We start from the raw sequence: 448,885 nt of genomic DNA, 5'->3' as shown, positions 1-448,885 counted from the left end.
CCGTGACCGCCGCTGGTGCAGCCTTCGCGCAGGACAAGACCGTCAAGATCGGCGCGCTGTCCGATCAGTCCGGGCTCTATGCCGACCTCGGCGGACCGGGCTCGACGCTCGCCGCCCAGATGGCCATTGAAGATTCCGGCCTGGCTGCGAAGGGCTGGAAGATCGACATCATCTCGGGCGATCACCAGAACAAGCCCGACATCGGCACCGCGATCGCGCGGCAATGGTTCGACGTCGACAAGGTCGACGTCATCGTCGATGTGCCGAATTCCGGTGTGGCGCTTGCGGTCAACAACGTCATCAAGGAAAAGAACGGCGTCTATATCAACTCGGGCGCGGCGACCTCGGATTTGACCAACGCGCAGTGCTCGCCCAACACGGTGCACTGGACCTACGACACCTACATGCTGGCCCACACCACTGGCCAGGCGCTGGTGAAGGCCGGCGGCGACACCTGGTTCTTCCTGACCGCGGACTACGCCTTCGGCGCGGCGCTGGAGCGCGACACCACCGCTGTCGTTACCGCAAATGGCGGCAAGGTGGTCGGCGGCGTCAAGCACCCGCTGAACACGCCGGACTTCTCGTCCTTCCTGCTCCAGGCGCAGGCCTCCAAGGCCAAGATCATCGGCCTTGCCAATGCTGGCGGCGACACCACCAACACGATCAAGCAGGCGGCCGAGTTCGGCATCGTCAAGGGCGGCCAGAAGCTTGCGGCGCTGCTGCTGTTCCTCACCGACGTCAAGGCGATCGGGCTCGAGACCGCACAAGGCCTCAACTTCACCGAGACCTTCTACTGGGACATGAACGACCAGACCCGGGCGTTCTCCAAGCGCTTCGCCGAGAAGATGAAGAGCAACGCGCCGCCCACCATGGTGCAGGCCGGCGTCTACGCGGGCGTGCGTCACTATTTCAAGGCACTGGAAGCGCTCGGCGGCAACCCGCATGACGGCGCCAAGGTCGTCGAGAAGATGAAGTCGATGCCGACGGAAGACGATCTGTTCGGCAAGGGCGAGATCCAGCCCAACGGCCGCACCATCCACAATGCCTATCTGTTCGAGGTGAAGAAGCCCTCCGAGTCCAAGGGACCGTGGGACTTCTACAAGCTGGTCGGCACGGTGCCGGGCGACCAGGCCTTCACGCCGCTGTCCGAGAGCAAGTGCGCGCTGTTGAAGAAGTAAGATAACCGCCCGCAGGCCATCAGGCCTGCGGGCGACTTTCAGGGAACGCCGAAGGACCGGGTGCGGGATCGATGCAGGCTCTTTACGCTCAGCTACTGGTGGGACTGATCAACGGCTCGTTCTACGCGCTGCTCAGTCTCGGGCTTGCCGTGATCTTCGGCATGCTCAACATCATCAATTTCGCCCATGGTGCGCTCTACATGATGGGCGCCTTCGTTGCCTACTTCCTGCTGAACCTCGGCGGCATCAACTACTGGTGGGCGTTGCTGTTTGCGCCGATCATCGTCGGCATCTTCGGCATGATCCTGGAACGGACCATGCTGCAATGGCTGACCGGGCTGGATCATCTCTACGGCCTGCTCCTGACCTTCGGCATTGCGCTGATCGTGCAGGGCGTGTTCCAGAACTACTTCGGCTCCTCCGGCCTGCCTTACGCCATTCCCGACCAGCTCAAGGGCGGCATGAATCTCGGCTTCATGTTCCTGCCGGTCTATCGCGGCTGGGTCGTCATCTTCTCGCTGGTGGTCTGCATCGCGACCTGGTTCCTGATCGAGAAGACGCGGCTCGGCGCCTATTTGCGCGCCGCCACCGAAAACCCGACGCTGGTGCGTGCCTTCGGCGTCAACGTGCCGCGCATGATCACGCTGACGTACGGCCTCGGTGTCGGCCTTGCCGCGCTTGCCGGCGTGCTGTCGGCGCCGATCAACCAGGTGCGGCCGCTGATGGGCGCCGACCTCATCATCGTGGTGTTCGCGGTGGTCGTGATCGGCGGCATGGGATCGATCATGGGTTCCATCATTACCGGCTTCGCGCTCGGTGTGATCGAGGGCCTGACCAAGTATTTCTACCCCGAGGCCTCCAACACCGTCGTGTTCGTGCTGATGGTGCTGGTGCTCTTGGTGAAGCCAACGGGATTGACGGGAAGGGCGGCCTGATATGACAGCCTTGACGGACGACACGCTGCCGGTAACCCCGCGCGCGATCCGCGACGAGATGATCGTGTTCGTGGTGATGGCGCTGCTGCTGGCTTCGGTGCCATTCACGGGAGTCTACCCGTTCTTCGTGATGCAGGCGCTGTGCTTCGCGCTGCTCGCGTGCGCCTTCAACCTGCTGATCGGTTACGGCGGTTTGCTGTCCTTCGGCCATGCGATGTTCCTGGGGACGGCCGGCTATTGCAGCGCGCATGCGCTGAAGGTATGGGCACTGCCGCCGGAACTTGGCATCCTCGTCGGTGTCGCCGGTGCTTTCGTGCTCTCGCTCATCACGGGCTATATCTCGATCCGCCGCCAGGGCATCTATTTCTCGATGATCACGCTGGCGCTGTCGCAGCTTTTGTACTTCATCTACCTCCAGGCGCCGTTCACCCACGGCGAAGACGGCATCCAGGGCATTCCGCAGGGACACCTGTTCGGCGTCTTCGATCTGACCAAGCCGACCGTCCTCTACTACGTCGTGCTGGTCGGCTTCCTCGCCGGCTTCCTGCTGATCTTCCGCATCATCAACTCGCCGTTCGGCGAAGTGCTGAAGGCGATCCGCGAGAACGAGCCGCGGGCGATCTCGCTGGGTTACCGGACCGATCAGTACAAGTTCCTGGCTTTCGTCCTGTCCGGCACGCTGGCGGGCTTTGCCGGATCGCTGAAGGTATTCGTGGCGCAGAACGCCTCGCTCACCGACGTACACTGGTCGATGTCGGGCGAAGTCGTGCTGATGACGCTGGTCGGCGGTCTCGGCACCGTCTTCGGCCCCGTGGTCGGCGCCTTCGTGATCATCGCCATGCAGCAATATCTGGCGGGGTTCGGCCAGTGGGTGACCGTGATCCAGGGCTCGATCTTCGTGATCTGCGTGCTCACCTTCCGCCGCGGCGTCATCGGCGAAATCGCGCATTACTTCCGGCGGTCGCTGTAAGTCATTGATATAGTAGAAAATTCGTTGCCGCGTGAAAGCGGTGGATGATCCGGCTCCACGGGCGTGAGGTGGCACGCGCGTGGATCGAAAATGGTCTATGACAGTTTCATGACGGCCCGCTTGGGCCGGGCCATTATCCAACCGGTAGTCTCTCCCCCATGATGCGATTGTTTCGCGCTTTCCTGCCCAAGGAAGAACGGTTCTTCGACCTGTTCGACCGCCACGCCCAGACCGTGATCCAGGGTTCGATCGCGCTCCAGGGCATGCTCAACGGGGGCGAGGAGACGCCGGTCTATTGCCAGCGCGTCAACCAGTTCGAGAACGATGCCGACAACATCACCCGTGAGGTGCTGACGGCGGTGCGCCGCACCTTCATCACTCCGTTCGACCGCGGCGACATCAAGAACCTGATCACCTCGATGGACGACGCCATCGACCAGATGCAGCAGACCGCCAAGGCGGTGATGCTGTTCGAGGTCCGCACCTTCGAGCCGCCGATGCGGGAGATCGGCGGGCTTCTGATCGAATGCGCCAATCTGGTCGGTCGTGCGCTGCCGCTGATGCAGAAGATCGGTCAGAACGTGGCCATGCTGACCGCGATCACGGAAGAGCTGACCAAGCTCGAGGGGCGCGTCGACGATCTCCATGACATCGGGCTGAAGGAACTGTTCCTCAAGCATCGCGACGGCAACACGATGGATTTCATCGTCGGCGCGGAGATCTACGACCATCTCGAGAAAGTCGCCGACCGCTTCGACGACGTCGCGAACGAGATCAACAGCATCGTCATCGAGCAAGTATAGGGCAGGGGCCGCGCCGTGGATGTTGCGTTGGGTCTTCCCGTCCTGGTCGGACTGATCGCCGTCGCGCTGCTGTTCGACTTCCTGAACGGTCTGCACGACGCCGCCAATTCGATCGCGACCATCGTCTCGACCCGCGTGCTGCGGCCGCAATACGCGGTGTTCTGGGCTGCGTTCTTCAATTTCGTCGCCTTCATGGTGTTCGGGCTGCACGTCGCCCAGACCATCGGCACCGGCATCATCGATCCCGCGATCGTGGATGCGCAGGTGATCTTCGCGGCGCTCGTCGGCGCCATCGTCTGGAACCTCGTGACCTGGGCGCTCGGCATCCCATCGTCCTCGTCTCACGCATTGATCGGCGGCTTGTTTGGTGCCGGCGTGGCCAAAGCCGGGCTCTCGGCTGCGGTCTGGAGCGGATTGTCCAAGACGGTGATCGCAATCGTGCTGTCTCCGCTCGTCGGCTTCCTGCTCGCGATGGTGCTGGTTGCGATCGTTTCCTGGGCCTCGGTGCGCTCCACGCCCTTTGCGGTGGATCGCGCCTTCCGCATCCTGCAATTCGCCTCCGCCTCGCTCTATTCGCTCGGCCATGGCGGCAATGATGCGCAGAAGACCATGGGCATCATCGCGGTGCTGCTCTATTCGCAGGGCCAGCTCGGCGGCGAATTCTTCGTACCTTTCTGGGTGGTGCTCTCGTGCCAGGCCGCGATGGCGATGGGTACGCTGATGGGCGGCTGGCGCATCGTTCGGACCATGGGCCTGCGCATCACCAAGCTGACCCCGATGCAGGGCTTTTGCGCCGAGACCGGCGGCGCCGCGACCCTGTTCATGGCGACTTTTCTCGGTGTTCCCGTCTCGACCACCCACACCATCACCGGCGCCATCGTCGGCGTCGGCGCCGCCCGCCGCCTCTCGGCGGTGCGCTGGAATGTCGCGAGCTCGATCGTCTATGCCTGGGTGATCACGATGCCGGCCTCTGCCATCGTCGCCGCGCTGACCTGGTGGGCGGTCAAGATCTTCGTCAGGTAACCAGCTTCAGCCCGACAATCCCGGCGACGATCAGCCCGATGCTGGCGAGGCGGAACGCGGTGGCCGGCTCGCCGAACAGGATGATGCCAAGCGTCGCGGTACCGACCGCGCCGATGCCGGTCCAGACGGCATAAGCGGTTCCAATCGGTAGCGATTTGAGGGCGAGCCCTAGCAGGATGATGCTGCCGGCCATGGCACCAAGCGTGAGGACCGACGGAACGAGCTTGGTGAAGCCCTCGGTATATTTGAGGCCGATCGCCCAGGAGATCTCCAGCAGACCGGCGACGAACAGGATGCTCCAGGCCATGACGACCCTCCATTCAAGGCAGGGTCGTCCCCGCGACTGGCGTGCTGATGGGAAGGGAAGGCCGTCCCTCCCAACCTGATCCCAAGCCGGATATGGGGCTGGCCGGAAGGCTCCGCAATCACCAGATGAGGCTTGATCAGGCTCATTTTCCCTGCCAAACGCTGCCGCAATGTCCGACATCGCCACCACAGCCGAATCGACGGCCCGTTCCCCGCTTGCCGCAGAAGTGGCGCGGCGGCGCACGTTTGCGATCATCTCGCATCCGGACGCCGGCAAGACCACACTGACCGAAAAGCTGCTGCTGTTCGGTGGCGCCATCAATCTGGCCGGTCAGGTCAAGGCCAAGGGCGAGCGGCGCAACACGCGTTCGGACTGGATGAAGATCGAGCGCGAGCGCGGCATCTCGGTCGTGACCTCGGTCATGACCTTCGAGTTCGAGGGGCTGGTGTTCAACCTGCTGGACACGCCGGGCCACGAGGACTTTTCGGAGGACACCTATCGCACGCTCACAGCGGTCGATTCCGCCGTCATGGTGATCGACGCCGCCAAGGGCATCGAGGCGCGCACCCGAAAGCTGTTCGAGGTGTGTCGTCTTCGGGACATCCCGATCATCACCTTCATCAACAAGATGGACCGCGACAGCCGCGACGTCTTCGAGCTCCTCGACGAGATCGAGAAGACGCTGGCGCTCGATACCACGCCAATGACCTGGCCCGTCGGCCGCGGCCGCGATTTCCTCGGCACCTATGACGTCGTCAATGGCGGCGTGCGCCTGCTCGAAGGCGGCGGCGCCAAGACCGGCGCGGCGCAGCAGATCGAGATCGCCGAGCTCGGCAAGCTCAACGCCAATCTCGACGTGTCGGCGGTCAAGGACGAGCTCGAGCTCGTCACCGCGGCTTCAAAGCCGTTCGAGCTCGAAGCGTTTCGCGAGGGCCATCTGACGCCGGTCTATTTCGGCAGCGCGCTGCGCAATTTCGGCGTCGGCGACCTGCTGCAAGGACTCGGCAAGTTCGCGCCCGAGCCGCGCGCGCAGGAGAGCGACCAGCGCAAGGTCGAAGCCACCGACCCGCGCATGAGCGCCTTCGTGTTCAAGATCCAGGCCAACATGGATCCCAACCACCGCGACCGCATCGCTTTCGCCCGTCTGTGCTCCGGCAAGCTGAGCCGCGGCATGAAGGCCAAGCTGGTCCGCACCGGCAAGAGCATGCCGCTGTCGAGCCCGCAATTCTTCTTCGCGCAGGACCGTTCGGTGGCCGACGAGGCCTTCGCCGGCGACGTCGTCGGCATTCCCAACCACGGCACGCTGCGCATCGGTGACACGCTGACCGAGGGCGAGGATTTCAACTTCGTCGGCGTGCCGAGCTTTGCGCCGGAAATCGTCCGCCGCGTGCGTCTTACGGATGCGATGAAAGCGAAGAAGCTGAAGGAAGCGCTTCAGCAGATGTCGGAAGAGGGCGTGGTGCAGGTGTTCCGCCCGCGCGACGGCGCGCCCGCGTTGGTTGGCGTCGTCGGCGCGCTCCAGCTCGACGTGCTCAAGGCGCGTCTGGATGCGGAATATTCCCTGCCGGTCGAATTCGAGGTCAGCGAGTTCCAGCTTGCGCGCTGGGTCTCGTCGGACGACCGCAAGAAGCTCGATACCTTCATCGCTGCCAACACCTCCAGCATCGCCGACGATGTCGACGGTGATCCCGTATATCTGGCGCGGAACGAGTTCTATCTCGGCTACACCAGGGAACGTGCCGAGGGCATCGAGTTCACCAACGTCAAGGACGTCAAGAAGAAGGGTTAGGGCGTAGCTCCGTCCGCTCCTCACCCTCCGCTGTCATGCCCCGGCTTGACCGGGGCATCCAGTACTCCGGGGTTGAACGCGAGCACGTGAACGCCGGCGGTCTTGACGTTGTCGGAGGTAATGCCACGTTTCAGTCTTGCGGTGTTGTGAGCTCGCATGATGTGGCGCGGCATCCTTGTTATTCTCCTGCTGGCGATCGCGACGATCGCCGCCGATGCGCGGCCTCGACAGATCAACCCCATTCCGTTTTCGCACGAGCCGTGCAGCGTGCTCGACGGCCGGCCCTGCACGCCGTCCTATTGCAGCCCGCTCGAGCATGGCCCCTGCATTCCCGAGATCGACTATCCCTACGGCCAGAACCTCCAGCTCACGATCCAAAGCGTGCCGGCGGAGGCCGATCGCACCAAATACCAGAAGCCCGATCACGATCTCGATACGATCGGCGATCTCTTCGCCGAGCTGCGCACCTGCTGGTCGCCGCCAACGGACAATGCGCGCGCGGGCATGCAGATGGCCGTGCGCTTCAGCTTCAACAAGTCGGGCGGCCTGATCGGCCCGCCGCGCCTGACTTATGCGACCGCGGGCGTCCCCGCCGAGACGAGAACCACCTATCTCAATGCGATCAATTCATCGTTGAACGCCTGCCTGCCGCTGAAATTCACGGGAGGCCTGGGCGGTGCCCTCGCCGGGCGGCCGATCGCGATCCGGTATGTCGACAATCGCGAGATCGGCAAGTAGCGCATCAGTTGCGACCCGCGGCCAATCGGTGATACGCCATGGGCTGGGGCGCTGGTTGAGGGGAGAATCTCGTGGGTCTGCTGGTTATGATCCTGGGGCTTGCGCTGTTTTTTGCGGCGCATGTGTTCACGACGAAACGCGAGGCGCGCGCGCAGGCAATCGCGAGACTGGGCGAGGGGACTTACAAGATCCTCTATTCGCTCGCCTCGCTCGCGGGGCTTGCGTTGATCATCTGGGGCTTCGCCCATTACCGTGCGACCGGCTGGATCGACGTCTGGTATCCGCCGAAAGCATTCAAGCACATCACGCTCGCGCTGATGCTGCCCGCGGTCATCCTGGTGGTTGCGTCATATCTGCGCGGCCGCATCTATGCGACGCTGAAGCATCCGATGCTGGCCGGTATCAAGCTGTGGGCGGCGGCGCATCTTTTGGCCAATGGCGATCTCGGCTCCATCATCCTGTTCGGCTCCTTCCTGGGCTGGGCAGTGTATGATCGCATTACGCTGAAGCGTCGCACCGATGGCGGCGGCCCGCCGATTCCGGTGGGCGGCGTCACCAACGACCTGATAGCGGTCGCGGTCGGGATCGTCGCTTATCTGGCGCTGGCGTTTGCGTTCCATCCGGTCGTGATCGGCGTTCCCGTGATGGGTGGATAGCGCATGATCCGGAAAAGTGTGCAGCGGTTTTCCGGTAAGATCATGCGCCGACTATAAGGGCAGCCGATCAACACAAGACAGGACCGGCATGCCCATGCGCGGAAGGTAACAAGAGCAACAAGCCAAGGGCTTCCCGATGGACTGGTCGCAATCTCAGATCCCGCCGATGCGGTTCGAGGCGCGCTTCGGCGATCGGGTGGTACCGGCATTTTGCGATCGGCCATCGAGCCTCTGGGAAATGATTGCGGGCGCCAGCGCCCGCAATCCCGATGGCGAAGCGCTGATCGCAGGCAATGTCCGTCTCAGCTGGCGGGAGGCCGCGGAGCAGGCTGCGCGGATCGCGGCGGGCTTTCGCAAGCTCGGATTGCAGCGCGGCGATCGTGTCGCGATCCTGCTCGGCAACCGCGTCGAGTTTCCGCTGCTGCTGTTTGCTGCCGCGCATGAGGGGCTCGTCACGGTGCTGCTCAGCACGCGCCAGCAGAAGCCGGAAATCGCCTACGTCCTCACCGATTGCGGCGCAAGGATACTGATCCACGAGGCGGCGCTCGCGGAGCGTCTGCCAGATGCGCGGGATGTGCCCGAAATGGTCCACCGCATCGCCATCGACGGCGATCCGGCTCTGTCGCGTTTCGCGGTGCTGGCAGACAACGCGCCGGCCCCGGCGCCGGTCGAGACGAGCGAGGAGGACACCGCGATGATCCTCTACACCTCGGGCACGACGGGCAAGCCGAAGGGCGCGATGCTGGCCCATTGCAACATCGTCCATTCGTCGATGATCTTCGTGTCCTGCCTGCAATTAACGGCGGCCGACCGCTCGATCGCGGCGGTGCCGCTCGGCCACGTCACCGGCGTGGTCGCCAACATCACGACGATGATCTGCTGCGGCGGCGCGCTCATCATCATGCCGGAGTTCAAGGCCGCCGATTATCTCAAGCTCGCCGCGCGCGAGCGCGTCACCTACACGGTGATGGTGCCGGCGATGTACAATCTCTGCCTGCTGCAGCCCGATTTCGAGAGCTACGATCTGTCGAGCTGGCGCATCGGCGGTTTTGGCGGCGCACCGATGCCGGTCGCGACCATCGAGAAGCTCAAGGCGACGATTCCCGGCCTCGAGCTGGCGAACTGCTACGGCTCGACCGAGACGACATCGCCGTCCACGATCATGCCGGGCAAGTTGACGGCAAGCCATATCGACAGCGTCGGCCTGCCGTGTCCGGGCGCGCGCATCCTGGCAATGGGGGCGGACGGGCATGAGCTGCCGGATGGCGAAATCGGCGAGCTCTGGATCCAGAGTGCCTCCGTCATCAAGGGCTATTGGAACAATCCGAAGGCCACGGCCGAAAGCTTCACCAGCGGGTTCTGGCATTCCGGCGATCTCGGCTCGGTCGACGCAGAGGGATTTGTCCGGGTGCTCGACCGGCAGAAGGACATGATCAACCGTGGTGGCCTGAAGATCTATTCGGCCGAGGTCGAATCCGTGCTGGCCGGCCACCCAGCCGTGGTCGAGAGCGCGATCGTTGCCAAGACATGCCCGGTGCTGGGCGAACGCGTTCACGCCGTGGTGGTGACGCGCGCGCCGGTGGACAGCGAGGCCTTGCGAGCCTGGTGCGCGGAGCGGCTATCCGACTACAAGGTCCCGGAAACCATGGCGATCACCGCGGAGCCGTTGCCGCGCAATGCCAATGGCAAGGTGCTGAAGCGGCAGCTGCGGGAGCTTCTGGGAACCTGAGCCGGGCAGGCGGCCTCCGGGCGATCCCGGGTGGTTAACGCCTTGATCGCGCTCGCTTTGCCTTGCCACCGCCATATCGTTAGGCTACCTCGCCGCCACACGGGGGACGGGATTCCTGACGCGACTGCCTTGGCGCGCGCACCCGGACGGGCATGGGATTAGCATAAGTGTCTGAATTATTTGACGAAGTCGACGAGGAAGTACGTCGCGAACAGCTCAAGAAGCTGTGGGACAAGTATTCGATCTTCTTCATCGCCCTGATGGTGCTGATCGTCGCCGCCGTGGGTGGCTGGCGCGGTTACCAGTATCTGGAGGCCAAGAAGGCCGCAGAGGCCGGCGCCGCCTTCGAGAAAGCTGCCGAGCTGTCCGATCAGGACAAGCATGCGGAGGCCGAGGCGGCCTTCACCGAGCTCGCCGCCAAGGCTCCATCGGGCTATCGCACCCTGGCGCGGCTGCGTGCTGCGGCCGAGGCGGCGGCCCGCGATCCCAAGGCAGCCGCCAAGCTGTATGACGACATTGCCGCCGACCGCAGCGTCGGCGGCGAGTGGCAGGATCTGGCAAAGGTCCGCGCCGCAGGCCTCCTGCTCGACAGTGCTGGCTATGCCGACATGCAGCAGCGGCTGGAAGCCTCCACCGCGCCCAAATCGACCTTCCGTCACAGTGCCCGCGAGATGCTGGCGCTGTCGGCCTGGCGCAACAACGACATGACTGCGGCCCGCAAATGGCTCGACGCGATTGCCGAGGACGGTGAAACGCCGCCCGGCCTGCGCTCGCGCGCCGAGGCGCTGCAGGCCCTGCTGCCGCCCGTCGCCAAGAGCTGAGTCAAGAGCTGACGGCCCCGAGAGCTGAGACGAGATACCGATATGCGCCGCACGCCACGCTTGATCGCAGCCGCCGTCCTGATCGCCTTCACGGGCGTGCTGGGCGGTTGCTCCAGCTTCGATCCGAGCGACATGCTCGACTTCCTCGATACCAAGAAGAAGCTGCCGGGCGACCGCAAGCCGGTGTTCCCGGAAGGCGTGCCGGGCCTCGAGCAGGGCGTGCCGAAAGACATGTACAGGGGCGCGCAGCAACAGCCGGATCCGAACGCGCCTGCCGTTGCGGCCTTGCCTGCGGAGCCTCAGCCCGAACCAGCCAAGCCGGCGAAGGGCGCCAAGGCGAAAAAGACCAGGCAGCCGGCCGCCGCTGCAGTCGCGCCGGCTGAGGCGCCCGCCGGCGAAGTCGATGGCGAGGCCCAGCCGGAGGCGGCGCCGCCCGCGGCCGCTCCGCCGCCCAGGCAGAAGATCGTGCGCAAGCGCACCACCGCGCCACCGCCCGATCAGCCGGTCCAGCAGGCGCAACCGACCCAGACCACCCAGCAGCAATCGCAGGGCGCCTTCCCGGCGCCAATGCCGAGCGGCAGCTTCTCGCGCTAATTTTTCATTTCATTGACAGGCGCGGCTCCGGCAGCGCACGAATGACCCATGTCCTTTAAGATTGCCATTATCGGCCGACCCAATGTCGGCAAATCGACGCTGTTCAACCGCCTGGTCGGGCAGAAGCTCGCGCTTGTCGATGACCTGCCCGGCGTCACCCGCGACCGCCGCGAGGGCGAGGCCAAGCTCGGCGATCTCGACTTCACCATCATCGACACCGCCGGCCTCGATGAAGGTGCGAAGGGCTCGCTGACCGCCCGCATGCAGGAGCAGACGGAGGCCGCGATCGCGCAGGCCGACGCGCTGTTCTTCGTGATTGATGCCCGCATCGGCCTCACGCCCACCGATCGTGCCTTCGCCGATTTCGCCCGCAAGGCCAACAAGCCGGTGCTGCTCGTCGCCAACAAGAGCGAGGGCAAGCATGGCGATGCCGGCGCGATGGAGGCCTTCGCGCTCGGCCTCGGCGATCCCATCCAGATATCGGCCGAGCACGGCGAGGGCATGGGTGAGCTCTATGACGCCCTTAGAGAGCTGATGCCGGAGCCTGTCGAGGAGGACGACGTCGAGGACGACGAGCCGCTGACGGAGGAAGAGGCCGCCACGCGTCCGATCCGGGTCGCGATCGTCGGCCGGCCCAACGCTGGCAAGTCGACGATGATCAATCATCTGCTCGGCGAGGAGCGCCTGCTGACGAGCCCGGAGGCCGGCACCACGCGCGATTCCATCGCGGTCGAGATCAACTGGAAGGGCCGCGAGTTTCGCGTGTTCGACACCGCAGGTCTGCGCCGGCGCTCGCGGATCGAGGAGAAGCTCGAGAAGCTCTCGGTCGCCGACGCACTGCGCGCGGTGCGCTTTGCCGAAGTCGTCGTGATGATGATGGATGCGCAGAACCGCTTCGAGGAGCAGGACCTTCGCATCGCCGACCTGATCGAGCGCGAGGGTCGCGCTGTCGTGCTCGCCGTCAACAAATGGGACCTGATGGAGAGCAAGGGTGGCGGTGCGATCTCGAACCTGCGCCGCGATGCCGATCACTTGCTCCCGCAGGTCAAGGGCGTGCCGATCGTCGCCGTCTCCGGCTTGATGGGCGAGGGCATCGATCGATTGATGCAGGCGATCCAGGATGCCTATGCGCTTTGGAACAGGCGTGTGTCGACCGCGGCGCTGAACCGCTGGTTCGAGGAGGCGGTCCAGGCCAATCCGCCGCCCGCCGTGTCCGGCCGACGGCTCAAGCTGAATTACATCACGCAGACCAAGGCCCGCCCGCCGAGCTTCGTGCTGTTCTGCTCGCGTGCGGACGCGGTGCCGCAGTCCTATTTGCGCTATCTCGTCAATTCGCTGCGTGAGGCCTTCGAGCTGCCGGGCACGCCGGTGCGTATCACCCTGCGCGAGAAGGCCAATCCCTTCGCCCACAAGCGCAAGCGGCCGTCGTGAGCAACGAAGCCGGCGAGGCGATGGCGCAGGGCGCTGCGCCGGTCCGGCGCGGTGCGGTCGCCTTCATCTTCGTCACCATCCTGCTCGACATGCTCGCGCTCGGCGTGATCATGCCGATCCTGCCAAAACTGATCGAGAGCTTCGTCGACAACGACACGGCGCACGCGGCCCGCATCTTCGGCCTGTTCGGCACCGCCTGGGCGCTGATGCAGTTCGTGTTCTCTCCGGTGCTCGGCGCGCTGTCGGATCGCTTCGGGCGGCGGCCGGTCGTGCTGCTGTCGAATTTCGGGCTCGCGGCCGACTATGTGCTGATGGCGCTGGCGCCGTCGCTGGTCTGGCTGTTCGTCGGCCGCGTCATCTCAGGCATCACCTCGGCCAGCATCTCGACCGCCTTTGCCTATATTGCCGACATCACGCCGCCGGAGCGGCGCGCAGCGGTATTCGGCAAGATTGGCGCTGCCTTCGGGGCCGGCTTCGTGCTGGGCCCGGCGCTGGGCGGTCTGCTCGGCGATATCGATCCGCGCCTGCCGTTCTGGGCTTCGGCGGCCCTGAGCTTTGCCAATGCACTCTATGGGCTCTTCGTCCTGCCGGAATCGCTGGCGCCGGACAAGCGCGCGCCGTTCCGCTGGACCAGCGCCAACCCGGTCGGTGCGCTCCGCCTGCTGCGTTCCAACGCCGTGCTCGCTGCGTTGTCCGTCGTCAACTTCATCGCGCAGGTCGCGCATGTCGTGCTGCCCTCGACCTTCGTGCTCTATGCCACCTATCGCTACGGCTGGGATTCGAAAACCGTAGGACTGACGCTGGCGATGGTCGGCATTTGCGCCATGGTGGTGCAGGGGCTCGCGATCGGCCCGATCGTGCGCGTGCTCGGTGAGCGGAACGCCTTGTTGATGGGCCTGTGCTGTGGCGCGGTCGGCTTCGTGATCTTCGGCGCGGCGCCGACCGGGCCGCTGTTCTGGCTCGGCATTCCCGTGATGTCGCTGTGGGGCATTTCCGGCGCCGCCATGCAATCGCTGATGACGCGGCTGGTTGCGCCAGATCGGCAGGGCCAGTTGCAGGGCGCAACCGCGAGCGTGCAGAGCGTGTCGCAGCTCGTCGGCCCGTTCCTGTTCACGCTGACGTTTTCATACTTCATCGGCAGCAGCGCGCCGTGGCATCTGCCCGGCGCGCCGTTCCTGCTCGCGGCGGTGTTGATGGTGGTGTGCGCGGCGATCGCGGTGCGGGCGCTGGGCGCGACGAAGAGCACCTGACGCGCCGCCCGTCGTGGCCGGGCTTGTCCCGGCCATCCACGTCCTTTGTCCGGGCTCAAAACGTGGATGCCCGGGACAAGCCCGGGCATGACGTCGTTGGGAATTTGCCTGACCGCTACGCGGTCACTTCTTCACCAGCGGGCACTCGCTGTCCTTGAGCGGCTTGGCCGCATCTTCCGCCGGGATGGTCGCGACCAGCTTGTAATAGTCCCACGGCCCCTTCGATTCTTCCGGCTTCTTCACCTCGAACAGGAAGGCGGGAATGATCCGGCGTCCGTCCTCGCGCAGCGGGCCCTTGCCGAACAGCGCATCGTCGGTCGGAAGCTCCTTCATCTTGGCGACAACCTTGGCGCCGTCGTGCGGATTGCCGCCGAGGGCGTCCATCGCCTTCAGAAGATGCAGCACGGCCGCGTAATTGCCGGCCTGCGTCATCGAGGGCATTGCCTTGTTGGCCACCTTTTCCTGGAAGCGCTTCGAGAAGGCGCGTGTGCCTTCGTTGAGGTCCCAATAGAAGGATTCGGTGAAGGTCAGGCCGTGCGCGGTCTTCAGACCGAGCGAGTGGACGTCGTTGATGAACAGCAATAGCGCGGCGAGCTTCTGGCCGCCTTCGACGATGCCGAACTCGGCCGCCTGCTTGATCGAGTTGGTGGTGTCGCCGCCGGCATTGGCGAGACCGACGATCTTCGCCTTCGAGTTCTGCGCCTGGAGCAGGAAGGAGGAGAAGTCCGACGTGTTGAGCGGATGCTTGACGCCGCCGAGCACCTTGCCGCCGTTCGCGGTGACGACCGCGCTGGTGTCACGCTCGAGCGCGGCACCGAAGGCGTAGTCGGCGGTCAGGAAGAACCAGCTGTCGCCGCCGGCCTTGGTCAGCGCCTTGCCGGTGCCGTTGGCGAGCATGTAGGTGTCGTAAGTATATGAGATGGTGTTGGCGTTGCAGGCCTTGCCGGTGAGGTCGGCACTGGCGCCGCCATTGTTGAGCAGGACCGCGTTCTTTTCCTTGACGACGTTGCTGACGGCCAGCGCCACGCCGGAGTTCGGAGTGTCGGCGATCACATCGACCTTCTGGGTGTCGATCCACTGCCGCGCGATGTTGACGCCGACGTCCGGCTTGTTCTGGTGGTCGCCGCTGATCACCTCGATCTTCCAGCCCTTGGCGCGGAGACCGGAATCTTCCACCGCCATGTTGATCGCCGCCACGGCGCCGGGGCCGCCGATGTCCGCATAGAGGCTGGACATGTCGTTGAGCACGCCGATCGTGACAGACTTGTCCTGAGCGAAGGCGGGTGTGGCAAAACCGAAGGCGGCACAGGCCAGAAGGGCCGCAGAGCGGCGCGCGAACGTCGTCGTCATAAAAGATTTCCTCCATTGTCAAACATGCGGACGGCTCTCTTGAATGGGAGCCTTGTTCCGGCTGATGGCTCTACCGTGTCCCACGGCCGGCGGCAATGCGCCTAAAGCCGGATGACGCTGCGTCGCAGCGTCATCCGTCGGTTAACTTTTGTGCAAAATGCGTCGAGACGCTATTTCAGCGCGTCCGACGTCAGCTTGAATTTCTGGATGCGCTTTCCGGTGTCAACCTCGGCGGTATAGACGTTACCCTTGGCGTCGATCGCCATGGCATGCACCCAGTGGAATTGTCCGGCATTGCGGCCGTTGTGCCCGAAGCTGCCGACCACGCTGCCATCCTCGCGCCTGATGACCCTGATCTCGTTGTTTTCGCCGTCCGCGCTGAGCAGCCAGGTCTGCTTCGGATCGGGCCAGATCGCGATGTCCCACACCGCGCCGTTGCCAAGGGTGTTCTTCTCAAAGAAGAACTCCTTCACGAAGGTGCCGTCCTTCTTGAACACCTGGATGCGGTTGTTGATGCGGTCGCAGACGTAGACCAGCCCGTCATTGGCGAGCTTCACGCAATGGACGGGGTTGCCGAATTGCTGGGCAACCGGCGCCTTGGGATCGTACGCCGCCTGCTTGGTGTCATCGGGCTTGTTGCCGTAGGCGCCCCAGTGCCGCTTGTAGGCGAGGGTGGTTGCGTCGAACACGATGACGCGGCGGTTGCCATAGCCGTCGGCGACGTAGATTTCGTTCGCCGCCTTGTCGATCGCGGTCTCGGCAGGCTTGCCGAGTTGCGTCGTGTCGTTGCTGCCGAGGCTCGGCGCGATCTTGCCGATCTGGGCGACGAACTTGCCGTCGAGCGTGAATTTCAGGATGGCGTTGTCGTTGTCGGCATTGCCGCCGACCCAGACGAAGCCGCGTTCGTCGACCTCGATGCCGTGCTCGCGGCCGACCCATTCATAGCCTTCGCCCGGACCGCCCCAGGATCGCAGCAGGTTGCCGTCGCTGTCGAATTCGAGCACGGGCGGTGCCGACACGCAGCATTTGGAACGCGGCGGGTTGAGGCTCGCGCCTTTCTCGTCGTCGGTGAGGGAGCGTGGGCGATGGATCACCCAGATGTGGCCCTGCCAGTCGACGGTGATGCCGCCGACCTGGCCGAGGATCCAGTTGTTCGGCAACGGCTTTGGCCAGGTGGCATCGACCGCGAAGGTCGGGACATCGCCGGCGGTTGCCGCGCCCGGAACCGCGAACGCGATGGCCGCGATCAGGACGGAGAAGACGCGAGAGACATTTGCGAGCGCACGCGTGAAGCCTGCGCGATCATGCCATGGCGCCATGGCAACCTCCCTTTATTGGCTTGCGGCTTGCTGCCGCTTGAGCGCGGGCAGTCAATCGCGGGGAGGCCGTCAAGTCAATCAGGCCGGCGAGCGGAAGCTCATCAGGCTGCGGGTCTTGTAGTCGTAGAACTTACCGGTCTCGGTCCAGTCCGGTGCGCACATCGGCACGATGAATTCGGCGATCTGCTCGGGCGTCTCCAGCGTCGCCGGGTCTTCGCCCGGCATCAGCGTGGCGCGCATGCGGGTGCGGACCGGGCCGGGATTGAACAGGTTGACGCGCAGCTTCGTATTTGCGGTCTCCTGCGCCCAGGCGCGGGCCAGCGTTTCCAGCGCGGCCTTGGAGGCGGCGTAGGGGCTGACATAGGCGGTGGCCTTGTTGGCCGCGCCCGAGGTGACGAACACGGCGCGGCCGGCGTCGGACTGCTTCAGCAGCGGCTCCATGCAGCGGATCAGTTGGAAGTTCGCGGAGACGTTGACGGCCATCACGTCGTTGAAGGTCTTCAGTTCGATATGGCCGACCGGCGAGGAGGGGCCGAGCACGCCGGCATTGCCGACGAGGATGTCGAGCTTGCCGTAGCGTTCGTGCAGGCCAGCGCCGAGCCGCGCGATGCCGTCGGAATCGGTGAGGTTGAGCGGCACCAGCGTTGCGCTGCCGCCGTCCTTGCGGATCTCGTCGTCGAGCTCTTCCAGACCGCCCTGCGTGCGCGCCACGGCGACGATATGCGCGCCGGCCTTGGCCAGCGCTTTTGCCGTGGCGAAGCCGATGCCGCGCGAGGCGCCGGTGACGAGAGCGATGCGGTCGGCAAGGGGGTTTGTCATCGAAGAGTTCTATCCAGCGTCGTCCCGGCGAAAGCCGGGACCCATACGCCGTGAAGGTTGTTGTTGACGGAGATGGTCGTGGCGACCTTCTTCGAACCACATGGACCTGTGGTTATGGGTCCCGGCTTTCGCCGGGACGACAAGTTCAGCTCGCCTCCGCCAGCAGCGACAATTGCCGCGGCTGCTGCTCGGTCTGGGTCTGGTCGGTGAGGTGGGTCGGATACGCCCCGGTGAAGCAATGATCCGAGAACTTCGGATTGGCCGGGTCACGGCCGGGCTCGCCCATGGCGCGGTACATGCCGTCGATCGACAGGAAGGCGAGCGAGTCGGCGCCGATGATCTCGCGCATCTCCTCCAGCGAATGCGTCGCGGCCAGCAGGCCGCCGCGGTCCGGCAGGTCGATGCCGTAATAGTCAGGATAGAGGATCGGCGGCGAGGCGAGGCGGAAATGCACTTCCTTGGCGCCTGCATCGCGCATCATGCGCACGATCTTCTTCGATGTGGTGCCGCGGACCAGCGAGTCGTCGATCAGGATGATGCGCTTGCCTTCGATCGCGGCGCGGTTGGCCGAATGCTTCATGCGCACGCCGGACTCGCGGATCGCCTGCGTCGGCTGGATGAAGGTGCGGCCGACATAATGGTTGCGGATGATGCCGAGCTCGAACGGCACGCCGGAATGCTGGCTGTAGCCGACCGCGGCGGGCACGCCGGAATCCGGCACCGGCACCACGACGTCGACCGGCACGTGGCTCTCGCGCGCGAGCTGTGCACCGAAGGCCTTGCGCACCTCGTAGACCGAGCGGCCGTGGACGATGGAATCCGGACGGGAGAAGTAGATGTATTCGAAGATGCAGGGACGCGGCGCGATCGGCGGGAACGGCTTGTGGATGTCCTGGCCGTTCTCATCAAACACGATGACCTCGCCGGCCTCGATGTCGCGGACGAAGCGCGCGCCGATAATGTCGAGTGCGCAGGTCTCGGAGGTCAGGATCGGGCAACCATCGAGTTCGCCGAGCACCAGCGGACGGATGCCACGCGGATCGCGCGCGCCGACCAGCTTCTTGTTGGTCAGCGACACCAGCGCATAGGCGCCCTCGATCTCGCGCAACGCGTCGATATAGCGCTCGATGAAGCGGCTGCGCCTGGAGCGCGCGACCAAGTGCAGGATCACCTCGGTGTCGGTGGTCGACTGCATCATCGCGCCGCTCTTCACGAGCTCGCGGCGCAGCGTCAGGCCGTTGGTGAGGTTGCCGTTGTGGGCGACCGCAAGGCCGCCGGCATTCAATTCGGCGAACAGAGGCTGCACGTTGCGCAAGATGGTTGCGCCGGTGGTGGAGTAGCGGACATGGCCGACTGCCATTGTGCCGGGCAGGCGGTCGATCACCTCGCGGCGGGAGAAGGTGTCGCCGACGAGGCCGAGGCGGCGTTCGGAATGAAAGCGGCTGCCGTCATAGGAGACGATGCCGGCGGCTTCCTGACCGCGATGCTGAAGGGCGTGGAGGCCGAGCGCCGTGATGGCGGCGGCATCGGGGTGGCCGTAGATGCCGAAGACGCCGCATTCCTCCCGTAGCGTATCCCCCTCCAGATCATCCTGAAGCTCTAGCGCGGCCGGGCCGAGATGAAGTTGGGCGTCCTGGTCAGGGTTTCGCATCTCGTCCGAGCCTCTCTTTAGGGCTTTATCAACGCGCCGCGGGTTTCTCGATCAGCTTTTTAAGGCTGTCACGAGCCGGTTTGCTGTATCCGTCGCCACTGCCCGTAGGCTGCTGCTCGGAATCAGTCTGCTCATCATCTGGTTTGTTTTTCTTGAATCTCTTCAAGATGGTGTTCTCGGGGTCGTCAGGCAAGAGGGCCATCAGCCAATCCCCGGTTCCCTGGAGCACCACGCGGGATTTGGCACCCGTGACCCAGTCCGGGCGCTGCTTGTCCGGCACCAGCCAAGTGAAGAACAGGAAGGCGACCACGACGATCAAAAGCCCGCGCGCCAGCCCGAACAGGAAGCCGAGGGTGCGGTCCAGCGCGCCGATGCGCGAATCCAGGATCATGTCGGAGATCCGGACCGTGATCACGGAGACCACGACCAGGGTACCCACGAACACGCCGGCGACCACCACCACGCTCGCGACGGTATCGTTGTTGAAATAGGTCTTTGCGGTCGGCAGCAGCTTCGAGAACGAATAAAGGGTGACGATCGCCGCCGTTCCCCAGGCCGCGATCGACAGGATTTCGCGCATGAAGCCGCGAACCATGGCGAGCAGGCCCGAGATCAGCATCACACCGAGCAGGATCAGGTCGAGGAGTGTTACTGGCATCGGCTGGTCTGGTCCGCTCGTACTTCAAGGTGCTCAGCGAATCGGTGTTTGGCCGCCGCCCTAAGTGAGGGCCAGACGACGTTCCCGGCAAGGCCGCAACCACGCAATCCCATGCTGCTTTTGTGACGGCTGTATAGCGGCGAGGGCGGGGGACGTCACCACCGGCTAACCCTCTCCACGGCGGAATCTTGCCGGTGTGGCATTTTTCTCTGCCGGCGCGCTCGAGTCGCCCCGTCGGGAGCCGCGCGCGGCGATCTCGGCGACCAGTGTCGTCAGGCTGTTGATCGCGTTCAGCGACAGGCCGGCATCGCCGGCGGGTTCACCCCGGGCCGATTCGGGCAGCACGGCACGCTGGAAGCCGAGTTTTGCCGCTTCTTTCAGCCGCGCCGGGGTCTGCGCCACCGGGCGCACCACGCCGGAGAGCGAGATCTCGCCGAAATAGACCGCATCGGTGGGTAACTGCGCATTAACCAGGGACGACACCAGCGCCGCCGCGGCGGCCAGATCAGCCGCGGGCTCGTGGATGCGCAGGCCGCCCGCGACGTTCAGATAGACGTCGTGGCCGGACAGCTTGACCCCGCAATGGGCTTCGAGCACCGCCAGCACCATCGACAGCCGGCTCGGATCCCAGCCGACCACGGCCCGGCGCGGGGTGCCGAGCGAGGTTGGCGCCACCAGTGCCTGCAATTCGACCAGAACGGGCCTTGTGCCCTCGATGCCCGCGAAGACTGCGGTGCCGGGCGTGCCGAGATCGCGCTCCGACAAAAACAGCTCGGAGGGGTTGGTGACTTCGCGCAGGCCAAGCCCGGTCATCTCGAACACGCCGATCTCGTCGGTCGGCCCGAAACGGTTCTTCACGGCACGCAGGATGCGGAATTGTTGCGAGCCTTCGCCCTCGAACGACAGCACCGCATCGACCATGTGCTCCACCACGCGGGGGCCGGCGATCTGGCCGTCCTTGGTGACATGGCCGACCAGGATGATGGCCGCGCCGGTCTTCTTGGCGAACCGGATCAGCGCCTGTGCCGAGGCGCGAACCTGGGTGACCGTGCCGGGGGCGGATTCCACCGTATCGGTCCACATGGTCTGGATCGAATCGATCACGATCAGCCGTGGGACCGCGCCCTCGGACAGCGTCGAGACGATGTCCTCGACAGACGTTTCGGCGGCGAGCTGAACCGGCGCGTCCGACAGCCCGAGCCGCTCCGCGCGCAGCCGCACCTGCGCCACCGCCTCTTCGCCCGAGATGTAGACGATGCGATGCCCAGCGCGTGCCATCAGGCTGGTTGCCTGCGTCAGCAGCGTCGACTTGCCGATGCCGGGATCGCCGCCGACCAGAAGCACCGAGCCGCGGACAAAGCCGCCGCCGGTGACGCGATCGAGCTCTGTCATGCCCGAGGACAGGCGCGGGGCGTCCTGGGTCTTTCCGGACAGGCTCTCCAGCGCGAACGTCCGCCCCTTGCGCTTGGAGCGGATCGACACCGGCACGTTGCCGGTCGCGTCCTCCTCGGCGAGCGTATTCCACTCGCCGCAGGACTCGCACTTGCCCTGCCAGCGGTTATAGGCCGCGCCGCAGTTCTGGCAGACGAAGGAGAGGGTGTTCTTGGCCATGGGAGAGCCGCTCTGGGGATAGCGAGTCGGGTTTCGAGTTTGCTGATAGCACGGAATGACGGGTCGAGAGAGTGAGCCCTGCCGCACCCCGAATATCGCAATTCGGCACGCCTGATACACCCTTTGTTAGCTCTATGCGGCCGCGCCCGGCCGGACTTTGCCAAATGTTAGCGGACACCGGTCCAGTTTCGGAGCCAATACGGGATGGCGAAACGAATGACGGGATTTTTGCGCATATTGCTCGCTGTGGGCATGGCCTGCGGCGTTCTTATGCCGCTTGGCGGCGCCGTTGCGGCCGACGCGAAGCGTCTCAACGTCGTCTTCGTCAACCCAGGCAAGACCGGCGAGGTCTATTGGGACATGGTTTCGCAGACCATGCAGGCCGCCGGCCGCAAGCTCGGCGCGCAGGTCGAGGTGCTGTCCAGCGAGCGCAATTACCGCACCATGCAGGAGCTCGGGTTCGGCGTGCTGGCACGCAGCGACAAGCCCGATTTCCTCATTCTCTCGAACGAGGAATCCGCCGCCGTCCCGATCCTGGAGGCGGCCGAGGCTGCGGGGGTCAGGACGCTGCTGTTGTCGAACACGCTGATCGGCGACGACGCGGCGCGTCTTGGACCGCCGCGCCAAAAGCTCAAGACCTGGCTCGGCGACATCACGACGGATCTTCAGACCGCGGGAGCGCGGATGGCCAATGCCCTGATCAGCGCGGCGCGTGCCGAGAAATGGCAGAGCCCGGACGGCAAGATTCACATTCTCGGCATCGGCGGCGACGAGATCACGCCCACCTCGATCGCTCGCAACGCGGGTCTCAAGCTCGCGGTGGAGGCCGCGCCCGACGTCGTGGTGGATCGGATGCTGTTCGCCAACTGGACGCAGTCGGAGGCCGAGCATGTCACGACGAATTATCTGAGCTGGGCCGCGCGCAAGGAGATCCGGCCTGCCGGCATATGGGCCGGAAACGATCCGATGGCGCTCGGTGCGCTTCGCGCGGTGATCGCTGCCGGCCTCACGCCCGGGCGGAACATCCAGGTGGTCGGCCTCAACTGGTCGGAAGATGCGCTGCGCGAGATCAAGGCGGGCCGTCTGCTCCTGACCGACGGCGGGCATTTCCTGCTCGGCGGTTGGTCGATCGTTCTCCTGCGCGACTACGCCGATGGCTGCGATTTCGCGACCGTATCACCCCGCGTTGAGGTCAAGACGTCCGCGATCACGCGCGACAACCTCGCTGCGGTCGGCGACCTCATCAAGACACGCGCCTTCGACCGGATCGATTTCGCGCGTTTCAGGGCCAAAGCAGGGCGCTGCGGCCAGTACGACTTCTCCGTCGATGCGCTCATCTCGTCGCTGGCGCCTCTGGAAGGCGCTGCTGACTGATGCGAAACGGTGACGACATGACCGATCCCGATCGCAAGCAGCAGGCAGCGCCGCCGCGCTTGCGCTCGGTCGTCCGCGCGATGATCTGGGCCACCGTACCTGTTCTGCTGCTGGTGCAATTGCTCGCCTCCGCCGGCGTCGAGGCCTCGAGCTTCTGGTCGCAGATCAGGCAGCTCGACGCCCGCATCGCCCGCGTCGCAGAGAGCCGCGCCGAGCTGATCGCCGAACCGCTCTGGAAGATGCGTTACGACCAGGTCACGAGCGTGCTCAACGAGATCATGCACGACGAGAGCATCGCCGCGGCGGCCGTTTACGACGATACCGGCGTTGCGATTGCCCGCGTGGTGGCGCGCCCGGCGGGGCAGGCGGTCGCGGAGGTCTCGCGTCCGATCAATTACAGCAACGGCAACATGGCGGTGCAGGCCGGCCGCATCGCGATCGCCTATTCGCATGCGGCGCTCTACGCGGACACGGGCAGCCGGCTGGTGCTGCTGCTGGTCGTCGGCCTCTTCGCAACGTTTGCGACCCTGATCGCCATGCGGATCTCCGCCAACATCTTCATCGGCAAGCCGCTCGCTGCAATGATGTCCGCGATCCAGCGCAGCAAGCAGGACGGCCGCGCCTATCCGGCGGAAGTCAAATCCTCGAACGAATTCGGTCAGCTCGCGCATGCCTTCAACGCCATGCAGCACACGACGTCGGGTGCGCTCGACCGGCTCGGGCACATGGCCGCGCACGATCCGCTCACGGGGCTGCCCAATCGCCGCTCGCTATCCGAGCACCTCGTGACCCTGAGCCACGATGCCGGCTCGCCGGACGCGCTGATCGCGTTCTGCTTCATCGATCTCGACGACTTCAAGGGCATCAACGATACCTTTGGCCATGATTCCGGCGACAAGTTCCTGGTGCACATTTCCGAGCGCCTTCGTGGTGCGGTCGAGCCGCAAGACTGGGTGGCCCGGCTCGGCGGCGATGAATTCGTCGTCATCCGCCCCGAGGTCAGCAACGAGGAGACCGCGCAGAGGTTTGCGCGCCAATTGCTGGATGCGATCTCCGAGCCGATCAGCCTTCACGACAAGCAGGTCGTGCCGCGTGCCAGCATCGGCCTTGCCGTGCGCCGTGCCGGAGATCCCGAGCTTTCGCACCTGCCGGCGCTCGCCGACATCGCGCTCTACCATGCCAAGAGCAAGGCGCCCGGCACGGTCGCCGTGCTCGACGAGGCGCTTCAGCGCGACTATCGCCGCCGCCGGGACCTCGAACTTGCCATTCCCACAGGCTTCGCCGAGGGGCAGTTCGAGGTCTGGTATCAAAGCCAGGTCGATCTCGAAAGCCACGAGGTCGTCGGCCTGGAAGCGCTGATCCGTTGGCGCCATCCGGAACATGGCGTGATCGGTCCGGGCGAATTCTTGCCGCTGATCGAGCGCAGCGGCAACAATGCGCGGCTGACGCGCTATGTGCTCACCGATTCCTGCCGCGCCCTGCAACATCTGGCTGCGGCCGGCAGGCCGCATATCCGGATCGCGATCAATCTGCCGCCGTCCGAGCTCGCCGACCATTCGTTCGCCGCCGAGCTGCGCGCGACCTGCGCGCGCTTCGACGTCGCGGCTTCGTTGCTGGAGCTCGAGATCACCGAGGGATCGCTGATCAACAACATGGCCAGCGCGTCCGAGACGCTGCACCGCCTGCGCCGCCTGGGCGCCACCATCGCGCTCGACGATTTCGGCACGGGCTACAGCTCGCTCGCCCATCTCAGGCGGTTTCCGCTGGACAAGGTCAAGATCGACAAGGCGTTCATCAGCGAGATCCCTGACAGTGCGGAAGACAAGGCGATCGTTGGCGTCATCGCATCGCTCGCCGGCACGCTGGGCCTCACCCTGGTGGCCGAAGGCATCGAGCGCGCCGAGCAGGCCCAGGCGATGCGCGAGATGGGCGTGAGGCTCGGGCAGGGCTTTCTCTATCATCGGCCGCAGCCACTCGAGGCCGTGTTGCTATGGCTCGAGGGACAGCCGGCCCATCAGAGCCGCGTCCTCGAGGATAGCCCGTCGATCGCGCCCGAATTTGCCGTCTGAGCGCAGCGCGGCTATGGCTGCGCCGCGTTCCAGAGCATGGAGAGGCCGGCCGCGATCATGATCGCGTCCATCACCACGCGGAACATCTCCGGCTTCAGGTGCAGCACAAAGCGTTTGGCGATGAAGGCGCCGGCCATCAACGAAGATCCTGCGACCAGGCCTTTGAGGAACACATCGACGGTCAGCGCGCCGAAACGTTCGAAGGTCACCGATTTCGCGAAATAGAGCCCGAGTGAAGAAGCTGCCTCGGTCGCGAGGAAGGCGCCCCTGGACAGTCCGTAGAACAGGAACAGCGGCACGCTGAGCGGGCCGGTCGAGACGACGATGCCGGTGAAATAGCCGATGACGGCCCCGCCGATCGCCAGATGCCAGAGATTGGCCTTGAGATCGTGCCGCGCCAGCCAGTGCCGCACCGGCACCATCGCGATCAGGAAGACGCCGATGGCGAGGTCGACGGCGTGCGAGGGCAGCGCCAGCAGTGTCCGCGCGCCGAGTACCGCGGCTGGAATGCCTGTCACGGAATAGGCCGCACAGGCCCGCCAGTCGACCTCGCGCCACCAGGCCAGGATCCGTGAGAAGTTGGCCATGACGGCGGCGACCGCCATGATCGGCACTGCCTCCTTCGGCCCGTAAGCATAGACCAGCACCGGCATCAGCATGATCGACGAGCCCGTGCCGACGATGCCGGAAATGGTGCCTGCGATGAGGCCCACGATGAGGACGAAAAGGAAGGCCAAGGGAACCGCTCCGGGAATCGGAGAAGTGTAGCCGGAGGCGGGCAAGCGTGCCCAGCCGCATCAACATCGGTTCCGTGGTTAACCGCTGGTGCCGTGCCAGCCGCCAATCCCACCGGTTCGCCGGCCTGATCCTTAGAATTTGAAGCGTATTGATCGGAGTGTTCACTCAAAGAATTTGAGGTCCGCGATGCCCGACCACCATGCCTTCTCCGCGCTCGATCGCCATGCGGTGCTGAGCGGCTCCGACGACGGTTTCCCCTGGTACGCGGGCGCGATGCTCGCGGTCGAGGCGAGTGAAGTGGTGCGCTTGCGCTGCGAAAAGTTCAGCCAGGGCGACGAGGCCGCCGGGGAAGAGGCCGTGCTGATGGTGAGCGAGAAGATCGCCGCGGCTTTCGAGGCGGCGGCGAGCCTGCTTGCCGGCGCAACGCCGGCAGCGATCGTCCAGCGCTATCGCGAGCATGTGGCCGCGAATGCCAAGCGACTGTCCGCGAACGAGGCGCCGTGACCGGGGCGCGCTGCTGACAGCATGTTGGCAGCAGGGTCCGGCTACGACCATCTCCTGACAAAACGGAGAGCGGGTCATGCCGATTGAGGCAAGCTGTCATTGCGGTGAGACGGTGTTCGAGGTGACGGAGGCGCCCGCGAGCGTGACCCGTTGCACCTGCTCGCTCTGCGCCAAGCGCGGCGCGTTGTGGGCCTATTACACGCCGGCGCAGTTTCGGCTGCTGTCGCCGGCGGAGAACGTCGCGACCTATCTCTGGGGAAGCCGCACCGTCAAACACCATTTCTGCGCAAGCTGCGGCTGCGGCACCTATTCGGAGTCGCCGGACTGGTCGACCGGCAAGCCAGATTTCGACAATCCCAGGGTCGGCGTCAATGCGCGCCTGTTCGACGATTTCGATCTGGAGGTCGTGCCGGTGAACGTGATCGACGGCAAGAATTTGTGGTGAGCATGCGCTCTCACGCATGTCTGCTGCACGTCCGTCCTCTTGAGGCGCTCTTGAAAAGCTGATTTGTTTCCGGCCCGACGAAAAAGGGAGGAAGCCGATGATGCGTCTTTTCGCGCGAGTGATGCTCGCGATGTGTCTGGCCGTTGTAATCGCCTTCAATGCACAGGCGCAGACCAAGCCCAAGGTCACGACATCAGGACCGGATTTTCCCAAGGCCGCGCTGTTCGTCGGCAACAGCTTCTTCTACTACAACAACGGCATGCCCGGGCATCTCTCCTTCATGGAGCGGGCTGCGGATGCCGAAAACAAGGCGGCTTATCGCAACACCATGGTGACGATCGGTGGCTCCGGCCTCGACTGGCACGACATGGACAATCTGCTGCGGCCGAACGGTATCGGCGCCTATTCCTTCGACGAGCAGAACAACGTCGTCTTCAACAAGCCGGGCAGGCAGTTCGACGCCGTCGTGATGATGGATTGCAGCCAGTGCCCGATCCATCCGCAATTGAAGGACGCGTTCGCGACCTTCGCCAAGAAGGACAGCGAGATCGTCCGCGCCCACGGCATGCGGCCGATCCTGTTCATGTCCTGGGCCTATGCAGACAAGCCTGAGATGACGGAAGCGTTGGCCGAGGCCTACACGATCGCAGGCAATGCCAATGATGCGCTGGTGATCCCCGCAGGCCTTGCCTTCGCGCGCGTGCGAAAACTCCAGCCGGAACTCAATCTGTATGCGCCGGACAAGCGGCACCCGAGCCCCGCAGGCACGTATCTCGCGGCGTGCGTGACGTTCGCCGCGCTGACGGGCCGCTCGCCGGTCGGCAATTCCTACGGCATGGGGCTCGATCCCGAGACGACGCAGCTGCTGCAAAAGGCAGCGTGGGACACGGTGCAGGAATATTACGGGCGATAGTTCGTAGAGCCTGCGAGCCAATTCGACTCACAGGCTCTGCGACGTCAACGTTATTTCAGCACCACCCACGCCGGCACGTGATCGCTCGCGCCATCCTCGCCGCGGATCTTCTTGTCGACGCCGGCTTTTGCCAGGCGTGAGGCGAGGGCAGGGCTGAGCAGGAGATGATCGAGTCGCAGGCCCGCATCGCGCGGCCAGCGGTTTCGCTTGTAATCCCAGAAGGTGTAGATGCGTTTCTCCGGGTGCAGTTCGCGGATCGCGTCACACCAGCCTTGTGCCACCAGCGACGCAAAGGCCGCACGGCTCTTCGGCTGGATCAAGGCATCCTTGTCCCACGAGCGGGTCGGATAGATGTCGATCTCATCAGGCGCAACGTTGTAGTCGCCGGCGAGCACCACAGGCAGTTCCTGCTTGATGAAAGTTCTGGCGTGGCGCTTGAGCCGCGCGAACCAGTCGAGCTTGTAGTCGAATTTCGGTCCCGGCTGCGGATTGCCGTTCGGCAGGTAGATGCTGGTGACGATGACACCGCGTACCGCGGCCTCGATGTAGCGGGCTTCGTGATCGCCAGGTTTGCCCGGCAAGCGATCGCGGGTGAGAATGGGCTCGGCATTGCGGGCCAGGATGGCGACGCCGTTCCAGGTCTTCTGTCCACACCACACTGCGCCGTAACCGGCCTTTTCGATGGCGGCCGCCGGAAATTCGCCATCACTTGCCTTCAACTCCTGAAGTGCGACGACATCGGGCTTCGCCGTTCGCATCCATGCCAACAGATTGGGCAGGCGGCGATTGATGTTGTTGATGTTGAACGTCGCGATCTTCATGTAGAGCTACCGGCTCCTGCCTTCCGTTACCGGAGAAACAATGTCCAAGTTGAGCTTTGCCGTTATCGCCGTCGCCGTCGCGTTCTCCGGGGGCGCCTCGGCACAATCATCCGATCCGCGCGGCGCGTGCAAGGCGGACTATGACAAATTCTGCGCCGGCATTGCGCCGGGCGGCGGCATCGTCGCCTGCCTCAACGGCAAGCGCGACAAGCTCAGCGCTACCTGCAAGACGGCGCTGGACAGCAGGAAAAAGAAGTAAGCGGCGAGCTGCTCAGTCCGGCAGCGGCGGCGGGCTTGCGGGCTGCTCGATCGGCGGCGGAGCGGGGGGCTGCTGTTCAGCCGCCTGCGCGGGAGTCGGCTTTGCCAGCGGCTCCACCTCGTTCCCGCCCTTGTAGATGCGGGCGTAGCGGCGGCCGAGGCTGGTCAGCACCTCGTAGCCGATCGTTCCGAAATGATGCGCGAGCTCGTCGACGGTGATGCCCTCGCCGAGCAGTGTCACCATGTGGCCGCGCCGCGCCGCGTTCGGGGGCAGATCGGTGATATCGATCGCGATCAGGTCCATCGAGACGCGGCCGGCGACCGGACAACGCTTGCCGGCGACGATGACCTCGGCGCCGCGGGTGCCGTCATTGGAGCTTGCGGCGCGGAAATAGCCGTCGGCATAACCGACCGCGATGATCGCGAGTTTCGTGGGCCGCCGTGCGGTCCAGGTGCCGCCATAGCCGACGCTCTCGCCGCGCTCGACATTGCGAATCTGCACGATGCGGGCCTTGAGATCGACCACCGGCTGCATCGGATTGTCGGCCTCCGGCGTCGGGTTGACGCCGTAGAGCGCGGCACCCGGCCGTACCAGGTCGAACTGGAAGGGCGCGCCCAAAAAGACGCCGGACGAATTGGCGAGCGCCGCCGGCACGCCGGAGAATTCGCTGGCGATGCCGCGGAAGGCCGCGAGTTGCCTGGCGTTCACCGGGCTGTTGAGTTGCTCGGCCGAAACCAGATGGCTCATCACCAGCGTGATGCCGTGATCGCCGGCGTTGATGCGGGGGATGATGGCCTGCGCCTCTGCAACCGTCAGGCCGAGCCGATTCATGCCGGTGTCAATGTGAACAGCCGCGCCACCGGTCCAGCCGGTGCGGCGACAGAACACGTCCCATTCGGCGAGTTCGTTGAGATCGCCGATCACAGGGCGGCAGTTGATCTGGGCGTAGTGCTCGCCGGTGTTCTGGAAATAGCCGCCGAGCACGTAGATCGTAGGCTCTGGCACCGCCGCGCGCACCTTGCGCGCTTCCTCGATGGTGGCGACGAAGAAGGTCTTGCAGCCGGCCTTGTTCAGGGCACGCGCGACCTGCTCGGCGCCGCAGCCATAGGCGTCGGCCTTGATCACCGCCGAGCATTCGGCCGGCACCGCCGTCTTCTCGAGCTTGCGCCAATTGGCGATGATGGCGTCGAGATCGACGGTGAGCACGCCGCCGAAGGTCGCGAGCGCGGCAGCCTGATTGGCCTCCGCGGAGAGAAGGTCGGATTGCGGGATCATTTTCGGGTCGGACGCCATTGTCATGGCGCCGTTTTACGCAAGAGGCCGGTCAGGTTCAACCCAGGGAACTCAGTAGTCGCCGCCGCTGCGGTCCGGCACCTGGCTGTCCGGCGCAAGATCGCCGAACCGTGTGATCGACGCTTCGAAGGCCACATCGACGGTGCCGGTCGGGCCGTGGCGCTGCTTGCCGATGATGACTTCGGCCTTGCCATGCGCAAGATCCATGTCCAGGCGCCATTTTTCGTGCTCGGGTGTGCCGGGGCGCGGCTCCTTGTTTCCGAGGTAATATTCCTCGCGGTAGACGAACAGCACGACGTCGGCGTCCTGCTCGATCGAGCCCGATTCGCGCAAATCCGAGAGCTGCGGCCGCTTGTCGTCGCGCGACTCGACCTGGCGCGAGAGCTGCGAGAGCGCAATCACGGGCACGCTGAGTTCCTTGGCGAGCGCTTTCAGACTGGTCGTGATCTCGGTGATTTCCTGCACGCGGTTTTCGCTGCGCTTGCCCGAACCCGACAAGAGCTGGATGTAATCGATGACGATGAGGTCGAGGCCCTTCTGCCGCTTCAGCCGGCGGGCGCGCGCCATGAGCTGCGCGATCGAGAGACCGCCGGTCTCGTCGACATAGAACGGCAGCGACTGCAGCTCGATCGAGACCTCGCGGATCTTCTCGAAATCGGCCTCCGAGATGCCGCCGCGGCGGATCGACGAGGAGGGGATGCCGGTGCGCTCGGCCACGATACGCGTGGCGAGCTGGTCGGCCGACATTTCGCAGGAGAAGAAGCCGATGACGCCGCCATGGGCGGCCTTCATGGTGCCGTCGGCTTGGAGTTCACCGACGTAGGCCCGGGCGACGTTGTAGGCGATATTGGTTGCAAGCGAGGTCTTGCCCATGCCGGGGCGGCCGGCGACGATGATCAGGTCGGAGTGCTGCAACCCGCCCATCTTGGTGTCGAGGTCGCGCAGGCCTGTCGAGATGCCCGACAGCTTTCCGTCGCGCTGGAACGCTTTCGCGGCCAGATCGACCGCAAGCGTCAGCGCCTGCGAGAATTTCTGGAAGCCGCCGTCATAGCGGCCGGATTCGGCGAGTTCGTAGAGGCGGCGCTCAGCGTCCTCGATCTGCGCGCGCGGCGCGAAGTCGACCGGGGCATCATAGGCGACATTGACCATGTCCTCGCCGATGCCGATCAGGTCGCGTCGCAATGCCAGATCGTAGATGGTGCGCCCATAGTCCTGCGCATTGATGATGGTGGTCGCTTCGGCAGCGAGCCGCGCCAGATATTGCCCGATGGTCATGCCGCCGATATCGGTGTCGGCGGGCAGGAACGTCTTCAGCGTGACGGGCGTCGCGATCTTGCCCATCCGGATCAGGCTGCTGGCGGTCTCGAAGATGGTCTGGTGCAGCGGCTCGAAGTAATGCTTCGGCTCCAGGAAGTCGGAGACGCGGTAAAACGCGTCGTTGTTGACCAGGATCGCGCCCAGAAGGCTCTGTTCCGCCTCGATATTATGCGGCGCGCTTCGATAAGCGGGAGTTCCGGCTTCCGGTGCGAGTTTGAGAACGTTCGAATCAGTTAGGGCCATGGGCGAGCGATAGCAATTTTCTGGGGCGGATGCGGGGCCGGGATAAAGCGCCGCCGCAGCCCAAAGCGGAAGCAAAAGCTGGCCGCTATCAACCGATCATTAAAATGGTGGATGATTGGCCGCGGCAGCACGCACCGCGCTTGACGGATTTTCGTGGAACCAGGCCGCCGCATGGAAGCCGCGCTACCGCGCCACGGAAAACACCGGATGAAGTGAACCTAATGGGTTGGCGGGCAGACGTATCGAGACGCGCGCGAAATGACGCACGCTGGGCGCTTTTGGCTCGGTTCTCAGACCAGCAGGAGGTAGACCAGCGCAACCAGGGCCGCCCCGACGCCGGTGACGATCAGGGCGTAATCGGTGCGGAGGTCGTCCTGCACCTCGAATGAGGTTTGGGTCTCTTTGCTCATGGCGACGGTCTAAGCCAGGGCCGACGAGACTTATGTGAAGCAGATCACATCTCCCCGGATTCTTTCGGGGGTAGAGCCGGAACAGGCACGTGGGCGGGCGGTTGTCTCTCGCGATCGCCACCAGGGAACGAGGCAAGCGATGCGGCCAGAACGGCAGCTCCAGAATTGGCGAAGCGAAGCAGGCAGCCGACTTTGGCTGTCGGGGCTGATTGCGGCCATGGAGCACGCTGAGCGGCCGGAAGTGCGTTGCGAACCGGTCGGAGCTGAAACCCTTGCCCAGCTCAGGGCGCATTTGGCTCTGCCGGCCGCTTTCCGGCTATCCCCGGTCTCGACGCTCCGGCACTAACCCCTTCTCATCTGCCAGCTTCAGCCCCGGCCTGGCGCTGTCCTCACAGGCGTCTGCGGCGCTTCATAATGACCTTTGCGACGATGTGCCGCTTCCCGGCCGGCTGTGCCGAGGTCGCGCGAGGTCTTGTCCATTTCGAAATAGGCGCAGTGCTGTTGCGTCGTGTTCACAGCAGCTCTTCGAGGGCGCTTATTCACGCCCTTGCGCGCGGAGCCTGCTTCCATTCGCGGCTCAATCGGATAAAAGGTGACCCGCCGCCGCGCCGCCTGCCGGCTGCACCTCTCGGAATTCAATGGAGATGATGGGAATGTCGAGCCGAGCGCTCAGCCTCGCGACGGTATTGCTTTTGATCGGCTTCGGCGCGACCGATGCCGCCCTTGCGCAGGCGACGAACCTCGAGGCCGGTAAGGCCCCATCCCAGCTTTTCGCGCAGACCTGCAATGCATGTCACAAGAGCCCGCGCGGCCTGTTGAAGTCCGTGGCGCCGGGCTCGCTGCCGGGCTTCCTGCGTCAGCATTACACGACCAGCTCCGACATGGCCGGCGTGCTTGCCTCCTACCTCGTCTCCAACGGCGCCACCGATACCCGCTACCAGGCCAAGGACGGCAAGGACAAGAAGGACGGCGCCAAGGACAAGGAAGCCAATACCAACCCCGCGCAGTCCCCTGAACATCAGGGCCGCCGCCAGCGTTCCCAAGAGTCCGCCAAGCCGGAAGGCGAGGGTGCCGCTGCCCCGGCCGAGGGTGCGCGTCAGAAGCGCGCGGCGCGGCCGCCTGAAGAAGGAACGAAGGAAGGCGCGAAGCCCGAGGCTCAGGCCGCCCCCGAAGGGCGCAAGGGCAAGCGCGGCAAGCGCGGCAAGCCGGAGGGCGAAGAAGCGCCGAAAGTCGACGCCGCGTCGCCGGCCGCAGACGACAAGAAGAGCGAGCCGAAGGTCGAGTCCAAGCCCGAGACCAAGCCGGAGACCGCGAAAGGGGACTCCGGCGAGCCCAAATCTGACGGCAGCAAGCCGTCCGACAAGCCCGCCGAGGCCAAGCCGGAGAGCGCCAAGCCGGAGAGCGCCAAGGTCGAGCCGCGCGGCAGCGATACTCCGGCGCTGCGGCCCGATCCCGTGCCGCAGGTGACGCCGGCCGCACCGGCCGTCGCGAAGCCCGCCGAGCCGGCTTCGCCCAAGCCGGCGGAAGAAGCTGCTCCCAGGCCTGCCGCGAGCTCCGAACCGCCAGCGAAGTCGCAGGAGCCGGCGCCGCCCGCGACCGCTGCGGCGCCAGCTGAATCGTCCGGCCCACCGGCGCCGCCGATTTCGCGATAAGCGACCATATTCGCCAATCGACTTGCGAAGGCCGCGCTCTCGCGGCCTTCGCATCGTCTTGACCCCGATTAGAGTATTACTCTAGAGTTGTGCTCTAGGAGACGTTTATGACGGCAAGCGTGCGCGACGATTTGTTGGCGGCGGGGCTTTTCGTATTCGACCGCGTCGGCTTCGAAGCTGCCACGGTGGCTGCGATCCGCGCCCGGGCGCGCACCTCCAATGGCAGCTTCTTCCACGTCTTCGGCTCGAAGAAGGAGCTGGCCGGTGTGCTGTTCCTGGAGGTGCTCCGGCATTATCACGCCGCGATCCTGGCCGCGCTCGATCCTGTCCCCGACGCCGGGCAAGGCATCGATCGGCTGATCCGGGCGCATCTCGACTGGGTCGTCACCAGCCGGCGCGAGGCGCGCTATCTGTTCGAGATATCGCGCAGCGAATGGGGCGATGACGTTCGAGACGCCCAGCGCGCGCAGAATGCGCGCCTTGCCGAAGGCATCGAGCACTGGCGCGCGCCCCTGGTCGCGCGCGGCGAGCTCTTGCCGATGACGCCGGTGATGTTCGTCAGCCAGCTCATCGGTCCGGCGCAGATTTTTTGCCGCGCCTTCCTGTCGGGACGCGACCGCGCCGATCCGCGCGCCGAGACCGACACGTTGATCGCCTGTGCCAGCCGCGCGCTACGGCCGCCCGATCGTATCAACAATCAATAAGGAGAGGCCTCATGCGAGCCGAAGCAGATCTCGAATTCGGACCGATCGCCGAGCGCATCCACGCCAATGTCGGCCGGCAGGGTTTCATGAATCTGGTCGGCGCCGAGCTGTCCGAATTGTCGCGCGGCACCTGCACGATCGCGGTGCAACGCCGGCCGGAGCTGTTGCAACAGCACGGCTTCTTCCATGGCGGCGTCACCGCCTTCCTGGTCGACAACGCCACGACGATCGCAGCCGCGACCTCGCGCGGCCAGCCGGCGCTGACGGCGGAATACAAGCTCAATCTGTTGTCGCCCGCGGCCGGCGAGAAGCTGATCTGCCGGGCGAGGGTGATCAAGCCGGGGCGTCAGGTCTCCGTGGTCGCAGCCGACGTTTTCTGCGTCAGCGGCGGCGTCGAGAAGCATACGGCAACGGCGCTCGCCTCGATCGCGATGCTGAGCGAGGACGTCGCCGCCAAAACGAAAAGCCCGGCCGCCTGAGGCGGCCGGGCTTCGAAAGCCTGCGCGAATGCGAGGCTTACTTCTCGGTCTCTTCTGCAGCCGGCGCCGGCTCGGCGTCGTCCTGCAGGGCTTCCGGGTCGAAGAACTCGCCGGCGGCTGCGATCGCTTCGGCGGCAGCATCCCGGTCTTCGTTGCGGTTCGAGATGTCTTCGCCGCGGTTGATGCGCTCGGCCTCGTCCTGGCTGCGCGCCACGGTGACACTGATCTCGATCTCGACCTCGGGATGAATGGCGACCGTGATGGTGTGCTTGCCGATGGTCTTGATCGGCGCGTCGAGCTGAACCTGCGGGCGGGACAGCGAAACGCCGTCGGATTCGAAGGCCACCACGATGTCGCGCACGTTGACCGAGCCGAACAGCTGGCCGGCTTCCGACGCCTGGCGGATCACGATGATGTTCTTGCCCTGGATCTTCTCGGCGACCTTGGACGCCTCGCCCTTGGACTCAAGGTTGCGAGCCTCGAGATCGGCCTTCATGCCGTCGTACTTGGCACGGTTGTCGGCGGTGGCGCGCAGCGCCTTGCCACGCTTGAGCAGGAAATTACGGGCATAGCCGTCGCGAACCTTCACGACTTCGCCCATGTGACCGAGCTTGTTGACGCGTTCCAGCAAAATGACTTCCATATTCGTTCTCCTTTGAAGTGTTGAGTGAGTTGGATTTCGAACTTGAACTTTCGGACTTGAACTTAAGAGGTCGGCAGCGGCGGTGGCTGGCGCGTACGAAGGAAGCGTTCGCGGAGGCCGAACACCGCATCCGCGAGGCCGAGGATCACCATCGCCATGACGGGCCATCCGAACACGACCACGACGGCGTAGGTCGAGCCGAGCCAGAAGGTGCGGCTCTTCAGCGCCAGCGTCAGCGTATGCAGCACGGCAAAGCCGGTCAGCGCATATCCCATCATCAGCGCCGCCGTCGCGATCTGCGCCACGATCGCAAGCAGTCCGCCGGTGAAGCAGAAGGCGAGCGCGATGCAGAGCGCCACGAGCGTCATCGGCGGCAGCTCCGCCGTCATCAGGTCCGGCCAGGGGCGCCGCAGCCGGCCCGACGTCGCCGTCACCTTGGTGCTGAGCCAGAGATTGAGGGTCAGCGTCATCATCGCGACGATGGTGGCGGCGGCCGGCGCGATCCGCACCAGTGCGTCGACGAACTGGTCGGTCTCGCCGGAGGTCTGCGGGTCGGCGGCGCGGAGGAGGCGCATCAGGCCACGGCGCAGCGTGCCGGTGATGGTCTCGGCGTCGGTGCCGAGCGTGAGCAGGGCGGCGATCGTGGTCAGTGTGGCGAAGCCCGCAATCCACAGCAGGATGCGGCCGACCGGATACCACTCGAGCGCAGGTTCGGCCGGCGGCTCGGCGGCGGTCTCCGGCGCGGCGGGCCCCGCCTGCCGGCTGAGCAGGACGAGATGGCCGAGCCACCAGGCCGGCAATGCAACGGTGACGGCGAAGGCGATGCAGTAGGGCAGGCCGAACAGGGCGCCGAGGCCTAGCGCGGCGGCGATGCCGCCGAGGGTCGCGCAAAGCGGTCCCCAGCCGATCGAGGCGACCATCAGCGGCAGCGGTGCGAGATAGAAGAGGACGAGCGAGATCAGCGCGCCCGAAATGATCGAGGCGAACATCAGGGCCGACGCAGCGCCGGCGATCAGGGCTATCAGTCCAAAGGCCATCATCAGCTGTCCCGCTCCTTCCGAGCGGTTAGAGGCATTTCGCCCCAACCATCGGCGACCGGACGACCCGGAAGCCTTATGAGAAACTAGGTCGTACGGCCGGCGGCGCTGTCGCCGCCGGCCGAATTCGTCTTAGCGAATGACGTAGGGCAGCAGGCCCAGGAACCGCGCGCGCTTGATGGCGCGGGCGAGCTCACGCTGCTTCTTCGCGGACACCGCGGTGATGCGGCTCGGCACGATCTTGCCGCGCTCGGAGACGTAACGCATCAGCAGCTTGGAGTCCTTGTAGTCGATCTTCGGAGCATTCGCGCCCGTGAACGGGCAGCTCTTGCGGCGACGGAAAAACGGGCGGCGTGCACCAGCTTCAGCCATTGTTCTTACTCCCCATCCGTCGTGGTGGTGGTTGCTTCAGCGTCTTCGCGCGGACGGCGCGGACCGCGGTCACCACGGAAACCGCCACCTTCACGATCGCCGCCACGGAAACCACCCTCGCGGTCGCCACGGAAGCCACCGCCTTCGCGATCGCCACGGAAGCCGCCGCCACGGTCGTCACGCTCGCGGTCACGGTCGGCCTTGCGCATCATCGCGGACGGGCCTTCCTCGAGTTCCTCGACGCGGACGCTGAGATAGCGGATCACGTCTTCGCTGATGCGCTCCTGGCGCTCGATCTCGGCGATCGCCGCGGACGGCGCGTCGATGTTGAGCAGCACGAAATGCGCCTTGCGGTTCTTGTTCATGCGGTAGGTGAGGGAGCGTACGCCCCAATTCTCGGTCTTGGTGACCTTGCCGCCGAGACCCTCGACGATGCCGGTCATCTGCGCAGTCAGCTCTTCGACCTGCTGCGTGCTCGCGTCTTGGCGCGCGAGAAAAACATGCTCATAGAGAGCCATGGAAGTCCTTTCCTCATGTTGGCGCATCGCCCGGCGTCAAGCCCTTAAGAGGCCTTCGGAAAGGACTCTGGGATTAAGCTCAGAAGGCGGAAACACGGGACGACGGGCCGACTGGCCCTGCCACACCAAAATCACGAATGATTTGCTGAGACCGTCCGTTCAGCTCCCGGCCGGGGTCTGCGGATGCGCGCCTTATACGGATTTTGGCTGACTTGGCAAGGTTACGGCGGCGTTTTCGGCGCGGACGGTCCCGATGCGGCGGCCAGATCCACTGCCCATTACCATGCCGGACCACACCGGCTTGATTTATTTGTTTGTATGTCATACAAATAAATCAACGAGAGTGGACCCCAATGGCAGAAAAGTCGGCCCATGAGCCGTTCGAGGGGGCAGGCGACCCCAAGCACGCCGCCCGCGCCACGCGGTCGGCCGGCCGAAAAATGCGCTCGCTGCTGCTCGATGCCGCGAGCCCGCTGTTTCGGGAGCGGGGGCTGTCGGGTACGGCGATCACCGACATCGCAACCGTTGCGAACGCGTTTCCGAGCCAGATCACCTATTACTTCCGCACCAAGGAGGCGCTGTTCGTCGAATGCGCCTGCCGCGAGCTGCTGTATCTGGCGCGGGCGACCGAGCAGGCGGCGCTGAAGGCGCGCACGCCACGGGACTACACCCATGCGCTGGCTGAGACCGTGACCGCGAGCGATTCGGTGGCCTTCTTCGCCGAGGCGCTGACGCTGACGCGGCGGCGCCAGGATCTCGCGCCGCTGGTCGAGCGCACCATCGAGCGCCTGCACAGTGAAGGTGCGCGGGCCTATGCGAGCCAGGTCGCGCGGCACGGCTGGCGCTCCCTGCGCGCGCCCGACGAGAGTTCGCGGCGGTTCTGGGCCGTCGCCATCGGCGTCATCCTCGAGGGTTACGCCATGGGCCGTTCGCCCGAGGCGCTGTGCGCCGAGATGCTGCGCGTGCTGGGCGAACAGGCGAAATCCACTGATGACACTGCGCGGCTGCGCCTCGTCGACGCGCGCGACGCATCGAGTAATTCGAATGAGGAGGGTTAGGCCATGACCGCGCTTCGCATGCGTGCCCGCGATTTCCTGACCGACGACCAACTTGCCGACGTGCGCCAGCGCGTGACCTGGAAAGGCGTCGCTCTGATCGCGCACGCCTGGGCGCTCATCATCGCCGCAATTGCCTTGGTCGCGTGGTGGCCCAATCCGATCACCTATATCCTCGCCGTCGCCATCATCGGCTCGCGCCAGCTCGGGCTCGCGATCCTCATGCATGACGGCGCGCATGGCTGCCTGTCCGCCGACGAGAAAACCAATCTGACCTTGAGCCAGTGGTTCTGCGCCTATCCACTCTTCGCGGAGACGCGCAGCTACCGGCGTTATCACCTTCAGCACCATGCGCGCACCCAGCAGGAGGATGATCCTGATCTCGTGCTGTCGGCGCCGTTTCCGATCACGAAGCTGAGCTATCGCCGCAAGTTCATTCGCGACCTCACCGGGCAGACCGGCTACCAGCAGCGCAAGGCGCAGTTGCTCAATGCGCTCGGACCGAAGGACTGGTCGTTGCGGCAGCGCGCGGCGCATTTTTGGGAGAAGCTTGGCCCGCAATGTCTGGTCAATGGCGCGATGTTCGCAGCGCTCACGGCGGCCGGCGTGTGGTGGGCCTATCCGCTGCTATGGCTGGTGCCGCTCCTGACCTGGATGATGGTCATCACCCGTATCCGCAACATCGCCGAGCATGCGGTCGTGCCTGACAGCAGTGATCCCCTGCGCAACACCCGCACCACCTACGCCAATTTCCTCGAGCGCCTGTTCATCGCGCCGTACTACGTGAACTACCACCTCGAACATCATCTCTTGTTCTACGTGCCCTGCTACAATCTGCCGAAGGTTCACCGCCTGCTGAGCGAGAGCCGGCATGCGGGCCGCATGGAGGTGCAACCGAGTTACGCCGCCGTGCTGCGGCTTGCGACCGCGAAGCCGAACCGCGATGACCGGCCGGGGCAATTGGTCAACAGCGCGCGCCGCGCGCAGGCGGGGTCTGAGGTCGACGCCAACCAGACGGCCGGCGGATTTTAGGGGCCCGTCTCTCCAGTTGAATGGTGGTCGAAGTTCCTATCTTGGCTTGACATTCCGGCCCCGGACAGTGTCTACGGCCCCCTTTGGTGCATGATCCGGAACCATGGCCTAAGGCCGTGCGTAATCGGCTGCCGGTTCTCGCAGGGATCACGCCCGACAAGCAGGGAGCGCCGATGACGGCAGCATTCACATTTCCGGGGCAGGGTTCCCAGGCGGTCGGCATGGGCAAGGCCCTGGCCGATGCCTTTCCGGTGGCGCGCGCCGTGTTCGACGAGGTCGATGCCGCGCTGGGGGAGAAGCTGACGGCGACCATCTGGGATGGTCCGGCCGAAACCCTCCAGCTCACCGAAAACGCCCAGCCGGCCCTGATGGCGGTGTCTGTCGCCACCCTGCGCGTGCTGGAGGCCGAAGCCGGGTTTTCCGTGGGGCGGGATGCGGCCTTCGTCGCCGGCCACTCGCTCGGTGAATATTCGGCGCTGGCTGCGGCCGGCAGCCTGACCATCTCCGACACCGCGCGGCTGCTTCGCATCCGCGGTCTCGCAATGCAAAAAGCCGTGCCGGTCGGCGTCGGTGCGATGGCCGCTCTGCTCGGCCTCGACTACGAGGCCGCCGTGGCGGTCGCGGGCGAGGCCGCTCAGGGCCAGGTCTGCCAGGCCGCCAACGACAATGGCGGCGGCCAAGTGGTCGTCTCCGGCGACAAGGCCGCGGTCGATCGCGCCGTCGAGATCGCCAAAACCAAGGGCGCCAAGCGCGCGATGTTGCTGCCGGTGTCCGCGCCGTTCCATTGCAAGCTGATGCAGCCGGCTGCCGACGCGATGGCGGAGGCGCTGGCCAAGGTCACGATCAAGGCGCCGGCGAGCCCGCTGGTGTCGAACGTGCTGGCGAGCGCGATCACCGATCCCGACGAGATTCGCCGCCGCCTGGTTGAGCAGGTCACCGGCACCGTGCGCTGGCGCGAGTCGGTTGCCTATATGGCAGGGCAGGGCGTCACCCGTTTCTTCGAGATCGGTGCCGGCAAGGTGCTGACCGGCCTCGTCAAGCGTATCGCAGACGGTGCCGTCGGCGTTGCGGTTGGTGGTCCCAACGATATTGCTGCCGCCAGGGATGCATTGGCCGCTGCGAAGCAGGCCTGAAGCGCGATGGTTCGTCGTCGCGCTTGAGTTCTTTAGTTTACGCACGATCCTTTCGGAAAACCGCTGCGCACTTTTCCGGATCGTGCTTTGGAGGAGTTATCGATGTTCGATCTGACTGGCAAAAAGGCGCTCGTCACCGGCGCAACCGGCGGCATCGGCGGCGCGATCGCACAGGCGCTGCACGCGCAGGGCGCCACCGTCGCGATATCGGGGACGCGCAAGGAAGTGCTGGATGAGCTTGCCGGCAAGCTCGGCGAGCGCACCCATGTGCTGCCCTGCAATCTCTCCAAGGCCGACGAGGTCGAGGCGCTGGTGCCCGCTGCGGAAGCGGCGATGGGACAGGTCGACATCCTCGTCGCCAATGCCGGCATCACCCGCGACAATCTCTTCGTGCAGCTCCGTGACGAGGACTGGGAGGAGGTCATCAACATCAATTTGACCTCGACCTTCCGGCTCGCCCGCGCTGCCACCAAATTGATGATGCGCAAGCGCTTCGGCCGCATCATCGCCATCACCTCGGTGGTCGGCGTCACCGGCAATCCGGGGCAGGGCAATTATACCGCGTCGAAGGCGGGCCTGATCGGCATGATCAAGACGTTGGGTGCCGAATACGCCAAGCGCGGCGTCACCGCGAACTGCATCGCGCCCGGCTTCATCAAGACGCCGATGACCGATGCGCTCAACGACAAGCAGCGCGAAACGATTCTGACCAAGGTTCCGGCCAATCGCCTGGGGACGCCTGAGGACATCGCGGCGGCCGCCGTCTACCTGAGTTCGAACGAAGCGGCCTATGTCACCGGCCAAACCATCCACGTCAACGGCGGCATGGCCATGATCTGACGCCTCATGCCGCACCGCCCCCTTGGCGGTGCCGGATACGGCAAACGGCCGTTTCCGGAGCGAAATGAGGCTTGTAGTCAAGGCAATTGAAGTATGATAACCGGACCTTCAACGGATGGGCAAAGAACGCCATTGCAGGTTTTTGAAACCCTGTATATTGGCGATGCGGAGCCTTGGCTGTCATTCGCCGGGCCTGCATCGGTTAGGGTGGGGCCAGATCAAAGTTCGTAAGCGAAGGCAGTCAACGACCACGACGGCTCGTATCGTCCCGGGGGGTCGGGTCTACAGGGAACAACACGAGGTTATGCAATGAGTGAGATTGGCGAGCGGGTTAAGAAGATCGTGGTCGAACACCTTGGTGTTGAACCCGAGAAGGTTGTCGATGCTGCGAGCTTCATCGACGACCTCGGCGCCGACAGTCTGGACACCGTCGAGCTGGTGATGGCGTTCGAAGAAGAATTCGGTTGCGAGATTCCGGACGACGCCGCGGAAACGATTCTCACCGTCGGCGACGCAACGAAGTTTCTCGAGAAGAACGCGAAGAGCTAAGGCTCTTCATTTTCGCGGGGACAACATTGAAACCGGACGGACCGCCCAACAGCGGTCAGCCGGTTTCTTGTTATTGGCCGTGAATGTTTTGATGCGGAGTTTTCGGATATGAGGCGGGTTGTCGTCACGGGTCTTGGCATGGTTTCGCCACTCGGCTGCGGTGTCGAGCCGACCTGGAAGCGCATCCTCGACGGCGAAAGCGGCGCACGCAGGATCGAGAGCTTCGATGTCTCCGATCTTCAGACCAAGATCGGCTGCACGGTCGTGCGCGGCGACGGGACCAACGACACTTTCAATCCCGACATCTGGATGGAGCCCAAGGACCAGCGCAAGGTCGACGATTTCATCATCTTCGGCATGGCGGCAGCCAGCCAGGCGCTCGACGATGCCAACTGGCATCCCGAGACCGAAGAGGACAAATGCGCCACCGGCACCATGATTGGGTCCGGCATCGGCGGCCTCAACGGCATCGCCGAAACCGCGGTCCTGCTGAAGGAACGCGGGCCGCGCCGGGTCTCGCCGTTCTTCATTCCGGGCCGCCTGATCAATCTCGCCTCCGGCTATGTCTCGATCAAGCATGGGCTGAAAGGACCGAACCATTCGGTGGTCACGGCCTGCTCGACCGGCGCTCACGCGGTTGGCGATGCCGCCCGCCTGATCGCGCTCGGCGATGCCGACGTCATGGTTGCCGGCGGCGCGGAATCGCCGATCGGCCGCATCGGCATTGCCGGCTTCAACGCCGCGCGCGCGCTCTCGACAGCCTTCAACGACACGCCTGAGAAGGCCTCGCGTCCCTACGACAAGGACCGCGACGGTTTCGTGATGGGCGAGGGCGCCGGCGTTCTGGTCCTGGAAGAGCTCGAACACGCCAAGCGCCGCGGCGCGAAGATCTATGCCGAGGTGATCGGCTACGGTCTCTCGGGCGATGCCTACCACATCACCTCGCCGTCACCCGACGGCGATGGCGGCTTCCGCAGCATGGCGGCGGCGCTCAAGCGCGCCGGCCTCACCGCATCCGATCTCGACTACATCAACGCGCACGGCACCTCGACACCGCTCGGTGACGAGATCGAGCTCGGTGCGGTCGAACGCCTGCTCGGCAATGCCGCCTCCAAGGTCGCGATGTCCTCGACCAAGTCGTCGACCGGTCATCTCCTGGGCGCGGCCGGCGCGATCGAGGCGATCTTCGCCATTCTCGCGATTCGCGATAATGTGGTGCCGCCGACCATCAACCTGGACAATCCGTCGGTCGAGACTGCGATCGATCTCGTGCCGCATAAGGCGAAGAAGCGCGAGGTCAACGTCGCGTTGTCGAATTCTTTTGGTTTTGGCGGTACCAACGCGTCGGTCATCTTCCGGCGTCTGGTCCATTAGTTTGTTGTTGCGACGAATCCACCGTTTTGCCGTATTCGGCGATAGTCATGGAAGCGGGCGCGTGCATTTGGCTCGGCAAGCGATTGTCAGGTCGCGATTGAACCGGCAGGATTCAGGTTGCTTCGATGAGTGAAAGGCCGCCCATTTCGCCCCGGAGTCCGCGGGCAGCGCTCGAGCCCGAGCAGGTCCCGCCGCCGCCGAAGCGATCGGACCGCGCGCGCAATCCCTTCGTGGTCGTCGGCAACGCCATCATCACCCTCCTGCTGATTGCGATGATCGGTGCGGGTGGCGTGTACTACTACGGCCGACAGGTGCTCGAGGCGCCGGGACCGCTGAAGGAAGACAAGATCGTCAACATCCCGCAGCGCGCCGGCAAGCGCGACATCGCCGAGACGCTGAACCGGGAAGGCGTGACCGACGTCAATCCGTGGGCGTTCATTGCCAGCGTCGCTGCGTTGAAGGCGAGCTCGGACCTCAAGCCCGGTGAATACTCGTTCCAGAAGAACGCATCCTTGCGCGACGTCATTGCCACCATCGTCGAGGGCAAGGTGGTGCAGCATGCCGTGACGATCCCGGAGGGCCTGACCTCCGAGCAGATCGTGGCGCGCCTGTCCGACAACGACATCTTCACCGGCAGCGTGCGTGAGCTGCCGCGCGAAGGCACGCTGTTGCCCGAGACCTACAAGTTCCCGCGCGGGACCCCGCGCGATCAGGTCGTCCAGCGCATGCAGCAGGCGCACAAGCGCGTGCTGACCGAGATCTGGGAGCGCCGCAACCAGGACATTCCGGTCAAGAGTCCAGAGCAACTGGTGACGCTGGCCTCGATCGTGGAGAAGGAGACCGGCAAGCCGGACGAGCGCAGCCGCGTCGCCGCGGTGTTCGTCAACCGCCTGAAGCAGAGGATCAAGCTGCAGTCCGATCCCACGATCATCTATGGCCTCGTCGGCGGCAAGGGCACGCTCGGCCGTCCGATCAAGCGCAGCGAGATCACGCAGCCCTCGCCCTACAACACCTATGTGATCGAGGGCCTGCCGCCGGGCCCGATCTCCAACCCCGGCCGGGCCTCGCTCGAGGCCGCCGCCAACCCGGCCCGCACCCGCGACCTCTATTTCGTCGCCGACGGCACCGGCGGGCATGCCTTCACCGAGACCTACGACGCGCACCAGAAGAACGTTGCGAAGCTACGCGCGATGGAGAAGCAGATCCAGAACGACACGGTCGAGCCGGCCGAGGACGCGCAGCCACCGGCTGCCGCCGCGCCCAGCGCCGCCGATACGCCGACGGCGACCACGCCGGCGCGACCCAACCAGCAGAAAAAACCGCCGGCCGCTCGCCCCGCGGGTCCGCCGCCGGCCCGGCAAGGCGCGATGCAGCCCTCACCCCCGGTGGTCCAGCGCTAGGCCTGCGCGCAGATCTGCCTGCGGGACTTTGCGGATTCCACTTTCCTGCAAAATAGTCTTAAGATTCGCGTGGCTTGATGGCCCCGCGAATCCCGTGCTCCTGGAGAAATTGACCTGATGGCGTTGTCGTCCATGACCGGCTTTGCCCGAAGCCACGGCGCGAGCGGGCCGTATACGTTCGAATGGGAATTGAAGTCGGTCAACGCCAAGGGCTTTGACCTCAGGGTGCGGCTGCCGCAGGGGTTCGACGAGCTCGAGGCTCATGCCAAGAAGCGCGCCGCCGAGCGGCTCTCGCGCGGCACCGTCTACGCCAATCTGACCGTCAAGCGCGCCAATGCGGCCACCACGGTCCGCGTCAACGAGGACGTGCTCAACGCCGTCCTCAAGGCCGCCGCCGTGATCGCCGGCAAGGTCGATGCGGTCGCGCCGAGCGTCGACGGACTCTTGGCCATCAAGGGTGTCATTGAAGTCGCCGAGCCCGAGGGCGACGAGGAGGAGGACAAGGCCGCGCGCGCCGCCGCCGCGGACGCCTTCGACAAGGCGCTCGACGAACTCGTCGAGATGCGCAAGCGCGAGGGGACCTCGCTCGGGCAGATCCTGATCCAGCGGGTCGACGAGGTCGAGCAGCTGGCGAAGAAGGCCGAGGCCGCGCCCGGCCGCAAGCCCGAGGCGATCAAGGCCAGGCTCGCCGAGCAGATCGCGAGCCTCCTCGACACCTCAGATCGTTTCGATTCCGATCGCCTGATGCAGGAAGCGATCCTGATCGCGACCAGGGCCGACATTCGCGAGGAGCTCGACCGCATCGCCTCGCACATCGCGCAGGCGCGCGAGCTGATCGGCAAGGGCGGCCCGGTCGGGCGCAAGCTCGACTTCCTGTCGCAGGAGTTTCACCGCGAGGTCAACACCTGTTGCTCGAAGTCGAACGACATCGAGCTGACCAATACTGGCCTCGCCATGAAGAACGTGGTCGAGCAGTTCCGCGAGCAGGTTCAGAATCTGGAGTGATCGATGACGATTGGCGGTCACGGAACTGACGGTGTCGAGCGGCGCGGATTGATGTTCGTGCTGTCCTCGCCGTCGGGCGCGGGCAAGACGACGTTGTCGCGTCTGCTGATCGACCGTATGCCCGGCCTTCGAATGTCGGTGTCGGCGACCACGCGCGCGATGCGGCCGGGCGAGGTCGACGGCCGCGACTATCTGTTCGTCGACAAGCCCCGCTTCGAGGCGATGGTGAAGGGCGACGAGCTGCTGGAATGGGCGACCGTGTTCGACAACAGCTACGGCACGCCGCGCGGACCCGTCGAGGCCGCGTTGTCAGCCGGGCAGGACGTGCTGTTCGACATCGACTGGCAGGGCACGCAGCAGCTCCGAGAGAAAGCGCGCGCCGACGTCGTCAGTGTCTTCATCCTGCCGCCCTCGGCCGCCGATCTCGAGAAGCGGCTGCATTCGCGCGCGCAGGATTCCGACGAGGTGATCCGCAAGCGCATGAGCCGCGCCAGCCACGAGATGAGCCACTGGGCCGAGTACGACTACATCGTCATCAACCACGACGTCGACGAGGCCTTCGCCGAGGTGCAGTCGATCCTGAAGGCCGAACGCCTCAAGCGCGAGCGGCAGACTGGGCTCGTGAGCTTCGTGCGAGGTCTGCAAGGTCAGCTTCAAGGCTAGGCTGCGTCAGTCGCGGCCCGTCCTTCGCCAGCCGTTCCAGCATCGTTGTGATCACGTCGATGTCGATGGCGTCCTCGAGTTCCACCTCATCATCATCGCGATCGGCTGTCTCTTCGTCATTGGCCGCGAGCCGCGGCGCTACGGCCTCGATCTCGAATTCTCCATTGAACATGTCGGCCGCGTCGAGCTCTGCGGCCTCATCGCGGGCTTGGTCGTGGGCTTGCGGGGCGCGCTCGTCGATCACATCGATTTCGTGATCGATCGCGGCGAGCTGTGTGGTCTTGAGCTGCGCGGCCTGCGGACGCAGGGCATCGAAATCCACCGGGCGCGGCTGCTGAGCGCGCGGCGCGCCGGCCGTCGCTGCGTTGAGCCAGGGCGCACGGCCATCGTCGTGATCGTGCGGCTCAAAATTGTCCCAGTTGACGCGGCGATGGTCGGCGGCCTGGACGCGCATGCGTCCGCCGGCGAAGCGGTAGATGACGCTGGCGAGGATGCCGGCCAGCGCCAGCGCGCCGCCGATCACGAGCAGCAGCATCTGGAGCGAACCGGTCGGCTTGTCGGCGGTGCTGTCTGCCGCGGCCAGTACAATCGGAGCAGGGGCCTTCGCCGGCTTCGCGGTCGGCTGCGCGGCGGCCGCGACAGGTGCGGGCGACGGCTGCGCTGCGGGCGCGGCGGACGCCGCGGAGGCGTCGGGCCAGCGCGCGGCAACGGCGGGCTGCTGCGCATTGACGTCAGCGGAGGGGCTCGCAGCTTGTTGCGTCGGCGCCGGTCCCGCCTGTGCAGGCGCCTTTACAGCGGCGATGCTCTGCGGCGTCAGATATTCGGCGCGCGCGTCCTGTACCGAGTGCTGCTGCGGCACGGCTGAATCTGCCGTCGGGGTATCGGGCGCTGCCTGTGCGGTTTGTGTGGCCTTGCCGCCTTCGGCGCGCAGATACCAGCACTGTCGCTTGGTCGCGCGCTCGAGGCGATAATGCCAGTGCTGGCCCTGTGGCGCGGCGCCCTTTGGCGAGCCAAGGCAGTCGCTCGCGGCATTTGCCGTGCTCGGTGCCGTCGGTGCATTCTGCGACACGGCGGCCAGTGGCGCGCCGGCAATGATGCTGCCCACAAGGGCGGATATGAACTTTGCGGTGCGGTTGCCCATCCTGGTCTCCCGATTACGCATGACGCAACTCGTTACCTTCCCTTTCTCGTCAAAGACTTGGGTGGCAATGAGCCGCAAATCCGGAGAGGATGTGGCCTGAATCGGGCCTGCGCGGCGTTCGTTCCGCCGCGGAATCAGGCTTTTTTCGCTGCTACTGCTTGCTTGAGGTCCAGGTTCCGCTGCAGCCGTCCGAGCGGCGGAAGGATCCGGAACCGCTACGGGCACCGAGGCGGCCGGAGCCGGTGAAGGTCACGCCCTCGCCTTGACCGAACGTGCTGACCGCGCCGCTCGGGCTGACGGTACCACTGACGCCTTGGCCTATGACCTTGCCCGAGGAGACCACGACCGCGCCGGTCGTGGTGCCGCCGCAGCCGACGCTGACGACCATCCAGGCGCCGTCGAAACTCCCGCCACCACCGCCACCTCCACCACCACCGCCGCGCCGCGAGGAGCTGCGCGGCTCCTCGGCCGGCTTGCTGCGACGCCCCGAGGGCGCCGGCTCGGCGGAACGGTCCGATCGCGATCCGGACAGCGACTTCTCGTCATTGCCGATCGAGCCGCCGGCGCTGCCGGACTGCGCGACGGCGGACGATGGGGCGAGGGCGGCGGAAAGGAAGAAGGCGAGGGCAGTCGCAGGGATGACGGCATTGCGCATGAGCAATAATCCAAAATGAAAAATCGTATCAGCGGCCGGAGCCGTCGGCACAGACGGAACCGATAATGCGGCAAGCTTTGCCAGCCTTGCCGCATTCGTCAAGCGCGGCGTCTTTCGCGCGCTGCACGCTGTCGCGCTGGACGAGCGACCAGGATTTGTCGGAGATCGCAAACGCGCCACAGCGGTTGCCATAGAATGACAGCTCGATCGGACATTTGGCGCCGCCGCAATTGCCGCGCGCATCCGCCACCGCCGCGCGCCGCGAGGCGTGGTTCCAGGATATGCCCCATTTGCTGCCGTCGGGGCCGTAGACGATCGAGCCCCATGGCTTCAGATCCTCCATCTTGCGCATCCGCAGCAGCAGGCCTTCGGTGGCTTCGCCCGTCGGTGCCATGGAAATCCGCTGCTGCAGCTTTGTGATCGCGCGGGTCAGTCCATCAGGGCTGTCAGGATCGAAATTGAGCTCGTAGAGCCGCTCGCTGAGTTCGCTCAGCAGGGCGGCATCGCGTAAGGGGATGCGGTCCGGATCGGCGCGCAGCCGATCAGCCGGCAGCGGATCGGGCTGCATCGCGGCGACCTGCGGCGGGGCGGTCTGCGTCGGGGCTACGAAATAGAAGGTGCCGTCGATCGGTGAGGACGACACCCAGGGCTGCTGCGCGCCGGAGGTGGCGCGCTTCACCGCGAGGCCGACCTGGTTGAAGGTCTGGAATACGTCGAGGCCGGCGGTCCGGACCGTCGCGGCCAATGCCTTGGTGTAGGGGCTGTGGCCGTCGCTGCCGTCCTGGGCGACGTTGCCGGGTTGCGTTGCGTAGGAGATCAGCGTGCCCTCGGGCGCGCGCATCTGCGCGAGGCCGCCATCGGAGGCGCGCAGGCCGCGCGAGCCGAACGGGTTGTTGCGGCAGGCGTCGAGGATCACGAGGTTGAGGCGCGTGCCCGATCCCTGCATCTGGCGCAGCACGAGGTTGACGTCGGTCATCTGGAAGTCGACGTCGGCCTCGCGCGTCGGATTGGCGCCGACCGGCACGAGATAGTTGGCGCCCGAGACCTGCACGCCGTGGCCGGCATAATAGAACAGCGCGACGTCGGCGCCCTGCACCTGCCGGCCAAAGCTCTGCACCGCCAGGTCCATCGCGCCCTTGTCGAGATCGAGCTGGGCGCGGCCTCCGACCAGCGTGAAGCCGAGCAGGCCAAGCGTCTCCGCCATCAGGCTCGCGTCCTTGGAGGGATTGTCGAGCGGCGTGATGTTCTTGTAGGCGGAGTTGCCGACCACGAGCGCGATGCGCTTCTCGGCCGATGCCGGGGGCGTGGCGACGACGAAGAGGGCTGCGACCAGCGTCGCCAGCCCCGGGACGCGATTGAAAATCCTCGCGCGCATCAAAATTCCCCAAAAATAATGGCGTCAGTCTAACAGTCCGGCGCGCCGGCGAAAAGCGGTGCGACGGCAGGCCGCGGCGCAGGCGGCTCGGGCGCTTGCTGCCAATCCCGTCATCCTGAGGCGCGAGTCATGCGTCGCAACGCGACGCGTGGAGAGCCTCGAAGGATGAACGGCCGAACCGGCAGCCGGGCCGTCGCCCTTCGAGGCCTCCGCTACGCTCCGGCACCTCAGGGTGACGGTGAAATAGAAGGGGCGCTCGATCCAGATTGCGAACGCGGCTTCGCGTTCCCGCGACAGATTCTGCCCGAGCCTTGCTGCCGTTCATCGCCCAATGAAGGCCAAAGGGCGCAGGGAAGGCCGGGCGCCGGCGGCACCCGCTGGTCCGTGCGCTACAGGAGTGCACACGGGGTGGACCGATGGGGTGGCCGATCGCCCGGCCTTCCCTGCGCGGATGGTTTTAACGGTGTCCTTCGTGCTCTCCCCGGGGAGCGATGCACTATTGCCCCCGTCGCCCCGCCGATCGCTGATGCGCGCGCCCGGTCGGGCCGCCACATCACCGCGAGGCTTGACGCACAGACCCCGGGCGTCAGGACCACACGACTTCTCCGTCCGCGGACGGTCCCGCCCAAATCGTCGAGGGCTTGCGTGTGCTCACCCTTGACGACCGACAAGCCCGCTCTCCAGCGCCGTGTCGTACCGCGTCGCGTGAGGACTCACGGTTGCCCGCCCTGTCATCCCGCTGCCCGCGCCGACGCTGCCGCGTCCACCGCCACCCGGCCCGCATGTCGTGACGGTCGCGAACGCCCCTTTGGCAGGGCCGGGATGCGGGCTGTATGCCATAAATCCGAAATTCGGAAAAGTGAAATGTTTTTGCGCGGAGGGCTTGACGGGGTGTGTTGCCCGACGCCTCGCGTGAAGCGGCAAAGTGTCAGCCGTCGGGCAGCTGCCGCCCGCCCAGCACTTCGCCGAAATGCTTCTTCACCCAATCGTTGCAACGGCAGGCTCTGGCTTCGAGCGCCGGCGCGTCGAGGATCAGGATGGCGCCACGGCGTGTCGCGAGGGTTCGCCTCGCCTTGAACATCTGGATGACGCGGCTGGCATAGCTGCGGGACACGCCGAGCAGGCCGGCAAGCTGCTCGTGGGTAAGGGGGATCTCGGGGCTGCCGACGTGCTCCTGCGCGGAGATGATCCACTTGGCGGCGCGCTGCTCGATCGAATGCGCGGCATTGCAGGCCGCGGTCTGGAGCAGCTGCGCGAACTGGCAGTCGCCATAGCGCGAGAAGACCTGCTGGAGCGTGGCCGACCTCTGCTGGGCCTGCTCGAGCGCGCGCAGCGGCAGCCGCAACAGGGCGCCTCCCAGCTTCACGACGATGCGCGAATAGGCGATCGAGGCACTGCGGCCGGCGGCAATGCCCACCGCGCCCTCGCGCCCTACCAGCAGGCTTTCGACCTCGCGATCGTCCTCGACCGGTACGGCGAACGACACGAGCGTGGAGCGGCAGGGAAAATGCACCGCCGCCACCTCGTCGCCGGCGTGATGCAGGATGTGGCTCGCCTCGAGTTCGACCGGCTGGAGGTGCGGCGCGAGCAGTTCGAAATCCGTGTGGCTGAGCTGCTGGAGAAGATCGTTCTGGGGCCGACCGGTCACATGTCTTGCTCTGGCCGGGAATCGGCACCGGCCAGAACCCTACGTTTCCGTGACGGAGCCGACGGTTCCAAAGTGCACACAAGGCGTTTTTCAGCCGTTGAAAAAGTGGCCTCCGGCCTGCGGAATTCCGGAAATTGCTGGCGAGGCACATGGCACGCGAAGCATATGGCACGCGAGGCACATGGCGCGGCCGAACCCCTGCGGCCTTCAACTTCACGAGCTCCGTGCAGGAGTGCACACAGCAGGCGCGCGGATCGGCGTAGCGTCCTCGTCGCGGAGCGCCGTACCCCGTGCACTCTGCCCGACGGACCGCCGGCCTATACCTCGAACGCCGCCGGGCCGGCGGGCCCGAGGGCGGCGAGAATGTCCATCAGCCGAAGCGTGCTTCGCGGTCGTGCGCGGACCGGCATTTTTCCGCGTGCGCGCGGTAGGCATCGATCGCCCTGTTGGCGAGCATCAGCTGCCGGCGTTCGCCGGTCCTGAGCTGGGCTTCGATGGCGTCGAGAAGGACGTTCGCCGTCTCGTCCGGAGAGCCGAGCTCTCCGCTCTGCTCCAGGAAGCTCCAGGCGATGAAGAATGCGCTCTCGACGGTGCAGCGAATTGACATGCGCTGCCAACGCGGCGCGGCCGCCGACGTTCCGCGCCCAAGGCGAGTTGCAGCGAACGCACGCGCTCCCGCGTTACTTCAGCGAGGTGCTGATCGAGGTGAACTTCTTGTTCAGCGTTACACCGAGGTTGTTGACGACGGCGATGATCGCGAGCGCGATGCCGGCGGCGATGAGGCCGTACTCGATCGCGGTGGCGCCGGACTCGTCGGCCAGAAAGCGGCGAATAGTCTGCATGGTCCCACCAGAATTCCAAAAGAGAGAGCTGGCGAGGACCCTAATCCGCAGGGAGCGGGTTCCCCTATTCGGAACCGCGCCTTGCGTCAATTTCGAGTTAATTGCTCCGGGGAAAGCGCGGCGACGAGTGAGGCTCTTCGCAAAACTCAGTTCTTGAGCACGATGCGGCCGACGACCTTGCCGGCGCGAAGCTCGTCGATCCATGTCTGGACGTCGCCCATCGGCTCCTCGCGCATCGGCGTCGGCTTGATCTTGCCGGCACGGGCGAGCGCCATCAGCTCCTGGGCCTCGGTGAGCGTGCCGACCATGAAGCCCTCGATGGTCATGCGCTTGTAGACCCACTGCACCATCGGCAGCGTGAACTGGCCGCCCATCAGGCCGGAGACCACGATCTTGCCGCCGCGCGCGGCGACGGCGACCGCGAAGGCCATGGACTTCTCGTTACCCGCGAAATCGACGATCTCGTCGAAGCCGCCCTCGGTCTCCTTGAGGATACGCTTGATCACGTCGGGCTCGGCCGGATCGTAGGCCACCGCCGCGCCGTTCTTCAGCGCGGTCTCGCGCGCGGCGCTGCTGAGGTCGGCGACCGTGATCGGCTGCTTGAACATGGCCTCTGCAAAGGAGAGGCCCATCATGCCGACACCGCCGAGGCCGATCAGCAGGAGGTTGCGCTGGCGCGGACGATCGACCAGGCGCTTGAGCGCGCCATAGGCGGTGACGCCGGAGCACATCAGGGTCGCGGCCTGGTTGACGGGCAGGGGATCGTAGTCGAGCAGATATTTCGCGTCGGGCACCAGCACGTGGGTGGCGAAGCCGCCGTCGATGGAGACGCCGAGGAAGCGTTGTTTGGCGCAGAGGTTCTCGTCGCCATTGGCGCAGTCGCGGCACTGGCCGCAACCGATCCACGGAAACACCGCCTTCTTGCTGCCGACGAGACCGGCGAACACGTCGGGGCCGACTTCGTCGACGACGCCCGCGATCTCGTGACCGAGCGTGAAGGGCAGCGTCATGCCGCGCGTGGTGTCGAGCTTCTTGCCGCCGCCGAGATCGGCGTAGCCGTCCTGGATGTGCAGATCGGAGTGGCAGAGGCCGCAGCGCTCGATGCGCACCAGGACCTCTCGTCCTTGCGGTTTTGGCGTGTCGACGATGGTCTCGCACAGCGGCGCATCGAACTTGACCAGGGACTGGCGACGCATCAACGCCATATTTCTTCCTCCGAAATTATCTCTCTGTTTCGCTTCGTATATTGGCCAATTCACGGGCCATGGCAACAAAGCCGGAGATCGGAACGGTCTCGGCGCGCCGCGTCGCATCGACGCCGGCAGCATGCGCCAGCCGCGCGGGATCGGCGCCCAGCGACTTCAGGCTTTGCCGCAGCATCTTGCGGCGCTGGCCGAAGGCGGCGGCCGCGACCTGTTCGAGCAGCTTGCGATCGCAGGCGAGAGGTTTTTCGCGCGGTATCAGTCGCACGACGGAAGACGTGACCTTCGGCGGCGGCACGAAGGCGGACGGCGCAATGTCGAACAGGATCTTGGTCTCGCAGCGCCAGTTGGCGAGCACGCCGAGCCGGCCATAGGCCTCCTCGTCCTCACATGCGACGATGCGCTCGCCGACCTCGCGCTGGAACATCAAGACCATCATGTCGTACCAGGGCGGCCACGGCTCGGTCGTGAGCCAGCCGATCAGGAGGTGGGTCGCGATGTTGTAGGGCAGGTTCGCGACGATTTTTGCTCTTTCGCCTGATAACAGCGGGCGCGGGTCGAAGGTCATGGCGTCGCCATGCACGATCTCCAGGCGGCCGGGATAGCGCGCGGAAATCTCCTGCAAGGCGGGGATCGCACGCTCGTCATGCTCGATGGCGATGACGCGCCTGGCGCCGAGCGCGAGCAAGGCGCGCGTCAGCCCGCCCGGGCCGGGGCCGATCTCGACGATGGTGGAGTCCTCGAGCGGAGCCGCCGCACGCGCGATGCGCGCGGTGAGATTGAGGTCGAGGAGGAAGTTCTGGCCGAGCGATTTGCGCGCCGACAAAGCGTGCTGGCGAATGACCTCGCGAAGCGGCGGGAGGTCGTCGATCGCGCTCATCGGGTTTTCGCAGCCGCCATCCGGCTCGCAAGCATCAACGCGGCGATCAGGCTTGCCGGATTGGCCTTGCCGGTGCCGGCGATGTCGAAGGCGGTGCCGTGGTCGGGCGAGGTGCGGATGAAGGGCAGGCCGAGCGTGACGTTGACCGCGTCGTCGAAGGCCACCGTCTTGATCGGGATCAGCGCCTGATCGTGGTACATGCAGACGGCGCAGTCATAGCCGTTTCGCGCGGCTTCGTGAAACATGGTGTCGGCGGGGAGCGGTCCCTTCGCCTCGATGCCCTCGCTGCGCAATGTCTTGAGCGCCGGCGCGATCACGGTCTGCTCCTCGTGGCCGAGCGAGCCGTCCTCGCCCGCGTGCGGATTGAGGCCGGAGATCGCGACGCGCGGATTCGAGATGCCGAAGCGGGATTTGAGTTCGGTCGCGACGATGCGCACGGTCGAGATGATCAGCTCGCTGGTGAGCTGGGCCAGTGCATCGCGCAAGGAGACGTGGATGGTCACGGGCACCACGGCGAGCCGCGGCGACCACAGCATCATCACCGGCTGCGGCACGCGGCCGTCCTCGGCGGCGAGCTCGGCGAGGAATTCGGTATGGCCGGGATGGCGGAAGCCGGCGCGATAGAGCACGCTCTTGGCGATCGGATTGGTGACGACGGCGCCGGCGCGGCCCTCGCGGACATCAGTGACGGCCTGGCGGATCGAGGCGAGTGCGGCCGGGGCGCTCGATGCGTCGGGCTTGCCGGGCTCGGCGCTCGCGAGCTCGCCGGTCGCAACCACGGGCAGGGCCTCAGGGAAGGCGGCCCCGGCCTCGCTGGCGCTCACCGAAGCGATCCTGACGTCGGCGCCGAGCGCTTTGGCGCGGCGGGCGATCAGCGCCTCGTCGCCGAGCAGATAGAAGGCGGGCAGGCCCAGTTCGCGGCGCTTGAGCCAGGCTGCGATGGTGATGTCGGGGCCGATGCCGGCAGGCTCTCCCAGCGTCAGGGCGAGGGGCTTGGCAGGCTGCTTGGCCATCAGCGGTTGCGATACTCGATCATCGCCGCCTTGCGGAGCTCCTCGAGATAGGTCTTCTGGGTCTTCTCGTACTTCTCCTGATACATCTTCTCGCGGACCTCGCGCTTCTTCGGCGTGTCGATCATGGTCGGCTTGCGCGAGCACAGCACCACCATCTCGATGCCCGCCTTGGTCGTCTCGGGCGCGGTCAGGTGGCCGATCGGCGTGTCGTCGAGCACCTTGCGCAGCGCCTCGGGCAATTCCGCCGTGGTCTTGGTGACGATGTCGCGGATGGTGGCGTTCGGCGTGGAACGGAACAACGAATTGGCTTCTTCGCAGCTTCCGACGCGCGAGCGATATTGCTCGGCTTCCTTATGCCGCGTCTCCAGGAACGCCGGCGACGAGCCGCGCGGCACGATCAGCACGATCGGCTGCATCTTGTATTCGGTGCCCTCGATCTGCAGCTTGTCGCCGGTCTGGGCCTGCACGGCCTGCGCCACGTCCTTCTCGCCGACCATCAGCTTCTCCTTGAAGCGGCCGCGCACGAGGCTGGTCCAGACCATCTCGGCCTTCATGCGGCTCTTCAGGGTTTCGGGGCGGACGCCCTTGGTTTCGAGCGACTTGGTGAGCTGGTCCGGCGAGATGCGCATGCGCTGCGCCATGCCCTCGTAGGACTGGTTGATGTCGGAGACGCCGGGGTCGACACCGTATTTCTTGCCTTCCTTCATCTTCACCCGGTCGTCGATCAGCTCGTTGATGACCTCCTGACGGGCCGGTGTCTTCTGCGTCGTCAGCTGGTCGAGCTTGGAGCGCTGCTCGATGTCGAAGTCGGTGATGGGATCGCCGTTGACCATCACCACGATGTTCTGCGCGCGCGCCGGTGCGCCGGCCAGGAGCAGGGCGGCGAGGACGAGGAAGAGGCGGAAGACAGGCAATGGGATCGTCATATTTGTCGCTCGCATGTCAGCCGCGGTGAACCTGCGAACGGGAACACGCGGCCGGCACTTTCAAACCGATCACTGGAGGCCGCCGCCGGAACCGCTGGTCGTCGCTGTGTTCGCCAGCGTGCGCAGGCCGATCTGGAACATGATGGCGTGGTTCAGGGTGGGCGGCGTCGAGCCCGCGGAATAGCTATACGCAGTTACATAGTTCAAGCCGAGCACAAAACAGTCGTCGACATAGCCGGCACCGAGCACATACTGGTTGATCTTGTTGGCCTCCAGGTCCCAGCGCGCCGAGCCCGTGACCACCCAATTGGCCGCGACCTTGATCGAGCCTGACGTCAGGATGCCCTCGCGGCGGGTCAGATAGCCGAGTTCCGGCTGTGCCGCGTAATTGCCGTACAACATGCTGACCGACCAGCGATTGAAGTTGGCGCGGCCTTCCGCCTCGAAGCGCTGGACGTTCCAGGTCTGCTCGTCCATGCGGGAGCGGACGCTGAACGTATAGGTGCTGTTGGGCGAGTAGCTGGCGCTCGCCACGTAGTCGGAGCGCGGCTTGTCGAGGCCGGAATCGAGGCCCGTATTGATGGAATCCTGGACCGCGTAGGAGTTCATGCCGAACAGCTGGTAGGACTGGCCGAACAGCACCTTGACGGCGCCACCCCTGTCGAACTGCGTGGTGGACTGCACGCCGACATTGGCGCGGCCGCCGCCCTCGACGCGGTCGTAGCCGGAGAACTTGTCGACGCTGAACAGATTCGAGGCGTCGAACACCATGCTCTGCGCGTCCTCGTTGGGGAGCTTGCCGGCATAGGTCTCGTTCGGCCGGATGATGATCTGCGCGATCGGCTCGATGGTCGTCGAGCCCCAGGGCTGAACGTTGATGAAGGGGTAGCGGTATTCGAGGCCCACGGTCGGCATCAGGCGGAACGCCTGGGTGTCGCCGACAGGAAGATAGTTCGACACGCCCGGCTGGTTGGAGACCGAGGAGTTGATCGCATCGGCGCGGAGAATGGCGAACGGCGTCCAGATTTCACCGAACGGATCGGTGTAGGACTTGCGCCACTGCGCTTCGGCCGTCAGGCGGGTGTAGGTGCCCGGGAAGCCGCGCAGCAGGCACTGCGACGGCGTGCGCGCGAGCGGATCGGCCGACGCCGTCGTGCACAGGCTGTTGGTGTTGGCGACCGTCGTGATCGGATCGAACACCGCGGTGTCACGCGACAGGTTCACGAAATTGGTCTTGTAGCTGAACTCGCCGCCGAACACCGGATAGTTCAGCACGTTCGAGTAGTCGATCACGGGGTAGACGACGGGCACCTGGCTCTGGTTGCCCGAGTAGCTCAGCCAGTACATCGTGCGCGCGTCGAAGAAGCTGCGATTGCCGACGCCGGTCAGGTAAAGCTGCGAGAGAGCATCCGTCGGCAGATACAGGAACGAGCCCAGCGGATCGCGATATTGCGACAACCGATAGTCCGAGAAGAAATAATAGTCGGACATCAGGACGCCGTCCCAACCCCAGACCCATTTGTCGTTCAGCGCGAACTGACCCTTGGTGTCGACCGCGCCGCGGAACTGCTTGTCGCCGGGCTGGCCGGCGAGCGCGCTGCGATCGAGCTGGTCGATGCCGTAGACGCGGATCTGATAGGCGCCGTCCATCAGGCGCTGGCGGAATTCGGCCTGGAACAGCACGCCCTGCTTGGACGTGATGCGCGGGCTGAAGGTCGCGTCCATGTCGGGCGCGATCGCCCAGTAGAACGGCACCTCGACGCCGTAGCCGAACGGCGTATTCGACGTGAAGCCCGGCATCAGGAAGCCGGTCTTGCGCTTCACGGTCGGATCGGGCGTCGAGAAATAGGGCATATAGGCGATCGGCACGCCGAAGAATTCGAGCTGCGCCGTCTCGAAATACAGCATCTTCTCCTGCTGGTCGTGGATGATGCGCGCACCCTTGACCTGCCATAGCGGCGGCTTCTTCGGATCGTCCTTGCACGGCGCGCAGGCCGTGTAGACACCGTTCTCGAACACCGTGTAGTTGCCGCTGGAGCGGTCGGAGCGGCTCGCGGCCATGCGGGTCTGGTCGGCCGTGTCCACGCGCAGCGAATCGACGAAACCGTCGCGGTAGTCGTCGGAGAGATCCAGGATCTCGGCATAGGTGATCTTGCCGTCGGCATCCGTCATGCGGATGTTGCCTTCGGCATGGAGCCGCTTGGTCTTCTGGTCGTAGATGACCTTGTCGGCCTCGACGCTGGTGCCGTTGTAGAACAGCTGGACGTTACCGACCGCGGAGACGCGCGAATTGTTGTAGTCGTAGTCGACCTCGGTCGCCTGAACCAGCATCTGGTTGTCGTTGACGGCCTTCGGCGGCTTCGGACGCGGCGGCAGCGGATTGTAGGTGAAGCTCTGGGCGGAGGCCGGCGCCACGGCGGCAACGTCCATCAGGCCACCGAGCGATGCCACGGCGGCGACAGCAAGCAGGAACCTGCGAATGGACAAGCCACACCCGTTCGCGCGCACCAATGTGCGCCGCGTCAAACGAGACACGGGCCCTCGGTGGACGGCCGTCACTATCCGTCCTCCTGATACAGCAAGGCCAAAAAGCCGGTGAGGCCGCCCACCACCGCGGGCAACCACGCCGCAGCGATCGGATGCATCAACTCAGCCTTGCTCAAATCTTCAGTCACTTTCGACAGAACGTAGAGCAGAAAGCCTGCGCCCACGCCACTCAAAACCATCTTCTGCACGCCGCCCATCCGGAAGAAACGCAACGACACGGAGGCCGCGAGCATCACCATTGCAGCTAGCAAAAACGGCTGCGCCAGGAGCTTCTGATACTGGAGTCGGTATCCGGCTGTCGCGAAGCCCGAGCTTTCGGAAGAGCGGATGTAGCTCGGTAGTTGCCAAAAGGACACAGTCTCGGGTGTGGAAAAGCTGTTGCGGACCTGCGCCTCGGTCAGCGTCGTCGGAATCTCCAGGCTGGCCTGGTCGACCGGCGGCGAGTCCAGCGAGAAGCGGCGGACGCCCCTGAACAGCCAACGGCCGGACTCGAGCGTCGCCTCGCGCGCCTCGACCCGTTCCTTGAAGTGCTGCTCTGTGTCAAACCGGAACAGCGTGAGCCCCGTGAGCCGGACGCCCTGCTGCTCGCTGCGCGCCGCGTTGATGATGGTCTGGCCGTCATTGGTGACCTGATTGAGCCAGAAGCCGGAGGCGTCCTGAATGCCGCCGCCGGGCGCCGAGCCGAACAGCTCGGCTTCCATGCGCTTGGAGAGCTCGCGCAGATTGGCCGACATCGGATTGTAGGCGACGGTGGCGATCACTCCGATCAGCAGCGCGCTGCCGAGCGCCGGCGAGATGAATTGCCATGCTGAGACGCCGGCGGCGCGCGCGACCACGAGCTCGAGCCGGCGGGAGAGGGCGAGATAGCAGGTCATGGCGCCGATCAGCATGCAGAACGGCGTCAGCTTCTCCAGCAGCTGCGGCACGCGGAACAGCGAGGTCTCGGCCACCATGACCGCGGAGGCGGATGCAAGGCCCGAGGTCTTGCGCACCATCTCGATGTAATCGACCAGCACCAGCAGCAGGAAAATGCTGGCGAACACGCCGAGCGCCGCGACCACGAAACGGCCGGCGAAATAGCGCCCGAGTGTGTTGGTGAGCATGCTCATGCGGTGGCCGGCCGTCCGAACAGCCGCGCGATGCGCGCGTTCGACCTGTTGATGGCCTCCATGAGGCGCGGCGGCGGCTCGACCACGAGGCCGCCGATGATGATCGCCAGCCCGATGCCGATGGCACCAAAGACCATCGCATATTGGACCAGCACCGCGCCCGGCGATTTCACCGCCATCACCGAGCAGGCGAAGCCGGCCATGCGCAGGCCGAACACTGCGAGGATCGATGAGCCGATCGAGAAATTGCGGCTCTGGCGCGTGGTGCGAGGCGCCCCCAGAAACGCGAAGGTCAGCACGGCAAAGGCGAACGGATAGATCGGCGCCAACAGGCTGTCATGCAGGGCCGAGCGGAACTGGCCGGGAATCTGCTTGTAGACGGGATCGTCCTCGGACGGTGAGAGCAGCTCCCAGAGATAACGCTCGCGGATGCCGAGGGTGACGTCGCGGCCCTGGCCCGAGAATTTCGACATGTCGAAGCCGTAGCGGCCGAACGCCACCAGCGCGGGATCGTGCTTTCCGGCCTCGAAGCGCTGGAGATTGCCGGTCTCCAGCACCAGGAACGATCCGGTCTCGTTCTTCACGACTTCGCCGTGCTCGGCGACGATCGAGACCCGCTCGTTCGGATCGCGGCGGTCGTCGATGAAGATGCCGGCGAGGATGCCGCCGGGCTGGCGTTCGCGAATCCGGATCGTCAGGTTCTTGTCGAGCTGGGCGAAGCGGCCGGGCTGCAGGATGTTGGTGAGCACGTCGGCGGTGATCTCGGCGTCCCACTGCTTGATCCGCCGCATGCCGTCGGGGGCGAGATAGGCCGCGATGAAGGCGACCAGCAGCGCCACCACGCAGGTGGCGTAGAAGAACGGATAGAACAGCCGGAACGGCGAGAAGCCGGCGGCATTCATCACGATGATCTCGGAATCGGTCGCGAGCTTGTTCAGCGTATGCGAGATCGCGATCATCAGCGCGATCGGCGAGATGATCAGGACCAGCGCGGGCACGACGAGGCTGGTGATGCCGAGGAAGGTCAGGATGGTCTGACCCTGGCTCGTCATCAGGTCGATGCCGCGCAACGCCTGCGTAATCCAGATCACGCCCGTGAGGCTGACCAGGACCAGCGCAAACGACGCGAGCGTCGTGCGGAAGATATACCTATCGATTGACCCCATGCGCTACCGCACGAATCCCACCAAGTCCCCAATGCCGGCCGAAATTTCGGCTGTCCAACCAATCCCCGCAAGGGGATCCCCAAGGTCGGCCAACCATCTCATCCGCCGGCTTACACTCTCACTACCATCCCTTTGATCCGTCAACAAAATGGCTGCTCCGTGGCACCCTCAATATATGGTTAATATTTCCCTCGTTGTGGCCTCGCGGCCACGGGGGGTGCTTGGCATCTGCCGGGCCGGTGGCCCATAGTGCGGCACGCTCAGTGAATCGCCGTTCAGCTCCGGCCCGTGGCCGGGACCGCCGATCGGTAAAAGCCCCATGTTTTGGAGGAGTTACTCATGTCCGATGCCATCAAGGTCGGCTTCGTTCCATTGTCTGCCGCCGTCCGTGGCATCATGGTCGTGTTCTGCGACGACACTCTGAAGCTCGGCCCGGCGACCGCCAAGGCGCTCGGCGGGGCCACCGAACTCGTGAAGCGGGCGGCCTCCGCCGCCGCCTTCAAAGGCAAAAGCGGTGCTGCGCTCGACATCCTTGCGCCGGAGGGCGTGAAGGCTACCCGTCTGATCGTGATCGGCGCCGGCAAGGCGGCCGGCCTGAAGGCTAACGACTTCCTCAAATTCGGCGGCGTGGCGGCGGGCAAGCTTCCGGCCGGGGCGGCGACCATGACCATCATGGCAGAACTGCCCAATGGCGCCATGACGAGCGAGCAGGCGGTCGCGATCGCCTCGGGCCTGCGGCTGCGCAGCTACAAGTTCGACCGCTACAAGACCAAGAAGAAGGACGGCGAGGAGGGCGGTTCGCGTGCCGACATCTCGCTTGCGGTCGGCGATGTCGTCGCCGCGAAGAAGGCGTTTGCATCGGCCGGTGCGATCGTGGACGGCGTGATCATTGCGCGCGACCTCGTCAACGAGCCGCCGAACGTGCTTTTTCCCGAGGAGTTCGCGCGCCGCGCAGGCTTGCTCCGCAAGCTCGGCGTCAAGATCGAGGTGCTCGACGTCAAGGCGATGGACAAGCTCGGCATGGGCGCGCTGCTCGGCGTCGGTCAGGGCTCGGCGCGGCCGAGCCGCACCGTGATCATGCGTTGGGATGGCGGCAAGAAAGGCGAGGCACCGGTTGCCTTCGTCGGCAAGGGCGTCTGCTTCGACACCGGCGGCATTTCGATCAAGCCGGCCGGCAGCATGGAGGACATGAAGGGCGACATGGGAGGCGCTGCCTGCGTCGTCGGCCTGATGCATGCGCTCGCGGCGCGCAAGGCCAAGGTCAACGTCGTCGGCGCCATCGGCCTCGTCGAGAACATGCCGGACGGCAACGCGCAGCGCCCGGGCGACATCGTCACCTCGATGTCGGGCCAGACCATCGAGATCATCAACACCGACGCGGAAGGCCGCCTGGTGCTTGCCGATGTGCTCTGGTACGTCGCCAAGAAAACGAAGCCGAAATTCATGGTGGATCTGGCGACGCTGACCGGCGCGATCGTGGTCGCGCTCGGCACCGATCATGCCGGCATGTTCTCCAACAATGACGAGCTCGCCGAGCGGCTGCTGGCGGCCGGCATCGAGAGCGGCGAGAAGGTCTGGCGCCTGCCGCTTGGCCCTGAATACGACAAGCTGATCGATTCCCAGTTCGCCGACATGAAGAACACCGGCGGCCGCCATGGCGGCTCCATCACCGCGGCGCAGTTCCTCCAGCGCTTCGTGGACGGCACGCCCTGGGCGCATCTCGACATCGCCGGTACCGCCATGGGGGCGCCGAAGACCGACATCAACCACAGCTGGGGAAGCGGCTATGGCGTTCGCTTGCTCGACCGTCTGGTCGCCGACCATTACGAGCGCAAATGACCCAAGATGACTGAAGTACTGTTCTACCATTTGCAAAACATGACGGTGGAGAACGTGTTGCCGCCGCTTCTCGAGAAATCGCTCGAGCGCGGCTGGCGCGTCGTGGTGCAGTCGAATTCGCCGGAGCGCGCCGATGCGCTCGACGCGCACTTGTGGACCTATCGCGACGATTCCTTCCTGCCGCACGCGACATCGCGGGTGAGCGACGCCGCCGATCAGCCGATCGTGCTGGCCGTCGAGGAAGACAATCCGAACGGTGCCAATGTCCGCTTCCTGGTCGACAACGCCGCGCTGCCGCAGGACGCACAGAGCTATGAGCGCATGGTGCTGCTGTTCAACGGCGACGATCCGGATGCGCTTGCGTTCGCCCGCAGCGCCTGGACGGATTGCAAGGCGCGGGGATTTGATGTCACCTATTGGCAGGCCGACGAGCGGGGCCGGTGGCAGAAGCGGAATTAGCGGTCGCTCGCAATTAATGATAATTTGCACTTTTCGGGTGATGATGACTTTTGTCACCTTCGTGCCGCAAAGTGATGTTGGGACAATTGCTTAGGGACGATCCTTCAGGCGGGGAATTTAGTTTATCGTGCGACATCAAAAGCTTCCCAGCTCGCTCATAGTTGCGTTGGCTGCCGTAGCCCCGCTGGTCGCGGGTTGTTCGGGCGGGACCGATCTGTTGTCCAGGGATACCCAGTGGTTCAACACGCCCAGCCGCCTGTTCATCAAAAGCATCTCAATTGAGTCGCCGCCGCTGACCCCCGACAAGCCGGTTGGGGCCGAGGATCTGGTCAGCGCGGACGGGGGCTGTGCCGGCATGGCGCCGCCCCCCGGGCCGGCCGATGCCAATGCATCGACGACGGCGCCGGCGCCCATGGGTGGCACCGTTGCGCTCGGCCACACCGAATGCGACGTGGTGCGCGGTATCGGTGCGCCCTCGAGCGTCAACCTCTCCGGTGATGCCATCGGCAGGCGCGTCGCCGTGGTGACCTGGACCACAGGTCCGCGCGCCGGCATCTACACGTTCACGGCCGGCCGCCTGTCATCGATCGAGGGCACGCCGGAGGCGCCGGTGACGCCGAAGGCGACCAAGCCGAAGCCGAAGAAGAAGTCGGCGGCGTAACACGGGTCGGCCATTTGCCCTGAAGCTGGTTGCGGCTGTCGAAACGATCAGCCGCGGATGCTCGTCCCCATCGTCAAGCGGCTTTGCATCCCTTGATTGCGGTGGCCGAGGCGTGAACCGTGATCTCTCCGTTCGCGCTCGCCGGCAATCGTGCCTGTAGCCGGCGTTTGAGCTCCGCGCTCTCTGTCTCCGACAGCCTTCCCAATACGCCGGCCGGGCTGCTGACGACCATCGACAGCCAGTAGTCATCGAAATTCGCAAACGTTCGCTCGACGACCAGTTCGCGAGTTTCGACATCGCGGATGCCGAGCTTCGCCCAAAGCGCCTTCAGTGCCTCGAACCGCGATACATCCGCGCTCGGCGGGCGCTGCGCAGCTTTGCCGAGAGCGTCCATCTCTTCCCATAGGGGCTGCGTGGGCGAGCCGCTCCGCAAGATGTCCCAGGTGTAGGATGCGACCATGCCGCCGGGCTTGGTGACGCGGACCATTTCCGAGGCACCTTTGTGCGCGTCGGGGACGAAGAACAGCACCAGCGCCATCACCGCGACGTCGAAGCGGTTGGCGTCGTAGGGAAGTGCCATCGCATCGCCAATCGAAAACTCGACTTGCTTTGCTGATAGTTTCTGGCGAGCAGTCGCAATCTGTCCGTCGGAGGGATCGATCGCGCAAACGGACGAAGGGGCGGACTTCGCAACAAGGAGCTCAGTGAACGCGCCGTTGCCGCAACCGACATCCACCCAGGCCAGTCCGGTGCGTGACGCCAGCCAATCGAGGAACAGGGTGCCGGCCGATCGGCTCCAGGGGGACATGAAGCGTTCGTAAGCTGCACCGTCCGTGAATTTGATAGGCTCCGGTGATGACATCTGAGATCTCCCTCAAATATTCCTTGTCTGGATATCGATTGGGCCGGAAATGCAGGTCGCTCTCAACCATGGAGTGGGATCGTCCGCTTATATGCTGACGCCAATTCCGATGCCCAGCATAGTACCAAATGCGTCGAGACCGCATGTGCAATTTTCGTTCGGCCTGGTGTGCGCGCCAGGAGCTACCCCGCAGCCTCGTCAAACTGCGCGCTCGTATCGAGCCGCGGTTCTTCCGCGCGCGTTTGACAATCACGGGGTCGTTACGCGTGATCCGTGATCAGGCGATTCGTGATGAGAGAGCCTTCGTATCCGCTGTCAAAAACTGCCCCGAAGCAAAACTGGAGGAAATCTCCAGAATAATCACGCGCGTCTCAAGCAACGGTTCAAGAATGTCATGTGCGCGAATGCTACGCACCGAGAGGAGGGGCTAGGTCGGAAGGATCATTTGGATGTCCATTACCTCTGTGTTTTCCCCGGTTACGGGGCAACTCACCATTTTTGGCGACAGCGCGAATAACGGCCTCGTGATAAGTCGCGACAAGTCCGGCCGCATCCTGGTCAACAACGGGCACGTGAAAACGGTTGGTGGCGAACCCACGGTCGACAACACCACCGCGATCGACATCTTCGGTCAAGCCGGTGACGACACGATCACGGTCAACGAATGCCACGGTCCGATGCCCGCGGTGCACATCTTCGGCGGTGACGGCAATGACAGGATCACGGGCGGCTCGGGGGCTGACCTTCTGTTTGGCCAGGCCGGCAACGATTTGATCAAGGGCGGCGGCGGCAACGATCTGCTGTTCGGCGGCGCGGGTAACGACATCCTGGACGGGGGCAGCGGCGACAACCAGTTGTTCGGCGAGGCCGGCGACGATGTCATGGTCTGGAATCCGAGCGGCGGCACCAACCTGCTCGAAGGCGGGGAGGGCAACGATACAGCCGAGGTCAACGGGAGCAACGGCGCCGAGGCCTTCACGATCACGGCGAACGGCACCCGCGTGCGGCTCGACGGGACGGGCGCGGCGCCGTTCTCGCTCGACATCGGCACGACGGAAAATCTCGTTCTGCACGGTGGCGGAGGCGACGATGTCATCACCGCGGGCAACGGGCTCGGCAGCCTGATCTCGCTGACGCTCGATGGCGGCGCCGGCAACGACAGGATCATCGGCGGCGACGGCAACGACGTCATCATCGGCGGCAGCGGCGACGACATCGTCAACGGCGGACGCGGCAACGACGTCGCCCAGCTCGGGAGTGGCGACGACACTTTCATCTGGAACCCCGGTGACGGCAGCGACACGGTCGAGGGCGGCTCGGGCAGCGACAAGCTGCTTTTCAATGGCGCCAACATCAACGAGACCATCAACATCTCGGCCAATGGCGGCCGGGTGCGCTTCACCCGCGACGTCGCCAACATCACGATGGATCTCAACAGCGTCGAGCAGATCGAATTCGATGCGCGCGGCGGCGCCGACAACATCACCGTCGGCGACCTCACCGGGACCGGCGTCAAGCAGGTGCTGGTTGATCTCGGAGCCGTTCCGGGAGGGACGCAAGGCGACGGCGCAGCTGATACGGTGACCGTCAACGGCAGCAACGGCAATCAGCACATCGAGGTCACAGCCACGGGCACAACGGTCACGGTCACGGGGCTGCCGGAGGTCGTGACGATCGCAAACGCAGAGGCCGGCAACGACCGGCTGGTCGTGCAGGCGCTCGGCGGCAACGACGTGATCGATGCATCCACGCTCGGCGCGGCGATCGGGCTGACCATCGACGGCGGCGCGGGCAACGACACCATCACCGGCAGCCAGGGCGCCGACACCCTGATCGGCGGCGACGGCAACGACAAGGTCATCGGCGGCCGCGGCAATGACGTCGCGCTTCTCGGCGCAGGCGATGACATCTTCACGTGGAATCCCGGTGACGGCAGCGACGTTGTCGAAGGGGGCACGGGAACTGACACGATGGTTTTCAACGGCTCCAATGTGGCCGAGAACATGTCGATCTCTGCGAACGGAGGCCGTGCGCTTCTCACCCGTGACGTCGCTGCTGTCGTCATGGACCTCAATGGCATCGAGCACGTGCAGATCGCGGCAGCAGGCGGCGCCGACAACATCACCGTCAACGATCTGACCGGGACTGGAATCGCGCAGGTTGCCATCGATCTCAGTGCCAGCCCCGGCAGCCTGAGCGGCGACGGAGCGGCGGACCGTGTGACCGTGAACGGCACGACCGGTGACGACAGCATATCGGTCGTGACCGCCGGCGGATCGATCGTGGTCAACGGCCTCGCTGCGCAGGTGACGATTGCGCACGCGGACGCCGGTGATGTGCTCGGCATCAACGGCGGACAAGGCAATGACGTCATCAATGCGTCTTCCATCAAGGCGGGACAGTCGTTCAGCCTCAACATCAACGGCGGCGACGGCAACGACACCATCACCGGCAGTGCCGGCAATGACATTGTGAACGGCGGACGCGGCAACGATTTCGCCAATCTCGGCGCGGGCGACGACACCTTCGTCTGGAACCCCGGCGACGGCAGCGACACCGTCGAAGGCGGCAAGGGCACGGACACGCTGGCATTCAACGGCGCCAATATCAGCGAGAACATCAACATTTCGGCCAATGGCGGCCGGGTGCTGTTCACGCGGGACGTCGCCGCCATCGCGATGGATCTGAACGGGGTCGAACATGTCGACTTCAATGCCCTCGGCGGTGCCGACAACATTACCGTCGGCGACCTCTCCGGCACCGGCGTGAGCCAGGTCGACCTCGATCTCGGCGCCAATGACGGCGCCGCGGATACCGTGACCATCAACGCAACCGGCGGCAACGACGTCATCACGGTGACCGAGCACGACGGCATCATCACGGTGTCGGGGCTTGGCCAGGACATCAACATCACCGATGCCGGCGCGGGCGACAGGATCGTCATCAACGGTCTCGATGGCGACGACGTCATCACGGCCTCCGGTCTGCACGGCGGCATCCAGCTCGTTGCCAATGGTGGCAACGGCGACGACGTGCTGATCGGCGGCCCGGGCAACGACACGCTGGCGGGTGGTGCCGGTGATGACGTGCTGATCGGCGGCGGCGGCCTCGACATCCTGGACGGCGGCACCGGCAACAACGTCGTCATCCGGGGCGGAGCGTTCGCGGCCGCGATGCTGCTCAACCAGGCCATGGCGGCCAGCTTCGTCCCGGCAGGTGAGGGGAACGGCGAGATGCCGCTGCCCGATCCGCACGCGATGCAGAGCCAGGTGCTCGCACCGCCGCAGCACGCCTGAAGCCGGCCGCATCGGCCCGGAGAACGCTCATGACGACGAACGCGGTCTCCGCCGATACGGGGCTCGATGCGTTGCTGACGCTGCTGCACCTGCAAGGTGTTGCGGCCGATCGCGCGCAGCTCAGGCACCGGCTAGGCGCGGCAAGCTTCGGCGCAGCGGATATGGTCCGCTGCGCCAGGTCTCTCGGACTTAAAGCGCGAACCTATCGAACGCAGTGGAGCCGTCTGTCGGACACCCCGCTGCCTGCGATCGCAATGCTGCGGGACGGCGGCTTCATGGTCATCGCAAAGGCCTCCGCCGACAAGGTGCTGGTGCAGTCTCCGCAGGCGCAGGGCCCGGTGCTGATGGATCGCCACGAGCTGTGCGCGATCTGGGACGGCGGCTTGATCCTGATGGTCCGGCGCGCAGGCCTGTCCGACCTCGGGCGGCACTTCGATATCACCTGGTTCATCGGCGCGATCGGCAAATATCGGCGGCTGCTGGGCGAGGTGCTGGCGGCTTCGTTCTTCCTCCAGCTTTTTGCGCTGGTCTCGCCGCTGTTTTTCCAGGTCGTGATCGACAAGGTGCTGGTGCACCGGTCGCTGTCCACGCTCGACGTGCTCGTCATCGGCCTCGTCGTCGTCTCCCTGTTCGACACCGTGCTCGGGATCCTGCGCAATTACCTGTTTGCGCACACGACCAACCGCATCGATGTCGAGCTCGGGGCACGCCTGTTTCACCATCTGCTGGCGCTGCCGATGGCCTGGTTTCAGGCCAGGCGCGTCGGAGATTCCGTGGCGCGGGTCCGTGAGCTCGAGAACATCCGCAGTTTCATCACCAGCTCGTCACTGACGCTTCTCATCGACCTGGTCTTCACCTCGGTGTTCATGGCGGTGATGTTCGCTTATTCGGCGCAGATGAGCTTCATCGTGCTGGCGTCGTTCCCGTTCTACATCGCGATCTCGGCCGTGGCGACGCCGCTGTTTCGCCGCAGGCTGGACGAGAAATTCCGCCGCGGCGCCGAGAACCAGGCCTTCCTGGTCGAGAGCGTCAACGGCATCGAAACGCTGAAGGCGATGGCGGTCGAGCCGCAGATGCAGCGCCGCTGGGAAGAGCAGCTCGCAGGCTACGTCTCCGCGAGCTTCGGTGTCACCAGCCTCGGCAACACGGCTAGCCAGCTCGTGCAGCTCGTCAGCAAGATCGTTACCGCCGCCATTCTCTATGTCGGCGCCAGGCTGGTGATCGGTGACGCTTTGACCGTCGGCGAGCTCGTGGCCTTCAACATCTTCGCAGGGCGGGTGTCGGCCCCGGTGCTGCGGCTCGCGCAGGTCTGGCAGGATTTTCATCAGGCGCGACTGTCGATCGCGCGGCTCGGCGACATCCTCAACAGCGCGGCGGAGCCGGCTTACTCCGCCGCCCGCGCGGGGCTGCCGCCGATCCGGGGCAACATCCGCTTCGAGCACGTGTCTTTCCGCTACCGGCCCGATGGGCCGGAGATCCTGCACGATGTCTCATTCGACATTCCAGCCGGACAAACCGTCGGCATCGTCGGATCGTCCGGCTCGGGCAAAAGCACCTTCGCCAAGCTGGTGCAGCGGCTCTACGTTCCGCAAGGCGGCCGGGTGCTGGTCGACGGCATGGATCTGATGACGACCGACCCGGCGGGTCTCCGTCGGCAGATCGGAATCGTGCTCCAGGACAACATGCTGTTCAACCGGTCGGTGCGCGACAACATCGCGCTGGCCGATCCGAGCCTGCCGATGGATCGCATCATCGACGCGGCGAAGCTTGCCGGCGCGCATGATTTCATTCTGGAGCTCCCCGAGGGCTACGATACGGTGGTCGGCGAACGTGGCTCGACGCTCTCGGGCGGGCAGCGCCAGCGCATCGCAATCGCCCGCGCGCTGGTGGGCAATCCCCGGATCCTGATCTTCGATGAAGCCACCAGCGCGCTCGACTATGAGAGCGAGCGGATCATCCATGACAACATGAAGGAAATTGCGAAAGGCCGCACCGTCCTGATCATCGCGCACCGTCTGTCCACCGTCCGCGGCGCCGATCGCATCTTCACCCTGGAACGCGGCCGTCTGGTTGAAGACGGCACGCATGATGCGCTGATCAAGACCGGCGGCCGCTACGCCGCCCTGCATCGTCTCCAGGGAGGCATTTATGAGGTCGGCTAGCACGGTGCCGGCCGCTCGGCCGGAGCAGACCGTGATCCCGTTCCGGAATGGAAAGGGCCGGCGCGCCGAGGAAGTCGCCTTCCTGCCGGCGGCGCTGGAAATCACGGAAACACCGCCATCGCCGATCGGCCGCGCCATTGCCATAGCCCTGATGCTGCTTGTCTGCGCGGCGCTGGCCTGGTCGGCCTGGGGCACGATCGACATCGTGGCGTCCGCAACCGGCAAGGTCGTGTCGAGCGGGCGAAGCAAGGTGGTCCAGCCGTTCGAGACCGGCGTGGTGCGCGCCATTCACGTGCAGGACGGGCAATCGGTCAAATCGGGCGACCTGCTGATCGAGCTTGATCCGACCGTAAATGCCGCAGAGCGCGATCGTCTGCACGACGATCTCATGGCCGAGCGGCTCAACGTTGCGCGCCTCCGCGCCGCATTGACGGGCGGAGAAGAGGTGTCCGCCGATCTCGTCGTACCGGAGGACGCCGATCCCATGCTGGTCGCGACGCAACGGCAGCTCCTCGCCAATCAGGTCAGCGAGAGCAGGGCCAAGCTCGCGGCGCTGGCACGCCAGGAAGCGCAGAAGGAGGCCGAACATCAGACGATTGCTGCGACGATTCACAAGCTTGATGCGTTGCTGCCGGTCACCCAGCAGCGTGTCGAGATCCGCAAGACGCTGATGGAGAAGGAGATCGGCTCGAAGCTGACCTACTATGAGACCCTCCAGCTCCAGATCGAGCAGCAGGAGGAGCTTCGCGTCCAGAGCAGCCGCTTGAAGGAGGCCGAGGCGGCCGTCGCCGCAATCCGGGAGACCCGCATCCAGGCCCTGGCCGAGTACAGGAAAAGTCTCTCCGACGAGCTTGCCAAGAGCGAACAGAAAGCCAATGGCGTCGCACGCGATCTAATCAAGGCGCAGCAGAGGACGAGGCTTCAGCAACTGACGTCGCCGGTCGACGGCGTCGTGCAACAGCTTGCGGTCCACACCGTGGGCGGCGTAGTCACGCCCGCGCAGTCGCTGCTTGTGATCGTGCCGACCGATACGCGGCTCGAGATCGAGGCGATGATCTCCAACCGCGATATCGGATTTGTCGAGGCCGGGCAGGGCGCCGCTATCAAGATCGACACTTTTAATTTCACCCGCTACGGGCTTCTCGCAGGCCAGGTCCTGAGCGTCTCGCAGGACGCCATCATCCGCGACCGGCCCCAGGAGCGCGGGAGTGACCGTGCGCTTGGGACGCAACGCGACAGCAGCGAGCCCAGCGGGCAGGAGTTGAGCTACAGCGCCCGCATCTCGCTCGCTCGCAACCAGATGCAGGTGGACGACCGCCTCGTCAATCTGTCCCCGGGGATGGCGGTGACCGTCGAGATCAGGACCGGTTCGCGCACCATCCTGAGCTATCTCCTGTCGCCCCTGCAGCGCTACCGGCACGAGATCATGCGGGAGCGCTAGTTCCCGCCTGTTGCCGAGGAAGTTTCGCGAGGCGCGCTGAGAACCGATCGGGTTTTTCGGCAGCTACACCATGCCGCGGGCGCGCCACTCTCGATGAAGTCGTTTTCGTGTGGCCGCGCAGCCCGGAATGCGTACATAGGAGCAAGCTGAAATTTGGAGGAAACTATGCGGCTCATTGCCCTCGTGTCGGCTCTGCTCTTGCCGTTTGGCGCGGCGCTCGCCCAGGACTATCCAGTCAGGCCCGTCACCATGCTGGTGCCGTTCGCCGCCGGCGGACCTACGGACACCATTGCTCGTCTGACCGCGGCAGGCATGACGAAATCGCTCGGCCAACAGGTCATCGTCGAGAACGCTCCCGGCGCGGGTGGCACCATCGCCACGACCCGCGCCTCGCGAGCCCAGCCCGACGGATACACGCTGCTGATCCATCATGTCGGCCTGTCGACCGCCGCCACACTGTACCGCAACCTCAGCTATGACACGAAGACGGCCTTTGCGCCGATCGGGCTTGTGACCAATGCGCCGATGACCATCATCGCGCGTGCGGATTTTCCGGCCGACACGCTGAAGGAATTGGTCGCCTACGCCCAGCAGCAGGGCGACAAGTTGACCTACGCCAATGCCGGGCTCGGAGCGGCCTCGCATCTCTGCGGCATGCTGTTCATGACGGCGATCCAGAAGCAGCTCACCGCGGTGCCCTACAAGGGCAACGGCCCCATCATGAACGATCTCCTCGGCAAGCAGATCGACCTCACCTGCGACCAGGCCACGAACACGACCGGCCCGATCATGGCGAAGCAGGTCAAGGCCTATGCGATCACCACCAAGGAGCGGCTGAAGAGCTTGCCCGATCTGCCGACGGCTGACGAGGCCGGCCTCAAAGGGTTCGAACTTGGCGTCTGGCACGGCATCTATGCCCCCAAGGGCACACCATCGGCGGTCGTTCAGAAGCTGACGGCAGCGCTCCAGTCCGCACTCAAGGATCCCACGCTGATCGCCCGGTTCAACGACATCAACACGGAGCCGGTCCCGCAGGACAAGGCAACGCCCGAGGCGTTGGGCGCAATGTTGGCGAGTGAAATCGACCGCTGGGCGCCCATGATCACGGCAACCGGCCAGTTTGCCGACTGAGCCATCCCTGCGCGTGCGGGTAAGCGGAGACGTTATCCCGCCGCTTCGTCGAACTGCGTGCTCACCTCGAGCCACAGCTCCTCGGCGCGCGCCAGCGCGTCGGCTGCGTTCGCGCGGGCCTTCGACAGTTGCGCGGCCTGCTTGGGGTCGCGGGTGAAGATGTCGGGCAGGGCCAGCGCAGTGTCGATCTTGCTGATGATGTCGCTGACGCGGGCGATCTCGGACTCGGCTTCGGCGATACGCTTCTTCAGCGAGCCGCGATTGTCCGATCTCGGACGCTGCGGCTTCTCGCTCGCCACGCTGCGCGCGCGCGGGGCGGGCTCGCCATTGCGAGCGGACAGCACTAGGCGGCGATATTCGTCGAGGTCGCCGTCGTAATTGGTCACGGTGCGGTCGGCGACGATCCAGAGCTGGTCGGCGCAGGACTCGATCAGATAGCGGTCGTGCGAAACCATGATGACGGCGCCGGGGAATTCGTTGATGGCTTCCGCGAGCGCGGCGCGGCTGTCGATGTCGAGATGGTTGGTCGGCTCGTCCAGGATGATCATGTTGGGGCCGAAGAAGGTCGCAAGTCCCAGCAGCAAGCGCGCCTTCTCGCCGCCCGACAATTTTCCGACCTTGGTATCGGCCGCCTTGCCGGAGAATCCGATGGCGCCGGCGCGTGCGCGCACCTTGGCCTCAGGCGCTTCACCCATAAGCTTGCGGACGTGGTCGTAGGTCGAGGCATCCTCGTTCAATTCGTCGAGCTGGTGCTGGGCGAAATAGGCAATCGAGAGCTTGTCGGCGCGGGTCACTTTGCCCGAGAACGGCGCGAGGCGGCCCGCGAGCAGTTTCACCAGCGTCGACTTGCCGTTGCCGTTGGAACCAAGGAGCGCGATGCGGTCGTCATTGTCGACGCGCAAGGTGACGCGGTTAAGCACGGGCGTGTTCGGATCGTAGCCGACCACGACGTTGTCGGCGGCGATGATCGGCGGCGACAGGATTTTCTCCGGCGCGGGAAAGCTGATCTCGCGTACGTCCTGGGTGACCAGCGCCGTGATCGGCTTCAGCCGCTCCAGCATTTTCACACGGGACTGCGCCTGGCGGGCTTTCGAGGCTTTCGCCTTGAAGCGGTCGACGAAGGCCTGCAGGCGGGCGCGTTCGGCTTCCTGGCGCTTGACCGCTTTGGCATCGAGCATCTCGCGCATGGCGCGCTGCTCCTCGAACGAGGAGTAGGTGCCCTTGTAGAGCGTGAGCTTGCCGCGCTCCAGATGCAGGATCTGGTCGACCGAGCTTTCCAGCAGGTCGCGGTCGTGGCTGATCACGATCACGGTGCGCGGATAATGCGCGAGGTGATCCTCGAGCCACAGCGTGCCTTCGAGGTCGAGATAGTTGGTGGGCTCGTCGAGCAGCAACAGGTCGGGAGCGGCGAACAGCGTTGCGGCAAGCGCGACGCGCATGCGCCAGCCGCCGGAGAATTCGGCGCAGGGGCGGAGCTGGTCGGTGGCGGAGAAGCCGAGGCCGGAAAGGATGGCGGCGGCACGGCTCGGTGCCGAATGCGCGTCGATGTCGACCAGCCGGGTCTGGATCTCGGCGATCCGGTGCGGATCGGTCGCACTCTCGGCCTCGGTGAGCAGCGCGTCGCGCTCGAGGTCGGCCTTGAGCACGACCGATATCAGGCTCTCGGGGCCGTTCGGCGCTTCCTGCGCGAGGCTGCCGACGCGCCAGCGGGGCGGCAGGGTCACCGTGCCGTGCTCGGCCGCGAGCTCGCCGCGGATCACCTTGAACAGGGTCGATTTGCCGGTGCCGTTGCGACCGACCATGCCGACGCGGGATCCGGGCGTGATCTGCACGGAACTCTGGTCAATCAGAAGGCGTCCGGCGAGGCGGATGGAGAGGTCGGTGATGGACAGCATGCGGCCTTGTCACCGCACCCGGGATCAAACGCAACCCGTTTTTCCGTGTCCGCAGGCCGGTGCTTATCAAGTCAGTGCGAATCGCGGTCGCGCTGCTTCAGCTCCTTGAGGAGTTGCTCGAGGTGGGTCGGCAGCCTGGCTTCGGGCCGCAGGCTCTGCTGGAGCCGTTCGCCCACGGCATCGCGGATCGAGCGACTGGTGCTGCGGTCGATTTGTTCGCTGTCATCGGCGAAAAGGCCAGCCATTCGCAGGGTTCCGTGTTCTCAAAGGAGCGACACGGTACCAAGTCCTTGGCTCCCAAATGGTTTCGCCACTCGCGCCGATTGCCCGGCATTCTAGCAAAAATTGTATGAAGCCGCGCGATATCCCCCTCCGAATACAAAGCCCCGGCGCTGGGGGACGCCGGGGCTTCGCTTGGAAGGTACCTTGGGGGGCTCAGGTACCCTTTTGGATCAGGTATCCTTGGAAAGGTGCTGCGGGCTCAGTAGCAGCGGTTGATCATCCGCCAGCGGGGTCCCCAGGGGGTCGGGACCAGCCGGCGCGCATAGCAGCCGCCATAGCCGTAGGAGACGGGGCCGCCGGCATAGAAGCGCGGTCCACCCCAGCCATGATGCCAGCCACCGCCGCCGCCATGGCCCCAGCCGCCATGCCAATGAGCGGACGCGGAGGTCGGCGCCAGCGCGGCACCAAGCGCGACCACGGCGACAGCGGCGAGCGAAAGTTTCCTCAACATGGTGATCTCCTCAAAACTGCCGGCGCGGGGCTATCGCGTCGATGGAAAGGCCGCCGAAACGGTCCGCCTCGGGAGGAGGCTTTGGTTTCGATGGACCTGAGATTATCCGAGCGAGGCTGAACCAAACCCTGACGAGGCCTTCAGATTGGGTTCATCTGGGTGAAATCGTTGTAATCCATGTTGGAATTCGGGCCCTGGGCTGCGGCGAAGCGCCCGCGAGCCCGTTTGGGCGGTCGCTTGCCGTATCGCGAAGGCGCCGATATAAGCCCGGCAACTCCGAAGCACCGTTTTCTCTTCAAGGACAAGATCATGGCCATCGAACGCACTTTCTCGATCATCAAGCCCGACGCCACCGCGCGTAACCTGACCGGTGCGGTTAACGCCGTGATCGAGAAGGCTGGCCTGCGCATCGTCGCGCAGAAGCGTATCCGCATGACCAAGGAACAGGCCGAGACCTTCTATGCGGTCCACAAGGCGCGTCCGTTCTTCGGTGAGCTCGTGGAATTCATGACGTCGGGCCCCGTGGTGGTCCAGGTGCTGGAAGGCGAGGGCGCCGTCGCCAAGTACCGCGACGCGATGGGGGCGACCGATCCGTCCAAGGCGGCCGACGGCACCATCCGCAAGCTCTACGCAAAGTCGATCGGCGAGAATTCCGCGCACGGTTCGGATGCGCCGGAGACTGCCGCGATCGAGATCGCGCAGTTCTTCTCGGGCAACGAGATCGTCGGCTGATCCGTCAGCCGGTAAGTTAAAAAGACGCGGCGAAAGGACGTAGTGTGAACTGGCTCTGGCAGATCTTCGATCCCGCTACGATCGGGGCATTCTTCACCCAGTTTCGCAACGAGATGGCCGAACCGACCTTCTGGGTTGCGGTCGGCAAGATCATCTGGATCAACGTCCTTTTGTCCGGCGACAATGCGCTGGTGATCGCGCTCGCCTGCCGCGGCCTCAAGCCGCGGCATCGGCTGTGGGGCATGATCCTGGGTGCCGGCGCGGCGGTGCTGCTGCGGATCATCTTCACGGGCATCGTCGCGAGCCTGATGGAGCTGCCGTACCTCAAGCTCGTCGGCGGTCTTGCGCTGATCGTGATTGCGGCAAAGCTGCTGGTGCCGGAACAAGAGGACGAGGACGGCGTCGAGTCGGCCTCGCATCTGTGGCAGGCCGTGCAGATCGTCGTCGTCGCCGACATCGTCATGAGTCTGGACAACGTCATTGCGGTGGCGGCCGCCGCCAATGGCAGCGCGCCCTTGCTGGTGCTCGGTCTTGCCATCAGCGTGCCGCTGATCGTCGCCGGTGCGGCGCTGATCATGGCGCTGCTCGCAAAGCTGCCGGTTCTGGTGTGGGCCGGCGCGGCGCTGCTCGGCTGGATCTCGGGCGAGGTGATTGCGACCGATCCCGGCATCGCGCCGAGGCTGCACACGCTGTTCGACGGTCCGTTCGGCGCCTCGCTGGACAACATGCTCGGCGCCTTGCGCATCCCGCCGCAATTCGCCCATGGCGGCGGAGGCGGCGAATATCTCTGCGCAGCTCTCGGCGTCGTCGTCGTGCTGGCCGTCGGCACCATCTGGCGCCGCCGCAGCCTGAGCGCGGCCGCGCTGGAGTCCTCCGAGCGCCACGCCAAGGCCTCGGCGGAATAGGGCATTCGCCGGCTCAGGTCCGGCACAGCCACCGACGCCAGAGAAAATCCGCAAGGGTGCGGCCGGATGGCTTGCACAACCCTGCATTGTCGGAGACACTTGACGGGTCTTCTCCGATGCGGATTTATCCATGGGCCTTTTTGATTTCCTGTTTCGCAGGCCGTCACCGGTCCAGGCGCAAATTAGCGGAGTGACTACCGGGACGCAGCCGATAATGGATCACGCGCCCGCGGAGACCGATCGTCTTGCCGAAGATCGCGCACGACGAGACCAATCGTGGGGACGGTGGCTGCAAAGCCTCAAGCACCGCTACGACCTCGTCCCCGGCGCCGAGGCCGAGGCGGCCTACGAAGCAGCGCGAGCACGGGGACAGGTGGAAGGTTTTTGCGCCCTGATCGTCCAGCCCGGATTTGACGCTCCAGTCCGTGCCAAGCCAATCGACCTGAAAGACAGCAAGGTTCGAGCCGCGGACGAATATTTCGCGACCGCCGCCCAAGCTCGGGCCGAGGAGACAGACGACCTCGCCTTGTTCGACGGCGTCGAGGAGGTCGCGCCCGGATTCGCCACAGGGCTGTACTTGAAGGACCTCTTGAGCAGCCAACGGCCTATTCCGCCGTTCAACGAGGTCGCCATCCTCCAAGTCCCATGTGCTCGGAGCTGGATGATCCCGCTCTATCTGCATGTAGGCCCGCCGCTGGACCAGTCAGACCGCAGCCTCGGCGAAGAGATCGGAGTCGAGAGGCATTGGTTCGACCGCTTCGGCGCTGAACTGTGCTGTGTCGGAGATTATTCCTGGCAATTCAGAGTGGCGCGTCCAGCCCGCACCCACGCCGAAGCCGTGGAGCTGTTGCGCGAGCACTACCTGTACGACTGGCTCGAAGGCACTTATGACGCCGAGGCAATTGCCGCCGGTGCCGCGAATCTGCGTGTTGAAACGCACTGGAGCTTTTTCGGGAGCCGATAAGGCAGCGCCGGGCGCTCCGGCCTGACTCGTTTCCATCGGTTCGTGGTCAACGTCTGATGATCGAGCCGGCGCGGTTGATCAGCCGGGCGAGCGCGCGGAAGCGGCTGCCGACGCGGTCCGCGACCAGATCGCCGAGGCGGTGCTCGAACACCAGCAACAGCTTGCGGCCCAGGCTGCGGAAATGCGTCGCGGGCAAGACGCCCGGACGCGCCGCCGAGATCAGATGCGCGACGCGGAAGGCCGCGCCCAGCAGGCGGGCGCGCTCGAGCTGCGCCGGCGTCAGCAGCTCCTGCATGGCGACCGGCGGCTGGTTCTCCTCACTCAGGCCCGCATAGCGATAGAACACGGACAGGCCGACGAAGGCGCGCTCGGTGTGGGTGATCGCGCCGAAATTGCCGTTGACGACGAGGCTCAGCGTCTGCTCGCCGCGATGGTCGGGATGCACGCGCCAGCCGATGTCGGACAGCAGGCACGCGGCGTGGCGCAGACGGCGGTCCTCCTCGGTCTCGCGCAGCTTCACCACGCGCGCCAGGCGGTCGGTCCAGGCGATCAGCTCCCGCGCGTGCTTTGCCGAACGCGACAGCAGCTGGTTCAGCTCCTCGGCCGCGCAGATCAGTCCGTCCTTGTTGCGTTCGGCCTCCGGCAGCTTCTCGTGCAGCAGACCCTCGCGCACGCCGAAGGTCGAGAACACGATGGTCTTCGGCTTCGCCACCCGGATGATGTGCTCGAGCACCAGTGCCGCATAGGTGAGGAGCGGGCGCCGGGCGTCGGCGACGATCTCGATGTCGGCGAGCATGTCGGCGGCCGCAAGCCGGCGGAGACGACGCGAAAAGTCGAGCGCCTCGGCAGCCGAGATCGAATAGCCGTGCATCACCTGCAGCGGATAGCCGCTCTGGATGATGTGGATTCGCGCAAGCGCACGCCAGGTGCCGCCGACGGCGTAGAAGCTGCGGCCGCTCCCTGCCTTGAGCTGCGGCACTTCGTCGAGCGCTTCGCGCACGATGCGGTCGGCGCGTTTCAGGGATTTATGGGCGAGGTCCTGCAGCGCGAGGCCGCCGAGCGGCAGCGTCACGCCGCTGCGCACGCTGTTCTTGCGCACGTCGATCAGTTCGAGCGAGCCGCCGCCGAGGTCGCCGACGATGCCGTCGGGATGGTGGATGCCGGAGATCACGCCGAGCGCCGACAGCCGCGCTTCGCGCGGGCCCGACAGAATCTCGATCTTCACGGCGCAGATGCGCTCGGCCTTGGCGATGAAGTCGGGGCCGTTGGAGGCGTCGCGGCAGGCGGCGGTCGCAATCGCAAACACCCGTCCGACCTGCATCACCCGGCACAGCGCACGGAAGCGCTTGAGCGAGGTCAGCGCCTTGTCGACGGCATCGGGCGCAAGCAGTCCCGTGCTCTGCACCTCGCGGCCTAGGCCGCACAGCGTCTTCTCGTTGAAGATCGGAATGAGGCTCCGCGTCAGTCCCTCGTAGACGACGAGACGGACCGAGTTGGAGCCGATGTCGATGACCGCGACGCTCGAGCCGCGCTTGCGCGGCCGCTTCACGTCGACGATCCCGGATCAGGATTGATGACGTTCATTACGGCGCGTGAGGCGGCGCGGCGAGGATTCCTTGAGCGACTTACCACGGCCAGACAGACTCGGATTTGTCATGAAGTAGTTGTGGACGTTGAAAGGCTCCTCGCCCTTCGCGGTCTTCATACGCGTTGAGGACCCGTCCGGCAACAATTGCCAGCTCTGTTCATTGTCCTTGAGGTTCGCGACCATGATCTGTTCGAGAACCTGCTGATGCACCGTGGGATTTTGCAGCGGACACAGCACCTCGACGCGGCGGTCGAGGTTGCGCGGCATCATGTCGGCCGAGGAGATATACACAGCCGCTTTCGCGCTCGGCAGGCCTTGGCCCATGCCGAAGCAGTAGATTCGGCCGTGTTCCAGGAAGCGTCCGATGATCGACTTGACGCGAATGTTCTCCGACAGTCCGGGAATGCCGGGCCGCAGGCAGCAGATACCGCGCACCACGAGCTCGACCTGCACGCCGGCCTGTGAGGCTTCGTAGAGCGCGTCGATGATGTCGGGGTCGACCAGCGCGTTCATCTTCATCCAGATCGCACCGGGCCGGCCGTGCCGCGCATGCGCGGTCTCGCCCTGGATGTGCTCGATGATGCGCTTGCGCAAGGTCAGCGGCGAGACCGCCATCTTTTCCAGATCGCTCGGCGCAGCGTAGCCGGTGATGAAGTTGAACACGCGCGCGGCGTCGCGGCCGATGGTCGGCTCCGAGGTGAAGTAGGATAGGTCGGTGTAGATGCGCGCGGTCACCGGGTGGTAATTGCCGGTGCCGGTGTGGACGTAGGTCGTGAGGCTTCCGCCCTCGCGCCGCACCACCATCGACAGCTTTGCGTGCGTCTTCAGTTCGAGGAAGCCGTAGACGACCTGCACGCCGGCGCGTTCGAGGTCGCGCGCCCAGCGGATATTGGCCTCCTCGTCGAAGCGGGCCTTCAGCTCGATCAGCGCCGTGACGGATTTGCCGGCCTCGGCGGCTTCCACGAGCGCGCGCACGATCGGCGAGTTGCTGGAGGTGCGGTAGAGCGTCTGCTTGATGGCGACGACGTCGGGGTCGCGCGTCGCCTGCTGAAGAAACTGCACCACCACGTCGAAGGATTCATAGGGGTGATGGACGACGAGATCCTTCTGCCGGATCGCGGCGAAGATGTCGCCGCCTTGTTCGCGCACGCGCTCGGGATGGCGCGGCACGTAAGGGGTGAATTCGAGGTCGGGCCGGTCGAGGCGGGTGAGCTGCGAAAGCTCGTTCATGGCCAGCACGCCGTCGACCAGGAACACCTCGTCGTCGGCTGTCGACAGCGCGTGCTGCACGAAGCTGCGCAGCTGCTCCGGCATCTTGGCGTCGATCTCGAGCCGGATCACCGAGCCGCGGCGGCGGCGCTTCAGCGCAGTCTCGAACAGGCGGACGAGATCCTCGGCCTCTTCCTCGATTTCGAGTTCGGAGTCGCGGAGGACACGGAAGGCGCCCTGACCGTGAAGATTGTAGCCGGGGAACAGGCGGTTGATGAACAGCGCGGTGGCTTGCTCCAGCGAGATCAGCCGGACGACCTTGCCCTCGGCCGGCAGGCGGATGAAGCGGTCGATCTTGCCGGGCATGCGGATCAGCGCGTTCATCTGCTTGCCGTCGGCGGCGCGCGTGAGCTGGAGCGCGATGGTGAAGCCGAGGCTCGGAATGAACGGAAAGGGGTGGGCCGGGTCGATCGCGAGCGGTGTCAGCAGCGGGAACACGTTGCTGAGGAAGTAGTCCTCGACCCAGGTTCGTTCCGCCTTGGTGACTTCCTTGCCCTCGACCAGCACGATGCCCTCGTCGGCGAGCGTGCTGCGTAGGTCGCGCCAGATGGCCTGCTGGTCGGAGGCAAGCTGCGAGACGGTCCGGTTGATGAGCGCGAGCTGCTCGGACGGCGTCAGACCGTCGGGACTGCGCTCGGCAATGCCCTCGCGCACCTGGGCCTTGATGCCGGCGACGCGGACCATGAAGAACTCGTCGAGGTTATTCGCTGAAATCGACAGGAATCGCACCCGCTCCAGCATGGGGTGGTTGGGATTGACCGATTCCTCCAGGACGCGGCGGTTGAAGTGCAGCCAGGAGAGCTCGCGATTGATGAATCGCTCGGGGCTCGATGCGATTGCCGGCGGGCCCTCGGCTTCCGGGGCTTTTTCTTTAACTTCAACAACTTGCGCAGAGTCCATCAGAAGTCGGTCCATCCAGTTCGCCCCAATTTGCGACTTAAGCGCAAAACCGCCGGGAGCATGTGTTAGAGCGATGACGTTTCGATGACATTGATGTTCCGCCGCCTGGCCGCGTCAAGCCGCCTTGCTCAGACATCCCGGAGCAGCTCGGCGGCCAGGGCCCGGGTGACGGGACGGCCGAGGCGCAGGGCCTCGCTGTCCAGCAGCTCCACTGCCTGTCGGGCGGCGGCCGAGGACCGCTCCAGGCGAGTGGCGAGGTAGCTGACTACGCTCTCGTCCACGGCGAGCTGGCGGTCGGCGCAGAATTTGACGATCAGGCCGCGGAAGAGCTGGTCGTCAGGCGGCAGCAGCGAGATTACAGGCACGGCGCGGAGCCGAGAGCGCAGGTCGGCAAGCTCGATCTCAAGAGATGCAGGCACCTCGCGCCCGGTGAAGAGAACGTAGGCGCCGTCCTCACGGGCCAGATTCATCAGATGGAACAAGGCGCGCTCGTCGAATTCCTTGGCCTTGGGATCCTCGACCACCAGCGCGCCGGTGACGAGCGCACCCGGAACGGCTTCGGCGGTCAGCCCATTGGCCGTGGTCGAGCGAGCGCCTGAAGCCTCGGCCCAGATCGCGGCGAGATGGCTCTTGCCGCTTCCTTCCGGGCCGGCCAGCCACATGATCCGGTTCGGCCATTCCGGCCAGGCGTCGATGAGGGCAAGACCGGCGGCGTTGGCGGGACCTTCGAGGAAATTGTCCCGGCTCAGGCTCTCCGCATGCGGAAGCGAAAACGCCAATTGTCGGGGATGAACGCGGCCTGGCACGCTTGCTTTGCTCCGTGCCGGCGTGCCGGCTTCGTTTGAAGAGATACGACTTAATCGAGTGGGAGTTGGCCTTTTGCGGGGCCGCATCCCAACTCATTTGGCCTCGATTGTACTCATGTGCCGCAACCACTCGACGAGATAGAGCGACACGGAGGAGAGCGTGAAGACCGTGACGAGGCCCATCAGGATTATATCATAGGGACCGGGTTTGAAGCCGAAGGCGAGGGCGGCCAGCACCAACGCCGCGAACGCCACCTGGGCCACAGTGTTGAGCTTGGATACCCTCGAGGGCTTCATCGCGACAGGGCGGTCGAACAGCCACGATACGATCACGGCGGCGACGATCATGATGTCGCGCGAGACCACCAGGATGACGATCCAGCGCGGAATCGCACCCCAGATGCCCAGGGCCATGTAGATCGAGACCAGCAGCGCCTTGTCGGCGAGCGGGTCGAGCAGGGCGCCGAGCTCGCTCGTCATGTTGAAGCGCTTGGCAAGGAAGCCGTCGACCGCGTCGCTGATACCGGCGATCAGGAAGACGGCGAACGCCACCTCCATTTGGCTCGACACGATGGCCCAGACGATGATCGGGACCAGCAAGATGCGGCCCAAAGTAATGATGTTCGGAATACTCACACGGCGCTTCCCGGCACCCGGCCTGACCTCGAATTCGGCCCTTTGGAGGCTGAACCGGTTGATATCTCTACATAGTATACGGAGGGGCGCCATGCGAGCCATTGCGCGTCCCCGGAATTCGACGTAACCAGCCGCAAACCCACTGGAAATCGGGCATGACCGACCGCAAAAACGGCCTCACTTACGCCGATTCAGGCGTCGATATCGACGCGGGCAACCGCCTGGTCGATCTGATCAAGCCGATGGTGCGCGCCACCGCACGCCCCGGCGCCGACGCCGAAATCGGCGGATTCGGCGGCCTGTTCGACCTCAAGGCGGCCGGCTTCAAGGACCCGATCCTGGTGGCCGCGACCGATGGCGTCGGCACCAAGGTCAAGATCGCGATCGAGACCGGCCTGCATGGCGGGATCGGCATCGACCTCGTCGCCATGAGCGTCAACGACCTCGTGGTGCAGGGCGCCGAGCCGCTGTTCTTCCTGGACTATTTCGCTTGCGGCAAGCTCGATCCGGAGGCGACCGCGTCGATCGTCGCCGGTGTCGCCGAAGGCTGCCGCGAATCCGGTTGCGCCCTGATCGGCGGCGAGACGGCCGAGATGCCCGGCCTCTACAAGGACGGCGACTACGACCTCGGCGGCTTCGCGGTCGGCGCCGCGGAGCGGGGCACGCTCTTGCCGCGCAAGGACATCGCCGCCGGCGATGCCGTGATCGGGCTCGCCTCGTCGGGCGTGCACTCCAACGGTTTCTCGCTGGTGCGCAAGATCGTCGAGCAGTCCGGCCTCGGCTTCGCCGCGCAGGCTCCGTTTTCGCCGGTGATGACGCTTGGCGGCGCGCTGCTGACGCCGACCAAGCTCTACGTCAAATCCTGCCTGCGCGCGATCCGCGAAACCGGCGCGGTGAAGGGGCTTGCCCACATCACCGGCGGCGGTTTCACCGACAACATTCCGCGCGTGCTGCCGCCAAATCTCGGCGTCGGCATCGACCTCGCGCGCCTGCCGGTGCTGCCGGTGTTCAAATGGCTTGCAGCCCAAGCCGGCATCGCCGAGCTCGAGATGCTGCGCACCTTCAACTGCGGCATCGGCATGATCGCGATCGTCGAACCGGACAAGGTCGACGAGGTCGTGCGGGTCCTCACCGAAGCCGGCGAGACCGTGGCGCAGCTCGGCACGGTGATCCCCGCCGAAGGCGAGCATCGCGTCGTCTATAACGGCCACCTCGACCTGGCGCTGTGATGAAGCGCCGCGTCGCCATCCTGATCTCCGGTCGCGGCTCCAACATGTCCGCGCTGATCAGGGCCGCTGCTGCTGTGGATTTCCCGGCGGAGATTTCGCTCGTCATCTCGAACAAGGCCGACGCGCTCGGGCTCGAACGGGCCAAGGCGAGCGGCGTGAACACGCTGGTGATCGAAAGCAAGCCGTTCGGCAAGGACCGCGCCGGCTTCGAGAAGGTGCTGCAAGCGGCGCTCGATCAGCACGGCATCGAGCTGATCTGTCTCGGCGGTTTCATGCGCCTGTTCACGGCTGAATTCACAAAAGCCTGGTACGGGCGGATGCTCAACATCCATCCCTCGCTGCTGCCGTCATTCCCAGGCTTGGACCCGCACGGCCAGGCTTTGCGCGCCGGCGTCAAGCTGTCTGGTGCGACGGTGCACTTCGTCATCCCCGAGACCGATGCCGGCCCAATCGTGATGCAGGGCGCGGTTCCCGTCAGCGACCACGACACGGGGGAAACCCTGTCGGAGCGCATCCTCGAAGTCGAGCACCGCATCTATCCCGAAGCGCTGCGGCTGCTGGCGACCGGAAAGGTCAGCATCGTGGGCGACGTCTGCAACACGGCGGGAAGCGGGCCGTCGGAGAATTTTCTCGTCTCGCCGTTGGTGCAGTGAAGCGCCGTCGCACTGCGAAATCCTTCGTCATCCCCAAACAAAAACCCCCGGCAGAGCCGGGGGCAACGTCATGATCTCTTGCGCAGACCGCGAGAGAAATCAGGAGACCTTGAGGTTCTCCGCGGATGCTTTGCCGCGGTTCTCCACGAGGTCGTATTCAACCACCTGGTTCTCGTTGAGGGTCGAGAGTCCGGCGCGTTCGACGGCGGAGATGTGGACGAACACGTCCTTGTCGCTGCCGTTCGGCTTGATGAACCCATATCCCTTGGTCGGGTTGAACCATTTGACGGTGCCCTTTTGCGGCATCCTCAGTCTCCTCCGCTAGATACAAAAACGACGCGGCCGCTTTTCGCGTGCCACGCCACAAACGGGCTTCCGGTAGTCTGTTCGAGTCTTGAGTCTCAATGTCGCGAAACGCACAGTCGAGCGGCCAATTCCGATTGTGTCCGATATTGCAACATGAAAATCGCCCGTTAGCAAGCCGCGCGCGAATTTCAAGTCCGCGCCGGGTTTCGCCATCTGCAATTTACGACCTGTGGCCGGGGAACCACAATCGAGGGCAATCGCCTCGGCGATGAGGTGTGGACCGGTTGACCCTCGGGGGCAGTTCAGCACAAATCGTCGCATGCAGTGTGGCGCCTGTTGCATTTTTGCGCGCCGCCATTTTGCTTCGGGATTCATTATCATGCGCTGCATATTGCAGCTTTCCGGGACACGGCAGGTGATTGGCGGAGACCGGGTTCGTCGGACGACGGCCAAGGTCGCGAGTGCCATCGTGCTTGGCGTGATGACGACGGCTGCTCCCGTTCTCGCTCAAGTCGCCCCGCCGCTGCCACCGCCACCGCCGCCGCCTCCCACGCCGTCGGCCACCTCCACCAATTACGACCAGTCGGCCGGCAACAGCGCGCTCAATCTCGGCTCGAATTTCCTGGAGCGGCTCGGTAACCGGGCATCTGGCGGCGTCAACCGGGCGTTCCGGACCAATCCCGGCGGCGGCGGCGCGTCGGCGGGCACGGAAGATCCGCGCTACCGCACCTGGTTCGAGAGTTACGGCATCTCGGTCCGGACCGATGCGCAAGGGGACTTTGTCGGCGACAAGCGCAAGACGTTTGGCGGTGTCGCAGGCCTTGGCGCTCGGCTCGCGCCGGGTGTCAATATCGGCTTCTCCGTCGACCAGAGCCACACCGACATCGACGTGCCGCTCGCGCTTCAGTCCGCGACGCTGGACCTGACGCAACTCGGCTTCAGCGGCTCCGTCGACAAGGGCCCATGGACCTGGGCGTTCGCAGCGGTGCACGGTTTCGGCAAGGTCCGTTCCAGCCGGGATACCGGCCTGGGCCTTGCGACCGCGGGTTATCGCGCCGCAATCGACGGCGCGCTGACCGAGATCAGCTATTACTGGACCAAGGACCAGATGCGCATCGTGCCCAAGGGCGCGCTGGAATATGTCCGCGCCACCAGCGTCGCGTTCCAGGAGGCCGGCGGCCTCGATCCACTGAATGTCGGCTCGACGGCGCTCTCTCGCGCGCGCGTCATGATCGGGGCCGAGATCGGGCGCTACTTCATCTTCGACCAGAAGATCCTCGACCTGTCCGCCTACGGCAAGTTCGTCGACAATTTCTACCAGAACCTGGGATCGGTGCAGGTCAGCCTCGGGACCCAGAGCATCGTCGTGCCGGGTATCGGCGAGAGCCGCCACGGCATGGATGCTGGCGCTTCGGCCTCGCTCAGCCTGACCAACACGGCGCGACTCTACGTCAATTACGACGGCAAGTTCCGCAACGAGCTGACGTCGCACCAGGGCACGTTCGGCTTCGAATACCGGTGGTGAGGCGAAGCCCGCCTGCGTTCGCCCGGAGCAGGATCCGGAAAAGTGCGAAGCTGTTTTCCGAAAAGATCATACTCGAACTTCAGGTCGGCATTGCCGCGACATATCCCGTCAATCCAAAGCCTTCGCGCGCGGCCGTCATCATCGGCGCCAGCGCGTTCGGGTGGATGAACTCGTCGCGGAAACAGGGATAGGTCTTGGGATCGAAGATTTTCTTCAGCCAATCGACCACGATCTTGTGGCGCTCGGAGGCGCGGAACTCCTTGTGATAGGTGAGCCAGAGATCGGCGTGGTGGCTGACGCCGAGATCGACGGCAACGAGCGGGGCGCCGAGCGCGATCGAGACCGTCGGCAGGAACCCGATGCCGGCGCCGCGCTCCACTGCATAGAGCACGCCGACCGAGGAATTGGTCTTGATCCCGACGATGCCCTCGAGCGACTTAAGTCCGAGCACGCGGGCGTAGGCGCCGTCGTCGACCTGCGGCGCGCTCTGCTTGATGATGCGGTGGTTCTTCAGCTCGGCCAGGCTCGCCGGCACGCCGTAGAGGTTTTCGTACTCCTTGGAGACGAAGGGATAGATGTGCAGCCGGCCGAGCTTGGCGACGATCAGATCGGGATTGGTCGGCGGCTCGAGCTGGATCGCGATGTCGGATTCGAGCCGCGCGACGTCGGCCTGTTCCATCGCGCAGCGCAGGTCGACGGTGATCTTGCGATAGGTCTTCTGGAAGTCGATCAGTCGCGGCAGGATCCAGAAATTGCCGGGGCCTTCCGTCACCGCGACGCGCACGGTGCCTGACATGTCGTTCGACGATCGCGAGGCACGCCGGAAGACGTTGAAGGCATGACGCTCCATATGCGCGACGTCGGCGATCATCGCGCTGCCTTCGTCGCTGAGCGTGAGCCCGCTCTGGTCGCGCAGGAACAGCTTGCAGTCGATGCTCTCTTCGAGCCGGTCGATCCTGCGCATCAGGGTGGTGGAGGTGAGCCCGAGCTCCTCGGCGGCGTTGCGGAAACTTTTATATTTTGCGCAAGCTAAAAACAGTTTCAAATCGTCCCAGGACGCATCCAGGGCTTCTTCACGGTGCTGCATCATCGCAGCACCCCGGTGCAATAACTGCTGCATACTCCTGATCCCCAGCCGCTAAGCTCATGGTCGTAGCGGCGCACGAAAGCCGCAGACGATAGAGGGGCGACATGGGTATGGAAAGGGGCTCGTTTGCCGCAAGGCATGATTTCGACGCGCTGCCGCTCAGTCCGGATGTCGATGTCCGTCGTGCCCAATTTTCCGAAATTTCCGCGCTTTCGCAAATGGCGCACCGGCTGGTGCCGGGTGTTCGGATCGGGACGGCAGAGCTCGCAAAATACTTCACCTTTGATCCCGAGAGCATCCTGACTTTCAGCCGGAAGGGCAACCTCGTCGGCGGCATGGCCTTCCTGTTTCTCAACGACCGCGGGCACGACGCGCTGCTGCTCGACGAGATCTGCCTCACCGCGCCGGAGACACGCCATCTCGCGTCTGCGAAGGAGGACGTTTCCGCCATCTACATCTGGGCGATCGCGGCGACAGGGCGCGGCGTCGCCGGTCTCGGCAAGGCCGCGGCTCATCTCAGACAGCTAAGGTTTCGCAACGCGGATTGCTATGCGCAGCCGTCAACCGTGGCCGGACGCGACATCATGAAGGCGACGGGCTTCCAGCCTGTTCCAAGCTTCCAACCAGACCTCTGGTGCTACGAGCGGCCCTGGCATCGGCAGCCGGTGCGCATGCCGGGCGCGATCATCCAAGCAAGGAGTTTTGCAGATGCACGGTACTAGGATTCCTCTCGCGAAGCCCGACTCCCGCGCCATCACCATTCGCCTCGCGCGCGATCTCAGCGATCTCATGCTGGTCACCGCCATTCGCTCCGCGGTCTATCTCGCCGAGCAGGATTGTCCGTTCGAGGAGGAGTTCGACGGCAACGACATGGTCGCCGCGCATTTCATCGGCTATGTCGGCAACGAGCCTGCGGGCTGTCTGCGGGTACGGTTCTTCGGCGATTTCGCCAAGGTGGAACGGCTTGCGGTGCGGCACCAATATCGGCGCTCGCGCGTCTCGTTCAAGCTGGTCCAGGCAAGCGTCGACTATGTGAAGCGCAAGGGCTTCCGCAAGATCTACGGCCAGGCGCAGGACCGGCTGGTCGATTTCTGGGCCCATTTCGGCGCCAAGCCGCTCGGCCACAATCGCAAGATCACCTTCTCCGACTTCTCCTACACGGAAATGCTGCTGGAGATCGAACCGGGCCCGGATGCCATTACGCTGGACAGCGATCCGTACGTGATCATCCGACCCGAGGGCGATTGGGACCGGCCGGGCGTACTCGACGCCTCGGCAGGACGGGCCGTGACGTCGCCGCTGCGGGACGTCGCGCTCGCTGGCCGTTGAAACTGGTGCAGCTGCGCGCAAGACCATGCTGGTTTCCATCACCGACGATCCGCCGATCCTGGTCTGCGCCGATCTCCAGGTCGAATATCTGACCCCTGGACGTCGCCACGTCATCCTCGACGGCGATGCCGCCACGGCGCGCTGCGTGGAACTGCTGACGCTGTGGCGCGACAATCTCTGGCCGGTGATGCATCTGAAGCGCATTGCGCAGGCGGCCTGGTTCAATCCGGCATCCAGGCTGACCGATTGGATCGCGGAGGCGAAGCCGCGGCCGGGAGAAATGACGTTCGAGCACCCGCTGCCGTCGGCCTACAGTTCGTCGCGGTTTGTGGACTACATGTCCAATATCCGCAATGTCCGTTGCGTGCTCGCGGGCTTTTCGCTGGACGAAACTATCCTGGCCACCGCTGTCGACGGGTTTCACCGCAGCCATCGCTACCAGGTGGTGGCCGACGCGGTGGCCTGCCGGCAGCCGGGGACAGGCGATGCCGCCGCCTACAGGCATGCGGTAGTGAATGTGATCGGGAGTTTTGCTACAGTCCAGTCCAGCGCCGAACTGATCAGAACCAGCGGCGCCGTTGCGGTGTAGGCGCCGCGATCGACGGATGGAGTGGGACATTGTCACGGGGAGATCAGCTCGAGGAGCTGGCAAGCGACCTGTCGCATGCCGCCGAGGCGGCGCGCCGTCTTGGTCTGCCCACGACGGTGTATCTGCTCTCGATGGCGCTGGTGGAGGTGCGGGAAGCCGCTGCCGCCGATAGCGATGGGAATGACGACGGCGCGGCGTGAGAGCTGCCCAATGTGCGGCTTTGTGCAACGCTGCTGAGCGCTTGCTGCCGACGAATTGGCGTTGCAAGTTTTGCGTTGCCGCAATAGCCAAGTGTTGTCGCAAAAGCCAAGTGATGACGCCGGCTCCGCCGGCGACGTGACGCTTTCAAGGATCCCAGAAATGTCCATGCTGCCCAATTCGCAAGAGGCCCGGGATGTAGCCTATCAGCTCCATCCCTACACCAATGCGCGCGCCCATCAGCAGGCCGGTCCGCTGGTGATCGAGCGCGGCGAGGGGCCTTACGTGTTCGACGCGTCGGGCAAGCGCTATTTCGAGGCGATGGCGGGGCTGTGGAGCGTCGGGCTCGGCTTTAACGAGAAGCGGCTGGTCGAGGCTGCGCACAAGCAGATGCAGGCGCTGCCGTTCTATCACACGTTCTCCGCCAAATCGCACGGCCCCTCGATCGATCTCGCCGAGAAGCTGGTCGCGCTCGCGCCGGTGCCGATGAGCAAGGTGTTCTTCACCAACTCCGGCTCGGAGGCCAACGACACCGTTCTGAAGCTGATTGCCTATCGCTCCAATGCGCTCGGCCAGCCCCAGCGCAAGAAGGTGATCAGCCGGATGCGCGCCTATCATGGCGTCACCATTGCATCCGCCAGCCTCACCGGCCTGCCGAACAATCACCGCTCGTTCGACCTGCCGCTGCCGAACATCCTGCACACGGGCTCGCCGCACTTCTACAAGGACGGTGCGCCCGGCGAGAGCGAGGAAGCGTTCGCGACGCGCCGTGCCGAGGAGCTCGATGCGCTGATCCAGAAGGAAGGCCCGGACACGATCGCCGCGTTCTTCGGCGAGCCGGTGATGGGCGCGGGCGGCGTCATCGTGCCGCCGGCGACCTATTGGGACAAGATCCAGAAGGTTTTGAACAAGTACGACATCCTGTTGGTTGCCGACGAGGTCATCTGCGGCTTCGGCCGCACCGGCAAGATGTTCGGCTGCGAAACCTACGGCATCAAGCCAGACGCGATCGTGGTGTCCAAGCAGATCACCTCGAGCTATTTCCCGCTGTCGGCCATCATGATGAACGATCGCATGTTCGAGCCGATCGCCGATGAGAGCAACAAGATCGGCGTGCTCGGCCACGGCTTCACCGCGGGCGGCCATCCGGTCGGCTCGGCGATTGCGCTGGAGAATCTGAAAATCATCGAGGAGCGCGGCCTGGTTGCGCATGCCGCCGAGCTCGGTGGCTATATGCAAGGCAAGCTGCGTGAGCTCACCAGCCATCCGCTGGTCGGCGAGGTCCGCGGTGTCGGCATGATCGCAGCGATCGAGCTGGTGCTGGACAAGGCGCGCAAGACCGCAGCGGCAACGCCGGGCGCGGTCGGCGGCATGGCCAGCCGCATGCTGCAGGAGCGCGGCGTGATTTCGCGCAACATGCTCGACGCCATCGCCATCTGCCCGCCGCTGATCGTCACCAAGGCCCAGATCGACGAGCTGGTCGCGGCGATATCAGGCGTGCTGGACGACATGAAGGGCGAAGTGGCGAAGCTGACGCCGGCGTAAGGCAAATCGCGTCAGCTTTGGAAGAAGCGATACGCCACATCCTCGGTGTCGTCCCGGCGAAAGCCGGGACCCATACTGCGTGATCTATCGATTGAGTGCGGTAGGGGTACCGAACGACGAGTCTTCGCCAAACCCCTCCCTGGGGTTATGGGTCCCGGCCTTCGCCGGGACGACACTGGGAGGGGGCGAGACAGCTACGCCCGCTGAACCCCGATCACGCGGCCTTTCTCGACCGCCAGCGCCAGCTCGCCGCGCTTCAGTTTCAGTGCGGCCTCGCCGAACAGCTCCCGGCGCCAGCCGCGTAGTGCCGGCACGTCGGCCTCGTCGTCGGCCGCGATCTCCTCGAGATCGTCGACGGTGGCGATCACCTTGCTTGCCACCGCATGGCGCTCCGCGGTCATCCGCAGCAGCACTTTCAACAGCTCGACGATCGCGGCGCCATTGTTGTTGTTGCGCGGCTTTTCCAGCTTCGGCAGCGTGGCGTGATCCCGCGCCAGCCCGCGCTCGACGGCGGCGACAATGTCGGCGCCCCATTTGGATTTCTCAAAACCCTTCGGCACCGAGCGCAGATGAGCGAGTTTCTCGATCGTGTTCGGCGCGTGGGTCGCGATGTCGCTGACGGCCTCATCCCGCAGCACGCGGCCGCGCGGCACGTCGCGGCTCTGCGCCTCCTGCTCGCGCCAGGCGGCAACCTCCATCAGGACTGCGAGGTCCTTGGGCTTGCGCACCCGGGTCTTGAGCCGTTCCCAGGCGCGCTCGGGGTGGAAGTCGTAGGTCTTGGGCGAGGTCAGGACCTCCATCTCGATCGAGACCCATTCGCTGCGTCGGCGCTTTTTAAGGTCGGCATCGAGCGCTGCGAACACGTCGCGCAGATGCGTGACGTCGGACACGGCGTAATGCATCTGCTCCTTGGTCAGCGGCCGGCGCGACCAGTCGGTGAAGCGGTGGGTTTTGTCCGGGCGGTGTCCGGTGACCTTCTCGACCAGCGCGTCGTAGGCGATGCTGTCGCCGTAGCCGAGCACCATGGCAGCGACCTGGGTGTCGAACACCGGGTGCGGAATGATATTGGCCTGGTGCCAGATGATCTCGATGTCCTGGCGGGCGGCGTGGAACACCTTCAACACGCCTTCGTTGGCCATCAGCTCGAAGAACGGTTTGAGGTCGATGCCCTCGGCCAGGGTGTCGATGACGATCGCTTCCTCGGCGCTGGCCATCTGCACCACGCACAGCAGCGGGTAGTAGGTGGTCTCGCGCAGGAACTCGGTATCGACGGTAATGACGGGGTGCTTGGCCAGCCGGCTGCAGGCAGCCGCAAGGTCAGCGGTGGTGGTAATCAAATCCATGAACAGCCCATGACACGTATATCAGCCGTTCTGCCGAAAGCGCTGTGATGTCAAGGGGCTCTAAGCGAATTCGAGCCTTGCATTTGGGCCGGAATCGCATTTTCCGACGAAAATCCTATTCGTAGCGGACCCGCTGCGAGGGTTTTCGTGCGCAGGGCAGCGCCACCACGATCACGCACATGGCGACCAGCGCCAATCCCAGGAACTCGAAAACCAACAGATCCACGGCAAAACCCCTCAGAAACATTGCTAAACTTGTCTGCGGCGAATTGAGGGTCTGTTAATTGTCGTGGTTACCGGCGGCCGGGCGGGCCGGATGGTGGACGCGGGGTTAACGGGGCGACCGCCCAAAACGAATTCGGCGCCCCGCGGGACGGGGCGCCGACGTTCGTTTGACGTTGCAGCCGGCCTTACGGCAGCTTCAGCGACGTCTCCGCGTTGTACGGCTTGAGCGTCTCGTCGGCGGCCTTCTGGGCGGCGACGAGGGCTTCCTTCGGCTGCTTCTTGCCGTTGAGGACCAGCATCACCTCGTCCTCCAGCGTCTTGCGCACCGGCACGGTCTTGTAGGTCGCAAACCACGGTTTTGCGACGTCGAGCTGCTCGACGGCGGTCTTGGCGTCCGGGTTCTTGTTCAGGAATTCGACCATGTCAGGCGTCTTGTAGGCGGCCATGTTGGGGGCGAAATAGCCGGTGGCGCGGCTCCACCAGCCGCTCTTCTCGGGCGAGGTCATCCACTTGATCAGCGTCCAGGCGGCCTTCTGCTTGTCGGCTTCCTGGCCCGCCGGAACGATCAGCGAGGCGCCGCCGATCGGCACGGCGTTGCGGACGTTGCGCGGGATGAAGGCGACCTTGTAGTTGAACTTGGCGTTGTCGCGCACATAGGTCAGCGAGCCCGTCGAGAGCATCATCATCGCGGCGTTGCCGGAGATGAAGGAGGTGCTGACGGCAGGGCCGGGCGTTGCGCCGGGCGGGTGAACCTTGTGCTTGGTGACGAGGTCGTTCCACCAGGTCAGCGCGCCCAGCATCGAGGGCGTGTCGTAATAGACCTCGCCGCCGAACTCCTCGTTGTAGTAGCGCCCGCCATTGCTCATGGTGAGCGTTTCCATCATCCAGCCGCAATAGTCGTAGGCGCAGGGGATCGCGATGCCCCACTGGGTCACCTTGTCGCCCTCGCGCTTGGTGAGCTTCTTGGCCCAGTCGGTGAGCTCGGCCCAGGTCTGCGGCGGCTTGCTCGGATCAAGTCCGGCTTCCTTGGCCTTGTCGGCGTTGATGTAGAGCAGCGGCGTCGAATTGTGAAACGGTACGCCGTAGACCGAGCGGTTGATCACCGCGTTGCCCTGCAGAGCCGGAAAGAACTGGCCCAGAAACTGCTCCTTGGTGGTGCCGTCGGCGGCGATCAGGCTGTCGAGATTGGTGAGCTCGTTCTCGATCTGCATATCGAGCAGGAAGTTCGCCGACATGATCACGGCAGCCGGCGGCTTGCCGGCCTTGATCGAGGCGCGCGTCTTGATCAGCGTGTCGTCATAGGAGCCGGTGTAGACGGCGGTCGCCTTGATGTTCGGATGTCCCTCGTTGAACTCCTTGATCAGGGTGCCCATGTCGCGGGCGAGCTTGCCGTCGACGGGAACGGGGAAGAACAGGTCGATCTCGGTCGGGCCTTCGGCCCGCGCCGGGAAGGCGAGGGCGCCTGCCAAAGTGCCTGCGATGGCAAGGCCAAGCGTGAGCCTGCGGGAAAACAGCATCGAGAAATCTCCTATTTGATACCTGAGGTGACGAAAGAGCTGATGAAGCGTTTCTGGAAGATCAGGAAGGTGATGAGTAGCGGCGCGATCACCATCAGCGTGCCGGCGGCGATGGTGCCCCAGGCCTGCGTGCCTTCCGCGGTCGCGGTGAACACCGAGAGCCCGACCGTGAGCGGCCGTTTGTCCGGCGAGTTGATCACCATCAGGGGCCACAGGAAGTCGTTCCAATGGCTGGTCACGGAGATGATGGCGAAGGCCGAGAAGCTCGGCATCGACAGCGGCACGTAGATGTGGCGGATGCGCTGGAGAAGGCTGGCGCCGTCGATCAGGGCAGCGTCTTCCAGCTCGGTCGGTATAGCTTCGAACGCTTGCCGCATCAGGAAGGTGCCGAAAGCGGAGGCGAAGAACGGCATCATCACGCCGGTGAGCGTGTCGTAGAGGCCGAGCTGCGCCACCAGGCTCAAATTGGGCACGATCAGCAGCACCGGCACCAGCATCAGCTGCATGAGGAAGAGGTAGAAGATCAGTGACTTCCCGGCGAAGTCGAGCCGCGCAAAGGCAAAGCCCGCCAGCGTGATCGTGACGAACTGCACCAGCAGGATGCCGATGCAGATGATCATGGTGTTGAGGGTGTAGCGCGGGAAATCGCCGATCTCCCAGGCGTCCCTGACGTTGTCGAGCGTCGGCTTCAGGCTCGGCATCAGCTCGGCCATCAGATTGATGCCGTCGGATTCCGGACGCAACGTCGCCACGCCCATCCACAGGAACGGGATCAGCCAGACGAACGCGAGCAGCACGGTCAACGCGAAGCCGAGCTTTGGCGTGATCTCGCGGCGGGTGGCGAGCGGGGCGTCCCTGAACAGGCGGTCGAACAGCTTCATGACCCGCCCTCGCGGTTTGCCATCGTCCGGAAGGAGAGCGCGGTGAGGCCCATCAGCGCCGCAAGCGTCAGCAGCGTTGCCGCCGAGGCCTTGCCGATGTCGTAATGCTCGACCGCCTGCTGGTAGATGTAGAACAGCACGAGATTGGTCGCGTTGGACGGCCCGCCCTTGGTCATGACGAAGACGTGGTCGACCTGCGTGACCGCGTTGAGCGTGGCGATCACGATGACGAACAGGAAGGTGGGCTTGAGCTCCGGCAGGATGATATGGCGCAGTCGCTGGTACGGCCCGGCGCCGTCGAGATGTGCGGCTTCCATGACATCTTCCGGCACCGCCTGGAGGCCGGCCAGGAAGAACAGCATGTAGTAGCCGGCGTTCTTCCAGATCGTGATGACCATGATCGCATAAAGCGCGATGTCGGAATCGCCGAGCCAGTTCGGCAGCACAGGAAGCAGGCTGCCGATGTAATAGTCGAGCAGCCCGACATTGGGCAGGAAGATGAAGAGGAACAGCGCGGAGGCCGCGACCATCGGGATCAGCACCGGCAGGAACAGTGCGGCGCGCAACGCGCTGGTCACGGCGTTGGTGCGCGACAGCGCCAGCGCGAACAATAGCGCAAGGCCGATGCTCGGGATCGCCGTGCCGACGGCATAAACGAGATTGTTGACGACCGCGCCGGTGAAGGCGGAGTCCGCCAGCACTGCTGCGATGTTGTCGAGACCGACGAAACGGACCGGCGCCCTGGGCGTGGCGCGCTGGTAGAGCGCGTCGACGAGGACGCGGCCCATCGCGCCATAGGTGAACAGCGCAAGGAAGACCAGCGAGGGCAGCAGCAGCAGATAGGCCGGCAGCGAGGCTTTGAAGCGCGTTGAAAACCGCCTCAGGATTTGCGGCCGCGGCGGCGCTGAGGTCGCGACCGGGAGAGCCGCGGGTTCAGCAAGGCTCATGTCATCGCGCCGGGAAGTTGAGCGCATAGTCGCGGCCGTCCACTCCTGCCGGTGGCTCGAAGGGGAAGCGCAGACTGGTGTCGAGGAAGTCGTGGCTGTGCACGACCAGGTTCTCGCCGTCGATCAGCACCACGCCATAGGCGGGCGGCTCATGGCTGGCCAGATGCTCGGTCGCGGTCGCGTCAAGCTCGAACCAGACCTGGTGGTTGGTGCCGCGCAGCGTCGAGAACGGGATCTTGCCGTAGCTGCCGAAGATCGGTCGGTGCACATGACCGAAGAACAGATGGCGGATGCGCGAGCGATAGGGCGCGATCACCTCGGCGAATTCGGCGCTCTGCGCCAGCGCGATCTCGTCCATCGCGTGCACGCCGACCGGGAACGGCGGATGATGCATGAACACGACGAACGGCTGGTCGGCGGGCGCTGCGGCGAGCGTGCTCGCAAGCCAGCCGAGGCGTTTGGCGCACATCTCGCCGGCGTGGCTGGTCTCGTCCAGCGTGTCGAGGAAGACGAACAGGCCGTGCTCAGTGGTGCGCGTGCCCTGCACAAAACCGTTGGGATCGCGCGGCGCGGACTTCAGGCTGTCGAGGCAGGTCACACGGCGATCGTGATTGCCGACCATGGCGATGTGCGGGATTTTGAGGGCCGACATCGCGTCTGCGAAATTGGCGTAGGATTCCGGCTCGCCCCAATGGGTGAGGTCGCCGGTCACGACCACGAAGGCGGCGTCGGCGTGATGCTTGTTGATGTCGGCAATCGCAGCGTCCAGCCGGGCGCGCGGGTCGAGGCCATACAGCTTCAACCCGGGGTTCGCGAGATGCGTGTCGGTGATGTGGATGAATTTGAACGGCATGGCACGCTTGTCAGGACTGTTGGAGGATGGGCGCCTCCGGCAAGACGACCTGCCAGCCCGTTAGAGTGCGAGTGTTTCAGTTTGATGACAGCGGTTCCCCTGGGCGGGACGTGTCCACAATCGCGGCACGTGCGCGATCAATTCGCAGAACGCGAAGTCGCTCTCGTGAACCAATTAAAGGTAGTGGGCGAAGGTTGAGCCTGCGCTCACGTCCCGCAGAACGTCTGCAACACCCGCTGGTCCGGCAGCGGCGGATCGGCGTAGGCCGCGTAGTCCGGCTGGTCCTCGAACGGCTTTGCCAGCACCTTCACCAACTCCTCGAATGGCGCGTAGTCGTCATTGTTGACGGCGGCCTGGATCACCGCTTCGACGCGATGGTTGCGCGGGATGAAGATTGGATTGACGGTGTTCATGGCGGCTTGCCGCTCGGCTGCGGTTTGCGGCTCCAGCGCCGTGCGCTCACGCCAGCGTTTGGCCCATTCATCGAAGGCTGCGGGGTCCATGAACTCTGCGCGCGCGTCGTCCGCGGCCGGATCGCCTGCGGCGTCCCCCAGCCTGCGGAAGGTGAGCGTGAAATCGGCCGTGTTCTTCGCCATGGCGTCGAGCAGGTCCTGGATCAGGGCCTCGTCGCCGTCGCGCTCGGTGAACAGGCCGACCTTCTTGCGCAGGCCTGTCTGGTAGGCTTTGCTGAATGTCTCGGGGAATGCGCCTAGAATCTCCTGCGCCTGCTCGACCGCCTTCTCCTGCTCTTCGCCGAACAACGGCAACAGGCATTCGGCCAGCCGGGTCAGATTCCACAGCGCGATGCGCGGCTGGTTGGCGTAGGCGTAGCGGCCCATCTCGTCGATGGAGGAAAACACCTGCGAAGGGTTGTAGGCGTCCATGAAGGCGCAGGGGCCGTAATCGATGGTCTCGCCGGAGATGGAGCTGTTGTCGGTGTTCATCACGCCGTGGATGAAGCCGACCAGCAGCCAGCGCGCGACGAGCTCGGCCTGGCGTGCCACGACGCCGGCGAGCAGCGCGTGATAGGGGCGTTCGTTGCCGAGCAACTCCGGATAGTGGCGGGCGATGACATGGTCGGCGAGCCTTCGGATCGCGTCGGTGTCGCGGCGGACGGCGAAGAACTGGAAGGTGCCGACGCGGATGTGACTGGAGGCGACGCGGGTCAGCACCGCGCCGGGCAAAGCGGTTTCGCGGATGACGTGCTCGCCGGTGACGACGGCGGCGAGCGAGCGCGTGGTCGGGATGCCCAGCGCGAACATCGCTTCGCTGACGATGTATTCGCGCAGCACCGGCCCAAGCGCGGCACGGCCGTCGCCGCGGCGGGAGAACGGGGTGGGACCCGATCCCTTGAGCTGGATGTCGCGGCGGATGCCGTCCTTGTCGATGACTTCGCCGAGCAGCACCGCCCGTCCGTCGCCGAGCTGTGGGACGAATTGCCCGAACTGGTGGCCGGCATAGGCCATGGCGATCGGATCGGCGCCGGCGGGAACCGTCTTGCCGGCCAGGATTTCGGCGCCCTCGGGGGTCTCCAGCACATCTGGATCGAGCCCGAGCTGGACCGCCAGCGGCCGGTTCAACTTGATCAGCCGGGGCGCCGCCACCGGCGTCGGTGCGACCCGGGCGAAAAAGCTGTCCGGCAGCGCCGAATAGGAGTTCTGGAACGGGAAATGGACTGTCATGGCCTCAAGATAGGCGTGGAACGCCTGATGGCAAACGCTTGAGCCCGGATTGGGCAAAAATGGGCTCTTCCAGCCGAAAACGGGCCGTTCCCTTGGTTGCCGCCCCCGGTCTCGTCGGGTAAACCCTCCCGCAACTTTGGACCGGCCGTTTCGGCGGTTCGATTCGATCCTCCGACATTGAATTTGGGACGACCATGCATCGCTACCGGTCACATACATGCGGCGCGCTCCGCGAGGGCAACATCGGCGAGACAGTTCGCCTCTCGGGCTGGGTCCATCGCGTTCGCGACCATGGCGGCGTGCTGTTCATCGACCTGCGCGACCATTACGGCCTGACCCAGTGCGTGGTCGATCCGGACTCGCCGGCGTTTTCGCAGGCCGAAAAGCTGCGCTCGGAATTCGTGGTGCGGATGGACGGCAAGGCCCGCCGCCGCCCCGAAGGCACCGACAATGACGATTTGCCGACCGGCAAGATCGAGATCTATGTCAGCGAAATCGAGGTGTTGGGACCGGCCGGCGATCTGCCGCTGCCGGTGTTCGGCGATCAGGAATATCCCGAGGACATCCGCCTGAAGTACCGCTTCCTCGATTTGCGCCGGGAGAAGCTGCACCAGAACATCATGACGCGCATCGAAATCATCAAGTCGATGCGTCGGCGCATGGAGGGGCAGGGCTTCTTCGAGTTCAACACCCCGATCCTGACCGCGTCCTCGCCGGAAGGTGCGCGCGACTTCCTGGTGCCGTCGCGCATTCATCCCGGCAAGTTCTATGCGCTGCCGCAGGCGCCGCAGCAGTACAAGCAGCTCTTGATGATGTCGGGCTTCGATCGCTACTTCCAGATCGCGCCCTGCTTCCGCGACGAAGACCCGCGCGCCGACCGTCTGCCGGGCGAGTTCTACCAGCTCGACGTCGAGATGAGTTTTGTGACTCAGGAAGATGTCTTTGCGGCCATGGAGCCGGTGATCACGGGCGTCTTTGAAGAGTTCGCCAAGGGCAAGCCGGTGAGCAAGAACTGGCGCCGCATTCCGTTCGCCGAAGCGCTGCGCAAATACGGTAGCGACAAGCCGGACCTGCGCAACCCGATCGAGATGCAGGACGTCTCCGAGCACTTCCGCGGCTCCGGCTTCAAGGTCTTTGCGCGCATGCTCGAAGACCCCAAGAACCAGGTGTGGGCGATCCCGGCGCCGGGCGGCGGTTCTCGCGCCTTCTGCGACCGCATGAATTCATGGGCGCAGGGCGAGGGTCAGCCGGGCCTCGGCTACATCATGTGGCGCGAGGGCGGCGAGGGTGCTGGTCCGCTCGCGAACAACATCGGGCCGGAGCGCACCGCCGCGATCCGCGCGCAGATCGGTGTGAAGGAGGGCGATGCGGCCTTCTTCGTCGCCGGCGATCCCGACAAGTTCTGGAAGTTCTCAGGTCTCGCCCGCAACAAGGTCGGCGAGGAGTTGAACCTCACCGACAAGGAGCGGTTCGAGCTGGCCTGGATCGTCGACTTCCCGATGTACGAGTACAACGACGAGGACAAGAAGGTCGACTTCTCGCACAACCCGTTCTCGATGCCGCAGGGCGGTCTCGATGCCTTGAAGGGCCAGGACCCGCTGACCATCAAGGCGTTCCAGTACGACATCACCTGCAACGGCTACGAGATCGCCTCGGGCGGCATCCGTAACCACGTGCCGGAAGCAATGGTGAAGGCGTTCGAGATCGCCGGCTATGGCGAGCAGGAAGTCGTCGATCGCTTCGGCGGCATGTACCGTGCGTTCCAGTACGGCGCCCCGCCGCATGGCGGCATGGCGGCCGGCGTCGACCGCATCGTGATGCTCTTGTGCGGTACCAACAATCTGCGCGAGATCTCGCTGTTCCCAATGAACCAGCAGGCCATGGATCTGCTGATGGGCGCACCGTCGGATGCCACCGCCAAGCAGCTGCGCGAGCTGCATGTGCGGGTGAATTTGCCGCAGAAGTGAGGTCTCGTGCCCCGGACGAAGCGCAGCGCTTCTTCGGCGGTGCGCTGCAGAGCCGGGGCCCACGTCGCGGCGAGCGGCAAGCTTTCTGAGTCCCGGCTCAGCGTCGCGTCATTTCATGCCGCGCCGCGTCCGGGACACGAGATCAAACTACAGCCCCGTCGACGCCTCGATCCGGAACTGCGCCAGCGCGACGATCGGCTCGTTGTTCAGGACGTCCATGAGCTGAAGCACCGGCAGCTTGCCGAGCGGGGTCAGCTTGATGGTGAGCGTCTGCCCTGAGGTCTCGACGAAACCGGCCAGCGCGTCCACGGCCACCCTGGCATCGAGATTGGAAGCTGCGATCCGCTCGCCCTGCGCCCGGATCATCTCGACGATGGCGCTGCGCGCGGCGTCGCGGCTGACATTCTGGATACGCGAGAATTGCGCCACGACGAGATCGACGACGCCGCTATCGCGCAAGGAGAGCTCGATCGCGCCGGTCTCGATCTGCCCGGCCTGGTCCATCGCCTGCACCGGGTCAGCCGAGAACACGCCGCGCGGCACATTGGCGAGCGCGAGGCGGGCTTGCGCCTTGGCGAGATTGCCGAGATCGATGCTCGCCGGCGTCAGCGCGAACGCGCCTGACGACTCGGTCCATGCGGCGCCGAGATCGAGGTCGATCGCGAGCTTGTCGACGCCCGCCATGATCAGCGGCCGCTGCGTCGGATTAGAGGCATCAGTGGGAGTGACCATCTTGACGATGAGATTGGCCTTGCTCGGAATCGATCCGACCAGCTGGCCCCAGTTCAGGCTGATCGTGTCGATGGTGACGAGCTGCCGTGTATTCTTGTAGGGCGCGACCACGCCCTTGATCTCCGCGCCTTCCAGCACCCGGAACAGGCCCAGCATCCGGTCGGGCGAGGGCCCCTGTCCGGGATTGCCGAGGCTGGCCGCCCAGCGCAGCAGGTTGGTCAGGCTGAGCGATTTGAGCGCGAAGCGCTCCATCCTGATTTGCCCTTGCGGGGTGGGCGCATCGAGGCCTTCGACCGCAAATTCGTTTTGATCGTATTTGACGGCGTTAAGCCTTGCCGTCCCTTGCGGGGTCTCGATCGATTGCTTGCCGATCTCGGCCTTGCCGATCCGAAGGCCCTCGAAGACGTCGGCCACCTTCTCGATCATCTCGCGCGATTGCGCCGGGCTCGGCGGGGTCGAGCGGTCTGCCGGCACCAACATCATGATGTCGACCGCGCGAAATTTCGATGGCCGGATCTCGATGTCCTCGATGGTGATGCCCTCGACTTGCATCCGCACGCCCGGTGCCATTGTCACCGCATAGGAATTGGCCGAGAGACGCCGATAGACCCGGCGGAAGCTGTCGTCGCTGGACCCTTGCGGATCCAGTGCGGCCGTGATGGCGCTTGCGTCGAAATCATAGGCGGCCATACCGGACAGCTCGCCAGTCATTTTCGCGGGCTTGCCCGGCTGGGTCACATCGAGCGTGTACGTGATGCGATCCGTCTTCGCCGTTTCGACCTTGCCACGATTGACGTTCTGGATCGTCAGGCCCGAATAGGTGAAGTCTCCGCCGCCTGCGTTGCCGGGGCCGGCATCGATATTAGCGGTGATCGTCGGCGCCACGATCGAGGACGCCGTGATGGTTGCGTATTGCGCGAGCATGAAGCGGTACGCGTCGATGATCGAGCCGGACAGTGGAGCGTTGGCTGCGCGGACTGGACCGGAAAAGTCGCGGGCTGTGATCTGGGGGATCCCGTAGGTCGCTTTCAGCTTTGCCCGCTCGTTGTAGGTGACGACGGCCTCGACCCCTGCCACCTCGATATTGTCAGCCGAAAACCGGGTCTCGTCTGCCTGGCGTACGCCGACAGCCGTGACCTTTGCGATCCTGAGGTGGGTCTGCTCCTGCTGGCCGGGCTCGACAGCGATATCCTCGATCGTCAGCGTCCGGGTCGCGAGCTCGAAGGCGACCTTGCCGTGGCTGGCCTTGCCGCCTTGCTTGCGGATCTGCTCGAACGCGGCCTCGACCTCGGCGGTGGCGCGGTGCTGGACGTAGAAATTGAAGCCGAGCCATCCGCCCGCGGCCACCACGGCCACGACGATCAGGCCGATCAGGATTCGCTTCATTCCCAGCTCCAGTTGCTCGTTTTGCACTGCGCAACCTGCCATATTCGCAAAGCACCGCGCGGTCCAGGGAAAGCTAGCGCTATCAGATATTTGACCGCGCGCCCTGTTGATGAGGACGCAATCGGATGTTGCCACCGGGGCGCCCGGCGTGCTTCATCCCGTTTCCATGACCCGGAAATACTGCCCCAAGGCGGACCGGTCAGGACAACGTAGTTTGAGGCCGGTAACGCGAGGCAAGACACCGCATGTCGTCCTATTCTGATGATCTCCACCAGGCGGCGCTGGCCTATCATCGGCTGCCGCGCCCCGGAAAGCTCGAGATCCAGGCAAGCAAGCCGCTTGCCAATCAGCGCGACCTCGCGCTGGCCTATTCGCCGGGCGTTGCCGCCGCCTGCATGGAGATCGCCAAGAACCCGGCGGAAGCGGCGACGCTGACGATCCGCTCCAATCTGGTCGCCGTGGTTTCGAACGGCACCGCCGTGCTCGGCCTCGGCAATATCGGCCCGCTGGCCTCGAAGCCGGTGATGGAGGGCAAGGCGGTCCTGTTCAAGAAATTCGCCGGCATCGACGTGTTCGACATCGAGATCGCGGCCGACACCATCGAGCGCGTGGTCGAGACCGTGGCGGCGCTCGAGCCGACCTTCGGCGGCATCAATCTCGAGGACATCCGCGGACCGGAATGTTTTGAGATCGAGGCGCAGCTGAAAGAGCGCATGAAGATCCCGGTCTTCCATGACGACCAGCACGGCACCGCGATCATCGTTGCCGCCGCCGTCACCAACGCCCTCCGACTCAACGGCAAGAAGCTCTCCGACGTGAAGATCGTAGCATCGGGGGCAGGGGCCGCGGCGATCGCGACCCTGAACCTGCTGGTGTCGATGGGCGCGCAGCGCAAGAACATCTGGGTCTGCGACATCGACGGCCTGGTGCATGAGGGCCGCAACACCACGATGGACCGCTGGAAGGCGGTCTATGCGCAGAAGACCGACAAGCGCACGCTTGGCGACGTCATCGGCGGCGCCGACATCTTCATCGGCCTGTCGGCACCGGGCGTGCTCAAGCCCGAGATGGCCAAGGCGATGGGCGACAAGCCGCTGATCATGGCGCTCGCCAATCCGACGCCGGAGATCATGCCGGAGGAGGCGCGCAAGGTGCGCCCCGACGCCATGATCTGCACCGGCCGCTCCGACTTTCCGAACCAGGTCAACAACGTCCTCTGCTTCCCCTTCATCTTCCGCGGCGCGCTCGACGTCGGCGCCAGCGCGATCAACGAGGAGATGAAGCTCGCCGCCGTCGAGGCCATCGCGCAGCTCGCGCGCGAGGCGCCGTCGGATGCGGTCGCGCAGGGCTTTGACACCGGCGAGACGCAAGGGTTTGGCCCGGGCTCGCTGATCCCGAGTCCCTTTGATCCGAGGTTGATCCTGCGCATCGCGCCGGCGGTGGCGAAGGCCGCGATGGAGTCGGGCGTTGCGACCCGGCCCATCACCAATTTCGACGAGTACACCGCGCTGCTCGAGCGTTTCGCCTTCCGCTCCGGCCTCGTCATGAAGCCGATGTTCGCGAAGGCCAAGACCCAACCGGTGCGCGTGATCTACGCCGAAGGCGAGGACGAGCGGGTGCTGCGCGCGACCCAGGTGGTGCTGGAAGAGAAGCTGGCGACGCCGATCCTGGTCGGACGTCCGTCGGTGGTCGAGGCGCGCATCAAGCGCTTCGGCCTGTCGATCAAGGCCGGCAAGGACTTTGACCTCGTCAATCCCGAGGACGATCCGCGCTACCGCTCCTACGTGCAGTCCTATGTCGAGGTCGCCGGCCGCCGCGGCGTCACGCCGGATGCGGCGCGCACGGTGGTGCGCACCAACAACACCGTCATCGCGGCGCTCTCAGTGGTGCGCGGAGAGGCGGATGCCATGCTCTGCGGCGTCGAGGGCCGCTACATGAGCCATCTGCGCCATGTCCGCGAGATCGTCGGGTTCACGCCGGGGATCAGCGACTATGCGGCGCTGGCGCTGCTGATCACGAGCAAGGGCGCCTTCTTCATCGCTGACACCCAAGTGCGGCCCAATCCGAGCGCCGAAGAGCTCGCCGAGATCGCCGCGCTCGCGGCGGTCCACGTCCAGCGCTTCAACATCAAGCCGAAGATCGCCTTCGTCTCGCATTCGGATTTCGGCAGCTACGACACGGAATCCTCGCGCAAGATGCGCCGGGCGACCCAGCTCCTGAAGGAGAAGCATCCGGAGCTCGAGGCCGACGGCGAGATGCAGGGCGACACCGCGCTCTCGGCCGCCGCGCGCAAGATGGTGCTGCCGCACTCCAAGCTCGAGGGCGAGGCCAACATCATGATCATGCCGACGCTGGACACCGCCAACGTCGCCTATCAGATGATCAAGTCGCTGGCGGACGCGCTCCCGGTCGGGCCGATCCTGATCGGTCCGGCGCGCCCGGCCCACATCCTCACCCCGTCGGTGACGGCGCGCGGCATCCTCAACATGACCGCGGTTGCGGTGGTTGAAGCGCAGGAGCGCGCGGCCCGGCAGCAGCCGACGTTGTTTACGTAGGGATCGACATTCCGCGAACTCGTCATGCCCGGGCTTGTCCCGGGCGTCCACGATCTTCGTACCGCGGAGCAAGTCGTGGATGGCCGGGTCAAGCCCGGCCATGACGCCGAGGGCGTTGCGGCCAATCGCGCCGCTCTCGATCCGATTCCGCTAGGGAGCGCCAACCCAATAGCGCGCCACCAACTTTGAATTACTTGCAGTTAGCCATTTCGGCGTTTGTAAACCGACCAATGACTCTTCATAATCACCAAGTGCTTTCGCAAAAATCCGGTTTCAAAAAGCCTGAGCCAAGAGGCCGATCATGCCAGCGTTCGTGACTTTCGGGCGGATCCTGTTCGCCGTACTGTTCATCTACACCGGCGCGGCAAGACTGTTTGCCATGCAGGCGACCGTTGATTTCATCGCCGCCAAGGTCGTGGTTCCCGACATGATCGCGCCTTACGCCAAGCAGATCGAGACGGCGACAGCCATGACCACGCCGCAGCTGCTGGCGGTTGCGGTGGGCGTGCTCGAGATCATCGCGGGGGTGATGATCGCCCTGAATTTCGGCGCGCGCTTCTTCGCGATGCTTATGATCATCTATGTCGCAGTCGCGACCTTCCTGTTCTACGATTTCTGGAACCAGGTGCCGCCCGACAACGCCAAGATGCTGGTCGACGCGCTCAAGAACCTGTCGATCATCGGCGCGCTGTTCATGATCATGGGCTACGGCCGCGCCACGCGTCCGGCCGAGGCGGCCTTCGGGGACGTGTAAGGCTAAACCACCCTACGTCCTACGCCACGGCGTCACCGTCACCTCGTGCGCGGCGTCGAGCAGATACGGCGCGCCCGGCTTCATCCCGTGCGATGCCAGCACCTCCTGAGGCGTCCGCTCCGGTACTTCGACAAAACAGCCTTCGCCGCCGGGCAGCCGCAGATGCGGGGCTTCCGAGAGCCAGAAGGTGTCGTAGCGGTCCATGAACATGTCGAACACGACGGGGCCGCCGATGATCGCCGCGGTGCCGCCAGCCACGTCAGCAAAAGCGCATGCTTGCTCGAAGCTGGCGTGATCCGGATTCCACAATGTCGCGTTCGGCAGCTCGGGATCGACGGTCAGCGCCCTGATCTTGCGGGTCAGGATCAGGCGCTTGCGCTTGGGTGAATTCGGCTGCTGCTCGTGCGAGTGACGGCCGTGCACGATCACCGCGGCGCGATCGAGCGCCTGCTCGAAGAACAGCTTGTCGCCTTCGAACTTCAGGCTGTCCGGCATGAGATGCGCCGCGTCCGCGAGCATGCCGTCCGCGGAGACGATGACGTAGCCTTCGATGCGAAAGGACAATGGCGCAACTATTCAGAGACCGTCGTCACGACGCTGTTGACCGGCCGGTTGCTCACCGTCGGCAGCTTGACGTCCTTGAGCAGCTCCTGGTCGTATTCCGGCAGCGTCGAGGCCGGGAACTTGGCGCGCATCGCCACCACCTTGTAGCCGCCCGCCTTCAGGCGCTTGAGCAACTCGGGCAGGGCCTCCGCGGTGTGCTTCTGGAAGTCGTGCATCAGGATGATGCCCTTGCCCTTGCTGTCGAGCTTCTTCATGACGGTCTCGATCACCTTCTCGGGCTTCGAGGCCTTGAAGTCGAAGGAGTCGATATCGCAGGAGAAGATCGCCGTGTTGCGATTGCCGAGATAGGTGACCATCTCCGGCGGATGCTGGAGCGCGGGGAAGCGGAAGAACGGCGAGGGCGAAATGCCGCCGAGCGCCCATTTCACCGCGGACAGACCCTTCTCGATCTCTTCCTTGCGCTGCGCTTCCGTGAGCTTCTTGTTGTTGAGGTTGGCGTGCGACCAGGTGTGGGTGCCCACGGTATGGCCGGCCGCGTAGACCTGCTTCAGGATCTCCGGCTCGTAGGTCGCGTGCTTGCCGATGGAGAAGAAGATGCCGGTGGTGCATTCATCGGCGAGCGCCTTCAGCACCGCGGGCGTGTTCTTCGGCCAAGGACCGTCGTCGAAGGTCAGCACCACCTCCTTGTCGCGCAGGAAGTCGAGCTCCTTGAAATGCTCGAAGCCGAAGCCGGGGCCACCGGTGGTGTCGATCTCGACAGTGCGGGCGACACCGAGCGCGCCGGGGGTGTTGCAAGCGGCACGGGCGGGCTGCGGCGCCTGTTTCGGCGAGGGCGGATTGACGAAGCCCGCCGGCGCGGCGGCTGCTGCAGGAGCAGGAGCAGGTGCCGGAGCCGCAGCGGGCGCAGCCGCGGCCGGCGTTGTCGCCGGTGCGGCCTGCGTCGCGACAGCGGGCTTTGCAGCCGGGGTCTGCGACCATGCCGCGCCCGTCATCGCCAGAGACATCGCGCTTGCCAAAATCAGTCCTGCCGCCACACGCATGGTGTTTGTCCTCGAGATTGATCCCGTTGTTTCACCGGGGCTTTTCGCCTCCGGCAAAACCATCCTGCCCCACACGATCCTAGCCTAGATGGTGGGCCCTCGCCATTGCAACGGCTGTTTGGCGCCCCGCCACAATTGTGCCCAAGCGCGTTGGGGCGCGGTGTCTTAACTGTCGGCCAGCGCCTTCGCGACCGCGGTCTTGATCCGGGTGTCGGCCGGTTCGACCGCCGACGAAAAGACGTCGGCGATATACCCGTCACGGCTGATCAGATATTTGTGGAAGTTCCATTTTGGGACCTCCTTCGGCCGCGCCTCTGCCGCCCATCTGTAGAACGGATGCGCCTTGGCACCGACCACGACGGCCTTGGCCGCAATCGGAAAGGTAACGCCGTATTGGTGATGGGCCGTCTCCGAGATCTCGCTGGTGCCGCCGGGCTCCTGTCCGCCAAAATCGTTGGAAGGCACGCCGATGACGGTGAGCCCGCGCTCGCGAAACTCGTTCCAGATTTCTTGCAGGCCGGCATATTGTGGCGTGTAACCGCAGAGGGAAGCGGTGTTGACCACCAGCAGCGGCTTGCCCGTGAAGGCCGCAAGGTGGATGTCGTCGCCTGATAACGCCGGAAAGGAGAAGGCGTAGGCGGAGATCCGGCTCATGCCGCCATCGGCCAGTGCGCCTCTAGCAGATGCGGTCGTCGCGACAAGCGCGGCGAGCATGGTCCTGCGGTTCAACATGGCAACGTCCCCCGACGTGATCCGGGACGCACTGTACTCCGTCGGCGCGAGGCGCCTGCTCAACACCGCGTTATCGGACGCGGCGAGGCGCGTCAGTACAGGCGGACGATGAAGTCGGTGCCTTCGCCGGTCTCGCCCTGGTTGATGCCCTGGTCGGAGACGATGATCGAGCCGCCCGATGTCAGCATTTCGTTGATCTTCGCGATCGTGTCGGCCGGGATCGAGACGCGGTCGAGGGCCTCGGCCGGGCTATCCGGCGTGACCGCAGGCTTTGCGGCGACGGGGATCACGAACGCGCCGCGCTGGCGGCCTGTCATGCGGCCGGTATCTTCGCGCGCGGCAGAGCGGACGGACACTGGCAGGGACACCACCGACCAATGCAGCGCATTGGAATCGGCCTTGTCGACTTCTGCGGTGAAGACATGCGTGCCGAGCGGCCGATCGCTCGCGGCGATCGTGACGGGCACCTCGAATAGCGGCGCAAAGTTCTGCCGCACGTAGAGCTTGGAATCCTTGCGGCTGACGAAGACCGCGATCTGGCCGGCGCGCTTGGGCGCTTCAGGTTTTGCTGCTGGCGCCGGATCGGCGACGCGGGTTTCGTCCTTCTTGACGTCGGGCGTGGCGGCCTGCGCTGCCGCCGCGCCCGGTGCGTCGGGCGTCTTTGCCGGTTCGGACTTCGCCGTTTCGGACTTGGCAGCCTCGACCTTGTCGGCGGCAGCCGTCGAAGCCTTCGGCGTTTCCTTCAGCGTTTCCGTGGGCGTTTCTTTGGGCGTCTCCGCGGTCTCGAAAGGCTTCGATTCAGTGTTCGCGGGCTGCGCGGCGTCTCCGGCCTGTGGCTTGGCCGCGTCTGCTGCCTCAGCGGTCCTGGTCTCGGGCTTTGCCGTTATCTCGGTTCGGTCGGCTGGTATCGTGGCTTCCTCGCGGGCCGGTGCATTGCCGGTGGTCACGTCCGACATCACGGTGTGGCCGACCGACGAACGCAGCTCGAGCACGCCGTCGGCGCTGGCGGTCTTCGTTTCAACCGGCTTTGCTTCGGCGGCCTTCGCATTAGCCGCGCCCTTGTCGGCCTTGTCGCCGGCATTGGTCTGCGGCTCCAGGCTGGCCGCGGGTTGCGGCGGCACGCGCACAGAGGCGAGCAGCGGATGTGAGAAGTTCTGCGGCGACATCTGGCCGGGCGAAACGATCACGCGCGCGCCCATCCTGGTCCAGTTCCACATCTTCACTGCGAACGCCATCGGCATGCGGATGCAGCCGTGCGAGGCCGGATAGCCCGGCAGCACGCCGGCATGCATGGCGACGCCGGACCACGTGATCCGCTGCATGTACGGCATCGGCGCGCCGCTATAGATGTTGGAGTGGTGGAATTTGTGCTTCTGGATGACGCTGAACACACCCATCGGCGTCGAATGGCCCTTCATGCCCGTCGACACCGGGGATTCCGCGAACACGCCGTTGGTGTCGTAGACCGTGACCTTCTGCCGGTCGATCGAGACGACGATGACGAGAGGACCTTGCGGTTTCGTGCCGGCTTCCTTTTCGGCAACAAGGTCTTTCTTGCCGGCCGCACCGCGCTTCTGCGGTTTCTGGCGCGGGACTTCCGGATGGCGCTCCTGGCGCCCGTACGACCCGTCGGAATAGTCCGTCCAGTAATAAAACGCTGCGTCCGCCTGGCTTGCCGTGCCGATCGCACCCGCCGCCGTCAAAATGGCGACCTGCCAAAGTCGCGCCGGCTTGGCGGAGAAACCAGACCCGTTCACGCTATTCATCTTCGAATCCATAATCCAAATCAGATGTTAGTCTCTCAGAGGGGATACGCGTTCACCAGCACGGCAGTTCTGCCATCAGCTACATTTGTCCAAAGCGTAGCAAAAAAGCCTCACGGAGCGGTAAACGGCGGCCGTGTCGGCTTGCCCGTCGTCTTCCTGATCGGTCGCCTCATCCCTACATTGCTGGAACTTGTTACCGGAGAGGTTCATGTCATCTCGTTTCCCCAGTCTTTCCAGCATCCGCTTGAAAGGCCTCGCTTTATTCCTCCTTGCGCTGACCGTGCCGGCAGCGTCCGCCTCCGCCGCGGACGAGCCGGATCTGATCTTCCGCCGCTCGACCGTGTTCAAATGGATGAGCCCGAACGACAAGCTTGCGACCTACGGCCTCGACGACCCCGAGGTCGAGGGCGTGGCCTGTCATTTCACGGTGCCGGAGAAGGGCGGCTTCAAGGGCTGGCTGGGCCTTGCCGAGGAGGTCTCGGACATCTCGCTCGCCTGCCGTCAGATCGGCCCGATCAAGTTCAAGAACAAGATGGAGCAGGGCGACGACATGTTCCGCCAGCGCCGCTCGTTGTTCTTCAAGAAGATGCAGATCGTGCGCGGCTGTGACGCCAAGCGCAACGTGCTGGTCTACATGGTCTATTCGGACAGGCTGATCGAAGGTTCGCCGAAGAACTCGACCTCGACCGTGCCGATCATGCCGTGGGGACCGGCGGACGCAAACGTCCAGAAATGTGGAGAGTTCTTCACTCAGTGAGACGCGTTTGCGTTCACTCAGCGATGTCGGCGCGGCTGGCGCGCGGTTTGGCAAGATGCGAGCCGGTCAGCCGCACGAATGTCTGCGGCGTGGCCTCGAAGCCGCGGCTCGATTGCAACGCCATTTCGCCAGGCGACATGGCGCTGCTGCGAACAGGTCGTTGATCCCGGCGGTCCGTTCGTTGGTCCGCATCGCGCGCCGTTGCGCGATCTTGCGCCATCATGATGGCCATTCCTCACATCAACGCGCCCGGTGATCCGGGCGTCTCGGTCTCGATAGCTTGGGTCGCGGTCGAAGCGCCCCCGGTTCGACGGGGCCCAGCCTTCGTTCGGCTTCTCTTCAGCAGAAAAACGTAAAACGCATGTGAAGCGTGTGAGGCAGGACCATGACGGCGCCAGCGTCCGGCGCGGCTCCAAGCCCGCACGGGACCTGCCAAGCCACATTGGGCAGCCGCCCGACCCATCTGAAAAGATTGAGATTTTCCGTCGAATGTGTCGTCGCCTCGAACGGGACGAAACAATTCTCATGGAGATGAAACCATTTTCCGCCTTTGGCGCATCACGCGCGAAACCGCCCATGGTTATCAACCTCACAACGACGACGGCGCACGCCGGCCACCGAATTCGGAGACAAGTCCATGCGCACGCTCAGCCTCATCCTTGCTTTCGGTTTCGTGCTCGCCGGCTCCTCGCTCGCAGGCTCGCCGGACGGTAATCTCCCCGGTATCGGCACTTTCCAGTACAGCGGCTCGCCGGTGATGACCCCGGCGCCGCAGCCGATCGTGGTCGCCGCGCGCTTCTGATCCGCCAATAAGAAAAATCAGCCGATAAAGGCCGTCATGCTTGTTCGTTCCTGCGCTGCGGCGTTCATATTCGTTCTGACGATCAGTGCCGCTCAGGCTCAGGTGCGCTCACCGTCCAGATTACCTGATCCCCGTACTGAGTTCGTCAGGCAATGCGCGCCGCGCATGCTCGGGCGCTGGGAGCATCCGGAAGAGGTCTGCGGCTGCCTGCACGATCATGCTGCCGCCGTCGTCGAGGATCGCGATCTCCGCGAGGCTCTGCTGCGCGGCATCAGCGAGACCGGGGTGCCGACGATCGAGACCGATTGGGTGCCGGCCGCAAAGCAGACCGAAATCGGTCCGACCTTCACCAAGATCGCCAAGCCGACCCTGCAATGCATGTTCGATCCGGCGAAGTAGCGCTCATCGCTTTGATTTCGGACCAAACCGCGGCACGCAGGTGCTGGTCCGTGCGACGCCCTTGTCGGTCATCTTGGCGCCGCGCACTTCCTTGACCTGTCCGGCGGGACAAGTTCCATCATCCACTTGCACGCGCTGGCCGAGCTTGAGATCGACGATGTCCTGCTCGCGTCCGACCGTGCCTGCGCGCGCCGTCGCGGCGAGTGCGATGAAGACCAGGAGCGAGAGGCAAGTCGCACGGCGCAGCAGCATGGTGTGAGGTCCCGGTATCAATGCCGCAATGTAGGGAGCGGCAGCCGATTCTCCTAGTGAACGTTCGTCATGCCCGCCGGGCCGGCTTGCTCCTCGCACGCAAGGCCGCACGCGATTCCCGCGCGAGCCGCTCGGCGGATGCCACGAGCTTCGGAACCGCGTGGCCGGAAAATCCCAGCACGAAACCGGGCAGAGGACGTGAGCGGGAATAGGTGTCGGCCAACAGCCAGCCTTCGGCGCCGGCGGCCTGCTTGGCTTCCGCCGCCACCGACAGATCGATCGAGGGATCGAACCGGGCGACAAGATGCAGACCCTGTGATGGGACCGGCACCGACAGAACGCCGTCGGACGCGGCTTCCAGGGTTTCGGCCAGCGCGTCGCGCGCCTCGCGGTATAGCTTGCGCACCCGCTTCAGGTTCGCTGCGAACGCGCCGGAATTGAGCATGTCGGCCACCGCGCCCTCCATCAGCGTGCCGGGAAAACGGTCGAGCGCGGCCCGCGCGGCGGTGACATCCGCAATCAAGCGCTCGGGCAGGGCGCAATAGCCGATGCGCAGGCCCGGAAACAGCGTCTTGGCGAACGTGCCCATGTAGATCACGCGCTGGAGGTGATCGATGCCGGCCAGCGACATCAGCGGCGCGCCGTCATAACGGAACTCGCTGTCGTAATCGTCTTCCAGCACGAAGGCGCCGGCCTGCCTGGCCCAGTCCAGCAGCTCGAGCCGCCGCGGCATCGACATCTGTACGCCCAGCGGAAACTGGTGCGACGGCGTCACATAGGCTGCGCGCGCGGACGGCGCCGCTGCGCGGCCTCTGGCGACACGCATGCCGTGCGCGTCGACGGGAACGAACACGGGACGATAACCGCAATGCGCGATGGTCTTGCGCGCGGCGGGGTAACCCGGGTCCTCGCACCAGACCTGGTCGTTGGACTTCAGGATCGCGCTCAGCACGATACGCAGCGCGTGCAGCGTGCCTGACGTCAGCATGATCTGATCGGGATCGCAGCGCAGGCCCCGCGCCGACAACAGATGATCGGCGATCGCCGCACGCAGCTCGCGGCTGCCGCGAGGGTCGCCATAGTGCAGATGCTCCGCGCCGAAGGCGCGCATGCGACGGCCGACAAAGGCCCGGAAACGCTGCACGGCGCGCGCGTCGATATGGGTGCAGCCGAGCGAAAACGCGCCTTGCCCGGGCGTTTCGACGATGATCTTCGGCCGCTTCGGCTCGGCCGCGCGCGCGGGGATGCGCGCGGCGACGAACGTGCCGGAGCCGACGGTTGCGTCGGCAAAGCCGTCGGCGATCAGCCGCTCATAGGCGGTGACGACGGCATTGCGCCGAAAGCCGGTCTGTTTGGCCAGCGTGCGCGACGGCGGCAGCGGCTCCCCCGGTTTCACCAGGCTGCCGACGATCATCTCGCGCAACGCCTGGTACAGCCGGTGCGCCGACGAGGCGCCGGCCGTGATGTGGGGGCCGGTGAGGTCGAGCGGCAGCTCGGCCTTGGCCGGCGAGGGGACGGAATTGGTTGGAAATTTTCGCATGGAATTGGCACTATCGCAGACCAAATCCGCGGCTACAACTGCTCTGGATTGTTTCAATCCGACAGGGGCGGCCGTGAGCGAGACCGAGAGCCAGAATTCCTATCCGACGTCCGCGCGCAACCAGGTGAAGCGCCGTCATGACCGCGGCTTCTACGATCACGACACGGTTCATCGCATCCTGGATTCCACGATGCTGTGCCACGTCTCCTACGCGATCGACGGCCAGCCCTATTGCACGCCGACTTTTTTTTGGCGCGAAGGGACCAAGCTGTATTGGCATGGCTCGAGCGCCAGCCGCATGCTGCGCAACCAGACCCGGGGCGAGCGTGTGTGCCTGACGGTCGCCCATCTCGACAGCCTGGTGCTGGCGCGCTGCGGGTTCAATCACTCGGCCGACTACCGCGCCGTGATGGCGTTCGGCACCGCCTATCTCGTCACCGATCCCGAGGAGAAAGCGCGCGCGGTCATCGCGATGGTCGACCGCTTCTTCCCGGATCGCACCGCGAGCCTGCGGGCGAGCAACACGCAGGAGATCAAGGCGACCTCCTTTATCGCGATGGAGATCGAGGAAGCCTCCGCGAAAGTCCGCGCCAAGGGTGTCGCCGACGACGACGAGGACTATGCGTTGCCGATCTATGCCGAGCGCATCCCGGTGCGCACCGTGCTCGGCGCGCCGGAACCTTGCCCGCGGTTGCTCGACGGCGTGAGCCGGCCGGCGACACTGAATGGCTATTCGGAAGGCCGGCTGCTCGAAGATGCATTGCGGGATGCCTATTTTGCAGAGTACCCGAACGGCTGAAATCGGTTAGCTTGCGCTCCATCGATGATCTGAATGCCCGATTGGAGTTGCCTGATGAATGCCGAAACGCAGCAGAGGATTCTTGACGCCGTCGACGCCGGCTTCGAAGCCCAGCTTGCGACCACAAGCGATTTCGTCGCGATCCCCTCGACCCGCGGTGCGGAGGGACCGTGCCAGGACATGATCGGCGACCTCCTGCGCGCGCGCGGCTACGAGGTCGACGACTGGCACATCAATGTCGACGACCTCAAGGATCTGCGCGGCTTCGGCCCCATCGAGCATGATTTCTCGAAGGCGCGCTCGGTGGTGGGCACCTACCGTCCGCAAACCGATGGCGGCAAATCGCTGATCCTCCAGGGCCATTGCGACGTCGTGCCCGCGGGGCCGCTGGAATTGTGGGACACCCCGCCGTTTTCGCCCGTCATCAAGGACGGCAAGATGTTCGGTCGCGGTGCCTGCGACATGAAGTCGGGTACCATCGGCGCGCTCTCAGCGCTCGATGCGATCAAGGCCGCGGGCCTCAGGCCGACGGCGCGGATCCACTTCCAGTCGGTGATCGAGGAGGAGAGCACCGGCGTCGGCGCGCTCTCGACGCTTCAACGCGGCTATCGTGCGGATGCCTGCTTCATCCCCGAGCCGACTGGCGGCAAGATGGTGCGCTCGCAGGTCGGCGTGATCTGGTTTCGGCTGCGGGTGAAGGGCCATCCGACTCACGTTGCCTTCGCCGGCTCGGGCGCGAACGCCATCATGGCGGCCTACCATCTGATCCAGGCGTTGCAAAAACTCGAGATCGAGTGGAACGAGCGCGCGAAGGCCGATCGTCACTTCAAGACGCTGAACCATCCCATCAACTTCAACCCCGGCATCATCAAGGGCGGCGACTGGGCCTCAAGCGTGCCGGCCTGGTGCGACGTCGATTGCCGGATTGCCGTGTTGCCGGGCTGGTCGATCGCCGATCACCAGAAGGAGATCATGGCCTGCGTCGCGGCTGCCGCGCGCAACCACCGCTTCCTCGCCAACAATCCGCCGGAGATCGAATGGTCGGGCTTCTTGTCGGAAGGCTATGAGCTGACCGATGCCGCCGCGCCCGAGGCGGCGTTCGGCAAGGCCTTCAACACCGTCTATGGCGGCGAAGTTGAAGACCTCGTCTTCACCGCGCTCACCGACACCCGCTTCTACGGCCTCAATCACGGTATCCCGAGCCTGTGCTTCGGCGCGAGCGGCGGCGAGATGCACGGCTTCAATGAATATGTCGAGCTGGACTCGCTGAAGAAGACGACCAAGGCGATGGCGCTGTTCATCGCGGATTGGTGCGGAGTGGAGAAGGGGTAGGCCCTTTCGCCGTCATTGCGAGGAGCCCTTGCGACGAAACAATCCAGACTGCCGCCACGGAGGCAGACTGGATTGCTTCGCTGCGCTCGCAATGACGGGGCTGCCCGATCCACCGGCTTTCCCAGATGCTTTAAGCTTAAAATAAAGACTAGGATGCCGCCCGCGCCGGTGGCAGACTGGCGCCCGCCCCACAAGGCCTTGAGTCCATCGAGGAAGCCACGATGCGCGATTGGGATGACGCTTACGCTAATTCGGCCCATATCCCGGGCTCGGACAAGATGCCGGCGCTGTGGGCGGAGCGGGCGGCGGCTTACCGCGCCGGACTGAAAAAATTTCGCGCCGACATCGCCTATGGCGCCGGCGAGCGCCAGCGCCTCGACCTGATCCTGCCCGACGAAGACAGCAAGGGCCTCGTCGTGTTCGTCCACGGCGGCTACTGGATGCGCTTCGACAAGTCGACATGGACCGATCTTGCCGAGGGCGCGCGCCATCATGGCTGGGCGGTCGCGCTGCCAAGCTACACGCTGACGCCGGCCGCGCGCATCTCCGACATTACGGCGGAAATCACCACAGCGATCGCCAAGGCGGCCTCGCTCGTCGCGGGCCCAATCCGGCTCGCCGGCCATTCCGCGGGCGGCCATCTCGTCACGCGCATGCTGTGCAATGATAGTAGGCTCGAGCCCGCCGTCGCCAACCGCATCGCCGGCACGCTCTCCATCAGCGGCCTGCATGATCTGCGTCCGCTGCTCAAGGCCAGGATGAACGACACCCTGCGCATGACGATGGAGGAGGCGACGCTGGAAAGCGCGGCGCTGCATCTGCCGCGCGGGCATTCGCCGGTGACCGCCTGGGTCGGGGGCAACGAGCGGCCCGAATTCATCCGCCAGTCCGATCTGATGGCCAATGTCTGGACTGGCTTCGACGTGCCGACGCGTCTCGTCGTCGATCCCGGGCTCAACCATTTCACCGTGATCGACGCCCTCAAGGACCCGTCGTCGCCGATCACCGCGCGCCTGATCGGGCTCGACTGACGAGGCCTGGAAGATCGATCGAAAGGACCAGTCATGACGTCCAGCGAATACGATCCCGCAAGCGAAGGTGCCGAGACCGATTTCACCCGGCGTATGTCCTATGGCAATTATCTGGCGCTGGACGCGATCCTCGGCGCGCAGCATCCGCTGTCGGAAGCGCATGACGAGATGCTGTTCATTATCCAGCATCAGACCACCGAGCTGTGGATGCGGCTCGCAATCCACGAGCTCAGCGCCGCACGCCGTTCGATCGCGAAGGATGAGGTGCAGCCTGCGATGAAGATGCTGGCACGGATGTCGCGCATCTTCGAGCAGCTCAACGGCGCCTGGGACGTGCTGCGCACGATGACGCCCAGCGAGTATACGCGCTTCCGCTCGCAGCTCGGCCAGTCGTCGGGCTTCCAGTCGCGGCAATACCGGCTGATCGAATTCCTGCTCGGCAACCGCAACCACGCCATGCTCAAGCCGCACGCGCACGATTTGGAAACCACGCAGCTGCTCGAAGCCGAGCTCGCGACGCCAAGCCTTTATGACGAGGTGCTGCGGCTCGCCGACCGCAACGGGCTCAAGATGCCCGCGGCCGTGCTGGCGCGCGATGTTCGCGAGATTCATAGCTTCAACGAAGGCGTGCTGCAGGCCTGGCGTATCGTCTACGAGGCGCCGGAGACGCACTGGATGCTCTACGAGCTCGCCGAGAAGCTGGTCGATTTCGAGGATTATTTCCGGCGCTGGCGTTTCAACCACGTGACGACGGTCGAACGCGTCATCGGCTTCAAGCGCGGCACCGGCGGCACCGGCGGCGTCAGCTACCTCAAGCGCATGCTGGAGGTCGAGCTGTTCCCCGAACTCTGGCGCGTGCGCACGATCCTGTAGAGAGTTTCATGACCAAGCTTCGCGTCTACGACGACACCAGGGCGCTGTTCCATATGCCCGACGGTGTGATCTATCTCGACGGCAATTCGCTCGGCGCGTTGCCGCTTGGCGTTGCCGAGCGCGTCAGCCGCGTCATCACCGCCGAGTGGGGTAATGAGCTGATCCGCGCCTGGAATACGGCAGGCTGGTACGTGCAGCCGCGCCATGTCGGCGATCGCATCGCGCGACTGATCGGTGCGGAAGCCGGCTACGTCATGGTCGGAGACACGCTGTCGCTCAAGGTCTATCAGGCGCTCGCCGCCGCGCTCGACATGGATGCATCGCGCAAGGTCGTCCTGTCCGACACCGGCAATTTTCCGACCGATCTCTACATGGCCGAAGGCCTGATCGCGACGCTCGGCCGTGGTCATCAATTGCGCCTGGTGGCGCCGGAGGAGATCGAAGCCTCGTTGTCGGAGGAGATCGCGGTGCTCTACATCACCGAGGTCGATTACCGCACCGGACGACGCCACGACATGGCGAAGCTGACTGCAAGAGCGCATGCGCTCGGCATCGTCACGGTCTGGGATCTCGCGCATTCGGCCGGCGCGCTGCCGGTCGACCTTGCAGGCACCGGCGCTGATTTCGCCGCCGGGTGCACCTACAAATACATCAACGCCGGCCCCGGCGCGCCCGCCTTCCTCTACGTCGCGCCGCGCCACGCCGACAGCGTCCGCGCCGCTTTGTCGGGCTGGATGGGCCACGCAAAGCCGTTCGCATTCGAGCTTGCCTATGCGGCCGCGGGCGGCGTCGAGCGCATGCGCGTCGGCACGCCGCCGGTGCTGGCAATGGCGGCGCTGGAGGCGTCGCTCGACATCTGGGATCGCGTCGATATCACGGAGGTCCGGGCCCGCTCGCTGGCGCTCGGCGATCTCCTCATCAGCGAAGTCGAGCGCCGTTGCCCGCAGCTAACGCTCGTCACGCCGCGCGCCCATCAGCGTCGCGGCTCGCAGATCTCCTTTGCCTTCGAAGGCGGCTACGCCGCGATGCAGGCCCTGATTGCCCGCGGTGTGATCGGCGATTTCCGCGCGCCGGATATCATGAGGTTTGGCATCACGCCGCTGTATATCGGCGAGACCGAGGTGCTGAAGGCGGCCGAGGTCATCGAGGACGTGATCGCGGGCGAGGTGTGGCGGCGGCCGGAGTATCAGGTCGTGAATGCGGTGACGTGAGAAGCTATCCCCGTCACCCTGAGGTGCGAGCTCAGTGGCGCAATTGCGCCGCTGGGCGAGCCTCGAAGGGCGACGGCCCGGCTGCATCGGGGCCGTTCATCCTTCGAGGCTCCCTGCACGGTGCTGCGCACCGCGCAGCTCGCACCTCAGGATGACGGGGTTACAGCGTGCGCAAGCTTAGGTGCGGTCCCCACAGCGCCTGCACGACTGCATTGAGCCCGTCCGTCAGCGCCGCCGGCCCTGGCTGCAATATGATCGTCGATTTGATTTCGACGATACGACCATCGCGCACGGCTGGGATCTCGCTCCAGCCGTCGCGCGCGCTGATGCGGGCAGGGACGACCTTCTTGCCACACCATGAGGCGAGGATCACGTCGGGCGCAGCCTCACGAACCGCGTCCGCCGAAACGATGCGATCCTTCGCCGCCTGCCGATGGCGCAGCTCCGGAAATACATCCTCGCCGCCGGCGATCTCGATCAGTTCGGAGACCCACCCGATGCCTGAGATCAGTGGATCGTCCCACTCCTCGAAAAAGACTTTTGGCCGCCGCGAGGGACGGGACGTTGCTGCGATCATGGCGAGGCGCCGTTCAAGCCCCTGGGCGAGTTCCTCCGCACGCTCAGCCGCGCCGACCAGCGCGCCCAGCGTGCGGATCATCGCAAGAATCCCGGCGACGTCGCGCTGGTTGAAAACGTGGACATCGACGCCGGCTCGAACCAGATCGGCGACGATGCCCGCCTGGAGATCCGAGAAGGCGAGCACGAGGTCCGGTTCCAGCGCCTGGATTTTCGGGATGTCCGCGGAGACGAAGGCCGATACCCGCGGCTTCTCGCGCCGCACCTGGGGCGGACGAACGGCGTAGCCGGAGACGCCGACGATGCGGTCCTGTTCGCCGAGCAGATAGAGCGTCTCGACCGTCTCTTCGGTCAGGCAGACGATACGGTGGGGCGGGAAGTGGCGCATGGCGAAACCATATGCGCAAACGCTTCGGCCAATGTCACGGCGACTATTACCTCGGACGTCATTGCTTTGCCGCGCGGAGCAATTCACCCTGTGAGCAGAATGATTTGGGAGGAAATCCGATGACGCCGCTCGAGAAACTTAAAGCGATGAAGATGCCGTTTGCCGAACTCAAAGGTGTCGAGTTCGTCGAGGCCGGGAAAGATCGCGTGGTGGCGCGGATGACGGTCAGGCCCGATCTCTGCACGCTGCACCACACCATCCACGGTGGCGCGGTGATGGCGCTGGCCGATTCCGTCGGCGCGGCGGCCACCGTGATCAATCTACCGGAGGACGCCAAGGGCACGACCACGCTCGAGAGCAAGACCAACTTCATCGGCGGTGCCAAGGAGGGAACAACGGTGATCGCGACCGCCACCCCAATCCACAGAGGCCGGCGGACCCAGGTCTGGACCACCCGGCTGGAGACCGAGGACGGCAAGCTGGTTGCCGTGGTGACGCAGACCCAGCTGGTCCTCGTATGACTACGGGGGCTTGATTTTGTTAACGAATTAGTCGCCTCCGATGCCCGAAACTTGAGCAGGTTCCCGTCTTGAAAAGCGTGTTGCAATGCACAATATTGGGGGCCTAGGGATTCGAACGCCTCCTCGAGGGACACCAAGAGGAGTTTTGACTTGTCACTCGCAGCAAATTTGGCACTTGAAGAAACCAACCGCCCGAAGTCCGTTCAGGGCTACGTGCGGACCTTGAGCCAGCAGGAAGAATTGCCGCTCTTGCGCGATCACCTGTTGAGGCTCGATGCCGAAAGCCGGCACGACCGTTTCAACGGTTTTCTCGACAACAGCTTTATCGAGCGTTACGCCGCCCGCTGTGCCGAGGACGGCACCGTGATCGTCGCCTACATCGTCGACGGCGTGGTCCGCGGTGCGGCCGAGCTGCATCCGCCCGAGGGCGATTCGCTGCCCGAGGTCGCCTTCAGCGTGGAAGCCTCGGCGCGGCGCCAGAATGTCGGCACCGTGCTGTTCAGCCGCCTGATCGCGGAAGCACGCTGGAAGGGCTACAAGTGCCTGCGCATCACCACCGGCGCCGAGAATCACGCGATGCGGGCGCTCGCCAGGAAGTTCGGGGCGCATCTGCAATTCCGTCATGGCGAATCGACCGGCACGATCGATCTCGCCAAGGCGCCTGAGGACGAGCTCGCTGATCTCGCGGCCTCGCCATTCACGGCCGGCCGCGCTCTTCTCAGCTTCAACTCGACCTGCTGGAAGATCATCTCCAGCATCTATGGCAGTCGCGCCGCCTGACCTGAAAAAGCCGACTGGAATCAAAAAAGCGGACCGGTGAAACCGGTCCGCTTTCGTATTGGAAATAGCGAACTAAGCGCTCAGGTGCCGGTGCGCTTGTCGTTGCCGAAGCGGCGCACGACACGGCGTTCGACCACCACCGAGCGCTGCGCGCCCTGTTCGCCGGCGATCACGCGCGTGGCGGTGACGCGGCTGTTGGTACGGGCCAGCTTCTTCACCTCGGCCTGGACCGTTTCGATAGGCATTCCCATGAGAGCTGCCGCGATCTCGGCCTGCTGCTCCTGATCATCGGTAATGCCGACGGCGGCGAAGATCGCCTCGTCCAGGGTCGGCGGATCGTGGCGCACGCGCCGCGTGCCATATTTGGTATTCCAGTCTGCGTTCATAACGGCCTCGTTTCGATGCCGGGATACCTAGTGCCGTATATGTTGCATTGCAATATGAAATTGGTGTGGCATCTCAGCTATGCACCGGTTGGGTGTCAGGGCGGTGACGCGGCGCCGGCAACAACCTCAACCCGCTGTTGAGGCCAGCGTTTGAGCGCCGCGTGGCCCGCTTCCGTCAGCCCGTAGATTCCCCGCTCAGTGCGTTCGAACCAGCCATACACATTGTTAAGCATGATCTTGCCGGCATCGGGACAGCGTTGGCGCAATTCGCTCACCCGCCGCGGGCCTGCGGCGAGCTCCGAGGCGCAGGCCAGCGCCTGCTGCCGATAGGCCGTCATGATCGGCGCGCGGGTGCTGCCGCCCAGCACCGGATCGCCCTGGCGGCGCTGATGCTCCGCAACGAGGCGCGAACGGACCTTCGGCTCGCGGCGTGGGGCTGCAGTCGGCGGCTTCACCAGCACTTCGACCTGACCGCGGTCGGTCACCCCGAGCATGCCGAAGCCGAGGCGGCGACAGAGATTGCGATAGCGCGCGTCGGTCTCGCGTCCCTTGCCGCGCGCTGACATCTTTGCGGCAATCCAGACCTCGTCGCCGGCTGGTGCACGATCGACCGCCTGAAGGATCAGCTCGAGATTGAAGGTCAGCTTGAGCTCGCCGATTACCACCACCGGCGGATCGCCGGCGCTGAGGCCCACGAGATCGCAGCCGCCGATCTCGCCCTTGACCGTGAAGCCGAGCTCTTCGAGGAAGCGTTTGACAGGCAGATAGAGCGTGGTTTCCACAGCACGTCCGATCGGAGAATCAGTGGCGGGCAGTTTAGCCCGGAACGGACCTAGGCCTCTGCGCCATTTGATCGGGAACCGATGATCCGGCTATCCTGCGGGCGGGACAGTCGGGCGCTTGACGCGATGACAATCAGGAACGGGCTCTATCATATCCGGATCGAGATGCTGGATGCCGTCCAGGGCGGCAACCAGGGCGTCATGGTCCTGCGCGACGGCACCATGAGGGGCGGGGACTCATTCTTTTTCGCCTACGGCAGCTACACCTCGGCCGACGGCAAGTGGAAGGGCGAGCTGACCAACGAGGAGCATTCACCCTCGTTCGACGAGCGCCCGGTGTGGGGCCGCAAGGTCGTGACCATCGGCTTCAGCGGCACCTACAATGACGAGACCGCGTACGGCGAGGGCATCGCGCTCGCCGGCAAGCAGAGCATCCGCTTCAAAGGCAATCTCCGGCTGTTGGTGCCGGATTGATCACACCCGCCCGCCGACCGGGATCAGCGCGCCGGTGACGCCGCTCGCGGCATCGCTGGCGAGGAACAGGATGATTTCGGCGAGCTCCTGCGGCGTCACCCATTTGGCGAAGTCGGCGTTCGGCATGTCGGCGCGGTTGGCCTTGGTGTCGATGATCGAGGGCAGCACCGCATTCACAGTCACCTTGCCTTTCCACTCGCTCGCCAACGCCTCGGTGAGGCGATGGACGCCGGCTTTCGACGCCGCATAGGGGCCCATGCCGGAGCCGGCCTGAAGCGCGCCCATGGCGCCGATATTGACGATGCGGCCGGCCTTGGATGCGGCGAGATGCGGCAGCGCTGCCTGCGAGGCGTTGAGTGCCGTCAGCACGTTGAGCGCATGCATGCGCTGCCACGTCTTGATATCGCCGTCGCCGACGGTCTCGAAGGCGAAGCCGCCGGCGATGTTGATCAGCGCATCGAGCTTGCCAAAGTGTCTTGCCGCCGCCTCGACCGCCGTCTTCGCCTGTGCTGTGTCGGACAGATCGACGCCGCCGATCTCGATGCGCTCAGGCGTCGCGGAAATTTGCGACGGCGCATGGTCGATGCCGGCAACGCGCGCGCCGCGCGACTGCGCGGCCTCGGCGACGACTTTGCCAAGTGCGCCGAGTGCTCCGGTGATGATCAGAACCTTGCCTTGCATCGTCGTTCTCCCTGCACGCTTATGATTGCAGATAACGCGCCTTCAGCGCGGTCCGCTCCGGTGTGCCGAGCTTGAGGCCGTCGCGCAAGTAGGTTTCGATATCGCCATACGCGCTGCCGACGGCCTCGAAAGCTGCGGCAAGATACGAGGCATCGACGTTGCCGATCGCGTCGAGAACGTCGGCGGGAAGATCGGAGACGTTTGATGCGTCGCGCTTGTAGTGCCGGTTGGTCAAGAGGTAGTCCTCGGCAATGACGTCGTCGGCTACGCCGAGGGCATGCAGGATCAGCGCGCTGGCAAAGCCGGTGCGATCCTTGCCGGCGGTGCAGTGAATGACGAGCGGCGCGCGGTCCTCCAGCAGATGAGCGAACAGGTTGCGGAAACTCGCCGTGTTGTGGCGGACATAGTTGCGATAGGATTCGCGCATGAGTTCGAGCGCGACTAGCGCGGTCAGCCTGCCCTTGGCGAGCTCCGCGCGCAACGCGGCCACGACCGTCGGCTCGATCGGCAGTGAATGCACGGCGATCTCGTTGACCACGCAGACGCCCGCCGCGCGTTCCTCGACGCCGCGAAAATCGAAGGCGCTGCGCACGCCCAGCGCGCGGACGATCTCGACATCGGCAGCAGTGAGCTGGCCGAGATGGTTGGAGCGGAAGATGTGCCTCCAGCGCGTGGTACGGCCATCAGCGGTCGGATAGCCGCCGAGGTCGCGAAAATTGCTGGCGCCTTGCAGGGCGAGATGGCGAGCAGGGGAGGCTTGTACGGAGGAGTCTGGTACGGAGGAGTCTTGTACGGAAGAGTCTTGCATGAGATCAGCTTGGGTTATGGTTCCAGCGGATGCACGATTGGCGTCCTTGAAATCTATTACAGGGGGCGATCATGGGCCGGCACAAGGCCATTCTTTTGGCGCTCACCATGCTGGTGGTCGGAATGATCGGTGCACGGCAGGCCGATGCGCAGACGTTCCGGACCTATCGCTGCGCCGATGGTACGCAGTTCATCGTTGGGTTTTATGACGCCGACAACCGCGCCTTCCTCCAGATCGACGGCGAGCCGGTCGCGCTTGCCAAGCGGCTGACGGTCTCCGGCGCGCGCTATTCGGGGGCGGGGATCACGCTGGTGATCGGCAAGACCGGCAGCACCACGGTCAAGCATCTGAAGCGGCCGGTCACGGCCTGCGCGGGGATCTGAACGGCGGCATTCCCACAGGAATCAAAAAGGGCCGAAACACCGTTGTTTCGACCCTTTTTCAAACTGACGCCGGGCATTGAGAGAGCACCGGCGGTATTGAACCGAACGCAGGCATCAGCGGTCCCATTTCGGCTTGGCTTCATCGACTGCTTCCTGATGGTACCAGCTGCCGCTGCAAATCGTCTCGTTCACGGGGAGCGAGGCGTGGTTGGCGGGAAGGCGGGTCTCACCATAGCGGCGCCCGCCGAGAGCCGAGCGGCCCCCGACAGGGAATTGGTAGATCTGTGCAGATCCGTGACTCAGTCCGTTATTCATCATTGCGGTATCTCCCGAGATCGCAGCGCTGGGCCTCCATGGTGCGCCCGACTCGTTGGCTTGTGGTTACTGGAGTCCCCATATCGGCCGTGCATTCCGAAATGCAAAGTGCTGAAAAGGAAATCAGTGTTGGCCTATTTTGTAGGCAGACTGCATTCTGCTTCCTCTAAGGCAGCGGTCGGGTGGCTAACGCGTGGGCCGTTGCGAAGGTTGCGGGCGACGGGCACAGACTTGGCGAATATTGCCGGACGTTGATGCGCGTTTCATCGGCAACCTCCGGCGCAGGTTCGCCTGCTCCAGAATCAGGCGTTTTCCGCGGGATTTTTGCAGTGCAGCTTCACGCAAAGGTGCGCCGCTATGACGCACGGCGCAACGGACCATCTGCCGGGAGCGATGAGAGGCCGGCCGCGGTGGAAAACCTCCCGCACTGCGGCCTTTTGGCACGTTAAATGCTTGTAAAGGGTCGGCCGATGGTGGCCGGGTAAACAATCGTGCGGGGGCCTACGGCCCCCACCTTTCGCATCATCTACAGAGAGGCTCAATGACCAAGTACAAGCTCGAGTACATCTGGCTCGACGGATATACGCCGACTCCGAACTTGCGCGGCAAAACTCAGATCAAGGAATTCGCGTCGTTCCCGACGCTCGAGCAGCTTCCGCTCTGGGGCTTCGATGGCTCCTCCACCCAGCAGGCTGAAGGCCACAGCTCCGATTGCGTGCTGAAGCCGGTCGCGGTGTTCCCGGATGGCGCCCGCACCAACGGCGTGCTCGTGATGTGCGAAGTCATGATGCCCGACGGCAAGACCCCGCACTCGACCAACAAGCGCGCCACGATCCTCGACGATGCCGGCGCCTGGTTCGGCTTCGAACAGGAATACTTCTTCTACAAGGACGGCCGTCCGCTCGGCTTCCCGGCCTCCGGCTATCCGGCGCCCCAGGGTCCGTACTACACCGGCGTCGGCTTCTCGAACGTCGGCGACGTCGCCCGCAAGATCGTCGAAGAGCATCTCGACCTCTGCTTGGCTGCCGGCATCAACCATGAAGGCATCAACGCGGAAGTCGCGAAGGGCCAGTGGGAATTCCAGATCTTCGGCAAGGGCTCCAAGAAGGCCGCTGACGAAATGTGGATGGCCCGCTACCTGATGCTGCGCCTGACCGAGAAGTACGGCATCGACATCGAGTTCCACTGCAAGCCGCTGGGCGACACCGACTGGAACGGCTCCGGCATGCACGCCAACTTCTCGACCGAGTACATGCGTACGGTCGGCGGCAAGGAGTACTTCGAGGCGCTGATGGCGGCCTTCGACAAGAACCTGATGGACCACATCGCCGTCTACGGCCCGGACAACGACAAGCGTCTGACCGGCAAGCACGAGACCGCGCCCTGGAACAAGTTCAGCTACGGCATTGCCGACCGCGGTGCTTCGATCCGCGTGCCGCACTCCTTCGTCAACAACGGTTACAAGGGCTATCTGGAAGACCGTCGTCCGAACTCGCAGGGCGACCCATACCAGATCGCATCGCAGATCCTGAAGACGATCGAATCCGTGCCGGCCGACAAGAAGGCTGCGGCCTAGCATCCTCCCGGCCCGGGCTGGGGGCTGGCCCGGGTTGGACTTCGATCCGCCGAAGCCGAAAGGCTTCGGCGGATTTTTACATTCTGATGACAGCCGTTGCTGTGGTCCCTCGCGCGAAACTTGTCCATCGCCGCCGAAAGCGGGATAGAGTGCGTCCGGATGCGCGCAGGGCCGGGGACGGCTGGTGTTTGAAGGCTTCTACAAGGTGAAATTTCAGCTCGGCGACGGGGTCGGCCGAAGCGTGATGCATGCCGGTAACGGCAAGATGCTGGGTGGCAATTCGGCCTTCGCCCATATCGGCACCTATGCGAAGACCGAAGGCGGCGTCGACGTCGTGATCAACACCGTCCGCCACAACCCCGATCCGAACTATCGCGCCATGGCCGGCACGGACGATGCGACCCTGCTGGCCAAGGGCTGGGCCGACGGCGATCTCTATCGCTTCAAGGGCGAGCTCAAGGAGCTGCCCGGCGTGCCTTTTCAGTCGTTGATGACACCAATCACCGAAGACGAGGTGCCGATCGCCGGCGGGGTCGGCGAGGCCGGCATCGCCGACGGGCTCTACTCGGTGCATCTGCGCATGCTCGACGGCGTCGACGGCGGCCTCACCGGTGTGATGCTGCTCAACAAGGGCCGCATCCTCGGCGGCGATGCATCGTTCTACTATCTCGGCAGCTACACCGCCGCCAACGGGCGCTGGAAGGGCCAGATCCTCAATCAGGAGCACACGCCGGCCAAGGACGATCCGATCTTCGGCGGCCACGAGGTCGGCATCGGCTTCTCCGGTACCTATGACGCCGAGCAGGCGGTGCTGGAGGCAACGGCGCTCGCCGGCAAGCGCAGCCTGCGCCTGACCGCCGCGCTCAAGCTGATGCACCGCGCCTGATCGTTACGGGAATTGCTTATGGAAAAAATTCGCATGCTTTCGACGCTCGGCCTGATGGGCGCGATGCGCAGCCTGTCCTCTGCGTACGAGACCGCGACTGGCGTCCACATCGACGCCGATTTCGCGCCGACGCTGGCGCTGCTCAAGCGGTTGCGCGACGGCGAGGCCGCCGATCTCGTGATCCTCACCCGCGAAGGGCTCGACGAGATGATCGGCGAGGGCCGCGTCGTCTCGGGCAGCGCAGCCGATCTGGCGCGCTCCTTCGTCGGCATCGCGGTGCGGGCAGGGCAAGCACATCCCGACATCGCCACCGCATCCGCGCTGCGCGACACGCTGCTCGCGGCGCGGTCCGTGGCCTATTCGCGGCTGGGTGCGAGCGGGGTCTATTTCGCCCGGTTGATCGCGCAGATGGGGATCGCGGCAGAGATCAACGCCAAGGCTGATATCGTCGAGCAGGGCTTTACCGCGGAGCGGCTCGTGAGCGGCGAAGCAGACCTCGCCGTGCAGCAGATCAGCGAGCTGAAGCAGGTCGAAGGCATCGAGGTGATCGGCCCGATCCCGCATGATCTGCAGACGCCGGCCGTGTTCTCCGCCGGCCGGATGGCGAACGCCGAGCACGCCGATGCCGCGGAGCGGCTGCTGCGCTATCTGGCGTCACCGGAGGTCGTCCCCGTGCTGCGCCAATCGGGACTCGAGCCTTGAATTTGCCGGGGCGACGACGCAACTTGGCGTTCATGCGGACTTTCCTCGTTGCCATCCTCTTCGTGCTTGCGGTGCCGTTGTCGGCGCTTGCGCAATCGGCCGATCTCGTCCTGTGCGATCGGGTCGCCGCCGATCCCAGCGATCCCGACAAGCCGGCCGATGTGAGGGGCGTGGCGGAGATTGCAGTCTCCGACGTTGCGACCGCCATCAAATTCTGCAAGCAGGCCGCGCCGTCGTCGCGGCGCGCGATGTTCGCGCTCGGCCGCGCCTATGCGGCCAACCGGCAGACGGCGGAAGCGATGGCTGCCTGGCGCAAGGCCGCCGACAAGGGATCGAGCGCCGCGATGGTCGAGCTCGGTGTGGCCTACGGCACCGGCTCCGGCGTCACCAGGGATGAAGCGCAGGCGCGCAAATTATTCGAGAAGGCGGCGCAGGCCGGCAATCCCCGCGGCGTCAGCAATCTCGCCGCGCTCGGCGGCAGCGGCGGTGCCGCGCCGGCCGACCCCGCACAGGCGCGGGCATTGCTCGGCAAGGCCGCCGAGACCAACGCGGAGGCCCAGTACCAGCTCGGCATGATGCTCTCCGAAGGCACAGGCGGGGCGAAGGACGACGCCGCGGCGCGCGCGCTGTTCGAGAAGGCGGCGGCGCAGAACCATCCCGGCGCGCTGGAGCGGATGGGCGCATTCGCGCAGGAAGGCCGTGGCGGGCCAAAGGACAAGGACGCCGCGAAATCCTATTACGAGCGCGCCGCAGCGCTCGGCGACGCGGATGCCAAGCAGGCGCTGGAGCGGCTGCGCTGTCCCTATGCGATCAAGGACAAGCAGGGCAAGCTCGTCACCACGCTGTGCTTCTAAAGCGCGATGAACGCGCTTTAGATTTATTTGTGAGCATGATCTTTTCGGAAAACCGCCGCGCACGTTTCCGGATCATGTTTCGTCCGCCGCCGATGGCCGTGACTGCTCCATGCCCGCTTTGTCGCGTGCTGGTGTCGACGGGTTCGAATGCGTCAGGAACCAGCCCGGACAAGGTCCGTTGAATCCTCGACAAGCAGGAGGCGCAACCATGATCCGCAAGCTCGCATCCGGCGAATATCGCCTCTATTCGCGCAAGGCGAATCCCAAGACCGGCAAGCGCCGCAACCTCGGCACGTTCAGGAGCCGCGCGGCGGCCGAGAAGCATGAGCGCGAGGTGCAGTATTTCAAGCGTCACTAAAGCGCGATGAGATGAGGATGAATCATCATCGCGCTTTAGGTTGTTGCTTGAGCATGATCTTTTCGGAAAACCGCTTCGCATTTTTCCGGATCATGCACTAGCGCCCGAGGAAGGCCGTTCGCCACCGGCCATAAAAAAAATCGCGAAAACAACCCCATGCACAGTAGCCAAGTGGTTGAAATCACGGCTCTTGCAGACGGTGTTAAAATCGCAGCTCTGCGGAATTGGCGAAATCGTTTGCGCCGTCGGGCAAAACAGGGGCATGATGACATCATGGCAGCGCGTGGCTCCGCGAATGGCCCTGCGCGGAAAAGCCGGATGGCCTTGGTGCGGCGGCGGTGCTAGGTAGCCCCGTGATTTCCTTCTGATTTTGCAGGTCTATTGCGTTGCTGGACGGGCTCTACAAGGTTGAATACGGCGTCAACGATGCGTTCGGCCGCAGCATCATGTGCCTGCACGACGGCAAGATGCTGGGCGGCAATTCCGGCTTCGCGCATCTTGGCACCTATGTCGAGCGCGACGGCGAGATCATCGCCGAGGTCATCACGGAGCGGCATAATCTGGATCCGAACTACAAGCCCCTGATGGGAGCCGATGTCGCCTCGATCGGCGCACGCGGGCGGTTGCACGACAACCAGATCCGCCTCAAGGGGGGCGCGGACACCATGCCGGGCGCCAGTTTCTGGGCCAATCTCACCCGGCTCGACGATGGCGCGCTGCCGCCCTGCGGCATGATCGGGGAGGGGGGCATCGCCAACGGGCTCTATGGGATGAGCCTGCGCGCGCTCGACGGTGTCGAGGCCGGACTTTCCGGCGTGATGCTGCTGATCGACGGTCGCATCCTCGGCGGCGATGCGTTCTTCTATTATCTCGGCTCCTATTCCTCGGCGGACGGCCGCTGGAAGGGCGAGATGCTCAACCAGGAGCACACGCCGGCGAAAGGCGAGAACCCCGTGTTCGGCGGCTACGAGGTCGGGATCGGCTTCTCCGGCACCTGCACGGCCGACAGCGGCGAGCTCGAAGGCATCGCACTCGCCGGCAAGCGCAGCCTGCGGCTGGCAGCCTCGCTCAAGCTGATGCGAAGGGCTTAGGGCGGTTACTCAAAGTTCCGGGTGTCCGCTTGCGAAGGTAAAGCAGGCCTGACGTGCGACTCGCGGCGATGTCGGCAAGTGACCCAAAGCGGACAGCTTGAGAATAACTGGTAGTGTCTCAGCTTAATTAGCGCCATAGTTGCGTGTGAATCATTTTACTAACAGTGCACCAGACAAGTGGCCAGTACCGACGATGGAAAAGGCTCGTTGGGGTGAGGACAACGCCGAAAATGAAATTGCCGGATACACCGAAGATGGCTTGGGCGATCGTCGCGATAGCCTTGCTGATAGCAATGATCAGAACTTTCGATGGTTATTATTCCTTTAGCCGAGTTGTAAGCTGCGGATATTTTTATTGCGATGTCGAATTTTCAAGAAACAAGGCGCAGCGAGAACAACGTGGGCCGCCATCCTTGTAATCACAACAATGCCTTCGTCCCTTAAAGCCGCTGCTCGGGCGCTGCACCCGGTGATACCACGTCTGATATTGGCCCATAGCCGACCTGCCGCGATCAGCTGGTGCAGGACCGCTTGTGACCCGCTGCGGACCTCGCTGTTTATGGAAAATTGAGCATTGGTCGGGCCCACGGTTGACGTTCCGCTACGCATGCAACCAAAAGGTTTCGTAGCCAAAGCCAAGAATGGTCGAGGCCGGAGCAGCCGCATGAGCACCATCTGGAAGAGCGCGGTCATCACCGTGCTTGTCGCAATGAGTTCGATACCAACCGCGCCGTGCGAAGAAGCGATCAGGCGAGCCGCGGACGGAAGATACCTTGTTGACTTGAATGGCCTGACCGTCGCGCTGCCGGGGGAAAGCCCGCAGGACAACCAGATCGGATTCGGCGTCTCAAAGGCGCCAGGCACGGGCGTTAGTCTTTTCTACCTGCGTGATTTGGTGCGCGATCCAGGCCGCTATGTACCCATGCTGCGGTCGTCGGATTGGATTGACGTTAGCGCAGGGACCTCGGTTAATCATCCTCACGAGATCATCGGCATTCCGGTCGCAGCCGGAGTGAACAAGGTCGGTATTCGTTCGGGCGGGGACAACTATTGCGAACCCATGAAAGCGGATTGGGCCCGCTATCGGCAGGTAGCACTGGACATGCCGATCGACCAATATGGGTGGACTAGGCAGGACAACGAAAGAAATTCTTCGAGCCTCTTCATCAAATTTCTAGATAGCGGTGACCGTGCGAAAAGCCGCTATTACCCGCTATCTTGCGGCTTTTCTGGAGCGTGTTCGATCTTTGCGTGTCACGATAACCTGTCCTTATGGGTTTCGTTTTTCTCTTCGAACAAACCCAAGGGCGACGACTATGGGGTGAAGGACTTCGACCGGCAAATCGCCAGCGGGATCAAGGTTCTTGAGAATATGGTCTTAAACCGATCAGTCGATTTCTCACATCATTAGCTGTCAGCATGTCATCGAAGGAAGAGCGACCCGATGAGGTCTGCTTTTGGCCCTTAGCCGACTCTATAGGGTGGGCTGACCATGTCTGCTCTCGAATGTGGAGCGGCTATTCATCCGAATCGAATTTATGAGCATCCGCTAGGGATCAAGACACGCCGCCCCCCGTCTTGACCCAAGCCTCCACCAGCGCGCCGGCCTGCGCCTGCGTGCCCGGCACGGGCGAGCGGCCGAAGCCGGGCTTCCAGGCCCAGCCGACAAGGGTGTCCTTGCCGATGTGGTCAGGCGGCGAAGCCGCCACTCATATCCGCAGAGCAGAGAGCCGCGTCACGAGGAAATCCATGGCGGCACGGACGCGTCGCGGCAACGCGCCGGTACCCCGCCTGACCCAAACGATCTGGAGGGGAATCGGGGGCGGCTCGTGACCGACGAGGATTTGCTCGACAATTCCTTGCTCGATGAGCCTGCGCACCTGCCAGAGCGGTGCGAGTCCGATGCCAAAGCCAGACGCCACGGCCGCATTGCGCACGGCGGCATTTTCCGATCGAAAGCGGCCATGCACCTCTATGCGCCGCTTGTTGTCGTCAAATACCCATCTGTCGTCGTCGCTGGTCCGCAGCACGCATTCATGGCGGGATAGCTCGCCTGGATGCTCGGGACGACCGTACGCGGCGAGATAAGCCGGTGAAGCGAAGACCGCCCAATTCAGTCCGCCGATGCGGCGAACCCGCAAGTTCGAGTTTGGCAGGTTGCCGATACGAACCGCGAAATCGAGCTTCTCGGCGACGAGGTCGACATGCTCATCAGACAAGACAAGTTCGATGTCGACTTCCGGATTCCGTATCAGGAACTGGCTTAGCGCGGGTGTCACATATTCGGGCCCGAACAGGCTCGATGTGCCGATGCGGATCGTGCCGGCGAGGCGCCGGTCGCTGGCAATCAGATCTTCGCGCGCGCCGTCGATGGTCGCGAGTGCCAGGCGGATGCGGTCGGCAAAATCGAGTCCTGCCGTCGTCGGATGCAGGCGCCGCGTCGTCCGCGACACGAGCTCCACGCCAAGATCCTGCTCGAGCCGCGCCAGCGAACGGCTGACCGCCTGAAGCGATCGGCCGAGACGAGCTGCTGCCGATGTCAGGCTGCCCTCGTCAACGATCGCCAGAAAAATCGTGTAGTCCGCAAGCGAGGTCAGGGCTATTCTCTCGACAAGTGAGATAATGTATCCGGGATATCATATATTATCACCAGATGCGCAATATGATGTTGATGAGCTCTCAACGACCTGGAGCTCTCCATGACGAAGATCGCCCCCTCGACGGCAAAAGCGCCTCTCGCAGCCCTGACGCCTCTCTACGGCGCCCCCATAACGCTCGACGAGGCGGCGCTCGTCGCCGGTGCGGCCCGCGCCGAAGCCGAGCGGCAGGGATGGCCCATGGTGATCGCCATCGCCGACAGCGGCGGCCATCTCGTGCTGCTATATCGTCTCGATCAGGCGCAGCATGGCAGCGTGCTCGTCGCTCAGCAGAAGGCGAAAACGGTAGTCGATTTCAGGCGATCGACGGCGCTGTTCGAATCCGCGCTCGCCGACGGTGGCCTCCATCTGCGGCTTCTGGGCATGACCAACCTGACGCCTTTGGAAGGCGGCCTTCCGATCCTGCGCGACGGCAGAGTGATCGGCGCGATCGGCGTATCGGGCATGCAATCAACCCAGGACGCGCAGGTCGCATTGGCGGGTCTCGCGGCTTTCGGATCCTGACCGGACCGGCCTAATTCGTCAGGGCCGGGAAGCACGAACGCGAGGTGCAGTATTTCAAGCGGCGCTCGCCCTACGGAGCCGGGCACGCCGCTCCGGTCTTCGCCCAGGCCTCGACAAGCGCGCCGGCCTGCTCCTGCGTGCCCGGCACGGGCGAGCGGCCGAAGCCGGGCTTCCAGGCCCAGCCGACCAGGGTGTCCTTGCCGATATGGTCGATCAGGTCTTCCACCTTGCGCCCACCATTGCGGGCGGGATCCCTGATCTGCTCGCAGATCTCGCCGATGGTCCTGCCCTCCCAGGCCATCTCGCGCGGGGCCAGGTGCCAGTCGGGATGGCCGGGCATGCGGCCGGGCTCGAAATTGGCTTTCTGGTGGCAGGTGTTGCAGCGCATCGCCTCGAGCCCATGGCCGTCAGCGCCGCGCGTGACCGGCGGCTGATGCAGGCGGGCGCTGTCGCCCTGATGCGGCCTATCGCCGGCCGGATGACAATTGGTGCAACGCGGATGCGTCAGCACCTTGCCGAGCTCGGTGAAGATTGCGGCCGAGCGCTTCTCTGTGTCGCCGATCGCGGCAAAGCTTTCGGGCGAGGCGAGGGCGTGGCTCGCCGTCTCCGACGCCGCGTAGCCCGCACTGAGACTGCCGGCGAGGGTGGCGATGACGGCCATTGTACGAAACCGCGTGTCGGATCTCATGGATGGTGTCCGCTCACTTGGTGGCAATGAGGTAGCGGTTCGAATCGGCGAGGATCACGTCGCGCACCGCCTCGTGATATTTGACGTAGCCGGTGCAGCGACAGAGATGACCGTCGAGCGCATCCGCGATGGTCTGCTCCAGTGCCTCGCGCGCGACCGGTGTCCGCGCCAGGCGCTCCAGCAAGACCTGGCCCTCATTGAGGAAGCCGGCGGTGCAATAGCCGCACTGAAAAGCAAAGTGATTGATGAAGGCCTGTTGCAATGCCGAGAGCTGGCCGTCCCTGGCGTGCCCCTCGACGGTGCGGATCGACTTGCCGTCGAAATTGACGGCGGGCGCGACGCATGTCGGGCTGGTGGTGCTGGTGCCGTCGGGCGCGTCGACGATGATGGCGCAGCTCAGGCACTGTGCGGCGCCGCAGCCGAACTTGGTGCCGGTCATGCCCAGCATCTCGCGCAGGAAATCGTTCATCGAGAGGTCGTCGCGGACGTCCATCGGACCGTGCTTCTGGCCGTTGATGGTGAGGCTGAGGGTCGTCACGCGAGCACTCCCTTCAATAGGCTTGCGGTGACCGGCAGCGCGCGGAAGCGATGGCCGGTGGCGTCGTGGATGGCGTTGATGAGCGCCGGCACGATCGGGATCATCACGACCTCCGCCATGCCCTTCGGTGCTTCGTCTGGGACTAGCGGCTTCAGCATCTCGATCTCGAGATCGCGGAGCGGCAGGTCGGAGCCGCGTGCGACCAGATAGCGCCCGAGATTCCATTCGCCGTTGCCCGGCCCGCCCTCGAATGGGGGCAGGGTTTCGAGCAGCGCGTAGCCGACGCCCATGGCGAAGCCGCCCTGGGCCTGGCCCATCACCACCTCGGGCACCAGCGCGGTGCCGCATTCGAACACGCTATAGGCCTTGGCGATGCGAAGCGCGCCTGTTGCGCGCTCGATCTCGACGCGGACGACCGTGCCGCACATCGAGGTGTAGGCGGTGCCGATCCGGTTGTTGTCGGTCGGCGGAAACTTGACGCTGGTGCGGTTGATCCGCTCGAACTTGCCGTTGCCTTTGCGGATCGCGAGCGCGTCGATGTCGGCGCGGTATTGCTCGCCGGACAGCGGAAAGCGTGCACGCGACCACGCCCAGCGCGAGAAGCTGTGCGCAACCGCACCGGTGACGAAGCCGCGCGCGTGAGCTGTTGCCGCGAGCACGGGGAGGGCGAGCGGTTCGAGGCCGGGCATGGTGAGCTGGCCGTTCTGCCAGCTTGCGCTGGCCCATTGCCGCGCGCGCGGATCGGCCTTCGCGATGCGCCACAGCTCCAGCGCCGCAGGCCACAGGCCGAAGCGGAAGATGACGCGGGCGGCTTCCCCGGCGGAATGGGTGCCGACATGCGCGCCGATCGAGGAGCTTGTCGGCGAGCTGATCGCGGGCACCCAGCGCGGGTTTTTCTCCGCGGCATCCTGGGTCTTCTGGTCGATGGTGGAGGGATCGCCTGATGTGACCAGCCCGAGCACGTCATAGCTGTCGACGCGGGCGACCGAGATCTCGTCGGCGATGGCGCCGAGATGGCCGGCCACCCGGTTGGCCAGCGCCGTCCCGATGCCGTTGCCCATCTCGACATGATCGCAATAGATGACGATCCTGCCGTCGGGGGCAAGCTCCACGCGTCCGAGCGAGCCGTCCGCGCCGGAGCCATAGTCTTTCGTCACGCAGGCGACGCCGGTGCCGACCAGCCGATCCGACGATGCTTGTTTGAATTGCGCCCGCTGCTGCCAGATCGGGTGCTTCTCGAGCTTGTCGAGGATTTCGGGCGTGCGCACCGAGACGATGTAGGGATTGCCCGTCATGGTCCGGCCGTTCTGGGGTAGCGCATTGCGCCGCCGGAATTCGATCGGATCGGTCTTGAGCTCGGACGCCGCCTCGTCGATCAGGACCTCCAGAGCCGTCATGGCTTGCAGGATGCCGTAGCCGCGCATCGAGCCCGCGCTCACGCCGCGCGAGTGCACCGCGACGGTCCTGACGTCGACCTTCGGAATGTCGTAGATGCCGATCGCGCCGGTGGCCGCGACGACGGCGACGCTGGCCGAGAAATGGGCGAGCCCGCCGCCGTCGAGCACGTGATCGGCGGCGAACGCCTTGATCTTGCCGGTCGCGCGATCGATGCCGATGCGCGAGCGCATCTTGATCGCGTGGCGCTTGATGCCGGCCTGAAACTGCTGGTAGCGGTCATGCGCCAGCCGCACCGGCTTGCCGGGAAAGCAGACCGCCGCGAGCGCAACGTAGAGAATGAAAGGTGTGTGATCGCGGCCACCAAAACCGCCGCCGACATGGGCGAACTGCGCGTTGATGTGCGCCGGCTTGTAGGGCGCGCGGGCCTTGCCCAAGAGATGCGCGATCGAATCCGCCGCCTCGTAGGGCGACTGGACGCCAAGCAGCAGTTCGAGATTGCCGCCCTTGCCGTCGTACCAGGCGAGCCCGCATTCCGGCTCCAGGAACATCGGGTCGACCGATTGCGTCTCGAACTCGCGGTCGAGCACCAGCATCGAGGCGTCGTCCGCTGCAAGCTCGGCGCGGATCTGCTCGCCATATTTCGCCGCCTTGGCGTAATCCGCCGGCATGTCCTTCGCGAGCGGCGACCACACCGGCAGCGCCGCGCTCTGTACCTTCTTGGGCGAGACCCAGCCGGCCTGGAGCGGCGAATAGACATCCGGCTTGTCAGGCGAGGGACCTGCCACGCGGGTGAAGCGGAAGGCTCCGTAATCCGGGACGAGGACAGGCCCGGTCTCCTCGCCGAATTGGACGAACGTGCCGTCGCGCAGCGCGAGACGCGCCTGGTCGAAGGCGTCGAATTTTTCGAAGATCAAAAGCGCGACCGGCTGTCCCAGATAGAGCGGCGTCGTGCCGATCGGACAGAACAGGTCGCCCGCATAGAATTCCGGCACCTGCGTCCCGATCCGGTCGAGATCAGCGGCGGTGATCACCACCGACGGCTTGAGCGCGCCGCCGAGGCGGGCGAGGTCCAGCCCGGTACAGACGTGCGTGGCGTCGTTGGCGCGGACCAGGATCGCGTGCGAGGTGGCCGGTGGCCAACCCGGGAGATCGTTGGCCCGGAAGTCGGAGGCGTAAAGCTTTGCGCCGGTGACCTTGGCGACGCCGTCGACACGGCCGGCGCCCTTTGTCGCGGGATTGAACTTGCCGCGTCCAGGTAGCGTCTCGTGGGCTGCGAAGGGAACTCCCGCCGCCGAAGCCAGATGCGACAGGCTGACCGAGATGCCTCCCGCCGATAACCACTTCACGAACTCGCGTCGCGAAGGCCTCATGATCAGATCCTTGTACAAGGTTTCGAGAACATCATGATGCTTGCGGCATCGATGCCCGGAGAGTTCGCATCGATGCTAGCTCGAATCCGTCATGATTCGTCATACGACGATAGAAAGGGTCTGGGCGTTTACAACCGGTGAATGTCGTGCGCTTCCCGGATGGGATCGACGTTTCGCGCTTGCTTTAGAATCGAATCAAACTGAAGACGGATGGGCAACGGGGGCGAAACGCAAATGCAGCACGATCCGAACGACGTCTCTCCAGTCACAGCGGATATGACAAAGCTCTCGCGACGCCAATTGCTCGATTACGGTCTCAAGGCAGGCGCTTTGTCGCTGGTCGCAGGGGCAGCGAATGCCCAGCATGCCGTGCACGACCATGCCGGCGCCTCGCACACCGCGGACATGTCGCCGACCATGGGCATGGTGCCGGAAACGCCGGTTTCCGCCATGGATCAGCCGCTGCTCGAGCCCGAGGTGCGGCGGTCCGTCAATGGCGTGCTGAGCACGACCTTGCGGGTCGGCTATGCCTACCGCCAGATCGGCGGTGTCAGGCTCTATGTCAGATCCTACGAGGGCGGCAGCCCCGGGCCGACCCTGCGCATGAAGCCCGGCGAGACGCTGCGCATCAAGATGATCAACGACCTGCCGCCGAACCGCGATGGATTGCCGGCCGACATCAGCCATCCGCACCAGTTCAACAACACCAATTTCCATTTCCACGGCGCGCACACCAGCCCGAGCGGGATTGCCGACAACGTCATGCGCTCGATGGCTCCGGGCCGCAGCTACAACATCGAGATCACCCTGCCGGCCGATCACACCAGGGGCACCTACTGGTATCACCCGCATCACCACGGCAGCGCCGACATCCAGATGTCCTCCGGCATGGTCGGTGCCGTCGTCATCGAGGGCGATTTCGCCGACGTTCCCGAGATCGCCACAGCCCGCGAGCGCCTCATGGTGCTCACCCAGGTGGTCTACGACGCGAGCGGCATGGTCGAGAATTTCGAGACGCTGTTTCCCGAAACCGCGACGCGCTTTCTCGCCATCAACGGCCAGCGCCGGCCAATGATCGAGATGCGGCCCGGCGAGGTGCAGCGCTGGCGCATCCTCAATGCCGCCTATCAGGACGACATGCTGCTCGACCTGGAAAAGCACGATCTGCATGCGATCGCCTATGACGGCATCCAGCTCGGCGCCATGCAGCCGCTCAAGCAGCTCCTGATTGCGCCTGGGCAGCGCGCCGATATTCTGGTGAAAGCAGGCAGCCCCGGCACCTACGCCTTCAATGCGGCGCCCTACGATCAGGGCCATCCTTCGCCGGTGGGGCCGCTGGCGCGGGTCGTGGTGTCAGGCGCGCCGATGGACATGACGCTGCCGCGCGCCCTGCCGCCGGCGCCGCTCGCGACCATCAAGGACTCCGAGATCACCAACCGCCGCAAGGTGGTGCTGTCGGCGACCGCGCCGGAGGCCGATGCCGCCGGCCATTGGCAGGAATTCGAATTCTTCGTCGATGGCAAGAAGTTCGACCCCGGACGGATCGACCAGCGGGTCAAGCTCGGGGCGGTCGAGGAGTGGACCATCGTCAACACGCATGAGCATGACGACCACGTGTTCCACATCCACACCAACCCGTTCCAGGTGGTCTCGGCCAATGGCAAGGCGCTGGCGGTGCCGGAATGGCGGGATTCCGTGATCGTGGAGCGCAAAGGCGGCGTGGTCGTTTTCCGCTCCCGCTTCCTCGATTTCGCCGGCGTCTACATGCTCCACTGCCACATGATGAACCATGAGGAGATGGGCATGATGCAGACGGTGGAGGTCTACAAGCCCTAAGCTGCGGGTCGAATTGCGCGAATTTGGGCGGCGGCCGGGGCTGATCCGGGCCCGGCCGGGCTTCCCCTGGCGGCCCGCATGGCCTATGACGCTGCAACGCAACAATCCCCCAAAAAGACCTCATGATCCGCCTCGACAACGTCAGCAAGCAAGCCGGCCACCAGATCCTGTTCATCGAGGCGTCCGCCGCCCTCAACAAGGGTGAGAAGATCGGGCTCGTCGGCCCGAACGGCGCCGGCAAGACCACGCTATTCCGGATGATCGCCGGCGAGGAGCTGCCCGACGAGGGGCAGGTCTCGACCGATCGCGGCATCACCATCGGCTATTTCAACCAGGACGTCGGCGAGATGGCCGGCCGCAGCGCCGTGGCCGAGGTCATGGACGGGGCAGGACCGGTGAGTGCGGTGGCGGCCGAGTTGCACGAGCTCGAGACGGCCATGGCCGACCCCGACAAGGCCGAGCAGATGGACGAGATCATCGCGCGCTATGGCGAGGTGCAGCACGCTTTCGAAGAGCTCGACGGCTACGCGCTCGACGGCCGTGCGCGCGAGGCGCTGTCCGGCCTCGGCTTCAGCCAGGAGATGATGGACGGCGACGTCGGCAAGCTCTCGGGCGGCTGGAAGATGCGCGTGGCGCTCGCGCGCATCCTGCTGATGCGCCCCGACGTGATGCTGCTCGACGAGCCGAGCAACCATCTCGATCTCGAAAGCCTGATCTGGCTTGAGAAGTTCCTGCACGACTACGAAGGCACGCTGCTGATGACCTCGCACGACCGCGAGTTCATCAACCGCGTGATTTCGAAAGTGGTCGAGATCGATTCCGGCTCGCTCACCACCTATTCCGGCAATTACGAGTTCTACGAGCAGCAGCGTGCGTTGAACGAGAAGCAGCAGCAGGCCCAGTTCGAGCGCCAGCAGGCGATGCTCGCCAAGGAGATCAAGTTCATCGAGCGCTTCAAGGCGCGCGCATCTCATGCAGCTCAGGTTCAGAGCCGGGTGAAGAAGCTCGACAAGATCGAGCGGGTCGAGCCGCCGCGCCGCCGCCAGACGGTGGCGTTCGACTTTCCGCCGGCGCCGCGCTCGGGCGAGGACGTCGTTGCGCTCAAGCAGGTGTTCAAGGGCTACGGCAGCAAGCGCATTTACGACGGGCTCGATTTCATGATCCGCCGTAGGGAGCGCTGGTGCGTGATGGGCGTCAACGGCGCCGGCAAATCGACGCTGCTCAAGCTCGTCGCCGGTGCGAGCGAGCCGGACGAGGGCACCGTGGCGGTCGGCGGCAGCGTCAAGATGGGCTATTTCGCGCAGCACGCGATGGATTTGCTGGACGGCGAGCAGACGGTGTTCGAGTCACTCGAATACGCGTTTCCGACCGCGGGGCAGGGTTCCTTGCGCGCGCTCGCCGGCTGCTTCGGCTTCTCCGGCGACGACGTCGAGAAGCGCTGCCGCGTGCTGTCGGGCGGTGAGAAGGCGCGGCTGGTGATGGCGAAGATGCTGTTCGATCCGCCGAACTTCCTGGTGCTGGACGAGCCGACCAACCATCTCGATCTCGCCACCAAGGAGATGCTGATCACGGCGCTGTCGGATTTCGAGGGCACCATGCTGTTCGTCTCGCATGACCGGCATTTTCTCAGCGTCCTGTCGAACCGCGTGCTGGAGCTGACGCCCGAGGGCATCCACCAGTTTGGCGGCGGCTACACCGAATACGTCGCGCGCACGGGGCAGGAAGCGCCGGGGTTGCGGAGCTAACATTCCGCGACGCGCCTTGACGCGTTGATGCCGCCCGCTACGCTCCCTCAAAAAGGGAGCGAAACAACCATGAAGCAACTTCGGATCGGCGACATCACCATCGATGCGGTGATCGAACGGGAAGGGCCGTGGCGGCGGCCGCAGGATTTTTTCCCGGCTTATGACGAGGGCGTGTTCAAACGCCATCTGCCGACCATGGAGCCGGAGGTGTTCGATGCCGAGCGCGGCATGATGGTCATCACCTACCAGACCTTTGTGGTGCGCACGCCACGCTACACCATCCTGGTCGACACCTGCACCGGAGAGGACAAGGGCCATCCGCCGCCGTTCGATTTTCCCGGCAAGGAGCGCTGGCGCAACGAATTGTTCGCGCTCGGCATCGGCTTCGAGCAGATCGACTACGTCTTCTGCACCCATCTGCATATCGACCACACCGGCTGGAATACGACGCTGCGTGACGGCCGCTGGGTGCCGACGTTTCCGAACGCGAAATACGTCTTCCACAAGGGCGAGTATGCAGCGTGGGAGGCGGAGAACGCCAAAGGCAACAACCCGCCCGGCACGGTCTTCCGGGACAATTGCCTGCCGATCGTCGAGGCAGGCCAAGCCCTATTGGTCGATGATGACTACGCGCTGGATGACACCGTCACGCTGACGCCGACGCCGGGGCATTCGCCCTGTCATTGCTGCGTGAACATCTTTTCGAAGGGGCAACGCGCGGTGGTCGCCGGCGACCTCATGCATCACCAGATCCAGTGCCGCGAGCCGGAGTGGTCGTCCAAGCCCGATTGGGATGCGAAGCAGTCGGCGGTGTCGCGGCGAAAGTTCTTCGCCTCCGTCGCCGACACCGACACGCTGATCCTGCCGATCCATTTCCCGGCGCCGACGGTCGGCCTGATCAAGCCGCTGGACGGAGCGTTTGATTACCGGTTCAAGCGGGAGTGACCATCGCCTCGCCGTCATGGCCGGGCTTGTCCCGGCCATCCACGGCCTTTGCTACACGGAAACAAGAACGTGGATGCCCGGGACATCTAGCGCGAAGAGGCGCTTCGCGCTTCTGCCCGGGCATGACGAGTCTTGGAGCGACCGCGGGTCGGACCCTCTAGTAACTGAAGAACATCCGCTGGATATCCTTGGTGTCGGTCGTCTTGGTCAGCGCCAGCATCAGCAGAATACGCGCCTTTTGAGGATTGAGCGTATCCGAGACGACGAAGTCGTGTTCGTCGTCCTTGGCCTCGCCATTGCGCGCGACGATGCCGTTCCCGACACGGCTGCTGCGAACGATCACGACACCCTTCTTGCGGGCCTCGTCGAGAGCCGGCTCGACCGCGGGCCGAGCCAGGCTGCCGTCACCCACGCCGGCATGCACGACCCCCTTGGCTCCGGCGGCGACAAAAGCGTCGATCGCGACCCGGTTCATGTTGGCGTAGCCGTAGACGATATCCACTTGCGGCAGGACATCGAGGTTAGAAACGTCAAATTCGGAGTCCGCCGTGTGCCGGCGCGTCGATTGACGATAGAAGTACGGCTTGTTGCCCTGCATGTAGCCGAGAAAGCCGAGTTCCGGCGTGCGGAAGGTGTCTGCCGTCGAGGTGTTGTTCTTGGTGACATCGCGAGCCGCGTTGATCTGGTCGTTGAGGGCAACCAGCACGCCCTTGCCGACGGCCTCGTCACTGCCTGCGAGGATCACCGCGTTAAAGAGGTTGATAGGCCCATCCGCGCTGATCGCTGTCGACGGCCGCATCGCGCCGACGACGACGACAGGTTTCTTGCTCTTGACGACGAGGTCCAGAAAATAGCTGGTTTCCTCGATCGTGTCGGTGCCGTGCGTGATCACAATCCCATCGACGTCGTCCTGCGCGAGCAGCGTGTTGACGCGCTTTGCGAGCTTGAGCCAGTAGTCATTGTTCATGTTCTCGCTGGCGATCTGGAAAACCTGCTCGCCCTTGACGTTGGCCACTGTTTTCAGTTCGGGGACGGCGTTCAGGAGGGTCTCTATGCCCACCGTGGCTGCGGTGTAACCGACCACGGTGGTGCTGCTCGCACCGCTGCCGGCGATCGTGCCACCGGTTGCGAGTACCATGACGTTGGGCAGGCCGGGGCCCCTCGCATTTGCGGCTTCAAGACCCATGAGCAGCGCGAAGAGCAAGCTCACTGTCGCGATGATCTGATGACGCACTCGAGGTTGCCACATCTTGACGTCCCTTTCCTGGATAGCCCTGTCGATGCGCCCCCGTCGCCCAGCACGGCATGATCGGTCAGCCGAGGCCTCCTGTCTAGGGTGGCGCTGCTTTCGGATGATTTTGGTTTGGACCCTGGCACACGGAAACACACACGCGAATGGCCGGGACAAGCCCGGCCATGACGCAGTTTGTTTGGCGATTGCCCGCTAAAGAAGCAGCGAATTCGTAGCGCGATTACGCGCCGACTTCGCACTTCTTCATGAAGCTGTTCTTGGCGGCACCGGCGAGCGGCTTGCCCTCGGCGCTGACCGCCTTGGGCGTGCAGGCGTCAGCCTTGCACTTCTTCATGAACGAGGTCTTGGCGGCACCAGCCAAGGCCTTGCCATCCTTGCCGACGGCCTTGCTTTCGCAGGTGTCGTCCGCGAAGGCCGAACCCGCTGCAAAAGTGGCAACGATCGCAGCCAGGAAAATCCGCTTCATCATGATTGTCTCCCTAAACCAGAAATGGCACGCGGATTGGAGCTGGGAATCGTGGCGCAATCAAGCTGGATGAGCGCCTGCGTCCGCTCTTCCTGGCGATTTTTCGGGCGCGAGTTCGACAGAGGCCACGGCCTGCTGCACTGCTCGCTGACCGGGCCGGGCGATCCTGCTAGCTTCGGGCGAGTTTAGCCGGAGGGAGCATCGTGATGGAGACTCTGATCGAGAAAGTGCCGGATGCCGCGGCTGATCGGCATTCTCACCTGGTTCGGCCGCAAGACATGGAATGGCAGAAGACGCGCTTTCCCGGCTGCGAGGCCAAGACGCTGCTGTTCGATCGCAGCAGCGGTCTGATGACTGCCTTGATGCGCTTTGCGCCGGGATCGGTGCTGCCCGATCATGAGCATGTCGGCGTCGAGCAGAGTTACGTCATCAAGGGCGCTCTCGTCGACAACGAGGGGCCGGCCAGGGGGATCGCCTGCAAGGCCGGCGAGTTCATCTGGCGCGAGGCGGGCAGCCGTCATGCCGCCTGGTGCCCGGAGGGCGCCTTGATCCTGGCGATCTTCCAGGTGCCGAACAAGTTCTTCGAAGCCGACGGCCGCGTCGTCGATGCCGCCGGTCAGGATTGGGACCAAACGTGGGGGCACACCGACACGCAACGGGCGCGGAGCGCCTAGCCGCTCATACGCCCCGCGCGAGAAGCGCCTTGAAGTCCGCTCGTGCACGCCGCGCCTCGGCCCGCGCCACCTCGGAGGCGTCGCCGAGGCCGAAATAGCCGTGGATCAGGCCGGCACCCTCATGATGCTTCACCCGCACACCGGCGGCCTCCAGCGCCCGTGCATAGGCTGCGCCCTCGTCGCGCAGGGGATCGAACCAGGCGGTGGTGACGATCGCGGGCGCGACGCCGGCGAGCGAGGTGGCGCGCAGCGGTGAAACTCGCCAGTCGGTCGCGTGCGAGGGATCGGCGAGATAATGACCGCAAAACCACTCCATCACAGCGCGAGAGAGGAAGTAACCATCGGCATTCTCAGCGCGCGAAGGAAAACGTGCGTTCTCGCGCGTGTCCGCATAGCTGCCGAGGACGTCGGTCACGGGGTAGACCAAGAGCTGCGCGGCGAGCCTGATGCCGGCGTCGCGGCAAGCGATCGCGGTAGTGGCCGCGAGATTGCCGCCGGCGCTGTCGCCGGCAACGCCGAGGCGTTTTGCATCGCCACCAAATTCCGCGACGCGGCCAAACACGTCGCTGACCGCCGCAAAGGCGTCCTCGAACGCGCCGGGAAAGCGCGTTTCGGGCGGGCGCCGGTAGTCGACGGAAATGACGACCGCGCCGGTCTCGATCGCAAGGTTGCGTGCCTGCCGGTCGTGGGTCTCGAGGTCGCCCGCGACCCAGCCGCCGCCATGGAAGAACACCACGGTCGGCGCGGGCGTGGTGCCGACCCGGTAGACACGTGCATCGAGCGGACCGGCGCCGCCTTTCACCTTGATATCCGCAACGATGTCGACCGGCGGCGGCGGTATGGCCGCGCGCGAGGCAGCCAGTGCGCGCAAGGAATCGCGGGCGCTCTGTGGCGTCATCGTCGTGTGATCGCGCATCGGCAGCAGCGGAATGATCTGGGCGATGACGGGATCGAGCGGTGCGGCCATGTTGGCTTTCATGGGATCCTCACAGGGTTCTTGGTCTTGCTTGCGGGTTAGCATAGATATTGCGCGCCGCATCGGCAACCGCTCGCGTGTTGCAATGCCGGGGGATGAACGGGCAGGGAGGTCTTGAGGTGGAATTCGAAACGCTGGTCCAGTCGCGCCGCAGCGTGCGCGGCTTCAGGAACGGGTCGGTGCCGCGCGCGGTGATCGAGGCGATCATCGACAGCGCCAAGCGTGCGCCGTCGTCGATGAACACCCAGCCCTGGCATGTCCACGTGCTCACGGGCGGTCCGCTGGAACAGCTGCGCCGACGCAACATGGAGGAAATGGTTGCCGGTGCCAAGGTCAAGCGCGACATCGTCAGCCACGGCGAGTACCAGGGCGTGCACCGGACGCGGCAAGTCGACGTCGCCAAGAAACTGTTCGGCGCGATGGGGATCGCGCGCGACGACAAGCCGATGCGCCAGGACTGGGTGCTGCGCGGCTTCCGCCAGTTCGACGCGCCGGTCTCGCTGGTCTTGACCTATGACCGCGTGCTCGATCCCGGCGCGGTCTGCCATTTCGATCTGGGCGCGCTCTGCTACGGCATCGTGCTCGCGGCCTGGGACCGCGGTCTCGGTTCGGTGATCAACGGGCAGGGCATCATGCGCTCCGACATCGTGCGCGAGGTCGCAAACATTCCGGAGGACGAGGTGATCATGACCTGCGTCGCGATGGGCTATCCCGACGACAGCTTTGCCGCCAACGCCGTTCGCTCCGATCGCGAGGGCAACGACGATTTCGTGCGCTATGTCGGCTTTGCCGATTGATGCCTGCAAGTTGATGCCTGCAGGTTGATGCCCGCAAGCGTGCGTGCATCAGCAGGCGCGGGTGCGTGCTGAAGTCCATTTCAGCACCGCCCCGATTGCGCGCCGCGCAAGAATTTGATCTAGATCAAATCCGCAGACGCGGTCGGTATCATGAGCCCGCAGCACGATGCGAATCCGTAGTCGCACGGTGCTTCTTTGCTGCACAAACGCGCCTGCCCCGTGCGTTCCATAACCGAATGGCAATTTCGAATCGGTAGTTCAGTCCTTGTGACGCGTCAGGCGTCAAGCAAGGATATTGCCATGCTCTCGTTCTTTTCCCAGGCAAGTCATAAGCAACCTTCTCCGTCGATCGCTCCGGAGATTCACGATGAAGCGCAAGCCGTTCGCGAGGCCTGCGCGGTTCGCGTGCTGGAGAGCGACGACCGGCTGCAGAATATTTCGGAGGGCGACTTCGTCGTGGAAGGCGCGCGCTCGCCGCTCGCCCTCGTGTTCGTCTCGCCGCACTGCGATTTCGCGCGCGTGGTATCGTCGCTGCAGAGGCTGGCGGGCTCGACGCCGGTGATCGCGATGTCGACTGCCGGCGAGCTGTGTTCGGCGGGCCAGTCGCTCTACAAGCCGACAGGGTCGAACTGGTCGTCGGTCGTCGTGCAGGTCTTCCCGGCCGATCTGCTCCAGTCCATCAGCATCCACAGCGTCAGCCTCCACAATGAGGATATCCGCAAGGGCGATTCGTCCAAGGCCCATGATGCGCGCATCGAGGCGATCACGCGCGATGTCGCCGCGATCAGGACGCCGTTCGCGATCAACGTGCGCGATACGATTGCCTTCGCGCTGGTGGACGGCGTGTCCGCGTCGGAGAATTATTTCATGGAGGCGGTGTACAGGAGCGGCAAGTTTCCGTGTGCTTTCGTCGGAGGATCCGCCGGCGGCAAGCTCGACTTCAAGAACACCTATCTCTACGACGGCAGGCAGATCCTCGAAAACCATGCGCTCATCGTCTTCATGAAGCTGGCGCCGGGAAGGGCCTACAGCATCTTCAAGACGCAGAATTTCAAGAAGACTGGCAAATCCTTCGTCGTAATGGGCGCCGATCCGGATCGGCGCACCGCCTCGGGCGTCATCGAGGCCAACGAGATCAAGCCGTTCGCCGTTGCGGTTGCGAAGGCACTGAACACGACTCCGGCCAACCTGATGTCGATGATGACGAAGTATTCCTTCGGCGTCGAGGTCGGCGGCGACCTGTTCGTTCGCTCGGTCGCAGGCATCGACGCGGACAGCGGCGTCGTCTCATTCTTCTGCGACGTCAATTCGGGCGATAGGCTCGAGCTGCTGGAAGCTACCGATTTCGTGGACCAGACCCGGCGCGACCTCGAAGCCTTCCTGCGCGACAAGCCGCCGGCGATCGGCGCGATCCTCATCGACTGCATCCTGCGTCGCCTCAACAACGAGAACAAGCTCCGCAACATGAGCGGCATGTGGCCGATGCCGGTTGCGGGATTCTCCACCTTCGGGGAATTGTTCGGGATCAACATCAACCAGACCCTCACGGCGATCGTGTTCTTCGACGTCAGGGAAAAGCCGTTGAACGATTCGTTCATCGAGATGTTCCCGGTCCACTACGCGCATTTCGTCGAGTATTTCACGCGCGCCCACCTCAACCGGATGGTCCTCCTGAACCGGATCAAGGACGGCATCGTCAATCGGCTGACCGAATACCTGGGCGCCAGCGCGGCGCTGAGCGGGAAGGTCGCGGGGGCGCTGACGCAGACGGCTTCGATCAATGCGATCGTGGAGGAGATCCGCTCGGTCATCGTGGTGAGCGCACAATCGGCGGCGAAGGCGACCGACACCACGGCGTTGTCGCAGGAGTTCTCCGGCCTCACGCAGGCCATGAACGGGCTGCGGGACATCCTGAAGATCATCGACACGATCGCGGGCCAGACCAACCTGCTGGCGCTCAACGCGACCATCGAGTCGGCGCGAGCTGGCGAAGCGGGACGGGGCTTCTCGGTGGTGGCGACCGAGGTGAAGAAGCTCGCGCAGGATACCAGGAACAGCCTCACGCGCACCCATGCCTCGATCGAGGGCATGGAGACATCGCTGGAGTCGCTCGGAGCCAATATCAACGACACCCGGGGCCAGCTGATCGAGACCCAGGAGGGCTACAACAGCATCGTGACGCAGATCGAGGAGATGTTCAAGAATCTCAAGATGATCAACACGGTGCTGTCGGACCTCGAAACCTTCGTGCACGATCGCAACGGGGCATTGACGAGCGCGATGGACGACATCGAGACGTTGAAGCGGATCGGGTAGGGTAACACCTGTCGGCTTGCAGATTTCCGATCTCTTTGCAGATTTCAGTGACGACCTGTCAGTTGGCTCTTGCAATCTTGTCGCGCTAGCAGGAACAATATGCCTCGTGAGAGGTTTGTTGCTGGCGCGAGGGAACTGACATGCGGCGGCTGGCTAGCCTGGTTCGGCGGTTCTTCGGCCCGCGGGTGCGGCGCCCGATCGACGATGATCCAAGTCTTCCTTTCGCACCCGAAGAGTTCGGCCGGCTGATCCGCAGCGGCCGTCACGAGGACATGAAGCTGCTGGCCGAAGGGCTGGCCTGCCGGTCCGTTCCGCGCCGCGCCAAATACCGGGCCACGCACTAGGTCCGCGTTCGAGACGGGTCTGACGCGCTTACCGCGTGAGCGCGACGGGTTTGAACGAGGCGACCAGGGCCTTCTCCAGCTTTCCACTCATTCCGCAGATGCGGGCGTCACGCTTGACGGGCCCGGTAAGGTTCGCGCGTTCAGCACGGTTCGACCTGGACTTTGCTGGAGTTCAATTCGTGGGGGGCCTCCAGGCCTACCTGCTCTGAATCGCGTTTCGCGTTGCCGCCGTCTGTCCGCTGGCCGGTCTCTTCTTGCCGTCTGCGGTGACGAAGTGCACGCCGGCCGTGGTGCCGTCGATCCAGGCCAGTTCGCAGCGCCGGTAGGCGAGCCCCGTCGACGACAGCAGCAGGAAGAATTCCTTGGCCTGCAGCACGTCGAGCGTGCCCTCGACCTCGACCTTTGCACCGCTCTGCGATATGTCGAGCAGAACGCAACTGCGTCGCCACGTGCCGTCCGAGCCCATCAGATTGACCGGCTGCCTGTGATCCATTTTCACGCGCAGCGCTTTGCGACCGTCGAACTTCATCCGCTAGCCCCCATCTTCGCGCCGCGATTTCCCGGATCGCTCGTGTTTGCGCTTGCAGCGATTTCCCCCCATCGCACGGTCCATTGGCTGGTGGACAGAAGCAGCGTCTCGAAGATCCGTTGCGCGCGTTCGCGCTCGGCATAGGAGAGCCTTTTCCCGTTACGATTGCTCAGGATGGTAAGGGTGGTCTGCCAGTTCAGCCGCGAAGCCCGGCAGGCCATGACCAGCCCCTCGCAATCGTCGTCGCTCATGACATGCTCGACGATTTCGAGCGGCGCCCCTGAAAGCACCGACAGCGCCGTGAACAGGTTGGCCGTCTCGCCGCGGATCGCAAAGCGGTTCAACGTGGAATCGTTCAGCTTGCCGATGCGGTTGAGGGCGACGATCTCCGGCCTCGCGCTCGTATAGTCGGCCCGGCAAGGCCGCTTTGGCGGAGCCGGCTCCGCTTCCGGCTCGGGCGCCGCGGAGGATGGGCTGGGCGTGGCCGGTGCCTTCCGGGCCGGTGGGACGGCGAGCAGCTTGCGCACGACCAAATCGGGCGTGCCGGGCCGGAGCACCAGCGCCTTCGCGATCTCGCCGTCCTGGTCGGCCTTGGCAATCAGCGCCGCATAGGCTGCGTCGGAGAATTTCGCTCCCGGGTTCTTGATCAGGGCGAGGCAGATCGGGCCGCCGTGCTTGACCAGCGCCTCGGTCACGGCCGGCGCGATGTCGCTGCGGGCGGCGATCGCGCGTCGATGCCGCTCGCCACGGGAGTCGATGACAGCCTCGAGGTCGGCTGCGGAGAGTGCCTGCGATTTGAGCAACACTGGACACGCCACGTCGGGATCGTCGTGTGAGGCGAGACGCCACAATGTTTCGGGAGGCGCCACGTCAAGCTCGGCGAGCGCCGTGCTGAGCTGAACCAGTGCGCTGGCTTCGACCCGTTCCGTCAATCGCAGCAGAACACCGTCGACCACGTTGGTGAGCAATTCCCGATACTGGTCGCGGCTGCCAATGAGCAACTGCACCATGCCGGAGAGAATGCGTACGCAGCGGTCCGACGGGCACGTTGCGACCGCCTCTTCCAATTCGGCGAGAATATCAGCAGGCGAATTTGCCATCATGGCAGGGGCCTGACTCAAAATTAATTGGGACTATCAAACTGTGCTTATTCCGCCCGACAGACGTTAATTTGAAATTTTGATTTCGATCGTCCGGGTATTGCCGCACCGCTGGCAGCGCAGGAAACGCTATCGAAATTCGGCGAGATCTGATGCGCCGACTTGTCCTCGGACTTCGACGCTCGCCAACTGATCGACATAGTTTGAAGTGATTCCTTCAGACTGAGGGGACACCGAAACGGGGAAATCGGGCCGGCATCGTCGCCGGACGCGCGTTTGTTGCGACGCGAAGTTTCATATTGCCATGAACAGAACTGACGATGCGCCGGCGCTGGCGCCAAAGATATTTCGTTTCTCCGACGTCGATGAATTTCGAAATGCCATACGAGGCCTGAACTTCGAGTTCACGCCTTTCGTACGGAGGATTTCGGCCGAGCAGACCATTCTGTCGCTGCCCGGCTGCGACGTGAACTTGACGCGGGCATTTCCGCGGGTCGTCGATGCACAGCTCGTCGAGAATTGCACCGCGATCGGATTCACGATGGACGACCTGGACGTGCCGGTTCGCTTCAACGGCACGCAGCGCGCGCGACCCGTCATCGTCATCGGCAGCGGCGGCGCGGCTTACACCACCATCGAGGAGGTGCAGCGGCAAATCGCCTCGGTGGTGTTCAGGCCGGAGGTGACGGATCGCGGCTGGCCGCAAGCAGCCCTCAGCTTCAAGATTTTCGAAACGACCGCCACGGGCTTGAACCGGCTCCGCGGCGTGGTTCGGGAGGTGTTGGCAGCCGCGTCGGAGCCGGTCGATGCGCCCGACGTGCCGCTGAAGGCGGCCGCCATGAAGGAGACTCTGCTGGGCGCTGTCGACGCAATTTTCCAAAGTATCGTTCCCGCGCGCTGGACCCTGCGCCCCAATGACGAGCGGAACTTCAAGATCTTCCAGGATATCCGCGCGCTTCTTTCCGACGACCTCTCGCAGCCCATCTACAGCGACGAGATCGCGCGCAAGCTCGGCCTGTCCGTCCGCACCATGCATGACGTCGTCCGCCGTTATCGCGGCATGAGTCTGCACCGCTATCTGCGCCTGCGGCGGCTGTGGCTGGTGCGTCAGCGGCTGCTCGCCGGTGCCGACAGCGTCAAGGCCGTCGCGCTGGCGTTCGGCTTCTGGCATCTCGGCGACTTCTCCGGAAGCTATCGCGACCAGTTCGGCGAGACGCCGTCGCAAACACTCGAACGCGGACGGCGAACTTAGCGCGTCAAAACGTTGAGGCCGGCCTCCTCACTCGTGCTAGACTACCGGCCATGAGCAATCGCATTCTCGTCATCTACGGTTCCTACCGTTCCGACCGCATGGGCATCCGCCTTGCGAATTTCGTCATCGATCGCCTGCGCGGCCGCGGCGACGACGTCGTGTTCATCGACGCCAAGGCGATCGGCTTGCCGATGCTCGATCGCATGTACAAGGAATATCCCAAGGGTTCCGCACCCGAGGCGCTGGAGAAGCTGGCCGGAGAGATTCGCGGCGCCGATGGTTTTGTCTTCGTCACCGGCGAATACAATTGGGGCATCCAGCCGGGCCTGAAGAATCTCACCGACCACTTCCTCGAGGAGTGGTTCTGGCGTCCGGCCGCGATCGTGAGCTATTCGGCCGGCCGCCTGTCCGGCGCACGTGCCTCGACCGCCTGGCATGGCACCTTGTCGGAGATGGGCATGGTGGTGGTGTCGAGCACCATCGGCGTCGGCCCGATCGCACAGACGCTGTCGGAGGCGGGCGAGCCGATCGGCGAGGGCGGCAAGGCGCTGGAGCGCTCGTTCCCGCGCTTCGCCGACGATCTCGAATGGTGGATCGAGGCGGCCAAGGCGCAGCGGGCGCGCAAGGCGCCGCCGTACTGAGCGCCTTACGCCGCCCTGACCTCACCGAGGAAGCGGTCGAACTGTCCGGCGAGATCGCGTGACTGGCTCGAGAGCTGCTCGGCTGCGCCCAGCACCTCCCTCGCGGCCGCACCGGTGTCGTCGGCGGCGCGCTGCACGCCCGATATGTTGGTGTTGACCTCCTGGGTGCCGCGCGCGGCCTCCTGGACGCTGCGGGCGATCTCCTTGGTCGCCGAGCCCTGTTCCTCGATCGCGGCCGCAATCGCGGTGCCGATCTGGTCGATCTCGCCGATCACGTCGGCGACGTTGCGGATCGCGGTCACGGTCTCGTCGCTCGCGGCCTGGATCGCCGAAATCTGCTCGGAGATCTCGGTGGTGGCCTTGGCGGTCTGGCCCGCCAGCGACTTCACTTCGGAAGCAACCACCGCAAAGCCGCGGCCAGCGTCGCCGGCGCGGGCGGCCTCAATGGTCGCGTTCAGCGCCAGCAAATTGGTCTGCTCGGCGATGCTCTGGATCAGCGTGACGACGTCGCCGATCTTCTGCGCGCCCTCGGCCAGCGCACGCGCGGTGTCGCCGGTGCGGCGGGCGTTGTCGACGGCGCGGGCTGCGATCTGGGTGGATTGGGCCACTTGACGGCCGATCTCCGAGATCGAAGAGGTCAGCTCTTCGGTGGCGCTGGCGACCGTCTGCACGTTGGTCGATGTCTGCTGTGAGGCAGCGGCGACGACCGCGGCCTGGCTGTTGGTCTGGGCCGCCGTCGAGGTCATCGACTGCGCCGTGCTCTCCATGGTGGATGAAGCGCGGGACAGGCCGCCGACAAGCTCGGTGATCTTGGTCTCGAAGGCGCGGGTGAGCCCGTCGAGCGCCTGTGCGCGGCGCATCTTGCCGTCGTTCTCGGCCTGCTTCTCGGCCGCAAGGCGATCGGCCCGGATCATGCTGTCCTTGAACACCTGGACGGCCGCGGCCATCGCGCCGATTTCGTCGGAACGCTCGGCGCCGGGAATGGTTTCGGCAACCTCGCCGTCGGCCAGCCGCGACATCCGGGTCGTCAGGCTGACGATCGGGGCACAGACGCGGCGGCGGACCATGACGATGAGGCCGGCGCTGGCGATGAGCACGGCGAGGAGACCCACGAGCGCAATCGTGAAGCTGGTGTGGGCGGCGGAGGAGGCGCCGGAGAGGACATGCTCGGCGTTGTCGTAAAACGCGTCACGGACCTCGATGATGGTGCTGAGGCCGCGCTGCGTGGCGGCGTAATAGGTGTCCATGTCGTGTTCGTACTTGCCGCTGACCGCACCGTCCTTCACCAGCTTGAGCTCGCGACCGAACTCCTCGATATAGATCGCGTTGAACTTTTCCAGTGCAGCGGCGACGTTCGCCGGCGTTGTGGAATTGCCGCGCAACTCCAGCAGCGCCATCACGATCTGGTCGTTGCGGCCCTGCGAGCGGCTGATCTCGGCTTTCTCGGTATCAGTCGCCGGTTTCTTGCCCCCGACGAGATTCTTGTGCAGGCTGGAGTTGAAGCCGCCCACGTCGCGCAATGTCATCGCGATGTTGGCGTAGCTGGCCTGCCGGTAGGCGTCGCCGTTGAGGATCGCCATGCGACGGACCTGCTCGTTGAGCAACGCGGTCACGCTACCGTTGAGCACGGCGTTGTCGGCGACGATCTTCTTCGCCGCGTCCTTGCGCGCCTCCGGCGGTCCCGCCATCGCCTTGTCGATGGCCTCGCGCAGCGACGTGAATTTCGAATTGATGCCGTCAATGCTGCCGCCGAGGGCGTTGCCGTCGTCGAACGGGCCCGGCAGGTCCTTGCGCAGCCCGTTCATCCTGTCGCGGGCACCGTCGGTCTGCTTGCGCAGCTTGTCATGCTCGGTGAGCTGCGCCGGGTCCGCCGTGGCGGGGCCATAGAGGATGTTGGTGGCAAAGCCGCGCTCGGGATTGAGATAGCGCGGGATGTCGCTGACGGCGCGGACGATCGCGAGCCGCCCCTGGGCCTCGGTGATCCGCTCCATCGTCTGGTACTTCGTCACCGCGACGTAGACGGCGAGGCCGCCGCCAACGGTCGAGAGTGAGACGATGGCGGTGGTCAGGAGCGTACCGATTTTCATGATCTGTCCGGCAATTGGCGCGGGGAGAATTATTTTGCCCGGACAATAGGCAGCCGATGTTAATCCCGGGTTTACGCTGGTGGCCGCGGGCAACCGCGGTCACTTGGACTTCCGGTCAAGGGCCGCGAGGATATCGAGCGTCGCCTGATCGTGCTCGCCCGAGAAATATCGCGCGAGCGCCTCGTCGAAAACGGGCTGATCGGACACCGCGTCGAACAGCGTCATCGACGAGCGGAATTTGGCGTCATCGGGCGCGCCCAGGATGGCGTTGATAGTCCGGCCTTCGACGGCAAGCACGAGGCGGGTGCATTCGATCAGGCGCGGGCCGAGGATGGGGTGGGCGAGGTAAGCCTTGGCCTCGGCGCGGGAGGCGATGGCGTAGCGCTGCGACATGGCGCTGAAGCCGAGGCCCGCGACCTGTGGGAAGACGTACCACATCCAGTGGCTCTGCTTTCGGCCCCGGGTCAGCTCCCCCTGGATGTCGCGATAGACGGGGTCCTGGGCCCGGACAAACCGTACTAGGTCGAAAGGATCGGTCATGGAATACCTTGGAATGGCTTGGGAATGGCTTGGGAATGGCTTGCCGGACCCTTGCCGGCCGCGATTATGCCTAACTTTTGGCTCCCAATGTGGTAGCTGGTACAGAGTCTCCGGGTGGGGGTGGGTTCCCCCGGGGGTCGATTTTGGGGATCTGATGGTTTCCGACCGCGCACAAGCCGAGAGGCTATTGTCGCGCCGCCGTATTGGGCGGGCCGAGGCGATTCTGCTGTCTTTGGCCGCCGTCGCGCTGGCGCTGGGCGCTGCCGCCTGGGTCGCGGATATCGGTGATTCGGCCTCGCTGGTCACCGCCGCACTGCCGCCGGCCAATGCCCCTTCATTCGATGATCGTTTCGCTTCGGCGTCGGGCAGCCCGCCCGCCCGCGAGCTCGGCCTGCGGACGCTGGAGCGCTCCGCGGTCAATGCAGTCCAGCTCAAGTTGCGCGACGCCAAGGCGATGCTCGCCCAGAAGCTCCAGGGCGAGGACTGGCGCTCGAGCCTGACCGACGACGACCGGCACTTGTCCGAGGAGACGAGACTCTCGCAGCGTGCTGACGCCGTCCCGATGCCGCGCTCGCGCCCGCCCCAGGCGGACTTCTCCGCCCAGATCGCCTCGAGCCAGGCTTATGCCGAGACCAATCCCCGGGTCGACAACCGCAGCTTCTTCGAAAAATTCACCGACAAGATCAAGCTGGCCTCGCTGACGCCCGACAGCGGCCTGTTCGGCAAGGCGCCGGATCTCGCCGCGCTCGGCTACGATTCGCGGACGGCGGTCTATGACATCTCGGCCAAGGCGCTTTACCTGCCGAGTGGCATCGCGCTGGAAGCGCATTCCGGCATGGGCGCGCTGATGGACGATCCTCAGCACGTCGACCAGCGCATGGTCGGTGCGACCCCGCCCGCGACCTACGACCTGAAGCCGCGCGAAAAGCTGTTCCACGGCGTCCGTGCGCTGCGCCTGACGCCCACTGATGGCACCAGCGCGCTCGGCCGCGTCGGCCTTCTCACCCACAACTTCATGCTCGGGCCGCGCGGTGACTCCAACGGCTGCGTTTCGATCAAGGATTATGATCGGTTCATGAAGGCCTACGACAACGGTGAGTTCAACCGCCTGGTCGTGGTGCCGAGCCTGAGCGGATCGTCGACCGCTTCGCAGCGCGCGAGCACCGACTCCTGATATTTGCCTGTCACGGCGGGGCTGCCGTTTTCCCTTCGTTAAGCCGTCATCGTTCAGAAGCAGCCCATGAGTGATCCGCAAAGTGAGTGATCCGCAAAGTTCCGAGACCCCGCTGCGTACGACGTTCAAGATCAAGCTGAACGGCGACACGCTGGCGATTGAGACCGTCGGCCAGGCCTATCAATTCCTCACCAATTTCAAATCGGTCGAGTGGATGGAATTCCGTTCGTTGCATGAAGACGCGGTCGCTGCGCTCGAAGGCGCCGCCGACAACGCCATGCTCGTCGTGCAGGCGACCAACGCCGTGCGCGCGCTGTTTGTGAGTGCCAAGCTGCTCTAGGAGCGCGCTTCTTCCATCCCGTCATTGCGAGCGCAGCGAAGCAATCCAGAGTCTTTCCGCGGAGACGGACTGGATTGCTTCGCTGCGCTCGCAATGACGAGATTGGGGCGTACTCTCGCGAATGCGGCACGCGGCAGACCCGCGCGCCGTGCTTGTTGAGCTTGCTGACGAGCTTGCGCGCGGTCAGTGCCTGTCGTCTCCGCGTCCGTCGTCATCGTCATGGAAGTCGTGGTCGCCGCCCGGTTTGAAGCCAGGGTCGATGCAGGCGAAATTGCCGGCGTCGTTGGTCATGCCGCTGCCCTTGTAAGCGGCGATCTTCGGATAGACGCACAGCGGCCGTGTGCCGCCGGTCGGGAAGTTCATCGCAATTCGTGGATCAAAAACTCCCCCGGTCGGATAGGGCGAGGTGGCGTTGGTATTGGTCGCAACGATGCGCTCCGGTGCGATGTCGTTCTCGACCCAGTCGGTGATGGCCTTGAGCTCGTTCACGGCGAAGCTCGTCGTGGCAGCGCCACCGCCGCAATGAGCCATGTTCGGCACCATGAACAGCCGGGCGAAATCGGTCGCGCGCCCGCCCGTGTGCCTGTCCATGTTGCGATACCAACGCGCGATGGCGGCGCCGGAGAAGATGCCGTCATTGACGGAGGAGGAGATGATCAGCTTGCCGCCGCGCGCCCTGAACGGACGCAGGTCTGTCGAGACCGCGGCCATGAAGTCCATCGCGCTTTCCGGATAGGCCTGTGTCCTGGTGAAGATCTTCGGCGCGTCGGTGTCGAAGTTGAAGTGGAACACGAAGGCTTCCTGGCCGTTCGGCCCGTTGACCGGCGTGACCACAGGCGGCGTCTGGAAGATCATCGGGATCGCGCCCGCGCCGAGCGTCAAATTGATCGCGGTGTTGACGCCCGGCACCGGTGCAGTGACGACGTTCCAGAAACCCCAGCCCGCGCCGGGCGCGGTGGGCGGCGTCCAGATGCCGGCATCCCAGAACCAGTTCGAATAGAGCCGCGCGCCCTTCGAGTTGACGGGGCCGGCATAGATCTTCTTTAGCGCGTCCACTTGCGCGCCGGTCAGGCAGGTGCCGCCATGCGGCGTGCTGCCGTGCGAGCCGGTGCCGCAGGTGTAATTGGCGAGCGTCGGATACACCTTCTTCGCCGTGCAGGCGTGATAATTGTCGATGATCCCGTCGACCAGCCCGTCGAGGGCGTCGCAGGCGCTCAGGATCGCGGCCGAGGCCACCTGGAGGTCCTGCTGCGGAAACGTGTCGGGAATGAACGGCTGCCCGTTGATGTCGGTGCTGGTTGCAAGCTTGCCGAGCGCCTGCTCGTTCCAGGCCTCCGCGATGCCCGCCTGCGGCAGGTTGAAGCCGGGATTTTGCGAGATCACGCCGTCGAACAGCCAGGGCGATCGCTGCGAGGCGACCATCGCGTCACGACCGCCGTTCGAGCATCCCATGATGTAGGAGTGGACGGTCTCGAAGCCGTAGAAATAGGCGATGATCTGCTTCGAGATCGTCGCGGTCTTCTCGATGCCGTTGTAGCCGTAGTCCCTGCGGGCCTGGGCATCGATCGCGAAATGCGCCGAGCCGCCGGCATTGGCATCGTCGTCCTGATGGCCGCCGACGACGTTGCTGGCGCTGTCTTCGTGGCCGCCGTCATCGGCCGCGACGGCCCAGCCCTGGCCGAGCTCGACGCCGGCGGCGCCTTGCGGGTCGGGCTGGAGGCTGCCATCGGTGCCGCCGCCGCCCATCATCTCGAAACGGCCATGCCAGGTATTGGGCAGGTTGAGCGCAAAGCCGATTCCGTAGGTGAAGCGGTCGGGGTCCTGGGTCGAGACGCGCTTGTTGATGATGCCGATCACGTTGCAATAACCCGATTTCTGGGTTGCGCTCAGGATCTGCGTGTTCGGCAATGTGAGGCCGGTCAGGGCCGTGCAGGACGAGCGCGGGGCAACGCCGCCCGGAGGCAGTCCGTGCGCAATGGCCTGCGGGCCGAGCGCCGTCCAACCGGCCACGATGGTCGAGGCGAGAAGTAGTCGTTTCATGTCATGCCCTCCCAGTTTGATGTTTGTCCGAGCTGCGGTCGTCCACGCGACATCGCGCGGCGCCGGCCCTGGAGGCGGGCGTCGTCGAGGCTGCGAGCGATGTCGTTGTCGATTGAGAATGCGGGGTCGTCGAAAGGCCGCGGAGCTCCGCCATGCGGGGCACGAGGCAATGCGCGGACATGCGCGATCGTCTCGCCGCGATGCGCCATGGCATGCGGATCGTTGCCCATCCTTGATGAAGGCACGGACGTTAGCTCCCCTGAAGCCTGCTCGAGCGATGGCAGGTTTTCCCGATCCTTAAGCGAGCCATGTTGACGTGTCAACATGACGCAGCACGCGAGTTCGCGATGCAACCTCTCGTCGAAGCTGTAGCCGAAAGGCGCAACGCTGCTCCGCTTCTCGATCCGGGGCGGCTGCGATAGACTCGCTACGAATCCCGGACAGCCGGGCTAGATGCCGCTGTGCCGGCTTGCAAGAGATGATCGTCGATGGTGCGGGAGAAGGCTGGCGTCAGGAAGCGATCCGCCAAGGCAGCCCGACGCAGGGCGCTCGTTGCCAAGCCGTCGCGACCCGCGCCGCGCTCCGCACCGGCCGCAAAGCCGGCCCGGCCAAGGCTGCTGGCCTCGGCCGATCTGTCCCGTTCGCTCGGCTATCGCATCCGGCGGGCGCAGCTCTGGGTCTTCAAGGATGTCAGCCGGCGGCTCGCCGCCTTCGACATCAGCCCGGCGCAGTTTTCCGTGCTGTCGGTGATCGAGGCCAATCCGGGCGTCAACCAGCTCGCGATCGCGCAATCCCTGTCGATCGAGCGGGCAGGGCTCGGGCGGCTGGTGGATCATCTGGAGCGGCGCGGCGTGGTGCAGCGTTCGGCCTCTGCCATCAACCGCCGCTACTATGTGCTGCACCTGACCGAGAGCGGCACCGCGCTTCTCGGCCGGCTGCGGCCGGCGATCGCCGAAAGCGAAAGGGCTCTCGCGACCAAGATCGGCCCTGGCCCGTTCAAGGAATTGCAGCGGGCGCTGTCGATCTTCCTTGAGGATGACTGAGCAGCCTCGGCGCCCGCCGCGGTCCGGCCTTTCTGTCAGCTTGAACTCCGCATTCGAAACGGGCAAACGGTCCGCCAGGACTCGTGGCGAAGGCCATCAACTCAAGCTGATCTCAAGGGAGAGACCCATCATGAAACGCCGTACATTCCTCAAGGGCGGCGCGGTGGCCGGTGCGACGACGCTGGTTGCTGCACCTGCGATTGCGCAGTCTATGCCCGAGATCAAATGGCGCCTGACCTCCAGCTTCCCGAAGTCGCTGGACACCATCTACGGCACCGCGCAGACTTTTGCGAAATATGTTGCCGAGGCCACCGACAACAAATTCCAGATCCAGACCTTCGCGGCCGGCGAACTCGTCCCCGGCCTGCAGGCGCTCGATGCCGTCAGCACAGCCTCTGTCGACATGGCGCAGACCCCCCTCTATTTCTACATCGGCAAGGAGCCGGCACTCGCCTACGCGACCGGTGCGCCGTTCGGCATGAACCATCGCCATCAAGAGTCCTGGTGGCATTTCGGCGGCGGCGCCGACCTTACCAACGAGGCGCTGAAGCCGTTCAAGGCGCATGCGATCCTCTGCGGCAATTCCGGCACCCAGATGGGCGGCTGGTTCCGCAAGGAGATCAAGACCGTCGACGATCTCAAGGGCCTGAAATTCCGTATCGCCGGCATGGGCGGTCATGTGCTGGCGCGCCTGGGCGTGGTGCCGCAGCAGATCGCGGGCGGCGACATCTATCCGGCGCTGGAGAAGGGCACGATCGACGCGGTCGAATTCGTCGGTCCCTATGACGACGAAAAGCTCGGCTTCCAGAAGGTCGCAAAATACTACTACTTCCCCGGCTGGTGGGAAGGCGGCGCCATGCTGCACATGATCGTCAACGACGAGAAGTGGGCATCGCTGCCGAAGCAGTACCAGGCGATCGTCAACCAGGCCGCGTCGGCGGCAGGCGCCTGGATGCTCGAGAAATACGACAGCGTGAATCCGGCGGCGCTGAAGCGGCTGATCGCCAATGGCGCGGAGCTGAAGGCGTTTCCGCAGCCGGTGCTGGAGGCCTGCTACGCCGCGACCCAGGAGCATCTGAACGAGCTCGCCACCAAGAGCGACCTGTTCAAGCGCACCAAGGAAAGCCACGACGCCTATATGAAGGAACTGCTGTTCTACACGCAGATCGCGGAGAATTTTTACGACAATTATCTGCTCGGCAAGATGCGCAACAAGGCCTGATAGCAGGAGGGGCGCGGTGCTTACGCCGCGCCCGGCTTTCGTAGCCCGGATGGAGCGCAAGCGTAATCCGGGGTCTCGCACGTCAACGGAACCGCCCCGGATTGCGCTGCGCTCCATCCGGGCTACGGATTTATCAGCGCCTTACGCCGCGCCCAGCCCGAGCTTGGCATAGATGCGCCGCGCATAGGCACCGAACGCGTCCGTCGTCTTGAGCGGAAGGTCACGTGGGAAGGGCAGGTCGATCGGGAAATAATCGGCCATCTTCGCCGGGCCCGCCGTCAGCACGGCGCAGTGCGAGGACAGGAATACGGCCTCCTGGATCGAGTGCGTGACGAAGATGATGGTCTTGCCGCTCTCGCGCCAGATCCGCAGCATCTCCAGGTTCATCTGCTCGCGCGTCAAGGCGTCGAGCGCGCCGAACGGCTCGTCCATCAGGATCAGTTTGGGGTCGTGAATGAAGGCGCGCGCAATCGCGGTGCGCTGCTGCATGCCGCCGGACAGCTCTCGCGGATATTTCTGCTCGTAGCCGGCAAGACCCACCAGATTGAGAAGATCGCGCGCCCGCTCGCGCGCGGCCTTCATCGGCAGGCCGACGATCTCCGCCGGCAGCAGCACGTTGTCCAGGATGGTGCGCCATTTCAACAGCAGCGCCTGCTGGAACACCATGCCGATGTCGCGGGTCGGATCGAACGGGCTTTTGGCATTGCCGATCTGCACCTTGCCGCCGTCGGCGTCGTGCAGGCCGGCCAAAATCTTCATCACCGTGGTCTTGCCGCAGCCGGACGGGCCGACCAGCGACACAAGCTCACCCTCCTGCACATCCATGGTGACGTCGGACACCGCCAGGAATTCAGCGCCGCCGCTGCGATAGACCTTTCGGACGCCTTGCAGGCTGATGAAGGGGTTTGAGCTCATGCCAGCCATTTATCCAGATTGGCCGCGACGAACGCATCGTCGCTGAGGTCGGCGTGCTCGCGATAGACGCGATCGATCTCGTCTTTCTGCCGGGGGCTCAGGCCCTCGTTCGGATCGAGGCACCACAGGCCCTGCATCAGGCCCTGCCGTCGCAGCACCTCATGGCAGCCGGCGATGCAGCCGTGAAAATCGTTGGCGACGTCGAAGAATGCGCTGTTGCAGTCGGTGACGCGGGCATCGAGCGCAAGCAGGTCGGCCGGTACGCTGTCCTTGTGCCGCGCCGCCTTGCAGCGCTCGAACTGTTTTATGGCGCTCGCGGTCCAGACCGACCAGTGGCCGAGCAGACCGCCTTTGAAATAAGTGCGCGTGGTGATCCCGTTGTCGCGGAGGTCGAACGGCAGCATCAGGTCGAGCAGGATGTGGTCGTCATTGCCGGTATAGAGCGCAACGCGGTCGAGCGCGCCGGCCGCCGCGACGCCGCGAAGAACATCAAGAGTCCTGTAGCGGTTGAACGGCGCGATCTTGATCGCGATGACATTGTCGATCGAGGCAAAGCGCTGCCAGAACCGGCTCGACAGGATCACGCCGCCGACCGCCGGCTGAAGGTAGAAGCCGATCAGCGGGATTTCGGCTGCGACCGCTGTGCAATGCGCGATGATTTCGTCTTCCGACGCGCCCTTCATCGCAGCGAGGCTGAGGAGCCCTGCGTGATAGCCGATGTCGCGCGCGGTGCGGGCTTCGGTGGTCGCCTGCCTGGTCGGACCGGCAAGGCCCGCGACCAGCGCCAGCGGACGCCTGGTCCAGTTCGCCGCGGTCTCGGCGGCGAGCTCGAGCACGGGGCGATAGAGGCCGACATCGCGGATCGCAAACTGCGTGGTGTGCACGCCGACGGCAAGGCCGCCGGAGCCGGCGTCGATGTAATAGCGCGTCAGCGCGCGCTGATGCTTTTTGTCGAGCTGGCGTTCGGCGGTGAGCGCGAGGGGATGCGCCGGCAGCACGGTGCCGTCGGCGATCAGCTTGCGGATCTCGCTGTTGATCTGGCTGTGGTGCATGATGTCCTATCCGAATTCAGGGCCGGCGACGGCGAATGGCATGTCTTCACCCGCGGCAGTGGCGGGGCCGAACCGCATGCGCTGGAACGGCCGTTCGATGGTCCAGCCCGCCTCGGTCAATGCTTCAGGGAACGCGGCTTGAGACGCGACGGCGTCGAGCAGCAGCGGCCCGGTCTCCGATCGGGCGATTGCATCGACCAGGGTCAGCGCGGCTGCGGCGTCGTCGGCAAACAACGGGCCGATATGGCGCGCGGTGCGTCCGTCGCGAACCAGCGCGATGGCGCCGTTCGCAGAGACGATGCGTGAGCCGGGACGCTGCGCAAAGGCAGAGAGCAGGGCGGTTCGATCGAAACCGGTGGCCCGCAGGTCACGCGCGCGAAGCGCGTCGAGCGTCGCGGATGAAGGGGCCTGCCCGGACGCGGAGACGGATTTCACCAGCCTGAGGCGGCGCAATTGAAGGGTCGGTGCGAACCCGAGCGGCCCATAGACGGCGGCACCGTCCGGCGTCGCGTCGAGCCAGCTCGTCAGGCCGTCTTTGCGCGCCGTTTCCAGGCAGGCATCGACGAGGCGCGTGGCGAGGCCGCGCCGGCGATGGCTGGCCGTCACCAGCACCATGCTGATCCAGGCGTTGTTGCCGGGGTAGGGCAAAAGCGCCGCGGTCGCGACCAGTTGCGCGCCATCACGGATGCCGAGCACGACGCCGTCGCTCAAGAAAAAGCGCCAGTCGTCTTCATTCTGGTTCCAGTGCGCCTCTGTCGAGAGCGCGAGGCCCGCCGCCGCATCCTCGGCGCCGAGCCTGATCACGCGTGGATCGTCAGTAGCGTCCATCGCGCACCTCGTATTTGGTGGGCTTGCCGAGGCTCGGCATGGCGCGGGATACCCAATCCGCCGTCCAGGTGATCAACTGCTCGGTATCGACGACGGGCTGGCCGAACAGCTCGACTGCCCTGGAGGTGTCGGTCAGCCACGCCGTCGGCTCTTCGTTTCCTGTCAGCACCGGCGCGCGGCCGAACCTGGCTCCGAATCTTGCTGCGAGATCGCGCACCGCCAGAATCTCGTGGCCGCTGACGTTGATCGGCGAGGTCGGCGCCGTGCAATGCGCCAGGCAGCGCAGCGCCTGGGACGAGGCATCGCCCTGCCAGATGAAATTGACATGGCTGATGCTGACATCGATCGGCGTGCCCGTGAGCACTTTCATCGCGATGTCGTGGAGCACGCCATAGCGCATGTCGATCGCGTAGTTGAGGCGGAACAGCCGCCCGGGCGTTCCGGACTTGCGCGAAAAATACTCGAACATGCGCTCGCGGCCGACGCAGGACTGGGCGTATTCGCCGGGCGGGTTCGGCGCCATGTCCTCGCTCGCGCCTTTGCCGTCGACGGGAACGAAGGGATAGATGCAGCCGGTCGAGAACGCCACGATCCGCGACGACGGGAAGGCCTGCGCGACCAGCGCCGGCACGTGCGCATTCATCGCCCAGGTCAGCGACAGATCACCCTCCGCGCCGAATTTGCGGCCGGCCATGAAGACGATGTTGGGCGCCTTCGGCAGCACCTGGATCGCCGTCTCGTCCATCAGGTCGCAATTGATGGTCTCGACGCCGCGCGCGTGCAGCCAGTCCTTCACGCCTGCGTCGCTGAAGCGGGCGACGCCAATGACGCGGCGATCGGGCGCCGCGGCTTTGGCGAGCCCCGCCAGCGTCGGTCCCATCTTGCCGGCGACGCCGAGGATCATGATGTCGCCCTCGACCTTGGCGAGGTCGTCGATCAATGCCTGCGTTGGCCGGCACAGGATCTCGTCGAGCGCGGCGATATCAGGGATCGTCTTCGGCAGGTTCTGGCGGGTGAGGAGCATGGATTGGGTCCTTGGTCTTCAAGTTTGTCTTGCGTCACCGACCACGAACATGCGTTCGAGGACGAGCACGAAGCCGTAAAGCGCGACGCCAAGCAGCGTCAGCAGCACGACGGCCATCACCATCGCGGGCGTGTCGAGCGACGACTGCACCTGGATCATGAGGTAGCCGAGCCCACGCTCGGAGGCGATGAACTCGCCGACGATGGCGCCGGCGACCGCGAGGATGGCGCCGACCTTCATGCCGGAGAAAATGTAGGGCAGCGATCCCGGCAGCTGGATCTTGCGGAACAGCGTCCAGCGCGAGCCGCGCAGCGATTTGACGAGATCGAGCAGATCCGGCTCGACCTCGCGCAAGCCCCGCGCGGTGGTGAGCAGGATCGGAAAGAAACAGATGCTGAAGGCGATCAGGATGTTCGGCACGATGCCGTAGGAGAACCAGACGATGAGGAGCGGGCCGAGCGCGACCTTCGGGATCATGTTCAGCGTCACGAACAGCGGCAGCAGCACGAGGCTGAGCAGCGGTGCCCAGCTGAAGATGACGGCAAAGGTGACGCCGACGAACGCACCGAGCGCAAAGCCGCCGAGGATCTCGATCGCCGTCACCAGCGTATTGGCGCCCCAGGCGTAGCTTGCGGTTCCCAGCGTCTGGATGGTCGCCAGCGGCGAGGGCAGGATGAACTTCGGCACGTGGAAGGCATCGACCAGGACCTGCCAGAGCACGAGCACGGCGAGGTGCACGATCAGGACGATCGCAAAGCTGCGCGTGGTGCGGGCGCCATCTCCTGCCACCGGTTGCTCCCTGTTGCCAGCGGCCACCTTGCCGCTGGTCGCAAGCCTACCCGGCCTTGAGGGAAGTTTCAACCAGTTGGTTGATTACGGCCGGAGCGAATGCAGCACGAGATCGGCGACGTGCCGGCGGCGGGCGCGGCGCGCGGCCCGGCTCGACAGGTCCTTGCCGAAGATCGCCGACAGCGTCGGCGTGTTGGAGAGATAGAAATAGCTGAGGCCGGCGATGGAGATATAGAGCTGGATCGGGTCGATCCCCTTGCGGAACATTCCGGCGCGGACGCCCTCGTGAAGGATGTGGGACACGCTCTTCACCAGCGGCGAATGCATCGCCTCGAGCCGCGTCGAGCCGCGGACGTGGCGGGCACCGCCGCGGTTCTCGTCGTTCAGAAGCACGATGAAATCGGGGTTTGCCGCGAGGTAATCGAACGAGGCCTCGATCAGTTTCCGGATCGCCTTTTCCGGCGCCAGGCCTTCGAGATTGAGCTGGCGCTCCTGCTCGCGGATATCGGCGTAAACCCATTCGAGGACAGCAAGATAGAGCGCGTCCTTGTCGCCGAAATAGTGGTAGACGAGCTGCTTGTTGACGCCGGCGCGCATCGCGATCTCGTCGACGCGGGCGCCGGCAAAGCCGTGCCGGGCGAACTCCTCGCGCGCCGCGGTCAGCAGCTTCTTGCGTGTGGCGACGGGGTCGCGCCGCTGCGGCACGGTGTCGCCTGAACGTTTTGCGGGCATTTCCAACCAAACAGTTGACAAGTGGAGGGCGGCCTTGTTGCATTGGTATCCTCACAGGGGGAGAGCGACAAGCCGGGTCGCGGGCAATGAGGAGAGATGCGATGAAGCGTTTGCAGGCGGCGGTTGTGACCCTGATGCTCGGTTTGCCGGCAGTGCCCGCAAACGCGGGCGAGGCGGTCAACCTGATCCTGAACTGGACGCCGACGGCCGACCACTCGCCGTATTATTACGCCAAGGCGCAGGGCTGGTACGAGAAGGCCGGCATCGACCTCACCATCGAGGTCGGCAAGGGCTCCGGCGTCTCCGCCGTCAAGGTCGGATCGGGCGGTTCGCCGTTCGGCGTCGCCGATCTCGCCACCATGCTGGTGGCGAAGAGCAAGGGCGCCGACACCGTTGCCGTGATGAGCGTTTACGCCAACACCGGCCAGACCTTCTACTGGCTGAAGAGCTACGGCGTGAACGGGGTGAAGGATTTTGCCGGCCACAAGATCGGTAATCCGCCCGGGGACGCCTCGCGCGTGATGTGGCCGGCCTTCGCCAAGGCCGCAGGGCTTGCACCCGACTCCGTCGGCTTCGTCAATGTCGGGCCGACGGCGAAGATCGCGGCGCTGAAGAGCCATACGGTCGACATCATCAGCGACTTCTACAACGAGCACGATTTGAAGGTGATCGAGTTCGGAGGCGATCTCGGCTACGTCAACTGGAAGGACATCGGGCTCAACCCCTACGGCAATTCGCTGATCGTCAACGGCGGCTATCTGCAGAAGAACCCGAAGCTGGTCGAGGAGTTCGTGAGGGTCACGCAAAAGGCCTTTGCGACTTGCGTCGCCGACGCCGCACCCTGCCTGAAGGCGTTGCTCGATCAGGTCTCCGGTCTCGACAAGGAGAACCAGGAGCGCCAATGGGAGCGCATCAAGTTCCTGATGACGGACGAATTCACGACGACGAAGTCGCTCGGCTGGATCGACGGCGAGCGGATGAAGAAAGACTACGAGCTGGTCCAGACCTATCTCGGCATGGAGAAGCCGTTCGACGTCACAACGGCGTTCACGACCAAGATGCTCGATCCCGCCGTCAAGATGGATGCGAGCAAGGTGAAGAAGTAGGGGGGTAGTCTCCCCATACTCCGTCATTGCGAGCGCAATGACGGAGTTGAAGCAGCGAGCATTCATCCATCACCGTCACCCTGAGGTGCGCGCTCTGCGGCGCAACGCGCCGCAGAGCAAGCCTCGAAGGGCGACGGCCCGGCTGCTGGCTGCAACATCCCGGCCGCTCATCCTTCGAGGCTCCCCATAGGGCGCTGCGCGCGCCCTATGGCTCGCACCTCAGGATGACGGGGCTAATTTGGGAATCTACGCCCGACCGCCCCCACTCACGTAACCCCACGGAGAAATTAACCGGCCATTAACCATATTCGCCGCATCGTTAACCATTCAATAACAGGGAACGAGTCGGCCGCTATGGAGGCTGCAGCAAAAGTCCAACGCCAAATGGTGCGCCTGCGCGGGCGCTCCTATGTGGCCTTCGTGTTCGTGCCGACGGTTCCAATCCAGGACTGGCTGCAGGAAATCGATACCACGATCGCGCGCTCGCCGGGCTTCTTCGCCGGCCGCCCCGTGGTGATCGACCTGTCCTCGGTCGATCTCAGCCAGTCCGGCATCGGACACCTGCTCACCAGCCTTCAGGACCGCAACATCCGCGTGCTCGGGATCGAGGGCGTGGAGGAGGGCCGGCTGACGCCCATGATGCCACCGCTGCTCTCGGGCGGACGGAGTTGCGTGGTCGAGCCGAGCGCGCCCAAGAAGGCGGAGACGAAGGCCGACGCAAAGCCGACCTCACTGCTGCTCGAAACCCCCGTACGATCCGGCCAGACCGTGATCTTCCCCGAAGGCGACGTGACCATTCTCGGTTCGGTCGGCTCCGGCGCCGAGGTCGTCGCCGGCGGTTCTATTCACATCTACGGCGCGCTGCGCGGCCGCGCCATGGCGGGCGTGAACGGTCACACGAGCGCACGCATCTATTGTCAGAAGATCGAGGCCGAACTGCTTGCAATCGATGGATTTTACCAGACCGCCGACGATATCGACGCGTCCCTGCGCGGCAAGCCGGCCCAGGCCTGGCTCCAGGGCAACACCATGCGAATTACTGCGCTGAACTGACCAGAAGGAGATTTGAGAGATGGCCAAGGTACTGGTCGTGACGTCAGGCAAGGGCGGCGTCGGCAAGACGACGACGACCGCCGCACTGGGGGCTGCGCTCGCGCAACGCGGCGAAAAGGTCGTGGTCGTCGATTTCGACGTCGGCTTGCGCAACCTCGACCTCGTGATGGGCGCCGAACGCCGCGTCGTGTTCGACCTCATCAACGTGGTGCAAGGCGTTGCAAAGCTGCCGCAGGCGCTGATCAAGGACAAGCGGCTGGAGAACCTCTGGCTCCTTCCGGCCTCGCAGACCCGCGACAAGGACGCGCTGACCGAAGAGGGCGTGGGCAAGGTCATCGACGATCTGCGCAGCCGTTTCGACTGGGTGATCTGCGACAGCCCGGCCGGCATCGAGCGCGGCGCCTCCATGGCGATGCGCTTTGCCGACGAAGCCGTGATCGTCACCAATCCGGAAGTCTCCTCGGTGCGCGATTCCGACCGCATCATCGGCATGCTCGATTCCAAGACGGTGCGGGCCGAGAAGGGCGAGCGCGTCGAGAAGCACATCCTCATCACGCGCTACGATCCCTCGCGCGCCGCGCGCGGCGAGATGCTGACCATCGACGACATCCTCGAGATCCTCGCAACGCCCTTGCTCGGCATCATCCCGGAGAGCCAGGACGTGCTGCGCGCCTCCAACGTCGGCACGCCTGTGACGCTGTCGAACGCGGAAGGCGCACCGGCGCGGGCCTATATCGACGCGGCGCGGCGGCTGTGCGGCGAGACCATCGCCATGCAGGTGCCGACCGAGCGCAAGGGCTTCATGGATCGCCTGCTGCGACGGAGGGCTGCATGAGCATGGGTTTGCTTCGGCTTCTCCGCGGCAACAAGGCCTCTGCACCCGTCGCGCGCGAACGGTTGCAGATCCTGCTTGCCCATGAACGCGGACTGCGCGGCCAGCCCGATCTGCTTGGTGTGCTGCGTGAGGAAATTCTCGCGGTCGTCTCCAGGCACGTCACGCTGGACCCGACCAAGGTCATCGTCCGGCTCGATCGCGGCGACGAGGTATCGACCCTCGAGGTCGATATCGAGGTGCCCAACGACTTCGAGCGCAAGCGCGCGGCGGCCGGGTAGGGACCTCGGCCGGGCCGCTTCAGATTTGGGGTGGGTGAGAAGGCGGTCCGCTGGGCATAGCGGGCCGCCTTTTGCGTGCGGACGCGAGCGCTAGGGAACGCGGTCCGGGGCACAATCGTTGAGAAAAACCCGCGGGGGCGCGATGCACCGCGGTTTCGTCAAACGGGAGAACGCCCATGATGACCGAGGTCCAGGTCCACACCGTCGCGCGCCAGATGCTGGAACAGCATGGTTTTGCGGCGATCGCGAAGGCCGCCGAACAGGCCCAGGCTTGCGAGGGCCGCGGCGAGGCCGATGACGCCAAAGAGTGGCGTCACATCGCCGACGCGATGAAGATCATACGCGGTCCGCACCAGAGCTGACACTCCCGCGCGCTCAACGCTCCCCGCGGTCGGCGCCCTGCGGCGACGTGCGATTCTGCGTCTGCGGTTGGGGGCGCTCGCCCGTCTCCTTGCAGGGGAGCTGTTCCCACGAGCCGTCCGGCGCCTGCTGATAGGCGCTACACGATGACGACGAGGTCGATTTGTCCTCGCCCTTCTGGGCGTCGGAATTCTTCGCCAGCACGGGCGCAGTCAGCGCCGTAGCGACGGCAAGCGCGCCGGCGAAAACGACATGGTTGATCCGCATGGGGCTCCCCTGTTCGAATGTCGAAGAGAGCCGCATGCTGGCGAGGAATGTGACGATTATTGGCCGGAGCAAAAGTTCCAGCGCGGCGTGCTTAACGCCGCGCGATGCCGCTAGCCGCCCTTGCTGCGGATCAGGCCGGCGAGGTTGGTCTTCTGGGCCTCGCACCAGCTGGGCATGCCGAGGCGGCGTTGGTTGAGGTCGGTCGCCTGGGTGGCCACCGCGACCTCGGCCATCAGATCGTCGTCCTGCTTCTCGCCCAACTTGCCGCCGGTGTGCATCCAGGCGATCGCCTTGCGCACCTTCTCGGTGGTGCCTTCGGGCAGCTGCATCTGCTCCGCCTTCTGCACCAGATCCTGGTAGACAACATCCGTGCCCGGACATTCGACCTTGGCGGCGAAGGCCTGCAGGACCAACGTGACATAGGTCGAACGTGGATGGTCGGCCGCTTGGGCCGGCGCTGCCAGCAGCAACAGGGCCGTCATCAGAAAACCAGTCCGCATCCTTGGTACCTCCCCGAATTTTCGGGAAGGCTAGCGGCTGGCGCGCCGCTCCGCAATGGGGATAGCGTGCGGCCGCGAGGCCGGCCGGCGAGCTAGCGTTGCCAGGCCGGCACGGGATCGAGCGGCGTGCGGTAGACCTCGTTGTGATCGCGGTCGGTAACGCGCACAGCGCAACCCTTGCGTTGCAACTCCGGCTTCACCTGCGAAAGTTCGGTGGCCAGTTGGTCGGCGCGGTCGGAAGCACCCTCGATGTCCTCAAGGATGATTCCGCCCTGGTTCTTGAACTCTTCCCCAACCACGAGATCGAAGGAGTAGTAAGGCATCCGAATTCCCCGGTATGACGAATTGAGCTTCGGGTGGACGTATCAACACATGACCGATGGTACCACTGAGTCGATGTTTATCGAATGAACGGCTCGCGCAATCTCTGTGCTTATGGCGCAGAAATGATGTGCAACATTCGAGCGCTTTAAGATTTTATTAAATATGTCGGCGCGATCATGAGGCATGGAATTGCAGCAGAACCGGGCTCCGGGAACCGGCAGCTGCACGAGAAGGCCGCCGGCATAGATCCCGACGGCCTTTTCTCTTGATGAAAAACGATCGAAGCATCGCTTCCCGTATTTACCCGGACTCAACGCATCACATCGACTCGGACAGCGTCCCTGGCGCGGCGCTCTCGGTCGGCGCGTGACGATCGTTCAGCGCAGCGGCATGGGCGGGCGCACGACAGGTCCATCGTCGTCGGCAACGGCTTGTGTCGTCGTCACGGGCGCAACTGGCGGTGGGACCGCGGCAGCCTGCGAAGGCGGCGGCGGAGCGAGAGGCGCGGGCGAATAAGCCGGCATGTAAGTCTGCGACACGGCCGGCTTCGGTTTGCGAACCGGCGGCGCCGGAGGCCGCGGCGGCAGCGCCGACACCCGTGCGCGCGGATCGACCGGCGGCCTCGCATCGGCCATCGGCTTCGGCGCCGGCGGCTTCGCCATCTCGCGTGCCATCTGCTCCTGCCCGGCCTTCAACTCGGCGATGTTGGCCTTGAGCTGCTCGATCTGTTGCGCCATCGCGGCGAGATCGCGCGTCATCGATTGCACTGTTGGCGCAGGATCGGGCTGTGTTGCCGTGGGCACCGCTGCTGCAACCTGAGTTGCAGGCGGAGCCGCAGATTGATTGGTCGCTTGATCCGTTGCAGCCTGCTCCTCGGGCGGCGCGGCCTGCGCGGCGGCGACTGGTGCCGTCTGCGACGTCGAAGGCAGCAGCGAGGCCAATGCCGGCGTCCATTCGGCGAGCATCTGTCTTGCGGTGTCGCCATGTTTCTCCCAGGCGACAGTGGCGGCCGCGCTGCCCCCCGCAAACAGCATCGTGACGAAAGCGCCGCGCAGCCATTTGCCGGCGGAGGATCGCTTCTGCCGGCCGGGACCATCACTGGCCGCGACGCGCACGGCGGTGTCGACCGAAGGCGCAGCCGCCTGCGGCTCCACCACGGGACTGAACTTCGGCTCCGGACCAATTCGGGGCTTCGGCGCGAACGCCGGATCTATTTTGGGCTCCGGACGGGTCGTGATTTCAGGCGCGAGCGCGGGCGCGACGCCGAGGGGGCGCGAGGCCAGCACCATGTCAGGCGAAATCTGCACGGCGTCGTGCGGGTCGTTGTTCGTGACCGTATCCTTCACGATCGCATCGACGATTTGCCGGGAGTTCAGCGTCGCGAGCATCGCAGCTCCTTTGAAGCCCAGGTATCTTGAAGCCCAGGTGTTGAAGTATGGGTCGTCCGCATTGGCGCGAGCGGATCCGTTGAGGTGGGCCCATCCAAATCTGATGAACCAAACACGATGAGGCACGAGTCCAGCCGGGTTTGACCAAAGCAAGGCGAGGAGGTGGAGACTGTGCGACGCTCTTCCGCCGTTTGTGGTGATGGAACCCGCTTTATCAAACACGCGCACGTGTTCCGCGATGCCTTGTTTTCAGCACGATTTGGGCAGCATCTGGTGATGCTGGGGGTGCTGCTATCGCTATCGGGGCCGGCGGTGCCAAAATCTCTTTTCGCTCTATTCGTCGTCGCGATGCTTCCGCTGGGCGGCTGCATGCAGACGACGCTTTCGCCATCGACGGATGCGAGCATGACGCCGCGCGACCGGCAGTTGCTGGCGCATACGCCTTACGCGCAGGCGAACGTGCCCGAGCAATATCTCCGCCATATCGTCGATTACCCACGCAAGGAGCAGCCGGGCACCATCCTGGTCGATACCGATGCGCGCTACCTCTATTTCGTGCTGCCCGAAGGCAAGGCGATCCGCTATGGCGTGGCGGTCGGCGAGGAAGCCATGGCGTTCTCCGGCGTCGCGCGGGTCGGCCGTTTGGCGGAATGGCCGGACTGGGTTCCGACAGCGGACATCCAGGCGCGGCTCGGACCCTACCCAGCGCGCGTCAGCGGCGGTCCCGCCAATCCGCTGGGTGCGCGGGGCATCTATCTCTATTCCGGCAACAAGGACACGCTCTACCGCATCCACGGCACCAACCAGCCGGAATATATCGGACAGGCGATCTCGTCCGGATGCATCCGGATGCGCAACGAGGACGTGATCGATCTCTATGACCGGGTAAAGCTCAATTCAACGGTCGTGGTGTTGCCGCCCGGACAGAACGCGCAAGTCGAGGCGAGGCCCAGCTGGCGCGGGTGAGGTCGCCCTAGTTCTCGGGCCGGGCAATGCGCCATTGCAGCGTCGTGGCAATGCCGTTGGCGTCGCCCGGCGCCTTGTCGGCCGGCGAGGTGTAGAGCGGACGATAGCGGTATGCCCACATCTTGCTGCCGTCGTTGCGGCTGATCACGGTGAAGTCGCCGATCGCCTTGGCGTCGGCGGTTGCGGGCAGCGGAACCCAGCTCTCGACGCATTTGCCGTTGCAGTTCGACGTCTTGCCGGTGGTATCGCGCTCGTAATAGTAGAGCGTCATGCCCTTGAGATCGACGAGCGTTGGACCCTGCTTGGTCAGGATCACTTTCGCCGGTGAGGTCGTCGCCTCGGGCTTCGGCGGAGGAGGGGCATCGCCGCCATGGCCGTTCGCGAGCGCCGGAGCGGTCGAGAGCGCGATGGCCGCCGCCGCAATGAGGAACCTGAACATCCGAAACTCCAGACCGGCAAAGTTAATCGCGCGTTAAACGCCGAATGCCGCCGACCGTATCAGCCGAAGGTTAGTTCCTGGTTTCGCGATCCTGCGACAATTACGGATAGAAATCCCGGAATTATGCCTGCACCTCGCGCAGCGGGGCGCGGCTGAGCTCGTTGCCGGCGGCGATGGCCTTGTGCAGAAGGCGCATCAGATCCTCACCTTCCTTCGCGCTGAGGCCGCGCAGCATGATGCGTTGCGCGGATTCGACGGCCGGCGTGATCTTGCGCAGCGTGCGGCGGCCTTCGTCGGTGATCTCGAGCTCGCGGGCACGGCGGTCGCGGGGCGAGGCGCGGCGCTCCGCGAGCCCCTTCTGCACCAGGCGGTCGATCACGCCGGTGATGGTGGTGCGGTCGTAGGCGATCAATCCTGCGAGCGTCACCTGGTCGAGCCCCGGATTGGCCTTGATGGTCGCGAGTGCGGCGTATTGCACCGGCGTGAGGTCGAAGCCGGCATCCCCGACCTCGGCCAGAAACACCGCCACCGCGATCTGCTGGAACCGGCGCGCCAGATGTCCGGGCATGTCGTTGTTGTCTTTCACCGAATTTCTCCGTCGGGGCAGGAAGGCCGGGGATCGTTGACAAGTATACTGATAGTCAGCATACTGAGCAATATCCAAACAGAACATTGGCGGGAGAGGTGCTCATGCAATTCCATCTCAATGGTTTTCAGCCGGGCGATCCTGAAATCGCCGATCCCGCCGAACGCATTCAGGCCTCCGGCGCAGCTGGGGCCGTGCCCGACGAAGTGGATGTCCTCATCCTTGGATGTGGCCCTGCCGGCCTGACGCTTGCCGCCCAGCTCGCGCAGTTTGCTGACATCAAGACCTGCATCGTCGAGCAGAAGGCGGGGCGGCTGCTGGTCGGGCAGGCCGACGGCATCGCCTGCCGCACCATGGAGATGTTCCACGCCTTCGGCTTCAGCGAGCGCGTCCTGAAGGAAGCTTGTTGGGTCAACGAGACGACGTTCTGGAAGCCGGACGAGCGGATGCCGGAAAATATCGTCCGCAGCGGCCGGGTGCAGGACGTCGAGGACGGTTTGTCGGAATTCCCGCACGTCATCCTCAACCAGGCCCGCATCCATGACGGCTTTCTCGACGTCATGCGCAAAGCGCCGGCCAGGCTCGAGCCCCATTACAGCCGGCGCCTGCTCGACCTTCAGGTCGATCCGGCCGCGGGTCCCGCCGACCATGCCGTGACGGCGCGGCTCGAACGGGTCGATGCCGAGAACGATGGCAAGGTCGAGACGATCAAGGCGCGCTACGTCGTCGGCTGCGACGGTGCCCGCAGCATGGTGCGCAAATCGATCGGCCGCGAGTTGCTCGGCGATTCCGCCAATCATGCCTGGGGCGTGATGGACGTGCTGGCGGTGACCGATTTTCCGGACATCCGCTTCAAGGCCCTGATCCAGTCGGCGATGGACGGCAGCCTGCTGATCATTCCGCGCGAGGGCGGCTACATGGTCCGCATCTATGTCGAGCTCGCCAAGCTCGACATCGGCGAACGCGTCGCCAATCGCAACATCACCGCCGATGATGTGATCGCGAAAGCGCAGCGGATCCTGAAGCCGCATACGCTCGATGTGAAGGAGATCGCGTGGTGGTCGGTCTACGAGATCGGCCAGCGCCTGACCGACAAGTTCGACGACGTGCCGGAGGCCGAGATCGCGACGCGTCTGCCGCGGATCTTCATCGCCGGCGATGCCTGCCACACCCACAGCCCGAAGGCAGGGCAGGGCATGAACGTCTCGATGCAGGACGCCTTCAATCTCGGCTGGAAGCTCGCCGCCGTTTTGCGGAAGCAGTCTGCGCCAAGCCTGCTGCATTCCTATTCGGCCGAGCGCCAGGCGGTTGCGAAAGAGCTGATCGATTTCGACCGCGAATGGGCGGGGATTCTCGCGTCCGCCGCCAAGGCGGGCGGCGCCGATGCCGCCAGGACGCAGGACTATTTTGTCCGGCACGGCCGCTACACCGCGGGTACAGCGACGCATTACAGGCCTTCGCTATTGACGGGCGCGACATCGCATCAGCATCTCGCCGAAGGCCTCGTTATCGGCACGCGCTTCCATTCCGCGCCGGTCATTCGGCTGGGCGACGCCAAGCCTGTACATCTCGGCCATGCCGGGCAGGCGGATGGCCGCTTCCGCATCTACGCGTTTTCTCCCGCTGAGAATCCCGCAGCGTCGAGCTCGGCCATTCGTGCCCTGTGCAATTTCCTCGCCGATAGCAGGAAATCGCCGATCCGGCGATACACGCCTGTTGGCGCCGACATCGACGGTGTGATCGATCTGCGCGCCGTGTTTCAACAGGATCATCGCGAGCTCGCTATCGAGGCGATGCCGCCGATGTTGCTCCCGAGCAAAGGCCGCTACGGCCTGTACGATTACGAGAAGATGTTCTGTCCGGACCTCAAGAGCGGTCACGACGTCTTCACGATGCGCGGCATCGATCGCAAGGCCGGCTGCTTGGTCGTGGTGCGGCCGGATCAGTATGTCGCGACCGTGCTGCCGCTCGACGATTTTGCTGCGCTTGCTGCGTACTTCGACGCCTTCATGTTGCAGGTGAATTGACGGCTGGCAGCGCGCACACACCCTCCCTCGCGCGCTGTGTCGATGAACGGCGAATGAATATTGAACCGCACGCGGCATGTGTCTCAATCTTTCGACGGATGAGGCCTCTGCGCGCGGAACGCCCGCATCACTGGCGCGTTCCCACTCACAGAGGAGGAATTCGCCATGAGACTTAAGAGCGCTTTGGTTGCAGCATTGCTGCTTGCCCCGACGGCCGCACTGGCCGCACCGGGCATCGTCACCGTCTCGACCGGCCTGCGTGCCGGGCCGGGTTCGGGCTTTCCTGTAGTCGATCGCATCCCCGAGGGCGCCCGCGTCAACATCCATGGTTGCCTGCGCGGCAACGCCTGGTGCGACGTGAGCTTCTCGGATGACCGGGGCTGGGTGTCGTCGCAATATCTCGAATATCTCTACCGCAATCACTACGTCTATCTCCCCGACTATGTCGACGAGGTCGACGTCCCCATCGTCCCCTTCGTGCTGACCTCGTATTGGTCGAGCTATTATCAGGGGCGGCCCTGGTATCGCCGGCATGCCCACTGGAATAGCTACTGGACCTCGCATCAGCGCGACGCGACGCGGATGACGATCGATCCGCGCGCGGCTCGCATCGGTCGCGCGGCAACGCGCGATGCGGCGGTCGCGCTCGGGCGCGACGGTGGCAAGGCCAGGGGTGCCGCGGCGGTCTCCGGCCGTGATGCCGCAACGACTCGGCACGACGCCGCTATCGCCAGGCGCGATGCTACGGTAGCGAACGACCGGACGCGCGCTGGACGAAGCGATCGCATCGCGCATGAGCGGACCAATCTGCAGAGCCGCAATCCGCGCGACGCACAGGCCCGCATCATGCACGAGCAGGCCGCACAGCGTGCCGCCGTGCGCGCGCAGCCAATGGTGCACGCACGCGAGGCGGCGCGCGCGCACGACGCGCCGCGTGTATCGGCTGCGCCTGCTAGCCGGCCCGCGATGCCGCATGTCGCCCAGCCCAATGTGAGTCACGGCTCGCCGATGAATGCGCATGCCCAGATGCCGGCGCCGCGCGCGGCCGCACCTGCGATGCCGCATGTCGGCGGCGGTGGTGGTGCCCCTCATATGAACGCCGCGCCACGCGGCGGCGGTGCGCCGGCGGGCGGCCCCAATGGCGGCCACCAGAAGCACTGATGTTGCCAAGTGACGTCGCAAGGAAAGCCCGGCCCTCGCGCCGGGCTTTCTGTTTGATCCGGGACCGGGTTCCCTGCGCGTACAATTTAAGAAAGTTCTTCGCGGGCAGATTTCATCGATCGTAACAGGTGTACCCAAAGCTGTAAGCATTCCACTCGGGGCAGCGGGGCACGGGAGGATGACGATGAGACAGAGCCAGACGGAGACGCGGCGCCAAAATGTCGCGAAGCGATCGATGACCAAGGAGGCCAAGCAGCTGTCCAGCCTGATTGCCGGATTGCGCGAATCCCTCGACGGGATTCACAAGGAGCGGTCGAGCACCAAACTCTCCGGCGCCGAGATAGGCCTTCTCGACGAACGCCGCAACAATCTGTTGCTCACCATTGCAGCCCTCGACGACCGCCTCTCGGCGGTGCAGGGGCTGATCGATCTAGGCCGCCCCCACATCATTCGCGTGCACTGATCGGAGCGCGGACCTGATGCTATCGGCTTCGTCGCGGCGGCGACGGAACCGGGCTGGGCTGTGCGCTCTGCGTGGCATAAGGATTGGCGTAGCACTGGGCGGACTGCCCGGAGGCGGTCGCGGCGCACTGTGCGATTGTCGCAAAACTGCAATCGATGCTGCGGCCGTCGACGGTGTAGATCTCGATGCAGACGGGATGGCGCGGATCATAGGTCTGCGCTGCTGTCGGCATGGTGCGGAGCAGGCCCGCACCAAGCAAGCCCGCGACAAGCAGAATCGCATTCATGATGCGGCGCACGATCAACCTCCCTCGTTTGGCCGGAACCCAGCCCAATGCTGCCTGGATGGCATCAAATTGCCACGCTCCCGGCGAATTGCCGCCAAAGCCCGCTGCCACGAGGAGAGCGGGTGCAGGGCAACGCAAGGGGATGCGCATTGGCCTATAAGATGGTCGCAGAACGCGACAATGAGAAGTGCAGCTTTGCCCGCGAGAGCCGGTTGCTCATCGTGGCGAAGGCAAGGGTTTGGGCGAGCGAGGGGTGGAAGGTCGTCATCACCGACCAGGACGGCAAGGACTATGCGCCGCCCGAATTTGATCAGCTATTGGCGGCCTGACCGCAAGACGGGGCTAGGGGACGACATTGATTTTGCTATCTCGGCCGGGGCGCGACCTGATCGCGCCCCTGATGACTCTTGCAGCCGCCGCCGTCCTGACGGCGACAGTTGCTGCCGCGCAAAATCTCGATGCCGGCAAGTCGCCGCAAAAGCTCTTCGCCGATGGTTGCGCGACCTGCCATCGCAGCCCGCGCGGTCTTGCCAAGGGGCGCTTCAGCCTGACGCTGTCCTGGTTCCTGAAGGACCATTACGCGACCAGTTCGGACACAGCCAAGGCGCTTGCCGCCTATCTCGAAGCGGTCGATACGCCGTCGCCGCGGGCCGCGGCAAAGCGTGGCGCGAACCGATCCGCGCCGCGCCCGGCCAAGCCGTTGCAAAGCCATTAGGCGTGAGCCGGCTGCCGGCTACGCGTGTCGATAAGTCTGCGCGAGCAGCCCTGCGTGGACGGCGCGGAGGTCGGCGCTCATGCGCGTCTGTCCGGTGGTGACATAGGACAGCCAGGCGCCGTCGGCGGCGAGGCGGACGACGTGGAGCTCCGGCGTGCCGTCTGTCGCACGGTGGCGCTTCAGCCGCGCCTTGATCCAGTCGTTCCAGAGCCGTCGCAGCGGCGGATCGGTGACGACGACCATGCTCAGCGCGGCCCAGGGCGTCGCGAAGCCGAAGGCCTTGCCGGTGAAGACCGCATTCACGTAGGCGCGCGTAAAGCTGCCGCGCGGCTTGGGATCGGCCTCGATCGCCGCGTCGATCTCGGCATCGACGCGGGCGAGCAGATCGGCGAACAGGCCCTCGATCAGCGCCTGCTTGCTGCCGAAATGATGAAACAGCCCGCCCTTGGTGACGCCCGCCGCCGCTGCGACTGCCTGCACCGTGACGCCGGAGACGCCATGGTCCATGGCGATGGCGGCTGCGTGGTCGAGCAGGGCCCGCCGGACCTGCTCGGGCTGCTTGGTGCGCGTGTAGGCGCTTGCCGGCATCAATGCACCGTGGAAGCCGAGAACAGGTTGATGACCACGACCCCGGACACGATCAGCGCGATGCCGACAAAGGCCGCGGCGTCGAGCATCTGGCGGAACAGCACGAAAGAGACGGTTGCAGTCAGGATGATGCCGACCCCGCCCCAGATCGCATAGGCGATGCTCAAGGGGATGACCCTGATCGCGACCGACAGCGCGTAGAACGAGGCGACATAGAACAGCACCATCGCCAGTGTCGGCCACGGCCGCGTGAACTGCGCGGATTGCTGGAGGAAGGCGGACCCCGCGACCTCGAAGACGATGGCGAGGGCAAGCGCTGCGTAGGCATTGAAGGCGGAAGTATTGAAGGCAGAGGTCATGGCGAACTCGAACGTAACGTACGAAAGATACCGCGCGGTAGGTATGTTTAGCACGCGTAACCTGGTTTTTGCCAGGAGCGAATATCACGAGTGAGTGACCAGCCTGCGACAATGTGTTGTCGACGAAACGAAGCCGCCGCACGATGAATCGTGCGGCGGCCCTCGGGGCGGGAGTTCGGTGCGGGGTCAGTTGATCCGTACGGAGAGCTCGACGTCTTCGGCAAACGGCGTGGACATGTAGCCGCTTCCGGGTGCGCGTACGCGCGCCAGATAGTCGGGGCTGTCATCGGCGTTGTCGGCGACGATGATCGTGCCCGGCCGGAGATGGCCTTCGACCAGATCCAGGATCTCAGGGTAGAGCGCCTTGGCGCCGTCGAGCAGCACGAGATCGATCGTATCGGGCAGATCGGCTTTGAGCGTCTTCAGCGCATCGCCTTCGCGGATTTCGACGAGATCGATCAGCCCGCCGGCCGAAAGGTTGTCCCGTGCCCGCGCCACCTTGGATGGCTCGAACTCGCTGGTGATGAGGCGGCCGCCGCCATTGTCGCGCAAGCCTGCGGCAAGGTGCAGGGTCGAGATGCCGAACGAAGTTCCGAACTCCACGATCGCCTTGGCGCGAGAGCTGCGCGCGAGCATGTAAAGCAGCGTGCCGGTCTCGCGGGAGACGGCGAGCGGAGCGTCCTTCAGCCGTCCATAGAGGTCGCGGTAATCGGTTTTGCTCCGCATCATCCGTGCGCGGTCGGCGTCGGGCACGTCGGCGAAGGCTGCTCGCATTGCGTCGCGTGCCGCTTCGTCCTGATCGAACAGGCGATCGAGCAGCGACGCAAGCGATGTGATGGTCGGGGTCGTCATGTGAGGTCTCCAGATGTCGCGGCGAAGCGTGTGCTTGCGTGAGAGCTGAAATACGATTAATTCGTCGCATTCGCTATTCGCATTGCCTGAGGGCGCCGTGGCCAATCGCCGAAGCCGTTCAGTTTCCTCACGAAAACAGCCGCAGCAGGCCCGCTCCAACGGGCTGGTGGCGGCCATTCTGGATGCGGCTGTTCAGGTCCTGGCGAGGGAGGGCGCGCAGCGTTTCACCACGGCGCGGGTGGCCGAGCGGGCCGGGGTGAGCGTCGGATCGCTCTACCAATATTTTCCGAACAAGGCGGCGATCCTGTTCCGCCTTCAGAGCGACGAGTGGCGGCGCACGAGCGAGCTCCTGCGCGGCATCCTCGCCGACCGCGCGAAGCCGCCTCCGGCGCGGCTGCGTGCGCTGGTTCACGCCTTCATTCGCTCCGAGTGCGAGGAGGCCGCGATCCGCGTCGCGCTCAGTGATGCCGCACCGCTCTATCGTGACGCGCCCGAGGCGCAGGACGCGCGGGCGGCCGGCGAGGGCATCGTCGCAGTGTTCATGCGGGAGGCGCTGCCAAAGGCCTCGGATGCGACGCGCACCCTTGCCGGCGAGCTGATCAAGACGACGCTGAGCGAGGTCGGCAAGCGGTTCTCGGAAACGCCGCGCAGCGAGGCGGAGATCGCGTGCCATTCCGACGGAATGGCCGACATGTTCTGCGCCTATCTCGACGAGCTGGCGCGTCGCCGAGATCATTCCTGACATCTGCGTTTGCGGCCCAATATCGTTTCGGGTTTCGCCCGGTGATGGGTTAGCCTCGCATCGTCCTTCGCCCAGCTTGAGTGCGCGCCATGCATGTCCTTCGTCCCCAGTTCCAGATCGAGGAGCAGCGTGCGCTGGAATTTGCAGGCCGACGCGGCTTCGGCATGATCGTGGCGGCGGATGAGCGCGGGCCGCGCGCCTCGCATGTGCCGTTCGTGCTGGAGCGGCGCGACGGGCGCACGATCGTGCAGATCCATTTCACCGCCAAAAATCCGCTCGTTCCGCTCGCGGACGGCACACGGCGCTTCCTGCTGATTGTTGCCGGCGACGATGCCTATATCTCCAACGACTGGTATTCGTCGCCGGACAACGTCTCGACCTGGCTCTATGAGGCCGTCCATCTGTCGGGCGTGGCTTATCCGCGCGGGCTCGACGAGAACCGCGGCCATGGCGATGCACTGCTCGCGGTCTCGGAAGCGCGCTTGCCGAAAGCACCCTGGGACCTCGCACAGATGGAGCCGGGCAAGCGCGAGAGCATGCTGGCTGCGATCCGCGTCGTCGATCTCGTGGTGGACAGCGTCGAAGGGCAGGCCAAGCTCAACCAGCACAAAAGCGATGTGGACCATGTCGCGGTCGTGGATCGGCTGGCGCGGTCGGAGGAGACCGGGCATCGGCGGCTGGCGCGGAAGATGCAGGCGCTGCGGCCGGGGCTTGGGTATGACGGTTCGTGATCCGGGCCACTCTTGCGCCCTCTGACGTTTGAACTTACGGACCTCCTCATGCTCGTCATCTCCATTCAAAGCCAGGTGGTCCACGGCCATGTCGGCAACAGCGCCGCCGCCTATGCCATGCAGGCGGAGGGGGTGAACGTCGCGGCGGTGCCGACAACGCTGCTGTCGAACCATCCGCGCTATCCGAGCCTGCGCGGGCGGGTGCTGGAGACAGAGCTCGTCGCAGATCTGCTGAGAGGCCTCGAGGAGCGCGATCTCGTCGACGAGGCTTCGGTACTCGTCACCGGCTATCTCGGCTCGCCCGGCAATGCTGCCGTCATTGCCGATTTCGTCGAGCGGGCGCTGACCCGCAATTCAAAGCTCGTCTATCTCTGCGACCCCGTGATCGGCGATGACGGCCGGGTCTACGTCGCTGACGGCATACTGGACGTGGTCCGGCACCGGCTGCTGCCGGCTGCCAATTTGACCACGCCGAACCAGTTCGAGCTCGGGCTGCTCGCAGGCCTCCCCATCGCAGATGCGCAGGGCCTGCGCGCGGCGTGCGCGGCGCTCGCCGGGACCGGCCGCATCGACGTGGTCGCCACCGGCTGCACGCTCACCGACACGGCGGACGGGCAGGTGGAAACGATCTTGTGCGCAGATGATCAGTTGTCGCGCTTTGCAACACCGCGGCTGCCGATCCGGCCCTATGGCACCGGCGATCTTCTCACCGGCCTGATTGCGGCGCATCTGGCCAAGGGCACGTCAACCGAGGCGGCGGTGCGGCTCGCGGTCGAAACCATCTTTGCGGTGCTGGTGCGCACGCAGGAGGCAGGCACCGCCGAGATGCGGCTCGTGCCGCTGCCGACGCCGGGACGCAAGCCGTAATACTCAGGTCGCGCGCTTCGCGGCCGATTGCGCCGATTTCTGCGGCTTTGCCGGGCTCTTTTGCTCGCGCGCGGCCTGTGCCTTGGGCGGCCTGGCGCTGGCTACCGCCCGGGTCTTCTTCGGTCTGGCGTTGGACGCTTCCCTGCGGTCGGCCGTGCCACGCCTCGAGACGTATTCCTGACCATCGACCGGGCCGACATGCGGGGGATCGCGGCCGAGATAAGGCCGGCCGATGCCGAGCGCCTTGCCATTGGCATCGACCCACTTCCACAGCACCTCGGTCGAGACCCAGCGTTGCGCGCGGTTGTCGCCCTTGGTGCTGACGATGTCGGCCGCCATGCCGTGGCCGTAGCCGCCGCGCGTGCTGCCGCCATGATAGGAGCGGTCGGAGGCAGCCTTCAGGCCGCTCGCGATCGACTGGCGATAGTTGTCGCGGAACGCGCTGGTGATGCCGGGCGAAAGGCCGGCGGCCTCAGCCGCGAGCAGCGTCCGAAACAGCTTTTGCTTGAAACTCTTGTCCATGCCGCCGATGACGTAGTCCATCATCGGCATGCCGGCGTGGTCGGCCGCCTTCGGATCCTTCCAGCCAAAGTCCTCGTCAACCAGTTTCGTGAAGCTGCGCATCACGGTCACCATCTTGCCCTTGCGCTTGACGGTGACGGCGCGGCGTTCCTCGACCTTGATCGAGTCTTCCTTGGGCGTGCGTTGGTAGAGCGCCCAGAGATAGCGGTCGATGCAGGCCTCCATGACGAAGCATTCGTCGAGCACGGCGGTGGTGTCCGCGGACGGCGAGGCCTTGCTCGCGGCAGGCGCAGGGCCGGTCGCGATCGCCGCGGGCGACAGCGCGTCCGTCGCCACGATCTCGGTGGGATCAGCCGATGCGAGTTTTATCACGGACTCCGATCCCGGAGCCGGAGCAACCTCGCTGGCGACTGGTGTCGGGTCAGGCGAAATCTGCGGCGCGGGCGGGGCCTCGGTCGGCAAGATCAGTACTGGGTCGGCCGAGGCGAGCTTGATGGCCGGAGCTGGCGCCTCGGGCGCTGCCGCTTCAGCGGTTATCAGGCCCGGTGTCGCAGCGACAGCGGCCGCGATATCGGCGGTCAGGGCGATGCCATCCTCGACGGCCGCAGCGTGCGGAATGTCGGCGAGGTCGAGCCGGCCAAGATCCTTTGCGCGCGAGACGGCAGAGGCATTGGCGCCGCTGTTCTCGATGAGGGCAGGGGCATAGGCGGACAAAGAGAGCGCCAGCCAGCCGGCGAGAACCGCCGAGGGGCAGGAGACCGCCACCAGAAGAGACCGCCGATCATTCATGATCCCTGCCTCCAAACGGTTCTGTTGAACCTCGTCCTGTCCGAACAGTCTTGACCAGACAGTTTTGACCAAACAGTCTTGCACGAAAAGGCACGCCGCGCGTCGATTGTTCGGAGGACGGTGTGGCGGCGCAATGGCGCAATTCGGCGAAACCCGGCTTTTCGGGCAGGTGTTGCGCAGCGGCAACGCGGGTTCCATCGCGGTTCCAAGGGCGCCACGGCCGAAAAGGCCTGCAAATGCAGCATTCATTGTCGTCAATTTGAGGCGGTTGAAGTTACGCAATCTTGGATTGTGATTATGCAAGTTTCCCGCGCCGGCGATTTCCGCTAGAGCTGGGAAGGACACGCACGTGAAACTGAAATGCAAATGGGCCGAATTCGCTGCCGATGAATCCGGCGCTACCGCGATCGAATACGGCCTGATCGCAGCCGGCATCGCGCTCGCGATCATCGAGATCATCTACGCCCTCGGCACCAACCTCGTCGCAAAGCTGCAATCGCTGGCGACGGCGTTGAAATAAGCTGTGTGGTGCGGCGCCCGGCGCTTCGCCGCAACCTTGGGCCGGCTGGCGCGTTGGGCGGCCATGACGCATTCATCGCTTCGTCCCATGGACGCCTTTGATCCCACCGAGCCCGCCATCCTGCACGATCTGCTCTCAGATACGATCATCACCTGGACCGCTGATCAGGCCGACGATTACCCGCGCGCCAGCCGGCCGGGCGAGGATGGAACCGTGATCTGGAAGGCCTACGTCTTCGACGGCTGGGGCCATGTGCTCGGCGGCTGACCGCCGCTCTCACAAAAGTGTCATGTCGCAACCGGCGGTGATTCGGCCAAAGCCTTGTGCGCATTAAACATATTGCCATGCACCGGACGCGTTGTTGCAATGCAGCAGCGCATGTCGCAATGCAGCAAAACGCGCTTAAATGTGCTCCGAACGTTTCATTCAGGAGCATCACCAATGAACAAGAAAACTCTGTCGATCGCCGCCGCCATCCTGACGATCGCGGGCAGCACCGCGGCTTTCGCCGCCGAGCTGCCGACTTACGAGGCCAACGGTTTTCCGGTGTCCCCGATGCAGGTGCGCGTGCTCGGTGCCGCGCATGTCGAGCAGCAGGCCTCGGCGCCCACCACGGTCGCTTCGGTCCACCAGACCCGCGTTCTGTCGCCGCGCAAGGTGAAGACCGCCGATGTCACGACGGGCAGCGCCCGCTGATCTGGGGGCGCCACAAGCCAGCGTCAAGCCAAAGTGAAGCGGGCTCGTTTCCTCCCGAGCCTGCCTGGACCGCGTTCCCTTTCGGGAGCGCGGTCTTTTTTTTGCGTAGCGAGTCATGATCTGGCGCGGCGGTGCGCGGACCGAGAAAGTTGCGGCAAGAAAAATCCGAGAAAAATCGAGGTGACGTGCCGGTTGTGTATGGCCGTTCAAAGCGAGTGTGATCTCTTTAATAGTTGCTTTTCAGATCGGGGCGCTTGATGCGCGCGTCGCTTATTGAGCGGCCAAGAATCTTTTTCATAATGGAGTAGTCATGCCCGTTGCACAGAAAGCCGTTGTTGCAAGCGCCTCACCGCGCGCGTTCATTCTCAGGCATCTCGCCTTGTTCGCAGCCGCCGCGCTGTTCGTGTTCGTTCTGAGCCTGACGTACGGGCTCGATCTCAGCCCCGGGTTTTTCTGACGGGCTACGCATGCTTCGATAAGCGCAGGCTCGACGGCGAGCGGCCGTAGAGCTCTGCGAAGGCGGCGTTGAAACGGCGCAGGCTGCCGAAGCCGGCCTGGAATGCGATGTCAGTCATGGTGTGATCGCCGGCATCGAGAAGGCGTTTTGCGCGCTGGACGCGCAGCGTCTTCGCAAGCTGCTGCGGCGTGGCGCCGACGTGGCGCTCGAACAATCGCGCCAGATGACGCGAGGAGATGCCGAGCCGCATCGCGAGAGATACCACCGAATCCTCGTCGAGCGCGCCCTCGTTGATGAGCTTCACCGCGCGTGCGACCGTCGAGCGCGTGCCGTTCCAGGCCGGGCAGAACGGCGCGGTCTCGGGACGGCATCGCAGGCAAGGGCGGAAGCCTGCGGCTTCGGCCGCGGCGGCTGATGGATAGTAGGCGACGTTGCGCGTCAGCGGCTGCTTGGCCGGACAGACCGGGCGGCAATAGATGCCCGTGGTCTTCACCGCCGTGAAGAAGCGGCCGTCATAGCGGGGATCGCGGCGCAGGCGCGCTGCATTGCAGACGTCAAAGCTCAGCATGGCCCGATGATAGCGCATAGTCGCGCCGGCGGAAGGGCCGCGGGATGACCGAGTCCGATTGCGGCGAGCCGCGATGTGCAGGGCGGCGTAGAAGGCCGCCCTCGATGCAAGCCCCGTTCAATGCCAGTTTTGGAGCCCCGCCGTGACCAACCCGAAAGACATCGTCCTCAACGCCTGGAAGATTTTTTCAACACGCGACTCGATGCGCATCGCCGCGCTGTTCACGGACGACGCCGAATGGATCGCGCCGAAGGGCAACGCCACCGCGGTCGCGCTCGATCACACCGACCACATGATCGGCGCGCAAGCAATCGCGCGCTTCATCGCGCAGGAGATGCACAGGATGTTTTCCGGGATCGACATCGCCTTTCGCGGCGTCTATGCCGACGGCGATGTCGTGATCGTGGAGGAGCGGATGCGCGCCACGCTCGCGGGCGGCAGGCCGTACGAGAACGACTATTGCTTCGTGTTCACGGTGGCCGGCGACAAGATCCGCGAGGTGCGGGAATACATGGACACGCGGAAGGGATGGCGGATGGTGTTCGGCGAGGAGGCTCGATGCGCAGGCGCAGTTTCCGCCGCGTGCCAGCCCTGCAACCGCGTGGGTTGAGCCTGGTCGCGCGCTGACATAAGGCATGCTCCATGGATCAGCGAACGAGCGCTGACGCTCTCATTCAGAAGAACGATCAGGCAGCGGCGCTTGTCGGTGTGCTCTGCGGCCTCGCCGCGGCGCTGTTCTGGGCGCTCGGCTTTGCCGGCACGCGGCATGGCCTCAAGCTCGGCTTCACGCCGGTCGATCTGCTCGTGCATCGCTATGTCTGGTCCGGCATCGCGTTTCTGCCGCTGGTGATGCGCGCCGGGATCTCCGATCTCTGCGGCATCGGCTGGGGCAGGGGCCTTGCGCTGATGGTGCTCGGCGGCCCGGTCATGTCGCTGATCTCCTATACTGGCTTTCTGTTCGTGCCGCTCGGCCATGGCAGCGTGATCCAGCCCTCCTGCGCGACGCTCGGCGGCCTGCTGCTCGCCGCCTTGTTCCTGAAGGAACATGTCTCCGCCTCGCGCCTCGCCGGCGCCCTCGTCATCGTCGGCGGGCTCGGCGTGATCGGCGCGGAATCGATCGGCCATATCGGCGCCGACGGCGTGCTGGGCGATCTGATCTTCGTGCTGACCGGATTGATGTTCGCAGGTTTCGGCACGCTGCTGCGCCACTGGCGTGTCTCCGCCGTGTCGGCCGCGCTCGTCATCAACGTGCTGTCGCTGCTGCTGTTGCCGATCTACCTCATGACCGGCGGGCTCGCGCGGATCGCGGCGATCGGTATCGGTGAGAACGCCATCCAGGCGCTGGCGCAGGGCGTGCTTGCAGGCCCCGCTGCGCTTTATCTGTTCGCCGTCTCGGTCCAGCGCCTCGGCGTCGCCCGCGCCGCCGTTGTCCCCGCCTGCGTGCCGGCGCTGACGGTGCTTACCGGCTGGCTCCTGCTCGGCGAGCCGCCGACAATGTTGCAGACGGCAGGGCTCGTCACGGTGCTGTGCGGGTTCTATCTGGCGCAGCGGCAGCGATAGATCGCGGCCTCCGAGCGGCGCTTACCAATCGATGGCGATAAACTTGACCCCGCGGCTCGTCAGCTCCCGCCCGAGCCGTTCGGCGCGTTCGCTGGCGGATTTGCCGAGCAGCCGATACCTGCCTCCGAGCGCCTTGTCGGCGGCAACCTGATGCCGGATGTTTTCGTACAGTTGCAAAACGCCCTGATCGCTCAGATTGTCGAACATGTCATCGGTCGGGTTTGGCCAGGTCGCGTGCCTTGTTGGCGGTCCTCGCAGAGCGGCCTCCCAAGAATTGGTCGTGCGGATGTCGATTGATAGGTAGCGGTCTGGCGCAGCCGCGTATGTCCACTTTTGATCACTGGACGCCTGTTGGCGACGGGCTGACCGTTCACCCCCACCGGTCGGGGAAAAAGCCGGCCCGGCGAGCCCGGGGCCCCGGCTTACGCCTTCCTCACGAACTCCGATTTCAGATTCATCGCGCCGATGCCGTCGATCTTGCAGGCGATGTCGTGGCCGTCGGTGGCGTCCTGCAGGCGGATGTTGCGGACCTTGGTGCCGCCTTTGACGACGGAGGAGGAGCCTTTGACCTTGAGGTCCTTGATCACGATGACGCTATCGCCGTCGGCGAGCACATTGCCGTTGGCATCGCGCACGCCGGCGTCCGGCGCGGCGTCCGCGGCTGCCTCCGCCGTGCCGCTCCATTCGTGGCCGCATTCCGGGCAGACCCAGAGGCCACGATCCTGATAGGCGTGCTCGGAATTGCAGGTCGGACATTTCATCGCGTCGGTCATCATTCGCCTCGTCGCCCGTCACGGGCGCGCCGTACGCTTTCCGCCGGAAAAGATGGATTGGGAGCAATTCCTTTACCATGGCTTCCAGTCCTGGTCGAACCCGGAGAAATTTAGGAGTTCAGGAAAAATTCTGCGGTATCGAGGTCCGGAATTTGCGGCTGCGTCGGTTCGACGTCGCCGCGGGAGGAGCGTCCAGGAGGAACGTCCCGTCATGAGCGAGCATCGCGCCGCAGTCAGACATCACACGTTGCGGACCGGCATTGTCGAATTCGACAACGGCACCGGCAAGATCATCAGCGCGCCCTGCACGATCCGCGATGTCTCCGGCACCGGCGCTCGCCTCGGCCTCAACGCCTCGCTCTGGGTCGCCGAGCAGTTCACGCTGGTCTTCAGCAGCGGACTGCGCAAGGACTGCCGGGTCGCCTGGCGCAAGGGCAGGCTGATCGGCAGCGCATTCGCCGATGGCTATGCGAGCGCGGACGAGCAGGCCGTCATGATGACCGCGGACGAGCAGTCGCGGCACCGGCTCGGGATCGGTGCGCGCGTCAGAGCTGCGCGCGAGAGGCGCGGCTACACCGAAGTCCAGCTCGCCGAGCTGATCGGCGCCACGCCCGCCTTCGTGTCGCTGGCCGAGAACGGCGAGGCGGACCTTCCGCTCTACCAGCTCATGCACATCGCCGATCTCCTGATGGTCGGTCTCGACGGGCTCGTTGCGGGCCCGGCGCCTGAGGACGTCGACGCGGCGTAGTTGGCACCACCGCAAAACAAAAACGTCGAAAACAACCCCATGCACAGTAGAAATCCCTAAGGATTTCAAAGTTCTGCAAGTCCGAAAAAAAGCTCGATTGCAGCCCCGTGCCGACTTCGGCGATACCGAAAGACGTTTGACCCGTCGGGCAAAACAGGGGCATGATGTCATCGTGGCGAGGGTTCGCGTAATGGTGCCTCGCCGGGCCGTGGGGCGACATGCCGAAGAAAGCAAAAAGAAAGCTGAAGACCTACCAGACCTCGCTCGGCTTCTACGACCAGGCGGTCGCCGCGCCCTCGATGAAGGCGGCGCTGGACACCTGGGGCGCCAGGTCCAATCTGTTCCATCAGGGCGCCGCGAAGGAGACCGACGACCCCGACATCGTCGCCGCGACCATGGCGAGCCCCGGTGTCGTGCTCAGGCGTCCGGTCGGATCGAACGGCCCGTTCACCGAGCACGCCGCACTGCCGACCGATCTCGCTGACGACGAGGCCAAGCCAAAAAAATCCAAAGCCAGGTCCGAGCCGAAAAAGCCGCCGGCGAAGGCTGCAAAGAAGCCATCACGCAAGGTTGACGATCAACAAGCCCGCAAGGCCGCCGCGGCATTCGAGAAGGAAGAGCGGCGGCGGGACGCCGAGCGCCGCAAGGAAGAGGCCGCCCGCGCCAAAGAGCGCGCGCGCCGGGACAAAGCGGTCGCGAGCGCGCAGGCGGCGCTCGACGAGGCGAGGCGGGAGCACGACGCGCGGGCGGAGGCGATCGAAGCCGAGCGCGCCGCGCTCGATCAGCGCGCCGAGGCCGAGCAGAGTCGGTGGGACAGGCAGAGGATGAAGCTGGCGGAGGCGGTGCGCCGGGCGCGGGAGTAGGGTTGCGCGCGAACCAACAGGCGGGGCGCCCAGATTAAGTGGTGCGGCAGCGGGGAGCTGTAGCCCGGATGGAGCGCAGCGCAATCCGGGAACCGGGCCGCCTGTGACAAGAGACCCCGGATTTCGCTGCGCTCCATCCAGGCTACGTTCGCTCCGTCGCTCTTCGCGCGGCAAGCAAGCCGAGCGCGAATTGGGCTTGCCTTGCTTTGCATCCTTTTGCACTCTTGGGGGAAGGAGACCAACGCATGAAGATCATGACTGTCGCGTGTGCGCTCGGAACGGCCCTGGTGCTGTGCAACCTCGGGATATCGGATGCCGAAGCCCGGGCGCGGAAGGCCCGCGTGGTTGATGAACCACGGCTGCGGGTGGATGTCCCGGTGCTCAGGCCGACGCCGTGGGATTACAACATTGTTCCACGCTATCGTTATCGCCCTGAAGACGACCGGGTCGATCCCTACGGCCCGCCTTTGGTGTCGTCGTATGTCCGCTACGAGGGCTGGCGCTGGCCGTACTGGTGGTGAAGGCCACCGACGGACGCCACATGGAATGGTGCGCAGGGTGGATTAGCGCGTAGGATGGGTAGAGCGAAAGCGAAACCCATCATCAGCCGCCACGGCATGATGGGTTTCGCAAGTGCTCTACCCATCCTACGGATTGCGGCTAATTGCCGTCATCTGCCGCCAGCCGCAAAAACTGCCGCTTCATCGCGTTGACCTTGGCAACGTAGCCCGCAACCAGGTGATCGCCGCAGCGCTCGCCTGATGCCATCTGAAACTTGCGGCGCGCGTAGGCGGTGCCGGGGCCTGCGCCGCAGAGATGGATGATGGTCGCCAGATCCTGCTTTTGCTGCGCGCTAGGCTTCACATCGCCTGCCAGCGAGAGAACCAGCGCCACATTGCGGTCCAGATACACCGATGCCAGCTCGATGGCGTGGCTTGGGATCGCGCGGCTGTAGAGGAAGGTCGATCCGCAGCCAGTCTCCGTGACCGCGTTGCCGCGAACACAGAACCGTGCGGTGTCGGCGTAGGCCGCGTCCAGCATCTGGAAGAGGCCGACGGCGCTGGAGGCGGGCTTGTAAATCGCGAGCGGATTGAAGCTCCATCGCCAGCGCCAGTAGGTGCGCGCCACCGGATTGCCTGAACTCTCGACCTGCGCCAGCGCGGCCAGCAATTCGGGCGTGATCGTCGCGGTGGAATGCTTGCGGAACAGGGGCCCGTATTGCCGCCAGGTCTCGGCCGGCTCCTTGTCGAGGGCGTTGCCGACAAGGACGAACAGCTCGGTCGGCTTGCGGAGCACGTGATAGACGATGTTCAGCAGCGCGAAGGCTGCAAGCAGCACCGCCACGCTACCCGCGATGCGAACCATCCGCGGTGCTCGCGCGAACGTCCTTTGTGCCCACCGAGCGCCCCGCCGGGCGTTGCGACGGCGAGGGAGAAGGGGCTTGGCTTTTCCTGGCATGGGGCTCGTGGGAATGATCTGCCACGTTAAAGTTTCCGGGAAGGGAACAATGCAGCGGTGGGGCCGTTGCATCATCGACACATTCCGTCCGGAGAACATAATGAACAAGATTGCAATCTCTTTCGCCATAGCTGCAAGTACGCTCCTTGCGACCGCAGCCACGGCTTCGCCTCTCCTTGTCGATCAATCCATCAGCTCGGACAGCAACATTCAGAACGTTCGCATGGTCTGCAACGAAGAAGGCCGTTGCTGGCGCGAACGCGGCGAACGACGCGTCATCGTTCGCGATTCCTATGGCTACGCGCCTCGCGAGCGCTACATCGAGCGCCGCGGCTACAACCACGGCTACGAGGAACGCGGCGGCATCGGCTTCCGTGCTCCCGGCGTGAGCGTGGGCATCGGCACCGATCGTTACTGAGCTAAACAAGCACAGCTTTCTGAAGGCCGCGGCGAAATCCGCGGCCTTTGTGCCATTCGAACCAAGCGATTGAGGTCACGAAATGAACATGTCCGGCGAAAGCCTTCTGGTCATCTTGTTTGTAGGTCTCGTCGCCGGCTGGTTGGCGGGCCAGATCGTTCGCGGGACCGGCTTTGGGATCATCGGTGATGTCATTATCGGAATCCTGGGCGCATTTGTCGGCAGCTGGTTGTTGCCTCGGCTCGGCGTGCATCTTGGCAGCGGCATCATCAGCGCGATCGTCAACGCGACCATAGGCGCGGTCCTGCTGCTCCTTGTCGTCCGGCTGGTCCGCGGTGGCGGTGGATGGGGAAGCAGCTGGCGCGGGAGCTGGGGTCGGCGCTGGTGACCCATGCACGCAGCGGCATCAGGCGCCGGTGAGAGGCCGGCGACAAAGCTGCTCGTGGTGACCGCCGGATCGGAGCCAGCATGCTAGACTTTTCGAATGCATCTTTTTCGCCTGAAACCATCGGCATCATGAAAGCTGCGCTGGACACGGCGGTTGCGTCACTGCCTGTCCCGGTCAGCTCCGCGCACATCCAGGCCATGGCGGAAACGATCCTTCGCACCGCGAAGGAGGGCGAGCGAGACCCTATTGTCCTGCAGCGCATGGCGTTGATGGAGCTTCAGATCTCGACGCGTTGTTGATGCCGGTCCGCGAGCTTGTGTGCTGGCGCAGGAGTGCTCGCGTCGATTGCCGTGCCCTGATGCCTCGATGGAACATAAGGGCGGCGGAAGCATTCACATCTGCTGCGATCACGCGGCTGCTGGAGAATCCCCAACATGAAACGTCTATTGTTGATCGGCTTTGCCGCATGCGCGGTCGCGGCAATGTCGACGCTATCCGCTTCTGCCATGCCCCGGGTGACGGCGGAGACGTTGGTCGCCGGCTCCGACAGTCCGGTGATTCTCGCACGCGGAGGTCATGGACATGGCCACGGTCACATGGGACGCGGCGGCCGCGGTCATCACTACGGCTGGAGCCGGGGCCGTCATCGCGGTTGGCGCTAATCGCAAACCCACGCAACATCCGGGGCCGCCTTCGGTTGGCGGCTCCGTAAAGGCCGGACCGGTCATCTGGAAGAGGCCGACGGCGCTGAGGCGGGTGTCGATCGAAGTCAACGGGCTGACGGGAAGCGGGCAGTTCGCCAGCGAGCGGCGCTCCGCGCCGGCGGCTCATCCGCCCTGCGGGCTCACCAATCCGGATCGCCGTAGTAGGGGTCGGCCATATAAGGCGGGGGCATCCAGGGTCCACGCGGCGGCCTGGGCCGCCGAGGTGCGGCCGCCTGCACGTGCGGCCGTGCAGGCGCAGCATTATCGTTGCTCGTCACGCTCCGCACGACGGGTTTCGCGGGTGCAGATGCGGATGAAGTCGTCAGTTGCGTTTGCAGCGCCTGGACCTGAGCGGCGAGGCGCGCATTGTCCGCCGCATCCTTCTCCTGCGCCGCCTTGAGCTGCTGAATGGTGTCGGCCTGCTCGCGCAGCGTCTGCTCGTTGCGGCTTTTCAGTTGCTCGAGCTTTCCATTGATGTTCGCTAGCTCGCTGGTGATGGTCTTGAGCGATTGCGCGAGATCAGAGGACGACGGGGCGGGTGCTGTGGGGCCAGTTTTTGAAGCGTCCGGTCTCGAAGCGTCAAACCCTGCAGCGCTCTCCGTGTCCTTGCCGACCGGCGGCGCGGGCACCGTGCCGGGCTCATCCGCGGCAGCCAGCTGCACGGCCGGCGGTTGCGCCGGGCTTTCGACCGCGGAGGCTTGCGGAGGCCGATTGGAGGCTGGCGGAGCCCATCGCGCCACGATCGACCTGGTCATCGACTTGGCCTCATCGCGATAGTGCGAAGCGAAGGCGGCACCGAGAATGCCGATCGCCAGCACGATGCCAACCAAGGCGCGCCGCATGGGCCGATTTCCTTTCAGGCCGTGATCGCGAACCTTGCTATCCGGCGCCGGCAACTTGTCGTTGGGAGGCTCGTCCCCGGAGGTCGTGTCCTTGGGGGCCTCGACAGCTTCCACACCGGCGCTTGCTCGCGAGATCCGCGGGCCCTCGCTGCCGCGTTCCATTCCGGAAACCAGCCGGTCCAGCCGCGCAAGATCTTGCTCTGCGCTCTTGATCTGGTCGTAGGCCCGCGCCAGCCCGCCATCGGCGCGCACCGCGTCCGGCTTGGGGGCATCAGGCTTGGGGCCATCAGGCTTGGGCGCATCAGGTTTGGGGTCGTTCGCTTCAGGCACCGATGCGCTCTCCAACCAGTCGGGCGTCAATGGGAGTGCGGCAGTCCTATCGCGGGAAGGATAGGTCGCGCCGCTGTCCAACACAACGCGCGTGCGAAGGAGAAATTATGGCGGGCTCGGGGTGCGGATCGAGGCCCGCTTGATCGGGATCAATTCTGTCTGCTCGCGCCGGCCTAGGCTTGCGAAGCTGCCAAGCAATGGCGAGGTATGGCTATGTCGCGGAGCATTCGCAGTTATGTCGACCTCGGCATCCTGATCGCGTTGTCGGGGCTGTTTCTTGTCATGATCGTCCACAGCGCCGGCGGGGCATCCAGGGCAGCCGTGCGCGCGGCATCGGAAGGGCATCGTCTCGCGCAAGCGTGGTGCCAGACGTGTCACGCGGTCGAGCCGGGCATGGCCGGACTGTTCGATCCGGCCCCGAGCTTCGAAGCCATCGCGAACCGCAACGGCACCACCGCGCTTTCGCTGAAGGTGTTCTTGAAGACCAGCCACCAGAACATGCCGAATCTGATCGTCGCGCCCGATCAGGCCGATGCGCTGGTGAGCTACATCCTGAGCCTGAGGAACGACTAGCCGCAGTTGATGGGGGCGCTTCGCGTCCCGCCGAGCCTCAGGACTTGAGGCGCGTCAACATCATCGCGTGCGCGACCGGATATCGTTCCCGAGGGGCCGACATGCAGAGGCGCGCGATGGACAACTCGATCAAGGAGAAGATCCAGGCCTTGCTGGACCAGCACCGCACCATGCGGATTGCGACCTTGCGGGCGGACGGCTGGCCGCAGGTGACGACCGTCGGCTATGCGAACGAAGGTCTCACCATTTATTTCCTGTGCGGCCTCGACAGCCAGAAGGCGCAAAACCTCTCCCGGGACGATCGGGTCTCGCTCGCGATCGACGACGACCCGGCGCAGGTGATGGACATCACCGGCCTCTCCATGGCGGCGCGGGCGCGAACCCTGACCGATCCGGCCGAAATCGACAAGGCAATCCGCCTGCTGATGTCGCGCTATCCGGAGCAGAAGGCCGCCGGCCTGCCGATGCCGAACCCGTCCGAGGTTCGCCTGATCGGCCTGACGCCGACCGTGATCTCGCTGCTCGACTATTCCAAGGGATTCGGCCACACCGATCTGGTGGTGTGTTGAGGCGGTTGGCTCAGCGGCGCGGGCGGGCGCGGTTGTGTCGGCCTGACCGTATCGCGGATTACGGCGATGTGCGTTGAAGCTACATCGGCAGTTAAAGGCAAGGACACCGTAATCGCCGGCCATCAATAGCGGTTGCCGCTGCCCTTTTGCTGCGTGATCCAGTCCGACAATGTTTTCTGTGTCGATCCCGCAGTCCGGCCCGGTGCCTTCGGAGTGTTGCGAACGCCTTTCGTCGAACGGGTGCGCGGCGCTTCCGTTGCGTTGACGCTCTTCAAGGCAGCCGTCGATGCCTCTGCGGCTTCCTTCTCGAGGCGCAGCTGTTTCAATCGCGCCATCTTGATGCGCTCTGCCTCGACTGCGGGTCCTTCGGACAGCAGCGGCCTGTGTTGAGCGACTTCCGCCGGGACGATGACACCGAGTATGGTTGTCTCGCCGAGCGCCTTGCAGGCTTCGAGCCGATGCAGTCCCTCGACCAGAACGAGGCGGTCTCCGTCGACCCGAACGGAGATGGGGGCCTGTTGTCCGATGTCCAGCATACTTTCCGCGATCTCCGCGACGATCTCGGGCTTGACGGCTTTCTTCTGCTTCGTGGGAACGAAGATCTTCTCGATCGGGAAGCTTTCCGGTGTTGGCATAATTTGACTCCGCGTCTACCAGGCCCGTCGGAACCCATGCCGGTGGTATCGGGAGTTTAGAAGGGAAGGGCTCGGCCGCAAAGGCAATTCGGCGGCAGGGTGTTGATGAGCAACGAAGCTGGAACCAGTCTCGATGACGGTGACAGTGCACCGTTGACCAAACGCGAGCCGAAGCCGCAGATCGGCCGGAAGGAGCAAGTGAATTTGGTGCACCGTCACCGCAATTTCGCGGGATTACTGATTCGCTATGAGTTGGCGATCCATCAAGCGCTTGAGCAAGATAGCCCCGCCGCACCGTTCCGGAATGGCCGCGGGATCAAATGCCCCGTCGCTGACGAAATAGCCTGTCGTGTAATACGAAGTGCAATTCCAAAGAAACGGGCTGTTGACTTGGCGTCTCCGATACCCAAATCCATTCCACGCTTCCAGTCGAAACAGAATTCGAGCAGTGCTCCAATCTGTGGCTCCAATGAGCCCACTTATTCGGAGCGCATCCGAAGCTCCATCTTCCCAAGTAGCAAACGGTCCTCTGCCTTTAGGCACATGCACCGTTACGGCGGAGAGAGGATCATTGTTCGATAGGTACTTTTGGAAATCCAGTCCGTTCTCTAGATAGTGCACTACACCGACAAAAAACCACGGTACGCCTGTTCTGCTTTCAATCTCTGAATATCGAGCTTTGTTTGCAATAACCTTGTCGACGATGCCGTCTACCTTCTGATTCTCGACGGCCAGTATCAGTTCCTTGAACATCCGATTGTATTCGTCTGCTAGAGACTGAAATGATGAACCGGTTGTCGGAGTGGGAATTCGTTCCTTACGGTCTATGAGCGATCGAGATCCTCCTTGGCAAATTTGACTGGCGAGACCCCGTCGATCAGCCGCCACGACCATGTTGTCAATTCCTTAGGGAGATCCTTTTCCGTCGATGTCAGGATGTCTTTGGCGATCTTCACGTATTCGAGCGATATCTTGTCTTTGTCGACCGCTCGTTGCTGATCCTGCTGAATACGCGCGGCCTCTTGTTTGTCACGCTCAATTGTCGTCTGAATTATCCAGCCACCGACCCCAAGAATGATCGGAATTGCCACGGTCGCAAAGATTTTCGCGATCTTATCAGCCTGGTCGAGAAACGATGGCGGCGCCTTACTGGGCGGCTCAGTATGGTCTGTAGCCTCTGTCATGTCTCACCCCGCATCGCGCATTTGCGCAAGAGCCTATCCAATGAGAACAATGCTTAGGTACAAAGCAAAATATGCATCAGGTGACGTCTGACTTCAATGCGCCTTAAACGTGTAGATGCAGGCTAATGGGAGTTGGCCATCTAGGGCCCTATCAAAAATTGGAAGGTGACTAATTTTCATCGATCGCAATCAAAGGTTGTGGCGCTTCTTTAGCTGGATAAAGAGAAAAGGGCGGCCTCGCGGCCGCCCTTTTGGATGCCCGAGCCACACCCGGACCTAACGATTGTTGACGCGTTACCCCCTCACGAACACCCCGTCGTGCTGCCGCAAGTATCGCACTTCATGCAGGTCCCGTTCCGCACCAGCGTGAAGTTGCCGCACTCCGAGCACATCTCGCCTTCGTAGCCTTTTGCTTTCGCTTCCGCGCGGCGTTCGGCCTTGGAGGGCACCAGGGTCTGCGCGGTGCCGGACTTGCTCCACTGCAGGGCCTCTAACTTCTCGGTGGGCGAGAGGTCGTGGGCCACTTCCTGCTTCAGCGCGACCGCGCCTTCCAGGACGTCGCCGGCACGGCCTGCGCCGTGGGAGGCGAGCGAGGTGACCTTGCTGCCGCCGGCCGGCGCGCTGTCGTTGCCCGAGGCGACCGCGGCCGAACCGCCGCGCATCACCACGAGGTTGTCGGTGCGGGAGCGGGTAAGGCCGCGCGACACCAGCTTGGAGGCGCGGTGGCCGTGATCATCAGGCTCCTTGCCTTCCTCGACGCCCTTGCCGAGCACGTCGAACCCGGTCTCGCTGGGATCGACATGGGCGAGGTCGAAGCGGGACAGATAGCTCACCGCCAGTTCGCGGAAGACATAGTCGAGGATCGAGGTCGCGTACTTGATGCTGTCGTTGCCCTGCACGGGGCCCGCCGGCTCGAAGCGGGTGAAGGTGAAGGCATCGACATATTCGTCGAGCGGCACGCCGTACTGGAGACCCAGCGACACCGCGATGGCGAAGTTGTTGATGAAGGAGCGGAGTGCGGCGCCTTCCTTGTGCATGTCGATGAAGATCTCGCCGATGCGGCCGTCGTCATACTCGCCGGTGCGCAGATACACCTTGTGGCCGCCGACGACCGCCTTCTGGGTGTAGCCCTTGCGGCGATCCGGCATCTTCTCGCGCTCGCGCATCACGATGATGCGCTCGACCAGCTTCTCGACGATCTTTTCCGAGACCTGGGCGGTGCGTGCCGCCATCGGCTTGTCGTAGAGCGACTCGACCGCATCGTCCTCGTCCTCATCGTCGCTGATGAGCTGCGAGTTGAGCGGCTGGCTGAGCTTGGAGCCGTCGCGATAGAGCGCGTTGGCCTTCAGCGCGAGCTTCCACGACAGCATGTAGGCGGACTTGCAGTCCTCCACAGTGGCGTCGTTCGGCATGTTGATGGTCTTGGAGATCGCACCCGAGATGAAGGGCTGCGCCGCCGACATCATGCGGATGTGGCTCTCGACCGACAGATAGCGCTTGCCGACCTTGCCGCAGGGATTGGCGCAGTCGAACACCGGATAGTGCTCGGCCTTGAGGTGCGGGGCACCTTCCACCGTCATCGCGCCGCAGATGTGGACGTTGGCCGCCTCGATCTCGCGCTTGGTGAAGCCCACGGCCTGGAGCAGGTCGAAGCCGGGAGCTGCGATCGCCTCGGCGCCGATGCCGAGCTGGTCGCGGATGAAGTCTTCGCCAAAGGTCCATTTGTTGAAGGCGAACTTGATGTCGAAGGCGGTCGGCAGCGCCTTCTCGACCTTGGCGATGGCCTCGTCGGTGAAGCCCTTGGCCTTCAGCGTCGAGGCGTTGATGCCGGGCGCGTTGGAGAGCGAGCCGTGGCCGACGGCGTAGGCTTCGATCTCCGCGATTTCGCTCTCGCGATAGCCGAGCGCGCGAAGTGCTGCGGGGACCGCGCGGTTGATGATCTTGAAGTAGCCGCCGCCGGCGAGCTTCTTGAATTTCACCAGCGCGAAATCGGGCTCGATGCCCGTCGTGTCGCAATCCATGACGAGGCCGATCGTGCCGGTCGGCGCGATCACCGTGGTCTGGGCGTTGCGATAGCCGTGCTTCTCGCCGAGCTCGAGCGCCGCATCCCAGGCCGCTTGCGCATGGGTGACGAGGTCGGCCTGCGGGCAGGACACCAGATCCATCGGCACCGGGTTGACGCTCAGCGCCTCGTAGCCGTTGGACTGGCCATGGGCGGCGCGGCGGTGGTTGCGGATCACGCGCAGCATGTGCGCGGCGTTCTTCTTGTAGCCGGGGAAGGTGCCAAGCTCGGAAGCCATCTCGGCCGAGGTCTTGTAGGTGATGCCGGTCATGATCGCGGTCAGCGCGCCGGCGATCGCGCGGCCTTCCTTGCTGTCATAGGACAGGCCCATGGTCATCAAGAGGCCGCCGATATTGGCGTAGCCGAGGCCGAGCGTACGGAACTCGTAGGAGAGCTCGGCGATCGACTTCGACGGGAACTGCGCCATCATCACCGAGATTTCGAGCACGATGGTCCAGAGCCGGCAGAGGTGCTCGTAGCCTTCGACGTCGAAGCGCTTGGAGGGGATGTCGTAGAACGTCAGCAGGTTGGCGGAGGCGAGGTTGCACGCCGTGTCGTCCAGGAACATGTATTCCGAGCACGGATTGGAGGCGCGGATGTCGCCGGACGCCTTGCAGGTGTGCCAGTCGTTCATGGTGGTGTTGAAGTGCAGGCCGGGGTCGGCCGACGCCCAGGCGGCGTAACCGATTTTTTCCCAGAGGTCGCGCGCCTTCAGCGTCTTGGTGATCTTCTTCGTCGTGCGTCCCACGAGATTCCAGTCGCCGTCCGTCTCGACCGCGCGCAGGAAGTCGTCCTTGAGCGAGACCGAGTTGTTGGAGTTCTGGCCGGACACCGTGAGATAGGCTTCCGAATCCCAGTCGGTGTCGTAGACGTCGAACTGGATGTCCTTGTAGCCTTGCTTGGCGAACTGGATGACGCGCTTGATGTAATTGTCAGGCACCAGGCTGCGGCGCGCGAGCTTGATTTCCCGGCGGAGCGCCGGGTTCTTCTCCGGGTCAAAACAATCGTCGCCCGAGCCTTCGCAGTTGACGCAGGCCTTGAGTACGGCCTTGAGGTGCTTCTGGTTGATCTTGGATCCGGTGACGAGAGCCGCGACCTTCTGCTCCTCCTTCACCTTCCAGTCGATATAGGTCTCGATGTCGGGGTGATCGACGTCGACCACGACCATCTTGGCCGCGCGGCGCGTGGTGCCGCCCGACTTGATCGCGCCCGCCGCGCGGTCGCCGATCTTGAGGAAGCTCATCAGGCCGGACGAGCGGCCGCCGCCGGACAGGCGTTCGCCTTCGCCGCGCAGGCGCGAGAAGTTGGAGCCGGTGCCGGAGCCGTATTTGAATAGGCGGGCTTCGCGGACCCAGAGGTCCATGATGCCGCCCTCGTTGACGAGGTCGTCACCGACGCCCTGGATGAAGCAGGCGTGCGGCTGCGGGTGCTCGTAGGAGGATTTCGAGCGGGTCAGCTTGCCGGTGAAGGGGTCGACGTAATAATGGCCCTGGCCGGGGCCGTCGATGCCATAGGCCCAGTGCAGACCGGTGTTGAACCATTGCGGCGAGTTCGGCGCGACCATCTGCATGGTCAGCATGTAGCGGAGCTCGTCGTAGAAGGTCTGGGCGTCCTCGTCGGAGGAGAAGTAGTTACCCTTCCAGCCCCAATAGGTCCAGCAGCCGGCGAGGCGGTCGAACACCTGCTTTGCCGAGAGCTCGCTGACGAAGCGCTCTTTCTCGGGCAGGAGGGCGAGCGCCTCGGTGTCGGGCACGGAGCGCCACAGGAAGGAGGGGACGGATTCTTCCTCGACCTTCTTCAGGCGCGCTGCGACGCCGGCCTTGCGGAAGTACTTCTGGGCGAGGACGTCGGAGGCGACCTGCGACCACTCGGTCGGCACCTCGACGTTCTCAAGCTTGAACACGACCGAGCCGTCGGGATTCCTGATCTCCGACGTGGTCAGCCGGAAATCGATCCCGGCGTAAGGTGACTGTCCCGAAGTGGTGTGGCGCCGCTCAATCCGCATGGTCTTGCCCCGTCCTAATCTTTGACCGGACCGCCTCCGTTCAGGCGCCCGGTCGATATTTCATTTCGCGGTGCTTGAGGGCCGTCTGGCCCCTTCGCAGCGCAGTTCAGCCGGTGGACCCGGCCCATTTTCTCCCGACGCGATTCTTCGATGCGTGCACCGATCATCCGCCGGCATGCCCAGACCCATCCGCCCCAAAGGGATGAGCCCGACATGCGTTCAACGCCCCACAACGTCACGTCTTCAACCATTGCCATCCGAGCCTGTTGCCAGCCCGTTCCGGCGCCCGAAAAGTCCGCTCGCACGGGCAGACAAGCCCTTATCCCGCTGCCTTTGTCTGGCGTGGCGGAGTGCTGTTTTGCAGACCCTTTGGGGGAGTGCCGGCGGGACGCAAACACACTCGCGCCGAACGGATCGAAAACTAGGACTCTCCGTTACGCCCGTCAAGAACTAGTGCGAGTTCCTGAATCAAATACTAAATATGGTGGATTGTGGGGGATAACAGGGGGCAAGCCCGCGCCTGTTGTTGAGCCAAGTATCAGTGAGTCCTCAGGGATTCCCAACCGAAAAAATTTGCATCTTGTGGTGCCGGGCAGGCTTCACCCCGCTGTTCACAGGGCAGGTATATTTTTGAAGACCGGGGTTGCCTCAGCGGGACTCACGTAGGGCTACGGAAGGTGAGGGCAGGCATGCCCGGCGGGGTGGTGGTGGGAGGAGCGAATCCGCGCCAAGCTGAGCCCGATTTTGCCGGATTGCCCACATGCTTGATTCGACCCGCCGGGATGCGCGACCGCGCATCGCCCCGGCCGGCCTGATGTTCCTCGCCATCACCTCGGTGGGCTGGGGCTTCAACTGGCCGGTGACGAAATTCCTGCTGTCCGAGCTGCCGCCGCTGACCTTGCGCGGGGTGACCGGCGTGTTGGGCGCGGTGCTGCTGGCGGCGCTGGCGCTGATCCGCCGGGAGAGCCTCAAGGTCGAGCCCGCGATCTGGCCGCGCCTCGTGACCGCCGCGATGCTCAACGTCACCGGCTGGATGGTGCTGATGGGCCTGGCGCTGCTCTGGCTGCCGGCGAGCGAAGCGGCGCTGATCGCCTACACCATGCCGGTCTGGGCTTCGCTGATCGCCTGGCCGGTGCTCGGCGAGCGGCCGACATTGTTGCGCACCATCGCGCTGGTGATGGCCTTTGCCGGCCTGGCCTCGATCATGGGCGGCAACGGCTTTGCCGCCACCGCGGACAAATTGCCGGGCATCATCATGGTGCTGTGCGGCGCGATCGGCTTCGCCGTCGGCACGGTGTTTTCGAAGAAGTACCCCATCCGTCTGCCGCCGATCACGGCCGCGGCCTGGCAGATCGGGATCGGCTGCCTGCCGATCTCGATCATCGGCCTCGTCATCGAGACCACGCATCTGGAGCTGGTGACGCCGGTCGGATGGTGGCTCCTGGTCTATTCGACCGTGGTGCAGTTCTGCATCGCCTATGTCAGCTGGTTCGCAGCACTGGCGCGCCTGCCGGCCTCGGTCGCCGCGATCGGCACCATGGCGGTGCCGGTGATCGGCGTCGTCGCGTCGGCGATCGCGCTGGGCGAGCCGCTGGGGGCGGGGCAGATCGCGGCGCTGATCTTCACGCTGGCAGCGGTGGTGCTGGCGACGCGCTAATCGTTGATCGCGGTCCAGTCTGTAGGATGGGTAGAGCGCAACCCATCATCGTCGCCAGGAAACTCATTGATGGGTTTCGCTGCGCTCTACCCATCCTACAATCTCAGCCCGCGACCACCCCGCCGCCCAGCGCCTTCCTGATCATCGCGGCGAGCTGGTTGCGGCGGTAGGGTTTTGTCAGCAGCATCACGCCGTCGTCGAGCTTGCCGTGGTGGACGATGGCGTTGTCGGTATAGCCGGAGGTGTAGAGCACCTTCAGGCCGGGGCGGATCGTCGCCACCTTGTCGGCGAGCTCGCGCCCGCTCATGCCGCCGGGGATGACGACGTCGGTGAACAGCAGATCGAACGGCTGGCCGGTCTCGATCAACTCCAGCGCCGCCTTGCTGTCGGACGCGGCCACCGTCTTGTAGCCGAGGCTCTGGAGCTGCGTGGTGACGAAGTTGCGCACCAGCGGATCATCCTCGACCACGAAAATGGTCTCGGCGCCGCCCTCGGCCTGCGGCGCGGCGGAGGTGGTCGGCTCGGCCATGCCTTCGCCCGGCGGCAGATAGAGCTTGATCGTGGTGCCGTGGCCTGCCTCGCTGTAGATCTTGATGTGGCCGCCGGACTGCTTGACGAAGCCGTAGACCATGGAGAGGCCGAGGCCACTTCCCTTGCCGACCTCCTTGGTGGTGAAGAACGGCTCGAACGCCTGCTGCTGCACCTCGGCCGGCATGCCGGTGCCGGTGTCGCTGACGGCGAGCATCACGTAAGGGCCGGGCCGCACGTCGGGATTGTTTTGCGCATAGGCCTGGTCGAGCACGACCCGGTGGGCCTCGAACAGCAGCTTGCCGCCGTTCGGCATGGCGTCGCGGGCGTTGATTGCCATGTTGAGCAGGGCATTGGTGAGGCGGGACGGATCGATGTGCGAGGTCATCTGCCCCTGTTCCAGCACGGTCTCGATCTCGATCTGCTCGCCGAGGGTGGGGCGCAGCAGTTTCGCGATGTCCGCGACCGCGGCATTGATCTCGACGTTGCGCGGCTGGAGCGGCTGCCTGCGCGCGAAGGCGAGCAGATGCTGGATCAGCTCGGCACAGCGTTCGGCGGCATCGTCGATCAGGCGCGCCACGCGCTGGAGTTCGGGCTGCTGATTCAGGCTTGCCACCAGCGTCTCGGTATTGCCGGAGATCACGGTCAGCATGTTGTTGAAGTCGTGCGCGACGCCGCCGGTGAGCTTGCCGATGGCATCCAGCTTCTGCGACTGGTACAACTGCCGCTCGGTCTCCCGTGACGTGGTCGCGTCGTGATAGACCAGCACCGCGCCGGAGACGTCGCCTTGCCCGTCCAGCATCGGCCGGCCGCTGATCATGAGATGGCGGGGAGGATTGCCGCTGTGCGGGCGGACGATCATCTCCATATTCTCGAACAGCTCGCCGCGCAGCACGCGTGCCGACGGCAGCTCGTCGGGCTTGAGCGGGGTGACGCCATCGCCGTGAAGCACGGTGGACAGCTCGCGCAGATTGCCGAGGTTCATGCCGGTCCGGTGCAGCAGCATGCGCTCCGCGGCCGGATTGGACAGAAGGACATTGCCCTCGGCATCGATGACCAGCACCGCCTCCGCCATGCTGTGAAAGGTGCTCTGGAGCACGTTGACCGACAGGCGCAGCTCGTCATGCGCGGTGACCAGATGCTCGGTGCGCTCGGCCACCGCGGCCTCGAGCTGCTGATTGGCGGCCGTGGTCTCCAATAGCGTGCTCTTGAGCGCGCCCTGGGTGCGCTGGCTCTCGCGCATCATCATCACGACCAGCAGCAGGATCACCAGCGCGCCGGCAACGTCGATGCCGAGCAGCACGATGCCGGTGCGGCGCGAGTCCTGGGAGCGCGCCGCGAGCAATCGTTCTTCCTCTGCGCTCAAATGATCGAGATTGCCCATCACCGTGTCCATGAGGCCACGGCCCTCGCCCTTGCCCTGGAGCGCGGCAATGCCGGCCTGGTCGTTTCCGGCGCGCAGGCGCATCACTTCTGCGGCGATCTCGATCCGGCGCAGCGCCAGCGGCTCGGTGCCCTCGAGCAGCGCGACATGCTCGGGATTGTCGCGCACGCTGCGCTTGAGGTCGGCGAGTGCCGGTGCGATCTGGGCGTGCACCGCCTCGAACTCTTCGCTGAAGCTCGGGCTGCGATAGATCTCGTAGCCGCGTGCGGCGCTCTCGGCGCGACGCATCAGCACGCGCAGGTCGGAGATCTTCTTCTGCACCTGGACGGTATGATTGACCCAGGCCGCATCGGACCGTGACTTGACGTCGAGGCCGATCGAGGCTGCGGTGATGATCAGGAGGATGGCAAGTCCAGCACCGAGAATGACGCGCTGCGTTGGGATCAAGGGACTTCTTTCTTGTCCTTCGGCTGTGCACTCTCGCCCGTGAGGCATTCCCGGATCGTGGTCAGCAGCGCGTCCGGCGTGAACGGCTTGCGCAGGCAGCGCGCCGCGCCGAGCTCCAGCGCCATGCGGAGGAAATCGGGGGAGGGCGAGGCGGAGGACGCGAAGGCGTAGCCGGACATCGCGATCAGCGGAACCGCCGGCGCGCGCTCGTGAAAGATGCGGATGGACTCGAAGCCGCGCATGTGCGGCATGAAGATGTCAACCAGCATCACGTCGAAATTCTGAGCTTCGAGCGCAGCCAAACCCGTTTCTCCGCCGTCAGTCAGCGTGACGTCGAAGCCCTGACGTTGGAGGAGGACCTCGATGGTCGCGCCGACCATCGGATCGTCATCAACCACGAGAATACGCGGCATGACCCTTCCCAGTCATCGAAGTCCCCATAGCCAAGTTGATACAGGTGAATCGCGCGTCGGGTCAATTTGGGATTGGATCAGGGTAGATATGCACGGTGCGGTGAATAAAGGTCCGCTCGCATCGGGTTCTCCATGGCGTCGCTGATAACGAACACGAGGCGAGCGAAACAGGTGAGGCGCACAAATGCGAAAAAGGCGCCGCATCGCTGCGACGCCTTCTTCTTCAAGCGTTGTCGGTGTGCCTACGGGCAGGGGTGACGCTGGCCGTCATAACCGAGATAGGTGCCCGAGCCCGGGTCATAGGATTTGTAGCGCTGCGCGCAATAGCCTGCGGAGTCGCCGCCATCATCGGGCACCACTGCGACCGACGGCTCATCATAGTAGCTGTCGCCATAGTAGTAAGGGTCGTTGTAATAGCCGCCGCCGCCGTAATAGGCGTACGAGCCGAGGCCGCCGATCGCAGCACCCGCCGCGACACCGGGCCAGAATCCGCCGCCGTGATGGCGCCCGCCGCCATGCCAGCGGCCGCCGCCGCCGCCATTCCAGTTTTGCCCTGCGGCTGCGACACTGCGGCCGCCGCCGCTGAAGGCAGCTCCGCCGCTGGGACGCACAGCTGCACCCGCCGCGAAGTTACCACCGCCGCCGCCCATCCGCGCGCCGCCGAAGTTGCCGCCGCCCATGCGGGCGCCGCCGCCGCCGCCGAAATGAGCCCCACCGCCGCCGCCACCGAAGTGAGCGCCGCCGCCACCACCACCACCATGTCCGCCACGACCTTGTTGCGCGAAACTCGGCGTCGCCAGCGGAAGAACCAGCGCCACGACTGCTGCGGCGCTCAAGACTTTCAGACTTTTCATGATCAAAACTCCTTTTCCCGGAAGCAAACCCCATGAAGGGGCTGGAGTTCCTGGGATCACGGCGGTTTGCGTGCGAGGACAAGCTTTCATGGAGACGCTGTATCCGGCATGAACGGATCGCGTCCGATTTGCGGCAGCGTCTCTGCCGTCAGGCCGCATCTGCAGCGGGACACCGCCGCACCCGCCGAACTGGACATTTCGCCGTCCGGATGGCATCACGACCCGACGAAGCAGGGCCCTTGCCGCATGAAACAATTCTTCCTCAAGTTCTTCACCTGGTGGAATGGCCAGACTTTTGGCACCCAACTCTGGACCAAGCGCTATGGCGAGCTGGTCGGCCAGGACGAGCAGGGCAATCTTTATTATCGCACCCGCGGCGGGGTGATCGACCCGGCGCTCGGCTTCGAGCGGCGCTGGGTGGTCTATAACGGCTATGCCGAGGCCAGCCGTATCCCGCCGTCCTGGCACGGCTGGATGCATCACACCGTCGACGTGCCCCCGACGCAGGAGAATTACCAGCCGCGCGAGTGGGAAAAGCCGCACCAGCCGAATCTCACCGGCACGGCCAACGCCTACCGTCCCTCGGGTTCGACGCTCGCCAGCGGCAAGCGGCCGAAGGCGACCGGCGACTATCAGCCCTGGACGCCTAGCTAGGCTTCCGATTGCAGGACCCTCATGGTGAGGAGCGCGGAACGCGCATCTCGAACCATGAAGGCCCGGCTCCCGCCGCAGCCATCCTTCGAGACGACCGCTTCGCGGTCTCCTCAGGATGAGGTCGGAGCGTATTGGATGCACCCGCATCCGCCTGACCCTGCTGTGGACAACGGGAACAGCGGGGATGATTCCTGCGCGCTCGTTGCAACCATGCGAGCGATGCGGCTCAATGGTCCCATCTTACGGAGATGGGAGACCATCGCGTTCGGTTCGGGCAACAGTTCGCGACTGTCCCGAAATGCAGCGGCCGCCGACCAGGACTCGATCGGGAGATAGGCCCCCGGTCCGGAAGCTCCGAAATCGCCCGATGAAATGTGCGGTCGCCGTAAGACAGGAAAGGCCGCTCGGGAAACCGGGCGGCCTTTTTCTTTGGTGGAGGACTGCGTGACTTTCTCGTGTCCCGGACGCGGCGCGGCATGAAATGACGCACGCAGAGCCGGGACCCAGCCACTTGCTCGAGCTACTGGGCCCCGGCTCTGCAGCGCACCGCTGAAGAAGCGCTGCGCTGCGTCCGGGGCACGAGATTCACCGAAGCGAACTACATCATCCGCTCGGCTGCGCGCTTCACCGCTTCCAGGCGGCGGGCCTGGTTTTGGGCGCCACGCTCTTTCAGCAACGCGAGCACCTCCGCGGGCGCGGTATCGGGCGAGCCCGCATTGAACGGCGGGGCCGGATTGTATTCGAGCTGAAGCTGGATCGCCTCGGCGGTGGTGCGATCGACCATGATCGACACCAAGGTCAGCGCGAAATCGATTCCTGCGGTGACGCCGCCGCCGGTGATGCGATTGCGGTCGACGCAGACGCGCGTCTTGGTCGGCGTCGCGCCGAACTGGCCCAGCATCTCCATCGCGCTCCAATGCGTGGCGGCGCGGTAGCCCTTCAGGAGGCCGGCGGCGCCGAGCGCCAGCGATCCCGTGCAGACCGAAGTGACGTATTTGGCGCCTTCGGCTTGCCGACGCAGGAAACCGAGCACCTCCTCGTCATTGAGCAGATCGTTGGTGCCGCCGCCGCCGGGCACGCAGATCACGTCGAGTTGCGGGCAATTGGCGAATGTCGTGGTCGGCATCAGCGTCAGCACGGAATCGCTCGGCACCGGCTCGATCCGTTTCCAGATCAGGTGCAGTTTTGCGCCGGGCACGGAGGAGAACACCTGCAAGGGTCCGGTAAAATCGAGCTGGGTGACGCGCGGAAACACCAAAAGTCCGATCTGGAGCGGTGACGACATGAAGGCCTCCAACTATGAGCTTGACGCCGGCAAATTGGCATGATGCCCTTCTGTCCAAAATGGCATATTTCCCTCACTTTCGGACTTGACCAATGATCGGCATCCTGATCTTCCCGGATTTCCAGTTGCTCGATGCGGCAGGCCCGATCTCGGTGTTCGAGATCGCGGCACGCTGCATGGGCAAGACGACGACCGGGATCCGGGTGCTGGCGCTGAACCCAGGGCCTGTGCGGAGCTCCTCCGGCGTGGAGATGATGGCGCGCGATCTCAAGTCGGCGAATGCGATCACGACGCTGGTCATCGCGGGCGGCGCAGGCGTCACGGACGCCGCGCGCTGCGAGATCACGCGCGCCTTCGTGCAGCGATCGGCCAAGCGCGGCGTGCGGGTCGCGAGTGTCTGCTCGGGCGCCTATGTGCTGGCCGAAGCGGGCCTGCTCGACGGCCGCCGCGCCACCACGCATTGGGGCCGGACGCGCGATTTCGTCGCGCGCTATCCCAAGGTGAAGTTCGAGCCGGACCAGATTTTCACGCACGACGGTCATGTGTGGACGTCGGCAGGCATCACCGCAGGCATCGACCTCGCGCTCGCGATGGTCACCGAGGACCATGGCGAGGAGATCGCGCAGCAGGTTGCGCGTCAGCTTGTGCTGTATCATCGCCGCAGCGGCGGCCAGTCGCAGTTCTCATCGCTGCTGGAATTGAAGGCGCCGAATGGCCGGTTCGGCGCGCTGCTGTCCTGGGCGCGTGAGAATCTCGACAGCCGGTTGACGGTCGAAGATCTCGCCGACCGCGCCGGCATGAGCGCGCGGCATTTTGCCCGCGCCTTTGCCGCCGAGACCGGTACGACGCCGTCGAAGGCGATCGAGCGCTTAAGGATCGAGGTCGCGCGCGAACGCGTGCAGTCTTCGCGCGAGGCGATCGAGCTCGTTGCGGAAGCGACCGGCTTCGGCGATCCCGAGCGGATGCGGCGCGCCTTCATCCGCGCCTTCGGCCAGCCGCCGCAAGCGCTGCGGCGCGCGGCAAGGGCAGGGTAGGGCGTGCTCGTAAGGGAGGATCCAAGTGGGATTGCTGGGTCGAAAAGCTATCTTTTTCCCAAGTCTTGCGCGAAGCGCAGAAGGTAGCCGTCGGGGTCCTGCACCAGAAACTGCCTGTTGCCTCGCTCCTCACCGGCGATCCGATACCAGGCATCGTGACATTCCCTGTAGAGCGGCCATTCTGCATTTTTTAAAGCGTCGAGAAGTGGCGCGACGGAGCCGACAAAGATTTGGAAGTTGATACCGCGCCCCAGTGGTCGTTCTAAAATACCAGTTTGCCAATGACCATTGTGCTGGCTGAGCATGACCTGCGCACCCTGAAACTCCAAGTACACAAATCGACTTTCAGGCCGCTGATAAGCGATCCGGAAGCCGAGGATATCACACCAGAATGTTATGCTCTGATGCAGGTCAAACACATCCATTTCCGGGACCAGGTGAGCAAAGCCGCCAGTGGGCAATCTATCTTCTGACACAGCCATAGCCTGCAAAGACCTCGCTCGTTTTGTGCCCGCGGCAGATTTCGCGATTTCATATTGAGGATACGCAATCAAAGCAACCATCGCAGCGTTGGGGATGACACTCCAGCGTATAGACATAGGCCGTGGACGCGGTGTCGGCTTATGGCCCTTAGCCGACCTGCAAAATCGAGTCTGCTTGCGAGGGAGAGCGGACAAGTCATGCCCTGCGTGCCGATCAGCCTGACGTGGCGGTGCTGTCCGTTGCCGTAGTGCCAGAGGTCTTCGCCCGCGCCGTCAAACGCCGCGCGATCGGCATCAGCATGTAGGGCGCCAGGTGAATCGGAAACTGCGTCATCGCGAAATAGAGCCAGGTGGTGGGCGGCAGCGCGCCGGCGGTCGCCGCCAGCATCAGGCCGAGATTGCGCTGTGACACCATCAGGCCGAGCGCCAGCGCGCGCTCGTAGCCGATGCGGCGGAACAGCAGCGTGGTGATCGCGAGCAGCGTGAAATAGATCGCGAAGGCGAGAGCTGCGAAGCCGATGGTGAAGATCGGCCGGGCGACGAGATCGCTCGCGACATCGCCCATGATCGCGGTCGCGAAAATCAGCAGGATGATGATGTTGAAGCCGTCGATCGGCTGCCTGTGGCGCTGAATCGCGGCCGCGCCGAACACCCATCGGATCACGGTCGCGGCAAGCAGCGATGCCGCGAGGATGCCGAGCAGCTTCAGCCCCAGCGCAAGTGGCGAGATGCTGAGCATGCCATCGAGGAAGAGGCTTGCGAACAGCGACGCCGTGAAGGGCACCAGCGCCGTCGCGGTCACCAGCGTGACCAGCACGAGCGTGGCATCGAGGCCCATCAATGCGGCCAGCGCCGGCGAGGCCATCATCGGCGAGGCCATGCTCTGGAGCATCAATGCCAGGGCAAGGTCGGGCGAGCGCGCGGTGAGCCCGGTGACATGGACGATCAGCCCGACGATCACAGGCACGCCGATCATGGTCCAGGCGGTCGCGGTCGCGACCAGCGCCGGCCGGCGCAAATGGCCGTAAAGCGCGGCGAGATCGACCCGCATGAAGGAGATGCAGAGCAGAACGAAGATCGCCTCGGTGACGTAGGGGCGCAGCAGCGCCCCGAGCGGCGGCACCGCGAGCGCGATGAACACGACGGCGGCGACCGCGCGGGTGCCCTGGCTGCCGAGCCATGTCAGCCCGCGCAGGGGAAGGGCGAAGAGGTTTTGAAGGACGGATGGCATGCGGGACGTCGGCGTCAGCCCAATCCCTTCAACCACGCGCCGATCTCGTTGACGGCGATATTGGCCTGCTTGAGCAACTTGCCCATCGTGAAGAAGCCGTGGAATTGGCCGGGATAGTGCTTGTACGCCACGGGCACGCCGGCTTGCCTGAGGCGCGCGGCATATTCGTCGCCTTCGTCGCGCAAGGGATCGGCGCCGGCGGTCAGCACATAGGCCGGCGGCAGGCCGGCAAGGTTTTTCGCCCGTGCCGGCGAGGCGCGCCAGTCGTGGATATCGGCGGCGCCATTGAGGTAATGGTCGCGGAACCAGCGGATCACTGAATGCGTCAGCAACACGCTGGTCTCGGGCTCGCTGTGGGAGCCGTGCGTCATGGCGAAATCGGTCGCGGGGTAGATCAGCAACTGGCCCGCGATCGCAGGACCGTTGCCGTCGCGCGCAGCGAGCGCGACCACTGCGGCAAGATTGCCGCCGGCGCTGTCGCCGCCGATCGAAAGCCTGGAGGCGTCGATACCGAACTCGCGGGCGTTGGCGGCGACCCATTTGGTCGCGGCGATGGCGTCATCGGTGGCGGCGGGAAATTTGTGCTCGGGCGCGAGGCGGTAGTCCACCGAGATCACGACCAGCGCGCCGGCGTCGGCGAGCTGCCGGCAGACGACGTCATGGGAGTCGAGATCGCCGATCACCCAGCCGCCGCCATGGAAGAACACCAGCGCCGGGGACAAGCCGTCATGCCGGCGTGGCTCCTTGGGAACATAGAGGCGCGCGGGAATGGCGCCGTGCGCTGCCGGGATCGACAGCGGCGTGACGCGCGCGAGTTCCGGTGGCTCGGGATTGGTCGCAAAGCGCGCCTGCGCGTAATAGGCCCGCGCTTCCGGTGCGGTCAGGGTCTCGTAGGCGGGGCGGCCAGCCTCCTGGAAGGCCTTGTAGACGGCGGCGGCATCGGGATCGAGCACAACGGGCATGGGCAGGCGACCTCTGGGTTTCCGATGATGGTTGGATGTCGTTTTCGGGGGCGATGCCCGCCTCGACCCTTTGGATACCCTTGGTTTGGATACCCCTGGGAAGGGTCTTCAACTATCCCACCCGGGGGCCGATCTGGCCAGACCGGGCCGGGAAGGGCAGGGATGCCGCCCTTCCCCCGCCGTATTCGCCGTGTTAACCGGATGGCCTGCGAGCGGCGGTATCCCCTGTAGAATGTCCAGCAAGCCCGATTCGCTGTTGAAGCCGCGCGAGATGTTTCGAACATTTACCCTGACAGGTCTTGCGGCGCTTCTGGCCGCCACTGCACTGACGGTTGCGACACCGGCGCAGGCGCAGATCGGCACGATCTTCTCCGATCCGCCGCCGCTGCGGCCGCCCGGCACGATTCCGCGTGGCCAGCCCCAGCCGCAGCAGATCCCCGACGACGACGAAGAGGTGCCGGAGCTGCCGCCGCAGGGCCGTGTGCTGCCGTCGCGTCCGATGGCGCCGCCGCCGGGCCGGCAGGGCAACGTGATGCCGGGGCCGGTCGAGACCCAACCTCTGGCACCGCCGCCCGGTTCTAGCGTCGCTCCGCCAAACCAGCCGCCGTCCGTCGCGGTCGCTCCGCCCAATCCGCAAGGCGCCCCGCAGCCGGGTGCGCCCGGTCAGCGCCAGCCGCAACAGAAGGGCGGGCCGGGCGGCGCGGTGCCACAGACGCCGGCGAGCCTTCAGCCCGGCGACGAGGTCGTCACCGAACCGCCGGCCCAGAAGATCGTGAACAAGAAAGCGACCTTCTCCGGCCTCGACAAGATCACCGGGCGCATCATCAATTTCGACGAGGATATCGGCGAGACCGTGCAATTCGGTGCGCTGCGCGTCAAAACCAACGCCTGCTACACGCGGCCGGCGACCGAGGCCGCCAACACCGACGCCTTCGTCGAGGTCGACGAGATCACCTTGCAGGGTGAGGTGAAGCGCATCTTCTCGGGCTGGATGTACGCGGCAAGTCCGGGCCTGCACGGCGTCGAGCACCCGATCTACGATATCTGGCTCACCGACTGCAAAGAGCCGCAGCAGACCATCGCGACCGCTGCACCGGATCCCGGCACCAAGCCGCCGGCGCCGCCACCGCCCGCGCAGAAGAAGGCCGCGCCCAAGCAGGCCGTGCAGCAGCGTCCGCCGCAGCCGTTGCCGCCGATCCAGCAGCAGCAACCGGCACCGCCGCCACCTCCGCCGCCCGAGCAGCGGCCGGGTCTGTTCGGTATCCCGGGGTTTGGCCGCTAGGCCAAATCCCCAGGGTTCGGCCGGTAATATCCCTGACTATTGCCGCGAGGCGATGATCTCGAGTGCGCGCGCGCCCGGGATCGCTTCACCGGACGAGAGCCTCAGGAAATCGCCGGGCTCGCCGGCGAGCGCCTTGTCGAGCAGCGCGGTGTAGCGCCGCCGCGAAATCTCGGCCGCGCCGAAACTCTTCAGGTGCTCGGTGACGTATTGGGTGTCGAGCAGCTCGAAGCCGCCATGGATGAGCCGCGCGACCAGGTGCACCAGCGCGACCTTGGAGGCATCGCGCGCGGTGTGAAACATGCTCTCGCCGAAAAAGGCGCGCCCCAGGCTGACGCCGTAAAGCCCGCCGACGAGGTCCTCGCCCTGCCAAGCCTCGACGCTGTGGCAATGGCCGAGCTCGTACAGGCCGCCATAGAGGTCGCGGATGCGCTTGTTGATCCAGGTGTCCTCGCGCCCCGCCTGCGGCGCGGCGCAGCCGGCGATCGTGGCCTTGAAGGCGGTATTGACGGTCACGCGAAATGAATCCGAACGCACGGTGCGCGCGAGCCGCGAGGCCACGCGAAATCCGTCGAGCGGGATGACCCCGCGCAACTCCGGCTCGACCCAGAACAGGGTGGGATCATCGGCGCTTTCGGCCATCGGAAAGATGCCGCAGGCATAGGCGCGCAGCAGCACGGCTGGCGTGATTTCAGACGGGGCAGAGTCGCGCGAAGTCATGGCTCGCCACAATAGCAGGATCGCAATGCGGTTGCGATGGGCGGTGTGGATCAGTTCGCCGCGGCAGCACTCGGCTTGCCGGCGGCAGCCGGTAGACGGTGGAACCGCAACATGATGCGGGTTCCGGAATGGGTGGGGTCGCGCTCGACCGAAGCGTCGAGCTTGGTGGCCATGGCCGCGACGATGCGCTGGCCCATGCCGGTGGAGCGCGGATCGGCCTTGACGTTGTCGCCGACGCCATCGTCGGAGATCGACAGCAGCAGATCATCGCCCTGCGAGGTCAGCTCGACATGGATCGGGCCGGCGCCGTCGGGGTAGGCGTATTTCACCGCGTTCATCACCAGCTCGTTGACGATGATGCCGACGGCGACCGCACGGTCCGGATCGATCTCGATCGGTTCGGCCTTCAGCGTCAGGCGCGACATCCGGTTGCCCTCGGCCGAGCGGCGCAAATCCTCGAGCAGGGAGTCCAGGTACTGGTTCAGCACCACGCTCTTGAGGTCCTGCGAGGTGTAGAGGCGGCGGTGCACCTGCGCGACCGCGGCGACGCGGCCCATCGCATTGGTCAACGCCGCCTTGACCTCGTCCTGCGCGGCGGAGCTTGCCTGCAGATGCAGCAGCGAGGCGATGATCTGGAGCGAGTTGCCGACGCGGTGATTGACCTCGCGCAACAGCATTTCGCGTTCGGCGGCAAGGGCCGCGTAGCGGTCGCGCGAGGCATGGATTTCGGCTTCGGCTTCCTCGCGGGCCTTCTGCAATTCGGCCTGGCGCAGCGCGCCGTCGGCTGCGACGTGAAGCAGGGGGATGAAGTCGCCCTTGACGTCCTTGACGAGATAATCGGCCGCGCCCGCTTTCAGTGCCGTCACTGCGATGCTGGAATCCTGCGCGGCGGTGACGAAGACCACCGGCGGCGCGCCCGGTATTGCCATGATCTGCTCCAGCGTCTCCAGCCCGTCGAGGCCGGGCATGTACTGGTCGAGCGCCACGACGTCGATGCCGCCGGTGGTGCCCGCGCGGCGGATGAGCTCGAGGCCTTCCTCGCCGCTTGCGGCGTGAACGACCTTGTAGCCGCGCCGTGTCAGGCCGCGATCGACCAGGCGCGCCAGCGCGCCGTCGTCGTCGATGTAGAGCAGTGTCGGCGTGCGCTGGTTCATGAGGCGGCGGGCGGGACCTGGATGACCGAGAAGAACAAGCCGAGCTGCCGGATGGCATTGGCGAAATTCTCGTAGTTCACGGGCTTGGTGATGTAGACGTTGCAGCCGAGCTCGTAGCAGCGCTTGATTTCCTGGGAATCGTCGGTGGTGGTCAGCACCACCACGGGCGAGGCCTTCAGATATTTGTTCTCCTTGATCTGCTTCAGGATGTCGATCCCGGTCATGTCGGGGAGGTTGAGATCGAGCAGGATCAGGAGCGCATTGCCCTTCTGCACGAGCCCGCTGCCGTCGGCTCCGAACAGGTGCTTCATCGCATCCGTGCCGTTGGCAAAGGAGATGATCTCGTTGTTGACGCCGGACCTTCGGATGTTGCGCTCGATCAGCCGCGCGTGTCCCTCGTCGTCCTCGATCATGATGATGCTGACGGGTTGAGTCATTGATCAACGTTCCGGTTGCTGGCGTTCCAGGTGATGGGCAGCGTGATGGTGAACGTGCTGCCCGTATTCAGTTCCGATGATACCGACATGGTGCCGCCGAGGCGACGCACAAGTGCACGCACGTGCGCAAGACCGATACCCTGACCGGGCTTGTCCTGGGTTCCCGCGCGGCGAAACAGGTCGAATATGCGCTGATGATCCTTCGGATCGATCCCGCGGCCGTTATCGCTGATCTCGAAGATTGCGTAGCCGAGCTTGGTGCGGCCGCGGATTCTGATCTCGCCGGGAGCGCCGGCCTTGAGATATTTGATGGCGTTGTCGATTAGATTGGAGAAGATCTGCTCCAGCGCCAGGCGATCGCTGACGAGATCGGGCAGGGGGGCGACATGGATCTCGGCCTGCGCCTCGGCGGCCTGATGCGCCAGCGTCGACACGATCGCTTCGATCAACCCGCGCGTGTCGATCTTTTCCGGCTGGAACTCGCGCCGGCCCTCGCGGGTGAGATTGAGGATCGCCGAGATCAGGCGGTCCATCTTGGCGATCGACGACTTGATGAAGCCCAGCGCTTCGGAAAAATCCGCTGAAAGCTGCTTGTCGGGACCTTCGAGCGCGGCCTCGCCCGGCAGCGGCGGCCCGTCGGCCGGGACATGAGTAAGGCCGCCGATGCGGCGGAAAATGTCGCCGCCGAGCTCTTCGAGTTCGCTGGTGAAGCCCATGATGTTGACGAGTGGCGAGCGCAGATCGTGGCTGACGATATAGGCAAAGCGCTGGATCTCGTTGTTGGCTTCGCGCAGATCGGCCGTACGTTCGTCGACCACGGCCTCCAGATTGACGTTGGCATCGCGCAGGCGCGCCTCGGCATCGTCACGGGCAAGGGCCGAGCGCCGCACCAGCCAGATCGAGATCAGGGCCAGCAGCACGACGAGGCCGGAGCCGATGCCGGTCATCGACGCGGCGAGGGTCTGGCTGCGGTCCGAATTGACCGTTCGGAGCCGGAACAGGCGTTCCTCCTCCTGGATCATCACCGTCGCGACATTGGCGATCGCGGCTGTGGCGTCCGTGGAGGCGAGCTCGCGGACCAGCGCTACGGCCTTCTCCGGCTCGCCCCGGCGGCTGAAATCCATCTCCTGCACGAACTGGCCGAGCCGGGTCTCGATGGCCGCGCTCAGCTTCTCGATGTTTTGGCGTTGCGCCGGATTGTCGCCGGTCAGGCGCGTGAGCTTGTCGAGAGCCGGGATGATGGCCGCCACGGCCTTGTCGTGGTCGACCTGAAAATCCGCCGCTTGCGTCAGGAGGTAGCCGCGGGCGGCGCTCTCGGCACGCCGGATTTCCAGCAGGAGGGCGTTGATCTGGTTCTCCGCCTCGATGGTGTGAACCACCCATTTGCTGTCGTCTCTCGCCTTGTTGACGAGATAGACGGAGCCGGCGCTGATCACGGTCAGCACCAGCAGTCCCGCCGCGAACAGCAGGATCTGCCAAAATGTACGCCGTCGCTGCGTGGCAGCGGTCACGACGGTCTCGCCTGATCAGGCATCGTGGAATTCAAAACGCCCCCTCGGAACTGTCCCCCATCGTCCAAGAACGCGATTGGGGCCAAAGGGTTCCATGGGGAGGGAGGACTACCCCGGGGCGGGTTCCGCCTTGCCGGCTAGATATTGTTCCAGCCAGTGGATGTGGTAGTCGCCGTTGATGATGTCGTCTTCGCGCACCAGCGCGCGGAACAGCGGCAGGGTGGTCTCGATACCCTCGACCACCATCTCGTCCAGCGCCCGGCGCAGCCGCATCAGGCACTCGCCGCGGGTCTTGCCGTGCACGATCAGCTTGCCGACGAGCGAGTCGTAATAAGGCGGGATCGTGTAGCCCTGATACACCGCGGAATCGATCCGCACACCGAGCCCCCCGGGCGGGTGATATTGCGTGATGCGGCCGGGCGAAGGACGAAAGGTCTGCGGATTCTCGGCGTTGATGCGGCACTCGATCGCGTGGCCGATGACCTGGACGTCTTCCTGCCTCGCCGGCAGATCGCCGCCGGCGGCGATGCGGATCTGCTCCAGCACGAGGTCGATGTCGGTGATGCTCTCGGTGACGGGATGCTCGACCTGGATGCGCGTGTTCATCTCGATGAAGTAGAACTCGCCGTCCTCGAACAGGAATTCGATGGTGCCGACGCCGAGATATTTCATCTCGCGCATCGCTTTGGCGCAGGTCTCGCCGATCTTGGCGCGTGCAGCCGCGGTCAGCACGGGCGAGGGGCCTTCCTCCCAGACCTTCTGGTGGCGCCGCTGCAGCGAGCAGTCGCGTTCGCCAAGATGAATCGCGCCGCCGCGGCCGTCGCCGAGGATCTGGATCTCGATGTGGCGCGGCTTCTGGAGATATTTTTCGAGGTAGACGGAGGCATCGCCGAAGGCGGACTTGGCCTCGTTGGCGGCCGTCGACAGCGCGACCTGAAGATCGGCCTCGCTCTGGGCCACCTTCATGCCGCGACCGCCGCCGCCGGCTGCGGCTTTGACCAGCACGGGGAAGCCGATCTTCCTGGCGATCGCCATCGCGTCGTCGTCGGGGCCGACCCCTCCGTCGGAGCCGGGCACCACGGGAATGCCGAGCTTCTTGGCCGTCCTCTTGGCCTCGATCTTGTCGCCCATCAGGCGGATGTGCTCGGCCTTTGGGCCGATGAAATGCAGATTATGCTCGGAGAGGATTTCCGCGAAGCGCGCGTTCTCCGACAGGAAACCGTATCCGGGATGCACGGCGTCGGCACCGGTGATCTCGCAGGCCGCGAGCAGCGCGGGCACGTTGAGATAGCTGTCCTTGGACGCCGGTGGCCCGATGCACACGCTTTCGTCCGACAGGCGCACATGCATGGCATCGGCGTCGGCGGTGGAGTGCACGGCGACGGTCGCGATCCCGAGCTCCTTGCAGGCCCTGAGGATGCGAAGGGCGATCTCGCCGCGATTGGCTATGAGGATCTTGTCGAACATGGTGTCCTTAAGGGACTGACGCGCGGGAAGCGGCGAGGGCGATGGGACCCCTTTCGACCGTCACTCAATGATCACGAGCGGCTCGCCGTACTCGACCGGCTGGCCGTCCTCGATCACGATCTGCGTCACCGTGCCGGCGCGCGGCGAGGGGATCTGGTTCATGGTCTTCATGGCTTCGATGATCAGCAGCGTCTGGCCGACCGAGACCTTGCTGCCGACCTCGATGAACGGCTTGGCGCCGGGCTCCGGCGCCCAATAGGCGGTGCCGACCATCGGCGAGGTCACGGCGCCGGGATGCTTCGACAGGTCGGCGGCGGCAGGCGCGGCGGCAGCTGCGGCCGTCTGGAGGGCGGCGGGGGCGGCCGCCATCTGCATCGGCATGGTCGCGGCGACGCTGATGTTGCGGGCGACGCGCAGGCGCAGGCCGGCACGCTCGATCTCGATTTCGGTGAGGCTGGTCTCATCGAGCAGCAAAGCGAGCTCGCGGACGAGGGCGGAATCCTCGCTGGAAAATTTTGCGGCTGCTTTGTCGTCTGGCTGGCGCGCCATGTTGTTTGATCCGAATGTTCTGTGTGAAGGGAGCGTCAGGCTTTGGGCTTGATGCCGAGCTTGGCGGCAAGGCCCTGGATGGCGAGGCGGTAGCCCTCGATGCCGAAACCGCATAGCGAGGCGAAGGCCGCGCGCGCGGTGTAGGAGTGGTGACGGAAATTCTCGCGGGCGTGGATGTTGGTCACGTGCACTTCGACCGTCGGGATCTGCACCGCGAGCAGCGCGTCGTGCAGGGCAATCGAGGTGTGCGAATAGCCGCCGGCATTGATGATGATGCCCTTCATCTTGCGGGCGTGTGCCTCGTGGATGAAGTCGATCAGCTCGCCTTCGCGGTTGGACTGCCGGCAGTCGGCCTTGAGGCCGAAGGTCGCAGCCGTGTCCCGGCACAACGCTTCCACGTCGGCCAGCGTCGCGTGGCCGTACTTCTCGGGCTCGCGCGTCCCCAACATGTTGAGGTTCGGCCCGTTGAGAACGAGGATCGTGTCGGTCGCGAGTTCGGTCATTCCTATCCCGGCAGGTGCTTCGGCGTGGCGGGGGTTATAGGTAACAAAGCGGCCTAGGGGAAGCCTTGAAGGACCTGCGAGAGGCCTTCAGGGACCTCATCCTGGGTGCAAAAACCTGTGCGGAAGCTACGGAAATTGCTTGTTAACCAGTTCTAATCGTGGCTGCCGGGCCGGACCGGTGGGGCAGGCCGCCCCATAGGCCAAAAGCCCCTGCCGATCTCTCGGCAAGGGCTCATTTGGGCATCAGCGAGGCAGCTTAGCCTTCGATGATGTACACGATCTCGCGCGTCTGAGGACGGACGATCACGTACTGGCCGTGGACGAAGATCACTTCATAGCCACGCCACTCCGGGTAGATTTCCACGATCCGGGGCGGCAGCGGATGGAAGCGGACCGACGCCGGGATCGCGGTGCCGACCGAGATGTTGAAGTTGACGTTGGTGGTCTCTTCGATCTTGGTCGACTTGATCGCCGTCGAGATCTGGCTCCGCTTCTCGGGAGGCGGCGCAGAAGCGGTCGCGGAGGCGGTGCCGGTCGTGGTCTGGGACTTGGTGTCCGTGCCCTTGGTCTCCGCGCCCTTGGTCTGGGCGTTCATGTTGCCGCTCTTAGTGTCAGTCTCCGTGCTCTTGGACTTGTCGGTCTGGGACTTGTCCATCGTGCTCTTCGACTTGTCCGGCGCGGACTTGTCCTGTGCGGCCTTGTCGTGCGCGGACTTGTCCTGCGTGGACTTGTCTTGAGTGCTCTGGGCGTGCTCACCCTTCGCCGCGCCGGCCTTCTCGTCAGCCGCGTTCTTGTTCATCGCGCCGGACTTATCCATCCCGCCGGACTTCTCCGTAGCGCCGGATTTCTCCATCGCGCCAGACTTCTCCTCGGCTGCTCCGCCGGGCTTCATGGCGCCGCCGGCCTGACCGACGGTGCCCTTCTCGGGAGCGGCTTCCTTGCCCATCGCGCCACGTTCAGCCGCGCCGCCCGAGGGCTGCGAGTGCTGCGTCGGCTGCGCACCAGCGCCACCACCGCTGTCGCGGTTCATGGTGCCCTGTGCATTCGCAAGACCGGTGCCGGCGATAAGCGCGATCGCGGCAACCGAGATCATAAAGCGGTTAGACATTGAATTCTCCTCACGTGTTTCGTGTTTATTGCGTCATTGCCCGCGCCGACAACGAAAGCAGGTATCAGGAGTTCCGGAACATTGAGGGTTCCGCGGCATTTGTTTGTTGAACGCCAGATGAATGCGCGCGCCGGGTTTTCGGCGCAATGAAAAGGCCGGCTTCTCAGCCGGCCTTGCGTCATGATTGATGTCGGGAATGCGATCGGCAGGTCGTTGTTAGCAAGTCGCCTTGTTAGCAAGTCGCCTTGTTAGCAGGTCGCCTCGTTAGCAGGTCGCCTTGCCGCAGCGTGCGACGCCGATCTTTTCCTTGAGGCTTTCGAGGCCGACGGCGCCGATGACGATCTGCTTGCCGATCACGTAGCTCGGCGTGCCGTTCATGCCCATCGCTTCGGCGAGCTTGAAGTTCTCCTCGATGGTGCTGCGCACCTCGGCGCTGCCGATGTCCTTCTCGATCTTCGCGGTGTCGAGACCGGCTTCCTTGGCCGCCTGCAGCGCGCGCGCCTTGTCGGCCGCGCCACGGCCGCCGAGCAGCTTCTGATGGAAATCGAGATATTTCTTGCCGGAGGGATCCTGCATCCGCACGGCAACGGCGACCTGGGCTGCTTCGACCGAGCCCTGGCTCAGCACCGGAAACTCCTTCAGCACCACCTTCAGCTTCGGATCGCCTTTCATGAGGTTGAGCATGTCGTCCATCGCGCGCTTGCAGTAGCCGCAATTGTAGTCGAAGAACTCGACGAAGGTGACGTCGCCGTCTTTGTTGCCGAGTACGACCTGGCGCGGCGAGTTGAAGATCGCATCGGAATTCTGCGCGACGCTGGCCTCGTGCTTCTGCGTCTCAGCCGCGGCCTGACGCTTGGTGAGCTCGGTCATCGCTTCCTCGAGCACCTCGGGATGGGTGACGAGGTAGTTCTTGATGATCGCCTCGATGTCGGTGCGCTGGGCATCGGAGAAGCTGTCGGCCGACGCGGGCGCGGCTGCGCCGAACATGGCGAGCGCAAACAGCGCGGGAGCAAGCAGGCGCAGCGAAGGCATAGGCAAATCCTCTTATCCAAAGCAGGTTTCGGAAAACGTCCCGGCGGACTTAGGTTCGGTGTCGTGACGTCGTGGCGTAAGGCGTGGTCGTGTAAGGTCGTTTTGGTCTTGTCAGTTGCGCGGCGGTTTTGACGCCACGATGTCGTCGGCCTTGACCCATCCGGGCGTGCCGACGGCGAAACGGGTTTTCGCGCGCGTCGCAAGCTCGCGGGCGGTCTTGTTGTCGCCGCGCAGATAAGCGGCCTGCGCCGACGCCAGATCCGCCTCGGCATAGTCGCCCTTCCGGCCATAGGCCATCGCGAGCTGCATGTAGCCGAGGGCGGCCTCCGGTTCCCGTGCCACCGCGGCCCGGAGAATCCGAACGGCGTCGTCGGTGTAGGCCTTATTATCGGACCCAACCAGAGCCTGCCCAAGTAACATCTCGATGAGGGGCGCGTTGTTCGAAAGTGCGACAGCCTTGCGCAGGGCAGGGATCGCCTCGGCCGGCTTGCCGCCCTCCAGCAGGGCTTGGCCGCGCACCTCGTAAAAATACGCATTGTTGGGCTGGACCTGGATCAGCGCGTCGATCTGGGCGAGCGCGCTGCGCAAATCCCCGTGCAGATAGGTGCTGATGGCGCGGGCGTAGCGCGCCGGCATGCTGTCGTTGGTCAGGGGATAGCGGCGGTACACCGTCTCCGGCCGCTCCATGAAGGCGGAGATCTTGGCGCGTACCATGTCGTGGCGGAGCTGGAGCGCGGGATCGTCCTTCTTGTCCCAATATGGGCTGGCGCTGGCGAACTCCTGGAGTGAAGCGACGCGCTCGGCGGGCATCGGATGCGACTGGAGATAGGGATCGGCGCCGCGTGCGGCGAACAGGCTCTCGCTGGTGAAGCGCTTGAAGGTCTCGTACATGCCCTTCGGCGACTGCTGGGTCGCAGTCAGGAACTTCACGCCGGCGCGGTCGGCGTTCTCCTCCTGCTGGCGCTGGTAGGACAGCAGCGTACGGCGGATCATCTCCTGCGGGCCGGCGAGGGCGGCGGCTCCGGCATTGGCAAGGCCATTGTTGCCGGCGCTGCCGCTGCCGCGGGTGCTGCCCACGGCCATCGCGCCGGCGCCGAGCAGCATCGCGATAATCATCTGGGTCTGGGCGTTGGCGAGCTGCTCGCGCAGCTTGGACAGATGGCCGCCGGCCAGATGCCCGGTCTCGTGCGCGAGCACGCCGATGATCTGGTTCGGCGTCTCCGACTGCAGGATTGCGCCGTAATTGACGAAGATGCGGCGTCCGTCCGCGACGAACGCGTTGAACGAGCCTTCGTTGACGATCACCATCTGGATGTTCTGCTTCTCCAGACCGGCGACGCGCAGGATCGGCCGCGTGTATTCGCGCAGGAGCTGCTCGGTCTCGGTGTCGCGCAGCACCGGCGGCCCCTTCATCTGCGCCTGCGCCGCCGGCAACGGCAGCATCGTGATCGCAGCCGCCGTGACGAGGGCGGTGAGAGCGGTGGCCTTCTTGCGCAATGCGATCTGGAGCAACATCAAGCGGTCTGGGTCAAACGGTCTTGTCGGTAGGTTTGGTCAAGCAGTTTCGTGATTGGTTTTGGCGATTGGCGGCGGACCGGATACGCGATATGCCCCTTTGAGCCGTACCCCTAATGAGCCGTACAATGCGGCCAGTCTGGGGCGCAAGCACCCCGTTTCCCGGGTCGGACAGATCGGCCCGCCAGCGAAATAGCAGAAATCGATGCACGATGCGACATTGAGGAACCGGTTGGGGCAGTGGCTCGCGCCCTCCCGCCGCAGCGATGTTCCCCCGTTCATGGTGATGGACGTGATGGCCGCGGCGGCCCGAATCGAGGCGGCCGGGGGCCATGTCATCCACATGGAGGTTGGCCAGCCCGCCGCCGGCGCGCCGAAGACCGCGATTGCGGCCGCCCATGCGGCGCTCGAGGCAGGGCGGATCGATTATACCTCCGCGCTCGGCATCCCCAGCCTGCGCGAGCGCATCGCGCGGCACTATCGCGATTCCTATGGCTGTGACGTCAGTCCCGAGCGGATCGTGGCGACCACCGGCTCCTCCGGCGGGTTCATTCTGGCTTTCCTGGCGATGTTCGAGCCGGGCGACCGCGTCGCCGTGACGGTGCCGGGTTATCCGCCGTACCGTCATATCCTCACCGCGCTCGGCTGCGAGCCGGTGCTGATCGAGACCACGAACGAGACGCGCCATGCGCTGACCGGCGAGGCGCTGCTGGCCGCCCATCGCAAGGCGCCGCTGAAGGGCGTGCTGGTCGGCAGCCCCGCCAATCCGACCGGGACGATGATGTCCCGCGAGGCGCTCGCCGGCCTGATCGCGGCGGCGGAAGACGCGGGCATCCGTTTCATCTCGGACGAGATCTATCACGGGCTCGACTACGCGTTTCCCGCGGTGACGGCGGCGGCGCTGTCGGACCACGCGCTCGTGATCAACTCGTTCTCGAAGTATTTCTGCATGACGGGCTGGCGCGTCGGCTGGATGGTCGTGCCCGAGATTCTGGTTCGGCCGATCGAGCGGCTGCAGCAGAACCTGTCGATCTCGGTGCCGTCGCTGTCGCAGATCGCAGCCGAAGCGGCCTTCGACGGCGCGGCCGAGATGGAGGAGATCAAGCACGGTTATCAGGAAAACCGGCGCATCCTGATCGAGGGATTGCCCAAGGCCGGCCTGACCAGGTTTCTGCCGGCCGACGGCGCATTCTATCTCTATGCGGACGTCTCGGACTTCACCTCCGACAGTTTCGAATTCGCCAAGCAGATGCTCGAACAGGCCCATGTCGCGGTCACGCCGGGCCTCGACTTCGATCCCATCCATGGTCGTTCCTTCATACGGCTCTCGTATGCGCGTTCGGCAGCGGAGATGCGGGAAGCAGTTGACCGGATCGCTCACTGGCTTAAATAGCCGCCAGTTTTCGACAGCCGTTGCGAAAACAGCCTTTCGAAACCAGCCTTTCGAAAACAGCCCTGCGGAGTTCAACTTGCCCGATCGTTCCCTCCCGTCTGCCGCCACTCTGCACTCTTCTCTTGCCGCATTGATGTGGCCAGTCCGGCCGGGTGAAACCGTCGGCGCCTTGCGCGCTGTCGTGCTGATTGCGCTCGGCACCGCATTGATTGCGCTGTCAGCCAAGGTGAACCTGCCGCTGCCTTACGTGCCCATGACATTGCAGACGCTGGTCGTGTTGATGATTGGCGCCGCCTATGGCTGGCGGCTTGGCAGCGCAACCATGATCGCCTACCTCGCCGAGGGCGCGATGGGCCTGCCGGTGTTCGCCGGTCCGGTCGGTGGAATTGCACCGCTGGTCGGCCCGACCGCGGGCTATCTGTTCGGCTTCATTGGCGCCGCCTTCGTCACCGGCTGGCTCGCCGAGCGTGGCTGGGATCGCAGTGTGGTGCTGCTGTTTGCGGCCATGGCCGTCGGCCACATCTTCATTCTGGCCGCGGGCTTTGGCTGGCTGGCCTTCGGCCTCGGGCTGGGCGCCGCGAAGGCGTGGCAGGTCGGCCTGATGCCGTTCGTTGCGGCGTCGCTGGTCAAGAACGCGCTGGGCGCGACGTTGATGCCGGCGATACGCCGGGTCGTCGATCCCAGGTAAAACGCGCAATAACGAGCAGTTCCAATTGACAGGGCCGGCCAAGTTGATCTTGGCTGGCCCGGCGTTTTGAGGGGGAGTGAAACAATGACGACGACAACGATGGCGGGGGCGCCGGTCGCGCCGCCCGCCGCCAAGCCGTGGTACAAGGTTCTTTATATCCAGGTGCTGATCGCGATCGTGCTCGGCGCCATCGTCGGCTGGCTCTGGCCGTCAGTCGCCACCAACGAGTGGATCAAGGCACTCGGCGACGGCTTCATCAAGCTGATCAAGATGGTGATCGCGCCGATCATCTTCTGCACCGTGGTCTCGGGCATCGCCCATATCCAGGACGCCAAGAAGGTCGGCCGCATCGGCGTCAAGGCGCTGGTCTATTTCGAGATCGTCTCGACCTTCGCGCTGGTGATCGGACTTATCATTGGCAATTTGGTGAAGCCGGGTGCGGGCTTCGGCGGCGCCGCTGCCAACGCGCAGGCCGTCGCCAACTACGCCAAGCAGGCCGAAGGGCAGAAGTCGGTCGACTTCGTGCTGCACATCATTCCGGACACCGTCGTCGGCGCCTTCGCGCAAGGCGAGATCCTGCAGGTGCTGCTGTTCTCGGTGCTGTTCGGCTTCGCCATCATGGGGCTCGGCGAACGCGGCCACACCATCCGCAGCTTCATCGACGACGCCGCGCATGCGGTGTTCGGAGTCATCTCCATCGTGATGCGCGCGGCGCCGATCGGCGCCTTCGGCGCGATGGCCTACACCATCGGCAAGTTCGGCACCGGGGCGATCCTCAACCTGATCGGCCTGATCGCGACGTTCTACGTCACCGCGGCACTGTTCGTGTTCGTCGTGCTCGGACTCATCGCGCGCTTCGCCGGCTTCTCCATCTTCAAGTTCCTCGCCTACATCAAGGACGAGCTGCTGATCGTGCTCGGCACCTCGTCCTCGGAAAGCGCGTTGCCGTCCTTGATGGAAAAGCTCGAGCGCCTCGGCTGCTCCAAGTCGGTGGTCGGCCTCGTGGTGCCCACGGGCTATTCGTTCAATCTCGACGGCACCAACATCTACATGACGCTGGCGACGCTGTTCATCGCTCAGGCGCTGGGCTTCGATCTCTCCTTCGGCCAGCAACTCACCATCCTGGTGGTGGCGATGCTGACCTCGAAGGGCGCCTCCGGTATCACAGGTGCGGGCTTCATCACGCTGGCGGCGACGCTCGCCGTGGTCGATCCGCGCCTCGTGCCGGGCATGGCGATCGTGCTCGGCATCGACAAGTTCATGAGCGAGTGCCGCGCGCTGACCAATCTGTGCGGCAACGGCGTTGCCTGCGTGATCGTCGCCTGGTGGGAGGGCGAGCTCGATCGCGACAAGCTCAACGCCAACCTCGCCAAGCAGATCGATCCGACCGACATGGAAACGGCGGTCACGACGGACTGATCTGCAAAGCTGTCACCGACGGCGCGCCGTCAGATCTTGAAATAAATGGGCTGGTCGAGATCCTCGATCAGCCCTTTTTCTTGCGGCGACCAGCCGAGAGCAGCACGCGTCTTCGCGCCCGAGGTCGGAACGTCGGCGCCCGCGAACTGTGCGAACCAGCCGAAATGCGCGGCCGCTTCCTCGGGCGATTTGGACACGACGGGCACACCGAGCCGTCGGCCGATCACTTCCGCAATCGCCTTGAACGGCACGCCTTCCTCGGCGATCGCGTGATAGTGCTTCATGGTTGCGCCTTGCTCCAGCGCCAGCCGGTAGACGCGCGCGGCATCGACACGGTGCGCGGCGGGCCAGCGGTTGCTGCCATCGCCGACATAGGCCGATACGCCTTTCTGGCGCGCGAGGTTGATCAGGATCGGGACGAAGCCGTGGTCGCCCTCGCCATGTGTGGAGGGTGGAAGACGCACCACGGCTGCGCGGACGCCGGCCAGCGACAGCGCGGTCGATTCCGACACGCGTGGAAAGCGGTGCGCCGATACATCGTCCTCGGTCGCGAGGCGGCCGGGCGCGAGCAGCGCCACGCCGGAGGTGACGATGAGAGGGCGACCGGAACCGTTGAGCTCCTCGCCGATCGCCAGGATCGCGCGGCGGTCGAGCTCGCAATTGTCCAGAAACTTCGAGAAGTCGTGGTTGAAGCCGAGGTGCAGGACGCCGTCCGCCGCGGCCGCGCCGCTGCGCAAGGACGCGTGATCCTCCAGCGACCCGCGATGAACCTCGGCGCCCATCGCGGCAAGCGCCGCAGCTCCCGCGTCGGAACGGGCGAGGCCGGTAACGCGGTGGCCGGCGGCGATCAGGTCCTGAACCACGGCTGAGCCGACGAAGCCGGTGGCGCCGGTGACGAAAACACGCATGAGCAATCTCCAAGAAACCCTGAGAGGGTTGGTGGAGACGACCATCTGCGCTAGGATTATCCAGGTAAAGTAGTGAGATTATAAGGGTATAAAAACTAACAGGATGAACGAGACCGTCGCCAGCGAGAACCTCTTGGGGACCTACCTCAAAGGCCGCCGTACCCGGCTCGATGCCGCCGCGTTCGGCCTCAGCGGCAGCCGCAGGCGGACGCCCGGGCTGCGCCGCGAGGAGGTGGCGCAGCGCGCCAATATCAGCCCGACCTGGTACACATGGCTGGAGCAGGGCCGCGGCGGCGCGCCGTCGGCCGACGTGCTCGACCGCATCGCGCGTGCGCTGATGCTGACCGATGTCGAGCGCGAGCACCTGTTCCTGATCGGCCTCGGCCGTCCGCCCGATGTGCGCTACCAGGCGAACGAAGGCGTCTCGCCGCGGCTGCAGCGCGTGCTCGATGCGCTCGCATTCAGCCCGGCCCTGGTGCGGACGGCCATCTGGGACGTCGTTGCCTGGAACAAGGCCGCAAGCGTCGTGCTGACGGATTACGGCGCGATCCCGCCGGGACAGCGCAACATCCTGCGCTTCATCTTCTGCGATCCGCGCGTCCGTGCCGCGCAATACGACTGGGACAGCGTGGCGCGGTTCGTGGTGGCGGCATTCCGGGCGGACGCCGCGCGCGCGGGCGCGGTTTCGCATGTCGCCGATTTCGTCGATGAGCTCTGCCGCACCAGTCCGGAATTCGCGGCGCTCTGGCGCGACAACGACGTGCGCCATCATGGTGATGGCACCAAGCGGCTGCGACACCCCGTTCACGGCACGATGTCGTTCGAATATTCGAGCTTCAATGTCGAGGGCCGCTCCGATCTCAGCATGATCGTCTACAATCCGGCGACGCCTGAAGATGCCGAGCGGATCAAAAAGTTGCTCGCCGGGCGCGCCGACTGACGGATTTTCCGACCTCGTGCGTTTAACCCGCATCTGACGTTGAAGGGGCGGGCGGGTATCGTGGGCAAGGCGAGCGTCGATCGGATTGTGTTGCAGGCGGCGGAGCATTTTTCGGCAGGTCGGCCCGACCAGGCCGACGCGCTCTGTGCGGAGGTGCTGAGGGCAGAGCCGGATCACTTGCCCGCGCTGCATCTTGCGGCAGTGGCCGCCTTCGTCACCGACCGTGCGGCCGACGGCGCCGCGCTGCTCGGCCGTGTGTTCGACATCGACCCGGAGCACGCGCCGGCACTCGTCACGCTCGGCGATGCGCTTGCGGTGAAGGGCGAGCAGGAGGGGGCGTTGGCGGCGTTCCGGCGCGCCCTGGTCCGGCGGCCGGACGATGCGGGTTTGCACAACAAGCTCGGCGTGACGCTCGGTGAACTCGCGCGGTTCGAGGAGGCTGAAGGCGCCTATCGCCGTGCGCTCGCGCTCGATGCGCATCTGACCCGGGCGTGCTTCAACCTTGCCGTCGTGCTTGCGGAGCAGGGGCGGCTGACGGAAGCGGAGGAGGCTTATCGTGCGCTGATCGCGAGGGAGCCATCCTATCGCGGCGTTTGGCTCAATCTCGGCAATGTCCTTGCAGACCAGAACAAGCTCGACGAAGCTGCGGGCGCGTATCGCCGCGCCCTCGACGCCGATGCGGATGATCCGGGGCTGCTGTGCAATCTCGGCGCCGTGCTCTATCGGCAAGGACTGCTCGAAGACGCCGTTGTCCAATACCGCCGCGCCATTGCGCTCGCGCCGGACAATGGTCAGGCGCTGCGTCTGCTCGGCCTCGTCCTGCATGAGGCCGGTCGCCTGCACGAAGCCGCCGAGATCTACGGGCGGACCTTTGCACTGGATTCATCTGATCACGTGATTGCAAGCAATCTCGGCGCCTGTCTCTCCGAGATCGGCACACTGGATGAGGCGGTCGCCGCCTGCGAGCACGCACTGCTGCTCAAGCCCGATCACGCGCCGGCCTGGACCAATCTCGGCATCATCTTCGAGAAACAGGAGCGCACCGAGGACGCCGTCGCCGCGCACCGATGCGCGGTCGCGGCCGATCCCGTCTACGCCAAGGGGCACGCCAATCTCGCGGTGGCGCTGCGCAACGCCGGCGAAATCGACGCGGCACTGGCGGTCTCGCACCACGCGATCGCGCTCGATCCGGAGCAGCCGCTCGCGCAGTACAACCACGCGCATTTCCTGCTGATGAACGGCGATTTCTCGAACGGGTTCGAGAGCTATCGCTGGCGGCGCAGATGCAAGACGCTGTCGGACGGCGATCCGACGTTGAGCGAGCCGGAATGGCAGGGCGAGCCGCTTCATGGCCGCACATTGCTGCTGTTCGCCGAATACGGCCTCGGCGACGTCCTGCATTTCGTGCGCTACCTGCCGATGGTGGCGGCGAGGGGCGGCAGGATCATCTTGCAGGTGCAGCCCGCGCTCGCCTCGCTGCTGCGGCAACTCCCCGACGTCACCGTGATCCCGCGCGGTGAGGTGCTGCCTCCATTCGACCTGCAAGTGCCGCTGATGAGCCTGCCGCGGATATTCGGCACCACGCTCGATACCATTCCGGCCGACGTCCCGTATCTGCACCCCGATCCCGCAAAACTGTCGCGCTGGCGTTCTGCGCTCGCCGGTGTGAGGGCCTTGAAGGTCGGCGTGGTCTGGGCCGGCAATGCCAGGCACAAGGGCGACCGGCAGCGCTCGCTGTCGGCGGAGGCGGTGTTGCCGCGCCTTGTCATGCCGGGCGTGCAGCTCTACAGCCTGCAAAAGGAGCCGCGGCCCGAAGATGGTCCGGTGCTCGCGTCGCTTGGCAATGACGTCATCGATCTTGCGCCGGCCCTCGGCGATTTCGCCGATACGGCGGCGGCGGTCGCAGCGCTTGATCTCGTCATTGCAGTCGACACATCAGTCGCGCATCTCGCCGGCGCGCTCGGCCGTCCGGTGTGGATGCTCACGCCTTACGCGCTCGACTGGCGCTGGCTGCGCGATCGCGAGGACAGTCCCTGGTATCCGACCATGCGGCTGTTCCGCCAGCGCAGGCCACGCGAATGGGATGATCCGCTGATGCGCCTGTCGGCTGCGCTCGCGGTCCTCGCCGCGAGCGTAGAGGGCTAGAACCGCTCCGGCCGATATGGCGTCGGATCGATCGCAGGCGTTTCGCCGCTCATCATCTCGGCGAGCAGGCGCCCGGTCGCGGGCCCCAGCGTAAAGCCCTGGTGGCCGTGGCCAAAGTTCATCCAGAGGCCGGGATGGCGTGGGGCAGGGCCGAGCACCGGCAGCATGTCGGGCGTGCAGGGGCGGGTGCCGAACCACGGGTCTGGCTCGACGCGCCTGCCGAGGTCGATCAGCTCGCGCGCGGAGGCTTCGGCGCTGGCGAGTTGCACGGGCGTTGCGAGCGCGTCCATGCCGGTCAACTCCGCGCCGGTGGTGATGCGGATGCCTTTGGCCATCGGACCCATGGCGTAGCCGCCGGCCTTGTCGACCAGCGGCAGATCGAGCGAGGCGCCGCCGCTGTAATGCATGTGGTAGCCGCGCTTGCGCACCAGCGGAATGCGATAGCCGAATTTGAGCAGGAGATCGGGCGACCACGGCCCGAGCGTCACGACGGCGTGGGTGGCGTCGATGTGTCCAATGTCGGTCTCGACCGACCAGCCGGTCGCGGTTTGCTGCAAGGTCTGGGCATCGCCAAGCACGATGGTGCCGCCGAGGCGCTCGAACAGATCGGCATAGGCCGTGACCAGCGCGCCGGGATCGGACACGGTCCAGGTGTCGAGCCAATGGATCGCGCCGGGCAGGTCGTCGCGCAGGACAGGTTCGGCCTTGGCGAGCTCGGCTCCCGAGAGCGCACGAAACCTCACGCCGAATTCGCGCTGGTCTTCTTCCGCCGCCTTGACGGCGAGTTCGAACGAAGCTGCGTCGCGATGCAGGTGCCGGTATCCCGCGCGACGGATAAGATTGTCGGCGTGGGCTTCGCGAATGAGGATGTCGTGCTCCGCCGTCGCGTAGGCGATCAGCCGCGCCCAGGCGTCGATCGCCTCGCGATGCCGCGCCGGCGCCGAATGCCACCAATAGCGGAGCAGAGGCTCGATATGGAGATGAAGCGACGACAGGCTGTAACGCACGTCGTTGGTGCGGCCGGTCGCGATCTTCAGGAGCGTGGCGAGGTCGCGCGGCATCGGATAGGGACGGACCGCTTCCGCCTGGATCATGCCGGCATTGCCGTAGCTGGTCTCGCGGCCCGGCTCCCTGCGGTCGATGAGCGTGACGGACCAGCCGCGCTGCCGGAGGTGGAGCGCCGCGCTGACGCCGATCATGCCGCCGCCGAGTACGATCGCGCTTTGCATCGGAAGAGATTCTCCTGTCAGGCCGTCTGCGGGGCGAGCTTCGGCTCGGCCGTGTTTATGGTCGCGGCGACCACGACGGACAACGCCGTCATCGCCACGAGGAAGCCGAAGGCGGCATCGAACGATCCGGTTCCGGTCACGATGAAGCCGATGGCGACGGGTGCGACGAAGCCCGCGCTCTGGCCGCCGAGATTGACCATGCCGATCCCGGATCCGATCTGGTCGTCGCGGAGCAGCTTGGTCGGAAGCGCAATCACCGAGGCCAGCACGAAGGATTTGAAGAAATAGACCACCGATTGGTAGGTGATCAGCATCGCGATCGTCTCCGCCTTGTACATGGCGTAGAGGAAGATGCCGGTCAATGCGGAGGCGCCGATCAGGAGATATTTTTCGCGCTCGGCGAAGAACGTCGTCATCACCCAGCCGCCGATCGCGGTCGCGATCGTCGCCATCACGAACGGGATCGGCGCCAACACGCCGACGGTCTTGAGGTCGAGCCCGCGCTGCTGGAGCAGATAGAGCGGCATCCAGGAATCCAGGCCCTTGTTGACGCAGCTGAGGCCGAACCACACCACCATCAGCTGCCACAACAGCGGGTTCTTCATGAGCTCGCGCATCGGCGCACGGTTCTCGGCCTTCGTCTCCGATGGGGTCGTTTCGTTCGTGCCCGGACGGCCCAGATACGGGACGAAGACGAAATAGGCCACAGCGAAGACGATGCCCGCGATGCCGATCGTGTTGAAGGCATGGCGCCAGCCGAGCCAGAGGATCAACGGCGCCATGATCAGCGGCGCGACCATGCTGCCGGCATAGTTGGAAGACAGCAGCAGCGCCGACATCTTCGGCCGGCTGTCCTTCTTGAACACCTCCGCGACGGCGCGGATGCTCGCCGGCGGGAAACCGCCCTCGGCGATGCCGAAGATGAAGCGGATCGCGATCAGCGAGGTGAGCGACCAGGCAAGACTCGTGAATGCCGTGAACAGCGACCACATCACGATGGTGATGATCACCACATATTTCGAGCCGAAGCGGTCGGAGAGCCATCCGCCCGGCACCTGCATCGCGGCGTAACCCAGGAAGAACGCGCTGATGACGATGCCGAGATCCGCGGCCTGGAGGTTGAAGTCCTTGCCGATCTGCGCCAGCGCCAGCGAGATCGCCGCGCGGTCGACATAGGAGATGCAGTAGGCGACGTAGAGCAGGACGAATGCGACGACGCTGGTCTTCCTCGGCAATTCCGTCATGCTCGTCTCCGTTACGCCGGCGGTGCTGCTATCGCTGGTTTTGGGTCATTCCCAAGTTCGGGTCATTCCCAAGTCAGGAAGCCGGGTGCGGCCGACAGCGGCGGCGCCGCGGCAAGCCGCGCCAGATCGGGCGCCGGCCGGCACAATTGCGCGTCGCCGGCGAACGCCGCTTCGAGGCTCGCGGCCACCGAGAGCACGGCGGCGTCGCCGCCACGCCGACCGACGATCTGGAGGCCGAAAGGCAGCCCGGCTTCATCGAGGCCGAGAGGAATGCTGATCGCGGGATGGCCGGGAAGCGTGACGGCATAAGCGAGCGCGAGCCAATGGAAATAGGATTTCGTAGGTATCCCGTCGATTTCCGCGGGATGGGGCTCCGACCACGGCCGCGGGCTGAGCGTGATGGTCGGGCTGACCAGCACGTCGGAGCTTTCGAAGAAGCTTTGCCAGGCGCGATAGATCCGCGTCTGCGTCGTCGCGGCGCGCGCGTGGTCTTCGAGCGTGTAGCCGAGGCCTTCCTCGACATTGGCGCGGACATTGGGCCCGAGCATCTCGGGCTGCTCCTTGTAGTTCTTGCCGTGTGTCGCAAGGAACATGTCTGCGCGCAGCACGGCGAAGGCGTCGTCGGCGCCGGAGCAATCCGGCGTCGCCTCGCGGCATTCGGCGAAGAGTGGTGCAAGCTTGCTCACGCGATGGCGGAATACGCGCCGGATCGCCTGCTCGGTCGGAGCGAAGCCGAAGTCTTCGGTGAAGGCGAGGCGCAGCCTGCCGAGGTCGGCGGGGCGCGGGGTGGCCCAGCGCTCGGCACGCGCGCGCAAGGGCTCGCCGGGCAGCGTATAGGCGAGCGGATCGCGGGCATCGTCGCTCGCCATCACCGACAGCATCAGCGCGGTGTCGGCGACATTGCGCGCCATCGGCCCGTCGGTCGACAAATTGGACCAGCCGAAGGCGCGCTTCTCGCTGGCCACGAGGCCGTAGGACGGACGCATGCCGACTATGCCGGCGAAGCCCGCCGGATTGCGCAACGAGCCGCCGGTGTCCGAGCCCGAGGCGAGCGGGGCCATGCCGCAGGCGAGCGCCACCGCCGAACCGCCGGAGGAGCCGGCCGCCGAGCGCATCGGATCGAACGGATTGCCGGTCGCGCCGAACACAGGGTTGCGGGTGTTGCCGCCGGCCGCCCATTCCGGTGTGTTGGTTTTGCCGAAGATGATGGCGCCAGCCGCGCGCAGCCGCGCGACCGAGCCTTGGTCGGCGAGCGGGACGTTGTCTCTCAGCAACGGGCTGCCATAGGTGGTGCGCAGGCGAGCTGTGTCCTGCGTGTCCTTGATGAGAACGGGCAGTCCGTGGAGGGTGCCATGATCCTCGCCGCGCAGGATGGCGGCCTCGGCCTCCTTGGCAGCGGCGCGAGCGCCAGGCTCGTCCAGCGTCACGACGGCGTTGACGGCAGGATTGACGGCGGCGATCCGCGACAGGCACGAATCCAGCAGCTCGACGGGCGAGATTTCCCGGGCGGCCAAGCGGCGGCGCAGCTCAACGGCGCTGGAATCGCAAAGTTCGGACAATGCCAATCCCTTTCAAATTTTGAAAACGATTTAGCATATCGGAAAGTGGAGGCCGCGCACCAATATTCGTCAGATCCGGCTGTTTCCTGCATAAATGCTGGTACATCTGCCCAAGCGGCGACCAGATGGAGAACCCGAGGTCAATTTACGTCGAAAAGATTAGGTGGATCGGTCAACAATTTTTCTACCGCCGTGATAGCCTTGCCGCATGAGCGAGATCATGACGACGCCGGAGGGCGCCAACTCCCAGCTTGGCCAATGCCTCAAGGCTGCCCGCCAGGCGCGAGGGCTGACGCTCAAGCAGGTGGCGGAGCGGACCGGCATGGCACTGTCGACCCTGTCCAAGGTCGAGAACGGTCTGATGTCGCTGACCTACGACAAGCTGCTCCAGCTCACCTCGGGCTTGAAGATGGAGATCGCCGAGCTGTTCAATCCGGCGCCCCCGCGTCCCGAGCAGAGCCGGCCGGTCACGGCGCGACGGAGCATCAGCCGCGCCGGGCAGGGGCAGGTGATCACGACCGGCTTCTACACCTACACCTATCAATGCACCGATCTGATCGGCAAACGCATGGTGCCGATCCTGGCCGAAGTCCGGGCGCGCTCGCTGGAGGAGTTCGGCCCGCTGCTGCGCCACGCCGGCGAGGAATATTTTGTGGTGACGAGCGGACGCGTTGCCGTCCACACCGAGTTCTACGCGCCGGAGATCCTGGGCGAGGGCGACGGCATCTATCTCGACAGCACCATGGGCCACGCCTACCTCAACGCCGGCGAAGCGCCTTCTGCGACAGGTGTCTGCCTCTGCACCAGCGAGGCGCCCGATCTCTATGATCAGCTGCGCCGGATCGCATCGCGCGACGTGGCGCCGATCGAAGGCGATCCACCGGCACTCTGAAGTCGGCAAAGAGAGCGCGGAACGAAAAACGCCCGGCCAAGGCCGGGCGTTTTTGATTGGGCTTGTTTATTCGCCGCCGCCGAAGCGGCGCGACCACCAGCCGGCGCGACGCGGTGCGGCCGACGTTTCGCTTGCCGCTGCGGGCGCGGGCTCCGGAGCCGGTGCGGGCGGGGCAACCGGCTCGGCCGCCTGTGCAACCGGTGCCGGTTCACTCTGGCTGCTCGACAGGAAGCTCACCTTTTCCCGAACCGTCGAACGGCGTCGTGCGGCCTTGTCGTCAGCATGCTCTTCGTCTGCGGCAGCAGGAGCAGGCTCTGGCTGGGCCGTTGCCTCAATCCGTGTCTCGATCTTTGCCTCGGCGCGCGGCTCACGCTGGGTGACCTGAGGTTCTGAGGTGTGCTCGGCCTGCGCGATCGAGGGCGCAGCCTCGCCGCCGAAACCGTCGAAATCAGCGACTGCGTCGGTCGCTTCCGACGGCGCATTGGCAGCGAGTTCGTCGCCGATGGAGCCGGCGAGACCTTCCTCGCCGGGACCGCGACGGCGGCGTCCACCACGGCGACCACGCCGGCGGCGGCGGTCGGCACTGCCCTGCTGCTCGCCACGGGCTGCCTGTTCCTCGCCTTCCTCGCCCTCGGGCTCGGCCTCTGCATCCTCTTCGCCTTCACCGGCCGCAACAGCCGTCTCGGCAATAGCGGGAGCGCCATCCTCGCGCGTCTCCTCGTCGCGCTGGCCACCGCGACCGCGGCGGCGACGGCGACGCTTGCGGCGCTGGCCGTCCTGCTCGGTAGCGGCGTCGCCTGCGGTCTGCTCCTCGACCAGACCTTCGGTCTCCTCGGTCTCGACCTCGGATTCGGTCTCCGGATCGAACTCCTCGTCGTCATAGGCATCTTCGACCAAGGGCGGCGGGCTTGCGGCCGCCTGCGCCGCCAGCAGAGCCTTGGCGGCTTCCAGCGTATGCACCTGCTCGCCGCGGTCGATGACATAGGCCTGCGGTCCGCTGACGCTTGCGTCGGCGATGACCGCCAACGTGACCTTGAAACCGTTCTCGAGGTCGCGCAGATGGCCGCGCTTGTGGTTCAGCACGTAGAGCGCGACATCGGTGCGGGTGCGGACCACGAGATTGTGGGTCGCGCCCTTCATCAGGATCTCTTCGAGGCCGCGCAGCAACTGGAGCGCAACCGAGGACACCGAGCGCACATGGCCGGTGCCGCCGCAATGCGTGCAGGGATCGGTCGAGGACTCCAGCACGCTGGCGCGGATGCGCTGGCGCGACATCTCGAGCAGGCCGAAATGCGAGATGCGGCCGACCTGGATCCGCGCGCGGTCCTGCCGGAGGCAATCGGACAGCTTGCGTTCGACCGCGCGATTGTTGCGCTTCTCGTCCATGTCGATGAAGTCGATGACGATCAGGCCGGCGAGGTCGCGCAGCCGAAGCTGACGCGCGACCTCTTCGGAGGCCTCGAGATTGGTCTTGAGCGCGGTGTCCTCGATATGATGCTCGCGCGTCGAACGTCCGGAGTTGACGTCGATCGAGACCAGCGCTTCGGTCTGGTTGATCACGATGTAGCCGCCGGAGCGCAGCTGCACGGTCGGCGAGAACATCGCATCCAGCTGGCTTTCGACGCCCATGCGCGAGAACAGCGGCTGGCCGTCGCGATACTGCCTCACCGCGCTCACGTTGGCGGGCATCAGCATCTTCATGAAGTCGCGCGCTTCGCGGTAGCCGGCATCGCCCGCCACCTGGATCTCGTCGATCTCCTTGTTGTAGAGGTCGCGCAGCGAGCGCTTGATCAGCGAGCCTTCCTCGTAGACGAGGGTCGGGGCCTGCGACTTCAGCGTCATGTCGCGCACCGTCTCCCACATCCGGATCAGGTACTCGAAATCGCGCTTGATCTCGGGCTTGGTGCGAGCGGCACCCGCCGTGCGCAGAATGATCCCCATGCCCTCGGGCACGTCGAGATCCTGCACCACTTCCTTCAGGCGCGAACGGTCCTGCGCGCTCGTGATCTTGCGGCTGATGCCGCCGCCGCGCGCGGTGTTCGGCATCAAAACGGCATAGCGGCCGGCGAGCGAGAGGTAGGTCGTCAGCGCCGCGCCCTTGTTGCCGCGCTCTTCCTTGACAACCTGCACCAGCATCACCTGGCGGCGCTTGATGACTTCCTGGATCTTGTATTGGCGGCGCGGACGGAAGGTGCGCTCCGGCACTTCCTCCAGCACATCGTCGCCGCCGACGGATTCAACGACGTCCTCTTCGGCTTCCTCGTCGTCTTCGTCTTCGTCGTCGTCCTCGGCCGTCGCTTCGGATTCGTGATGCGGAGCCTCGGCGCTCTCGCCTGCGGCGTACACGGCGTCGGCAGGTTCAGCGGTCGATGTCACGGCCTCGGCGAGATCGTGGGCGTGTGCTTCGGAGGCAACATCATGCGGCTCGGCAACGGCCTCTGTGGCGAGCGCGGGCTCGGCGCCGATTGCTGCGACAGGCGCCGGTGTCTCGTCGGCATGATCATGGTCGTGATGATCGTGCTCGCCGTGATGACCATGGTCGTCATGATCGTGGGCGTGATGATCGTCACCATGGGCATGATGATGGTCGTCGTGGCCATGCTCTTCGTGGTCATGTCCTTGGCCGTGATCGTGATGATCGTGGCCTTCGTGCTCGCCGTGATGCTCTGCGCCGGCGTGCAGGTGCTCGCCCTCGTGCGAAGCGCCCTCGGGCAGGGCCTCGCCCCGGACCTGCTGGGCCGCGGGATCGGTGCCTTCGACGATGTCGCTGCGGACGCGCTCGCCATGACTACGGCGGCGGGAATTGCGGTGGCGCGAGCGGCGGCGGCCCTGGGAACGGTTCTCGCTCTCTTCCTCGGCCTCGCGATGGGCCTGCTCCTCGGCTTCGATCAGCGCCTGCCGGTCGGCAACCGGGATCTGGTAGTAATCGGGATGGATTTCGCTGAAGGCGAGGAAGCCGTGGCGGTTGCCGCCATATTCGACGAAGGCGGCTTGGAGCGAAGGTTCGACCCGGGTGACCTTGGCGAGGTAGATATTCCCGCGCAGTTGCTTGCGTTGCGCGGTCTCGAAATCAAACTCTTCGACGCGATTGCCGCGGACCACGACGACCCGGGTCTCTTCCGGGTGGGTGGCATCGATCAACATCTTGTTGGGCATGTCTTAACTCTTGGCGGCGGCGGGCGCGATTCACCGTGGGCGCCATCAGCGCTGCCGGGTGACGCGACGGTCCACCTGATTCGGGGGTGAGGGGAAGGCCGAAACGCCGTCTCTCGCGCCTTGCCGAACCGGAAGCCGGAGGACAGAAGCGGCGCGCGGAATTGTCACTCCGCAGCGTCGCGAATGGTCCTTCAGAATTGGTCGGCACAGTCTGGCGCATCAAGCGTCGGCCCGTATGAAACATTGGGCGGCGGGGCCGCCCCTCAATCAGTTGCTGCAGGCCAGGCATGGCGCGAGCGCGCTCGCCTTGGGTATTACGAACCGCTCCCTTGGGATTAAGGGACCGGGTAACGGGTTGCGCCGCTGTCAGAACCGTCCCGGAAACGTGGTGGTAACCGGGGACCGTCCGCCGCCGGGGCTTGCCCCGCTCCACCTCGCTGCCGCGCACCGCGCTGGACTTAGAGGGGAACAGAAAAACGCTGGAATTCCCAAACCTTGAGAGTTCCGGCGCTGCACCGGGAGGCTGAATGCGACACAACCGGAAATATCGGCCGTCAGCATTCCGTACATACGTGGATTGGGCCATCCGTGCAAGGAGCGTCGCACGGCGGTCACAGTCAGCGAGTTTCGCGTGTCTGTCATTAAGGATCGTTTAACCCTGTGGTTCTATTGCGTTAAAGAGGCTGCTCGGAGGCACGGAATCGGTGGCGAGCCGCGCAAATCAAAGGGTCTTGCTGGGATGCGTGCTGCTCTGCGCGGCGGCATTGCCATGTGCTGATTCCTCGCGCCTGAAGGCGGCGGAAAGTCAGCCCCAACCCTCTGTTGCATCAGCAAATTTCCCAACCGCCTCGGGCGCCCGGCTGGCCGGTGACGGCAAGCAGACTCGCTTTATCCTCGACATCGATCAGACCGTTACCTTCCGCGCCGTCACGTTGGCTGACCCGTATCGGGTCGTGGTCGACGTCCCCCAGGTCAATTTTCAACTTCCCGCGGGCACCGGGTCCGGCGGACGGGGACTGGTCAAGGCCTTCCGCTATGGGCTGGTGATGCCCGGCGGCTCCCGAATCGTGTTCGACCTGACGGGCCCAGCCAAGATCGCCAATTCCTACGTGGTGGAGGCTGCCAACGGCCAGCCGGCGCGGCTGGTGCTCGAACTGGAGGAGGTCGAGCGCACCGCCTTCGTACCGTCGCTCGCTCCGGAAAACCGTCCTGAGCTGCGGCCCGCAATTGCCGATCCGCCGCCCGCGACGGTTCCCGCATCCACACACCCTGAAGCCGGGCAGAAGGCCGATGGCCGTGCGGTGGTCGTCATCGATCCCGGCCATGGCGGCATCGACAACGGCACGCAGTCGAGCGGCGAGAGCGAGAAGAATCTGGTGCTGGCCTTTGGCCTGGCGCTGCGCGAACGGCTGGAAAAGACCGGCAAATATCGCGTGGTGATGACGCGGGACGACGACACCTTCATCCCGCTCAACGACCGGGTCAAAGTCGCCCGCGGCCTCAAGGCGGCGTTGTTCGTCTCTATTCATGCCGACGCGCTGCCGCGCGCCGAGGGCGATGCGCAGGGCGCGACCATCTACACGCTGTCCGACAAGGCCTCCGACGCCGAGGCGCAGCGACTGGCGGATGCGGAAAACCGGGCGGACGCCATCGCCGGCTTCAACCTCGCGGAGGAGCCGACCGATGTCGCCGACATCCTGATCGATCTCACCCAGCGGGAAACTCGCACCTTTTCAAGTCGTTTTGCCCGCCTGTTGATGGGCGAAATGAAGTCGACGGTGCGGATGCACAAGCATCCCCTGAAGTCGGCTGGCTTCCGGGTGCTGAAGGCGCCCGACGTGCCGTCGGTCCTGGTCGAGATCGGCTATGTCTCCAACAAGGGCGACCTCGAGCATCTGGTCTCCGAGGGATGGCGGTCGCGTGCCGTGGGCTCGATGGCGCAGGCTATCGACGGGTTCTTGGCCAAGCGGATGGCCACGGCCGGATCGTCGAATTGAGAGGGGATTTTTCGTCCCGCCGCAAAAGCCCTAGTTTGGCCACAGCGGGCGCTTTATAAAAACCCCGCAGGGGGTTCCGGAATCGGCGAGAATCCCGCTCGGCAAGCGTCTTGAGTCCGGCACGGATAGTATTGAGTAAGGCCGGTGAATTCGCGACGTGGGGTTGGCGCCTGTTTGGGTGCCAAGGGCTGATCTTGGGCTGACCATTGGGCTGATCCAGAGTTTGAACGGATAGATAGATAATGCGCTTGCTGGTGCGGTTCATGGGCTTCCTGTTCGCCGCGGGAACGGTGTTGTTCCTTGTCGGTGTCGGTGCCGTCGCAGGCCTGATCTGGCATTTCTCCAAGGACTTGCCGGACTACTCTCAGCTTCAGGATTACGAGCCGCCGGTGATGACCCGCGTGCACGCGACCGATGGCTCGCTGCTCGGCGAATACGCCAAGGAGCGGCGGCTGTATCTGCCGATCCAGGCGGTGCCGAAACTCGTGATCAACGCCTTCCTCGCGGCCGAGGACAAGAATTTCTACGAGCATGGCGGCATCGACTACACCGGCATGGCGCGCGCCGGCGTCGTCTACATCCAGAACTACGGCTCCAACCGCCGTCCGCAGGGCGCCTCCACGATCACCCAGCAGGTCGCCAAGAACTTCCTTCTGACCAACGAGGTCTCCTTCGCCCGCAAGATCAAGGAAGCCTTGCTCGCGATGCGGATCGAGAAGACCTACTCGAAGGACAAGATCCTCGAGCTGTATCTGAACGAAATCTACCTGGGCCTCGGTGCCTACGGCATCGCGGCCGCGTCGCTGGTTTATTTCGACAAGTCGGTGAACGAGCTGACGGTGGCGGAAGCGTCCTACCTCGCGGCGCTGCCGAAGATGCCGGCGACGCTGCATCCGGTGCGTAACCGCGACCGCGCCATCGAGCGCCGCAACTACGTGATCGATCGTCTGGTGGAGAACGGCTGGATCAAGCAGGCCGACGCCGACAAGGCGCGCAAGGAGCCGCTGGCCGTCACTAGCCGTTCCAACGGCGCCCACACCTTCGCCGGCGAATATTTCGCCGAGGAAGTGCGCCGCGACATCTTCGAGCGTTACGGCGAGAAGAAGCTGTACGAGGGCGGTCTTTCCGTCCGCACCACGCTCGATCCCAAGATCCAGGTCATGGCGCGCAAGACCATGGTCTCCGGCCTCGTGAACTATGACGAGCAGCAGGGCTATCGCGGCGCCATGAGCAAGCTCGATATTTCGGGCGATTGGGGCGTGAAGCTCGCCGAGATCAAGTCGCTCTCCGATATCTCGCCGTGGCGCATGGCGGTGGTGCTGGAGACCAGCGACCAGTCCGCGCGGATAGGCTTCCAGCCGAGCCGCGAGCTCGGCGGCGCCATCAGCAAGCAGCGCGAGACCGGCCTCATCACGCTCGATGGCATCAAATGGGCAAGGGCGGCCTCCGGGGCCGCGAAGGGCAGGGCTGCTACGGGTGTGTCGCAGGTGCTCCAGCCCGGCGACGTGATCTATGCCGATCCGCTCTACAAGGACGGCACTGTCGTCGAGGGCCAGTACCGGCTGCGCCAGATCCCCGAAGTGTCCGGCGCGATGGTGGTGATGGACCCCTGGACCGGCCGCGTGCTGGCGATGGTCGGCGGCTTCTCGTTCGACCAGAGCCAGTTCAACCGCGCCACGCAGGCCTATCGGCAGCCCGGTTCGTCGTTCAAGCCGATCGTCTATTCGGCCGCGCTCGACAACGGCTATACGCCCTCGACTGTCGTGCTCGACGCCCCGATCGAAATCGACCAGGGCCAGGGCGCGGGCGTGTGGCGGCCTGAAAACTTCTCCTCGGGCAAGTTCCAGGGGCCGGTGACGCTGCGCAACGCGCTGCGGCAATCGCTCAACACGGTGACGGTGCGCCTCGCCCAGGACATCGGCATGCCCTTGATCGGCGAATATGCCCGCCGCTTCGGCGTCTATGACGAACTGCCGAACTATCTATCCTACGCGCTCGGCGCCGGCGAGACCACGGCGATGCGCATGGTCACGGCCTATTCGATGCTCGCCAATGGCGGCCGCCGGGTGAAGCCGACCCTGATCGACCGCATCCAGGATCGCTACGGCCACACCATCTTCAAGCACGACCAGCGCGAATGCCGTGGCTGCGACGCGCCGGGCGGCTGGAAGAACCAGAACGAGCCGCAGCTGATCGACCGCCGCGAGCAGGTGCTGGATTCCATGACCGCCTATCAGATCACAGAGCTGATGGAAGGCGTGGTCCAGGCCGGTACCGCGACCGTGGTCAAGCAGGTCGGCAAGCCGATCGCCGGCAAGACCGGCACCACCAACGAGGCCAAGGACGCCTGGTTCGTCGGCTTCTCGCCCGACGTCGCCGTCGCCATCTATATGGGCTACGACAAGCCGCGTCCGCTCGGCAAGGGCAACGCCGCGACCGGCGGCCATCTCGCAGCCCCCATCGCGCGCGACTTCCTCCAGCTCGCGCTCGCCGACAAGCCCGCGGTTCCGTTCAAGGTGCCGGCCGGCATCAAGCTCGTGCGCGTCGTCTCCAAAACCGGCATGCGCGCAGGTCCGGGCGAGACCGGCGGAACCATCCTCGAAGCCTTCAAGCCGGGCACGGCGCCGCCGGACAACTACTCGGTCATCGGCGTTGCCGATGCCGACGGCCGCATGCCGGCGTCGCAGCAGCAGCAGCCGGATTCCGGCTTCTTCATGCGGCCGGGCACCGGCGGGCTGTACTAGCGCATAACGCCGACGTTTAATGGGGAGGGCGGTTGCGCTTTGCAGCCGCCGCCGCTACATCGGCCTTGCAATCAGACGCGGGACCAATTCCGCGAGATCAGAGAACGATATGCGCGCCGAAATCGAACGGTTGGTAGAAGAGATCAAGCAGTCTGTCGGGCTGCTGAGGAGGCATCTTTGACGTCGAGAAATCGACGGCGCGCCTCGCTGAGCTGAACAAGCTCGCAGAAGACCCCAACCTCTGGAACGATCCCCAGAAAGCCCAGAAGCTGATGCAGGAGCGCACCTCGCTTGAGGATTCGCTCTCCGGCATCGGCAAGGTCGAGCAGGAGCTCGAAGACGACATCGGCATGATCGAGCTCGGCGAGGCCGAGGGCGATACCGGCGTGGTGACCGAAGCCGAAGCCGCGCTGAAGAACCTCAAGAAGGAAGTCGCCCGGCGCGAGCTCGAGGCGCTGCTGTCGGGCGAGGCCGATAGTTTCGATTCCTATCTTGAAGTGCATGCCGGCGCCGGCGGCACCGAGAGCCAGGACTGGGCGCAGATGCTGTTGCGCATGTACTCGCGCTGGGCCGAAACCCACGGCTTCAAGGTCGAGATGCTGGAAGAGTCCGAGGGCGAAGAGGCCGGCATCAAGTCCGCGACCATCCAGGTCTCCGGCCACAATGCCTATGGCTGGCTGAAGACCGAGGCGGGCGTGCACCGCCTGGTGCGGATCTCGCCATTCGATTCCAACGCGCGGCGGCATACCTCGTTCTCGTCGGTTGCCGTGTTTCCCGTGATTGACGACACCATCAAGATCGACATCAAGGAATCCGACGTCCGCGTCGATACCATGCGCTCCGGCGGTGCCGGCGGCCAGCACGTCAACAAGACCGAGTCCGCGGTACGGCTGACGCATATCCCGACCGGTGTCGCGGTGGTCTGCCAGGCCGGCCGCTCGCAGCACAAGAACAAGGCGCAGGCCTGGGACATGCTGCGTGCACGACTCTACCAGATCGAGCTGAAGCGGCGTGAAGAGAAGGCGGCCGCCGACCAGGCCGCCAAGACCGACATCGGCTGGGGCCACCAGATCCGCTCCTACGTGCTCCAGCCCTACCAAATGGTGAAGGATCTGCGCACGGGTGTGCAGACCTCCGACACATCAGGCGTGCTCGGCGGCGATCTCGACGACTTCATGGCCGCGACCTTGGCGCAGCGCGCGTTCGGCACCACCGGCGCCGACATCGAGGACGTCGATTGATGCCCCGGATCGCCTTCATCGGGCTCGGGCGGATGGGCCATGGCATGGCCGGCCGCTATCTCGATGCCGGCTTTACGGTGACGCTGTGGAATCGCAGCAAGGCCAAGGCGGAAGACCTGATCGCGCGCGGCGCGCAGTGGGCGACCTCGCCTGAGGACGCGGCGATCGACGCCGACGCCGTCGTGACCATGGTCGCCGATGACGAAGCCTCGCGCGCCGTCTGGCTCGGCCCCAAGGGTGCGGCCAAGACCGCGAAGGCCGGCACCATCGCGGTCGAATGCTCCACCGTCTCCTATGACCATGCCCGCGAGATGGGTCGCGAGCTCAACGCGCGCGGGCTGATCTATATCGATTGCCCCGTGACGGGATTGCCGGATGCGGCAGCGAGCGGAAAGCTGACGCTTTTGGTTGGCGCCGATGCGGCCGATCTCGAACGCGCGCGGCCCTATCTTGAACCGATCGGCTCGACCATCCGCCATTTCGGCGCGGTCGGCTCCGGCACGGTTTACAAGCTCATCAACAATCTGATGGGCGCGATCCAGATCGCCGGCCTCGCCGAGGGATTGGCGATCGCCGAGCAGGCGGGGCTCGACATGAATCTGGTGCTGGAATCGATTCTGTCAGGCGTGGCCGCGAGCCCGCAAGTGCAGCGCCACTCCAAGCGCATGGTCGCCCGCGATTTCAGCGGCGCAACGTTCACGGCGGCGCTGCGGCATAAGGATGCCGCCTACGCCGTGAAGCTCGCGGAAAGCCTGCTCGCCGACAAGCCGCTGGTCTCCCGCGCGGCGGTCGAGTCCTATGCGCAGGCCAAGGCGGCCATGCCGGATGACGACGAAGGCAAGATGATCGAGCTGGTGTCGCGGCCGAAGAAGCCGTCCTAGCGGATCACATCGTCATGGGGCAGCCTCGTTCTGAACGCGGTCTCGGCATTGCCCTCGTCATATCAGCCGCGATTGCCTGGAGCACGGCGCCATTCTTCACGCGCCTTCTGCCATTCGATCCCTGGACCATCCTGTTCTGGCGCGGCCTGTTCGCCGGCAGCCTGATCACGGTCTTTCTCGTCCTGATGCAGGGGCGTGGCGCCTTGTGGCAATTGGTCGTGCCGGGGAAGGGCGGCCTGCTGGTCGCGTCGTTGTCCACGCTCGGCATGGTCTCGTTCATTCCCGCACTTCAGATGACGAAGGTCATGAACGTGGCGGTGCTGATCGCAACGCAGCCCTTCGTCGCCGCTGCGCTGGCATGGCTATGGCTCGGTGAGGCCGCGACATGGCGGACGCTGATCGCGAGCCTGATTGCCTTTGCCGGCGTGGCCATCACGGTCGGGGGCGTGCAAGCCGGCGCCGATCTTGGCGGCGTCGCCCTGAGCTGCCTGATGGTGCTCGCCGTCTCCGCCATGACCGTGGCCATCCGGCGCTACCGGCAGACGTCGATGGTGGCGGCAGCCGCACTCTCGAATTTCCTGGGAAGCCTCGTCAGTCTGCCATTTGCCCACGATCTCGCGCATGTGGGCGGAAGCGATCTTCTGACTCTCGCGATGTTCGGCTGCCTCCAGGTCGCGCTCGGCCTGACGCTGTTCGTGCTCGGCTCGCGCTTCTTGCCGTCGAGCCAGTCGTCCCTGATCGCGACGCTGGAGACGCCGCTGATGCCGTTCTGGATTTGGATTGCCTTTCGCGAGATACCTGCTGTCCACGCCCTTGTGGGCGGTGCCCTGGTGATTGGAGCAGTCGTCGCCGATATCGCGCTTGACGCGCGAAGTCGCGATCGATCCTGAAGCTCGCGCTTTGCCGGGAATCGGGTGGCAATTTTGGCCGCACAGTCCTAGCTGGTCGGACCGCTCGCTGTGAGACGCCATGCCTTCGAATGACAACCGGATCGACGCGCGAGACTGGTCGCTGCTCGCTGTGCTGTCGGTCCTCTGGGGCGGCTCGTTCTTTTTCAACGGTGCTGCGTTGCGGGAATTACCGCCGCTCACGCTGGTGTTTTTGCGCGTTGCACTCGGCTCGGCCATTCTGCTGCCGCTGCTCCGTATCCAGGGCATCGGCTTTCCCAAGGGGATGACGGGCTGGAAGCCGTTCGTCGCGATCGGGCTCCTCAACAACGTCATCCCGTTCTCGCTGATCGTAGTCGGCCAGACTTTCATCCCAAGCGGGCTGGCGTCGATCCTGAACGCGACCACGCCGCTGTTCACGGTGATGGTGATGGCGGCGGCAGGCGAAGAGGCCCTACAGCTGCGGCGCGTCGCCGGCGTGGCACTGGGCCTTTCCGGCGTGATCATCCTGCGCGGATGGGGCGTTGAAACGCGGGCAGGGCAAGGGCTCGGCATCCTGCTCTGCCTCGGCGGCGCCTTCAGCTATGGCTTTGCGGCGCTGGCGGCGCGGCGGCTGTTGAAGGATTCGCCGCCGCTGGGGACGGCAGCGTTTCAACTGATGGCTTCCACGGTGATGATGGTCGTCGTCGCCGGCGCAATGGAGCAGCCGTGGCGTCTCGCGATGCCGGGCGTGACGACGTGGCTCGCGGTGCTTGGCCTTGCCGGCTTGTCGACGGCGCTCGCCTATATCGTCTTCTTCCAGATCCTGCGGCGCTCGGGCGCGACCAATGTGATGCTGGTGACGCTGCTCATTCCCGTCACCGCCATTCTTCTGGGATGGCTTGTGCTGGGCGAACCGATCTCCATGCGTGAGATCGCGGGCGCACTTGTCATCGGCAGCGCATTGCTGGTGATTGACGGGCGTCTCATGAACCTGCTGCGGCGCGTCGTTTAAGTTCCAGAGCCGCCGTTTCATCTCACGGAAAATCCTGGCGCTTGCCAGCCGCAAGCGGCCTTGCGACACTCTCCGCAAAACAAGACTATAAAACAGGGGAGAGACCGATGCCGGGTCGTCGCAATAACCTTGCTGCCCTCGCCATGCTTGCTGCCGCCGTGTTGAGCGCAACATCGGGCATGGCGCAGACCCTGGCCCAGAAGAAATACGATCCCGGCGCCACCGACACCGAAATCAAGCTCGGCAACATCATGCCCTATAGCGGGCCGGCATCGTCCTATGGCGTGATCGGCAAGACCGAGGCCGCGTTCTTCAAGATGATCAACGACCAGGGCGGCATCAACGGGCGCAAGATCAACTTCATCAGCTATGACGACGCTTATTCGCCGCCAAAGGCGATCGAGCAGGCGCGCAAGCTGGTCGAGAGCGACGAGGTGTTGCTGATCTTCCAGCCGCTCGGCACGCCCTCGAACTCCGCGATCATGAAATATATGAACGCCAAGAAGGTGCCGCAGCTCTTCGTCGCTTCCGGCGGCACCAAGTTCGGCGACCCCAAGAATTTCCCATGGACGATGGGATTCCAGCCGAACTACCAGAGCGAGGGCCGCATCTACGCAAAATACATTCGCGATCACTTTCCGAATAGCAAGATCGCGGTGTTCTGGCAGAACGACGATGCCGGCAAGGACCAGTTCAAGGGCCTGAAGGACGGGCTCGGCGACAAGGCCGGCATGATCATCGCCGACAAATCCTATGAGGTCAGCGATCCCTCGATCGACTCGCAGATCGTCGCCTTGCATGATTCCGGCGCCGACATCTTCTTCTCCTGGGCTGCGCCAAAGGGGTCCGCGCAGGCGATCCGGAAGGTCGGCGAGCTCGGCTGGAAACCGAAATTCTTCCTGGCCAACACCGCGACCTCGGTCGCCTCGGTGCTCAAGCCCGCCGGGCTCGACTATTCCAAGGACATCATCTCGACCGTCTATCTGAAGGACCCGACCGATCCGACCTGGGACAAGGATCCTGCGGTGATCAAATGGCGCGAGTTCATGGACAAATATTACCCTGACGGCGACAAGGCCAATGCCAACAATATTTACGGCTACGTCCAGGCGGAGGCGATGGCGCAGGTGCTGAAGCAGTGCGGCGACAATCTCACCCGTGACAACGTCATGAAGCAGGCCGCCAGCCTGAAGGATTTTCACACCGACCTGATGCTGCCCGGCATCATGGTGAACACCTCAGCCGACGATTATTTCCCGATCGAGCAGATGCAGCTGATGCGCTTCAACGGGCAGGCCTGGGAGCTGTTCGGCGAGGTCATCACCGGTGAGGTCGGCCACGAGCGCAGTCAGTAGTCAGGGCTGGCCGCTAGAGCGTTTTCCGCCGTAGTGGGCACCGGTTCGCGTCGAGAAAACGCGTCAGAATAAGAATCTAGAGCTTCCGTTCCGGCTTTATCGGAACGGAAGCTGCCGCTCTCGCCTTGAGCGCCATGCCGCCGGCGATGCCGACGCCGAGCACATACATCCAGCCCTCGTGGAAATCGAACAGATGCGAGTTCAGCAGCGAGCTCGCGATATTCTGCACCACCGCCACGAGGCCGATCCAGGCGGCAAGTCCTTCGTCCAGGAAAAGGCGAAGATGGGCGATCCACATGGCGTAGAGCAGGGCGACGCCCAGGAGGCCCCACTGCATGGCGACATTGAGGGTCTGGTTGTGCGGGTTGTTGACGACCTCCGCATCGAGGCTGCTTTCGCTCGTGGCCGCGCGTTCGAACTGCCGCTTGATCGAGCCGGAGCCGTGACCGATCAAAGACGCCTCGGCAATGCCATGGATCGCCTTGCGCCAATAGGTCAGCCGTTGGGCGGTCGAGGCACGGCTGATGTTCTCATGGCCATGGCGGTATTCGACGGAGATGTCGGTGACGCGCTGGCGCAGATAGGGCGACGTCGTCCAGGCCAGTGCGCTGGCGGCGACCGTGCCCGCAACCAGGAGCAGCGCCGCGCGCCGGCTCAAATGCCGCCAGGCGAACAGGCCGAGCAGCACCGCGATGCAGAGCAGCGCCGTGCGGGCCGCGGCAACGAACACCATGTTGGTGGCGAACAACAGGATCAGCGCCACGCAGGCGGCCGTTGCGGCTATGCTTCCGCCACGCCAGAAGGTCAGCGCGGGCAGCGCAAGCGCAAAGGCGCAGAACGTGAATTCCTGGCTCTGGTCGATGTAATTCTTGACGGGAACGCCGGCCGATGCCCTCGCGGTGATCTTCCAGGCGGGATCGAGCAGCACGATCCAGGAGAACACCGCAAGCAGTGCGCAGGAGGCGAGAAAGGCGAGACAGACCCAAAGGCCACGTTCCGATCGGCTGAAATGATAAAGCAGAGGCGGAATGAGCACGAGCTTTGCGACCGGCTTGATCGCATGCAACCGGTCCGCCCACGCGCCGTCCGACCACAGGGTGCCGGCGAGCGCGAGGAGCATGAAGGCAAAGGGCAGGGCGAGCGCCGGCCGCGTGAGCCTGCGCGCATAGTCGCGCCAGTCGATGGTCGGCGTCACCACGAGGAGCCAGAGTCCGACGAAGATCGAAGGCGCCGTGGTGGACCAGGGCAGCGATGCCGCGATGAGGACTGCGAGCAGATCGGCCGCCCGCATCAGCGCCGCCGAGTTGCGCCAGGTCTGCCATCGGCTGCTCCCGCCTTGCTGATCGGCAGGACCGGACCACATCGCGGATTCGGCGGTCATCCGTATGACGCGAGTTGCTCGGTGACAAGGCTTTCGGCGAGCACCTGACGCCCGAGGAAATCGCGGGCCTGGGTTTCGTAGCCGAAGCGCTCGGCGAGTTCGTGCCGCCGGGCCCGGATCCTGCCGCGGAACTCCTCCTGCCGCGTCAGCACGCGGGTGACGGAGGCCGCGATCGCATCGGTCGAGAACGGGTCGAAATAGTCGGCGAGCTCGCCCGCGACCTCGCGAAACACGGCGATGTCGGAGCACAGCACCGGCGTGTTCGCGGCCAGCGCCTCGATGATCGGCACGCCGAAGCCCTCGGCGAAGCTCGGCATGATCAGCCCGTGCGCCTCCGCGATCAGGGCCGCCTTTTCGTGCTCGTCGACATAGCCGGCGAAGCGGACGTTCGGCGGCAGATTGCGCATCCGGCTGATCTCTCCGGCATGGCCGATCACTACGAGATCGGCCTGGGGCACATTGCGGAAAGCGCGGATGACGGTGGCGACGTTCTTGCGCGGCTCGTTCGAGACGATGACGACGAAGCTCGGCCGCCCCGGACGCCCCGACGGGGCTGGTAGGTGCAGGACATCCGGGGCGTCGAACCGGGTGCGGGGATACACGACCCGCGCCGGCAGGTGCGCAAATTGCGGCAACAATTCCCTGAACCGCATCATGCTATAGTTTGAAACGAAGGCGAGCTCGTCGGCCTGACGCAGGCTGGTGAGGAGCCGCGACAGGAACAGCCGTGTCGCGACGTCGCTGAGCTTGAGGTCGGTGAGCGGCAGCAAATCGTGGACCACGCAGATCACCTTGGCATCCGGCCTGCGCCTGATCGCCACCCGGGTCGGAGTGTCCACGACGATGACGTCGTAGTCGCGCGCGTCGACCTGCGGCGGCGGTAGCAGGAAGAAGGCCGAAGAATCCTGGTAGCTGTAGAAGCCGGGCTCGAGCTGGAAGTTGCGGAACAGCTCCAGATGGCGCAGATCCGGCGGGACGTATTCAAGCGCCGCGGTCTTGTTCTCGATCAGCCGCGCATTCAGCCCACGCAGCCCGATTGCACGCAGGAAGCAGAGGACATAGTCCCACGACACCGACATGGTGGCCTTGTGGCGCAGCCAGTCGAGCGTGCGCCGCAAGCCATTGCGCGCCAGCGGCTCGCTCATGTTGATCTCGTCGAGGAAGCGGTACAAGGCGAGCAATTCGATGTTGCGCGCCGCTGACGGAAACAGTTTCGTGCGCCGCTCGCGCCGGCGCAGCTTGCGGTAGCGCCGGCTGGTCTCCACCAGCAGCGTCAGATCGTGGCCTTCGGCCGCGAGCGAGCGCATCAATTCGCGCGTGAAGTGGAAGATGCCGCGCTTGTGGTTGGGCTCGCCAAGCGCTTCGGATACGACGAGGATATTCTGCTTCATGCGCGTTTCTCGCGGAGCTCGAATGAATGTGTGGCCGGCGGCTCGACCGTGACGGTCGAGGCGATGCGGCCGTGATCGAGGTTGATGATGCTGGTGCAGGTGCGGCGCAGCAGCGGCTGGTCGTGCGAGGCGATGATCACGATCGCCGCCTGCGACACCAGGTGCAGCAGCCGCTCCTGTGCCTTCTCCGCAAAGTGCTCGTCGACGACGCTGAGCCATTCGTCCAGCAGGAGGATGTCCGCCGGGAAAGCGGTGGCCGTCGCAAACAGCACCCGCATCAGCATGCCTGACGAGAACATCCGCAGCGGCAGTCGCTGCATGCGCGTCTCGAGCTCGGTGAAGGCCCAGATATCGTCGATCACGCTGCGGCTAGGCTTGCGGCCGCTGATGCGCAGCAGCAGCGCGATGTTGTCCTCCGCAACGAAGTCCAGGTTGACGCCGGCGTTGAGGCCGAGCAGGGGCACGACATTGCCCTGGATCGCGACGCTGCCGCTGCTCGGCGGATAGACGCCGGCGATGAGGCGCAGAAGCGTCGACTTGCCGGAGCCGTTGGGCCCGGCAAGCCCGATCCGGGCGCCGGCCGCGGCCTCGATCGTGACATTGTCGATGGCGCGGATGATCCGCATCTCGCCCGGCTCGCGGATGAGATGACCGATCAGCCGCCGTTTCAGCGAATAGTCGTAGGCGCCGTAGAGCGGATAGTCGAGACAGACGTTGCGTAAGCTGATCGAGACCATGCGTCAGATCCAAAAGGCGGCTTTGCGCAGGTGGACCAGCGTCAGCACGCTCGCAAAGACCAGCAGCGCCAGCGTGATGAGGACGTAGACGATGCTGACGGGATCGACATGACCGCCCACCAGCGGCTCGCGCCACACCGCGAACAGATGCGTCAACGGATTGAGACGCATCACCGTCGAGCGGTGATTGATCATGTCCGACGACCAGATCACCGGCGAGGCGAGAAAGGCCAGCATCAGCGTGGATTCGATGATCGGCTTGAGGTCGCGATAGCGCGTTGCCAGCGCGCCGAGGACGAGGCTCAGGGCGAAGGTGCAGGCCACGAACAGCAGGAGGCCAGGCAGCGCCGCTAGCGCGTGAGAGAGATCGTGGGGCGACAGGACGAGCCACAACAGCAGCGGCACGCAGGCGTTATGCAGCGCGAACAGCCCTTGTCGGAACGTGCATTGCAGCAGGAAGATCACGGGCGGCAGCGCGCGGTCGCGGATCAGGCTCGCGGAGTTCTGGAGCGCCGTCGTGGCATCGAGCACCACGCTGTTGATGAAGGTCCAGGCCGTCATCGACAGCGCCAGCATGGGCAGGCGTGACAGCACGTCGACGTTCGTCATCTGCCCGATCACCGAGCCCAGTACCGCGACCACGATCGCCATCTGGAGCGACATCCAGAACGGTCCGAGCAGCGAGCGCACGTAGCGATGGCGCATGTCGGACCAGGCCAGCGTCGCGGCGATCCGGACAGTGTCCAGCCAGCCGGCCGCCTGCGGCGGCGCGGCGGCACTTGCCGGTTCCTTGCAGGACGCGGTGACGGCGTCGCGATAGACGGTTTCCATGCCTTCCCGGAAGGAAGTGGCCGAATAGCGACTGAGGGCGCGGGTCCGCGCCGCAAGTCCCATGCGGCGGCGGCGCTCGGGATCGCGGACCAGCGTGTCGATGGCTTCCCCCAGCTTCTCGGCGTCGCCGGGCGGCACGGTGATCGCCTCCATGCCGTGGCGGGCGACGCGCGGCACCGCGGTGTCGAGCGCCGTGTTGACGACCGGACGGCCGGCGGCCATGGCCTCGAGCTGGACCAGGCCGAAGGTTTCGGCATTGGTCACCGACGGCATCACGAAGACGTCGGTGAGGCACATCAGCTTGATGCGCTCGCAATCGTTGACCGAGCCGAGCAGGCGGACGCGCTCGCCGAGGCCGAGCTCCTGAATCAGTTGCTCGAGACGCGGCCGCTCGGTGCCTTCGCCGATGATCCAGACCTCGAAATTGTGCGCAGCCGCAGCGCGGATCAGCACGTCGAAGCCCTTGTAAGGAACGAGCCGGCCGCAGGCGAGCACGAGCCGGCCGCGATCGTTGACGTGGTGCGGTTCGATCTTCGGCCAGTCATAGCCGGTGGTGTCGATGCCGAACGGCACGACGTGGCATTTGTCCTCGAATTCGCGCAGCAACGGCGTGTTGTCGACCAGCACGTGGTCCGAGACGATGATCGCCTTGGCGCGGCGCAGCGTTCGCCGCATCAGGGGTTCGATGAACCAGCGCAGGCCGGCATGGCTGACGATGTCGGCGTGCCAGTGCACCACCAGCGGCCGGTTGCGACCAAATCCGAAGGCGAAGACGAGGTCGGCGAGCGGGAAGGGGGCGTGGAGTACGAGCAGATCGTGCTCGGCGATCTTGCGCCACAGCCGCCACGGATAGGTGGGCGCGGCGGGAAGCGACAGCAAATTGCCGAACGAATGGACGCGCTCGACCTGCACGTCGTTGACGACGATGTCGCGCGGCTCGGCCGATTCGGAGCAGACCAGCGCGGCGGAGGCAAAGGCGTCCTTGAGGCTGGCGCAGATGTCGCGGATCACCGTGAGCGTGCCGCCGAACAGGTCTGGATAGTAGATCTTGAAGATGTGCAGCACCGACGGACGGCGCGGGGAGTGGCTGGTGTGATGCATGGCGGCGCTCAACCTGCGAGAAGTGCTGCGACGAACGGCGCGGCCAGCACCAGGATGAAGATCACGCCGCGCAGGAGTGCCGGCAGCATCGGCTCGATCGTGGTGCCGTGACCGTGCGCGAGAATCGGCGCTGCACGCAGTGAACTGGAATTGCGGACCAAGCGGTCAGCCATGGGTGTGAGTCCCTTTCCGTCGCGCCCTCAGTGGCGTTCCGTTTACGTGGGAAAATTTACCACGTCAATTGTCAAATGACAAAAAGTGGGATTGTGTCCCACGCGAGGCGCCGTTACAGTTCAGACATGAATGCCAAGTCCGGGTCCAAAGCAGCGTCGCCCCAGCCGAACGCCGCGGCGAAGCTGCACGCGCCGCTGGCGCGGCTGCTGCGTCCGCTCGTGCGGCTCTGCATCCGCAGCGGCATGACCTTTCCGGCATTGGCGCAATTGCTTCGCGAGCTCTTCGTCAACGTCGCCGAGCACGATTTCGCGCTGGAGGGGAAAGAGCAGACCGACAGCCGCGTCAGCCTGCTCACCGGCATCCACCGCAAGGAGGTGGCGCGGCTGCGGGGCGCCGGCGCGCCGGTGCACGAGACGCCGGCGGCGGTGTCGCTGACCAGCGCCGTGATCGCCCGCTGGCTCGCCGCGCCCGAATTCACCGATGCCAAAGGAGAGCCACTGGCGCTGCCGCGCACCGCCGAGGGCGATGCGGCCTCGTTCGAGCAGCTCGTCGCCTCCGTCACCAAGGACGTGCGCCCACGCGCGGTGCTCGACGAATGGATCGACCGCAAGCTCGTCACCATCAACGCCGATGACGAGATCGAGCTGGTCGAGGCGGCCTTCGTTCCGAGCGGCGGGGACGACAGCAAATGGCATTACCTCGGCCGCAATCTCCACGACCATATCGCGGCCGCGGCCGAGAATGTCGCGGGGCCGGCGCCGCGCTTCCTCGAACGCGCGGTGCACTACAACAACATCTCGCCGAAGCTGGCGCGGCGGCTCGAGGCGCGCTCGCGCGAACTCGCGATGGACGCACTGAAGACCGCCAACCGCGAGGCCAATCGCGCGCTCGCCAAGGACAAGGGCGGCGACGCCCGCTGGAATTTCGGCATCTACATCTACAGCGAAGATGCCGATGAGGGTGAGGCCAAGGACAGTGCCAAGGATAGCGGCAAGGACAGCGGCAAGGAGGGGCGTTCGTCATGAGCCGGCCGCCGCTCATCTCCCGCCGTCTGCTGCTGATGGGATTTTGGCTCGCCGGCACGGCGATGGCCCGCGCGCAGGTCAGGCGTGGCACCGATCAGGGCATTGGCGGTACCGGCATCACGCGCGGTGACGACCACGGCATCGGTGGCACCGGCATCGTCGGCGTGATCCAGCGTTTTGGCAGCATCTACGTCAACGGCGAGCGTATCGCCTATGCCAGCGACGTCCCGGTCCGGATCGACGGCGAGGCGGCCAGCACCAAGGGCCTGCGCATCGGCCAGCTCGCGCGCGTGGTCGCGACCCGTCAGGCCGACGGCACGCTCGTGACGCGCAACATCACGATTGCGAGCGAGGTCTCCGGTCCGATCGAAGCCGTAAAGGGCAACGAATTGACGGTGCTCGGCCAGAAGGTCGTCGCAAGCGACAAGGAGAGCAAGCTTCGTGCGGGCACGCAGGTGGCTGTCTACGGCCTGCGCCGGACCGACGGCGTGATCGTTGCAAGCCTGGTCGAGCCGCGGCGTGAGGCGCGCGATCGTGTCACGGGTCTGGTCGAACGCGGGCCCGACGGTCTGCGAATTGGCGGTCTGAAGCTGAACGGCGTCGATCCGCTGCTGGTCGGGCAGCGCGTGCAGATCGAGGGCAGCGCGAGCCAGGGCGCGATGCGGGCCGCGCACACGCGGATCGACGATTTCTCGGATCTCGTCGGCGCAAGTCGCCTGTCGATCGAGGCCTATGTGCAGCGCGCAGGTGCGAACCTTCAGCTCGGCTCCGGCTTCGTGGCCCATGACGGCTCGCGCTTCGGCCCCGCAGCCGGCGAAGCCCGCATGGTGGTCAACGGCGTGTTCGATCGCTCGCGCGGCCTCCAGGTGGATTCGGCCCAAGCCATCGGCCATGGGCCGGGCGCGCCTCCGCCCGGCGGTGGCAATCCGAACCGGTCGCCCGGCGGTTCGATCCTGCATCCGAATCGCGGCGCCTCGACGCCGGGCGGCGGCCAGCCCGGTGCACCCGGTGGGCCCGCTCCGGGATCGAGCCCCGGCACGATGCCCGGCTCCGCGCCAACCGGCCCGACCGGACCCGGCGGCCTGTCAGGTCCTGGCGGTGTGGGTGCGCCCGGCGGACCGATGGGGCCTGGCGGCGGAATGGGTGGAGGCGGTTTGGGTGGTCCCGGAGGCGGGATGGGCGGCGGCCGGCGCTAGGAGCGGTGGTCGGCCGCGTTGCGCGGTGATCCGTGTCTCGTCACCAGCTTCCATCACCGGACTGCGCGCGGCTCGCCGTTCGTTCCGAGTCCGGCCACCTCGGGTTTCACTGCGTCATCGCCCGTCGCCGCGGAATGGTCGGCGGCAAGCAGAATGTAGAATGCCGGCACCACGAACAGGGTGAACAGCGTTCCGATCGAAAGGCCCGAGGCGATGACGAGCCCCATGTTGAAGCGCGAGGCTGCGCCGGCGCCGGATGCGGTGATCAATGGCATCACGCCGATCACCATGGCCGCGGTCGTCATCAGGATCGGGCGCAGCCGAATCGCGGTCGCTTCGACGACCGCATCGCGCTTGGAGCGGCCGGCATGCTGCAGCTCGTTGGCGAACTCGACGATGAGAATGCCGTGCTTGCTGATCAGCCCCATCAGCGTCACGAGTCCGACTTCGGTGTAGATGTTGAGGCTCGCGCCCTTGATGCCCAGCATGATGAAGATCAGGGCGCCAGCGATCGACATCGGCACCGAGACCAGGATGATCAGGGGATCGCGGAAACTTTCGAACTGCGCCGACAGCGCCAAGAAGATGATGATCAGGGCAAATCCAAAGGTGGCGGCGAAACCGGATGACTCCTGGATGAACTGCCGCGACTGTCCGCCATAGTCGATAGTGTAGCCCTTGGGCAGCGTCCGATCCGCGATCTGCTTCAGCGTCGCGAGTGCTTCGCCGGTGATCACACCCGGCATCGCCACGCCGGAGATGGTAGCGGCATTGATCTGCTGGAAATGGTTCAACGATTGCGGAACGGTGGTCGTTTTCAGCGACGCCACCGTCGACAGCGGAACGGACGTGCCGTCCGAGGTCTTGATGTAGTAGTCCAGCACCTGATCTACGTTCAGTCGCTGGCGCTGCTCGACTTGGGGAATGACCTTGTAGGAGCGGCCGTCCAGGCCGAAATAGTTGACATACCCGCCGCCCAGCATGTTGCCGAGTGCACCGCCGACATCACTGAGCTTGAGCCCGAGCTGCGCGGTCTTTTCGCGATCAATCAGCACTGTGGTTTGCGGCTGGTCCACCTTCAGGTCGTTGTCGAGGAAGATGAACTTGCCGCTTTTCAGGGCCTCGGCCGTGAACGCCTTGGCGATGCCGTCGAGCCGCTCGAACGGGTCGGTGGTCTGGATCACGAACTGGATCGGAAGGCCGCTCGCGCCCGGGAGCGGCGGCAATTGGAACGCCACGATCTTGGCACCGGCGACCCCCGCCATCTCCTGCTGCAGCACCGGCTGCAGCTCCGCAGCCGTCTTGTCGCGCTTGTCCCAGGGCTTGAGCACCCAGCCTGCAATCGAGCTGCCGGTGACGTCGATCTGAAACACGCCCGCGGTCTCAGGATAGGTGGAAATGCGCCGGTAGACCTCGGCAGAATACAGCAGCTTCTGCTGCAGTGTTGCGTTCGGAGCCAGCGTCGACTGCATCAGGATCGCACCCTGATCCTCCTCTGGAGCCAGCTCGTTCTTGGAGTTCGCATAGAGCCAATAGATGCTGCTCAGAATCAGGGCTGCGAATACGACCGTGACGGGAATCGTCGTCAGGCTCGATTCGAGCAACCGCCGGTATCGGTGTTGCAGCCACTCCATGCGCGCGTCGATGAACCCGACGATGCGATCGTTCAGGGTCGGCTTGCCGGTGTTCGGCGGCTTGAGAATGAAGGCGCAGCACATCGGGGTGAGCGTCAACGCGATGACGGCCGACACCGCAACGGCGCCGGCAAGGGTTAAAGGCGAACTCGGTGAACAGCGCTCCGGTCAGGCCGCCCTGGAAGCCGATCGGCACGTAGACCGCGATCAGCACGACGGTCATGGCCAGGATCGGACTTGATAGCTCCCGGGCAGCCATGATCGCCGCCGGCAACGGCTTCGTGTCCTCGGCCAGATGCCGGTTGACGTTCTCGACGACGATGATGGCGTCGTCGACCACGAGACCGATTGCGAGCACCAGCGCCAGCAGCGTCAGCAAGTTGATCGAGAAGCCGAGCGCCAGCAGCAGCGTGAAGGTGCCGACCAGCGACAGCGGTATGGCGATCACCGGAATCAGCACCGAGCGCCACGAGCCGAGGAACAGGAACACCACCGCAGTGACGATCAGAAGAGCTTCGAGCAAGGTGTGGATCACCTCGTCGATCGAGCTGTTCACGAATTCGGTGGAATCGTAGATGATCTCGGAATTCAGCCCCTCCGGCTGCTGCGCTTTGATGTCGGGATAGACTGTGCGAACGCCTTTGATGACGTCGAGCAGGTTGGCGTTCGGCGCGACCTGGATGCCGATATAGACCGCGCGCTTGCCGTTGAAGCCCACCGACGAGTCGTAATTCTCCGAGCCCAAAGTGACGTTCGCCACATCGGACAGCTTGACGTTGGACACGCCCGCCTGCTTGACGACGAGGTCGCGAAATTCCTGCAGCGACTTCAGGTTGGTCGCGGCCGTCAGATTGACCTGCACCATCTGGCCTTTGGTGGTGCCAAGCCCGGCAATGTAGTCGTTGCTGGACAACGCGGTCGAGACGTCGGACGCCGTCAGCCCGTACGCCGCAAGCTTGATCGGATCGAGCCACGCGCGCAGCGCGAAGGTCTTGTTGCCGAGCAGCTCCGCGGTCTGCACGCCCGACACGGCCTGGAGTTTCGGCTGCACCACGCGGATCAGATAGTCGGTGATCTGGTTCGGCGCCAGCACGTCGCTGCTGAAGCCGAGATACATGGCGTCGATGGTCTGACCGACCTTCACGGTCAGCACCGGTTGCTGGACGCCGCTCGGAAGCTGATTGAGCACCGAGTTCACCTTGGTGTTGATCTCGGTCAGCGCCTTGCCGGAATCGAAGTTCAGCCGCAGGTTGACCGTGATCGTTGACGTGCCGGGCTGGCTGGTCGACGTCATGTAGTCGATGCCATTGGCCTGGGCGATGGCGTTTTCCAGCGGCGTTGTGATGAATCCAGCGACGATCGCCGGATCCGCGCCGTAGTACGTTGTCGTCACGGTGACGATCGCGTTCTGGGTCCGCGGATATTGCAGGATCGGCAGCGAAGTCATCGACTTCAGACCCAATACCAGGATCATCAGGCTGACGACGATCGCAAGCACCGGCCGACGAATGAAGATGTCGGTAAAGGCCACGTTCTTCTCCCTCACTGATCGGCAGGCGTCGGATTTGGATCGTTCGGCAGGGCGACCGAATTGTCGACCTTCAGCAGGGTGCCGCTACGCAGCTTGATCTGGCCTGCGGTGACGACGGTTGCGCCCTGATCGAGACCGGAGACCACCGCCACCTGATCGCCGCGGGTGGCGCCGGTCTTGATGAAGGTCTGACGGGCGACCAGTCCCTGCTTGCCCGGCGCGTCGCTCTTGACCGCGAGAAACACGGACTCTCCATAGGTGTTGTAGACGATCGCGGTCTGCGGCAGGGTGAGGTAGCTGGTTGGATGCCCAACACGCACGTCGATCCGTGCGAACATGCCGGGCAGGAGCTTGCGGTCCGCATTGTCGAAAAGCGCGCGGACCTGAACGTTGCGGCTGGTTTGATCGACCTTTGAATTGAACGCCTGCACCGTGCCCTTGAAGCTGCGGTCCGGAAAGGCGTCGACGCGCGCCACGACCTCTTGCCCGACGGTGACCTGATCGATCGCCTGCTGCGGCAACGTGAAGTCGACAAAGAGACGGTCGAGAGCCTGCAGCGTAACGATGGTGGTGCCCGCGGTTAGATATTGGCCGACATCGACCTGACGCACGCCGAGGCGCCCGGCGAAGGGTGCCTTCAGCGTCTTTTGGTCCACCAGCGCCCGCTGCTGGGCGAGCAGGGCGAGAGCATTGCGCTCATTGACGGCATCGCTGTCGACCGTCGCTTGGCTGACTGCATTGATCTTCAACTGGCCCTGATCGCGCCGCAACGTGATGCCGTAGCCATCGGCGGTGGCCTGCAACGACTGTAGCTTGGCGACGTCGTCCTCTTTGCGCAGATCGAGCAGCGCGTCGCCTGCGGCGACTTCCTTGCCGGATTCGAAATGAATGCTGTCCACGATGCCGGGCTGTTGCAGCGAGAGATCTGCGCCGTTGACGGCACGAAACGTGCCGATCGCGGTCAAGGTCGATTGCCAGTCGCTGACCTGCGCAGCGGTCGTCGATACCGTTTGCGGTGGATCGGCAAGCGAGGCCATGACTTGACTGATCATGCCGGCGCGAAAATTGACGAACCAGGCGAGGGCGGCAAACACCGCCCCGATCACACACAGCATGATGATCATGCGCTTCAACATGGCGTCGGACTTTCGCGTTAGTTGGATTGCGGAGCCGGCTGCGGCGGCAGGGCTCCGGCGGGAACGAAGATCGCGGCAATGCCCGCGGGCTTTACCTCGGCGTCGGGCGATTCATCGATGCGATTCCACCAGCCGCCACCCAGGGCCTGATACAGCGCAACGGTGTCGGCATAGCGCGAGGCTTGCGCCTTCACGCGGTTGATCCGCGCCGTTAGCAGCGTCTGTTCGGCGTTGATGACGGAGAGGAACGTGGTCGAACCGGCCTTGAACTGAGCCTGGGACATCTTCAGGCTTTCGGCAGCGGTCATTTCCGCCTCGACCTGGGCCTTCAGGAGATCGGCATCCGATTGAATCGCGCGGAGCGCGTCGGCGACATTCTGAAATGCCGTGATCACGGTCGAGCGGTATTTCGCGCCGGACTGCTCCAACGCCGCGACCTTGGATTCCTTGGTGTGGAACAGGTTTCCGGCGTCGAAGATCGGCCCGGTGACGCTGGCGGCCACGCTCCAGGCCGCCGATTGCGGCCCGTAAAGCCCTGAGAGTGCCAGCGCCGAGCTGCCGCCCGAGGCCGACAGCGTGACGTTCGGAAGCATGTTGGCAATGGCAACACCGACATTTGCGCTGGCCTGGTGCACCTGGCTTTCCGCGGCCTGGATGTCCGGCCGCTGCCGCACCAGCAATGAGGGCACCGTGACCGGGAGGTCGCGGGGCAGGCGCAAGTTCGCCAGCGGGACCGCTTCGCCCTTGTCCTGACTCGGCAGCCGGCCGAGATAAGCCATCAATTGATTGCGGTTCTGCGCGCGCGACTTTTGTAACGGCGGCAGGGTCGCGACCGTCTGCGCAAGCTGGGCTTTCTGCGTCAGGACGTCGGCGTTGGAGACGGCGCCGAGCGCGAACTGCTGTTCGAGCAACGCCACCAGCTGGCGCTGGCCCTCGATCTGTTCCTCGGTGACACGAATCTGATCCGCGTAGGAGGCGTCACTGATCGCGGTCGTCACGACATTCGCCGTCAAGGTCAGGTAGGTCGCCTCGAGCTGGAAACGCTGGTAGTCGGCATAGGCGAGATCAGCCTCGATCCCGCGCGCCTTGCCGCCGAAAATATCGGGCGTGAACGAAATCGGGACTGACGTTTTGTACAGGGTGAACAAGGACGACGATCCGGTCTGTCCGGATTCTGCCAAGGGTGTCTGACTTCGGGTTGCGCTGTCGCTTCCGGTCATGGACGGCAGCAGCGCGCTCATGTCGGCCGCAGCAACCTCGCGCGCCTGGCGCAGCGCCGCCTGGGCTGCGGTGATGTCAGGATGGTTGTCGATCGCTTCCCGGACGAAGGCTTCAATCCGTCGCGAGCGAAATACCTTCCACCAGATCCCCGGCACGTCCGCGCCGTTGATGAATCTCTGCGCAGTTCCACCGGGCCCGTCTGCCCCAACTGCCACGGACAATCGGCTCGCGGTGTACCCGGTGACTCCCGGCGCGTTCGCTGGCCTGAAATCCGGACCGACCGCGCAGCCGCCGAGCGAGATGACGGCCTGGATGAGAGGTATTAAAGCACCTCTTAGGAGGAGTTTTCGATACGACATTGGCGCCCGTTAAAACTGAACCGTTCAGTACTTGACCGGGCGGACCAATGTTGTCAACAGTACTGAACTGTCTAGTTTTGTAACTGTGAAAAAACTGGGCTAAGCGGGCCTTGCTCAAGTGCGCCTCTTTGTTCTTTCAAGTTGTTGGCGCCCGGTCATTGTGCACGCAGACAGCGACGACCGAGCCGCGAACTGACGGAGAGCCATCCTTGATCGAAACGATTGCCCATCCTGCTCACGAGAAGGACAGCGCACCAGCGGGCCGCAAGATGGACATCGTCATCCGTGCGGCGTGGCAGCTGTTTCTGGATCAGGGCTTCTCCGCGACCAGTATGGATGCGATCGCGAAAGCCGCCGGCGTGTCGAAGGCCACGCTCTACGCGTATTTCCCCAGCAAGGAGGCCCTGTTCGCCTCATTGATCGTGGCGGAGTGCGAGAGACTGCAACGCGACCTTCCGCTACCCAAACTGTCGGCCGGACTATCCGAAGCGCTGCGGGAGTTCGCCAAGCAATACCTCCACAGCTTCATTCATCGAAAGGATGTCGCCTTCGTCCGCATCATCGCCAACGAGAGCGGCCGCTTTCCCGTACTCGCCCGACTCTTCTATGAAAGCGGCCCCGAGGCGACGATTCGGCGCCTCTCTCAATTCCTCGAGGAGGCCAGGGCCGAGAAGCTCTTGGAATTCGACGACCCGATGGAAGCCGCCAAGCAGTTCCTGTCTCTGGTCCGCGGCGAGCTACCGCTGCTGATTGTGCTGGGCCTCAGCGATCTCTCGGAGAGAATGATCGAGCAGGAAATCGAGGCAGGACTGAAGTTCTTCCTGAAGGCGTGCCAGGCTCGCGTCTGAGTCCGTCACGAATGGCTATTTGCGTTGGAGCCCGGTTCTAGCCCGCGCTGAGCCGCACGCCGGCGCGCAGGAACTTCTGCGGATCGACCGCTTCACCGTCGATGCGGGTTTCGTAGTGCAGATGCGGGCCGGTGGAACGGCCGGTCGACCCGACGAGCCCGACCACTTGGCCGATCTTCACGATCTCGCCAACCCTGACGTTGATCTCGGAGAGATGGCCATAGCGGGTCGCAAGCCCATTGCCGTGATCGACCTCGATCATGCGGCCGTAGCCGCCGGACCAACCGGCCGAGACGACCTTGCCGTTGGCAGTGACGCGAACGGGATCGCCGCTCGCGGCGCGAAAGTCGAGCCCGGTGTGCATCGCGGGCCGGCCGAGGAACGGATCGCTGCGCACGCCGAAGCCGGAGGTGAATTCGACCTCGCCTATGACGGGCTTGCGATAGGGCACGAGTGCGAGCGTGCGATTGAGCCGGTCCATCTCGGCGCGGGTGCTGTTGATCCGATAGAGCTGCTTCTCGAACGGCCCTGAACTGGCAGTGAGTTTAACGGGCACGAAAGGCCCGCCCATCGCAGTGCGCGGTACGGCGGCTTCGAGATTTGCGAGGTTCAGGCCGAGATCGCTGACGACGCCGCGCATCCGGCGCATGCGTGAATCCATGCCTTCCTCGACGGCGTTGAGCGCCGCCAACTGCCGACGCTCGACCTGGTCAAGCGAGGTCGTGAGCCGAACGACGACGTTGTCGAACCCCTGGTTCTTGGCGAATTGATTGACGGGCGGAGCTGCGAGGGTCGGCGCGCGCGACTCGAGCCGCGCTTCGCGATCCGGCGGCGCCACGAAGATCACGGTGTCGCTGATCGGCGAGGGCTTTGGCGTGCCCTGCGTCGTCTGGCTCGCCTCACCACGCTGCGGGGTGGAGCGGGGAATCGATCCGGTCACGTCTGGCATGGCCCCGAGCGCCGTGGCACGGGACTCCAGCGCCGTCTGGCGCTTCATGATCTGGTCGAGCTTCTGGTCGAACTGCTCCTGGTCAAGCAGCTGCCGGCTGGTGGTGCGGTCGACCTTGGCGCGCAGCTCGGTGATGCGGTCCTCATAGGCGTATTGCATCTCGGCCTGCCGGGCGATCAGCCGGGTGAGGACGTCGTCGCGGAAGGCGAAATAGGTAGCGGTTGCGGCCGACCAGAGCCCGAGCAACACGACGGTGCCGACCACGATCCAGAACACCACGGGCCCAAGGCGAACCTGCTTGCCGTGATGCACGATGGTGTAGGCGTCGTCGGTGTCCGGAAGGGGAAGCGCAGTCGCCACCGCGGCAGGACGACGATGAAAGGCTCGTCCGTGGTCGTGTGGCTGATGTTGGGGGTACTGCGAGTATTGGGCAGAACTTTTCGACATCGGCACTCCCGCGCCGGTCGGATGAGTCCGTACGGCCTAATTGCCGCGGCAATCTGGGCCGGTCATGGTTAATTTTCCGGAAACGGAACCGGTCGAATTTAAAGGATTGGTTAAAGGCGTCTTGCCGCTTCCAACACCTCGTCGGCGTGGCCGTCGACCCGGACATTGCGCCAGACCTTGGCGATCTTGCCGTCGGCGCCAAGCAGCATCGTGGTGCGAAGAATTCCCAGGAAGCTCTTGCCATACATGGACTTTTGGCCCCAGGCCCCGTAGGCCTCCAGCATCTCGTGTTTCTCGTCCGAGATGAGGGGAACGCCGAGACCGTGCTTGTCGCGGAACTTCTCCTGAGCCTTTACCGGATCGGCGGAGATACCGAGCACGGCCGTGCCAGCCTTGGCGAAGGCGCCGGTCAGCCGGGTGAAGTCGATGGCCTCTCTGGTGCAGCCCGGCGTGTCGGCGCGGGGATAGAAGAACAGGACGAGCTTCTGGCCGGTATAATCCGACAGCGCGACGACACCGCCACCGTCGCGGGGCAGGCGGAAGGCGGGAGCCTTCTGACCCTCGGCCAAGCTGGCCTTGGCCGGCGCTTCGGGCGCGGATGCCGATTTGGAAGAATTTAATCGTTTCGATGCGGCCTTATGCGATGCTGTCTTTGCTATGGTCCCAGTTGATTTGCTCGCCGGTGTCCGCTGTGTTTTCGCGGACTTGGTTTGAGTCGCAGCCCGCGTTTTCACGGGCGTCTTTTTAGCCGTCGGACTGCCGGAGGGCGTTTTGGACGTTTTCTTTCGGGATTTCTTGGACATACGCCTTCCTTTCGTCGCTTTCGGCGGGTCAACCAAAGCGGTATTGCAGCCCACTTCCGGTATGCCGGAATCGTGCCCTCGGCCGGGCAAGTCTGACGACGCCGGAGTCTGGTTACAAGGAATTCCACGCACCACCCCACTGCTCGTTGAACGCGCTCCCGGGGCGAAATGACGAACAGCAGGAATATTCGAGGTATGGCGGCAATGCCGTCGCAGGGAGCTTCGCTTCCCGGCGACGGGTGCGGTCCCGGCGGCGCTCAATCCCACGACGGGCGCCTGTATCGAGAGGCAATGGCAAGGAATACGTCGCCCCAGGACGGCAATCGGGATTTGAATCGGCGCGGCGGCCAGCCAGAGCCGCAGCAATGGGACGACTCCGATTGGGATCCGGATCAGGAAGCGGCGGCGGGCCATCGGGCGCGCCGGCTGTTGTCGCGTTCCAATTCGGGCTTCCATCGCTTCGGTGACGGGTTTGGGCCGCTGCGCCGCTGGCTGGGCGGCGGTCGCTGGCTGAAGCGCGTGGCCGTGGTCGTCGGTGCCCTGGTCGTCATCTTCGTCGGCTGTTTCGGCGCGCTGTGGTGGCGGCTCGGCGCCGGTCCCATCAATCTCGACATTGCGACGCCGTGGCTCGCCGCCGCGATCGAGGACAATATCGGTCACGGCAACACCGTGGAGGTCGGCGGCACGCAGATCGAACGGGCCGGGCGGATCCGCATCGCCGTGCGCATCCGTGATATCGTCGTGCGCGACCACGATCACGTCATTGTCGCCACCGCACCGAAGGCCGAGGTGAAGCTGTCGGGTGCGGGCCTGCTGATGGGGCATCTGCGCGCAGAAAGCCTCAACCTCGTCGATGCCGAGCTCGCGATCCGGATCGCGCCTGACGGCACCGTCACGGTGTCGGCCGGCGACACCGCAAAGCCGCTCGCAACCGGCGTCGCATCCAAGAAGGACGCAGGGCTGCCGCCGACATTCCCGCGCAACGGTGTCCCACCGCCGCCATTCGCCACCGAGCCTGCGACCCCCGACGCATCGCAAGCCGCGCCCCAGGCCACGGCCCCGAGCGGCATTCTTCAGGGCCTCGACTGGCTCGACAGTCTGAGCATGACCGGCCTCGACGGCCAGAACCTCAACGAGATCGGCCTGAAGAACGGCAATCTGATCGTCGACGATCAGCAGCGCGGCAGCAAATGGACGTTTGAGAACATCACGCTCAGCCTGCGCCGGCCGAGCCGTGGTGGCGTCGCGCTCAGCCTGGGCGAGGAGGGCGCGCGTCCATGGTCGCTGCGTGCCACGATCGGCCCCACCGAGAACGGCGTGCGCTCGGTCGACATCCGCGCCGACAAGGTCTCGACCGCCAACATCCTGCTGGCGCTGCGGGTGAAGGACCTCACCTACACCGCCGACCTGCCGCTGACCGGCGAGCTCAAGGGCGAGCTCGGCCGCGACGGCGTGCCGACCTTCTTTCGCGGCAAGATCACGGTCGGTGCGGGCAACATCATCGACACCGATACGCCCGACTATCCGATGGCGATCGACTCGGCCGAGATCAATGTCGAGTGGGACGCCAATCGGCGGGTACTGGTCGCTCCGTTCAAGGTCCTCTCGGGCGCGAACCGCCTGACGCTTCTGGCCCACGTCGAGCCGCCCAACGGCACCGTCAACGACTGGCAGCTCGGTTTCAGCGGCGGCTCGATCCTGCTCGGCGGCATCGACAACGAGCCGCCGCTGGTCTTCAACCGTATTGCGATCGGCTTCCGCTTCGACACCGACCACAAGAGGCTGCTGTTGACGCAGGCCGATATCTCCAACGGAGAGATCGGCGTCGCCGGCACCGGTGCCATCGACTATTCGGGCGAGCCGCGGCTGACATTGGGTTTTGCGGGAACACCGATGTCGGCCTCCGCGCTCAAGCGGATGTGGCCGACGCTTGTCGTTCCCGAGTTGCGCGAATGGGTGATCGAGCGGATCGAGCGTGGAACGCTCCAGCGCATCGAGATCGGCATCAATTCGCCGACCAAGAATCTTCCGCGCAAGGGCCCACCCATTCCCGACGACGGTCTGTCGGTCAACATCGTGGCAAGCGGTGTCGCGGTTCGCCCCGTCGACGGCATGCCGGTGGTGCACGATGCCGATTTGAAGGCGCGCGTGACCGGGCGCACCGCGACCGTGAATATCGGGCAGGGCATTGCCGATACGCCGGCGGGCCGCAAGGTCACGATTTCCGACTTCGTCTTCGAGGTGCCTGATATGGCGCCCAAGCCGTCGCCGTCGCGGACCCGGTTCCATCTCGAAGGCCCGGTGCCTGCGGCCGCCGAAATGCTTTCCAATGATCGCCTGAGCGATCTGTCGTCGACCGTCATCGACCCCAATACCAGCAAGGGGACGTTCTCGGCGAACATCCAGCTTGGGTTGCCGGTCAAGGGCGAGCTGACCAAGGCCGACACCGCCTACACCGTCACGGCTGATCTCAACGGCTTTGCTGCCGACAAGCTGGTGATGAACCAGAAGCTGGAGGCCAACAACCTCAAGATCGTCGCGAGCAACCAGGGCTATCAGGTCAAGGGCGACGTCAAGATCAACGGGCAGGCCGCCTCGCTCGACTACCGCAAGCCGGCCGAGGGCGATGCGGACGTCAAATTGCAGACCACGCTGGACGATGCGAGCCGCGCACGCCTCGGATTCGATTTGAGCCCCGCCGTCAGCGGATCGCTGCCGATCAAGCTGTCGGGCAAGATCGCCGGCGGGCCCGACCAGACGACGAAGCTCGGCATCGAGGCCGACCTGACCTCGGTCAAGCTCGACAACATCCTGCCCGGCTGGGTCAAGCTGCCGGGCAAAGCGGGCAAGGCCAGCTTCAAGGTGGTGCCGACGGCGCAATGGACGCGTCTGGAGGAGATCGTCATCGAAGGCGGCGGCGCCTCGATCAAGGGGTCGCTCGAGGTCGATGCCAACGGCGACCTCATGAACGCGAACTTCCCGACCTACGCGCCGTCCGACGGCGACAAGGCGTCGCTGAAGGTGGAGCGTAGCCAGGACGGCGTGGTCAAGGGCACGATGCGCGGCGACGTATTCGACGGCCGCGGCTTCCTGAAGTCGGCGATTTCAGGCAATTCCAAGGACGATGCCAAGAGCAAGATGAAGAACGTCGATTTCGACATCGACGTGAAGCTCGGCGCCGTCATGGGTTTCAACGGCGAGGCGATGCGCAGCGTCGACGCCAAGATGTCGCGCCGCAATGGTGCGGTCAAAGCCTTCACGATGAGCGGCAGGATCGGAAAAGACACGCCTGTGGCCGCCGACCTGCGCGGCGGCCGTGCCCAGGGCAACCGCGAGGTGATCTATCTCCAGACCAGCGATGCCGGCAACTTCCTGCGCTTCACCGACACCACCAACAAGGTCTTCGGAGGCCAGATGGTGGTGGCAATGGAGCCGCCGACGTCGGAGCCTACGACAAGGGAAGGCCTGATCAACGTGCGCGACTTCGCGGTCAAGGGAATGGACCAACTCGATCGCGTCGCGGCGGGCGCTCCCAACGGTGCGCAGAGCGGCGTGGCCTTCACCGCGTTGCGCGCGGAGTTCACGCGGCAGAACGGTGCGCTCACGATCCGTGACGGCGTGGTCAAGGGGCCGATGATCGGCGCCACCATCGAGGGCTCGATCGACTTTCCCGGCAACCAGGTGTGCATGAGCGGCACCTTCGTGCCGATGTATGGCGTCAACAACATCTTCGGCCAGATCCCGTTGTTCGGCATCTTCCTCGGTGGCGGCAACAATGAGGGATTGATCGGCGTGACCTACGAGGTTGTCGGCACGCCGGCCGCGCCCGTGATGCGGGTCAATCCAATTTCGGCGATGGCGCCCGGCCTGTTCCGCAAGATCTTCGAATTCAACACTGGCAAGCAGAACTCGCCGTTCGAAGAATTCCCGTCGCAGTCGAGCGATGGCTCGACCGGCTCGACGCGCCAGCTATCGAGCGGCTGCACCCTCGCGCGGCGATAGCAGCGAGGCTGCCGGGCTCGTCATGCCAGGGCCTGTCCCGGGCATCCACGAACTGTCTTTCCATAAGCGCCGAGAACGTGGATGGCCGGGACAAGCCCGGCCATGACGATGTGCTGGGTTTGGTGCCGGCCGTTTACGCCGCGCGCACGCCGGCCAGGAAGGTGCCGACTTCGCCGGAGAGCTGCTCGGCCTGCTTGGAGAGGTTTGAGGCGGCGGCGAGCACCATGCCTGCGGCATTGCCGGTCTCGTTGGCTGCCGTGCTGACGCCGCCGATGTTGGTGGTGACTTCCTTGGTCGCCTCGGCGGTCTGCGAGACGCTGCGGGCGATCTCGGCAGTGGCGGCGCCTTGCTCCTCGATCGCAGCACCGATCGAGGTGGCGATTCGGCTGACCTCCTCGATGGTGGCGGTGATGCCGCCGATGGCCTCCACCGCTTCCTTGGTCGCGCCCTGGATCTGGGCGATCTTGTCGCCGATCTCGCGGGTGGCTTCAGCGGTCTGGCTCGCCAGCGACTTCACCTCGGAGGCGACGACGGCAAAGCCGCGGCCGGCTTCACCGGCGCGTGCGGCCTCGATGGTGGCGTTGAGCGCGAGCAGGTTGGTTTGCGCCGCGATGTTGGAGATCAGCTCGGCGACATGCTCGATCTGCTGGGCACCGTCCGAGAGCGCGCGCACGATGGTGTCGGTGCGGCGTGCGCTGTCCACGGCGCGGCCGGTGACTTCGGCGGACTGCGCGACCTGGCGGCTGATCTCGGTGATGGAGGAGGAGAGCTCCTCGGCGGCGGCCGCGACCGTCTGGACGCGCTGGCTGGCTTCGGTGGCGGCCGAGCCGACGACGGCGGCGCGGCGGTTGGTGCCTTCCGCGGTCGACGACATCGACTTGGCGGTGACCTCCAGCTCGCCGGAGCCCGAGGCCATCAGGCCGACGAGCTGGCCGACGGAGGCATCGAACCGGTCGGCGAGCGCGATCAGCGCGTCACGCTTCTCCTGCTCGCTGCGAGTCTTGGTAGCGACCTGCTCGGCCTCCAGGTTACGCGCCGTCAGCGCGGTCTGCCTGAGCACTTCGAGGGTCTCGGCCATGCGGCCGATCTCGTCGCCGCGGCCAGTCTCCTCGACCGCCGTGTCGATGGCGCCTTCGGAAATCTCCTGCATGCGGTTCTTCTGGCGGTCGAGCGCGCCGAGCACGTCGCGGGCGATCAGCCAGGACAGCGTCGCCATCAGCAGCATCAGGCCGATGCCGATCGCGCCGAGCTCCAGCGTCAGCGCGCGCACGTCGGCGTCGATGTCGTCGACATAGAGACCGTAGCTGAGCGTCACGTTCCAGGGCGCGAATTTGCGTGCGAACACGGTCTTGCGGACCGGCTCGGTCTGGCCGGGGCGGGGATAGAGGTAGGAGGTTACGCCACCCTGCGCCGTCTCCTTGCCGGTATTGATGATGGCATCGGCGATGAGGACGCCGTTGGAGTCTTTCGCGCCGGTGATCTTGCCTTCGAGCTGCTGATTGGCGCCGTTCACGAACAGCGAGGTGTCGGGATTGTAGACGACGGGATAGCCTTGGCCGCCGTTGAAGGTCATGCGCCGGCCGCGCTGGTGGAACCGGGCTTTGGCCTCGTCCAGCGTCATCTTGCCGGCGGTGACTTCGTCCTGGAGCGATTGGGCAAGGTTATAGAGGAGCTCGACCGCGGTCCGCATCTGCTCGGCGCGGTCCTCCATCATGCGGCTCTTGCTGAGCACGGACGACACCCCGATGATGGCCGTGACCGTGAGTGCCGAAAGACAGACCATGCTGGCGAGCTTGGTGCGGATCTTGAGGTGACTCAGCAGCTTCATCACGGCCTCGACGGAATGGTTATTGTTGCTCGCGTCGGTAGCATGAAATTCTTACCAATCATGAATGGACGTATGCGGCGAGCTGCCGCGCGCGCGGCATCCGCAGCCGCATGCGCAAACATGCAGGCCGTAAAGCGCTTCTCGGGCGCATGGCGCGTCAACGCGGAGAATAATGATGTCGGACTTTAGTCGCGACCGAGTCCGGTCGGAGCAGCCATGAACCGATTCGTTCACCGCATCGTCATGTCCGTGCTGCTCGTGGCGGCCCTCGTTCTCATCTGGAACGTGCTGGGGGCGCGCTGAGCCGGCACCGGCAATCCGCCGGTGCCGTCTTACTTGCGAGTTAACGACGAGCGCGTCAGTGCCGCGCGTAGGCTCCGGTGTGGAGCCGCTATTCCTTGCCCATCGCCGAATCGGCGCTGACCGAACCGCCGCCGGCTGCCGAGAGATAGAGGCAGGCGAAGCAGAACAGGATCGCGGCGGTGCCACCATTGAGCAGCGGCAGGAACACCGGCGTCTCGCCCTTGAGCATGTGGCCCATGAAATAGGCGAAGGCCATCTCACCTGAAAGGATGAAAGCGGCGAGGCGGGTGAAAAGGCCGATCATCAGGAGTGCGCCGAGCACGAGTTCGATCGTACCGGCCGCGTAGATGATCGGCGGGATGTTTGCGAAGTAAGGCAGCACCGGAAACTTGAAGAGTTTTGCGATGCCGTACTGGAACAGCAGCAGGCCGGTGATGAAGCGAAACAGGCTCAAGAGAACCGGTTGAAAGCGAACGAGATAGGGAAAGTTCATTGGTTTGTGCCCTCCATCCAATGCAGCGACTTGGACCGCATTCGGTTGCGCCTCGCAAGTCACCCCGGGCAAATTCCGCGCTGACATTTTCGTCATGTAAGACAAAACACCGCAGGCTCGGCTTTCACCGGCGCGCGATGCGCATTTTTGGACGTGTTCGCGTCGTGCCCATCCGTAATTTCCCGGTGACGCGAATGTCTGCAGGTTACCTCTGCGACACCTGCCGCCGCAGGGCGGGCACGACCAGGAACGGGATCATCCCGAGCACCACGCTCGCGAGTGCGAAGGCGAGCAGCGCGTTGTAGCCATGAGTCGCGTCATGGATCAGGCCGCCGCTCCAGGAGCCGAACGCTGAGCCCAGTCCGCTGCCGATCGAGATGGTGCCGTAGATGGTGCCGACGCGCTTGCCCCCAAAGATCTTCATCGCGGTCGCCGTGATCAGCGGTCCACGTGAGCCCATCATGCTGCCGAAGCAGACGACGAATCCGGTGAGCAGGAGGAGATTGGGGGAGTATTGCAACAGCCACAGCAGGAAGATGCCGAGGATCGAGATCGCGTAGCTGAGCAGCACCGACGGCCGGCGTCCGATCAGGCCGTCGAGCGCGGATACGCCGAGCATGCCGAACACCAGCACGACGCCGGAAAAGCCCCAGGCCGTCGCGGCTTGCAACGGTGGAAAGCCGGCATCGATCAGATAGGCCACGATCTGTGCGGCGATCGCGTACATGCCGACCGCGGTGAAGAAGAATGTCGAGAACAGCGCCCAGAAGGCGTGATGGCGCATCGCGCTCGGCAGCGTCCAGCCGTGATCGACGAAATCCGGATCGGTCTTCTTCGCGATGTGGGGCGAGCCCGAGGCGAACAGCCGCCATGGCAGCAGCATGAGCGGCACCAGCAGGCCGAGCGCGGCGAAGCCGAACAGCTGGTAGGTTTCGCGCCAGCCGAGATGGTCGATCAAGAGCTGCGAGGCCGGCAGCAGCGCCAGCACGCCGCCACCCATCGCCGAGTAGACCACCGCCATCGCGGTCGGCAGCTTTGGGCCGAACCAGCGGCCCAGCAGGATCGAGTTCGGCACATTGCCGATGAAGGCGACGCCGATGCCGACGCACAATCCGATCGAGAGCTGGAATTGCCAGAGCGACTGCGCGTGGCTTGCAATCAGGAAGGCCGAGCCGAGCAGCAAGAGGCCGAGCGCATAGACGATGCGCGGTCCGGAATGATCGAACAGGCGCCCGACCAGCGGCGCAGTCAGTCCGCTGACGAGCCAGGTCAGCGAATAGATCGAGACCACCTGGGCGCGATCCCAGCCGAAGTTTTCCGAGATCGGCTTCAGGAAGACGGTGAAGCTTTCGCTGAGGCCGCGGCCGAGCACGGCGAGCGTGAAGCAGAGCGCGAGCACCACGAGCGCGGTGCGCACGACGCCCTGCGGCGTCGCCGTGACGCGTTCCCTGGTCGCGTGCTTGGACTGTTCCTCGGCCGTGTTCTGGTCCATTGCCGATCAGGGAGCGCGCTTCGGCGCGCCCTGACAAGCAGCGAAAAGCTCATACGCCTATGCAGGCCTGAGGAGGATGTGCTTCTTCTTGCCGAAGGACAGCTTGATCACGCCTTCCGGCGTCAGGTTGGCCGCCGACAGCGCCATCTTCTCGTCGGTGACGGGCTCGTCGTTGACGCGCAGGCCGCCGCCCTTGATCTGGCGCCGTGCTTCGCCGTTGGAGGCAACGAGGCCCGCCTTGACGAAGGCGTTGAGCACGCCGAGGCCGGCGTCGAACTCGCCGCGCGGAATTTCCACGGTCGGCAGGCTCTCGGCCAGCGCGCCTTCCTCGAAGGTGCGGCGCGCGGTCTCGGCCGCATCGTTCGCTGCGTCGCGACCATGCAAGAGCGCGGTCGCCTCGGTGGCGAGCACCTTCTTGGCCTCGTTGATCTCGGAGCCCCCGAGCGCCTCGAGCTTCCTGATCTCGCTCATCGGCAGCGTCGTGAACAGCTTCAGGAATTTGCCGACGTCGGCGTCTTCGGTGTTGCGCCAGTACTGCCAGAAATCATACGGCGAGAACTGGTCGGCGTTGAGCCAGACCGCGCCCTGGGCGGTCTTGCCCATCTTGGCCCCCGAGGCGGTCATGAGCAGGGGAGCAGTGAGCGCGAACAATTGCGGCGTGCCCATGCGCCGGCCGAGATCGACGCCAGTGACGATGTTGCCCCACTGGTCCGAGCCGCCCATCTGCAGGCGGCAGCCGACGCGGCGCGACAGCTCGACGAAGTCGTAGGCTTGGCAGACCATGTAGTTGAACTCGATGAAGCTCATCTCCTGCTCGCGTTCGAGACGCAGGCGCACCGAGTCCATCGTCAGCATGCGGTTGACCGAGAAATGCCGGCCGACATCGCGCAGCATTTCGATCCAGTTCAATTTCCTCAGCCATTCGGCATTGTCGAGCATGACCGCGTCCGACGGCCCATCGCCATAGCGCAACACCTTCTCGAACACGCCGCGAATCGAGGCCTTGTTGGCCTCGATCTCGGCGACGCTGCGGATCACGCGGGTTTCGTCCTTGCCGGAGGGGTCGCCGACCATGGTGGTGCCGCCGCCCATCAGCGTGATCGGCTTGTTGCCGCTCTCCTGCAGCCAGTGCAGGATCATCATGGTCAGGTAGTGGCCGATATGGAGCGACGGCGCAGTGCAGTCGTAACCGATATAGGCGGTCGCCTCGCCCTTGGCGGCGAGTGCGTCCAGCCCCTCGAAATCGGAGCACTGGTGGATGAATCCACGTTCCTGCAGGGTGTTGAGGAAATCCGATTTAAATGCAGTCATCTGTCGGCGTGCCTGACAATTCTTGGTTTACTGTTTTGGGAGCAATTTAAGGGTCTTCCGGGGAACTCGGTTGCTGCCCGCCACTTTGGCCTGTGGCATTATAAGATGTGTCCCTCTGGCACAAGATCGGCATGCCGGAGGGGGCTTTTGAGGACGCTGATCCATGATGTTGACGGCACTCGGTTTGATGAGCGGCACCTCGCTGGACGGGGTGGATGTTGCGCTGATCGAAACCGACGGAAAGCAGGTGAAGGCGTTCGGGCCGTCCGGCTACCGGCCCTATAGCCCGGCGGAGCGCAACCTGCTGCGTCAGGCGCTGAGCGAGGCCGTGCACCTGCCGCAACGCGATGCCCGGCCGGGAGCTCTGGCCGAGGCCGAACGCGCGGTGACGCTCGCGCACGCCGAGGCGGTGGCCGCCTTTATCGCCCAGAACCGGATGAAACCGGAAGACATCGACATCGTCGGCTTCCACGGCCAGACCGTGCTGCACCGCCCCGAGAAGCGGCTGACGGTGCAGATCGGCGATGCGCCGGCGCTGGCCAGGGCGATCCATATCCCCGTGATGCATGATTTCCGTGCCGCCGACGTCGAGGCCGGCGGGCAGGGCGCGCCATTCGTGCCGGTTTACCACCGCGCGCTCGCCAATTCGCTGGAGCGCGAAGGGCCGATCGTGGTGGTCAATATCGGCGGCGTCTCCAACATCACCTATATCGACGGCAACGACACGCTGATTGCCTGCGACACCGGGCCCGGCAACGCGCTGCTCGACGATTTCATGTACCGCACCATGAACCAGGCGTTCGACGCGGAAGGAAAGTTCGCCGCGCTCGGCAAGGCTGATGAGGCCTGGATTGCGCGGGCGCTGGAGCTGCCGTTCTTCGCAAGCCCGCCGCCGAAATCGCTCGACCGCAACGATTTTGCCGCGCTCAAGCTCGGCGATGTGCCGCCGGCGGATGGCGCCGCGACGCTCACCGCCTTCACCGCAGCGGCGATCGCCCGCATCATCCCGCTGCTGCCACGCAGGCCGCGGAGCTGGATCGTCTGCGGCGGCGGTACCCGCAACCGGACCATGCTCCAGATGCTGCGGGAGCGTGTGGGGTCCGCGACTGTCGAGGCCGCCGAGACGCTCGGCTGGGCATCCGACGCCATCGAGGCCCAGGCCTTCGGCTTCCTCGCCGCCCGCGGCCTGAAGGGCCTGCCGCTGTCGTATCCTGCTACCACGGGCGTGCCGATGCCGATGACGGGCGGGGTGATCGCGCGGCCTTGATCTCCAAGTGCTTGCGGTCAGTGTCCTTAAAGTCAGTGTCCTTGAGGTCAGTTCCGGTCGATGCAAATGCATTGAACTTGACTGGTGTATGCAAGTGCATCTATCTTTGATGCAGTTGCATCCAACCGCCGGGATCATTGCCATGACCGCTTCACTCAAACTGATCAGCCACAAGCTTTGTCCATACGTGCAGCGCGCGGTGATCGCGCTCAAGGAGAAGGGCGTTCCGTTCGAGCGGATCGACATCGATCTCGCCAACAAGCCTGACTGGTTTCTAAAACTGTCGCCGCTCGGCAAGGTGCCGGTGCTGGTCGTGACGACCGAGAAGGGCGAGGTCGCGCTGTTCGAGAGCAACGTGATCTGCGAGTACATCGAGGAGACGCAAGGCGGCGGACAACTGCATCCGGCTGATCCGCTCGAGCGTGCCGAGCATCGCGGCTGGATGGAGTTCGGCTCGGCGACCCTCGGTGACCTCTGGGGCCTGGAGACCACGACCGATCCGGCAACATTCGAAGGCAAGCGCCAGGCGCTGGCGGCGAAGTTCGCGCGTGTCGAGGGCGCGCTAAGCGCGGGCCCATTCTTCGCCGGCGATGCGTTCAGTCTCGTCGATGCGGTGTTCGCACCCGTCTTCCGATATTTCGACGTGTTCGATGAACTGACCGAACTCGGCATCTTCAAGGATCTGCCGAAGGTGCGGGCGTGGCGCGCCGAGTTGGCGAAGCGTCCGAGCGTCCGCACCGCGGTGGGCGCGGACTATCCGCAATTGCTGCGTGCCTTCCTCGTGCGCCACGACGCGCATCTGCTCAAGCTTGCGGCCTGAGCCCACGCCAATGTCGCAATCCATGGCCTGGCTGATGCTGGTGATCGCCGGCGCACTCGATGTCGGCTGGGCGATTTCGATGAAATATGCGGAGGGCTACACGCGCGTTGGCTGGAGCATCATCTCGCTGGTGCTGCTCGCAGCCTTCGTCTTCCTGCTCGGGCGTGCCTTGAAGGTGCTCGAGGTCGGCGTCGCCTATTCGGTCTGGACCGGCATCGGCGCCGCCGGCACCTTCGTCATGGGCGTCGTGCTGTTCGGCGAGACCTTGAGCGCGATGAAGCTTGCGGGCATCGCGCTCGTCTTGACGGGAATCGTCGCGCTCAAGCTGGCTTGAGCCACGCCCCTTAGCGCACGTTGGCGAGACGCATGTCGAGATAGGCGGTGATGGTTTCCATCAGCGGCTCGAGCTTGGCGTCGAAGAAGTGGTTGGCACCGGGGATGACCTGCTGGTCGATCACGATGCCCTTCTGCGTCTTCAGCTTCTCGACCAGCGTGTTGACGTCCTTGGGCGGCACCACCGCGTCCTTCTCGCCATGCACGATCAGGCCCGAGGACGGGCAGGGCGCGAGGAACGAGAAGTCATAGAGGTTGGCGGGCGGTGCGATCGAGATGAAGCCCTCGACCTCCGGGCGGCGCATCAGGAGCTGCATGCCGATCCAGGCGCCGAAGGAGAAGCCAGCAACCCAGCAGGCGCGCGCTTCGGGATTGATGGTCTGCGCCCAGTCGAGCGCCGCGGCCGCGTCCGACAATTCGCCGGTGCCGTGGTCGAACGAGCCCTGGCTGCGGCCGACGCCGCGGAAATTGAAACGCAGCACCGAGAAGCCGCGATGTGCGAAGGCGTAGTAGCACTGGTAGATGATCTGATGATTCATCGTGCCGTGGAACTGCGGATGCGGATGCAGGACCATCGCGATCGGCGCGTTCTTCTGCTTGGCCGGATGGTAGCGGCCTTCGAGACGGCCGGCGGGGCCGGTGAAAATAACTTCAGGCATGGATGATCTCTTGATTGATCCCTTGAAGGCGCTCTTCAGCAATCAACCGATTGTGCGGATTTCATCGGCTGCTGGGCCGATCAAACCGCGAATGGAAGGGTGGAGCGGCGCCCTCGGATGATGCGCGAGCGGCGCGCGGCGAACTGACGCGCGCGTTCTAACATGAGGCGAGGGTCAAAAAGCAAGCATCTTGAACATCGCCCAATGAGCTCAAGATGTTAGCGTGTCATGGCCGCGTCATCGCGCGATGGGGATTCGGAATCGAGATTGCCAAGTGCTCCATGGGGGCCCATGTCGGGTACCAGCGCGGGCGAAGCAGCCCGATCAGCAGGTAACATAATACTTTATGCCGAGCCGTGTTTATCTTGACTGGAATGCGACCACACCGCTCCGCGCCGAGGCGCGAAGCGCCATGCTCGCAGCCTACGAGCTGATCGGCAATCCGTCCTCGATTCATGCCGAGGGGCGCGAGGCGCGACGGCTGGTTGAGGAAGCGCGGGCCATGCTTGCGACCTCCGTGGGCGCGCTGCCGCGGAACGTCGTCTTCACCTCCGCGGGAACCGAAGCCAACGCGCTGGCGCTGTCGCCGGGCCTGCGGGGGCCGTCTGGCAGGCCTGTCGAGCGGCTTCTGGTCTCGGCCGTCGAACATGCTTCGGTGCTGGCAGGCGGCCGGTTCCCGGTGGACAAGATCGGTCAGATCCGGGTCACGCGCTCCGGCGTGATCGACCTCGACCATTTGAAGGCGCTGCTCAGCGACGGCCCGCCGGCGCTGGTCTCCATCATGGCAGCCAACAACGAGACGGGGGCGCTGCAGCCGGTCGCCGAGGCCGCGGGAATCGTTCACGGGGCCGGCGGCCTGCTGCACGTCGATGCAATCCAGGCGCTTGGAAAAATCCCTTTCGATATCAAGGCTATCGGCGCAGACCTTGCGACCTTTTCTGCACACAAGATCGGCGGCCCCAAGGGGGTCGGCGCGCTGGTCCTGGCCGAGGGCGTGGCCGGACTTGAGCCGGTGCTGCGGGGCGGCGGGCAGGAGCTTAACCGGCGCGCGGGAACCGAGAATGTCGCCGGCATTGCCGGCTTCGGGGCAGCGGTGCGGATCGCCCTTCAGGCTTTGCCGGAGGATGCGGAACGGATGGCAACCCTAAGAGATCGCTTGGAAAATGGAATTCGCTCGGTTGCCGGCGCGATGGTCTTCTCGGACGACGTCAAGCGGTTGCCCAATACCGCGCTCTTCACGGCTCCCGGCTTGAAGGCCGAGACCGCGGTGATCGGCTTCGACCTCGAAGGCGTCGCCGTGTCCTCGGGGTCTGCCTGTTCCTCAGGCAAGGTACAGCCGTCCCACGTGTTGTCGGCAATGGGGTATGATCCCACCGTCGCTCAGGGAGCGGTGCGTCTCAGTCTGGGCTGGTCCACGGAGCCGAATGACATCAATAGGGCGTTAGAGGCTTGGCGAAAGCTCGGTAATACCCTACTTAAGGGATAAGCGATGAAACACGGCTTGAACGGTTCTAAGCAGGTGCGTCTCGCCAAGAAACATCGTAATAGTCGTCCGAGTTTGATGATCCACCGCGGTCCTTGAAACCGCGAGCGGAGGATAGAATGCCAGCCGTGCAAGAGACGGTCGAGCGCGTGAAGCGCATCGACGTCGATCAGTATCGTTATGGGTTTGAGACCCTGATCGAGTCCGACAAGGCCCCCAAGGGGCTGTCGGAAGAGACCGTCAAGTTCATCTCCGAGAAGAAGAACGAACCCGCCTGGATGCTCCAGTGGCGGCTTGAGGCCTATCGGCGCTGGCTGACCATGACCGAGCCGACCTGGGCCCGCGTCGACTATCCCAAGATCGACTTCCAGGATCTCTATTACTATTCGGCGCCGAAGCCGAAGAAGACGATCTCCTCGCTCGACGAGATCGATCCCGAGATTCTGAAGACCTACGAGAAGCTTGGCATCCCCTTGCGGGAAGTCGCCATGCTCGAAGGCGTCGAGCCGAAGCCCGGCGAGCAAGATCCCAACAGGCGCAAGATCGCGGTCGATGCCGTGTTCGATTCGGTTTCGGTTGCGACCACCTTCAAGGCGGAGCTGAAGAAGGCCGGCGTAATCTTCATGCCGATCTCGGAGGCGATCCGCGAGCACCCCGAGCTGGTGCAGAAATATCTCGGCTCCGTGGTGCCGACGTCGGACAATTTCTATGCGACGCTGAATTCGGCGGTATTCTCCGACGGCTCGTTCGTCTACGTGCCGCCGGGCGTGCGCTGCCCGATGGAACTATCCACGTACTTCCGCATCAACGAGCGCAACACCGGCCAGTTCGAGCGCACGCTGATCATCGCGGACAAGGGCTCCTACGTCTCCTATCTCGAGGGTTGCACCGCGCCGCAGCGCGACGAGAACCAGCTGCATGCCGCCGTGGTCGAGCTCGTTACGCACGACGACGCCGAGATCAAATATTCGACGGTGCAGAACTGGTATCCCGGCAATTCGGAAGGCAAGGGCGGCATCTACAATTTCGTCACCAAGCGTGGCGACTGCCGTGGCGACCGCTCCAAGATCTCCTGGACCCAGGTCGAGACCGGATCGGCGATCACCTGGAAGTATCCGAGCTGCATTCTGCGCGGCGACAATTCCAGCGGCGAGTTCTACTCGATCGCGATCTCGAACGGCTATCAGCAGGTCGACAGCGGCACCAAGATGATCCATCTCGGCAAGAACACGTCGAGCCGCATCATCTCCAAGGGCATCGCGGCCGGCAAGTCGCAGAACACCTATCGCGGCCTCGTGACCGCGCACCGCAAGGCGACCGGCGCACGCAACTTCACCGCCTGCGATTCCCTGTTGATTGGCGACAAATGCGGCGCGCACACCGTGCCGTACATCGAGGCCAAGAACTCCTCGGCGACGTTCGAGCACGAGGCCACGACCTCGAAGATCTCCGAGGACGTGCTGTTCTACTGCATCCAGCGCGGCCTCACGCAGGAAGAAGCTGTCGGCCTCGTCGTCAACGGCTTCGTCAAGGACGTGCTGCAGCAACTGCCGATGGAATTCGCGGTGGAAGCGCAGAAGCTGATCTCGATCTCGCTCGAAGGATCGGTCGGCTAACGCCGACCCTCGCGGTGCGCGTCGCGCGCCCTATGCATCATTTGAATAAACTGGACACCAAGATGGCTTTGCTTGAAGTGAAAGACCTGAAGGTTCGTGTCGAGGAGCGTGAGATCCTCCACGGGCTGACGCTGACCGTGAACGAAGGCGAGATCCACGCGATCATGGGGCCGAACGGTTCCGGCAAGTCGACGCTGTCCCACGTCATCGCCGGCAAGCCCGGCTACGAGGTGACCGACGGCCAGATCCTGTTCAAGGGCGAAGACCTGCTCGAGATGGCGCCCAACGAGCGTTCCGCCAAGGGTGTGTTCCTGGCGTTCCAGTATCCGGTCGAGATTCCCGGCGTCGCCACCATGACCTTCCTGCGCACCGCGCTGAATGCGCAGCGCAAGGCGCGCGGCGAGAGCGAATATTCGACGCCTGACTTCTTGAAGAAGGTTCGCGAGGTCTCGAAGTCGCTGAACATCCCGCAGGACATGCTCAAGCGCGGCGTCAATGTCGGCTTTTCCGGCGGCGAGAAGAAGCGCAACGAGGTGCTGCAGATGGCGCTGTTCGAGCCGAGCCTGTGCATCCTCGACGAGATGGATTCCGGCCTCGACATCGACGCGCTGCGCATCGCAGCCGACGGCGTCAACGCGCTGCATTCGCCCAAGCGCGCAATGGTCGTCATCACCCACTATCAGCGGCTGCTCAACTACATCGTGCCCGACATCGTGCACGTGATGTCGAAGGGCCGTGTCGTGAAGAGCGGCGGCAAGGAACTGGCGCTGGAGCTGGAAGCGTCCGGCTACGCCCAGTTCGAGGACGCCGCGTAAGGAATTTTGGGATGAACGTTGCTGTGGCAAAGACCGGAAACGGCCGCGCGGTGAGCGATCTCTTCGCCAGCGCCGAAGGCCGCCTGCCGGGTTCGCCTTCTGTGATCGCGGCGCGCCGCGAGGCGTTCGAGACCTATGAGCGTCTCGGCCTGCCGCACCGCCGGATCGAAGAATGGAAGTACACCGACCTGCGCGCGCTGGTCGGCGAGGTGCTGCCGCTCGCGGCTGCGCCCGATGCGGCTGCGTTGAAGCGTGCCGCGGACGCCGTGAAAGCGCATGCGATCGCGGGCGCCCGCAAGCTGGTGCTGGTCGACGGCGTGTTCGCTGCCGATCTCTCCGACGTCAAGGCGCTGGCCGCCGAGGCGGGATTCAGGACTCTGCGGGAGACGCTGGAGAAGGACGCCGGGCTGCTGAAGACCGCGGCGACCGATGCGGTGATCGCGCTGAACGCCGCGATGGCGACCGACGGTGTCGTGCTCGGTATCGCCGACGGCGTGCAGCTGTCCGCACCGATCCAGATCATCCACATCGCGACCGCGCCTTCCGCGTCGGCCTTCAGCCGTTCGCAGATCGTGGTTGGGAAGGGCGCCCGCGCCACCATCATCGAGAATTTTGTCGCGGCCGGTGCCAGCGCCTATCAGGTCAGCGACGCCGTGCTCGTGACGGTCGGCGACAACGCCGACGTCGCGCATATCCGCCTGATGGACGATGCGCCTGACGCGGTCAACATCACCTCGCAATTCGTCACGGTCGGCGCGAACACGAAGCTCAATGTCTTCAACATGACCACCGGCGCGGCCGTCAGCCGCCTGCAGGGCTTCATCACGCTGGCGGGCGAGGGCAGCGAGCTCTCCGTCAACGGCGTGAATCTGCTGCAGAAGACCGAGCATGGCGACACCACCCTGGTGGTCGACCACGCCGTGCCGAACTGCGTCAGCCGCGAGGTTTTCCGCGCAGTGATCGACGATCGCGCCCATTCGGTGTTCCAGGGCCGCATCATCGTCCGTCCGGACGCGCAGAAGACCGACGGCAAGATGATGATTCGCGCGCTGCTGCTCTCGGACGAAGCCGAAGCCGACAACAAGCCCGAGCTCGAGATCTTCGCTGACGACGTCTCCTGCGGCCACGGCGCCACCGCCGGCGCGCTCGATGACACCCTGCTGTTCTATCTGAAGGCGCGCGGCCTGCCCGAGAAGCAGGCCCAGGCGCTGCTGATCCAGGCTTTCGTGGGCGAGGCGATCGAGCAGATCGCCGATGATGATCTGCGCGAGCATGTGATCGGCATTGCCGAGCGCTGGCTGGAGCGGCGGTCATGAGCACGCATCCGGCAGTCAAGAACGGCGCCTACGACGTCGCGCGCGTGCGCCAGGACTTTCCGGCGCTGGCCATGCAGATCTACGGCAAGCCGCTGGTCTATCTCGACAACGCAGCATCTGCACAGAAGCCGAGCGCCGTGCTCGATCGCATGACGCAGGCCTACACCTCCGAATACGCCAACGTGCATCGCGGCCTGCATTACCTCGCGAACGCCGCGACCGAAGCCTATGAGGGCGGCCGCACCAAGGTGGCGCAGTTCATCAACGCTGCCCGGACCGAAGAAGTGATCTTCACCCGCAACGCGACCGAGGCGATCAACCTCGTCGCCTCGTCCTGGGGCGAGCCGAACATCAAAGAAGGCGACGAGATCGTCATCTCGATCATGGAGCACCACTCCAACATCGTGCCCTGGCATTTCCTCAGGGAACGCCATGGTGCCGTGATCAAATGGGCGCCGGTCGACGACGAGGGCAATTTCCTCATCGACGAGTTCGAAAAGCTGCTGACACCGAAGACCAAGCTGGTCGCGATCACGCAGATGTCGAACGCGCTCGGCACCATCGTCCCGGTCAAGGACGTCGTGAAGATCGCCCACGCCCGCGGCATTCCCGTGCTGGTCGACGGCAGCCAGGGCGCCGTGCATCTGCCGATCGATGTCCAGGACATCGGCTGCGACTTCTACGTCTTCACCGGTCACAAGGTCTACGGTCCGACCGGCATCGGCGTGCTCTGGGCCAAGTACGACCACCTCGTCGCGATGCGCCCGTTTAACGGCGGCGGCGAGATGATCCGCGAGGTCTCGCGTGATGTCGTCACCTATGGCGATCCTCCGCACAAGTTCGAGGCCGGTACGCCCGCGATCGTCGAGGCCGTCGGCCTTGGCGCGGCCATCGACTACGTCAATTCGATCGGCAAGGAGCGCATCGCTGCGCACGAGCACGATCTCGTCACCTACGCCCAGGACAAGCTGCGCGAGATCAACTCGCTGCGGCTGATCGGCACCGCCCGGGGCAAGGGCCCGGTGATCTCCTTCGAGCTCAAGGGCGCGCACGCCCATGACGTCGCCACCGTGATCGACCGCCAGGGCATCGCGGTGCGCGCCGGCACCCATTGCGTGATGCCCCTTTTAGAGCGGTTCAATGTCACAGCCACATGCCGGGCGTCGTTCGGCATGTATAATACGCGGGAAGAAGTCGATCATCTGGCACAGGCGCTGTTGAAGGCGCGGGATTTGTTCGCATGAGTGACACGGCCGAAATCAAAGCCAATCCGATGGAAACCCAGTCGGCGCTGCCGCCTGAGGAGACCGAGCGCTTGACCACGGAGATCATCGCCGGGCTCAAGACCGTGTTCGATCCGGAAATCCCGGCTGACATCTACGAGCTCGGCCTGATCTACAAGGTCGAGATCAAGGACGATCGCTCGGTCGACGTCCAGATGACGCTGACGACGCCGAACTGCCCCGCTGCCGGCGAGCTGCCCACCATGGTCGAGAACGCGGTCGCCAGCGTCCCCGGCGTCGGCGTGGTCGACGTCAAGGTGATCTGGGAGCCGGCCTGGACGCCGGAACGCATGAGCGACGAGGCCCGCCTCGTGCTCAACATGTGGTGACGCGTACCTGCTTTCGATCCTTGGCATTGAATTCGCTCGGCAACGGACCACATCATTGACATGACACAGATTTCGTCAGGCTCGACACCAGCATCCACTCCGAAGCCGCGGCGGCCGCGCCCGCAGGTGATGCGGCTGACGGATGCCGCCGCCCAGCGCATCAGCGAGCTGACCCAGCGTGCGGACTCCCAGATCGTCGGCCTGCGCGTCGGCGTCAAGAACGGCGGCTGTGCCGGACAGTCCTACACTGTCGAATACGCCCATGATGTCCGCCCGACCGACGAGGTCGTCGAGGACAAGGGTGTCAAGATCCTGGTCGATCCGAAGGCCGTGCTGTTCCTGCTCGGAACCGAGATGGACTACAAGGCCGACAAGATGCAGGCCCAGTTCGTCTTCAACAACCCCAACCAGATCTCCGCCTGTGGCTGCGGCGAGTCGGTCGAGCTGCGCCCGGCGCAGATCGACGGGTAGCGCCGCTTCGCCAATCACTCTGCCGTCGTCCCGGCGAAGGCCGGGACCCATACCGCGTGATCTCTCGATTGTGGGCAGTGCGCGTGGCGTGATGTCGAGTATTCGCTAAACTCCTCCCTGTGGTTATGGGTCCCGGCCTTCGCCGGGACGACGTTGGGGAGGCATGAGGGCCATGGACCGCGAATTCCTGATCGACCTGTTCGCCGGCTTCGGCCCTGTCACCATCCGCAAGATGTTCTCCGGCTATGGCATCTCCGCCGACGGCATCAATTTCGCGCTGTCTCTGCGCGCCGGCCTGTTCTTCCGCGCCGATGAGGTGACGATCCCGGACTTTGAAGCGGAAGGCTCGATGCCGTTCCAGTACTCGACCCGCGCCAAGACGGTGCTGGTGAACTCCTACTGGGAGCTGCCGGCCCGCCTGTTCGACGATTCCGAGGAGCTTGCGCAATGGGCGAGGGCGGCTCTCGCCGCCGCCCAGCGCGCCAAGGTGAAGAAGCGGCCCAAGGCCAAGAAGGCGGTAAAGAAGGCGGTAAAGAAACCAGCGAACAAGCCGGCGAAGAAGGTCGCCAAGCCTGCGAAAGCGGCGAAGAAAGTTGGCAAGAAGAGCCCGGTCCGCGAGCGCGCCACGCGAAGGGCTTGAGGTTCAATCCACGGCCTTAGTCAGGCCAACCCTCATATCCTTGGCCATGAAGACACAGACGCCGTCAGCCAGCACGCGGCCGTCGGCAATTCCGAGCACCAGCTTGCCGCGCCGGACCATGCGCATGGCGACCTCGTAGCGCACGCATCGTGTGTCCGGTGTGATGGAGCCCGTGAATTCCACCTCGCCGACGCCGATCGCGCGGCCCTTGCCCGGTGAACCCGACCAACCAAGCCAATAGCCGATCATCTGCCACATGGCATCCAGCCCCAGAGACGCCGGCATCATGGCATCGCCGCGATAGTGGCAATCGAAGAACCAATGGCCCGGCACGATGTCGAGCTCGCCGACGATGTGGCCCTTGCCGAACTCGCCGCCGTCCAGGCTGATCTCCGTGATGCGGTCCATCATCAGCATAGGCGGTGCCGGCAATTGCGCGTTGCCCGGGCCGAAATAGCCGCCCTCGCTCGATCTCAGCAGCTCGTCCCTCGTATAGGACGGTTGCGGCGTGTGAAAGTCATGCGGGTTGGGCAAGACGACAGGTCCTCCGGATGCTCGCAGTCGGCGCCTTAAGACGGCGAGGGTGATGTCGTTCGTCAGGTCGGAATGTCAAGCGCAGGGGTGCGCAGGTTCGTTGTCACGCCACCCGGTTGTGCGTCTCGACCGCGAATTCCGGATCGGCCTCGCAGATCACGCGGTTGCGGCCGTTGCGTTTGGCGGCGTAGAGGCAGGCATCCGCCCGTTCGATCAGCGCATCGGTGTCGTCGCCCTGCTTGAGCATGGAGACGCCGACGGAGATGGTGACGCGGCCGAGGATTTCGCCGGTGGACTTCTTCTTCAATTCCTTCGCCATCACAGCGCGGCGGATGTGATCGGCCACGGTGAGGGCCTGGCGCAGCGCGGTGTTGGGCAGCACGACCGCAAATTCCTCGCCGCCGTAGCGCGCGGTGATGTCCTGGCCCTTGATGGTCTGCTTCAGCGAGAGGCCGACCAGCCGCAGCACCTGATCGCCGGTGAGATGACCGTAGGAATCGTTGAACGACTTGAAATGATCGATGTCGACCAGCAGCAGCGACAGCGGCTCGCCGGAGGCGAGCGCGCTTTGCACGGCCATGCCGATCATGCGATCGAAATATTTGCGGTTGCCGAGCCCCGTCAGCGGATCGGTCAGGCTCTCGGCGCGGATCGCCTCCAGGCTCTGCTGGAGGTTGCTGATCTCGCTCTTCGACAGCGTCAGCCGGTCTTCCAGCGCCTTGTTGGTCTCGCGCATCTCGCTGGTCGAACGCAGCAGCGTCTCTACGATCGACTTGATCTGTTCGCGGCTCTTGGCCGATGACAGCTTTTCGGTCGCGCCCGACAGGCTGGCATCGTAGGAGCCGGTCATTCCGAGCGCGTCGCCGAGAACCTTCATGACGTCGTCGATCTCGCCGATGACGCGCGCGCCGACCTTGTCGATGCGGTCGGTGGTCTTGATGTGGGAGAGGTAGGTTTCGTAAATCTGATCGAGATCGGCTTCGGTCAGCTTGCCGCTCCGCGCCAGAGTCTCGTTGATGATCTTGTTGAGCGGGGCGTTGTAGCCGGTAGCGTAGACGTACCAGATCTCGTAATTGCGGGGAATTGCCGTCTGCCTTAGCGATCGGATCTGACCGAGCGCTACCTCGGCGAACGCCATCGTGCGTTCGTGTTCGTCGAGCACCTTGACCACGGAACATACCCCACAGCGATCGGCGCGCCGTCGACCGCAGCAATTCTTAAATTATGTTCGTAGGCTAACGGACGATCGTGAACGCCCCGTAAATATACGTCCACGAATGCATCCAAAAAATTGCGCGCCAGCGTTATTTCAACCGAAACCTGGCGCGCGTCGTGCCTTAGGCTCCGGCGGGGGAGCGAACCGGCCGCAGCAGGAATGCCGGCAGATGCGAGTGGTCGCCCGGCTCGCTGTCGGCCTCGCGTTGGCGGCGGGGCTCGGGACGGCCGATCGACGGCACATGCGACGGATTGGCCTGCTGGCGCGCACCGTCACGCGGCTCGGATGATTGCCTGGCTTCACGCGGAGGTCTGGCTTCACGCGGAGGCCTGGCCTCGCGTGCGGGCCTTGCTTCGGAAGCGGGCCTTGCTTCGCGTTCAGGTCTTGCCTCGGGAGCGGGCCGTGTTTCGGCTGAAGGCCTTGTTTCAGAAGCCTGTCTTGTTTCAGAAACCTGTCTTGCCTCGCCACGCGCTTCGCGCGGCTCCTGGCTGCGCTCACGATCGCGACCGCGCTGCGGCTTGCCGCGTCCGCCGCGTGAACGTTCACGGCCGCGCTGCTCGCGCGGACGGTCGCTCGCATCGGAAGCATCGGTGCGGACTTCGTAATCGCCTTCGGCGCGCGGAATGCTCTGGCCGATCAGCTTCTCGATCGCCACCATCGACTTCTGGTCGAGCGGCGTGACGAGCGAGATCGCCATGCCGGACCGGCCTGCGCGACCGGTGCGGCCGACGCGGTGGACATAGTCGTCGGGATGGTGGGGGACGTCGAAATTGAAGACGTGGCTGACCTCGGGGATGTCGAGGCCGCGGGCGGCGACGTCGGATGCGACCAGGAGGGGCAGCTCGCCCTTGCGGAACTGTTCGAGCGCCGCCGTGCGGGCCGACTGGTCCATATCGCCGTGCAGCGCGCCGACGCTGAAGCCGTGCTTTTGCAGCGATTTGTGAACGACGGCGACCTCGCGCTTGCGATTGCAGAAGATGATCGCGTTCTGGAGATCCTTGGCCTCGCGCAGCAGTCGGCGAAGCAGCTCGCGCTTCTCGTGCGTCTCGCGTCCGGCCGGGACCTGACACTGCGTAACGGTGACAGCGGTAGTGGCGGGCTTCGATACCTCGATCTTCTGCGGATTGTGCAGGAAGGTTTCGGTGATGCGCCGGATCTCCGGCGGCATGGTCGCGGTGAAGAACAGGGTCTGCCGCGTGAACGGGACGAGCTTGCAGACACGCTCGATGTCGGGAATGAAGCCCATGTCCAGCATGCGGTCGGCTTCGTCGATGACGAGCAGCTCGACGCCGGTGAGCAGCAGGCCGCCGCGCTCTGTGTGGTCGAGCAGGCGGCCGGGAGTGGCGATCAGCACGTCGACACCGCGCGTCAGCTTGGCATCCTGGTCGCCGAAGGAAACGCCGCCGATCAGGAGGGCGACGTTGAGTTTCTGGCCCGCGCCGTAGCGGTCGAAGTTTTCCTTCACCTGCGCCGCGAGTTCGCGGGTCGGCTCAAGGATCAGCGTGCGCGGCATGCGCGCCCGGGCGCGGCCCTTTTCGAGAATGGTGAGCATCGGCAGCACGAAGGCCGCGGTCTTGCCGGTGCCGGTCTGGGCGATGCCGAGAACGTCCTTGCGAGCGAGGACGTGAGGGATCGCCTGTTCCTGAATGGGGGTGGGGGTGGTGTAACCGGTGGCCGCCACTGCGGCGAGGACTTTTTCGGATAGTCCGAGATGGGTAAAAGACATTGAGCCTCTGGTCGAAACCGCCGTTCGGAATCGAGGGTAATAAGGCTGTCGCGTTCCACCCCAAAACGGCGCGCTTTCAAAGAAGCTGGGGGTGCTGACTCACGCGAACAAAGCGCCAAGCTCAGGAATCGCTCTTCGATACCGAGCCGCGTCGACCCGGAACATAGGCGGGAATCGGCCAAAGTCAATGGAGCAGCCGCGGGAAGGCCCTAAAAACCTTAGGTTTTTGCCCAAATAGCGGGCGCGGCTGCGATTTTCCGCCCAATCCCGCGATCGGCCGGAGCTGCCCAAACGTCGGCTAACGCCCCTCCGGCCCCTGGGCGCGGAAGTCGCCGGGCGCCATCCCGTAGGCGGCGTTGAAGACCCGGTAATAGGTCGCGAGGCTGTCGAAGCCGCAGGAGGTCGCAATGTCGGCGATCAGCCGGTCCGGGGCTTCGCGCATCAGCCGACGGCTCAGGTTCAGGCGTTCGTCCGTCACGGTTTGCGAAAAACTCTTGGCCGCGCTTTCGAACAGCATATGCAGGTGACGCACGGAGACGCCGAGCAGGTCGGCCACCATTGCCGGCGCCAGATCCGGGTTTTGCAGGTGGCGCACGATCAGGCGCCGCGCTTGCGAGAGTCGGGCGGTGCGCAGCGCGGCCTGCCCGAGGCGGCTGCTCCGCCGCACGATGCCGCGCTCGATCAGCGCCAGATGGGCCAAAGCCTGGACGAGGGAAGCTGTATCGACGGCGCCGTCATCACCCGCGGCAGCCTCGCCGAGATCGGCGAAGCAGGCGCCGAGCAGGGGCGCCAGGCTGGGATCGTCGAACGTCCGGGGCGCAAGCTCGCGCATGCGCTTGTCCTGCGTGGCGAGGCCGCTCAGGGGCACCTTCAGGATCCGCAGGTGGAATCCTCCAGCGCCCAGCGGCGCGGTGCGATAGGGCAGGTCGGTATGGCTGGTGGCGAAGCTGCCATTGGCGATCGCGAAGTCGCTGCCGCGCATGCCGCCGAACCAGCCGCCGCTGCCGAGCTGCTGATAAACGCAGATGCTGTCGCCCGGCGCGTGAGCGATGTCGGCCATGCTGCGCTCGACCGTGTAATGCGAGGCCTTCAGTTCGACGAGGCCGGCTCCGCCAAGCTGGCGCAGCGAGAATTCGCCGAAGAAGTCCGCGCGGCGTTCGCGCTCGAGTTCGGCAGTGACGCCGAACAGGCCCTTGGCGCGCACCTCGCGCCAAAAGTCGAAGCGGTCGTGCGGCTCGACCTCGTCGGTGCACCAGCGATACACGGCGGCCCCTCGCTTCCAGCGGAATTGCCCACAAGAATTGACTAAGAAAAAGCAGATTCCGGCGGGATCTGCCATAGGCTAGACGACAGAACCTGAGTCCTCGGGGCTGTTGAACCAGCGATATGGCTGGGCCGACTATCACATCAACGACGGGGTTCCCATGAACCGCTGTTCGAGGGAACCGGCGTGGGCCGTTCTTGAGGGATTTTAGATGACGCGTCGGCTTTTCAGAATTCTGGCAGCGCTTGGCCTCGCGGCCGGCCTAAGCGGTTTCGCGCTTCCCGCCTATGCCGAGAAGCGCGTTGCGCTCGTCGTCGGCAACAACGACTACAGGAACGTTCCGAAGCTGCTCAAGGCGGTCAACGACGCCCGCACCATGGGCGATACGCTGAAGCAGCTCGGCTTTTCGGTGATGGTCGCCGAAAACCAGAGCCGGCAGCAATTTTCGGAGACGCTGCTCGCGTTCGATCGGACGATCGAGCCCGGCGACACCGCGTTCTTCTTCTATGCCGGCCACGGCTTCGAAATCGCCGGCCAGAACTATCTGCTGCCGACGGACGTGCCGGCGGCGACGGAAGGGCAGGAAGAGCTGGTGCGTGACGCCTCCATCCTGGCCGATCGCATCGTCGAGCGCCTCCAGAACAAGAAGGCGCGAAGCTCGATCCTGGTGTTCGACGCCTGCCGCAACAACCCGTTCGAGCGCAAGGGCACCCGCGCCGTCTCCGGTGGTGGCGGGCTTGCCCCGATGGTGCAGCTGCCCGAAGGCGTGTTCTCGGTATTCTCCGCGGGCCCGCGCCAGACTGCGCTCGACCGCCTCTCCAACGACGACGCCAATCCCAACTCGGTGTTCACGCGCACCTTCGCCAAGGAGCTGCTCCAGCCCGGCGAGAACCTGGTGCAGGTGGCGCAGCGTACGCGCCGTCTCGTCAGCGAGATGGCCGACACCGTCAAGCACAGGCAGGTGCCGGTCTATTTCGATCAGATGGTCGACGACGTCTTCCTCAGCGGCATCGCCAAGGACGCCGCCGCGCGCCCCGCCGATCCGCCGGCGCAGAAGCTCGCGGCGCTGCCACCGGTATCGGTGCCGCGCGTGCCGAAGGAGGAGACCACCAACGCGCCGATCGCGAGCTTCTCGCGCCACAATGGCGGGTGGAGCGTGGTGTTCTCCTTCGCCGATCCGACCCTCGGCGTTTCCTGGCGCATGGCCGGCAATGGCGATTTCCGCGAAACCGGCTTCATCGATACGCTCGACCCGCGCACGCGCAAGAGGATGCCGAACCCGTCGATCGAATTGCCGCCGGACGCGCAGGCCGGCACCATCGAGGTCCGCTATGTCGACCAGTCCGGTGACATGCAGGGGCCGTTCCCGATCAGGTTCGATCCCGAAGCCGCGCTGATCCGCGACCAGCGCAAGATCCTGGACATGACCGCGACGAGCTGGCTGTCATTCCGCGAGTTCAACGGGCTGCTGGTCTACTACACGCACCTCGTGTCCTACCGCTGCGCCATCCGCGAGGTGCGCATCGGCATCGACACCGCCGTTCCGAACCAGGTTTTGAAGATGCCGGGCTGCGACATGCGCGATCCCAGTGCGATCAGCGCCGGCATGCCGCTCTATATGAAGCTCGCGCCGGCAACCCAGTTCATCTCGGTGGAGCTGACCTATCGCGACGGCAGCGTCTCGGAGATCAAGAGCTTCCGCACGGCGAACCGCAGCAACAACTGATGACGCGGGCGGAGGCGTCGCATGCCCTTCCGCTACCCGCGACGCTTCCCGATGAAACGCTTGACGGCCTCGACGGCCTCGATCAAGGGCGGAGCCAGCGAGAACAACGCGCCCATCGCGATCGAAATAATGACGTGGCGCAGCAGGAGCTTTTCCTGCTCCTCGAACGGATAGCCGTTCTGGTCGATCGGCACGGGCGCGAGCGCGCCCGTCTGCCGCGGATTCGGCTTCCGCGGCTTGCGCGGTGGGATCATGATCACGACGAAAAGCACGTTGATCAGGATCCAGACGCCGAGCACTATAAGGATAGTCCGCACTGCAATTCCCTGAAATCAATCGTAGTCTGCCGCGACGCTAACGGCCATTCGCCATTGCGGCAAATGAATCCTGTTTGCTGCACTGCACAGAAAACTTAAGTCGTAAATGGGGATCCGGCCGTGAAACCAGATGCGTCGCAGGCTCCGCAAGGTTCCTCCGTAAAAGTGCGGTGTTGCATCGTCGGCGGCGGACCGGCGGGCATGATGCTCGGCTATCTCCTGGGGCGCGCCGGCATCGATGTCGTGGTGCTGGAGAAGCATGCGGATTTCTTCCGCGACTTCCGCGGCGACACCGTGCATCCCTCGACACTCCAGGTGATGGACGAGCTCGGCCTGATCGACGGCTTCCTGAAGTTGCCGCATCAGCGCCTGCAGAAGATGGACGGCCTGTTCGGCGGTACGCCCGTTCGCATCGCCGATCTCAGCCGCCTCCGCACCAAGTACCCCTTCATCGCCTTCATGCCGCAATGGGATTTCCTGAATTTCCTGCGTGAGGCCGGCCAGCGCTTCGCCTCGCTGAAGGTCATGATGAACACGGAGGCCGTCGATCTGATCCGCCGCGGCGAGACGATCGCCGGCGTGCGGGCGAATACGCCGGACGGCATCGTGGACATCGAAGCCGATCTCACCATCGCCTGTGACGGCCGGCATTCGACAGTGCGCCAGCGTTCCGGTCTCGAGGTCGAGGAGATCGGCGCGCCAATGGACGTGCTGTGGTTCCGCGTCGGCCGCGAGGCGAACGAGACCGAGAACGTGTTCGCGCGCGTCGAGCCCGGCAAGATGATGATCACCTTCGACCGCGGCGACTACTGGCAATGCGCCTATGTCATCGCCAAGGGGCAATACGACGCAGTGAAGGCGAGGGGATTGAAGGCGCTGCTCGACGACGTCGTGCGCATGGCGCCGATCCTGAAGGGCGGCGTTGCCGATGTGAAGAGCTTCGACGACGTCAAGCTGCTCACCGTCGCGATCAACCGCCTGACGCGCTGGACGCGGCCGGGCCTGCTTCTCATCGGCGATGCCGCGCATGCGATGTCGCCTGTCGGCGGCGTCGGCGTCAATCTCGCCGTGCAGGATGCGGTCGCGACCGCCAATTTGCTCGCGGACAAGCTTCAGCGCGGTTGCCCGTCGGAGCACGAGCTCGATGCCGTGCGTCGTCGCCGCGAATTCCCGGTGAAGATGACGCAGCGAATGCAGATGATCGTGCAGAACAACATCATCAGCGGCGCCTTGCAGGGCGGCGATCGGCCGCTGAAAGTGCCGCTGATCGTACGCCTCATCACCGCGCTGCCGTGGCTCCAGGGCATTCCGGCGCGCCTGCTCGCGCTTGGCCTCCGGCCCGAGCACGTGCAGTCGAAGGCTGCGCCGGCATCGTAGTGCAAGGACTCGGTAGGGATAACGCGGCGTTAAATCGTGCGCGGCGCGTTGCCTGCGTGCAACAGCGCAAACGGATTGAGTGCGCGCTGCATGCCAATCCGACGTCTTAACTCTCTTGATTCAAATTTGAGTAAGAACTGCGTGTGAGCGTGCACCCATCAAAGGACACGGGGTGTACCATGCGTAACAAATTGATTGCTGCCTTCGCCTGCACGACCGCTCTGGTTTCAACCGGCGCCGCTTCCGCCGCCGATCTCGGTGCACGGCCCTACACAAAGGCGCCGGCCTATATGGAGTCGATGTTCAACTGGACCGGCTTCTATGTCGGCGGCCACATCGGCGGCGCATGGACCAACGAGCAGTTCATCAACAACGGGACCGGCGCGCCGTTCGGCGATCTGACCCCGGGTCAGGGCTACCGTCAGCGTAACTCCGGCATTCTGGGCGGCGCCCAGATCGGCTACAATTGGCAGGCCAACAACTACGTGTTCGGCATGGAGGGCACGATCTCCGGCCTCGACAACAAGGGCTCGTTCTTGAACACCGCGTTCGGCGCGGGTGACGACGTGTTCTCCTGGCGCGCGAATGTGCTTGCAACCGTCGTCGGTCGCGCGGGCTTCGCCGTGCAGAACAACCTGTTCTACATCAAGGGCGGCTATGCCGGCGTGAACAACCGTCTTTCGGTCACCGACACGGTCGGCCCGGCCACCGGCTCTGGCGGTCAGACCCATTGGGCCAACGGTTGGACCGTCGGCGCCGGCTGGGAATACGGCATCACCCGCAACTGGATCGTCGGCCTCGAGTACAACTACGCAGCCTTCGCCAGCCAGACCTATCAACTTGGCGGCACCTCGGGCAATTACAGCTTCGATGCCAAGCCGCGCGACATCCAGTGGGCCGTCGTGCGCGCCAGCTACAAGTTCGACGCGCCGGTCATCGCCCGCTACTAAGAAACGTAAAAACAAGAGCGTCAAACGAAAGCCCCGGGCGATTCCCGGGGCTTTTTGCTGCGCGACTCGGACAGGGATTTGGGTCGTCAGCCGACAAGGCGGCGGAGATAATCGCCTGCGGAATATAACCGCTAACATGCATATGGACGCAGATAGGTAAGTCGCGTTGCCTATTTTTGTTGCAGTCCGGCAACGCCGGCAGACAAAGCGGCCGGGTTCCCAAGCAATGCGGCAATTTTTGCTGGGCGCGCGTGAATGATCGTTCAAAGATGATTTTCGATTGTTTCTGATTTTTGGGGATCGACATGAACAAACATTTTGGATGGGCGCTCGCTGCAGCTTCACTTCTGTCGATTGGAATTTCGGGGACGGCTTCTGCCGCAGATCTTGCGGCGAGGCCCTACACGAAAGCGCCGCCGCCTCCGGTGGCGTTCAACTGGTCCGGTTGCTATCTCGGCGCATACGTCGGCGGCGCTACGCAGAGCCGCAACGTAAGGACGGCCGATCCAACATCGACTGGTGGCACCTTTCCCGCCGGAACTTTTTACAACAGCCCAACCGCGACTGCGGCTAACGGAGGCCTGTTCGACTATGGCGTTGGCTCCAGCGCGATCGGCGGTGGCACGCTCGGCTGTAACTGGCAGGGTGCGTCTCCCTGGGTGGTGGGCATCGAAGGCGAAGGCGGGTACATGCGCCTGACCGGCTCCACGGTCGACCCCTACAGCATCCCATTGCTCGGGGGCGATACGACCGCATCAACGAGAATCGGTGACTGGTACGCTTCCGTTTCCGGCCGCGTCGGCTACGCTTGGGATCGCGTCCTGGTTTACGGCAAGGGTGGCGTCGGCTTCGCCGAGATTCGCTCGTCCATCGTTGACACATGCACCACGGGGGCGTGCGGCGGCGGATTGCTTACTGCCACCGGCGGAAGGAACCAAGCCTTCTGGGTGGCTGGTGGCGGCCTCGAATACGCGTTCGACAGGAGTTGGAGCGTGAAGGGCGAGTATCTATTCCTGGGTATCGACAAGACCTATGCGGTCTGCGGACCGGGAGCGGCCGCGGCGACCGGTTCGACATTCTGTTCGAACCACAACATCGAGGGAATTCACACCTTCAAGGTCGGCGTGAACTATCGCTTTAATACGCCGCTCGTCGCCAAGTACTGACCTCTCGGATCGTGAGTTGTAAAAGCCCCGGCCTCAGCCGGGGCTTTTTTGTGAGCACGTGTCGGGCTTACGCCATCACCGAGAACCCGCCGTCAACGGGGATTGCGGTGCCCGTGACGAAGTTCGAGGCGGACGAGGCAAGGAATACGGTGATGCCGGCGAAGTCGTCGATATCGCCCCATCTTCCCGCGGGCGTGCGTGCCAGCACCCGCTCGTGCAAGCCTGAGACCTCCTTCCGCGCGCCGCGGGTGAGGTCGGTGTCGATCCAGCCAGGCAGGATGGCGTTGACCTGGATGTTGTCGGGGGCCCAGGCATTGGCGCAGGCGCGCGTGTACTGAACGATGCCGCCCTTGCTCGCCGCATAGGCCGTAGCGAAGCTCGCGCCGAAGATCGACATCATCGAGCCGATGTTGATCACCTTGCCGTTGCCGGACGCCTTCAGCGCCGGATAGGCCAGCTTCGAGCACATGAAGGCGCTGGTGAGGTTGGTGTCGATCACCTTGTTCCACTCGTCGAGCTCGAGCTCGTGCGGCGGCTTGCGGATGCTCATGCCGGCATTGTTGATGAGGATGTCGATGCGGCCGAGATCCCCGACGACGCGATCGATCATCGCCGCGATCGCCGCCTTGTCGGTGACGTCGGTGGGAATACTGATCGCCTTCACGCCGCGCTGGCTGAGATCGGCGACGGCGGCGGCGGATTTGGTTTCGTTGCGTCCGACCACGGCGATGTTGGCGCCGGCATCGGCGAGGCCACGGGCCATGCCGAGCCCGATGCCGCCATTGCCTCCCGTGACAATCGCAACCTTGCCGCGGAGATCGAACCGACTGGATGTCATGCTGCTATTCCCTGGTTTCTTCTATTGGTTGCTCTGCCAGATCAGCACCAGCCCGAAGCCGGCCATGGCTGCGCCATAGCCGGCCCATTGCAACTGGTTGACCATGAAGCTCGATCGCGGCCACGCGACGGTGCCCGTGCCCTGTCCGATCCAGAGCAGCCCGACGGCAAGGGCAAACAGGCCTGCTACAAGCAGAAATCTGCGCATGCATTCCTCCCCATTGGTCCGCTTCTGTCGCGACGCGGCATGAACGAATGCCGCGGCCCCGAAAACTTGGCGGAAGACTAGCCGTAGCCGTGGTTCGGATACAATGGCCGCTGATGCAGGCCGAAGGGCGGATGCATGTCCATACGCAAGATCGCCGACAGGCGTCGCGGCCACAGCTCGCGTTGACCCCAAGGCCGACCCCAAGGCAAAAGCGCGGACGGATTCCGGCGTCGGGCAGCTCCGTGTTGCGCGGGCGGCAGCCATGGCATTCGCAATGCGGAGGCGGAGCGATCACCAAGGCCGACTGGGCGAGAATCGAGAGCCAGCTTTGGAACGCGTGCCGATCGCTGAAAGCAGGCATCAGCCGCTAAAGCACCGCACAACGAAAAAGCCCCGGACGATGCCGGGGCTTTGACGTCTGAACTTGCGTTCGGATCAGTACTTCGCGACGACCGGACCGGTCCAGTTGAAGCGGTAGACCAGCGAGGTCGAGATCGTCTGGTTCCAGCTGTTGGCACGGACGTCATTGATGCCAGTCGGGAGGTTGGTGGCGTCGGAGATCTCGCTCCGGGTCCGCGCACCGTAGAAGGCCGAGCGATATTCGGTCTTCATGAACCAGCCGGGCGACTGGATGCCGAAGATGTTCAGGTTGTTCTCGACACCGCCGCCGACGAACCAGCCGTTGCGGTTATAACCGTTGAGATGCACGCCAGCGGGAACGCCACCCAGGTTGGTGAAGCTCGTGCTGCCGAAATGGGCGCCCGAGTAACCGCCGTTGACGTAGGAGAGAACATTCGGAGCAACCAGCCAGCCGAGGCGCACACCGGCGGCCCAGGAGTCTTCCAGCTTCTGCTTGCCGGTGAGGCCGAGGATCGGATCCTGAACGGTGCCGCTGATGCTGCCGAACTGGCCATCGGCGAACACGCCGGCAACCCAGGTGCCGCTGAACTGCCAGTCGTAGCCGAGACCGACGGTGCCGAACCAGCCCGAACCGCCCTGGCGCTGTGCGATCGTCAGGGGCGTGCCCGTCGGGGTCGAGAGGATGGTCTGGTCAGAGGCAGAGATGCCGCCGCCGGCGCCGCCGAAGAGGTAGAAGCCGGTCCAGTTGGCGACGGGCGCAGCCATCGGGGCCTTCACGTAGGGACGGGCGCCAAGGTCAGCCGCCGAGGCCGAACCGGTCATCGCGGCAACCGCGGTCAGTGCGAGCAAAATCTTCTTCATCTTAAAATCCCCAACCTTTGGTCTGTCTGGCAGGCGCGAGCGCACTGAAGTCCGAGTGATCTGATGCCTCGGACTATAGCTGCTTCTCTCCGAAATGCTGTTGCAGAGCAGGCACAGTCGCCGGGAAACGCCGCACGGCAGGGATTCTGAGTGTTGTCGCTAAAGTGTGAAATAGCATCATACTATCAATATGTTACGTCGATTTTTGAGATTTGGATTTTGGTAACTTCTCGTTAGTAAATCCGGCTTTGTCCGAAATGGAGGCAATCCTGCATCAGCCTGGCTCGGTGAGTCGTTGGCCGAGTCGCGATGCGACAAGGCCGGGAATCAGCGAGGGCGAGGCGGACCGTTGGCCGAATCGTCGGGAGAGGGCGGTGCCGCCCACAAACAAAAAGCCCCGGCTTCAATGCCGGGGCTCTTGATGGGATACGGAGCGGGCCGCGTCTGCGGATCAGACGTCAAGCAAATCGTCATTGGCGAATTCGGCCTTGTCCGAGATGAACGCGAAGCGCGCCTCGGCCTTGGTGCCCATCAGGCGCTCCACCGAATCCGCCGTGGTGTCGCGGTCGTCGGCGAGCAGAACCACTTTCAGCATGGTCCGCTTGGCTGGATCCATGGTGGTTTCCTTGAGCTGCGCGGGCATCATCTCGCCGAGGCCTTTGAAGCGATTGACCTCGACCTTGGCGTTGGCGTTGAACTCGCTCTTGATCAGCGCTTCCTTGTGCGCGTCGTCGCGGGCGTAGATCGACTTCGTGCCGACCGTCAGCTTGTAGAGCGGCGGCACCGCGAGAAAGAGATGCCCCTCGTCGATCAGCCGCGGCATCTGGCGGTAGAAGAACGTGATCAGCAGCGACGCGATGTGGGCACCGTCGACGTCGGCGTCGGTCATGATGATGATGCGCTGATAGCGCAGATCCTCTTCGCGATACTGCGCGAGCATACCGCAGCCGATCGCCTGCACGAGGTCGGCGAGCTGCGTGTTTGCCGTCAGCTTGTCCTTGCCTGCGGAGGCGACGTTGAGGATCTTGCCGCGCAGCGGCAACACGGCCTGGGTCTTGCGGTCGCGCGCCTGCTTGGCGCTGCCGCCGGCCGAGTCTCCCTCGACGATGAAGAGTTCTGAGCCGTCCAAACCGGCGTCGCTGCAATCGGCGAGCTTCCCCGGGAGGCGCAGCTTCTTGCCGGCGCTCTTGCGCGCGGTCTCCTTCTCCTGGCGACGGCGCAGCCGCTCCTCGGCGCGGTCGACCACGAAGTCGAGCAGCCTGTTGGCCTGGTTCGGATTGCCCGAGAGCCAATGGTCGAACGGATCCTTCATCGCCTGTTCGACGATGCGCTGCGCTTCGGCGGTGGCGAGACGGTCCTTGGTCTGCCCCTGGAATTCGGGCTCGCGCACGAACACCGAGAGCATCACGGCTGCACCCACCATCACGTCTTCAGACGTAATGGACGACGCGCGCTTGCCCTGGCCGACGCGCTCGGCGTGATCCTTCAGGCCGCGCAGCAGCGCGCTCCGCAGGCCGGATTCGTGCGTGCCGCCGTCGGGCGTCGGCACGGTGTTGGTGTAGGAGGAGAGGAAGCCGTCGGCATCAGCGGTCCAGGCCACGGCCCATTCGCAGGCGCCATGTGCGCCGTTGCGGCCCGACTTGCCGGAGAAGATGTCGGGATGCACCAGCGTGTCGGCGTGGATCGCGGCCGCCAGATAATCCTTGAGGCCACCGGGGAAGTGGAACGTCGCTTCCGCCGGCACGTCCTCGACGCCCTTGAGCAGCTCGGGCGCGCAATTCCAGCGGATCTCGACGCCGCCGAACAGATACGCCTTCGAACGCGTCATCTTGAACAGGCGCTGCGGCTTGAACGCGGCCTTGGCGCCGAAGATGTCGGTGTCGGGCTTGAAGCGCACGCGGGTGCCGCGGCGGTTGTTGACCTTGCCGAGATCCTCGAGCTTGCCCTTCGGGTGCCCGCGCTCGAACGTCATGCGATAGAGCTTCTGGCTGCGCGCGACCTCGACCTCGAGCAGCGAGGAGAGGGCGTTCACCACGGAGATGCCGACGCCGTGCAGGCCGCCCGAGGTCTCGTAGACCTTGGAGTCGAACTTGCCGCCCGAGTGCAGCGTGCACATGATGACTTCGAGCGCCGACTTCTTTGGGAATTTTGGATGCGGATCGATCGGGATGCCGCGGCCGTTGTCGATCACGGTCAAAAAGCCGTCCGCGCTCAAATCGACTCCGATGAAGGTCGCATGCCCTGCCAGGGCTTCGTCCATCGAGTTATCGATGACCTCGGCGAACAGGTGATGCAGCGCCTTCTCGTCGGTGCCGCCGATATACATGCCGGGCCGGCGACGCACTGGTTCCAGACCTTCGAGCACCTCGATGTCGGCCGCGGTGTAGTCAGCCTCGGCGCCGCTCGCGCGCGGCGCCGCCTTGGCGGAACGAGGGTTCGGCTCATCGCCACCAAAAAAATCGTCTTTTGCTTTGGGTTTCAACTGCTTGGACATATATCTTTATGCGTTTTGAGGGCCGCATAGGCGGCGAATCGGTTCGGCCGACTATGCCACTTCTGACCTGGAAAGGTTATCGCAGGGCGGGCAGGGCGCCGTGGTTGGGAGCCAATCCCGGCGATTTTACGCCGCATCCCCATCAATTCCCGGCAATTTGACGTCCCGGTCCAGCCTGGACCGGACTTTGTGACTTGATGTCACACAAGTCCTTGGCTTACCAGTCCTTTTCACCGCAGCACCTTGAGATAGGGCAGGAAGGCTATTTTTGAATGGAGCAGTTTGCGCACGCCCTGGCCGATTTCGTGCGCGCTCACGAGGCGTGGGCAGCTCCCATCGTGTTCCTGCTCGCTTTCGGGGAGTCGCTCGCCTTCATCTCCCTGCTGATCCCGGCTTGGGGCGCGTTGGTCGCTATCGGCGCGCTGATCGGCGCGAGCGGCATCAGCTTCTATCCGGTTTGGATCGCCGGCGGCCTCGGCGCGGCGCTGGGCGACTGGGTCTCCTACTGGTTCGGCTATCGCTACAAGGAGCGGGTCGCCCAGATGTGGCCGCTCTCGCGCTATCCGGAACTCCTGCCCAGGGGCGAGGCCTTCGTGCGCAGCTGGGGCGTGCCGAGCATCTTCATCGGCCGCTTCTTCGGCCCCTTGCGTGCCTCCGTGCCGCTTGCAGCCGGCATTTTCGAGATGCCCTATTGGAGCTTCCAGGTCGCCAATTTCGTCTCGGCGCTGGTCTGGTCGGCGGCGCTCCTGCTGTTCGGCGACGTGATCGCGAAGATCATGGAATGGATCTGGCGCATCGTTTGATGGAGCGCGCGGCTCGGTTGGGTCGTGGAGAAATCTAAAAGTTGTGCTTTCTGAGAGTGCGGCTGGTAATTTTCGCCTGCTAGTTGAGCTGCCGACCTAGCGGCCGAGCGCTCAGCACATGATTATCCGAGTTTGTTCAACTTTTCTGGTGGCATTGCTGCTCTCGTCGCCAGGCATGAAATTGCGTGCCGCTGAGTCACCGGACACCGATCGTAAGCCCGGCTGGATCGACCCGGGCTGGCGGCGAACGGTGGCGCGCTATGCCGTCACCTTCGATGAGAAGGGGCTCAGCACCGAGGTCTTCGAGTTCGAAATCAAGGCGCTCGACGAGAAGGGCGCCGAGGCGATCGCGCAGCAAAGTTTTCAATACAACAGCTATTTTGACGATTTGACGTCAGTAGAGCTTGCCACTCTCAAGGCAGATGGCGGCGTGGTCGCAGTGGACGAGCGCGCCATCCGTGATCAACCGGCATCGACAGATTCCTCCTCGCCCTATTTCGACGAGGTGCGCGACAGGATCATCGCCTTTCCGCATGTTGCTCCCGGCGACAGCATCCGCGGGCGTCTGGTCTACAAGGCGAAGCAGCCGAGATTTCCGGGTGAGTTTGCGCGCTTTTGGAGCGAGCCGGCTAACCAGCCACCTGAGTTGCTCGAAGTGACCGTTGACGGACCGGCATCCATGCCGCTGCGGATCGCATCGCGCAATGTCGAGCACCATGAAGAGAGAGTGAACGATCGGATCGTCCATCGCGTGCGTTTCCGGCAGGACGCGCCGAGACCCCGGCAGATCGACGAGGAGACTCTCGCGGGTGCAGAGCGTTTCGAGGTGAGCACGTTTGCTGACTATTCCGCTTTCGCGGCGACGCTGAACTCCCGCAACGCGCCTATGGCGCGACCGGATGAGAGGATTACAAGACTTTCGCGGGAGATCGTCGGCGACGCCGTCGGCACACGCGCGAAAATCGAGCGCATCTACAATTGGGTGGCCCGCAACATCCGCTACGTCGGAATTGGCCTCGAGGACGGCGGCTGGACGTCTCAGCCCGCCTCGGCCGTGCTTGCGTCGCGCTACGGCGACTGCAAGGCGCATGCGACACTGTTCAAGGCGTTGCTCGCTACCCAGGGCATAGAAGCCAATCTGGTCGCGGTCAACTCGGACGCAAGGTACACGCTCACCGAGGTTGCCACGCCGAATTTCGATCACGCGATCGCCTATGTCCCGGAGATCGACCAGTATCTTGATCCGACCGCTTCGCTCTTCGCCTTCGGCTCCCTGCCGCCGGATCTCGCGGGCAAGCCGGCCCTCAACATCGACAAGGGCACCCTGGGGCGCATCCCCGTGATCGAGCCGGCGCGTTTCCGGCTGGCCGCGGAAACCGACTACGTCCTTGGCAAGGACGGGAAGCGCGAAGCCCGATCGATCCTGTCCGGGACAGGCGTCGGTGCGCAATTGGGACGCGCGGTCGCGCAGGGATTGGATGATGCGGACCGGCGAATGGCGGCCGGCCGGCTGATCGAGCAAGCCGGCCTGACCGGCACCGGTGATTACACCTACCCAAATCCGCGCGAGCTGACGGACAGCTACGCCATCGCATCAACGTTTCAGATCAGCAAAGCCCTCGATCTTGATCGGCCCACGCGCGTCAGGATGTTGCCTTTGACGGATCCAAGGCGATCGCTTTTGCGGTTGGTTGCGCGCCAGACGAGCGGGCGGCCCTTTGTTTGCCGGCCTATGGAATACCGCGAGGTCGCTTCACTCACGGTTCCCGAGAACACTTTCTTCTACGAGAAACCGGCGCCTGTCGCCTATTCGGCGACGTTCGAGGGCAGGACAGGCTACGGAGACGTTCACGGCCGGATCGACGTAAGCGGCACCGTTGACCTCGATGGCCGAACCATTCGTTCCAACGCAGTTCTTCGCCTTACACTCGATGCGCCGGTCTGCCCGCCAGAGTTTGCTCCGGCAATCGAGAAGGGGTTCGATAAGCTTGACGAGTTCAAGTACGGGCTGATCGGCGTGACCCCGAAAGGGGGATCCTCGGTCATCGACGTCAGCGCCGACTTCAAGGACGGCGTGAGCGCATATCTTGCGCATGATTTTGAACGCGCGATGGAGCGGTTGAAGCCGCTGGCCGAAATCGGAAGCGCACGTGCGCAGTTCTATCTGGGGGCGATGTACCGGGACGGAAGTGGGACGAAGCGCAATAGCGCGGAGGCCATCAAATGGTTTCGCCTGTCCGCGGAACAGGGCGACGCCTACGGCCAGGAGAATCTTGCGTACGTCTATGAGATGGGCCTAGGTACAGCTCGCGACGAAAAGCAGGCGGCCGACTGGTACGCCAAGGCGGCGGATCAGGGGAACGCTTTTAGCCAATCCCACCTTGCAGCCATGTACTGGGACGGACGAGGCGTTCCCCAAGACTTCACTTTGGCTTTCGATCTGTTTTCGAAGGCGGCTGACCAGGGCTTGACGTTTGCGCAGACGCGTCTCGGCCTGTTGCACATCAAAGGCGAAGGCGTGCCGCAGGATTTCGCCAAGGGCATATCCCTGCTGCGCAAGGCCGCCGATCAGAACGACGGGTTGGCCCAATACAATCTGGGGTGGGCGTATGAGAGCGGCACGGGCGTCCCTAAGGATACTCGGCAGGCGATCAAGTGGTACAGCAAGGCGTCCGATCTTGGAAACGGCCAGGCAAGCGCCCATTTGTACGAACTGTCCCGCGCAAGTTCCTTTTGGGAGACGCTCTTCAGCCGCCTCGGCATGGCCAGATGGTAGCGACAGCGAGCGGAGGCCAGCCGATCGCGCGCACCGGCCGCCCCTGTCTTGGCTAGGGCGGCCCGGAATGACAGTTCCAAAACCTTGACGACCGGCCAATATGGCCTTATAGCCCCGCGCCATGATCAACGCCGCGACTATTTTGTTCGCCCGTCGCCGCCGCCGCAGCTTCGCGGTTTGGGCGGTCGATCGCGTTTGAGATCATCGTCTTTGCCGCTGGATCCGATCCGCGGCATTCTCTCTCCTGTCAGCGCGATCTGATCCGGCGGCCCCCCAAGGAGGCCAGCAGGAGACCACGATGTACACGCCACCCTTTTTCAAGCAGGACCGCGCCGCGAGCCTGAAATTCGCAGGCGAGCGCGGCTTCGGGACCATGTGCGCCTTCGACGGCCACAAGCCGGTCGCCTCGCCAATTCCGTTCTACCTGACCTATGCCGCTGACGGCACGCCGCAGGCCGCCTTTCATGTTGCCCGTCACAATCCGCTGCTAAAGCTGGCAGGCGACGCGTCATGGCTGCTCGCGGTCAACGGCCCCGATGCCTATGTGTCGCCGGACTGGTACGTCTCGCCGGATCAGGTGCCGACCTGGCTTTACCAGTCGGTGCATCTGAGCGGGCCGGTGCGGCTGCTGTCGGATGACGAGCTGGCGGTGCAGATCGACACGCTCAGCGAGAAGTTCGAGAGCTGGCTGTTGCCGAAGACGCCGTGGACGTCGGGCAAGATGACGGCCGGCAGGCTGGAAGCGCTGAAGAAGGGAATCGTGGGGCTGGTCATGACAGTTGAAGAGGTCGAAGGCAGCTTCAAGCTCAACCAGCACAAGTCCGACGCCGATTATACGGCGATCGCCAATGCGCTCGGTGCGCAGCCCGCCGCCGACGCGAGGGAGATCGCGCAACTGATGCAGGACGTGAGGCCGGAAGCCTTCGCGAACGAAACCAACATCCTCGAAAGGAGCGCGCCATGAGCCTCACTGAAACGACGAAAGCACCGACCACTGGCGCCACGAAGAAGCCCGCCACCGTCTTCGTCGACGGCGGCTCCGGCACCACCGGGCTCGGCATCAACGAGCGGCTGAAGCAGAGCGACGTTGCGGTGAAGACCATCGCCGACGACAAGCGCAAGGACCCCGCAGCCAAGAAGGCGCTGATGGAGGAGGTGGATCTCGTCATCCTCTGCCTGCCGGATGATGCCGCGAAGGAGACCGTCGCGCTCATCGACAGCATGGGGCCGTCGGGCCCGAAGGTGCTGGACGCCTCGACCGCGTACCGGGTTGCGCCCGACTGGGCCTATGGCTTTCCGGAACTGACACCGGACCAGGCCGGCAAGATCAAGGCTGCGAAGAAGGTCTCCAACCCCGGCTGCTATCCGACCGGCGCGATCGCGCTGCTGCGGCCGATCGTCGACGCTGGCCTGCTGCCGCACGATTATCCGATCACCGTCAATGCGGTGAGCGGCTATTCCGGCGGCGGCAAGTCGATGATCGCGAGCTTCGAAGACGGCACCGCGCCGTCCTTCGAGCTCTACGGCCTCGGCTTCGAGCACAAGCATCTGCCCGAGATGCAGCTCTATTCGAACCTGACGCGACGGCCGATCTTCATTCCCTCGGTCGGCAATTACCGGCAGGGCATGCTGGTGTCGGTGCCGCTCCAGCTCGACACGCTGCCCGGCAAGCCCAGCGGCGCGGACCTGCAAGCCGCGCTGGCAAAGCGTTACGCCGGCTCAAAATACGTCTCGGTGATGCCGCTGCAGAACGAGGCGACCAAGGGCGGCAAGCTCGAGCCGGAAGCGCTCAACGAGACCAACATGCTCGAGCTCCACGTCTTCGCAAGCGACAAGTACCATCAGGCGGTGCTGGTTGCGCGGCTCGACAATCTCGGCAAGGGTGCGTCCGGCGCGGCCGTGCAGAACATGCGGCTGATGCTGGGATTGCCGGAGGAGTAGACACGCTCGTGCCCCGGACGCAGCGCAGCGCCTCTTGGCGATGCGCTGCAGAGCCGGGGCCCATTCTGATTTTGCGTGTAGCTCTCTAGGTCCCGGGTCTGCGTTGCAACGCCTAGGCGTTGCAGCGCGTCCGAGACACGAGACTTCAGTACTTCGCGATGACCGGGCCGCCGAACCTGTAGTTGACGCGGGCCGTGATCACGTCGACGTCCTGACCAATGCGGTCGGTGCGCGAGAACGAGCCGACAGGAACTCCCGTCACGCCCGTGGCCGTGAGCGTGACGTCGCGCCGGCCCATGAACAGATGGTCGTATTCGAGGCCGACCGACCAGTTCGGAGTAAAGCCGTATTCGAAGCCGACGCCGACCGTACCGCCCCAACGGGTCTCCTTGGCGCCGTCGAACTCGGCCCCGGCCAGACCGCCCGTACCGATGCCGGCGTAGCGATCGCGGGTGACCGCGGCGCCGCCCTTCGCGTAGAGCAGCACGTTGTTCCAGGCGTAGCCGACCTGGCCGGTGAACAGGCCGAAGGCGTCGACGCGGGTGCGATTCGCGACGCCGAACACGGTGCTGGCGTTCCGGCCAGAGAGGTCCGCCCAGTCGCCCTGCGCTTCGAGGCCGAACACGAAGGCGCTGCTCTGCCAGCGATAACCGATCTGGCCGCCGGCGACGGCACCCGTCGCGTCATGGCATCCTTCAGCAGTTGCGGGGGAGAAGCCGACGGTCTGGTCCCAGCACTTGCGCGACGTACCATAGCCGCCGTTGGCGCCGATATAGAAACCGCTCCAATTGTAGACCGCGGCGATCATCGGCGGCGCCTTGGTATAAGGACGTGCGGCGAGATCAGCGGCGTTGGCCTGGGTCGCGACGGCTGCGAGCGAGATCGCGCCGAGCGCGGAAATCAACTTCCAATTCATGTCTGCCCCGAATCGATCAATTGCGATGCGCGAATATACCTGTGGATGGACGACAACCTGTATGAGCAAACCGGAACGCCGGTTGTTTTTGCCGCACTGTCATCTGGCGGCCACACCTGCGGTTGATGGCTGCCGTCAAAGTGGGCAGACTGGTCGAGGTTTTGGAAGCGAGTGACGCATGGACGAGACCACGCTGACATTCTACCGGCAGAATGCCGAGGCCTATGCCGGTTGGAAGAAGGCTCCCTCGACGCGGCTGCGTGGCTTTCTCGCCCTGTTGCCGTCCGGTGGTTCGATCCTCGAGCTCGGCTGCGGCGCCGGCAATCATTCGGCGGTGATGCTGGCCGAAGGTTTTTCGGTGCGTGCCACCGACGGCTCGCCTGAAATGGCCGAGATCGCGTCGCAGCGGCTCGGTCATCCCGTCGAGGCGATGCGGTTCGACCAGCTTGACGCGCACGAGGCCCATGACGGCGTCTGGGCCAGCGCCTGTCTCCTGCACGTGCCGCGCGACGAGCTCGCCGGCATCCTGGCGCGGATTCATCGCGCGCTCAGGCCGTCAGGCGTGTTCTATGCCAGCTACAAGACGGGCGAGGGCGACGGCCGGGACAGTCTCGGGCGCTACTACAATTATGCGTCGCCAGAATGGCTCGAGGCGACCTACGCCAGTGCGGGTCCATGGATCACGCTGTCGTCGGACGGGAGCGTGATCCAGAGCTTTGACGAGACGCCGGCGAACATGCTGCATCTCGTCGTTCGCAAGGCCTGATCTAAAACAACAAGGCCTGATCTCAAACCACCTTGAAGATCGCGACGGCCAACACGGCCTGCGCGATGAAGCCGACGGTGAAGGCCACCGTGCGGAATACCGGGATCCCGAGCGCATAGACGATCAGATGCGCGACGCGCGACCAGAAATAGACGGCGCAAGCAAGCACCGTCCATTTCGAGGAGTAGTCGATTGCGTTCAGGATCAGCACCAGCGGCGCGAACAGCACAAGGTTCTCGACGGCGTTGTCATGCGCGAACATCAGGCGGTTCGCCCATTCCGACTGCGGCTTGTCGGCGCGCGAGGGATTGGCCATCGCGCCACCGAGACCGCGAATCTGGCAGCGGTTGATGGTGTAGGGAATCCAGAGGATTCCGGTCAGGACCACCGTCAGTGTCAGCCAGAACAATTCACGCGTCATAACCCGGTCCCCTATGTCGTCGCTGTGTTGAGAGCGAGCTTATACAAGCGCGCAAGATTGCGCCATGCGCAAGGAATTTTCCGTTATGCGCGAACCCTGACATAGCTGCCGGGGGCGTCCTCGATCGGGGGCAGCGCTTCGCTGCCGACCGTGCGCGCCGGGACCTCCTCGGGATCGAGTGTGCCGAGCCATTCGCGCCAGTCCGGCCACCACGAGCCCTTGTGCTCGACCGCGCCCTTCATCCACTCGGCGACGTTGACGTTCTTGATGTTGTCGTTGGTCCAGTACTGGTATTTGTTCGAGGCGGGCGGATTGACCACGCCGGCGATGTGGCCCGAACCGGACAGCACGTATTTCACCGGACCGCCGAAGAACTGGGAGCCGTACAGCACCGATTCCGCCGGCGCGATGTGGTCCTCGCGGGTCGCGAGATTGTAGATCGGCACCATGACCTTGGAGAGATCGAGCAGGGTGTTGTCCAGCACCAAGGTGCCGGTCGAGAGCCGGTTCTCCAGATAGCAATTGCGCAGATAGTACGAATGGTTCGACGCGGTCATGCGCGTCGCGTCCGAATTCCAGTGCAGCAGGTCGAACGCGCTCGGCTGCTGGCCCTTGAGGTAATTGCTGACGACATAGGACCAGATCAAATCGTTGGAGCGCAGCATGTTGAAGGCCATCGCCATCTTCGAGCCTTCGAGCACGCCGGCCGCCTTCATCTCCTGCTCGAGGGCCGCGATCTGCTCCTCGTTGACGAACACGAGCAAATCACCGGCATGGGTGAAGTCGACCTGTGCCGCGAAGAACGTCGCGGACGCCACGCGCTGGCGGCGCTTCTCGGCGAGCCAGGCCAGCGTGGTCGCGAGCATGGTGCCGCCGACGCAATAGCCGGCGGTGTGCACCTTCATCTCGCCGGTGATCTTCTCGATCACGTCCATCGCCGTGAGCGGGCCTTCCTTCATGTAGTCTTCCCAGCTCTTGGCTCCGAGCCGCTTGTCGGGATTGACCCATGAGATCACGAACACGGTGATGCCCTGATCGACGCACCACTTGATGTAGGACTTCTCCGGCTTGAGATCGAGGATGTAGAACTTGTTGATCCAGGGCGGGATGATCAGCAGCGGCGTGCGCAGCACGTTCTCCGTCGCCGGCGCATACTGGATCAGCTGCATCATCTCGTTCTGGTAGATCACCTTGCCCGGCGTCGTCGCCATGTTCACGCCGACGACGAGATTGTCCGGATTGGACTGGCGGATCTTCAGGATGCCCTTGCCGGCGGCGATGTCCTCGGCCAGCATCTTCAGGCCGCGCGCGAGATTTTCGCCGCTGCTGGCCACCGTCGCACGCAGTACTTCCGGATTGGTCAGCACGAAGTTGGAGGGCGACAACGCGTTGGTGACCTGCTGGACGTAGAACTCGGCCTTGCGGCGGGTCTGCGGATCGAGCCCCTCGGTGTCGCGCACAAGCTCCTGCGCAAATTTGGTCGTGAGCAGATAGAGCTGCATCACGAAATCGAAGAACTGGTTCGACTTCCATTCCGGATCGGCAAAGCGCTTGTCGCGCGGCGAGGGCGCGATCGCGGGCGAGGCGTCCTGGCCGGCCATGCGCCGCGCCGCCGAGCCCCAGAGGTCGAGATAGTCCTTGGCGAGCTTGGTCTGGAGATCGGAGGACCGCGACGTATCCGACAGCCAGTATTCGGCGACGGCGGTGAAGGTCTTGACGACCTCGGTAAGCTCGGCCGGCGGACGATCCTGCACCTCGCCGCTCTCGCGCGGCTTGAGGTAGGCGGCGAGGGCCTTGCCGCCGCTTTCCATCGCCCGCGCGACATTCATCGCGAAGGCTTCCGCATCGAACTTCGTCTCGGGTTTGGGCGTGTCGGTCGTGGCCATGCTCATGAGCAGAACAGTAACGATTCATTCCGTATTCGTCACCGCGAAGCTCGCATGTTTGGCGTTAAACACTCTCGAAGTTGTGTTGCGGTGCGATAAATTTTCTTGGTTCCGTCACAATCGAGCCGCACCGCTCGGCTTGGTGGTCCCGGGCTGTTTTCTCGCTCGCACCATTTGGGCAGCAATGGTTTGAGCTTGGGCGCGGACTTGGGTAAGGTTGCCCGGGGCCGTGCTTTGGGACGAGTAGGGGATTTCCCAAGTGTTGGCGTTGAGGGACCTGCAAAAGTCGCGGCTGATCTGTGGCGCGCTGCTGATGGCGGCGCTCGCCTTGGGCGGCTGCTCGAGCCAGCTCGCGGATATGACGCCCGCCGATGCGCAAGCGCATCCCAGGGAGCCCGGGAGCTATCTGCCGGTGCACGATCTGCCGCCCGATCGCGATCAGGCGGTCATGCCGCCGGACCAACGCGCCAAGATCGAGGCCGAGCTCGCTGCCGCGCGCGACCGTCAGGCGGTTGCCGCCAAGGACGCGAAATAAGGCGCTGCAAGGTAATGGCTGGCGCCTCCGCCTTGCCGTGCTAAAAGACCTCAGTTCAGCCGAGAGTCAGGGCGAACGACCTCAGTCGCCGTCGTCGATGATTGCTCTAAGTATTTGATCTTGAGTGATTTTCGCGGAGGGGGCGGGCGCCTTTTCGCATGGTCGTTAAGGCCTGTCGATTCTGTCCTGACCGGTTGCCCGGAGCCGAGAGAGCCATGGAAGAATTTTACCGCATCCGCCGCCTTCCGCCTTACGTGTTCGAACAGGTCAACCGGGCCAAGGCAGCCGCGCGGAACGCCGGCGCCGACATCATCGACCTCGGCATGGGCAATCCGGACCTGCCGGCGCCCGCCCATGTGCTGGAGAAGCTGAAGGAGACGCTGGGTAAGCCGCGCACCGACCGTTACTCGGCCTCTCGTGGCATTAACGGCCTGCGCAAGGCCCAGGCCGGCTACTACGCCCGCCGTTTTGGCGTGAAACTCAATCCCGACACCCAGGTGGTGGCGACGCTCGGCTCCAAGGAGGGCTTTGCCAACGTGGCGCAGGCGATCACCGCGCCCGGCGACGTCATCCTTTGTCCGAATCCGAGCTACCCGATTCACGCCTTCGGCTTCTTGATGGCGGGCGGCGTGATCCGCTCGGTGCCTTCGGAGCCGACGCCGCAATTCTTCGAGGCGGTCGAACGGGCGATCGTGCATTCGATCCCGAAGCCGCTGGCGCTCGTCGTCTGCTACCCTTCGAACCCGACTGCCTATGTCGCAAGTCTCGACTTCTACAAGGACCTGGTCGCGTTCGCGAAGAAGCACGAGATCCTGATCCTGTCCGATCTCGCTTATGCCGAGGTCTATTTCGACGACAACAACCCGCCGCCCTCGGTGCTCCAGGTGCCGGGCGCGATCGACGTCGCCGTCGAATTCACCTCGATGTCGAAGACCTATTCGATGGCTGGCTGGCGCATGGGCTTCGCCGTCGGCAACGAGCGCGTGATTGCGGCACTCGGGCGCGTCAAATCCTATCTCGACTACGGTGCGTTCACGCCGATCCAGGTCGCCGCGACCGCCGCGCTGAACGGACCGGACGATTGCATCAAGGAGATGCGCGACACCTACCGCAAGCGGCGCGACGCGCTGGTGGAATCGTTCGGCCGTGCCGGCTGGGAGATCCCGCCGCCGGAAGCATCGATGTTCGCCTGGGTGCCGTTGCCGGAAGCCTTCCGCAGCGTCGGCAGCATGCAGTTCGCGACCCTGATGGTGGAGAAATCCGGTGTCGCGGTCTCGCCCGGCGTCGGCTTTGGCGAGCATGGTGAAGGATATGTCCGTATCGCCATGGTGGAAAACGAGCAACGGATCAGGCAGGCCGCGCGCGGCGTGCGCCGCTTCCTTGAAAGCGGCATCGAAACGTTGCACAACGTCGTTCCGCTCGCCAATCGGCGTTAAGTTCTCTTCCGCAGGTTTTCTAAAGCATCATGGTTGCACCCCTGAAAGTGGGCATAGCGGGGCTCGGCACCGTGGGCGCCGAAGTTGTCCGTTTGATTGAAACGCAGGCGCGCGTGCTCTCGGGCCGCTGCGGCCGCGGGATCCGCGTCGTCGCTGTCACCGCGCGCTCGAAGGCCAAGAAGCGCGGCCTCGATCTGCGCGGCGTCGAATGGGTCAAGGATCCGATGGCGCTCGCCACGCATCCCGGCATCGACTGCTTCGTCGAGCTGATGGGCGGCGCCGGCGATCCCGCGCTGTCGGCGGTCGAAGCCGCGCTCGGTGCCGGCAAGTCCGTCGTCACCGCCAACAAGGCGTTGCTCGCAAAGCACGGCCTCAAGCTGGCAAAGGCCGCCGAAAAGCACGGCGGCGCGCTGAATTTCGAGGCAGCCGTCGGCGCTGCGATCCCTGTCATCAAAACGTTACGCGAAGGTCTTGCCGGAACCGGCATCAACCGGGTCTATGGCATCCTCAACGGCACCTGCAATTACATCCTGACCCGGATGGAGCAGGAGGGCCTGTCTTTCGCCGAATGCCTGAAGGATGCGCAACGGCTCGGCTATGCCGAGGCTAATCCGTCATTCGACGTCGACGGCCACGATACCGCGCAAAAGCTCGCCATTCTCGCCAGCCTCGCTTTCGGCACGAAAGTTGCTCAAAGCGCCGTGTATGTCGAAGGTATCTCCTCCATCGCGCCGGAAGACCTCCGTGCCGCTGACGATCTCGGTTACCGGCTCAAGCTCCTCGGCGTCGCGGTTCGCACCGCCAAGGGCATCGAGCAGCGCGTGCACCCGACCATGGTTCCAAAATCCTCGTCGATCGCACAGGTGATGGGTGTCACCAATGCGGTCACGATCGATGGCGAGGGCATCCCGCCGATCACGCTGGTCGGCCCCGGTGCCGGGGGGGCGGCGACCGCATCCGCCGTCGTCGCCGATATCGCCGATGTCGCGCGCGGCATTCGCGCCAATCCGTTCGGCCGGCCGATTTCGCAGCTGCGCGATACCAAGAAGGCGCCGATGGAGCGCCACGAAGGCGGCTATTACATCCGCCTTCTGGCACGCGATTTCCCGGGTACCGCGGCTGCGATCGCGACCCGGCTTGCCGAGCAGAAGATTTCGATCGAGTCGATCGTGCAGCGCCATCCCAACGGCGGCGCTGCGCCGGCAAACGGCAAGGCGGTCCCGGTGCCCGTCATCCTGATCACCTATGCCACGCATGAGGATGCCGTGCGCCGCGCGCTCGCGGCCGTGCAGCGCGACAAGGTGATCAGCGGGCGGCCGCAGGTGATCCGGATCGAGAAGAACTAGAGCATGCTCCGGATCCGAAGGACCGCGTTAGCGCAAAGTGTGAAGCGGTTTTCCGGAAAGAGCATGCTTAAACAATGACACGGTTCGAACGAACTGTGGGTGTTACGAGTTGATGCGGGCGGAGATTTCCGTCCAAACCTGTTTCGAAGGAGTGAGCCGATGTCGACCCATATTTCTGTCCCGCCGCAAGCGTTGCTCGAGCGCATTCTCACGCTGGAGATCGTGCGTGTGACGGAGCGGGCGGCGGTGTCTTCGGCGCGTCTGCGCGGGCACGGCAACGAGAAGGCGGCCGACCAGGCCGCGGTGGACGCGATGCGGCGCGAGCTCAACAAGCTGCCGATCGAGGGCACCATCGTCATCGGCGAGGGTGAGCGCGACGAGGCGCCGATGCTCTTCATCGGCGAGAAGGTCGGCATGAATGCCGGCCCGCAGGTCGACATCGCGGTCGACCCGCTCGAAGGCACCACGCTGTGCGCCAAGAACATGCCGGGCTCGATCGCCACCATGGCGATGGCCGACGGCGGCACGCTCTTGCACGCCCCCGACGTCTACATGCAGAAGCTCGCGATCGGTCCCGGCTACGACAAGGGCGTCGTCGAGCTCGATGCGACGCCGGCCGAAAACGTCCGCCGCCTTGCCAAGGCCAAGGGCGTCAAGCCTGACGGGATCACCGTTCTCGTGCTCGACCGTCCGCGCCATGCCAGCATCATCGAGAGCGTGCGCTCGACGGGCGCCGCTGTGCGCCTCATCACCGACGGCGACGTCGCCGGCGTGATCCATTGCGCCGACCCCGACAATACCGGCGTCGACATGTATCTCGGCACCGGCGGTGCGCCGGAAGGCGTGCTCGCGGCCGTGGCACTGCGCTGCATCGGCGGCCAGATGCAGTGCCGCCTCATCCTCGATTCCGACGAGAAGCGCGAGCGCGCCGCCAAGATGGGCGTCAACGATCCCAAGATGATCTACGGCATCGAGGACATGGCGCGCGGCGACTGCCTGTTCGCCGCCACCGGCGTCACCACGGGATCGCTGCTGTCAGGCGTCAAATTCCGCAAGGACGGCGTGATCGAGACCGAGACGGTGGTGATGCGTTCGGTCACCGGCACCGTGCGCTACATCAAGGCCGAGCACCGCGAGCTGGCGAAATTCCACCTGGACTAGGTCACGGCATGCTGCCGTCATTCGGGGCCTGCGCCTCGTGGTGCATCCCGGAATGACCAAGAATAAGTAACATACGGGAAAGCGCCCATGTCGGACCTCACCGCCGTCAAAGCCCTCGTGTTCGACGTGTTCGGCACCGTCGTGGATTGGCGCACCAGCCTGATCACCGACTTCATGTGGTGGGCCAAGGGCCGCGGCATCACCGCGGACTGGACCGCACTGGTCGACGGCTGGCGCGGCATGTACATGGCCTCGATGGATGACGTGCGCAAACATCCCGAGCGCGGCTATGTCATGCTCGACGATCTGCATCGCCGCTCGCTGGAAAAGCTGGTCGAGCAATTTTCGATCAAGGGCCTGACCGAAGCCGATCTCGATCACCTCACCAAGGGTTGGCACCGCCTGCATCCCTGGCCCGACAGCGTCGCGGGCCTGACGCGGCTGAAGACAAAATTCGTGATCTCGCCGCTGTCGAACGGCAATGTCGCGCTGCTCACCAACATGGCGAAGTTTGCAGGCCTGCCGTGGGACCTCGTCATGTCGGCCGAACTGTTCGAGCACTACAAGCCAGATCCGGAAACCTATCTCGGCGCCGCGCGCCTGCTCTGCCTCAAGCCGGAAGAGGTGATGATGGTCGCCGCCCACAACGGCGATCTCGCCGCCGCGCAGAAGAACGGGCTGAAGACCGCCTTCGTGGCGAGGCCGACCGAATACGGTCCGCTGCAGAAAGTCGATTTCGAGGCCACCGGCAATTGGGACATCGTCGCCAAGGATTTTGGCGGCGTCGCCGACAGGCTCGGCTGCTAGGGCGCGGTAGACGATCCGCGGCGAGGCAGCTGGCGATACAAGAGGTGCTCGTTGGCCTTCTCATTATTGGCCATGCAAGTCTTGGTCACGGTAGGGATGACCGCTGGTACGATTGCGGTTATCTTTTGGGTGCTTCTACGGGCCAAGCCGAGCGTGCTTAGCGATACCGCGGGAGCAATCGAGCCGGAGAAAAGCACCGCCTGGTTCACCGTCATCGGCGGTTGCTTCATGTCGCTCGCCGGCTTGTACGGTGTCCTGTTTCAGGGAGGCGGCTGGGGAGGGATGGTGGTGGCACTCCTGGGCCTTGGTGCTGCCGGCTTCATGTCGCCGTCGCTTACATCCGTCCACAAGGTGACATGGGACGAAGAGTCGATTGAAGGCCCCTCGAACCTGTTTGGTCCTACGCTGGGATTGCGCAGAACCAGAATATTGTGGAGCGATATTTCGAGAATGGGAACGACGGTGACCGGCTACTGGTTCGTCGAGAGCCGTGACGGCAGGCGGGTTTATTGGAGTTTTCTCTACAAGGGCCACGGCGCTCTCGCCGCGTTTCTTTATGCGAAGCGGCCTGATTTGGAGCCGCCTGCATCTGGATGACGGCCGGCGCGGACTGGCGCTGCCACCTCGAAGCCGCTCGCGGTCGCGGAGCTCGCGGAACAGATTCTTGATCCGGGCGGACAGGCGCCGCCCGGATCAAGTTCGACGACCTACAACGTCATCTGCATCGGTTCGGGATAGTAATGGAAGCCGTCGCCGGCCTTGGCGACATGGCCATAGCCCGGCCAGGCGAAGTGATAGGACATCACCGGGACCTTGTTCGCCGCAAGCATGGTCAGCAGTTTTACGCGTGACTCGGCCGCCTGCTTCGGATCGGTGTCGTAGGAGAATTCCATCCGTGGACGCTCAAGCAGCAGCACGGAATGGTGCGAGAGGTCGCCCATGAAGGCGAAGGACTTGCCGGCCGACGAGACCATGAAGATGGTATGGCCGACGGTATGGCCGGGGGCTGAGATCGCCTGCACGCCGGGCAGGAATTCCTGGCCGTCCTTGAAGAACACGATGCGGTCGCGCACCGGCAGCAGGTTCTTGCGGGCGTGGACGACGAAATCCTTGGCCGCGCTGCCGAGCTTGCCTTCGTCGGTCCAGAAGTCGAAATCGGTCTGTGAGATGTAGATCTGCGCGTTTGGAAACAGCGGCTTGCCGCCGTCGTCCACGATGCCCCCGATGTGGTCGATATGGGCGTGCGAGCAGACCACCGCATCGATGTCCCCGGGCTTGATGCCCGCCTCGGTCATGCTCTTCTGTTGCCGTCCGGTCGTGGTGCCGAACAACTTGGAGCTGCCCATGCCGGTATCGAACAGGATCAGCTTGTCGCCGGTGTTGACGATCGGCGAGTTCTGCTCGAGCACGACATTGTCCGGCGACAGGAAATTGTCGGACAGCATCTTCTTCACCTCTTCCTTGGGTACGCCGGTGAAAGTCCCGGAGGGGTCGCCGAGTGGAAGCGGTCCGTCGGATACGATGGTGACTTCGGCATCGCCAAGAACGAAGCGGTGCCAGTAGGGCGTCTGGGTGCCGAGCTTGGGAGCGCGCGCCATCGCGCTGCTGCCGAGCATTGCGCTGGCACCAAGGCCAGCCCCGAGGGCGAACAAGGACCGACGTGAGACATCGATTGTCATGCGTTTGCTCCGCTTTTGTCTTTTGTTTTGCGCAATTGTTTGCGCGTTACATTCGGCCTGTGCCGATAGTCGAATGCTGCGCCGGTTCAGACAGGCGAGCAAGTGGAATTGGTTCGGTGTTGGTCGCGATTGTCGAAGCTGGATGCGCAATTCCGGCGGGCGACAAATAGACGTCTGTTGCCAACGTTCCTCGAGTCAGCACGATCCGACTGGTGTGCCAAATGCAATCAATGATTGTGTCGCGATTGTGTCTCCTGACCGCGCGATGCGGCGGGACTGCAAGATTCTTTTTACGTCGCGAACGCCGTCTCACGCAATTCGCGGCACGAGGTCGTTGCCTTCCGTTTCGGCAAAGCCCGCCTGCAAAACCTCTTCGCGCTTGTGACGCAGATGCGCGCGCAGGATATGGGCGAGGCCGACGCCGTCGCGCCTCTGCAGTGCATTCAGGATTGCGTCATGCTCCTTCACGGCGAGCGCCCAGCGCTCGGGCGTCATCGGCGTGACGTAACGCGCGCGCCGGATGCGCGCGGTCACGGACGTATACAGTCCCGCGAGGACCGGGTTTCCGGCTGCGGTGACGATGGCTTCGTGAATGGCGCGGTTGCCGCGATAGTACTGGATCAGGTCGCCATCGCGATAATGCCGCACCATGTCCCCGTGCACGGCGGCGATCGCGTCGATCTCGACGTCCGTGATGCGCTCGCAGGCGAGCTCGCCGGCGAGCGCCTCCAGGCCCTGGCAGACCTCGAACAGGTCGCGCATGTCCTTGTCGGTCAGTTTTGCCGCGCGCGAGCCGCGATGCGGCAAGAGCTGCACGAGCCCTTCGGCGGCGAGCACCTTGAGTGCCTCGCGTAGCGGCGTGCGCGATATCTGGAGCCGCTCGCACAGCTCGCGCTCGGGAATCCGCGCGCCCGGCGGGATCTCGCCGTCGAGCAGGATGGCGCGGATGCGCCCGACGACTTCCTCATGAAGCATGGGTCTGAGATCCATTTGAATTCAAAAATGAAGATATATGCCGAATAATGCAAGTTCCAGCTTGTAAATCGATAGTTTTGCATTCAAAAATGTAAAAAAGCAGAAGGAAATGAGGAAATGGACCATCAGGTGGAGGCGGAAGACCTCGTTTTCGAGCGCCAGGACAGTATCGGGCGGATCACCTTCAACCGCCCGCAGGCGCGCAACGCCTTCACTTTCGCGATGTACGAGCGGCTCGCCGCGATCTGTGAAGAGATCAACGACGATCACGAGATCAAGGTGCTGGTGCTGCGCGGGGCCGGCGACAAGGCGTTTGCCTCGGGCACCGACATCAACCAGTTCCGCGAATTCAAGACGCCGCAGGACGCGATCGACTACGAGAACCGGATCGATCGGGTGCTGACCACGCTCGAGCAGTGCCGCGTGCCGACGATCGCGGCGATCAACGGGTTCTGCACCGGCGGCGGCGCCGGCATCGCCGCAGCCTGCGACCTCCGCATCGGCACCCGAAGCGCGAAAATCGGTTTTCCGATCGCTCGCACCCTCGGCAATTGCCTGTCGATGTCCAATGTCGGCCGTCTCACCGCCCTCATCGGCGCCGCACGCGTCAAGGATCTGATCTTCACCGCCCGCCTCATCGACGCCACGGAGGCCGCAAGTGTCGGGCTGCTCGGCGAGGTCGTCGAGGATCTCGCCGCGCTCGACAGCCGCGCAGACGAGGTTGCCCGGCTGCTCGCCGGCCACGCGCCCCTGACGCTGAACGCGACCAAGCAGGCGGTGGCGCGCCTGCAAAGGCGGCTGACGCGGGACGAGGGCGAAGACCTCATCCTGATGTGCTACACGAGCCAGGATTTTCGCGAAGGGCTCGATGCTTTCCTCACCAAGCGCGCGCCGCAATGGCGTGGCCAATAGGACAGGCCGATGCAAAGCGATCGATCGCAATCAACCTCCCGCCGTTCGGGGCCGCTTGCCGGCCTCAAGGTCATCGATCTCACCCATGTCATGGCCGGGCCGACCTGCACCTTGATGCTCGCCGACATGGGCGCCGACGTCATCAAGATCGAGAAATCGCCGAACGGCGACGACACTCGTCATTCGGTGCCGCCGAAGATCGGTGAGGAGGCGGCTTCCTTCCTGATGATGAACCGCAACAAGCGCGGCATCGTGCTGGATCTGAAGACCGAGGGCGGCAAAGCGGTGCTGCGACGGCTGATCACGGACGCCGACGTGCTGGTCGAGAACTTTGCGCCGGGCGCGATGGAGCGCCTCGGCTTCGGCTACGAAGACCTGCACAAGCAGCATCCAACGCTGATCTATTGCTCGCTGTCGGGCTTCGGCCGCACCGGACCCTACAAGCACCGCCGCGGCTTCGATCTGGTCGCCCAGGCCATGAGCGGCATCATGAGCTTTACCGGCGAACGCCCCGATGGTCCGCCAGTGAAATGCGGCCCGCCGCTGTCGGACATCACCGCCGGCCTGCTCGCGAGCATGGGCATCCTCGCGGCCTATACGCACCGTCTCAAGACCGGCGAAGGGCAGTGGGTCGAGACCTCGCTCTATGAGGCCGCGCTGGTGCAGACCTACTGGCAGTCGACCATCGCGCTGGCCACGGACACCGCGCCGCGCGCGATGGGCTCGGCCCATCCGCTCAACGCGCCATATCAGGCATTCGAGGCCTCGGACGGTTGGCTCGTGGTCGGCGGCGCCAACAAGAAGCACTGGCTGTTGATGCTGGAGGCCCTTGGCGCGAGCGAGCTCGCTGCCGATCCGCGCTTCGTCACCGGGGCCGACCGCATGGCGCATTTGAAGGAGCTCGAAGCCGTCCTGAGCGAGCGCTTCCGCACCCGGACCCGGGCGCACTGGCTCGCGGCGCTGGACGAGAAGGGCGTGCCGTGCGGACCGGTGCATGACATGCTGGAGGCGCTCCGCGATCCGCAGACGCTGGCGCGCGAGATGGTCGTCGAGGTCGAGCATTCCACACTCGGTCCCGTGAAGACGATCGGCTTGCCGGTCAAGTTTTCGGAGACCCCAGGCAAAGTGCGCACGGGCGCGCCGGTCTACGGTGAGCATACAAGCGAGGTTCTGGTCGAGCACGGGTTCGACCAGAAGCAGATCGAAGCGCTCGAAAAAGAAGGCGCAATCGTCCTGGCAGCAGGAAGACGCGAGGAACGCGTCGCCTGACCGGTCGTCGAAAACGACAAGAACAAGAGACAAAATCAGCTGGAGGAAATCATGGGTCGGACGTCGAAACTTCTGCTCTTCGCAGCCGCAACCGTGCTCGCCGGCACGATGCCGGCGCTCAGTGCATGGCAACCGCAAAAGCCGATCGAGTTCGTGGCGACCGCCGGGCCCGGCGGCGGCACCGACAATCTCGCACGCGCCGTGCAGAACATCATCACCAAGCACAAGCTGGTGGAGCAGCCGATCGTCGTCGTCAACAAGGGCGGCGGCAGCGGCGCCGAAGGCTATGTCTACGGCAAGGCGTCCGCCGGCGATCCCTACAAGGTGATCTTCGGCACGTCGAATGCCTGGCAGCAGCCGCTCGTCTCCAAGGTCGCCTTCAACTACACCGATCTCACTGCGATCGCGGCGATGGCGCAGGACGAGTTCCTGCTCTGGGTCAAGCAGGACGCACCCTACAAGACGGCGGGCGACTACCTGAAGGCGGCTGCGTCTTCCGAATTCAAGATGGGCGGCGCGCAGTCGAAGGACACCGACGAGGTGCTGACCCGCATGATCGAGAAGGCCGGCCACGTCAAACTGACCTACATCCCCTTCAAGAGCGGCGCCGAGACCGCCGTGCAGCTCGCCGGCGGCCACCTCGACTCCCACGTCAACAATCCCAGCGAAAGTCTCGGGCAATGGCGCGGTGGAACCCAACGACCGCTTTGCGTTTTCAGCCCGAAGCGGCTGCCGCAGGGCGCCAAGGTCACCGCGACCGAAGGCTGGGGCGACGTTCCGACCTGCGTCGAGCAGGGCCTCGACATCAAGCAGTATGAGCAGCCGCGGACGGTGTGGCTCCCCGGCAAGGTCACGCCGGACCAGGCCGCGTTCTATGTTGACCTCATGAAGAAGGTTCAGGCGACGCCGGAGTGGAAGGACTACATCGAGAAAACCTCCCAGGTCGACACGTTCCTGACCGGCGCCGAGTTCGACAAGTTCATCAAGGACGACCTCGAGCACGTCAAGCAGGTCGCGGGCGAGCAGGGCTGGCTCGTCAAGTGAGGCGTTGAAGCCGCAATGATGTCCTGACGTCTCGTGACGGACCGGAGCCCCTGATGATATCGCGCCGCGCTCTCGAACTTGCGACCGCCGTCCTCACCGGCAGCTTCGGCGTGGCGGTCGTCGTCTCCAGCCTCGACAACGGCATCGGCTGGTCGAACGCGGGCGTGGATGCCGGGACGTTTCCGTTCCTGACCGGGATCATCATCATGCTCGGAAGCCTCTACAACCTGGTGCGAGGTGTCGTGCCGGCTGCGACACTCGCAAATGTTCCGATCGCGATCACGCCGATCGAGCTGCGCCGGCTTGCCGGCCTGTTCGTGCCGGCCGCGATTTTCGTGGCCGCGATCCCGTTGGCCGGGATGTACGTCGCCTCATCTCTCTATGTCTTCGCAGTGCTTGCAATCCCCAAGCACCAATCCGTGCCGCGCGCCCTTGGCATGGCGGCGGCGACAGCGCTTGCGCTCTACGTCGTGTTCGAGCGCATGTTCCAGGTGAGCCTGCCGCACGGCGCGCTCGCCGCGGCGTTCGGCTTCTGACGGAGAGGCCGATGGACAATCTCCACGAACTCATGCACGGCTTCAACATCGCGATCACCGTGCCGCATCTGGCGCTGATGGTGATCGGCGTGCTGCTCGGCATTCTCGTCGGCGTGCTGCCCGGATTGGGTGCTCCGAACGGCGTGTCGCTGCTGCTGCCGCTGACCTTCGGCATGCAGCCGGTCTCCGCCATCATCCTGCTCTCCAGCATGTATTGGGGCGCGTTGTTCGGCGGCTCCGTGACCTCGATCCTGTTCAACATCCCGGGCGAGCCGTCGTCTGTCGCAACCACCTTCGACGGCTATCCGATGGCCCGTGACGGCCGGCCGACGACGGCGCTCGCCACCGCCTTCGGCTCGGCGGCATTCGGCGCGCTGATCGGCGTTATCCTGATCACCTTCCTCGCATCATGGGTGGCGCAGGTCGCACTCGCCTTCGGGCCGGCGGAATATTTCGCGGTCTATTTCCTGGCCTTCGCCAGCTTCGTCGGCATGGGCGGGGCGGCGCCGATCAAGACTGTCGTCGCGCTGGCGATCGGCTTTGCGATCGCGGCCATCGGCATCGACACGGTGTCCGGCAGCGTGCGCCTCACGATGGGTGTCGACGAACTCGTCAAAGGCGTGAACTTCGTCGTCGCGGTGATGGGCCTGTTCGGCATCGGCGAGCTGCTCGTCGCCGTAGAAGAGGAATTTCATGCCCGTGCGGCCTCCTCCAAGATCGATTGGCGCGAGGTGTTTCGTGCCGTCGGCCGCCTGCCGCGGCATAGCGTTGCGCTGCTGCGGAGCGCGGCAATCGGATGCTGGATGGGGATCACGCCTGGCGGCCCGACTGCGGCATCCTTCATGAGCTACGGCATCGCCCGACGCTTCTCGCGCCGTGGCCGGTACTTCGGCACGGGGGAGGTCGAAGGCATCATCTCGCCGGAGACGGCCGATCATGCCGCCGGCACCAGCGCGCTTCTGCCCATGCTGGCGCTCGGCATTCCCGGCTCGGCCACTGCGGCCGTCATGATGGGCGGGCTGATGATCTGGGGTCTCAATCCCGGGCCGATGCTGTTCGTCGACCAGAAGGACTTCGTCTGGGGCCTGATTGCCTCGATGTATGTCGGCAACATCGTCGCCGTCGCGCTGGTGCTGCTGACCGTCCCGGTCTTCGCGGCCCTGATGCGGATTCCCTTCGTGATCATCGCGCCGCTGATCGTGATCATCTGCGTCGTCGGCGCCTATTCGGTGTCGAACTCTTATCTCGACGTCGTCATGATGCTCGGCTTCGGGATCGTCGGCTATCTCTTCAAGAAGCTGTTCTATCCGCTGGCGCCGCTCGTCCTCGCGATCGTCATCGGCGACAAGGCCGAGGACGCGTTCCGGCAGTCGATGCTGATGTCCAAGGGATCGCTCGGGATCTTCTTCGCCAACAAGCTGGTGACATGCCTGATCGTGGCCGGCATCGCGCTGTTGCTGCTTCCGCTCGTGCTGCAGCTTGCGCGCTTGCTGCGCAAGCCTGCGCCGTCCACCGACGAGACGACAGCCCAAAAGAGAGCTCAAGAGACCGCTCGAGAGAAGGTGATCATATGACCGCAAAGCCGCTCGTTGCATTGGCAATGGGAGATCCCGCCGGCATCAGCCCGGAGCTGACCGCAAAGCTCGTGGTGCAGGACGATATCCGCGCCCGCAGCCGGATCGTCGTGATCGGTGACCGCCGCATCTTCGACGAGGGCGCGCGCATTGCCGGCGTCAAGCCGGAACTGACCATGGTGGAGCAGGGGGCCGACTTGCGCGTGGCGGTGGGCGAGACGCTGTTCGTCGATCTCGGTCACCTCGATCCCGGCGACATCAGGCAGGGAATTGCGAGCCTTGCCGGCGGCAGGTTCGCGCTTGCCAACTACAAGCGCGCGCTCGAACTCGGCCGCGACAGCCGGGTCGATGCCGTCTGCTTCACGCCGTTCAACAAGCAGGCGATGCGGCTGGCCCGCGCCGAGTATGACGACGAGATCGCGTTCTCCGCGGAGGTGGTCGGACTCAAAACCCCCGCAAGCGAGTTCAATGTGCTGGACCGGCTCTGGAACGCACGCGTGACGTCTCACATCCCGCTCAAGGACGTCGCCGCGCGATTGTCCGGCGAACGCATCCATCGTGCGCTCAAGCTGACCGATTCCTGCATGCGCAATGCCGGCTTCGCCCGGCCGCGCATCGCGGTCGCCGGTCTCAATCCGCATGCCGGCGACGGCGGCAATTTCGGACGCGAGGAGATCGATGTCATCGCGCCCGTGGTCGCGGCCGGCCAGCGCGAGGGCATTGCCGCCGAGGGTCCGTTCCCTGCCGACACGGTGTTCCTGCGCGCCAAGGGTGGCGCCTTCGACGCGGTGCTGACGATGTATCACGACCAGGGCCAGATCGCGATGAAGCTGATGGGTTTTGATCGCGGCGTGACGTTGCTCGGCGGCTTTCCGTTCCCGATCTGCACGCCCGCCCACGGCACCGCCTACGACATCGCCGGCCAGGGCATTGCATCGATCGGCGCCAGCCGCGCCGCCGTGCTGCTCGCGGCAGAGATGGCCGCGCGGCGCGCGGCCTGATTGCACGCGCTGAGCTAGCGTTACTTCGCGATGGGCGTCGTCAGTGCCTTGTCGGCGGTATCCACCACGAACACGGCAAGCAGCTTCGCAGGCTCGGTGTCGCTGGCATTGGCGCTGACGGCATGGCGGTCGCCGGGCTTTTCTGAGAAATTCTCTCCCTTGTGAAAGACCTTGGCGGGGCCGTCATTGACCTGACTGCGGATCGCTCCTTCCAGGACGGTGGCGTAGATGAAAGCCGAGGGCGCGTGGATGTGGGCCGGCGAGAACCCTCCGGGACCATACTCGACCAGCACGCCCTTCATGCTCTTGCCCGGGACATTCGGCAGGGCCTGGTCGAACACGACGGTCACCTTGGCCGACGGTGCGGCCGTCTCGGCTGCATAGGCCGTCAGGAAAGACGCGGTATAAACCGCAATTGCGATCAGCAATCTGCGCATGGGAGTCCCTTCATTGCCGTTTCTGTCGTGATTGCGGGATGGCCAAGTCTTCAGAGCCTCGCGAGCCACGTTGCGAGCGGCGTTTTCCCGAGCCGCGCCTCGCCGAGAGGGTTCAGCGATGTGTCGTCGATGGGAGCGCCGTAGTACGTTGCCTTTGGGTTTCCCACCACCGGTCGGGTGTCGCCGGACGCCTTCAGGCGCCGTGCGATGAATTCATTGAAGGGAGCCTTCTCAGGTCCTGCGATATCGATCGTGCCGTTGAGCGGCTGGCCCATCGCGACCTCCGCGAGTCGCTCCGCCACGTCTTCCGCTGCGATCGGCTGAAACAACGCCGATGGAACGACGATCCGGCCCTCGGCCGCACCCATATCGCCGATGGCGCCGAGGAATTCGAAGAACTGGGTGGCACGGACGATCGAGTAGGGCACCGGAGATGCCTTGACGATGGTCTCCTGCGCGAGCTTGGCACGAAAATAGGCGATGTCGGGCGAGCGCTCGGTCCCGACGATCGAGAGCGCCACATGATGCTTCACGGCCGCAGCCGCCTCGGTCGCAGCGAGGTTCTTGCTCGAACGCTCGAAGAATTCGAGCACGGCGGCAGGCTCCCAGGACGGCGCGTTGGCAACGTCGACGACGACATCCGCGCCCGCCAGCACTGCTGCGAGGCCTTCCCCGGTCACGGCGTTCACACCCGATTTCGGCGAGGCTGCTACGGCCTCGTGGCCTTGTTGCTTGAGCTTCGCTACGAGCTTGGATCCGATCAATCCGGTCCCGCCGATCACGACGATCTTCATGGCATGTCTCCTCGGCATTGTGCGAGCGCGAGCGTCTCAGGGTCGACGCGTCGCGCATCACGAAAGCGATGCGGCAACACTTACCGGGGAAATGGGGCCGGTTCTTGCCTGTAACCAGCCTGCCTTGTCGAAAAATGATGAAGACCTCTATCCAACCGTCGAGAGATAAAGTTGCGTATCGAAATAGTCCGACGCGCGGAGCGCATTGCTGACGCCGGCATCCGCTAGCGATACTCCCTACGTTGCAGCAGGTCCTTTTTGTTTGCGGTCGCCAGCGAGCGGCATTCGCACCACGCAGCGGAACCCGACATGGCAGGTGGAGGTATCGACCGGCTCGGCGTGCCGCGCAGCCGGTCGATAGCGGCGGCAATAGTTCGGCGCGCAGAGGTGCGAGCCGCCCTTGAGGACCTTGCGCGGAATCTGGATGTCGGGGAGGCGAGGATCGTAACTTGTCTGCTCACCGCCGCCGCGGGGATTTTTGGGGATGCAGCAGGGTTTTGCGGCGTCGGCGGCGTGCCTTGACGACCACCAGTCGGAGGTCCACTCCCAGACATTGCCGATCATGTCGTAGAGGCCGTAGCCGTTCGGCGGGAAGGCCATGACCGGCGAGGTACGTTCGAACCCATCCTCGCCGAGGTTCTGGACAGGAAAGTTGCCCTGCCAGATGTTGGCCATGTGCTTGCCGCCCGGTATTAGCGCATCACCCCAGGCGAACTCTTCGCCCTCGAGGCCGCCACGCGCCGCGAACTCCCATTCCGCCTCGGTCGGCAAGTCCTTGCCGGCCCAGTGGGCATACGCTGCCGCATCGCTAAAGGAGACGTGAACGACGGGATGGTCGTCGAGGTCCTTGATGTTGCTGCCGGGACCATAGGGATGGCGCCAGTTGGCGCCGCGCAGGAAAGTCCACCACTGGCTCCAGTCGGTGAGATCGGTGATGCGCGGCAGCGGGGAGAACACCAGTGATCCCGCGTAGAGCATCTCTGCCAGCGCGCCTGGATAGTCATTCGGATCGGGAACGATCTGCGCCTCGGTGACATGGCCGGTTGCGTTGACGAACTGCTTGAACTGCCGGTTAGTCACGGGCGTGCGGTCAATCCAGAAGCCGTCGACAGCGACGCGATGGCTCGGCGCTTCCTCCGGATAATGATGGTCGGATCCCATGCGGAAGGTTCCGCCGGGAATGAAGACCATCTCGCCGGTCTTCAAATCATCCGGCAACCACTCGCAGTGATCCAAATCCGCCCGCAACATGGTGGAAACTCCGATACTCGCATCCACCCGATGCTACGGCGCCAACTCTGGCAGACTTCGACGATGGCTCTTTGCGCGACACGTTGGACGCATTGTCTGGTCCCCTCTTTTTTGGCGCTCGGGTGAGGGAGACGCTGTATTGCGTCAACGTCTCTCTCCTTTGCGCGCACGCGTTCGAGCACGCGGCAAATCCATTCCGCGTGCGCTCTGCCATCCGCAGAGCGCTTTCGGTCGATATCGCTAAGGTTGCAAACGGTATCCGAAGATTGGGAGGCTGTGATGTGCAGTTTGTGCCAGTCTGCCCGGGCAGCGCGTGAGACCTAATGCCCCATGTCGCAAATCCCTCGATGCGAGACTCTTCAACGGCATATCTTGTGACAAATTCGGCGATGATTTGTCTCAAAACGCGAGGTCAGCTCGTCGCACCCACCTCGCGTTGTGGTGGTGCTTCGCTGCCGCCTGCCGCAGAATTGTCGCGCTTCTGTAACAGGGTACTGCCATGGGGCAGTACCTTCTGGTTGATTCGCGCAAGCTGGACGGTTTCGAAGGACTTCACCAGGCCGTCCACGGCTCGCATGTCGATGTGATGCAGCTCGGCCGCGGCCGGTTGCGCGGAACGTTATCCCATGTTGGCATCGGCGACTTCTCGCTCAGCATTGGTGCTTTCAACGTCGGCATGCGCACGCAGCGGGTTTCCAGCGACGACAAGCTGATCATCGGGATGCTGCTCGTGGCCGAGGAGCGCGTCGCCCACTGGTCGTTCGACATGCAGCTCAACGATGTGCTCGTCATTCCGCCGCTGCTCGAACATGACGGTGTCTTTCACGGCGGCTCCGCTTATGCCGCCATGCGCTTCGACCTCAACGAAGTCGCGACGCTGTTCGGCGGTGAAGCACGGCTGAGCGATCCCGATACTTGGCGCAGCCGTGGTCATTTCCGCGCGAACATCGAAACCGGCGCGATCGCCTCGCGCCGCCTGGTCCGGGTCATGTCGCACCTGCGCGACAACAAATATGGGCTGACGCCATCAACTGCTGATTTCTGGAAACGCTCGATCGCCGAATGCATGGTTGCCAACGTCGCGTCGTCGCTGCCACCCGACGGCAATGGCTGGCTCCCATCCGCGCGACGGCTGATCCGCAAGGTCGAGGGGTATCTCGACAACGCCGGCACGCGTCCGGTGCATGTGTCGGAAATTTGCGCGGCGCTGGGCGTATCGCGGCGCACCCTGCACCGCGCCTTTCAGGAGGTGTTCGGCCTCGGCCCGGTCAGCTTCCTCAGGCACAAGCGGCTGTGCGCCGTTCATTCCATTCTGCAGCAGAGCGCACCTGGCTCGACCACGGTGGCGGCCGTCGCGATGGAGCAGGGCTTTTACGAACTCGGGCGGTTCTCGCAATATTACCGTGCGATGTTCGGAGAAAGTCCGTCACAGACGCTCGGAACTGCAACATTGCGGACAGCCGGGTACGACATCGCCAACGCTTAACACGCTGAGCCGGCTGCGAACGACGCCATGATCGCTGCGCGCCGGTGTTTTGCCCGACGTGTCAAACGGCGAACGAAAACCATCATGAAAACAACCCCATGGCTACTGTGCATGGGGTTGTTTTCACGGTTTTGAGTTGGATGGACAGGCTGCCTCCAGCCTCACGGCGCGCAGACGATCACCCCGTACCAGCCCAGACCCCGATAGGTCTCATAGCCCGGCGTGGCGTGGAAGGCGATCAGCGCGCCGGTGCGGTCGTGATGGAAGCCGGAGCGCTGGCCGTTCAGCGAGATCGAGATGCGCTCGCTGAGGATGCCCTGGCCGTCCGAGGCGGCGATCACGCGAAGATTGGAGTCGACCAGCAGCACGCGCGCCTTGTCGCTGTCGCCGACGCGCACGCCTTGCACGATGGCGCGGGCCTGTGCCTCCCAGTCGAAATGGATGGCGAGCACGCCGATCGGCGCGCCGTTGGCCTGGCCGCCGGCGCGGACGCTGGCGCAATAGGTCGCGACCTGCGCATTGCCGAGCAGCGGCTGGTTCTCGACGTCGCCGGCGACATAGTCGTCGCCGGAGCGCAAAGTCCGTGCCTCGCGAAACCATTTGGTGTTGGCGACGTTCTGGCCGACGGCGCGAAAGCGGTCGGCGCGGCCGTTGGCGATGACGTTGCCGTCGAGGTCGCAGAGCCAGAGGTCGAGATAGACGGTGTAGGCCCCTAGGATCACGCCGAGACGCTGCGAGGCATGGGAAACGGCCGCGGCGTCGGGCGAGGCCGCGCAATCGACCAACGCGGAATCGGTGGCCCACCAGCGCACGTCGCAGGTACGCTCATAGAGGTTGCGGTCGATCAGCTCGATGGCATTGAGCGACAAATCGACCATGCGTTCGCCGCGCGAGCGCTGGCTCATCCGGTCGATCGAGGAGACGAGATCGCCGGTCCGCTTCGTCAACTGGCTTTCGAGCTCGCGCGCGATGGTCTCGACCTGCTGGCCGACACCGCGGACCTCCTGCGCCACCACTGCGAAGCCCGCGCCCTGCGCTCCGGCGCGCGAGCTTTCGATCAGCGCGTTCAGCGCCAGCATCTTCATCTGGTTGGTGATCTGCTGGATCGCCTTGGTCTTGTCGACCGCGATCTGGTTGACCTCCGCCGTGAGGCGGTTGATCAGCGCGGAGATGTCGGAATCATCATCAGCGGGTTCATCGGCGATCGGCTTGGCTTTGAAACCCAGCGCAGCAGACATCGGGGTTAGCTTCCCTTGGCAATGAGGTCTGATCTGCAACGAACCCGGAACAATCACTGACAGATCGAATACGATTCTTTTTCGAAGATTCCGCCTAACGCCTGCTTAATTTGCTGTTTTGCGGAATGCTCAAATGATAGTCAGTCCGCGTAGCAAAGCGGCAATCCACCGCTTTGTGCGGCGCAGACATTGCAAATCTCGGGGGATTCCGGGTCAATCGTCCCGCTGGCCCGGGCGATGCGCTACCTCCGGCTCCCAGGTTCCTCAAACCGGCCGCTATTCATGACGCCCCCCGCCACCGCCTTGCCCGTCGAAGCGCCCCAGGCGTTCCTGGGAGTGGCGCGCTCGCTCACCGACAAGCTCTGGCGCGACCGGCTGGATGCGCGCGGGGCGGCGAAGGCGCTTGCCATCGTGCAGCAGCACCAGCTGCCGGAGATGCTGGCGCGGGTGCTGGCGGGTCGCGGCGTCGACATCGACGCCGTCGCGGATTTCCTCGATCCGACCATCCGCAAGCTTCTGCCGGACCCGTTCACGGTGACGGAGATGGAAGCCGCCGCGAAGCGGATCGCGGATGCCGCAGCGAACGGCGAGAAGGTCGCGATCTTCGGCGATTACGATGTCGACGGCGCGACCTCGGCGGCGCTGCTGACCTGGCATCTGCGCCATTGCGGGCTCGATCCGCTGATCCACATTCCCGACCGCATCTTCGAGGGCTACGGGCCCAACACGGAAGCCGTGCGTGGGCTGGCCGCGAAGGGCGCCACGCTGCTCGTCACCGTCGATTGCGGCACCACCAGCATCGAGCCGCTCGCCGAAGCAAAACGTCTCGGCATGTCCGTCGTCGTGATCGACCATCATCAGGCCGGCACGGAGCTGCCGGAGGTTGACGCATTGGTCAATCCTAACCGGCTCGACGATCTCTCCGGCCTCGGCCATCTCGCCGCCGTCGGCCTCGTGCTGGTGACGCTGGTCGCGGTCAATCGTGAATTACGCCAGCGCGGCTTCTGGAATGCGGAGATGCCCGAGCCGGATCTGCTCGGCATGCTGCATCACGTTGCGCTCGGCACGGTTGCCGATGTCGCGCCGCTGATCGGTCTCAACCGCGCTTTCGTCGCCAAAGGCCTGATCGCGATGCGGCGGCGCGACCATGTCGGCCACACCGCGCTGATGGACGTGGCGCGGCTCAACGGCCCGCCCGAGGCCTGGCATCTCGGCTTCATGCTGGGACCGCGCATCAATGCCGGCGGCCGCATCGGCCGCGCCGATCTCGGCGTGCGGCTGCTCCTGGAGAGTGACAGTGTCGAGGCCGCGCGGATCGCCGCCGAGCTCGACCGCCTCAACAGCGAGCGCCGTGTCATCGAGCAGGCGGCCGAAGCGCAGGCCGAAGCCGAGGCGCTCGCCTCGATCGGGTTCGAGGACAAGATCGGCGTGATCGTGACGGCCTCCGAAGGCTGGCATCCCGGCGTGGTCGGTCTCGTTGCGTCCCGGTTGAAGGAGAAGTTCTCGCGGCCCGCCTTCGCGATCGCGCTTGAGCCCGGCGGCATCGGCACCGGCTCCGGCCGCTCGATTGCCGGCGTCGATATCGGCAAGGCGGTGCGGCAGGCGGTCGCCGACGGCATTCTGCTCAAGGGCGGTGGCCACGCGATGGCTGCGGGCGTCACGCTGCGCAAGGAAAAGCTCGCGGAATTTCGCGCCTATCTCGAAACCATGCTGGCGCGCGACGTCGCGGAGGCGCGCCACGTCAACGAGCTCTACATCGACGGCGCGGTCTCCGCGCGCGCGGTGACGACCGAGCTTGCAACGACGCTCAACCGCGCAGGTCCCTTCGGCAGCGGCAATCCGGAAGTCGTGTTGGCGCTGCCGGCGCATCAGCTCGTCTATGCCGACGAGGTGGGACAGGCGCATTTGAGGCTACGCTTCAAGTCGGGCGACGGCGCCATCGTCAACGGCATCGCATTCCGTTCGATCGGACAGAAGCTCGGCAACGCGCTTGTTGCCAATCGCGGCCAGCAATTGCATGTCGCGGGATCATTGTCGGTCGATCGCTACCAGGGCGCCGAGCGCGTGCAATTCCGCGTCATCGACGTCGCGCTACCCGACCAGGGCCCATCCATGATTAGGTAGATCCGGTGAACAACAAAAAAAGGGAGTGAACATGGCAGGGCAAATTGAGGGCATGGTCGCGCTGGTGACCGGCGGCGCATCAGGCATCGGCGAGGCCATCGTCGAGCTGTTCGCGCGCGAGGGCGCCACGGTCATTGCCACCGACATCGACGAGCTGAGAGGCCCAGAGCTAGCCAATCGCATCACCAAGGCCGGTGGCAAGGCGATTTTCCTGGAGCAGGACGTCACCAGCGAAGAGCGCTGGATCGAGATCGTTGCCGAGATCGCGAAGCGCTTTGGCCGGCTCGATATTCTCGTCTCCAATGCCGGCATCGGCATTGCCGTGCCCTCGATCGTCGACATGACGCTCGGTGACTGGCGCAAGCAGAACGCGATCAACCTCGACGGCGTCTTCCTCTCGGTCAAGCATTGCCTGCCCTTGATGCGCAAGACCGGCGGCGGCTCGATCGTCATGATGTCCTCGCTGGCCGGCCTGCGTGGCGCGCCCGGGCTGTCGGCCTATTCGGCGACCAAGGGCGGCGTGCGGCTGTTCGCGAAATCCATCGCGATGGAGTGCGCGGCGGCCGGCGACGGCATTCGCGTCAACTCCGTGCACCCCGGCATCATCGACACGCCGATCTGGGGTAAGATCCCGACCGGTGCGACCGGCAACCAGGGCAACGCGCCGATTGATCCGGACGAGCGTGCGCGCGTCGTCACGCCGCTCGGCCGTGCCGGCCAGGCCGCCGAGATCGCCTCTGGCGTGCTGTATCTGGCCTCCGATGCCTCGCGCTATGTCACCGGCAGCGAGCTCGTCATCGACGGCGGCATGAACGCCGGCGGCGTGGCCCGGCGGCAATAGGCCGCCGCGCGGGCTGCGAAGGGCAGGGTGGCGCCCGCAGGGGCTGACGCGCAGGCGCAGCCCCTGTACAACGCGGGCGTCTTCCGACCGACAGAGGTGTCCTTCCGCCATGGCGCACAGCCTTCACTCTTCGTCATCCACGCCAGCAACGTTTCGCTCGAACCGTCCGGATCTCGCGAGCGATGCGATCCGCAACGCGCGCGAGGATCTTGCCGCCTGCTTCCGCATGGCCGCGCGCAACGGCTTTGAGGAGGGCATCTGCAACCACTTTTCGGCCGTGGTGCCGGGCCATGACGATCTCTTTTTGGTCAATCCCTACGGTTACGCCTTCCGCGAGCTGACGGCGTCAAAGCTGCTGATCTGCGACTTCCACGGCAACGTGCTCGACGGCGAGGGCGTGCCCGAGGCGACCGCGTTCTACATCCATGCCGAGATGCACAAGCGCCTGCCGCGCGCCAAGGTCGCCTTCCACACCCACATGCCCTACGCCACGGCGCTGTCGATGACCGAGGGCGATCCGCTGATCTGGGCTGGCCAGACCGCGCTGAAGTTCTACGGTCGCACGGCCGTGGACCGCGACTACAACGGCCTCGCGCTCGATAATCGCGAAGGCGCGCGCATCGCATCGGCCGTTGGCGATGGCGACATCATCTTCATGAAGCATCACGGCGTGATGGTGCTGGCGCCGACGATCGCGGAGGCCTGGGACGATCTCTATTATCTCGAACGCGCCGCCGAGGTGCAGGTACTGGCAATGTCGACGGGGCGACAGGTGCTGCCGGTTGATCCCGCGATTGCCGCCGAAACCTACCGGCAGATGCGCGAGGGCGATTCCGAATCCGCCCGGCTGCATCTCGCCGCAATCCGCCGCCAGCTCGATGCGGAGGAGCCGCAGTACAGGCACTGAGCCTGCCTACGACCCCTGGCGCAACTTCGCCAGCACCTTCAGTCCGCCGTAGCCGTCCGCAGGCGCAATGCCCGCGCGCTGCTGAAAATCCTTGATTGCCTTCATGGTGTCGTTGCCGACACGGCCGTCGGTGCCGCCGGTGTCGAAGCCCGCCTTGGTCAGGCGCGTCTGCATCTCCTGCACCTCGGCGAGCGTCAGCGCGCGCTCGGAGCCGGGGAACGGCTGGATGAAGGGCGGGGCGCCGAGACAGCGGTCGCCGAGATGGCAGATCGCCAGCGCATAGTTCATTGAGGGATTGTAGCTCTTCACCGCGTTGAAATTCGGTCCCAGCAGAAATGTCGGTCCGCCCGCAACCGGGGTCCATATCTGCGCGGATGCGGAGGTTTGCGGAAACGGCTGGCCGTCGGCGCGGGTGACGCCGGCCGCCTGCCATGCCGCATAGGTCCGGCTGCCGCTCATCTCACTGGGCGCGCGCACCTCGTAGCCCCAATGCTCGCCGCGGTGCCACTTGCCGCGGTTGACGAGATATTTTGCGGTCGAGCCCAGCGCATCGTCGGGCTTGCCGAACGGTGACACCTTGCCGTCGCCGTCATAGTCGATGCCGACATTGAGCCAGACTTCCGGCATCCATTGCGAATGCCCCATCGCGCCGGCCCAGGATCCCTGCATCTGCTCCGGCGTGCTCCAGCCCTTGTCGACGATGCGCAGCGCGTTGATCAGCTCGGTCTCCCAATAGGCTTTTCGGCGCGGCTCGTTCCAGGCGAGCGCGGCGAGCGAGGGAAACACCGGCGTCATGTGGTTCTGCTGCACCAGCGGATCGCCATAGGCGGACTCGACGCCCCACAGCGCCAGCAGCGTACCGCGCTCGACGCCGAAGTCGCGCTCGATGCGCGCGAGCAGCGCCTCGTTGTTCTTCAGCGCGATCTTGCCGTTGATGATGCGCCAGTCGGAGACGCGGCGGTTGATGTATTGCCAGACCTGCTCATGGAATTCGGGCTGGTTGCGCATCTGCTTGAACACGCTCATGTCGGGCTCGACCCGCGCCATCGCGCGCTGCCAGGTCGCGGCCGAAATGCCTTTCGCCATGGCGCGGGCGCGAAAGCCCTCGCGCCATTCCTCGAAGCCCGGAGGGGCGGCCAGGATGCGTGTTGGGATTGCGACGAGTGCGGCTGCGCCGAGCGTGGATCGAAGCAGAGCGCGGCGGCTGCGATGGACCGAGGAATCAGCTTGTTTCATGGACCCATCCTAGCGGGAAACAGGGCAACTGTGACCCGGTTCCTGGAACTGGAGGAACAGGTCGTGGTCCTCGCGTTCCCCGGAACAAACTGTCGCACTCCCGCATTCCCCCAGCACCACGTTGGAGGAGGAGATGAAGATGAGGAAATACCTGTTTGCCGCCGCCATGGTCACCGCCATCGCCGCGCCTGCGTTTGCCGACGAAGTCGGCGTTCACGTCGGTCCGGTCGGTGCCGGCGTGACGGTCGGACAGTCTCACGAATATCGTGAGCGGGACCGCGATCGCGACCGCACCACGGTCATCAAGGAGCGTGCTCCTGCCGACCGCACCACGGTGATCAAGAAGGAAGATGAATACGGCAACCGCAGCAAGACCGTGATTCATCACGACAACGACTGACGGAGCGGTGCCCCGGCCGATCGTCGGGGCACCTTCCGCAACGCCGCTCCTCGAGAGGGCAGTTCGGGGCTGAATGAAGATACGCGCGCATGCCGAAAGCCACGTCGTCGAGCTGGATGACGGATCGCGCTGGCAGATTTTTCCGGGGGATATCGCGACGACATTGAGCTGGAAGCCGGAAACGGATTTGCAGCTGGAGCATAGCCGTGACCGGGCCAGTTCGCATGTGCTGGTGAACGCCACGGATCACAGCCGTGTGCGCGTGATCGGGGCGGACGAGACCTGGCCTGAGGGTGAGGTTAAGGATGAGTTAAGCGGCGGGTAGCCGACCTTCCGCAAGTTCGCAAGTGTCCAACTTTTAGCCTCCCGCTTTACGGTCGGTTGGCATCCGTGGGCGCAGAATGCGCGCATGCGGGAGCTGTTCGACATCATCCGTGCCAACCCCTGGCCCTTTGGCGCGGGGCTGTTCGTCGTGATCCTGATGATTATCGCAGAGAACTTTGGCCGCGGCATTCATGGCGGCGGCGACGCGGGCGGCGACTTCTCGGATGCCGGTGGGGGCGACGGTGGCTGCGGTGGCGACGGGGGAGGCGACTAGGCCTCGCTTCTGGACGCGACCAGCATTCCCCGGCTAGTCCTCCTGCAAATCGGCCGCGATGCCTGCGAGCCAGCGACGAATGCTTGCTTCGGCCTTGGCATCGAGCCCGGTGGCAAGGCGCTTCTCCAACGCAATCACCCGTTCCCGGCACGCTTTCAAAAGCGCCGCGCCGCGCGGCGTCAGCGTCCATTGCTGGATGCGGCCGTGGACGGGATGGGGCGTCATCAGAATTGCACCGTCACGTTCGAGATTGCGGATGATGACGCCGACGGTCTGGGGCGTCAGAAAGGTGAGGCGGGCAACGTCGGCGCCTGAGAGGCCCGGATAGGCATTGAGCATGGTCAGCACCGCGAATTGCGGTGAGGTGACACCGAGATCGGCCAGCGACCGCTCCATCGTCAGGCGGACTGCGGCGTGGGCCTGGCGCAGCAGATAGCCGAGATAGCCTTGCTCGCCGCGCTTGCCTTCCCCTGGGGCTGGTACGCGCACCGCTGGGGGAGCCGTGGGTGCCTTCCGCCGCAGTTGCGATCTCGTGATATCGGCCGGCTTGCGCATCATGTAAGGGCTCTTATACTGTATCAGCACTCTTACAATACCACGAGGTGAACGGCAATGTCACACGCCCGCAGCGAATATGAGGATTTCAAGAAGATCGCGCCCGATGCGTATGAGCTGGTGCTGGCGCTCGGCCAGGTGGCGGCCAAGGCCGGCCTCGACAAGCAGCTTCTCGAACTGGTCAAGCTGCGCGCCTCGCAGATCAACGGCTGCGCCTTCTGCCTGCAGCATCACATCCTGCTTTCGGAGCGGATCGGCGTCCCCGTGGACAAGCTCAATTTGGTCGTGGTCTGGCGCGAGGCGCCGATCTTTTCCGCGCGCGAACGTGCCGCGCTGGCCTGGGCCGAGGCGCTGACCTGCCTGCCCGACGGCGTCGGCGAAGACGTGTACGCCGAGGCAAGCCGTGAATTCTCCGAGACGGAGCTGACCTACCTGACCTCGGCGGTCGCCTCGATCAACGTCTGGAACCGTTTTGGTGCGGCGTTTCGCTGGACGCCGGCGAAGCGGCCGGTCGCAGCGAATGCGGCGGCATCCTGATTGCAACGAAGGGAGGTTGTCATGACTGCAATGAATTTGGCCGCCACACCGCGCCCGGTGCCATCGCGCTCGATGGCGATCGCCGTCGTCGGCGGGCTCGCCTGCGCGCTTGCGATCGGCAAGGCGCTGCCGGTGACGATGGACGCCATATCCGGCGCACTCTCGCCGCTCTGCGCCACCGCCGCCGAAAGCTCGCCGCTCGACAAGGTCGAACCGATCGGCTCCTACGCGCTGCCGAACGTGCCGGGCAAGCGCGTCACCATCGTGCGTGTGTTCTACGGTCCCGGCGGGTTCTCGCGGCCGCACCGTCACGCAGGATCCGTCACCGCCTACATCACCAAGGGCGAGATCCGCTCCCAGCTCGGCGGCGGTCCGGTCGAGACGTTTGGCGTCGGCCAGTCCTTCTTCGAGCCGCCCGGCTCGACGCATCTGGTCTCGGCCAATGCCAGCACCACGGAGCCGGCGGAATTGATCGCGGTGTTCGTGGCGGACGAGGGCGCGCAACTCACGACGCTGTTGGAGTAGCTGGCACTGGCAATCCGAAACCAGTGTTGTTCAAGTCGGCTGCGATCGCCTCAACCGTTTCCATGCCGGTGAAAGACCGTATTCGACGGCAGGAATCGCAACTGCGCCGACAAGGAGTCCAATGACGCCTGAGATGGCTGCCTCGACCGACCATTCGACGATGCCTGCAATGGAGGGAAGCGGGCGCGCGGCAGCCTCGGTCGCGGCATGGACCGTGTGGCCTACCACGGGTGGGCCGTATTGCTCGATGCCGTGCAGGATGATGCCGCCGCCGACCCAGATCATGGCGGCCGTGCCGATGGTGCTCAGCACCGCCAGGAAGGTAGGCATGCCGCGGACGAGCGCACGTCCAAGCAAGCGGATTGCGCCGCCAATGACCGAGGCGCGGTTATACCGCGCAAGAGCCACGCCGGCATCGTCCGCCTTCACGATCAGGGCGACCACGCCGTAGACTCCAACTGTAATGAAGATGGCGACGAGTGCCAGCACGAGCGCCTGCGTCCAGATGCTGCCCGTCGGGACGGCCGCCAGCGTGATCGCCATGATCTCCGCCGACAGGATGAAATCCGTCTTGATGGCGCTCGCGACCTTCTCGTCCTCGACCGAGCGGGCATTCAATGCAATCGGCTGGAGCTGAGCTTCGTGGTGGCGCGCATGATGCGGCATCACGGCTTCGAGCACCTTCTCGGCACCCTCGTAGCAGAGAAAGGCTCCGCCCAGCATGAGCAGCGGCGTGACCGCGGCGGGAAGGAAATAACCAAGCAGCAGGGCAATGGGCAGCAGGATCAGTAATTTATTGCGCAGCGACCCAACCGCAATCTTGCCCACGATCGGCAGTTCGCGTTTCGCGGCAAAGCCGATCACGTAGTTCGGCGTGACGGCTGCGTCATCGATGACCACGCCAGCCGCCTTTGCTCCCGCCTTGGCTGCCTGGCTCGCCACATCGTCGAGCGAGGCTGCTGCCACCTTTGCAATCGCTGCGATATCGTCGAGAAGACCAATCAGTCCGACACTCATCAACCCTGTTCCTTATGCCTTCGAGCCGGCGGCGTGTGCGACAACACACTTTTTCACTGCCCGGCATTGGAACGAGCAAGCCGTCAATTGTCCTCGCCGCTCGATCCCTCGCGCTGGTCCGGCTTGATCACGTCCTCCGGCAGCGCGTGTGCCACGGGCTGCGCCGTGACCGCGATCTCCGGGCCGACTTCGCGGCCGCGGGCGTGGATCAGGCGCTCATAGGCCGAGACCAGCGTGACGTAGGGACTGACCCAGATCCAGCCGTCGCGGGTGAACACCTGCACGTCGAAATGCAGGTGCATCGAGGTGCCGGCGGGATGGTCGAGATAATTCGAGACCACGCCGATCTTCTCGCCCTCCGATACGATGCGGCCATGGAGCAGGCCGTCGGCGTTCATCGCCTGCGGGTTCATATGCATGTAGCGGAAACGAATATGCTCGGTCCGGCTGTTGACCTGCAGCGTCGCGGCCTGGTCCTTGGAGGCGCGTATGACCCTCGCATCGCGCACGGCGACCACGCCGCGCTGCTTGGGATCGCAGGCTTCGCGGCCTTCACCGGGCGGTGGGCACTCGGCCGCGCGGATGTCCTCGCCCTGGTGGCCATAACCGCCGCCGCATTGCCAGACCTCGAAACTGCGGGATTCGCAGAAATTGTCGCGCCAGGGATAGGCGGTCGTGCTCTCCATCTTGTCGCGCTTGGCATAGGATTGCGAGCGTACGAACGCGGGCGCCTTCTCGAGAGGAAAGCGGATCTGTGCATAGGCCATCACGTCCGGATGGCCGCCCTGCTTGCGATAGCCGGTGTTCGGGATGATGTCGCCGCTCGGCCGGTAGGCGAAGTCCGCAGAACGCTCCGCGGGACGATCGAGAATGCTGGAAGCAGTGTCCGCCAGCGGCCGCATGCGCTGGCCGCCGGCCACGCGCAGCGCCTTCAGGAAACGCTCGGCGACCGGATAGGCCTCCTTGCAGGAAAGCCGCCGCGGCTTGGCGACGCTGTCGAGGCATTGGATCGACACCACATAGGCGACGCCGAAACGGGTGAAAGCGTAGCGCACATAGCCTTCCCGGATGAATTTGCGCAGGTCCGGGTAGAGCGCTGCGAGCGGTTTGACCGGCTCGCCCTTGCCGCCCGAGGGATCGGCAATGTCATAGACGAGCGCCGAACCCGTGATCTGCACCTCGACCGGCCTTGCGAACACGCGGCTCGGCATGCCGTCGCCGGCGCCGGGCTCGAACGAGAAGGTCGCGCTGTAGCCGGCGGGGCCGGCATCAAACATGTCGACGGAATTGAAGTCAGCCTGGTAGCGCGACAGCGCGAGTGTCGCCGGCGCGCCATTGCGCTGTGCTTCGAAATAAGCGGCGGTGTCGAACGGCAGCAGCACGGGCACGGAGCTGCGGGCGATGCCGGTGAAGAATTGCGAGGAGATCGCGTTGAGCTGCACCAGCGCCGGCATCGCGCGCGGATCGTAGCGCGGCACCGAACGACGGGGTGCGAAGATGAAATCGTCCGCGGCCCGGGGATGGGCGTTGATTTCGGTGCGGAGCTGGTCGAGCGCTGCGCGCCAATCGACGCGCAGGGCCGTGAGCGAGGGGCTGCGGAATTCATCCGCAGCGAGCGGAGAGGCAATGAGGAGCGAAAGCGACGCCAGAAGTTGCGAGACGAAGCGGAAACCTTTCCCAACCACTGTCTCGCCCCCCGGCGGCACCTGTTGCGCTCGCTTTGGCCCCGTCAGTCCTTGGCGCGCTCGGAGTAGGAGCCGTCTTCGGTCATCACCACGATGCGGGTGCCGACGGCGATGTGCGGCGGCACGGTGGTGCGGACGCCGTTGGACAAAATCGCGGGCTTGTAGGACGAGGAGGCGGTCTGGCCCTTGGTCACGGGCTCGGTCTCGACCACTTCAAGCGTCACGCGCTGCGGCAACGCGATCGACACCACATTGACGTCGTGCGTCGACAATTTGACCGTCATGCTCTCCTGAAGATAGGCCGCGGCGTCGCCGATGACGTCCTTGGACACCTGGACCTGGTCATAGGTCTCCGGGTTCATGAAGTGGAAACCGTCACCGTCTTCATAGAGATAGGTGAAGTTGCGTTCTTCGATCGTGGCCTTCTCGACCTGGTCGGTGGTCTTGTAACGCTCGGAGATCTTTACCCCGTCCGAGATTCGGCGCATTTCGATCTGGCTGACCGGGGTGCCCTTGCCGGGATGGATGTTCTCGGCGGTCACGACGACATATAGCTTGCCGTCTTGCTCGATCACGTTGCCCTTGCGAATAGAACTGGCGATGACTCTCAAAGCTGTATTTCCTGCTTGCTTGGCCCGGCTCGGGCCAGGACGTGGTCAAATTGATGGGGGACCTGGGGCCCCAAATCAGACCGCGGCACCCGTTTCGGGCCGCAACATACTGGTTTTGCCGTTGGATGCCAGCATTTTGCTGGCCTGCGGGGCGGCCGGCTGATGGCTGGGGACAAGCCGATGTCGCCGTTCTGGTCCCCCTCGCGGCATCTCGACCGCCGGCCCTTCCTTCAGGCCAGGGGAGCCATCACCAGGGCTCTACGGGGATTTTTCGCCGAGCAGGCCTTCGTCGAGGTCGAAACCTCCGTTCTTCAGGTCTCCCCGGGCAACGAGACCCACCTGCACGCCCCCCGGACGGAGATCATGCGCCCCGACGGCAGCCGTGTGAGCCGATACTTGCGGACCTCGCCGGAATTCGCCTGCAAGAAGCTGCTGGCGGCCGGGGAAACCCGGATTTTCGAGTTCGCCCGGGTGTTCCGGGACCGCGAACGCGGCGACCTGCATTTGCCCGAATTCACCATGCTGGAATGGTACCGGGCAGACGCCCCCTATGACGCCATCATGGCCGACTGCGTCGTCCTCATCGCCCGCGCGGCCCAGGCGACCGGTATCGGCACCTTCGCCTTCCGCGGCCGGACCGCCGATCCCTTCGCCGAGCCGGAGCTTGTGACTGTGGCCGGCGCCTTCGGGCAGTTTGCGGGGATCGACCTGCTTGCGACCATTTCCGGCGGCGAGGGCGACCGCGCCGCGCTCGCACGGGCAGCTGCCGGCAAGGTCCGCGTGGCCGAGGACGACACCTGGTCCGACATCTTCAGCAAGGTCCTGGTTGAGCATGTCGAGCCGCATCTGGGGCAGGGGCGTTTGACCATTCTGCTCGAATACCCATCTCCAGAGGCGGCACTGGCGCGTGTGAAGGCGGGCGACCCCCGCGTTGCCGAGCGGTTCGAGGTCTATGCCTGCGGCGTCGAACTCGCCAACGGCTTTGGCGAGCTGACCGACGCCGAGGAGCAGCGCAAGCGCTTCACGGAATCCATGGCGGAAAAGCAACGCCGCTACGGCGAAGCCTATCCGCTGGACGAGGACTTTCTGGCCGCGGTCGCGGCGATGCCGGAGGCGAGCGGCGTCGCGCTCGGCTTCGACCGGCTGGTGATGCTGGCGGGCGGCGCATCGCGAATTGATCAGGTGGTCTGGACGCCGCCTGCAAATGAAGCGGTAAGTGAAACATGACGAAGAGCAAGCTTGCACGCACATTGCGCGAGCCCGCCGAACTTGTGGCCGAGCAGCTGGCGTCCGCCACGGCGCTGCCGGCGCTCGATCGCGTTGCCGCACGCTATGCGGTTGCGATCACGCCGGCGCTGGTCGATCTGATCGATAGGTCCGATCCCGACGATCCCATCGCGCGGCAATTCGTCCCGACCGCCGCGGAGCTGGAGATGCAGCCGGGTGAGAACGCCGATCCGATCGGCGATCATCCGCACTCGCCGGTTCCCGGGATCGTGCATCGCTATCCCGACCGCGTGCTGTTCAAGCTTGTTCACGTCTGCGCGGTCTATTGCCGCTTCTGCTTCCGCCGCGAGATGGTCGGACCCGGCAAGGAGAACGCGCTCTCGGACGGCGCCTATCGCGCGGCGATCGACTACATCCGCTCGCATAGTGAGGTCTGGGAGGTGATCCTGACCGGCGGCGATCCCCTGATGTTGTCGCCGCGGCGGATGAGCGAGATCATGGCCGATCTTGCCGGCATCGATCACGTCAAGATCATCCGCCTTCACACCCGCGTACCGGTGGCCGATCCCGCGCGCATCAGCGACGAGATGGTCGCGGCGCTGAAGGCCGAAGGCGCCACCACCTGGGTGGCGCTGCATGCCAACCATGCGCGCGAACTGACGGGGCCGGCGCGTGCCGCCTGCGCGCGACTGGTCGATGCCGGAATTCCCATGGTAAGCCAGTCCGTGCTTTTGCGCGGCGTCAATGACAACGTGACCGCCCTGTCGGATTTGATGCGAGCTTTCGTCGAATGCCGGATCAAGCCCTACTATCTGCATCACGGCGATCTCGCGCCCGGCACGGCGCATCTGCGAACGACGCTTGCAGAGGGGCAGGACCTGATGCGGCAGTTGCGTGGACGGGTGTCAGGACTATGTCAGCCTGACTATGTCATCGACATTCCCGGTGGCGCGGGCAAGTCGCCGGTGGGGCCGAATTACGTGTTGCCGATGCAAAATACCGCACCTGATGCGGGTGATGCGGCATCGGAAACGCGCTATCGTATCGTGGACTATTGCGGCGACGTTCATCTCTATCCGCCCGAGACCTGAGCGGGTGAGAACGAGACGACGCCGGTTTTGAGGAATGGAGGAGCAGAATGAGAAAGATCGTCGTGGCGGTGTCGCTTCTGGTCTTGCTCGGCGGCGCGGCGGTCGCGCAGACCGGCGGCACCAAGGGATCGACATCGGGGGGCGCGACCTCCGGATCTCCGCCGCAGGCACCCGTGGGCCATCGCCAGCCGCGCGTCGGCGACGTGCCGAACGAGAAGAACCTGAGCGACCCGAACGATCCTCTCAGCAAGGAAAATCAGGCGCTCGACAAGAAGATCAAGAGCATCTGCCGCGGCTGCTAGGCGCCGGAGCAGCGGGCAGGGTGCGACAGCCTCACCCCGCCCGCAATCGTTCGGTCAGGCGGAGCGCTCGTGCAGTCCTGCGCGCTTGGTGTTGCGCCGGATCTCGACCGCGTCAGCGAGCTGCTTGAGCACGGTCGCCGTGGTCGCCCAGTCGATGCATCCGTCCGTGATGCTCTGGCCATGGGTGAGCGGTTTGCCCGGCACCACGTCCTGGCGCCCGGCGACGAGATTGCTCTCGATCATCACCCCCATGATGCGGTTCTCGCCGCCGGAAATCTGCCCGGCGATGTCGGCCGTCACAAGCGGCTGGTTTTCCGGCTTCTTGCTCGAATTGGCGTGGCTCGCATCGACCATCACGAGCGGTGCGACGCCGGACTTCGCCAGATCGTTGCAGGCCGCTGCGACGCTTGCCGCATCGTAGTTCGGCGTGCTGCCGCCGCGCAGGATGATGTGACAATCCTCGTTGCCGGCGGTTGAGGCGATCGCCGAGCGGCCGAGCTTGGTCACCGCCATGAAATGATGCGGATTCGAAGCCGACTTCACCGCGTCCGCCGCGATGCGCACGTTGCCGTCGGTGCCGTTCTTGAACCCGACCGGGCAGGACAGCCCCGAGGCCAGCTCGCGATGGATCTGGCTTTCGGTCGTGCGCGCGCCGATCGCGGCCCAGGACACGAGGTCCGCAATGTATTGCGGCGTCGTCATGTCGAGGAATTCGGTGCCGGCGGGCAGGCCGAGATTATTCACCGCCGAGAGCACGTTGCGCGCCAGCCGCAGGCCCTTGTTGATGTCGAAGCTGCCGTCCAGATCAGGATCGTTGATCAGGCCCTTCCAGCCGACCGTGGTGCGCGGCTTCTCGAAATAGACCCGCATCACGATCTCGAGTTGGTCGGCAAGGTCTTCGCGCAAGCTCGCGAGGCGCTCGGCGTATTCGAGCGCAGCCCTGGGATCATGCACCGAGCAGGGGCCGACCACGACCAGAAGCCGGTCGTCCTGGCCATTGAGGATCGCATGGATGGCGTTGCGTGCCGCCATCACCACGCGCGTCGCGGTGAGCGTGCGCGGGACTTCCCGCATCACCTCTTCCGGCGTGCTCAGCTCTTTCAGTTCGCGGATACGAAGATCGTCGGTCGTGCTCAGCACGGCGGGCTCCTGTCATGTTGAGACCCTGCCGGCCAATAAAAAAGCCGCCAGGTCTGGCGGCTTGTTCGGACGTTTGCTTCAATATTTCAGATTGAGCGCGATCCTCCTGCCGCCAGCGAGCTGTCGTAGCTAAAGTACCAAAAATAGCTGGTGACGAGGGTGATCATGGCCAGTCATATAGCGCGCGATCGGCGGGTTGTCACCCCCCAATAGAGGTGACGGCCACGGGACGCCTCAACTGTTGCTTTTGCGTGCCGCCAGAGCCATGCCGATCAGCGTGGCGCCGCCGAACAGCAGGTTGATGCCGACGAGGATGCCGATCGCCCATTCCGCCGAGCTCGGCAATCCCGTGATCACCATGAACGAGATCGCGATGTCGACGAGGCCCGAGATCAGGAGCCACGACCAGCGGCCGCCCGGCTCGCGGCGGTGCTCCAGCGCATACATGATGGTGGCGATGCCCTCGGCGAGGAAATAGGCGCCGAGCACGATGGTCAGCGTCAGCACGGCCTGCATCGGCCGCGCCAGCAGCAGCATGCCGGCGAGCACGGCGAGCGCGGCCGAGATCAGCGACCACCAGAAGCCCGGCGTGCTGCGCGCCCAATAGGTGGCGATCAATCCGCCGATGCCGCTGATCAGGAACATCCAGCCGAGGAAGATCGCAATCGCAAGGCTTGCCAGCGGCGGCAGGATCAGCGCGGCAACGCCGAGCACCACGAGCAGGATACCTTCGAACAGGAAGGCCTTCCAATGTGCCTTGACCGTCTGGCTCATGGCGGATTGCAGCCGGGAAAAATCCTCAGGCGATGTCATGGGCAGGCTCCGGATCGAGAGGTGTGTGCTCAATCTAATCTAGTACGCGCACACCGCGCTTGCCATCCCGCGGTTCAGCCGCCGCCGTGCGCTGACGAAAAACCTTCGCCGCTGGTGCGGATGCGGTTGCGGCCAAGAACATAGATCGCGGTTGTGACGATCAGAAGTGCGAGGCCGAGCAGGATCGAGACGAGGCCGATCGGGATCAGAGCCAGCGTCAGATTGCGCTCGGGATTGATGAGCCAGTGATGGATCGAGGTCAGCACGAAGGCAAGACCGAGAAAGCCGACGCCGCCGCCCGCGAGCAGCAGCGCCCACATCCGGCGGAGCTGGCTGAGGCGCTCCCGCGCGACGTCGGTCCGGGGCGCATGATGGCGCGCGACGCGCCGCACCAGGCGGATGGCGAAGGCGATCGAGCTGAAGCCGATCAGCAGGCTCGCGCCGCCCAACCACATCCGCAGCGTCGGGTCGAGATCCGGCATGCGCTGGAGCGTGAGCAGGGGGAAGTCGAAGGCCGAATGCAGGGCGAGCGGGCCCGCGAAGATCAGCAGGCGGCTGGAGAGACGGGCCCAGTCGCGATGATGGCGGTTCGCCCCCAGCGCCGTGCCGGCGCGCGCGATGGTCAGATAGGCGCCGGCGATGATGCCGAGCGCGCCGTGGAACGGGACGGTCAGCACGCTGCGCAAGGCGGCCAGCGAGCGCCACATCTCGGCGTGCTGGACGAGATAGGCGAGGTTCTCGTAGGCGGCGAAGCCGAGGCCGACCGCGGCGCCATAGACCACGGTGTCCATTGGATTGGCGAAGGTCCGCCGCTTGGTCGAGGCCACCAGCACGATGGCGATCACCTTGACCGCTTCCTCCGGCAGCGCGACGCCGAAGATCGAATGCATGGCCAGCGCCGCCCAGGGATTGTCCGGGGCCGCGACCATCTTGGCGAAAGGGGCGCGGGCGAGGCCCAGCAGCGAAATGCTGGCCGCGCCCAGCAGGAACGCGGTCCAGACCTGGGCCGGCGGTCCCGGGCGTTCCTCGGCGGCAATGACAAGCCACAGCATCAGCAGCGCCGGGGCGATGGCGGCCGTTCCGATGACGGTGGGTAACGCTTCAATCAGGTACATCGGCGCCGAAAATAGGTTCCCTTGATCCGCTTATCTACATTCACCGATGCGACCTTGTGTCATGCGCTTGCTGTCGCGTCTCTTAACAAGCGTGACAGCCTGCGTTCATCAGGACAGTCGCCGAGGTGTAGAATAGGGAGCGGAATCAATTCCATGGCAGGACATGCTCGTCATCCATGACAGCGGCCGCGCGCCCGCCATTGGATCGCGATTGGTGTGTTAGATCAAGGCAATGGGCAGGTTTCTTCGATTCACGATGCACGTGGCGCCGCGGCAAGTCCAGAGCCGGGATTGCCCCGTCCGGGCAACGCACGGCTTGGCGGGGCGGCCTAGTCACGCTTCGTTGCGCGGGATGGTGACGTGATCCGGCGTGTCCGTACCTGCTCCAGCTCCCAGAAGACGCGTATGAGGCACGTGCCAAGACAGAGCACGATGAGCAACAGCAGGAAGGCCTGGTCGACGGCAGGGATGTGAGTCATGGCAATGGTAAAGCAACGCCCATGCCATCTGTTCCTGTCACGCGTTCCTTCGCCACGCGTTGCTTCCGCGGCCTGCGCCGTGTGCGACGGCTGCCGGTCCCAGGCCCGCTTTGACCGTCTCAATGCGTGGTGAACGGCGGCGGTGCGTCGGGCGCGACGTCGAAGGCGCCGAGATGGAATTCCTCGCCGATGGATGCGTCCGGCTCGGAATGTTCCGCCATCAGCGTGAACGCGGCCTGCGGGTATTGCTTCCAGATATCGAGATCGCCGGCGGTGATGGTGAGCCAGCCGAACGTGTACATGTAGCGTCCGGGCTCGGTGACCCGGCCGACCCTGTCCCAGGTGATCTTGTCGATTGTAATCTTGTCGACTGCCATTCGGTCCCCCGATCGCAAGTCTGCAGATGATGCCCGGCACGAGGCGCGGACCCCCAAAAGCTGATCCCGGAATGGGGCTGCGATAGGGCGGCGAGGCGAAAGGATCAGGCCGATTGCAGCATGGGCGTACGGACGATCAGCCGGACGAGGTCGTCCCGCGACTGCTTTTCGGCGAATTTGACCGCAAAGCCGTGCTCGAATTTGCGGATCACGCGCCCGACGCAGGCGCCGACCGCAAGCGGGGTTCCCATTGGCGGGTCGTATTCGCAGGATATCGCGACACCGGCCGTCGAGACGTCGATGATGAAGCAGGCGTGGGTGCTGCCGTCGGCGAGCGTCAGGAAGGTGTGCGCGACCTGCGGAACGAAGCGCGCGTCATTCCGCAGCTCCTGGACGCTGGCGTCCTTCTGCTTCTTCTCGAGCCAGGTCAGCTTTTCCGACATCCAGGCGCGCCGGGCCCGCGTCATGTCGAGCTCCATCAGGAAGCCCGATTTCAGCGTCGCGCTGATGGTGCACTGGAATTCACCAAAATCCTGGAAGTAGGAGGTCACGCGCTCGCCGACCTTTCCGACCACCGGCACGTCGACCATCATGCGGAACGGCGAGACGCGGCTGGTGCGGCAGGCGAAGGTCCGGAGCTTGCCCTCGCAATCGTACCAGCGCGGCAGCGAGTAGCTGCCGCTCACGGTGACTTGCACTGCACGCTGCCTGAGGAACTCTGCGACGGACATGGGCGCCAATCGTGTTTCGGAGTATTTCCGTAATTCCACGGTAGCAATCAAATTCTAAGCAAATGATACCGGCACTCACGAGCAGGGGTAAATTTCCGGTTAATGCGTGGGTCGGGGCGGGCGGCATAGCGCCGCGATTATGAGGCCCGTGATCTCACGATCGCGTCATCCGAGCAGCACCAGCAGAGCCAGTGCGCCAATGGCCATGACGAGCTTGATCGTCGCGCAGGCCAGGCCGCTCGGTCTCCTCTCAAATCCGAACCACGGCAATGCATGCCGCATCGCGCGCGTTGCGAACGCCTCGACGATGGCGAGCAGAAGTGCGACGCCGGCGAGGAAGGACCATGATGCGTCCGGCAGCATCCATGCCGCGAACCATTCGGGGACTGACGCTTTCAGCGACGCCAGCAGCGCGAACCATCCGAACAGGGATGCGAAGCCCTTGATGATGTCGGGCCCGATCGTGTCGGGCTCGAAACGGATGCCGATCTTTCCAAGAGCGAGCTCGATGCGCTCGCCATCGGTGAAGAAGAGGAATGCGCCGAGGTAGAGAGGAATGCGCGACTGAAACAGCAGCGCGATGATGCCGAACAGGACGGCGTAGCCGTAGGCGTCAGCGAAGATGTTGGTGCCGGCCATATGCGACGGCTGCGGCGCAGCCGTGGCCTGGCGCTGCGGAAGCGATCTGGCGCGCGCCATGTGCTCCAGCATTCTGGCGCGCCGCTCCGGCACGTAAGCTGCCGTACGGTGCATCCATGGCGGCGGCGCCGGCGAGGCAATTCCGGCCTGGTCGTCCGAGGGAGATTTACGCTGCGCCATGGGCCTGCATCCGGTTCCAACAGGACATTGGTCGGAGCCGAGGGGCAGGTAGGTTCACGCGGGGCGGCAGATTTCGCCGCGTCATCCAATCGCCCGGATGATGGCGCTCCCTAGCGGAATCGAACCGCTCTCTCCACCGTGAAAGGGTGGCGTCCTAACCGATAGACGAAGGGAGCAAACCCAGGGCCCCGCCGCTATTCGCGGCACGGCCGCTGGCCGCCCGAGTCATGCCCGGCGGCTGCAGCGGGCGAACCTATAATGGCCTTTGGCGCCCTGGGCAAGCCGTTCGGGAACGGTCTTTTGGCACCGGTGGATAGCATCCAGCCCGGGATCATTCGGGGGCGAATTCAACGGTTTCTTAGGTTCCCTGAGCTAGCGCTGGAATGGGAGAATTTGAGCCAATGCCACAGCCCAAGAAGCGCGCGGCCCGCAAGTCGCTGTCGCAGCATGCCTGGATCACGCTCGATGGCGGGTTCGCGGCACGGCATTGCCTGGTCCAGGACATATCGAGCTCCGGCGCGAAGATCACGCTGGACGAGGATGCGAGCCAGCTCCCGGGCGTGATCCGGATGGCGTTCGCGCGCGACGCGCGGACCGGGCGGAGCTGCCAGGTGGTCTGGCGCCGCGGCAAATCGGCCGGCATCAAGTTCATCTGACCTAGGAGCGAAGCGACCCCCAGGCGACTCACGATGGCGCGTGGCGCCTGTCCGGGCTAGAACGGCCCGCATGCGTGCGCCGCTCCTCATCCTGATCTCGTTCCTGACCATGTCCGCGGCCGCGGCAGAGGACTTGCGTCTTCCGCACGCGGAGCGCCCACAGGCCGGCAAGGCCCTGCCGCTGAAGAGCACCGGCGGGACGGCGAAGGCGGGCTCCTGCGCCGCCTATGGCCGGGGCTTCCATATGGTCGAGAGCACCGGCACCTGCGTCAAGATCGGCGGCTCGATCAGCGTCGAGACCACGGTCAGGCGTTGAGGCACCATGCCGACGGATATCATGCGGCCCGAGATCATCGTCCCGTTCGTGATGTATTGCGCGCTGCTGTGGTGGGTCGGCCGCGGCCTGAGCTGGACCGCGCGGCTCGCCACCGCGGCAGTGACGCTCGTGCTCATCGTCTGCGTGATTTTGTTCGAACGCGGCTGGTCTTAACAAAAAAACGCGAAAACAACCCCATGCACAGTAGCCGTCAAGTCGCGGCGGCGCGCGGCAAAATGCCGATTCATCGTGCTCGCAACGGACTTTAAGCCGCGTCGCCGCTCACGACATCGGCGGTGCCACATGTTGCGCAAATCCGGGCCGTTTGCCGAGCTCGGCGAGCCAGCGCGTCAGATGCGGCTGCGCGGGCCGGGCGATGCCCTCGACGCCGAGCCAGCGCCGCGCATAGGCGCCGATCGCGATGTCGGCGAGGGTGAACGCATCGCCGTCCATGAACCGGCGCGATGAGAGCAGGCGGTCGGCGATGGCCCAGACCTCGGCGGCGGCGTCGGCATCACGCTGCACCTGGATCATGTCGCGCTCGGCGGGCGCCGTGCGCACGATGCCCCAGAACACCGGACGGTCGACCGGCTGCACCATCGACAGAGTCCAGTCGAGCCAGCGGTCGACGCTCGTGCGCAGCTTCGGCGCCTCGGGATAGATCGGCGTGCCGCGGCCGTGCGCGAGGCAGAGATAGCGCATGATCGAATTTGACTCCCACAGCACGAAGTCGCCCTCGACCAGCGTCGGGATCCGCGCATTGGGGTTCATCGCGAGATAGTCGGTCTCGCGGGTCTTGCCAAAAGCCATGCCGGCGTCGATGCGCTCGTAAGCCAGGCCGAGCTCGGCGAGGCACCACAGCACTTTCTGCACGTTGACCGAATTGGCGCGGCCCCAGATCGTCAGGTTTTGGTCCGGCACATCATCCTCCCGCGGCGTTTCTTTCGGCGCGGGTGATAGCGGAATTCACTGCGGCGAGCGACGCGCGATTGCGCCGATCCTCTTATGCAAAAAGGTCCGCATGCAAAAAGCTCCGCCCGAGGCGGAGCTTTCATTGCAAGGCAAAGCCTGGTCAGGCGATCAGCGGCCGAAGAACAGCCACAACAGAATGATCACCGGAATCGGCACACCCAGCATCCACAACAAAATACCGCGTCCCATCGCGTCCTCCTCCATTTGCATTGTCGAAGAGAGAACGTCCGGGACGGGAGCTGGTTCCTGTGGGAAGACCCTACCAATGGCCGGTGTTGGGCATCGACGACCACGGCTCCTGCGGTGCCTTCGGCTCGCCCTTCTGCAGGATCTCGATCGAGTGCAAATCCGGCGAGCGGACGAAGGCCATGTTGCCGTCGCGCGGCGGACGGTTGATCGTGACGCCCGCCTTCTGCAGCTTCTCGCAGGTGGCGTAGATGTCGTCGACCTCATAGGCGAGATGGCCGAAGAAACGGTCCTCGCCATACTTTTCCTCGTCCCAATTCCAGGTGAGCTCGACCAGCGGCGCGCCGCGCGACTGCGGCTGCTTCTTCAGCGCCTCGAGATCGTCCGACGAGCACAGGAACACCAGCGTGAAACGCCCCTTGTCGTTCTCGATCCGCCGCACCTCCGTCAAGCCCAGCGCATCCTGGTAAAACTTCAGCGCGACATCGAGATTGCGCACGCGCAGCATGGTGTGGAGGTATCGCATGGTTGTTGCTCCCTTTGATGGATGGAGGTTTTTTGGTTTGGGCCGGGACGGCGGGGGAGAGATAGCAGGAAAGTGGGGGGAGGGGCAGGGGGCGCGCGCATGCGCGTGAGGCGGCTGGTGAAGTAAATCAGCTATGGGTGGACTGAAACCGCCCATGCGTAGGGCTGTGGATGGTCTTCCGGAATGTCAAAGCTAAGCAGGCCTGGAGCCGCGCCTACCGGGGCGATTTATTGAGCCTCCTCTTCACGTATGGACGCGGTTATTCTTACTGACAGCGCCGTCATGTCCCTGACCATTTGGCCGAGGAAGTGTGCAACACCTAAAAGTCTGACCATATTGCTTTGTTGCCTGTCAGTAGGTCCAAAATACGCAACGCCGATATTCGGGTCCAGGTGTACGAAGTATCCCACTGCACCTAGACCGTTAGGATGTGTGGTTTCCGACAGGTGGTCGTAGACCTCTCGAAGGCCAGCCACGGTTTTGTTCAACCTGTCCAGCTGGGTCATTATATTGGTTGCCACATTGCTGAGGTCTTCCTCGTGGAGATGCGTCAGCTTTGTCGCGAGCGCCTGCCCTGAGGATAAACCGGCGCTCACCATGCTGAAAAAGAGCGCCGCTGCCCAGCGTCGCAATGCGGCTGCCGTCCGTCCAGATGACAGGGTAGGTCACTGCCGTCACAAAAGCTTCGATCGCTTCACGCCCTTGCTTTTCTACTTCGGCATCGTCAGACATCGGGGAGCCCGCCATTTGTGCAGAGTCACATGGGCAGCGCGCAAGTTCGTTCGAGGCCTAAGCCCAACCTCCAAGGAAGCCGGGCTCGTAGCGGCTCAACGCTTGGGCGTCCAGGTATCGAAGTTGCCGTCCTTCTTACCGACAGCTTTGGCCTTCTCAACCGAGATGCCGTCGCGGCAGGCGATGTAGGACTGAACCTGGGCGTTGGTCCCGGCTCGCTTCGCAACCCACATGTCACGCGTGAAGCCGTTCTTTGCCATGCAATCGAGCGCATGAGGAGTGCTGTTCGAGGCGGCGTGGGCGCCGATTGTTGACAGCAGTAATGTGGAAACAGCGATAATTGTTCTCATAACATCTCCCAATGAAGAGCCTGTACAATAGCCGCCGCAAACAAAACCACAAGGCGCTGTTGTCAGAACGCTCAACTTTCCAGATAGTCGAACATTGGAGACCCTTCAGAACGCTGGGGGTCGGGGCGTCGCGCCGGTCGACCGAAGGGGGGACGCTATTGCAGCGAGCCCCGTTACGCGAAGCGCCCTCACAGCGCTAATCGGGCCGTCAGAACGGTGACGCAAAACCGCAGAGTGTGGCCACCTCACTCACGGGTGGACAGGGTTCATTGAAGGCCTCGGCAGATGAACTCCTCGCGGAGATGACGCGACTAACGGCCATGGCCAATATTCTAGGCGAGCTTCTGTTCGCATTTATCCGCTCGATTGTTGCTGGATCGGCGTATGCGCTCTGGATCAAATTTGCGACGTGGCTCGACCCGAAAATCCAACGGCGTTGGGTGAAGGTTGCCGTCGGAGGCCTCCTTGGCCTCGCAGCCTTTTTCATGATTCCGATCGTGATGGGGCTGTTGGGTCTTTGAAGACAGTGAAATCCCTTTTCATCGTCGCGTTGGCAATCGGCGCGCTGGTCTCGACGGTGCTGCTCGTCATGGAGCAGCTCACCGACCAATCCATCGCCGTCATGGCATGGGAGATGCCGGGCATATCCGCAGCTTATATTTTCTGGGGAGCTGTAGGCAGTTCCGTTTTCTTGGGCGTAGCCATTGCTTGGGCCGTGAATGCAATCGTTTACGGGGCGCCCGCCTTCGTCGTCCTTACAGTCGTCAACCTGGCAATTCGCGGTTTGCCGAAGTGACCTGGCAATGACCGTGATGCTGGATATTGGCCTATCCGTCAGGCTGATACCCGACGGGGCCGGCGTGGAACAAGCGTCGCGGCCAAGCGTAGGTTCTTCATGAGCGAGAACCTGTCCCACCTCATCGAACACTCCGCGCAGATCGCCTGGGATTACCTGGAGTGCACGGGACAGATCAGCGACGCAGCATTTGCCAGCCGCTTTCTCTCGACGACCGTCGAAGAGATGGTGCGCAAGGGCGAGCGCCGGCGCCTCATGTTGACCAACCGGGCCATCACGGCCTTCGAGCATCGGTCCAACAAAGAGGCTGCATAGATCGGCGGCCGGCTTTCGGTCGTCACGGCGCGCGGTAGTCCTGCGATCCCGGGGCTCCCTGCCTTCTGTTGTTGAACCCCGACAACGGCGGCAACGACTAATCGGCATGCTTCAAAGCCTGCTCGGCGCGATCGTGGAAATACTCCCGAGTGCCGCGTGGAGCGCCATTGTCAGATTCTTCGGTTTGGAAAACGTCGTCGAACTGGCGACGGCTATCTTCGGCCTTGGCTGTATCGTGATTGGCTTCACGGTCTATTTGCTTGGCCATTGAAGAGGGACGTCGTGAAGACGATCACACTGCTCGCGGTGGCGGCCATGCTGCTGGTGGAAATTTTCGGGCCGAAGGCGAGCGTCGGCGGCTCGATGAGCTTCGTGCTGGTCTTTGTGCTCGTGGTGCTGGCTGTCGCGATCTACGAGGCATGGTCGAACAAGCGCGGCGCGATTGGATGGATCGTCAATTTGTTCGTCTCAGTCTTTGGCGGGCTGGTCGCGATTGCCCTGATCGGAATGGCCATGGAGGCGATGCTGCCGCACCTTCACCTCGAAGGTTCGCTCGCGTCCTCGCAACATCCTCTGAAGTATATCCTGGTCGCAGCCATTGCGATCTGCATGGTGCTGGGATCGTGGGTGCCGCTATGGGCCGTCAACCGGTTCCGTGACTGAAGAGCATCCGGCGTAGCGCTCCCTAACGCTTTGCTTCCTGCTTGCCACGCCTGATATCCTCAGCCTCGTCCACGAGCTTCAAGGCGGTGCCGTCGTAGCTCAGCTTCAGCCCGCGGCCGACTGTCCATATCCATCCCTCGCGGGCGTCCCTGGTCGGCTGGGCGTTGAACTGGTCGGAGATCGATTTGACGGCAGCGTCTTGCGGGCCCGGATTGTTCAACTCGGCATTGACGCACCAGATGGGATGCCTGGGATCGAGTTCGTCGCTAGAGATCGTGACCTTGGCGCCATCGACGGCGCACTCGAGGACGTAGGAATCGCGAAGCTGGCGGCAGCGGTAGCGACGTTGCGTGACGACCTTGTTGGTCTCGTCGAATGTCATGCCGGGCGAAAAGCCGAGGATGTCGGACTTCTTCACGAGTGCCAGCGACGCAGGCTTCAGAAAGCTCGGCTGTACTGTCACGAGAACGGCGGCAACAACGACGATCAAGCCGGCGATAACAATGGCAATCTTCATCAGCCCCTCACAAGAAACGTCCGACCATATAACAGCCGGAGCGTTCTACCAGTCATTGCGCTGCATGGTGCGAAAACGCCCGCTGAGGCGGCTCCTCACCATGAGGGTTGGATATCTCGCCCGTAAAACCGACCTCATCCTGAGGGCGCGCCGCAGGCGCGCACGTATCGTCCGGTCATGAACGTGAAAAACCGCCCCTGACATGACCAGGGGCGGTTTTCGCTAAGCTCGGTTTTCGAAAGGCGACTTAGTGACCGGTGCCGGGCTTGGTCGTCTTCGGCGGCTTGCCGTCTTCGACGCGGCCTTCGTTGCGCAGGTCACGACCTTCCTGAGCCTTCTTCTGGCTCTCGGCGGACTTGCCGTGTTCGTTCATCTCCTCTTTGATGAACCCGGCGCCTTCCTTCACTTTACCTTCAACGCTCATGTCAATCTCCTCGTCTGGAGATAAGTCAATTCGCGCGCGACCTGACCGTTCCGGTGCGCTCCTCATTGTGAGGAGTGCCTTGCAATGGTGCACTTGATTAAGGGTGCACTTGCCGGGAACAGGTTAGTTGTCAGCGCGTACCGATGCGTTGATGTCGCGGGCAGAAACCGGAAAAATGCGCCGCGTCCAACATCCCCATTGCGTCCGGTTGTCACCCGGCAGTGCGTTGGACAACGCGGCTACGCTCGACAGGTTTCCAAAAAGCTTCTTGGTGGATAGCTCGCTCGTGGCTGATCCTTCGAGATGCCCGCCACCGGCGGGCCCTCGGGATGAGGTCAGGCCGCGATCCGCTGGTCGACGGGGCCCGTCAGGTGCTTGAGCACTTCCGCATGCTCCAGGTCGGGAACCGCGATGGCCGTGTGGCTGTAGCTCGCATGGGTTCGGGACTTTGCGATCCCGTCCAGGATCTCGCCGCCCTTGATGACGTGGAGGCCCATGCCCTCTCCGGACGGGAAGATCGCGAGCACCACGTCATAGGCCGTGATGACGGCGCGAAGCGCTTCGGCCTTGTCTTCGGCAATTTCGACGAAAACGCGAACATCGGCTGCGAGTTCACGCAGCTCGTTAAAATCCAGCACTGTGGGTACTCCAACGCAACGATACTGAGAGGAGCTTGGAGGGGTTAGGTTACCGAAGTCTCAACGGCGCGTGCCCAGCCACAGGTTTCATGACCAGATGCTCCGTGAGTCCGATAGTCGAGCGGGCGCTGCCGCCTGCTCGACAACGCGCCGGCACGGGAAGAATGTTTGCAGCGGGGAGGGACTAAGCGCGCCTCGTACCCATATGGGCGTCACACGATATGCGCGTGACTTCTACGCGCGCTACTTAAAGCGCGTTAACTGGCGTATCCGCTATTTGGCGTACCCTTGGGAGCGAAGCCATGCGATCTTGCGGTCGCCGTTGATCCAGTCGTCGGCATCTGCCTTGCTGGTGAAGCCCTTGATTTCGCGCTGTTCGCTGTCCGGGTAATCCGCCAGGATTTTCCAGTCGTTGTCTGCAATGCGGACGGTTTTGAAGGTCACTTTTGTTTTTGCCATGCCGCATTATGCAGGAGATGGCCGGAAAAGAGAACCTGCCTTGTGACGGCCACCGCGTGGCCCGGGCGCAGACCTCGGGTCCGGCCTGATCGGAATTGCCCGGCCGGTCCCGGAAAAGGCGAAAGCCCCGCCTGGGGGAAGCGGGGCTCTCTGGTGGGGGTGAAGCTTGGGGACTTCAAAGAGTTAGACGCCTCAGGGCGAAAATGGTTCACCTCGAAAACGGCGCAGGCTGCGGCATCTTTGCTGGGGTGTTCGGCCCCCCGCAGAACCCCCTGCTTGCGTTTTAGGCCTCGATGGGTTCTAAGCCCCGTCACTTCATGAAAGTTGGCATGAATCAGAAGCGCGTTGCGCGGTTGGACCGCCTCCTGAGCAAATCTTGCTCGCGCGCACAGAAGGAAATTCAGACATGGCGAAGATGACGAAGACTCAGTTGATTGATGCAATTGCCGAGGGCACGCAGCTGTCGAAGAACGACGTGAAGTCGGTCATCGAGTACATGGCGACGGTCGGCTACAAGGAGCTCAACGAGTCCGGCGAGTTCGTCATTCCCGGCTTCGTGAAGATGTCGGTGGTGAACAAGCCGGCGACCGAAGCCCGCATGGGCGTCAATCCCTTCACCAAGGAGCCGATGCAGTTCGCGGCGAAGCCGGCGAGCAAGTCGGTGAAGGCCTCGCCGCTGAAGGTGGCCAAGGACTCCGTCTAAGAGCCTGCTAAGGGCTTGCGTTTTCGTTGCGGCGGCTTCGTTTCGAAGAGCGCCGCAATGACTGCCAGCTGGTGCTAAATCGATAAGGAACTCTCGGGCGTCGTCAGGCTTTGCTTCCGTAAGGGAGAAATCACATGGCTGGTCTCAGCGAAGAAGAGATCCGAAACCGGGCCTATCACCTCTGGAAAGAGGCCGGCGAGCCCGCGGGCACGATGGACGCCTTCTGGTACGACGCCGAAAAGGAGCTTCTCGCCGAGCGCACCGCGCAAGGCGAAGTCCCGCCCGGGATGACCGACAATTTGCCGGTCTGACGGCGGACAGGGGCGCGCGCGCCGACAGTTTTCAAAGCAGCCACCCGGCGGTAACGCCCGGGTGGCTGCTTTGCTGTTTGGGCCAGCGCTCCGATGGCGGCGCCTCCGTGCAGGCGCCTCAAAGAAAAACCCCGGGCTCGGGGACCGGGGCTTCTCAAGCTGGCCGGCCGCGTCGCACAGCCGCCAGCACCACTGAATTCGATCGGACAACGCGGGCCGGGAAAATTCGTTCCGGCCGCTACTTCGGTGACACGGACACGTCGATGATCGCCGGCGTGTCGACCTGGCGCTCGCGCCAGACGACGAAATCGCATTTGGGATTGAGCCACTGATATTCGGAGCCGCGCGCCTTCAGGTGCGCAAGCGCTGCATCATGTGCGGCGGCCTGGTCCGGCGCTTCGACCATGATCTCCACGGTCTCCTCGATCTGACGAACAACCTCGACGGCGTAGTATTTTCTGGTCACGGTCCCTCGCTCCGGAATGGCTAACGGGGAGGGCGATGGCGCGTTCCCAAAAGAAAAACCCCGCGCTCTCGCACGGGGCCTTCTTGGCTGGCGACGATGGGATTTCAGCGCCTGGCCGCCAGCCGCGTCTCGAACTTAAGATTGAAAATCCAAAAAGCAACCGCGCCAGCGCCTGCAAGGCTTCTGAAAGGCTCAAGAGGGTGTGTCCGGCGAATTTCGCGGGGAGGGCTGGACTTTGTGTTCCTAGTTTGTTCTAGTAAGGCATCTCATTTGGAGGTGACCATTCTTTTGGAGGTGCCCATGACTGTCGAGAAACAACGCGAAGTGATCAGGCTCTGGAATCAGCTCAGGAAGCTCGAAGGCCCGGCCGCGGAAGAACTCCGCATCCAGATCCTCGAATGCTTTTCGGAGAAGGAGTTTTCGGAAAAGAATTTGCCGAGGAAGAACACGGTGAAGCGAGCGGCTTGATCAGCGTCGCGCCATGTCGATGATGACAGGCAATCGCGCGCGCCTTCATCGATCGTTAGGAGTCGTGTTGCGCTGATTTCCTCGACTCCGATTCGTTCTTTGCGAACGAAATGGAGTCGGATGCAGAACAAGCCGTGCCTTCTGTGTCGATGCGGGACACACCTCTCCAAACCAAGCCAGCGTGATGCTTCGCACAGTCCCGTCCGCGTGTCCTCGTTACGGAATGAGGCGAGGGAGACGCGACATGGATGCGTGCTGGTTTCTCGAGATGTTCGTCGAGATCGCAAAAGTGTTTTGGTACGACCGCCACCCGCGCTTGCGCAAAGACAGGCCGTCGGTGCCGCAGGTGCCGCCGCAATCGAAATCCGAAGACGCGACGTGAACGTGCGATTGTTTGCGTGCAAACGAATTGTTAAGGCTTGCTGTGCGCCGATTTCTGCGATTCCGATTCGTTCTTCGAGAACGAAAGGCGGGCGAAGCTGGAACAAAGCCGGATGGCAGATCACCACAACCTTTTCTTCAACGTCTCGACGCTCTCCGTCTCCGGACGCTATCGTTGCTCCGGCGACGGACGCAACATGAAGAACGGGATTTATTCCATCCACATCCATATGCTCGACGGCGTGAAGGGCCGCGACAGCGGCGTGCTGATCCTGCGTGACGGCGTTCTGCTCGGCGGCGGGCCGTATTTCTGGTCGCGCGGCGCCTACACGATCGGCAACGGCACGTCGAAGAGCGGCACTTCTAACAACGGCACTTCTAACAGCGGCATCTGGAAGGGCGAACTTGCCACCAACCAGCATACGCCGTTTGCCGATGGCCTCACCCGGCCGCTGTTCGGCGGCGAGGAGGCAACGAGCGGCTTCTCCGGGACGTTCAGCGACGACGCGGCCGAGGTGTTCGGCGCCATGCTGGTCGCAGGCCATCGCAGCCTCGGCTTTCGCGCGAGCCTGAAGCGGCTCGCCGAGTTCTGAGGACGCTTGGTTCTGAAGACGCTTGGCGAACTCCTAACGGAAGCTTGCCGGGAAGCCGATAACCCTATTCGGTTAGGTTAAAACCCCAATCGCGTTGCACTTGCCGCTGCTTGGGATAGGTGTCTGCCGAAGACAATAAGCGACTTTTCCAACAAGCAACTTTGCCAAGAACGAATTCATGCCCCCTTTTTCAGAACCGACCTTTTACCAGGGCGACCGCCACACCTACCGGCGCGTCGCCATCGTCGGCACGCTCTTTTGTCTGGCTTTCGTGGTGATCAGCGTCTCGCTGCGGCCGCAGCTCGAGGACACGCGTGTCGCGGTCAAGGCCGACAGGCTGACGCGCACGGCGGGCCAGCCGCCGCACACGAATTAACGGTCGTCGCCGTAGATCTGATCGTCGGAGCAATGGCCCGGGCACGCGGTGCCGCGAGAGGCGAGCGCCACGAAGCCGGCATAGCCGGACAGGTTGAGCAGAACTTCGAGCCAAACGGGCATGTCGGCCTCTTTTCTCCTTGGAGGCTACGCCAACGTGCGCGCGAGGCGCAGGTTCCCGGACAAGAAGGACCGCATCTCAAAGCGGGGTGGAGGGGTCGAGCCGCCGGCCGAGGGCGCCGACGGACTCGCTCGACGGCTGTTCCTTAAGGAACTCGGCAATGGCCCGCGCCAGCTCGCCGTCGCTCATCGGTGTCGGCGGCGGGCGCAGCGTGCCGACACCGAAATTGCGGACGATCTCGTCGTAATGCTCATCGCCGGAGCTGGGAACGAGCCTGCGGATACGGGCCAGGAACTCGGATATCGGCAATTTGACCTCCTCGGCCCCCGCCGTTGGCAGCAATTGCGGTGCGCTGCCATTTGTTGTCCGTGAAACTGAAAACCCCGCCAGCACCGATGATGCTGACGGGGTCTTCGTGCTGTTGCCTCAACCGGATAGCGGAGGCTTCCGCACTCGAAGATGCAATCCGTGGAACGCGCGCCAGTTCCATGCATGGTCGCATTTATTCCGAGCTCGGTTCCCAGAGGCTGTGCGCAACCATCGCACTGCGCCGGCGTTGTCGGTGCGAGATACGAAGGAGGAGATTCATGATGAGAAAGACACTGGCAGTTCTGGCCACCGTTGCGGCCGTCGGCGTGACCGCGATCGCGGCGCCTGCGCCCGCCGAGGCGCGTGGCCGCGGCATCGGTCCGGGCCTCGCCTTTGGCCTCGCCGCCGGCGCCATCACCGCGGGCGCCGTCGCCGCGTCCCATCCTTACGGCTACGGCTACGGCCCGGGGTATGGCTACTATGGCCGCCCGGCCTATGCTTACGGCCCCGGTCCGTACGCCTATTACGGCGACGGACCGTACTACCGCCGCCACCATTATTACCGTCACTGGTAACGGCTGAACAAATAACGGCTGAACAAACGAAAAGCCCGGAGCAACGCTCCGGGCTTTTTTTCATGTTGGGTGATCTGGCGTCTCAGGGCCAGAGCGAGGGCCGCTCCGCCTTGCGCGCATTGTCGAGCGTCGAGACGAAATACTCTTCACGCTCGCGCTTGAATTTATCCTGCGTGGCACGGAAGGCGGCGACACGGGCGGCGATCTCTTCGCGTTCGCGGATTTTGCGTTGTTCGTCCTCGGTCATGTCAAATCCCCTCTGCACGTGAGTATGTGTACTACTGAACTCAAGCACTGCCGCCGCAATCACGTTGAGTCGCGTCAACACATGCATTGGCGCTTCTGATTGGGGCGTCAATGGGGAGGAGGCATTGCAGGATTGTGATAAGCGAGGGTCGGAAAAAATTGCCGACCACGTCTTGCGCGGCAGTGGATAACAGCGTCAACAATCTTGTCGCTTGCGCATGTTGCGGCTAGCGCAAAAACAAATCAGCAAAGTAAAACGGCAAAGCAAAACGGGAGGCCGCGTTGATTGCATCGGATCTTCGCAGCGGCGTCGAGCGTCTCGGCGACATGATCGCCGAAGCCAAACGGATCGTGCCGTTCACCGGCGCCGGCATCTCGACCGAATGCGGCATCCCCGACTTCCGCTCGCCGGGCGGAATTTGGACGCGCAACCGCCCGATCCCGTTCGACGAGTTCGTCGCCAGCCAGGAGGCGCGCGACGAATCCTGGCGCCGTCGCTTTGCGATGGAGGCGGTATTTGCGGCAGCCAGGCCCGGCCGCGGCCATCGCGCGCTCGCCTCGCTCTACCGCGCCGGCAAGGTTCCCGCGATCATCACCCAGAACATCGACAATCTGCACCAGGCCTCCGGCGTCGCGAGCGATCACGTGATCGAACTTCACGGCAACACCACGTATGCACGCTGCATCGGATGCGGGCAGGCCTATCCGCTCGACTGGGTGAAGCGCCGCTTCGACGAGGGCGTCGCGCCCAACTGCACCGTGTGCGACGAGCCGGTGAAGACCGCCACGATTTCCTTCGGCCAGATGATGCCCGAGGACGAAATGCAGCGCGCGACCGCGCTGTCGCAAGCCTGCGACCTCTTCATCGCGATCGGTTCCTCGCTGGTGGTATGGCCGGCCGCGGGCTTTCCGATGATGGCGAAGAGATCAGGTGCACGTCTGGTGATCGTCAATCGCGAGCCCACCGAGCAGGACGACATCGCCGACCTCGTGATCCGCCACGACATCGGCGAAACGCTCGGGCCCTTTGTCGGTAATTGAGGCAGCAATTTGATTCGCGGCTGTGCAAGCTGTTCATAGGTTCCGTCGAATCTCTTTTTTGTCTATGCGTCGCAACCGGGAGTGTTATCTTTTGAGTCGAAAGATTCGCGTCGCGTCGAGTTGAGAAGATTCTCTAAAGACGCGTGATTCGGCGCCGCCATTCAGGCGGGTTGCATGGCATGTGTGGGGTCCGGGGTTATGGGGTCGTCGGACGGATTTGAGTCCAAGAAGGTCGGAGTTCCCGCGGTGGGCGAACACGGCGGTGGCGGTCGCGACAGCGCGCTCAGTCCCTTCACTGGACTTGGTGAGAGCAGCGCCAACCTCGTCGAGGTTCACGGCGTCATCAAATGGTTCGACGCCTCAAAGGGCTACGGCTTCATCGTTCCCGACAATGGCTGGCCCGACGTGCTCCTGCACGTTACCGTGCTTAGGCGCGACGGCTTCCAGACCGCCTACGAGGGCGCCCGCATCGTCGTCGAGTGCATCCAGCGCGCCAAGGGCTACCAGGCGTTCCGCGTGGTTTCGATGGACGAGTCGACCGCGATCCATCCGGCGCAGATGCTGCCGCCGCGCACCCATGTCACGGTGACGGCGACCAGCGGGCTGGAGCGGGCCCAGGTCAAATGGTTCAACCGGCTGCGCGGTTTCGGCTTCCTGACCTGCGGCGAGGGCACCCCCGACATCTTCGTGCACATGGAGACGCTGCGTCGCTTCGGCATGACCGAACTGCGGCCCGGCCAGTATGTCCTGGTCCGCTTCGGGCCCGGCTCCAAGGGCATGATGGCCGCCGAGATCCATCCCGAGACGGGATCACCGGTCTCGTCCCACTAGAACCATTTTCGTTCCGATCAAATCGGAACGGGGCCTTAGCTTCTTGTTTTGACGCGTTTTCTCGACGCGAACCGGCGTCCACTTCGCTCGAAAACGCCATAGCTTGCCAATTCCCGCAATCGTGAGCAGAGGCGCGCTGGCTGGCCGGCGCGCCTCTGGCTTTTCCGGCTACCGCCGCGTAAGGACTGGCGCCAGTCCCACGCCTCGAGTGCCATTCATGAATTTCGATCGAAAGGCCGTCTTCGCCGTTGCGAAGGGCTGGCTTGCCGCCATCCTTGTCATCGCCGGCTGTGCCGTCGCGAGCGCACCCGTCCGCGCCGCCAGCTTCCAGCCGCTCGAGATCGTCACCAGGAACGGCGTGCAGGTGTTCTCGGTCGAGATCGCGACGACCGAGGAGGAGAAGCAGACCGGCCTGATGTACCGCAAGGAACTGGCCGACGGCAAAGGCATGCTGTTCGACTTCAATCCCGAGCAGGAGGTGTCGATGTGGATGAAGAACACCTACGTCTCGCTCGACATGATCTTCATTCGCGCCGACGGCCGCATCCTGCGCATCGCCGAAAACACCGAGCCGATGTCGACAAAGATCATCTCATCCAGGGGGCCCGCGCGGGCTGTTCTGGAGGTGGTGGCGGGGACGGCGCAAAAATATGGCATCCGCGCCGGCGATCGCGTCGGCCACCCGCTGTTCGGCAGCAAGTAGGCGGGAAGGGGCTATTGCCCCCGTCCTGGCGGTCTTTTGGGAAGTTAGCTGACACCTTGGAAAGCTTGCTGGCGCTTTGGGAAGCGTGTATCGACGGGGCTCGCCGGACATTCGGGGTATAGCGCAGCCTGGTAGCGCGGCAGTTTTGGGTACTGCAGGTCGTTGGTTCGAATCCAGCTGCCCCGACCAGTCCCGAGGTGGGCCAGAACCGCGCCTCAGAACAACAGCCAATCGGCGAGACGCCAGGCGATCCAAGCGAGGGCGCAGATCCAGCCGAGCATGACGATCCCGGCCACGCCGAGGCCGCAGAGTGCGAACAGCGAGCTTCCGGGCTCCGGCATCTCGGCGAGTTTCTCAGTCGTATCAATCTGGCTCACAGCGTCCCCTTGTTGCCTTGCGGCCTGCTCTTCATTGGTCTCTGCGCGTTCGCTAGAATTCACCGGCCGCGCTCCAACTCACACGGACGTGAGACGATCTGGCTGTCCGTGCAGGCGCGTCGGCTGATCGCAGCCACTCGCGGATGCCCTTACAGGTGGGAAAAAGCTGCAACTCGCGGTGCGGGGATTGGTTGCGACGCTGAGAGTGGAAATGCCCGCAGCACCGAGGGATTTTTTGCGCCTGCGGCGCCTGCTCCGCACGCCTGCCGCGTTGAAGGGGGACAGGGCGTGCCAATTGGCGCTGTGCCCAAAGCTACTTCAAGTCTGTCTCGAGCGAGGTCTCCATGTCGGTCAGCGCGATTGCTTTAACCAGTGCGGCGGTGACGACGTCCCCGTCGGCCGCCACAAATTCGTCCACCACGACATCATCGGCGTCGGCGTCCTCGACGTCGGCCACGTCGTCGGCCTCGTCCTCGCAATCGGCGGGCGGAAGCTCGGGATCGGGAGGTGGAGGCTCGGCCAAGTCCATCGTCAGCGAGGTCTCCACCACAATTGGCGGCATCACCACCACGACAATCACCTATTCCGACGGCACCACCGAGGTCCAGACCTCGGCGAGCGCGCAAGGCAGCCAAGGCAGCCAAGGCAATCAGGCGGGGCAGACCTACAACGCACAAGGCGCGTTGAGTGACAATGCCCAGGGTGCGTCCAGCGCAACCGCCAGAGTCTGAGCGAACGAGATCGCCGGGTGGGGTACGCGGCTTGCTGCGCCCTTAAGCCCGGGTGAACCGATGCCCGGAGCTGCCAAAGCCTTCCTAACCCTCGGCGCTCATTCTCTGCGCCATGCGACTTCCGCGCGATTTTTCAAGGCATTGGGGGGGCGGGCAGCGCAGAATTCGTAAAATTTTGTCGAACCTTTGGGTGTCGCCATAGACATATAGGTGTTGGGGGATTTCAGCGCCCAATGCCTAACGGACGCCGCCAAGCGATGATATTCCGCTTGCGCGGCGTTACGCTTTTCCAAGCATCAGTTCGTCGCGTACCAGCCGAACGGAAACGGCAGGAACGGCCAGGCCAACTGGTTGTCGTTCGCGACCTTCGGCAGTTCCTGCGCCGGCGTCTTTGCGAGCAGCGCAGGCGGCGTCGATCGCAGCGCCAGCCGCAGACATGCACATTGCAAATTCATTGTGGTCGCACCAGCCCATCAATACTTTTCAAAATTCGCGTCAGCCTGGAAATCACGGCGCGCCCTCAAAACGGCGCGCTCATTCTCAAATCGTGCACAGTCTAGGAAAATCGGCGGCCGCTTTCAACCGGTCTTGCCGGGCGCTCACAAGAAGTAAGGTTGATCGGTTAGGTTAAGGGCGAGCGGTTGTTGCGGCCGCCTTAGTGACTGTTATCAGATCGGTTCGGCTCGCGATGGGCTGCCTGAAATTCGTGCTCACACGACGTCACAGTTCGTCGCAGCGCGCGTATCCTGTGAGTTCTGCATCATGTCTTTCGATCGCAACGTCCGAACCGTCGGTCCGCAGGCGAACTGGACCGAGATATGGCACCTCTGGACCGTGCTCGTGCCGCGCCGCTCGATCAACGGGCAGCTTGTTTATGGCAAGGTCTGGCGCCGCCACGACGGCCGCGACTGGATCTACAAGAAATTCACCGAGTTCGACCGCGAAGTGGCGGCCTAGCAGGCCACGCCCCTCAACCCGAATGCCTCTCGCCCGCGGTCGATCCCGGCGTTTGCACACGCGGCAGCGGCAAGTTGAAGTGACGCTTCGCATAAGCGACGATTTCGTTGTCGGAGGGATGATCGGCCGCTTCCACCGCGGCAATCCGCTGGGCAATCTCGGGCGCATGTGCGCGAATGTGTGCGGCAAGCTCCGTCTTCGCGCTCGCCGGACCGATGATCAGGATTTCGCCGGCATCGGCGAGGGCTTTGGTCACTTCGGCAAAGAACGCCTTGTCGGGCGCGGCATGGCCGCTGCCGATCGCGTTGGCCTTGTGATGAAGATGACGCGTCGCCAACTGCGGATGCAGCGTGATTTCGTCCGAGCCGCTCAGACCGAGATGGAAGATCCTGGCCTGCGAATGGTCGATCCATACCACGGCGTGAAAATGAGAGGGCATGTGTTTGGCCTTGTCCGAGGGAGAGGCCGCCGACATCGCTGCGGCGGGGTGCGTCGCGGCGACATTAGGCTGGCCGGCGCCGCCTTTGGTTGAGGCAGGTCAATCCGATCCCGGACAAGCCGAAAACGGTCCAGGGGACTGAAAACGGAGCCTGGAGGACCAGGCGCCTCCGGCTCAGCCTGCCTTTGTTGCCGCGGCGGCCGCAGGCTTGGGCGGCGGTGGCTTCAGCGGCTTATCCTGCTTCTTCGACCAGGAGATGTAATAGGCCACCGTCGTCATGATCGCGATGCCGGCGACGCTGACGAAGATCTGCGCGAATAGCGAGCCCGAGCTCATCGACAGCTCGAAATGGCCGACGAAGGACAGGAACACGCCGACGCAGAACACGGCGAGCGATTGCTGCCCGCACACGATGATGGGGTCGAACCCTTTCCATTCCAGGCCCGGCCAGTCCTTCGGCACGAAGCGGATCACCAGGATCACGATCACGACGAAGTGGATGAAGCGGTAGGGCGCGAGGTTGGTCTTGTCGTTCGGGTTGAACGCCGAGAACAGCCATTCCGGGAACATGCCGCCGAGGGTCGGGAAGCGGCCGGCCATGGTCATGACCAGCGCGAAGGCGAGATAGAAGAGACAGAACCAGAGCGTGACCGGCGCGTTGATCAGCGTCATCGAGCGCCGCGCGCCGCCCATGGCGCACCAGGCGCCGAACACGAACAGCACCTGCCAGCAATACGGGTTGAAGTACCACTGGCCGGCCGGATAGGCGTTCAGGTTCAAGCCGAAATGGCGCGCGGTCAGCCACAGCACGATGGACAGCACCATCGTGAGGTCGGGCTTGCGCAGCATGAACCAGAGCACCGGCGGAAACAGCCCCATCAGCACGATGTAGAGCGGCAGCACGTCGAGATTGAGCGGCTTGAAGCGCAGGAACAGGCCCTGGCGCAGTGTCTCGGTGGCGTTGTCGACGAGGCCGGCGACGTTGAACTCGTTGATCATCTCCGAATCGCCGAAGCGCAGCGCCAGATAGCTGATCGAGGCGATGTAGATCACGAACAGGATGATGTGGGCGACATAGAGCTGCCAGACCCGTTTGGTCAGCCTCGTCGCGCCGACCAGGAAACCGCGCTCCAGCATCATCCGCGCATAGACGAAGGAGGCGGTGTAGCCGGAGATGAAGACGAACAGGTCGGCGGCGTCGGAAAAGCCGTAATTGCGAGTGGTGATCCAGTTCACCACGTTGTCGGGGATATGGTCGAGGAAGATCGCCCAGTTCGCGATGCCGCGAAACAGGTCGAGCCTGAGGTCACGGCCCTTCTCGGGGAGCGTGGCGTTGATGTTCAGGAAGGACATGCGACGGGAGCTTTCGGAGGGGACGGACAGGCTGATGTCAGCGAGGCAGTAGCGCCGGGCGGGATCCCGGCGCGGAAGGCGGGTACGCAATTGTCACGGTGCAGCATAATGATTATACCCGTCGGCGAGCCATCCCGGGGGCCGGAATCACCGATCAGTTCCCAAAAGGTGTCTCTATACTATGCCCACGGTTTCCACCAACTGCTACCGTGACGCATCGAAATCGAACGAAAAGACGAAGAAGAGGCCCGGACCATCCATGACCGCACGCATTTTCAAGCCCGCCAAGAACGCGATGCAATCCGGCCGGTCGAAGACCAAGGAATGGCAGCTCGACTACGAGCCGGAGCAGCCGCGTGCGGTCGAGCCGCTGATGGGCTGGACCTCGTCCGGCGACATGAAGCAGCAGATCACGCTGCGCTTCCACAGCAAGGAAGAGGCCGTCGCCTATTGCGAGCGCAAGGGCATCGCCTACCAAGTGATCGAGCCGCAGGAGTCGGTTCGCCGGCCGGTGGCCTATTCCGACAATTTCTCGTTCCGCCGCGGCGAGCCCTGGACGCATTGAGGGCGTGCCGCGCGTTGAGATTCTCGTCATGCCCGGGCTTGTCCCGGGCATCCACGTTTTAGCCTCCGCGTGAAAGCCAGTGGATGGCCGGGACAAGCTCGCCCAACCACGTGGCTTCATCCCACCGTCCTGCCCTTGGCAGCTATTCCGCCGCGTGCTTCGCTGCCTCGCATGACGGGCTCATGGCGAGGTGGGGTATGGCCGGGCGTGACCAGCTCGACGGCGTCGATCTGAAGATACTCTCCGAGCTGCAGCAGGACGGGCGGGTTCGCAACAATGAGCTGGCGCTGCGCGTCGGGGTGTCCGGGCCCAACTGCGTGAGGCGGCTGAAATCGCTGTTCAGCCGCGGCGTGATCCGGGCGGTGCGCGCCGTCATCGACGAGCGACTGCTCGGCTACGAGGTGGTGTCGTTCGTCTCGATCCAGCTCGGCAGCCAGGCCCAGCCGGTGCTGGCGGCGTTCGAGAGCTCGATCGCCGCGATCCCGCGCATCCAGCAGTGCTGGCGGATTTCGGGCGACACCGACTATCTTCTCAAATGCGTGGCGCCGAGCGTCGAAAGCATGCGCCAGCAGCTCCTGCATTTCGCCGCGATGCCGAACGTGAAGAACGTCCGCAGCTTCCCGGTGCTGGGCGTGGCGAAGGACGTGCCGCTGCCGTTGCAGGAGATCGCGGCGGCAGGATAGTGCGGCAGCGACGCGTCCCAAAACGCGGCTCGCGCGCAACGATATCCAAAAATCCGAAGGCGCGGGTGATTCCCTTACTGGCGTACAGGTTCGGATAAGACGGATAGAAAGATAAGTAACTCACCTAACTGTGACATGTGATTTGGGAAGTCCTGCAATGCGCTTTGCCGTGATTGCCGGCTCCTGGCGCCGGCCTACATGCGAGGTGTGAACCTCAGCCTGCGTCGCATGCCGAGGCCGCTTTTGTGGGACCCTGAAGCAGGAAAAGACAACATGACCTCGACCTCGAAGACGTTCGTCGCATCCGCAGCGGCGCTGTTTGCATCTGCGTTTCTCATGATGACCGCGCCGGCTGCCCTGGCGGAAGATTACTGCATCACCAATGGCGCCCAGGCCGCGCACGGCTGCGGCTATCCGACGATGGAGGCCTGCCGGGCCGCGGCCGGCGGCATCGGCGGCTCGTGCTCGCAGAGCGGCGGCGCGAAGACTTCGACCGACGCGCTTGCCTTCCAGCCGAAGCAGACGCAGTCGCGCACCAAGCTTCGCTCGGGCGGGCAGACCAACTCGAACTGATGCAAAAAACTGGCGCTCGAAATCGAGGCCGGTTTCGAGACATTGCGGCCTCCGGGATTGATCCCGGGGGCCGTAAATTTATGACAATCAGGCGACAATGTGCGCCCGCGCGTCAGCGATATTTGCCGCGGAACTCGCGCGGGGAGGCGCCGGCCCAGGTGCGGAAGGCGCGGGAAAAGCTCTTCTCGTTGCGGAAGCCGGCGATCTCCGCGATCCGCTTGATCGGGTTACGACCGCGCATCAGCTCCTGCTTGGCGAGCTCGAATTTTGCCTCTTCCTTGAGATCGCGCAACGAGGTCGCTTCCTCGCGCAGGCGCCGATGCATGGTGCGGGTGGAGAGTGCCAGCTCGCTGGCGACGTCCTCGGCTCCGAGACTGCGTCCGCGCGCGTTGCGGAGCACGCGGCGAACGCGCTCGACCAGCAGCCGGTCGCGCCGATAGGGCAGCACGGTCAGCCGCAGCGCGCCCTTGAGCATGTTGTCGAGGTCCGCCGCGCTACGGGTGAGCGGCAGCGACAGATAATGCTTGTCGAAGATGATGGAAGCACGGTCCGCATCGAAGCGGATGTTTCGGCAAAAGATGGTCGGATAGACCGAGACATGGCCGGGCTCGGGGTGTGGAAATTCCGCGGCGCGGAGCGCGATCCTGGAATCCACAGCCCAGCAGGAAAAGCCCAGGACATAGCGGAGCAGGGTGACCAGGCAGAATTCGCGTAGAGGTCCGAGGTCGCGCAGTTCGCGGACGGACACGACCGCGGTTTCCTTGCCGACCGCGAGATCGAGCAGCACGTCCTCGGTGAGCAGACGATGGTGCCGGCACCAGCGCTTGAGCGCGACCTCCAGCGTCGGGGCAGTGATCGAGGCGCGGCACAGCATGCCGTAGGTGCCGAAAGGCAGCCGCCGCGAGAACCAGCCGAGCGCCTCGTCATCGAGCTCGCGCATGGCATGGCCCGCCAGCGCCTCGAACTGGCCGGCCGTGACCCGCCCATCCGGAGAAATGACAAGGTCTGGCGTTACCTGACCCCGGCTCAGCGCCTCGGTCGGATCGCGGCCGTAGCGTTCGTAAGCGGCAACGACGCCGCGGACGAAGGCGGCAGGGGTCACGGCGCGGCGCGGGATCGCGGTTGCGACTTGAAAAGGCATCGGAAATCCTCTGGGAAAATCCTCGCCAAGTTTGGCGGAAAATGCAACCTTTTCGACCGCAGAAGGGCCCTGATGCCGCTAGGTTCGGTCCCCAAATACGGAGGAATCGCCTTGAATATCCCGAGCATCGATTTCGATCTGGGCGAAGACATCAGCATGCTGCGCGACACGCTGCGCGCCTTCGTGGAGGCGGAGATCGCCCCGCGTGCCGCCGATATCGAGAAAGCCAATCTGTTCCCGGCGGACCTCTGGAAGCGCCTCGGCGACCTCGGCCTGCTCGGCATGACCGCGCCGGAGCAATATGGCGGCTCCAACATGGGCTATCTCGCCCATATCGTCGCGATGGAGGAGATTTCACGCGGCTCGGCCGCGGTCGGGCTCTCCTACGGCGCCCACTCCAACCTCTGCGTCAACCAGATCCGCCGCAACGGCAATGACGCGCAGCGCGAGCGCTATCTGCCAAAACTGATCTCCGGTGAGTATGTCGGCGCGCTCGCGATGTCCGAGCCCGGCGCCGGCTCAGACGTCGTCTCGATGAAGCTGCGCGCCGACAAGCGCGGCGACCGCTACGTGCTCAACGGCTCGAAGATGTGGATCACCAATGGCGGCGATGCCGACGTGCTGGTGGTCTATGCCAAGACCGATCCGGAAGCGGGCCCGCGCGGCATGACCGCCTTCCTGGTCGAGAAGGGCGCCAAGGGCTTCAGCCACGGCCAGCATCTCGACAAGCTCGGCATGCGCGGCTCCAACACCTATCCGCTGTTCTTCGACGAATGCGAGGTGCCGGAGGAGAACGTGCTTGGCAAGGTCGGCGAGGGCGTCAAGGTGCTGATGTCCGGGCTCGACTACGAGCGTACGGTCCTCTCGGGCGGCCCACTCGGGATCATGGCGGCCTGCATGGACGCGGTGGTGCCCTACATGCACGAGCGCAAGCAGTTCGGGCAGCCGATCGGCGACTTCCAGCTCATGCAGGGCAAGCTTGCCGACATGTATGCGACCTGGCAGGCCACGCGCGCCTATGTCTATGCGGTGGGGCGGGCCTGCGACCGCGGCGATCACGCGCGCAGCTTGCGCAAGGACGCCGCCGCTGCGATCCTCTATTCTGCCGAGAAGGCGACGTGGATGGCGGGCGAGGCGATCCAGGCGCTGGGCGGGGTCGGCTACACATCCGAATTTCCGGTCGGACGTCTGTGGCGCGATGCAAAGCTCTACGAGATCGGCGCCGGCACCTCGGAGGTCCGGCGCATGCTGATCGGTCGCGAATTGATGGCCGAGACGGCTTAAAATCTTCACGCAATTGGAATCAACATGCCGCTCCATTCCAGCATCGATACGTCTTCATCGGACTTTGCGCGCAATTCCGAGGCCATGCGCACCCTCGTCGCGGACTTGCGCGAAAAGCTGAGCCAGGTCGCCGGCGGCGGCGGCGAGGTCTCGCGCAATCGCCACACGTCGCGCGGCAAGATGCTGGCGCGCGAGCGCGTCGACCTGCTGGTCGATCCCGGCACCGCGTTCATGGAGCTGTCGCCGCTCGCGGCCTATGGCCTCTATGGCGGCGACGTGCATTCGGCGAGCGTCGTGACCGGGGTGGGGCGCATCTCGGGCCGCGAATGCGTCATCGTCGCCAACGACGCCACCATCAAGGGCGGCACCTATTATCCCATGACCGTGAAGAAGCATCTGCGCGCGCAGGACGTGGCGCGGCAGAACAATCTTCCCTGCGTCTACATGGTCGATTCTGGCGGCGCCTTCCTGCCGCTGCAGGACGAGATCTTTCCGGACGAGCGCCATTTCGGCCGCATCTTCTACAACCAGGCCCAGATGTCGTCGCAGGGCATCCCGCAGATCGCCATCGTGATGGGGTCCTGCACCGCCGGCGGCGCCTATGTCCCCGCGATGTCGGACGAGAGCATCATCGTGCGCAATCAAGGCACCATCTTCCTCGGCGGCCCGCCCCTGGTGAAGGCGGCGACCGGCGAGGTGGTGACCGCCGAAGAGCTCGGTGGTGCCGACGTGCATTCGCGGCAGTCGGGCGTGACCGATCATTACGCGCAGAACGACGCGCACGCGATCGGCATCGCCCGCCGCATCGTCGGTACGCTGAAGCCATCGGTACGGCCAAACCTCAACATGCATCCGTCGCGTGATCCCTTGTTTGCGGCGGAGGAGATCTACGGCGTGGTGCCCGTCGACGGGCGCAAGCCGTTCGACGTGCGCGACATCATTGCGCGCGTCGTTGATGGTTCCGAGTTCGATGAATTCAAGAAGCTCTACGGCACGACGCTGATCTGCGGTTTCGCCCACATCTGGGGTTTTCCGGTCGGCATCATCGCCAATAACGGCATCCTGTTCAGCGAGAGCTCGCTGAAGGGGGCGCATTTCATCGAGCTGTGCTGCCAGCGCGGCATTCCGCTGGTGTTCCTGCAGAACATCACGGGCTTCATGGTCGGCAAGAAATACGAAGCCGGCGGCATCGCGCGTGATGGCGCCAAGCTGGTGACGGCGGTCGCGACCGCGTCGGTGCCGAAATTCACCGTCGTGATCGGCGGCTCCTACGGCGCCGGCAATTACGGCATGTGCGGCCGCGCCTACTCACCGCGCTTCCTGTGGATGTGGCCGAACGCCCGCATCTCGGTGATGGGCGGCGAGCAGGCTTCGATGGTGCTGAGCCAGGTTCGCCGCGACAATATCGAGGCGAAGGGCGATAGCTGGTCGAAAGAGGACGAGGATAAATTCCGCGAGCCTATCCGCGCGCAATATGAGAGCCAGGGGCATCCGTATTACGCGACCGCGCGGCTGTGGGACGACGGCGTGATCGACCCGGCCGATACAAGGCTGGTGCTCGGCCTTGGCCTCTCGGCGGCGTCGAATGCGCCGATCGAGCCGACGAAATTCGGCCTGTTCAGGATGTGATGCGATGGACCGCTCAAAGCTCTACCGCCGTTTTCGCACGCTTCTGATCGCCAACCGCGGCGAGATCGCCTGCCGTGTGATCCGCACCGCGCGCGCCATGGGCCTGCGCACGGTCGCGGTCTACTCCGAGGCGGACCGCGACGCGATGCATGTCGCGCTCGCCGACGAGGCCGTGCTGCTCGGGCCCGCACGCGCCCGCGACAGCTATCTCAATGCCGAGCGGCTGATCGAGGCCGCGCGCAAGACGGGCGCGGAGGCGATCCATCCCGGCTATGGCTTCCTGTCGGAGAATGCCGAATTCGCGCAGGCGTGTTTCGACGCGGGCCTGGTCTTCGTCGGCCCGACTGCCGGGATGATGACGGCGATGGGCTCGAAATCCGGCTCCAAGGCGCTGATGGAAAAGGCCGGCGTACCGCTGGTGCCCGGCTATCACGGCGAGGCCCAGGACGAGGCGACGCTGGCGAAGGCGGCCGAGAAGGTCGGTTTCCCCATTCTGGTGAAGGCGTCCGCCGGCGGCGGCGGCCGTGGTATGCGCATCGTTCGCTCCGCGGACGAACTCGCGCCCGCGATCGTCAGCGCCAAGCGAGAGGCCAAGGCCGCGTTCGGCGACGACCGCATGCTGATCGAAAAATATGTCGATAACCCCCGCCATATCGAGGTGCAGGTGATCGGCGACAGCCACGGCAATCTGCTGTCGCTGTTCGAGCGCGAATGCACACTGCAGCGCCGCCACCAGAAGGTGGTCGAGGAAGCGCCGTCGCCAACGCTCAATGCGGCCCAGCGCGAGACAGTATGTGCCGCCGCGCGAAAGGCGGCGGGGGCCGTCAACTATGTCGGCGCCGGCACCATCGAGTTCGTCTCCGACGGAAAGGACGTGTTCTTCATCGAGATGAACACCCGTCTCCAGGTCGAGCATCCCGTGACCGAGCTGATCACCGGGATCGATCTGGTCGAGTGGCAGTTGCGGGTCGCCTTCGGCGAGGCGCTGCCCTTGAAGCAGGACGAGATCCGCCTCAACGGCCATGCGGTCGAGGCGCGCGTCTACGCGGAAAACCCGACCAGGAATTTCATGCCATCGGTCGGCAAGATCTCGACGTGGCGCTTGCCCGCCGAGACCGGCGGCTTGCGCATCGACGCCGGCTATCGGGAGGGCGATACGGTCTCGCCGTATTACGATGCGATGCTGGCAAAAATGATCGCCTGGGCGCCGACGCGGGATGTCGCGATCGAGCGGCTGAACCGCGGGCTGGAAGAGTCCGACGTCCGCGGCATCGTCACCAACATTCCGTTCCTGTCGGCGCTGATGACGCATCCGAAGGTGAGGGCGAACGCGATCGACACCGGCTTCATCGAGCGCGAGCTGGCGGTGCTGACGCAGGCCACGCCGGCACCCGGCGAACTCGAGCTCTGCGCCGCGGTGGCCGCTGTGATCAACGACGAGCGGAAGGCCGCGCAGGCGGAAGCGAGTTCGCCCTGGCAGACCTTTGGCTGGATGCCGGTCGGCCGGCGCCAGCGCAACTTTGCGTTTCGCGCCGGTCATGGCGTTCATCATGGGCCGGAGCAGAAGATCACGCTGAACTATGGCAGCGGTCCGTCGACGCTGGTGATCGGCGAACGCGAGCTGGCGTTTGCGATTGCGGCCCGGGACAACGGCTTCGACCTGACGCTTGACGGCGTCAGATCGTCGGTCGCGGCCGTGATCGACGGCCATGAGCTGTATTTGCGCACGCGCAACGGCCGCTTCGATCTGCATTTGGTCGATCCGTTCGGCGGCGAGACCGAGGAGCAGACCGGCGCGGACAAGATCGCGGCGCCCTTGCCGGGCACGGTCGTCGCCGTGCTGGCGGAGGAGGGTGCCAAGCTCGAGAAGGGCGCGCCGATCCTGACGCTGGAAGTGATGAAGATGGAGCAGACGCTGCGGGCGCCCTATGCCGGCGTGCTGAAGTCCATCAAATGCAAGGTCGGCGACATCGTCCAGGAGGGCGTCGAGCTCGCCGTGGTCGAGCCTTCCGGAGAATGAGATGAGCGATCAGGTCCGCATCATCGAAATGGGGCCGCGCGACGGCCTGCAGAACGAGAAGACGGCGGTCAGCGTCGAGGCCCGCATCGCCTTCATCGAGGCTCTGGTCGCCGCCGGCCTCAATACAGTCGAGGTCGGCGCCTTCGTCTCGCCCAAGGCGATCCCGCAGATGGCGAGCTCGGACGCCGTGCTGCGCGGCGTCAGCCACGTGACCGGCGCCGAATTCCACGTGCTGGTGCCGAACGAGAAGGGCTATGACGCCGCGCGCGCGGCCGGCGCGAAGATCGTCTCGGTGTTCGCCGCGGCCTCCGAGGGCTTTTCGCGGGCCAACATCAATTGCACGGTCGCGGAGTCCATCGAGCGCTTCAAGCCGGTGCTGGCGCGCGCCAAGGCCGATGGCGTCAAGGTCCGCGGCTATATCTCCTGCGTGCTGGGCTGTCCCTTTGACGGCGAGATCAAGCCGAAAGCTGTCGCCGATCTCGCCAACACGCTGTGGGAGCTCGGCTGCTACGAGATCTCGCTCGGCGACACCATCGGGGTCGGCACGCCTGATAAGGCCAAGGCGATGCTGCGCGCGGTCGGCGCCAACATTCCTCCCACCAATCTCGCGATGCATTTCCACGACACCTACGGCCAGGCGCTCGCCAACCTCTATGCGGGAATGGAGGAGGGCGTCCGCGTCATCGACGCCGCCGCTGGCGGCCTCGGCGGCTGTCCCTACGCGCCGGGCGCGACCGGCAACGTCGCGACCGAGGACGTCGTCTACATGCTCGAGGGCATGGGCGTCAGGACCGGCGTCGATATGGAGAAGCTGCTGGTGGCCACCAACGAGATGAGCGGCCTGCTCGCCAAGCCGCCGGTGAGCCGCGTGGCGTCCGCGCTGAACGCGAAGAAGAGGCGAGCGGCTTCGTAGGGTGGGTTAGCGAAGCGTAACCCACCTCTTCGGTTTCTGCGGTGACAGAAGTGGTGGGTTACGCCCAGCGACTGCGCGTTGCGCAGCCGCAGGTCTAACCCACCCTACGAGACCTGTGCTCAGGCCGCCTTCAGCCCGACATCGGGCAGGCGCGGCCGGCTCTTGAGTGCCTTCACCATCATCGCCTCGACCTCGGCCTTCTCCTGCGGCAGCAGTGCGAGGCGGGGCGGGCGCGTCAGCGCGGTGCCGCGGCCCATGATGTGCTCGCACAGCTTGATGCACTGGACGAGGTCCGGGCGCGCGTCGAGATGCAAGAGCGGCATGAACCATTCGTAGAGCGGCATCGCCTCGGCAAAGCGCCCCGCCTTGGCCAGGCGAAACAGCGTCTCGCCTTCGCGCGGGAAGGCGTTCGACATGCCGGAGACCCACCCCACGGCGCCCATCGCGATGCTCTCGACGATGACGTCGTCGAGGCCGGCGAACAGCACGAAGCGATCGCCGACCATGTTCCTGGTGTCGATGAAGCGCCGAGTATCTCCGGAGGAATCCTTGAAGCAGACGACGGTCTCGACGTCGGCGAGCGTGGCCAGGATGTCGGGGGTGACGTCGTTCTTGTAGATCGGCGGATTGTTGTAGAGCATCACCGGCAGGTCTGTCGCGGTGGCGACGGCGCGGAAATGCGCGGCGGTCTCGTGCGGCTTGGACGAATAGACCAGCGCCGGCATCACCATCACGCCGTCGATGCCGACGCGCGCGGCCTCCTTCGCGGTTTCGACCGCGAAGGCCGTGGTGAATTCGGCGATGCCGCACAATACGGGCACGCGGCCGGCCGCGACGGATTTCGCCGTCTCCATGATCGCGACCTTCTCCTTGCGCTCCAGCGAGGTGTTCTCGCCGACCGAGCCGCAGACGATCAGGCCGGAGACGCCATCACGGATCAGCCCGTCCATCACCTTCGCGGTCGCGTCGATGTCGAGCGAGAGATCGTCGTGGAATTGCGTGGTGACGGCCGGGAAGACACCTTCCCAGGAAACGCGGCGGCTCATGGTTTTACTCCGAGTGGATTTTGCCGGCGGGGGGCTGGATCCGCCGGGTGTTTTGAAGGGGATGGCGGGTGGGGTCAGAGCGTGGCGCCGACCTTGCGCAGCTCGGCAAGGACAGGTGCCTTCGGCAGCCAGATCTTGTCGAACTCGGCGATGACGGCCTCGGTGTCGCCGGCCGGGACCTGGCGGATCGGAATCGGCGCGTTCTTGAAGTTCTCGATCAGGGCGGGCTCGTTGGAGGCCAGCTCGTCGATCTGCGCATCGAGCGTGGATTTGACCGTCTTGGCGATCAGCTCGCGGTCGGCTGCAGGGAGCGTCTGCCAGACCCGGCCCGAGACCACCGCGGCCATCGGCATGAAGACGGCATTCATCTGGAGGATCACCTTCGAGACCTTGTCGAAGCGCTGGTTCCAGGAGAATTCGAGATCGGCCTCGAGGCCGTCGACCTGGCCGTTGGCCATCGCGTCGAACACCTGCGGCGTCGGGATCGGCGTCGGCGCGGCGCCGAGCGAGGAATAGAAATCGCGATAGACCGGCGTCGGGTTGATGCGCAGCTTCATGCCGCGGATGTCTGCGAGGCTCGTCAGGTCCTTGGAGGAGAATACCGCCCGCATGCCGGTGATGCCCCAGCCGAGGCCGATCGTGCCGGTCTCCTGCGGCAGCACCTCGAACAGCTTGATGGCCGCCGGATGCCGCACTAATTTCGCGACCGCCGGCGTCGAGCGGACGATGTAGGGCGCGTTGATCGCGGCGATGTGCGGCACGCGCGAGCCGAGCTCGGCGGCCTGGATGAAGCCCATGTCGAGCGCGCCGGACTGCAATTGCTGCATCATCGCGGGCTCGTTGCCGAGCTGACCGGAGTGGAACACGGTCAGTGTCAAGCGGCCGTTGGTAGCGGCCTTGAGATCGTCGCCGAATTTGAGCGCAGCCTTGTTCCAGGAATGGCCGTTGGGCGTAATCAGGCCGAGGCGGAATTCCTTGGCCTGCGCGAGCGCAAGCGAGGGCGCGAACAGCGGCAGGGCGGCGCTGGCGGCGAGAAAGCGGCGGCGTGAGATCGGCATGGTCGGGCTCCTTTGGACGGGCCTATTTGATGAGGATCAGCGAGAGCGACGGGTAGAGCGAGAGCAGCACCAGCAGGACGCAGGAGATGACGAAGAACGGCAGCGTCACCATGAACATCTTGCCGGGCTTGGCGCCGGTGACGGCGGCCGCGACGAAGAAGCAGAGCCCGACCGGCGGCGACAACAGGCCGAGCACGAGGTTGATCACCACCACGACGCCAAAGTGCCGGGGATCGATGTGATAGACGTCGGTCGCGACCGGCAGCAGGATCGGCACCGTCATGATCAGGCCGGGAATGCCGTCGATCACAGTGCCGATCACCAGCAGGATGACGTTGCAGATCAGCATGAAGCTGATCGGGTCCTTGGCGGCGGTCTGGATCCAGGCCGCGGTTTCCTGCGGCACCTTGCCGAAGATCAGCACCCAGGAGAACACCGCCGCGGCGGCCACCAGGAACAGCACGATCGCCGAATAGATCGCGCTGCGCAGCATCATCTGCGGAAGCTGCGAGAATTCGAACTCCCTGGTCCAGAACTTTCCGACCAGGGCCGCGGCAACGGCGCCGACGGCGGCGGATTCCGTCGCGTTGGCGAGACCGCCGAGGATGGTGCCGACGATGACGATCGGGATCAGCAGGGTGGGCGAGGTTCGCAGGATCGTCGCCACGCGCTGCCGCGGCGTCTGATAGTCGGCGCGGGGATAATTGTAGATGTATCCCATCAGCGCGATGACGACGCAGAACATCACGGTGAGGATGACGCCCGGCACGATGCCGGCGATCAGCATGTCGCTGACCGAGACCTGCGCCAGCACGCTGTAGACCACGAACATCACCGATGGCGGAATGATCGGGCCCAGCATGCCGCCATAGGCGGTGAGGCCCGCCGCGAAGGTCTTGTCATAGCCCTTCTTCTCCATCTCCGGCACCATGATCTGGGCCATGATCGCGACCTGTGCGGTCGCAGATCCCAGGATCGAGGAGATGAACATGTTGGCGAGGATGTTGACGTAGGCGAGCCCGCCCTTGAGCGAACCGACAAAGGCCATCGCCATGTCGACGATGCGCCTTGTGATGCCGCCGCCGTTCATGATCTCGCCGATCAGGATGAAGAGCGGAATCGCGATCAGGCCGTAGCTGTCGACGCCGCCGAACAGCTGAAGCGGATAGGACTGGAACAGTACCGGATTGCCGGACGCCGCGATGTAGACGAGGCCCGCGAGGCACAGGCAAAGGCCGATCGGCACGCCGACCAGCATGATCGCGAGGAAGGCTGCTGACGTGACCATCAGTTGACCCCGTCGAGTTCGGAGAGCGCAAAGCCCCTCGGTGGCGTGCGCGGGACCAGCTCGAGATCTTCCAGGAGGTTGGCGAGACCGTGCACGGTCATCGACACCGCGAAGATCGGCAGCGTCAGATAGAGCACCCAGGTCGGCCAGTTCAGCGTCTGGGTGTGTTCGGTGTAGAGGAAATTGAAGGTCTCGGCCGCGAGCTTGCGGCCGTCGAACCCGGCGCGGGCCAATCCGATCGGGTCCATCCAGAGCATGCAAGTGATGATCAGAGCGATTCCGAACACGACGACGAGGCCGGTCGAGATCACCTTGGCGATCTTCTGGTGCCGCAGCGACAGCCGCTCCGTCAGCATGGTGACCGCGAAGTCGAGCCGCAGCCGCGTCATCGCGGAGGCGCCGATGAAGGTCAGCCAGACCACGCAATAAACCGCGGATTCATCGATCCAATAGATCGGGAAGTGCGAGTAGCGGGTGATGACGTTCACCAGGATCAGGCCGGTGAGCAGGTACATCAGGCCCATCAGCGCGAGGCGCTCACAGGCGAGCAGGGCGCTGGAGGCGCGAACGATCGTGCGTTGGACGCTGAACGCGCGCGTGGTCGGCATCGTCTGCTCAATCATAAAGAGGCCCCAACCCCCGAAGATTTCTCGTGCGATTGCCAAATGTATAATTTATACATTTTGAGTGTCAAACGGAGATTGCGGTCATTTCGGCGGCAGGACGCGCGTTTGCTGGGCACTCACTTTTGCTGGGTCCTGCAACATGCAAGAGAGGGACCGCTTGAGCTGGACGAGTCGGGAAGGACAACAGAAGGTCAGATGAAACAGCCTCTGAAGCACCGCACCCTGTCGGCTGCGATCGTCGACCAGCTGCGGCAGGCGATCCTCGACGGCACCTATCCGGCCGGCTCGCAATTGCGCCAGGATGCGCTCGGCGAGGCCTATGGCGTCAGCCGCATTCCCGTGCGCGAGGCGCTGTTCCAGCTCGAGGCGGAAGGGCTGGTGCGCATCGTTCCGCAGAAGGGCGCCATCGTTTCCGAGCTGTCGCTCGACGAGATCAACGACGTGTTCGATCTGCGTCGGATACTGGAGCCGCGCCTGCTGGCGCAGTCGGCGCCGCATTTCTCCGCGGACGATTTCGATGCGCTCGACGACATCCACAGGCAATTCGAGAAGGCAATCAAGGCGAAGAATGTCAGCGATTGGGGGCAGCTCAACGCCGACTTCCATCTGGCGCTCTATATGCACGCGCCGCAGCCGCGCACGCGCGCGATCGTGCTGTCGCTGCTCCAGACCAGCGACCGCTACACGCGCCTCCAGCTCTCCAACACCAAGGCGATGGGGACTGCCGAGAAGGAGCACGCCCATCTGATCGCGCTCTGCCGCGCGCAGAAGGTCGAGGAGGCCTGCCGGTTCCTGGAGCGACACATCGAGGCCGTGCGCAAGGATCTGTTGCAGGTGGTGGGCGGCGGTGCGATCGCCCCGAAGGGGCGGCGGAAGGGCCAGCCGTAGTCGATGCGCTCGTAGGCTGGGCAAAGGCGCGTAGCGCCGCGCCCACCATATTTTCGCAATCGCCGACAGATGATGGGCACGCTCCGCTTTGCCCCCTTCGGCAGGCTCACCTGCTCCCGTCCGGCCCCATCACCAGATCCGGCAGCCCGGTCGAAATCCCCGGGAAGAAACACAGCAGCAGCACCGCGACCATCATCAGCAGCACGAACGGCAGCGTGCCCCAGATCACCTCGCGCAAGGGGATGTCGGGCGCGACGTTGCGGATGACGAAGATGTTGAGGCCGACGGGTGGATGGATCAGCCCCATCTCCATCACGATGGTCATGACGACACCGAACCAGATGATGTCGAAATTGGCGGCGCGTAAGGGCGGCAGGATGATCGGCGCGGTCATCAGGATGATCGAGACCGGCGGCAGGAAGAAACCGAGCACGACGACCATGACGAGGACCGCGAACAAGAGTCCCCAGCGCGGCAGGTGCATCGCGACGACGGATTCGGCGGCCGATTGCGAGATATGGAGATAGCTCATCACGTAGGAATAGAGCAGCGACATGCCGATGATCATCATCAGCATCGTTGATTCCCGGATCGTCGATTTCAGGATCGGGGCGAGGTCGCTCGGCCGCCACACGCTGTAGATCGCCGCGATCAGCGCCAGCGCCAAGAGGCCGCCGAGGCCGGCGGTCTCCGACGGCGTCGCGTAGCCGCCATAGAGCGCGATCATGACGCCGGTGAGCAGCAGCACGAAGGGGATCACGCGCGGCAGCACGCTGAAGCGTTCCGCGAGCGTGTATTCGTCTCGGGCGAGGATCGCAGCTTCCGGGCCGCCGTTCTTGTAGATCGCTTCGGCCGCGGCATATTCCTGGCGGAAGCGGATCACGGCGTAGGCGCCGAACAGGGAGACCAGCAGCAGGCCGGGCCCGATGCCGGCGAGGAACAGCCGTCCCAGCGATTTTTCGGCGGCGACCGCAAACAGGATCATGGTGATCGACGGCGGCAGCAGGATGCCGAGCGTGCCGCCGGCGGCGATGATGCCGGCGGCAAAGCCGCCGGAATAGCCGCGCTTGCGCATCTCGGGGATGCCGGCCGAGCCGATGGCCGAGCAGGTCGCTGGGCTGGAGCCCGCCATCGCCGCAAACAGCGCGCAGGCAAACACGTTGGCGACGCCGAGGCCGCCGGGGACACGGTGCAGCCAGGCGTGCAGAGCCGAGTAGAGATCCTGGCCCGCGCGCGACTTACCGATCGCGGCGCCCTTCAGGATAAAGAGCGGGATCGACAGCAGCGTGATCGAGGCCATTTCCTCGTAGACGTTCTGCGTCACCGTATCGAGCGAGGCGGCGGGCATGTAGATGCCCATGAACACGACCGCGACCGCGCCGAGCGCGAACGCAATCGGCATGCCCGAAAACATCACGACCAGCGTCGCGATCCCGTACGCGAGGCCGATACCGAAAACGCTCATGAACGCCTGGCTCCAGCGAAAGGCAGCGCAAGCTGCACGAGGATCTGGACGCAGAGCAGGCTCATGCCGAGCGCCATCAACGAATAGGGGACGGCCAGCGGCGGCGACCACATCGAGTTCGAGACCTGGCCGTCGACAAAGGCTTCATGCGCCAGCGTCCAGGACTTCCAGGCGAAGAAGGCGCAGAACAGAAGCGTCACGGCATCGACCAGCCAGAGCCTGATCCGGTTCGCCAGCGGCGAGAGCAGGCCGACGAAGGCCTCGATGCCGATATGACCGCGGTTCTGCTGCACGTAGGCGGCCGTCATGAAGGTGGCGCCGACCAGCAGGAACACCGCGGCCTCGTCCTGCCAGTAATTGGCGGCGTGGAACAAGGCGCGGCTGAGCACGCTGTAGCTCAGGATGGCGCAGGCCGCGATCAGCGCGATCGCGGCGAACACGACGATGATGCTGTTGAGGATGGCGAGACCGCGATCGATCGCCGCCGCAAGGCCGGTCCTTGCGGCAGCGTTTGCCTGGTCGTCACGATCCGGAAGCGGACCGTGGCTCATGCGGCGACGTCGGTCGCGAGCTTGAGCAGGTTGGCCGAGGTCGCAGTCTTGGCGCCGTAGTCCTTCCAGGCGGTGTCGCGGGCGATGTCACGCCACTTGCCGACGGTCGCGGCATCGAGCGCGGAGACCTTGGCGCCGGCCTTCTCGTAGACCTTGGCCACCTCGACGTCGTCGTCCTGCGCGCCCTTGCGGCCGAAGGCTTCGAGCTCGGTGCCGACCGCGAGCAGGACGTCCTGCTGGTTCTTCGGCAGCTTGTCGAAGATCGCCTTCGACATCATCAGCGGCTCGAGCATGAACCAATAGGACGCGCCTGCGCCAGAGGTCAGCGATTTCGCGACCTCTTCGAGGCGGAACGAGATCAGGCTGGTCGATGAGGTGATGCCGGCGTCGCAGGCACCCGTCTGCATTGCTGCGTAGATTTCGTTCGAGGGCACCGACAGCACCGAGGCGCCGGCGGTCTGCAGCACCATGTCCATCTCGCGCGAGCCGCCGCGCACCTTCAGACCCTTGGCATCTTCGGGGGCCACGATCGGCTTGGAGCGGCTGGCGACGCCGCCGGCCTGCCACACCCAGCTGAGCAGGATGATGCCCTTGTCGGCGAGGAAGTCGGTCAGCGCCTTGCCGACCGGTTCCTTCTTCCAGCGCATGCCCTGGTCGTAGGTGGTGACGAGGCCCGGCATCAGGCCGATATTGGTTTCCGGCAATTCGCCACCGGCATAGGGCATCGGATAGAGGCTGATGTCGAGCGCGCCCTTGCGCATCGCCGAGAACTGCGCGTTGGTCTTGATCAGCGAGGAGTTCGGATAAATTTCAGCAGCGATGTCGCCATTGCTGCGCTTGGTGACTTCGGCCGCGAACATGCGGCAGAGCCGGTCGCGGAAATCGCCCTTGTCGACGGTGCCGCCGGGGAATTGATGCGAGATCTTCAGCGTGGTCGCAGCATGCGCGGTGCCGGTGCCGAAACGGAGAATGGCGGGTGCGGCGACGGCGGTCGCGATCAGGTGGCGGCGCGTGAGCATGGTGTGATTCCCTTGGACGGTTCTTTGGACGGTTCTTGTTTGCTGTGATTTTGGGTTGGTCTTTGAGACCGCGCTGAGGCCCATCCTAACCGGTCTTTCAGACAATGTTCTCTAGTCTGATAGTTCGAGACCGAATGCCGCGGCAAGTGTCGGCCATGCTGCGTTGCACACTCCTGATCCCCTGGATCCGCCAAACGAAGGACAGCGGCAAGTGCGCAGAAATTTATCAGCGGCCGCGTAACAACGCCCCGTGGCAATCCGTCGAGATCAGATAGCGGCGTCCGTCGCTGACAAACATCATCTCGAAGGGAAGACCAGTCATGACCATTCGTACCCGCATCGCGCTCGGCGTTTCGGCGGCCGTTCTCTCGTTCGGCCTCGCGCTGTCGCCGGCCGCCTTTGCTCAAGACAAGATGGGCAAGGATGACGGCATGATGAAGAAGGACACGATGTCCAAGGACGGCATGAAGAAGGACACCATGTCCAAGGACGACGGCATGAAGAAGGACACGATGTCGAAGGACGGGATGAAAAAAGACGACGGGATGATGAAGAAGCACTGATCTTCCATCGTCGTGGAGGCGCCTGCGCAGGCAGACGCGCGCGCCAAAAGTCTGGGGGCGGTCACGTGGACCGCCCCGGAGTAATGTTTCAGTCCAAATTCAATTGAACGTGACTTGCGAACGCTACTTGCGCTTCGCCTTGCGGGCGGCGTAGCGGGCGTCTCGCCTGGCCTTTTGCTCGGCTTCGGCTTCAGCCGCCTTTGCGACGGCTTCTTCGGCTTCGCGGGCGATCCGCGCGGCCTCGAGCGCGGCAGCCTCTTCTTCAAGGCGCTTCTGCTCGGCTTTTTCCGTCTCGCGCGCAGCCTTTGCCTCGGCGCGCTTGGCCGCGAGGGCCTCGCGCTCCGCACGCTTCGCCACAACCGCGGGATCATCCGGCCCCGGCTGCGACTTGAATTTGTTCAAAAGGTTTTTACGTGCTTCCTGTGCCGCCTTTTGTCGGTCGGAGAAGCCTGGTTCCCTAAATCCACTCATCGGCGAACCTTGTCATCCTCGCTTTCGATCCTACATCATTGCCTGTTGGTACGTCGGCTGGGCATAGCGGGCGCCGCGCGACGCAGATGCGTGTACATCGGCGCGCGCCGTGATGCCACCTATAATCGCAGCCGATCAGGTAGACGAAAATCGCCGCCCCGACGATCTCTCGTAGCCCCGAAAAACTGCCGAATTGTGATGTCCCTCATAAAGGGGCACCAGGGCGGCGCCTAGCGTCCGCCCGGTATGAGACGCGGAGCACGGGCATGACGATCTCAAGACTGAGCCTGAAGGCGCTCGCAATCGCCGTCGCGGTGGCAGCCCTGGTCGGTGCCACGCTGCTCCTCGCCCGTCCGCAGCCGATCGAAAGTGCCGTCCTGGGTGCGGATTGGGAATGCACCCAGACCGCGTTTGTGCTCACGACCTGCGCTCCGCGGGCCCAGCAGGCGATCCCGGCGGTCGAAACCTCGCGCAAGGATGCGATCCGGCAGACCCGAGGCTGAGCTAACGAGGCTGAACTGGAGAGACTGACCCGAGGCCGCGCGGGATGTGACGCCAGGTCGCAGAGCTGATAAAGCCCCTGGTGCCCGCGCGACCAGGTAGCCATGTCCAGCCCCGAGCCCAATCCCGAACTCAAGCCTGCACCGGGCGAGAAGCCCAAACCCCGACCCAAGCGTCAATCCGGCGACAACCGCCGCGGCGCCATCGCCGGTTTGATCATCGCGATCGTGATCCTCGGCGTCGGCTGGTGGCTCGCGCGCGATCTCACCTCCGCGAGCAAGATGCAGGACTGCCTGATGTCCGGGCGAAGCAACTGCAATGTGATCGAGCCGGCCCGCTAGAGGCACTCCAGTGCGGTCCGCGCGGACGAAAAAATGCCGTGATCTTAATCATTTGTAACGGGACTTAGCCGACCAAAGCAGGTCAGTCATGTCAGCCGGCATCAGCTCAGCGCGATGCGAATCGTCTATCGCGCCAGGCACCACGGCCATTGACGGCAATCGAGAGAGCAGGGGTTCAAGCACGCATGAGTGCGTCCAGCCGCATGAAGATCATCATTCCCTTGGTTTCGGCCATGTCATTGCTTGCCGTCTCGGCGCAGGCTCAGGACGCTAGGCCGCCGAGAGACGCCTCCCCGCCATCGGCCGGGCCGGGCGCCGGTGCGCCGCCGCAGAACATGCGCAAGGGTCCGCCGCCACAGCAGGCGGCTCGGCCCGGGCCACAGCCCGGCGGCCAGCCTCATGCCAGCGGTCCTGGTCATGCGGGTCCAGGTCCGGGCGTTGACGGCGGTCCAGGTCTTAGGGGTCAAGGTCCTGGCCCGCGCAATGCCGGCGGCCCACCGCCCGCACGCAATTACGCCAGGGGTCCCGCACCGGCGCGCGATTGGGGCGGACACGCCTATCGCGGCCATCTCGCCTGGGATGGCGGGCGCTGGCGCCACGAAGTCCACAACGGCCGCTCCGGCTGGTGGTGGGATGTCGGCGGCGCGCGGTATTATTATCCGCAGCGGATGGACGGGCCGCCGGCCTACATCTCGGAGGATTATTACGACGACGTGCCGGTGGCCTATGCCCCGGCGCCGCCTCCCGACGCCTACGAACCGCCGCCGCCTCCGGCTGATCCCGGCGCGAGCGCGCTTGGCGGCGCCATCGTCGGCGGCGTGCTGGGCGGCCTGATCTCGGGCAACGCCTCGGGCGCGGCCGCAGGCGCCGTGATCGGCGGTGCCACCGGCGCGATCGCCGGCGCCACGGCTGCATCGCGCCCCGGCTACTATCTGGCCCAAGGCAACTGCTACTACCGCTATCCGAGCGGCCAGTACGTGCAGGCAGATCCCCGCGCGTGTTACTGAACACTCCAGGCGAGACCTGAAGCGAAGAGGCGGGCGAAAAGCCCGCCTCTTTTGTTTTGGCGCTGGCCGTCAGCTGGCCGAAAATGAAAACGGGATCGCCCGCGCGTCAGGACACCAGCCAGCTGAAGAACGCGATCGCGGCCCAAACCAGGCCTGCGATCCAGGCCAGTATCACGATGCCGATGGTCGCAAGATATGCGATGCCAAGCGGGTCGGATCGTTCGCGTCGCGTCGGGACGGCAATTTCGGCTGCGGCTTTTTGTGTCATGACGGGAACATCTCCCATGCCTTCTCGCTCCCTGGGAGCGTTGAGGACTGTTTAGCGGAGACGCCGGGCGCAGGCTGTGACGCACTTCACAGATCGGTCCGTATCAAGCCCAGCCTCACTGCTTCGTGCGGCACACATCTCTGGAAACGATCGCGCCATTCGCGGCTTCTCCCTTCCGTCGGCAAGCGATCAGAAGGTTCGCGTGAGGAGGGTGTTAACCCCCGCAATCATACGGACGAAATTGCCATGCGCTTGTCCAGATCGTCCGGCTAGAGTCGGGCTCATGTGTACCAAGTACGATCCACAGCACGAAGCCGAGGCGGCAATGAAGCGCGCCGTGGCAGCCGAAGGTCTCGACCGGCAACTTCTCATTGAGCTGGCCCTGGCCTGGCATCAACTCGCCCGCGACCGGCGCGAGGAACGGTCGGACTGAGCCCACGCTCTTACGAGAAGAACCCGTATTCACAAGAAAAATTCACAAGGAAAACCCCGTGCTCGGGGGGACAAGCACGGGGTTCTCTAGAGCCGATCGGGGCTGGCAGATCGGCGCTATTCAAGATCCAACGCGCTGATCACGGGTTCGTTCCGCGTCCCTCAATCCGATCCTCGCGAGTTCATGCAGGCCGGCCGGGGAAGTCATCCGCGGATTGCCGATAGGAACGTCCGTTGCCCGCCGACGTTGAGCGGCTATGACCGACCTCGAGTTGCGCGCACAGTCCTTCGAGATTGCCTGGAAATATCTCGACCAGTCCGGCCTGCTCACCGGTGAGCATAGGGACGCGGCCCGGTTCATCCTGAACAGGATTGACTGCATGATGCTGCGCGGCGAAAGGCGACGATTGCTGCTGTCCAACGCCGCGATCGACGCCTACCGGCTGCGGCCCGTGCTGGTGACGCTCGACGCTTGAACTGTCTGGCCGAGTGAAACGCAGCATTAAGACATGCGCACCGTCGATTTTCTTGGCTACGATTCGTGCTTTGCGAACGAAGCGGAGTCGGATCGTGAACAAACGAAAGTGCCGGCAGGGCGCGCACTGATTTGGTGCCGCGCCTGGATCAATCGATCGCCAGGCATTCTTCCAAGTGTGGCTTCTGGTGGCCTCGACCCGCCCACGCCTGAACGGCAAAGGCGAGTTGATGCTGGCTCGCCGCCGCGTCTGCGATGGAAGCCCGCGCGGTCTCGATGGGCTTTGTGATCACGCTGGAGTTCACGACGCCTGCGTCGATGGCCAGGAACGATATTGCGACAACCGCCACCGCAGATGCGATAGCCATTCTCGTCCAGTCGGATAGCGGCATCGAAGTCCTTATCGGGCGCACGTCGCTCGGCGCATAGATAAGGCTCGTTTGCCCGGATCAAAGCCGAGGGCGAGGCTAACCACGCGTTCGTGAAGCACGAAGGATCGGCAAACGCGCGTCGATGAAACTGAAAATGGCGATCCCGGCAGGAATCGAACCTGCAACCCTCAGAGTAGAAATCTGATGCTCTATCCAGTTGAGCTACGGGACCGTCTTGAGCCGCCCTGGTTTGGGGCCAGCCGTTCATCTACCATGCCATTATGAAAAATATCGTCTTTCGCCAAGCCTGAACCGAACCGTTTTCCTCGAAGCCGCGACAAAGCGGAACGGTGGGGTGTCAGGGTGCCGGGTTGAGCGGCAGCGGACTGGACGATGGATCACATCGCCGGGAACGCTGGCCAGCTTCCGGGACACGGCCACCGGTCGACTGGTCCGGTATTGCTGCGCCATCAGGACGGCGTGCGCGGCGGTATCTTGATCAGTCTCCTCTGGGCTTGCCTTGCGATGGCGAATGCGACGATTTGCACCTTTGGTTCCATCGCCTTGAGTCCGTCACCTTTCCGCGCATTTCATGCGACAAGCGGCGTTCGTCCGCGATTTCCGGGAGTCCATCCATGATCGGTCTTGCTCGCGCCGTCACACTCTGCGCCGCGCTGGCGCTCGGTCTTTCGGCCGCGCACGCCGCTGACAAAGCCTTCAAACGCGACGACCTCGCCGATTCCGCGATCAAGCTGGAGGCGCAGATCAAGGGCGAGGCTGGGCCGGTCGCCAAGAGCGGCGCGAGCTTGCGCACCGACGCCGATGCTGCCTTCCGGCGCAACGACTATCGCACCGGCCTGTCGGTGCTCGGCCAGATCGCGGCGACCGCGCCTGAGGATGCCGGCAACTGGCTGCGCCTGGCCAAAGTCATCTTCCAGATTTCGCCGAAGAGCTCGAGCGAGCAGACCTTCCTGCTGGAGCGCGCCTCGACCGCCGCCTACATCGCCTACCAGCGCGCCGGCAATGCGGGCGAAGAGGCCGACGCGCTCGCGGTGCTCGGCAAGTCGCTGTCCGAACGCAAGCTGTGGCGGCCCGCGCTGGATGCGCTGCGGCTGTCGCTCGACATGCGCGAGGTCGCCGACGTCCGCGGCCAATATGAAAAGATGCGCGACGAGCACGGTTTTCGGCTGCTGGACTACACGGTGGACTCGGACTCCGCCAGTCCGCGCGCCTGCTTCCAGTTCTCGGAGGAGCTGGCAAAACGCACCGATTTCGCGCCGTACCTCGCGCTGGCGGGCCAGGACACGCCGGCGCTGTCGGCCGAGGGCAAGCAGCTCTGCGTCGACGGGCTGAAGCATGGCGAGCGCTACAACATCAATCTGCGCGCCGGCCTGCCGTCCACCGTGAAGGAAGGCCTGCCGAAATCGGCCGAGTTCAACGTCTATGTGCGCGACCGCAAGCCCTTCGTGCGCTTCACCAGTCGCGCCTATGTGCTGCCGAGGACCGGCCAGCGCGGCATTCCCGTCGTCAGCGTCAACACGCCGGCCGTCAACATCAACGTGTTCCGGATCGGCGACCGCAATTTGATCAACACGGTGGTCGATAGCGATTTCCAGAAGACGCTGTCGAAATACCAGCTCAGCGATCTCGGCGGCGAGCGCGGCGTGAAAGTCTGGACCGGCGAGCTTGCCACCACGATGACGCTGAACCAGGACGTCACCACGGCGTTCCCGGTCGACCAGGCGCTCGGCGAGCTCCAGCCCGGCGTTTACGTGATGACGGCCGCGGCCAAGGGACCGGGCTCGGACGACGACTACCAGCTCGCCACCCAATGGTTCATCGTCTCCGATCTCGGCGTCACGGCCTATTCCGGCAATGACGGCATCCATGTCTTCGTGAATTCGCTGGCCTCGACCGATCCGGTCGACAAAGCCGAGGTGCGGCTGGTCGCGCGCAACAACGAGATTTTGGCTACCCGCAAGACCGATGACAGCGGCCACGTGCTGTTCGAGGCGGGGCTTGCGCGCGGCGAGGGTGGCCTGTCGCCGGCGATGCTCACCGTTACCGGCGATAAGGCCGACTATGCCTTCCTCAGCCTGAAGACCTCCGCCTTCGACCTGTCCGACCGTGGCGTTTCGGGTAGGGCCGCGCCTGCGGGCGCCGACGCCTTCGTCTATGCCGAGCGCGGCGTCTACCGCTCCAGCGAGACCGTCTATCTCACCGCGCTCTTGCGCGACGGGCAGGGCAATGCCGTCACTGGCGGGCCGATGACGCTGGTGATCGAGCGCCCTGATGGCGTCGAATTCCGCCGCGCCGTGTTGTCCGACCAGGGCGCCGGCGGGCGCACCTTGTCCGTGCCGCTCAACTCGGCCGTCCCGACCGGGACCTGGCGGGTGCGCGCCTTCACCGATCCGAAGGGTTCGTCGGTCGGCGAGACCACCTTCATGGTCGAGGACTACGTCCCTGACAGGATCGAATTCGACTTGTCGGCCAAGGACAAGCTGATCAAAGCTAACGCTCCAGTGGAGCTTAAGGCGGACGGCCATTTCCTCTATGGCGCGCCGGCGTCGGGCTTGGCGCTCGAAGGCGACATGCTGGTCGCGCCCGCATCCGAGCGGCCGGGCTTCGTCGGCTACCAGTTCGGCGTCGCCGACGAGGAGACCACCTCGAACGAGCGCACGCCGCTGGAGAACCTGCCGGAAGCCGACGCTAACGGCGTTGCGACCTTCCCGGTCACGCTCGACAAGCAGCCGGCCTCGACCCGGCCGCAGGAGGCCCAGATCTTCGTCCGCATGGTCGAGACCGGCGGCCGCGCCGTCGAGCGCAAGATCGTGCTGCCGGTCGCGCCTGCTGCCGCCATGATCGGCATCAAGCCGCTGTTCGGCGACAAGAACGTCGCCGAGGGCGACAAGGCCGAGTTCGATGTCGTGTTCGTCTCGCCCGAGGGCCAGACGCTACGCCGCGACGGCCTGCGCTACGAGCTTCTGAAGATGGAGTCGCGCTACCAATGGTATCGCCAGAGCAATTACTGGGAATACGAGCCGGTCAAGTCGACCTCGCGCGTCTCTGACGGCGACGTGACCGTTGCCGCCGACAAGCCGTGGCGAATTTCGCTGACTCCGCAGCCCGGCCGCTACCGGTTGGATGTGAAGTCGAACGACGCCGACGGCCCGGTGACCTCGGTGCAGTTCGACGTCGGCTGGTATTCCGACGGCAGCGCCGACACGCCGGACCTCCTGGAGACCTCGATCGACAAGCCGCAATACGCCTCCGGCGACACGATGACCGTCTCGGTCAACGTCCGCAGCGCCGGCAAGCTGACCGTCAACGTGCTCGGCGATCTCCTGCTGACGACGCAGACCATCGACGTCAGGGAAGGCACCGCGCAGGTGAAGCTCCCGGTCGGCAAGGACTGGGGCACCGGCGCCTATGTGGTGGCGACGCTGCGCCGTCCGCTCGATGCGGCCGCGCAACGCATGCCGGGCCGGGCAATCGGACTCAAATGGTTCGGCATCGACAAGCAGACCCGCACGCTCCAGGTGAAGCTGACGCCGCCGGCTCTGATCCGACCGAATGCGATGTTGAAGATCCCGGTCAAGCTCGACGGCCTCAATCCGGGCGAGGACGCAAAGATCGTGGTCGCCGCGGTCGACGTCGGCATCCTCAACCTCACCAACTACAAGCCGCCGGCGCCGGACGACTATTATCTCGGCCAGCGCCGCCTGAGCGCGGAGATCCGCGATCTCTATGGGCAACTGATCGACGGCATGTCGGGCACGCGCGGGCAGATCAAGTCCGGCGGCGACGCCGGTGCCGCCGAGCTCCAGGGCTCGCCGCCCGCGCAAAAGCCGCTCGCGCTCTATTCGGGCATCGTCACCGTTGCCGCCGACGGTACCGCCGAAGTGAGCTTCGACATTCCGGAGTTCGCCGGCACCGCGCGCGTGATGGCGGTGGCGTGGACCGCGACAAAGCTCGGCCGCGCCAACACGGATGTGGTGATCCGCGATCCCGTGGTGCTGACCACGACCCTGCCGCGCTTCCTGCTCAACGGCGACCACGGCACGGTCAATCTCGAGATCGACAATGTCGAGGGGCAGGCCGGCGATTACGTCATCAACGTCAAGACCGGCGGCCCGGTGAAGATGACCGGCAATCCCGCAACCACGGTCAAGCTCGCCGCCAAGCAGCGCAACTCCTTCTCGCTCGCAATCGATGCGACCGCGGCGGGGCAGGCGACGCTCGACGTCGACATCAAGGGGCCGAATGGCCTGGCGCTGGCACGCCACTATGCGCTCGACGTCAAGGCGGCGACGCAAGTGCTGGCGCGGCGCTCGATCCGGACGCTGGCGAAGGGTGAGAGCCTGACGCTGACCTCGGATATGTTCGCCGATCTCGTGCCGGGCACCGGCAGCGTCTCGGTCTCGGCCAGCCTGTCGACTGCGCTCGATGCGGCGACGATCCTCAAGGCGCTCGATCGCTATCCCTATGGCTGCTCGGAGCAGATCACCAGCCGTGCCATGCCGCTGCTCTACGTCAACGAGCTCGCGGCCGGCGCGCATCTGGCCATGGACACCGAAGTCGACCAGCGCATCCGCGACGCCATCGAGCGGCTGCTGGCGCGCCAGGGCTCGAACGGCTCGTTTGGCCTGTGGTCGGCCGGCGGTGACGATGCCTGGCTCGATGCGTATGTGATGGACTTCCTGACCCGAGCTCGCGAAAAGGGCTTTGTGGTGCCGGACGTGCTGTTCAGGAACGCGCTCGACCGCATCCGCAACTCGGTCGTCAACGGCAACGAGCCGGAGAAGGACGGCGGCCGCGATCTCGCCTACGGCCTCTACGTGCTGGCGCGCAACGGCGCGGCGCCGATCGGCGATCTCCGCTATCTCGCCGACACCAAGCTGAGCAACCTCGCGACTCCAATCGCGAAGTCGCAGCTTGCGGCAGCGCTCGCACTGGTCGGCGACCGCAACCGCGCGGAGCGGGTCTATGGCGCAGCGCTCGACAGTCTCGCGCCAAAGCCGGTGCTGGAGTTCGGCCGCACCGACTACGGCTCGCAGCTCCGCGATGCCGCAGCGCTGGTCTCGCTTGCCAGCGAAGGCAACGCGCCGAAGGCGACGCTGACGCAGGCGGTGTCACGGGTCGAAACCGCGCGCGGACTGACGCCCTACACCTCCACGCAGGAGAACGCGTGGCTGGTGCTGGCGGCGCGCGCGCTGGCCAAGGAGAACCTGTCCATGGAGGTCGATGGCCAGCCGGTCAAGACCGCGCTCTATCGCAGCTACAAGGCCGTGACGCTGGAGGGCAAGCCACTGAAGATCACCAACACGGGCGATGCGCCGGTGCAGGCGGTGGTCTCGGTGTCGGGTTCGCCGGTGACGCCGGAGCCTGCGGCGTCGAATGGGTTCAAGATCGAGCGCAGTTTCTTCACGCTCGACGGCAAGCCCGCCGACATCAGCAAGGTCAAACAGAACCAGCGCTTCGCGGTGGTGCTGAAGATCACCGAGGCCAAGCCGGAGTACGGCCACATCATGGTGTCCGACTATCTGCCGGCGGGCCTGGAGATCGACAATCCAAAGCTGGTCTCGTCGGGCGATAGCGGTACGCTGGACTGGATCGAGGACGGCGAGGAGCCCGAAGATACCGAGTTCCGCGACGACCGCTTCACCGCAGCCGTCGACCGAGCCTCGGATTCCAAGGCGGTCTTCACGGTGGCCTATGTGGTGCGTGTGGTCTCGCCCGGCAAATACGTGCTGCCGCAGGCCTATGTCGAGGACATGTACAATCCCTCGCGCTACGGCCGCACCGGGACGGGCACCGTCGAGGTGCGGGCGGCGAAGTGATGAGCGAGGTGACGCCTCATACTCAGTCGTCATGCCCGGGCTTGTCCCGGGCATCCACGGACTTTGATGCCGGGGCGAAGAACGTGGATGGCCGGGACAAGCCCGGCCATGACGGAGCAAAGGGCAGGGGCTTTCGTGTCCTTTCTGCCGCGGCACTCATGCTCATCCTCGCCATCGTCGGCTTCGTCGGTTGGGTCTACTCGCTCGGTTCTCTCCCGCTCGACGAAGCCCGCCAGGTCTCCACCACGATCGTCGATCGCAACGGAAAACTGTTGCGGGCCTATGCCATGGCCGATGGGCGCTGGCGGCTTCCGGTCGAGACAAACGCCAACGTTGACCCGACCTATCTGAAGCTGCTGTTCGCCTATGAGGACCAGCGCTTCTACAAGCATAACGGGCTCGACCCGCTGGCGCTGGGGCGCGCTGCGTTTCAGCTTGGGACGCGCGGCCACATCATCTCGGGCGGCTCGACCATCTCGATGCAGCTCGCGCGACTGATGGAGCCGCGGCGGCAGCGCTCGCTCTATGCAAAGCTGCGGCAGATGGTGCGTGCGATCGAGATCGAACGCAGCTTGAGCAAGGAGCAGATCCTCGACCTCTATCTCGCGCTCGCGCCTTACGGCGGCAACCTCGAAGGCATTCGCGCCGCCTCGATCGCCTATCTCGGCAAGGAGCCCAAGCGGTTGTCGCTGGCTGAAGCCGCGTTGCTGGTCGCGCTGCCGCAATCGCCGGAGACCCGCAGGCTCGACCGCTATCCCGATGCTGCGCGCAAAGCGCGTGACCGCGTGCTCGACCGCATGGTCGAGGAGCATCAGATCAGCCTCGATGATGCGCAGCAGGCCAAGGCCGTTCCCGTGCCGAAGCTGCGCAAGCCGATGCCGATCCTGGCGCCTCATGCTTCCGACACCGCGCTTTCGACCGTCAGGGATACACCGGTCATCAAGCTGACGCTGGATGCGAACTTGCAGAAAATGCTGGAGCCGCTGGCGCGCGATCGTGCGATTGCGTTGGGGCCGAACATCTCGGTCGGCATCATCGTCGTCGACAATGAGAGCGGCGACGTGCTCGCGCGTGTCGGCTCGGCGGATTATTTCGACGAGCGCCGGGCAGGACAGGTCGACATGACCCGCGCCGTCCGCTCGCCGGGCTCGACGCTGAAACCGTTCATCTACGGGCTCGCCTTCGAGGACGGCTTCGTTCACCCCGACAGTTTGATCGATGACCGCCCGGTTCGCTTCGGCTCCTACGCGCCGGAAAATTTCGACATGACGTTCCAGGGCACGGTGCCGGTGAAGAGGGCGCTGCAGATGTCGCTGAACGTGCCCGCGATCGTCCTGCTCGACCGCGTCGGTGCGAGCCGTCTGACATCGCGGCTGCGCCAGGCCGGCGGCAATCTGGTTCTCCCCAAGGACGAGGCGCCGGGGCTTGCCATGGGCCTTGGCGGCGTCGGCGTGACGCTGCAGGATCTCGCCCAGCTCTATGCGGGCTTCGCCCGGCTCGGCACCACCAAGCCGCTGCGCGAGATCATGACCGACAGGGACGACCGCGAGCCGCTGCGGCTGCTCGATCAGGTCGCGGCCTGGCAGGTCGGCCATGTGCTGCTCGGCACCCCGCCGCCGGAGAACGCGGCCCACAACCGCATCGCCTTCAAGACCGGCACCTCCTACGGCTACCGCGACGCCTGGTCGATGGGCTTCGACGGCCGCATGACGATCGGCGTCTGGGTCGGCCGGCCCGACGGCGCGCCGGTTCCGGGCCTGATCGGTCGGGTCGCCGCCGCGCCGATCCTGTTCGATGCCTTCGCACGGACCGGCAAGACGCTCGTCCCGTTGCCCAAGCCACCAAAGGGAACCCTGGTTGCCAGCAACGCCAAGCTGCCGTTGCCCCTGAAGCGGTTCCGCCCGGTCGGTGATCTGGTGCGGACTGGAGGCGAACAGGCCTTGCACATCCAATTCCCGCTGAACGGCTCGCGGATCGACGTCGATCGCTCGGGTGGCGAGGGGGACGCAGCCATGCCGGTCAAGGTCGCCGGCGGCGTCCTGCCCATGACCGTCATGGTTAACGGAATGGCGCTGGGCGAGATCGACGGACGGCGCCAGCGGCTGATCGATCCGCCCGGTCCGGGCTTTGCGCGGCTGACCGTCATCGATGCCACGGGCGCCGCGGACACAGTTGTCATTCGAATTCAGTGACCCGGCCTCAAGCGGTTGTCGGAATGACGGTTTCAGCGTAAGCGGAACCAATGGCCGAGACCTATCCCAGCCCCCGTTTTGGAGCCCCTCGCGAGCCGAAAGCGCCCGCGAATCCGGGCAGCCGGCTCGTGCTCGTGCTCGACTACGCCACGGCCAGCCATGCCCGTGCGGTTGCCTTCCTGCTGCTGTGCGCGTTGCTGCTGTTCCTGCCGGGCTTCTTCACGATTCCGCCCGTTGACCGCGACGAGGCGCGTTTTGCGCAAGCGACCAAGCAGATGGTCGAGAGCGGCGATTATGTCGACATCCGCTTCCAGGAGGACGTCCGCTACAAGAAGCCGGTCGGGATCTACTGGTTGCAATCGGCGGCGGTCGAGACGGCATCGGCGCTCGGTCTGCCGCGGGCCGAATTGCGCATCTGGGTCTATCGGCTCCCCTCGCTGATCGGCGCGATCGGCGCCGTGCTCATGACCTATTGGACGGCGCTTGGCTTCGTCACGCGGCGCGCCGCGGTGCTTGCCGCGCTCCTGATGAGCGCCTCCGTGCTGCTCGGCGTCGAGGCGCGGCTTGCGAAAACCGACGCGATGCTGCTGTTCTGCGTGGTCGCCGCGATGGGCGCGATGGCACGGGCCTATCTGTCGTGGCAGCGCGCCGAGGACGAGACGCATCCGCCCTGGAGCTGGCCCGCGATCTTCTGGACCGCGCTCGCCGTCGGCATCCTGATCAAGGGCCCGCTGATCCTGATGTTCGCAGGCCTGACTATCGTCGCGCTCGCGATCCAGGACCGCGATGCCTCCTGGCTATGGAAGCTGCGCCCGCTCTGGGGCCTGATGTGGATGCTGGTGCTGGTGCTGCCCTGGTTCGTCGCGATCTTCTGGCGCGCGGGCGATGCCTTCTTCGCCGATTCCGTCGGCGGCGACATGCTGAGCAAGTTGGGCGCCCAGGAATCCCACGGCGCGCCGCCAGGACTGTACCTGGCGTTGTTCTGGATCACGTTCTGGCCCGGCGCGCCGCTCGCGGCGATGGCCGCGCCCGCGGTCTGGCGCGCGCGGCGCGAGCCCGGCGCGCAATTCCTGCTGGCCTGGCTGGTCCCGTCCTGGATCGTGTTCGAGGCGGTGCTGACCAAGCTGCCGCATTACGTGCTGCCGCTGTACCCTGCGATTGCGATCCTGACCGTCGGCGCGCTCGAGCGGCGCGTGCTGTCGTGGTCCTGGCTGATGCGCGGCTCGGCCTGGTGGTTCGCGATCCCCGTGGCCGGCTCGATCATCGCGGTTGTCGGCGCGGTGATGCTGACGCGGCAACCGGCCTTCGTGGCCTGGCCGTTCATCGCGGCCTCGCTGATCTTCGGCCTGTTCGCCTGGTGGCTTCACGACAACAACCACGCCGAGCGCTCGCTGCTCAACGCGCTGGTCGCAGCCCTGATGCTCGCGGTTGTGGTCTACGGCATCGTGCTGCCGTCGCTGACGCCGGTGTTTCCAAGCATCGAGGTCGCGCGCGCGCTTCGCAACGTCACCTGCGTCGGGCCGAAGGCTGCCGCGGCCGGCTATCACGAGCCGAGCCTCGTCTTCCTGACGGGTACGCAGACACTGCTCACCGACGGTTCGGGGGCGGCGGATTTCCTGCGGCAGGGGAGCTGCCGTTTCGCGCTGGTCGAGCAGCGCTCGGAGCGCGGCTTCGTGCAGCGCGCCGAGGCGATCGGGCTGCGTTACAAGGTTGGCACGCGCATCGACGGCTATAATTTCTCGCAAGGGCGCGCGATCTCGATCGCGATCTTCCGCTCGGAAGGCACCGAGTAGGATGTCGGCGCCAACCGACATCGCGCCGCGCGCGAGCTATCCCGCGCAATTGCTCGCCCTGTCGGGGCGCGCCCTGGCACAGCTCGTGCGCACGCCGTCGCATTCGCGCCGCGCCGAGGCCGCGCGAAAGCTGGCGCGGCATTCGCTGTGGCTCAGTGCGGCAGGTGCGGCCCTGGTCATCGCGCTGATGGTCGTGTTCGACCTGACCGAGATCCAGCTGATGCCGGCGCGTGGCACGCCCGGCCTGTGGCCGATCCGCATCCTCACCGATTTCGGCAAGGACGAGTATGTGCTCTCGGTGCTCGGGGGTGTGCTGGTGGTCCTGGCGCTGGTTGCTGCGGGATTGCACGGCAGGAGCCGCGCGTTGCTGCTCGGCCTCGGCACGCGGCTGCAGTTCATGTTTCTGTCTGTTGCCGTGTCCGTATTCGTCGCCGAGATCCTGAAATATCTCATCGGTCGCGGACGTCCGTTCGTCGGCGGCAAGGCCAATCCGTTCAACTTCATCCCGTTCGAGGGGTCGGGCGCTTATGCCAGCCTGCCGTCGGGCCATGCGGTGACGGCGTTCGCGCTGGCGTTTGCGGTCTCGGCGCTATGGCCGCGGCTGCGCGTGTTCATGTTCACTTACGCGATCGTGATCCTGCTGACGCGGCTGGTGCTGCTCGCGCACCACCCGAGCGACGTGGTGGCCGGCGCCCTGGTCGGCATGGTCGGCGCCATGGCGGTGCGCTACTGGTTTGCGGCCCGCAGGCTCGGCTTTGCCATCCGTGCCGACGGCACCATTGTGCCTGTTGCAGGGGCGGTCTCGGGCCGCCTCAAAAGGGTTGCCCACGGGGCATCCGCCCCATAAAAGCGGCTGCCTGCCGGGACCGCCGGTTCCCTAAGGTGCAGGCCAATTCCAACCACGAGCTCTCGATTTGTCGTCGCCCCAGCCTTCGGTTTCCCAGCCCTCGGTTTCGATCGTCGTTCCCGTGCGCAACGAAGCCGACAACATCGTGCCGCTGATCGAGGAGATCGGCGCGGCGCTCGACGGCCGCTGGGCCTATGAGATCATCTACGTCAATGACGGCTCGACGGACGCAACCGGCGAACGGCTCGGCGCGATCATGAAGCAGCGGGACAATCTGCGCCAGCTGCGCCATGCCAGGTCAGGCGGCCAATCCGCGGCCGTGCGCAGCGGCGTGCGTGCGGCACGCGGCGCGATCGTGGCGACGCTCGACGGCGACGGCCAGAACAATCCGGCTTTCCTGCCGGACCTGATCGCGGCGGTCGAGAACGGAAGCAAGGTCGGACTTGCCGCGGGACAACGCGTCGGCCGCAAGGATACCGGCTTCAAGAAATTCCAGTCGCGCGTCGCCAACGGCGTTCGCAACGCGATCCTGAAGGACGGTACGCGCGACACCGGCTGCGGCCTGAAGGCGTTCCGGCGCGAGGTGTTCCTGATGATGCCCTATTTCGACGGGCTGCATCGCTTCCTGCCGGCGCTGGTGCGCCGCGAGGGCTACGAGATCGCCTATGTCGACGTGATCGACCGGCCGCGCCGCTCCGGCGTGTCAAACTACGGTTTCTTCGACCGGCTGTGGATCGGCATCATGGATCTCGTGGGCGTGTGGTGGCTGATCCGCCGCAAGAAGCCGACGCCGGCTGTGACTGAGGTGAAGGCATGATCATCCAATACGGTCAGGCGCTGAGCAACTATTTCTACGACGTCTTCGTGGCCAAGTTCGACTTCTGGCTCGCGTTCGGCCTCGTCGCGCAGCTGTTCTTCACGGCACGCTTCCTGGTGCAGTGGATCGCGAGCGAGCGCGCTGGCAACAGCGTGGTGCCGATGGCGTTCTGGTTCTGCTCCATGGGTGGCGGGCTGATGACGCTGGTTTACGGCGTCGTCAAGCGCGAGCCGGTCATCATTCTCGGCCAGGCGCTCGCGACCATCATCTATATCCGCAACATCATGCTGATCGTGAAGAACCGCAGCCGCGGCTCAAGGACGCTGGAGCGCTGATCGAGCCGACTAGCGCGGCAACGCCGACGCTGCGCCCGACGCGGGCAGGGCGGCGGTATTCGCCTCGTGCCTGCGATACGGCTCGCCGGCCGCATCCAGCACGGGATAGGCGACCGAGCAGATATGCGAGTGGATACGGCGCAGGTCCCGCAGCACATCGAGATGCAGTGACGTCGTTTCGATGGTCTCGGGGCGGCCCTCGCGCAGGCGGTCGAGGTGACGCTCGACGGCGGCAAGCTCGGTGTTGCGCAGCGCCGTCTTCTCCACCAGCAGCTTGCGCGCCTCGTTGGCGTCGCCCGACATGAAGACCCCGAAGGCGATGCGCAGCGAATCCATCGTGCGCTTGTGGAAGGCGGCGAGCTCCTCGGCGCCCTCGGGCGAGAACTGAAAGCGGCGCTTGATCTTCTTGGTCGCGAGCTCGCTCAGACTCTTGTCGATGATGTCGCCGATATGTTCCAGATTGATGGCGAAGGAGATGATCTCCATCGCGCGCCGGCCCTCGCTCTCGTCGAGGCTGCCCCGCATGAGTTTGGTCACGTAGAGCTTGATGGCTTCGTCGAGGCCGTCGACGACGTTGTCCATCTTCGAGACCTGGTCGACCAGCGCGCGGTCGCCGCTCATCATCGCCGCCATCACCTTGCGCAGCATGATCTCGACGAGATCGCCCATGCGCAGCGTCTCGCGGCCAGCATCGGCCAACGCCAGCGACGGCGACTCCAGCGCGGTCTCGTCGAGATAGCGCGGCCGGGCCGGATCGGCCTCCTGAACACGATCGGGCAGGAGCCGGGTCAACAGGCGCGACATGGTGTCGAGCAGGCCGATGAAGATCATGGCTGTGCCGACGTTGAAAGCGATATGAAACGCCGCCGTCATCCTGGCGAGATCGGGCTGCCAGGCGTGCATGTGCTCGGCGATCGGGCCCAGGAAAGGCAGGACCAGGGCGATCCCGATCACGCGGTTGACGAGATTGCCCACCGGCAGGCGATAGCTGGTGGGATCGTCACGCTTGGCGCCTTCGAACACGGGATTGATGGCGCTGCCGAGATTGGCGCCAAGCACCAGCGCGAGCGCGGCGTAAGGCGAGATGAACTGCGAATAGGCGAGTGACATGATCAGCAGCACGCTGGCGACGCTCGAATGCACCGCCCAGGTGACGAGCGCAGCGATCGCGATGCACAGAACGGGATCGCCCGTGATGGAAGACATCACGACGCGGACGCCCGGCGCGTTCTCGGCCGGCGCCAGCGTGTCGAGCAGGATGTGCAGCGACAGCAGCATCAGTCCGAGGCCGATCAAGACACGGCCGACGTCCTTGATGCGCGAGCGCGGACCCGCGCGGAAGGCGACCAGTCCGAGCACGAACAGGACCGGCGCAATTGCGGCGATGTTGAACGACAGCACCTGCACGATCAACGTCGTGCCGACATTGGCGCCGAGCATGATGGCGAGCGCGGCGACCAGGCTGAGCATGCCCTCGGCGGCGAAGGAGCTGGTGAGGAGCGCGGTTGCCGTGCTGCTCTGGAGCAGCGCCGTCAGCCCGAGGCCGGCGGCGAACGCGTTGAAGCGGTTACCAAGCGCCTTGCCGAGCAGCCGTCGCAGGTCCGGGCCAAAGGCACGCAGAATCCCGCTGTGGACCATGTGCAGGCCCCACAGCAACAGCGCCACGCCGCCCATCAGATCGAGCAGTACCAACGTTCCCATGCTCCGTGTCCGGATTGGAGTCGATTGGTGAGGCTAGCGCCAAACGACGGGGGATCAAACCATTTGTTGGCGCGTCGGCGTTAACGTTTGCGGTTGCTGCACGTTCCCGCGGCGCGCATTAGCGCGTCCGCCGCGGCGCGCATTAGCGCGTCCGCCGGCGCGATTGCCGCGTCCTGAGGCGCGATGCCTCGTGAGCAGGCTCACATTGCCGCCTTGAGGGCAGCGAAGCCGCGATCTAGATCGGCCTTGAGATCGTCGGTGCTTTCGAGGCCGATGTGGAGACGCAGGGTCGGGCCGCCCGGAGCCCACTTGGTCGCGGTGCGATAGTCGTTGCAGTCGAAAGGAATCGCCAGGCTCTCGAAGCCGCCCCAGGAAAAGCCCATGCCGAACAGCTTGAGCGTGTTGAGCATGGTGTCGACGGCTTTCTGCGGAGCCGGCTTCAGCACGATGCTGAAGAGGCCCGATGCGCCGGTGAAGTCGCGCTTCCAGATCGCGTGGCCGGGATCGGTCTCGAGCCCGGGATGCAGCACGCGCGCGACCTCGGGACGGCTCGCAAGCCAGCGCGCCATGTCGAGCCCGGAGCGATGATGCTGCGCCAGCCGCACCGACAGCGTGCGCAGGCCGCGCAGCGCAAGGAAGACGTCATCAGGGCCCGCGCAGACGCCGAGCAGGCGGATGCCTTCGGCGATCTGCGGCCATGCCTTGGCATTGGCCGAGATGGTGCCGAACATGATATCGGAATGGCCACCGATATATTTGGTGGCGGCCTGCATGCTGATGTCGACGCCCTGCTCGAGCGAGCGGTGATAGAGCGGCGTCGCCCAGGTGTTGTCGTCGATGACGAGCGCGCCGCGCGCATGCGCGACCTCGGCGATGGCGCGGATGTCGGGCATCTCGAACGACTGCGAGCCCGGCGCCTCGACCAGCACCGCGCGGGTGGTCGGCTTGAACAGCTTGTCGATTCCGGCGCCGATCATCGAATCGAAATAGCTGGTTTCGATTCCGAGGCGGGCGAGCATGCCGTTGCAGAAATTGCGCGAGGGCCGATAGACGTTGTCGCAGACCAGGATGTGGTCGCCGGCCTTCAGTACCGAGAGCAGGGTGGTGGAGATCGCCGACAGGCCCGACGGCACGATGCCGACGCCGGCGCATTGCGGCCCCTCCAGCGCCATCAGCGTCTCCTGGAACGCCTTGGTGGTGGGGGAGCCGTGGCGGCCATACGTGAACTCGCCCCTATGGGCGTGCAGGTCCTCGGCGGTCGGATAGAGCACGGTCGAGCCGTGGAACACCGGCGGATTGACGAACCCCTTCTGCGCCTTGGTGTCGCGGCCGGAGGTGACCAGCCGGGTCTCGGCCTGCTGCTGGGAGGGGTGCGAGGAATCCATGCGTCTGCTTTCAAAAGCGCGTTTCCGCGAGGCGCGAGGCGCGCCTTGGGGACGGCCGGAGGCCGCCCTCGTTAATAACAGAACACAGAAGAGTCCCGTCAACCCCTTGACCCGGCTCGCCAGTCGTTCTGAGATGCGCAGGTGCTATTCAGTCGCTGCATGTTGAGGGGCCTGCCGCGACCTTCGATCCATCGCCTGACCGGACCTTGCGCCACAGCCGTAATGGCGGGCGCCTTTCGGCGGGGATTAAGGTATGGCCTCCCGGGATCGGCGAGTGTTTGGCAACGTTTTCCAGCATGACTCTTGCAAGGCTGGTCTTGATACGGCTAGCCCTGGCAGAGACTATCCCAAAGACAACGTTCCTGACCTTGAGACGACTTTGAAAGGCCTAAAGCCCATGAAACGCGTAACCCTGGCTCTCACTCTCGCTCTCGCCGCCGGCCTGACCGCCCAAGCCGCTGATGCGCAAACGCTCAAGACCGTCAAGGACCGGGGCATGCTGTCCTGCGGCGTCAGTCAGGGCCTGCCCGGCTTCTCCTCGCCGGACGACAAGGGCAACTGGACCGGGCTTGACGTCGACGTCTGCCGCGCGATCGCCGGGGCGATCTTCAACGATCCGACCAAGGTCAAGTACGTGCCTCTCTCCGCCAAGGACCGCTTCACGGCGCTGCAATCCGGCGAAGTCGATGTGCTGTCGCGCAACACCACCTGGACCATTTCGCGCGACACCTCGCTCGGCGCCAACTTCACCGGCGTGACCTATTATGACGGGCAGGGCTTCATGGTGAAGAAGTCGCTCAAGGTGAACTCGGCGCTCGAGCTCAACAGCGCCTCGGTCTGCGTCCAGACCGGCACCACCACCGAGCAGAATCTCGCCGACTACTTCAAGGCCAACAACATGAAGTACGAGGTGATCGCGTTCGGCACCAACGACGAAACGGTCAAGGCCTACGAGGCCGGGCGCTGCGACGTCTTCACCACCGACCAGTCGGGCCTGTACGCCAACCGCCTGAAGCTTGCCAATCCCGGCGATCACATGGTGCTCCCGGAAATCATCTCGAAGGAGCCGCTCGGACCGATGGTGCGCCACGGCGACGACCAATGGTTCGACATCGTGAAATGGACGCTGTTTGCCCTGATCACCACCGAAGAGCTCGGCGTGACCGCGAAGAACGTCGACGAGAAGGCGAAACTGGAAAATCCGGAGCTGAAACGCGTCCTCGGCACCGACGGCAATTTCGGTGAACAGCTCGGCCTGACCAAGGACTGGGTGGTGCGCATCGTGAAGGCCGTCGGCAATTACGGCGAAGTGTTCGACCGCAACGTCGGCGCGGGCTCGCCGCTTGCCATCAATCGGGGTCTCAACAATCTCTGGAACAAGGGTGGTCTCCAGTACGCGCCGCCGATCCGCTGATCCCCCTCGACCCGCGCACGCGGCGATGAGCACCGAGGCCCGCAAACCCCCGCCCCAGATCGCGCTGAAGATCAGGCGCGTGCTGGGTGGCAAGACAGGCTGGAACGGCATCGCCGTCCAGTTTGCCTTCGCTGCGGTCCTGGGCTGGATTGCCTATGAAATCGTCTCGAACGCCCGCGCCAACCTCGAGAACCAGCACATTGCCGCCGGCTTCGGCTTCCTCGGGAACAACGCCGGTTTCGACGTCAATCAGACGCTGATCTCGTATACCGGCTCGGACACGTTCCTGCGCGTGTTCCTGGTCGGACTCCTCAACACGCTCGTGGTCTCGGTGGTGGGCATCGTCTTTGCCACCGTGATCGGCTTCATCGTCGCGCTGTGCCGGCTGTCGCCCAACTGGCTGCTCTCGCGGGTCGGCGAGATCTATGTCGAGATCATCCGCAACCTGCCGGTGCTGTTCCAGATCCTGTTCTGGTACCTGGCGGTGCTCGCGGCCTTGCCCAATCCCCGGCAGAGCATTTCGCTGCTCGGCATCGCCTTCGTCAGCAATCGCGGTCTCGTCATTCCCCGCCCGATCGGCGAGAGCGGCTTCGAGGTGTTTGTTGCGGTGCTGGCGCTCGGCATCGTGGCTTCGCTGGCGCTGCGCATCTATGCGCGCCGGGCGCTGTTTCAGCGGGGTCAGATGATCCGGATCTGGCCCTATGTGCTGGGCCTGCTGTTCGGACTGCCGCTCGTCACCATGCTGGTATCGGGTCTGCCCTTCACCTTCGAGCTGCCGCAGCTCAAGGGCTTCAATTTCGCCGGCGGCTCGCGGATCATCCCGGAGTTCGTGGCACTCACGTTGGCCTTGTCGACCTATACCGCTGCCTTCATCGCCGAGATCGTGCGCGCCGGCATCCTCTCCGTCCACAGCGGACAGATGGAGGCGGGATCGTCGCTGGGCCTGAGCCGCGGCACCACGCTCCGCCTGGTCGTCGTGCCGCAGGCGATGCGCGTCATCGTTCCGCCGCTGACCAACCAGTACCTCAATCTCACCAAGAATTCGTCGCTGGCCGTCGCGATCGGCTATCCTGACCTCGTCTCCGTGTTCGCCGGCACGTCGCTGAGCCAGACCGGGCAGGCCATCGAGATCATCGCCATGACGATGGGCGTCTATCTCCTGATCTCGCTGATCACCAGCGCCGTCATGAGCGTCTACGGTTGGCGCGTCAGCCGGAGTCTCGGCGCATGAGCGACATCACCTCGTCCAGTTTCGTCCGCCAGGACCTTCTCAATGAGCGTCCCGCGCCGGTGAAGACCACGGGCTTCATCGGCCTGGTGCGGACGCGCCTGTTCAACTCGCCGACCAACATCCTGCTCACGATCGTCGGCGCCTTGCTGCTGTGGTTCACCATCATTCCTTCCGTCAAATTCCTGATGGTCGATGCAGTCTGGACCGGCAAGGATCGCACGGCCTGCCTCGCCGAGAACGCGGGCTTTGCGGTCGGCGCCTGCTGGCCCTACATCCAGGCCAAGCTGCCGCAACTGATCTACGGCTTCTACCCCGAGGCCGAACGCTGGCGGGTCAACCTCACGCTCGTCCTGGCGGTGGTCCTGTTGTTGCCGTTGCTCATTCCGCGGCTGCCGTCGAAGGGATTGAACGCCGGCCTGTTCTTCGTCGCGTTTCCAGTGGTTGCATTCTTTCTGCTGCACGGCGGCGGCATCAAGGGATTCGGCCTGAGCTGGACGGCTGACCTGCTGCAATTGTTCGACGACAGCATTATCGGCGCCGGGCAGGCTCTGCTCAGTCTCGGCAAGACGTCCGCCGTCGCACCGCTGTTGTGGGTCGTCGGCAATTTCATCGTGCTCTTGGGTACCGCGATCTACTGGCTGATCTTTCCGCTGACCTGGCTGCGTGACCAGCTCCAGGGGACGGGCCAGTCGGTCTGGGCTGACTTCGCCATCACGGCCGCGATCGTCTCCCTGATCGCCTTTGTTCTCGGCGGCGGCGTCCGCACCGGCGGGCGGGCCCTGGCATCCAGCATCGCCACCTTCGTCGCCATCGCAATCGTGATCAAGCTGATGGGGCTCGATCACGGCGGACTGCCGATCGTGCAGACCAACCTGTGGGGCGGGCTTCTGGTGACGCTGGTGGTCTCCGTCACCGGCATCGTCACCTCGCTGCCGATCGGCATTGCGCTGGCGCTTGGCCGCCGCTCGACCATTCCGCTGATCCGGATCTTCTCGATCGCCTTCATCGAGTTCTGGCGCGGCGTGCCGCTGATCACCGTGCTGTTCTTCGCCACCTACATGCTGCCGCTGTTTCTGCCGGGCAATTTCACGGTTGATGGTCTCGTGCGTGCGCTGATTGGAATTTCGCTGTTTACGGGCGCCTATCAGGCCGAGAACGTCCGCGGCGGGCTGGCCGCGATCCCGCGCGGGCAGGGCGAGGCGGCCGCGGCGTTGGGACTGTCCTGGTGGAAGACGACCTCGCTGATCGTGCTGCCGCAGGCGCTGCGCCACGTCATTCCGAACCTCGTCAACAGCTTCATCTCACTGTTCAAGGACACTTCGCTGGTCTCGATCGTGGCGCTGTTCGACCTCCTGGGCTCGCTGCGGGCGTCGTTCTCGGATCCGAAATGGTCGTCGCCGTCGACCGCGTTCACCGGCTTCGCCTTCGCCGGGATCATCTACTTCATCTTCTGCTTTGGCATGTCACGCTACTCGCTTTTCGTCGAGCACCGTCTCAACGCTCACCGCCGCAACTGATCGAGCTCACCATGTCCGACCCCATCGTCAAGATTTCCGGCCTGAACAAATGGTACGGCGAGTTTCACGTTCTGCGCGACATCGACCTTGCGGTCGGGAAGGGCGAGCGCATCGTGATCTGCGGCCCCTCGGGCTCGGGCAAGTCGACGCTGATCCGCTGCATCAACGCGCTCGAGGAGTTTCAGGAAGGCGAGATCGTCGTCGATGGCATCGAGCTTGGGCCGAACCTGAAGCACGTCGACGCGGTGCGGCGCGAAGTCGGCATGGTGTTCCAGAGCTTCAACCTGTTTCCGCATCTGTCCGTGCTGGACAATTGCACGCTGGCGCCGATCTGGGTGCGCAACATCCCCAAGAAGGACGCCGAGGCGGCGGCGATGAAGTTTCTGGAGCGGGTCAAGATCCCGCACCAGGCCAACAAGTTTCCGGGACAGATGTCCGGCGGTCAGCAGCAGCGCGTCGCGATCGCCCGCGCGCTGACCATGAACCCGAAGGTGATGTTGTTCGACGAGCCGACCTCGGCGCTCGACCCCGAAATGGTCAAGGAGGTGCTGGACACCATGGTCGACCTCGCCGAGGAGGGCATGACCATGCTGGTCGTCACCCACGAGATGGGCTTTGCCCGCGAGGTCGCCAACCGTGTGGTGTTCATGGACGCGGGCCAGATCATCGAAGCCAACACGCCCAACGAGTTCTTCGCGACCCCTCAGCACGCCCGCACAAAACTGTTCCTGAGCCAGATCCTGCGCTGAGCGCCTGCAATCCGCTCTCATAGCTGGTCTCACCGACCCACCAGCTTGGCACCATGCGAATCGGCTAGCCACTTTTCGGGCCATACCCCGGAGAGAGACTTTGCAGAGCAGCGCCGGCGCGCGCGCATTCCAGAACGCGCGATTGCAAAAGAAGTTGAAGAAGCAGGCGGACGCGGTCATGTCCGCTGCGATTCAGGCCCTCGGGCAGGGCAGATACGCGGAGGTCGAGACACTCTGCCGCCAGATTCTGACGGAGGTTCCGGACCATTTCGACGCCGCGCACCTGCTCGGCCTGCGCGCGTATGATGGCGGCCGGCTCGAGGAGGCGCAACAACTGCTCGAGCGCGCGACCTTGCTCGATCCGCGTTCGCCCGATGCCCATGGCAATCTCGGGGCAGTGTATTTCAATCTCCAAAGATTTCAGGACGCTCGCGCATGCCAGGAGAAGGCGATTGCGCTGAAGCCGAATTCTCCGATCGCCTTGACCAATCTCGGCAACACGCTGCTGCACATGGGCCTCGGCGAGCAGGCTATTGAGCTGCACGAACGCGCCATTCGGCTGAAGCCGGACTATGCCGATGCATTTTGCAACCTTGGCATGGCGGAGCTGATCAAAGGCCAGTTCGAGCGCGCCAAGAAGAGTTTCGATCGCGCCCTCGTGTTTCAGCCGCGTCACGCGGAAGCGATCGCGGGCAAGGGAATGGTGTGCATCGAGCTCCGGCACTACGAAGAGGCGGCCGCAGCCGTCGCGGCAGGGCTCGCGATCAAGCCAGATTCGGCGAAGATTCTGGCGCAGCGCGGACGGCTCAATCTCGATCTCTCGCGGCTGGAGCAGGCGCTCGCGGACTTCGATGCGGCGCTGGCGCTTTCGCCAAGGCTCGAAGTGGCCTTGCAGGGAAAGGCGCAAGTCAACATCCTGCTGGGCAACACGGCGGAGGCGATTGCGGCCGTCCAGACCTTGCTCGAGGGAAATCCGCGGTCCGACATCGGAATTGCGCTTCTGGCTTCCTGCTATGCGAGCCAGGGAGACATCGCGACGGCGCTCGAACATCTCGACGCGGGGCTGGCAATCGCGCCTGATTACGCGGACTTGATCGGACGCAAGATCTTCTTTCTGGACTATCTCCCCGACGCCGATTTCGCGGTCCAGCAGGCCGCGCGAAAACATTGGTGGGAAGCGATCGGCGCCAAATTGCCGCAAAGGGCGTTGTCGCCCCGCAAGCTCGATCCGGACAAGCGGATCTTGATCGGATATGTCGCTTCCGAATTCAGGAACCACTCAGCAGCATTCGCTCTGTTACCGGTGCTGCGCCATCATGATCACGCCAGGTTCGAGATCGTCTGCTATTCGTGCTCGCCGTTACGAGATGAGATAACCGACAAATTCAGGTCGATGGCGGACGTCTGGGTCGACGCCTGGCAGCTTTCGGACGACGAGCTGGCCGATCGCATCCAGGCCGACGGGATCGATATCCTGATCGACGTGTCCGGGCATTCGACCGGCAACAGGCTCCATGTCTTCGCCCGCAAGCCGGCCCCCATCCAGGTCACGGGTTTCGGACACGCCACAGGTACGGGCCTTCTGACCATGGACCATGTGCTCGCGGATCCTATCTTCATTCCGCAATCGGCGCGTCATCTGCTGGCCGAAAAAGTCTGCGATCTGCCGTGCCTGATCACGATCGATCCCATCCTGGATGTGCCGCCTTCGGAGCCTCCCGTGCTCCGCAACGGCTATGTGACCTTCGGCGTGTTCAACCGTATCTACAAGATCTCGGACGAGGCCATCCGCGTATGGTCGAAAGTCATGCGCGAGATGACGGGGTCAAAGATTATCGTCAAGCATACCCTGCTTGACGATCCCATGCTGCGCGACAGCCTGGTCGCGCGGTTCGTGGCACAGGGCATTGCCGAAGAGAATGTCACCTGCCTGGGCTCGACCCCGCGCCACGAGCATCTGCTGGCGTTTGCGAACGTCGACATATCGCTCGATACATTCCCGCAAAACGGCGGCGTGAGCACCTGGGAATCGCTCTATGCGGGCGTTCCTGTCGTCGCCAAGCTCGGCAACGGCGCATCGTCGCGCGCCAGCGGGTCGATCGTGGCTGCCGTCGGTCTCGATGACTGGGTCGCCGAGGATGACGAGGGCTATGCCGCAATCGCCTGCCGATACGCGGCGCAGCCGGCGCATCTGGCGAAGTTGCGCGCGGAGTTGCCGGCCCAGATCGCAGCTTCTCCCGCCGGCAATGTCGAAATCTACACGCGCGAGGTCGAAGCGGCTTACCGCCGGTTCTGGCGCGACCATTGTGCCGCGGCTCCGGAAGGCGGCGACGCTGCGTAGGAGGCCAGCGGTGCCGGGCCGCTGAGCCCCGGGAAATCCCGGGGCATCACCGCGCCGGCTGACCGGCCGGCCAGGCTTGCGAATCAGTTAGACTCTCGCCGGGCCATCCCTCGGAGAGACACCTTGCAGAGCAGCGGCGCCGGCGCGCGCGCATTCCAGAACGCGCGATTGCAGAAGAAATTGATGAAGCAGGCGGACGCCGTCATCTCCGCCGCGGCCGCTGCCTATGGCCAGGGACGATATGCCGAGACCGAGGCGCTCTGCCGTGAGATCCTGAAAGCGCTGCCGGATCATGTCGACGCTACGCACCTGCTCGGCATGTGCGCGCATGACGGCCGGCGTCTGGAGGAGGCGCAACAGCTGCTCGAGCGCGTGATTGCGCTCGATCCGCGTTTGCACGATGCTCACAACAACCTCGCCACCGTGCATTTCGACCTCGGCAACTACGAAGAGGCGCGGCGGTGCCAGGAGAGGGCCATCGCGCTAAAGCCGAATTTTGCGGTCGCGCTGACCAATCTCGGCAACACGCTGATGCATCTGGGGCAGTACGAACAGGCGCTCGAGCTGCATGAGCGCGCCATCAAGATCAAGCCGGATTATGCCGATGCATTCTGCAATCGCGGCATGGTCGAAATTGTGCTTGGACAGATCATGCGCGCCAAGGACAGCTTCGACCGCGCCCTGCTGTTTCAGCCCCGTCACGCCGAGGCCATCGTCGGCAGCGGCATGGTCAGCATGGAGCTCCGGCACCACGACGAGGCGGCGGCCAAGCTTGCCATGGCGCTAGCGATCAAGCCCGGCTCGCCGAGAATCGTGGCCCAACGCGGGCGGCTCAGTTACGAGTTGCAGCGCCTGGAGCCCGCGCTTGCCGATTTCGAGGCGGCGCTTGCGATCTCGCCCAAGCTCGAGCTGGCGCTCCGGGGGAAGGCCCAGACCTGCCTCGTCATGGGAAGGACCGCGCAGGCGATGGCGGCCGCAGCGGCCCTGATCGAGCAAAATCCGCGCTCAGAGATGGGGCTGGCGCTGATGGGCTTCTCGTATTCGAACCAGGGGGACATGGACGCCGCGATCGAATATCTCGACCGCGCGCTGGCGCTCCGGCCGGACTATGGGGATGCGATCAGAGGAAAGATCTTCCTGGAGGACTACCGCGCCGAGGCCGATTTCGTGATCCAGCAGGCGGTGCGAAAATCCTGGTGGGACCAGATCGGCTCCAAGCAGCCGCGAAGGGAGCTGCCGAAGCGGCCGCTGGATCCGGAAAAGCGGATCGTGGTCGGCTACGTCGCGGCCGAATTCCGGCAACACTCAGCGGGGCTCACGCTGCTGCCGGTGCTGCGCCATCATGATCACACCAAATTTGAAATCATCTGCTACTACTCCTGGCCGGGCGCGGACGAGTACACCGCCATGTTCAAATCATTGGCGGACGTCTGGGTCGATGCCTGGGGGCTTTCGGATGACGAGCTCGCCGATCGTATCCAGGCCGACAATGTCGACATCCTGATCGACGTTTCGGGCCACACGACCGGTAACAGGCTGCAGTGTTTCGCGCGGAAGCCGGCCCCGATCCAGGCCACTGGCTTCGGACACGCGACAGGCACGGGCATGCCGACAATGGACTACGTGCTCGCGGATCCCATTTTCATTCCGCCATCGGTTCGGCATTTGTTTGCCGAGAAAATCTACGATCTGCCCTGCCTGATCACCATGGAGCCCGTCTCGGATCTGACGCCTTCGGAGCTGCCGATGCTCCGCAACGGCTACGTCACCTTCGGCGTGTTTAACCGCATCTACAAGATATCGGATGATGCGATCCGGGTGTGGTCGCGCATCATGCGGGAGCTGCCGGGATCGAAGATCATCCTCAAGCATGGTCTGCTCGATGATCCCCTGCTGCGCGATGGCCTGGTCGCGCGCTTCCTGGCGCAGGGCGTTGTCGAAGAGAACATCACCTGCCTCGGCACCACCTCGCGCGACGACCATCTGGCGGCTTTCGCCCAGGTCGATATTTCCTTCGACACGTTCCCGCAAAATGGCGGCATCAGCACCTGGGAATCTCTCTACAAGGGCGTTCCCGTCGTGGCCAAGCTCGGCATCGGGGCCTCTTCGCGTGCCGGCGCCTCTATCGTGACTGCCGTCGGCCTCGGCGACTGGGTGGCCGAGGATGACGATGGCTATGTCGAGATCGCCCGCAAATTTGCGTCGCAGCCCGATTATCTGGCGAAGTTGCGCGCGGATTTGCCGGCCCAGATCGCGGCTTCGCCCGCCGGCAATGTCGAGACCTACACGCGTGAGCTCGAGGCGGGTTACCGCAAGTTCTGGCGCGACTATTGTGCCGCGGCCTCGAATGACGTCGACATTGCGTAGGCCGCCCGCACGAAGCGGTTCCTGAGCCGGATCCTGCGCTGAGCACCGGGACATCCCGGACGTGCCGGGCCGGTTGACTGGCCGGCCGGCCACGCTTGCGAATCAGCTAGACTCGCCCCGGACCATCCTTCCGGAGAGACACCTTGCAGAGCAGCGGCGCCGGCGCGCGCGCATTCCAGAATGCGCGATTGCAGAAGAAATTGAAGAAGCAGGCGGACGCGACCATTTCGACCGCGAATGCGGCCTATGGCCAGGGCCGGTATGCGGAGACCGAGGCGCTCTGCCGCCAGATCCTGAATGAACTTCCGGAGCATTTCGGCGCCTTGCACCTGCTTGGCTTGGGCGCATTCGCGAGCCGACAGTTCGAGGCAGCGAAACAGGCACTCAAGTATGCCGTAACGGTCGACCCTCGCTCGGCACAGGCATTTTCCGATTTGGGAGCCACGCATTTCGCACTTGGGGAATATGAGGCCGCGCGTACGTCCCTGGAGAGGGCCATCGCGTTGAAGCCGAGCTTCCCGATGGCCTTGGCCAACCTCGGCAATACCTTTTTGCACCTGGACCGCGTCGAGCAGGCTATCGAAATGTACGATCGCGCGATCGGGCTGAAGCCGGATCATGCCGATGCGCTCTGCAATCGCGGCCTGGCGGAGCTTGCGCTGCGCCAGCTTGATCGCGCCAAACAGAGCTTCGAGCGCGCACTGTTGTTTCAGCCGCGAAACGTGGAGGCGCTCGTCGGCAAAGGTTTGGTCAATATCGAGCTCAAGAACTTCGACGAGGCCAGAATCGCGCTCGAGGCAGCGCTCGCGATCAGGCCGGGTTCGGCGAAAATCCTGGCGAACCGTGGACGGCTCAATTTCGAGACGTCGAGGTTGGAACAGGCGGCGGCGGATTATGACGCAGCCCTTGCGCTTTCGCCCAAGCTCGAGGTGGCCTTGCAGGGAAAGGCACAAGTCTCGCTCGGCATGGGAAACACGGCGCAAGCGATTCTGGCCTGCACCACGTTGCTGGAGGAATATCCACGCTCCGCGATCGGGATGGCGCTGCTGAGCGCTTGTTTTGCAAACCAGGGAGAGATCGCATCGGCGGTCGAGCTTCTTGACGGGGCGCTGGCCATTGTGCCGGACGCCGCCTTGATCGGGCGGAAGATCTTCTTTCTCGACTATCTCTCCGACGCCGATTTCGCGGTTCAGCAGGCCGCACGAAAACAGTGGTGGGACGCGATCGGCTCGAAGTTGCCGCGAAGGACTCTTGCCCCCCGGCAGCTCGATCCCGACAGGCGGATCGTGGTTGGCTATGTTGCTGCCGAGTTTTGGCATCACTCGGCAGGGTTCACCCTGTTGCCGGTGCTGCGCCACCATGATCACGCCAGGTTCGAGATCGTCTGCTATTCGTGCTCGCCGGTGAGAGATGAGATGACCGCCGCATTCAGGTCCTCGGCGGACGTCTGGGTCGATGCCTGGCAGATGTCGGACGACGAACTGGCCGATCGCATTCAGGCCGACAAGGTCGATATCCTGATCGACGTGTCCGGGCACACGACCGGCAACAGGCTCCATGTCTTCGCACGCAAGCCGGCTCCGATCCAAGTCTCGGGGTTTGGTCACGCCACGGGCACGGGCCTTCAGACCATGGACCATGTGCTCGCGGATCCGGTCTTCATTCCGCAATCGGCGCGCCATCTGCTGGCTGAAAAGGTCTACGACCTGCCGTGCCTGATCACGATCGATCCCATTTTGGATCTGCCCGCATCGGAGCCTCCCATGCTCCGCAACGGCTATGTGACCTTCGGCGTGTTCAACCGCATCTACAAGATCTCGGACGAGGCCATCCGCGTGTGGTCGAAAGTGATGCGCGAGGTGACCGGGTCGAAGATCATCGTCAAGCATACCCTGCTTGACGATCCCATGCTGCGCGACAGCCTGGTCGCGCGGTTCGTGGCACAGGGCATTGCCGAAGAGAATGTCACCTGCCTGGGCTCCTCCCCGCGTCACGAGCATCTGCTGGCGTTTGCGAACGTCGACATATCGCTCGACACGTTCCCGCAAAACGGCGGCGTGAGCACCTGGGAATCGCTCTATGCGGGCGTTCCGGTCGTCGCCAAGCTCGGCAACGGCGCATCGTCGCGCGCCGGCGGGTCGATCGTGGCTGCGGTCGGTCTCGACGACTGGGTCGCCGATAATGACGAGGGCTATGCCGCGATCGCATGCAAATATGCGGCACTGCCGGCCCATCTGGCGAAGTTGCGCGCGGACTTGCCGGCTCGGATCGCAGCTTCGCCCGCCGGCAACGTCGAAGTCTACACGCGCGAGGTCGAAGCGGCTTATCGCCGGTTCTGGCGCGACTATTGCGCCTCGGCTTCGAAGGGCGGCGAGGGCGCCTGACCCTGCCGGCCGGGGCGAAGTCTCGAATTGCGCAGGCCTGCTTAGCCGTCCGGAAACCATGCGCCGGCGCGCGCCCGTGCCGGTTCATGGCTCCGAAAGCTATCTCTGTGCATATGGCGCCAAAAGGGTGCGCCAATGCTCGGTTTCGTCTTCGGCTTGAACGCCCGGCTCGGGCGATTGCATTTCTTCCTCGCCACGGTCGCGCTTGCGATCGTGATGACGGCGATCTGCTTTGCAATCGCAATGGCCGTGCTGCGCGACACCTCGCCCGGCGCGATCCGGCCGGAAGACCTCACCAGCAGCTGGGCGATCATCGCTGCGATCGTCTTCTTCGGAGTTGCGACCTTCACGCTGCAATCGATGCGCATCCGCGACATCGGCTGGGATCCGGTCTGCGTGGTGCCGGCCTGGTTCGCGCTCATGATCGTCGACCATGTCGTCGCGGGCCGGTTTCCGGCCTGGGCGATCGGGCAGGAGCACCAGGCAACGGCGGTCGGCGCGCTCGTCAATCTCGCGCTGATGCTCGCGCTCATGTTCTGGCCGGGCGGCGACAGCGAAGGCTCCTACGGCGCTCCCCTCGCGCCGCGCACGCGCGAGATCAAGCCCTCGCTATCGAACGAGCGCCTCGCGCGGGTGTCGCAGGGATCGTCGCGGCCGTCCTGGAGCTAGCCAGCCGGCTTCCAGAACGTTCTAGACGAACGGCAGCTTGATGTTGCTGCGCTTCTCCAGCCATTCCGGCACCGGAAGGCTCTTGGCGCGCATGAAGTCGGCGTTGAACAGCTTCGACTGGTAACGGCTGCCGGAATCGCAGAGCACGGTGACGATCGTCTTGCCGGGCCCGAGCTGCTTTGCGAGACGCATCGCGCCGGCAACGTTGATGCCGGTCGAGCCGCCGAGGCAGAGGCCTTCGTGCTGGAGCAATTCGTAGATCACCGTGACCGCTTCGGCATCGGGAACGAGATAGGCGTCATCGACCTTCGCGCTCTCGACGATTGCGGTCGCCCGGTTGAGGCCGATGCCCTCGGTGATCGAGCCGCCCGGCGTCGCCTTGGCATCGCCCGTTCTGAAATATTCATACATGCCGGCGCCATGCGGATCGGCGCAGGCGATCCTGATGTCCTTGTTCTTCTCTTTCAGGAAGCGGCTGATGCCGGCCAGCGTGCCGCCGCTGCCGACCGAGCAGACGAAGCCGTCGACCTTGCCGCCGGTCTGGTCCCAGATCTCAGGACCTGTGGACTCGTAATGCGCCTTCGCATTGTCGAGGTTGTTCCACTGGTCGGCGAACAGCACGCCGTTCGGCTCCGTCTTGCGCAGTTCGTCGGCAAGACGGCGGCCGACATGCTGGTAGTTGTTCGGATTGGAATAGGGCAGTGCCGGCGATTCCAGCAGCTCGGCGCCGCACAGCTTCAGAAAATCCTTCTTCTCCTGGCTCTGCGTCTCCGGGATCACGATCAGCGTGCGGTAGCCGCGGGCGCTCGCGACGACCGCGAGCCCGATGCCGGTGTTGCCGGCGGTCGCTTCCACCACGAGACCGCCGGGCTTGAGCTCGCCGCGCTTCTCGGCTTCCAGGATCATCCACTTGCCGGCGCGATCCTTCACCGACTGACCGGGATTCATGAACTCGGCCTTGCCCAGGATGGTGCAGCCGGTCAGCTCGGAAGCGCGCTTGAGCTTGATCAGCGGGGTGTTGCCGATGGCTTCGACAACGTCGTTTTTGATGGTCATGTCAGGGGAAATCACTGGCAAAGGGGTTGATCAGGTTGGCCAGAACCTAGTGCTTGGGAGGCCAAAGGGGAAGGCTTTTGCGCTGCGGCGAAACCGGCGGAAGTGCCCGGAAGCAGTGAAAGTTTTGGGAGGAGAGATCGCCGATGCCGCTGCTGTGCTACGCCGCGGGATATCGGTAGGAGGATATGGCCGGCCTCTGCCAGAACATGGAAGATTACGGCCGTCGTCAGCGCTCTCGCGACAATTCATCGCCTTTGGCGGGACGCGTCGATAGCGACGCGCGTGGATAGCGTGCAGAAGGCGGCAGACATATCGGCACGACGAATGCCTATTCGTTTTCGACAATCGACGACCTCGTGGACTGGCCCGGCCCGGCTTCGAGACCAGCGCTGAAGCCGGATCGCGAGCGGTACGGACGGATTAAAGCCACTGGCGTTGGTGTGGCGGCAATATCACATGAAATGTTGGTAAGCTTGAATGCGCTCCGGAACGGCTTCGAGATTCAAAAAAGCACTGCAGGACAGTGATTTTTGGCACTTTGTTGGCCCTGGGATCGTCGCGCTTTGGCGACCATCTCGCAACTGCGGGACTGTCCCGCTGTTCCGCGCCCGGCTAGTATGATTTTCCGGTTCCTCAGAAAGCATCACCGCTGTGAACGAGTTGTCCAACGCCCCCCGACTGTCCTGCCGCGAATCGGTTAATCCGGCTTCGCGGCGGCGGCTCGATCTGCCCGGCGGGGGGTGGATGTGACACAGGACGATCCTGCGATCGCCGTGCGGCGGTCTCTAGGTTCCGCGTCCCGGACGCGGCGCGCGGCACGGTGGCTTGCGGTGCTGGGCCTTGCCGCGGGCTCGGGCGCTTGCGTGCTGACGCAGGATCTTCCGGACCCCGCGCTCGACGTTCCCACGCAGTACAAATATGCGGGCAAGGCGGATACGCCGCCGTCGCTGGATTGGTGGCGCAGCTTCCGCTCGGCGGAACTGACACAGCTGATGGAAGAGGCGCACACCGTCAACCTCGACATTGCCGCCGCCGTTTCGCGCATCGTCGAGGCCGACGCCCAGGCGCGGCAGGCGGGTGCCGCACTGCTGCCGAGCCTTTCCGGCACTGGACAGGAGGCCTATTCGCGCACCTCCGGCTCCTCCGCCTCGGGGCTCACCAATGGCGGCCGCGAGGTCGTCAACTATCAGGCTTCGCTGAGCGCGAGCTACCAGCTCGATTTCTGGGGTCAGAACCGCGACGCCTTGCAAACGGCGGAAGAGACGGCCAACGCCAACCGCTTCGATCGCGACGTCGTTGCGCTGACGACGCTGGCGGGCGTGGCCAACGCGTATTTCCAGGTGCTGGCCTCACAGGATCGCATCAGGACCTCACAGCGCAACATCGCGAGCGCGCAGCGCATCCTCGATGCCGTCAGGGAACGACGCAAGGCCGGCACCGGCACCGATCTCGACGTCGCCCAGCAGGAGAGCGTGCTCGCAAACCAGAAGGCGCTGGTGCCGCCGCTGCGCCAGACGCTCGACCAGAACGTCAATGCACTTGCAGTCCTGGTGTCGCGGCCGCCGGAGAGCGTGCGCGTGCTCGGCGGCTCGCTGAACCGGATCGCGATTCCCCGCGTGACGCCCGGCCTTCCGTCGGAGCTCCTGACGCAGCGGCCCGACATTCGTCGGCAGGAGGCCCAGCTCGCCTCCGCGACCGCGAACGTCGGCAATGCCCGCGCGCAGTTCTTTCCGACCATCCAGCTCACGGGCAATGGCGGCTATCAGAGCTCGGCCCTGGTCTCGCTGTTCCAGCCGCATGCGGCCTTCTTCCAGCTCGTCGGCAGCGCGACGCAGCCGATCTTCGACGGCGGCAAGATCCTCGGCAATTTCGAATTTGCCAAGGCGCGGCAGGACGAATTGCTCCAGACCTACCGCAAGACCATCATCCAGTCGTTTGCCGACGTCGACAATGCGCTGTTCTCGATCAAGCAGACCACGATCAAGCTGCAATTGCAGCGTGATGTCCTGACCGCCTCGCGCCGCGCCTTCGATCTCTCCGAGCAGCAATTGCGCGCCGGCACCGCCGACATCGTCACCGTGCTCAACACCCAACTGACCCTGTTCCAGGCGGAAGACGCGCTGTCACAGGCGCAACTTGCCCGCCTTCTTGCTATCGTCAGCCTGTATCAGGCGCTCGGCGGCGGCTGGGAGCCGAGGATGGAGAAACCGGTCAATGCTCTTTAAGCCGGATGCGAAGCAGGGCGCGAAGGAGGGAACGGCGAAGAAGTCGCGCGGGCGCGGCTTCGTCATGACCCTGATCACGCTCGCGATCCTCGGCGGGCTCGGCTACTACGGCTGGACCACCTGGCACCAGCAGCCGCAGCAGGCGAACGGCCGCAATCAGCGGCCGGATCTGCCGGTACCGGTGCTGGCGGCGACGCCCCGCATCCAGGACGTTCCAGTTTATCTCGACGGCGTCGGCGCGATCCGCGCGCTCAACACCGTGACCGTGCGCTCGCAGGTCGACGGCAAGCTGATCGCGGTCAATTTCACCGAGGGACAGGACGTCAAGAAGGGCGACGTGGTCGGCGAGATCGACCCGGCGCTCTATCAAGCGACGTATGACCAGGCCGTTGCCAAGAAGGCGCAGGATCAGGCCCAGCTCGCCAACCAGCGTATCGACCTTACACGCTACGAGCAGCTCGCGGCGTCCAACGCCGGATCCAAGCAGCAGGCCGACACCCAGCGCGCGCTGGTCGCGCAGACCGAGGCCCTGGTGAAGGCCGACCAGGCCGCGATCGACAATGCGGCGGCGACGCTGAGCTACACCAAGATCGTGGCGCCGCTCTCGGGCCGCGCCGGCCTGCGCCAGGTCGACCAGGGCAACATCATCCACGCCTCCGACACCACGGGCCTCGTCGTCATCACGCAATTGCAGCCGATCGCGGTGTGGTTCAGCCTGCCGCAGCAGCAGATCATGCGGGTCAACGCCGCCGCGTCGAAGGGCACGCTCGCGGTCGACGTGTTCGGCAATGACGGCCTCACCGTGATCGACACCGGCAAGCTCACCGGCATCGACAACCAGGTCGACCAGACCACCGGCACGCTCAAGCTCAAAGCCGAATTCCCCAACACCAACTACCAGCTCTGGCCGGGCCAGTTCGTCAATGTCCGTCTCAAGGTCGAGACCTTGAAGCAAGCGCTGGTGGTGCCGACCTCGGCCGTGCAGCGCGGACCGATCGGAACCTTCAGCTATGTCATCGGCGAGGACAATGTCGTCTCGGCCAAGCCGGTGACGGTGACGCAGCAGAACGAGCATGACGCCGTCATCGCCAGCGGCCTGTCGGCGACCGACAAGGTCGTCACCACAGGCTTTGCCAATCTGTCCGACGGCTCCAAGGTGGTCATCGGCCGCGACGACCAGACCCCCTCGGCCGATCTCGCGCCGCGCAAGCGCTCGCGCGGGCCGGATGGTCAGAAGAAGGATGGCGCCAAAGACGGCCAGAAGGACGGACAAGACAAGGACGGCGAGTTCCGCGCCAAGCGCAAGAGCAGCGAAGGCGACCAGAAGGGCCAGACCGGACCGGCACCAGGGCCTCCGCCGAGTCCTGGGGCATCGGGAAGTGGAGCCAAGCAGCCATGATCCCGACAACAGCCGCCTGAGCGGCAAGCGCATCCCATGGGCGTCTCCGAACCCTTCATCCGACGGCCGATCGCGACCTCGTTGCTCGGTATCGCGCTTCTGATCGGCGGGCTGCTCGGCTATTTCGCGCTGCCGGTGTCTGCGCTGCCGCAGGTCGATTTCCCGACCGTGCAGGTGACGACGCAATTGCCCGGCGCGAGCCCCGACGTCATCGCTTCACTGATCACCGCGCCGCTGGAGCGGCAACTCGGCCAGATCCCGTCATTGTCGGCGATGAACTCGACGAGCTCGTTCGGCGTCAGCCAGATATCGCTCCAGTTCGATCTTAATCGCGACATCGACGGCGCGACCCAGGACGTCCAGGCCGCGATCAATGCCGCAGCTGGCGTGCTGCCCAAGACACTGCCTTATCCGCCGACCTACGCCAAGGTGAACCCGGCCGATGCGCCGGTGATGACCTTGGCGCTGCGCTCCGACACGATCTCGCTGCGGGCGATGAGCGACATCGCCGACACGCTTCTGGCGCAGCGGCTGAGCCAGATTTCCGGCGTCGGACGCGTCTCGGTCCTGGGCGGGTTGAAGCCGGCGGTTCGCATCCAGGCGGATCTGGCGCGGTTAGCCGCCTATGGCATCGCCATGGAGGACCTGCGCACCGCGATCGCCAATGCCAACGTCTCGGGGCCGAAAGGCTCGCTCGACGGCGCGCAGCAATCCTACATCATCGCCGCCAACGACCAGATCGCCGCCGCCGACGCCTACAAGCCTGTTATCATCGCCTACCGCAACGGCTCGCCAGTCACGATCGGCGACGTCGCGCAGATCGTCGATGGCCTCGAGAACGACCGCACCGGCGGCTGGTATCAGGGCTCGCCCGCCGTCATCATCGACATCCAGCGTCAGCCCGGCGCCAACGTGATCGACGTCGTCAGCCAGATCCGCGCGGAAATCCCAAAGGTCCAGCGCGCTATTCCGGCCGGCGTGAACCTCACCATCGTCTCCGACCGCACCGTCACCATCCGCGCCTCGGTCCGCGACGTGCAGTTCACGCTGATCCTGAGCGTCGTGCTGGTGACGCTGGTGGTGCTGCTGTTCCTGCGTTCGCTGCGAGCCACGCTGATCGCCGGCGTGGCGCTGCCGCTGTCGCTGATCACGAGCTTCGGCATCATGTATTTCGCCGGCTTCAGCCTCGACAATCTGTCGCTGATGGCACTCACCATCGGCACCGGATTCGTCGTCGACGACGCCATCGTCATGATCGAAAATATCGTGCGCCACATGGAGAACGGCGACAGTGCGATGGAGGCCTCGCTGAAGGGCGCCAGCGAAATCGGATTCACCGTGATCTCGTTGACGGTGTCGCTGATCGCGGTGTTCATCCCGCTGTTGTTCATGTCGGGCCTTGTCGGCCGCATGTTCCGCGAATTCGCGCTGACGCTGACGATCGCGGTCGTGACCTCGGCCGTCGTCTCGCTGACGCTGACGCCGATGATGTGCTCGCGCCTGCTGCGCCATGCGCATGAGGAACTGGCGGTACCGGGACTGGCTGCCGTCAGCCGCTTCATCGACCGAACCGTCGAGGGCTATCACCGGACGCTGCTGTGGGTGCTGGAACGCCAGCGCGCCACGCTGGTCGTGACCTTCGCTACGCTGGTGGCAACCCTCGTGCTTTACGTTGTTGCCCCCAAGGGCTTCCTGCCGCTGCAGGACACCGCCTCGATCACGGCGGTGACGGAAGCCGGTCCCGACGTGTCGTTCACGGAGATGCAGAAGCGGCAGGCCGAGGCGGCCGACGCCATCAAGACCGACCCTGATGTGACCGGCGTGGTCTCGGTGATCGGGGCAGGCTCGGTCAATCCGACCACCAATGTCGGCCGCCTTGTCATGACGCTGAAACCTCGTGGCGAGCGGCGCGACGATGTCAGCGTGGTTATCACCCGGCTGAAGGAGAGGGTGTCGGGCATCCCCGGCATGACCGTCTATTTCCAGCCGGTGCAGGACGTGCAGATCTCGACCCAGTCGAGCCGCTCGCAATATCAGTACACGCTGACCGGCACCGACGCCGCCCTGGTGTCGGAATGGGCGCGCAAGCTGGTCGCCGAGATGCGGCGCGACCCGCTGTTCCGCGACGTCTCCTCGGAGGCGCAGGAAGGCGGCCTGCGGGCGCAGCTCACGGTCGACCGCACCCGCGCCGGCCAGCTTGGCGTCAGCCTCCAGGGCATCACCGACACGCTCAACGATGCCTTCGCGCAGCGCCAGATCTCGACGATTTACGGCCAGGCCAACCAGTACCGCGTGGTGCTGGAAGCGCTGCCGATGTACCAGCGCGATCCCTCGATCCTGTCGAAGCTTTATCTGCCGGGCGCGGCGAGCGCGACCGCCGGCGCGCCTAACGCACAAGTGCCGCTCTCCGCCGTGGCGACGCTGACGCGCACCACCGCGCCGCTCGCGATTTCGCACCAGGCGCAGTTCCCGTCGATCTCGCTCAGCTTCAATCTCGCGCCGGGCGCGGCGCTCGGCGATGCCGTCGAGGCCGTGAAGACCATCGAGACCCGGATCGAGATGCCCAACAGCATCGTCGGCGTCTATGCCGGCGACGCCGCCGAATTCGCCAAGGCGCTGGCCGGCCAGCCCTGGCTGCTGCTCGCCGCGGTGATCACGATCTACATCGTGCTCGGCGTGCTCTACGAGAGCTACATCCATCCGATCACGATCCTCTCGACGCTGCCTTCGGCCGGCGTCGGCGCGATCCTGGCGCTGATCCTGTGCGGGCAGGACCTCTCGGTGATCGGGCTGATCGGCATCATCCTGTTGATGGGCATCGTCAAGAAGAACGCGATCATGATGATCGACTTCGCGCTCGAGGCCGAGCGCCGGCAGGGGATGTCGCCGAACGAGGCGATCGTGCAGGCTTGTCTCCTGCGCTTCCGCCCGATCATGATGACGACACTGGCGGCGCTGTTCGGCGCGCTGCCGCTGGCGATCGAGAGCGGTACCGGCGCCGAGCTGCGCTTTCCGCTCGGCATCTCCATCATCGGCGGCCTGCTGCTCAGCCAATTGCTCACGCTCTACACCACGCCCGTGATCTACCTCGCGCTGGACCGCATCAACCGCCGCCTCGAGCAGGCGCTGCCGCCGGCTGAATCCGGTGGCCCGCCGGTCGCCGGCGCGACCGAGGGGATGCAGTGATGGCATCGATCTCGGAGCCCTTCATCCGCCGGCCGGTCGCGACCACGCTGCTGTCGATCGGGTTGTTCCTGCTGGGTGTCGTCGCCTACGAGTTTCTGCCCGTCGCCTCGGTCCCGAACGTCGATTTCCCCGCCATCTTCGTCTCGGCCAGCCGTCCCGGCGCCGACCCGTCCGTGATGGCCGCGACCGTGGCCTCGCCATTGGAGCGTCGGCTCGGCGAGATCGCGGGCATCAACCAGATCACCTCGACGTCGTCGCTCGGCACGACCAACATCCAGCTCCAGTTCGACATCGGCCGCAACATCGACAAGGCCGCGCGCGACGTGCAGGCGGCGATCAACGCGTCGCTGGTCGACCTGCCGAGCGATTTGCCGACGCTGCCGCGCTTCCGCAAGGCCAACACCGCCGGTGCCCCCGTGTTCGTTCTGGCGCTGACCTCGAAGACGCTGTCGGCGAGCGCGATCTACGACGTCGCCGATACGGTTCTGGCGCAGCGTATCTCGCAGGTGCCCGGCGTCGGCGACGTTACCGTGAGCGGCGCCGATCAGCCGGCGGTGCGGGTGCAGCTCAACCCCGTCGCGCTGTCCAACGCCGGCATTGCCACCGACGACGTGCGGACCGCGATCGTCAACGCCAACCCGCTCGGTCCGGTCGGCATCTTCAACGGCGAGCGCCAGAGCGAGACGCTGTCGCTCAACAGGCAGATGCGGACGGCGAAGGAGTTCCGCGACATCGTCATCAAGAGCTCGAACGGCAATTTCGTTCGGCTGGCCGACGTCGCCGACATCGAGGACGGCGTCCGCAACGCGCGCTCCATCGCCTGGTTCAACAAGCAGCCGGCGGTGCTGATCCAGATCACCAAGCAGGGCGATGCCAACGTCATCGACACCGTCGACCGGGTCAAGGCGCTGATCCCCGCGCTGAAGCAATGGATCCCGGCCGGCGTCGATATTTCCACTTTGGTCGACCGCACCAGCACGATCCGCGCCAGCGTGCTCGACATGCAGTGGACCTTGCTCGCGACCGCCATCCTCGTGATGGTCGTCGTGTTCGTGTTCCTGCGGCGGCTCACGCCGACGATCGCGGCCGGAATCTCCGTGCCGCTGGCGCTGGCCGGGACCTGCGCCGGCATGTGGGTCGCGGGCTTCTCTATCGACAATCTGTCGTTGATGGCGCTGGCGATCTCCGTCGGATTCGTGGTCGACGACGCCATCGTCATGATCGAGAACATGTACCGCAATCTCGAGCACGGCATGCGGCCGCTCCAGGCGGCGTTGGACGGCGCCCGGCAGATCGGCTTCACCGTGGTGTCGATCAGCCTGTCGCTGATCGCGGCCTTCACGCCGCTGATCTTCATGGACGGCATCGTCGGCCGGCTGCTGCGCGAGTTCTCGCTGACGCTGACCTTCGCGATCCTGGTCTCGACGCTGGTGTCGCTCACGGTGACGCCGATGATCTGCGCGCATTACATCCGGCAGACAACGTCCGGCACGGCAACCCTGTTCGACCGGATCATCGAAGGCTCGCTGTCGCGCATCGTCGCTTTCTACACCCGCACCTTGCGCACCGTGCTGGAATATCCGCTGCTGACGCTGCTGGTGTTCTTCGCCACCATTGCGTTGACGGTGACGCTCTACATCAAGATCCCCAAGGGCTATTTCCCGACCGACGATTCCGGCTTCGTCATCGGGGCGACGCGCGCCTCGGCCGACATCTCGTTCCAGTCCATGCTCGGCCTGCAGCAGCGGCTCGCCGACATCGTGATGCAGGATCCGGCCGTGGCCGGCATCGGCTCCACCGTCGGCAGCGGCGGCGGGCCGGGTGGTGCGACCTCCAATCGCGGCACCATGTTCATCAGCCTGAAGCCGCCGGAGGAGCGCGACCACGTCTCGACCCAGGTGGTGATCGACCGTCTCAGGCGGGCGCTGTACCCGGTGCCCGGCATCCGCCTGTTCATGTTCGCTGCCCAGGACGTGCGCGCCGGCGGAAGGCAGAGCGATTCCGACTACCAGTACACGCTGACCAGCACCGACCTCGGCCTGTTGCAGAAATGGGCCCCGATCGTGGCCAAGCGCATGGAGAGCGTCGAGGGCATCACCGACATCTCCAGCGACCGCGATCCCGGCGGGCTTCAACTGACCTTGTCGATCGACCGCCAGAAGGCTTCCGCGCTCGGCGTCCGCGTCCAGGACATCGACAACGCGCTCAACAACGCGTTCTCGCAGCGGCAGATCGGGATCATCTACACCCAGCGCAACCAGTACATGACCGTGCTGGAGATCGACCCGAAATTCCAGGTCGACCCGTCCAACCTCGAACGCATCTATGTCGCCGGCGCGGGCGACGCGCAGGTGCCGCTGTCGGCCGTGGTGCATGCGACGCGCGGGCTGGCAGCGCTCGCGGTCTATCATTCGCAGTCATTCCCCTCGACCACGGTGTCGTTCAACCTGTTGCCGGACGTGCAGATCCAGGCCGCAACGCAGAACATCCAGCGCGCGGTCGAGGAGCTGCATATGCCGGAGGGAATCCGCGGCAGTTTTGACGGCAATGCCGGCGATTTCGCCAGGACCAGCGGCCGGCAGCCGCTCCTCATCCTCGGCGCGCTGGTGGCGATGTATATCGTGCTCGGCGTGCTCTACGAGAGCCTCGCCCATCCGCTGACGATCATATCGACGCTGCCCTCTGCGGGCCTCGGCGCGCTGCTGGCCTTGCAGCTCACCAACACGCCGCTGACGGTGATCGCCTTCGTCGGCATCATCCTGTTGATCGGCATCGTCAAGAAGAACGGCATCATGATGGTGGATTTCGCGCTCGATGCCGAGCGCCAGCGCGGCCTGTCTTCGGCGGAGGCGATCTTCGAGGCCTGCCAGGCGCGTTTCCGGCCGATCCTGATGACGACCATGGCGGCGTTGTTCGCCGGCATTCCGCTGGTGGTCGCGACCGGCCCCGGCACCGAGCTGCGCCGCCCGCTCGGCATCACCATCATCGGCGGCCTGTTCGTCTCGCAGATCCTGACGCTCTACACCACGCCCGTGATCTACCTGCTGATCGACCGCCTGCGCCGCCGCTCCGAGCCGCGCCCGCTGGCCGCGCCGGCTGAATAGGCGGGTTGTTGAACCGCCGTGCAGAGCGTATAGCGGCAACCATGTCGAACCCCACCGCCGCCGCGCCGGCCGATCCGATCCCCGAATGCCCGCACTGCCAGAAGCCGATGCCGCTGTGCATCTGCGACAGCGTCACGCCCATCAAGAACCGGCTCTCGCTCCTGATCCTGCAGCATCCGCAGGAGCAGGACAGGGCGCTCGGCACCGCGCGGCTGCTTGCGAAGCATTTCGCCAATGCCACGCTGCGCGTCGGCCTGTCCTGGCCGAGCCTGTCCAAGGCGCTGGGGCAACCGATTGAGAACGCCTCGCACTGGGCCGTGCTCTATCTCGGCTCGGCGCACGCCGCCGATCTCGAGGCCGAGGGCGAAATCCTGGCCCTCAACCGCAAGGGCGAGGTCGCAGACAATCAGCGCGCGCTCCTGGGCAAGCTCGAAGGCGTGGTGCTGCTCGACGGCACCTGGAGTCAGGCCAAGGCACTGTGGTGGCGCAACCCCTGGATGCTGAAATGCCAGCGCGTCATCCTCAACCCGGCCGCGCCCTCGCGCTACGGGCGCCTGCGCAAGGAGCCTCGGAAGGACGGACTGTCGACCATCGAGGCCGCAGCGACGATCCTCTCAGCTCTGGAGAAGCGCCCCGACATCGCCGAGACGCTGAATGCCACTTTTGAACGGATGTTGACGCGCTACCGCGAGGTCCAGGTCGAGATGCCGGAACTGGCTCCGAAGCCGCCGGTGAAAGACCGCCGGCGCGGTGTCCGGCGGGGCAAGCGAGCCTGACTTAGGCCCGGATCATCCGTACGGTCGATTGCCCCGCCAGGGGCGGGCGGATAGAGACGGTCGGCCAACAGGCCGCGATCTGCTATCCTGTCGCACCATCGGAACGCCGGAAGCGGAAGGGGCCGTCGCATTCAGCTTGCAGCCAAGGAAATCCTTGCCCAGGCGGCGCGGTTCGATCGTTGGGGCACGCTCGCCCTGATGGACATTTCGCTGCGCTACCGGCGCACCGTGATCGGCCCGCTCTGGATCACGCTGACGCTCGCGGCGACGATTGCCAGCGTCGGCACGGTCTATGCGGCACTGTTCAGGCAGGACATCACGAGCTTTTTGCCGCCCTTCGCCGTCGGCCTGATCGTCTGGACGCTGATCGCGACGACGCTCCAGGAAGGTTCCAACATCTTCGTGGCAGCAGGCCATTTGATCAAGGCGGTGCCGGCGCCGCTGATCGTGCATGTGCTCCAGATGATCGCGCGCAACGTCCTCATCTTCGCGCATCATCTGGTGATCGTCGTGCTGCTCTATCTCGTGATGCCGTGGCCGCTGCATGGGAGCATGCTGCTCGCGGTGCCGGGCTTTGCGATCCTGCTCGTCGTGCTGCTGGGCGGCTCGGTCACGCTCGGCATGCTCTGCGCGCGGTTTCGCGACATCGGCACGGCGATCGTCAGCGGCCTGCAATTCGTCTTCTTCCTGACGCCGATCATCTGGACCGAGGACACCGTGCGCGGCACCGCGTTTTATTGGCTGATCCGCGCCAATCCGTTCGCGACGCTGCTCGATCTGGTGCGCAGGCCGCTGCTCTCGCAGCCGACCGATGCGGAGCAATGGCTGCTCGGGATCACCTATGCGGCCGTCGTGGCCGTCATCAGCCTTGGCTGCTACGCAAAATACCGCCATCGCGTGGCGTATTGGCTGTGAGACGCGAGATATGACCCCCGCAGCCCATATCGCGCTTCGCAACGTCTCGGTCACCTTTCCGGTCCTGTCGTTCCGCGACCGCTCGCTGCGCAGCCGGTTCGTCAGCGCCGTGACGTTGCGACGGAAGACAGCGATCCCGCACCTCGTCTCCGCGTTGAACGACGTCAGCCTCGACATCCGTGCCGGCGACCGCGTCGCCATCATCGGCGCCAATGGCGCCGGCAAGACCACGCTGCTGCGGGTGCTCGCCGGCATCTACCATCCGACGTCGGGCAGCGTGAACGTGCTCGGCCGCTGCCTGTCGCTGTTCGATCTCTCGGCCGGGTTCGACGAGGAAGCGACCGGCTACGAGAACATCATGCGGCGCGGGCTCGTGATCGGCGCACGGCGCTCCGAGATCGACGCCAGGCGCGCGGAGATCGCCGAATTCACCGAGCTCGGCGACCGGCTCGACCTGCCGTTGCGCACCTATTCCAGCGGCATGATGCTGCGCCTGATCTTTGCGGTCGCAACCGCCGTCGAGGGCGAGATCGTGCTGCTCGACGAATGGATCGGCGTCGGCGACCAGCAATTCCGCAAGAAGGCGCGGCAGCGGCTCGATGAGATCGTCCTGCGCGCCGGCATTCTGGTGCTCGCCTCGCACGACATCGAGCTGATCAAGAGCACCTGCAACCGCGCGATCCTGCTGGAGGAGGGACGGGTCGCGGCGGCCGGCACCATCGACGAGATTCTCGGCAGATACCTCGGCGGCGCGAAGCCGTAGCCGTCCGGTCGGGGTTGCCTAAACCCGTGATCCCCTATATTGCTCCGCCCTCGTTGGGGCCACGTGGCGGAGTGGTTACGCGCCGGTCTGCAAAACCGTTTACTCGGGTTCGAGTCCCGACGTGGCCTCCATCACAAGCTCCTGATATCTCAGCAAATATTCGATCGTATCGCGGTTGCCATCGGGCCCGCGCGGGCGATGCCTGCCGGCGGCGCACACCGGGTTTGCCCGGGGCCTGGCGGAAACCCGCCATTCAGCCCCCTGGCATAGTCTTCGCATCTGCGAAGTGATGCATCCCAACGATCGAGCGCTGGAGAGCACGTGAGCGAAATCGTCCGATTTGTCCCGAAATCCGAGCTGGAACGGGCTCGCCTCATTCGCGAGGCCCGCGCGATCTATGACAGCATCTTTCCGTCGGCCACACCCGACCGGGCGCCGCTGGACGGCGAGGATCGCGTCAAGAATTGATCGCGGCCGCGCCGGATTTCGCGGCGTAAGGCCTATGGCAAAACGCCCGCAGAGCGCGGGCGCGTCGGCTCACTGTGAAATTGACCTCAGCAGGCCGCGTACCAGCCGTCCGGAAACGGCAGCAGGGGCCAGGCGCCCTCGTTGTCATTGGCGGCCTTGGGCTTCGCGTAGGCCTTGGGCTTCGCGTAATACGTCCACGAACGGGGCACGACATCCTCCTCCGGCACGAACGCATGATCTTCATAGACCATGGCGTCCTGGACGGCATCCAGCAGCAAGTTGAATTCGGCTTCGCTCATCACACCCTCCGGACCGCGGATGGCGCAATGTCGCAAAGTCGGTTTGTTGCCCGATTGAGCCGATCGTTCGCATTTTAACGATCTGCCAATCGGGTCCCGATTGGTTAGCGATTCATGAAAATCCCCTCGATAATTTTAGGTTCCGGCCGGGCGCCCGCAATGTGAAGGAGATCACATCTTGCGCTGTTTATTTCTCCTACCCCTTTGCACGCCGGCCAAGACAGGCCGGGCGGGCAGGGCAGGACGGGAGACTGGTCATGAAGGCGAGGTTCTTGCGGTTTGCGGGTGTGAAAAGCCGGGCGCGTCGCGCCTCGACCCTCGGGCTGTTCCTGACGCTGTTTGCCTCCGCGGCTCACGCCCAGGGAACACAGGAGCAACGCCGGGCCTGCACCCCCGACGTCTACCGCCTCTGCGCCGGCGAGATCCCCAACGTCCGGGCCATCACGGCCTGCCTGCGCCGCAACCGCGCCAGCCTGAGCGAGGCCTGCCGCTCCGTGTTCGACCAGGCCGGCGGCTGAGCGCCCTGTGGGTTTGTGCGCAGCAAGTAGGGTATACGGGCTCGCGAATCCGGCATGGTCGGCCTGTGGATATACAGTGGGTATGCTGCGGACAGGCTGTGGACGGCGGTGATCTGGTTCGGATGTCGGCCGCAGATGCGGTCTTGAACGTCACATTTCTGTCAAACGACTTTACCAAATGATTCTCTGATCATGCAGACCGGTGCGTGCCGCGGGAATCGTTTGGCTCTCCCGAATTCGGAATTGCGTGCCGCGGGCATCTCTCACGCGCGAACAGTTTTTGTGCAGCCGCGTGCCCAAATGACGGGCTCCCTCCATCCAATTTTTTGTACGCCCGCGGACAAGCTTTCCGGTCCGCTCTCCTCCTAGGCTCGCTTCCGAGATTTGGAACATGGCCATTGCCATGACAATTCGAAGGAGCTGGAGATGGAGAGACCGGTATTGCCCCAGACGCGGGGGATCGCGCGTGCAACGCTGTCTTGGCGCAAGCTGTCTTGGCGCAAGGCCACGCTCGGCGCCGCCGTCGCTTTCGGCGCGCTGGCAGCCGCGCCGCTGAGCGCGCAGGCCGCGGCGCCTGCGGCCTGCGCCGCGCTCCAGGACAAATATCCGGACTGGAAGGGCAAGACCCTCGTCAACGCCATCAACCCGCACACGCCAGGCTATGAGACCATCGATCCGAAGGACCCCAGCAAATATATCGGCTTCGACATCGATCTCGGTGAAGCCATCGGCGAATGCCTCGGCTTCAAGCTGACCTACAAGCCGGTGACGTTCGCGGCACTCCTGACCACGCTCGCCGCAGGACAAGCCGACATCGTCATCTCCGACATCTATGCCACCAAGGAGCGCGCAAAGGCCGCCGACTTCATCACCTACTCGAAAGTGTTCGACGGCGTGCTGGTCGCCAAGGGTAACCCGAAGGGCATCAACGGCATCAACATGTCGATGTGCGGAGCGGCTGCCGCCGAAAACACCGGCTATGTCGAGGTGCCCCTGATCCAGGCCCTGATGCCCGAGTGCAAGAAGGCCGGCAAGGCCGAGCCCACCGTCCAGCTCTACGACAACAACGCCAACTGCATCCAGGCGATCCTCGCCGGTCGTGCCGACACCTATGTCAACGACGTCAACACCGTCGACAGCGCGGTGAAGGCCTATCCGGACAAGCTGGAAAAGGCGACCGCGGTGACGATTCCGTATTCGGTCGGCATCGCCGTGCCCAAGGACAAGCCGAAATTCCGCGACGCCGTGCTTGCCGCGCTGATCGAGGTGCAGAAGGCCGGCACGCATATGGAGCTTCTGAAGAAGCACGGGCTTGACGTGAACAATTTCAAGGAGCCTGACATTCTGACGGCCGACTGATGTCGCTGTTCCTCCATTACCTGAGCATGCCGTATCTGCTCGAGGGCATCGAGCTCACCCTCGAGGTGACTGCCCTCGGGCTCGGCGGCGGATTGATCCTTGGATTGATCCTCGCCGGCATGCAGCTCTCCCGCTTCTGGCTGCTGGCGGCGATCGCCAGGGCCTACACCGTGATCTTCCGCGGCACGCCGCTGATCCTGCAAATGGTGTTCGCCTACGACGCGTTGCCGCATATCGGCATCAAGCTGCCGGCGCTGCTCGCCGCCGGCCTTGCGCTGGCCTGCAACGAGGCGCCGTTCATCGCCGAGATGCTGCGCGCCGGCGTGCTCGGCGTCGATCGCGGGCAGGTGACGGCCGGCCAGGCGCTCGGCATGACGCCGCGGATCCTGATGTGGCGGGTGATCGCTCCGCAGGCGATCCGCACCATGATCCCTGCCTTCGGCAACGAGGCCGTGAGTGCGCTGAAGAATTCTTCGCTGGCCTCCGTGGTCGCGGTCCAGGAGCTGACGCTGCGCTCGACCCAGCTTGCGTCCTCGACCTTCGACTTCTTCTCGATCTTTTTCGCCTCGGGCTTGCTGTACCTCGTGCTGACCTTTGCCATCAGCGTCATCCAGCTTTTCGTCGAATGGCTGCTCGATCTCGACCGCGCCAAAGGTCGCCAGCGCAAGCTCGCCGATTATCTGCCCTGGCGTCGCGTCGACCTCGCCGCCAAACTCGAACTTGCCGCGGTCACGGCGCATGAGCCCGAACCCGTGCAGGCGCAGCCTGTTGACGCGCCGCCGCGGGCGCTGACCCGCGAGGAGCGGACCCGGCGTGCGGCGACGATTTCGCGCAACAACATCGCGGTCGAGACCAAGGACCTCACCAAGGCTTACGGCGCGCAAAAAGTGCTCGGCGGCCTCGATCTCACCGTGCGCGTCGGCGAGGTCGTCGCGCTGCTCGGGCCCAGCGGCTCCGGCAAGAGCACGCTGCTCCGCTGCATCAATCATCTCGAAAGCTGGGACGGAGGCACCGTGCGCGTCGGCGGCCGCCGTCTCGGCTTTGACGACGACGGCAAGCTGCTGCCGCCACGCGCGATCGCCAATGAGCGGGCAAGCGTGGGCGTCGGCATGGTGTTCCAGCAATTCAACCTGTTTGCCCATCTCTCGGCGAAGGAGAACATCGCCGGTCCCTTGCGCTGGGTGCACGGCATGACCCGCATCGATGCCGATCGCCGCGCCGCCGAGCTGCTCGACCGGGTCGGGCTGTCGCACCGCGCCGACGCGTTGCCGCGGCATCTCTCCGGCGGCCAGCAGCAGCGCGTCGCCATCGCGCGGGCCCTTGCGCCGAACCCCAGCGTGCTGCTCCTGGACGAGCCGACCTCGGCGCTCGATCCCGAACTCGTCAGCGAGGTGCTGGAGGTGATCCGGCGGCTCGCCATCGATGACGGCCTCACCATGATCATCTCGACGCACCAGATCCGCTTCGCCGACGAGGTCGCCGACCGGGTCGCTTTCCTGAGCGGCGGCACGATCATCGAGGAGGGGCCCGCGCACGAGGTGCTCTCCAACCCCCGCAATCCGCTGACCGCGCGTTTCCTCAGCGTGATGGAAGCCGACAAGACTCCGGAGACGGTGCGATGAGCACGGTCTCCACAAGGTTCAAGACTCCCGAAGAGGCCAAGTCAGAAGAGTTAAAGCCATGAAGCATTTCACGCTGCCGGTTTCGCCGAAAACCGTCCACTGGGGCTATTTCTCCAAGAAGGTTGCGCCGGCCCTGACGCTGCGCTCGGGCGATCGCGCCACCATCGAGACGCTGACCCACCATGCCAACGACGATTACGAGCGCATGATCGCCGGCGATCCCGGTGCCGAGAGCGTGTTCCAGTGGACCCGCGAGCACAAGGCCGTCGCGCGGCGCGGCTCGGGTCCGACCGAAGGCCCGTTCATTCGCGGCGCAGGCGAGGGGATCGGCGTGCATCTGCTCACCGGCCCGGTCGCGATCGAAGGCGCCGAGCCCGGTGACATCCTCGAAGTGCGCATTCTCGACGTGCGGCCGCGGCCGAGCTGCAGCGCGTGCCATGCCGGCCGCTGCTTCGGCTCCAACGTCGCCGCCAACTGGGGCTTTCACTATCACGACCTGATCGAGGAGCCGAAGCCGCGCGAGGTCGTCACCATCTTCGAGCTCGACACCTCCGGCGAGCCCTACGCCAAGGCCGTCTACAACTACGTCTGGACGCCGCAGACCGACCCCGACGGCATTGTGCATTCGATGATCGACTATCCCGGCGTCCGCGTCGACCATGCGACGATCAAGAAGCGCGAGAACATCCTCGCAAGCGTGAAGGTGCCGGCACGCCTGCATTTCGGCACCATGGGGCTCGCACCGTCGGAGGCCGACTTCGTCAGCTCGATTCCGCCGAGCTATACCGGCGGCAATATCGACGACTGGCGCATCGGCAAGGGCGCGCGGATGTTCTATCCGGTCGCGGTCCCCGGCGCCTATTTCTCGGTCGGCGATCCCCACGCCGCGCAAGGCGACAGCGAGCTTGGCGGTACCGCGATCGAGACCTCGCTGACCGGCGATTTCGAGTTCGTCCTGCACAAGAAGGCCGATCTCGCCGGCACCAGCCTCGAAGGTCTCGATCATCCGATGCTGGAGACCGATCAGGCGTGGTCGTTCTACGGCTTCACCTATCCGAACTACCTCGCCGCGCTCGGCGCCGACGCACAAACCGAGATTGCCAACCACTCGAGTCTCGACCGTGCGATGCGCGATGCGTTCAGAAAACTCCGCCGGTTCCTGATGACTGTGCACGGCCTCAGCGAGGACGAGGCGATCTCGCTGCTGTCGGTCGGCGCCGATTTCGGCGTCACCCAGGTGGTCGACGCCAATTGGGGCGTTCACGGCACGATCCGCAAGAACATCTTCCGGTGCGACTAATGCGTTGAAACACATTCCATTTCGGGATGAGGACGTGACCAAAGAGCGTCATTTGCGGCCCGTCGCTGCGACGGATGACCACGTGCGTCTGGCACAGAGGTTGCTTCGATCCACTGCAATCTGGGTCGATCCGATGAGCTTCCGTCCCTTCACGAGCGAGTCCTACGCGCAAGGCGACCGCCCCGAAGCCTGGCGGGACGTGCTGGCCGCGGTCGGCCTGCAACCGGCGACCGGCCACTCCTTCCTCGACGGGCACGCAACGGCGTCGCATCGCCACGCCGCGGGCGTCGCGCTGACGCGCATGGCGGCGGGAGCCCAGACCATCGGTCCGCTCTCGCAAGCCAACGAGGACCTGCCGATTGCGCTGATGCCGGTCGAAGACGGCATGGTGCTCAAGAGCGCCGGCGGCCATCGCATCGTTCCGGTCGGCCATCTCGTGCTGCTGCCGCGGAGCGGGGACTGGAGTATCGTGTTCCAGCGCGACATGCGCGCCATCGTGCTGTCGGTGACGTCGGAGGCGTTGCACGGCCGGCTCTCGGGCAGGCCGCGGCTCGGCGAACCCAGGGTCGTTCCGCCCAGCGGCTTTGCCGACGTCTTCGCGCGCTTGATGGACGCGACCGCGCGCACGCTCGACACGCTGAGCGATGCCGAATGGAATGCGGTCGCGCAGTCGCTCGTCGATCTCCTGCTGACACTCGCGCATCAATTGGCGGCATCGACGTCCGACGCCGGATCGAGCGCGACGCAGTCGGCACTTTTGCACCGCATCTGCCAGACCATCGAACGCCGCCTCGACGATCCCGAACTGGTGCCGGCGCGCGTCGCGCAGGCCGAAGGGATTTCCGAGCGCTATCTGCAAAAGCTGTTCGAGACGGTCGGCGACAACTTTACCCACTATGTCCGCGAGCGGCGGCTGCAGCGCGCCTGGGCCGATCTGTCCAATCCGGCCGAGGCGCATCGTTCGATCTCGGAGATCGCCTACGCCTATGGCTTTGGCGATTCCGCGCATTTCAGCCGCGCCTTCCGCCATCGCTTCGGACTGCCGCCGCGCGACTTTCGCCAGCAGGAGGCGGAGCGGGCGACGACGCAGCATGGGATAACCGGTCAGCGCGGCTGGCCGCAGGATGCGCTGGCGCAGCTTCGCGTGCACCAGGCGAGTGCCGAGGCGCACGGCAATCTCGCCCGTACCGACATCGATGAGCCGAGAACCGCCGAACGCAAGCATCATCATCTTCCGATCGAAGCCGACCGTGTTCATTGGGGCTATTTCAGTCGCTCGTTACAGCCGCAGCTCGAGATCAATTCGGGCGATACCATCACCATCGAAACGCTGACGCAGCACGCCTCCGACGATCCCGAGCTGATGATCGCAGGCGATGCCGCCGCCGAGAACGTATTCGGCTGGACCAGGGCGAGGAAGAACGTGGATCGCCGCGGCGCGGGTCCGATGGATGCCAGTGTCTTCGGTCGCGGCGCCGGCGAAGGCTTTGGCGTGCACATCTGCACGGGGCCCGTGGCGGTGAAGGACGCCCAGCCCGGCGACGTGCTGGAAGTGCGGATCCTCGACATCGTCCCGCGCACAAGTCGTCATCCGAAACATTCAGGGCGCGTGTTCGGCTCCTCGGTCGCGGCCTGGTGGGGCTATCATTACGACGAATTTCTGTCAGGGCCGAAGCCGCGCGAGGTCGTGACGATCTACGAAATCTTCGACGACACCGATGCGCCGCACGCCCGCGCGCTGTATTCCTACCGCTGGGAGCCGCAGACCGACCCGTCTGGCGTGGTGCACCCCACTTACGACTATCCCGGCGTTCCGGTCTTGCCCGGCACGGTGAAGCGCCGCCACGCCGTGCTCGACGGCATCCGCATTCCCTTGCGCCCGCATTTCGGCGTGATCGCGGTGGCGCCGCGCGAGGTCGATTTCATCGACTCCGTGCCGCCGTCCTATTTCGGCGGCAATCTCGACAATTGGCGCCTGGGGAAGGGGGCGGCCGTCTATCTTCCGGTCTCCGTCCCCGGCGCATTGCTATCGGTCGGCGATCCCCATGCCACGCAAGGCGACGGCGAATTGAGCGGCACCGCGATCGAATGCTCAATGACCGGAACCTTCGAGGTGATCCTGCACAAGAAAGCCGACCTTGCCGGCCAGCCCTTCGCCGATCTCTCTTATCCCCTGATCGAGACCGAAACCGACTGGGTGCTGACCGGCTTCAGCCATCCCAACTACCTCGCCGAGTTCGGCGCTCAGGGCCAAAGCGAGGTCTACGCAAAGTCCTCGCTCGACCTCGCCATGAAAGATGCGTTCCGCAAGATGCGGCGCTTCCTGATGAACGTGAAGGGTCTCAGCGAGGACGAGGCGATCGCGCTGATGTCGGCCGCCGTCGACTTCGGCGTCACGCAGGTGGTCGACGGCAATTGGGGCGTGCACGCGATCATCAGCAAGCGCCTGTTCCAGGACGCGCCTTAAACCGAAGGATACTCCAGTGAAATTCCACATGATCAGCGGCGGACCGAAGCCGGTCGCGCCCTTCAGCCACGCCGTCGAGACCGATGGCTTCGTGTTCGTCACCGGCCAGATGCCGGACACACCGCAGGCGCCGGGCGTGCTGCCCGACGGGATCGTCGCGCAGACCCGCGCGGTGATGGAGAACCTGAAAGTCGTTTTGGCCGGACTCGATCTCGGCCTCGAGCACGTCGTGATGACGCGCATCTATCTTACGCAATTCAAGGAAGATTACGTCGCGATGAACGAGACCTATCGCGGGTTCTTTCCGCTGGACCGGCTGCCGGCCCGCACCTGCGTCGGTGTCACGGGCTTAGCCTATGACGCGTTGATCGAAATCGACCTGGTGTGCCGGCGGCCGTGACGAGATGCCACAATCCCTTGCGTTGCCCGACGGGCAAAACACACAAACAACGGGTCAATCTACGCCTGCAAAAACATTCCACTTTACCGAAATTCGGCTTTAACGTATTCCTTCGCCACCTCATCCCTGTCAGAGGGGCGTATCGCGATCGTCACGAAACGCGGGATGAGCTGCGGTGGACGCTAGTCACATCGGCGCGACAGGTTTCGCAGGGCGGGCAACCGTGAGCGAAGGCGTCGCGCACACGACCGGTGCGACCAGCGTACGGCAAAACCGTGTCGTCCTGACGCCCGGGGTCTGTGCGTCAAGTCTTGTGGTGATGTGGGCGGCCCGACCGGGCCCGCGCATCAGCCATCCGCAAGGCGACGGGGGCAATAGTGCATCGCTCCCCGGGGAGAACTCGGCATAAGCCGTAAAACCACTGCGCAGGGAAGGCCGGTTGTTGGGCTTCACCTGTATGCCGCTGTGCAGCTTTTTGTAACCACCTTTCGCACAGTGGACCGTGGGTGCCCGGCCGGCACCCGGTCTTCCCTGCGCCCTCTGACGGAGGAGGGTGATGAGATGAAGCAAAGCTCGGGCGAGATGCGTCGCGAGGATGCGAAGGTGTGTCTGCGTACACATGACGCAAGGCCTATCACCGTCATCCTGAGGTGCCGGAGCGAAGCGGAGGCCTCGAAGGGTGAACGGCCCGGCTGCATCGCGGCCGCTCATCCTTCGAGGCTCCCCGCGCGGTGCTTTGCACCGCACGCCTCGCACCTCAGGATGACGGGGACGAAGGCAATATCGACGTGGAGAGAGCGGCAACCGGATCGTCGAAGGCTCCCTCCAACTCGTCTCAAATTGCAACCCGCGCGTGCAAGAAGTCTTGATCGGCGGTGATCTAGGGGTGATGGACCCGCCTTGAACGCGCGGCCGGCGGCCAGCGACTAACCCTTAGAGTGCCCAAGGATCAGTGGAACGTGATCAAGCCTCCTCTTCCGAAAGCACCAAGATGGTGCTTTAGTGCTTTCCATGAGCCTGTCGTCTCGAAACGCGCCGTCCGCGCTGCGTTACCGGCTTGCCCCTGACCCGGCCGCCAGGGCCGCGCTGGAGGCGACGTTCCAGGCCTATGACCGCATGATGGAGATCCTGGACGAGGTCGCGCGGAGCCATAATGTGGGCTCCAACGTCGTCCTGCTCCATGCCCATGCCTATGAGCCGATCCGCAAACAGACCGCGCTGCCATCGCGGCTGGTGACGCTGGGCTTGCGCGACCGCGCCGACTATCGCGCCGCCAAGGGCCGCCGCCTGCCGCTCGACGACAAGCTCGCCAAGATCAAGGGTCCCGCCACCATTTCGATTGCGACCGTGCAAGGACGCTTCAGCGTGCCCTTCGACTACGCCGGCTATGCCGAGGGCTGGGGGCAGAGCGCGCCCGCGCACCTGATCCGCACCGACGACGGCTTCGAAGTTCACTACGGCGTCACGCCGAACAATCTGCCAGAGGAGGAGAACGCCATGGATACCATCGCTGCCGCTCCCGAGAACTTCCTGTCGCGGGTCGGGCGCCTGATCGCCGGGATTGCCTACGACGCGATCGAGCAGGCGGAGGGCAAGAACAAGCTTGGGGTAGTCGGACAGGCCATCCGCGAAATCGAGCGCGCCGAGGCCGAGGCGCGCGATGCGCTCGCGTCTGCGCGCGCCGAGGAATATCGCCTCAACGCGCGCCGCACCGAGATCGAGCGCGAGATGACCGATCTCGCTCCCAAGATCGAGGGCGCTATCGCTGATAGCCGCGACGATCTCGCCCGCGCCGGCATCGCGCGGCAGATGGATCTGGAGGCCCAGTTCGAGGTGCTCTCCCGCGCCATCGACGAGAACAACGAGAAGATCGAGCAGTGCGTGACGTCTCTGCGTGCCGTACTCTCGGCGCTCCAGGATGCCGAACTGCGCCGGGCCGACCTGGAAAAGAGCGAGGCGGCCGCAAGTCACCAGGCCTCGACGTCACCGCGGAAGCCCGGCGGCACCTCGACGGCGGCGAAGGCGCTTCGTGCGAGCAGGGCGGTGGCGCGCGCCACCGGCGTTCCGGCATCGATCCCGTTCTCGAGCGACATCGACGAGCTCAGCACGTTGCATCGCGACAAGGAGATTGCAGCGAGGCTGGCGCGGTTGAAGTCGCGCTCCTGAGTCCTGTGTCATGAGCGCACTGCTCGAACACGTCATGTCGCCCGAGGTCAGGCCGTTCGCGATCGCGGCGGCCATGATCCTCATTGTCGGCTCGATCGAAGTGGTCTCGATGCTGGTCGGGGCCTCCTTGAGCGAAATGCTCGGCACCACCATCGATTTCGGTCATCCCAGCGACAATGGCGTCCTCAACGCCATCTCCTGGATCAATGTCGGCGGCGTGCCGCTACTGATCTTCCTGCTGTTGCTGCTCGGTGCCTTCTCCATCACCGGCTTCCTGATCCAGGACGTCGCGCGGATGGTGGCCGGCCCCTTGCCGGCGACGCTCGCCTCGGTCGGGGCGGTCATAGTCTCGGTTCCACTGGTCCGCGTCGCAAGCAGGGGCATCGCACGGGTCATCCCCAAGGATGAAAGCTACGCCGTCGGGCTCGGCGATCTCGTCGGCCGCGTCGGCGAGGTCGTCATTGGCCCGCTCGACCAGGGGCCGCCCGGCCGCGTCAGCGTCGCCGACATTCACGGCAACCGCCATTTCGTCTGGGCGGTCGCCGCACCGTCATCATCGCCCCTGGAGCAGGGAACTATGGTTCTGCTGGTCGATCGCGCCGGCACCCGCTTCGTAGCGGTGAAGGCCGACGATGAACTCAAACCGTCCAAGCCACCTCTAAGCAGCTAGCCAGTCATTTATTGGAGAACATCATGTTCGACATCGCAGTCCCGGCCATGATCGGCGTCGCGCTGATCGTCGTCCTCGGGATCGTCTTCACCATCCTCTACAAGCGCGCCACCCGCGACGAGGCCTTCGTGCGCACCGGCCTCGGCGGCAAGAAGGTCGTGCTCGACGGCGGCGCCATGATCCTGCCGATCTTCCACTCCTATGCCAGCGTCAATCTGAAGACGCTGCGGCTGACAGTCGAGCGCAAGGAGCGGGAATCCCTGATCACCAGGGACCGGCTGCGCGTCGACATCGTCGCCGAATTCTACGTGCGCGTTCGCCCCGACGACGAGAGCATCGCGCTGGCGAGCCAGACGCTGGGCGCGCTGACCAACGATGCCGAAGCGCTGCGTAACCAGGTCGAAGCGAAATTCGTCGACGGCCTGCGTTCGGTGGCGGCGACCATGTCCATCCTGGAGCTGCAGGAAAAGCGCAGTGATTTCGTCAAGCACGTGCAGGCAACGGTCGAGTCCGACGTCAAGTCGAACGGGCTCGAACTGGAATCGGTGTCATTGACAAAACTCGACCAGACTGACGTCAAATTCTTCAATCCGGAAAACTTCTTTGACGCCGAAGGCCTGACCCAATTGAAGACGGTCACCGAGACCCGCCGCCGCGACCGCAACGCCATCGTGCGCGACAACGAAGTGGCGATCGCACAAAAGGACCTTGAGGCGCGGCAGCAGACCCTGACGATCGAGCGGACCAAGAAGGAGGCCGAGCTGTCGCAGGAGCGCGACATCGCCAACAAGACCGCGAGCACCCGCGCCGAGGTCGCAACTGCGACGCAAACCGCGCGGTTGACCGAGGAGAATGCCCGCATCGATACCGACCGCGCGGTCGCCGAGAAGGAGGCGGGCGCCAAGCAGGTGAAGGAAACCGCGGTGATTGAATCCGATCTGGCGATCAACAAGCGCAAGACCGACGCGCAGCGCGAGATCCAGATCGCCACCCAGGAGAACGAGATCCAGATCGCGTCCAAGAGCAAGCAGACCTCGGAAGCCGTGACCGAAGCCAAGACGGCCGAAGCGGTCGCCGTCTCCGCGGAAGAAAAAGTCGTGACCGCGCGCGCCGTCGAAGTTGCCGATCGTGCCCGTCTCACCCAGGTGCTCGCGGCCCGCACCGAGGCCGAGCGAAAGTCGACCGAGGTGATCGTCGCGGCCGAGGCCGAGAAGAAGGCCTCCCTCGATCGCGCCGAGGCCGTCAAGACACTGGCCACCGCCGAAGCCGAGTCCAACAAGATCAAGGCTGTCGGCGTCAGGAATATCGGTGAGGCCGAAGCTGCCGTCATCACCATGAAGAACGAGGCGCAGAACAAGCTCGGCAGCAACGTCATCGACTTCGAGATCGCCAAGAAGCGGATCGAGATCATGCCCTCGGCGCTGGCCGAGATGGTCAAACCTATCGCGAACTTGAAGGACGTCCGCATCCTCCACACCGGCGGTGCGTTCGGCGGCAATGGTGCGGGGGGAGGCAATGTCGGCTTCGGCGAAGGCCTTGCCGGCGAGCTGCTCAAGGTGCATGCGCTGCGTCCGATGATCGACGAGATCCTGCGCCAGGGCGGCTTTGCGCCCGGCGACGATCCCGTGAAGACGTTGGTCAACGCGGTTGCCGGAAAGAGCAACGGTGCGGCGGTGCCGGCGCCCGTGCCGGAGACAACAAACTCCGCCGATCTATGAATGCCGGTTCATTGCTGCGGAGAATTCGAATCGATAAGAACTGGCTTGTTGCGCGTCTCGCGTCGCGCAACGAGCCGGAGCGCGGATCGATCGCGTCTTGAACCTTTCGATTGCGCCCCGGACGAATCCTTCTAGGCAACTTCATTGGTTGCCGCTGCGCCGGCGCGGATCGACGTCAGGCGCCGAAAGCCTGTTTCGATCGGGGGAATTTCAAATGAAGTTTTTTCTGTCTGCACTGATTGCGATCGGTCTGTCGATCACCGCCGCGCCGTCGTTCGCGGCCGACGCCCGCAACGTCACCGTCGTCAACGAGACCGGCTATGCCATCAAATTTCTGGGCTTCAACGCCCCGGACGATGGCATGGACGAATGGGACAACGAGCTCGACAAGGTTTTGCAGAACCAGGCGAGCACCTATGTCGAGTTCGACGATGACGACGACGGGTGCGTCTGGAACATCCGCGTCGACTGGCAGAACTATGACGAGACCGTGCTCTGGAAGAATGTCAACCTCTGCAAGTTCACCGCGCTGCGGCTACGCTACGATTCCGGCACCAAGACCACTTCGTTCGTCGCCGAGTAGGCTAACCTGAGGTCAGGCGGAGGAGGGGCCGCGCGCCCTTCCTTGCTGCAATGTGCAAGATAGCGAATTCGTCCTTTGCAAGCGCAAGCGGCTTTGTTATACGCAGCCGCGCGCGAACGACGAGTTCGCCCTTTTCCTCGGTAGCTCAGCGGTAGAGCATCCGACTGTTAATCGGATGGTCGCTGGTTCGAATCCAGCCCGGGGAGCCAATTCCATCGCAAATTCAATGAGTTGCTGTCGCGCCTTCGCGTGATGCGCTATCTCGTTGCGGTGATCCCCGAACGCCGCTTGCTCGATCTCCGCGTGGAATCACGTTCAACCAGACGTGTGCAATGGCACGGACGCGCCACGGGGGCGGCGCCAAATCGACTCAATTCGAATCGAGCTTCGCCGGCGCCGGATTTTTACGGAGCTGATTCCCATGCCAGACGTCCAGGTCGACCGTTTCGAAATGGCTCCCTCGATTCTACCGGCAGACGTCCCCGAACTCAGTGACGATGAATGCCTCGCCTGTCTGGCGCGTGCGGTCGAGACACACGATTCGGCACGGCTGGATGAAGTCGCCGCACTAATCGGCCGCCTCGCGGTCACGATCGAATAGGCCTCGCCCTCGACATTGCGAGTTGCGGAAGGCCCCGGTTCGCGGGCCAAAGCCATGTTGCGTTTTCGCAGGGCCTGTTCCAAAGATGCCGCTAACTTTCGTCCGCGGCATCGTCCGCCTTGCAGGGTCCGCAAATGTCCGTTTTCTCGACGGCGCGCCTAAAAATGGTCGATGGCCAGGTGCGCACCAGTGACGTCACCGACCGTCGTGTTCTCGACGCCATGCTCATGGTTCCGCGCGAGGCCTTCGTGCCGGCCAGCCGGCAGGCGTTGGCGTATCTCGACCTCGATCTCGACGTCAGCGAGGGCGGCGCCAAGCGCTTCCTGATCAAGCCGCAGCTGACCGGCAAGCTGCTCCAGGCCGCCGAAATCGGCGAGGGTGACAACGTCCTGGTCGTCGGCTGCGCCACGGGCTATCTCGCTGCGCTGACCGCCAAGCTCGCGCGCCAGGTCACCGCGACGGAATGCGATTCGGCCTTGGCCGCGAAGGCCAAGGACGCCTTCGCCGCCCTCGGGCTTGCCAACGTGACCTGCAAGGCCGCAGCCTGCACCGAGGGTGATGCCGCCGCTGGTCCCTATGATGTGATCGTCCTCAACGGCGCCACCGAGGTGACGCCGGCAGGGCTGCTCGGGCAGCTCAAGGAGGGTGGGCGCCTGGTGGGGGTCTCAGCCGAATCAAGGCCGCCGCGGGCCATGATCGTGACCCATACCCACGGCGAATTCGGCCATCGGGCACTGTTCGATGCCGCGGCCCCGGTCCTTCCCGGGCTGGAACGGGCCGCCGCCTTCGTCTTCTGAAGGCCCGATTGACGGCTTTGGCCTGTTAAAATCCCGTTCTGAATCAGAAGTGTGGCCGGGATGCTGCACGTAAAGAGTTTCCACTGCGAACGACCCTGAGGTAGTTCCGTCGCGCTTGACCGCGTCCTATGTTGCGGAGGGGCAGCGACTCCACTCGTAGACGGTAACCCGGCTCGCGGGCACGAGCCGGGCGTTAGAATGAACGGAATTTTTGGATGCATGGGGTGAAGCTCTTCACCGGAGCTGCGGTTTCGGTCCTGTTGCTCGCGCTTGCCGGGCCGACGCCTGCCTTGGCGGATACGATCGAGGCTGCGCTGGTGCGCGCCTATCAGAACAATCCTCAGCTGAACGCGCAACGCGCCCAGGCGCGCTCGACCGACGAGAACGTGCCGCAGGCGCTGTCGGGCTACCGCCCCAAGGTCAATGTGACCCTCGGCACCGGTTATCAATATCAGGATATCCAGGCGACGCAGAAGGGCGCAACGATCCATGGCAACAACCCCCTTTCCACGCTGCCGCTTCAGCCCAACAGCGCCAGCCTGACCGTCAACCAGACGCTCTACAATGGCAATCAGACCGCCAACAGGACGCGCGCGGCGGAGAGCCAGGTCTCGGGGTCGCGCGAGGCGTTGCGCGTGCTCGAGCAGACGGTCCTGCTGCAGGCTGCCACGAGCTACATGGATTATCTTCGTGACGCCGCCACCCTCGAAGTTCAGCGCAGCAACGTGCGCGTGCTCGAACAGACGCTCAAGCAAACGCGCGATCGCTTCAATGTCGGCGAAGTCACGCGCACCGACGTGGCGCAATCCGAGGCGCAGCTGGCTGCCGGCAAGACTCAAGCGCTGACCGCCGAATCGAATCTCACGACGACGCGCGCGAACTTCCGCCGGATCATCGGCAACGAGCCGACGAATCTTGCCCCGGGCTCGCCGGTCGATCGTTTCCTGCCCGCGACGCTCGCCTCCGCCGTCGGTCTCAGCCTGGTGGAGAACCCCAACGTCACGGCTTCGATGTTCGGCATCGACGTCAACTATCTCCAGGTCAAGATCAACGAAGGCGCGCTGCTGCCGACGGTCTCGCTCCAGGCTGCTGTCAGCACGTCGTACCAGCAGACCCTGAATGTCTTCCGAACGAATACCGCGTCCGCCATCGCGACAGCTTCCATACCGATCTATCAGGGCGGCGCGGAATATTCGCTGATCCGGCAATCCAAAGAGAACCTGGCGCAGCAGCGTCTGAATCTCGAAACCACCCGCGATCAGACCCGCGCCAACGTCGTGCAGGCCTGGGGCCAGTTGGAAGCCGGCAAGGCACAGGTGAAGTCTGCGCAGGCGCAGGTCGCGGCTTCCGAGATCGCGCTGAACGGCGTGCGCGAGGAAGCCAAGGCCGGCCAGCGCACCACGCTCGACGTGCTCAACGCGCAGCAGGCCCTGGTCAACGCGCGCGTTGCCCTGGTCACTGCCCAGCATGACCGCGTGGTGGCGTCCTATTCGGTGCTCAACGCAGTCGGTCGTCTCGCGCCGCAGGTGCTCGGCCTTGCGACCACTGTCTACGATCCCAGCGTGCACTACCAGCAGGTCCGCGATAGCTGGTCCGGCGTGCGTACGCCCGACGGGCGCTGATCCCGTAATCATCCGGTCGACCTCGCAGACAGCCGGGGCCGACTGGGCGCTTTGCTTGCAATCGTCAAAATCCCTGACATAGCCTTGCCAAGAAGATGCGGGTCGATTCGCCCCGCACCTGATGTCGTGTGCGTAAAGCTTGAGTGCCGAGGGCAGGGGCGCACCGCTGCACGTTGAGCCGTCATCTGGGGACAAGTCGGGCTGCCGCGACGAAAATGTCGGGCCACCCATCCGGAACCGGCCAATCCTGTCGTGCTTGGTGTAAAACAACGCATGCGAGGGCGTTGATGATGTGGAGTCGGAGATGACGCAGCCTGCAAAGGTCACAGAACCCTCGATGGAGGAGATTCTGGCCTCGATCCGGCGCATCATTGCCGACGATGAGGCCAAGCCGCCGCCGGCTGAGGCCGCCAAGCCCGAGAAAGCTGCCGCCCCCGCCGCGCCGCCGAAGCCGCAGGCGATCAACGACATCCCGCCATCCAAGGTCGCGCCGGCCAAGCCGGCCGCCGAGAAGCCCGCACCGCCTCCGGCCGCAAAGCCCGCACCGCCGCCGCCCCCCGCAGCCGCGGCCGATGCATCCAACAATCAGGACGATATCGACGCGCTCCTGGCGGGGCTCGACACGGCTACGTCTGCGCCCGAAATCCGTGCTCCCGAGCCGGAGCCCGAACCAGAGCCCGACGTGCTGGAATTGACCGACGAGATGGCGATGGAGATGGAGCCGACGCCGCC

The 448,885-nt window shown here is 64.6% G+C and carries 438 protein-coding genes, 5 tRNA genes and 2 pseudogenes (2 of these 445 only partly in view); 251 read left to right on the top strand and 194 right to left on the bottom strand.

Annotation, left to right across the window (positions count from 1 at the left end; translation table 11 throughout):
- The 5 genes from JQ591_RS12320 to JQ591_RS12300 form a co-directional block, all read left to right on the top strand.
- A protein-coding gene (locus JQ591_RS12320; protein ID WP_211396240.1) for an ABC transporter substrate-binding protein crosses the window boundary here: on the top strand, window positions 1-1,178 show its 3' portion. It extends 46 nt beyond the left edge of the window; 1,178 of the gene's 1,224 nt are visible here — the last part of the coding sequence; its start codon lies off the left edge, out of view; it ends in the stop codon at window positions 1,176-1,178.
- A gap of 71 nt (window positions 1,179-1,249) precedes the next feature.
- Complete coding sequence (locus tag JQ591_RS12315) at window positions 1,250-2,113, top strand: branched-chain amino acid ABC transporter permease (RefSeq protein ID WP_027569632.1); 864 nt, start codon at window positions 1,250-1,252, stop codon at window positions 2,111-2,113.
- A gap of 1 nt (window position 2,114) precedes the next feature.
- Window positions 2,115-3,083, top strand: coding sequence for a branched-chain amino acid ABC transporter permease (locus JQ591_RS12310; RefSeq protein ID WP_211396239.1), 969 nt, complete (start codon window positions 2,115-2,117; stop codon window positions 3,081-3,083).
- 158 nt (window positions 3,084-3,241) lie between these two features.
- The gene (locus JQ591_RS12305; RefSeq protein ID WP_211396238.1) at window positions 3,242-3,886 is read left to right on the top strand and encodes a DUF47 domain-containing protein; all 645 of its coding nucleotides are present in this window, start codon (window positions 3,242-3,244) and stop codon (window positions 3,884-3,886) included.
- A gap of 15 nt (window positions 3,887-3,901) precedes the next feature.
- Window positions 3,902-4,909 (top strand): inorganic phosphate transporter, encoded by a 1,008-nt coding sequence (locus JQ591_RS12300; protein ID WP_211396237.1) that lies wholly within the window; start codon window positions 3,902-3,904, stop codon window positions 4,907-4,909.
- Here JQ591_RS12300 and sugE read toward each other — a convergent pair.
- Window positions 4,902-5,216 carry a quaternary ammonium compound efflux SMR transporter SugE gene (gene sugE / locus JQ591_RS12295; RefSeq protein ID WP_027569634.1) on the bottom strand — a complete coding sequence of 105 codons (315 nt, stop codon included), beginning with the start codon at window positions 5,214-5,216 and terminating at the stop codon, window positions 4,902-4,904. The genes JQ591_RS12300 and sugE overlap by 8 nt on opposite strands.
- A gap of 169 nt (window positions 5,217-5,385) precedes the next feature.
- On the opposite strand from sugE, the gene JQ591_RS12290 reads away from it, so the two are divergent.
- The 8 genes from JQ591_RS12290 (at window position 5,386) to JQ591_RS12255 (ending at window position 14,224) form a co-directional block, all read left to right on the top strand.
- Entirely contained in the window at window positions 5,386-7,005 is a 1,620-nt protein-coding gene (locus JQ591_RS12290) for a peptide chain release factor 3 (protein ID WP_211396236.1), read from the top strand.
- 159 nt (window positions 7,006-7,164) lie between these two features.
- Entirely contained in the window at window positions 7,165-7,743 is a 579-nt protein-coding gene (locus JQ591_RS12285) for a hypothetical protein (RefSeq protein WP_211396450.1), read from the top strand.
- Window positions 7,744-7,814: 71 nt separating this feature from the next.
- Window positions 7,815-8,399, top strand: coding sequence for an NnrU family protein (locus tag JQ591_RS12280; protein ID WP_211396235.1), 585 nt, complete (start codon window positions 7,815-7,817; stop codon window positions 8,397-8,399).
- A 136-nt stretch (window positions 8,400-8,535) separates the two neighbouring features.
- On the top strand, window positions 8,536-10,128 hold the full coding sequence (locus tag JQ591_RS12275; protein WP_211396234.1) for a class I adenylate-forming enzyme family protein: 1,593 nt from the start codon (window positions 8,536-8,538) through the stop codon (window positions 10,126-10,128).
- A gap of 167 nt (window positions 10,129-10,295) precedes the next feature.
- On the top strand, window positions 10,296-10,949 hold the full coding sequence (locus JQ591_RS12270; RefSeq protein WP_211396233.1) for a tetratricopeptide repeat protein: 654 nt from the start codon (window positions 10,296-10,298) through the stop codon (window positions 10,947-10,949).
- A gap of 42 nt (window positions 10,950-10,991) precedes the next feature.
- On the top strand, window positions 10,992-11,543 hold the full coding sequence (locus JQ591_RS12265) for a hypothetical protein (RefSeq protein ID WP_211396232.1): 552 nt from the start codon (window positions 10,992-10,994) through the stop codon (window positions 11,541-11,543).
- A gap of 48 nt (window positions 11,544-11,591) precedes the next feature.
- Complete coding sequence (gene der / locus JQ591_RS12260) at window positions 11,592-12,974, top strand: ribosome biogenesis GTPase Der (RefSeq protein ID WP_211396231.1); 1,383 nt, start codon at window positions 11,592-11,594, stop codon at window positions 12,972-12,974.
- Window positions 12,971-14,224 carry a TCR/Tet family MFS transporter gene (locus tag JQ591_RS12255; protein WP_211396230.1) on the top strand — a complete coding sequence of 418 codons (1,254 nt, stop codon included), beginning with the start codon at window positions 12,971-12,973 and terminating at the stop codon, window positions 14,222-14,224. Before der ends, JQ591_RS12255 begins: the two co-directional genes overlap by 4 nt.
- 123 nt (window positions 14,225-14,347) lie before the next feature.
- Here the strand turns inward: JQ591_RS12255 and JQ591_RS12250 are convergent, their stop codons facing one another.
- The 6 genes from JQ591_RS12250 to radA form a co-directional block, all read right to left on the bottom strand.
- Window positions 14,348-15,574 (bottom strand): ABC transporter substrate-binding protein, encoded by a 1,227-nt coding sequence (locus tag JQ591_RS12250; protein ID WP_211396229.1) that lies wholly within the window; start codon window positions 15,572-15,574, stop codon window positions 14,348-14,350.
- A 170-nt stretch (window positions 15,575-15,744) separates the two neighbouring features.
- On the bottom strand, window positions 15,745-16,893 hold the full coding sequence (locus JQ591_RS12245; protein ID WP_211396228.1) for a hypothetical protein: 1,149 nt from the start codon (window positions 16,891-16,893) through the stop codon (window positions 15,745-15,747).
- A 78-nt stretch (window positions 16,894-16,971) separates the two neighbouring features.
- Window positions 16,972-17,712 carry an SDR family NAD(P)-dependent oxidoreductase gene (locus JQ591_RS12240; protein WP_211396227.1) on the bottom strand — a complete coding sequence of 247 codons (741 nt, stop codon included), beginning with the start codon at window positions 17,710-17,712 and terminating at the stop codon, window positions 16,972-16,974.
- A gap of 145 nt (window positions 17,713-17,857) precedes the next feature.
- Window positions 17,858-19,363, bottom strand: coding sequence for an amidophosphoribosyltransferase (gene purF / locus JQ591_RS12235; protein WP_211396226.1), 1,506 nt, complete (start codon window positions 19,361-19,363; stop codon window positions 17,858-17,860).
- Between the two features lie 28 nt (window positions 19,364-19,391).
- Window positions 19,392-20,021, bottom strand: a complete 630-nt coding sequence (locus tag JQ591_RS12230; protein ID WP_211396225.1) for a CvpA family protein — start codon at window positions 20,019-20,021, stop codon at window positions 19,392-19,394.
- A 165-nt stretch (window positions 20,022-20,186) separates the two neighbouring features.
- Entirely contained in the window at window positions 20,187-21,632 is a 1,446-nt protein-coding gene (gene radA, locus JQ591_RS12225) for a DNA repair protein RadA (protein WP_211396224.1), read from the bottom strand.
- A gap of 216 nt (window positions 21,633-21,848) precedes the next feature.
- Here radA and JQ591_RS12220 point away from each other — a divergent pair, with 216 nt between their 5' ends.
- Both JQ591_RS12220 and JQ591_RS12215 read left to right on the top strand, forming a co-directional pair.
- Window positions 21,849-23,006, top strand: coding sequence for an ABC transporter substrate-binding protein (locus JQ591_RS12220; RefSeq protein ID WP_211396223.1), 1,158 nt, complete (start codon window positions 21,849-21,851; stop codon window positions 23,004-23,006).
- Window positions 23,006-25,075 (top strand): putative bifunctional diguanylate cyclase/phosphodiesterase, encoded by a 2,070-nt coding sequence (locus JQ591_RS12215; RefSeq protein ID WP_211396222.1) that lies wholly within the window; start codon window positions 23,006-23,008, stop codon window positions 25,073-25,075. Before JQ591_RS12220 ends, JQ591_RS12215 begins: the two co-directional genes overlap by 1 nt.
- Window positions 25,076-25,086: 11 nt before the next feature.
- Here the strand turns inward: JQ591_RS12215 and JQ591_RS12210 are convergent, their stop codons facing one another.
- Entirely contained in the window at window positions 25,087-25,812 is a 726-nt protein-coding gene (locus JQ591_RS12210) for a sulfite exporter TauE/SafE family protein (protein WP_211396221.1), read from the bottom strand.
- A 187-nt stretch (window positions 25,813-25,999) separates the two neighbouring features.
- Between JQ591_RS12210 and JQ591_RS12205 the strand changes: the two genes are divergently transcribed.
- The 3 genes from JQ591_RS12205 (at window position 26,000) to JQ591_RS12195 (ending at window position 27,675) form a co-directional block, all read left to right on the top strand.
- Window positions 26,000-26,317, top strand: coding sequence for a hypothetical protein (locus JQ591_RS12205; RefSeq protein WP_211396220.1), 318 nt, complete (start codon window positions 26,000-26,002; stop codon window positions 26,315-26,317).
- Between the two features lie 76 nt (window positions 26,318-26,393).
- Window positions 26,394-26,762, top strand: coding sequence for a GFA family protein (locus JQ591_RS12200; RefSeq protein ID WP_211396219.1), 369 nt, complete (start codon window positions 26,394-26,396; stop codon window positions 26,760-26,762).
- Between the two features lie 97 nt (window positions 26,763-26,859).
- A complete protein-coding gene (locus tag JQ591_RS12195; RefSeq protein ID WP_211396218.1) occupies window positions 26,860-27,675 on the top strand; it encodes a DUF4886 domain-containing protein in 816 nt (271 codons plus the stop codon).
- A 50-nt stretch (window positions 27,676-27,725) separates the two neighbouring features.
- Here the strand turns inward: JQ591_RS12195 and JQ591_RS12190 are convergent, their stop codons facing one another.
- Window positions 27,726-28,496, bottom strand: coding sequence for an exodeoxyribonuclease III (locus tag JQ591_RS12190; RefSeq protein WP_211396217.1), 771 nt, complete (start codon window positions 28,494-28,496; stop codon window positions 27,726-27,728).
- Between the two features lie 40 nt (window positions 28,497-28,536).
- On the opposite strand from JQ591_RS12190, the gene JQ591_RS12185 reads away from it, so the two are divergent.
- Complete coding sequence (locus tag JQ591_RS12185) at window positions 28,537-28,755, top strand: hypothetical protein (protein WP_211396216.1); 219 nt, start codon at window positions 28,537-28,539, stop codon at window positions 28,753-28,755.
- A gap of 12 nt (window positions 28,756-28,767) precedes the next feature.
- Here JQ591_RS12185 and alr read toward each other — a convergent pair whose 3' ends face one another.
- Both alr and JQ591_RS12175 read right to left on the bottom strand, forming a co-directional pair.
- A complete protein-coding gene (gene alr / locus JQ591_RS12180) occupies window positions 28,768-30,048 on the bottom strand; it encodes an alanine racemase (RefSeq protein ID WP_211396449.1) in 1,281 nt (426 codons plus the stop codon).
- 51 nt (window positions 30,049-30,099) lie between these two features.
- Entirely contained in the window at window positions 30,100-31,608 is a 1,509-nt protein-coding gene (locus tag JQ591_RS12175) for a replicative DNA helicase (protein ID WP_211396215.1), read from the bottom strand.
- Window positions 31,609-32,671: 1,063 nt separating this feature from the next.
- On the opposite strand from JQ591_RS12175, the gene JQ591_RS12170 reads away from it, so the two are divergent.
- The 3 genes from JQ591_RS12170 to JQ591_RS12160 all read left to right on the top strand — a co-directional run bounded on the left by JQ591_RS12170 (window position 32,672) and on the right by JQ591_RS12160 (window position 34,853).
- The gene (locus JQ591_RS12170) at window positions 32,672-33,670 is read left to right on the top strand and encodes a hypothetical protein (protein ID WP_211396214.1); all 999 of its coding nucleotides are present in this window, start codon (window positions 32,672-32,674) and stop codon (window positions 33,668-33,670) included.
- A 107-nt stretch (window positions 33,671-33,777) separates the two neighbouring features.
- Window positions 33,778-34,374, top strand: a complete 597-nt coding sequence (locus JQ591_RS12165) for a TetR/AcrR family transcriptional regulator (protein WP_211396213.1) — start codon at window positions 33,778-33,780, stop codon at window positions 34,372-34,374.
- A gap of 11 nt (window positions 34,375-34,385) precedes the next feature.
- Window positions 34,386-34,853 carry a PaaI family thioesterase gene (locus JQ591_RS12160; protein ID WP_211396212.1) on the top strand — a complete coding sequence of 156 codons (468 nt, stop codon included), beginning with the start codon at window positions 34,386-34,388 and terminating at the stop codon, window positions 34,851-34,853.
- A 37-nt stretch (window positions 34,854-34,890) separates the two neighbouring features.
- Here the strand turns inward: JQ591_RS12160 and rplI are convergent, their stop codons facing one another.
- From rplI to rpsF, 4 genes are all read right to left on the bottom strand, one after another.
- Complete coding sequence (gene rplI / locus JQ591_RS12155) at window positions 34,891-35,496, bottom strand: 50S ribosomal protein L9 (protein WP_211396211.1); 606 nt, start codon at window positions 35,494-35,496, stop codon at window positions 34,891-34,893.
- A gap of 62 nt (window positions 35,497-35,558) precedes the next feature.
- Window positions 35,559-36,536 carry a DUF2232 domain-containing protein gene (locus JQ591_RS12150; protein WP_211396210.1) on the bottom strand — a complete coding sequence of 326 codons (978 nt, stop codon included), beginning with the start codon at window positions 36,534-36,536 and terminating at the stop codon, window positions 35,559-35,561.
- 129 nt (window positions 36,537-36,665) lie between these two features.
- A complete protein-coding gene (gene rpsR, locus JQ591_RS12145) occupies window positions 36,666-36,905 on the bottom strand; it encodes a 30S ribosomal protein S18 (RefSeq protein ID WP_007592020.1) in 240 nt (79 codons plus the stop codon).
- Window positions 36,906-36,910: 5 nt separating this feature from the next.
- The gene (rpsF, locus tag JQ591_RS12140; protein WP_211396209.1) at window positions 36,911-37,423 is read right to left on the bottom strand and encodes a 30S ribosomal protein S6; all 513 of its coding nucleotides are present in this window, start codon (window positions 37,421-37,423) and stop codon (window positions 36,911-36,913) included.
- 353 nt (window positions 37,424-37,776) lie between these two features.
- Here rpsF and JQ591_RS12135 point away from each other — a divergent pair, with 353 nt between their 5' ends.
- From JQ591_RS12135 to gmk, 9 genes are all read left to right on the top strand, one after another.
- A complete protein-coding gene (locus JQ591_RS12135; protein WP_211396208.1) occupies window positions 37,777-38,481 on the top strand; it encodes a TetR/AcrR family transcriptional regulator C-terminal domain-containing protein in 705 nt (234 codons plus the stop codon).
- 3 nt (window positions 38,482-38,484) lie between these two features.
- The gene (locus JQ591_RS12130; RefSeq protein ID WP_211396207.1) at window positions 38,485-39,510 is read left to right on the top strand and encodes a fatty acid desaturase family protein; all 1,026 of its coding nucleotides are present in this window, start codon (window positions 38,485-38,487) and stop codon (window positions 39,508-39,510) included.
- A 173-nt stretch (window positions 39,511-39,683) separates the two neighbouring features.
- On the top strand, window positions 39,684-40,643 hold the full coding sequence (fabD, locus tag JQ591_RS12125) for an ACP S-malonyltransferase (RefSeq protein ID WP_211396206.1): 960 nt from the start codon (window positions 39,684-39,686) through the stop codon (window positions 40,641-40,643).
- Window positions 40,644-40,745: 102 nt separating this feature from the next.
- Window positions 40,746-41,483: a 3-oxoacyl-[acyl-carrier-protein] reductase gene (gene fabG, locus JQ591_RS12120; protein ID WP_007592006.1), complete on the top strand. Its 738-nt coding sequence runs from the start codon at window positions 40,746-40,748 to the stop codon at window positions 41,481-41,483.
- A 309-nt stretch (window positions 41,484-41,792) separates the two neighbouring features.
- Window positions 41,793-42,032 (top strand): acyl carrier protein, encoded by a 240-nt coding sequence (locus tag JQ591_RS12115; protein WP_006020277.1) that lies wholly within the window; start codon window positions 41,793-41,795, stop codon window positions 42,030-42,032.
- A gap of 108 nt (window positions 42,033-42,140) precedes the next feature.
- Window positions 42,141-43,406: a beta-ketoacyl-ACP synthase II gene (fabF, locus tag JQ591_RS12110; RefSeq protein ID WP_211396205.1), complete on the top strand. Its 1,266-nt coding sequence runs from the start codon at window positions 42,141-42,143 to the stop codon at window positions 43,404-43,406.
- Window positions 43,407-43,531: 125 nt separating this feature from the next.
- A complete protein-coding gene (gene mltG, locus JQ591_RS12105; protein ID WP_211396204.1) occupies window positions 43,532-44,806 on the top strand; it encodes an endolytic transglycosylase MltG in 1,275 nt (424 codons plus the stop codon).
- 117 nt (window positions 44,807-44,923) lie between these two features.
- Window positions 44,924-45,811 carry a YicC/YloC family endoribonuclease gene (locus tag JQ591_RS12100; protein ID WP_211396203.1) on the top strand — a complete coding sequence of 296 codons (888 nt, stop codon included), beginning with the start codon at window positions 44,924-44,926 and terminating at the stop codon, window positions 45,809-45,811.
- 3 nt (window positions 45,812-45,814) lie between these two features.
- Window positions 45,815-46,474 (top strand): guanylate kinase, encoded by a 660-nt coding sequence (gene gmk, locus JQ591_RS12095; protein ID WP_211396202.1) that lies wholly within the window; start codon window positions 45,815-45,817, stop codon window positions 46,472-46,474.
- On the opposite strand, the gene JQ591_RS12090 is transcribed toward gmk, so the two are convergent.
- From JQ591_RS12090 to lptF, 13 genes are all read right to left on the bottom strand, one after another.
- Window positions 46,407-47,615 (bottom strand): hypothetical protein, encoded by a 1,209-nt coding sequence (locus JQ591_RS12090; RefSeq protein WP_211396448.1) that lies wholly within the window; start codon window positions 47,613-47,615, stop codon window positions 46,407-46,409. The two genes, gmk and JQ591_RS12090, sit on opposite strands and share 68 nt — an antisense overlap.
- A 151-nt stretch (window positions 47,616-47,766) precedes the next feature.
- On the bottom strand, window positions 47,767-48,270 hold the full coding sequence (locus JQ591_RS12085) for a hypothetical protein (protein ID WP_211396201.1): 504 nt from the start codon (window positions 48,268-48,270) through the stop codon (window positions 47,767-47,769).
- A 28-nt stretch (window positions 48,271-48,298) separates the two neighbouring features.
- Window positions 48,299-49,645: a caspase family protein gene (locus JQ591_RS12080; protein WP_211396200.1), complete on the bottom strand. Its 1,347-nt coding sequence runs from the start codon at window positions 49,643-49,645 to the stop codon at window positions 48,299-48,301.
- A gap of 928 nt (window positions 49,646-50,573) precedes the next feature.
- Window positions 50,574-51,293, bottom strand: a complete 720-nt coding sequence (locus JQ591_RS12075; RefSeq protein WP_211396199.1) for a Crp/Fnr family transcriptional regulator — start codon at window positions 51,291-51,293, stop codon at window positions 50,574-50,576.
- 370 nt (window positions 51,294-51,663) lie between these two features.
- Entirely contained in the window at window positions 51,664-51,900 is a 237-nt protein-coding gene (locus JQ591_RS12070; RefSeq protein ID WP_211396198.1) for a hypothetical protein, read from the bottom strand.
- A 73-nt stretch (window positions 51,901-51,973) separates the two neighbouring features.
- Window positions 51,974-52,135, bottom strand: a complete 162-nt coding sequence (locus JQ591_RS12065; RefSeq protein WP_211396197.1) for a Flp family type IVb pilin — start codon at window positions 52,133-52,135, stop codon at window positions 51,974-51,976.
- Between the two features lie 146 nt (window positions 52,136-52,281).
- Entirely contained in the window at window positions 52,282-53,340 is a 1,059-nt protein-coding gene (locus tag JQ591_RS12060) for an alcohol dehydrogenase (protein WP_211396196.1), read from the bottom strand.
- Between the two features lie 16 nt (window positions 53,341-53,356).
- Window positions 53,357-54,217, bottom strand: a complete 861-nt coding sequence (gene rsmA, locus JQ591_RS12055) for a 16S rRNA (adenine(1518)-N(6)/adenine(1519)-N(6))-dimethyltransferase RsmA (protein WP_211396195.1) — start codon at window positions 54,215-54,217, stop codon at window positions 53,357-53,359.
- Window positions 54,214-55,230, bottom strand: coding sequence for a 4-hydroxythreonine-4-phosphate dehydrogenase PdxA (gene pdxA, locus JQ591_RS12050; protein WP_211396194.1), 1,017 nt, complete (start codon window positions 55,228-55,230; stop codon window positions 54,214-54,216). Before pdxA ends, rsmA begins: the two co-directional genes overlap by 4 nt.
- The gene (locus JQ591_RS12045) at window positions 55,230-56,156 is read right to left on the bottom strand and encodes a SurA N-terminal domain-containing protein (protein WP_211396193.1); all 927 of its coding nucleotides are present in this window, start codon (window positions 56,154-56,156) and stop codon (window positions 55,230-55,232) included. The genes pdxA and JQ591_RS12045 overlap by 1 nt, the downstream gene beginning before the upstream one ends.
- A gap of 69 nt (window positions 56,157-56,225) precedes the next feature.
- The gene (locus JQ591_RS12040; RefSeq protein ID WP_211396192.1) at window positions 56,226-58,715 is read right to left on the bottom strand and encodes an LPS-assembly protein LptD; all 2,490 of its coding nucleotides are present in this window, start codon (window positions 58,713-58,715) and stop codon (window positions 56,226-56,228) included.
- Window positions 58,715-59,812, bottom strand: a complete 1,098-nt coding sequence (lptG, locus tag JQ591_RS12035) for an LPS export ABC transporter permease LptG (protein WP_211396191.1) — start codon at window positions 59,810-59,812, stop codon at window positions 58,715-58,717. Before lptG ends, JQ591_RS12040 begins: the two co-directional genes overlap by 1 nt.
- Window positions 59,809-60,978 (bottom strand): LPS export ABC transporter permease LptF, encoded by a 1,170-nt coding sequence (gene lptF, locus JQ591_RS12030; RefSeq protein WP_211396190.1) that lies wholly within the window; start codon window positions 60,976-60,978, stop codon window positions 59,809-59,811. Before lptF ends, lptG begins: the two co-directional genes overlap by 4 nt.
- Window positions 60,979-61,317: 339 nt before the next feature.
- Between lptF and JQ591_RS12025 the strand changes: the two genes are divergently transcribed.
- The 3 genes from JQ591_RS12025 (at window position 61,318) to JQ591_RS12015 (ending at window position 63,937) form a co-directional block, all read left to right on the top strand.
- Window positions 61,318-62,817, top strand: coding sequence for a leucyl aminopeptidase (locus tag JQ591_RS12025; RefSeq protein ID WP_211396189.1), 1,500 nt, complete (start codon window positions 61,318-61,320; stop codon window positions 62,815-62,817).
- A gap of 6 nt (window positions 62,818-62,823) precedes the next feature.
- Complete coding sequence (locus tag JQ591_RS12020) at window positions 62,824-63,276, top strand: DNA polymerase III subunit chi (RefSeq protein WP_211396188.1); 453 nt, start codon at window positions 62,824-62,826, stop codon at window positions 63,274-63,276.
- 166 nt (window positions 63,277-63,442) lie between these two features.
- Window positions 63,443-63,937 (top strand): hypothetical protein, encoded by a 495-nt coding sequence (locus tag JQ591_RS12015; RefSeq protein WP_211396187.1) that lies wholly within the window; start codon window positions 63,443-63,445, stop codon window positions 63,935-63,937.
- Window positions 63,938-64,010: 73 nt separating this feature from the next.
- Here JQ591_RS12015 and JQ591_RS12010 read toward each other — a convergent pair whose 3' ends face one another.
- The gene (locus tag JQ591_RS12010) at window positions 64,011-64,745 is read right to left on the bottom strand and encodes a class I SAM-dependent methyltransferase (RefSeq protein ID WP_249136774.1); all 735 of its coding nucleotides are present in this window, start codon (window positions 64,743-64,745) and stop codon (window positions 64,011-64,013) included.
- A 503-nt stretch (window positions 64,746-65,248) separates the two neighbouring features.
- Between JQ591_RS12010 and JQ591_RS12005 the strand changes: the two genes are divergently transcribed.
- From JQ591_RS12005 to JQ591_RS11990, 4 genes are all read left to right on the top strand, one after another.
- Entirely contained in the window at window positions 65,249-68,095 is a 2,847-nt protein-coding gene (locus tag JQ591_RS12005; protein ID WP_211396185.1) for a beta strand repeat-containing protein, read from the top strand.
- A gap of 29 nt (window positions 68,096-68,124) precedes the next feature.
- Window positions 68,125-70,257: a type I secretion system permease/ATPase gene (locus JQ591_RS12000; protein WP_211396184.1), complete on the top strand. Its 2,133-nt coding sequence runs from the start codon at window positions 68,125-68,127 to the stop codon at window positions 70,255-70,257.
- A complete protein-coding gene (locus JQ591_RS11995) occupies window positions 70,244-71,698 on the top strand; it encodes an HlyD family type I secretion periplasmic adaptor subunit (RefSeq protein WP_211396183.1) in 1,455 nt (484 codons plus the stop codon). The genes JQ591_RS12000 and JQ591_RS11995 overlap by 14 nt, the downstream gene beginning before the upstream one ends.
- A 165-nt stretch (window positions 71,699-71,863) precedes the next feature.
- Window positions 71,864-72,829 carry a tripartite tricarboxylate transporter substrate-binding protein gene (locus tag JQ591_RS11990; RefSeq protein WP_211396182.1) on the top strand — a complete coding sequence of 322 codons (966 nt, stop codon included), beginning with the start codon at window positions 71,864-71,866 and terminating at the stop codon, window positions 72,827-72,829.
- 32 nt (window positions 72,830-72,861) lie between these two features.
- Here the strand turns inward: JQ591_RS11990 and JQ591_RS11985 are convergent, their stop codons facing one another.
- From JQ591_RS11985 to JQ591_RS11975, 3 genes are all read right to left on the bottom strand, one after another.
- On the bottom strand, window positions 72,862-74,724 hold the full coding sequence (locus JQ591_RS11985) for an ABC-F family ATP-binding cassette domain-containing protein (RefSeq protein WP_211396181.1): 1,863 nt from the start codon (window positions 74,722-74,724) through the stop codon (window positions 72,862-72,864).
- A 71-nt stretch (window positions 74,725-74,795) separates the two neighbouring features.
- Window positions 74,796-74,969: a hypothetical protein gene (locus tag JQ591_RS11980; RefSeq protein WP_211396180.1), complete on the bottom strand. Its 174-nt coding sequence runs from the start codon at window positions 74,967-74,969 to the stop codon at window positions 74,796-74,798.
- A gap of 236 nt (window positions 74,970-75,205) precedes the next feature.
- On the bottom strand, window positions 75,206-75,457 hold the full coding sequence (locus JQ591_RS11975) for a sulfur globule protein precursor (RefSeq protein WP_211396179.1): 252 nt from the start codon (window positions 75,455-75,457) through the stop codon (window positions 75,206-75,208).
- Window positions 75,458-75,766: 309 nt separating this feature from the next.
- Here JQ591_RS11975 and ndk point away from each other — a divergent pair, with 309 nt between their 5' ends.
- From ndk to JQ591_RS11960, 3 genes are all read left to right on the top strand, one after another.
- Entirely contained in the window at window positions 75,767-76,189 is a 423-nt protein-coding gene (gene ndk, locus JQ591_RS11970; RefSeq protein WP_106943663.1) for a nucleoside-diphosphate kinase, read from the top strand.
- 44 nt (window positions 76,190-76,233) lie between these two features.
- Window positions 76,234-77,094 carry a TerC family protein gene (locus JQ591_RS11965; RefSeq protein ID WP_211396178.1) on the top strand — a complete coding sequence of 287 codons (861 nt, stop codon included), beginning with the start codon at window positions 76,234-76,236 and terminating at the stop codon, window positions 77,092-77,094.
- A gap of 130 nt (window positions 77,095-77,224) precedes the next feature.
- Window positions 77,225-78,058, top strand: coding sequence for a DUF4253 domain-containing protein (locus JQ591_RS11960; RefSeq protein ID WP_211396177.1), 834 nt, complete (start codon window positions 77,225-77,227; stop codon window positions 78,056-78,058).
- Between the two features lie 46 nt (window positions 78,059-78,104).
- Here the strand turns inward: JQ591_RS11960 and ppx are convergent, their stop codons facing one another.
- The 4 genes from ppx to JQ591_RS11940 form a co-directional block, all read right to left on the bottom strand.
- On the bottom strand, window positions 78,105-79,607 hold the full coding sequence (gene ppx, locus JQ591_RS11955; protein ID WP_211396176.1) for an exopolyphosphatase: 1,503 nt from the start codon (window positions 79,605-79,607) through the stop codon (window positions 78,105-78,107).
- 15 nt (window positions 79,608-79,622) lie between these two features.
- The gene (locus JQ591_RS11950; RefSeq protein WP_211396447.1) at window positions 79,623-81,815 is read right to left on the bottom strand and encodes an RNA degradosome polyphosphate kinase; all 2,193 of its coding nucleotides are present in this window, start codon (window positions 81,813-81,815) and stop codon (window positions 79,623-79,625) included.
- 128 nt (window positions 81,816-81,943) lie between these two features.
- On the bottom strand, window positions 81,944-82,621 hold the full coding sequence (locus JQ591_RS11945; protein ID WP_211396175.1) for a DnaA ATPase domain-containing protein: 678 nt from the start codon (window positions 82,619-82,621) through the stop codon (window positions 81,944-81,946).
- 93 nt (window positions 82,622-82,714) lie between these two features.
- Entirely contained in the window at window positions 82,715-83,257 is a 543-nt protein-coding gene (locus JQ591_RS11940; protein ID WP_211396174.1) for a CDP-alcohol phosphatidyltransferase family protein, read from the bottom strand.
- Between the two features lie 155 nt (window positions 83,258-83,412).
- On the opposite strand from JQ591_RS11940, the gene purM reads away from it, so the two are divergent.
- Window positions 83,413-84,486 carry a phosphoribosylformylglycinamidine cyclo-ligase gene (purM, locus tag JQ591_RS11935; protein ID WP_211396173.1) on the top strand — a complete coding sequence of 358 codons (1,074 nt, stop codon included), beginning with the start codon at window positions 83,413-83,415 and terminating at the stop codon, window positions 84,484-84,486.
- Window positions 84,486-85,139, top strand: coding sequence for a phosphoribosylglycinamide formyltransferase (purN, locus tag JQ591_RS11930; protein ID WP_211396172.1), 654 nt, complete (start codon window positions 84,486-84,488; stop codon window positions 85,137-85,139). Before purM ends, purN begins: the two co-directional genes overlap by 1 nt.
- A gap of 99 nt (window positions 85,140-85,238) precedes the next feature.
- Here the strand turns inward: purN and JQ591_RS11925 are convergent, their stop codons facing one another.
- Complete coding sequence (locus tag JQ591_RS11925; protein ID WP_007591938.1) at window positions 85,239-85,445, bottom strand: cold-shock protein; 207 nt, start codon at window positions 85,443-85,445, stop codon at window positions 85,239-85,241.
- Window positions 85,446-85,824: 379 nt separating this feature from the next.
- Between JQ591_RS11925 and JQ591_RS11920 the strand changes: the two genes are divergently transcribed.
- Window positions 85,825-86,970: an autotransporter outer membrane beta-barrel domain-containing protein gene (locus JQ591_RS11920; RefSeq protein WP_211396171.1), complete on the top strand. Its 1,146-nt coding sequence runs from the start codon at window positions 85,825-85,827 to the stop codon at window positions 86,968-86,970.
- A gap of 79 nt (window positions 86,971-87,049) precedes the next feature.
- Here JQ591_RS11920 and JQ591_RS11915 read toward each other — a convergent pair whose 3' ends face one another.
- A complete protein-coding gene (locus JQ591_RS11915) occupies window positions 87,050-88,090 on the bottom strand; it encodes a LysR family transcriptional regulator (RefSeq protein WP_211396170.1) in 1,041 nt (346 codons plus the stop codon).
- A gap of 71 nt (window positions 88,091-88,161) precedes the next feature.
- Here JQ591_RS11915 and JQ591_RS11910 point away from each other — a divergent pair, with 71 nt between their 5' ends.
- The 5 genes from JQ591_RS11910 to JQ591_RS11890 all read left to right on the top strand — a co-directional run bounded on the left by JQ591_RS11910 (window position 88,162) and on the right by JQ591_RS11890 (window position 91,718).
- Window positions 88,162-88,779, top strand: coding sequence for a hypothetical protein (locus tag JQ591_RS11910; protein WP_211396169.1), 618 nt, complete (start codon window positions 88,162-88,164; stop codon window positions 88,777-88,779).
- Window positions 88,766-89,386 (top strand): GNAT family N-acetyltransferase, encoded by a 621-nt coding sequence (locus JQ591_RS11905; protein WP_211396168.1) that lies wholly within the window; start codon window positions 88,766-88,768, stop codon window positions 89,384-89,386. The genes JQ591_RS11910 and JQ591_RS11905 overlap by 14 nt, the downstream gene beginning before the upstream one ends.
- A 25-nt stretch (window positions 89,387-89,411) precedes the next feature.
- Window positions 89,412-89,975: an isochorismatase family protein gene (locus tag JQ591_RS11900; protein ID WP_211396167.1), complete on the top strand. Its 564-nt coding sequence runs from the start codon at window positions 89,412-89,414 to the stop codon at window positions 89,973-89,975.
- Between the two features lie 29 nt (window positions 89,976-90,004).
- Window positions 90,005-90,175 (top strand): hypothetical protein, encoded by a 171-nt coding sequence (locus JQ591_RS11895; RefSeq protein WP_211396166.1) that lies wholly within the window; start codon window positions 90,005-90,007, stop codon window positions 90,173-90,175.
- 160 nt (window positions 90,176-90,335) lie between these two features.
- A complete protein-coding gene (locus JQ591_RS11890; protein WP_211396165.1) occupies window positions 90,336-91,718 on the top strand; it encodes an aspartate aminotransferase family protein in 1,383 nt (460 codons plus the stop codon).
- Window positions 91,719-91,912: 194 nt separating this feature from the next.
- Here the strand turns inward: JQ591_RS11890 and rnd are convergent, their stop codons facing one another.
- The 6 genes from rnd to JQ591_RS11860 all read right to left on the bottom strand — a co-directional run bounded on the left by rnd (window position 91,913) and on the right by JQ591_RS11860 (window position 99,166).
- Window positions 91,913-93,061, bottom strand: a complete 1,149-nt coding sequence (gene rnd, locus JQ591_RS11885; RefSeq protein WP_211396164.1) for a ribonuclease D — start codon at window positions 93,059-93,061, stop codon at window positions 91,913-91,915.
- 410 nt (window positions 93,062-93,471) lie between these two features.
- Window positions 93,472-94,803 carry an ABC transporter substrate-binding protein gene (locus JQ591_RS11880; RefSeq protein ID WP_211396163.1) on the bottom strand — a complete coding sequence of 444 codons (1,332 nt, stop codon included), beginning with the start codon at window positions 94,801-94,803 and terminating at the stop codon, window positions 93,472-93,474.
- Window positions 94,804-94,814: 11 nt separating this feature from the next.
- Window positions 94,815-95,684, bottom strand: a complete 870-nt coding sequence (locus JQ591_RS11875; RefSeq protein WP_211396162.1) for a carbohydrate ABC transporter permease — start codon at window positions 95,682-95,684, stop codon at window positions 94,815-94,817.
- Complete coding sequence (locus tag JQ591_RS11870) at window positions 95,681-96,631, bottom strand: carbohydrate ABC transporter permease (RefSeq protein WP_211396161.1); 951 nt, start codon at window positions 96,629-96,631, stop codon at window positions 95,681-95,683. Before JQ591_RS11870 ends, JQ591_RS11875 begins: the two co-directional genes overlap by 4 nt.
- Before the next feature lies 1 nt (window position 96,632).
- Window positions 96,633-97,484, bottom strand: a complete 852-nt coding sequence (locus JQ591_RS11865; RefSeq protein ID WP_211396160.1) for a phosphodiesterase — start codon at window positions 97,482-97,484, stop codon at window positions 96,633-96,635.
- 206 nt (window positions 97,485-97,690) lie between these two features.
- A complete protein-coding gene (locus JQ591_RS11860; RefSeq protein ID WP_211396159.1) occupies window positions 97,691-99,166 on the bottom strand; it encodes a protein adenylyltransferase SelO in 1,476 nt (491 codons plus the stop codon).
- Between the two features lie 194 nt (window positions 99,167-99,360).
- Here JQ591_RS11860 and aspS point away from each other — a divergent pair, with 194 nt between their 5' ends.
- On the top strand, window positions 99,361-101,133 hold the full coding sequence (gene aspS, locus JQ591_RS11855; protein ID WP_211396158.1) for an aspartate--tRNA ligase: 1,773 nt from the start codon (window positions 99,361-99,363) through the stop codon (window positions 101,131-101,133).
- A gap of 147 nt (window positions 101,134-101,280) precedes the next feature.
- On the opposite strand, the gene JQ591_RS11850 is transcribed toward aspS, so the two are convergent.
- Window positions 101,281-103,251 carry a hypothetical protein gene (locus tag JQ591_RS11850; protein WP_211396157.1) on the bottom strand — a complete coding sequence of 657 codons (1,971 nt, stop codon included), beginning with the start codon at window positions 103,249-103,251 and terminating at the stop codon, window positions 101,281-101,283.
- A gap of 245 nt (window positions 103,252-103,496) precedes the next feature.
- Between JQ591_RS11850 and JQ591_RS11845 the strand changes: the two genes are divergently transcribed.
- Window positions 103,497-105,806 carry an NADP-dependent malic enzyme gene (locus tag JQ591_RS11845; RefSeq protein ID WP_211396156.1) on the top strand — a complete coding sequence of 770 codons (2,310 nt, stop codon included), beginning with the start codon at window positions 103,497-103,499 and terminating at the stop codon, window positions 105,804-105,806.
- Window positions 105,807-106,107: 301 nt separating this feature from the next.
- On the top strand, window positions 106,108-106,560 hold the full coding sequence (locus tag JQ591_RS11840) for a DoxX family protein (RefSeq protein WP_211396155.1): 453 nt from the start codon (window positions 106,108-106,110) through the stop codon (window positions 106,558-106,560).
- Between the two features lie 12 nt (window positions 106,561-106,572).
- Here the strand turns inward: JQ591_RS11840 and JQ591_RS11835 are convergent, their stop codons facing one another.
- The 4 genes from JQ591_RS11835 to JQ591_RS11820 all read right to left on the bottom strand — a co-directional run bounded on the left by JQ591_RS11835 (window position 106,573) and on the right by JQ591_RS11820 (window position 110,662).
- Window positions 106,573-107,124 carry a dihydrofolate reductase gene (locus JQ591_RS11835; RefSeq protein WP_211396154.1) on the bottom strand — a complete coding sequence of 184 codons (552 nt, stop codon included), beginning with the start codon at window positions 107,122-107,124 and terminating at the stop codon, window positions 106,573-106,575.
- A gap of 8 nt (window positions 107,125-107,132) precedes the next feature.
- Window positions 107,133-108,164 (bottom strand): polysaccharide deacetylase family protein, encoded by a 1,032-nt coding sequence (locus tag JQ591_RS11830; protein WP_211396153.1) that lies wholly within the window; start codon window positions 108,162-108,164, stop codon window positions 107,133-107,135.
- 165 nt (window positions 108,165-108,329) lie between these two features.
- Window positions 108,330-108,896 (bottom strand): glutathione peroxidase, encoded by a 567-nt coding sequence (locus JQ591_RS11825; RefSeq protein ID WP_211396152.1) that lies wholly within the window; start codon window positions 108,894-108,896, stop codon window positions 108,330-108,332.
- Between the two features lie 92 nt (window positions 108,897-108,988).
- Window positions 108,989-110,662 (bottom strand): L,D-transpeptidase, encoded by a 1,674-nt coding sequence (locus JQ591_RS11820; protein ID WP_211396151.1) that lies wholly within the window; start codon window positions 110,660-110,662, stop codon window positions 108,989-108,991.
- A 208-nt stretch (window positions 110,663-110,870) separates the two neighbouring features.
- Here JQ591_RS11820 and JQ591_RS11815 point away from each other — a divergent pair, with 208 nt between their 5' ends.
- Window positions 110,871-111,419: a CreA family protein gene (locus JQ591_RS11815; RefSeq protein WP_211396150.1), complete on the top strand. Its 549-nt coding sequence runs from the start codon at window positions 110,871-110,873 to the stop codon at window positions 111,417-111,419.
- Between the two features lie 13 nt (window positions 111,420-111,432).
- Here JQ591_RS11815 and JQ591_RS11810 read toward each other — a convergent pair whose 3' ends face one another.
- Complete coding sequence (locus tag JQ591_RS11810) at window positions 111,433-111,642, bottom strand: hypothetical protein (RefSeq protein ID WP_211396446.1); 210 nt, start codon at window positions 111,640-111,642, stop codon at window positions 111,433-111,435.
- Window positions 111,643-112,056: 414 nt separating this feature from the next.
- Here JQ591_RS11810 and JQ591_RS11805 point away from each other — a divergent pair, with 414 nt between their 5' ends.
- Together JQ591_RS11805 and JQ591_RS11800 are read left to right on the top strand one after the other, a co-directional pair.
- On the top strand, window positions 112,057-112,221 hold the full coding sequence (locus JQ591_RS11805) for a hypothetical protein (protein ID WP_211396149.1): 165 nt from the start codon (window positions 112,057-112,059) through the stop codon (window positions 112,219-112,221).
- 36 nt (window positions 112,222-112,257) lie between these two features.
- Window positions 112,258-112,620 carry a hypothetical protein gene (locus JQ591_RS11800; protein WP_211396148.1) on the top strand — a complete coding sequence of 121 codons (363 nt, stop codon included), beginning with the start codon at window positions 112,258-112,260 and terminating at the stop codon, window positions 112,618-112,620.
- 3 nt (window positions 112,621-112,623) lie between these two features.
- Here JQ591_RS11800 and JQ591_RS11795 read toward each other — a convergent pair whose 3' ends face one another.
- Window positions 112,624-112,872 (bottom strand): DUF6719 family protein, encoded by a 249-nt coding sequence (locus JQ591_RS11795; RefSeq protein ID WP_211396147.1) that lies wholly within the window; start codon window positions 112,870-112,872, stop codon window positions 112,624-112,626.
- 67 nt (window positions 112,873-112,939) lie between these two features.
- Window positions 112,940-114,412 (bottom strand): PLP-dependent aminotransferase family protein, encoded by a 1,473-nt coding sequence (locus JQ591_RS11790; protein ID WP_211396146.1) that lies wholly within the window; start codon window positions 114,410-114,412, stop codon window positions 112,940-112,942.
- 73 nt (window positions 114,413-114,485) lie between these two features.
- Here JQ591_RS11790 and JQ591_RS11785 point away from each other — a divergent pair, with 73 nt between their 5' ends.
- From JQ591_RS11785 to kynU, 5 genes are all read left to right on the top strand, one after another.
- Window positions 114,486-115,211 carry a pyridoxamine 5'-phosphate oxidase family protein gene (locus JQ591_RS11785; protein WP_211396145.1) on the top strand — a complete coding sequence of 242 codons (726 nt, stop codon included), beginning with the start codon at window positions 114,486-114,488 and terminating at the stop codon, window positions 115,209-115,211.
- A 54-nt stretch (window positions 115,212-115,265) separates the two neighbouring features.
- Window positions 115,266-116,543: an ArgE/DapE family deacylase gene (locus JQ591_RS11780; RefSeq protein ID WP_211396144.1), complete on the top strand. Its 1,278-nt coding sequence runs from the start codon at window positions 115,266-115,268 to the stop codon at window positions 116,541-116,543.
- Window positions 116,544-116,764: 221 nt separating this feature from the next.
- Window positions 116,765-117,574, top strand: coding sequence for an alpha/beta hydrolase (locus tag JQ591_RS11775; RefSeq protein ID WP_211396143.1), 810 nt, complete (start codon window positions 116,765-116,767; stop codon window positions 117,572-117,574).
- 33 nt (window positions 117,575-117,607) lie between these two features.
- Window positions 117,608-118,447 (top strand): tryptophan 2,3-dioxygenase, encoded by an 840-nt coding sequence (gene kynA, locus JQ591_RS11770; protein WP_211396142.1) that lies wholly within the window; start codon window positions 117,608-117,610, stop codon window positions 118,445-118,447.
- Window positions 118,448-118,455: 8 nt separating this feature from the next.
- A complete protein-coding gene (gene kynU, locus JQ591_RS11765; protein ID WP_211396141.1) occupies window positions 118,456-119,658 on the top strand; it encodes a kynureninase in 1,203 nt (400 codons plus the stop codon).
- A gap of 160 nt (window positions 119,659-119,818) precedes the next feature.
- On the opposite strand, the gene JQ591_RS11760 is transcribed toward kynU, so the two are convergent.
- Window positions 119,819-120,622 carry a cobalamin-binding protein gene (locus tag JQ591_RS11760; RefSeq protein ID WP_211396140.1) on the bottom strand — a complete coding sequence of 268 codons (804 nt, stop codon included), beginning with the start codon at window positions 120,620-120,622 and terminating at the stop codon, window positions 119,819-119,821.
- Window positions 120,623-120,741: 119 nt separating this feature from the next.
- Here JQ591_RS11760 and JQ591_RS11755 point away from each other — a divergent pair, with 119 nt between their 5' ends.
- Window positions 120,742-121,143: a PaaI family thioesterase gene (locus JQ591_RS11755; RefSeq protein ID WP_211396139.1), complete on the top strand. Its 402-nt coding sequence runs from the start codon at window positions 120,742-120,744 to the stop codon at window positions 121,141-121,143.
- A gap of 168 nt (window positions 121,144-121,311) precedes the next feature.
- The gene (locus tag JQ591_RS11750; protein ID WP_211396445.1) at window positions 121,312-121,923 is read left to right on the top strand and encodes a GNAT family N-acetyltransferase; all 612 of its coding nucleotides are present in this window, start codon (window positions 121,312-121,314) and stop codon (window positions 121,921-121,923) included.
- 80 nt (window positions 121,924-122,003) lie between these two features.
- Here the strand turns inward: JQ591_RS11750 and JQ591_RS11745 are convergent, their stop codons facing one another.
- Entirely contained in the window at window positions 122,004-122,309 is a 306-nt protein-coding gene (locus JQ591_RS11745) for a hypothetical protein (RefSeq protein WP_211396138.1), read from the bottom strand.
- A 95-nt stretch (window positions 122,310-122,404) separates the two neighbouring features.
- On the bottom strand, window positions 122,405-123,091 hold the full coding sequence (locus JQ591_RS11740) for a DUF2161 domain-containing phosphodiesterase (RefSeq protein WP_211396137.1): 687 nt from the start codon (window positions 123,089-123,091) through the stop codon (window positions 122,405-122,407).
- A gap of 126 nt (window positions 123,092-123,217) precedes the next feature.
- On the opposite strand from JQ591_RS11740, the gene JQ591_RS11735 reads away from it, so the two are divergent.
- Window positions 123,218-123,565 (top strand): GrlR family regulatory protein, encoded by a 348-nt coding sequence (locus JQ591_RS11735; RefSeq protein WP_063683960.1) that lies wholly within the window; start codon window positions 123,218-123,220, stop codon window positions 123,563-123,565.
- On the opposite strand, the gene JQ591_RS11730 is transcribed toward JQ591_RS11735, so the two are convergent.
- The gene (locus JQ591_RS11730) at window positions 123,566-124,246 is read right to left on the bottom strand and encodes an SDR family oxidoreductase (protein ID WP_211396136.1); all 681 of its coding nucleotides are present in this window, start codon (window positions 124,244-124,246) and stop codon (window positions 123,566-123,568) included. It lies immediately after the preceding gene.
- A gap of 19 nt (window positions 124,247-124,265) precedes the next feature.
- Window positions 124,266-125,054, bottom strand: coding sequence for a tyrosine-protein phosphatase (locus JQ591_RS11725; RefSeq protein WP_211396135.1), 789 nt, complete (start codon window positions 125,052-125,054; stop codon window positions 124,266-124,268).
- A gap of 71 nt (window positions 125,055-125,125) precedes the next feature.
- Here JQ591_RS11725 and JQ591_RS11720 point away from each other — a divergent pair, with 71 nt between their 5' ends.
- Window positions 125,126-125,437: an MliC family protein gene (locus tag JQ591_RS11720; RefSeq protein ID WP_211396134.1), complete on the top strand. Its 312-nt coding sequence runs from the start codon at window positions 125,126-125,128 to the stop codon at window positions 125,435-125,437.
- Window positions 125,438-125,551: 114 nt separating this feature from the next.
- Here the strand turns inward: JQ591_RS11720 and JQ591_RS11715 are convergent, their stop codons facing one another.
- Window positions 125,552-125,755 carry a DUF2735 domain-containing protein gene (locus JQ591_RS11715; protein WP_211396133.1) on the bottom strand — a complete coding sequence of 68 codons (204 nt, stop codon included), beginning with the start codon at window positions 125,753-125,755 and terminating at the stop codon, window positions 125,552-125,554.
- 538 nt (window positions 125,756-126,293) lie between these two features.
- On the opposite strand from JQ591_RS11715, the gene JQ591_RS11710 reads away from it, so the two are divergent.
- The 7 genes from JQ591_RS11710 to JQ591_RS11680 all read left to right on the top strand — a co-directional run bounded on the left by JQ591_RS11710 (window position 126,294) and on the right by JQ591_RS11680 (window position 132,630).
- Window positions 126,294-127,328: a glutamine synthetase beta-grasp domain-containing protein gene (locus JQ591_RS11710; RefSeq protein WP_007609477.1), complete on the top strand. Its 1,035-nt coding sequence runs from the start codon at window positions 126,294-126,296 to the stop codon at window positions 127,326-127,328.
- 184 nt (window positions 127,329-127,512) lie between these two features.
- A complete protein-coding gene (locus JQ591_RS11705; protein ID WP_211396132.1) occupies window positions 127,513-128,214 on the top strand; it encodes a GrlR family regulatory protein in 702 nt (233 codons plus the stop codon).
- A gap of 18 nt (window positions 128,215-128,232) precedes the next feature.
- Window positions 128,233-128,916: a substrate-binding domain-containing protein gene (locus JQ591_RS11700; protein WP_211396131.1), complete on the top strand. Its 684-nt coding sequence runs from the start codon at window positions 128,233-128,235 to the stop codon at window positions 128,914-128,916.
- Between the two features lie 32 nt (window positions 128,917-128,948).
- Window positions 128,949-129,770 carry a tetratricopeptide repeat protein gene (locus JQ591_RS11695; protein WP_211396130.1) on the top strand — a complete coding sequence of 274 codons (822 nt, stop codon included), beginning with the start codon at window positions 128,949-128,951 and terminating at the stop codon, window positions 129,768-129,770.
- A gap of 208 nt (window positions 129,771-129,978) precedes the next feature.
- Entirely contained in the window at window positions 129,979-130,128 is a 150-nt protein-coding gene (locus JQ591_RS11690; protein ID WP_211396129.1) for a hypothetical protein, read from the top strand.
- A 386-nt stretch (window positions 130,129-130,514) separates the two neighbouring features.
- The gene (locus JQ591_RS11685; protein ID WP_211396128.1) at window positions 130,515-131,219 is read left to right on the top strand and encodes a hypothetical protein; all 705 of its coding nucleotides are present in this window, start codon (window positions 130,515-130,517) and stop codon (window positions 131,217-131,219) included.
- A 664-nt stretch (window positions 131,220-131,883) separates the two neighbouring features.
- Window positions 131,884-132,630 carry a hypothetical protein gene (locus JQ591_RS11680; protein WP_211396127.1) on the top strand — a complete coding sequence of 249 codons (747 nt, stop codon included), beginning with the start codon at window positions 131,884-131,886 and terminating at the stop codon, window positions 132,628-132,630.
- 298 nt (window positions 132,631-132,928) lie between these two features.
- On the opposite strand, the gene JQ591_RS11675 is transcribed toward JQ591_RS11680, so the two are convergent.
- Window positions 132,929-133,792 carry a LysR family transcriptional regulator gene (locus JQ591_RS11675; protein WP_349630381.1) on the bottom strand — a complete coding sequence of 288 codons (864 nt, stop codon included), beginning with the start codon at window positions 133,790-133,792 and terminating at the stop codon, window positions 132,929-132,931.
- Between the two features lie 126 nt (window positions 133,793-133,918).
- Between JQ591_RS11675 and JQ591_RS11670 the strand changes: the two genes are divergently transcribed.
- Window positions 133,919-134,380, top strand: a complete 462-nt coding sequence (locus JQ591_RS11670) for a GlcG/HbpS family heme-binding protein (protein WP_211396126.1) — start codon at window positions 133,919-133,921, stop codon at window positions 134,378-134,380.
- 70 nt (window positions 134,381-134,450) lie between these two features.
- Here the strand turns inward: JQ591_RS11670 and JQ591_RS11665 are convergent, their stop codons facing one another.
- From JQ591_RS11665 to JQ591_RS11655, 3 genes are read right to left on the bottom strand one after another with little or no spacing between them, the layout of a single operon-like run.
- Complete coding sequence (locus JQ591_RS11665; RefSeq protein WP_211396125.1) at window positions 134,451-135,068, bottom strand: Isoquinoline 1-oxidoreductase subunit; 618 nt, start codon at window positions 135,066-135,068, stop codon at window positions 134,451-134,453.
- Between the two features lie 13 nt (window positions 135,069-135,081).
- The gene (locus JQ591_RS11660; protein ID WP_211396124.1) at window positions 135,082-135,606 is read right to left on the bottom strand and encodes a (2Fe-2S)-binding protein; all 525 of its coding nucleotides are present in this window, start codon (window positions 135,604-135,606) and stop codon (window positions 135,082-135,084) included.
- Window positions 135,603-138,374 (bottom strand): xanthine dehydrogenase family protein molybdopterin-binding subunit, encoded by a 2,772-nt coding sequence (locus JQ591_RS11655; protein ID WP_211396123.1) that lies wholly within the window; start codon window positions 138,372-138,374, stop codon window positions 135,603-135,605. Before JQ591_RS11655 ends, JQ591_RS11660 begins: the two co-directional genes overlap by 4 nt.
- A gap of 276 nt (window positions 138,375-138,650) precedes the next feature.
- On the opposite strand from JQ591_RS11655, the gene JQ591_RS11650 reads away from it, so the two are divergent.
- The 3 genes from JQ591_RS11650 to JQ591_RS11640 all read left to right on the top strand — a co-directional run bounded on the left by JQ591_RS11650 (window position 138,651) and on the right by JQ591_RS11640 (window position 142,900).
- Window positions 138,651-140,210 (top strand): multicopper oxidase family protein, encoded by a 1,560-nt coding sequence (locus JQ591_RS11650; protein ID WP_211396122.1) that lies wholly within the window; start codon window positions 138,651-138,653, stop codon window positions 140,208-140,210.
- A gap of 122 nt (window positions 140,211-140,332) precedes the next feature.
- The gene (locus JQ591_RS11645) at window positions 140,333-141,955 is read left to right on the top strand and encodes an ABC-F family ATP-binding cassette domain-containing protein (protein WP_211396121.1); all 1,623 of its coding nucleotides are present in this window, start codon (window positions 140,333-140,335) and stop codon (window positions 141,953-141,955) included.
- A 69-nt stretch (window positions 141,956-142,024) separates the two neighbouring features.
- Window positions 142,025-142,900: an MBL fold metallo-hydrolase gene (locus JQ591_RS11640; RefSeq protein ID WP_211396120.1), complete on the top strand. Its 876-nt coding sequence runs from the start codon at window positions 142,025-142,027 to the stop codon at window positions 142,898-142,900.
- Window positions 142,901-143,057: 157 nt separating this feature from the next.
- On the opposite strand, the gene JQ591_RS11635 is transcribed toward JQ591_RS11640, so the two are convergent.
- A complete protein-coding gene (locus tag JQ591_RS11635) occupies window positions 143,058-144,149 on the bottom strand; it encodes a type II asparaginase (protein ID WP_211396443.1) in 1,092 nt (363 codons plus the stop codon).
- Between the two features lie 223 nt (window positions 144,150-144,372).
- Entirely contained in the window at window positions 144,373-144,621 is a 249-nt protein-coding gene (locus JQ591_RS11630) for a hypothetical protein (RefSeq protein WP_211396119.1), read from the bottom strand.
- Window positions 144,622-144,824: 203 nt separating this feature from the next.
- Here JQ591_RS11630 and JQ591_RS11625 point away from each other — a divergent pair, with 203 nt between their 5' ends.
- Entirely contained in the window at window positions 144,825-145,292 is a 468-nt protein-coding gene (locus JQ591_RS11625) for a cupin domain-containing protein (protein ID WP_211396118.1), read from the top strand.
- Window positions 145,293-145,296: 4 nt separating this feature from the next.
- On the opposite strand, the gene JQ591_RS11620 is transcribed toward JQ591_RS11625, so the two are convergent.
- A complete protein-coding gene (locus JQ591_RS11620; protein ID WP_211396442.1) occupies window positions 145,297-146,259 on the bottom strand; it encodes an alpha/beta hydrolase in 963 nt (320 codons plus the stop codon).
- 128 nt (window positions 146,260-146,387) lie between these two features.
- Between JQ591_RS11620 and JQ591_RS11615 the strand changes: the two genes are divergently transcribed.
- From JQ591_RS11615 to JQ591_RS11605, 3 genes are all read left to right on the top strand, one after another.
- Entirely contained in the window at window positions 146,388-147,065 is a 678-nt protein-coding gene (locus tag JQ591_RS11615; RefSeq protein ID WP_211396117.1) for a nitroreductase, read from the top strand.
- 300 nt (window positions 147,066-147,365) lie between these two features.
- A complete protein-coding gene (locus tag JQ591_RS11610; RefSeq protein WP_211396116.1) occupies window positions 147,366-149,381 on the top strand; it encodes a methyl-accepting chemotaxis protein in 2,016 nt (671 codons plus the stop codon).
- A gap of 140 nt (window positions 149,382-149,521) precedes the next feature.
- Window positions 149,522-149,725, top strand: a complete 204-nt coding sequence (locus JQ591_RS11605; RefSeq protein WP_211396115.1) for a hypothetical protein — start codon at window positions 149,522-149,524, stop codon at window positions 149,723-149,725.
- 196 nt (window positions 149,726-149,921) lie between these two features.
- Here JQ591_RS11605 and JQ591_RS11600 read toward each other — a convergent pair whose 3' ends face one another.
- Window positions 149,922-150,254, bottom strand: a complete 333-nt coding sequence (locus tag JQ591_RS11600) for a PilZ domain-containing protein (RefSeq protein WP_211396114.1) — start codon at window positions 150,252-150,254, stop codon at window positions 149,922-149,924.
- Window positions 150,251-151,357, bottom strand: a complete 1,107-nt coding sequence (locus JQ591_RS11595; RefSeq protein ID WP_211396113.1) for a DUF2336 domain-containing protein — start codon at window positions 151,355-151,357, stop codon at window positions 150,251-150,253. Before JQ591_RS11595 ends, JQ591_RS11600 begins: the two co-directional genes overlap by 4 nt.
- Before the next feature lie 301 nt (window positions 151,358-151,658).
- Between JQ591_RS11595 and JQ591_RS11590 the strand changes: the two genes are divergently transcribed.
- Window positions 151,659-152,606, top strand: coding sequence for an AraC family transcriptional regulator (locus JQ591_RS11590; protein ID WP_211396112.1), 948 nt, complete (start codon window positions 151,659-151,661; stop codon window positions 152,604-152,606).
- Between the two features lie 50 nt (window positions 152,607-152,656).
- Window positions 152,657-153,247 carry an NADPH-dependent FMN reductase gene (locus JQ591_RS11585; protein ID WP_211396111.1) on the top strand — a complete coding sequence of 197 codons (591 nt, stop codon included), beginning with the start codon at window positions 152,657-152,659 and terminating at the stop codon, window positions 153,245-153,247.
- A gap of 5 nt (window positions 153,248-153,252) precedes the next feature.
- Here JQ591_RS11585 and JQ591_RS11580 read toward each other — a convergent pair whose 3' ends face one another.
- Complete coding sequence (locus tag JQ591_RS11580) at window positions 153,253-155,334, bottom strand: methyl-accepting chemotaxis protein (RefSeq protein ID WP_211396110.1); 2,082 nt, start codon at window positions 155,332-155,334, stop codon at window positions 153,253-153,255.
- A 99-nt stretch (window positions 155,335-155,433) separates the two neighbouring features.
- A complete protein-coding gene (locus tag JQ591_RS11575) occupies window positions 155,434-155,874 on the bottom strand; it encodes a DUF1810 domain-containing protein (RefSeq protein WP_211396109.1) in 441 nt (146 codons plus the stop codon).
- A 223-nt stretch (window positions 155,875-156,097) separates the two neighbouring features.
- Here JQ591_RS11575 and JQ591_RS11570 point away from each other — a divergent pair, with 223 nt between their 5' ends.
- Window positions 156,098-157,048, top strand: coding sequence for a DUF2778 domain-containing protein (locus JQ591_RS11570; protein ID WP_211396441.1), 951 nt, complete (start codon window positions 156,098-156,100; stop codon window positions 157,046-157,048).
- 82 nt (window positions 157,049-157,130) lie between these two features.
- The gene (locus JQ591_RS11565; protein ID WP_211396108.1) at window positions 157,131-157,388 is read left to right on the top strand and encodes a hypothetical protein; all 258 of its coding nucleotides are present in this window, start codon (window positions 157,131-157,133) and stop codon (window positions 157,386-157,388) included.
- A gap of 183 nt (window positions 157,389-157,571) precedes the next feature.
- Here JQ591_RS11565 and JQ591_RS11560 read toward each other — a convergent pair whose 3' ends face one another.
- A complete protein-coding gene (locus tag JQ591_RS11560; RefSeq protein ID WP_211396107.1) occupies window positions 157,572-159,428 on the bottom strand; it encodes a tannase/feruloyl esterase family alpha/beta hydrolase in 1,857 nt (618 codons plus the stop codon).
- A gap of 488 nt (window positions 159,429-159,916) precedes the next feature.
- On the opposite strand from JQ591_RS11560, the gene JQ591_RS11555 reads away from it, so the two are divergent.
- Together JQ591_RS11555 and JQ591_RS11550 are read left to right on the top strand one after the other, a co-directional pair.
- Window positions 159,917-160,471, top strand: coding sequence for a MarR family winged helix-turn-helix transcriptional regulator (locus tag JQ591_RS11555; protein WP_211396106.1), 555 nt, complete (start codon window positions 159,917-159,919; stop codon window positions 160,469-160,471).
- A gap of 130 nt (window positions 160,472-160,601) precedes the next feature.
- Window positions 160,602-161,693: a TRAP transporter substrate-binding protein gene (locus tag JQ591_RS11550; protein WP_211396105.1), complete on the top strand. Its 1,092-nt coding sequence runs from the start codon at window positions 160,602-160,604 to the stop codon at window positions 161,691-161,693.
- A 141-nt stretch (window positions 161,694-161,834) separates the two neighbouring features.
- Here JQ591_RS11550 and JQ591_RS11545 read toward each other — a convergent pair whose 3' ends face one another.
- The 6 genes from JQ591_RS11545 to JQ591_RS11520 form a co-directional block, all read right to left on the bottom strand.
- The gene (locus JQ591_RS11545; protein WP_211396104.1) at window positions 161,835-162,617 is read right to left on the bottom strand and encodes an ABC transporter ATP-binding protein; all 783 of its coding nucleotides are present in this window, start codon (window positions 162,615-162,617) and stop codon (window positions 161,835-161,837) included.
- On the bottom strand, window positions 162,605-163,660 hold the full coding sequence (locus JQ591_RS11540; protein ID WP_211396103.1) for a dihydrodipicolinate synthase family protein: 1,056 nt from the start codon (window positions 163,658-163,660) through the stop codon (window positions 162,605-162,607). Before JQ591_RS11540 ends, JQ591_RS11545 begins: the two co-directional genes overlap by 13 nt.
- 6 nt (window positions 163,661-163,666) lie before the next feature.
- Window positions 163,667-164,488 (bottom strand): GNAT family N-acetyltransferase, encoded by an 822-nt coding sequence (locus JQ591_RS11535; RefSeq protein WP_211396102.1) that lies wholly within the window; start codon window positions 164,486-164,488, stop codon window positions 163,667-163,669.
- Window positions 164,475-165,512 (bottom strand): NAD-dependent epimerase/dehydratase family protein, encoded by a 1,038-nt coding sequence (locus JQ591_RS11530; protein WP_211396101.1) that lies wholly within the window; start codon window positions 165,510-165,512, stop codon window positions 164,475-164,477. The genes JQ591_RS11535 and JQ591_RS11530 overlap by 14 nt, the downstream gene beginning before the upstream one ends.
- 18 nt (window positions 165,513-165,530) lie before the next feature.
- On the bottom strand, window positions 165,531-166,301 hold the full coding sequence (locus JQ591_RS11525) for an ABC transporter permease (protein ID WP_211396100.1): 771 nt from the start codon (window positions 166,299-166,301) through the stop codon (window positions 165,531-165,533).
- An 84-nt stretch (window positions 166,302-166,385) separates the two neighbouring features.
- A complete protein-coding gene (locus JQ591_RS11520; protein ID WP_211396099.1) occupies window positions 166,386-167,033 on the bottom strand; it encodes a TetR/AcrR family transcriptional regulator in 648 nt (215 codons plus the stop codon).
- Window positions 167,034-167,134: 101 nt separating this feature from the next.
- On the opposite strand from JQ591_RS11520, the gene JQ591_RS11515 reads away from it, so the two are divergent.
- The 5 genes from JQ591_RS11515 (at window position 167,135) to JQ591_RS11495 (ending at window position 170,667) form a co-directional block, all read left to right on the top strand.
- A complete protein-coding gene (locus tag JQ591_RS11515) occupies window positions 167,135-168,139 on the top strand; it encodes an ABC transporter substrate-binding protein (RefSeq protein ID WP_211396098.1) in 1,005 nt (334 codons plus the stop codon).
- 354 nt (window positions 168,140-168,493) lie between these two features.
- On the top strand, window positions 168,494-169,192 hold the full coding sequence (minC, locus tag JQ591_RS11510) for a septum site-determining protein MinC (protein ID WP_211396097.1): 699 nt from the start codon (window positions 168,494-168,496) through the stop codon (window positions 169,190-169,192).
- A gap of 19 nt (window positions 169,193-169,211) precedes the next feature.
- Window positions 169,212-170,027, top strand: a complete 816-nt coding sequence (gene minD, locus JQ591_RS11505) for a septum site-determining protein MinD (RefSeq protein WP_211396096.1) — start codon at window positions 169,212-169,214, stop codon at window positions 170,025-170,027.
- Window positions 170,024-170,305, top strand: coding sequence for a cell division topological specificity factor MinE (gene minE / locus JQ591_RS11500; RefSeq protein WP_007591739.1), 282 nt, complete (start codon window positions 170,024-170,026; stop codon window positions 170,303-170,305). The genes minD and minE overlap by 4 nt, the downstream gene beginning before the upstream one ends.
- A gap of 176 nt (window positions 170,306-170,481) precedes the next feature.
- Window positions 170,482-170,667 carry a hypothetical protein gene (locus tag JQ591_RS11495; RefSeq protein WP_211396095.1) on the top strand — a complete coding sequence of 62 codons (186 nt, stop codon included), beginning with the start codon at window positions 170,482-170,484 and terminating at the stop codon, window positions 170,665-170,667.
- A gap of 13 nt (window positions 170,668-170,680) precedes the next feature.
- On the opposite strand, the gene JQ591_RS11490 is transcribed toward JQ591_RS11495, so the two are convergent.
- The 4 genes from JQ591_RS11490 to JQ591_RS11475 form a co-directional block, all read right to left on the bottom strand.
- Window positions 170,681-170,932, bottom strand: a complete 252-nt coding sequence (locus tag JQ591_RS11490) for a hypothetical protein (protein WP_211396094.1) — start codon at window positions 170,930-170,932, stop codon at window positions 170,681-170,683.
- A 110-nt stretch (window positions 170,933-171,042) separates the two neighbouring features.
- Window positions 171,043-171,432 carry a hypothetical protein gene (locus tag JQ591_RS11485; RefSeq protein ID WP_027517634.1) on the bottom strand — a complete coding sequence of 130 codons (390 nt, stop codon included), beginning with the start codon at window positions 171,430-171,432 and terminating at the stop codon, window positions 171,043-171,045.
- Window positions 171,433-171,524: 92 nt separating this feature from the next.
- Window positions 171,525-171,755, bottom strand: a complete 231-nt coding sequence (locus JQ591_RS11480; RefSeq protein ID WP_211396093.1) for a DUF6894 family protein — start codon at window positions 171,753-171,755, stop codon at window positions 171,525-171,527.
- 378 nt (window positions 171,756-172,133) lie between these two features.
- Window positions 172,134-173,144 (bottom strand): hypothetical protein, encoded by a 1,011-nt coding sequence (locus JQ591_RS11475; RefSeq protein WP_211396092.1) that lies wholly within the window; start codon window positions 173,142-173,144, stop codon window positions 172,134-172,136.
- A 348-nt stretch (window positions 173,145-173,492) separates the two neighbouring features.
- Here JQ591_RS11475 and JQ591_RS11470 point away from each other — a divergent pair, with 348 nt between their 5' ends.
- A complete protein-coding gene (locus JQ591_RS11470; protein WP_211396440.1) occupies window positions 173,493-174,110 on the top strand; it encodes a L,D-transpeptidase in 618 nt (205 codons plus the stop codon).
- A gap of 7 nt (window positions 174,111-174,117) precedes the next feature.
- On the opposite strand, the gene JQ591_RS11465 is transcribed toward JQ591_RS11470, so the two are convergent.
- On the bottom strand, window positions 174,118-174,549 hold the full coding sequence (locus tag JQ591_RS11465; RefSeq protein WP_211396091.1) for a COG4315 family predicted lipoprotein: 432 nt from the start codon (window positions 174,547-174,549) through the stop codon (window positions 174,118-174,120).
- Between the two features lie 121 nt (window positions 174,550-174,670).
- Window positions 174,671-175,135, bottom strand: coding sequence for a MarR family winged helix-turn-helix transcriptional regulator (locus tag JQ591_RS11460; RefSeq protein ID WP_211396090.1), 465 nt, complete (start codon window positions 175,133-175,135; stop codon window positions 174,671-174,673).
- 104 nt (window positions 175,136-175,239) lie between these two features.
- On the opposite strand from JQ591_RS11460, the gene JQ591_RS11455 reads away from it, so the two are divergent.
- The 3 genes from JQ591_RS11455 (at window position 175,240) to JQ591_RS11445 (ending at window position 178,786) form a co-directional block, all read left to right on the top strand.
- Complete coding sequence (locus tag JQ591_RS11455) at window positions 175,240-177,162, top strand: FAD-binding monooxygenase (RefSeq protein WP_211396089.1); 1,923 nt, start codon at window positions 175,240-175,242, stop codon at window positions 177,160-177,162.
- A gap of 165 nt (window positions 177,163-177,327) precedes the next feature.
- On the top strand, window positions 177,328-178,323 hold the full coding sequence (locus JQ591_RS11450; protein ID WP_211396088.1) for an SH3 domain-containing protein: 996 nt from the start codon (window positions 177,328-177,330) through the stop codon (window positions 178,321-178,323).
- A 235-nt stretch (window positions 178,324-178,558) separates the two neighbouring features.
- Window positions 178,559-178,786 (top strand): hypothetical protein, encoded by a 228-nt coding sequence (locus tag JQ591_RS11445; protein ID WP_249136769.1) that lies wholly within the window; start codon window positions 178,559-178,561, stop codon window positions 178,784-178,786.
- Window positions 178,787-178,805: 19 nt separating this feature from the next.
- On the opposite strand, the gene JQ591_RS11440 is transcribed toward JQ591_RS11445, so the two are convergent.
- Complete coding sequence (locus JQ591_RS11440) at window positions 178,806-179,084, bottom strand: DUF3551 domain-containing protein (protein ID WP_211396086.1); 279 nt, start codon at window positions 179,082-179,084, stop codon at window positions 178,806-178,808.
- 110 nt (window positions 179,085-179,194) lie between these two features.
- Between JQ591_RS11440 and JQ591_RS11435 the strand changes: the two genes are divergently transcribed.
- Complete coding sequence (locus JQ591_RS11435; protein ID WP_211396085.1) at window positions 179,195-179,401, top strand: hypothetical protein; 207 nt, start codon at window positions 179,195-179,197, stop codon at window positions 179,399-179,401.
- Window positions 179,402-179,472: 71 nt separating this feature from the next.
- Window positions 179,473-179,787 carry a hypothetical protein gene (locus JQ591_RS11430; protein ID WP_211396084.1) on the top strand — a complete coding sequence of 105 codons (315 nt, stop codon included), beginning with the start codon at window positions 179,473-179,475 and terminating at the stop codon, window positions 179,785-179,787.
- Window positions 179,788-179,805: 18 nt separating this feature from the next.
- Here JQ591_RS11430 and JQ591_RS11425 read toward each other — a convergent pair whose 3' ends face one another.
- The 3 genes from JQ591_RS11425 to JQ591_RS11415 all read right to left on the bottom strand — a co-directional run bounded on the left by JQ591_RS11425 (window position 179,806) and on the right by JQ591_RS11415 (window position 181,586).
- Complete coding sequence (locus tag JQ591_RS11425) at window positions 179,806-180,375, bottom strand: TetR/AcrR family transcriptional regulator (RefSeq protein WP_211396083.1); 570 nt, start codon at window positions 180,373-180,375, stop codon at window positions 179,806-179,808.
- Window positions 180,375-180,734: a DMT family transporter gene (locus JQ591_RS11420; RefSeq protein WP_211396082.1), complete on the bottom strand. Its 360-nt coding sequence runs from the start codon at window positions 180,732-180,734 to the stop codon at window positions 180,375-180,377. The genes JQ591_RS11425 and JQ591_RS11420 overlap by 1 nt, the downstream gene beginning before the upstream one ends.
- Window positions 180,735-180,920: 186 nt before the next feature.
- Window positions 180,921-181,586: an O-methyltransferase gene (locus JQ591_RS11415; RefSeq protein WP_211396081.1), complete on the bottom strand. Its 666-nt coding sequence runs from the start codon at window positions 181,584-181,586 to the stop codon at window positions 180,921-180,923.
- A 97-nt stretch (window positions 181,587-181,683) separates the two neighbouring features.
- Between JQ591_RS11415 and JQ591_RS11410 the strand changes: the two genes are divergently transcribed.
- The 3 genes from JQ591_RS11410 (at window position 181,684) to pdxY (ending at window position 183,926) form a co-directional block, all read left to right on the top strand.
- Window positions 181,684-182,328 (top strand): TetR family transcriptional regulator, encoded by a 645-nt coding sequence (locus JQ591_RS11410; RefSeq protein ID WP_211396080.1) that lies wholly within the window; start codon window positions 181,684-181,686, stop codon window positions 182,326-182,328.
- 89 nt (window positions 182,329-182,417) lie between these two features.
- Window positions 182,418-183,059: an FMN-binding negative transcriptional regulator gene (locus JQ591_RS11405; protein WP_211396079.1), complete on the top strand. Its 642-nt coding sequence runs from the start codon at window positions 182,418-182,420 to the stop codon at window positions 183,057-183,059.
- A 48-nt stretch (window positions 183,060-183,107) separates the two neighbouring features.
- Complete coding sequence (gene pdxY, locus JQ591_RS11400; RefSeq protein ID WP_211396078.1) at window positions 183,108-183,926, top strand: pyridoxal kinase; 819 nt, start codon at window positions 183,108-183,110, stop codon at window positions 183,924-183,926.
- Window positions 183,927-183,929: 3 nt separating this feature from the next.
- Here the strand turns inward: pdxY and JQ591_RS11395 are convergent, their stop codons facing one another.
- The gene (locus JQ591_RS11395) at window positions 183,930-185,237 is read right to left on the bottom strand and encodes a hypothetical protein (RefSeq protein WP_211396077.1); all 1,308 of its coding nucleotides are present in this window, start codon (window positions 185,235-185,237) and stop codon (window positions 183,930-183,932) included.
- Between the two features lie 355 nt (window positions 185,238-185,592).
- On the opposite strand from JQ591_RS11395, the gene JQ591_RS11390 reads away from it, so the two are divergent.
- The 4 genes from JQ591_RS11390 to JQ591_RS11375 all read left to right on the top strand — a co-directional run bounded on the left by JQ591_RS11390 (window position 185,593) and on the right by JQ591_RS11375 (window position 186,910).
- The gene (locus JQ591_RS11390) at window positions 185,593-185,757 is read left to right on the top strand and encodes a Flp family type IVb pilin (RefSeq protein ID WP_027569789.1); all 165 of its coding nucleotides are present in this window, start codon (window positions 185,593-185,595) and stop codon (window positions 185,755-185,757) included.
- A gap of 63 nt (window positions 185,758-185,820) precedes the next feature.
- Window positions 185,821-186,024, top strand: coding sequence for a hypothetical protein (locus tag JQ591_RS11385; protein ID WP_211396076.1), 204 nt, complete (start codon window positions 185,821-185,823; stop codon window positions 186,022-186,024).
- Window positions 186,025-186,198: 174 nt separating this feature from the next.
- A complete protein-coding gene (locus JQ591_RS11380) occupies window positions 186,199-186,453 on the top strand; it encodes a hypothetical protein (protein ID WP_211396075.1) in 255 nt (84 codons plus the stop codon).
- Window positions 186,454-186,763: 310 nt separating this feature from the next.
- Window positions 186,764-186,910, top strand: a complete 147-nt coding sequence (locus JQ591_RS11375) for a hypothetical protein (RefSeq protein WP_211396074.1) — start codon at window positions 186,764-186,766, stop codon at window positions 186,908-186,910.
- A gap of 4 nt (window positions 186,911-186,914) precedes the next feature.
- Here JQ591_RS11375 and JQ591_RS11370 read toward each other — a convergent pair whose 3' ends face one another.
- Window positions 186,915-187,478, bottom strand: a complete 564-nt coding sequence (locus JQ591_RS11370) for a bifunctional transcriptional activator/DNA repair enzyme AdaA (protein WP_211396073.1) — start codon at window positions 187,476-187,478, stop codon at window positions 186,915-186,917.
- A 142-nt stretch (window positions 187,479-187,620) separates the two neighbouring features.
- Between JQ591_RS11370 and JQ591_RS11365 the strand changes: the two genes are divergently transcribed.
- Window positions 187,621-188,088, top strand: a complete 468-nt coding sequence (locus tag JQ591_RS11365) for a nuclear transport factor 2 family protein (protein ID WP_211396072.1) — start codon at window positions 187,621-187,623, stop codon at window positions 188,086-188,088.
- Between the two features lie 32 nt (window positions 188,089-188,120).
- Window positions 188,121-189,038: a DMT family transporter gene (locus JQ591_RS11360; protein ID WP_211396071.1), complete on the top strand. Its 918-nt coding sequence runs from the start codon at window positions 188,121-188,123 to the stop codon at window positions 189,036-189,038.
- Between the two features lie 21 nt (window positions 189,039-189,059).
- On the opposite strand, the gene JQ591_RS11355 is transcribed toward JQ591_RS11360, so the two are convergent.
- Both JQ591_RS11355 and JQ591_RS11350 read right to left on the bottom strand, forming a co-directional pair.
- A complete protein-coding gene (locus tag JQ591_RS11355; protein WP_211396070.1) occupies window positions 189,060-189,245 on the bottom strand; it encodes a hypothetical protein in 186 nt (61 codons plus the stop codon).
- A 215-nt stretch (window positions 189,246-189,460) separates the two neighbouring features.
- Complete coding sequence (locus JQ591_RS11350; protein WP_211396439.1) at window positions 189,461-189,811, bottom strand: zinc ribbon domain-containing protein YjdM; 351 nt, start codon at window positions 189,809-189,811, stop codon at window positions 189,461-189,463.
- Between the two features lie 211 nt (window positions 189,812-190,022).
- On the opposite strand from JQ591_RS11350, the gene JQ591_RS11345 reads away from it, so the two are divergent.
- The 3 genes from JQ591_RS11345 to JQ591_RS11335 all read left to right on the top strand — a co-directional run bounded on the left by JQ591_RS11345 (window position 190,023) and on the right by JQ591_RS11335 (window position 191,943).
- Window positions 190,023-190,559: a helix-turn-helix domain-containing protein gene (locus JQ591_RS11345; RefSeq protein WP_211396069.1), complete on the top strand. Its 537-nt coding sequence runs from the start codon at window positions 190,023-190,025 to the stop codon at window positions 190,557-190,559.
- A 218-nt stretch (window positions 190,560-190,777) separates the two neighbouring features.
- Window positions 190,778-191,422: a cell envelope biogenesis protein TolA gene (locus JQ591_RS11340; RefSeq protein WP_211396068.1), complete on the top strand. Its 645-nt coding sequence runs from the start codon at window positions 190,778-190,780 to the stop codon at window positions 191,420-191,422.
- 245 nt (window positions 191,423-191,667) lie between these two features.
- Window positions 191,668-191,943, top strand: a complete 276-nt coding sequence (locus JQ591_RS11335; protein WP_211396067.1) for a hypothetical protein — start codon at window positions 191,668-191,670, stop codon at window positions 191,941-191,943.
- 139 nt (window positions 191,944-192,082) lie between these two features.
- Here the strand turns inward: JQ591_RS11335 and JQ591_RS11330 are convergent, their stop codons facing one another.
- Window positions 192,083-192,880 (bottom strand): transglycosylase SLT domain-containing protein, encoded by a 798-nt coding sequence (locus tag JQ591_RS11330; RefSeq protein WP_211396438.1) that lies wholly within the window; start codon window positions 192,878-192,880, stop codon window positions 192,083-192,085.
- Window positions 192,881-192,980: 100 nt separating this feature from the next.
- Between JQ591_RS11330 and JQ591_RS11325 the strand changes: the two genes are divergently transcribed.
- The 3 genes from JQ591_RS11325 (at window position 192,981) to JQ591_RS35275 (ending at window position 193,985) form a co-directional block, all read left to right on the top strand.
- On the top strand, window positions 192,981-193,298 hold the full coding sequence (locus tag JQ591_RS11325) for a hypothetical protein (RefSeq protein ID WP_211396066.1): 318 nt from the start codon (window positions 192,981-192,983) through the stop codon (window positions 193,296-193,298).
- Window positions 193,299-193,380: 82 nt separating this feature from the next.
- The gene (locus JQ591_RS11320) at window positions 193,381-193,686 is read left to right on the top strand and encodes a GlsB/YeaQ/YmgE family stress response membrane protein (RefSeq protein WP_211396065.1); all 306 of its coding nucleotides are present in this window, start codon (window positions 193,381-193,383) and stop codon (window positions 193,684-193,686) included.
- An 80-nt stretch (window positions 193,687-193,766) separates the two neighbouring features.
- Entirely contained in the window at window positions 193,767-193,985 is a 219-nt protein-coding gene (locus tag JQ591_RS35275) for a hypothetical protein (protein ID WP_249136765.1), read from the top strand.
- Window positions 193,986-194,530: 545 nt separating this feature from the next.
- On the opposite strand, the gene JQ591_RS11315 is transcribed toward JQ591_RS35275, so the two are convergent.
- The gene (locus JQ591_RS11315) at window positions 194,531-195,592 is read right to left on the bottom strand and encodes a hypothetical protein (protein ID WP_249136763.1); all 1,062 of its coding nucleotides are present in this window, start codon (window positions 195,590-195,592) and stop codon (window positions 194,531-194,533) included.
- 183 nt (window positions 195,593-195,775) lie between these two features.
- Between JQ591_RS11315 and JQ591_RS11310 the strand changes: the two genes are divergently transcribed.
- Window positions 195,776-196,135, top strand: a complete 360-nt coding sequence (locus tag JQ591_RS11310) for a c-type cytochrome (protein WP_211396064.1) — start codon at window positions 195,776-195,778, stop codon at window positions 196,133-196,135.
- Window positions 196,136-196,251: 116 nt separating this feature from the next.
- Window positions 196,252-196,704 (top strand): pyridoxamine 5'-phosphate oxidase family protein, encoded by a 453-nt coding sequence (locus tag JQ591_RS11305; RefSeq protein ID WP_211396436.1) that lies wholly within the window; start codon window positions 196,252-196,254, stop codon window positions 196,702-196,704.
- A gap of 122 nt (window positions 196,705-196,826) precedes the next feature.
- Here the strand turns inward: JQ591_RS11305 and JQ591_RS11300 are convergent, their stop codons facing one another.
- The 4 genes from JQ591_RS11300 to JQ591_RS11285 all read right to left on the bottom strand — a co-directional run bounded on the left by JQ591_RS11300 (window position 196,827) and on the right by JQ591_RS11285 (window position 202,590).
- Window positions 196,827-197,339, bottom strand: coding sequence for a ParB N-terminal domain-containing protein (locus tag JQ591_RS11300; RefSeq protein ID WP_211396063.1), 513 nt, complete (start codon window positions 197,337-197,339; stop codon window positions 196,827-196,829).
- Between the two features lie 234 nt (window positions 197,340-197,573).
- Window positions 197,574-198,092, bottom strand: coding sequence for a hypothetical protein (locus tag JQ591_RS11295; RefSeq protein ID WP_211396062.1), 519 nt, complete (start codon window positions 198,090-198,092; stop codon window positions 197,574-197,576).
- 71 nt (window positions 198,093-198,163) lie between these two features.
- Entirely contained in the window at window positions 198,164-198,523 is a 360-nt protein-coding gene (locus tag JQ591_RS11290) for a hypothetical protein (protein ID WP_211396061.1), read from the bottom strand.
- A 302-nt stretch (window positions 198,524-198,825) separates the two neighbouring features.
- Entirely contained in the window at window positions 198,826-202,590 is a 3,765-nt protein-coding gene (locus JQ591_RS11285; RefSeq protein WP_211396060.1) for a vitamin B12-dependent ribonucleotide reductase, read from the bottom strand.
- Between the two features lie 760 nt (window positions 202,591-203,350).
- Here JQ591_RS11285 and JQ591_RS11280 point away from each other — a divergent pair.
- The gene (locus JQ591_RS11280) at window positions 203,351-204,247 is read left to right on the top strand and encodes a DMT family transporter (protein WP_211396059.1); all 897 of its coding nucleotides are present in this window, start codon (window positions 203,351-203,353) and stop codon (window positions 204,245-204,247) included.
- A gap of 103 nt (window positions 204,248-204,350) precedes the next feature.
- Here JQ591_RS11280 and JQ591_RS11275 read toward each other — a convergent pair whose 3' ends face one another.
- The 3 genes from JQ591_RS11275 to JQ591_RS11265 all read right to left on the bottom strand — a co-directional run bounded on the left by JQ591_RS11275 (window position 204,351) and on the right by JQ591_RS11265 (window position 207,873).
- Window positions 204,351-206,606: a CHASE3 domain-containing protein gene (locus JQ591_RS11275; RefSeq protein WP_211396058.1), complete on the bottom strand. Its 2,256-nt coding sequence runs from the start codon at window positions 206,604-206,606 to the stop codon at window positions 204,351-204,353.
- Window positions 206,603-207,019 (bottom strand): response regulator, encoded by a 417-nt coding sequence (locus JQ591_RS11270; protein ID WP_211396057.1) that lies wholly within the window; start codon window positions 207,017-207,019, stop codon window positions 206,603-206,605. Before JQ591_RS11270 ends, JQ591_RS11275 begins: the two co-directional genes overlap by 4 nt.
- Window positions 207,020-207,261: 242 nt before the next feature.
- Window positions 207,262-207,873: a BA14K family protein gene (locus JQ591_RS11265; RefSeq protein WP_211396056.1), complete on the bottom strand. Its 612-nt coding sequence runs from the start codon at window positions 207,871-207,873 to the stop codon at window positions 207,262-207,264.
- Window positions 207,874-208,119: 246 nt separating this feature from the next.
- Between JQ591_RS11265 and JQ591_RS11260 the strand changes: the two genes are divergently transcribed.
- Window positions 208,120-208,527, top strand: a complete 408-nt coding sequence (locus JQ591_RS11260) for an NADH:ubiquinone oxidoreductase subunit NDUFA12 (protein ID WP_211396055.1) — start codon at window positions 208,120-208,122, stop codon at window positions 208,525-208,527.
- Window positions 208,528-209,125: 598 nt separating this feature from the next.
- On the opposite strand, the gene JQ591_RS11255 is transcribed toward JQ591_RS11260, so the two are convergent.
- Window positions 209,126-209,812 (bottom strand): DJ-1/PfpI family protein, encoded by a 687-nt coding sequence (locus JQ591_RS11255; RefSeq protein WP_211396054.1) that lies wholly within the window; start codon window positions 209,810-209,812, stop codon window positions 209,126-209,128.
- A gap of 92 nt (window positions 209,813-209,904) precedes the next feature.
- Here JQ591_RS11255 and JQ591_RS11250 point away from each other — a divergent pair, with 92 nt between their 5' ends.
- Window positions 209,905-210,846: a GlxA family transcriptional regulator gene (locus tag JQ591_RS11250; RefSeq protein WP_211396053.1), complete on the top strand. Its 942-nt coding sequence runs from the start codon at window positions 209,905-209,907 to the stop codon at window positions 210,844-210,846.
- A gap of 47 nt (window positions 210,847-210,893) precedes the next feature.
- Here JQ591_RS11250 and JQ591_RS11245 read toward each other — a convergent pair whose 3' ends face one another.
- The 3 genes from JQ591_RS11245 to JQ591_RS11235 all read right to left on the bottom strand — a co-directional run bounded on the left by JQ591_RS11245 (window position 210,894) and on the right by JQ591_RS11235 (window position 213,521).
- A complete protein-coding gene (locus tag JQ591_RS11245) occupies window positions 210,894-211,409 on the bottom strand; it encodes a bleomycin resistance protein (protein ID WP_249136762.1) in 516 nt (171 codons plus the stop codon).
- Window positions 211,410-211,542: 133 nt separating this feature from the next.
- Complete coding sequence (locus JQ591_RS11240) at window positions 211,543-212,559, bottom strand: Na+-dependent transporter (RefSeq protein ID WP_211396052.1); 1,017 nt, start codon at window positions 212,557-212,559, stop codon at window positions 211,543-211,545.
- A 14-nt stretch (window positions 212,560-212,573) separates the two neighbouring features.
- A complete protein-coding gene (locus JQ591_RS11235) occupies window positions 212,574-213,521 on the bottom strand; it encodes an alpha/beta hydrolase (RefSeq protein WP_211396051.1) in 948 nt (315 codons plus the stop codon).
- A 232-nt stretch (window positions 213,522-213,753) separates the two neighbouring features.
- Here JQ591_RS11235 and JQ591_RS11230 point away from each other — a divergent pair, with 232 nt between their 5' ends.
- Window positions 213,754-214,803: a DUF2155 domain-containing protein gene (locus tag JQ591_RS11230; protein ID WP_211396050.1), complete on the top strand. Its 1,050-nt coding sequence runs from the start codon at window positions 213,754-213,756 to the stop codon at window positions 214,801-214,803.
- A gap of 36 nt (window positions 214,804-214,839) precedes the next feature.
- Here the strand turns inward: JQ591_RS11230 and aat are convergent, their stop codons facing one another.
- The 10 genes from aat to JQ591_RS11180 form a co-directional block, all read right to left on the bottom strand.
- The gene (gene aat, locus JQ591_RS11225) at window positions 214,840-215,520 is read right to left on the bottom strand and encodes a leucyl/phenylalanyl-tRNA--protein transferase (RefSeq protein WP_211396049.1); all 681 of its coding nucleotides are present in this window, start codon (window positions 215,518-215,520) and stop codon (window positions 214,840-214,842) included.
- A gap of 50 nt (window positions 215,521-215,570) precedes the next feature.
- Window positions 215,571-216,674 (bottom strand): sensor histidine kinase, encoded by a 1,104-nt coding sequence (locus JQ591_RS11220; protein WP_211396048.1) that lies wholly within the window; start codon window positions 216,672-216,674, stop codon window positions 215,571-215,573.
- Window positions 216,671-217,111 carry a response regulator gene (locus JQ591_RS11215; RefSeq protein WP_211396047.1) on the bottom strand — a complete coding sequence of 147 codons (441 nt, stop codon included), beginning with the start codon at window positions 217,109-217,111 and terminating at the stop codon, window positions 216,671-216,673. Before JQ591_RS11215 ends, JQ591_RS11220 begins: the two co-directional genes overlap by 4 nt.
- The gene (locus tag JQ591_RS11210) at window positions 217,108-218,622 is read right to left on the bottom strand and encodes a sensor histidine kinase (RefSeq protein WP_211396046.1); all 1,515 of its coding nucleotides are present in this window, start codon (window positions 218,620-218,622) and stop codon (window positions 217,108-217,110) included. Before JQ591_RS11210 ends, JQ591_RS11215 begins: the two co-directional genes overlap by 4 nt.
- Before the next feature lie 108 nt (window positions 218,623-218,730).
- Complete coding sequence (gene accC, locus JQ591_RS11205; RefSeq protein ID WP_211396045.1) at window positions 218,731-220,089, bottom strand: acetyl-CoA carboxylase biotin carboxylase subunit; 1,359 nt, start codon at window positions 220,087-220,089, stop codon at window positions 218,731-218,733.
- 60 nt (window positions 220,090-220,149) lie between these two features.
- Window positions 220,150-220,638, bottom strand: coding sequence for an acetyl-CoA carboxylase biotin carboxyl carrier protein (accB, locus tag JQ591_RS11200; protein ID WP_211396044.1), 489 nt, complete (start codon window positions 220,636-220,638; stop codon window positions 220,150-220,152).
- 35 nt (window positions 220,639-220,673) lie between these two features.
- Window positions 220,674-221,141, bottom strand: coding sequence for a type II 3-dehydroquinate dehydratase (gene aroQ, locus JQ591_RS11195; RefSeq protein WP_211396043.1), 468 nt, complete (start codon window positions 221,139-221,141; stop codon window positions 220,674-220,676).
- 256 nt (window positions 221,142-221,397) lie between these two features.
- Complete coding sequence (locus JQ591_RS11190) at window positions 221,398-222,249, bottom strand: DUF1236 domain-containing protein (protein WP_211396042.1); 852 nt, start codon at window positions 222,247-222,249, stop codon at window positions 221,398-221,400.
- Window positions 222,250-222,513: 264 nt separating this feature from the next.
- Window positions 222,514-223,281, bottom strand: coding sequence for a DsbA family protein (locus JQ591_RS11185; protein WP_211396041.1), 768 nt, complete (start codon window positions 223,279-223,281; stop codon window positions 222,514-222,516).
- Between the two features lie 111 nt (window positions 223,282-223,392).
- Window positions 223,393-224,796, bottom strand: coding sequence for a M48 family metalloprotease (locus JQ591_RS11180; protein ID WP_211396040.1), 1,404 nt, complete (start codon window positions 224,794-224,796; stop codon window positions 223,393-223,395).
- A 205-nt stretch (window positions 224,797-225,001) separates the two neighbouring features.
- On the opposite strand from JQ591_RS11180, the gene JQ591_RS11175 reads away from it, so the two are divergent.
- The 3 genes from JQ591_RS11175 to JQ591_RS11165 all read left to right on the top strand — a co-directional run bounded on the left by JQ591_RS11175 (window position 225,002) and on the right by JQ591_RS11165 (window position 228,296).
- Complete coding sequence (locus tag JQ591_RS11175) at window positions 225,002-226,189, top strand: pyridoxal phosphate-dependent aminotransferase (protein ID WP_211396039.1); 1,188 nt, start codon at window positions 225,002-225,004, stop codon at window positions 226,187-226,189.
- 133 nt (window positions 226,190-226,322) lie between these two features.
- Window positions 226,323-226,877, top strand: coding sequence for a biotin transporter BioY (locus JQ591_RS11170; protein WP_211396434.1), 555 nt, complete (start codon window positions 226,323-226,325; stop codon window positions 226,875-226,877).
- 84 nt (window positions 226,878-226,961) lie between these two features.
- The gene (locus JQ591_RS11165) at window positions 226,962-228,296 is read left to right on the top strand and encodes a dicarboxylate/amino acid:cation symporter (RefSeq protein WP_211396038.1); all 1,335 of its coding nucleotides are present in this window, start codon (window positions 226,962-226,964) and stop codon (window positions 228,294-228,296) included.
- Between the two features lie 29 nt (window positions 228,297-228,325).
- Here the strand turns inward: JQ591_RS11165 and JQ591_RS11160 are convergent, their stop codons facing one another.
- Window positions 228,326-229,204 carry an SDR family oxidoreductase gene (locus JQ591_RS11160; RefSeq protein ID WP_211396037.1) on the bottom strand — a complete coding sequence of 293 codons (879 nt, stop codon included), beginning with the start codon at window positions 229,202-229,204 and terminating at the stop codon, window positions 228,326-228,328.
- A gap of 103 nt (window positions 229,205-229,307) precedes the next feature.
- Between JQ591_RS11160 and JQ591_RS11155 the strand changes: the two genes are divergently transcribed.
- Together JQ591_RS11155 and JQ591_RS11150 are read left to right on the top strand one after the other, a co-directional pair.
- Complete coding sequence (locus tag JQ591_RS11155; RefSeq protein WP_211396036.1) at window positions 229,308-230,144, top strand: helix-turn-helix transcriptional regulator; 837 nt, start codon at window positions 229,308-229,310, stop codon at window positions 230,142-230,144.
- A gap of 60 nt (window positions 230,145-230,204) precedes the next feature.
- On the top strand, window positions 230,205-232,289 hold the full coding sequence (locus JQ591_RS11150; protein ID WP_211396035.1) for a tetratricopeptide repeat protein: 2,085 nt from the start codon (window positions 230,205-230,207) through the stop codon (window positions 232,287-232,289).
- Here JQ591_RS11150 and JQ591_RS11145 read toward each other — a convergent pair.
- The 3 genes from JQ591_RS11145 to JQ591_RS11135 all read right to left on the bottom strand — a co-directional run bounded on the left by JQ591_RS11145 (window position 232,286) and on the right by JQ591_RS11135 (window position 236,321).
- Complete coding sequence (locus JQ591_RS11145) at window positions 232,286-233,518, bottom strand: NAD(P)/FAD-dependent oxidoreductase (protein WP_211396034.1); 1,233 nt, start codon at window positions 233,516-233,518, stop codon at window positions 232,286-232,288. The genes JQ591_RS11150 and JQ591_RS11145 overlap by 4 nt on opposite strands.
- Window positions 233,519-233,535: 17 nt before the next feature.
- Window positions 233,536-234,762 carry an MFS transporter gene (locus tag JQ591_RS11140; protein WP_211396033.1) on the bottom strand — a complete coding sequence of 409 codons (1,227 nt, stop codon included), beginning with the start codon at window positions 234,760-234,762 and terminating at the stop codon, window positions 233,536-233,538.
- A gap of 62 nt (window positions 234,763-234,824) precedes the next feature.
- Complete coding sequence (locus JQ591_RS11135; protein ID WP_211396032.1) at window positions 234,825-236,321, bottom strand: amidase; 1,497 nt, start codon at window positions 236,319-236,321, stop codon at window positions 234,825-234,827.
- Window positions 236,322-236,529: 208 nt separating this feature from the next.
- Between JQ591_RS11135 and JQ591_RS11130 the strand changes: the two genes are divergently transcribed.
- Window positions 236,530-237,213: a helix-turn-helix domain-containing protein gene (locus JQ591_RS11130; RefSeq protein WP_211396031.1), complete on the top strand. Its 684-nt coding sequence runs from the start codon at window positions 236,530-236,532 to the stop codon at window positions 237,211-237,213.
- 66 nt (window positions 237,214-237,279) lie between these two features.
- Here JQ591_RS11130 and JQ591_RS11125 read toward each other — a convergent pair whose 3' ends face one another.
- Window positions 237,280-240,369 (bottom strand): Rne/Rng family ribonuclease, encoded by a 3,090-nt coding sequence (locus tag JQ591_RS11125; RefSeq protein ID WP_211396030.1) that lies wholly within the window; start codon window positions 240,367-240,369, stop codon window positions 237,280-237,282.
- A gap of 704 nt (window positions 240,370-241,073) precedes the next feature.
- Between JQ591_RS11125 and JQ591_RS11120 the strand changes: the two genes are divergently transcribed.
- From JQ591_RS11120 to JQ591_RS11090, 7 genes are all read left to right on the top strand, one after another.
- A complete protein-coding gene (locus JQ591_RS11120) occupies window positions 241,074-242,366 on the top strand; it encodes an N-acetylmuramoyl-L-alanine amidase (RefSeq protein WP_211396029.1) in 1,293 nt (430 codons plus the stop codon).
- 242 nt (window positions 242,367-242,608) lie between these two features.
- Window positions 242,609-245,110 carry a penicillin-binding protein 1A gene (locus JQ591_RS11115; protein ID WP_211396028.1) on the top strand — a complete coding sequence of 834 codons (2,502 nt, stop codon included), beginning with the start codon at window positions 242,609-242,611 and terminating at the stop codon, window positions 245,108-245,110.
- A 109-nt stretch (window positions 245,111-245,219) separates the two neighbouring features.
- Window positions 245,220-246,351 (top strand): peptide chain release factor 2 gene (gene prfB, locus JQ591_RS11110; RefSeq protein WP_211396027.1). Its coding sequence is split into 2 segments (ribosomal slippage): window positions 245,220-245,288 and window positions 245,290-246,351, totalling 1,131 coding nucleotides; the frame shifts between segments, so codons are not numbered across the junction.
- Window positions 246,351-247,232, top strand: a complete 882-nt coding sequence (locus JQ591_RS11105) for an NAD(P)-dependent oxidoreductase (protein WP_211396026.1) — start codon at window positions 246,351-246,353, stop codon at window positions 247,230-247,232. The genes prfB and JQ591_RS11105 overlap by 1 nt, the downstream gene beginning before the upstream one ends.
- Before the next feature lie 14 nt (window positions 247,233-247,246).
- Window positions 247,247-248,122: a DMT family transporter gene (locus tag JQ591_RS11100; RefSeq protein ID WP_211396025.1), complete on the top strand. Its 876-nt coding sequence runs from the start codon at window positions 247,247-247,249 to the stop codon at window positions 248,120-248,122.
- 79 nt (window positions 248,123-248,201) lie between these two features.
- The gene (locus tag JQ591_RS11095; RefSeq protein ID WP_211396024.1) at window positions 248,202-249,113 is read left to right on the top strand and encodes a DMT family transporter; all 912 of its coding nucleotides are present in this window, start codon (window positions 248,202-248,204) and stop codon (window positions 249,111-249,113) included.
- Window positions 249,114-249,220: 107 nt separating this feature from the next.
- Window positions 249,221-250,468, top strand: coding sequence for an ABC transporter substrate-binding protein (locus JQ591_RS11090; RefSeq protein WP_211396023.1), 1,248 nt, complete (start codon window positions 249,221-249,223; stop codon window positions 250,466-250,468).
- 76 nt (window positions 250,469-250,544) lie between these two features.
- Here the strand turns inward: JQ591_RS11090 and JQ591_RS11085 are convergent, their stop codons facing one another.
- Genes JQ591_RS11085 through JQ591_RS11065 form a run of 5 tightly spaced genes read right to left on the bottom strand, consistent with a single transcriptional unit; the run spans window position 250,545 to window position 256,082 of the window.
- Window positions 250,545-251,849 carry an O-antigen ligase family protein gene (locus JQ591_RS11085; protein WP_211396022.1) on the bottom strand — a complete coding sequence of 435 codons (1,305 nt, stop codon included), beginning with the start codon at window positions 251,847-251,849 and terminating at the stop codon, window positions 250,545-250,547.
- Window positions 251,846-253,240, bottom strand: a complete 1,395-nt coding sequence (locus JQ591_RS11080; RefSeq protein ID WP_211396021.1) for a glycosyltransferase family 4 protein — start codon at window positions 253,238-253,240, stop codon at window positions 251,846-251,848. The genes JQ591_RS11085 and JQ591_RS11080 overlap by 4 nt, the downstream gene beginning before the upstream one ends.
- Window positions 253,237-253,977, bottom strand: coding sequence for an ABC transporter ATP-binding protein (locus JQ591_RS11075; RefSeq protein ID WP_211396020.1), 741 nt, complete (start codon window positions 253,975-253,977; stop codon window positions 253,237-253,239). Before JQ591_RS11075 ends, JQ591_RS11080 begins: the two co-directional genes overlap by 4 nt.
- 3 nt (window positions 253,978-253,980) lie before the next feature.
- Entirely contained in the window at window positions 253,981-255,909 is a 1,929-nt protein-coding gene (locus tag JQ591_RS11070) for a glycosyltransferase (protein ID WP_211396019.1), read from the bottom strand.
- Between the two features lie 8 nt (window positions 255,910-255,917).
- Entirely contained in the window at window positions 255,918-256,082 is a 165-nt protein-coding gene (locus JQ591_RS11065) for a hypothetical protein (protein WP_211396018.1), read from the bottom strand.
- A gap of 126 nt (window positions 256,083-256,208) precedes the next feature.
- Between JQ591_RS11065 and JQ591_RS11060 the strand changes: the two genes are divergently transcribed.
- Both JQ591_RS11060 and JQ591_RS11055 read left to right on the top strand, forming a co-directional pair.
- The gene (locus JQ591_RS11060; RefSeq protein WP_211396017.1) at window positions 256,209-257,108 is read left to right on the top strand and encodes a DUF6502 family protein; all 900 of its coding nucleotides are present in this window, start codon (window positions 256,209-256,211) and stop codon (window positions 257,106-257,108) included.
- On the top strand, window positions 257,105-258,304 hold the full coding sequence (locus JQ591_RS11055) for a DUF5666 domain-containing protein (RefSeq protein WP_211396016.1): 1,200 nt from the start codon (window positions 257,105-257,107) through the stop codon (window positions 258,302-258,304). The genes JQ591_RS11060 and JQ591_RS11055 overlap by 4 nt, the downstream gene beginning before the upstream one ends.
- A gap of 53 nt (window positions 258,305-258,357) precedes the next feature.
- Here JQ591_RS11055 and JQ591_RS11050 read toward each other — a convergent pair.
- The 3 genes and pseudogenes from JQ591_RS11050 to JQ591_RS11040 form a co-directional block, all read right to left on the bottom strand.
- Window positions 258,358-261,469: pseudogene (locus tag JQ591_RS11050) on the bottom strand (efflux RND transporter permease subunit).
- Window positions 261,470-261,480: 11 nt separating this feature from the next.
- Window positions 261,481-262,605: an efflux RND transporter periplasmic adaptor subunit gene (locus JQ591_RS11045; protein ID WP_211396015.1), complete on the bottom strand. Its 1,125-nt coding sequence runs from the start codon at window positions 262,603-262,605 to the stop codon at window positions 261,481-261,483.
- A 17-nt stretch (window positions 262,606-262,622) separates the two neighbouring features.
- On the bottom strand, window positions 262,623-264,185 hold the full coding sequence (locus tag JQ591_RS11040; RefSeq protein WP_211396014.1) for an efflux transporter outer membrane subunit: 1,563 nt from the start codon (window positions 264,183-264,185) through the stop codon (window positions 262,623-262,625).
- Between the two features lie 209 nt (window positions 264,186-264,394).
- Between JQ591_RS11040 and JQ591_RS11035 the strand changes: the two genes are divergently transcribed.
- A complete protein-coding gene (locus JQ591_RS11035) occupies window positions 264,395-265,033 on the top strand; it encodes a TetR/AcrR family transcriptional regulator (RefSeq protein WP_211396013.1) in 639 nt (212 codons plus the stop codon).
- A 37-nt stretch (window positions 265,034-265,070) separates the two neighbouring features.
- Here JQ591_RS11035 and JQ591_RS11030 read toward each other — a convergent pair whose 3' ends face one another.
- A complete protein-coding gene (locus JQ591_RS11030) occupies window positions 265,071-266,429 on the bottom strand; it encodes a M23 family metallopeptidase (protein WP_211396012.1) in 1,359 nt (452 codons plus the stop codon).
- Window positions 266,430-266,539: 110 nt separating this feature from the next.
- Window positions 266,540-267,232, bottom strand: coding sequence for a peroxiredoxin (locus JQ591_RS11025; RefSeq protein WP_211396011.1), 693 nt, complete (start codon window positions 267,230-267,232; stop codon window positions 266,540-266,542).
- Between the two features lie 204 nt (window positions 267,233-267,436).
- Here JQ591_RS11025 and JQ591_RS11020 point away from each other — a divergent pair, with 204 nt between their 5' ends.
- Window positions 267,437-271,234 carry a YhdP family protein gene (locus tag JQ591_RS11020; RefSeq protein ID WP_211396433.1) on the top strand — a complete coding sequence of 1,266 codons (3,798 nt, stop codon included), beginning with the start codon at window positions 267,437-267,439 and terminating at the stop codon, window positions 271,232-271,234.
- A 133-nt stretch (window positions 271,235-271,367) separates the two neighbouring features.
- On the opposite strand, the gene JQ591_RS11015 is transcribed toward JQ591_RS11020, so the two are convergent.
- The 4 genes from JQ591_RS11015 to tyrS form a co-directional block, all read right to left on the bottom strand.
- A complete protein-coding gene (locus tag JQ591_RS11015; protein ID WP_211396010.1) occupies window positions 271,368-273,062 on the bottom strand; it encodes a methyl-accepting chemotaxis protein in 1,695 nt (564 codons plus the stop codon).
- A 391-nt stretch (window positions 273,063-273,453) separates the two neighbouring features.
- Window positions 273,454-273,858 carry a DoxX family protein gene (locus JQ591_RS11010; RefSeq protein WP_211396009.1) on the bottom strand — a complete coding sequence of 135 codons (405 nt, stop codon included), beginning with the start codon at window positions 273,856-273,858 and terminating at the stop codon, window positions 273,454-273,456.
- Between the two features lie 205 nt (window positions 273,859-274,063).
- Complete coding sequence (locus JQ591_RS11005) at window positions 274,064-275,350, bottom strand: MFS transporter (protein WP_211396008.1); 1,287 nt, start codon at window positions 275,348-275,350, stop codon at window positions 274,064-274,066.
- Window positions 275,351-275,407: 57 nt separating this feature from the next.
- Complete coding sequence (gene tyrS / locus JQ591_RS11000) at window positions 275,408-276,661, bottom strand: tyrosine--tRNA ligase (protein ID WP_211396007.1); 1,254 nt, start codon at window positions 276,659-276,661, stop codon at window positions 275,408-275,410.
- 163 nt (window positions 276,662-276,824) lie between these two features.
- Here tyrS and JQ591_RS10995 point away from each other — a divergent pair, with 163 nt between their 5' ends.
- From JQ591_RS10995 to JQ591_RS10985, 3 genes are all read left to right on the top strand, one after another.
- Window positions 276,825-277,928 (top strand): anhydro-N-acetylmuramic acid kinase, encoded by a 1,104-nt coding sequence (locus JQ591_RS10995; RefSeq protein WP_211396006.1) that lies wholly within the window; start codon window positions 276,825-276,827, stop codon window positions 277,926-277,928.
- Window positions 277,929-278,070: 142 nt separating this feature from the next.
- Window positions 278,071-278,748, top strand: a complete 678-nt coding sequence (locus JQ591_RS10990; RefSeq protein ID WP_211396005.1) for a glutathione S-transferase family protein — start codon at window positions 278,071-278,073, stop codon at window positions 278,746-278,748.
- 10 nt (window positions 278,749-278,758) lie between these two features.
- Entirely contained in the window at window positions 278,759-279,082 is a 324-nt protein-coding gene (locus tag JQ591_RS10985; RefSeq protein WP_211396004.1) for a DMT family transporter, read from the top strand.
- A 10-nt stretch (window positions 279,083-279,092) separates the two neighbouring features.
- On the opposite strand, the gene JQ591_RS10980 is transcribed toward JQ591_RS10985, so the two are convergent.
- The gene (locus JQ591_RS10980) at window positions 279,093-279,740 is read right to left on the bottom strand and encodes an alpha/beta hydrolase (RefSeq protein ID WP_007591562.1); all 648 of its coding nucleotides are present in this window, start codon (window positions 279,738-279,740) and stop codon (window positions 279,093-279,095) included.
- 346 nt (window positions 279,741-280,086) lie between these two features.
- Here JQ591_RS10980 and JQ591_RS10975 point away from each other — a divergent pair, with 346 nt between their 5' ends.
- From JQ591_RS10975 to JQ591_RS10940, 8 genes are all read left to right on the top strand, one after another.
- Window positions 280,087-281,226, top strand: coding sequence for a cysteine desulfurase family protein (locus tag JQ591_RS10975; protein ID WP_211396003.1), 1,140 nt, complete (start codon window positions 280,087-280,089; stop codon window positions 281,224-281,226).
- Between the two features lie 116 nt (window positions 281,227-281,342).
- Entirely contained in the window at window positions 281,343-282,839 is a 1,497-nt protein-coding gene (sufB, locus tag JQ591_RS10970; RefSeq protein ID WP_211396002.1) for a Fe-S cluster assembly protein SufB, read from the top strand.
- Window positions 282,840-282,901: 62 nt separating this feature from the next.
- Window positions 282,902-283,654, top strand: coding sequence for a Fe-S cluster assembly ATPase SufC (gene sufC, locus JQ591_RS10965; RefSeq protein WP_211396001.1), 753 nt, complete (start codon window positions 282,902-282,904; stop codon window positions 283,652-283,654).
- Window positions 283,655-283,665: 11 nt separating this feature from the next.
- On the top strand, window positions 283,666-284,970 hold the full coding sequence (gene sufD / locus JQ591_RS10960; RefSeq protein ID WP_211396000.1) for a Fe-S cluster assembly protein SufD: 1,305 nt from the start codon (window positions 283,666-283,668) through the stop codon (window positions 284,968-284,970).
- On the top strand, window positions 284,967-286,214 hold the full coding sequence (locus JQ591_RS10955; protein WP_211395999.1) for a cysteine desulfurase: 1,248 nt from the start codon (window positions 284,967-284,969) through the stop codon (window positions 286,212-286,214). Before sufD ends, JQ591_RS10955 begins: the two co-directional genes overlap by 4 nt.
- On the top strand, window positions 286,211-286,582 hold the full coding sequence (locus JQ591_RS10950) for an SUF system Fe-S cluster assembly protein (protein ID WP_045000007.1): 372 nt from the start codon (window positions 286,211-286,213) through the stop codon (window positions 286,580-286,582). Before JQ591_RS10955 ends, JQ591_RS10950 begins: the two co-directional genes overlap by 4 nt.
- Before the next feature lie 60 nt (window positions 286,583-286,642).
- Complete coding sequence (locus JQ591_RS10945; RefSeq protein WP_211395998.1) at window positions 286,643-287,053, top strand: HesB/IscA family protein; 411 nt, start codon at window positions 286,643-286,645, stop codon at window positions 287,051-287,053.
- Window positions 287,054-287,225: 172 nt separating this feature from the next.
- Entirely contained in the window at window positions 287,226-287,693 is a 468-nt protein-coding gene (locus JQ591_RS10940) for a TfoX/Sxy family protein (protein ID WP_211395997.1), read from the top strand.
- 3 nt (window positions 287,694-287,696) lie between these two features.
- On the opposite strand, the gene fabA is transcribed toward JQ591_RS10940, so the two are convergent.
- The 4 genes from fabA to JQ591_RS10920 all read right to left on the bottom strand — a co-directional run bounded on the left by fabA (window position 287,697) and on the right by JQ591_RS10920 (window position 292,433).
- Window positions 287,697-288,227 (bottom strand): bifunctional 3-hydroxydecanoyl-ACP dehydratase/trans-2-decenoyl-ACP isomerase, encoded by a 531-nt coding sequence (gene fabA, locus JQ591_RS10935; protein WP_211395996.1) that lies wholly within the window; start codon window positions 288,225-288,227, stop codon window positions 287,697-287,699.
- A gap of 103 nt (window positions 288,228-288,330) precedes the next feature.
- Complete coding sequence (locus tag JQ591_RS10930) at window positions 288,331-289,398, bottom strand: GGDEF domain-containing protein (RefSeq protein ID WP_211395995.1); 1,068 nt, start codon at window positions 289,396-289,398, stop codon at window positions 288,331-288,333.
- 166 nt (window positions 289,399-289,564) lie between these two features.
- Window positions 289,565-291,169, bottom strand: a complete 1,605-nt coding sequence (locus JQ591_RS10925; RefSeq protein ID WP_211395994.1) for a DEAD/DEAH box helicase — start codon at window positions 291,167-291,169, stop codon at window positions 289,565-289,567.
- 298 nt (window positions 291,170-291,467) lie between these two features.
- Window positions 291,468-292,433, bottom strand: coding sequence for a helix-turn-helix transcriptional regulator (locus JQ591_RS10920; RefSeq protein WP_211395993.1), 966 nt, complete (start codon window positions 292,431-292,433; stop codon window positions 291,468-291,470).
- A 211-nt stretch (window positions 292,434-292,644) separates the two neighbouring features.
- On the opposite strand from JQ591_RS10920, the gene JQ591_RS10915 reads away from it, so the two are divergent.
- The gene (locus tag JQ591_RS10915; RefSeq protein WP_211395992.1) at window positions 292,645-294,159 is read left to right on the top strand and encodes a caspase family protein; all 1,515 of its coding nucleotides are present in this window, start codon (window positions 292,645-292,647) and stop codon (window positions 294,157-294,159) included.
- Between the two features lie 32 nt (window positions 294,160-294,191).
- On the opposite strand, the gene JQ591_RS10910 is transcribed toward JQ591_RS10915, so the two are convergent.
- Window positions 294,192-294,476 (bottom strand): hypothetical protein, encoded by a 285-nt coding sequence (locus JQ591_RS10910; RefSeq protein ID WP_211395991.1) that lies wholly within the window; start codon window positions 294,474-294,476, stop codon window positions 294,192-294,194.
- Between the two features lie 120 nt (window positions 294,477-294,596).
- Here JQ591_RS10910 and JQ591_RS10905 point away from each other — a divergent pair, with 120 nt between their 5' ends.
- The 3 genes from JQ591_RS10905 (at window position 294,597) to JQ591_RS10895 (ending at window position 297,969) form a co-directional block, all read left to right on the top strand.
- Window positions 294,597-295,853: an FAD-dependent oxidoreductase gene (locus JQ591_RS10905; protein ID WP_211395990.1), complete on the top strand. Its 1,257-nt coding sequence runs from the start codon at window positions 294,597-294,599 to the stop codon at window positions 295,851-295,853.
- A gap of 179 nt (window positions 295,854-296,032) precedes the next feature.
- Entirely contained in the window at window positions 296,033-296,803 is a 771-nt protein-coding gene (locus JQ591_RS10900; RefSeq protein ID WP_211395989.1) for an outer membrane protein, read from the top strand.
- Between the two features lie 305 nt (window positions 296,804-297,108).
- Complete coding sequence (locus tag JQ591_RS10895; protein ID WP_211395988.1) at window positions 297,109-297,969, top strand: outer membrane protein; 861 nt, start codon at window positions 297,109-297,111, stop codon at window positions 297,967-297,969.
- Between the two features lie 67 nt (window positions 297,970-298,036).
- On the opposite strand, the gene JQ591_RS10890 is transcribed toward JQ591_RS10895, so the two are convergent.
- The 4 genes from JQ591_RS10890 to parE form a co-directional block, all read right to left on the bottom strand.
- Window positions 298,037-298,807, bottom strand: a complete 771-nt coding sequence (locus tag JQ591_RS10890; RefSeq protein ID WP_211395987.1) for an SDR family NAD(P)-dependent oxidoreductase — start codon at window positions 298,805-298,807, stop codon at window positions 298,037-298,039.
- 21 nt (window positions 298,808-298,828) lie between these two features.
- Complete coding sequence (locus JQ591_RS10885; protein ID WP_007591540.1) at window positions 298,829-299,014, bottom strand: hypothetical protein; 186 nt, start codon at window positions 299,012-299,014, stop codon at window positions 298,829-298,831.
- A 435-nt stretch (window positions 299,015-299,449) separates the two neighbouring features.
- The gene (locus JQ591_RS10880) at window positions 299,450-300,235 is read right to left on the bottom strand and encodes an outer membrane protein (protein ID WP_211395986.1); all 786 of its coding nucleotides are present in this window, start codon (window positions 300,233-300,235) and stop codon (window positions 299,450-299,452) included.
- Between the two features lie 451 nt (window positions 300,236-300,686).
- Complete coding sequence (gene parE / locus JQ591_RS10875; protein WP_211395985.1) at window positions 300,687-302,729, bottom strand: DNA topoisomerase IV subunit B; 2,043 nt, start codon at window positions 302,727-302,729, stop codon at window positions 300,687-300,689.
- A gap of 272 nt (window positions 302,730-303,001) precedes the next feature.
- Between parE and JQ591_RS10870 the strand changes: the two genes are divergently transcribed.
- From JQ591_RS10870 to argC, 4 genes are all read left to right on the top strand, one after another.
- On the top strand, window positions 303,002-303,532 hold the full coding sequence (locus JQ591_RS10870) for a DedA family protein (protein ID WP_211395984.1): 531 nt from the start codon (window positions 303,002-303,004) through the stop codon (window positions 303,530-303,532).
- Between the two features lie 118 nt (window positions 303,533-303,650).
- Window positions 303,651-306,308, top strand: a complete 2,658-nt coding sequence (locus JQ591_RS10865; RefSeq protein WP_249136757.1) for a DUF3857 domain-containing protein — start codon at window positions 303,651-303,653, stop codon at window positions 306,306-306,308.
- Window positions 306,309-306,606: 298 nt separating this feature from the next.
- Window positions 306,607-307,272, top strand: coding sequence for an FMN-binding negative transcriptional regulator (locus JQ591_RS10860; RefSeq protein ID WP_211395983.1), 666 nt, complete (start codon window positions 306,607-306,609; stop codon window positions 307,270-307,272).
- Entirely contained in the window at window positions 307,269-308,249 is a 981-nt protein-coding gene (argC, locus tag JQ591_RS10855) for an N-acetyl-gamma-glutamyl-phosphate reductase (RefSeq protein ID WP_211395982.1), read from the top strand. Before JQ591_RS10860 ends, argC begins: the two co-directional genes overlap by 4 nt.
- Before the next feature lie 145 nt (window positions 308,250-308,394).
- Here the strand turns inward: argC and JQ591_RS10850 are convergent, their stop codons facing one another.
- Entirely contained in the window at window positions 308,395-309,165 is a 771-nt protein-coding gene (locus JQ591_RS10850; RefSeq protein ID WP_211395981.1) for an outer membrane protein, read from the bottom strand.
- A 178-nt stretch (window positions 309,166-309,343) separates the two neighbouring features.
- Between JQ591_RS10850 and JQ591_RS10845 the strand changes: the two genes are divergently transcribed.
- A complete protein-coding gene (locus tag JQ591_RS10845) occupies window positions 309,344-309,931 on the top strand; it encodes a class I SAM-dependent methyltransferase (protein ID WP_211395980.1) in 588 nt (195 codons plus the stop codon).
- Between the two features lie 22 nt (window positions 309,932-309,953).
- On the opposite strand, the gene JQ591_RS10840 is transcribed toward JQ591_RS10845, so the two are convergent.
- Entirely contained in the window at window positions 309,954-310,352 is a 399-nt protein-coding gene (locus JQ591_RS10840; protein WP_211395979.1) for an MAPEG family protein, read from the bottom strand.
- An 83-nt stretch (window positions 310,353-310,435) separates the two neighbouring features.
- On the bottom strand, window positions 310,436-312,244 hold the full coding sequence (locus tag JQ591_RS10835; RefSeq protein ID WP_211395978.1) for a PHA/PHB synthase family protein: 1,809 nt from the start codon (window positions 312,242-312,244) through the stop codon (window positions 310,436-310,438).
- A 253-nt stretch (window positions 312,245-312,497) separates the two neighbouring features.
- On the opposite strand from JQ591_RS10835, the gene JQ591_RS10830 reads away from it, so the two are divergent.
- The 6 genes from JQ591_RS10830 (at window position 312,498) to JQ591_RS10805 (ending at window position 318,120) form a co-directional block, all read left to right on the top strand.
- Window positions 312,498-312,773: a hypothetical protein gene (locus JQ591_RS10830; RefSeq protein WP_211395977.1), complete on the top strand. Its 276-nt coding sequence runs from the start codon at window positions 312,498-312,500 to the stop codon at window positions 312,771-312,773.
- A gap of 215 nt (window positions 312,774-312,988) precedes the next feature.
- The gene (locus JQ591_RS10825; protein ID WP_211395976.1) at window positions 312,989-314,209 is read left to right on the top strand and encodes an LL-diaminopimelate aminotransferase; all 1,221 of its coding nucleotides are present in this window, start codon (window positions 312,989-312,991) and stop codon (window positions 314,207-314,209) included.
- Window positions 314,210-314,238: 29 nt separating this feature from the next.
- On the top strand, window positions 314,239-315,555 hold the full coding sequence (locus tag JQ591_RS10820) for a homoserine dehydrogenase (protein WP_211395975.1): 1,317 nt from the start codon (window positions 314,239-314,241) through the stop codon (window positions 315,553-315,555).
- A 159-nt stretch (window positions 315,556-315,714) separates the two neighbouring features.
- Window positions 315,715-316,716, top strand: coding sequence for a class II fructose-bisphosphatase (gene glpX / locus JQ591_RS10815; protein ID WP_007609885.1), 1,002 nt, complete (start codon window positions 315,715-315,717; stop codon window positions 316,714-316,716).
- An 87-nt stretch (window positions 316,717-316,803) separates the two neighbouring features.
- Window positions 316,804-317,523 (top strand): haloacid dehalogenase type II, encoded by a 720-nt coding sequence (locus tag JQ591_RS10810; protein WP_211395974.1) that lies wholly within the window; start codon window positions 316,804-316,806, stop codon window positions 317,521-317,523.
- 51 nt (window positions 317,524-317,574) lie between these two features.
- Window positions 317,575-318,120, top strand: a complete 546-nt coding sequence (locus JQ591_RS10805) for a hypothetical protein (protein ID WP_211395973.1) — start codon at window positions 317,575-317,577, stop codon at window positions 318,118-318,120.
- Window positions 318,121-318,230: 110 nt separating this feature from the next.
- Here JQ591_RS10805 and JQ591_RS10800 read toward each other — a convergent pair whose 3' ends face one another.
- Window positions 318,231-319,202 (bottom strand): MBL fold metallo-hydrolase, encoded by a 972-nt coding sequence (locus tag JQ591_RS10800; RefSeq protein ID WP_211395972.1) that lies wholly within the window; start codon window positions 319,200-319,202, stop codon window positions 318,231-318,233.
- A gap of 309 nt (window positions 319,203-319,511) precedes the next feature.
- On the bottom strand, window positions 319,512-320,177 hold the full coding sequence (locus tag JQ591_RS10795) for a GntR family transcriptional regulator (RefSeq protein WP_249136755.1): 666 nt from the start codon (window positions 320,175-320,177) through the stop codon (window positions 319,512-319,514).
- A 117-nt stretch (window positions 320,178-320,294) separates the two neighbouring features.
- On the opposite strand from JQ591_RS10795, the gene JQ591_RS10790 reads away from it, so the two are divergent.
- From JQ591_RS10790 to JQ591_RS10765, 6 genes are read left to right on the top strand one after another with little or no spacing between them, the layout of a single operon-like run.
- Window positions 320,295-321,089: an enoyl-CoA hydratase/isomerase family protein gene (locus JQ591_RS10790; RefSeq protein WP_211395970.1), complete on the top strand. Its 795-nt coding sequence runs from the start codon at window positions 320,295-320,297 to the stop codon at window positions 321,087-321,089.
- Between the two features lie 9 nt (window positions 321,090-321,098).
- Window positions 321,099-322,358 (top strand): CaiB/BaiF CoA transferase family protein, encoded by a 1,260-nt coding sequence (locus JQ591_RS10785; protein ID WP_211395969.1) that lies wholly within the window; start codon window positions 321,099-321,101, stop codon window positions 322,356-322,358.
- 51 nt (window positions 322,359-322,409) lie between these two features.
- The gene (locus JQ591_RS10780) at window positions 322,410-323,402 is read left to right on the top strand and encodes a Bug family tripartite tricarboxylate transporter substrate binding protein (protein WP_211395968.1); all 993 of its coding nucleotides are present in this window, start codon (window positions 322,410-322,412) and stop codon (window positions 323,400-323,402) included.
- 53 nt (window positions 323,403-323,455) lie between these two features.
- Window positions 323,456-323,938: a tripartite tricarboxylate transporter TctB family protein gene (locus tag JQ591_RS10775; RefSeq protein ID WP_211395967.1), complete on the top strand. Its 483-nt coding sequence runs from the start codon at window positions 323,456-323,458 to the stop codon at window positions 323,936-323,938.
- A gap of 11 nt (window positions 323,939-323,949) precedes the next feature.
- Complete coding sequence (locus JQ591_RS10770; RefSeq protein WP_211395966.1) at window positions 323,950-325,512, top strand: tripartite tricarboxylate transporter permease; 1,563 nt, start codon at window positions 323,950-323,952, stop codon at window positions 325,510-325,512.
- Window positions 325,509-326,513 carry a 4-hydroxythreonine-4-phosphate dehydrogenase PdxA gene (locus JQ591_RS10765; protein WP_211395965.1) on the top strand — a complete coding sequence of 335 codons (1,005 nt, stop codon included), beginning with the start codon at window positions 325,509-325,511 and terminating at the stop codon, window positions 326,511-326,513. Before JQ591_RS10770 ends, JQ591_RS10765 begins: the two co-directional genes overlap by 4 nt.
- 20 nt (window positions 326,514-326,533) lie before the next feature.
- Here the strand turns inward: JQ591_RS10765 and JQ591_RS10760 are convergent, their stop codons facing one another.
- From JQ591_RS10760 to JQ591_RS10750, 3 genes are all read right to left on the bottom strand, one after another.
- Window positions 326,534-326,950, bottom strand: a complete 417-nt coding sequence (locus tag JQ591_RS10760) for a cupin domain-containing protein (protein WP_211395964.1) — start codon at window positions 326,948-326,950, stop codon at window positions 326,534-326,536.
- 50 nt (window positions 326,951-327,000) lie between these two features.
- The gene (locus JQ591_RS10755) at window positions 327,001-327,744 is read right to left on the bottom strand and encodes an SDR family oxidoreductase (RefSeq protein WP_211395963.1); all 744 of its coding nucleotides are present in this window, start codon (window positions 327,742-327,744) and stop codon (window positions 327,001-327,003) included.
- 237 nt (window positions 327,745-327,981) lie between these two features.
- Window positions 327,982-328,995, bottom strand: coding sequence for a formylglycine-generating enzyme family protein (locus tag JQ591_RS10750; protein WP_211395962.1), 1,014 nt, complete (start codon window positions 328,993-328,995; stop codon window positions 327,982-327,984).
- Window positions 328,996-329,494: 499 nt separating this feature from the next.
- On the opposite strand from JQ591_RS10750, the gene JQ591_RS10745 reads away from it, so the two are divergent.
- Window positions 329,495-330,481 (top strand): helix-turn-helix domain-containing protein, encoded by a 987-nt coding sequence (locus JQ591_RS10745; protein ID WP_211395961.1) that lies wholly within the window; start codon window positions 329,495-329,497, stop codon window positions 330,479-330,481.
- A gap of 161 nt (window positions 330,482-330,642) precedes the next feature.
- Here the strand turns inward: JQ591_RS10745 and JQ591_RS10740 are convergent, their stop codons facing one another.
- Window positions 330,643-331,719: a methyl-accepting chemotaxis protein gene (locus JQ591_RS10740; RefSeq protein ID WP_211395960.1), complete on the bottom strand. Its 1,077-nt coding sequence runs from the start codon at window positions 331,717-331,719 to the stop codon at window positions 330,643-330,645.
- A 282-nt stretch (window positions 331,720-332,001) separates the two neighbouring features.
- On the opposite strand from JQ591_RS10740, the gene recJ reads away from it, so the two are divergent.
- The 3 genes from recJ (at window position 332,002) to JQ591_RS10725 (ending at window position 335,591) form a co-directional block, all read left to right on the top strand.
- Window positions 332,002-333,843, top strand: coding sequence for a single-stranded-DNA-specific exonuclease RecJ (gene recJ, locus JQ591_RS10735; RefSeq protein ID WP_211395959.1), 1,842 nt, complete (start codon window positions 332,002-332,004; stop codon window positions 333,841-333,843).
- Window positions 333,844-333,874: 31 nt separating this feature from the next.
- A complete protein-coding gene (locus JQ591_RS10730) occupies window positions 333,875-334,684 on the top strand; it encodes an SDR family NAD(P)-dependent oxidoreductase (protein ID WP_211395958.1) in 810 nt (269 codons plus the stop codon).
- A gap of 109 nt (window positions 334,685-334,793) precedes the next feature.
- A complete protein-coding gene (locus JQ591_RS10725; RefSeq protein WP_211395957.1) occupies window positions 334,794-335,591 on the top strand; it encodes an aldolase in 798 nt (265 codons plus the stop codon).
- A 6-nt stretch (window positions 335,592-335,597) separates the two neighbouring features.
- On the opposite strand, the gene JQ591_RS10720 is transcribed toward JQ591_RS10725, so the two are convergent.
- Window positions 335,598-336,827: a lytic murein transglycosylase gene (locus JQ591_RS10720; RefSeq protein ID WP_211395956.1), complete on the bottom strand. Its 1,230-nt coding sequence runs from the start codon at window positions 336,825-336,827 to the stop codon at window positions 335,598-335,600.
- A 139-nt stretch (window positions 336,828-336,966) separates the two neighbouring features.
- Between JQ591_RS10720 and JQ591_RS10715 the strand changes: the two genes are divergently transcribed.
- The 3 genes from JQ591_RS10715 to JQ591_RS10705 all read left to right on the top strand — a co-directional run bounded on the left by JQ591_RS10715 (window position 336,967) and on the right by JQ591_RS10705 (window position 337,825).
- Window positions 336,967-337,227 carry a hypothetical protein gene (locus JQ591_RS10715; RefSeq protein WP_211396431.1) on the top strand — a complete coding sequence of 87 codons (261 nt, stop codon included), beginning with the start codon at window positions 336,967-336,969 and terminating at the stop codon, window positions 337,225-337,227.
- Between the two features lie 73 nt (window positions 337,228-337,300).
- The gene (locus JQ591_RS10710; protein ID WP_211395955.1) at window positions 337,301-337,552 is read left to right on the top strand and encodes a hypothetical protein; all 252 of its coding nucleotides are present in this window, start codon (window positions 337,301-337,303) and stop codon (window positions 337,550-337,552) included.
- An 84-nt stretch (window positions 337,553-337,636) separates the two neighbouring features.
- A complete protein-coding gene (locus tag JQ591_RS10705) occupies window positions 337,637-337,825 on the top strand; it encodes a hypothetical protein (RefSeq protein ID WP_211395954.1) in 189 nt (62 codons plus the stop codon).
- Window positions 337,826-337,858: 33 nt separating this feature from the next.
- Here JQ591_RS10705 and JQ591_RS10700 read toward each other — a convergent pair whose 3' ends face one another.
- Window positions 337,859-338,383, bottom strand: coding sequence for a MarR family winged helix-turn-helix transcriptional regulator (locus JQ591_RS10700; protein WP_211395953.1), 525 nt, complete (start codon window positions 338,381-338,383; stop codon window positions 337,859-337,861).
- Window positions 338,384-338,437: 54 nt separating this feature from the next.
- On the opposite strand from JQ591_RS10700, the gene JQ591_RS10695 reads away from it, so the two are divergent.
- The gene (locus JQ591_RS10695) at window positions 338,438-338,917 is read left to right on the top strand and encodes a carboxymuconolactone decarboxylase family protein (protein ID WP_211395952.1); all 480 of its coding nucleotides are present in this window, start codon (window positions 338,438-338,440) and stop codon (window positions 338,915-338,917) included.
- Window positions 338,918-338,938: 21 nt separating this feature from the next.
- A complete protein-coding gene (locus JQ591_RS10690) occupies window positions 338,939-339,442 on the top strand; it encodes a cupin domain-containing protein (RefSeq protein ID WP_211395951.1) in 504 nt (167 codons plus the stop codon).
- Window positions 339,443-339,472: 30 nt separating this feature from the next.
- Here JQ591_RS10690 and JQ591_RS10685 read toward each other — a convergent pair whose 3' ends face one another.
- The 3 genes from JQ591_RS10685 to efp all read right to left on the bottom strand — a co-directional run bounded on the left by JQ591_RS10685 (window position 339,473) and on the right by efp (window position 342,755).
- Window positions 339,473-340,459, bottom strand: coding sequence for a DUF808 domain-containing protein (locus JQ591_RS10685; protein ID WP_211395950.1), 987 nt, complete (start codon window positions 340,457-340,459; stop codon window positions 339,473-339,475).
- An 83-nt stretch (window positions 340,460-340,542) separates the two neighbouring features.
- The gene (locus tag JQ591_RS10680) at window positions 340,543-342,165 is read right to left on the bottom strand and encodes a M23 family peptidase (RefSeq protein WP_211395949.1); all 1,623 of its coding nucleotides are present in this window, start codon (window positions 342,163-342,165) and stop codon (window positions 340,543-340,545) included.
- Window positions 342,166-342,188: 23 nt separating this feature from the next.
- Complete coding sequence (gene efp, locus JQ591_RS10675; RefSeq protein WP_027569909.1) at window positions 342,189-342,755, bottom strand: elongation factor P; 567 nt, start codon at window positions 342,753-342,755, stop codon at window positions 342,189-342,191.
- 162 nt (window positions 342,756-342,917) lie between these two features.
- Between efp and epmA the strand changes: the two genes are divergently transcribed.
- The 3 genes from epmA to JQ591_RS10660 are packed head-to-tail and all read left to right on the top strand — an operon-like array spanning window position 342,918 to window position 345,375.
- The gene (gene epmA, locus JQ591_RS10670) at window positions 342,918-343,982 is read left to right on the top strand and encodes an EF-P lysine aminoacylase EpmA (RefSeq protein ID WP_211395948.1); all 1,065 of its coding nucleotides are present in this window, start codon (window positions 342,918-342,920) and stop codon (window positions 343,980-343,982) included.
- Window positions 343,979-345,073 (top strand): lysine-2,3-aminomutase-like protein, encoded by a 1,095-nt coding sequence (locus tag JQ591_RS10665; RefSeq protein ID WP_211395947.1) that lies wholly within the window; start codon window positions 343,979-343,981, stop codon window positions 345,071-345,073. The genes epmA and JQ591_RS10665 overlap by 4 nt, the downstream gene beginning before the upstream one ends.
- 47 nt (window positions 345,074-345,120) lie before the next feature.
- Window positions 345,121-345,375, top strand: coding sequence for a hypothetical protein (locus JQ591_RS10660; protein ID WP_211395946.1), 255 nt, complete (start codon window positions 345,121-345,123; stop codon window positions 345,373-345,375).
- Window positions 345,376-345,429: 54 nt separating this feature from the next.
- Here JQ591_RS10660 and JQ591_RS10655 read toward each other — a convergent pair whose 3' ends face one another.
- From JQ591_RS10655 to JQ591_RS10625, 7 genes are all read right to left on the bottom strand, one after another.
- Window positions 345,430-346,515 (bottom strand): 3-deoxy-7-phosphoheptulonate synthase, encoded by a 1,086-nt coding sequence (locus tag JQ591_RS10655; protein ID WP_211395945.1) that lies wholly within the window; start codon window positions 346,513-346,515, stop codon window positions 345,430-345,432.
- Window positions 346,516-346,749: 234 nt separating this feature from the next.
- The gene (locus tag JQ591_RS10650) at window positions 346,750-347,328 is read right to left on the bottom strand and encodes an HdeD family acid-resistance protein (protein WP_211395944.1); all 579 of its coding nucleotides are present in this window, start codon (window positions 347,326-347,328) and stop codon (window positions 346,750-346,752) included.
- A gap of 74 nt (window positions 347,329-347,402) precedes the next feature.
- A complete protein-coding gene (locus JQ591_RS10645) occupies window positions 347,403-348,443 on the bottom strand; it encodes a PrsW family glutamic-type intramembrane protease (protein WP_027569915.1) in 1,041 nt (346 codons plus the stop codon).
- Window positions 348,444-349,041: 598 nt separating this feature from the next.
- Entirely contained in the window at window positions 349,042-349,299 is a 258-nt protein-coding gene (locus JQ591_RS10640; RefSeq protein WP_211395943.1) for a hypothetical protein, read from the bottom strand.
- A 104-nt stretch (window positions 349,300-349,403) separates the two neighbouring features.
- Window positions 349,404-350,030 carry a PilZ domain-containing protein gene (locus JQ591_RS10635; protein ID WP_211395942.1) on the bottom strand — a complete coding sequence of 209 codons (627 nt, stop codon included), beginning with the start codon at window positions 350,028-350,030 and terminating at the stop codon, window positions 349,404-349,406.
- A 165-nt stretch (window positions 350,031-350,195) separates the two neighbouring features.
- Complete coding sequence (locus tag JQ591_RS10630; RefSeq protein ID WP_211395941.1) at window positions 350,196-350,849, bottom strand: hypothetical protein; 654 nt, start codon at window positions 350,847-350,849, stop codon at window positions 350,196-350,198.
- Between the two features lie 101 nt (window positions 350,850-350,950).
- Window positions 350,951-351,025, bottom strand: a tRNA-Glu gene (locus JQ591_RS10625).
- Between the two features lie 225 nt (window positions 351,026-351,250).
- Between JQ591_RS10625 and JQ591_RS10620 the strand changes: the two genes are divergently transcribed.
- From JQ591_RS10620 to JQ591_RS10610, 3 genes are all read left to right on the top strand, one after another.
- Window positions 351,251-351,505 carry a PilZ domain-containing protein gene (locus JQ591_RS10620; RefSeq protein ID WP_211395940.1) on the top strand — a complete coding sequence of 85 codons (255 nt, stop codon included), beginning with the start codon at window positions 351,251-351,253 and terminating at the stop codon, window positions 351,503-351,505.
- 70 nt (window positions 351,506-351,575) lie between these two features.
- A complete protein-coding gene (locus JQ591_RS10615; protein WP_211395939.1) occupies window positions 351,576-351,821 on the top strand; it encodes a hypothetical protein in 246 nt (81 codons plus the stop codon).
- 6 nt (window positions 351,822-351,827) lie between these two features.
- On the top strand, window positions 351,828-351,995 hold the full coding sequence (locus JQ591_RS10610; RefSeq protein WP_211395938.1) for a hypothetical protein: 168 nt from the start codon (window positions 351,828-351,830) through the stop codon (window positions 351,993-351,995).
- Between the two features lie 108 nt (window positions 351,996-352,103).
- On the opposite strand, the gene JQ591_RS10605 is transcribed toward JQ591_RS10610, so the two are convergent.
- The 3 genes from JQ591_RS10605 to JQ591_RS10595 form a co-directional block, all read right to left on the bottom strand.
- Window positions 352,104-352,742, bottom strand: coding sequence for a glutathione S-transferase family protein (locus JQ591_RS10605; protein ID WP_211395937.1), 639 nt, complete (start codon window positions 352,740-352,742; stop codon window positions 352,104-352,106).
- Window positions 352,743-353,052: 310 nt separating this feature from the next.
- Entirely contained in the window at window positions 353,053-353,505 is a 453-nt protein-coding gene (locus JQ591_RS10600) for a VOC family protein (protein WP_211395936.1), read from the bottom strand.
- An 827-nt stretch (window positions 353,506-354,332) separates the two neighbouring features.
- Window positions 354,333-354,587, bottom strand: a complete 255-nt coding sequence (locus JQ591_RS10595) for a hypothetical protein (RefSeq protein ID WP_211395935.1) — start codon at window positions 354,585-354,587, stop codon at window positions 354,333-354,335.
- Window positions 354,588-354,856: 269 nt separating this feature from the next.
- Here JQ591_RS10595 and JQ591_RS10590 point away from each other — a divergent pair, with 269 nt between their 5' ends.
- The 5 genes from JQ591_RS10590 (at window position 354,857) to JQ591_RS10570 (ending at window position 356,361) form a co-directional block, all read left to right on the top strand.
- On the top strand, window positions 354,857-355,108 hold the full coding sequence (locus tag JQ591_RS10590; RefSeq protein ID WP_249136750.1) for a hypothetical protein: 252 nt from the start codon (window positions 354,857-354,859) through the stop codon (window positions 355,106-355,108).
- A gap of 5 nt (window positions 355,109-355,113) precedes the next feature.
- A complete protein-coding gene (locus JQ591_RS10585) occupies window positions 355,114-355,383 on the top strand; it encodes a hypothetical protein (RefSeq protein ID WP_211395934.1) in 270 nt (89 codons plus the stop codon).
- Window positions 355,384-355,482: 99 nt separating this feature from the next.
- On the top strand, window positions 355,483-355,698 hold the full coding sequence (locus JQ591_RS10580; protein WP_211395933.1) for a hypothetical protein: 216 nt from the start codon (window positions 355,483-355,485) through the stop codon (window positions 355,696-355,698).
- A gap of 106 nt (window positions 355,699-355,804) precedes the next feature.
- Window positions 355,805-355,969, top strand: coding sequence for a hypothetical protein (locus JQ591_RS10575; RefSeq protein WP_211395932.1), 165 nt, complete (start codon window positions 355,805-355,807; stop codon window positions 355,967-355,969).
- Window positions 355,970-355,980: 11 nt separating this feature from the next.
- Window positions 355,981-356,361: a hypothetical protein gene (locus JQ591_RS10570; RefSeq protein WP_211395931.1), complete on the top strand. Its 381-nt coding sequence runs from the start codon at window positions 355,981-355,983 to the stop codon at window positions 356,359-356,361.
- A 22-nt stretch (window positions 356,362-356,383) separates the two neighbouring features.
- Here JQ591_RS10570 and JQ591_RS10565 read toward each other — a convergent pair whose 3' ends face one another.
- From JQ591_RS10565 to JQ591_RS10550, 4 genes are all read right to left on the bottom strand, one after another.
- Complete coding sequence (locus JQ591_RS10565; RefSeq protein ID WP_211395930.1) at window positions 356,384-356,878, bottom strand: hypothetical protein; 495 nt, start codon at window positions 356,876-356,878, stop codon at window positions 356,384-356,386.
- 247 nt (window positions 356,879-357,125) lie between these two features.
- Window positions 357,126-357,302, bottom strand: a complete 177-nt coding sequence (locus tag JQ591_RS10560; protein WP_211395929.1) for a hypothetical protein — start codon at window positions 357,300-357,302, stop codon at window positions 357,126-357,128.
- A gap of 335 nt (window positions 357,303-357,637) precedes the next feature.
- Complete coding sequence (locus tag JQ591_RS10555; RefSeq protein ID WP_211395928.1) at window positions 357,638-357,940, bottom strand: hypothetical protein; 303 nt, start codon at window positions 357,938-357,940, stop codon at window positions 357,638-357,640.
- Between the two features lie 273 nt (window positions 357,941-358,213).
- Window positions 358,214-358,399, bottom strand: a complete 186-nt coding sequence (locus JQ591_RS10550) for a hypothetical protein (protein WP_007591378.1) — start codon at window positions 358,397-358,399, stop codon at window positions 358,214-358,216.
- A 406-nt stretch (window positions 358,400-358,805) separates the two neighbouring features.
- Between JQ591_RS10550 and JQ591_RS10545 the strand changes: the two genes are divergently transcribed.
- On the top strand, window positions 358,806-359,102 hold the full coding sequence (locus tag JQ591_RS10545; RefSeq protein ID WP_007591377.1) for an HU family DNA-binding protein: 297 nt from the start codon (window positions 358,806-358,808) through the stop codon (window positions 359,100-359,102).
- 134 nt (window positions 359,103-359,236) lie between these two features.
- Window positions 359,237-359,413, top strand: coding sequence for a DUF2934 domain-containing protein (locus JQ591_RS10540; RefSeq protein WP_211395927.1), 177 nt, complete (start codon window positions 359,237-359,239; stop codon window positions 359,411-359,413).
- Between the two features lie 238 nt (window positions 359,414-359,651).
- On the opposite strand, the gene JQ591_RS10535 is transcribed toward JQ591_RS10540, so the two are convergent.
- Entirely contained in the window at window positions 359,652-359,879 is a 228-nt protein-coding gene (locus JQ591_RS10535) for a hypothetical protein (protein ID WP_211395926.1), read from the bottom strand.
- A 300-nt stretch (window positions 359,880-360,179) separates the two neighbouring features.
- On the opposite strand from JQ591_RS10535, the gene JQ591_RS10530 reads away from it, so the two are divergent.
- From JQ591_RS10530 to JQ591_RS10515, 4 genes are all read left to right on the top strand, one after another.
- On the top strand, window positions 360,180-360,347 hold the full coding sequence (locus tag JQ591_RS10530) for a hypothetical protein (protein ID WP_211395925.1): 168 nt from the start codon (window positions 360,180-360,182) through the stop codon (window positions 360,345-360,347).
- Between the two features lie 244 nt (window positions 360,348-360,591).
- Entirely contained in the window at window positions 360,592-360,729 is a 138-nt protein-coding gene (locus tag JQ591_RS10525) for a hypothetical protein (protein ID WP_211395924.1), read from the top strand.
- A gap of 112 nt (window positions 360,730-360,841) precedes the next feature.
- On the top strand, window positions 360,842-361,321 hold the full coding sequence (locus JQ591_RS10520) for a hypothetical protein (RefSeq protein WP_249136741.1): 480 nt from the start codon (window positions 360,842-360,844) through the stop codon (window positions 361,319-361,321).
- A 178-nt stretch (window positions 361,322-361,499) separates the two neighbouring features.
- A complete protein-coding gene (locus tag JQ591_RS10515; RefSeq protein WP_211395923.1) occupies window positions 361,500-361,697 on the top strand; it encodes a hypothetical protein in 198 nt (65 codons plus the stop codon).
- Here the strand turns inward: JQ591_RS10515 and JQ591_RS35580 are convergent.
- Window positions 361,694-361,819, bottom strand: a complete 126-nt coding sequence (locus JQ591_RS35580; protein WP_283817715.1) for a hypothetical protein — start codon at window positions 361,817-361,819, stop codon at window positions 361,694-361,696. The two genes, JQ591_RS10515 and JQ591_RS35580, sit on opposite strands and share 4 nt — an antisense overlap.
- Window positions 361,820-361,895: 76 nt before the next feature.
- Window positions 361,896-362,126, bottom strand: coding sequence for a hypothetical protein (locus JQ591_RS10510; RefSeq protein WP_211395922.1), 231 nt, complete (start codon window positions 362,124-362,126; stop codon window positions 361,896-361,898).
- Window positions 362,127-362,407: 281 nt separating this feature from the next.
- Here JQ591_RS10510 and JQ591_RS10505 point away from each other — a divergent pair, with 281 nt between their 5' ends.
- Window positions 362,408-362,701, top strand: a complete 294-nt coding sequence (locus tag JQ591_RS10505) for a hypothetical protein (protein ID WP_211396428.1) — start codon at window positions 362,408-362,410, stop codon at window positions 362,699-362,701.
- Between the two features lie 82 nt (window positions 362,702-362,783).
- On the opposite strand, the gene JQ591_RS10500 is transcribed toward JQ591_RS10505, so the two are convergent.
- Window positions 362,784-362,948 carry a hypothetical protein gene (locus tag JQ591_RS10500; RefSeq protein WP_211395921.1) on the bottom strand — a complete coding sequence of 55 codons (165 nt, stop codon included), beginning with the start codon at window positions 362,946-362,948 and terminating at the stop codon, window positions 362,784-362,786.
- A gap of 281 nt (window positions 362,949-363,229) precedes the next feature.
- On the opposite strand from JQ591_RS10500, the gene JQ591_RS10495 reads away from it, so the two are divergent.
- The 4 genes from JQ591_RS10495 (at window position 363,230) to JQ591_RS10480 (ending at window position 365,711) form a co-directional block, all read left to right on the top strand.
- Window positions 363,230-363,988, top strand: a complete 759-nt coding sequence (locus JQ591_RS10495) for an SIR2 family NAD-dependent protein deacylase (RefSeq protein ID WP_211395920.1) — start codon at window positions 363,230-363,232, stop codon at window positions 363,986-363,988.
- 198 nt (window positions 363,989-364,186) lie between these two features.
- Window positions 364,187-364,819, top strand: a complete 633-nt coding sequence (locus JQ591_RS10490) for a cold-shock protein (protein ID WP_018457757.1) — start codon at window positions 364,187-364,189, stop codon at window positions 364,817-364,819.
- A gap of 217 nt (window positions 364,820-365,036) precedes the next feature.
- Window positions 365,037-365,522, top strand: coding sequence for a DUF192 domain-containing protein (locus JQ591_RS10485; RefSeq protein ID WP_027517796.1), 486 nt, complete (start codon window positions 365,037-365,039; stop codon window positions 365,520-365,522).
- 112 nt (window positions 365,523-365,634) lie between these two features.
- Window positions 365,635-365,711: transfer RNA gene (locus JQ591_RS10480), tRNA-Pro, on the top strand.
- Window positions 365,712-365,737: 26 nt separating this feature from the next.
- Here JQ591_RS10480 and JQ591_RS35270 read toward each other — a convergent pair.
- The 3 genes from JQ591_RS35270 to JQ591_RS10465 form a co-directional block, all read right to left on the bottom strand.
- Window positions 365,738-365,899 carry an RNA-binding protein gene (locus JQ591_RS35270; RefSeq protein WP_349630376.1) on the bottom strand — a complete coding sequence of 54 codons (162 nt, stop codon included), beginning with the start codon at window positions 365,897-365,899 and terminating at the stop codon, window positions 365,738-365,740.
- Between the two features lie 313 nt (window positions 365,900-366,212).
- The gene (locus JQ591_RS10470) at window positions 366,213-366,461 is read right to left on the bottom strand and encodes a hypothetical protein (RefSeq protein WP_249136834.1); all 249 of its coding nucleotides are present in this window, start codon (window positions 366,459-366,461) and stop codon (window positions 366,213-366,215) included.
- 465 nt (window positions 366,462-366,926) lie between these two features.
- Window positions 366,927-367,085: a hypothetical protein gene (locus tag JQ591_RS10465; protein WP_211395917.1), complete on the bottom strand. Its 159-nt coding sequence runs from the start codon at window positions 367,083-367,085 to the stop codon at window positions 366,927-366,929.
- A 307-nt stretch (window positions 367,086-367,392) separates the two neighbouring features.
- On the opposite strand from JQ591_RS10465, the gene JQ591_RS10460 reads away from it, so the two are divergent.
- Window positions 367,393-367,587: a hypothetical protein gene (locus tag JQ591_RS10460; protein ID WP_211395916.1), complete on the top strand. Its 195-nt coding sequence runs from the start codon at window positions 367,393-367,395 to the stop codon at window positions 367,585-367,587.
- 13 nt (window positions 367,588-367,600) lie between these two features.
- Here the strand turns inward: JQ591_RS10460 and JQ591_RS10455 are convergent, their stop codons facing one another.
- Complete coding sequence (locus JQ591_RS10455) at window positions 367,601-368,026, bottom strand: translational machinery protein (RefSeq protein ID WP_211395915.1); 426 nt, start codon at window positions 368,024-368,026, stop codon at window positions 367,601-367,603.
- A 174-nt stretch (window positions 368,027-368,200) separates the two neighbouring features.
- Window positions 368,201-369,379: an OpgC domain-containing protein gene (locus tag JQ591_RS10450; RefSeq protein ID WP_211395914.1), complete on the bottom strand. Its 1,179-nt coding sequence runs from the start codon at window positions 369,377-369,379 to the stop codon at window positions 368,201-368,203.
- A gap of 259 nt (window positions 369,380-369,638) precedes the next feature.
- Here JQ591_RS10450 and JQ591_RS10445 point away from each other — a divergent pair, with 259 nt between their 5' ends.
- The 3 genes from JQ591_RS10445 to JQ591_RS10435 all read left to right on the top strand — a co-directional run bounded on the left by JQ591_RS10445 (window position 369,639) and on the right by JQ591_RS10435 (window position 371,200).
- Window positions 369,639-369,944 (top strand): ETC complex I subunit, encoded by a 306-nt coding sequence (locus JQ591_RS10445; protein WP_106943516.1) that lies wholly within the window; start codon window positions 369,639-369,641, stop codon window positions 369,942-369,944.
- A 197-nt stretch (window positions 369,945-370,141) separates the two neighbouring features.
- Window positions 370,142-370,627, top strand: coding sequence for an Lrp/AsnC family transcriptional regulator (locus JQ591_RS10440; protein WP_007591345.1), 486 nt, complete (start codon window positions 370,142-370,144; stop codon window positions 370,625-370,627).
- Between the two features lie 273 nt (window positions 370,628-370,900).
- Complete coding sequence (locus tag JQ591_RS10435; protein WP_211395913.1) at window positions 370,901-371,200, top strand: DUF3551 domain-containing protein; 300 nt, start codon at window positions 370,901-370,903, stop codon at window positions 371,198-371,200.
- Window positions 371,201-371,312: 112 nt separating this feature from the next.
- Here the strand turns inward: JQ591_RS10435 and JQ591_RS10430 are convergent, their stop codons facing one another.
- Window positions 371,313-372,341, bottom strand: a complete 1,029-nt coding sequence (locus tag JQ591_RS10430) for an AraC family transcriptional regulator (protein WP_211395912.1) — start codon at window positions 372,339-372,341, stop codon at window positions 371,313-371,315.
- A 72-nt stretch (window positions 372,342-372,413) separates the two neighbouring features.
- Between JQ591_RS10430 and JQ591_RS10425 the strand changes: the two genes are divergently transcribed.
- From JQ591_RS10425 to JQ591_RS10410, 4 genes are read left to right on the top strand one after another with little or no spacing between them, the layout of a single operon-like run.
- A complete protein-coding gene (locus JQ591_RS10425) occupies window positions 372,414-373,625 on the top strand; it encodes an isovaleryl-CoA dehydrogenase (RefSeq protein WP_283817714.1) in 1,212 nt (403 codons plus the stop codon).
- Window positions 373,626-373,649: 24 nt separating this feature from the next.
- On the top strand, window positions 373,650-375,254 hold the full coding sequence (locus JQ591_RS10420) for a carboxyl transferase domain-containing protein (RefSeq protein WP_211395910.1): 1,605 nt from the start codon (window positions 373,650-373,652) through the stop codon (window positions 375,252-375,254).
- A 4-nt stretch (window positions 375,255-375,258) separates the two neighbouring features.
- Entirely contained in the window at window positions 375,259-377,274 is a 2,016-nt protein-coding gene (locus tag JQ591_RS10415; RefSeq protein ID WP_211395909.1) for an acetyl/propionyl/methylcrotonyl-CoA carboxylase subunit alpha, read from the top strand.
- A gap of 1 nt (window position 377,275) precedes the next feature.
- Entirely contained in the window at window positions 377,276-378,187 is a 912-nt protein-coding gene (locus tag JQ591_RS10410; protein ID WP_211395908.1) for a hydroxymethylglutaryl-CoA lyase, read from the top strand.
- Between the two features lie 119 nt (window positions 378,188-378,306).
- Here the strand turns inward: JQ591_RS10410 and JQ591_RS10405 are convergent, their stop codons facing one another.
- From JQ591_RS10405 to JQ591_RS10390, 4 genes are all read right to left on the bottom strand, one after another.
- Complete coding sequence (locus JQ591_RS10405; protein ID WP_211395907.1) at window positions 378,307-379,233, bottom strand: dihydrodipicolinate synthase family protein; 927 nt, start codon at window positions 379,231-379,233, stop codon at window positions 378,307-378,309.
- A gap of 74 nt (window positions 379,234-379,307) precedes the next feature.
- Complete coding sequence (locus JQ591_RS10400; protein ID WP_211395906.1) at window positions 379,308-380,291, bottom strand: TRAP transporter substrate-binding protein; 984 nt, start codon at window positions 380,289-380,291, stop codon at window positions 379,308-379,310.
- A 22-nt stretch (window positions 380,292-380,313) separates the two neighbouring features.
- A complete protein-coding gene (locus tag JQ591_RS10395) occupies window positions 380,314-381,579 on the bottom strand; it encodes a TRAP transporter large permease (RefSeq protein WP_106943525.1) in 1,266 nt (421 codons plus the stop codon).
- Window positions 381,579-382,187: a TRAP transporter small permease gene (locus JQ591_RS10390; RefSeq protein WP_211396427.1), complete on the bottom strand. Its 609-nt coding sequence runs from the start codon at window positions 382,185-382,187 to the stop codon at window positions 381,579-381,581. The genes JQ591_RS10395 and JQ591_RS10390 overlap by 1 nt, the downstream gene beginning before the upstream one ends.
- A gap of 213 nt (window positions 382,188-382,400) precedes the next feature.
- On the opposite strand from JQ591_RS10390, the gene JQ591_RS10385 reads away from it, so the two are divergent.
- Window positions 382,401-383,093, top strand: a complete 693-nt coding sequence (locus JQ591_RS10385) for a GntR family transcriptional regulator (protein ID WP_211395905.1) — start codon at window positions 382,401-382,403, stop codon at window positions 383,091-383,093.
- A 106-nt stretch (window positions 383,094-383,199) separates the two neighbouring features.
- Here the strand turns inward: JQ591_RS10385 and JQ591_RS10380 are convergent, their stop codons facing one another.
- Genes JQ591_RS10380 through dctP form a run of 3 tightly spaced genes read right to left on the bottom strand, consistent with a single transcriptional unit; the run spans window position 383,200 to window position 386,128 of the window.
- The gene (locus JQ591_RS10380) at window positions 383,200-384,558 is read right to left on the bottom strand and encodes a TRAP transporter large permease (RefSeq protein WP_211395904.1); all 1,359 of its coding nucleotides are present in this window, start codon (window positions 384,556-384,558) and stop codon (window positions 383,200-383,202) included.
- Window positions 384,555-385,109: a TRAP transporter small permease gene (locus JQ591_RS10375; RefSeq protein ID WP_211395903.1), complete on the bottom strand. Its 555-nt coding sequence runs from the start codon at window positions 385,107-385,109 to the stop codon at window positions 384,555-384,557. The genes JQ591_RS10380 and JQ591_RS10375 overlap by 4 nt, the downstream gene beginning before the upstream one ends.
- The gene (dctP, locus tag JQ591_RS10370; RefSeq protein ID WP_211395902.1) at window positions 385,106-386,128 is read right to left on the bottom strand and encodes a TRAP transporter substrate-binding protein; all 1,023 of its coding nucleotides are present in this window, start codon (window positions 386,126-386,128) and stop codon (window positions 385,106-385,108) included. The genes JQ591_RS10375 and dctP overlap by 4 nt, the downstream gene beginning before the upstream one ends.
- A gap of 320 nt (window positions 386,129-386,448) precedes the next feature.
- On the opposite strand from dctP, the gene JQ591_RS10365 reads away from it, so the two are divergent.
- Window positions 386,449-386,691, top strand: a complete 243-nt coding sequence (locus tag JQ591_RS10365; protein WP_211395901.1) for a pentapeptide MXKDX repeat protein — start codon at window positions 386,449-386,451, stop codon at window positions 386,689-386,691.
- 123 nt (window positions 386,692-386,814) lie between these two features.
- Here the strand turns inward: JQ591_RS10365 and JQ591_RS10360 are convergent, their stop codons facing one another.
- Window positions 386,815-387,162 (bottom strand): DUF6481 family protein, encoded by a 348-nt coding sequence (locus tag JQ591_RS10360; protein ID WP_211395900.1) that lies wholly within the window; start codon window positions 387,160-387,162, stop codon window positions 386,815-386,817.
- Between the two features lie 266 nt (window positions 387,163-387,428).
- Between JQ591_RS10360 and JQ591_RS10355 the strand changes: the two genes are divergently transcribed.
- From JQ591_RS10355 to JQ591_RS10345, 3 genes are all read left to right on the top strand, one after another.
- Window positions 387,429-387,665, top strand: a complete 237-nt coding sequence (locus tag JQ591_RS10355) for a hypothetical protein (RefSeq protein WP_211395899.1) — start codon at window positions 387,429-387,431, stop codon at window positions 387,663-387,665.
- 102 nt (window positions 387,666-387,767) lie between these two features.
- Window positions 387,768-388,004: a hypothetical protein gene (locus tag JQ591_RS10350; protein WP_211395898.1), complete on the top strand. Its 237-nt coding sequence runs from the start codon at window positions 387,768-387,770 to the stop codon at window positions 388,002-388,004.
- Between the two features lie 185 nt (window positions 388,005-388,189).
- Complete coding sequence (locus JQ591_RS10345) at window positions 388,190-389,011, top strand: hypothetical protein (protein WP_211395897.1); 822 nt, start codon at window positions 388,190-388,192, stop codon at window positions 389,009-389,011.
- A 106-nt stretch (window positions 389,012-389,117) separates the two neighbouring features.
- Here JQ591_RS10345 and JQ591_RS10340 read toward each other — a convergent pair whose 3' ends face one another.
- Window positions 389,118-389,279, bottom strand: coding sequence for a hypothetical protein (locus JQ591_RS10340; RefSeq protein WP_211395896.1), 162 nt, complete (start codon window positions 389,277-389,279; stop codon window positions 389,118-389,120).
- Between the two features lie 283 nt (window positions 389,280-389,562).
- Here JQ591_RS10340 and JQ591_RS10335 point away from each other — a divergent pair, with 283 nt between their 5' ends.
- The 3 genes from JQ591_RS10335 to JQ591_RS10325 all read left to right on the top strand — a co-directional run bounded on the left by JQ591_RS10335 (window position 389,563) and on the right by JQ591_RS10325 (window position 390,615).
- Window positions 389,563-389,712: a hypothetical protein gene (locus JQ591_RS10335; protein WP_211395895.1), complete on the top strand. Its 150-nt coding sequence runs from the start codon at window positions 389,563-389,565 to the stop codon at window positions 389,710-389,712.
- A 256-nt stretch (window positions 389,713-389,968) separates the two neighbouring features.
- The gene (locus JQ591_RS10330; RefSeq protein WP_211395894.1) at window positions 389,969-390,187 is read left to right on the top strand and encodes a hypothetical protein; all 219 of its coding nucleotides are present in this window, start codon (window positions 389,969-389,971) and stop codon (window positions 390,185-390,187) included.
- A 254-nt stretch (window positions 390,188-390,441) separates the two neighbouring features.
- Window positions 390,442-390,615, top strand: coding sequence for a hypothetical protein (locus tag JQ591_RS10325; protein WP_211395893.1), 174 nt, complete (start codon window positions 390,442-390,444; stop codon window positions 390,613-390,615).
- Window positions 390,616-390,712: 97 nt separating this feature from the next.
- On the opposite strand, the gene JQ591_RS10320 is transcribed toward JQ591_RS10325, so the two are convergent.
- A tRNA-Arg gene (locus JQ591_RS10320) sits at window positions 390,713-390,789 on the bottom strand.
- Between the two features lie 403 nt (window positions 390,790-391,192).
- Here JQ591_RS10320 and JQ591_RS10315 point away from each other — a divergent pair.
- From JQ591_RS10315 to JQ591_RS10290, 6 genes are all read left to right on the top strand, one after another.
- Window positions 391,193-396,397 carry an alpha-2-macroglobulin family protein gene (locus tag JQ591_RS10315; RefSeq protein ID WP_211395892.1) on the top strand — a complete coding sequence of 1,735 codons (5,205 nt, stop codon included), beginning with the start codon at window positions 391,193-391,195 and terminating at the stop codon, window positions 396,395-396,397.
- Window positions 396,397-398,589 (top strand): penicillin-binding protein 1C, encoded by a 2,193-nt coding sequence (gene pbpC / locus JQ591_RS10310; protein ID WP_249136739.1) that lies wholly within the window; start codon window positions 396,397-396,399, stop codon window positions 398,587-398,589. Before JQ591_RS10315 ends, pbpC begins: the two co-directional genes overlap by 1 nt.
- A 50-nt stretch (window positions 398,590-398,639) precedes the next feature.
- Entirely contained in the window at window positions 398,640-400,382 is a 1,743-nt protein-coding gene (locus JQ591_RS10305) for an ArnT family glycosyltransferase (RefSeq protein WP_211395890.1), read from the top strand.
- A 1-nt stretch (window position 400,383) separates the two neighbouring features.
- The gene (locus tag JQ591_RS10300) at window positions 400,384-401,229 is read left to right on the top strand and encodes a phosphatase PAP2 family protein (protein WP_211395889.1); all 846 of its coding nucleotides are present in this window, start codon (window positions 400,384-400,386) and stop codon (window positions 401,227-401,229) included.
- Window positions 401,230-401,296: 67 nt separating this feature from the next.
- Window positions 401,297-402,046: a glycosyltransferase family 2 protein gene (locus tag JQ591_RS10295; protein WP_211395888.1), complete on the top strand. Its 750-nt coding sequence runs from the start codon at window positions 401,297-401,299 to the stop codon at window positions 402,044-402,046.
- The gene (locus tag JQ591_RS10290; protein WP_211395887.1) at window positions 402,043-402,381 is read left to right on the top strand and encodes a lipid-A-disaccharide synthase N-terminal domain-containing protein; all 339 of its coding nucleotides are present in this window, start codon (window positions 402,043-402,045) and stop codon (window positions 402,379-402,381) included. The genes JQ591_RS10295 and JQ591_RS10290 overlap by 4 nt, the downstream gene beginning before the upstream one ends.
- 9 nt (window positions 402,382-402,390) lie before the next feature.
- Here JQ591_RS10290 and JQ591_RS10285 read toward each other — a convergent pair whose 3' ends face one another.
- Window positions 402,391-404,082 carry a Na/Pi cotransporter family protein gene (locus tag JQ591_RS10285; RefSeq protein WP_211395886.1) on the bottom strand — a complete coding sequence of 564 codons (1,692 nt, stop codon included), beginning with the start codon at window positions 404,080-404,082 and terminating at the stop codon, window positions 402,391-402,393.
- A gap of 200 nt (window positions 404,083-404,282) precedes the next feature.
- The gene (gene metC / locus JQ591_RS10280; RefSeq protein ID WP_211395885.1) at window positions 404,283-405,467 is read right to left on the bottom strand and encodes a cystathionine beta-lyase; all 1,185 of its coding nucleotides are present in this window, start codon (window positions 405,465-405,467) and stop codon (window positions 404,283-404,285) included.
- Between the two features lie 397 nt (window positions 405,468-405,864).
- Here metC and JQ591_RS10275 point away from each other — a divergent pair, with 397 nt between their 5' ends.
- The 8 genes from JQ591_RS10275 to JQ591_RS10240 all read left to right on the top strand — a co-directional run bounded on the left by JQ591_RS10275 (window position 405,865) and on the right by JQ591_RS10240 (window position 418,139).
- Window positions 405,865-406,881 carry an amino acid ABC transporter substrate-binding protein gene (locus JQ591_RS10275; RefSeq protein WP_211395884.1) on the top strand — a complete coding sequence of 339 codons (1,017 nt, stop codon included), beginning with the start codon at window positions 405,865-405,867 and terminating at the stop codon, window positions 406,879-406,881.
- Between the two features lie 25 nt (window positions 406,882-406,906).
- Window positions 406,907-408,112: an amino acid ABC transporter permease gene (locus tag JQ591_RS10270; protein WP_211395883.1), complete on the top strand. Its 1,206-nt coding sequence runs from the start codon at window positions 406,907-406,909 to the stop codon at window positions 408,110-408,112.
- Entirely contained in the window at window positions 408,109-409,629 is a 1,521-nt protein-coding gene (locus JQ591_RS10265; RefSeq protein ID WP_211395882.1) for an amino acid ABC transporter permease, read from the top strand. The genes JQ591_RS10270 and JQ591_RS10265 overlap by 4 nt, the downstream gene beginning before the upstream one ends.
- Before the next feature lie 11 nt (window positions 409,630-409,640).
- Window positions 409,641-410,378 (top strand): amino acid ABC transporter ATP-binding protein, encoded by a 738-nt coding sequence (locus JQ591_RS10260; protein ID WP_249136738.1) that lies wholly within the window; start codon window positions 409,641-409,643, stop codon window positions 410,376-410,378.
- Between the two features lie 100 nt (window positions 410,379-410,478).
- Window positions 410,479-412,719: a tetratricopeptide repeat protein gene (locus JQ591_RS10255; protein ID WP_211395881.1), complete on the top strand. Its 2,241-nt coding sequence runs from the start codon at window positions 410,479-410,481 to the stop codon at window positions 412,717-412,719.
- A 123-nt stretch (window positions 412,720-412,842) separates the two neighbouring features.
- Complete coding sequence (locus JQ591_RS10250; protein ID WP_211395880.1) at window positions 412,843-415,086, top strand: tetratricopeptide repeat protein; 2,244 nt, start codon at window positions 412,843-412,845, stop codon at window positions 415,084-415,086.
- A 143-nt stretch (window positions 415,087-415,229) separates the two neighbouring features.
- Window positions 415,230-417,470 carry a tetratricopeptide repeat protein gene (locus JQ591_RS10245; RefSeq protein ID WP_211395879.1) on the top strand — a complete coding sequence of 747 codons (2,241 nt, stop codon included), beginning with the start codon at window positions 415,230-415,232 and terminating at the stop codon, window positions 417,468-417,470.
- Window positions 417,471-417,605: 135 nt separating this feature from the next.
- Window positions 417,606-418,139 carry a DUF805 domain-containing protein gene (locus JQ591_RS10240; protein WP_211395878.1) on the top strand — a complete coding sequence of 178 codons (534 nt, stop codon included), beginning with the start codon at window positions 417,606-417,608 and terminating at the stop codon, window positions 418,137-418,139.
- A gap of 21 nt (window positions 418,140-418,160) precedes the next feature.
- Here JQ591_RS10240 and JQ591_RS10235 read toward each other — a convergent pair whose 3' ends face one another.
- Window positions 418,161-419,195: a cysteine synthase A gene (locus JQ591_RS10235; RefSeq protein ID WP_211395877.1), complete on the bottom strand. Its 1,035-nt coding sequence runs from the start codon at window positions 419,193-419,195 to the stop codon at window positions 418,161-418,163.
- A gap of 740 nt (window positions 419,196-419,935) precedes the next feature.
- Between JQ591_RS10235 and JQ591_RS10230 the strand changes: the two genes are divergently transcribed.
- The 9 genes and pseudogenes from JQ591_RS10230 (at window position 419,936) to JQ591_RS10190 (ending at window position 432,031) form a co-directional block, all read left to right on the top strand.
- Window positions 419,936-421,420, top strand: coding sequence for an efflux transporter outer membrane subunit (locus tag JQ591_RS10230; protein WP_211395876.1), 1,485 nt, complete (start codon window positions 419,936-419,938; stop codon window positions 421,418-421,420).
- Window positions 421,410-422,819 carry an efflux RND transporter periplasmic adaptor subunit gene (locus tag JQ591_RS10225; RefSeq protein ID WP_211395875.1) on the top strand — a complete coding sequence of 470 codons (1,410 nt, stop codon included), beginning with the start codon at window positions 421,410-421,412 and terminating at the stop codon, window positions 422,817-422,819. The genes JQ591_RS10230 and JQ591_RS10225 overlap by 11 nt, the downstream gene beginning before the upstream one ends.
- A gap of 36 nt (window positions 422,820-422,855) precedes the next feature.
- Entirely contained in the window at window positions 422,856-426,005 is a 3,150-nt protein-coding gene (locus JQ591_RS10220) for an efflux RND transporter permease subunit (RefSeq protein ID WP_211395874.1), read from the top strand.
- Window positions 426,005-429,109: an efflux RND transporter permease subunit gene (locus JQ591_RS10215; RefSeq protein WP_211395873.1), complete on the top strand. Its 3,105-nt coding sequence runs from the start codon at window positions 426,005-426,007 to the stop codon at window positions 429,107-429,109. Before JQ591_RS10220 ends, JQ591_RS10215 begins: the two co-directional genes overlap by 1 nt.
- Before the next feature lie 41 nt (window positions 429,110-429,150).
- A complete protein-coding gene (locus tag JQ591_RS10210) occupies window positions 429,151-429,885 on the top strand; it encodes a tRNA-uridine aminocarboxypropyltransferase (protein ID WP_211395872.1) in 735 nt (244 codons plus the stop codon).
- Between the two features lie 198 nt (window positions 429,886-430,083).
- The gene (locus JQ591_RS10205) at window positions 430,084-430,800 is read left to right on the top strand and encodes an ABC transporter permease (protein WP_249136737.1); all 717 of its coding nucleotides are present in this window, start codon (window positions 430,084-430,086) and stop codon (window positions 430,798-430,800) included.
- A gap of 166 nt (window positions 430,801-430,966) precedes the next feature.
- Window positions 430,967-431,563 (top strand): annotated as a pseudogene (locus JQ591_RS10200) (ABC transporter ATP-binding protein); the annotation flags it as partial.
- A gap of 57 nt (window positions 431,564-431,620) precedes the next feature.
- A tRNA-Cys gene (locus JQ591_RS10195) sits at window positions 431,621-431,694 on the top strand.
- A gap of 190 nt (window positions 431,695-431,884) precedes the next feature.
- On the top strand, window positions 431,885-432,031 hold the full coding sequence (locus tag JQ591_RS10190; RefSeq protein ID WP_211395870.1) for a hypothetical protein: 147 nt from the start codon (window positions 431,885-431,887) through the stop codon (window positions 432,029-432,031).
- Window positions 432,032-432,117: 86 nt separating this feature from the next.
- Here the strand turns inward: JQ591_RS10190 and JQ591_RS10185 are convergent, their stop codons facing one another.
- On the bottom strand, window positions 432,118-432,330 hold the full coding sequence (locus JQ591_RS10185) for a hypothetical protein (protein ID WP_211395869.1): 213 nt from the start codon (window positions 432,328-432,330) through the stop codon (window positions 432,118-432,120).
- A gap of 257 nt (window positions 432,331-432,587) precedes the next feature.
- Here JQ591_RS10185 and JQ591_RS10180 point away from each other — a divergent pair, with 257 nt between their 5' ends.
- The 15 genes from JQ591_RS10180 to JQ591_RS10110 all read left to right on the top strand — a co-directional run.
- Window positions 432,588-432,848: a hypothetical protein gene (locus JQ591_RS10180; protein ID WP_211395868.1), complete on the top strand. Its 261-nt coding sequence runs from the start codon at window positions 432,588-432,590 to the stop codon at window positions 432,846-432,848.
- Between the two features lie 426 nt (window positions 432,849-433,274).
- On the top strand, window positions 433,275-434,207 hold the full coding sequence (locus JQ591_RS10175; protein WP_211395867.1) for an ABC transporter substrate-binding protein: 933 nt from the start codon (window positions 433,275-433,277) through the stop codon (window positions 434,205-434,207).
- Entirely contained in the window at window positions 434,207-435,829 is a 1,623-nt protein-coding gene (locus tag JQ591_RS10170) for an amino acid ABC transporter permease/ATP-binding protein (RefSeq protein WP_211395866.1), read from the top strand. Before JQ591_RS10175 ends, JQ591_RS10170 begins: the two co-directional genes overlap by 1 nt.
- A gap of 58 nt (window positions 435,830-435,887) precedes the next feature.
- A complete protein-coding gene (locus JQ591_RS10165) occupies window positions 435,888-437,129 on the top strand; it encodes an acetamidase/formamidase family protein (RefSeq protein WP_211395865.1) in 1,242 nt (413 codons plus the stop codon).
- Window positions 437,130-437,262: 133 nt separating this feature from the next.
- Window positions 437,263-439,596, top strand: a complete 2,334-nt coding sequence (locus JQ591_RS10160) for an acetamidase/formamidase family protein (protein WP_211396424.1) — start codon at window positions 437,263-437,265, stop codon at window positions 439,594-439,596.
- Window positions 439,597-439,612: 16 nt separating this feature from the next.
- On the top strand, window positions 439,613-439,996 hold the full coding sequence (locus JQ591_RS10155) for a RidA family protein (RefSeq protein WP_211395864.1): 384 nt from the start codon (window positions 439,613-439,615) through the stop codon (window positions 439,994-439,996).
- Window positions 439,997-440,998: 1,002 nt separating this feature from the next.
- Window positions 440,999-442,162, top strand: coding sequence for a PspA/IM30 family protein (locus JQ591_RS10150; RefSeq protein ID WP_211395863.1), 1,164 nt, complete (start codon window positions 440,999-441,001; stop codon window positions 442,160-442,162).
- Window positions 442,163-442,172: 10 nt separating this feature from the next.
- Window positions 442,173-442,832 carry an OB-fold-containig protein gene (locus JQ591_RS10145; RefSeq protein ID WP_211395862.1) on the top strand — a complete coding sequence of 220 codons (660 nt, stop codon included), beginning with the start codon at window positions 442,173-442,175 and terminating at the stop codon, window positions 442,830-442,832.
- A gap of 23 nt (window positions 442,833-442,855) precedes the next feature.
- A complete protein-coding gene (locus JQ591_RS10140) occupies window positions 442,856-444,550 on the top strand; it encodes a flotillin family protein (protein ID WP_211395861.1) in 1,695 nt (564 codons plus the stop codon).
- A 214-nt stretch (window positions 444,551-444,764) separates the two neighbouring features.
- Complete coding sequence (locus tag JQ591_RS10135) at window positions 444,765-445,133, top strand: hypothetical protein (protein ID WP_211395860.1); 369 nt, start codon at window positions 444,765-444,767, stop codon at window positions 445,131-445,133.
- Between the two features lie 134 nt (window positions 445,134-445,267).
- Window positions 445,268-445,342: transfer RNA gene (locus JQ591_RS10130), tRNA-Asn, on the top strand.
- A gap of 212 nt (window positions 445,343-445,554) precedes the next feature.
- Window positions 445,555-445,734, top strand: coding sequence for a hypothetical protein (locus tag JQ591_RS10125; RefSeq protein WP_211395859.1), 180 nt, complete (start codon window positions 445,555-445,557; stop codon window positions 445,732-445,734).
- 134 nt (window positions 445,735-445,868) lie between these two features.
- Window positions 445,869-446,531 (top strand): protein-L-isoaspartate O-methyltransferase family protein, encoded by a 663-nt coding sequence (locus JQ591_RS10120; RefSeq protein ID WP_211395858.1) that lies wholly within the window; start codon window positions 445,869-445,871, stop codon window positions 446,529-446,531.
- Window positions 446,532-446,746: 215 nt separating this feature from the next.
- Window positions 446,747-448,153 (top strand): TolC family outer membrane protein, encoded by a 1,407-nt coding sequence (locus JQ591_RS10115; RefSeq protein ID WP_211395857.1) that lies wholly within the window; start codon window positions 446,747-446,749, stop codon window positions 448,151-448,153.
- Window positions 448,154-448,457: 304 nt separating this feature from the next.
- Window positions 448,458-448,885, top strand: partial view of a PopZ family protein gene (locus JQ591_RS10110; RefSeq protein WP_211395856.1) — the 5' portion only. Its footprint extends 349 nt past the window's final position; only the first 428 of its 777 coding nucleotides appear in the window; it begins with the start codon at window positions 448,458-448,460; its stop codon lies beyond the right edge, outside the window.

This window comes from Bradyrhizobium canariense (assembly GCF_018130465.1).
GTDB lineage: Bacteria > Pseudomonadota > Alphaproteobacteria > Rhizobiales > Xanthobacteraceae > Bradyrhizobium > Bradyrhizobium canariense_C.
This window is presented reverse-complemented; position numbering and strand designations above follow the sequence as displayed.

Excerpts from the sequence above, each read along its gene's own strand:
- JQ591_RS12315 (WP_027569632.1), top strand. The coding sequence starts at position 1,250 with ATGCAGGCTCTTTACGCTCAGCTACTGGTGGGACTGATCAACGGCTCG.
- JQ591_RS12310 (WP_211396239.1), top strand. The coding sequence starts at position 2,115 with ATGACAGCCTTGACGGACGACACGCTGCCGGTAACCCCGCGCGCGATC.
- JQ591_RS12305 (WP_211396238.1), top strand. The coding sequence starts at position 3,242 with ATGATGCGATTGTTTCGCGCTTTCCTGCCCAAGGAAGAACGGTTCTTC.
- sugE (WP_027569634.1), bottom strand. The coding sequence starts at position 5,216 with ATGGCCTGGAGCATCCTGTTCGTCGCCGGTCTGCTGGAGATCTCCTGG.
- JQ591_RS12290 (WP_211396236.1), top strand. The coding sequence starts at position 5,386 with ATGTCCGACATCGCCACCACAGCCGAATCGACGGCCCGTTCCCCGCTT.
- JQ591_RS12285 (WP_211396450.1), top strand. The coding sequence starts at position 7,165 with ATGTGGCGCGGCATCCTTGTTATTCTCCTGCTGGCGATCGCGACGATC.
- JQ591_RS12275 (WP_211396234.1), top strand. The coding sequence starts at position 8,536 with ATGGACTGGTCGCAATCTCAGATCCCGCCGATGCGGTTCGAGGCGCGC.
- JQ591_RS12265 (WP_211396232.1), top strand. The coding sequence starts at position 10,992 with ATGCGCCGCACGCCACGCTTGATCGCAGCCGCCGTCCTGATCGCCTTC.
- der (WP_211396231.1), top strand. The coding sequence starts at position 11,592 with ATGTCCTTTAAGATTGCCATTATCGGCCGACCCAATGTCGGCAAATCG.
- JQ591_RS12250 (WP_211396229.1), bottom strand. The coding sequence starts at position 15,574 with ATGACGACGACGTTCGCGCGCCGCTCTGCGGCCCTTCTGGCCTGTGCC.
- JQ591_RS12245 (WP_211396228.1), bottom strand. The coding sequence starts at position 16,893 with ATGGCGCCATGGCATGATCGCGCAGGCTTCACGCGTGCGCTCGCAAAT.
- JQ591_RS12240 (WP_211396227.1), bottom strand. The coding sequence starts at position 17,712 with ATGACAAACCCCCTTGCCGACCGCATCGCTCTCGTCACCGGCGCCTCG.
- purF (WP_211396226.1), bottom strand. The coding sequence starts at position 19,363 with ATGCGAAACCCTGACCAGGACGCCCAACTTCATCTCGGCCCGGCCGCG.
- JQ591_RS12230 (WP_211396225.1), bottom strand. The coding sequence starts at position 20,021 with ATGCCAGTAACACTCCTCGACCTGATCCTGCTCGGTGTGATGCTGATC.
- radA (WP_211396224.1), bottom strand. The coding sequence starts at position 21,632 with ATGGCCAAGAACACCCTCTCCTTCGTCTGCCAGAACTGCGGCGCGGCC.
- JQ591_RS12220 (WP_211396223.1), top strand. The coding sequence starts at position 21,849 with ATGACGGGATTTTTGCGCATATTGCTCGCTGTGGGCATGGCCTGCGGC.
- JQ591_RS12215 (WP_211396222.1), top strand. The coding sequence starts at position 23,006 with ATGCGAAACGGTGACGACATGACCGATCCCGATCGCAAGCAGCAGGCA.
- JQ591_RS12205 (WP_211396220.1), top strand. The coding sequence starts at position 26,000 with ATGCCCGACCACCATGCCTTCTCCGCGCTCGATCGCCATGCGGTGCTG.
- JQ591_RS12200 (WP_211396219.1), top strand. The coding sequence starts at position 26,394 with ATGCCGATTGAGGCAAGCTGTCATTGCGGTGAGACGGTGTTCGAGGTG.
- JQ591_RS12195 (WP_211396218.1), top strand. The coding sequence starts at position 26,860 with ATGATGCGTCTTTTCGCGCGAGTGATGCTCGCGATGTGTCTGGCCGTT.
- JQ591_RS12190 (WP_211396217.1), bottom strand. The coding sequence starts at position 28,496 with ATGAAGATCGCGACGTTCAACATCAACAACATCAATCGCCGCCTGCCC.
- JQ591_RS12185 (WP_211396216.1), top strand. The coding sequence starts at position 28,537 with ATGTCCAAGTTGAGCTTTGCCGTTATCGCCGTCGCCGTCGCGTTCTCC.
- alr (WP_211396449.1), bottom strand. The coding sequence starts at position 30,048 with ATGGCGTCCGACCCGAAAATGATCCCGCAATCCGACCTTCTCTCCGCG.
- JQ591_RS12175 (WP_211396215.1), bottom strand. The coding sequence starts at position 31,608 with ATGGCCCTAACTGATTCGAACGTTCTCAAACTCGCACCGGAAGCCGGA.
- JQ591_RS12170 (WP_211396214.1), top strand. The coding sequence starts at position 32,672 with ATGTCGAGCCGAGCGCTCAGCCTCGCGACGGTATTGCTTTTGATCGGC.
- JQ591_RS12165 (WP_211396213.1), top strand. The coding sequence starts at position 33,778 with ATGACGGCAAGCGTGCGCGACGATTTGTTGGCGGCGGGGCTTTTCGTA.
- JQ591_RS12160 (WP_211396212.1), top strand. The coding sequence starts at position 34,386 with ATGCGAGCCGAAGCAGATCTCGAATTCGGACCGATCGCCGAGCGCATC.
- rplI (WP_211396211.1), bottom strand. The coding sequence starts at position 35,496 with ATGGAAGTCATTTTGCTGGAACGCGTCAACAAGCTCGGTCACATGGGC.
- JQ591_RS12150 (WP_211396210.1), bottom strand. The coding sequence starts at position 36,536 with ATGATGGCCTTTGGACTGATAGCCCTGATCGCCGGCGCTGCGTCGGCC.
- rpsR (WP_007592020.1), bottom strand. The coding sequence starts at position 36,905 with ATGGCTGAAGCTGGTGCACGCCGCCCGTTTTTCCGTCGCCGCAAGAGC.
- rpsF (WP_211396209.1), bottom strand. The coding sequence starts at position 37,423 with ATGGCTCTCTATGAGCATGTTTTTCTCGCGCGCCAAGACGCGAGCACG.
- JQ591_RS12135 (WP_211396208.1), top strand. The coding sequence starts at position 37,777 with ATGGCAGAAAAGTCGGCCCATGAGCCGTTCGAGGGGGCAGGCGACCCC.
- JQ591_RS12130 (WP_211396207.1), top strand. The coding sequence starts at position 38,485 with ATGACCGCGCTTCGCATGCGTGCCCGCGATTTCCTGACCGACGACCAA.
- fabD (WP_211396206.1), top strand. The coding sequence starts at position 39,684 with ATGACGGCAGCATTCACATTTCCGGGGCAGGGTTCCCAGGCGGTCGGC.
- fabG (WP_007592006.1), top strand. The coding sequence starts at position 40,746 with ATGTTCGATCTGACTGGCAAAAAGGCGCTCGTCACCGGCGCAACCGGC.
- JQ591_RS12115 (WP_006020277.1), top strand. The coding sequence starts at position 41,793 with ATGAGTGAGATTGGCGAGCGGGTTAAGAAGATCGTGGTCGAACACCTT.
- fabF (WP_211396205.1), top strand. The coding sequence starts at position 42,141 with ATGAGGCGGGTTGTCGTCACGGGTCTTGGCATGGTTTCGCCACTCGGC.
- mltG (WP_211396204.1), top strand. The coding sequence starts at position 43,532 with ATGAGTGAAAGGCCGCCCATTTCGCCCCGGAGTCCGCGGGCAGCGCTC.
- JQ591_RS12100 (WP_211396203.1), top strand. The coding sequence starts at position 44,924 with ATGGCGTTGTCGTCCATGACCGGCTTTGCCCGAAGCCACGGCGCGAGC.
- gmk (WP_211396202.1), top strand. The coding sequence starts at position 45,815 with ATGACGATTGGCGGTCACGGAACTGACGGTGTCGAGCGGCGCGGATTG.
- JQ591_RS12090 (WP_211396448.1), bottom strand. The coding sequence starts at position 47,615 with ATGGGCAACCGCACCGCAAAGTTCATATCCGCCCTTGTGGGCAGCATC.
- JQ591_RS12085 (WP_211396201.1), bottom strand. The coding sequence starts at position 48,270 with ATGCGCAATGCCGTCATCCCTGCGACTGCCCTCGCCTTCTTCCTTTCC.
- JQ591_RS12080 (WP_211396200.1), bottom strand. The coding sequence starts at position 49,645 with ATGCGCGCGAGGATTTTCAATCGCGTCCCGGGGCTGGCGACGCTGGTC.
- JQ591_RS12070 (WP_211396198.1), bottom strand. The coding sequence starts at position 51,900 with ATGTCAATTCGCTGCACCGTCGAGAGCGCATTCTTCATCGCCTGGAGC.
- JQ591_RS12065 (WP_211396197.1), bottom strand. The coding sequence starts at position 52,135 with ATGCAGACTATTCGCCGCTTTCTGGCCGACGAGTCCGGCGCCACCGCG.
- JQ591_RS12060 (WP_211396196.1), bottom strand. The coding sequence starts at position 53,340 with ATGGCGTTGATGCGTCGCCAGTCCCTGGTCAAGTTCGATGCGCCGCTG.
- rsmA (WP_211396195.1), bottom strand. The coding sequence starts at position 54,217 with ATGAGCGCGATCGACGACCTCCCGCCGCTTCGCGAGGTCATTCGCCAG.
- pdxA (WP_211396194.1), bottom strand. The coding sequence starts at position 55,230 with ATGGCCAAGCAGCCTGCCAAGCCCCTCGCCCTGACGCTGGGAGAGCCT.
- JQ591_RS12045 (WP_211396193.1), bottom strand. The coding sequence starts at position 56,156 with ATGACGATCCCATTGCCTGTCTTCCGCCTCTTCCTCGTCCTCGCCGCC.
- lptG (WP_211396191.1), bottom strand. The coding sequence starts at position 59,812 with ATGAGCATGCTCACCAACACACTCGGGCGCTATTTCGCCGGCCGTTTC.
- lptF (WP_211396190.1), bottom strand. The coding sequence starts at position 60,978 with ATGGGGTCAATCGATAGGTATATCTTCCGCACGACGCTCGCGTCGTTT.
- JQ591_RS12025 (WP_211396189.1), top strand. The coding sequence starts at position 61,318 with ATGTCCGATGCCATCAAGGTCGGCTTCGTTCCATTGTCTGCCGCCGTC.
- JQ591_RS12020 (WP_211396188.1), top strand. The coding sequence starts at position 62,824 with ATGACTGAAGTACTGTTCTACCATTTGCAAAACATGACGGTGGAGAAC.
- JQ591_RS12010 (WP_249136774.1), bottom strand. The coding sequence starts at position 64,745 with ATGTCCCCCTGGAGCCGATCGGCCGGCACCCTGTTCCTCGATTGGCTG.
- JQ591_RS12005 (WP_211396185.1), top strand. The coding sequence starts at position 65,249 with ATGTCCATTACCTCTGTGTTTTCCCCGGTTACGGGGCAACTCACCATT.
- JQ591_RS12000 (WP_211396184.1), top strand. The coding sequence starts at position 68,125 with ATGACGACGAACGCGGTCTCCGCCGATACGGGGCTCGATGCGTTGCTG.
- JQ591_RS11995 (WP_211396183.1), top strand. The coding sequence starts at position 70,244 with ATGAGGTCGGCTAGCACGGTGCCGGCCGCTCGGCCGGAGCAGACCGTG.
- JQ591_RS11990 (WP_211396182.1), top strand. The coding sequence starts at position 71,864 with ATGCGGCTCATTGCCCTCGTGTCGGCTCTGCTCTTGCCGTTTGGCGCG.
- JQ591_RS11985 (WP_211396181.1), bottom strand. The coding sequence starts at position 74,724 with ATGCTGTCCATCACCGACCTCTCCATCCGCCTCGCCGGACGCCTTCTG.
- JQ591_RS11980 (WP_211396180.1), bottom strand. The coding sequence starts at position 74,969 with ATGGCTGGCCTTTTCGCCGATGACAGCGAACAAATCGACCGCAGCACC.
- JQ591_RS11975 (WP_211396179.1), bottom strand. The coding sequence starts at position 75,457 with ATGTTGAGGAAACTTTCGCTCGCCGCTGTCGCCGTGGTCGCGCTTGGT.
- ndk (WP_106943663.1), top strand. The coding sequence starts at position 75,767 with ATGGCCATCGAACGCACTTTCTCGATCATCAAGCCCGACGCCACCGCG.
- JQ591_RS11960 (WP_211396177.1), top strand. The coding sequence starts at position 77,225 with ATGGGCCTTTTTGATTTCCTGTTTCGCAGGCCGTCACCGGTCCAGGCG.
- JQ591_RS11950 (WP_211396447.1), bottom strand. The coding sequence starts at position 81,815 with ATGGACTCTGCGCAAGTTGTTGAAGTTAAAGAAAAAGCCCCGGAAGCC.
- purM (WP_211396173.1), top strand. The coding sequence starts at position 83,413 with ATGACCGACCGCAAAAACGGCCTCACTTACGCCGATTCAGGCGTCGAT.
- purN (WP_211396172.1), top strand. The coding sequence starts at position 84,486 with ATGAAGCGCCGCGTCGCCATCCTGATCTCCGGTCGCGGCTCCAACATG.
- JQ591_RS11925 (WP_007591938.1), bottom strand. The coding sequence starts at position 85,445 with ATGCCGCAAAAGGGCACCGTCAAATGGTTCAACCCGACCAAGGGATAT.
- JQ591_RS11920 (WP_211396171.1), top strand. The coding sequence starts at position 85,825 with ATGCGCTGCATATTGCAGCTTTCCGGGACACGGCAGGTGATTGGCGGA.
- JQ591_RS11915 (WP_211396170.1), bottom strand. The coding sequence starts at position 88,090 with ATGCAGCAGTTATTGCACCGGGGTGCTGCGATGATGCAGCACCGTGAA.
- JQ591_RS11910 (WP_211396169.1), top strand. The coding sequence starts at position 88,162 with ATGGGTATGGAAAGGGGCTCGTTTGCCGCAAGGCATGATTTCGACGCG.
- JQ591_RS11905 (WP_211396168.1), top strand. The coding sequence starts at position 88,766 with ATGCACGGTACTAGGATTCCTCTCGCGAAGCCCGACTCCCGCGCCATC.
- JQ591_RS11900 (WP_211396167.1), top strand. The coding sequence starts at position 89,412 with ATGCTGGTTTCCATCACCGACGATCCGCCGATCCTGGTCTGCGCCGAT.
- JQ591_RS11890 (WP_211396165.1), top strand. The coding sequence starts at position 90,336 with ATGTCCATGCTGCCCAATTCGCAAGAGGCCCGGGATGTAGCCTATCAG.
- rnd (WP_211396164.1), bottom strand. The coding sequence starts at position 93,061 with ATGGATTTGATTACCACCACCGCTGACCTTGCGGCTGCCTGCAGCCGG.
- JQ591_RS11880 (WP_211396163.1), bottom strand. The coding sequence starts at position 94,803 with ATGCTGTTTTCCCGCAGGCTCACGCTTGGCCTTGCCATCGCAGGCACT.
- JQ591_RS11875 (WP_211396162.1), bottom strand. The coding sequence starts at position 95,684 with ATGAAGCTGTTCGACCGCCTGTTCAGGGACGCCCCGCTCGCCACCCGC.
- JQ591_RS11870 (WP_211396161.1), bottom strand. The coding sequence starts at position 96,631 with ATGAGCCTTGCTGAACCCGCGGCTCTCCCGGTCGCGACCTCAGCGCCG.
- JQ591_RS11865 (WP_211396160.1), bottom strand. The coding sequence starts at position 97,484 with ATGCCGTTCAAATTCATCCACATCACCGACACGCATCTCGCGAACCCC.
- JQ591_RS11860 (WP_211396159.1), bottom strand. The coding sequence starts at position 99,166 with ATGACAGTCCATTTCCCGTTCCAGAACTCCTATTCGGCGCTGCCGGAC.
- aspS (WP_211396158.1), top strand. The coding sequence starts at position 99,361 with ATGCATCGCTACCGGTCACATACATGCGGCGCGCTCCGCGAGGGCAAC.
- JQ591_RS11850 (WP_211396157.1), bottom strand. The coding sequence starts at position 103,251 with ATGAAGCGAATCCTGATCGGCCTGATCGTCGTGGCCGTGGTGGCCGCG.
- JQ591_RS11845 (WP_211396156.1), top strand. The coding sequence starts at position 103,497 with ATGTCGTCCTATTCTGATGATCTCCACCAGGCGGCGCTGGCCTATCAT.
- JQ591_RS11840 (WP_211396155.1), top strand. The coding sequence starts at position 106,108 with ATGCCAGCGTTCGTGACTTTCGGGCGGATCCTGTTCGCCGTACTGTTC.
- JQ591_RS11830 (WP_211396153.1), bottom strand. The coding sequence starts at position 108,164 with ATGCGTGTGGCGGCAGGACTGATTTTGGCAAGCGCGATGTCTCTGGCG.
- JQ591_RS11825 (WP_211396152.1), bottom strand. The coding sequence starts at position 108,896 with ATGTTGAACCGCAGGACCATGCTCGCCGCGCTTGTCGCGACGACCGCA.
- JQ591_RS11820 (WP_211396151.1), bottom strand. The coding sequence starts at position 110,662 with ATGAATAGCGTGAACGGGTCTGGTTTCTCCGCCAAGCCGGCGCGACTT.
- JQ591_RS11815 (WP_211396150.1), top strand. The coding sequence starts at position 110,871 with ATGTCATCTCGTTTCCCCAGTCTTTCCAGCATCCGCTTGAAAGGCCTC.
- JQ591_RS11810 (WP_211396446.1), bottom strand. The coding sequence starts at position 111,642 with ATGATGGCGCAAGATCGCGCAACGGCGCGCGATGCGGACCAACGAACG.
- JQ591_RS11805 (WP_211396149.1), top strand. The coding sequence starts at position 112,057 with ATGCGCACGCTCAGCCTCATCCTTGCTTTCGGTTTCGTGCTCGCCGGC.
- JQ591_RS11800 (WP_211396148.1), top strand. The coding sequence starts at position 112,258 with ATGCTTGTTCGTTCCTGCGCTGCGGCGTTCATATTCGTTCTGACGATC.
- JQ591_RS11795 (WP_211396147.1), bottom strand. The coding sequence starts at position 112,872 with ATGCTGCTGCGCCGTGCGACTTGCCTCTCGCTCCTGGTCTTCATCGCA.
- JQ591_RS11790 (WP_211396146.1), bottom strand. The coding sequence starts at position 114,412 with ATGCGAAAATTTCCAACCAATTCCGTCCCCTCGCCGGCCAAGGCCGAG.
- JQ591_RS11780 (WP_211396144.1), top strand. The coding sequence starts at position 115,266 with ATGAATGCCGAAACGCAGCAGAGGATTCTTGACGCCGTCGACGCCGGC.
- JQ591_RS11775 (WP_211396143.1), top strand. The coding sequence starts at position 116,765 with ATGCGCGATTGGGATGACGCTTACGCTAATTCGGCCCATATCCCGGGC.
- kynA (WP_211396142.1), top strand. The coding sequence starts at position 117,608 with ATGACGTCCAGCGAATACGATCCCGCAAGCGAAGGTGCCGAGACCGAT.
- kynU (WP_211396141.1), top strand. The coding sequence starts at position 118,456 with ATGACCAAGCTTCGCGTCTACGACGACACCAGGGCGCTGTTCCATATG.
- JQ591_RS11760 (WP_211396140.1), bottom strand. The coding sequence starts at position 120,622 with ATGCGCCACTTCCCGCCCCACCGTATCGTCTGCCTGACCGAAGAGACG.
- JQ591_RS11755 (WP_211396139.1), top strand. The coding sequence starts at position 120,742 with ATGACGCCGCTCGAGAAACTTAAAGCGATGAAGATGCCGTTTGCCGAA.
- JQ591_RS11745 (WP_211396138.1), bottom strand. The coding sequence starts at position 122,309 with ATGAACGCAGACTGGAATACCAAATATGGCACGCGGCGCGTGCGCCAC.
- JQ591_RS11735 (WP_063683960.1), top strand. The coding sequence starts at position 123,218 with ATGACAATCAGGAACGGGCTCTATCATATCCGGATCGAGATGCTGGAT.
- JQ591_RS11730 (WP_211396136.1), bottom strand. The coding sequence starts at position 124,246 with ATGCAAGGCAAGGTTCTGATCATCACCGGAGCACTCGGCGCACTTGGC.
- JQ591_RS11725 (WP_211396135.1), bottom strand. The coding sequence starts at position 125,054 with ATGCAAGACTCTTCCGTACAAGACTCCTCCGTACCAGACTCCTCCGTA.
- JQ591_RS11720 (WP_211396134.1), top strand. The coding sequence starts at position 125,126 with ATGGGCCGGCACAAGGCCATTCTTTTGGCGCTCACCATGCTGGTGGTC.
- JQ591_RS11715 (WP_211396133.1), bottom strand. The coding sequence starts at position 125,755 with ATGATGAATAACGGACTGAGTCACGGATCTGCACAGATCTACCAATTC.
- JQ591_RS11710 (WP_007609477.1), top strand. The coding sequence starts at position 126,294 with ATGACCAAGTACAAGCTCGAGTACATCTGGCTCGACGGATATACGCCG.
- JQ591_RS11700 (WP_211396131.1), top strand. The coding sequence starts at position 128,233 with ATGGAAAAAATTCGCATGCTTTCGACGCTCGGCCTGATGGGCGCGATG.
- JQ591_RS11695 (WP_211396130.1), top strand. The coding sequence starts at position 128,949 with ATGCGGACTTTCCTCGTTGCCATCCTCTTCGTGCTTGCGGTGCCGTTG.
- JQ591_RS11690 (WP_211396129.1), top strand. The coding sequence starts at position 129,979 with ATGATCCGCAAGCTCGCATCCGGCGAATATCGCCTCTATTCGCGCAAG.
- JQ591_RS11680 (WP_211396127.1), top strand. The coding sequence starts at position 131,884 with ATGAGCACCATCTGGAAGAGCGCGGTCATCACCGTGCTTGTCGCAATG.
- JQ591_RS11670 (WP_211396126.1), top strand. The coding sequence starts at position 133,919 with ATGACGAAGATCGCCCCCTCGACGGCAAAAGCGCCTCTCGCAGCCCTG.
- JQ591_RS11665 (WP_211396125.1), bottom strand. The coding sequence starts at position 135,068 with ATGAGATCCGACACGCGGTTTCGTACAATGGCCGTCATCGCCACCCTC.
- JQ591_RS11655 (WP_211396123.1), bottom strand. The coding sequence starts at position 138,374 with ATGAGGCCTTCGCGACGCGAGTTCGTGAAGTGGTTATCGGCGGGAGGC.
- JQ591_RS11650 (WP_211396122.1), top strand. The coding sequence starts at position 138,651 with ATGACAAAGCTCTCGCGACGCCAATTGCTCGATTACGGTCTCAAGGCA.
- JQ591_RS11645 (WP_211396121.1), top strand. The coding sequence starts at position 140,333 with ATGATCCGCCTCGACAACGTCAGCAAGCAAGCCGGCCACCAGATCCTG.
- JQ591_RS11640 (WP_211396120.1), top strand. The coding sequence starts at position 142,025 with ATGAAGCAACTTCGGATCGGCGACATCACCATCGATGCGGTGATCGAA.
- JQ591_RS11635 (WP_211396443.1), bottom strand. The coding sequence starts at position 144,149 with ATGTGGCAACCTCGAGTGCGTCATCAGATCATCGCGACAGTGAGCTTG.
- JQ591_RS11630 (WP_211396119.1), bottom strand. The coding sequence starts at position 144,621 with ATGATGAAGCGGATTTTCCTGGCTGCGATCGTTGCCACTTTTGCAGCG.
- JQ591_RS11625 (WP_211396118.1), top strand. The coding sequence starts at position 144,825 with ATGGAGACTCTGATCGAGAAAGTGCCGGATGCCGCGGCTGATCGGCAT.
- JQ591_RS11620 (WP_211396442.1), bottom strand. The coding sequence starts at position 146,259 with ATGGCCGCACCGCTCGATCCCGTCATCGCCCAGATCATTCCGCTGCTG.
- JQ591_RS11610 (WP_211396116.1), top strand. The coding sequence starts at position 147,366 with ATGCTCTCGTTCTTTTCCCAGGCAAGTCATAAGCAACCTTCTCCGTCG.
- JQ591_RS11605 (WP_211396115.1), top strand. The coding sequence starts at position 149,522 with ATGCGGCGGCTGGCTAGCCTGGTTCGGCGGTTCTTCGGCCCGCGGGTG.
- JQ591_RS11600 (WP_211396114.1), bottom strand. The coding sequence starts at position 150,254 with ATGAAGTTCGACGGTCGCAAAGCGCTGCGCGTGAAAATGGATCACAGG.
- JQ591_RS11595 (WP_211396113.1), bottom strand. The coding sequence starts at position 151,357 with ATGATGGCAAATTCGCCTGCTGATATTCTCGCCGAATTGGAAGAGGCG.
- JQ591_RS11590 (WP_211396112.1), top strand. The coding sequence starts at position 151,659 with ATGAACAGAACTGACGATGCGCCGGCGCTGGCGCCAAAGATATTTCGT.
- JQ591_RS11585 (WP_211396111.1), top strand. The coding sequence starts at position 152,657 with ATGAGCAATCGCATTCTCGTCATCTACGGTTCCTACCGTTCCGACCGC.
- JQ591_RS11580 (WP_211396110.1), bottom strand. The coding sequence starts at position 155,334 with ATGAAAATCGGTACGCTCCTGACCACCGCCATCGTCTCACTCTCGACC.
- JQ591_RS11575 (WP_211396109.1), bottom strand. The coding sequence starts at position 155,874 with ATGACCGATCCTTTCGACCTAGTACGGTTTGTCCGGGCCCAGGACCCC.
- JQ591_RS11560 (WP_211396107.1), bottom strand. The coding sequence starts at position 159,428 with ATGAAACGACTACTTCTCGCCTCGACCATCGTGGCCGGTTGGACGGCG.
- JQ591_RS11555 (WP_211396106.1), top strand. The coding sequence starts at position 159,917 with ATGGTGCGGGAGAAGGCTGGCGTCAGGAAGCGATCCGCCAAGGCAGCC.
- JQ591_RS11550 (WP_211396105.1), top strand. The coding sequence starts at position 160,602 with ATGAAACGCCGTACATTCCTCAAGGGCGGCGCGGTGGCCGGTGCGACG.
- JQ591_RS11545 (WP_211396104.1), bottom strand. The coding sequence starts at position 162,617 with ATGGCTGGCATGAGCTCAAACCCCTTCATCAGCCTGCAAGGCGTCCGA.
- JQ591_RS11540 (WP_211396103.1), bottom strand. The coding sequence starts at position 163,660 with ATGCACCACAGCCAGATCAACAGCGAGATCCGCAAGCTGATCGCCGAC.
- JQ591_RS11535 (WP_211396102.1), bottom strand. The coding sequence starts at position 164,488 with ATGGACGCTACTGACGATCCACGCGTGATCAGGCTCGGCGCCGAGGAT.
- JQ591_RS11530 (WP_211396101.1), bottom strand. The coding sequence starts at position 165,512 with ATGCTCCTCACCCGCCAGAACCTGCCGAAGACGATCCCTGATATCGCC.
- JQ591_RS11520 (WP_211396099.1), bottom strand. The coding sequence starts at position 167,033 with ATGCCCGCAAAACGTTCAGGCGACACCGTGCCGCAGCGGCGCGACCCC.
- JQ591_RS11515 (WP_211396098.1), top strand. The coding sequence starts at position 167,135 with ATGAAGCGTTTGCAGGCGGCGGTTGTGACCCTGATGCTCGGTTTGCCG.
- minC (WP_211396097.1), top strand. The coding sequence starts at position 168,494 with ATGGAGGCTGCAGCAAAAGTCCAACGCCAAATGGTGCGCCTGCGCGGG.
- minD (WP_211396096.1), top strand. The coding sequence starts at position 169,212 with ATGGCCAAGGTACTGGTCGTGACGTCAGGCAAGGGCGGCGTCGGCAAG.
- minE (WP_007591739.1), top strand. The coding sequence starts at position 170,024 with ATGAGCATGGGTTTGCTTCGGCTTCTCCGCGGCAACAAGGCCTCTGCA.
- JQ591_RS11495 (WP_211396095.1), top strand. The coding sequence starts at position 170,482 with ATGATGACCGAGGTCCAGGTCCACACCGTCGCGCGCCAGATGCTGGAA.
- JQ591_RS11490 (WP_211396094.1), bottom strand. The coding sequence starts at position 170,932 with ATGCGGATCAACCATGTCGTTTTCGCCGGCGCGCTTGCCGTCGCTACG.
- JQ591_RS11485 (WP_027517634.1), bottom strand. The coding sequence starts at position 171,432 with ATGCGGACTGGTTTTCTGATGACGGCCCTGTTGCTGCTGGCAGCGCCG.
- JQ591_RS11480 (WP_211396093.1), bottom strand. The coding sequence starts at position 171,755 with ATGCCTTACTACTCCTTCGATCTCGTGGTTGGGGAAGAGTTCAAGAAC.
- JQ591_RS11475 (WP_211396092.1), bottom strand. The coding sequence starts at position 173,144 with ATGCTCGCGACGCTGAACTCCCGGCAAATCGTCGATGCGATCGTGAAG.
- JQ591_RS11470 (WP_211396440.1), top strand. The coding sequence starts at position 173,493 with ATGCTTCCGCTGGGCGGCTGCATGCAGACGACGCTTTCGCCATCGACG.
- JQ591_RS11465 (WP_211396091.1), bottom strand. The coding sequence starts at position 174,549 with ATGTTCAGGTTCCTCATTGCGGCGGCGGCCATCGCGCTCTCGACCGCT.
- JQ591_RS11455 (WP_211396089.1), top strand. The coding sequence starts at position 175,240 with ATGCAATTCCATCTCAATGGTTTTCAGCCGGGCGATCCTGAAATCGCC.
- JQ591_RS11450 (WP_211396088.1), top strand. The coding sequence starts at position 177,328 with ATGAGACTTAAGAGCGCTTTGGTTGCAGCATTGCTGCTTGCCCCGACG.
- JQ591_RS11445 (WP_249136769.1), top strand. The coding sequence starts at position 178,559 with ATGACCAAGGAGGCCAAGCAGCTGTCCAGCCTGATTGCCGGATTGCGC.
- JQ591_RS11430 (WP_211396084.1), top strand. The coding sequence starts at position 179,473 with ATGACTCTTGCAGCCGCCGCCGTCCTGACGGCGACAGTTGCTGCCGCG.
- JQ591_RS11425 (WP_211396083.1), bottom strand. The coding sequence starts at position 180,375 with ATGCCGGCAAGCGCCTACACGCGCACCAAGCAGCCCGAGCAGGTCCGG.
- JQ591_RS11420 (WP_211396082.1), bottom strand. The coding sequence starts at position 180,734 with ATGACCTCTGCCTTCAATACTTCCGCCTTCAATGCCTACGCAGCGCTT.
- JQ591_RS11415 (WP_211396081.1), bottom strand. The coding sequence starts at position 181,586 with ATGACGACCCCGACCATCACATCGCTTGCGTCGCTGCTCGATCGCCTG.
- JQ591_RS11405 (WP_211396079.1), top strand. The coding sequence starts at position 182,418 with ATGCATGTCCTTCGTCCCCAGTTCCAGATCGAGGAGCAGCGTGCGCTG.
- pdxY (WP_211396078.1), top strand. The coding sequence starts at position 183,108 with ATGCTCGTCATCTCCATTCAAAGCCAGGTGGTCCACGGCCATGTCGGC.
- JQ591_RS11395 (WP_211396077.1), bottom strand. The coding sequence starts at position 185,237 with ATGAATGATCGGCGGTCTCTTCTGGTGGCGGTCTCCTGCCCCTCGGCG.
- JQ591_RS11385 (WP_211396076.1), top strand. The coding sequence starts at position 185,821 with ATGACGCATTCATCGCTTCGTCCCATGGACGCCTTTGATCCCACCGAG.
- JQ591_RS11380 (WP_211396075.1), top strand. The coding sequence starts at position 186,199 with ATGAACAAGAAAACTCTGTCGATCGCCGCCGCCATCCTGACGATCGCG.
- JQ591_RS11375 (WP_211396074.1), top strand. The coding sequence starts at position 186,764 with ATGCCCGTTGCACAGAAAGCCGTTGTTGCAAGCGCCTCACCGCGCGCG.
- JQ591_RS11370 (WP_211396073.1), bottom strand. The coding sequence starts at position 187,478 with ATGCTGAGCTTTGACGTCTGCAATGCAGCGCGCCTGCGCCGCGATCCC.
- JQ591_RS11360 (WP_211396071.1), top strand. The coding sequence starts at position 188,121 with ATGGATCAGCGAACGAGCGCTGACGCTCTCATTCAGAAGAACGATCAG.
- JQ591_RS11355 (WP_211396070.1), bottom strand. The coding sequence starts at position 189,245 with ATGTTCGACAATCTGAGCGATCAGGGCGTTTTGCAACTGTACGAAAAC.
- JQ591_RS11350 (WP_211396439.1), bottom strand. The coding sequence starts at position 189,811 with ATGACCGACGCGATGAAATGTCCGACCTGCAATTCCGAGCACGCCTAT.
- JQ591_RS11345 (WP_211396069.1), top strand. The coding sequence starts at position 190,023 with ATGAGCGAGCATCGCGCCGCAGTCAGACATCACACGTTGCGGACCGGC.
- JQ591_RS11340 (WP_211396068.1), top strand. The coding sequence starts at position 190,778 with ATGCCGAAGAAAGCAAAAAGAAAGCTGAAGACCTACCAGACCTCGCTC.
- JQ591_RS11335 (WP_211396067.1), top strand. The coding sequence starts at position 191,668 with ATGAAGATCATGACTGTCGCGTGTGCGCTCGGAACGGCCCTGGTGCTG.
- JQ591_RS11330 (WP_211396438.1), bottom strand. The coding sequence starts at position 192,880 with ATGCCAGGAAAAGCCAAGCCCCTTCTCCCTCGCCGTCGCAACGCCCGG.
- JQ591_RS11325 (WP_211396066.1), top strand. The coding sequence starts at position 192,981 with ATGAACAAGATTGCAATCTCTTTCGCCATAGCTGCAAGTACGCTCCTT.
- JQ591_RS11320 (WP_211396065.1), top strand. The coding sequence starts at position 193,381 with ATGAACATGTCCGGCGAAAGCCTTCTGGTCATCTTGTTTGTAGGTCTC.
- JQ591_RS35275 (WP_249136765.1), top strand. The coding sequence starts at position 193,767 with ATGCTAGACTTTTCGAATGCATCTTTTTCGCCTGAAACCATCGGCATC.
- JQ591_RS11310 (WP_211396064.1), top strand. The coding sequence starts at position 195,776 with ATGTCGCGGAGCATTCGCAGTTATGTCGACCTCGGCATCCTGATCGCG.
- JQ591_RS11305 (WP_211396436.1), top strand. The coding sequence starts at position 196,252 with ATGGACAACTCGATCAAGGAGAAGATCCAGGCCTTGCTGGACCAGCAC.
- JQ591_RS11300 (WP_211396063.1), bottom strand. The coding sequence starts at position 197,339 with ATGCCAACACCGGAAAGCTTCCCGATCGAGAAGATCTTCGTTCCCACG.
- JQ591_RS11295 (WP_211396062.1), bottom strand. The coding sequence starts at position 198,092 with ATGTTCAAGGAACTGATACTGGCCGTCGAGAATCAGAAGGTAGACGGC.
- JQ591_RS11290 (WP_211396061.1), bottom strand. The coding sequence starts at position 198,523 with ATGACAGAGGCTACAGACCATACTGAGCCGCCCAGTAAGGCGCCGCCA.
- JQ591_RS11285 (WP_211396060.1), bottom strand. The coding sequence starts at position 202,590 with ATGCGGATTGAGCGGCGCCACACCACTTCGGGACAGTCACCTTACGCC.
- JQ591_RS11280 (WP_211396059.1), top strand. The coding sequence starts at position 203,351 with ATGCTTGATTCGACCCGCCGGGATGCGCGACCGCGCATCGCCCCGGCC.
- JQ591_RS11270 (WP_211396057.1), bottom strand. The coding sequence starts at position 207,019 with ATGCCGCGTATTCTCGTGGTTGATGACGATCCGATGGTCGGCGCGACC.
- JQ591_RS11265 (WP_211396056.1), bottom strand. The coding sequence starts at position 207,873 with ATGAAAAGTCTGAAAGTCTTGAGCGCCGCAGCAGTCGTGGCGCTGGTT.
- JQ591_RS11260 (WP_211396055.1), top strand. The coding sequence starts at position 208,120 with ATGAAACAATTCTTCCTCAAGTTCTTCACCTGGTGGAATGGCCAGACT.
- JQ591_RS11255 (WP_211396054.1), bottom strand. The coding sequence starts at position 209,812 with ATGTCGTCACCGCTCCAGATCGGACTTTTGGTGTTTCCGCGCGTCACC.
- JQ591_RS11250 (WP_211396053.1), top strand. The coding sequence starts at position 209,905 with ATGATCGGCATCCTGATCTTCCCGGATTTCCAGTTGCTCGATGCGGCA.
- JQ591_RS11245 (WP_249136762.1), bottom strand. The coding sequence starts at position 211,409 with ATGGTTGCTTTGATTGCGTATCCTCAATATGAAATCGCGAAATCTGCC.
- JQ591_RS11240 (WP_211396052.1), bottom strand. The coding sequence starts at position 212,559 with ATGCCATCCGTCCTTCAAAACCTCTTCGCCCTTCCCCTGCGCGGGCTG.
- JQ591_RS11235 (WP_211396051.1), bottom strand. The coding sequence starts at position 213,521 with ATGCCCGTTGTGCTCGATCCCGATGCCGCCGCCGTCTACAAGGCCTTC.
- JQ591_RS11230 (WP_211396050.1), top strand. The coding sequence starts at position 213,754 with ATGTCCAGCAAGCCCGATTCGCTGTTGAAGCCGCGCGAGATGTTTCGA.
- aat (WP_211396049.1), bottom strand. The coding sequence starts at position 215,520 with ATGACTTCGCGCGACTCTGCCCCGTCTGAAATCACGCCAGCCGTGCTG.
- JQ591_RS11220 (WP_211396048.1), bottom strand. The coding sequence starts at position 216,674 with ATGAACCAGCGCACGCCGACACTGCTCTACATCGACGACGACGGCGCG.
- JQ591_RS11215 (WP_211396047.1), bottom strand. The coding sequence starts at position 217,111 with ATGACTCAACCCGTCAGCATCATCATGATCGAGGACGACGAGGGACAC.
- accC (WP_211396045.1), bottom strand. The coding sequence starts at position 220,089 with ATGTTCGACAAGATCCTCATAGCCAATCGCGGCGAGATCGCCCTTCGC.
- accB (WP_211396044.1), bottom strand. The coding sequence starts at position 220,638 with ATGGCGCGCCAGCCAGACGACAAAGCAGCCGCAAAATTTTCCAGCGAG.
- aroQ (WP_211396043.1), bottom strand. The coding sequence starts at position 221,141 with ATGACCGAACTCGCGACCGACACGATCCTCGTTCTCAACGGGCCGAAC.
- JQ591_RS11190 (WP_211396042.1), bottom strand. The coding sequence starts at position 222,249 with ATGTCTAACCGCTTTATGATCTCGGTTGCCGCGATCGCGCTTATCGCC.
- JQ591_RS11185 (WP_211396041.1), bottom strand. The coding sequence starts at position 223,281 with ATGCCTTCGCTGCGCCTGCTTGCTCCCGCGCTGTTTGCGCTCGCCATG.
- JQ591_RS11180 (WP_211396040.1), bottom strand. The coding sequence starts at position 224,796 with ATGTTGCTCCAGATCGCATTGCGCAAGAAGGCCACCGCTCTCACCGCC.
- JQ591_RS11175 (WP_211396039.1), top strand. The coding sequence starts at position 225,002 with ATGCACGATGCGACATTGAGGAACCGGTTGGGGCAGTGGCTCGCGCCC.
- JQ591_RS11170 (WP_211396434.1), top strand. The coding sequence starts at position 226,323 with ATGTGGCCAGTCCGGCCGGGTGAAACCGTCGGCGCCTTGCGCGCTGTC.
- JQ591_RS11165 (WP_211396038.1), top strand. The coding sequence starts at position 226,962 with ATGACGACGACAACGATGGCGGGGGCGCCGGTCGCGCCGCCCGCCGCC.
- JQ591_RS11160 (WP_211396037.1), bottom strand. The coding sequence starts at position 229,204 with ATGCGTGTTTTCGTCACCGGCGCCACCGGCTTCGTCGGCTCAGCCGTG.
- JQ591_RS11155 (WP_211396036.1), top strand. The coding sequence starts at position 229,308 with ATGAACGAGACCGTCGCCAGCGAGAACCTCTTGGGGACCTACCTCAAA.
- JQ591_RS11145 (WP_211396034.1), bottom strand. The coding sequence starts at position 233,518 with ATGCAAAGCGCGATCGTACTCGGCGGCGGCATGATCGGCGTCAGCGCG.
- JQ591_RS11140 (WP_211396033.1), bottom strand. The coding sequence starts at position 234,762 with ATGACGGAATTGCCGAGGAAGACCAGCGTCGTCGCATTCGTCCTGCTC.
- JQ591_RS11130 (WP_211396031.1), top strand. The coding sequence starts at position 236,530 with ATGAGCGAGATCATGACGACGCCGGAGGGCGCCAACTCCCAGCTTGGC.
- JQ591_RS11125 (WP_211396030.1), bottom strand. The coding sequence starts at position 240,369 with ATGCCCAACAAGATGTTGATCGATGCCACCCACCCGGAAGAGACCCGG.
- JQ591_RS11115 (WP_211396028.1), top strand. The coding sequence starts at position 242,609 with ATGCGCTTGCTGGTGCGGTTCATGGGCTTCCTGTTCGCCGCGGGAACG.
- JQ591_RS11105 (WP_211396026.1), top strand. The coding sequence starts at position 246,351 with ATGCCCCGGATCGCCTTCATCGGGCTCGGGCGGATGGGCCATGGCATG.
- JQ591_RS11100 (WP_211396025.1), top strand. The coding sequence starts at position 247,247 with ATGGGGCAGCCTCGTTCTGAACGCGGTCTCGGCATTGCCCTCGTCATA.
- JQ591_RS11095 (WP_211396024.1), top strand. The coding sequence starts at position 248,202 with ATGCCTTCGAATGACAACCGGATCGACGCGCGAGACTGGTCGCTGCTC.
- JQ591_RS11090 (WP_211396023.1), top strand. The coding sequence starts at position 249,221 with ATGCCGGGTCGTCGCAATAACCTTGCTGCCCTCGCCATGCTTGCTGCC.
- JQ591_RS11085 (WP_211396022.1), bottom strand. The coding sequence starts at position 251,849 with ATGACCGCCGAATCCGCGATGTGGTCCGGTCCTGCCGATCAGCAAGGC.
- JQ591_RS11080 (WP_211396021.1), bottom strand. The coding sequence starts at position 253,240 with ATGAAGCAGAATATCCTCGTCGTATCCGAAGCGCTTGGCGAGCCCAAC.
- JQ591_RS11075 (WP_211396020.1), bottom strand. The coding sequence starts at position 253,977 with ATGGTCTCGATCAGCTTACGCAACGTCTGTCTCGACTATCCGCTCTAC.
- JQ591_RS11070 (WP_211396019.1), bottom strand. The coding sequence starts at position 255,909 with ATGCATCACACCAGCCACTCCCCGCGCCGTCCGTCGGTGCTGCACATC.
- JQ591_RS11065 (WP_211396018.1), bottom strand. The coding sequence starts at position 256,082 with ATGGCTGACCGCTTGGTCCGCAATTCCAGTTCACTGCGTGCAGCGCCG.
- JQ591_RS11060 (WP_211396017.1), top strand. The coding sequence starts at position 256,209 with ATGAATGCCAAGTCCGGGTCCAAAGCAGCGTCGCCCCAGCCGAACGCC.
- JQ591_RS11055 (WP_211396016.1), top strand. The coding sequence starts at position 257,105 with ATGAGCCGGCCGCCGCTCATCTCCCGCCGTCTGCTGCTGATGGGATTT.
- JQ591_RS11045 (WP_211396015.1), bottom strand. The coding sequence starts at position 262,605 with ATGTTGAAGCGCATGATCATCATGCTGTGTGTGATCGGGGCGGTGTTT.
- JQ591_RS11040 (WP_211396014.1), bottom strand. The coding sequence starts at position 264,185 with ATGTCGTATCGAAAACTCCTCCTAAGAGGTGCTTTAATACCTCTCATC.
- JQ591_RS11030 (WP_211396012.1), bottom strand. The coding sequence starts at position 266,429 with ATGTCGAAAAGTTCTGCCCAATACTCGCAGTACCCCCAACATCAGCCA.
- JQ591_RS11025 (WP_211396011.1), bottom strand. The coding sequence starts at position 267,232 with ATGTCCAAGAAATCCCGAAAGAAAACGTCCAAAACGCCCTCCGGCAGT.
- JQ591_RS11020 (WP_211396433.1), top strand. The coding sequence starts at position 267,437 with ATGCCGTCGCAGGGAGCTTCGCTTCCCGGCGACGGGTGCGGTCCCGGC.
- JQ591_RS11015 (WP_211396010.1), bottom strand. The coding sequence starts at position 273,062 with ATGAAGCTGCTGAGTCACCTCAAGATCCGCACCAAGCTCGCCAGCATG.
- JQ591_RS11010 (WP_211396009.1), bottom strand. The coding sequence starts at position 273,858 with ATGAACTTTCCCTATCTCGTTCGCTTTCAACCGGTTCTCTTGAGCCTG.
- JQ591_RS11005 (WP_211396008.1), bottom strand. The coding sequence starts at position 275,350 with ATGGACCAGAACACGGCCGAGGAACAGTCCAAGCACGCGACCAGGGAA.
- tyrS (WP_211396007.1), bottom strand. The coding sequence starts at position 276,661 with ATGACTGCATTTAAATCGGATTTCCTCAACACCCTGCAGGAACGTGGA.
- JQ591_RS10995 (WP_211396006.1), top strand. The coding sequence starts at position 276,825 with ATGATGTTGACGGCACTCGGTTTGATGAGCGGCACCTCGCTGGACGGG.
- JQ591_RS10990 (WP_211396005.1), top strand. The coding sequence starts at position 278,071 with ATGACCGCTTCACTCAAACTGATCAGCCACAAGCTTTGTCCATACGTG.
- JQ591_RS10985 (WP_211396004.1), top strand. The coding sequence starts at position 278,759 with ATGTCGCAATCCATGGCCTGGCTGATGCTGGTGATCGCCGGCGCACTC.
- JQ591_RS10980 (WP_007591562.1), bottom strand. The coding sequence starts at position 279,740 with ATGCCTGAAGTTATTTTCACCGGCCCCGCCGGCCGTCTCGAAGGCCGC.
- JQ591_RS10975 (WP_211396003.1), top strand. The coding sequence starts at position 280,087 with ATGCCGAGCCGTGTTTATCTTGACTGGAATGCGACCACACCGCTCCGC.
- sufB (WP_211396002.1), top strand. The coding sequence starts at position 281,343 with ATGCCAGCCGTGCAAGAGACGGTCGAGCGCGTGAAGCGCATCGACGTC.
- sufC (WP_211396001.1), top strand. The coding sequence starts at position 282,902 with ATGGCTTTGCTTGAAGTGAAAGACCTGAAGGTTCGTGTCGAGGAGCGT.
- sufD (WP_211396000.1), top strand. The coding sequence starts at position 283,666 with ATGAACGTTGCTGTGGCAAAGACCGGAAACGGCCGCGCGGTGAGCGAT.
- JQ591_RS10955 (WP_211395999.1), top strand. The coding sequence starts at position 284,967 with ATGAGCACGCATCCGGCAGTCAAGAACGGCGCCTACGACGTCGCGCGC.
- JQ591_RS10950 (WP_045000007.1), top strand. The coding sequence starts at position 286,211 with ATGAGTGACACGGCCGAAATCAAAGCCAATCCGATGGAAACCCAGTCG.
- JQ591_RS10945 (WP_211395998.1), top strand. The coding sequence starts at position 286,643 with ATGACACAGATTTCGTCAGGCTCGACACCAGCATCCACTCCGAAGCCG.
- JQ591_RS10940 (WP_211395997.1), top strand. The coding sequence starts at position 287,226 with ATGGACCGCGAATTCCTGATCGACCTGTTCGCCGGCTTCGGCCCTGTC.
- JQ591_RS10925 (WP_211395994.1), bottom strand. The coding sequence starts at position 291,169 with ATGTCTTTTACCCATCTCGGACTATCCGAAAAAGTCCTCGCCGCAGTG.
- JQ591_RS10915 (WP_211395992.1), top strand. The coding sequence starts at position 292,645 with ATGACGCGTCGGCTTTTCAGAATTCTGGCAGCGCTTGGCCTCGCGGCC.
- JQ591_RS10900 (WP_211395989.1), top strand. The coding sequence starts at position 296,033 with ATGCGTAACAAATTGATTGCTGCCTTCGCCTGCACGACCGCTCTGGTT.
- JQ591_RS10895 (WP_211395988.1), top strand. The coding sequence starts at position 297,109 with ATGAACAAACATTTTGGATGGGCGCTCGCTGCAGCTTCACTTCTGTCG.
- JQ591_RS10890 (WP_211395987.1), bottom strand. The coding sequence starts at position 298,807 with ATGACATCCAGTCGGTTCGATCTCCGCGGCAAGGTTGCGATTGTCACG.
- JQ591_RS10885 (WP_007591540.1), bottom strand. The coding sequence starts at position 299,014 with ATGCGCAGATTTCTGCTTGTAGCAGGCCTGTTTGCCCTTGCCGTCGGG.
- JQ591_RS10880 (WP_211395986.1), bottom strand. The coding sequence starts at position 300,235 with ATGAAGAAGATTTTGCTCGCACTGACCGCGGTTGCCGCGATGACCGGT.
- parE (WP_211395985.1), bottom strand. The coding sequence starts at position 302,729 with ATGTCCAAGCAGTTGAAACCCAAAGCAAAAGACGATTTTTTTGGTGGC.
- JQ591_RS10870 (WP_211395984.1), top strand. The coding sequence starts at position 303,002 with ATGGAGCAGTTTGCGCACGCCCTGGCCGATTTCGTGCGCGCTCACGAG.
- JQ591_RS10865 (WP_249136757.1), top strand. The coding sequence starts at position 303,651 with ATGATTATCCGAGTTTGTTCAACTTTTCTGGTGGCATTGCTGCTCTCG.
- JQ591_RS10860 (WP_211395983.1), top strand. The coding sequence starts at position 306,607 with ATGTACACGCCACCCTTTTTCAAGCAGGACCGCGCCGCGAGCCTGAAA.
- argC (WP_211395982.1), top strand. The coding sequence starts at position 307,269 with ATGAGCCTCACTGAAACGACGAAAGCACCGACCACTGGCGCCACGAAG.
- JQ591_RS10850 (WP_211395981.1), bottom strand. The coding sequence starts at position 309,165 with ATGAATTGGAAGTTGATTTCCGCGCTCGGCGCGATCTCGCTCGCAGCC.
- JQ591_RS10845 (WP_211395980.1), top strand. The coding sequence starts at position 309,344 with ATGGACGAGACCACGCTGACATTCTACCGGCAGAATGCCGAGGCCTAT.
- JQ591_RS10840 (WP_211395979.1), bottom strand. The coding sequence starts at position 310,352 with ATGACGCGTGAATTGTTCTGGCTGACACTGACGGTGGTCCTGACCGGA.
- JQ591_RS10835 (WP_211395978.1), bottom strand. The coding sequence starts at position 312,244 with ATGAGCATGGCCACGACCGACACGCCCAAACCCGAGACGAAGTTCGAT.
- JQ591_RS10825 (WP_211395976.1), top strand. The coding sequence starts at position 312,989 with ATGGAAGAATTTTACCGCATCCGCCGCCTTCCGCCTTACGTGTTCGAA.
- JQ591_RS10820 (WP_211395975.1), top strand. The coding sequence starts at position 314,239 with ATGGTTGCACCCCTGAAAGTGGGCATAGCGGGGCTCGGCACCGTGGGC.
- glpX (WP_007609885.1), top strand. The coding sequence starts at position 315,715 with ATGTCGACCCATATTTCTGTCCCGCCGCAAGCGTTGCTCGAGCGCATT.
- JQ591_RS10810 (WP_211395974.1), top strand. The coding sequence starts at position 316,804 with ATGTCGGACCTCACCGCCGTCAAAGCCCTCGTGTTCGACGTGTTCGGC.
- JQ591_RS10800 (WP_211395972.1), bottom strand. The coding sequence starts at position 319,202 with ATGACAATCGATGTCTCACGTCGGTCCTTGTTCGCCCTCGGGGCTGGC.
- JQ591_RS10795 (WP_249136755.1), bottom strand. The coding sequence starts at position 320,177 with ATGCTTCATGAGGAAGTCGTCGGGCGCATCCGCGCCATCCTGCTCGAC.
- JQ591_RS10790 (WP_211395970.1), top strand. The coding sequence starts at position 320,295 with ATGGACCATCAGGTGGAGGCGGAAGACCTCGTTTTCGAGCGCCAGGAC.
- JQ591_RS10785 (WP_211395969.1), top strand. The coding sequence starts at position 321,099 with ATGCAAAGCGATCGATCGCAATCAACCTCCCGCCGTTCGGGGCCGCTT.
- JQ591_RS10780 (WP_211395968.1), top strand. The coding sequence starts at position 322,410 with ATGGGTCGGACGTCGAAACTTCTGCTCTTCGCAGCCGCAACCGTGCTC.
- JQ591_RS10775 (WP_211395967.1), top strand. The coding sequence starts at position 323,456 with ATGATATCGCGCCGCGCTCTCGAACTTGCGACCGCCGTCCTCACCGGC.
- JQ591_RS10770 (WP_211395966.1), top strand. The coding sequence starts at position 323,950 with ATGGACAATCTCCACGAACTCATGCACGGCTTCAACATCGCGATCACC.
- JQ591_RS10765 (WP_211395965.1), top strand. The coding sequence starts at position 325,509 with ATGACCGCAAAGCCGCTCGTTGCATTGGCAATGGGAGATCCCGCCGGC.
- JQ591_RS10760 (WP_211395964.1), bottom strand. The coding sequence starts at position 326,950 with ATGCGCAGATTGCTGATCGCAATTGCGGTTTATACCGCGTCTTTCCTG.
- JQ591_RS10755 (WP_211395963.1), bottom strand. The coding sequence starts at position 327,744 with ATGAAGATCGTCGTGATCGGCGGGACCGGATTGATCGGATCCAAGCTC.
- JQ591_RS10750 (WP_211395962.1), bottom strand. The coding sequence starts at position 328,995 with ATGTTGCGGGCGGATTTGGATCACTGCGAGTGGTTGCCGGATGATTTG.
- JQ591_RS10745 (WP_211395961.1), top strand. The coding sequence starts at position 329,495 with ATGGGGCAGTACCTTCTGGTTGATTCGCGCAAGCTGGACGGTTTCGAA.
- JQ591_RS10740 (WP_211395960.1), bottom strand. The coding sequence starts at position 331,719 with ATGTCTGCTGCGCTGGGTTTCAAAGCCAAGCCGATCGCCGATGAACCC.
- recJ (WP_211395959.1), top strand. The coding sequence starts at position 332,002 with ATGACGCCCCCCGCCACCGCCTTGCCCGTCGAAGCGCCCCAGGCGTTC.
- JQ591_RS10730 (WP_211395958.1), top strand. The coding sequence starts at position 333,875 with ATGGCAGGGCAAATTGAGGGCATGGTCGCGCTGGTGACCGGCGGCGCA.
- JQ591_RS10725 (WP_211395957.1), top strand. The coding sequence starts at position 334,794 with ATGGCGCACAGCCTTCACTCTTCGTCATCCACGCCAGCAACGTTTCGC.
- JQ591_RS10720 (WP_211395956.1), bottom strand. The coding sequence starts at position 336,827 with ATGAAACAAGCTGATTCCTCGGTCCATCGCAGCCGCCGCGCTCTGCTT.
- JQ591_RS10715 (WP_211396431.1), top strand. The coding sequence starts at position 336,967 with ATGAGGAAATACCTGTTTGCCGCCGCCATGGTCACCGCCATCGCCGCG.
- JQ591_RS10710 (WP_211395955.1), top strand. The coding sequence starts at position 337,301 with ATGAAGATACGCGCGCATGCCGAAAGCCACGTCGTCGAGCTGGATGAC.
- JQ591_RS10705 (WP_211395954.1), top strand. The coding sequence starts at position 337,637 with ATGCGGGAGCTGTTCGACATCATCCGTGCCAACCCCTGGCCCTTTGGC.
- JQ591_RS10700 (WP_211395953.1), bottom strand. The coding sequence starts at position 338,383 with ATGATGCGCAAGCCGGCCGATATCACGAGATCGCAACTGCGGCGGAAG.
- JQ591_RS10695 (WP_211395952.1), top strand. The coding sequence starts at position 338,438 with ATGTCACACGCCCGCAGCGAATATGAGGATTTCAAGAAGATCGCGCCC.
- JQ591_RS10690 (WP_211395951.1), top strand. The coding sequence starts at position 338,939 with ATGACTGCAATGAATTTGGCCGCCACACCGCGCCCGGTGCCATCGCGC.
- JQ591_RS10685 (WP_211395950.1), bottom strand. The coding sequence starts at position 340,459 with ATGAGTGTCGGACTGATTGGTCTTCTCGACGATATCGCAGCGATTGCA.
- epmA (WP_211395948.1), top strand. The coding sequence starts at position 342,918 with ATGGCTGGGGACAAGCCGATGTCGCCGTTCTGGTCCCCCTCGCGGCAT.
- JQ591_RS10665 (WP_211395947.1), top strand. The coding sequence starts at position 343,979 with ATGACGAAGAGCAAGCTTGCACGCACATTGCGCGAGCCCGCCGAACTT.
- JQ591_RS10660 (WP_211395946.1), top strand. The coding sequence starts at position 345,121 with ATGAGAAAGATCGTCGTGGCGGTGTCGCTTCTGGTCTTGCTCGGCGGC.
- JQ591_RS10650 (WP_211395944.1), bottom strand. The coding sequence starts at position 347,328 with ATGACATCGCCTGAGGATTTTTCCCGGCTGCAATCCGCCATGAGCCAG.
- JQ591_RS10645 (WP_027569915.1), bottom strand. The coding sequence starts at position 348,443 with ATGTACCTGATTGAAGCGTTACCCACCGTCATCGGAACGGCCGCCATC.
- JQ591_RS10640 (WP_211395943.1), bottom strand. The coding sequence starts at position 349,299 with ATGGCAGTCGACAAGATTACAATCGACAAGATCACCTGGGACAGGGTC.
- JQ591_RS10635 (WP_211395942.1), bottom strand. The coding sequence starts at position 350,030 with ATGTCCGTCGCAGAGTTCCTCAGGCAGCGTGCAGTGCAAGTCACCGTG.
- JQ591_RS10630 (WP_211395941.1), bottom strand. The coding sequence starts at position 350,849 with ATGGCGCAGCGTAAATCTCCCTCGGACGACCAGGCCGGAATTGCCTCG.
- JQ591_RS10620 (WP_211395940.1), top strand. The coding sequence starts at position 351,251 with ATGCCACAGCCCAAGAAGCGCGCGGCCCGCAAGTCGCTGTCGCAGCAT.
- JQ591_RS10615 (WP_211395939.1), top strand. The coding sequence starts at position 351,576 with ATGCGTGCGCCGCTCCTCATCCTGATCTCGTTCCTGACCATGTCCGCG.
- JQ591_RS10610 (WP_211395938.1), top strand. The coding sequence starts at position 351,828 with ATGCCGACGGATATCATGCGGCCCGAGATCATCGTCCCGTTCGTGATG.
- JQ591_RS10600 (WP_211395936.1), bottom strand. The coding sequence starts at position 353,505 with ATGCGATACCTCCACACCATGCTGCGCGTGCGCAATCTCGATGTCGCG.
- JQ591_RS10595 (WP_211395935.1), bottom strand. The coding sequence starts at position 354,587 with ATGAGAACAATTATCGCTGTTTCCACATTACTGCTGTCAACAATCGGC.
- JQ591_RS10580 (WP_211395933.1), top strand. The coding sequence starts at position 355,483 with ATGAGCGAGAACCTGTCCCACCTCATCGAACACTCCGCGCAGATCGCC.
- JQ591_RS10575 (WP_211395932.1), top strand. The coding sequence starts at position 355,805 with ATGCTTCAAAGCCTGCTCGGCGCGATCGTGGAAATACTCCCGAGTGCC.
- JQ591_RS10565 (WP_211395930.1), bottom strand. The coding sequence starts at position 356,878 with ATGAAGATTGCCATTGTTATCGCCGGCTTGATCGTCGTTGTTGCCGCC.
- JQ591_RS10560 (WP_211395929.1), bottom strand. The coding sequence starts at position 357,302 with ATGAGCGTTGAAGGTAAAGTGAAGGAAGGCGCCGGGTTCATCAAAGAG.
- JQ591_RS10550 (WP_007591378.1), bottom strand. The coding sequence starts at position 358,399 with ATGGCAAAAACAAAAGTGACCTTCAAAACCGTCCGCATTGCAGACAAC.
- JQ591_RS10545 (WP_007591377.1), top strand. The coding sequence starts at position 358,806 with ATGGCGAAGATGACGAAGACTCAGTTGATTGATGCAATTGCCGAGGGC.
- JQ591_RS10540 (WP_211395927.1), top strand. The coding sequence starts at position 359,237 with ATGGCTGGTCTCAGCGAAGAAGAGATCCGAAACCGGGCCTATCACCTC.
- JQ591_RS10530 (WP_211395925.1), top strand. The coding sequence starts at position 360,180 with ATGACTGTCGAGAAACAACGCGAAGTGATCAGGCTCTGGAATCAGCTC.
- JQ591_RS10525 (WP_211395924.1), top strand. The coding sequence starts at position 360,592 with ATGGATGCGTGCTGGTTTCTCGAGATGTTCGTCGAGATCGCAAAAGTG.
- JQ591_RS10520 (WP_249136741.1), top strand. The coding sequence starts at position 360,842 with ATGGCAGATCACCACAACCTTTTCTTCAACGTCTCGACGCTCTCCGTC.
- JQ591_RS10515 (WP_211395923.1), top strand. The coding sequence starts at position 361,500 with ATGCCCCCTTTTTCAGAACCGACCTTTTACCAGGGCGACCGCCACACC.
- JQ591_RS35580 (WP_283817715.1), bottom strand. The coding sequence starts at position 361,819 with ATGCCCGTTTGGCTCGAAGTTCTGCTCAACCTGTCCGGCTATGCCGGC.
- JQ591_RS10505 (WP_211396428.1), top strand. The coding sequence starts at position 362,408 with ATGAGAAAGACACTGGCAGTTCTGGCCACCGTTGCGGCCGTCGGCGTG.
- JQ591_RS10500 (WP_211395921.1), bottom strand. The coding sequence starts at position 362,948 with ATGACCGAGGACGAACAACGCAAAATCCGCGAACGCGAAGAGATCGCC.
- JQ591_RS10490 (WP_018457757.1), top strand. The coding sequence starts at position 364,187 with ATGGGGTCGTCGGACGGATTTGAGTCCAAGAAGGTCGGAGTTCCCGCG.
- JQ591_RS10485 (WP_027517796.1), top strand. The coding sequence starts at position 365,037 with ATGAATTTCGATCGAAAGGCCGTCTTCGCCGTTGCGAAGGGCTGGCTT.
- JQ591_RS10470 (WP_249136834.1), bottom strand. The coding sequence starts at position 366,461 with ATGCCGCCAATTGTGGTGGAGACCTCGCTGACGATGGACTTGGCCGAG.
- JQ591_RS10465 (WP_211395917.1), bottom strand. The coding sequence starts at position 367,085 with ATGAATTTGCAATGTGCATGTCTGCGGCTGGCGCTGCGATCGACGCCG.
- JQ591_RS10460 (WP_211395916.1), top strand. The coding sequence starts at position 367,393 with ATGTCTTTCGATCGCAACGTCCGAACCGTCGGTCCGCAGGCGAACTGG.
- JQ591_RS10455 (WP_211395915.1), bottom strand. The coding sequence starts at position 368,026 with ATGCCCTCTCATTTTCACGCCGTGGTATGGATCGACCATTCGCAGGCC.
- JQ591_RS10450 (WP_211395914.1), bottom strand. The coding sequence starts at position 369,379 with ATGTCCTTCCTGAACATCAACGCCACGCTCCCCGAGAAGGGCCGTGAC.
- JQ591_RS10445 (WP_106943516.1), top strand. The coding sequence starts at position 369,639 with ATGACCGCACGCATTTTCAAGCCCGCCAAGAACGCGATGCAATCCGGC.
- JQ591_RS10440 (WP_007591345.1), top strand. The coding sequence starts at position 370,142 with ATGGCCGGGCGTGACCAGCTCGACGGCGTCGATCTGAAGATACTCTCC.
- JQ591_RS10435 (WP_211395913.1), top strand. The coding sequence starts at position 370,901 with ATGACCTCGACCTCGAAGACGTTCGTCGCATCCGCAGCGGCGCTGTTT.
- JQ591_RS10430 (WP_211395912.1), bottom strand. The coding sequence starts at position 372,341 with ATGCCTTTTCAAGTCGCAACCGCGATCCCGCGCCGCGCCGTGACCCCT.
- JQ591_RS10425 (WP_283817714.1), top strand. The coding sequence starts at position 372,414 with ATGCCGCTAGGTTCGGTCCCCAAATACGGAGGAATCGCCTTGAATATC.
- JQ591_RS10420 (WP_211395910.1), top strand. The coding sequence starts at position 373,650 with ATGCCGCTCCATTCCAGCATCGATACGTCTTCATCGGACTTTGCGCGC.
- JQ591_RS10415 (WP_211395909.1), top strand. The coding sequence starts at position 375,259 with ATGGACCGCTCAAAGCTCTACCGCCGTTTTCGCACGCTTCTGATCGCC.
- JQ591_RS10410 (WP_211395908.1), top strand. The coding sequence starts at position 377,276 with ATGAGCGATCAGGTCCGCATCATCGAAATGGGGCCGCGCGACGGCCTG.
- JQ591_RS10405 (WP_211395907.1), bottom strand. The coding sequence starts at position 379,233 with ATGAGCCGCCGCGTTTCCTGGGAAGGTGTCTTCCCGGCCGTCACCACG.
- JQ591_RS10400 (WP_211395906.1), bottom strand. The coding sequence starts at position 380,291 with ATGCCGATCTCACGCCGCCGCTTTCTCGCCGCCAGCGCCGCCCTGCCG.
- JQ591_RS10395 (WP_106943525.1), bottom strand. The coding sequence starts at position 381,579 with ATGGTCACGTCAGCAGCCTTCCTCGCGATCATGCTGGTCGGCGTGCCG.
- JQ591_RS10390 (WP_211396427.1), bottom strand. The coding sequence starts at position 382,187 with ATGCCGACCACGCGCGCGTTCAGCGTCCAACGCACGATCGTTCGCGCC.
- JQ591_RS10385 (WP_211395905.1), top strand. The coding sequence starts at position 382,401 with ATGAAACAGCCTCTGAAGCACCGCACCCTGTCGGCTGCGATCGTCGAC.
- JQ591_RS10380 (WP_211395904.1), bottom strand. The coding sequence starts at position 384,558 with ATGAGCGTTTTCGGTATCGGCCTCGCGTACGGGATCGCGACGCTGGTC.
- JQ591_RS10375 (WP_211395903.1), bottom strand. The coding sequence starts at position 385,109 with ATGAGCCACGGTCCGCTTCCGGATCGTGACGACCAGGCAAACGCTGCC.
- dctP (WP_211395902.1), bottom strand. The coding sequence starts at position 386,128 with ATGCTCACGCGCCGCCACCTGATCGCGACCGCCGTCGCCGCACCCGCC.
- JQ591_RS10365 (WP_211395901.1), top strand. The coding sequence starts at position 386,449 with ATGACCATTCGTACCCGCATCGCGCTCGGCGTTTCGGCGGCCGTTCTC.
- JQ591_RS10360 (WP_211395900.1), bottom strand. The coding sequence starts at position 387,162 with ATGAGTGGATTTAGGGAACCAGGCTTCTCCGACCGACAAAAGGCGGCA.
- JQ591_RS10355 (WP_211395899.1), top strand. The coding sequence starts at position 387,429 with ATGACGATCTCAAGACTGAGCCTGAAGGCGCTCGCAATCGCCGTCGCG.
- JQ591_RS10350 (WP_211395898.1), top strand. The coding sequence starts at position 387,768 with ATGTCCAGCCCCGAGCCCAATCCCGAACTCAAGCCTGCACCGGGCGAG.
- JQ591_RS10345 (WP_211395897.1), top strand. The coding sequence starts at position 388,190 with ATGAGTGCGTCCAGCCGCATGAAGATCATCATTCCCTTGGTTTCGGCC.
- JQ591_RS10340 (WP_211395896.1), bottom strand. The coding sequence starts at position 389,279 with ATGACACAAAAAGCCGCAGCCGAAATTGCCGTCCCGACGCGACGCGAA.
- JQ591_RS10335 (WP_211395895.1), top strand. The coding sequence starts at position 389,563 with ATGTGTACCAAGTACGATCCACAGCACGAAGCCGAGGCGGCAATGAAG.
- JQ591_RS10330 (WP_211395894.1), top strand. The coding sequence starts at position 389,969 with ATGACCGACCTCGAGTTGCGCGCACAGTCCTTCGAGATTGCCTGGAAA.
- JQ591_RS10325 (WP_211395893.1), top strand. The coding sequence starts at position 390,442 with ATGGAAGCCCGCGCGGTCTCGATGGGCTTTGTGATCACGCTGGAGTTC.
- JQ591_RS10315 (WP_211395892.1), top strand. The coding sequence starts at position 391,193 with ATGATCGGTCTTGCTCGCGCCGTCACACTCTGCGCCGCGCTGGCGCTC.
- pbpC (WP_249136739.1), top strand. The coding sequence starts at position 396,397 with ATGAGCGAGGTGACGCCTCATACTCAGTCGTCATGCCCGGGCTTGTCC.
- JQ591_RS10305 (WP_211395890.1), top strand. The coding sequence starts at position 398,640 with ATGGCCGAGACCTATCCCAGCCCCCGTTTTGGAGCCCCTCGCGAGCCG.
- JQ591_RS10300 (WP_211395889.1), top strand. The coding sequence starts at position 400,384 with ATGTCGGCGCCAACCGACATCGCGCCGCGCGCGAGCTATCCCGCGCAA.
- JQ591_RS10290 (WP_211395887.1), top strand. The coding sequence starts at position 402,043 with ATGATCATCCAATACGGTCAGGCGCTGAGCAACTATTTCTACGACGTC.
- JQ591_RS10285 (WP_211395886.1), bottom strand. The coding sequence starts at position 404,082 with ATGGGAACGTTGGTACTGCTCGATCTGATGGGCGGCGTGGCGCTGTTG.
- metC (WP_211395885.1), bottom strand. The coding sequence starts at position 405,467 with ATGGATTCCTCGCACCCCTCCCAGCAGCAGGCCGAGACCCGGCTGGTC.
- JQ591_RS10275 (WP_211395884.1), top strand. The coding sequence starts at position 405,865 with ATGAAACGCGTAACCCTGGCTCTCACTCTCGCTCTCGCCGCCGGCCTG.
- JQ591_RS10270 (WP_211395883.1), top strand. The coding sequence starts at position 406,907 with ATGAGCACCGAGGCCCGCAAACCCCCGCCCCAGATCGCGCTGAAGATC.
- JQ591_RS10265 (WP_211395882.1), top strand. The coding sequence starts at position 408,109 with ATGAGCGACATCACCTCGTCCAGTTTCGTCCGCCAGGACCTTCTCAAT.
- JQ591_RS10260 (WP_249136738.1), top strand. The coding sequence starts at position 409,641 with ATGTCCGACCCCATCGTCAAGATTTCCGGCCTGAACAAATGGTACGGC.
- JQ591_RS10240 (WP_211395878.1), top strand. The coding sequence starts at position 417,606 with ATGCTCGGTTTCGTCTTCGGCTTGAACGCCCGGCTCGGGCGATTGCAT.
- JQ591_RS10235 (WP_211395877.1), bottom strand. The coding sequence starts at position 419,195 with ATGACCATCAAAAACGACGTTGTCGAAGCCATCGGCAACACCCCGCTG.
- JQ591_RS10225 (WP_211395875.1), top strand. The coding sequence starts at position 421,410 with ATGCTCTTTAAGCCGGATGCGAAGCAGGGCGCGAAGGAGGGAACGGCG.
- JQ591_RS10220 (WP_211395874.1), top strand. The coding sequence starts at position 422,856 with ATGGGCGTCTCCGAACCCTTCATCCGACGGCCGATCGCGACCTCGTTG.
- JQ591_RS10215 (WP_211395873.1), top strand. The coding sequence starts at position 426,005 with ATGGCATCGATCTCGGAGCCCTTCATCCGCCGGCCGGTCGCGACCACG.
- JQ591_RS10210 (WP_211395872.1), top strand. The coding sequence starts at position 429,151 with ATGTCGAACCCCACCGCCGCCGCGCCGGCCGATCCGATCCCCGAATGC.
- JQ591_RS10205 (WP_249136737.1), top strand. The coding sequence starts at position 430,084 with ATGGACATTTCGCTGCGCTACCGGCGCACCGTGATCGGCCCGCTCTGG.
- JQ591_RS10185 (WP_211395869.1), bottom strand. The coding sequence starts at position 432,330 with ATGAGCGAAGCCGAATTCAACTTGCTGCTGGATGCCGTCCAGGACGCC.
- JQ591_RS10180 (WP_211395868.1), top strand. The coding sequence starts at position 432,588 with ATGAAGGCGAGGTTCTTGCGGTTTGCGGGTGTGAAAAGCCGGGCGCGT.
- JQ591_RS10175 (WP_211395867.1), top strand. The coding sequence starts at position 433,275 with ATGGAGAGACCGGTATTGCCCCAGACGCGGGGGATCGCGCGTGCAACG.
- JQ591_RS10170 (WP_211395866.1), top strand. The coding sequence starts at position 434,207 with ATGTCGCTGTTCCTCCATTACCTGAGCATGCCGTATCTGCTCGAGGGC.
- JQ591_RS10165 (WP_211395865.1), top strand. The coding sequence starts at position 435,888 with ATGAAGCATTTCACGCTGCCGGTTTCGCCGAAAACCGTCCACTGGGGC.
- JQ591_RS10160 (WP_211396424.1), top strand. The coding sequence starts at position 437,263 with ATGAGCTTCCGTCCCTTCACGAGCGAGTCCTACGCGCAAGGCGACCGC.
- JQ591_RS10145 (WP_211395862.1), top strand. The coding sequence starts at position 442,173 with ATGAGCGCACTGCTCGAACACGTCATGTCGCCCGAGGTCAGGCCGTTC.
- JQ591_RS10140 (WP_211395861.1), top strand. The coding sequence starts at position 442,856 with ATGTTCGACATCGCAGTCCCGGCCATGATCGGCGTCGCGCTGATCGTC.
- JQ591_RS10135 (WP_211395860.1), top strand. The coding sequence starts at position 444,765 with ATGAAGTTTTTTCTGTCTGCACTGATTGCGATCGGTCTGTCGATCACC.
- JQ591_RS10125 (WP_211395859.1), top strand. The coding sequence starts at position 445,555 with ATGCCAGACGTCCAGGTCGACCGTTTCGAAATGGCTCCCTCGATTCTA.
- JQ591_RS10120 (WP_211395858.1), top strand. The coding sequence starts at position 445,869 with ATGTCCGTTTTCTCGACGGCGCGCCTAAAAATGGTCGATGGCCAGGTG.
- JQ591_RS10115 (WP_211395857.1), top strand. The coding sequence starts at position 446,747 with ATGCATGGGGTGAAGCTCTTCACCGGAGCTGCGGTTTCGGTCCTGTTG.